Source organism: Chitinophaga sp. G7 BAM 1005 (assembly GCF_057126945.1).
Genome location: NZ_CP181478.1, coordinates 5763807 through 6180000 on the forward strand (window position 1 = coordinate 5763807; position 416194 = coordinate 6180000).

The 416194-nt window shown below is 46.2% G+C and carries 366 protein-coding genes, 12 tRNA genes, 3 rRNA genes, 1 other RNA gene and 2 pseudogenes (2 of these 384 only partly in view); 123 read left to right on the forward strand and 261 right to left on the reverse strand.

Features of this window, described 5'->3' with window-relative positions; all coding sequences use genetic code 11:
- The 6 genes from ACMXI2_RS22890 to ACMXI2_RS22915 all read right to left on the reverse strand — a co-directional run.
- A protein-coding gene (locus ACMXI2_RS22890) for a hypothetical protein (protein WP_483778374.1) crosses the window boundary here: on the reverse strand, nucleotides 1-900 show its 5' portion. The gene continues 411 nt to the left of window position 1, outside the view; only the first 900 of its 1311 coding nucleotides appear in the window; the start codon lies at nucleotides 898-900; its stop codon lies beyond the left edge, outside the window.
- Between the two features lie 146 nt (nucleotides 901-1046).
- Nucleotides 1047-1892 carry a hypothetical protein gene (locus ACMXI2_RS22895; RefSeq protein WP_483778375.1) on the reverse strand — a complete coding sequence of 282 codons (846 nt, stop codon included), beginning with the start codon at nucleotides 1890-1892 and terminating at the stop codon, nucleotides 1047-1049.
- 6 nt (nucleotides 1893-1898) lie between these two features.
- Nucleotides 1899-2183, reverse strand: a complete 285-nt coding sequence (locus ACMXI2_RS22900) for a hypothetical protein (RefSeq protein ID WP_483778376.1) — start codon at nucleotides 2181-2183, stop codon at nucleotides 1899-1901.
- Nucleotides 2183-2668, reverse strand: coding sequence for a hypothetical protein (locus tag ACMXI2_RS22905; RefSeq protein ID WP_483778377.1), 486 nt, complete (start codon nucleotides 2666-2668; stop codon nucleotides 2183-2185). Before ACMXI2_RS22905 ends, ACMXI2_RS22900 begins: the two co-directional genes overlap by 1 nt.
- Nucleotides 2669-2730: 62 nt before the next feature.
- On the reverse strand, nucleotides 2731-2988 hold the full coding sequence (locus tag ACMXI2_RS22910) for a hypothetical protein (protein WP_483778378.1): 258 nt from the start codon (nucleotides 2986-2988) through the stop codon (nucleotides 2731-2733).
- Nucleotides 2988-3677 carry a hypothetical protein gene (locus tag ACMXI2_RS22915; protein WP_483778379.1) on the reverse strand — a complete coding sequence of 230 codons (690 nt, stop codon included), beginning with the start codon at nucleotides 3675-3677 and terminating at the stop codon, nucleotides 2988-2990. Before ACMXI2_RS22915 ends, ACMXI2_RS22910 begins: the two co-directional genes overlap by 1 nt.
- Nucleotides 3678-4379: 702 nt before the next feature.
- Between ACMXI2_RS22915 and ACMXI2_RS22920 the strand changes: the two genes are divergently transcribed.
- Nucleotides 4380-4655 (forward strand): hypothetical protein, encoded by a 276-nt coding sequence (locus tag ACMXI2_RS22920; RefSeq protein ID WP_483778380.1) that lies wholly within the window; start codon nucleotides 4380-4382, stop codon nucleotides 4653-4655.
- Between the two features lie 272 nt (nucleotides 4656-4927).
- Here the strand turns inward: ACMXI2_RS22920 and ACMXI2_RS22925 are convergent, their stop codons facing one another.
- The 35 genes from ACMXI2_RS22925 to ACMXI2_RS23095 all read right to left on the reverse strand — a co-directional run bounded on the left by ACMXI2_RS22925 (nucleotide 4928) and on the right by ACMXI2_RS23095 (nucleotide 33799).
- On the reverse strand, nucleotides 4928-6700 hold the full coding sequence (locus ACMXI2_RS22925; protein ID WP_483778381.1) for a DnaJ-like cysteine-rich domain-containing protein: 1773 nt from the start codon (nucleotides 6698-6700) through the stop codon (nucleotides 4928-4930).
- Nucleotides 6701-6740: 40 nt separating this feature from the next.
- Entirely contained in the window at nucleotides 6741-7310 is a 570-nt protein-coding gene (locus ACMXI2_RS22930; RefSeq protein WP_483778382.1) for a hypothetical protein, read from the reverse strand.
- 180 nt (nucleotides 7311-7490) lie between these two features.
- Nucleotides 7491-8774, reverse strand: coding sequence for a phage tail protein (locus tag ACMXI2_RS22935; protein WP_483778383.1), 1284 nt, complete (start codon nucleotides 8772-8774; stop codon nucleotides 7491-7493).
- On the reverse strand, nucleotides 8771-10699 hold the full coding sequence (locus ACMXI2_RS22940; protein ID WP_483778384.1) for a hypothetical protein: 1929 nt from the start codon (nucleotides 10697-10699) through the stop codon (nucleotides 8771-8773). Before ACMXI2_RS22940 ends, ACMXI2_RS22935 begins: the two co-directional genes overlap by 4 nt.
- On the reverse strand, nucleotides 10696-12681 hold the full coding sequence (locus ACMXI2_RS22945) for a hypothetical protein (protein ID WP_483778385.1): 1986 nt from the start codon (nucleotides 12679-12681) through the stop codon (nucleotides 10696-10698). Before ACMXI2_RS22945 ends, ACMXI2_RS22940 begins: the two co-directional genes overlap by 4 nt.
- Entirely contained in the window at nucleotides 12681-15758 is a 3078-nt protein-coding gene (locus ACMXI2_RS22950) for a hypothetical protein (protein ID WP_483778386.1), read from the reverse strand. The genes ACMXI2_RS22945 and ACMXI2_RS22950 overlap by 1 nt, the downstream gene beginning before the upstream one ends.
- A 97-nt stretch (nucleotides 15759-15855) precedes the next feature.
- Complete coding sequence (locus tag ACMXI2_RS22955) at nucleotides 15856-16032, reverse strand: hypothetical protein (RefSeq protein ID WP_483778387.1); 177 nt, start codon at nucleotides 16030-16032, stop codon at nucleotides 15856-15858.
- Nucleotides 16032-16559: a hypothetical protein gene (locus ACMXI2_RS22960; protein ID WP_483778388.1), complete on the reverse strand. Its 528-nt coding sequence runs from the start codon at nucleotides 16557-16559 to the stop codon at nucleotides 16032-16034. The genes ACMXI2_RS22955 and ACMXI2_RS22960 overlap by 1 nt, the downstream gene beginning before the upstream one ends.
- Nucleotides 16556-16807 (reverse strand): hypothetical protein, encoded by a 252-nt coding sequence (locus ACMXI2_RS22965; RefSeq protein ID WP_483778389.1) that lies wholly within the window; start codon nucleotides 16805-16807, stop codon nucleotides 16556-16558. Before ACMXI2_RS22965 ends, ACMXI2_RS22960 begins: the two co-directional genes overlap by 4 nt.
- Nucleotides 16808-17094: 287 nt before the next feature.
- Nucleotides 17095-18402 carry a terminase large subunit domain-containing protein gene (locus tag ACMXI2_RS22970; protein ID WP_483778390.1) on the reverse strand — a complete coding sequence of 436 codons (1308 nt, stop codon included), beginning with the start codon at nucleotides 18400-18402 and terminating at the stop codon, nucleotides 17095-17097.
- Nucleotides 18323-18919, reverse strand: coding sequence for a terminase small subunit (locus ACMXI2_RS22975; RefSeq protein WP_483778391.1), 597 nt, complete (start codon nucleotides 18917-18919; stop codon nucleotides 18323-18325). Before ACMXI2_RS22975 ends, ACMXI2_RS22970 begins: the two co-directional genes overlap by 80 nt.
- 53 nt (nucleotides 18920-18972) lie before the next feature.
- On the reverse strand, nucleotides 18973-19392 hold the full coding sequence (locus ACMXI2_RS22980) for a hypothetical protein (protein WP_483778392.1): 420 nt from the start codon (nucleotides 19390-19392) through the stop codon (nucleotides 18973-18975).
- A 10-nt stretch (nucleotides 19393-19402) separates the two neighbouring features.
- The gene (locus ACMXI2_RS22985; RefSeq protein WP_483778393.1) at nucleotides 19403-19774 is read right to left on the reverse strand and encodes a hypothetical protein; all 372 of its coding nucleotides are present in this window, start codon (nucleotides 19772-19774) and stop codon (nucleotides 19403-19405) included.
- A gap of 30 nt (nucleotides 19775-19804) precedes the next feature.
- The gene (locus ACMXI2_RS22990; protein ID WP_483778394.1) at nucleotides 19805-20002 is read right to left on the reverse strand and encodes a hypothetical protein; all 198 of its coding nucleotides are present in this window, start codon (nucleotides 20000-20002) and stop codon (nucleotides 19805-19807) included.
- Nucleotides 20003-20094: 92 nt separating this feature from the next.
- A complete protein-coding gene (locus tag ACMXI2_RS22995) occupies nucleotides 20095-20478 on the reverse strand; it encodes a hypothetical protein (RefSeq protein ID WP_483778395.1) in 384 nt (127 codons plus the stop codon).
- A 26-nt stretch (nucleotides 20479-20504) separates the two neighbouring features.
- Nucleotides 20505-20804 carry a hypothetical protein gene (locus tag ACMXI2_RS23000; protein WP_483778396.1) on the reverse strand — a complete coding sequence of 100 codons (300 nt, stop codon included), beginning with the start codon at nucleotides 20802-20804 and terminating at the stop codon, nucleotides 20505-20507.
- On the reverse strand, nucleotides 20785-21420 hold the full coding sequence (locus ACMXI2_RS23005) for an HNH endonuclease signature motif containing protein (RefSeq protein WP_483778397.1): 636 nt from the start codon (nucleotides 21418-21420) through the stop codon (nucleotides 20785-20787). Before ACMXI2_RS23005 ends, ACMXI2_RS23000 begins: the two co-directional genes overlap by 20 nt.
- A complete protein-coding gene (locus ACMXI2_RS23010) occupies nucleotides 21417-21839 on the reverse strand; it encodes a hypothetical protein (RefSeq protein ID WP_483778398.1) in 423 nt (140 codons plus the stop codon). The genes ACMXI2_RS23005 and ACMXI2_RS23010 overlap by 4 nt, the downstream gene beginning before the upstream one ends.
- A 182-nt stretch (nucleotides 21840-22021) precedes the next feature.
- A complete protein-coding gene (gene dnaB, locus ACMXI2_RS23015) occupies nucleotides 22022-23560 on the reverse strand; it encodes a replicative DNA helicase (protein ID WP_483778399.1) in 1539 nt (512 codons plus the stop codon).
- A complete protein-coding gene (locus ACMXI2_RS23020) occupies nucleotides 23484-24449 on the reverse strand; it encodes a DUF4373 domain-containing protein (protein WP_483778400.1) in 966 nt (321 codons plus the stop codon). The genes dnaB and ACMXI2_RS23020 overlap by 77 nt, the downstream gene beginning before the upstream one ends.
- Before the next feature lies 1 nt (nucleotide 24450).
- The gene (locus ACMXI2_RS23025; RefSeq protein WP_483778401.1) at nucleotides 24451-24648 is read right to left on the reverse strand and encodes a hypothetical protein; all 198 of its coding nucleotides are present in this window, start codon (nucleotides 24646-24648) and stop codon (nucleotides 24451-24453) included.
- Between the two features lie 4 nt (nucleotides 24649-24652).
- Nucleotides 24653-26311, reverse strand: a complete 1659-nt coding sequence (locus ACMXI2_RS23030) for a DEAD/DEAH box helicase (protein ID WP_483778402.1) — start codon at nucleotides 26309-26311, stop codon at nucleotides 24653-24655.
- Between the two features lie 2 nt (nucleotides 26312-26313).
- Nucleotides 26314-26607 (reverse strand): hypothetical protein, encoded by a 294-nt coding sequence (locus ACMXI2_RS23035; protein WP_483778403.1) that lies wholly within the window; start codon nucleotides 26605-26607, stop codon nucleotides 26314-26316.
- Nucleotides 26608-26735: 128 nt separating this feature from the next.
- Entirely contained in the window at nucleotides 26736-26990 is a 255-nt protein-coding gene (locus ACMXI2_RS23040; protein ID WP_483778404.1) for a nucleoside triphosphate pyrophosphohydrolase family protein, read from the reverse strand.
- Nucleotides 26987-27676, reverse strand: coding sequence for a hypothetical protein (locus tag ACMXI2_RS23045; protein WP_483778405.1), 690 nt, complete (start codon nucleotides 27674-27676; stop codon nucleotides 26987-26989). Before ACMXI2_RS23045 ends, ACMXI2_RS23040 begins: the two co-directional genes overlap by 4 nt.
- A gap of 153 nt (nucleotides 27677-27829) precedes the next feature.
- Complete coding sequence (locus ACMXI2_RS23050; RefSeq protein WP_483778406.1) at nucleotides 27830-28495, reverse strand: PD-(D/E)XK nuclease-like domain-containing protein; 666 nt, start codon at nucleotides 28493-28495, stop codon at nucleotides 27830-27832.
- Nucleotides 28495-29874 carry a hypothetical protein gene (locus tag ACMXI2_RS23055; protein ID WP_483778407.1) on the reverse strand — a complete coding sequence of 460 codons (1380 nt, stop codon included), beginning with the start codon at nucleotides 29872-29874 and terminating at the stop codon, nucleotides 28495-28497. Before ACMXI2_RS23055 ends, ACMXI2_RS23050 begins: the two co-directional genes overlap by 1 nt.
- A gap of 20 nt (nucleotides 29875-29894) precedes the next feature.
- Nucleotides 29895-30872 (reverse strand): recombinase RecT, encoded by a 978-nt coding sequence (locus tag ACMXI2_RS23060; protein WP_483782408.1) that lies wholly within the window; start codon nucleotides 30870-30872, stop codon nucleotides 29895-29897.
- A gap of 55 nt (nucleotides 30873-30927) precedes the next feature.
- Nucleotides 30928-31755, reverse strand: coding sequence for a leucine-rich repeat domain-containing protein (locus tag ACMXI2_RS23065; RefSeq protein WP_483778408.1), 828 nt, complete (start codon nucleotides 31753-31755; stop codon nucleotides 30928-30930).
- A gap of 494 nt (nucleotides 31756-32249) precedes the next feature.
- Nucleotides 32250-32321 (reverse strand) — tRNA-Cys (locus tag ACMXI2_RS23070).
- A 12-nt stretch (nucleotides 32322-32333) separates the two neighbouring features.
- A tRNA-OTHER gene (locus tag ACMXI2_RS23075) sits at nucleotides 32334-32431 on the reverse strand.
- Between the two features lie 337 nt (nucleotides 32432-32768).
- Complete coding sequence (locus ACMXI2_RS23080) at nucleotides 32769-32915, reverse strand: hypothetical protein (protein ID WP_483778409.1); 147 nt, start codon at nucleotides 32913-32915, stop codon at nucleotides 32769-32771.
- Nucleotides 32903-33154, reverse strand: a complete 252-nt coding sequence (locus ACMXI2_RS23085; protein WP_483778410.1) for a hypothetical protein — start codon at nucleotides 33152-33154, stop codon at nucleotides 32903-32905. Before ACMXI2_RS23085 ends, ACMXI2_RS23080 begins: the two co-directional genes overlap by 13 nt.
- 154 nt (nucleotides 33155-33308) lie before the next feature.
- On the reverse strand, nucleotides 33309-33542 hold the full coding sequence (locus ACMXI2_RS23090; protein WP_483778411.1) for a hypothetical protein: 234 nt from the start codon (nucleotides 33540-33542) through the stop codon (nucleotides 33309-33311).
- The gene (locus ACMXI2_RS23095; RefSeq protein WP_483778412.1) at nucleotides 33539-33799 is read right to left on the reverse strand and encodes a hypothetical protein; all 261 of its coding nucleotides are present in this window, start codon (nucleotides 33797-33799) and stop codon (nucleotides 33539-33541) included. The genes ACMXI2_RS23090 and ACMXI2_RS23095 overlap by 4 nt, the downstream gene beginning before the upstream one ends.
- A 112-nt stretch (nucleotides 33800-33911) precedes the next feature.
- Here ACMXI2_RS23095 and ACMXI2_RS23100 point away from each other — a divergent pair, with 112 nt between their 5' ends.
- The 4 genes from ACMXI2_RS23100 to ACMXI2_RS23115 all read left to right on the forward strand — a co-directional run bounded on the left by ACMXI2_RS23100 (nucleotide 33912) and on the right by ACMXI2_RS23115 (nucleotide 36601).
- On the forward strand, nucleotides 33912-34295 hold the full coding sequence (locus tag ACMXI2_RS23100; protein ID WP_483778413.1) for a hypothetical protein: 384 nt from the start codon (nucleotides 33912-33914) through the stop codon (nucleotides 34293-34295).
- 177 nt (nucleotides 34296-34472) lie between these two features.
- Complete coding sequence (locus ACMXI2_RS23105; protein WP_483778414.1) at nucleotides 34473-35006, forward strand: DUF4468 domain-containing protein; 534 nt, start codon at nucleotides 34473-34475, stop codon at nucleotides 35004-35006.
- 10 nt (nucleotides 35007-35016) lie between these two features.
- The gene (locus ACMXI2_RS23110) at nucleotides 35017-35391 is read left to right on the forward strand and encodes a hypothetical protein (protein ID WP_483778415.1); all 375 of its coding nucleotides are present in this window, start codon (nucleotides 35017-35019) and stop codon (nucleotides 35389-35391) included.
- 247 nt (nucleotides 35392-35638) lie between these two features.
- Nucleotides 35639-36601, forward strand: coding sequence for a Fic family protein (locus ACMXI2_RS23115; RefSeq protein WP_483778416.1), 963 nt, complete (start codon nucleotides 35639-35641; stop codon nucleotides 36599-36601).
- Between the two features lie 62 nt (nucleotides 36602-36663).
- On the opposite strand, the gene ACMXI2_RS23120 is transcribed toward ACMXI2_RS23115, so the two are convergent.
- The 4 genes from ACMXI2_RS23120 to ACMXI2_RS23135 all read right to left on the reverse strand — a co-directional run bounded on the left by ACMXI2_RS23120 (nucleotide 36664) and on the right by ACMXI2_RS23135 (nucleotide 43141).
- Entirely contained in the window at nucleotides 36664-37716 is a 1053-nt protein-coding gene (locus ACMXI2_RS23120) for a nucleotidyl transferase AbiEii/AbiGii toxin family protein (RefSeq protein WP_483778417.1), read from the reverse strand.
- Nucleotides 37709-38317 carry a DUF6088 family protein gene (locus tag ACMXI2_RS23125; protein ID WP_483778418.1) on the reverse strand — a complete coding sequence of 203 codons (609 nt, stop codon included), beginning with the start codon at nucleotides 38315-38317 and terminating at the stop codon, nucleotides 37709-37711. The genes ACMXI2_RS23120 and ACMXI2_RS23125 overlap by 8 nt, the downstream gene beginning before the upstream one ends.
- Nucleotides 38318-38504: 187 nt before the next feature.
- Nucleotides 38505-39935, reverse strand: a complete 1431-nt coding sequence (locus tag ACMXI2_RS23130; protein ID WP_483778419.1) for a SusD/RagB family nutrient-binding outer membrane lipoprotein — start codon at nucleotides 39933-39935, stop codon at nucleotides 38505-38507.
- Nucleotides 39936-39946: 11 nt separating this feature from the next.
- Complete coding sequence (locus tag ACMXI2_RS23135) at nucleotides 39947-43141, reverse strand: SusC/RagA family TonB-linked outer membrane protein (protein WP_483778420.1); 3195 nt, start codon at nucleotides 43139-43141, stop codon at nucleotides 39947-39949.
- Between the two features lie 125 nt (nucleotides 43142-43266).
- Between ACMXI2_RS23135 and ACMXI2_RS23140 the strand changes: the two genes are divergently transcribed.
- The 3 genes from ACMXI2_RS23140 (at nucleotide 43267) to ACMXI2_RS23150 (ending at nucleotide 47127) form a co-directional block, all read left to right on the forward strand.
- Complete coding sequence (locus ACMXI2_RS23140; protein ID WP_483778421.1) at nucleotides 43267-44034, forward strand: hypothetical protein; 768 nt, start codon at nucleotides 43267-43269, stop codon at nucleotides 44032-44034.
- A gap of 354 nt (nucleotides 44035-44388) precedes the next feature.
- Nucleotides 44389-45237: a hypothetical protein gene (locus ACMXI2_RS23145; RefSeq protein ID WP_483778422.1), complete on the forward strand. Its 849-nt coding sequence runs from the start codon at nucleotides 44389-44391 to the stop codon at nucleotides 45235-45237.
- A 288-nt stretch (nucleotides 45238-45525) separates the two neighbouring features.
- A complete protein-coding gene (locus ACMXI2_RS23150; RefSeq protein ID WP_483778423.1) occupies nucleotides 45526-47127 on the forward strand; it encodes an NAD(P)/FAD-dependent oxidoreductase in 1602 nt (533 codons plus the stop codon).
- A 65-nt stretch (nucleotides 47128-47192) separates the two neighbouring features.
- On the opposite strand, the gene ACMXI2_RS23155 is transcribed toward ACMXI2_RS23150, so the two are convergent.
- From ACMXI2_RS23155 to ACMXI2_RS23215, 13 genes are all read right to left on the reverse strand, one after another.
- Entirely contained in the window at nucleotides 47193-48590 is a 1398-nt protein-coding gene (locus tag ACMXI2_RS23155; RefSeq protein ID WP_483778424.1) for an alpha-L-fucosidase, read from the reverse strand.
- A 37-nt stretch (nucleotides 48591-48627) separates the two neighbouring features.
- Nucleotides 48628-50253, reverse strand: coding sequence for a RagB/SusD family nutrient uptake outer membrane protein (locus tag ACMXI2_RS23160; protein WP_483778425.1), 1626 nt, complete (start codon nucleotides 50251-50253; stop codon nucleotides 48628-48630).
- A gap of 29 nt (nucleotides 50254-50282) precedes the next feature.
- Nucleotides 50283-53624: a SusC/RagA family TonB-linked outer membrane protein gene (locus tag ACMXI2_RS23165; RefSeq protein WP_483778426.1), complete on the reverse strand. Its 3342-nt coding sequence runs from the start codon at nucleotides 53622-53624 to the stop codon at nucleotides 50283-50285.
- A gap of 163 nt (nucleotides 53625-53787) precedes the next feature.
- On the reverse strand, nucleotides 53788-54765 hold the full coding sequence (locus ACMXI2_RS23170) for a FecR family protein (protein ID WP_483778427.1): 978 nt from the start codon (nucleotides 54763-54765) through the stop codon (nucleotides 53788-53790).
- A gap of 61 nt (nucleotides 54766-54826) precedes the next feature.
- The gene (locus ACMXI2_RS23175) at nucleotides 54827-55399 is read right to left on the reverse strand and encodes an RNA polymerase sigma-70 factor (RefSeq protein ID WP_483778428.1); all 573 of its coding nucleotides are present in this window, start codon (nucleotides 55397-55399) and stop codon (nucleotides 54827-54829) included.
- A 175-nt stretch (nucleotides 55400-55574) separates the two neighbouring features.
- The gene (locus ACMXI2_RS23180; RefSeq protein ID WP_483778429.1) at nucleotides 55575-57077 is read right to left on the reverse strand and encodes a redoxin domain-containing protein; all 1503 of its coding nucleotides are present in this window, start codon (nucleotides 57075-57077) and stop codon (nucleotides 55575-55577) included.
- 39 nt (nucleotides 57078-57116) lie between these two features.
- The gene (locus tag ACMXI2_RS23185; protein ID WP_483778430.1) at nucleotides 57117-58688 is read right to left on the reverse strand and encodes a RagB/SusD family nutrient uptake outer membrane protein; all 1572 of its coding nucleotides are present in this window, start codon (nucleotides 58686-58688) and stop codon (nucleotides 57117-57119) included.
- Between the two features lie 40 nt (nucleotides 58689-58728).
- Nucleotides 58729-62058, reverse strand: a complete 3330-nt coding sequence (locus ACMXI2_RS23190) for a TonB-dependent receptor (protein ID WP_483778431.1) — start codon at nucleotides 62056-62058, stop codon at nucleotides 58729-58731.
- A 236-nt stretch (nucleotides 62059-62294) separates the two neighbouring features.
- Nucleotides 62295-63470 (reverse strand): FecR family protein, encoded by a 1176-nt coding sequence (locus ACMXI2_RS23195; RefSeq protein ID WP_483778432.1) that lies wholly within the window; start codon nucleotides 63468-63470, stop codon nucleotides 62295-62297.
- 147 nt (nucleotides 63471-63617) lie between these two features.
- The gene (locus tag ACMXI2_RS23200; protein WP_483778433.1) at nucleotides 63618-64211 is read right to left on the reverse strand and encodes an RNA polymerase sigma factor; all 594 of its coding nucleotides are present in this window, start codon (nucleotides 64209-64211) and stop codon (nucleotides 63618-63620) included.
- A gap of 364 nt (nucleotides 64212-64575) precedes the next feature.
- Nucleotides 64576-64646, reverse strand: a tRNA-Gln gene (locus ACMXI2_RS23205).
- A gap of 60 nt (nucleotides 64647-64706) precedes the next feature.
- Nucleotides 64707-65183 (reverse strand): hypothetical protein, encoded by a 477-nt coding sequence (locus ACMXI2_RS23210; protein WP_483778434.1) that lies wholly within the window; start codon nucleotides 65181-65183, stop codon nucleotides 64707-64709.
- A gap of 87 nt (nucleotides 65184-65270) precedes the next feature.
- Nucleotides 65271-66914, reverse strand: coding sequence for an FAD-dependent oxidoreductase (locus ACMXI2_RS23215; RefSeq protein ID WP_483778435.1), 1644 nt, complete (start codon nucleotides 66912-66914; stop codon nucleotides 65271-65273).
- Nucleotides 66915-67262: 348 nt separating this feature from the next.
- Between ACMXI2_RS23215 and ACMXI2_RS23220 the strand changes: the two genes are divergently transcribed.
- From ACMXI2_RS23220 to ACMXI2_RS23230, 3 genes are read left to right on the forward strand one after another with little or no spacing between them, the layout of a single operon-like run.
- On the forward strand, nucleotides 67263-67916 hold the full coding sequence (locus ACMXI2_RS23220; protein ID WP_483778436.1) for a FadR/GntR family transcriptional regulator: 654 nt from the start codon (nucleotides 67263-67265) through the stop codon (nucleotides 67914-67916).
- A 10-nt stretch (nucleotides 67917-67926) separates the two neighbouring features.
- Entirely contained in the window at nucleotides 67927-68760 is an 834-nt protein-coding gene (locus ACMXI2_RS23225; protein WP_483778437.1) for a sulfite exporter TauE/SafE family protein, read from the forward strand.
- A 10-nt stretch (nucleotides 68761-68770) separates the two neighbouring features.
- A complete protein-coding gene (locus ACMXI2_RS23230; protein WP_483778438.1) occupies nucleotides 68771-69166 on the forward strand; it encodes a DUF1634 domain-containing protein in 396 nt (131 codons plus the stop codon).
- Nucleotides 69167-69168: 2 nt separating this feature from the next.
- Here the strand turns inward: ACMXI2_RS23230 and ACMXI2_RS23235 are convergent, their stop codons facing one another.
- The 7 genes from ACMXI2_RS23235 to ACMXI2_RS23265 are packed head-to-tail and all read right to left on the reverse strand — an operon-like array spanning nucleotide 69169 to nucleotide 79699.
- Nucleotides 69169-69561, reverse strand: a complete 393-nt coding sequence (locus tag ACMXI2_RS23235; RefSeq protein ID WP_079470631.1) for an acyl-CoA thioesterase — start codon at nucleotides 69559-69561, stop codon at nucleotides 69169-69171.
- 30 nt (nucleotides 69562-69591) lie between these two features.
- Nucleotides 69592-70782: an N-acetylglucosamine-6-phosphate deacetylase gene (gene nagA, locus ACMXI2_RS23240; RefSeq protein WP_483778439.1), complete on the reverse strand. Its 1191-nt coding sequence runs from the start codon at nucleotides 70780-70782 to the stop codon at nucleotides 69592-69594.
- 3 nt (nucleotides 70783-70785) lie between these two features.
- Nucleotides 70786-71535: a glucosamine-6-phosphate deaminase gene (locus tag ACMXI2_RS23245; protein WP_483778440.1), complete on the reverse strand. Its 750-nt coding sequence runs from the start codon at nucleotides 71533-71535 to the stop codon at nucleotides 70786-70788.
- A 26-nt stretch (nucleotides 71536-71561) separates the two neighbouring features.
- Nucleotides 71562-73004: a Gfo/Idh/MocA family protein gene (locus tag ACMXI2_RS23250; RefSeq protein WP_483778441.1), complete on the reverse strand. Its 1443-nt coding sequence runs from the start codon at nucleotides 73002-73004 to the stop codon at nucleotides 71562-71564.
- Between the two features lie 18 nt (nucleotides 73005-73022).
- Nucleotides 73023-75044 carry an alpha/beta hydrolase family protein gene (locus ACMXI2_RS23255; protein ID WP_483778442.1) on the reverse strand — a complete coding sequence of 674 codons (2022 nt, stop codon included), beginning with the start codon at nucleotides 75042-75044 and terminating at the stop codon, nucleotides 73023-73025.
- Nucleotides 75045-75068: 24 nt separating this feature from the next.
- Complete coding sequence (locus tag ACMXI2_RS23260) at nucleotides 75069-76619, reverse strand: SusD/RagB family nutrient-binding outer membrane lipoprotein (RefSeq protein ID WP_483778443.1); 1551 nt, start codon at nucleotides 76617-76619, stop codon at nucleotides 75069-75071.
- A gap of 20 nt (nucleotides 76620-76639) precedes the next feature.
- Nucleotides 76640-79699 carry a SusC/RagA family TonB-linked outer membrane protein gene (locus ACMXI2_RS23265; RefSeq protein ID WP_483778444.1) on the reverse strand — a complete coding sequence of 1020 codons (3060 nt, stop codon included), beginning with the start codon at nucleotides 79697-79699 and terminating at the stop codon, nucleotides 76640-76642.
- Between the two features lie 186 nt (nucleotides 79700-79885).
- On the opposite strand from ACMXI2_RS23265, the gene ACMXI2_RS23270 reads away from it, so the two are divergent.
- Nucleotides 79886-80902, forward strand: a complete 1017-nt coding sequence (locus ACMXI2_RS23270; protein WP_483778445.1) for a LacI family DNA-binding transcriptional regulator — start codon at nucleotides 79886-79888, stop codon at nucleotides 80900-80902.
- Between the two features lie 46 nt (nucleotides 80903-80948).
- Here the strand turns inward: ACMXI2_RS23270 and ACMXI2_RS23275 are convergent, their stop codons facing one another.
- Entirely contained in the window at nucleotides 80949-81740 is a 792-nt protein-coding gene (locus ACMXI2_RS23275; protein WP_483778446.1) for a TerC family protein, read from the reverse strand.
- 187 nt (nucleotides 81741-81927) lie between these two features.
- Here ACMXI2_RS23275 and ACMXI2_RS23280 point away from each other — a divergent pair, with 187 nt between their 5' ends.
- Nucleotides 81928-83028: a fatty acid desaturase family protein gene (locus ACMXI2_RS23280; protein ID WP_483778447.1), complete on the forward strand. Its 1101-nt coding sequence runs from the start codon at nucleotides 81928-81930 to the stop codon at nucleotides 83026-83028.
- 133 nt (nucleotides 83029-83161) lie between these two features.
- On the opposite strand, the gene ACMXI2_RS23285 is transcribed toward ACMXI2_RS23280, so the two are convergent.
- Nucleotides 83162-83722: an RNA polymerase sigma-70 factor gene (locus ACMXI2_RS23285; RefSeq protein WP_483778448.1), complete on the reverse strand. Its 561-nt coding sequence runs from the start codon at nucleotides 83720-83722 to the stop codon at nucleotides 83162-83164.
- Nucleotides 83723-83939: 217 nt separating this feature from the next.
- Between ACMXI2_RS23285 and ACMXI2_RS23290 the strand changes: the two genes are divergently transcribed.
- From ACMXI2_RS23290 to ACMXI2_RS23305, 4 genes are all read left to right on the forward strand, one after another.
- Nucleotides 83940-85019 carry a FecR family protein gene (locus tag ACMXI2_RS23290; protein WP_483778449.1) on the forward strand — a complete coding sequence of 360 codons (1080 nt, stop codon included), beginning with the start codon at nucleotides 83940-83942 and terminating at the stop codon, nucleotides 85017-85019.
- Between the two features lie 245 nt (nucleotides 85020-85264).
- A complete protein-coding gene (locus ACMXI2_RS23295; protein WP_483778450.1) occupies nucleotides 85265-88657 on the forward strand; it encodes a SusC/RagA family TonB-linked outer membrane protein in 3393 nt (1130 codons plus the stop codon).
- 19 nt (nucleotides 88658-88676) lie between these two features.
- Entirely contained in the window at nucleotides 88677-90470 is a 1794-nt protein-coding gene (locus tag ACMXI2_RS23300) for a RagB/SusD family nutrient uptake outer membrane protein (RefSeq protein ID WP_483778451.1), read from the forward strand.
- Between the two features lie 130 nt (nucleotides 90471-90600).
- Nucleotides 90601-93063, forward strand: coding sequence for an outer membrane protein assembly factor BamB family protein (locus tag ACMXI2_RS23305; protein ID WP_483778452.1), 2463 nt, complete (start codon nucleotides 90601-90603; stop codon nucleotides 93061-93063).
- A 260-nt stretch (nucleotides 93064-93323) separates the two neighbouring features.
- Here the strand turns inward: ACMXI2_RS23305 and ACMXI2_RS23310 are convergent, their stop codons facing one another.
- Nucleotides 93324-93917, reverse strand: a complete 594-nt coding sequence (locus ACMXI2_RS23310) for a TonB-dependent receptor plug domain-containing protein (protein WP_483782409.1) — start codon at nucleotides 93915-93917, stop codon at nucleotides 93324-93326.
- A gap of 166 nt (nucleotides 93918-94083) precedes the next feature.
- Here ACMXI2_RS23310 and ACMXI2_RS23315 point away from each other — a divergent pair, with 166 nt between their 5' ends.
- The 3 genes from ACMXI2_RS23315 to ACMXI2_RS23325 all read left to right on the forward strand — a co-directional run bounded on the left by ACMXI2_RS23315 (nucleotide 94084) and on the right by ACMXI2_RS23325 (nucleotide 96675).
- A complete protein-coding gene (locus ACMXI2_RS23315; RefSeq protein WP_483778453.1) occupies nucleotides 94084-94653 on the forward strand; it encodes a Crp/Fnr family transcriptional regulator in 570 nt (189 codons plus the stop codon).
- A gap of 86 nt (nucleotides 94654-94739) precedes the next feature.
- Nucleotides 94740-95705, forward strand: a complete 966-nt coding sequence (locus ACMXI2_RS23320; protein WP_483778454.1) for an MBL fold metallo-hydrolase — start codon at nucleotides 94740-94742, stop codon at nucleotides 95703-95705.
- 133 nt (nucleotides 95706-95838) lie between these two features.
- A complete protein-coding gene (locus ACMXI2_RS23325) occupies nucleotides 95839-96675 on the forward strand; it encodes a class I SAM-dependent methyltransferase (RefSeq protein WP_483778455.1) in 837 nt (278 codons plus the stop codon).
- Nucleotides 96676-97044: 369 nt separating this feature from the next.
- Here the strand turns inward: ACMXI2_RS23325 and ACMXI2_RS23330 are convergent.
- The 28 genes from ACMXI2_RS23330 to ACMXI2_RS23465 all read right to left on the reverse strand — a co-directional run bounded on the left by ACMXI2_RS23330 (nucleotide 97045) and on the right by ACMXI2_RS23465 (nucleotide 122101).
- Nucleotides 97045-97118 (reverse strand) — tRNA-Gln (locus ACMXI2_RS23330).
- 104 nt (nucleotides 97119-97222) lie between these two features.
- Nucleotides 97223-98260, reverse strand: a complete 1038-nt coding sequence (locus tag ACMXI2_RS23335) for a glycosyltransferase family 9 protein (protein WP_483778456.1) — start codon at nucleotides 98258-98260, stop codon at nucleotides 97223-97225.
- A 10-nt stretch (nucleotides 98261-98270) separates the two neighbouring features.
- On the reverse strand, nucleotides 98271-98876 hold the full coding sequence (locus ACMXI2_RS23340; RefSeq protein WP_483778457.1) for a DUF4254 domain-containing protein: 606 nt from the start codon (nucleotides 98874-98876) through the stop codon (nucleotides 98271-98273).
- Nucleotides 98877-99485: 609 nt separating this feature from the next.
- On the reverse strand, nucleotides 99486-100919 hold the full coding sequence (locus ACMXI2_RS23345; RefSeq protein WP_483778458.1) for an APC family permease: 1434 nt from the start codon (nucleotides 100917-100919) through the stop codon (nucleotides 99486-99488).
- A 78-nt stretch (nucleotides 100920-100997) separates the two neighbouring features.
- Nucleotides 100998-101612 carry an OmpH/Skp family outer membrane protein gene (locus tag ACMXI2_RS23350; RefSeq protein ID WP_079470663.1) on the reverse strand — a complete coding sequence of 205 codons (615 nt, stop codon included), beginning with the start codon at nucleotides 101610-101612 and terminating at the stop codon, nucleotides 100998-101000.
- A 114-nt stretch (nucleotides 101613-101726) separates the two neighbouring features.
- Nucleotides 101727-102728, reverse strand: coding sequence for a glycerophosphodiester phosphodiesterase (locus tag ACMXI2_RS23355; RefSeq protein ID WP_483778459.1), 1002 nt, complete (start codon nucleotides 102726-102728; stop codon nucleotides 101727-101729).
- 132 nt (nucleotides 102729-102860) lie between these two features.
- Nucleotides 102861-103553, reverse strand: coding sequence for a DUF4397 domain-containing protein (locus tag ACMXI2_RS23360; protein WP_483778460.1), 693 nt, complete (start codon nucleotides 103551-103553; stop codon nucleotides 102861-102863).
- A 98-nt stretch (nucleotides 103554-103651) separates the two neighbouring features.
- The gene (gene rpoC / locus ACMXI2_RS23365) at nucleotides 103652-107950 is read right to left on the reverse strand and encodes a DNA-directed RNA polymerase subunit beta' (protein WP_483778461.1); all 4299 of its coding nucleotides are present in this window, start codon (nucleotides 107948-107950) and stop codon (nucleotides 103652-103654) included.
- A gap of 121 nt (nucleotides 107951-108071) precedes the next feature.
- The gene (rpoB, locus tag ACMXI2_RS23370) at nucleotides 108072-111881 is read right to left on the reverse strand and encodes a DNA-directed RNA polymerase subunit beta (protein ID WP_079470667.1); all 3810 of its coding nucleotides are present in this window, start codon (nucleotides 111879-111881) and stop codon (nucleotides 108072-108074) included.
- 218 nt (nucleotides 111882-112099) lie between these two features.
- Complete coding sequence (gene rplL / locus ACMXI2_RS23375) at nucleotides 112100-112471, reverse strand: 50S ribosomal protein L7/L12 (RefSeq protein WP_079470668.1); 372 nt, start codon at nucleotides 112469-112471, stop codon at nucleotides 112100-112102.
- Nucleotides 112472-112567: 96 nt separating this feature from the next.
- Nucleotides 112568-113095: a 50S ribosomal protein L10 gene (gene rplJ / locus ACMXI2_RS23380; protein ID WP_079470669.1), complete on the reverse strand. Its 528-nt coding sequence runs from the start codon at nucleotides 113093-113095 to the stop codon at nucleotides 112568-112570.
- A 58-nt stretch (nucleotides 113096-113153) separates the two neighbouring features.
- Complete coding sequence (gene rplA, locus ACMXI2_RS23385) at nucleotides 113154-113843, reverse strand: 50S ribosomal protein L1 (RefSeq protein WP_089902929.1); 690 nt, start codon at nucleotides 113841-113843, stop codon at nucleotides 113154-113156.
- A gap of 44 nt (nucleotides 113844-113887) precedes the next feature.
- Complete coding sequence (rplK, locus tag ACMXI2_RS23390) at nucleotides 113888-114331, reverse strand: 50S ribosomal protein L11 (protein ID WP_079470671.1); 444 nt, start codon at nucleotides 114329-114331, stop codon at nucleotides 113888-113890.
- A gap of 227 nt (nucleotides 114332-114558) precedes the next feature.
- Nucleotides 114559-115746 (reverse strand): transglutaminase domain-containing protein, encoded by a 1188-nt coding sequence (locus ACMXI2_RS23395; RefSeq protein ID WP_483778462.1) that lies wholly within the window; start codon nucleotides 115744-115746, stop codon nucleotides 114559-114561.
- A gap of 90 nt (nucleotides 115747-115836) precedes the next feature.
- A complete protein-coding gene (gene nusG / locus ACMXI2_RS23400; protein WP_079470673.1) occupies nucleotides 115837-116403 on the reverse strand; it encodes a transcription termination/antitermination protein NusG in 567 nt (188 codons plus the stop codon).
- Complete coding sequence (secE, locus tag ACMXI2_RS23405) at nucleotides 116404-116604, reverse strand: preprotein translocase subunit SecE (protein ID WP_079470674.1); 201 nt, start codon at nucleotides 116602-116604, stop codon at nucleotides 116404-116406.
- Nucleotides 116605-116707: 103 nt separating this feature from the next.
- Nucleotides 116708-116778: transfer RNA gene (locus ACMXI2_RS23410), tRNA-Trp, on the reverse strand.
- A 101-nt stretch (nucleotides 116779-116879) separates the two neighbouring features.
- On the reverse strand, nucleotides 116880-118067 hold the full coding sequence (gene tuf / locus ACMXI2_RS23415) for an elongation factor Tu (protein WP_079470675.1): 1188 nt from the start codon (nucleotides 118065-118067) through the stop codon (nucleotides 116880-116882).
- A 72-nt stretch (nucleotides 118068-118139) separates the two neighbouring features.
- Nucleotides 118140-118213 (reverse strand) — tRNA-Lys (locus tag ACMXI2_RS23420).
- A 114-nt stretch (nucleotides 118214-118327) separates the two neighbouring features.
- Nucleotides 118328-118399, reverse strand: a tRNA-Thr gene (locus tag ACMXI2_RS23425).
- A 23-nt stretch (nucleotides 118400-118422) separates the two neighbouring features.
- Nucleotides 118423-118495: transfer RNA gene (locus ACMXI2_RS23430), tRNA-Gly, on the reverse strand.
- A 199-nt stretch (nucleotides 118496-118694) separates the two neighbouring features.
- A tRNA-Tyr gene (locus tag ACMXI2_RS23435) sits at nucleotides 118695-118776 on the reverse strand.
- A 55-nt stretch (nucleotides 118777-118831) separates the two neighbouring features.
- Nucleotides 118832-118905, reverse strand: a tRNA-Thr gene (locus ACMXI2_RS23440).
- Between the two features lie 235 nt (nucleotides 118906-119140).
- Nucleotides 119141-119440 (reverse strand): HPF/RaiA family ribosome-associated protein, encoded by a 300-nt coding sequence (locus ACMXI2_RS23445; protein ID WP_079470676.1) that lies wholly within the window; start codon nucleotides 119438-119440, stop codon nucleotides 119141-119143.
- A 161-nt stretch (nucleotides 119441-119601) separates the two neighbouring features.
- Nucleotides 119602-120543: a tyrosine-type recombinase/integrase gene (locus ACMXI2_RS23450; RefSeq protein ID WP_483782410.1), complete on the reverse strand. Its 942-nt coding sequence runs from the start codon at nucleotides 120541-120543 to the stop codon at nucleotides 119602-119604.
- Between the two features lie 86 nt (nucleotides 120544-120629).
- Nucleotides 120630-120827 carry a 30S ribosomal protein S21 gene (gene rpsU, locus ACMXI2_RS23455; protein WP_079470678.1) on the reverse strand — a complete coding sequence of 66 codons (198 nt, stop codon included), beginning with the start codon at nucleotides 120825-120827 and terminating at the stop codon, nucleotides 120630-120632.
- A 71-nt stretch (nucleotides 120828-120898) separates the two neighbouring features.
- The gene (locus ACMXI2_RS23460) at nucleotides 120899-121225 is read right to left on the reverse strand and encodes a cupin domain-containing protein (protein WP_483778463.1); all 327 of its coding nucleotides are present in this window, start codon (nucleotides 121223-121225) and stop codon (nucleotides 120899-120901) included.
- Nucleotides 121226-121348: 123 nt separating this feature from the next.
- The gene (locus tag ACMXI2_RS23465) at nucleotides 121349-122101 is read right to left on the reverse strand and encodes an XRE family transcriptional regulator (protein ID WP_483778464.1); all 753 of its coding nucleotides are present in this window, start codon (nucleotides 122099-122101) and stop codon (nucleotides 121349-121351) included.
- Nucleotides 122102-122209: 108 nt separating this feature from the next.
- Here ACMXI2_RS23465 and ACMXI2_RS23470 point away from each other — a divergent pair, with 108 nt between their 5' ends.
- Nucleotides 122210-122659: a hypothetical protein gene (locus ACMXI2_RS23470; RefSeq protein WP_483778465.1), complete on the forward strand. Its 450-nt coding sequence runs from the start codon at nucleotides 122210-122212 to the stop codon at nucleotides 122657-122659.
- 84 nt (nucleotides 122660-122743) lie between these two features.
- On the opposite strand, the gene ACMXI2_RS23475 is transcribed toward ACMXI2_RS23470, so the two are convergent.
- Nucleotides 122744-123415: an SdpI family protein gene (locus ACMXI2_RS23475; protein ID WP_483778466.1), complete on the reverse strand. Its 672-nt coding sequence runs from the start codon at nucleotides 123413-123415 to the stop codon at nucleotides 122744-122746.
- Nucleotides 123416-123725: 310 nt separating this feature from the next.
- Between ACMXI2_RS23475 and dinB the strand changes: the two genes are divergently transcribed.
- The 4 genes from dinB to ACMXI2_RS23495 are packed head-to-tail and all read left to right on the forward strand — an operon-like array spanning nucleotide 123726 to nucleotide 128877.
- On the forward strand, nucleotides 123726-124937 hold the full coding sequence (dinB, locus tag ACMXI2_RS23480) for a DNA polymerase IV (protein ID WP_483778467.1): 1212 nt from the start codon (nucleotides 123726-123728) through the stop codon (nucleotides 124935-124937).
- A gap of 5 nt (nucleotides 124938-124942) precedes the next feature.
- Nucleotides 124943-127900, forward strand: coding sequence for a DNA polymerase III subunit alpha (locus ACMXI2_RS23485; RefSeq protein ID WP_483778468.1), 2958 nt, complete (start codon nucleotides 124943-124945; stop codon nucleotides 127898-127900).
- Nucleotides 127901-127941: 41 nt separating this feature from the next.
- The gene (gene parS / locus ACMXI2_RS23490) at nucleotides 127942-128400 is read left to right on the forward strand and encodes a type II RES/Xre toxin-antitoxin system antitoxin (RefSeq protein WP_483778469.1); all 459 of its coding nucleotides are present in this window, start codon (nucleotides 127942-127944) and stop codon (nucleotides 128398-128400) included.
- Nucleotides 128401-128418: 18 nt separating this feature from the next.
- A complete protein-coding gene (locus tag ACMXI2_RS23495; RefSeq protein ID WP_483778470.1) occupies nucleotides 128419-128877 on the forward strand; it encodes an RES family NAD+ phosphorylase in 459 nt (152 codons plus the stop codon).
- A 47-nt stretch (nucleotides 128878-128924) separates the two neighbouring features.
- Here the strand turns inward: ACMXI2_RS23495 and ACMXI2_RS23500 are convergent, their stop codons facing one another.
- From ACMXI2_RS23500 to ACMXI2_RS23535, 8 genes are all read right to left on the reverse strand, one after another.
- On the reverse strand, nucleotides 128925-130247 hold the full coding sequence (locus ACMXI2_RS23500) for an aspartate kinase (protein WP_483778471.1): 1323 nt from the start codon (nucleotides 130245-130247) through the stop codon (nucleotides 128925-128927).
- Between the two features lie 79 nt (nucleotides 130248-130326).
- On the reverse strand, nucleotides 130327-131400 hold the full coding sequence (locus ACMXI2_RS23505; RefSeq protein ID WP_483778472.1) for an Ldh family oxidoreductase: 1074 nt from the start codon (nucleotides 131398-131400) through the stop codon (nucleotides 130327-130329).
- Between the two features lie 11 nt (nucleotides 131401-131411).
- On the reverse strand, nucleotides 131412-131726 hold the full coding sequence (locus tag ACMXI2_RS23510) for a DUF3467 domain-containing protein (RefSeq protein ID WP_079470689.1): 315 nt from the start codon (nucleotides 131724-131726) through the stop codon (nucleotides 131412-131414).
- Between the two features lie 82 nt (nucleotides 131727-131808).
- Entirely contained in the window at nucleotides 131809-132306 is a 498-nt protein-coding gene (locus ACMXI2_RS23515) for a lipid-binding protein (protein WP_483778473.1), read from the reverse strand.
- Nucleotides 132307-132330: 24 nt separating this feature from the next.
- Nucleotides 132331-133821 (reverse strand): SusD/RagB family nutrient-binding outer membrane lipoprotein, encoded by a 1491-nt coding sequence (locus ACMXI2_RS23520; RefSeq protein WP_483778474.1) that lies wholly within the window; start codon nucleotides 133819-133821, stop codon nucleotides 132331-132333.
- A gap of 19 nt (nucleotides 133822-133840) precedes the next feature.
- A complete protein-coding gene (locus tag ACMXI2_RS23525) occupies nucleotides 133841-137047 on the reverse strand; it encodes a SusC/RagA family TonB-linked outer membrane protein (RefSeq protein ID WP_483778475.1) in 3207 nt (1068 codons plus the stop codon).
- A 677-nt stretch (nucleotides 137048-137724) separates the two neighbouring features.
- Complete coding sequence (locus ACMXI2_RS23530) at nucleotides 137725-139800, reverse strand: ComEA family DNA-binding protein (protein ID WP_483778476.1); 2076 nt, start codon at nucleotides 139798-139800, stop codon at nucleotides 137725-137727.
- 93 nt (nucleotides 139801-139893) lie between these two features.
- On the reverse strand, nucleotides 139894-140688 hold the full coding sequence (locus ACMXI2_RS23535; RefSeq protein WP_483778477.1) for a hypothetical protein: 795 nt from the start codon (nucleotides 140686-140688) through the stop codon (nucleotides 139894-139896).
- 216 nt (nucleotides 140689-140904) lie between these two features.
- On the opposite strand from ACMXI2_RS23535, the gene ACMXI2_RS23540 reads away from it, so the two are divergent.
- Nucleotides 140905-141456 carry a dihydrofolate reductase family protein gene (locus ACMXI2_RS23540; RefSeq protein WP_483778478.1) on the forward strand — a complete coding sequence of 184 codons (552 nt, stop codon included), beginning with the start codon at nucleotides 140905-140907 and terminating at the stop codon, nucleotides 141454-141456.
- Nucleotides 141457-141553: 97 nt separating this feature from the next.
- Here the strand turns inward: ACMXI2_RS23540 and ACMXI2_RS23545 are convergent, their stop codons facing one another.
- Entirely contained in the window at nucleotides 141554-142189 is a 636-nt protein-coding gene (locus ACMXI2_RS23545; RefSeq protein WP_079470695.1) for a deoxynucleoside kinase, read from the reverse strand.
- Nucleotides 142190-142237: 48 nt separating this feature from the next.
- Complete coding sequence (gene trpS, locus ACMXI2_RS23550; RefSeq protein ID WP_483778479.1) at nucleotides 142238-143245, reverse strand: tryptophan--tRNA ligase; 1008 nt, start codon at nucleotides 143243-143245, stop codon at nucleotides 142238-142240.
- A gap of 185 nt (nucleotides 143246-143430) precedes the next feature.
- On the opposite strand from trpS, the gene gatC reads away from it, so the two are divergent.
- The 5 genes from gatC to ACMXI2_RS23575 all read left to right on the forward strand — a co-directional run bounded on the left by gatC (nucleotide 143431) and on the right by ACMXI2_RS23575 (nucleotide 146418).
- Nucleotides 143431-143721, forward strand: a complete 291-nt coding sequence (gene gatC, locus ACMXI2_RS23555) for an Asp-tRNA(Asn)/Glu-tRNA(Gln) amidotransferase subunit GatC (RefSeq protein WP_079470697.1) — start codon at nucleotides 143431-143433, stop codon at nucleotides 143719-143721.
- 5 nt (nucleotides 143722-143726) lie between these two features.
- Entirely contained in the window at nucleotides 143727-144428 is a 702-nt protein-coding gene (locus ACMXI2_RS23560; protein ID WP_483778480.1) for an ABC transporter ATP-binding protein, read from the forward strand.
- A gap of 88 nt (nucleotides 144429-144516) precedes the next feature.
- Nucleotides 144517-145077 (forward strand): cob(I)yrinic acid a,c-diamide adenosyltransferase, encoded by a 561-nt coding sequence (locus tag ACMXI2_RS23565; RefSeq protein WP_420990502.1) that lies wholly within the window; start codon nucleotides 144517-144519, stop codon nucleotides 145075-145077.
- Between the two features lie 21 nt (nucleotides 145078-145098).
- A complete protein-coding gene (locus ACMXI2_RS23570; protein WP_483778481.1) occupies nucleotides 145099-145689 on the forward strand; it encodes a riboflavin synthase in 591 nt (196 codons plus the stop codon).
- Nucleotides 145690-145728: 39 nt separating this feature from the next.
- The gene (locus ACMXI2_RS23575; RefSeq protein ID WP_483778482.1) at nucleotides 145729-146418 is read left to right on the forward strand and encodes a hypothetical protein; all 690 of its coding nucleotides are present in this window, start codon (nucleotides 145729-145731) and stop codon (nucleotides 146416-146418) included.
- Nucleotides 146419-146423: 5 nt separating this feature from the next.
- Here the strand turns inward: ACMXI2_RS23575 and ACMXI2_RS23580 are convergent, their stop codons facing one another.
- The 7 genes from ACMXI2_RS23580 to ACMXI2_RS23610 form a co-directional block, all read right to left on the reverse strand.
- The gene (locus tag ACMXI2_RS23580; protein ID WP_483778483.1) at nucleotides 146424-147548 is read right to left on the reverse strand and encodes an FAD-dependent monooxygenase; all 1125 of its coding nucleotides are present in this window, start codon (nucleotides 147546-147548) and stop codon (nucleotides 146424-146426) included.
- 80 nt (nucleotides 147549-147628) lie between these two features.
- Nucleotides 147629-148486 carry a helix-turn-helix domain-containing protein gene (locus ACMXI2_RS23585; protein ID WP_483778484.1) on the reverse strand — a complete coding sequence of 286 codons (858 nt, stop codon included), beginning with the start codon at nucleotides 148484-148486 and terminating at the stop codon, nucleotides 147629-147631.
- 61 nt (nucleotides 148487-148547) lie between these two features.
- Complete coding sequence (locus tag ACMXI2_RS23590) at nucleotides 148548-149900, reverse strand: DUF58 domain-containing protein (RefSeq protein WP_483778485.1); 1353 nt, start codon at nucleotides 149898-149900, stop codon at nucleotides 148548-148550.
- A 23-nt stretch (nucleotides 149901-149923) separates the two neighbouring features.
- Nucleotides 149924-150904, reverse strand: a complete 981-nt coding sequence (locus ACMXI2_RS23595; protein WP_079470703.1) for an AAA family ATPase — start codon at nucleotides 150902-150904, stop codon at nucleotides 149924-149926.
- Entirely contained in the window at nucleotides 150904-152133 is a 1230-nt protein-coding gene (locus ACMXI2_RS23600) for a DUF4350 domain-containing protein (protein ID WP_483778486.1), read from the reverse strand. Before ACMXI2_RS23600 ends, ACMXI2_RS23595 begins: the two co-directional genes overlap by 1 nt.
- Nucleotides 152130-152942, reverse strand: a complete 813-nt coding sequence (locus tag ACMXI2_RS23605) for a hypothetical protein (RefSeq protein WP_483778487.1) — start codon at nucleotides 152940-152942, stop codon at nucleotides 152130-152132. Before ACMXI2_RS23605 ends, ACMXI2_RS23600 begins: the two co-directional genes overlap by 4 nt.
- A 1-nt stretch (nucleotide 152943) precedes the next feature.
- Nucleotides 152944-153939, reverse strand: a complete 996-nt coding sequence (locus tag ACMXI2_RS23610; protein WP_483778488.1) for a stage II sporulation protein M — start codon at nucleotides 153937-153939, stop codon at nucleotides 152944-152946.
- Between the two features lie 120 nt (nucleotides 153940-154059).
- On the opposite strand from ACMXI2_RS23610, the gene ACMXI2_RS23615 reads away from it, so the two are divergent.
- On the forward strand, nucleotides 154060-154800 hold the full coding sequence (locus tag ACMXI2_RS23615) for an RDD family protein (RefSeq protein ID WP_483778489.1): 741 nt from the start codon (nucleotides 154060-154062) through the stop codon (nucleotides 154798-154800).
- Nucleotides 154801-154848: 48 nt separating this feature from the next.
- Here the strand turns inward: ACMXI2_RS23615 and ACMXI2_RS23620 are convergent, their stop codons facing one another.
- Nucleotides 154849-155289 carry a DUF5684 domain-containing protein gene (locus ACMXI2_RS23620; RefSeq protein WP_483778490.1) on the reverse strand — a complete coding sequence of 147 codons (441 nt, stop codon included), beginning with the start codon at nucleotides 155287-155289 and terminating at the stop codon, nucleotides 154849-154851.
- 202 nt (nucleotides 155290-155491) lie between these two features.
- Between ACMXI2_RS23620 and ffs the strand changes: the two genes are divergently transcribed.
- The 5 genes from ffs (at nucleotide 155492) to ACMXI2_RS23645 (ending at nucleotide 161046) form a co-directional block, all read left to right on the forward strand.
- An RNA gene (gene ffs / locus ACMXI2_RS23625) (signal recognition particle sRNA small type) lies at nucleotides 155492-155591 on the forward strand.
- Nucleotides 155592-155710: 119 nt separating this feature from the next.
- Nucleotides 155711-156361, forward strand: coding sequence for a fructose-6-phosphate aldolase (gene fsa, locus ACMXI2_RS23630; protein ID WP_079470709.1), 651 nt, complete (start codon nucleotides 155711-155713; stop codon nucleotides 156359-156361).
- A 360-nt stretch (nucleotides 156362-156721) separates the two neighbouring features.
- Complete coding sequence (glpK, locus tag ACMXI2_RS23635; RefSeq protein WP_483778491.1) at nucleotides 156722-158215, forward strand: glycerol kinase GlpK; 1494 nt, start codon at nucleotides 156722-156724, stop codon at nucleotides 158213-158215.
- Between the two features lie 34 nt (nucleotides 158216-158249).
- Complete coding sequence (locus ACMXI2_RS23640; protein WP_079470711.1) at nucleotides 158250-158960, forward strand: MIP/aquaporin family protein; 711 nt, start codon at nucleotides 158250-158252, stop codon at nucleotides 158958-158960.
- 772 nt (nucleotides 158961-159732) lie between these two features.
- Nucleotides 159733-161046: an NAD(P)/FAD-dependent oxidoreductase gene (locus tag ACMXI2_RS23645; RefSeq protein WP_483778492.1), complete on the forward strand. Its 1314-nt coding sequence runs from the start codon at nucleotides 159733-159735 to the stop codon at nucleotides 161044-161046.
- Between the two features lie 58 nt (nucleotides 161047-161104).
- On the opposite strand, the gene ACMXI2_RS23650 is transcribed toward ACMXI2_RS23645, so the two are convergent.
- Complete coding sequence (locus ACMXI2_RS23650) at nucleotides 161105-162325, reverse strand: type IX secretion system plug protein (RefSeq protein WP_483782411.1); 1221 nt, start codon at nucleotides 162323-162325, stop codon at nucleotides 161105-161107.
- Nucleotides 162326-162567: 242 nt separating this feature from the next.
- Here ACMXI2_RS23650 and ACMXI2_RS23655 point away from each other — a divergent pair, with 242 nt between their 5' ends.
- A complete protein-coding gene (locus ACMXI2_RS23655; RefSeq protein WP_483778493.1) occupies nucleotides 162568-163803 on the forward strand; it encodes an ABC transporter permease in 1236 nt (411 codons plus the stop codon).
- On the opposite strand, the gene ACMXI2_RS23660 is transcribed toward ACMXI2_RS23655, so the two are convergent.
- The 3 genes from ACMXI2_RS23660 to ACMXI2_RS23670 are packed head-to-tail and all read right to left on the reverse strand — an operon-like array spanning nucleotide 163804 to nucleotide 167869.
- Nucleotides 163804-166134: a hypothetical protein gene (locus ACMXI2_RS23660; protein WP_483778494.1), complete on the reverse strand. Its 2331-nt coding sequence runs from the start codon at nucleotides 166132-166134 to the stop codon at nucleotides 163804-163806.
- On the reverse strand, nucleotides 166100-167122 hold the full coding sequence (locus ACMXI2_RS23665) for a hypothetical protein (protein WP_483778495.1): 1023 nt from the start codon (nucleotides 167120-167122) through the stop codon (nucleotides 166100-166102). Before ACMXI2_RS23665 ends, ACMXI2_RS23660 begins: the two co-directional genes overlap by 35 nt.
- A gap of 6 nt (nucleotides 167123-167128) precedes the next feature.
- A complete protein-coding gene (locus ACMXI2_RS23670) occupies nucleotides 167129-167869 on the reverse strand; it encodes a TrmH family RNA methyltransferase (protein ID WP_483778496.1) in 741 nt (246 codons plus the stop codon).
- Between the two features lie 102 nt (nucleotides 167870-167971).
- On the opposite strand from ACMXI2_RS23670, the gene tamL reads away from it, so the two are divergent.
- Nucleotides 167972-170401, forward strand: a complete 2430-nt coding sequence (tamL, locus tag ACMXI2_RS23675) for a translocation and assembly module lipoprotein TamL (protein WP_483782412.1) — start codon at nucleotides 167972-167974, stop codon at nucleotides 170399-170401.
- On the opposite strand, the gene truB is transcribed toward tamL, so the two are convergent.
- A complete protein-coding gene (truB, locus tag ACMXI2_RS23680) occupies nucleotides 170382-171077 on the reverse strand; it encodes a tRNA pseudouridine(55) synthase TruB (RefSeq protein WP_483778497.1) in 696 nt (231 codons plus the stop codon). The two genes, tamL and truB, sit on opposite strands and share 20 nt — an antisense overlap.
- 123 nt (nucleotides 171078-171200) lie before the next feature.
- Between truB and ACMXI2_RS23685 the strand changes: the two genes are divergently transcribed.
- The gene (locus ACMXI2_RS23685; RefSeq protein ID WP_483778498.1) at nucleotides 171201-171998 is read left to right on the forward strand and encodes a class I SAM-dependent methyltransferase; all 798 of its coding nucleotides are present in this window, start codon (nucleotides 171201-171203) and stop codon (nucleotides 171996-171998) included.
- Between the two features lie 17 nt (nucleotides 171999-172015).
- Here ACMXI2_RS23685 and ACMXI2_RS23690 read toward each other — a convergent pair whose 3' ends face one another.
- From ACMXI2_RS23690 to ACMXI2_RS23700, 3 genes are all read right to left on the reverse strand, one after another.
- A complete protein-coding gene (locus tag ACMXI2_RS23690; RefSeq protein WP_483778499.1) occupies nucleotides 172016-172747 on the reverse strand; it encodes a shikimate dehydrogenase family protein in 732 nt (243 codons plus the stop codon).
- Nucleotides 172748-172850: 103 nt separating this feature from the next.
- On the reverse strand, nucleotides 172851-173615 hold the full coding sequence (locus ACMXI2_RS23695) for a phosphosulfolactate synthase (protein WP_079470721.1): 765 nt from the start codon (nucleotides 173613-173615) through the stop codon (nucleotides 172851-172853).
- Nucleotides 173616-173795: 180 nt separating this feature from the next.
- Complete coding sequence (locus ACMXI2_RS23700) at nucleotides 173796-175217, reverse strand: tetratricopeptide repeat protein (RefSeq protein ID WP_483778500.1); 1422 nt, start codon at nucleotides 175215-175217, stop codon at nucleotides 173796-173798.
- Between the two features lie 149 nt (nucleotides 175218-175366).
- On the opposite strand from ACMXI2_RS23700, the gene ACMXI2_RS23705 reads away from it, so the two are divergent.
- Nucleotides 175367-175780: a hypothetical protein gene (locus ACMXI2_RS23705; protein WP_483778501.1), complete on the forward strand. Its 414-nt coding sequence runs from the start codon at nucleotides 175367-175369 to the stop codon at nucleotides 175778-175780.
- A 292-nt stretch (nucleotides 175781-176072) separates the two neighbouring features.
- Here the strand turns inward: ACMXI2_RS23705 and ACMXI2_RS23710 are convergent, their stop codons facing one another.
- The 3 genes from ACMXI2_RS23710 to pafA are packed head-to-tail and all read right to left on the reverse strand — an operon-like array spanning nucleotide 176073 to nucleotide 179253.
- A complete protein-coding gene (locus tag ACMXI2_RS23710) occupies nucleotides 176073-176720 on the reverse strand; it encodes a hypothetical protein (RefSeq protein ID WP_483778502.1) in 648 nt (215 codons plus the stop codon).
- A gap of 40 nt (nucleotides 176721-176760) precedes the next feature.
- The gene (locus ACMXI2_RS23715) at nucleotides 176761-177540 is read right to left on the reverse strand and encodes an enoyl-CoA hydratase/isomerase family protein (protein WP_483778503.1); all 780 of its coding nucleotides are present in this window, start codon (nucleotides 177538-177540) and stop codon (nucleotides 176761-176763) included.
- A gap of 48 nt (nucleotides 177541-177588) precedes the next feature.
- Entirely contained in the window at nucleotides 177589-179253 is a 1665-nt protein-coding gene (gene pafA / locus ACMXI2_RS23720; RefSeq protein ID WP_483778504.1) for an alkaline phosphatase PafA, read from the reverse strand.
- Between the two features lie 174 nt (nucleotides 179254-179427).
- Between pafA and ACMXI2_RS23725 the strand changes: the two genes are divergently transcribed.
- Together ACMXI2_RS23725 and ACMXI2_RS23730 are read left to right on the forward strand one after the other, a co-directional pair.
- Complete coding sequence (locus ACMXI2_RS23725; RefSeq protein ID WP_483778505.1) at nucleotides 179428-180669, forward strand: aminotransferase class I/II-fold pyridoxal phosphate-dependent enzyme; 1242 nt, start codon at nucleotides 179428-179430, stop codon at nucleotides 180667-180669.
- Nucleotides 180670-181322: 653 nt separating this feature from the next.
- Complete coding sequence (locus ACMXI2_RS23730) at nucleotides 181323-182366, forward strand: PepSY-associated TM helix domain-containing protein (RefSeq protein ID WP_483778506.1); 1044 nt, start codon at nucleotides 181323-181325, stop codon at nucleotides 182364-182366.
- Nucleotides 182367-182442: 76 nt separating this feature from the next.
- Here ACMXI2_RS23730 and purL read toward each other — a convergent pair whose 3' ends face one another.
- Nucleotides 182443-184668 (reverse strand): phosphoribosylformylglycinamidine synthase subunit PurL, encoded by a 2226-nt coding sequence (gene purL, locus ACMXI2_RS23735; RefSeq protein WP_483778507.1) that lies wholly within the window; start codon nucleotides 184666-184668, stop codon nucleotides 182443-182445.
- Between the two features lie 290 nt (nucleotides 184669-184958).
- On the opposite strand from purL, the gene ACMXI2_RS23740 reads away from it, so the two are divergent.
- Together ACMXI2_RS23740 and ACMXI2_RS23745 are read left to right on the forward strand one after the other, a co-directional pair.
- A complete protein-coding gene (locus ACMXI2_RS23740; protein ID WP_483778508.1) occupies nucleotides 184959-187148 on the forward strand; it encodes a glutamine synthetase III family protein in 2190 nt (729 codons plus the stop codon).
- A 206-nt stretch (nucleotides 187149-187354) separates the two neighbouring features.
- Nucleotides 187355-188173, forward strand: a complete 819-nt coding sequence (locus ACMXI2_RS23745) for a hypothetical protein (protein WP_483778509.1) — start codon at nucleotides 187355-187357, stop codon at nucleotides 188171-188173.
- Between the two features lie 83 nt (nucleotides 188174-188256).
- On the opposite strand, the gene accC (ACMXI2_RS23750) is transcribed toward ACMXI2_RS23745, so the two are convergent.
- From accC (ACMXI2_RS23750) to efp, 3 genes are all read right to left on the reverse strand, one after another.
- On the reverse strand, nucleotides 188257-189594 hold the full coding sequence (gene accC, locus ACMXI2_RS23750) for an acetyl-CoA carboxylase biotin carboxylase subunit (protein ID WP_483778510.1): 1338 nt from the start codon (nucleotides 189592-189594) through the stop codon (nucleotides 188257-188259).
- A gap of 113 nt (nucleotides 189595-189707) precedes the next feature.
- Nucleotides 189708-190187 (reverse strand): acetyl-CoA carboxylase biotin carboxyl carrier protein, encoded by a 480-nt coding sequence (gene accB, locus ACMXI2_RS23755; protein WP_079470733.1) that lies wholly within the window; start codon nucleotides 190185-190187, stop codon nucleotides 189708-189710.
- A 131-nt stretch (nucleotides 190188-190318) separates the two neighbouring features.
- Nucleotides 190319-190885 (reverse strand): elongation factor P, encoded by a 567-nt coding sequence (gene efp / locus ACMXI2_RS23760; RefSeq protein ID WP_079470734.1) that lies wholly within the window; start codon nucleotides 190883-190885, stop codon nucleotides 190319-190321.
- A gap of 189 nt (nucleotides 190886-191074) precedes the next feature.
- Here efp and ACMXI2_RS23765 point away from each other — a divergent pair, with 189 nt between their 5' ends.
- From ACMXI2_RS23765 to ACMXI2_RS23775, 3 genes are all read left to right on the forward strand, one after another.
- The gene (locus ACMXI2_RS23765) at nucleotides 191075-191578 is read left to right on the forward strand and encodes a peroxiredoxin family protein (protein ID WP_483778511.1); all 504 of its coding nucleotides are present in this window, start codon (nucleotides 191075-191077) and stop codon (nucleotides 191576-191578) included.
- A 98-nt stretch (nucleotides 191579-191676) separates the two neighbouring features.
- Nucleotides 191677-192618, forward strand: coding sequence for a malate dehydrogenase (mdh, locus tag ACMXI2_RS23770; protein ID WP_483778512.1), 942 nt, complete (start codon nucleotides 191677-191679; stop codon nucleotides 192616-192618).
- Nucleotides 192619-192966: 348 nt separating this feature from the next.
- Complete coding sequence (locus ACMXI2_RS23775) at nucleotides 192967-193428, forward strand: MarR family winged helix-turn-helix transcriptional regulator (protein WP_483778513.1); 462 nt, start codon at nucleotides 192967-192969, stop codon at nucleotides 193426-193428.
- On the opposite strand, the gene ACMXI2_RS23780 is transcribed toward ACMXI2_RS23775, so the two are convergent.
- The 3 genes from ACMXI2_RS23780 to ACMXI2_RS23790 form a co-directional block, all read right to left on the reverse strand.
- Nucleotides 193429-194664, reverse strand: coding sequence for an MFS transporter (locus tag ACMXI2_RS23780; RefSeq protein WP_483778514.1), 1236 nt, complete (start codon nucleotides 194662-194664; stop codon nucleotides 193429-193431). It abuts the gene before it with no gap.
- 77 nt (nucleotides 194665-194741) lie between these two features.
- Nucleotides 194742-195425: a DedA family protein gene (locus ACMXI2_RS23785; protein ID WP_483778515.1), complete on the reverse strand. Its 684-nt coding sequence runs from the start codon at nucleotides 195423-195425 to the stop codon at nucleotides 194742-194744.
- A gap of 66 nt (nucleotides 195426-195491) precedes the next feature.
- Nucleotides 195492-196772: a dicarboxylate/amino acid:cation symporter gene (locus ACMXI2_RS23790; protein ID WP_483778516.1), complete on the reverse strand. Its 1281-nt coding sequence runs from the start codon at nucleotides 196770-196772 to the stop codon at nucleotides 195492-195494.
- A 197-nt stretch (nucleotides 196773-196969) separates the two neighbouring features.
- On the opposite strand from ACMXI2_RS23790, the gene ACMXI2_RS23795 reads away from it, so the two are divergent.
- Both ACMXI2_RS23795 and ACMXI2_RS23800 read left to right on the forward strand, forming a co-directional pair.
- Nucleotides 196970-198466, forward strand: coding sequence for an amino acid permease (locus ACMXI2_RS23795; protein WP_483778517.1), 1497 nt, complete (start codon nucleotides 196970-196972; stop codon nucleotides 198464-198466).
- A gap of 173 nt (nucleotides 198467-198639) precedes the next feature.
- On the forward strand, nucleotides 198640-199350 hold the full coding sequence (locus ACMXI2_RS23800; RefSeq protein WP_079470742.1) for a YebC/PmpR family DNA-binding transcriptional regulator: 711 nt from the start codon (nucleotides 198640-198642) through the stop codon (nucleotides 199348-199350).
- A gap of 89 nt (nucleotides 199351-199439) precedes the next feature.
- Here the strand turns inward: ACMXI2_RS23800 and ACMXI2_RS23805 are convergent, their stop codons facing one another.
- From ACMXI2_RS23805 to ACMXI2_RS23815, 3 genes are all read right to left on the reverse strand, one after another.
- Nucleotides 199440-200162, reverse strand: a complete 723-nt coding sequence (locus tag ACMXI2_RS23805) for a response regulator transcription factor (RefSeq protein ID WP_483778518.1) — start codon at nucleotides 200160-200162, stop codon at nucleotides 199440-199442.
- A 240-nt stretch (nucleotides 200163-200402) separates the two neighbouring features.
- A complete protein-coding gene (locus tag ACMXI2_RS23810; protein WP_483778519.1) occupies nucleotides 200403-201359 on the reverse strand; it encodes a D-2-hydroxyacid dehydrogenase in 957 nt (318 codons plus the stop codon).
- Between the two features lie 249 nt (nucleotides 201360-201608).
- Nucleotides 201609-203987, reverse strand: coding sequence for an alpha-ketoacid dehydrogenase subunit alpha/beta (locus tag ACMXI2_RS23815; RefSeq protein ID WP_483778520.1), 2379 nt, complete (start codon nucleotides 203985-203987; stop codon nucleotides 201609-201611).
- Nucleotides 203988-204209: 222 nt separating this feature from the next.
- Here ACMXI2_RS23815 and ACMXI2_RS23820 point away from each other — a divergent pair, with 222 nt between their 5' ends.
- Nucleotides 204210-204614, forward strand: coding sequence for a DUF1573 domain-containing protein (locus ACMXI2_RS23820; protein WP_079471001.1), 405 nt, complete (start codon nucleotides 204210-204212; stop codon nucleotides 204612-204614).
- 106 nt (nucleotides 204615-204720) lie between these two features.
- Nucleotides 204721-205920 carry a pyridoxal phosphate-dependent aminotransferase gene (locus ACMXI2_RS23825; protein WP_483778521.1) on the forward strand — a complete coding sequence of 400 codons (1200 nt, stop codon included), beginning with the start codon at nucleotides 204721-204723 and terminating at the stop codon, nucleotides 205918-205920.
- 691 nt (nucleotides 205921-206611) lie between these two features.
- Here ACMXI2_RS23825 and carA read toward each other — a convergent pair.
- The 36 genes from carA to fusA all read right to left on the reverse strand — a co-directional run bounded on the left by carA (nucleotide 206612) and on the right by fusA (nucleotide 232766).
- Nucleotides 206612-207724, reverse strand: a complete 1113-nt coding sequence (carA, locus tag ACMXI2_RS23830; RefSeq protein ID WP_483778522.1) for a glutamine-hydrolyzing carbamoyl-phosphate synthase small subunit — start codon at nucleotides 207722-207724, stop codon at nucleotides 206612-206614.
- A gap of 139 nt (nucleotides 207725-207863) precedes the next feature.
- The gene (locus tag ACMXI2_RS23835) at nucleotides 207864-208691 is read right to left on the reverse strand and encodes a hypothetical protein (protein WP_483778523.1); all 828 of its coding nucleotides are present in this window, start codon (nucleotides 208689-208691) and stop codon (nucleotides 207864-207866) included.
- 109 nt (nucleotides 208692-208800) lie between these two features.
- Entirely contained in the window at nucleotides 208801-209292 is a 492-nt protein-coding gene (gene rplQ, locus ACMXI2_RS23840; protein ID WP_079470749.1) for a 50S ribosomal protein L17, read from the reverse strand.
- 115 nt (nucleotides 209293-209407) lie between these two features.
- Nucleotides 209408-210403: a DNA-directed RNA polymerase subunit alpha gene (locus ACMXI2_RS23845; RefSeq protein WP_079470750.1), complete on the reverse strand. Its 996-nt coding sequence runs from the start codon at nucleotides 210401-210403 to the stop codon at nucleotides 209408-209410.
- Between the two features lie 68 nt (nucleotides 210404-210471).
- On the reverse strand, nucleotides 210472-211077 hold the full coding sequence (gene rpsD, locus ACMXI2_RS23850) for a 30S ribosomal protein S4 (RefSeq protein ID WP_079470751.1): 606 nt from the start codon (nucleotides 211075-211077) through the stop codon (nucleotides 210472-210474).
- Nucleotides 211078-211231: 154 nt separating this feature from the next.
- Entirely contained in the window at nucleotides 211232-211633 is a 402-nt protein-coding gene (gene rpsK, locus ACMXI2_RS23855; RefSeq protein WP_079470752.1) for a 30S ribosomal protein S11, read from the reverse strand.
- Nucleotides 211634-211741: 108 nt separating this feature from the next.
- The gene (gene rpsM / locus ACMXI2_RS23860) at nucleotides 211742-212122 is read right to left on the reverse strand and encodes a 30S ribosomal protein S13 (RefSeq protein WP_089903187.1); all 381 of its coding nucleotides are present in this window, start codon (nucleotides 212120-212122) and stop codon (nucleotides 211742-211744) included.
- Nucleotides 212123-212181: 59 nt separating this feature from the next.
- Nucleotides 212182-212298 (reverse strand): 50S ribosomal protein L36, encoded by a 117-nt coding sequence (gene rpmJ, locus ACMXI2_RS23865; protein ID WP_073083232.1) that lies wholly within the window; start codon nucleotides 212296-212298, stop codon nucleotides 212182-212184.
- A 70-nt stretch (nucleotides 212299-212368) separates the two neighbouring features.
- Entirely contained in the window at nucleotides 212369-212587 is a 219-nt protein-coding gene (gene infA / locus ACMXI2_RS23870) for a translation initiation factor IF-1 (RefSeq protein WP_012789309.1), read from the reverse strand.
- 149 nt (nucleotides 212588-212736) lie between these two features.
- Nucleotides 212737-213537, reverse strand: a complete 801-nt coding sequence (gene map / locus ACMXI2_RS23875; RefSeq protein WP_483778524.1) for a type I methionyl aminopeptidase — start codon at nucleotides 213535-213537, stop codon at nucleotides 212737-212739.
- A gap of 167 nt (nucleotides 213538-213704) precedes the next feature.
- Complete coding sequence (gene secY / locus ACMXI2_RS23880) at nucleotides 213705-215048, reverse strand: preprotein translocase subunit SecY (protein ID WP_079470755.1); 1344 nt, start codon at nucleotides 215046-215048, stop codon at nucleotides 213705-213707.
- A 78-nt stretch (nucleotides 215049-215126) separates the two neighbouring features.
- Nucleotides 215127-215573 carry a 50S ribosomal protein L15 gene (rplO, locus tag ACMXI2_RS23885; protein ID WP_079470756.1) on the reverse strand — a complete coding sequence of 149 codons (447 nt, stop codon included), beginning with the start codon at nucleotides 215571-215573 and terminating at the stop codon, nucleotides 215127-215129.
- A gap of 121 nt (nucleotides 215574-215694) precedes the next feature.
- A complete protein-coding gene (rpmD, locus tag ACMXI2_RS23890) occupies nucleotides 215695-215880 on the reverse strand; it encodes a 50S ribosomal protein L30 (RefSeq protein ID WP_079470757.1) in 186 nt (61 codons plus the stop codon).
- 92 nt (nucleotides 215881-215972) lie between these two features.
- The gene (gene rpsE / locus ACMXI2_RS23895; protein ID WP_079470758.1) at nucleotides 215973-216491 is read right to left on the reverse strand and encodes a 30S ribosomal protein S5; all 519 of its coding nucleotides are present in this window, start codon (nucleotides 216489-216491) and stop codon (nucleotides 215973-215975) included.
- A gap of 51 nt (nucleotides 216492-216542) precedes the next feature.
- Nucleotides 216543-216896: a 50S ribosomal protein L18 gene (rplR, locus tag ACMXI2_RS23900; RefSeq protein WP_483778525.1), complete on the reverse strand. Its 354-nt coding sequence runs from the start codon at nucleotides 216894-216896 to the stop codon at nucleotides 216543-216545.
- Between the two features lie 90 nt (nucleotides 216897-216986).
- Nucleotides 216987-217541 (reverse strand): 50S ribosomal protein L6, encoded by a 555-nt coding sequence (gene rplF, locus ACMXI2_RS23905; RefSeq protein WP_079470760.1) that lies wholly within the window; start codon nucleotides 217539-217541, stop codon nucleotides 216987-216989.
- A gap of 125 nt (nucleotides 217542-217666) precedes the next feature.
- Nucleotides 217667-218065, reverse strand: a complete 399-nt coding sequence (gene rpsH / locus ACMXI2_RS23910; RefSeq protein WP_089903208.1) for a 30S ribosomal protein S8 — start codon at nucleotides 218063-218065, stop codon at nucleotides 217667-217669.
- Nucleotides 218066-218179: 114 nt separating this feature from the next.
- The gene (gene rpsN / locus ACMXI2_RS23915) at nucleotides 218180-218449 is read right to left on the reverse strand and encodes a 30S ribosomal protein S14 (RefSeq protein WP_089903212.1); all 270 of its coding nucleotides are present in this window, start codon (nucleotides 218447-218449) and stop codon (nucleotides 218180-218182) included.
- A gap of 20 nt (nucleotides 218450-218469) precedes the next feature.
- Nucleotides 218470-219045 (reverse strand): 50S ribosomal protein L5, encoded by a 576-nt coding sequence (rplE, locus tag ACMXI2_RS23920; protein WP_483778526.1) that lies wholly within the window; start codon nucleotides 219043-219045, stop codon nucleotides 218470-218472.
- Nucleotides 219045-219383 (reverse strand): 50S ribosomal protein L24, encoded by a 339-nt coding sequence (gene rplX / locus ACMXI2_RS23925; protein ID WP_079470764.1) that lies wholly within the window; start codon nucleotides 219381-219383, stop codon nucleotides 219045-219047. Before rplX ends, rplE begins: the two co-directional genes overlap by 1 nt.
- Nucleotides 219384-219552: 169 nt before the next feature.
- Nucleotides 219553-219921 carry a 50S ribosomal protein L14 gene (gene rplN, locus ACMXI2_RS23930; RefSeq protein ID WP_079470765.1) on the reverse strand — a complete coding sequence of 123 codons (369 nt, stop codon included), beginning with the start codon at nucleotides 219919-219921 and terminating at the stop codon, nucleotides 219553-219555.
- Nucleotides 219922-219996: 75 nt separating this feature from the next.
- The gene (gene rpsQ / locus ACMXI2_RS23935; RefSeq protein WP_079470766.1) at nucleotides 219997-220257 is read right to left on the reverse strand and encodes a 30S ribosomal protein S17; all 261 of its coding nucleotides are present in this window, start codon (nucleotides 220255-220257) and stop codon (nucleotides 219997-219999) included.
- A gap of 91 nt (nucleotides 220258-220348) precedes the next feature.
- Nucleotides 220349-220549, reverse strand: a complete 201-nt coding sequence (rpmC, locus tag ACMXI2_RS23940) for a 50S ribosomal protein L29 (RefSeq protein ID WP_079470767.1) — start codon at nucleotides 220547-220549, stop codon at nucleotides 220349-220351.
- A gap of 69 nt (nucleotides 220550-220618) precedes the next feature.
- Nucleotides 220619-221038 carry a 50S ribosomal protein L16 gene (gene rplP / locus ACMXI2_RS23945; RefSeq protein ID WP_106527847.1) on the reverse strand — a complete coding sequence of 140 codons (420 nt, stop codon included), beginning with the start codon at nucleotides 221036-221038 and terminating at the stop codon, nucleotides 220619-220621.
- A gap of 55 nt (nucleotides 221039-221093) precedes the next feature.
- Nucleotides 221094-221885 carry a 30S ribosomal protein S3 gene (rpsC, locus tag ACMXI2_RS23950; protein WP_079470769.1) on the reverse strand — a complete coding sequence of 264 codons (792 nt, stop codon included), beginning with the start codon at nucleotides 221883-221885 and terminating at the stop codon, nucleotides 221094-221096.
- 64 nt (nucleotides 221886-221949) lie between these two features.
- Entirely contained in the window at nucleotides 221950-222297 is a 348-nt protein-coding gene (gene rplV / locus ACMXI2_RS23955; protein ID WP_079470770.1) for a 50S ribosomal protein L22, read from the reverse strand.
- A 96-nt stretch (nucleotides 222298-222393) separates the two neighbouring features.
- Nucleotides 222394-222660 (reverse strand): 30S ribosomal protein S19, encoded by a 267-nt coding sequence (gene rpsS, locus ACMXI2_RS23960; RefSeq protein ID WP_079470771.1) that lies wholly within the window; start codon nucleotides 222658-222660, stop codon nucleotides 222394-222396.
- Between the two features lie 68 nt (nucleotides 222661-222728).
- Nucleotides 222729-223562 carry a 50S ribosomal protein L2 gene (gene rplB, locus ACMXI2_RS23965; protein ID WP_483778527.1) on the reverse strand — a complete coding sequence of 278 codons (834 nt, stop codon included), beginning with the start codon at nucleotides 223560-223562 and terminating at the stop codon, nucleotides 222729-222731.
- Between the two features lie 88 nt (nucleotides 223563-223650).
- Nucleotides 223651-223950 carry a 50S ribosomal protein L23 gene (gene rplW, locus ACMXI2_RS23970; RefSeq protein ID WP_079470773.1) on the reverse strand — a complete coding sequence of 100 codons (300 nt, stop codon included), beginning with the start codon at nucleotides 223948-223950 and terminating at the stop codon, nucleotides 223651-223653.
- A gap of 63 nt (nucleotides 223951-224013) precedes the next feature.
- Entirely contained in the window at nucleotides 224014-224658 is a 645-nt protein-coding gene (rplD, locus tag ACMXI2_RS23975) for a 50S ribosomal protein L4 (RefSeq protein ID WP_079470774.1), read from the reverse strand.
- Nucleotide 224659: 1 nt separating this feature from the next.
- Entirely contained in the window at nucleotides 224660-225277 is a 618-nt protein-coding gene (gene rplC, locus ACMXI2_RS23980; RefSeq protein WP_079470775.1) for a 50S ribosomal protein L3, read from the reverse strand.
- 193 nt (nucleotides 225278-225470) lie between these two features.
- On the reverse strand, nucleotides 225471-225776 hold the full coding sequence (rpsJ, locus tag ACMXI2_RS23985) for a 30S ribosomal protein S10 (RefSeq protein WP_012789286.1): 306 nt from the start codon (nucleotides 225774-225776) through the stop codon (nucleotides 225471-225473).
- A 1981-nt stretch (nucleotides 225777-227757) separates the two neighbouring features.
- Complete coding sequence (locus ACMXI2_RS23990) at nucleotides 227758-228372, reverse strand: outer membrane beta-barrel protein (protein ID WP_483778528.1); 615 nt, start codon at nucleotides 228370-228372, stop codon at nucleotides 227758-227760.
- A 385-nt stretch (nucleotides 228373-228757) separates the two neighbouring features.
- Nucleotides 228758-229534, reverse strand: a complete 777-nt coding sequence (locus tag ACMXI2_RS23995; RefSeq protein WP_483778529.1) for a polysaccharide deacetylase family protein — start codon at nucleotides 229532-229534, stop codon at nucleotides 228758-228760.
- A gap of 6 nt (nucleotides 229535-229540) precedes the next feature.
- Entirely contained in the window at nucleotides 229541-230266 is a 726-nt protein-coding gene (locus ACMXI2_RS24000; RefSeq protein WP_483778530.1) for a glycosyltransferase, read from the reverse strand.
- Between the two features lie 355 nt (nucleotides 230267-230621).
- On the reverse strand, nucleotides 230622-232766 hold the full coding sequence (gene fusA / locus ACMXI2_RS24005) for an elongation factor G (protein ID WP_483778531.1): 2145 nt from the start codon (nucleotides 232764-232766) through the stop codon (nucleotides 230622-230624).
- 473 nt (nucleotides 232767-233239) lie between these two features.
- Between fusA and ACMXI2_RS24010 the strand changes: the two genes are divergently transcribed.
- The 4 genes from ACMXI2_RS24010 to ACMXI2_RS24025 are packed head-to-tail and all read left to right on the forward strand — an operon-like array spanning nucleotide 233240 to nucleotide 238462.
- Nucleotides 233240-233746 carry a T9SS type A sorting domain-containing protein gene (locus tag ACMXI2_RS24010; RefSeq protein ID WP_483778532.1) on the forward strand — a complete coding sequence of 169 codons (507 nt, stop codon included), beginning with the start codon at nucleotides 233240-233242 and terminating at the stop codon, nucleotides 233744-233746.
- A gap of 33 nt (nucleotides 233747-233779) precedes the next feature.
- Nucleotides 233780-234961, forward strand: coding sequence for a type IX secretion system outer membrane channel protein PorV (porV, locus tag ACMXI2_RS24015; RefSeq protein WP_483778533.1), 1182 nt, complete (start codon nucleotides 233780-233782; stop codon nucleotides 234959-234961).
- Nucleotides 234962-234983: 22 nt separating this feature from the next.
- Complete coding sequence (locus ACMXI2_RS24020) at nucleotides 234984-235406, forward strand: hypothetical protein (RefSeq protein ID WP_483778534.1); 423 nt, start codon at nucleotides 234984-234986, stop codon at nucleotides 235404-235406.
- Between the two features lie 32 nt (nucleotides 235407-235438).
- Nucleotides 235439-238462 carry a beta strand repeat-containing protein gene (locus tag ACMXI2_RS24025; protein ID WP_483778535.1) on the forward strand — a complete coding sequence of 1008 codons (3024 nt, stop codon included), beginning with the start codon at nucleotides 235439-235441 and terminating at the stop codon, nucleotides 238460-238462.
- Between the two features lie 180 nt (nucleotides 238463-238642).
- Here the strand turns inward: ACMXI2_RS24025 and rpsG are convergent, their stop codons facing one another.
- The 3 genes from rpsG to ACMXI2_RS24040 form a co-directional block, all read right to left on the reverse strand.
- Nucleotides 238643-239110, reverse strand: a complete 468-nt coding sequence (gene rpsG, locus ACMXI2_RS24030; protein ID WP_079470783.1) for a 30S ribosomal protein S7 — start codon at nucleotides 239108-239110, stop codon at nucleotides 238643-238645.
- 29 nt (nucleotides 239111-239139) lie between these two features.
- Entirely contained in the window at nucleotides 239140-239520 is a 381-nt protein-coding gene (gene rpsL / locus ACMXI2_RS24035) for a 30S ribosomal protein S12 (protein ID WP_012789278.1), read from the reverse strand.
- Nucleotides 239521-239808: 288 nt separating this feature from the next.
- Nucleotides 239809-240909, reverse strand: coding sequence for a branched-chain amino acid aminotransferase (locus ACMXI2_RS24040; RefSeq protein WP_483778536.1), 1101 nt, complete (start codon nucleotides 240907-240909; stop codon nucleotides 239809-239811).
- A gap of 132 nt (nucleotides 240910-241041) precedes the next feature.
- Here ACMXI2_RS24040 and ACMXI2_RS24045 point away from each other — a divergent pair, with 132 nt between their 5' ends.
- The 4 genes from ACMXI2_RS24045 to ACMXI2_RS24060 are packed head-to-tail and all read left to right on the forward strand — an operon-like array spanning nucleotide 241042 to nucleotide 243205.
- Entirely contained in the window at nucleotides 241042-241539 is a 498-nt protein-coding gene (locus ACMXI2_RS24045; RefSeq protein ID WP_336389111.1) for a hypothetical protein, read from the forward strand.
- A gap of 17 nt (nucleotides 241540-241556) precedes the next feature.
- Nucleotides 241557-242141: an RdgB/HAM1 family non-canonical purine NTP pyrophosphatase gene (rdgB, locus tag ACMXI2_RS24050; RefSeq protein ID WP_483778537.1), complete on the forward strand. Its 585-nt coding sequence runs from the start codon at nucleotides 241557-241559 to the stop codon at nucleotides 242139-242141.
- A gap of 20 nt (nucleotides 242142-242161) precedes the next feature.
- Nucleotides 242162-242602: an acyl-CoA thioesterase gene (locus ACMXI2_RS24055; protein ID WP_483778538.1), complete on the forward strand. Its 441-nt coding sequence runs from the start codon at nucleotides 242162-242164 to the stop codon at nucleotides 242600-242602.
- 12 nt (nucleotides 242603-242614) lie between these two features.
- Nucleotides 242615-243205: a nitroreductase family protein gene (locus tag ACMXI2_RS24060; protein WP_483778539.1), complete on the forward strand. Its 591-nt coding sequence runs from the start codon at nucleotides 242615-242617 to the stop codon at nucleotides 243203-243205.
- 45 nt (nucleotides 243206-243250) lie between these two features.
- Here ACMXI2_RS24060 and ACMXI2_RS24065 read toward each other — a convergent pair whose 3' ends face one another.
- Nucleotides 243251-244816, reverse strand: a complete 1566-nt coding sequence (locus ACMXI2_RS24065) for a glycerol-3-phosphate dehydrogenase/oxidase (protein WP_483778540.1) — start codon at nucleotides 244814-244816, stop codon at nucleotides 243251-243253.
- A gap of 180 nt (nucleotides 244817-244996) precedes the next feature.
- On the opposite strand from ACMXI2_RS24065, the gene ACMXI2_RS24070 reads away from it, so the two are divergent.
- From ACMXI2_RS24070 to ACMXI2_RS24080, 3 genes are all read left to right on the forward strand, one after another.
- Nucleotides 244997-247531 (forward strand): mechanosensitive ion channel family protein, encoded by a 2535-nt coding sequence (locus ACMXI2_RS24070; protein WP_483778541.1) that lies wholly within the window; start codon nucleotides 244997-244999, stop codon nucleotides 247529-247531.
- 124 nt (nucleotides 247532-247655) lie between these two features.
- Nucleotides 247656-247729, forward strand: a tRNA-Met gene (locus tag ACMXI2_RS24075).
- Nucleotides 247730-247927: 198 nt separating this feature from the next.
- Complete coding sequence (locus ACMXI2_RS24080; RefSeq protein ID WP_483778542.1) at nucleotides 247928-248401, forward strand: DUF6265 family protein; 474 nt, start codon at nucleotides 247928-247930, stop codon at nucleotides 248399-248401.
- 287 nt (nucleotides 248402-248688) lie between these two features.
- On the opposite strand, the gene ACMXI2_RS24085 is transcribed toward ACMXI2_RS24080, so the two are convergent.
- From ACMXI2_RS24085 to ACMXI2_RS24165, 17 genes are all read right to left on the reverse strand, one after another.
- A complete protein-coding gene (locus ACMXI2_RS24085; RefSeq protein WP_483778543.1) occupies nucleotides 248689-250179 on the reverse strand; it encodes an STN domain-containing protein in 1491 nt (496 codons plus the stop codon).
- Nucleotides 250180-250442: 263 nt separating this feature from the next.
- A complete protein-coding gene (locus tag ACMXI2_RS24090) occupies nucleotides 250443-251648 on the reverse strand; it encodes a FecR family protein (RefSeq protein WP_483778544.1) in 1206 nt (401 codons plus the stop codon).
- Nucleotides 251649-251738: 90 nt separating this feature from the next.
- Nucleotides 251739-252338 carry an RNA polymerase sigma factor gene (locus ACMXI2_RS24095; RefSeq protein ID WP_483778545.1) on the reverse strand — a complete coding sequence of 200 codons (600 nt, stop codon included), beginning with the start codon at nucleotides 252336-252338 and terminating at the stop codon, nucleotides 251739-251741.
- Between the two features lie 872 nt (nucleotides 252339-253210).
- Nucleotides 253211-253336 carry an ATP-binding protein gene (locus ACMXI2_RS24100; protein WP_483782413.1) on the reverse strand — a complete coding sequence of 42 codons (126 nt, stop codon included), beginning with the start codon at nucleotides 253334-253336 and terminating at the stop codon, nucleotides 253211-253213.
- A 253-nt stretch (nucleotides 253337-253589) separates the two neighbouring features.
- Nucleotides 253590-254711, reverse strand: a complete 1122-nt coding sequence (locus ACMXI2_RS24105; protein WP_483778546.1) for a multinuclear nonheme iron-dependent oxidase — start codon at nucleotides 254709-254711, stop codon at nucleotides 253590-253592.
- A gap of 33 nt (nucleotides 254712-254744) precedes the next feature.
- The gene (locus ACMXI2_RS24110) at nucleotides 254745-254903 is read right to left on the reverse strand and encodes a chryseobasin-related MNIO class RiPP peptide (RefSeq protein WP_370912502.1); all 159 of its coding nucleotides are present in this window, start codon (nucleotides 254901-254903) and stop codon (nucleotides 254745-254747) included.
- Nucleotides 254904-255142: 239 nt separating this feature from the next.
- Complete coding sequence (locus tag ACMXI2_RS24115; protein ID WP_483778547.1) at nucleotides 255143-257518, reverse strand: TonB-dependent siderophore receptor; 2376 nt, start codon at nucleotides 257516-257518, stop codon at nucleotides 255143-255145.
- A gap of 281 nt (nucleotides 257519-257799) precedes the next feature.
- Complete coding sequence (locus ACMXI2_RS24120) at nucleotides 257800-258360, reverse strand: RNA polymerase sigma factor (protein ID WP_483778548.1); 561 nt, start codon at nucleotides 258358-258360, stop codon at nucleotides 257800-257802.
- Between the two features lie 399 nt (nucleotides 258361-258759).
- On the reverse strand, nucleotides 258760-258897 hold the full coding sequence (locus tag ACMXI2_RS24125) for a hypothetical protein (RefSeq protein ID WP_483778549.1): 138 nt from the start codon (nucleotides 258895-258897) through the stop codon (nucleotides 258760-258762).
- Nucleotides 258898-258907: 10 nt separating this feature from the next.
- A complete protein-coding gene (locus ACMXI2_RS24130; RefSeq protein ID WP_483778550.1) occupies nucleotides 258908-259375 on the reverse strand; it encodes a hypothetical protein in 468 nt (155 codons plus the stop codon).
- Nucleotides 259376-259529: 154 nt separating this feature from the next.
- Nucleotides 259530-260483, reverse strand: a complete 954-nt coding sequence (locus ACMXI2_RS24135) for a hypothetical protein (RefSeq protein WP_483778551.1) — start codon at nucleotides 260481-260483, stop codon at nucleotides 259530-259532.
- Nucleotides 260480-263449, reverse strand: coding sequence for a hypothetical protein (locus tag ACMXI2_RS24140; RefSeq protein WP_483778552.1), 2970 nt, complete (start codon nucleotides 263447-263449; stop codon nucleotides 260480-260482). The genes ACMXI2_RS24135 and ACMXI2_RS24140 overlap by 4 nt, the downstream gene beginning before the upstream one ends.
- Nucleotides 263450-263460: 11 nt before the next feature.
- A complete protein-coding gene (locus ACMXI2_RS24145; protein ID WP_336389134.1) occupies nucleotides 263461-263943 on the reverse strand; it encodes a DUF4280 domain-containing protein in 483 nt (160 codons plus the stop codon).
- A gap of 6 nt (nucleotides 263944-263949) precedes the next feature.
- Nucleotides 263950-264897, reverse strand: coding sequence for a hypothetical protein (locus ACMXI2_RS24150; RefSeq protein ID WP_483778553.1), 948 nt, complete (start codon nucleotides 264895-264897; stop codon nucleotides 263950-263952).
- 10 nt (nucleotides 264898-264907) lie between these two features.
- Nucleotides 264908-265393, reverse strand: a complete 486-nt coding sequence (locus ACMXI2_RS24155; RefSeq protein ID WP_483778554.1) for a hypothetical protein — start codon at nucleotides 265391-265393, stop codon at nucleotides 264908-264910.
- A 1-nt stretch (nucleotide 265394) separates the two neighbouring features.
- On the reverse strand, nucleotides 265395-266894 hold the full coding sequence (locus ACMXI2_RS24160) for a zinc-dependent metalloprotease (protein ID WP_483778555.1): 1500 nt from the start codon (nucleotides 266892-266894) through the stop codon (nucleotides 265395-265397).
- Nucleotides 266895-266912: 18 nt separating this feature from the next.
- Nucleotides 266913-268691 carry a type VI secretion system Vgr family protein gene (locus ACMXI2_RS24165; protein WP_483778556.1) on the reverse strand — a complete coding sequence of 593 codons (1779 nt, stop codon included), beginning with the start codon at nucleotides 268689-268691 and terminating at the stop codon, nucleotides 266913-266915.
- Nucleotides 268692-269341: 650 nt separating this feature from the next.
- Here ACMXI2_RS24165 and ACMXI2_RS24170 point away from each other — a divergent pair.
- Entirely contained in the window at nucleotides 269342-271297 is a 1956-nt protein-coding gene (locus ACMXI2_RS24170; protein WP_483778557.1) for a glycoside hydrolase family 97 protein, read from the forward strand.
- A 41-nt stretch (nucleotides 271298-271338) separates the two neighbouring features.
- Nucleotides 271339-272235 carry a glycerophosphodiester phosphodiesterase family protein gene (locus tag ACMXI2_RS24175; RefSeq protein WP_483778558.1) on the forward strand — a complete coding sequence of 299 codons (897 nt, stop codon included), beginning with the start codon at nucleotides 271339-271341 and terminating at the stop codon, nucleotides 272233-272235.
- A 67-nt stretch (nucleotides 272236-272302) separates the two neighbouring features.
- Here ACMXI2_RS24175 and ACMXI2_RS24180 read toward each other — a convergent pair whose 3' ends face one another.
- From ACMXI2_RS24180 to ACMXI2_RS24195, 4 genes are all read right to left on the reverse strand, one after another.
- Nucleotides 272303-272923: a hypothetical protein gene (locus ACMXI2_RS24180; RefSeq protein ID WP_483778559.1), complete on the reverse strand. Its 621-nt coding sequence runs from the start codon at nucleotides 272921-272923 to the stop codon at nucleotides 272303-272305.
- Entirely contained in the window at nucleotides 272913-273416 is a 504-nt protein-coding gene (locus ACMXI2_RS24185; RefSeq protein ID WP_483778560.1) for an RNA polymerase sigma factor, read from the reverse strand. The genes ACMXI2_RS24180 and ACMXI2_RS24185 overlap by 11 nt, the downstream gene beginning before the upstream one ends.
- A 12-nt stretch (nucleotides 273417-273428) precedes the next feature.
- On the reverse strand, nucleotides 273429-274304 hold the full coding sequence (locus ACMXI2_RS24190; protein ID WP_483778561.1) for a TraB/GumN family protein: 876 nt from the start codon (nucleotides 274302-274304) through the stop codon (nucleotides 273429-273431).
- A 152-nt stretch (nucleotides 274305-274456) separates the two neighbouring features.
- On the reverse strand, nucleotides 274457-275572 hold the full coding sequence (locus ACMXI2_RS24195) for a suppressor of fused domain protein (RefSeq protein ID WP_483778562.1): 1116 nt from the start codon (nucleotides 275570-275572) through the stop codon (nucleotides 274457-274459).
- Between the two features lie 97 nt (nucleotides 275573-275669).
- Between ACMXI2_RS24195 and ACMXI2_RS24200 the strand changes: the two genes are divergently transcribed.
- A complete protein-coding gene (locus tag ACMXI2_RS24200; protein ID WP_483778563.1) occupies nucleotides 275670-276440 on the forward strand; it encodes an NIPSNAP family protein in 771 nt (256 codons plus the stop codon).
- 188 nt (nucleotides 276441-276628) lie between these two features.
- Here ACMXI2_RS24200 and ACMXI2_RS24205 read toward each other — a convergent pair.
- Nucleotides 276629-276730 (reverse strand): annotated as a pseudogene (locus ACMXI2_RS24205) (helix-turn-helix domain-containing protein); the annotation flags it as partial.
- A 285-nt stretch (nucleotides 276731-277015) separates the two neighbouring features.
- On the opposite strand from ACMXI2_RS24205, the pseudogene ACMXI2_RS24210 reads away from it, so the two are divergent.
- From ACMXI2_RS24210 to ACMXI2_RS24235, 6 genes and pseudogenes are all read left to right on the forward strand, one after another.
- Nucleotides 277016-277198: pseudogene (locus tag ACMXI2_RS24210) on the forward strand (aminotransferase class V-fold PLP-dependent enzyme); the annotation flags it as partial.
- A 249-nt stretch (nucleotides 277199-277447) separates the two neighbouring features.
- A tRNA-Met gene (locus ACMXI2_RS24215) sits at nucleotides 277448-277519 on the forward strand.
- A gap of 150 nt (nucleotides 277520-277669) precedes the next feature.
- Nucleotides 277670-278092, forward strand: a complete 423-nt coding sequence (yiaA, locus tag ACMXI2_RS24220; RefSeq protein WP_483778564.1) for an inner membrane protein YiaA — start codon at nucleotides 277670-277672, stop codon at nucleotides 278090-278092.
- 504 nt (nucleotides 278093-278596) lie between these two features.
- A complete protein-coding gene (locus tag ACMXI2_RS24225) occupies nucleotides 278597-278764 on the forward strand; it encodes a hypothetical protein (RefSeq protein WP_483778565.1) in 168 nt (55 codons plus the stop codon).
- A gap of 553 nt (nucleotides 278765-279317) precedes the next feature.
- Nucleotides 279318-282293 (forward strand): SusC/RagA family TonB-linked outer membrane protein, encoded by a 2976-nt coding sequence (locus ACMXI2_RS24230; RefSeq protein ID WP_483778566.1) that lies wholly within the window; start codon nucleotides 279318-279320, stop codon nucleotides 282291-282293.
- A gap of 20 nt (nucleotides 282294-282313) precedes the next feature.
- Entirely contained in the window at nucleotides 282314-283945 is a 1632-nt protein-coding gene (locus ACMXI2_RS24235) for a RagB/SusD family nutrient uptake outer membrane protein (RefSeq protein ID WP_483778567.1), read from the forward strand.
- Nucleotides 283946-284052: 107 nt separating this feature from the next.
- Here the strand turns inward: ACMXI2_RS24235 and ACMXI2_RS24240 are convergent, their stop codons facing one another.
- Nucleotides 284053-286182 carry an alpha-ketoacid dehydrogenase subunit alpha/beta gene (locus ACMXI2_RS24240; protein WP_483778568.1) on the reverse strand — a complete coding sequence of 710 codons (2130 nt, stop codon included), beginning with the start codon at nucleotides 286180-286182 and terminating at the stop codon, nucleotides 284053-284055.
- A 79-nt stretch (nucleotides 286183-286261) separates the two neighbouring features.
- Here ACMXI2_RS24240 and ACMXI2_RS24245 point away from each other — a divergent pair, with 79 nt between their 5' ends.
- Nucleotides 286262-286696, forward strand: coding sequence for a MarR family winged helix-turn-helix transcriptional regulator (locus ACMXI2_RS24245; RefSeq protein WP_079470844.1), 435 nt, complete (start codon nucleotides 286262-286264; stop codon nucleotides 286694-286696).
- A gap of 201 nt (nucleotides 286697-286897) precedes the next feature.
- Here ACMXI2_RS24245 and ACMXI2_RS24250 read toward each other — a convergent pair whose 3' ends face one another.
- From ACMXI2_RS24250 to ACMXI2_RS24265, 4 genes are all read right to left on the reverse strand, one after another.
- Nucleotides 286898-287509, reverse strand: a complete 612-nt coding sequence (locus ACMXI2_RS24250; protein WP_079470845.1) for a fumarylacetoacetate hydrolase family protein — start codon at nucleotides 287507-287509, stop codon at nucleotides 286898-286900.
- 53 nt (nucleotides 287510-287562) lie between these two features.
- On the reverse strand, nucleotides 287563-288144 hold the full coding sequence (gene pth / locus ACMXI2_RS24255) for an aminoacyl-tRNA hydrolase (RefSeq protein ID WP_483778569.1): 582 nt from the start codon (nucleotides 288142-288144) through the stop codon (nucleotides 287563-287565).
- 87 nt (nucleotides 288145-288231) lie between these two features.
- Entirely contained in the window at nucleotides 288232-288822 is a 591-nt protein-coding gene (locus ACMXI2_RS24260; protein ID WP_079470847.1) for a 50S ribosomal protein L25, read from the reverse strand.
- A gap of 40 nt (nucleotides 288823-288862) precedes the next feature.
- Nucleotides 288863-289831 carry a ribose-phosphate pyrophosphokinase gene (locus ACMXI2_RS24265; protein WP_483778570.1) on the reverse strand — a complete coding sequence of 323 codons (969 nt, stop codon included), beginning with the start codon at nucleotides 289829-289831 and terminating at the stop codon, nucleotides 288863-288865.
- Nucleotides 289832-290106: 275 nt separating this feature from the next.
- Here ACMXI2_RS24265 and radC point away from each other — a divergent pair, with 275 nt between their 5' ends.
- Together radC and ACMXI2_RS24275 are read left to right on the forward strand one after the other, a co-directional pair.
- Nucleotides 290107-290814: a RadC family protein gene (radC, locus tag ACMXI2_RS24270; RefSeq protein ID WP_079470849.1), complete on the forward strand. Its 708-nt coding sequence runs from the start codon at nucleotides 290107-290109 to the stop codon at nucleotides 290812-290814.
- A 46-nt stretch (nucleotides 290815-290860) separates the two neighbouring features.
- Entirely contained in the window at nucleotides 290861-291847 is a 987-nt protein-coding gene (locus ACMXI2_RS24275) for a Gfo/Idh/MocA family protein (RefSeq protein WP_483778571.1), read from the forward strand.
- Nucleotides 291848-292011: 164 nt separating this feature from the next.
- Here ACMXI2_RS24275 and ACMXI2_RS24280 read toward each other — a convergent pair whose 3' ends face one another.
- The 4 genes from ACMXI2_RS24280 to ACMXI2_RS24295 form a co-directional block, all read right to left on the reverse strand.
- The gene (locus ACMXI2_RS24280; RefSeq protein ID WP_483778572.1) at nucleotides 292012-292689 is read right to left on the reverse strand and encodes a 2-C-methyl-D-erythritol 4-phosphate cytidylyltransferase; all 678 of its coding nucleotides are present in this window, start codon (nucleotides 292687-292689) and stop codon (nucleotides 292012-292014) included.
- A gap of 66 nt (nucleotides 292690-292755) precedes the next feature.
- Nucleotides 292756-293805, reverse strand: a complete 1050-nt coding sequence (gene queA, locus ACMXI2_RS24285) for a tRNA preQ1(34) S-adenosylmethionine ribosyltransferase-isomerase QueA (RefSeq protein WP_079470851.1) — start codon at nucleotides 293803-293805, stop codon at nucleotides 292756-292758.
- A gap of 98 nt (nucleotides 293806-293903) precedes the next feature.
- Nucleotides 293904-295652, reverse strand: coding sequence for an ABC transporter ATP-binding protein (locus ACMXI2_RS24290; RefSeq protein WP_483778573.1), 1749 nt, complete (start codon nucleotides 295650-295652; stop codon nucleotides 293904-293906).
- A gap of 20 nt (nucleotides 295653-295672) precedes the next feature.
- Nucleotides 295673-296443, reverse strand: coding sequence for an AMP nucleosidase (locus ACMXI2_RS24295; protein WP_483778574.1), 771 nt, complete (start codon nucleotides 296441-296443; stop codon nucleotides 295673-295675).
- Between the two features lie 94 nt (nucleotides 296444-296537).
- Here ACMXI2_RS24295 and ACMXI2_RS24300 point away from each other — a divergent pair, with 94 nt between their 5' ends.
- Nucleotides 296538-296981, forward strand: coding sequence for a type I restriction enzyme HsdR N-terminal domain-containing protein (locus ACMXI2_RS24300; protein ID WP_483778575.1), 444 nt, complete (start codon nucleotides 296538-296540; stop codon nucleotides 296979-296981).
- Nucleotides 296982-297225: 244 nt separating this feature from the next.
- On the opposite strand, the gene ACMXI2_RS24305 is transcribed toward ACMXI2_RS24300, so the two are convergent.
- The 4 genes from ACMXI2_RS24305 to ACMXI2_RS24320 form a co-directional block, all read right to left on the reverse strand.
- A complete protein-coding gene (locus ACMXI2_RS24305) occupies nucleotides 297226-298644 on the reverse strand; it encodes a Glu/Leu/Phe/Val family dehydrogenase (protein WP_483778576.1) in 1419 nt (472 codons plus the stop codon).
- A 47-nt stretch (nucleotides 298645-298691) separates the two neighbouring features.
- Nucleotides 298692-298928, reverse strand: coding sequence for a CcmD family protein (locus tag ACMXI2_RS24310; protein ID WP_483778577.1), 237 nt, complete (start codon nucleotides 298926-298928; stop codon nucleotides 298692-298694).
- Nucleotides 298925-299587 (reverse strand): cytochrome c biogenesis protein CcsA, encoded by a 663-nt coding sequence (gene ccsA, locus ACMXI2_RS24315; RefSeq protein WP_483778578.1) that lies wholly within the window; start codon nucleotides 299585-299587, stop codon nucleotides 298925-298927. Before ccsA ends, ACMXI2_RS24310 begins: the two co-directional genes overlap by 4 nt.
- Before the next feature lie 145 nt (nucleotides 299588-299732).
- Nucleotides 299733-300401 (reverse strand): heme exporter protein CcmB, encoded by a 669-nt coding sequence (locus ACMXI2_RS24320; RefSeq protein WP_079470858.1) that lies wholly within the window; start codon nucleotides 300399-300401, stop codon nucleotides 299733-299735.
- A gap of 125 nt (nucleotides 300402-300526) precedes the next feature.
- Between ACMXI2_RS24320 and accC (ACMXI2_RS24325) the strand changes: the two genes are divergently transcribed.
- Complete coding sequence (gene accC, locus ACMXI2_RS24325; RefSeq protein ID WP_483778580.1) at nucleotides 300527-302017, forward strand: acetyl-CoA carboxylase biotin carboxylase subunit; 1491 nt, start codon at nucleotides 300527-300529, stop codon at nucleotides 302015-302017.
- A gap of 77 nt (nucleotides 302018-302094) precedes the next feature.
- Nucleotides 302095-302577 carry a GtrA family protein gene (locus tag ACMXI2_RS24330; protein WP_483778581.1) on the forward strand — a complete coding sequence of 161 codons (483 nt, stop codon included), beginning with the start codon at nucleotides 302095-302097 and terminating at the stop codon, nucleotides 302575-302577.
- Between the two features lie 35 nt (nucleotides 302578-302612).
- Here the strand turns inward: ACMXI2_RS24330 and ACMXI2_RS24335 are convergent, their stop codons facing one another.
- Complete coding sequence (locus tag ACMXI2_RS24335) at nucleotides 302613-303182, reverse strand: thymidine kinase (RefSeq protein ID WP_079470861.1); 570 nt, start codon at nucleotides 303180-303182, stop codon at nucleotides 302613-302615.
- A 90-nt stretch (nucleotides 303183-303272) separates the two neighbouring features.
- On the opposite strand from ACMXI2_RS24335, the gene ACMXI2_RS24340 reads away from it, so the two are divergent.
- Entirely contained in the window at nucleotides 303273-304253 is a 981-nt protein-coding gene (locus ACMXI2_RS24340) for a hypothetical protein (RefSeq protein ID WP_483778582.1), read from the forward strand.
- Here ACMXI2_RS24340 and ACMXI2_RS24345 read toward each other — a convergent pair.
- Entirely contained in the window at nucleotides 304223-305485 is a 1263-nt protein-coding gene (locus ACMXI2_RS24345; protein WP_483778583.1) for a 3-deoxy-D-manno-octulosonic acid transferase, read from the reverse strand. The genes ACMXI2_RS24340 and ACMXI2_RS24345 overlap by 31 nt on opposite strands.
- Nucleotides 305486-305594: 109 nt before the next feature.
- On the opposite strand from ACMXI2_RS24345, the gene ACMXI2_RS24350 reads away from it, so the two are divergent.
- From ACMXI2_RS24350 to rfbD, 6 genes are read left to right on the forward strand one after another with little or no spacing between them, the layout of a single operon-like run.
- Nucleotides 305595-306722: a DegT/DnrJ/EryC1/StrS family aminotransferase gene (locus ACMXI2_RS24350; protein ID WP_483778584.1), complete on the forward strand. Its 1128-nt coding sequence runs from the start codon at nucleotides 305595-305597 to the stop codon at nucleotides 306720-306722.
- Nucleotides 306723-306731: 9 nt separating this feature from the next.
- Entirely contained in the window at nucleotides 306732-308045 is a 1314-nt protein-coding gene (locus ACMXI2_RS24355; protein ID WP_483778585.1) for a UDP-glucose dehydrogenase family protein, read from the forward strand.
- Between the two features lie 18 nt (nucleotides 308046-308063).
- Complete coding sequence (locus ACMXI2_RS24360; protein ID WP_142685886.1) at nucleotides 308064-309008, forward strand: UDP-glucuronic acid decarboxylase family protein; 945 nt, start codon at nucleotides 308064-308066, stop codon at nucleotides 309006-309008.
- 14 nt (nucleotides 309009-309022) lie between these two features.
- Complete coding sequence (gene rfbB, locus ACMXI2_RS24365) at nucleotides 309023-310078, forward strand: dTDP-glucose 4,6-dehydratase (protein WP_483778586.1); 1056 nt, start codon at nucleotides 309023-309025, stop codon at nucleotides 310076-310078.
- 54 nt (nucleotides 310079-310132) lie between these two features.
- Entirely contained in the window at nucleotides 310133-310693 is a 561-nt protein-coding gene (gene rfbC / locus ACMXI2_RS24370; protein ID WP_363440922.1) for a dTDP-4-dehydrorhamnose 3,5-epimerase, read from the forward strand.
- A gap of 9 nt (nucleotides 310694-310702) precedes the next feature.
- The gene (rfbD, locus tag ACMXI2_RS24375) at nucleotides 310703-311569 is read left to right on the forward strand and encodes a dTDP-4-dehydrorhamnose reductase (protein ID WP_483778587.1); all 867 of its coding nucleotides are present in this window, start codon (nucleotides 310703-310705) and stop codon (nucleotides 311567-311569) included.
- A gap of 592 nt (nucleotides 311570-312161) precedes the next feature.
- Here rfbD and ACMXI2_RS24380 read toward each other — a convergent pair.
- The gene (locus ACMXI2_RS24380; protein ID WP_483778588.1) at nucleotides 312162-312857 is read right to left on the reverse strand and encodes a TapB family protein; all 696 of its coding nucleotides are present in this window, start codon (nucleotides 312855-312857) and stop codon (nucleotides 312162-312164) included.
- A gap of 180 nt (nucleotides 312858-313037) precedes the next feature.
- On the opposite strand from ACMXI2_RS24380, the gene tyrS reads away from it, so the two are divergent.
- Nucleotides 313038-314318, forward strand: coding sequence for a tyrosine--tRNA ligase (gene tyrS, locus ACMXI2_RS24385; protein WP_483778589.1), 1281 nt, complete (start codon nucleotides 313038-313040; stop codon nucleotides 314316-314318).
- 132 nt (nucleotides 314319-314450) lie between these two features.
- On the opposite strand, the gene ACMXI2_RS24390 is transcribed toward tyrS, so the two are convergent.
- Nucleotides 314451-315737 (reverse strand): amidohydrolase family protein, encoded by a 1287-nt coding sequence (locus tag ACMXI2_RS24390; RefSeq protein ID WP_483778590.1) that lies wholly within the window; start codon nucleotides 315735-315737, stop codon nucleotides 314451-314453.
- A 41-nt stretch (nucleotides 315738-315778) separates the two neighbouring features.
- Nucleotides 315779-318823, reverse strand: a complete 3045-nt coding sequence (locus ACMXI2_RS24395; protein ID WP_483778591.1) for an amidohydrolase family protein — start codon at nucleotides 318821-318823, stop codon at nucleotides 315779-315781.
- 189 nt (nucleotides 318824-319012) lie between these two features.
- Here ACMXI2_RS24395 and ACMXI2_RS24400 point away from each other — a divergent pair, with 189 nt between their 5' ends.
- The 5 genes from ACMXI2_RS24400 to ACMXI2_RS24420 all read left to right on the forward strand — a co-directional run bounded on the left by ACMXI2_RS24400 (nucleotide 319013) and on the right by ACMXI2_RS24420 (nucleotide 324568).
- Nucleotides 319013-319456 (forward strand): hypothetical protein, encoded by a 444-nt coding sequence (locus ACMXI2_RS24400; RefSeq protein WP_483778592.1) that lies wholly within the window; start codon nucleotides 319013-319015, stop codon nucleotides 319454-319456.
- Between the two features lie 10 nt (nucleotides 319457-319466).
- On the forward strand, nucleotides 319467-320852 hold the full coding sequence (locus ACMXI2_RS24405; protein WP_483778593.1) for a glycerate kinase type-2 family protein: 1386 nt from the start codon (nucleotides 319467-319469) through the stop codon (nucleotides 320850-320852).
- Nucleotides 320853-320936: 84 nt separating this feature from the next.
- Entirely contained in the window at nucleotides 320937-322112 is a 1176-nt protein-coding gene (gene uxuA, locus ACMXI2_RS24410) for a mannonate dehydratase (RefSeq protein ID WP_483778594.1), read from the forward strand.
- 308 nt (nucleotides 322113-322420) lie between these two features.
- Nucleotides 322421-322891, forward strand: coding sequence for a MarR family winged helix-turn-helix transcriptional regulator (locus ACMXI2_RS24415; RefSeq protein ID WP_159454348.1), 471 nt, complete (start codon nucleotides 322421-322423; stop codon nucleotides 322889-322891).
- 378 nt (nucleotides 322892-323269) lie between these two features.
- Complete coding sequence (locus tag ACMXI2_RS24420; protein ID WP_483778595.1) at nucleotides 323270-324568, forward strand: tetratricopeptide repeat protein; 1299 nt, start codon at nucleotides 323270-323272, stop codon at nucleotides 324566-324568.
- Here the strand turns inward: ACMXI2_RS24420 and ACMXI2_RS24425 are convergent, their stop codons facing one another.
- The 3 genes from ACMXI2_RS24425 to ACMXI2_RS24435 all read right to left on the reverse strand — a co-directional run bounded on the left by ACMXI2_RS24425 (nucleotide 324569) and on the right by ACMXI2_RS24435 (nucleotide 326389).
- Nucleotides 324569-324805 carry a hypothetical protein gene (locus tag ACMXI2_RS24425; RefSeq protein ID WP_483778596.1) on the reverse strand — a complete coding sequence of 79 codons (237 nt, stop codon included), beginning with the start codon at nucleotides 324803-324805 and terminating at the stop codon, nucleotides 324569-324571.
- 101 nt (nucleotides 324806-324906) lie between these two features.
- A complete protein-coding gene (locus tag ACMXI2_RS24430) occupies nucleotides 324907-326064 on the reverse strand; it encodes an alginate lyase family protein (protein WP_483778597.1) in 1158 nt (385 codons plus the stop codon).
- Between the two features lie 4 nt (nucleotides 326065-326068).
- Nucleotides 326069-326389 (reverse strand): hypothetical protein, encoded by a 321-nt coding sequence (locus ACMXI2_RS24435; protein ID WP_483778598.1) that lies wholly within the window; start codon nucleotides 326387-326389, stop codon nucleotides 326069-326071.
- A 560-nt stretch (nucleotides 326390-326949) separates the two neighbouring features.
- Here ACMXI2_RS24435 and ACMXI2_RS24440 point away from each other — a divergent pair.
- Both ACMXI2_RS24440 and ACMXI2_RS24445 read left to right on the forward strand, forming a co-directional pair.
- Complete coding sequence (locus tag ACMXI2_RS24440) at nucleotides 326950-327831, forward strand: helix-turn-helix domain-containing protein (RefSeq protein WP_483778599.1); 882 nt, start codon at nucleotides 326950-326952, stop codon at nucleotides 327829-327831.
- A 228-nt stretch (nucleotides 327832-328059) separates the two neighbouring features.
- The gene (locus tag ACMXI2_RS24445; protein ID WP_483778600.1) at nucleotides 328060-328725 is read left to right on the forward strand and encodes a siderophore-interacting protein; all 666 of its coding nucleotides are present in this window, start codon (nucleotides 328060-328062) and stop codon (nucleotides 328723-328725) included.
- 12 nt (nucleotides 328726-328737) lie between these two features.
- On the opposite strand, the gene ACMXI2_RS24450 is transcribed toward ACMXI2_RS24445, so the two are convergent.
- The 5 genes from ACMXI2_RS24450 to ACMXI2_RS24470 form a co-directional block, all read right to left on the reverse strand.
- Nucleotides 328738-329340, reverse strand: a complete 603-nt coding sequence (locus ACMXI2_RS24450) for a LuxR C-terminal-related transcriptional regulator (RefSeq protein ID WP_483778601.1) — start codon at nucleotides 329338-329340, stop codon at nucleotides 328738-328740.
- Between the two features lie 341 nt (nucleotides 329341-329681).
- Nucleotides 329682-331142 carry a sulfatase family protein gene (locus ACMXI2_RS24455; RefSeq protein WP_483778602.1) on the reverse strand — a complete coding sequence of 487 codons (1461 nt, stop codon included), beginning with the start codon at nucleotides 331140-331142 and terminating at the stop codon, nucleotides 329682-329684.
- A gap of 112 nt (nucleotides 331143-331254) precedes the next feature.
- Complete coding sequence (locus tag ACMXI2_RS24460; RefSeq protein WP_483778603.1) at nucleotides 331255-332598, reverse strand: alpha-L-fucosidase; 1344 nt, start codon at nucleotides 332596-332598, stop codon at nucleotides 331255-331257.
- Nucleotides 332599-332634: 36 nt separating this feature from the next.
- A complete protein-coding gene (locus ACMXI2_RS24465; RefSeq protein WP_483778604.1) occupies nucleotides 332635-334794 on the reverse strand; it encodes an alpha-galactosidase in 2160 nt (719 codons plus the stop codon).
- Between the two features lie 23 nt (nucleotides 334795-334817).
- The gene (locus ACMXI2_RS24470; RefSeq protein WP_483778605.1) at nucleotides 334818-336614 is read right to left on the reverse strand and encodes an alpha-L-fucosidase; all 1797 of its coding nucleotides are present in this window, start codon (nucleotides 336612-336614) and stop codon (nucleotides 334818-334820) included.
- Nucleotides 336615-337393: 779 nt separating this feature from the next.
- On the opposite strand from ACMXI2_RS24470, the gene ACMXI2_RS24475 reads away from it, so the two are divergent.
- From ACMXI2_RS24475 to ACMXI2_RS24505, 7 genes are all read left to right on the forward strand, one after another.
- Entirely contained in the window at nucleotides 337394-337966 is a 573-nt protein-coding gene (locus ACMXI2_RS24475) for a TetR/AcrR family transcriptional regulator (protein WP_483778606.1), read from the forward strand.
- A gap of 40 nt (nucleotides 337967-338006) precedes the next feature.
- Nucleotides 338007-338447 (forward strand): universal stress protein, encoded by a 441-nt coding sequence (locus ACMXI2_RS24480; RefSeq protein WP_483778607.1) that lies wholly within the window; start codon nucleotides 338007-338009, stop codon nucleotides 338445-338447.
- A gap of 233 nt (nucleotides 338448-338680) precedes the next feature.
- Nucleotides 338681-340351: a hypothetical protein gene (locus tag ACMXI2_RS24485; RefSeq protein WP_483778608.1), complete on the forward strand. Its 1671-nt coding sequence runs from the start codon at nucleotides 338681-338683 to the stop codon at nucleotides 340349-340351.
- Nucleotides 340352-340383: 32 nt separating this feature from the next.
- Nucleotides 340384-341319, forward strand: a complete 936-nt coding sequence (locus tag ACMXI2_RS24490; protein WP_483778609.1) for a hypothetical protein — start codon at nucleotides 340384-340386, stop codon at nucleotides 341317-341319.
- A gap of 63 nt (nucleotides 341320-341382) precedes the next feature.
- The gene (locus ACMXI2_RS24495; protein ID WP_483778610.1) at nucleotides 341383-342954 is read left to right on the forward strand and encodes a T9SS type A sorting domain-containing protein; all 1572 of its coding nucleotides are present in this window, start codon (nucleotides 341383-341385) and stop codon (nucleotides 342952-342954) included.
- Between the two features lie 127 nt (nucleotides 342955-343081).
- Nucleotides 343082-345661: a phosphatidylglycerol lysyltransferase domain-containing protein gene (locus ACMXI2_RS24500; protein WP_483778611.1), complete on the forward strand. Its 2580-nt coding sequence runs from the start codon at nucleotides 343082-343084 to the stop codon at nucleotides 345659-345661.
- Nucleotides 345662-345718: 57 nt separating this feature from the next.
- Nucleotides 345719-346435, forward strand: a complete 717-nt coding sequence (locus ACMXI2_RS24505; RefSeq protein WP_483778612.1) for an AcvB/VirJ family lysyl-phosphatidylglycerol hydrolase — start codon at nucleotides 345719-345721, stop codon at nucleotides 346433-346435.
- On the opposite strand, the gene ACMXI2_RS24510 is transcribed toward ACMXI2_RS24505, so the two are convergent.
- The 5 genes from ACMXI2_RS24510 to ACMXI2_RS24530 all read right to left on the reverse strand — a co-directional run bounded on the left by ACMXI2_RS24510 (nucleotide 346425) and on the right by ACMXI2_RS24530 (nucleotide 354508).
- On the reverse strand, nucleotides 346425-347120 hold the full coding sequence (locus ACMXI2_RS24510; protein WP_483778613.1) for a LytR/AlgR family response regulator transcription factor: 696 nt from the start codon (nucleotides 347118-347120) through the stop codon (nucleotides 346425-346427). The two genes, ACMXI2_RS24505 and ACMXI2_RS24510, sit on opposite strands and share 11 nt — an antisense overlap.
- A gap of 438 nt (nucleotides 347121-347558) precedes the next feature.
- Nucleotides 347559-347834: a hypothetical protein gene (locus ACMXI2_RS24515; RefSeq protein WP_483778614.1), complete on the reverse strand. Its 276-nt coding sequence runs from the start codon at nucleotides 347832-347834 to the stop codon at nucleotides 347559-347561.
- 222 nt (nucleotides 347835-348056) lie between these two features.
- Nucleotides 348057-349424, reverse strand: a complete 1368-nt coding sequence (locus ACMXI2_RS24520; protein ID WP_483778615.1) for a TlpA family protein disulfide reductase — start codon at nucleotides 349422-349424, stop codon at nucleotides 348057-348059.
- 199 nt (nucleotides 349425-349623) lie between these two features.
- Nucleotides 349624-351807 (reverse strand): DUF5916 domain-containing protein, encoded by a 2184-nt coding sequence (locus ACMXI2_RS24525; protein WP_483778616.1) that lies wholly within the window; start codon nucleotides 351805-351807, stop codon nucleotides 349624-349626.
- Between the two features lie 88 nt (nucleotides 351808-351895).
- Nucleotides 351896-354508, reverse strand: a complete 2613-nt coding sequence (locus tag ACMXI2_RS24530) for a family 20 glycosylhydrolase (RefSeq protein ID WP_483778617.1) — start codon at nucleotides 354506-354508, stop codon at nucleotides 351896-351898.
- Between the two features lie 378 nt (nucleotides 354509-354886).
- On the opposite strand from ACMXI2_RS24530, the gene ACMXI2_RS24535 reads away from it, so the two are divergent.
- Nucleotides 354887-356470 (forward strand): FMN-binding glutamate synthase family protein, encoded by a 1584-nt coding sequence (locus ACMXI2_RS24535; RefSeq protein ID WP_483778618.1) that lies wholly within the window; start codon nucleotides 354887-354889, stop codon nucleotides 356468-356470.
- A gap of 49 nt (nucleotides 356471-356519) precedes the next feature.
- Here the strand turns inward: ACMXI2_RS24535 and ACMXI2_RS24540 are convergent, their stop codons facing one another.
- The 6 genes from ACMXI2_RS24540 to ACMXI2_RS24565 all read right to left on the reverse strand — a co-directional run bounded on the left by ACMXI2_RS24540 (nucleotide 356520) and on the right by ACMXI2_RS24565 (nucleotide 365039).
- Nucleotides 356520-357356, reverse strand: coding sequence for an amidohydrolase family protein (locus ACMXI2_RS24540; RefSeq protein ID WP_483778619.1), 837 nt, complete (start codon nucleotides 357354-357356; stop codon nucleotides 356520-356522).
- Between the two features lie 37 nt (nucleotides 357357-357393).
- Entirely contained in the window at nucleotides 357394-358119 is a 726-nt protein-coding gene (gene pgl / locus ACMXI2_RS24545; protein ID WP_111577944.1) for a 6-phosphogluconolactonase, read from the reverse strand.
- 45 nt (nucleotides 358120-358164) lie between these two features.
- Nucleotides 358165-359670: a glucose-6-phosphate dehydrogenase gene (zwf, locus tag ACMXI2_RS24550; protein ID WP_483778620.1), complete on the reverse strand. Its 1506-nt coding sequence runs from the start codon at nucleotides 359668-359670 to the stop codon at nucleotides 358165-358167.
- 24 nt (nucleotides 359671-359694) lie between these two features.
- Nucleotides 359695-361113 carry an NADP-dependent phosphogluconate dehydrogenase gene (gndA, locus tag ACMXI2_RS24555; RefSeq protein WP_483778621.1) on the reverse strand — a complete coding sequence of 473 codons (1419 nt, stop codon included), beginning with the start codon at nucleotides 361111-361113 and terminating at the stop codon, nucleotides 359695-359697.
- Between the two features lie 147 nt (nucleotides 361114-361260).
- Nucleotides 361261-363840, reverse strand: coding sequence for a phosphoenolpyruvate carboxylase (locus ACMXI2_RS24560; RefSeq protein ID WP_483778622.1), 2580 nt, complete (start codon nucleotides 363838-363840; stop codon nucleotides 361261-361263).
- Nucleotides 363841-364196: 356 nt separating this feature from the next.
- Nucleotides 364197-365039: an energy transducer TonB gene (locus ACMXI2_RS24565; protein ID WP_483778623.1), complete on the reverse strand. Its 843-nt coding sequence runs from the start codon at nucleotides 365037-365039 to the stop codon at nucleotides 364197-364199.
- Nucleotides 365040-365425: 386 nt separating this feature from the next.
- Between ACMXI2_RS24565 and ACMXI2_RS24570 the strand changes: the two genes are divergently transcribed.
- Nucleotides 365426-365695: a hypothetical protein gene (locus tag ACMXI2_RS24570; protein ID WP_483778624.1), complete on the forward strand. Its 270-nt coding sequence runs from the start codon at nucleotides 365426-365428 to the stop codon at nucleotides 365693-365695.
- A 262-nt stretch (nucleotides 365696-365957) separates the two neighbouring features.
- The gene (locus ACMXI2_RS24575) at nucleotides 365958-366788 is read left to right on the forward strand and encodes a YitT family protein (RefSeq protein WP_079470903.1); all 831 of its coding nucleotides are present in this window, start codon (nucleotides 365958-365960) and stop codon (nucleotides 366786-366788) included.
- Nucleotides 366789-366832: 44 nt separating this feature from the next.
- Here ACMXI2_RS24575 and ACMXI2_RS24580 read toward each other — a convergent pair whose 3' ends face one another.
- Nucleotides 366833-367888, reverse strand: a complete 1056-nt coding sequence (locus ACMXI2_RS24580) for a glycoside hydrolase 5 family protein (protein WP_483778625.1) — start codon at nucleotides 367886-367888, stop codon at nucleotides 366833-366835.
- 187 nt (nucleotides 367889-368075) lie between these two features.
- Here ACMXI2_RS24580 and ACMXI2_RS24585 point away from each other — a divergent pair, with 187 nt between their 5' ends.
- Nucleotides 368076-369197, forward strand: coding sequence for an acyltransferase family protein (locus ACMXI2_RS24585; RefSeq protein ID WP_483778626.1), 1122 nt, complete (start codon nucleotides 368076-368078; stop codon nucleotides 369195-369197).
- Between the two features lie 105 nt (nucleotides 369198-369302).
- Entirely contained in the window at nucleotides 369303-370088 is a 786-nt protein-coding gene (locus ACMXI2_RS24590; RefSeq protein ID WP_483778627.1) for an SDR family oxidoreductase, read from the forward strand.
- 4 nt (nucleotides 370089-370092) lie between these two features.
- On the opposite strand, the gene ACMXI2_RS24595 is transcribed toward ACMXI2_RS24590, so the two are convergent.
- From ACMXI2_RS24595 to ACMXI2_RS24605, 3 genes are all read right to left on the reverse strand, one after another.
- Nucleotides 370093-370746 (reverse strand): hypothetical protein, encoded by a 654-nt coding sequence (locus tag ACMXI2_RS24595; protein WP_483778628.1) that lies wholly within the window; start codon nucleotides 370744-370746, stop codon nucleotides 370093-370095.
- Nucleotides 370747-371317: 571 nt separating this feature from the next.
- Nucleotides 371318-371704: a hypothetical protein gene (locus ACMXI2_RS24600; protein WP_483778629.1), complete on the reverse strand. Its 387-nt coding sequence runs from the start codon at nucleotides 371702-371704 to the stop codon at nucleotides 371318-371320.
- A 190-nt stretch (nucleotides 371705-371894) separates the two neighbouring features.
- Nucleotides 371895-372728: an N-acetylmuramoyl-L-alanine amidase gene (locus ACMXI2_RS24605; RefSeq protein ID WP_483778630.1), complete on the reverse strand. Its 834-nt coding sequence runs from the start codon at nucleotides 372726-372728 to the stop codon at nucleotides 371895-371897.
- Between the two features lie 156 nt (nucleotides 372729-372884).
- Here ACMXI2_RS24605 and ACMXI2_RS24610 point away from each other — a divergent pair, with 156 nt between their 5' ends.
- On the forward strand, nucleotides 372885-373766 hold the full coding sequence (locus tag ACMXI2_RS24610) for a lysophospholipid acyltransferase family protein (protein WP_483778631.1): 882 nt from the start codon (nucleotides 372885-372887) through the stop codon (nucleotides 373764-373766).
- A gap of 45 nt (nucleotides 373767-373811) precedes the next feature.
- Complete coding sequence (locus ACMXI2_RS24615) at nucleotides 373812-374843, forward strand: fatty acid desaturase family protein (RefSeq protein ID WP_483778632.1); 1032 nt, start codon at nucleotides 373812-373814, stop codon at nucleotides 374841-374843.
- Nucleotides 374844-374951: 108 nt separating this feature from the next.
- On the opposite strand, the gene ACMXI2_RS24620 is transcribed toward ACMXI2_RS24615, so the two are convergent.
- A complete protein-coding gene (locus tag ACMXI2_RS24620) occupies nucleotides 374952-375848 on the reverse strand; it encodes an aldo/keto reductase (protein ID WP_483778633.1) in 897 nt (298 codons plus the stop codon).
- Nucleotides 375849-376005: 157 nt separating this feature from the next.
- Between ACMXI2_RS24620 and ACMXI2_RS24625 the strand changes: the two genes are divergently transcribed.
- From ACMXI2_RS24625 to ACMXI2_RS24635, 3 genes are all read left to right on the forward strand, one after another.
- Nucleotides 376006-376224, forward strand: coding sequence for a hypothetical protein (locus tag ACMXI2_RS24625; RefSeq protein ID WP_483778634.1), 219 nt, complete (start codon nucleotides 376006-376008; stop codon nucleotides 376222-376224).
- Between the two features lie 1114 nt (nucleotides 376225-377338).
- On the forward strand, nucleotides 377339-378292 hold the full coding sequence (locus tag ACMXI2_RS24630; RefSeq protein ID WP_483778635.1) for an ADP-ribosylglycohydrolase family protein: 954 nt from the start codon (nucleotides 377339-377341) through the stop codon (nucleotides 378290-378292).
- Nucleotides 378293-378423: 131 nt separating this feature from the next.
- Nucleotides 378424-379254 (forward strand): DUF6515 family protein, encoded by an 831-nt coding sequence (locus ACMXI2_RS24635; RefSeq protein WP_483778636.1) that lies wholly within the window; start codon nucleotides 378424-378426, stop codon nucleotides 379252-379254.
- 51 nt (nucleotides 379255-379305) lie between these two features.
- Here ACMXI2_RS24635 and ACMXI2_RS24640 read toward each other — a convergent pair whose 3' ends face one another.
- Nucleotides 379306-380937 (reverse strand): TPM domain-containing protein, encoded by a 1632-nt coding sequence (locus ACMXI2_RS24640; RefSeq protein ID WP_483778637.1) that lies wholly within the window; start codon nucleotides 380935-380937, stop codon nucleotides 379306-379308.
- A 94-nt stretch (nucleotides 380938-381031) separates the two neighbouring features.
- Here ACMXI2_RS24640 and ACMXI2_RS24645 point away from each other — a divergent pair, with 94 nt between their 5' ends.
- The 3 genes from ACMXI2_RS24645 (at nucleotide 381032) to ACMXI2_RS24655 (ending at nucleotide 383461) form a co-directional block, all read left to right on the forward strand.
- A complete protein-coding gene (locus tag ACMXI2_RS24645; protein WP_483778638.1) occupies nucleotides 381032-381535 on the forward strand; it encodes a hypothetical protein in 504 nt (167 codons plus the stop codon).
- 185 nt (nucleotides 381536-381720) lie between these two features.
- On the forward strand, nucleotides 381721-382800 hold the full coding sequence (locus ACMXI2_RS24650; protein ID WP_483778639.1) for a hypothetical protein: 1080 nt from the start codon (nucleotides 381721-381723) through the stop codon (nucleotides 382798-382800).
- A 196-nt stretch (nucleotides 382801-382996) separates the two neighbouring features.
- Nucleotides 382997-383461: a VOC family protein gene (locus ACMXI2_RS24655; protein WP_483778640.1), complete on the forward strand. Its 465-nt coding sequence runs from the start codon at nucleotides 382997-382999 to the stop codon at nucleotides 383459-383461.
- A gap of 10 nt (nucleotides 383462-383471) precedes the next feature.
- Here the strand turns inward: ACMXI2_RS24655 and ACMXI2_RS24660 are convergent, their stop codons facing one another.
- Entirely contained in the window at nucleotides 383472-384206 is a 735-nt protein-coding gene (locus tag ACMXI2_RS24660; protein WP_483778641.1) for a hypothetical protein, read from the reverse strand.
- A 3-nt stretch (nucleotides 384207-384209) separates the two neighbouring features.
- Nucleotides 384210-384800 (reverse strand): RNA polymerase sigma factor, encoded by a 591-nt coding sequence (locus ACMXI2_RS24665; protein ID WP_483778642.1) that lies wholly within the window; start codon nucleotides 384798-384800, stop codon nucleotides 384210-384212.
- A gap of 117 nt (nucleotides 384801-384917) precedes the next feature.
- Here ACMXI2_RS24665 and ACMXI2_RS24670 point away from each other — a divergent pair, with 117 nt between their 5' ends.
- The 4 genes from ACMXI2_RS24670 to ACMXI2_RS24685 all read left to right on the forward strand — a co-directional run bounded on the left by ACMXI2_RS24670 (nucleotide 384918) and on the right by ACMXI2_RS24685 (nucleotide 391515).
- Nucleotides 384918-386024, forward strand: a complete 1107-nt coding sequence (locus tag ACMXI2_RS24670) for a hypothetical protein (RefSeq protein ID WP_483778643.1) — start codon at nucleotides 384918-384920, stop codon at nucleotides 386022-386024.
- 106 nt (nucleotides 386025-386130) lie between these two features.
- On the forward strand, nucleotides 386131-388116 hold the full coding sequence (locus ACMXI2_RS24675) for a DUF7849 domain-containing protein (RefSeq protein ID WP_483778644.1): 1986 nt from the start codon (nucleotides 386131-386133) through the stop codon (nucleotides 388114-388116).
- Nucleotides 388117-388142: 26 nt separating this feature from the next.
- Nucleotides 388143-390800: a CHAT domain-containing protein gene (locus tag ACMXI2_RS24680; RefSeq protein WP_483778645.1), complete on the forward strand. Its 2658-nt coding sequence runs from the start codon at nucleotides 388143-388145 to the stop codon at nucleotides 390798-390800.
- Nucleotides 390801-390879: 79 nt separating this feature from the next.
- Nucleotides 390880-391515, forward strand: coding sequence for a DUF5710 domain-containing protein (locus tag ACMXI2_RS24685; protein WP_483778646.1), 636 nt, complete (start codon nucleotides 390880-390882; stop codon nucleotides 391513-391515).
- Here ACMXI2_RS24685 and ACMXI2_RS24690 read toward each other — a convergent pair.
- The 4 genes from ACMXI2_RS24690 to ACMXI2_RS24705 all read right to left on the reverse strand — a co-directional run bounded on the left by ACMXI2_RS24690 (nucleotide 391510) and on the right by ACMXI2_RS24705 (nucleotide 395436).
- Nucleotides 391510-392364, reverse strand: a complete 855-nt coding sequence (locus ACMXI2_RS24690) for a tetratricopeptide repeat protein (protein ID WP_483778647.1) — start codon at nucleotides 392362-392364, stop codon at nucleotides 391510-391512. The two genes, ACMXI2_RS24685 and ACMXI2_RS24690, sit on opposite strands and share 6 nt — an antisense overlap.
- 67 nt (nucleotides 392365-392431) lie before the next feature.
- The gene (locus tag ACMXI2_RS24695; RefSeq protein ID WP_483778648.1) at nucleotides 392432-393469 is read right to left on the reverse strand and encodes an endonuclease/exonuclease/phosphatase family protein; all 1038 of its coding nucleotides are present in this window, start codon (nucleotides 393467-393469) and stop codon (nucleotides 392432-392434) included.
- A gap of 40 nt (nucleotides 393470-393509) precedes the next feature.
- Nucleotides 393510-394337: an adenine-specific DNA-methyltransferase gene (gene yhdJ, locus ACMXI2_RS24700; protein ID WP_483778649.1), complete on the reverse strand. Its 828-nt coding sequence runs from the start codon at nucleotides 394335-394337 to the stop codon at nucleotides 393510-393512.
- Between the two features lie 292 nt (nucleotides 394338-394629).
- Nucleotides 394630-395436 (reverse strand): winged helix-turn-helix domain-containing protein, encoded by an 807-nt coding sequence (locus ACMXI2_RS24705; protein WP_483778650.1) that lies wholly within the window; start codon nucleotides 395434-395436, stop codon nucleotides 394630-394632.
- Nucleotides 395437-395623: 187 nt separating this feature from the next.
- Between ACMXI2_RS24705 and ACMXI2_RS24710 the strand changes: the two genes are divergently transcribed.
- The 3 genes from ACMXI2_RS24710 (at nucleotide 395624) to ACMXI2_RS24720 (ending at nucleotide 398351) form a co-directional block, all read left to right on the forward strand.
- Nucleotides 395624-396220 carry a hypothetical protein gene (locus ACMXI2_RS24710; RefSeq protein WP_483778651.1) on the forward strand — a complete coding sequence of 199 codons (597 nt, stop codon included), beginning with the start codon at nucleotides 395624-395626 and terminating at the stop codon, nucleotides 396218-396220.
- A gap of 307 nt (nucleotides 396221-396527) precedes the next feature.
- Nucleotides 396528-397595, forward strand: a complete 1068-nt coding sequence (locus ACMXI2_RS24715) for a ligand-binding sensor domain-containing protein (protein WP_483778652.1) — start codon at nucleotides 396528-396530, stop codon at nucleotides 397593-397595.
- 63 nt (nucleotides 397596-397658) lie between these two features.
- Nucleotides 397659-398351 (forward strand): hypothetical protein, encoded by a 693-nt coding sequence (locus ACMXI2_RS24720; RefSeq protein ID WP_483778653.1) that lies wholly within the window; start codon nucleotides 397659-397661, stop codon nucleotides 398349-398351.
- 58 nt (nucleotides 398352-398409) lie between these two features.
- On the opposite strand, the gene ACMXI2_RS24725 is transcribed toward ACMXI2_RS24720, so the two are convergent.
- The 11 genes from ACMXI2_RS24725 to ACMXI2_RS24775 form a co-directional block, all read right to left on the reverse strand.
- Nucleotides 398410-399639, reverse strand: coding sequence for an IS256 family transposase (locus tag ACMXI2_RS24725; protein WP_483778654.1), 1230 nt, complete (start codon nucleotides 399637-399639; stop codon nucleotides 398410-398412).
- 122 nt (nucleotides 399640-399761) lie between these two features.
- Nucleotides 399762-400625: a hypothetical protein gene (locus ACMXI2_RS24730; RefSeq protein ID WP_483778655.1), complete on the reverse strand. Its 864-nt coding sequence runs from the start codon at nucleotides 400623-400625 to the stop codon at nucleotides 399762-399764.
- On the reverse strand, nucleotides 400600-401595 hold the full coding sequence (locus tag ACMXI2_RS24735; RefSeq protein ID WP_483778656.1) for a type IV toxin-antitoxin system AbiEi family antitoxin: 996 nt from the start codon (nucleotides 401593-401595) through the stop codon (nucleotides 400600-400602). Before ACMXI2_RS24735 ends, ACMXI2_RS24730 begins: the two co-directional genes overlap by 26 nt.
- A 240-nt stretch (nucleotides 401596-401835) precedes the next feature.
- Nucleotides 401836-402177 (reverse strand): helix-turn-helix domain-containing protein, encoded by a 342-nt coding sequence (locus ACMXI2_RS24740; protein WP_483778657.1) that lies wholly within the window; start codon nucleotides 402175-402177, stop codon nucleotides 401836-401838.
- Between the two features lie 5 nt (nucleotides 402178-402182).
- Entirely contained in the window at nucleotides 402183-403283 is a 1101-nt protein-coding gene (locus ACMXI2_RS24745; protein WP_483778658.1) for a tyrosine-type recombinase/integrase, read from the reverse strand.
- A gap of 22 nt (nucleotides 403284-403305) precedes the next feature.
- Nucleotides 403306-403713, reverse strand: a complete 408-nt coding sequence (locus ACMXI2_RS24750; RefSeq protein ID WP_483778659.1) for a hypothetical protein — start codon at nucleotides 403711-403713, stop codon at nucleotides 403306-403308.
- A 273-nt stretch (nucleotides 403714-403986) separates the two neighbouring features.
- Nucleotides 403987-405369 (reverse strand): tRNA uridine-5-carboxymethylaminomethyl(34) synthesis GTPase MnmE, encoded by a 1383-nt coding sequence (mnmE, locus tag ACMXI2_RS24755; protein WP_483778660.1) that lies wholly within the window; start codon nucleotides 405367-405369, stop codon nucleotides 403987-403989.
- A gap of 136 nt (nucleotides 405370-405505) precedes the next feature.
- Nucleotides 405506-406342 carry an energy transducer TonB gene (locus ACMXI2_RS24760; RefSeq protein WP_325642566.1) on the reverse strand — a complete coding sequence of 279 codons (837 nt, stop codon included), beginning with the start codon at nucleotides 406340-406342 and terminating at the stop codon, nucleotides 405506-405508.
- 37 nt (nucleotides 406343-406379) lie between these two features.
- Nucleotides 406380-406994, reverse strand: a complete 615-nt coding sequence (locus tag ACMXI2_RS24765; protein WP_483778661.1) for an ExbD/TolR family protein — start codon at nucleotides 406992-406994, stop codon at nucleotides 406380-406382.
- A gap of 64 nt (nucleotides 406995-407058) precedes the next feature.
- Nucleotides 407059-407712, reverse strand: a complete 654-nt coding sequence (locus ACMXI2_RS24770) for an ExbD/TolR family protein (protein ID WP_483778662.1) — start codon at nucleotides 407710-407712, stop codon at nucleotides 407059-407061.
- Between the two features lie 69 nt (nucleotides 407713-407781).
- The gene (locus ACMXI2_RS24775) at nucleotides 407782-408636 is read right to left on the reverse strand and encodes a MotA/TolQ/ExbB proton channel family protein (protein WP_336389237.1); all 855 of its coding nucleotides are present in this window, start codon (nucleotides 408634-408636) and stop codon (nucleotides 407782-407784) included.
- A 737-nt stretch (nucleotides 408637-409373) separates the two neighbouring features.
- Here ACMXI2_RS24775 and ACMXI2_RS24780 point away from each other — a divergent pair.
- The 3 genes from ACMXI2_RS24780 (at nucleotide 409374) to ACMXI2_RS24790 (ending at nucleotide 413972) form a co-directional block, all read left to right on the forward strand.
- Nucleotides 409374-411935, forward strand: a complete 2562-nt coding sequence (locus ACMXI2_RS24780) for a zinc-dependent metalloprotease (protein WP_483778663.1) — start codon at nucleotides 409374-409376, stop codon at nucleotides 411933-411935.
- 141 nt (nucleotides 411936-412076) lie between these two features.
- A complete protein-coding gene (locus ACMXI2_RS24785) occupies nucleotides 412077-413102 on the forward strand; it encodes a LacI family DNA-binding transcriptional regulator (protein ID WP_483778665.1) in 1026 nt (341 codons plus the stop codon).
- Nucleotides 413103-413135: 33 nt separating this feature from the next.
- Nucleotides 413136-413972, forward strand: coding sequence for a hypothetical protein (locus ACMXI2_RS24790; RefSeq protein WP_483778666.1), 837 nt, complete (start codon nucleotides 413136-413138; stop codon nucleotides 413970-413972).
- 73 nt (nucleotides 413973-414045) lie between these two features.
- On the opposite strand, the gene rrf (ACMXI2_RS24795) is transcribed toward ACMXI2_RS24790, so the two are convergent.
- The 3 genes from rrf (ACMXI2_RS24795) to ACMXI2_RS24805 all read right to left on the reverse strand — a co-directional run.
- Nucleotides 414046-414157, reverse strand: a 5S ribosomal RNA gene (gene rrf, locus ACMXI2_RS24795).
- 164 nt (nucleotides 414158-414321) lie between these two features.
- Nucleotides 414322-414433: ribosomal RNA gene (gene rrf, locus ACMXI2_RS24800) — 5S ribosomal RNA — on the reverse strand.
- An 83-nt stretch (nucleotides 414434-414516) separates the two neighbouring features.
- Nucleotides 414517-416194, reverse strand: a 23S ribosomal RNA gene (locus ACMXI2_RS24805) (it continues 1206 nt past the right edge of the window).

Below are 416194 nucleotides of genomic sequence, written 5' to 3' on the forward strand. Positions count from 1 at the left end.
CTTATCGAAGATTACGTCCAGATCCCATAACAGACCGGTAGCAGGGTCATTGATTGTTGAAAACAACCAGTCAGGTCCAGATTGGAACATTTGTTCCGGAACAAGGCCTTTCTGGTCCGTAGCAAAACGGCCTAAGTTCCAATTGAATGCCAGGAATTTAATAAGCTGTGGATCAAAAGCGATAAGGTTCTCTGTGCTGTTGCCAATGGCACCATTCAGATTCTTATCATAGAACCAGTTGTTTGCGCTCACTTTATTGATATCCTGACCCAAATCGTTTGGAGCAGCAATACTTAAAAGACGTTGAATGTTCCAAACTGGTGCAGATCCCACAACGAATGGTTCGTTGAGTTCAGCATCAATATAGGCGCGCTCCAGGTCGAAAATGCCGTCGGGGCGTACCCGGCCGGTGGCGGGATCAACGAGGTTAATGAGCTTTGATGGAGAGCCATCCGGTTGAACACCACGATTTGCCAGTAAGATAGCCGTCATTTGAACTTCCAACTTTCTGCGGACAGTCGCCCAACGAGCATTTAACTGGGCCATAACCCATTCATTAGCCCCGATATTGTCCAAATCGCGCATATCATCCTGATGGATGGTAAGCACCTTGGATGCAGTACATTGATTAAGGGTGAAATATGCTTGCGTTGGTTCAACCTTTAAGCCAGGTTCGCAAACGTTGTCCGAGCAGGAACCATCATCATCGCATTGCGGTGGCAGGTAATTTACTTTAAGCGTGCGCTTTTTGCCAGCTTCTTTACCGATATCGGCTGCGGAAATGGTGTTGTTAAGACGTGCGGCAGCGAGCACCGCTTTCATTGTGCCGCCAACATAACTGGATTTCGCCCACGTCCAGAGAGACTTCTGTATGCTCTGGTGCGCTTTTTTAAAAGACATAGCCTTTAAGTTTATGTGAGAAAATTTGTTTCTGACACCGACTTAAAGGCTCGGTAGGAATAACCTACTGCGTCTTTTAAAAAGGGTTTCGCCTCCCTACTTTCTGATACAAATTTATTACAAATAGTATTATGGAAGGCAAAAAATTATTGTAACTGCGCTTCAAAGGATTGCATATCCTTTTCAAAGTCGCCAGGCGCATTGAAAGAGGTACCTCCAGATCCGCCACCTTTGCCGTCATTGTTCAGATGGGTGATGGGATCCTCATCACGCATATCCGTTTTCAGAATGCCAGTAGATTTTGCAAAATCTGTAAGCACGTCTTTCACCTGGACTGCTAACTGTCCATTCAGTGCCGGTTTTTCCGGGTTGGTGAGGTCACGGAGTTCAATCTTGTTTTTGGCTTCATCATAGTGAATATGATACTTTTTGCCTATATAGTCCTTTGCGATATCGGAAAGGACTGCCATATCACCACCAGTAAGCGGAACGCTTTTAAGATCACCCATCAGCAAAGAGACGATCTCTTTGTTGGTATATTTAGATTTTAAGGTGTTTAAAGCAGTGTCTTTCTCGGCCAGTGCCCGTGCTTTATCTGCTTCTGCCTCGCTCAATGCGGTCTGCATCTGCGTACGGATCTCCTCGAGCGACTGGTCTTTCTGCCCTACCATCACTTCAAGGAACTTTTGAATTGCTTCTTCATCCTTCAGGTCCTTCAGATCTGAAGATTTCAGGACATTCCCTGAAAGACGACGCAGGTGGGCGCGAAGTTCGCCACCGTGCTTTCCGGCTATTGATGCACTGAGCTCGGTACGCAATTCAGCTTCAATATCCGGACGGAGAATCTTCCCCCTGGACTCATCCACGGCTGCTATTGCTTCATCGAACGTCAGGTCTTTTGACGCCTGGTCATCTGCCACAAGTTCTGCATCTACCCCCAGTTGTTGAATAAGTTGCAGCGCCTGTGCTGCGGAAAGTTTTAAACGTGCCATATGTTTTTACGGTTGAAAAGTTTTTTTTAAACGGAACTTTGCCTCATTGCTATAATACCTTTCGTAAGTCGAGGCGCTTACCTTAAAAGGAGTACCGGTTTCCTGCCCATCCGTCAGAGAAACCACCAATACTTCACCGAAATTGAGTTTTATGTGCTCGGTTGCCTTGCCGCCCGGATCTTCCAGTTGTATAACCGTAGATGGTACAAGGGGTGTTTGGGCCGAAGGTACTGATTCGGTGTTTTCACCTGCTGCTGGCGCTTCGGCAGACGCCTTACTAACTTTTGCCATCAACGAATAATTTTATATTTAGGGTCCATTTTTACAAGTTTCTCCGCGAATTCCCGCCCCATCGGATTTATTTTACCTGTTGGGCTTTGTACCAGCACCTGATTGGGCAACAGTTTAACTGTGGACACAGGTGTTTGGGGTTGTTTTATCTGAGTGATCTTCGGCACAAGCGGAGTAGTTGTCGGGATTGGTGCCGGCGGTATTTCTCCTTTAAATTCATCATCCCCCGCCGGCTCCTCCTGGAGGTCTGCAGGTGGTTCCTGATAAACATTTGGATCCTCACCTGCTGCTGGGTCTTTTTCCTCTCCTTCATCTTCTAAGGCAGGATCTGCAATAGGTTCGGCACCTGTTGACTGTTGGGTCATATACTTTTCAAACCCCTTTGAGGACAGGCCTAGCGCCTGCAGATCATAAGGAGACTTGCCCGGATTATCCTTAATAATCTTGGCATCTTTCGGCGAGTACGTTACTTTAACCTTTTCCATGTTTTATACTTTTTGTAACAAATTTATTACTATTTGTAGTATATAAGGCAAAAAAGAGAAGATCACTCAGAAAGGAAGTCCGGACGATATTTACGTATATCATCAGTTGTAATGCCATATGCGGCCATTTCTTCGGGGCCAGCCATTTCGGGGTTAGACAATAGCATTTCCAGATATGCGAATACAGCGGCACGTTTCTCATCATCCTCAGATAACGAAAAAGCTTCGTGCATTTCTTCTGTAAACTCGTCCTTGCCGGTCCGCTTAGGCGGGTTCGCTTTCGCCCTGGCCTTTGCCTCCTGGAGATTAAATTTTGCCATTATCGTCCTTTTAGGTAATCCTCAAAGATACGAAGTTTCCGCTTCTTAGTCATATCGAGCACTCCGGACCAGTAACTGCCCAATAAAACGGCCTTTCCTGACTTCCTGTTGCTCAAAGTGTTCATCGGGAAGGGTTGGTCCGGATATTTATCATACCGGTCTGTAACAAGTTTCTCAATGCGGTTAAACTCCTTCAGTGTTATCTGAGATTTTCCGCCTTTTTTATCGACCACCGTATATTTCCCACCACCTTCCGTGATCTTCGATTCAATGCTATTAAGTATCCCTGCCACTTCATCAGGATATTTTGCTTCAAAACCATACTTCGCCCACGCGTAGCCACCAACATCGATATTGGCTGTAACCGTAATTTCCTTCAACTCTATATTTTTGTATTCATCCAGGAGTGAGGAAAACAGCTCCTTACTGAAATTATTTCCCTGCAGCTTTGGGGGAACAGTAAAGAGGCTGTGATATACGCCAAAAGGCTTGCCTTCCTTCTGATAAAATCTTCGATTCATTGTTACCTGCTTTCCATCGTAGGCTCCGAAGTTCTCGAAATACATGAAATCTCCGTTTGGACCTGGATCATCCACCAATTCAAAGTTTCTGGCGCCCCATTTAACACCATACTGACCGGCTATTTCATCAAACTTATCGATCAGTGCAACCGGGTTGAAATTCGGCATCTTGTTATTGATTATTTGAATTACCCTGGCATCATTATTTGCGCCGTCCAGCGTAATGCTTACATTCTTCGCACGTAATGCCTCGATATCATTTTGTGAAAATGATCCCCTTCTTTGCGGTTGCGGCTTTTCTTCCTGCGCCCGTTTCATGCGGACAGGAAACGCCTGATGACGGCATGAATATCCGCCACGGTATGTACAGAAATTCTTTACAGTCGTACCGGGAATCCTACCAGGTTTCAGGTCGTTACGCTCCAATAATTCAGCAAGGTCTTTTTCCGAAATATCCCTCCGTAGCTTTACAAGGTATACGCAAAGCGGTCGGCTATCCTTTATAATATCACCCACATACCGGATACCCTCCAGCCCATATTCGTCCTTTATGATCTCATTTACCGTACCGTTGAACTGGTAGCTTGTATCACGGGCCAGCTGGGTTGCGTATTGGTTAAGGCTGGGAATCGGCTTACCGGTAGGTGATTTGCTGCCGGATAGATCACCTGTATTCCAACGCTGAATGATGGCTTCCATATCCGAAATAGTTCCACCGGTGGTAACCTGCTGCAGAAGCATATGTTTCACCGGCTCCTGGTAGACCTGGCGGATACCAGATCCGTACAAAGCCTGTTTTGCCTGATCGTAAACAGTTTGCCGTGCCGGATCCAGTAGTTTCATGTTCACTTCCAGATCATTGTAATCATTATGCAACATGGCATTCTTGTCTGCGATGGTCGTAAAGGTGGTCAGGTAGTCCTTAACGGCGTTTGTATAAACTTTTCCGGTGAGGATATTTTCAAATTTCTCCTCTATGTTAAGCAAGCGCGCACGAAGATCCTGAGAGGGCACAAAGGCGCCGTTTTTGATTTCAAAGTTGGTGACCTGCCGTTGCAACATGGCAGATATTTGTTGTTGGACACCAACCGTTGTGGTATCCAAATCATCAATGGTGGACTGTATCCAGTCCAGATGCTCTATTAAATCTTCGGTAATGTGGCTGTAGTCTTTCTTTTGCCGTTGTTTTGCCATGCGGAGATCAGTTCAGATATATCTCAAAATATATGAACTGTTGCATGTAGAAGGTTTCGGTGAGTTCATTGCCCCTATAGTCAAGCAGACGCAATCCATATGGGTAGAACCGCTGATCATCTCCTACAAACCTGTTAACCCGATATAGGTGCATAACATGCACTGCATCGGATTTGCCGGTCATGGTGTTATTTACACACCATGCATACAGTTCTAAGAAGTTATCAATTTTCTTCATCTTTTGGATTGCCGCTGTCATCCTTTAAGGCAAAATCTTTAACCTGCAGGAAAGGGATCATGGCTTGATCAACGAGAGATTTGATGTCCTCAATCTTCGCCTGAATAAACCATTCGCTGCCCTTTTCCCTGATTAAATCGTCCAGGATGCCCGGCAATTTACGACTAAAAATTAAATCCGGTACCTGGACCTGCCCCATTGTCCGCTGGGTCATCAGCTCATCCGGTGTAAATACATACAAATCATCAAGTTCAGCAATTACCTGTGTTTTTTTCTGGAATGCGTCATCTCCGGCAAAACGCTTATCCACAAATTCGGTCACCTGCTTCTTCCGGATGTAACCAGGTATATTACCCTTTGTACTATCAGTTAGCTCCAGCATGAGATCAGCGGCGGACTTGATCTGGAACTGTGTAGGCTTAATAAGCACAAAATCATATACATGCGGCACCGTACCTGTGGGCGTAGCTTTTACATTCCGGTAAGCGACAAAATCCTGAACAGTAGGATAAAGAATATTATCAAATCCATTGTTGCTTACTGCGGAAATGAAGGTGTGTAGCTTTTCCAGGTCGATTGCCTTCGCTGTGCCGGATTGCGCAGCATCGATGTTTAACAGATTCAATGCGCGTAGGATCATTTCCATGATCTGCGTATTCTTATCTCTGTGGTACTTATTTATCGTAGTATCCGGATTGGTAATTTTTACAGCACCGTCTTTCAGCTTGTCCCAATCATCAATGTTTACTGTAATCCTGTCGGAAGGGTTGATGGAAATTGTACCCTTACCATTACACTTCCTGCAGGCCTGCTGTTTTGGTAAGCCAGAATTCTCGTCAAGAAAGGTTTCCTGTTTAGTTCCCTGGCAATCCGGACAATCATCTTCGAGCTGCGTAATGTAAGGATGGCTGGCTTCCTTATCGATCATTTGTTCTGCGGAAAAAGACGAAACGTACTCGTTTGCAGCCGCTACTGCCTTATCGTAATAACTGTCGTAGTATCCTTCAGTATTCCAAACTCCACCAGCGATGGATATTGGCAGTCTGCCCAACAAAGTTGCGTAATACCCTTCCGGCTCTACTACGTATTGCTTTCCTTCATTTTGCCGATACCTTACAATGACCTTCTTTGTAATCCAGTATGCAAATGTGCCCCGCTTAAAAACAAAGTCCTCGCTTCCAGAAAAAACGATGTCCTTTGAGTTTACAAAGAAAATCTCTACTTCAACTTTCGGGGCAGTCTGTTCATACCACGGCTTCGAGGGAATACGTACGACGTATCCATTAGGATCCTCAACAATTGCCGGAAGAAGTATTTCTGAAAAATAAGTTATAAGGTTTTTGCCCTGGAAGTTATTACCCCATATGTATTCCTGGTCCTCCTGATCAGGAAGCGTAAGGGTATACTGGCTGTCCTGGAAAATAGCGCCACGCAGGATATCTGTAAGCATACCGAATGGAGCCTTTGTAAAGGCCCGATATTGACTGTATCGCCAGTTACGGGTAACTTCAGGTTCGCGGGGATGCCGTGCCATCAAATAATGCTCAAACAATTTCTGATAATCCTCACCCAGGTACCTGGGCGGAGTTATTTCCAAGCCATTATTGGAGGATGGATCCTTGAATTTTGGGCGGGCACCTTTGGTGTGCAGCGAGATCTCCAGGAATACATCCTTCCACTTTTCCAGCGTTGTTTTTTGCGGATTAGGCAAAATATTATTCAGGTAACCAACGACGGTGCTATTATTCAGTTCAGGCATATGAAAATGAAAAAGGGGAGTGTTTCCACTCCCTTAATGATTAATATAAACCGGCAAGGGTCGGGCAGGTAGAAAGGTCGATACCAGGAACGGTAAAGTCCAATGGATCACCCAGGAAACGAGCCTTACCCTGTTTGAACTCAACAATAAATCCATTCTGCACCTTTTCGTAATTCAGGTAGATATCGAAGGTGTTGGGCAGACCTTCCAGACTACCCTCAACACGGGGCACTGTGATTTTATTGTTGCTCCAAAGAATCAGAATATTGAGCCTGTTTTTCAGGTTACGGATATTTTTCCACCAGGTATAATCCGCAAAAGGGGATGCCGCGCCCAGGGCGTCAAAATCGACGGCAATACGATCTTTAAAGTCGAGGTCGCGTGAAGCGGTGATCTCAAACTCGGGCCGGCTATCGCTAATTTCGCGGGTTACCTTCGTGGGTTCCGCCCAGATCGCATCCTGCAGCTCGTTGGTAAATACAAGGCCCGGCGTACCTGGTGCAACCGGCGCCATAAGAGCTTCCAGATCCGCGCAGGCGTAAGGATTGGGAATCGTAATATCGCACTTGTAAAAGCCAAGGCGTTTAACCCAGAGCTTTCTTTCTTCCATTCCGCAATTGGCGGAGAGAATTGATGTTAATGTGAAGTCGGTGCAGTTTGAATTGCAAAGAGACATCGTAGTAAGTTTGAAAGTGAAAAGTAGATCCGCTTTCAGGTGGGAGAATTACCTACTACGATGTTTTTGAGGTGATCGCGCACCTACATTTTGTTTTCCAAAGGTAGGAAATAATTACACGTTATGCAGTGTTATGCCGCCATTTGTAAGCGTCAGGTTGGCTACATATGTGGAAGGGCTGTCAACCTTCAGGTAAATATCTGTTATAACCCTTGTGCCATGACAGGTCCATACATGCACACCATCGTTGCTATATCCCTTCTGTACAATATTTCCGCTGCTGGTAAATGAGGTTACACCTGCAGGAATATTGATCAGGTAAGGCTTACTGCCATCGGGGAGTACTGGTGTATACCCGGGAGGTGGTGAGAATATGTCAGATCCCAGATACCGGGTATTTTCCAATATTCCAATAAGCAACACAATAGGAGCTGGAGTGGGCGCCGGGAAAGTGATAGAAATAATTGCTATTCCTTGCGCGCCGCTGCTGCTACACATGTAGGTCATGGCGCCGTTAATTTCGTTCGATCCTCCACCGCCGATTGGTGGGCATGTACCGTCGAATCCGAGGTACGTCAGTCCAGAGATTGTAAAGTTAAGAGACGGAGTACCAGTGTAGGAGCCGATGTAAAGGTTAAGTTGCCCTGCTGCGGTTATTGTCAGCTCTCCTGTAAAGCCTGAAGCGGTGATAGAAATTGTTACATCGCTGGTCGGAGAACAGCATAATGCAACAGTGCCCACTATAATAAAGTCACCGGCCGCAGGTAGTGGATCTGCTGAGACATAGGTAATATTACCGGAAATGTTTATTGCGTTGCTAGTGTCCTTCCTTCCCATCAATGTACCAGTAAACTCATCTTCATACTCAAAAGGACAGCTCTGCGTGCCGGTAGAATTCCGCACATCAATGATGCCTAAGTTACCCCAATCACTTATTACGGCGCCGGCGCAAATAGACTGCACCTGGTATTCGTAGGTAGCTCCAATCACAAGGTTAGTAAGGGTTACCTGCGGCTCCGTCAACGATGTAGTCTGCCAGGTAAGGTCACCTTGCCTGCGGTAGCGGAAATTCCAGCCTATGGCTCCGGTATTTACCCAGGAGACAACAAAATCGTAACTGTCAGGCAGCTGCTCTACCAGAATTCCGGCAGGTGTAACGCACATACCATCATTGGTATAAACGTTTACTCCCAGGTAAACCCAATCCGTCACATCAGTGCCGCAAATCGTTCGCACCCGATACTGGTAGCTCTTGCCGGTTTCAAGGTTTACCTCGACGTGATTTACCATTGTGGAAATAAGCGCACTCCAGACGGTGGTACCCACTTCCCGGTATTGCAACTCATATCTGGTTGCCCGCGGCATAGCCTTCCAACCAAGTTTCACTCGTTTGATCATATGATTTGAATTGTAGCTGCTTTTGTTGTTTTATTGTACCTCACGATTGCCACATCCTTACTGTTAACAATATTGGCAGATGTGCTTTGTACATTGACATTTGTTTGTAGCGTGATCTGATCTACCTGCACACCGCCTGTATTTACAAAATCAAAACCCACCTTACTCATGGTACCACCCAGGTAGGTAGTAAGCTGCACGCCTACATTACCGTTTAACCTTTGGGCCCACCAAACTGCATTCATGCGGACCTGTATTTCTGTAGGGGTACCGGTATTTTCAAGCACAAACTGCTTTAAATTCATCATTACCGCCTCAACACCGCTCTGGGTGTTATCACTGGCCCAATACAAATATGCCACATCATCTGCGGCGCCTGCAGGTACCTTCGGGTCACCCTGACCGTATCCTACCCAATCATTATCGTATACCGTACCTGTGTTTATAAACCCGGTGAATGTATCCAGATCACGGCCATCCTGATCAGTCCATAGATATCGCACTACCAGATAGTCAAACGGATTGAGTTCTGTGGCATTTGAAATAGCCGTCATTGGCGCGCAGGTATCATCCTGCGTAATCTTTGTCACCTCGATTTCATACACGGCGTTATCAAGGCCGTCCACGGTATAGGGCAATGCGATCGGGTTAGGTGATATATATATGAATGCAGGATCTCCTTGCTTCCGGTATCCGATTTTAAACGCAGTAGCTGCTGCGGTGTTGCCGGCAGATACCACCAACTTAACCGTTTCCCCGTCAGGGTTGGCTGTTACGACCGCCTGTAGACCAGTAAGCGGATCACAGGTATCCGGAAGAATAGAAAAGTACAGATCTGTAGGCTTCAGGCATGTGACACACACTACCTCACAACTATACTCTTTACGTTCTACCACCTGTTCCAAGTCGGCTTTCAGCCACCATCCGGAAGTGCCTATAACACCCATTCGGTCAAAGGGCTTGCCGTTGGTAAAAACGTATTCCTCGCCCTGGATCATAATGCGCGAAGCCATCAGCAACGTTTCTACTTCATCTTTATGCCAGCCAGGAAGCGGCACATATGCAATGAGTTGGAACCGACGTATCCTTTCGGTACGTTGGGTTTTGGAATTTAAGGAAATGGTCCTGGTGATGTCTGCGGGCATCTGCAGCAGATCTGCAAAAACCCTTGAAAGGTACCGGTACCTGATATCAGGATCTTCGTCACCAAAAGGCAGCACACTGCCGGTATATTTCCCATCGGGCGCCGCACAATCAAATACACCTTCCAGGAGAAGGGATGAATTGCCACACAAGCCCTCGCCATTACTGCAAACGGTTCCAGCATTTTCAAAATCTATGCGGCTGCCGTCCGCATCTTCACCATAAATCTCATAAGCCAGGCCTGCCTCGGCAGCAATACTGGTTTCCTGCCTGGCGCCATTGACTCCGAAAGTAAACCCGATTGGCAGACCCACACCAGTAATTGTTACGGCATAGCTGCTGTCGTTTATGATCAGGCGGCCGCCGTTTGCTATTAATGCCCAATCTGTATTGGGCACCACAAAGGCGGTTACACACTGATCATTCAGGAAAACATAGGACTCAGTTACTTGCTGGTAAACTATATCGGTGATGGTAGAGATAGTAACCATTAACCGAAAATTGGTAGGCATTGTCTGCGGAAATTCCTTCAGTACTGCCACGAATACATTCTTATCATCGCTATCCTGGCCGATGGTAATATCAAAGCTGCTGGTGATCACGCCCGCAGTCATGCCATCATCATCTACCAGCTCAATCTGAAGATCATAGTCCTGGCTGGCAAGATGCTCCAGTCCAAAGTGATCAGTTAGCTGCACCTCCCAGGGGTACACAAAGGGATAGCAATATGGCTTATCATTCCATTTACGCTCTATCGGCAAACATTCCTTGTGTAGTATCATAGAGTTCCTTTTAACTGGATATAACGGCCTTCCTGGGCCGTAGGATCGTAGTTTATTTCAATACCGGTGATGCGACCGGTGTTATACCATCCGTCCGCAAGTAATTTGACCTGGGCACCAATCTTAACCTGGCTTGTGTCATTAAATACTCCAAGTTGCTCCGCATCACTGCAACAAAGCTCCATAGTGGCCGTCCATGCTTTATTCATTAATGGATTCACCCGGGGATCATCAATCTGGTGGAAGCCATCCCATAGGTTTCCCAGGAACATCTCATCAAACACCATCGGATAGTTCCAAATGGTGGAATACTCTTTAAAACAGGTAGGATCGCAGGTATCGCTTCTACCGATATCACTGGCATGCACCTGGCCGTAATCACGGCCATCCAGGTTGTAAACCGGATTCTTTTGTGGGAAGGAGCTGTCCCAGCCATACTGGCCCACCACCCGAGCATCATTAAAGCTTCGTCCATCCCAAATAAGTAGTTTGGGAGTAATTACCCTATCATCTTTCACCAGGAGTACCCCTTTGGAAACACTGCGGAAGGCATCACGGAAGTTATGTGTGATCAACTCCAGTAGATTACCGGTAAGATCGATCATGCTTTTGCCGGCATCTTCTATATAGTCGCTGTCCACACCATCAAACCGGAATCGCGCCGGCGCAAACTCAATGGTTTTATTCATGTCGCCTTCTAGCATTGGGTTTATCGGGTTGTTAAACTCCACATATGTGTTAAACCGGCTTCCGGCATCATTGCCAACTGTGTCGGTAGGATCCAGGGTGTAAGATGCCTTCGCGTAGGCAGGCTTTTTCTCACCATTCCACTCATAACAGATGTAGCCGACTATTTTATCAGCATCAGCACCGGTGAAGTCAAAAACGATGGTATTATCGAATTTATCCTTCCGCTTAAAAAAGAGTGTATTGCCGACTATGCGCCATTTGCTATTATAAGCCGGTTTTAGCTTATCTAACATCATATCGAGGGTAAGTAACGGATCATTACCTTCGAGCCAATATGTATCGCCATTATCTTTATGGACGCCCTTCTGTAATTCCGCCTGGTACCAGGTAAGATTATAATAGGCGGATGCCGGGTCGAAAAACACCGGAATTGTCTCCTTACTGAACTGTATCCCGCATTTCTGGCATACATTGGCGATGTAATCCCGCACGAGTGGCGCCGGCATTTCCCGGCCGCAACCCGCGGCGTTCAGGTACATATTTTGAATGGCATGGGTTACCGGTCCCCAGCCGGTCATATCCTTCAGCTGATCCCTCAGCTTACGGAGTTTGCGGATTACAACTGAAACAATGGTTATGATAGCCAGGATCACCGGAATAAGTGTAATGGATAAGATATACATCGGTAACGCAATCATGGAGATACACGAGAATAACAAACCGAGGAAGAAGGCCGGCCGGAACTCGTCGCAGTATGTAAAACGGGGGTGCTTTTTGCCTGCATTCAACGGCTCTGCAGCTGTAGGGAACCATCCCTGCCAGTTATCAGTAATCAGGGTCTTTTGGATACACGCCCAGGGTAGATCCGCCTGCTTCAGTGTTACATCGATCTGGCAAGTATCGTCATCACAGTAGCGCAATCCATCGTTTTTAATCAGGAAAGAGGAGTATTTTCCACAGCCATAATCCTCGATCACGGCTTCGATACCGTTTAATGGCGCCGCAACATGATCATTGAGCCATTCTTTTAGGAAGGTATAAGCCTTACCGTAAAAAGTGAACTGATTGGAAACACCTGTCTGGATGTTGCTACCTTTATTATCTTCCCGCTCTGCCCAGGAGAGGCGCAGCTTATCCAGGCCATCACAATACTGGGTGTATTCTACGTATTCATGTTGCGGTACCTGGCCGGCGAACGTTTTAAGTGTTGCCGGGCTGCTGCCATCGTAAAAGATGGCAGCGTTGTTCTCATCAAAGAGTTGGTAATGCCGGAGATAGATGCGGAGCTGCATTATAGTTTCTTCATTTTATCCTGAAAACTTATTTCATCCTGGTACATAGCTACAAAGCCACGGCGATCAAGGTGCCAGGTTTGGGTGGGCTTTGAAAGCACCGCCTGCTCAATTGCTTCCAATCGCTGCAACATCTTTTTATCTGCCTGTCCACCACCATTATTTACTACCACAATACCCTTCAGTGGCGCGCTTTGTAGCATTTGCAGACCGGTACCCTGCGACATTTCCAGGATCTTGTCACCTATAAACTTATACTGCCGGCCGGCGTTCATGCCCTCCAGAATCTCTTTGTGTTTCGCAGTACCAGCAGCGGTAACCACAGATTCGCCGCGTGAAAGATTGGCAGGAATGCTGTCGGAGGTAGGAGTGCCTGGCCCCCGAAGATCAACGACTCCATCACGAAAGCCTTGTGAATCGACAGAAAGAGCCTTGACGGCAGCAAAACCGGCTGCAAGTGCCGCGATCACGGCAGGTACAATTACTATAGCTGCTGCACCAGACTGACCCGCTGCGGAAGCTATTGCTAATATGGATGATGAAAGGGTTTGTGCTGCATTAATGGCAAGTTGAGTTCGTGCAAATTTTTCACGCTCTTTCTGAAGTTTATTAAGTCTCTCCTCTTCCTGTTGCAATGCTTTTGCATTACCTCTATCCGCAATAGCCTGCGCCCTGGTTACGCGCTGTTCCTGGGCTGTAATATCCCGTTCAACCTGGTCTTCCTGAGCCTGAGCAATGGCCCGATAGGCCTGAACACCGACATCCATCAAGGTGCGATACGCCGAAATTTTTTCTTTTAATCTTTCATTATTAGCATCTTGTCCATTCTTCGTACTGGTAACATCCCCTTCGTCAATCTGTTTGTTCAGATCGGCAATCTGGATACGAAGGCTGTTAGCACGAGCCTGAATCGCATTTATTTCGCTATTACTGGATAAACCATTCGTACGAGCCTCCTCCAGCTTACGTTGAGTAAGATCCAGTTCATTTTGCAATTCCGGTAACCGGGCGACTTTTTTTCTTTTATTTGTTTCTTCAACAGCAATTCGTGTAAGTTCCTTTTGGAGGCGCTTATATGATATAGTATGCTTTAAATAAGCATCGGTAACTGTTTTAACACGGGCTGCGGCCTCCTCTGCGATATCAGCCTCTTTTGCGCCGAAGTAAACTTTATCATACTTAATTGCTTCATCAAACGCACTTAGGGAAAGCATTGCCTTCTTCCGGTTGATAAGTATAACCAGATTGTCAAACAGGTCTGCATATACCCGTTCTATTTCATCGGTATTACTTCTTGCCGTTTCGGGACTGATTAGGCCAGCAGATTTATTATCGGCATTGGTTTTAAGCAGGGCATCTTTAGCCTTTTGGAGGCTTTCAACCTGCCTTTGATACTCGATATCCAGCAGAGCAGACTGCCGTTCAAAGTCATCCCGAATCAAGTCCGTGCGCTGCTTTGAATCTTCAAGGATCAGGGCATTTAGTTCATCATCAATTTTCTTTTGTGCCGCCGTCCGTTTTTTATGGAACTCGGTCAGATCTTTTGTGAGCTCGGCGTCACTGATGGTACCGGCCAGCCCCTTTAAGATATCCAGCTGTGGTGCGGTAATCTTTTTGTTTTTATATAGCCGATCAAGTTCTGTCAGTGTTTTATTTAACGACTCTTTGGCCTTTTCCTGGATAGTTTCATCTGATTGGAAAGTTGCTGCGGTAAGTGACGCAAGTTTAGCTTTGAGCTCCGCCAATTTGGTTGCGAAGACGTTCTCAATATCCCGCGTTTTAATAGTTTTTGAAAAAGCTGATGGGTCAATAAGTGACGCGGCATATCTGAGTGTATCTTCAGCATCTTTACGCAATTCATCCAGAGTCGCCTGACCTGCAGCAGTACCACTGCTTCCCTCATGGGTACCTTCTCGGTAAGCTTTGATGCGATCAAGGTTCTTTTGAATTACCTGGAGCTTACCCCGGGTCTGGTCATCCAGCAACACTTTGAACCTCTCGGCGCTGACTGCCATCTTTTGCAGTTCCTCTTTCGGAAGGTCTGATACAGCTAAAAGCTCTTTGGTAAAGTTCCTGTTCTTTATGCCCAGTTTCTTTGTCGCATCATCCACGATAACTTCGGCCCTCTTCACATTGTCCTTTAAATTCCTTTCAGCAGCTTCGGGATGGGCACTATCAAAGAGGACTTGAGCTTTGAATAAGGCCTCATATTTCTCTGCCACTACTGCCTCGGCTGCACGCGCAATGGCCCGTTCTTTAATTAGCTCAATCTGAGCATCTATCAGTCTGTTTATTTCAGATAGGTTGTTGACCTGAGTACTGTCTATCCGGTTGGCGGCATCAGCCTCCCTATTATAGTCTTTTATAATCTGGAGCCGATCCTTTTCTGTTACAGAAGCATCAGCAAGCTTGTAACGCATTAGCTCAAGTTTTGCTGCCTGTTTGCTGTAGATATCTACGGCTTTGGTATTTATTTCATTGAGGACCGCTTGTCGTTTAGCAGCATCACTATTGGCGCCGGTAATGTATTCAATCGCCTTCCCCAAAAGATAGGTGGCACCCTGAAGCGCTATAACAGCAGCAGCTGCAGCAGCAAAGCTGAGAAGCATAGGCCCGAGAGTGGCATATAACCGCAATAAAGCTGCATTAAACCTTGTTGTGGTAACAGTGGCTGCGGTCTCTGCTACAGCCGTAGTGACAACGGCGGCGGTATTTGCAGTTACGGCCGTAGCGCTGGCGGTGGCGGCAACGGTATTTGCTGCGGTTGCTGCGGTATTTGCAACAGTTGCAGTGGTACTGGCAGTGGATGCAGCCGCTTGTGTGGCTAAAGCACCCACCTGGGCATCTACTGTTCTTGTAAGCGTGGCTATCTGGCGATTGTTTGCCTGCGTTGCCTGCTGGGCTGCGGCTGCCTGGGCGGATCCGGCTTTCTTTGCTTCTTCCGCCAGTTTTTTATTGGCCTCCTGGAGGTCTTCAATCTTCTTCAGATTATTGCCAATGGCCGCCGTAGCCTTTTCGACTTCCTTGGCATCTACGTCGTAAGTAAGTCTGTGAACTATATCTATTACATCCGCCATCGTAGTAGTTTGGATTGTGAGTATCCATTTAAGGCAGGAAGAGGCCTACTACGATGTTTATTAAGGCGCTCGCACGCCTACTTGATATCAAAAGTAATCACTTTTTCGCATTCTTCAGTTCAGCCTCATACCACTCTGCATACTTCTGATAGCTTTTTCTGCGGTGCAGGTATTCGTACCAGGTACAATCCAGCAGGTAATCGGCTTTTTGCATATCGCCCTGCGCCATGATCATTGCCTGCTGGGTGTAGCTATCGTACAGCTGATCAACCATCAGGCTAACGGGCGTGGTGTCAGCGCCTCCAGATCGTTTCTTCTCTGTTGTAAACTGATCGGGGAAATTGCCTGCTCCAATTCTCTGTATAGAGGAGAGCTTTGCATCCCGATGTTCATAAAAAAACTGTAAGCCGCTGGATCCTCCTTAACCAGCTTCAGTTTGTGCTCAGTCCAATGAGGTTCTACTTTGTTTGGATCCTCACCAGGTATGAAATAAAACACGAGGCCGAGCCGGATGGCGGCATCTTCATCTACTGGGTACTTTGTGCGGTACCGCAGGTTATTGATCCATACCGCGACATCGCTCAGCTTATTGGCGTTGACGGACTTTTCCATTTCATCCAGGATTTTGACCAGGAGATCTACCGTTATGCCGGCATTGGCGAAATAATTGATGGCGCCGGCGGCTACATACCGCGACTGATGGTAGGCGGTATCATTTGCTGGCTCGTAAAACGTGGTGCCGGTGCCTTCAATTATGAACGCGGGTCGGTAGTTCGGGTTGTCTTTAAACTGTAATGTCATTGTTTAAACGGATTTTCGGTGAATAACGAAACAGGGGGCATGCCATGCCCCGCGATTGACAGATAAATACGACCTGTACGCTGTATTTCTTCCAAATCTTCCTTGGAAAGTTGCCACACACTAATGATTGTTGGGGAACCATCTGGCCATTGCCCTTTATAAACGGGCAAATCACTACATTCTTCGTCTGTCATGCCTGATGGCTTTCTAAATATAAAATTCTGCTCGGGAAATGTTACTGGTAGCATGATTGGTTATTTAAAGGTTTTCGTATTCAAAAATCAGTCGGGCGGTCAACTGGTTACAGATTCTGTGCAAGTTGTCAGGCACGGGGGTATTCCATTTAACATATGGTCGTCCGTAAAGAGAATGAACTGTGCCGGAACTGATGGGCTGCTGGTCCATTGAGATAACGACACGATACTCGCCGTTTTCGCTAACCTTGAGATATGCATGCAGATCCTGTCGCGGCATGTCCCTACATTCAAGTTCTTTAAGTGTTTTACTGGCCTTGCGCAGGCTGCGGTTTGAAATATTATTCATCGTTATGAGATTGTAAAATTTTGAAATATCGTTTATGTGCGAACTTCTGAAAGTATCGTTGAAATAAGTACCTGCCACCGTCAAAGAAGTCCATTTTGTATAGCTCGCGGTCCTTCAGCAAATGATGCGGCTTATTTGGATCCACTGTTGCGATATTGCAATCGTTGATCAGGTTTGGACAGTGTGTGCCATCAATAAACAGGTTGGGATAGTTCTGAAACATCGTATTCATGAGCAGCCGGCTGTTTTCATGCGTGAGGTTGCTGGTATTAGGGTGCATCTGCTTGCGTCCCAGTTTCAAATACGTTGCTATCAGTGAATAGGCAGTGTCATGCCTGCTTTCGTAACCGATATCACCCTTATTGCCCGAGCTATCACCTGTTACGAATAACACAGACCCTGGGAAGGTGCTTTTGATGTGCATACACATTTCCTTTAGCTGCATGTTCTCGCCAAACTCCCGGATACCATGAATAAAACTTGATGGCATGCCCATTACCGGCGAAAACTGCCAGGCTGAACATGTCAAAGGCTCCCGGTTAAAATCCCATGCCAGGTGAACTGGATGGGAAACAATGAACGGAAGGTGCTTTTTAACATGCTTTGTCTCGTCGAAGGCATATAGCCATTGCGTAATATTATCTACCACGAACTGCGCCAGGTACTCCTGGGCATATACAAGCGCTGGCAGTTCCTTCCGGGCATCCTCCAGCTCCTCACGTGGAAGAACGGGATTCATTGATGACGGCAACTGCCAGGACATCCACCTATTCGGGAACTTTTCAACATTTGTGAATAACTCATGGAAATAGTTCTTTCCCTTCGGTGTAGAAAAAAACCAGGCATCGCCCTGGTAATCGGTTAGAAGCGGTCTGATTGACTTTTGCCAGGCATCCTTTAGGTTAGCAATGATCGCCGCTTCATCGATTATGACCCGCTTGTACTTTCTACCGCGGGCACTATCAATATTGTCCAGGCTCCAAAAGTCAATTACTCCGCCGGTGATCAGCTCCAATCTCTTTTCCTGTTCATTTTTAGTGCGGATGATGGGCCGGCAGGTAGCGATGATGTCCCGCCATACCTCCATAAGCATCTTATACGTAGGAGCGAAATATGCCACCGGGAAACCGTTTAAAGCTCCGTTGCTATCATTATCCGGTTCCAATAGTAGATCCTGGGCCAGCACCGTTTTTCCGAAACGACGACCGCAACAGGCTACATTAAACCTTTTTGCCTCGTCCTTTAGCCGCTGCTGGTGAGGCAGCAGGGTTTCCAGTTCCAGAATTATCTCGTTTTGCACGTACTACCCTTATTACTGTTTCAGTTTGAATCGGCGCCCCGTTTTTACCGGTATGCTCATGTTTCTCGACAGACACGCCAATGATCCGGCAGATACCCTCCAATGCCCTGATCTTATCAACGAACTTTACTTTTTTCGTGCAGCCGCTTAATAACTTATCTGCCGCAGTGGAGATATTTTCCTCCGTCACTTCCAGGCCGGCTATTACAGCAGCAGTATCGTCATCAAGGTCGCGGACCGGTTTCAATGCACCATCAACAGTATAAAGCTGGCGAGGATCAAAGAAGGCGGCACGGGCGAATTCACGGAGCACTTTTTCCACTGTAATGCCGGTCTTTTCCTGTAATTCTTTGCGTTTCACGTCCAGATAAGCCTGCATTTCAGGTTTTTTCAGGAGATCGTGACCCTGTGAATAGGCAGACGCAGGAGAGTACCCCGCCCTAATAGCAGCTTTCGTTGCTACCAGATCGACAAGGTACTCATCTCCAAAACGCTTCTGTTTTTCAGTTAATGCCATGATTCAAAGATACTATTTGTACGAAATTTATATCAAATAGTATAGTATCGGTGCTAAGAATTGGGGGGCTGGGCGTTTTGCATCAACTCAGCCTGTTGCTTTGCAATCGCATCGATGAAGGTCTGCTTCAAGGCAAATGATCGGATTGAATCACCGATATCAGGCGTGAAGTTTTTATGGTGCATAGCCATTAGCACCGGTACACCGCCATAATGTCCTTCGATCTTGGTTACATCGCCAACCCATTTTTCCTTTTCAATCTGGAACAACGGACACCCGAAAATATCACAGGGAATGTTTGTACCGTAGGTGGCCGGATCCATTCCTTCCGGAACCAGGTGCGCTGGCAGTGGTTTTGACTTTTGCAGATCTTCCGGATCATCGGTCCACCAAAATGTGCGGCTGGAATAATACACAGTCTCGCTTTTGCTCTCTTTTACCTCTTCAAAGGTTACTTTGTTTAATAGTTTCATTGTTAATACTTTAAGGTTCTGGTAATATAGCTGCTTCCTCCTCCGACATCATTACAAAGCCGATGGTATACTGCGTCTCCACAGCGTCTTCATCATCCGTGTCTTCAAGTTCGGCGGTGATCCATTCCAGCACGGCAGACATACCGCCATCTCTGGCCGGCCCCAATATCCATCTGTCGCCGTCAATGTTGTCTTTAACGGTTGCGTAGAGCTGCTTTTCATCGCGGCTCACTATACGGACGACAGCCGGATTCAGCATAGTCTCCATATCCGTTAAAATGTTAAGCCCCTTTATAAAGCTGTCATTTACTTCAGGGGGATGCTGGGTTTCAGCCTGCAGATCCACCAGAATTTGTTTGAGCGCTGATATTTTTTCTTTCATATTATTTACCTGGTACCGGAGCAGGCGCGGTTAAATTTTATACTTATCAATGACCCGCTGTAGTTCAGAAAGAAAGGATTCTTTCTCTGACCACGTAATCCAGCAAATAGGCGCACCATTCACTTTTACTTCAGTATCCAGAATCGGTAATCCGGAAAACTGCTCACCGGTCATTTCAATGCTGGCACGTTCCAGATCCGCAAAATGTTTGTGCTTCTTTTCTTCCATTTCATTTCCCGGTGTCGCTTCCGGTTCCGCGTTTTGGTTTAAAGATCATATACCAGATAAAAGCCCATAGTAGGGCATAAAAAATTCTTTCCTCAATGCCCATCTTTCCCGGCCTCCGATCCGGTTGTTTTCATATTGTGTAGAAATATTCTCGCGTCAGCCTTTAGAAGGCGAAGGCTGCTTTTTCCCGTGAGGTAATCGACAAATATCCGCTGTGCTTCTTTCAGCTGCAGACTCTTTTCTATCTCCTTCAGTTTTGATATCTCGTCCTTCTCCGCAGCATAACCTGCCACTGCTTTAGTCCAGTGCTCCGGGACGTAATCCATATCGTATCGTTTCTGCAGATATTTCTCTGCTGCTACTTCTTCCGGAGAAAGGTGTTTCCCCTGCGCATCCGGATGAAGGCAACCCTCCGCCAGGCATTTACTTGGTCTATTCTGGCACCCATCAGGATGTTTGCATATTTTTTGATTCATGATTTAATACTTTTTCTATTTCGATATTATTCGCCAGCTATTCCCATAGGGGTAGAGTTACTGTAAACCGCTGGTGGCCTTTCGATCTTTTTTTCTTCATCCTCACCGACCTCCAGAAACTTAGTTGGTTCAAATTCCCGTTTACGGGTGAGTTTAGCATAAAGTACCTCCGTCTTAGCCGATTCAACAATCACCTTCCCGACTTCAGAAACAGCTCGGCTTCTTTCTATTTCCGTTTTAAGTTCATCTTCGGTTAATTCTTCGTTGGAAAGCCTTTCAAGAGCTGCGAACATATGATCCCGGAGGTCACTTATTTTGTTTTTCATTATTGATTTTATTTAAGTGTTTATTAATCTGCCTGTTTAAAGCGCCGCGCAGCTGTATTGCCTGGGCAATAGGTTTAGGGTAATTATGCACGGTATTGCGGAGCATCAGTTCCTCATTGGATAAAAGTTCCAAGTTGGATACTTCACAGTTCAGGGTATCTCCGTCTTTGAAAATCAAATTCATTCTTGGTGGAATGCGGCCATACATTTGCTCCCAGTTATACCGGTGAAGCCCAACCCATTTCCCGAGTCCAATCCGGATGAATTTATACCTTACACCTCGTTTATCAGGACGAATACTAATTTCAAAGTCCTCTTTAGTATTGTGAGGCAAATTCCCTTTATGAAAACGAGTTGCTTTTGTCCGATCAATCGCCGTTTGCGACATATACTCCGATTGCTTCTTGCCTTTATTCGGTGGAATGCTGCCTGGTTTGATCCTGCTTTCCTCTTTGAACTTTTGAATAATGTCCGGAGGAACTATAAGTCCCAATAATATCATACGCTGTCGGGCGACGGCCTTAGATCGGCCCAGGTTCTTTGATAGCCGTGTAGCTGGTATGGTCATATAATTATCTCTCAGATACTGGTCTTCTTCAGACGTAAAGCGTTTCATGGGATGAATTTTTCGAGTTCTGAAATAACTGATCTATAATTCTTAACGGTAAACCGGATTACGCGCCAGCCTTCTGCCGTAGCCAGATTGTACTTCTCAGTGTCCTTCGTGTAGCCCGCCAGGGTAGTGTGCCCACTCTTTTCGCTCATCAGCCCCTCGTACTCAATGCCGATCATCAAGGACGGTACGGCGAAATCGAACCGGAACTTTCTTTCGCTGGAGAACTTATATTCATCTACCGCCTGGATACCGGTAGAAAGAGACCAGGCGGCCAGCTGCCCCCACATCCACTGCGCCTGCTGACAACGTTCCCCAGGAAGCGGTGATCTGCGCTTCTTTTTCTCTGGCTTCTTCAAGGCTGCAATAACTTCCTTGTTGATTCGGGCAACCTTGCTGTTCTCCAGTTCCGTTAATTTCATCCGTGCCGATCTCATTTTCCATCTCGGGTATTATGGTTATATAATGGTTCTTTCCAGGTAGTTTGTGATTCAATGACCAACGACGGATGATAATCCGACGATGATGCTTATCGATATATTCCGCTTCCTTTGTTTTGCCGTGATTATAGTGCAGAATTATTTTGCCAGACATGACTCGTGTTTTAAAATGGTAATTCTTCGTCAAAATCAATCGCTGGCGGCTCATCAATCTGGAATTTCTGCATGGCCTGTTGCATGGGAATCATCCTGGCCGGCGATGGCTGTTGAAACGGTAAGGGCAGATCCATGAATTTTTGGATGGCCAGATCCGCTTTCAGCGCGATAGTATCCAGGCTTCCGTTACGGTGCTTCGCTATTTTTACGTTCACATCCCCAACAATGGACGGATCTACCTCGCCTGGTTCTTTTTGGTAATCCGGACGATAGAGGAACATTACCATATCGGCATCCTGCTCAATGGCGCCCGATTCCCGCAGATCGCTCAGCTGCGGATTGTTGCCGGCTCGCTTCTCAACATCACGGCTAAGTTGCGAAAGCGCGATTACTGGGACGTGCAGCTCTTTTGCCAGCGCCTTTAAGTCCCGGGAAATTTTGCTGATCTCCTGTTCCCGGTTACCATTTCTCTCGCCGGCGCCGCTCATGAGCTGCAGGTAGTCGATGATGATAATACCCACTCCCTGATTATGGACCAGCCGGCGGCATTTAGCCCGCAGCTCGAAGATGTTGAGGGTAGGGGTATCATCAATGAAGATGGGAGCTTCCCGCAGCGTGGAGTTGCACCTAGTCATCAGCACATTCAGCTCCTGGTCTTCCAGCCGGCCACGCTTTACCTGGTCCAGCCGGATTTCGCTTTTAGCTGATATCATACGCTGCATAACCTGACCTTTGGACATTTCCAGAGAGAAGACGGCGGCGCCGGTACTGCGATATTCGTTGAATACTGCATTCATTGCCAGGTTGAGTGCAAATGCTGTTTTGCCCACGGAAGGCCGGGCCGCGATGATGATCAGATCTGTGGGTTGCCAACCGTATGTTAGGCGGTCCAGTGCTCTGTAACCAGATGGCACACCGGTGATATCTTCCTTCTTGTCAATACGGTTAATCAGTTCCGATATTTCCCTGTCGTAGACTGATCTGGCCCGAGAGACTTCCGATTTAAGGTGCCCGCTGGTGATATTAAAGAGTTGAGCTTCGGCACTGTCAAGTAGGTCGAACACATCAGTGGTATCCTCGAACGCTGTTGTAAGTATCTCGCCGGCGATACGGATTAGATCTCGCTGCAGAAACTTCTGTTGGACAATGCGGGCATGTGCCTCTACGTTAGCGCTGGATACTACCCCATTGGTAAGCTGCATTACAGTGTATGGGCCCCCGATCAGTTCCAGCTCACCCAGTTGCATAAGTTCCTGGGTGACGGTGAGAATATCGATGGGTATTTGTCGCTTAGCCATACCTGTCATCGCTGCGAAAATCCGCTTATGTGATTCGACGTAGAAACTTTCAGCCCGCAGGATCTCTGCAACCACGTCGAAAGCCTCCGGTTCGAGCATTACCGCACCCAGTACTGCCTCCTCCAATTCCTTTGCCTGCGGAGGGATTTTGCCATACGCCATGCTGGAAAAATCAATCGCCTGAGAGCTTCCTCGTTCTTTCCTCGATCTTCTTTCGTTTTTCTGAATATTCATCTGTTTTTGCATCATGCGATGTATTAGGTTTACAGTAATTTCCTTCCAGGACTTTCAAATAATTCGTATCGTTTTTTATCAGCCAGTCAAACCCAAACCAGCTACCAGTCAGCAAAAAGTCAGATGTTTTGGCCTTTCTGAGTATTTCAGGAAAATCAAAACCAGGCTCCTTAATCCGGACTGAGAAATGTTGCCTCCGTTTTTTGTTGATGGTAGTGATTTTAGGCAAGGAGTGGGTAGCTGCAAAGATGTTCCAGAGGTCTATGTACGGCTCGATGAACATCGGATTATTTTTACGGATAAACAGAAATATTTCCTTTTTCTCTTTCTCCAGTTTGCCGTATTCCTGTTTTAAATCAGAAAGGAGATCATTCACCACCGGAGGTGGTAACGGGTTTTCCGGCGTATTTTTCTCTTCTTTAGTTTCTTTTACTTTACTTTTATTTACTTTGTTTATAACTTCCGCCTTTAACTCCGTTTCTTCCGCCTTTAATCCGTCATTTACTCCTAAAAGCCAAATCTGATTATCTATTTCCCTCTCTTTTCTCTTTCGTGTAGCCTCCCACCAGGTTTCCTGAATGCGTTTTGAGCTAAGGATATGAAACATATTAAAGAGGGAGGTATCAAACAATCCCCACTTAACACATTTCGCAATTACTGAATTAATCAGGTTCACTTGCGAATTCCCCAAAATATAGGAAACGCGGTTTGCAAACTTCAATTGCTCCATCTCAGTCCACTCTATATAGTAACCTTGGTGTTTGTAGATCCACGAACAGAGTTTTGTGTATATAACCTCTCCTTTATAGCCGTACTCCGCTATTATCATCTGCAGTTTATCATCCTTATCTAAATCTACATCCAGGGGGAAGTAGTCAATCCCTTGTTTCGTTGGTCTGGCCATATCAAAATAGTTCCTGCTGATTCGATTCTTTGGTTGCGACTTCTTCTTTTATAAACTGGTCAAGCTGCCGCTCCCAGTGTTTTGATTTTTCGAGGTCAGCTGATGCCCGATATTTGAAGTATTCCTTTTGGTGGCCCCTTACTTTGCGGGCAAGATTCAGGAGCCGGTCGTACTTCTTTTGAAGAGTTTCGTTATCCATATCTCTAAATATTAAACAGGTTTAACATTTTATCCACCATAGACATTTCCATCTGATCAGTTGCGCCTGTGATGGTATTGCCGATGTGCATCTTCTCCATGATAATCTCGAAAAGTCGCTCGTCTATTGTGTCGCCGCCCAGGAAGTAGGTACACATTACATTGTTAGTCTGGCCAATGCGGTGGGCGCGATCTTCGCACTGAACGCAGTCAGCATATGTCCAGGGATATTCCACAAAAGCCACCCGGCTGGAAGCGGTAAGAGTAATGCCGACGCCGGCAGCTTTAATATTGCAGATAATAAGCTGGCACTTTGGATCCTGCTGAAATGCATCGATGTGACGCTGCCTGGTGTACATATCATCACGGCCCGTGATGGTGACAGCTTTTGGGAATAATCGCAGCAGCTCATCAACAATCTCATGCAGACTACAGAATAGTATCAGCTTTTCACCTGCCTCGAGTATTTCCTCAGTATATTCGGCAACCTCATTGAGTTTACCCCGGGCGGATATTTGCTTCAGTTTGCCCATGCGTACCATGATCTCGCCGCGGAGCTTTTTGGCAATCTCCCGATCATCGCAGCCCTGTTCTTTCAGATAGGCAGCAAACTCTGTTTTTGCACGGTTATATTCTATCCTGGTGGTGATGTCGCATATGATAGTTTGCCGCTGTTTTTCCGGCAGATCCTTGGCCACATCCTTCTTTTCCCGGCGGAAAAAACAGTGCTTGTTCAGTAAGTAATTGAGCTCTTTCAGGTTATTGGCGCCCTTACCGCCCTCGCAGTATCTATCCAGGTAGTCTTTTCTGCCGCCGAAGGTACTGGCATGACCCATTATTGCAAGTTGCGGGAACAAATCAGTAGGCTTATTAACGACAGGTGTACCAGAAAGCAGTAGAACGTTTTCTTTTTTATGGCAGATGCGCAGCGTAAGCTTACTCTGCATGGTACCCGGATCTTTACAGCGGTGACTTTCATCGACTATCACCGACTTAAACAGATCGATGGTGTCTTTCATTATAATGCTGCTGCTATGCAACCCTTGCATGGCCTTTCCTTTTTTCTCCGGCATGCTGGCGACAAAGAATTTTTTCAGGCTTTCATAGTTAGTGATGAAAACATCAACCATCCCTACTGCCCAGTACTGATGCCAGGTGTTCTTTGTTTTATCATCCAATATGATTGCCCGCTTACCAGAAAACTTTGTCCATTCACGTTGCCAGTTCATTTTAGTAGATGACGGGCAAATTACAAGGCAGGGGAATGCATTCAGGCCAATCACAATGCCGATACTTTGTAGTGTCTTTCCAAGGCCTTGTTCATCACCTATGATTAGGCGCCGCAGTTCCATCCCCCGGGCAATCCCCTGTCGCTGGTATGGTCGTAGCTCCGCTTTTAAAGGCAGGTCTATTTCTAATTCAGGCATTTCTGGCAGATCTCCAATCAGCTCTGGGGTAAGGTTCTTCGCGTGTATTAACTCCGCTTTATGAGTGCCCTGGAGGGCATATACTTCAGCTTTCGCGTAGGCGGGTACCCTCCATACTTTTTTGGGAGGAAACCACCTTGCTTCCGGCAATGCTTTTACTGCCGCCATATCTCGCTTAAACCATTGACCGAAATCAAAGCGTATATGAAACTCCGTAGGATGTTCGATTATCTGCATATCTATTCTTCTCTGTGTTTGAGTGAGGCTGTTAAAAGACCCCATAATTTTCTTTTCCCAAATTCTGTATGCTTTCCAGCGATAAGGATCTTTCCACTTTGTGCTGAATAATCAACACTTTCCATGATCGTCCTTGCAAGCGTGGTGTTGTTAAAAGAAAGGCCATTCTTTATATCCTTTCCGCGCAGTTGGAAGCCATTGCCGTTACTGCTTGCTTTTTCGAGGTACCAGGCTTCAGGATCTTCCTCGTCCTGGTGCAGGATTAATGAATCCCCCCCCCCGTAAACCAATGACATCACATGCAGTTTTGTTGAGTGTGAATACTCCCGATTTGGTGTTGATCCCCACATATGCGCTCGTGGTGCGACTGATCGTATTTTCAGTATTAAACTCTTTCAGTTTCATAACGAATAGTTGTTTGTGATTATAAATTTTCTAAAAACCTGAGCGCCATAGCCGCTACCTGGATGGCCTCCTTGCGCATCTGGTCGATCTGCTTTTTCTCGCCCTCTGCATCCAGCTTGCGTTCGTATTTATATTGAAGTGCCGCCCGCATTAACTCACCCGCTTCCTCACAGACGATGCCCGCCCTGGCGGCGATATGATCGGGCCATGAAGGGAATTTCTTCTTGGCCCGTTTCAGTTCCTTCAGGACATCATCCAGGATTCCACTGCTCATAGATCCTCATCGTTTTCAAATTCAGCATCCTCGATACCACCATCGCCGAAATCAATCTCTGTCTGTCGGGGTGGCGCCTGCTTACCATTCATATATTGCTCAATCTCTTCCACCAGGTTGAAGATGGCCACACGCAACTCATTCACAAAAGCATAGTCCCCTTGGTACCTGGTGACAGGTGTTTCGATTTTGATATGCTCATTGGTCGATAAGCGCTTTTGGCCGGTGAGAATCACTCCTTCATTCTCACCATTACCCACGACGCGGAAGGAAGCGACAGAAAATTGGGAGAGCTTCAAGGCCAGTGGGTCATGGTCCTCGTCTGTCAGGTCAGGATCCTTATCTATTTCCGGCAAATTATCGATGTCCGGAATCTCATCCGGATGAATCTCTTCGCAAATAACAGCCAGGTGCACGTTCAGATCACGGAAGGCAATCTTCATATCATCGTGGATCGGCACGGCGCTTTTACGACTTACACTGTCAGTGGTATTAGCGGCGACAGTATGGTCATATCCATAGTGACAGAACATATTGTCCTTTAAAGTGCCGGATTTAATTTCTATAGCCTTTGGCTCCAGTTTACTTTCCGCGAGTTTTTCCAGGCGCGTATGCGTATAGCTGGTAATTTTTCCTTTGCCGCCAATCAGGGCTATTACTGATGGCTCTTTCTTTTTTCTTCCCATTTTTTTGTGATTACGGTTGAAAGATTGATTATATGATTCGTTTGAACTGGAAACCGCCTGTCATTTGATTCAACTATCCAGACGTTGCCATGATCAGCGATGAGCTTCACCAGTTCACCTTGTACTGCATACCCCGGTAAGCCATGAAAGACACTATGCTGCTCTTTTGAAACTGCGTACATCGTTGAATAGATAAGCATATTTAAAGGCTAACTCCTGGTACTTTTCCCTGCCGGCATTATACAATTCACCGCCACGCTTGATTGGTACTTTAAACACCTTGTAGTTAACTTTGCTTATGCCGATCAACATATCGTTACTCCGGCCTTCAATATCCATATACCATGCACGCTGCCGGTCGTAATCAAAGTGCCGCACCGCCTCTTCAAACTGTTTCTGCGTGGTGGAGGTAGTGCTTTTAATATCCCCGCTCATATCAAATTCATCGATGAACAAATCCCATTTACACCGGACATCAAGTGTGAAGGCAAAAGAGCCGTATTCAATAGGGAAACCGTTCCGGATACTTATTTTTTGAAACGAAGATTTGTTGGCAAGTTGTGCGCACAACGGGTCCCGGTAGAAAGCCTTCTTCATCTCTTCCGCACGCTCAAAGTCTTCGCGGCGATACCGCTCCCCAGCACAGGTGAACTGGAAATAATCTACCTTAAAGGGTTCAGTGATCATGCAATCGATCAGTGTTCCAAAGCGGTAGGCCTGCTCAATGTCATAGACTATCCTTTCTGGCTGCCAGTACTTTTTAAGCCAGGACAGATCACTATTAGAAACTTCTGGTCTACCGTAGTATGCGTCTTTCATTATTTTGTTTTGCGATTTACGGCTTTGTAAGTAGGCTCATAGTGCAGGAACTTGCTGTCTATCACTTCACCAGTATTATGAGCATGTTTTTCGCACCAGGCCTTCATCTGGTCTAATTTTGTATTTCCGATCTTGTCTAAGCCGAGGGTCTTACCTTCGTTCTCGAACCAGAACTGAAATATCTGTACGTATCCGGCTGCATGCTGCACAGATATTTCAAAGCCTTGCCTCGCTTCGGAAGCGGAGGCGCCTTCAGCCAAAGTGGCTTCCTGCTCAAACATTACCATTGTTTCACCGGATACCTTCTTTAGCTCGATGTCCTGTTTGGCCTTGCGTTTCGCCTCCTCGGCCTCGCGGGTAATACGATCCTGCTCTTCTTTTTCGCGCTGCTGACGGTCAGCCTCCTGCCTTTTACGCTCCTCCTCGAGATCCTGCTGACGCTTCCTTTCCTTTTCGGCGGCGATGCGCGCCTCTTCTTCAAGCTGCTTTTTCCTTTTCCCGGCTGCCTTATCGATTTCCTCCTGGCGCTTCTGGGCTTCCTGGCGGGCACGTTCATTCTCTTCCTGGCGCTTCCGGGCGGCTTCGGCAATTGCCTCCAGTTCCGCTTTCTTTGAAGGCAGACGATCAGCCAGCAGGCGTTTCATCTCTTCCGTTTCAGCTGTAAAGCGTGTAGCAAATTCTGCATACTTACCATCAGTCGCCTCGATAGTGAGGGAAAGGATTTCATCAGCGGTGTGATAAGCACCGGAGCATTTGGCAGCAAAAGCGGTATAATGGTCAAACTTGTAGACGCATGGCAGGGCGCCCAGCTTCGTGCCTTTCTCCTCAAAGTTTTCCAGGGTAATTGCATTGAAACCAGCCTGCATCTGCTGCTTGTAGTTAAGTAGATAGCTATTACAGTATTCGCTTAACTGGCTTTCGATGGTAGCAATGAGCTGCACTCTTTCCCTGTTTTTTGCGGCGATACGTGCGGCTTCTTCCTGCCGTTTCTTTTCGAGTTCGGCCTGCTCCTTTGCAAAGGCATTACGATGCTGTTGCACCTGGTATGGAACTGTGATAACAGATGTGACGTCCAGCTTTGCTTCCTCTGAAGTGAAGAATTTCTTTACAGCGTCCATCATCTGCGTTACTGGCTTACGTGCTTCCTCCAGCTCTTTTTTTCGCTGGGAAATTTTAGCCAGATAGTCATTTGAAAGAGCGTCCAGTTCGGGTGTAAGTCTTCCGCCATTACCGTCGATTTTAGCCAGGATAGACTGTCCTGCAGCTACTGCCTTTGAAACCGTTGCCTGGTTGCGGGCCAGGATTTCGCCACCACCACGAAAGGCTTCTATCGCCCGGTTATATATTGTTACTTCGTTATTTTCTGTAGTTTGTTCCATCGTTTAAACTATTAAGGGGTTTAAAAATCAAGCTCACCCACAGCTGGCTGCGCAGCCGTTGCCGCAGTGGGTGGCATTTCAGGTTCCTGCATGAAATCATTTACCGGATCATTCCCGGTCGTTACGGTCATACTGGACCCATTAGCAGCAGTAGTTTCGGATAGTGCTTGTTGAGTGTCTGTATCGAATCCGTAGTCAGAGGTAGAGATAATTTCTGTACCCTCATCTACAGTGTTGCTTGCCAGCTGAGAGAACTCACCCATGCGCAGTTTCGGATAGTTCTTAAAGGCGTGTTTAATCGTCTTAGCCACCACCATGCCGTTGATGCCATCTGTCCAGGCTTTACTGTTAGGATCTTTAGAGAATTTGCGCAACTTCTCAATATCCTCCAGCGCCATAACCTTGTAATCAGACGTGCCGTCATGACGAACCAGGCGGATGTAGCAGGCAATAACCTTATCGCTTTTCCGAGGAATAGTAGCCATGTGCTCCAGGATTATCTGGTCGTTCTTACTACCAAAGCGAAATTCGTCTCCATCGTAAACCACGACAGGGTTATCGGCATACTTAATTTGGCCCTGCAGCTGGCGAAGGAGAAGTTCACCATAACCACTAATCTGAAGGCTGGCGCGCTTCTCCCATTTAGGATTGTCCCTTGTTCCCACATTCACATTGTAGGGAACAACATACAGATGTTTCATGCTCGGATCGAAGCTGAGCCCCGATACTGCCACATCCATGAACACGCCATATAACGAGAGCTTCGTGCATTTTTGCAGGTTCTCACTGTCACTAATCATTTTCAGGAAATGGAATTTTTCCGCGGTATAAAAGGATTCTGCCACACGGGCATCACGGATCCCGTGTATCACTTTGTAAAGCTCCTTGAACCGATCTGCGACCACTGGCGCCTCGATTAACTTGGACGGAGAGGCTGTTTGAATCAACTCCATCAGTTGTGACTTGTTGTTATTATTTTCCATACTTTTGTTTTTAATGAGAGTGTTTACTTCCGTTTACATGATCATCCGCCCGGCGCGCCACGTCGGGCTTTTATTTTGTGAGAATCTTTTTTGCGATAAGCTGAGACTTGACTTTTTCGATGAAAGCATCATATTCAATCCTATGTTTATTGCCTTCAGGATAAACACTATGAACCCGCTGTTCAAACCTTTCCAGACTCCCTTTAAAACAGCCGCAAACAATGAATCTATCCTTTACAGAATAGTATGACACGTCAGATCTACTGCCAATTTCATCAGAAATAATCCAATAGTTTGAAAGCTTGATCTGTGTGCCTCTGAGGTACAGCCAGCCACCTACCGAAAGGTTGTCCGGCAACTGGGTGATCTGTGTGCCGCTGAGGTCCAGCCAGCCACCTACCGAAAGGTTGTCCGGCAACTGGGTGATCTGTGTGCCGCTGAGGTCCAGCCAGCCACCTACCGAAAGGTTGTCCGGCAACTGGGTGATCTGTGTGCCTCTGAGGTCCAGCGGGCCACCTACCGAAAGGTTGTCCGGCAACTGGGTGATCTGTGTGCCGCTGAGGTCCAGCCAGCCACCTACCGAAAGGTTGTCCGGCAACTGGGTGATCTGTGTGCCGCTGAGGTCCAGCCAGCCACCTACCGAAAGGTTGTCCGGCAACTGGGTGATCTGTGTGCCTCTGAGGTCCAGCGGGCCACCTACCGAAAGGTTGTCCGGCAACTGGGTGATCTGTGTGCCTCTGAGGTCCAGCGGGCCACCTACCGAAAGGTTGTCCGGCAACTGGGTGATCTGTGTGCCTCTGAGGTCCAGCGGGCCACCTACCGAAAGGTTGTCCGGCAACTGGGTGTAATATTTTTTCAGCTCTGTAATTGCAGCTTTTTGTTGAATATCATTTTTCATATTGAAAATTATTTTGGCAGTATCAATGCGTCTATGATTTTATACATTGCAAAAGCCAATACCACTACTATTACCACATGTATTGCATCTGCCCAAACGCTGTACTTTTTCATAATGATGTTTTAAAACCGGTCGGTAAAATCACAAACATCTTCCTGTTAAATCACCGACCGGCTACTGTCTCCGAATACTGTCCGTTTATTATTTAATGATGCCGACTGTTTCGTCGTCATCGTCGCTCAGGTGCGGAATGTCGCAAGCCTGAACCTCGCTGTAGCTTCTCTTCATAGAGCTGATTTAAAAGTTAACCTGGCTACAAGGCGGGCCGGTACACCGCTGCAGGAATCCGGTATCTGTATCTGGCTTTTCAAAAAAAAACAATGTGTGTGGTTGCAGGAGTGGGGGCTGCATTACTTCCCCCGTTTCTACTGCAATCCTGAATTTGATAGTGTTTGCGCCTCCACTCACGCAGGACGGCTTTCTCGTTTTTTTCGTACAGAAAACCGGAATCGAACCGGAATCGACAGTTGTGCAGACTGCCTGCTCTACCGTTGAACTATTTCCGTAACCCGGAAGAGTGATCGGGGCAGGAATCGAACCTGCATGATGGATTCGTCGCCATCTTCGCACCATCCTACGACGGACTTATTAGCGTCTACCATTTCGCCACCCGATCGTGTGCCGGCTCTTACGCGACCGGCTTACGTTCTATAAACCCCAATGAAAACCATGAATAATGTCCGGCTGTGGATACAGCCGGAACTGTCCTATTTATCCCTATACCTATGAAAAAAATTAAAGCACCTCAATACCAGGTCATTACTAATTATGGAAGCTGTAAGAACTTTTAGCCGTTTGGGCTGGCCGCTATCGCCAGGAGGTGCTTTAAAATGTCTTTGTAAAAGCGACTGTGGGTAGACACCCGCTGTCGTGAAGTTTATGCAAATCTTAAACTATCCTAACCTAAAAGTCTTCTAAACGCTTTCCTGATAAGGCCTGCGGGATGCACCGTTTCAAAAATCCCAATCAGGATCGCCACTATCATCAGATGTATAAGCATGTTCTTCGCTTTGAATGTTTTGAATACCCCGCCACAGGCAGTATAAGGCGTATAAAATAAAGGCGATGAAAAGCAACACGCCGATGATTAAGCAGGCCATGACAAAAAGCTGTTTGAAAGTGTTAGAATTTTCTCCATCAAATCTTGGTACTTCTCCATGCACTCTGCAGCAGCCTGTCGGTAAGTGTTGGCCTGAATGATACAGTATGCTTTATCATCTTTATCCAAAGAGATGGTAGCTGTCTCCTCGTAATTATCAGCATGTTTAATGCTATTACGGAAGGTCCGAAGCTCTTTACCAGCCTGAATATGCAGTAGCTGAAGTTGATCGATTTGCATGGAACTATTTTTTAGATGTGAAAAAGTCAGTAAAGAAACCAGTGCCGGCCAACTTCACAAGGCCAAATGCAGCCACAACAGCGCAACCAATCATAATGGATAAGAAGAAAAGTTCCATTGAAATAAAGTTTATGAGGTAATGATTATGCGTTATCTAAGAATTTGCTGCTGCGTTAGCGAGTGTTCTGACTGTAGCTGCCCGTATCTTTGCTATCCTCGCTTCGGTGACTGTGTTCCCGGACTTAGTGCCGGGAACACCCACCTGCGGAGCGTTGATACGTTCCAGCTCCTTCTCTATTATTGTAGCTTCTTCTACCATCATGCCAGCGGTTACCTTTAACTCACGAACGCGCTGCTGCAGACTGGTAATAATTTCTTTATCATTCATGACTGTGCGTTTACGATTTCAGCAGGATTGATATATGCCCGAAGCTTATCAGCTGTTTCCTTATAAAGGTTAGCTCCAAGCATGGCCTTATAAATTGTCTGCCGGGTAATGCCAGTTGCATCTACACACGCCTTCATATTGCCGTGTCCAATTGTCCTTTTGCGCAGTTTAGATATTTCATTTTTTGTTAACGTATCGTAAATGCGTACTACTACGTGTGAAACATTGTTGCCTTTCGGTATATTTGCGTCTGACATTTGTGTATCGTTTTGTTATTGCAATATTATGTCTAAATTTTAGAACAAACAATAGACAATGTCTAAAAAATAGAAATTTAGAAATTCTTCAAAGATTTCATACTTATAATAAATGGATCACAAGAAAGAGTTTAAAAAACTGGTTGAACTTTTAAAAGTCTGGGCTAAAAACAATGGAACAAGACTAACCAATGCAGAAATAGCGGATAAACTAGATATAAAAAGGACATACCTATCTGACTTGCTTGGTGAACCAGGTAAGGATGTTACAGAAAAGCATATCAACCTATTCAAAAAAACCTTTCGGGATGAGCTGCTTGGCGCATCTCCTGGGGCCGATTCCAATCCCGAAAGGGCCTTGCTTGCGGCACTGCTTGAAGAAGTATCAGAAATTAAGGCCGAAAAGGAGGCAATCAGTCCGAAGGAGGCGAAAGCTCTGATAATAAAGAGAGCCAGTACAATTTTAGGTGGGCTGGAAACTTGGCTTCCGAAGTAGTTCGTTTTGGTTTGGACTTTCTTTTGGATGTTTTTTTTACAGTCACTCGCGTCTTTTTCATGCTCGAATTCTAATTGTAGGGATGACAAAATACTAAAAATATTAGCAAAACAACAGCAATAAACCTAAAACGTCGCTGCGCATTCTATGTACGCATTAACAATTTACTCAGCCTATATGAAACATTATTTTTTACTACTCCTCTTTGTTCCTTTTTTATCTACTGCTCAGAAATATGATACTTTAAAAAACGAAGTGTCCAACATCATAGAAATTCAGGGCGCTGATCGAACTGAATTATATAACCGAAGTAAGGTTGCGCTTGCGAAACTATTTAAATCCTCAAAGGACGTTATTCAACTTGATGATAAAGAGAATGGGAAGATCATTGCCAAGGGCGTTATCCCGTATAGCGCAAGGGCATTTAAACCAGGCACCGACTTCACTGGTAGTTTTCCTTTTATGTTGACAATTGAATTTAAAGATAATAAATATAGATATGCGTTATCAGACATAAGCCATTCTGCTTATAAATACGGAAGAAGTGGTGGACTATTAAGTAATGCAAAGCCGGACTGCGGTAGGGGGATCCTTACTCTTCGGGGCTGGAATACAATCAAAACGATAGCCGTGTCAGATGTTATTTCATTTGGGGCCTCGTTTCAAAAAGAAATGGAAAGAAGTGTATCAACATCAAAGGAAAACTGGTAAATGAAGTATAATGGATATTACTCGAGCAATAACAAATCGCATTCTAAAGTTCGCTGAGGCGGCAAAGCGAAGTGGTCAGATACTCGATGATACGGAGTTCGCTAAAGCTGGCGGTATGAGCTTTCAACAGTTCTACCTGATCAGACGTGAAGAGCATAGAAATTTCACGATTGAGCAGTTGTCAAATTTTGGCAAGCGCTTTAATCTGGATATGAATTACGTCTTTTTCGGGACAGGATCCATCCAGCTTATACCGAAGGTAGACGCCTCCGTTTCGGAAATATTGAAGTACGCCATCGTCAAGATGGAAGAGGGTGAGCGCGAAAATGCTGTCTTTAACAAGCCCAAAAACACAAACGCCAAAAAAACGACTAAAAATAAATAATATTAAATCTGTTAGTTGCTTATAATCAATAGCATTGATAAATTAAAAAGTTGGTCCATCAGACTCTGACTCTGTTTGTCTTGGTTCGAATCCAGGTCAGGCAACAAAAAAAGTCCGCTTTGATAGCGGACTTTTTTTATTGGGGTGATAGTATCATGTGATACTATAATTTGCGGAATCTTTCGCTGGTAGCGTTAAAATATCTACATTTGATAGTATCACGTGATACTATCAAATACTACTAAGAATGACGCCTCCATATCAGATCACCAATCGGATTCTTCAGCTCATTGTGTCCATTTCCGAGAAAATCGGGGAAATTAATGCCTCGCATTTACAAAAGGCGCCTGCTACTTTAAGGAAAACCAACCGGATTAAAACCATACAATCTTCTCTGGAAATAGAGGGCAATACGCTTACCGAAGAACAGGTAACCGCTATCCTAAACAACAAAAGGGTACTAGCTCCGCAAAAAGACATCCTGGAGGTAAAAAATGCCATAGCATTGTATGATGCTATTCATGAATTTAAACCGAATAGTCAAACCTCCTTTCTGAAGGCCCATAAAACACTGATGCAGGGGCTTGTTGCAGCTCCCGGAAAAATACGAAGCACGACTGTTGGAATAGTGAAAGGCTCAAAAATAGCCCATATTGCCCCACCGGGACAAATGGTAAAGCCATTGCTGAATGAGTTATTTGCCTATTTAAAAAGTAATGAGGATCTGCTCTTAATTAAAAGCTGCGTTTTCCATTACGAAATTGAATTCATCCATCCTTTCGTCGACGGAAATGGGAGAATGGGACGTTTCTGGCAAACCATTATCCTCAAAGATCATTACCCCATCTTTGAGTTTCTTCCAATTGAAACAGTGGTAAAAAGACGGCAGGCCGACTATTATAAGGCACTCAGCATTGCAGACAAATCAGGAAATTCCACTGTGTTTATTGAATTTATGCTGGCGGTAATAGAAGAAGCATTGAACGAATTATCACTGAATCAGTTGCTTCCTATAAAAGGGAAAGACAGGATCGCACAATTTGCAGCGTTAATAAAGGATACCTCTTTTTCCAGGAAAGATTATCTGGAGAATTTCAAAAACATATCAGTTGCCACCGCAAGCCGGGATCTGAAAGAAGCGGTGGAAGCTGGTATTTTAGGGAAAACGGGAGATAAGAACACAGCGGTTTACAGATTTAAGAAGTATTGAAAATGACAATCCATTTCACATATCTTGATCGCAACCATGAAAACCAATAATGAATAATCGCATTAAGGCAGAACCGTAGATGGTAATACCATCCTATTAATTTTGTCGTTTAAATTGTTCAGTCTTTGAATGAGGGAATCAAAATCCTCCGACTTACCATATATCATTTCAGCGCGCATAGTCGTATAGTCGGCCCGATAAACTTCTAAAATTTCTGCCGGAGGTCTAAAGTTTAAAGTTGCCGGCTGAAGTTTATCATAGTCCACTCCCTTTTGACGTATCCAGTATCGTCGGTGCAATAATAATTTTTCATAAAATTGTGGATCAGTCAAAAGCTGATCTGCAATTCCTTTGTCATCCATTCTGATCAGATCGAATAAATGCCTGGAGCCGCGTTCCAGCTTAACATCTTCAGGTGAAATCTGTCTTTGATTGATAATTTGAAACTTTTCATGAAGTAGAAACATCTTCTCCAATAGCGTCTTCATGGGATGGGTAGCTCTTACTTTAGACAACTGCTCCGCATATATGGGATTAGGAAAATGTTGCCAAAGAAGAGATTGAATGTCCACGGTCTCAAATGGCTCAGTCAGAGATCTTACACTAAACTCAATCCTTACTTCATTCTTCAAATAAGGGTGGGGCTCAAATAAAGAGCGATACCGTAGATAAATTGTTTGCGGGTCTTTGTCCCTCATCAGAGGATCTATTGCTTCCGCGAACATTTCAATGGTGGCAAGATCTAATCCTGCCTGTTGCAGACTAACAGCCAATTCTTTAATTATAGTACCGGTAGTAAATGTACATCCTTCTTTTTTCAAACCCTTTACATACCTGTGGGTAGGCTCATCTTTATACTTTTTACCAAAAGCCTCCGGGGACAGGGCTATATCTATGTCCTCTGAGAAACGTTCAATTAATCCAAACCCTTTACTTAACGATGTACCACCTTTAAAAATAAAATGTCCTTCATTGGGAGTTGTAAAAAGTGCTTTAAGTACAAGGGTTACCCACCAATCCTTTTCAATTGCAACAGGAATCACCCCCGATTTAACCGCAGCCTGGTTAAGTGAAGTTCGTCTTTGGGTATCTGTAAGATGTAGCCATTCAATCATGCGAATCGCTTAATAGATGTACAATAAAGTCATAAACCTGGGCAGGGGCTAAAGCCAGATCTTTGGTCAGCGCCTCGCTTTTTTCGCTTTGAAGAATTTCCTTTATTCTTTTTTCAAATTCTGCTGAGAGATTCTTAGTTCCAATTTCTATAAGACCTAGTATAACAAGGCTACTTAACTCACCCTCAAATGCCATCTTTTTGGGAGTAGTAGGTTTAAACTCAATATACAAATTGCCCATTTTTATTTGCCTGCGTTCCCCGTCTGTTAAATATGTCATTTTAGTTGGCACCTGGGTAGTAAGTCCTAATTTGTGCAACGCCTGGGAACCTGTTGGCCTGATACGTACCTTTTCTTTCTTCGCCACAGCTTCTGCTACCTTTTCGGGATCTGGATATAATTCCCCAAATACACGATCTTGTTTGGGAACATAATAAATCCCATGAGAAAGTCGCTTTAACTTACCCTTTGCTGTGAGCCGGGATAATGCCATTTTAATGGCAGCACTTGAACCCTCTCCCCTGAAATCAGCAGGAAAAATGAGACTCCCTTTTTTAAGATGAGAGATTTTATGCTCAATATTGGTCTGAATACTTCCCATATACCGCAAATATACCGAAAAGCTTCCAAAAATGTTACCTTTTTAAAAAAAAAGGTAACAAAGTTAGTTACAAAAACAACACAAAAAGGTAACAAATTTACGAAATAAATTCTTCACCAAAAGAATAAAAACCAATTAGTTACACAACTAATTGATTTTTACAAACAAAGTACAAGGCAACTCCCCGCTACCTCTCCACATCCCACCACACTCTCCCCGTCAAATCATCCTTACCATGCAACCCCGGCTGTGCGGCAACCGCATCATCCACACTCTTCGTATTCACATTATGCTCTGAAAGCGGGTATCCCTGCCTCCGGGGAATAGGGATGTTATTATTATCCGGTGCAGGCGTTAGCTCAGGATAGCCTGTTCTTCTCCATTCTGCCCATGCTTCATAACCGTTCATATACAGATGCACCCAACGTTGGTAAGCAATCTGTTTAATCGCGGTAGTGGCATTATACGCTACTTCCGGGCGGGCAAGGTAGGCGGTAACGCCGGCGGAAGAACCTGTCCACTGATTAATAGATGCGGTAACAGCGGCGTTGTAATCCAGTAATGCTGCTGCATCGCCACCGTTGATCCATCCCAGTTTCGCGGCTTCTGCGCGGGCAAACAGTGCCTGTGCATATGTCACCAGGTAAACAGTGGCATCCTGTTTACGTATAGCCGTCCCCTGGAAGGATACGCTGCTTGCGGGGATATTCTGCGCTTCGTTTCCCTGCAGGCCGTAAGGCATGCCTACATAATCGCCGCTACCGGTGGTGCCTGCATATACTTTCAAACGGGGATCGGCCAGCGGCTTCATATAGTCTACGAGTGGCTTGCTGATGCAGTACCATCTGCGGCCCTGCACGGAATACACGTAGTACCAATAGTTCTGGTAAGCTGCCTCACCGAGGCGTTGCGAAATGGCATTGTCGTCGTTACTGGTAAAGATGCCATCGGTTAGTGCGGTCGTAAATTCACGCTTGCCCCAGGCGGGATCTACTTTCGACAACCGCAGCGCCATGAGTGCATGCAGGGTGCCTGCCAGCCGTTTCCATTTACTGATATCGCCATAATACAGCACATCTCCTGCTGCGGCTGTTTTGCTGTTTTCCAGCTGGGCGGCGGCTTCGGTTAGTTCTTTGAACAGATCTGTATAAATATCTTTCTGGCTGTCGTAAGCGGGATTTATTTTATCCCGTCCCTGCAATGCTTCTTTGTAAGGCACATCTCCCCAGCGGTCGGTGATGTACCAGAAGAAGTAAGCCCGGAGTATCCTCGCTACTGCTTTCTGGTTATTGGCCGATCCTTCATCTTCATTAAAATGAACGGTGTTGATGATCTTGCTGAGGTTCATCAGCGCATCGGCATAAAAGCTGGAAAATTCAAAGGAGATGTTGATATAACGGGAGGCATCTGTATACACTTTTTCCGAAAGATGCTGCACATATAATAATCCGTAAGGAGTGGCCGTGGTAGTATCCATTCTCAGGATGGCATAGGTAAGCAGCTTGGGATTGGAAAAAGTATCCGGCTGATTCGGGTCGCGGTTGATGTTGTCTGAAAACTTGGTGCAGGATACTAACGTAAACGCCAATACGATAATAATATATAATAGCTTTTTCATGATAATCTGGTTTACAGAGAAATATTAAGATTGATACCAAACGAACGGGTGGAGGCTAATTGCCCTGTTTCCAGCCAGCTGATAGACGACCGCCCTGTGGAGAGTTCGGAAGGATCAAGTCCTTTGGGCGCCTGCTGGTATATCATAAAAGGATTGCGCGCAATAAGCGCTACATTGATACTGTTGAAAGGCATTTTCTTATGCACCTCGCGGGTAAAGGTATAGCCTATACGAAGTTCTCTCATCTTAATATAGCTGGCATCATACAACCATTCTTCATATACCGATGTGCCAAGCACGGTACGGTAATACGATTTTGCGTCTACATAAGCAGTTACTTCCTCCCCCGTAACGCTGGAAATACCATTTACTTTTACGCCGCCGCCATCTGCCAGCGGATCACGTACATTCTTTCCTTTATCGTTAATGGCAGCTGTTTCTTCAGCCTGACCTGATTTAACACTCAGCATTTTTGTCCAGCTGAAAAATTGTCCGCCCGACTGAAAATCGATCATAGCCGATACATCGAACCGGCCAATACGGAACGTATTCAGCCATCCCCCGGTGAAATCCGGCACCACGCTGCCAAAGTCGTGGTTCTCTTCAAACATCGGCAAGTTGGCTGCATCCAGTAGTATCTTGCCCGTTTTGGTATCACGACGGTAAGCATTGCCTACCAGTGTGCCGAAAGTGGCGTTTACATCCGCATTCAGGTAAACGCTCACTCTTGAATAGGTATTCGCATCCAGCTGCAGGGTGTTAATGCCCGGATACAATTCCTTCACCAGGCTCCTGTTCCTGCTTACATTCAGCGTAGAGTTCCAGTGGAAGAATTTTGTTTGTACCGGTGTGCCATTCAAACTCAGCTCCACACCTTTGTTCTGGATCTTCCCGGCATTGATAATCGTATTCTCATAGCCAATAGCGCCTGATACGGGGATGCTCAGCACCTGGTCAATATTCTGCTGGTTGTAATAGGTAAATGCAAGCCCTAAGCGGTTATTCAGCACCTTCAGATCCAAACCGGTTTCAAAGGAATTACCCAACGATGGCCGGATCCCCGGGTTATTGAGCGTGGTAGGCAGGTGCATGGGTAAATAGGTATTATCATCACGTCCTTTATACGGCGTTTCCAATATATACGACTCGTAGATCTGGTAAGGATCGAGGTCCGATCCCGCCTTTGCCAAACTGATGCGGACCTTTCCATAGGAAAGCGGCTCCCACTTCAGCAGTTCACTGAACACCATACTGAAAGATACAGATGGATACCAGTAAGAATTATTACCCGCCGGCAGTGCTGAAGAAATATCATTACGCACCGTGGCATCGAGGTAATAAATATTATCATAACCCAGTGAAACAGCCGCAAACGCACTGCGCACCTCCTTCCTTCGGAGATAGTTGGATACATCCGGCCTGTCGATGGAAGCAGAAAGATTATAGAAATTAACAACAGATAAACCACCCTGCGTTCTGCCCTGGATGCCGTTATACCGTTGCGTAAGCAGGTTACCGCCCAGGTTGGCATTCAAACTCAGTTTATCAAATGTTTTGTTATACTGAGCCAGTATCTCGTAGTTCATCTCCTTATTCTCAAACTTCGCTTCGTAGTATTCGTTGATATCCCTGCCACCGTATGCCTTACGCTGATCGATGCTCTGCGTATACATATCCCCTCTCACGGCGCCGCTTACTTTCAGTCCTGGCAATACATCATAGCTCAGGCCCACATTACCAAAGAAGCGGTCGCGCGTATCGTGATTAAGATTTTCGTATGCTTCAAAATAAGGGTTGTTCCAGTCGCTGCCCGGCTTCTTCAGAAAATCAGGATCATCAATATCTTCATGATTCCAGTGATAAAAAGTACCATCAGGATATTTATACTGCTTTAGCTTATTCATATCCAGCGACCGTTCAAACCACTGATAAAAATTACGCGAGCCCTGGTAATAGCCCTGAGCCGGGCGCTGGCCCTTATTGTTGGCATAATTGAAACTGGTAGACACGGTTAATTTAGGCGTCAGATTCAGCGAACCATTAAAGCCGAAATTATTTCTTTTAAGATAGGTATTAGGCTCAATACCCTTGATATCAGTGTGATTGAACGACAACCGGAAAGTGGTATTTTCACCGCCACCAGACATACTGATGTTGTTATTGAAAGTAGTACCCGTTACAAAATAATCCTTGATATTATCGGGATGCGGGCTAAACGGCGTCAGCTTGCCATAGTCAGGATCTGCCGGGTAGAAACTATACATTTGTCTTACTGGTGTGCCATCCATTTTCGGCCCCCAGCTTTCATCGGTACCGGAAGCCACTAACTGCGATTGCCCGTTCACGGTAATGGTACTGAACTGCTGACTGCTGCCCGCCCCATAGATATTTTGCAACGGCATAAAATTGCCTGCTTTCTCCACAGAAAAAGCGGAATTAACATCCACCGCCACCTTCCTGTTTCCTTTACGACCGCCTTGCCGGGTGGTAATCAGGATCACGCCATATTGCCCTCTCAATCCATATAATGCGGAAGCTGCCGGGCCTTTCAGCACATTCACGGACTCAATATCCTCCGGGTTGATGTCCTGCGCCAGGTTTCCCAGATCCGGTCCGTTTCTGCCGGCAAAGTTATTATTGGAAATGGGCGTTCCATCCACTACTATCAATGGTTCTTCCTGCCCGTTGATAGAGTTGATTCCCCGCAGCTTTATTTTCTGTGTACCGCCCATACTGGCGCCGGATGAACCTACCACCTGCACGCCCGCTATTTTACCCGCCAGGGAGCCCAGTACGTTCTGTTCTTTCGTAAGCGTAAGGTTGCTCCCTTTTACTTCCTGTACCGAGTAACCTACTGCTCTTTCTTTCCGGGAGATGCCCAACGCAGTAACCACCACCTGATCCAGGTTCCGGGTGTCCTGTTTTAGTGTAACGGTAATGGCGCTTTTTCCACTGGTATTTACTTCTGTTGTGAGATACCCTACCAGGCGGAAAATCAGTGTTACATCGGTGTTGCCGGCATCCAGCCGGAAGTTTCCATCGGTGTCTGTTGAAGTACCTTTATTAGTGTTTTTGATCTGTACGCTCACGCCAGGCAGGCTTTCACCTTTTTCACCTGTTACCTTACCGGTAATAATACCTGTTTGCGCGATGGAGGGTAAGGATATGGCACAGTACACTAATAGGATAGCCAGGAGTTTTTTCATTGAATAGAGGTTAGATTTTGGTTAAGATATACTATACAAAATAGCATATTAATCTCTTAATGTCAATAGCACGGGAAAGCTCACATCTCGCCATTTCTTCGTATTTTCAGTAAAAACAAATCGATATGGCAAAACAAACTGGGTTATTCCAATTCACCGGTAAGTTGGATAATGTGATCGGTTACCGGAGAAATGGGAGCTATTTTGTACGCACCATGCCGGTCACTGTAAAACAAACTGCCGCTACCCGGCAGGCATCCCGCAATTTCGGGATCGCCAGCAGGAAGGCAAAACTCATCCGGCAGGCTATTACGCCTCAGCTGGAAATTAATTGCGACGGCTCCCTCGTGAACCGCCTCAATAAAGTATTGATCACCGCCGGGAAAGACCAGTGGAAACACCTCGAAGGCTTCCGGTTCAATAAGCACACCGGGATCGATAAATTCTTCTGGCTGCAACCGGTCATGCAGAACGGTATATTAAAAATACCGGCTCAAACATTATCGCCGCAGGGCGCCATTACGCACCTGGAAATAACGGTGATGGCTACACGCATCAGCTTCGTGGAACGGCGGATCATCAGGCAGCTCTCCACTACCATAAAAGTGGATCTGAATGCCCCCTTCAATGGAGCAGCGCTGAACGCATCCGTCCCCGGAAAAGGAACGCTGTTAGTAGTATTGCAGGTAACCGCGTGGAAAGGAGCCGATCCCGTTGGAGACCGCCGCTTCATGGCTGCCGATATTATGTTCGTCGCCACGCCGGCAACCAAAAAAGAAACAGCAAAAAGGAAACAGCACATACCGGATGTCAGGAAGGTACTACCTTACAGGCCCGCGAAAACTCCAGGATCACCGGTACCGCGCACCGCCAATAAATGGCAGCGGGAATGAGTATCCCCACTGCCTAAACAATCCATGAAATATCGTCTTTAAACCCCCGGAGCCATCGCACTCCTGAATCGCCATGCGTCCTGGTATCACATCAACAATAAAAATCCATAAAAAAACAAAAATCACCCGTTGAACTACCAATAATCACCCAAAAAATCCATCCAAAACAAAACACAATCAAAAAAGTAATCAGTATAATCAGCGTAATCCAGGGAAAGACAAAATCCGCTTCAAGTCCACCTCTCCTGCATAGTTACTGTATGTCCTAAGCCACTGCACAGCGACTCCTAAGCCACTCCTGTATAACTCCCACGTATACACTTATTAATTCCACACTTTTCCGTAATTTAACGCATGCGCTATATCACCATTTATATACTCATACTCCTGTCGTCCGTCACCACCCTGGCACAAACCGTTGCCCCGGTGGCACTCGGCTCCCTGTCTACAGATAAAATCAAAGAAGCCTCCGGTATCGCCTCCAGCACCACCCTGAAAGGTTGCTACTGGACCCACAACGACAGCGGCAATAAACCCGAAATATACCTGATCAACAGCAAAGCAGCGCTGATCAGCACCGTGAAACTCACCGGTGCAGGTAACCGCGACTGGGAAGATATTGCGGAAGGTATCGGACCGGAAAAAGGCAAGCATTATGTATACGTTGGCGATATCGGCGATAACTCCGGCGAACGGGATCATATCCGCATTTACCGCTTCCGGGAGCCTGATAAACTCCCCGCTGCACACATCGAAGTTACCCCGGATGTACTCAAACTGCACTACCCCAACAGCCCCCGCGATGCAGAGTCGCTCATGATTGATCCCATCAGCAAACAAATCTATATCCTCAGCAAAAGAGAAAAAGAAATAAGCCTCTATAAAACAAGTCAGCTGTTCTTCAAAGACGGCGATAAAGACACCCTCGAGAAATTAATAAAACTCCCCTACACCTGGGTCACCTCCGGCGATATTTCCAAAGATGGACACCACATCGTGATTAAAACCCTCACCACCGTTTACTACTGGCGCCGCAATACCAACGAAAGCGTGGAACAAGCCATGTCAAAACCTGCAAAAGAACTCCCCTACGTAATCGAAAAACAAGGTGAAGGCATCACCATCCTGCCAGACAACAGCGGATATGTTACCATCAGCGAAGGAAAATATGCTCCCATCAATTTTTATAAATGGAAATTCTGAACCGCTAACCTTTATTGCTGCCATCGCATTTCAGTAACATCGTCTATACTTGTATAGTGCGGGCAGCCTTCATTATCTGCTGCTAACCCATATTTATATACACCCTCAAAAAACAGGTAATTCCCTTGCCCGGAAATACCTGGAGTAAAACCATTTTTCTACTATGCCACTGACTAACAGCTTCCACCATTTTTTGGCCCGGGGAATGCCTCTCCGGCAGGCCGTTTCCAACAGGTAATTGCACAACAGCTCACCTCAGAACCATTTATTCAATAACCTCATTCGCTCATGCAAAAGAAAGCTATCATCATTGGCGCTGGCCCTGCAGGCCTCACTGCTGCCTATGAACTACTACAGCGCACCAGTATCACCCCTATTGTACTGGAGAAAAGCACAGATATCGGCGGGATCTCCAAAACTGTAAACTATAAAGGTAACCGCATCGATATCGGAGGCCACCGCTTCTTCTCCAAATCAGACCGCGTAATGGACTGGTGGATGAACATGATGCCGCTGGATAAAGAAGCCGCAGAAATATTCTCTATCAGCTACCAGCAAAAAACAAAAGAAGTAAAAGCTTCCCGCAACAGCAACAACACCGATACCCTCGTGGCTCCCGATCCCGACCTCATCATGCTGGTAAGAAAACGCCTGTCGCGCATCTATTTCCTGCACAAATTCTTTACCTATCCCATTCAGCTATCGGTAGATACCCTCCGCAAACTGGGCTTCTCCACCACCATCAGTATCATGGTGTCGTACCTGTGGGCGCAGATCTTCCCCAGGAAAAATGAAAAGTCGCTGGAAGACTTCATGGTAAACCGTTTCGGCCTTACCTTGTATCACCTCTTCTTCAAAGACTATACAGAAAAAGTATGGGGCGTTTCCTGTAAAGCCATTTCTGCTGAATGGGGCGCACAAAGGATCAAAGGCATCTCCATCGGAAAAGCCATTTCGCATGCGGTAAAATCCGCCATCGAAGCAGGAAAACCAAAAGATCTGAAACAAAAAAATGTAGAAACCAGCCTCATCGAACAATTCCTGTACCCCAAACACGGCCCCGGCCAGCTCTGGGAAGAAGTAGCCCACCAGGTAATCAACAAAGGCGGCACCGTACTCATGCAACACGATGTAAAAAAGATCCATTCCTCCGGTAATCACATCACCGCCATCGAAGCGCTGGACCGCACCACCGGCGAAGTAATACTGCTGGAAGGCGACTACTTCTTTTCTACCATGCCCATCAAAGAACTGGTAGCCGGCCTGGAAGCAAATGTACCGGGCAATGTCCGGGAAATCGCCGCCGGATTACATTACCGCGACTTTATCACCATCGGCATCTTACTAAAAAACCTCAGTTTCGCGGATAAAAAAACCGGCGAACATAAACCACTGGAACTGAAAGACACCTGGATCTATATCCAGGAAAAAGATGTGAAAGTAGGACGCCTCCAACTATTCAATAACTGGAGCCCCTACATGGTGAAAGACCCCGACACTACCTGGGTGGGAATGGAATACTTCTGCAATAAAGGCGATGATTTCTGGGAACTCGCAGATGAACAAATCAGGCAAACCGCCATCACGGAACTCTGTAAAATAGGACTGGCGCAACAAGCGGATGTGCTGGATGCCACCGTGCTCAGAATGGAAAAAACATACCCCGCCTATTGGGGTACCTATGCCCGCTTTGAAGAACTGAAAAGCTATATAGATACCTTCGAAAACCTGTTCCTCGTTGGCCGCAACGGTATGCACAAATACAATAACTCCGATCACTCTATGCTCACCGCAATGGTAGCTGTAGATAATATCGCAAACGGCATTGTTACCAAATCAAACATCTGGTCTATCAACACAGAACAGGAATATCATGAAGAGAAAAAATAAAAAATCCGCAGACTTTGTTCCTGGAAACTATCTCCAGGAACAAAGTCTGCAGATAAAATCAATGGTTACCGTTTCTCGTTATACACGCCAAACTCTGCAATCGCGGGCGTTTCAGTGTAATCGTCTATCAGTATCCTCACTTTATTACCCCATACACGCGGAAAACGGTGAATCCTCACACGCCCCGCATGCTCCCCTGCTGATGGCAATGGCTTCCACTCCCCGTTCTCATTATATTCCAACCTGTATTGCTTAATACGCGCTTTGTCTTCCGTAATCACAATCATGTTAAAACCCTGCTGTTTGTCAAACTCCACTTCAAACCAGGGCTGCTTTACCGCACGGTTCGACTGCCACGTACTTCTGAAACTATCATCATTCGCAAAATCCATGATGTTCATGTCACTGCTCCAGCTGGAATTGGCCGCCTGGTGTTTGGCAATGTTGGAGGAAATAATGGGAGATGCATACACAGGCAATGCCGCTACCGGTCCGTCATTTTTCCACTGTTTCCCGATCTGCTTTAATGCTTCCAACGCATTGTTGTCGATTAAGCCATCGCGGTTAGGCGCTACGTTTAAAATGAAATTACACCACGCTTTACCATAAGGAACAATGTTTTCATTTACCAGCTGGTCCACGCTCTTCACCGGCGTAGTGGGGAAATCTGCTTTCCAGAACCACGCACTGTTAATAGGCAAACAAGACAATGCCGGCAAGCGGTTATTATCAGTTGAAATATGCTGACCTGCCCCCTGTTCATACGATTTGATATCCGTATAAAACAACGCCTCCGCAGGATACTTCGCGGCGTTCAGATCCATCACCAGGCACTTAGGCTGCAGCCTTTTGATCAGTCCATAAATTTCCTCAAAGGGAACATCATCATAGGAAATCCTCGACCACGGCGCGTCCCAGCCGTCAATGATCAACGCGGTAATTTCGCCGTAGTTGGTGAGCAACTCGGTGAGCTGCGCCTTGATCATCTTAATATGCTCCTTTGTAATTTGTCCCGGCCTGATTTTATGATGCGTATCCAGGATGGAATAATACAACATCACCTTCAGTCCTTTCGCACGGAAAGCAGTGGTATACTCTTTTACCACATCCCTTTTCAACGGACTGTTCATCACATTGTAAGGAGTGGTTTTGGTATCCCAGATGGCAAACCCGCTGTGATGCTTGGTGGTCAAACAACCATAAGACATGTTCGCCGATTTGGCCGCTGCCGCCCATTGATTACAATCCAGTTTTTTCGGATTAAAAATAGCCGGGGATGCTTCCGGATCGGCCCAGTCATCATCCATAAAAGTAGGGATATTGAAATGAATGAACATACCAAAACGCAGATCCACAAACTGCTGCTGCAATGCAGGCAGCGACATGGTTTGCTGGGCGCCGGCCCGCCCCGTTACGAGTAACAGTACTGCCGCCAAAATGCTGATAACCTGGTTCTTTTTCACAAGCTAATGAGTTAAAATATAAAAGAATAAAACGTACTTACTTCCATTCAGGTTGCTGCACCAATTTGCGGCCCTGATCCAGTATGCCCTGTGGTATGGGCCATACATAAAATTTATCCGTGCTGAAATGCCTGTCTTCCAGCTTTGTTTTAGGATACTTATTGGTTTTTCCACCGGTAGCAGGAATAGCTGTTAACCCGGCAGATGCATCTATAGTATAAATAGGTCCGTTCAACACCTGCTGGCCAATCCTCCAGCGCAAAATATCGAAGTAGCGGTGTCCTTCACCAGCCAGCTCTATCCGGCGCTCATGACGGATAAAAGTACGCAGCGTTTCTTTGCTCATACTCCATCCATTAAGCGCGAAAGTAGCAGCTACATCGGGCATGCCGGCACGACGCCTGATTTCATTCAAGGCATTGGTAATATCTGCAGATGGCCCGGTGGCTTCATTCGCAGCTTCTGCATACGTAAGCAACACTTCTGCATAACGAAGAATCTTCCAGTCGTTGCCACCATTATCGCGGGATTCCAGCTCTGTTTTATCGAAGATCTTCTTAAACGCATAACCGGTATACGTAGCTTTATCGCCGCCTATTTTATCCAGCGCACTGTTAATAGGATCGTACATTTTATCATTTGCCAGCGTGCTGCCGGGATAATAAATAGTAGCGTTTAAACGCGGGTCACGGTTCTTCCACGGCGCATGCGCATCATACGCAGGATCTTTTGTATAAGGATAATAACCGGCGGCGCTTTCATAATCATCTACCAGCGAAGGCAAAGGATTCAGGTAAAGCGTACCTCCGGAAACAGAGTTCACACCTGCAATATCACGCAGTCCGTTAGGGCGTAATTCCTTTACATGGATATAGCTGATCATGCTTTCGGAGGAGTAATCTCCTTCCTGCTGAAACAGGTTATAATAATCCGGGTACAGGGAATACACTTTGCTGTCGATTACTTTCTTTGCTTCAGTGGCAGCACCTGCATAGTCGCCGGTATATAAAAGCACGCGGGCTTTCAGTCCCCAGGCAGCGCCTTGTGTAAAGCGTCCCTTATCGTCGCCGGTATAAGATGGCGGCAAATCCGGTGCAGCTTCATCCAGCCATTTGATCGCCTGGGCAATCACCGCGGCCTTCTTGTCCTGCGGCACGTCCGACTCCGCAGGAGTAGCAAATACTTTCGTCACCAAAGGCACATCCCTGAAAAGCGTAGCCATTATAAAATAACGGTACGCCAGCGATACCTTTACTTCTGCTTTTAATCTTTTCTTTAATCCCTCATTCATATCGGGTACTTTGTCCACATGATCAAGGAATTCGAGACAATGTCTTACCTGGTCGTATTTCCATTCGTCGCCAAGATTACCGGTAGTAGCTACAAACGTGCTGTTGCCAATCAGCTGTGCATTGCGAAGGGTATTACCCCAGGAAGCTGTTTTGGAAAAAGCGTTGTCGCTCATTCCTTCATAGCAAACAAAAAAGTCGGCGGAAGGAAGGAATTCATATACCCTGGAGGCAAATTTCACTGCATCCGATTCGGTGGTCCAGTAGGTGTCATCAGAGTATTGATCCAGCGGCGCACGGTCCAGGAAGTTTTTAGAGCAAGCCGCCAGAAGGCTGCAGGCGCATAATATAGTGATAATGTGTAGTCGTTTCATGTTGTTGTTGTTTTGCAGTGAGAGCGTCATCAGAATTTCAGGTTCAAACCAAAGGTGTAAGTCTTCATTTGCGGGAAATTCACACCCGACTGCCAGTTGTCGATTTCCGGGTCAAAGTTTTTCGGGAAACGTTTCGACTTCAGCGTCAGCACATTTTCCATCATGAAATAAAAACGGAGCTGACCAATCTTCGCACGCTGCAAAATATGGCCGGGTACATTATATCCCAGTTGCAGGTTCTTCAAACGCACATATTTCGAATCATACAACCACCAGTCGGAGAAATCGTAGTTCACGCTCAGGTCCTGCCGCATCAAGGGATAGCGGGCGCCTTTATTTTCCGGGGTCCAGGAGTCCATCAGGTCGGTGGTAAAGGAACCGCCATAGTTAAACGGACTTACGGCATAACCGGTGAGATACGTTTTATTTTTCAGCACGCCCTGGAATAACATGCTCAGGTCAAACTGCTTCCAGGAAAAGTTAGCGTTCACGCCAAACATCAGGTGCGGATCTGCATCACCCAGTATTACACGGTCTTCCGGGGTAATTTGCCCATCGCCGTTGGTATCCTGGTACTTGATGTCGCCGGCTTTGTTTTGTGGCTTATAGGTAGGCGATGCTTTCACTTCTTCGTCGGACTGATACAGGCCGAGCGCTTTGTAACCGTACCACGTCCACCGTGACTGGCCTACCATTACGGGGTTTTCCGCCAATACATCCGGTGTGCCGCCCAGGTCGAGGATCTTGTTACGGGAATCGTAAATGTTCACCATCACACCGTACTTCAGCTTATTATCGCGGTTCTGGTAGCCGGCAGACACTTCCCATCCCCAGTTGCTCATGCGGCCCAGGTTCATTACAGGCGCATCGCGGCCAAAGGTCGACGGCACACTGGGCGTTAATAAAATCCCGGTCGTCTTCTCTTTAAAAACATCCGCGGTGAGGGTAAACTTCTCATCAAAAAATCCTGCATCCACACCAATGTTGCCGGTTACTTTTTCTTCCCAGGTAAGATCCGGGTTAGCGGTGTTGTTATAATACGTGGTAGTTTGCGCTTTATCGTTGAAATAAGAAGCGCCGGTACCAATTAAACTTGCCCAGGAATAAATACCGCGTGTATCCGTTCCCGTTGCATTCTGATTACCTACCTTACCATAAGAGCCACGCAGCTTCAGATTACTCACAATATCAGATCCTTTCAGGAAGTCCTCTTCCGAAATTCTCCATCCGGCAGAAACAGATGGGAAGAATCCCCAACGGTTATTTTTGAAACGGGAAGATCCGTCGTACCGGCCGTTTACTTCCAGCAGGTAGCGGTCTTTAAAGCTGTAAGACAACCGGCCGAACATCGACTGGATCGCCCATTCATAGGCGCCTCCGCCGGTAGACCAATAATCTTTTTTCACACTACCGCCGTTGATCACATGAATATCATTATTCAGAAAATCCTGGCGGCCCAGGGAATAGGAGTCATACTTCATGCTTTCCTGGCTATATCCCAGCAGGGCTTTAAAGTCGTGCTGCTTTACCTGTAAACCGTAGTTCAGCGTGCCAATAAACGTTTGGTTAATAGCGGTATTATAATCGTCGTTCAGTGAGTTGGGCGACTGCTGTGTAGTAACGAGGTTCTCTTCGTCATCATACAACTTGTAGGTAGCCCTGAAAATTTTATGCTTGATATCGCGGCTGTTGTAGGAATACTGTCCTTTTACCGACAGGTTTTTCGTAATGCCGTAATCCAGCGTCAGGTTGGTATTAAAGTAATTGTCTTTGTAATTTTCAAACCCGCCGTGATTGATAATAGCCACCGGCTGGGAGCCGCCACGGTAGCTTCTGTCGCGCCCCTGTGGTGTATAGGCCCATTCCGTAGGGTTGAGGATATACGCCCAGTGCATGGCGGTAGTATAAATACCGGCGCCCGCAAAACTTTTAGGCGCATTCATATACACGGTATTGATCCCGAACTTCAGGTTATCCAATATCTGCGTATTGATATTTACGCGTGAGGTAAAGCGCTCGTTCATCACGCCCTGTACCAGTCCTTCCTGTTTCAGGTATCCCAGTGATACAAAGTAATCGGTATTTTTTGTTCCGCCGGAGATGCCAACGTTATGTTGCATCTGGAGTGCATTCTCTTTGAAGATGGCACTGATCCAGTCGGTACTGGGCAATTCACCGCTGGCATATTTCTGGATATCGGCATCAGAAAAACGCACGGTGGCATCGGGATTATCGTTCAGCTGGGATTCATTCCATTTTCGCATAAAGGATACTGCGTCTACCAGTTTTGGGAGATAGGTAGGCTGCTGTATACCTGCGTAAGCATCATACGCGAGCGAAGGCTTGCTGTTCAGTTTACCTTTGCGGGTGGTAACCAGTATAACCCCGCCGGAAGCGCGTGCGCCATAAATAGCGGTGGCAGATGCATCTTTCAGGATACTGATGTTATCAATGTCCTGCGGGTTTACTGTTTCCAGCTGGCCGGCTACCCCATCTATCAGTACCAGTACGGGGTTGCTGGATAACGTGCTGATACCGCGAATATTCAGTTTGTTGTTGTTGGTGCCGGGCATACCATCGGTTTGTTGTATAAACAGGCCGGGTACTTGTCCCTGTAAGGCGTTTACCACGTTAGGTACCGGCCTTTCCGCTACTGCTGCGCCTTTCACAGAGGCTACTGCGCTGGTAAGACTGGCCCTTTTCTGGGAGCCATAACCTACCACTACAATTTCACCGAGTTTTTTGGTGTCTTCCGTGAGTACGATACGCAGCTGGGTGTCCTTACCGCTGGCTATCTCCTGGGTATTATATCCCATAAAAGATACAATGAGCACCGCATTTTCGGGGATGCCCTTCAGCACGTATTCTCCTTTTTCATCGGTAACCGCTGCCATAGAAGCATCTTTTACGCGAACAGATACGCCGGGTAACGGCTCATCTTTTTCATTCACCACCTTCCCGCGGATGTCTTTGTACATCAGGCCGGCATCTGCGTCCAGCAGCATATTCGCCAGCATTTCATTGCTGCGGCGGATGATCACTTTATCATCTGCTATAAAATACTCCAGGGAAAACGGCGCCAGGAGCTCCTTCAGCACGTTGCCTACTTTCTGGTGCTTTGCCCGGATAGTTACCACGCTGTTAAAGATCTCTTTATTAACCGCATAGCTGAAAGAAAGATTGGCGCTGGCGCCTATCTCATCCAGGGCATCATGCAATGCTCCTCCTTCCACTTTCAGCGTAATCCTTTTTTCGAGCAGCTGGGCTTCGGTGTGCTTGGCCAGCAATGTTAGTGTAGTACTACATACAACGACTACAATACACAATGACATTTTCATTAGCATGCCTATTACAGGTACACATTTTTTCATACTTTTACGTAGATTAAGGTTGAGTAAAAACTAGCTGCCATCGGTTACCAGGCCAGTGTGGCATACTAGCGTTAAGACTTAACTTTCAGCCTCCCGCAAGGGAGGTTCTTTTTATGTAGGTGGCGCTTCTTTATGCATAGGTTGGTGGTTTATTTCATAACGTTCAGCATTCCTTATCCTTCCTGATGATGTAGGTGGTACCGTTGTGCTCCAGTGTGGCATTGAGCGACAGGCACAGCTGCCGCAACGCTTTCTCCAAAGTGCCGTTGGTATTAAATTCCCCGAAATAAAAACAGTTGGAAATATCCCCTGTAATCTCAATTTTTACGTTGTAATAATATCCCAGCTCGGCTGCTACTTCCCGCAGGCCCGCACGGTCGTATTTCAGGATGCCTTCGCGCCGGCTCAATAAATCGCCGGTAGCTACCCCGTCTTCCTTCGTGATCTTCCCCGTTGCTTTGCTAAACACCGCCCGCTGGCTGGGAGATACATACACTGCGCTATCCGCATTGCCTACCGCTACCTTACCCGTTAACACCGTTACCGCCACATCCGGCTGCGCATCAAATGCCCGGATGTTAAAGGAGGTACCCAACACCCGCGTATCTATCCTCCCGCTGTGAATAATAAAAGGCTGCGCAGCATCGGTAGCTACCTCAAAAAAGGCTTCGCCACTTAATGTAAGCTCCCGGTTCCCTTTCCCGAAAGCATCCGTATATTCCAGCCGGGAGGCCGGGCTAAGCCAAACGATGGTACTATCGGGCAGCAGCATCTTTTTGTGTTCCCCCGCTTTAGTGGCCACCAGTTGTTGCCGCGAATGAACAGCCATTTGCTCCGCAGGACGCTGGAAATACCACCAGCCGGCGGCTGTCAGTACAAGCAGCACTGCTGCTGCTGCGGCGATCTTTGTCCACCACATACGTTTCACCGGCGCTGTTTCCGGCTCCACAGTCCTGATGCGCAGCAACAACTGCTGCTCCATTTCCGCCTCCAGTAAGGATTTAGCGCCAAGTTGCGCTTCACCCCACTCCGTGGTAGATTTGAAACTGTGATAGTAATTCATCAGTGATTGTACTTCCTCCTCACTCGCCGAGCCGTTCATCCATTTATCTATCAATGAAAAAAACTCCTGTCTGTTCATACGGGGTATTTTATCATTAGTGACAAAAAAGAAGGGCTACCCCCAAAGCAGGACAAAAAAATTATTTACTGATAAACAGGAGAATCAGCAAAGCATAGCCCAGGGCGGACCGCAGCTTACGGATGGCAATATTGATCTGGTTTTCAACGGTTTTCACCGAAACATTCAACTGTGTGGCAATCTCTTTATAGGAAAGATGTTGCTCCCGGCTCATCCGGAATATGATCCGGCATTTCTCCGGCAAGGTGTCTATCAGGGTATTCAGCAGGGATTGCAGCTCTTTTACGGCCAGCTTACTTTCCGGCGAAGCAGCTTCCATTCGCTCCATCATATGATCAAACAACTCCTCCCGCACCGGGTTTTGCCGGATATACCGGAATACCTTGTAACGGATGCTGGCAGAAAGATACGCCTTCAGGGAAACGGTTAACTGAATGCGATGGGACTTTTGCCACAGCTCTGTAAACAGCTCCTGCACCAGGTCTTTACAGGCTTCTTTGTCTTTCAGCACCTGGTAAGCCGACAAGAACAGCGGTTCCCAATGCCGTTTATACAACAGGGTCAGCGCCTGTTCATTACCCGACTGCAGCAACAACAACAATTCTTCATCTTTTTGCCCCTCTATGGCCGGCATGGCTGATATTAATTTTTTATATGAAGGTGGAATACCGGGGGTAAATATAGAGTTTAAATTATTATCCTTTGGGCAAAAAAGATGAGTGGCGTTCCGGCCCCGGAGCCATACCATAAAATGACAGGACCGGCCAATTGGCCAGCCCTGCTACATAAAATGGGGTTTCAATATTATATTATGCCTGTTTCTCCAGCAGCAACCGGATCATATCCTCCAGCATCAACTCCCCATCATGATTCTGAATCATGAAATTCTTAAAAATGATCTTACCATCCTGGTCAATCAGGTAATTCGTGGGGGCGCCTCTCACCGGGAGGTTCTGCCGGTTGGTTTCCATATCTTTCAGCGGCGTAAAGCTATATTTGCTGGACTTCACAAACGGTACCACATACGCATCCTGGTCACGAACAATGTTAATAGCCAGGTAAGATACCGGCTGGCCATTAAAATTCTTCAGCACCTTTTCAAAGTGAGGAAACTCCCCCCTGCACGGGCCGCAGCCGGGAAACCAGAAGGTAAGCAGCACCACTTTGCCTTTATAATCCTTCATGGATACTTTACCATCAGCTAAATAAGACTCCAGCGAAAAAACCGCTTCCTTCGCGCCTGTATTCAATTGTTGTTTCAGCTCCTCATAAATCGCAAGTTCTGTTTTACCGGCGTCCTTTCCGTAGGCCAGCAACGGCGCTTTCAGCGACCTGGCCGGTGTGGCGGCATAGTACTTCATCAGGGTATCATACGCCTGCTGCGGATGTCCGCCCTGGTTGGCTACTTTTGCTTTGAGCAATGCCAACGTTTGCGGCAAGCTGCCCCATCTCTTTGGCTTTATACTATTCAGCACCGTAGCGGCCTCACTGGTTTTGTTATCTGCCAGTAGCTTTTCGGCGGCTATAAACTGGCTGGCCAGCTTTGCATTTTTCTCATATCCTTCTTTGCTTTCTGATTCCAGCCCGGGCGTTGCTGCCAGGTCAGTAGCCAGCTTCAGCGCTTCCGAAGGGCTCCCGGATAACAGCAAATCAAAGTATTCCTCCATACCGGAATTGGACCAGCTGAATTTTGACACCGGGAAATCGCGGCGCATCTGCTCATACAACGCTTTCTTTTTCTGCATATCCGGTTCACGGAAAGCCATCCAATACAACGCCTGCGCACCGCGCTGACTTTCCGGGAATTTTTTGATCAACTCATTACACATCTCCCGGTATTTCTCCGGATCATCTTTTTCAAGGGAGCTGGCATAGTAAAAAAGATAATCTGCATTATCCGGTTCCGCGGCAGATGCTTTACCCATAAAGTCCCGCGCCTTGTCAAATTCACCCCAGCGTTCTGCATCTATCGACAGCTCCTGCCAGGCATCCGCCAGTTTAGGATTCAGCGCTACCGCCTTCAGCAGGAAGGGGCGGGCTGCAGGGCTTTCCCTGTTTGTATAAAATTTACCATAGCCATAAGCAACGGCGGCTTCGTTGGGGAACTTTTTTGTCCATTGCTGGTATTGCTTTACAACACCCGCACTGTCTTTCCACATGGCTTGTATATACGCATCATGCGCGGCAATGTTTTCCGGATGTTTATTAATAACACCTATCAGGCTGTCGCCCTTTTGCTTCAACTGCGCATTGGCCATCGAAGGCAACGACAGCAAAACCGCTGTGATTAAATGATTGAAGGTGATTTTCATAATGCTGGTGTTTGACTGTATATAATTTTATGTAGATGGTTACCAACCGGGATTCTGCTCCGGTACGTTACCCGCAGGATACTTTTGCAACTGATCCTGTGGTATCGGGAAGTAATACATTTTGTCTTCGAAGAACCGCTGCTCCAGTGGCACTGAAGTGTAAGTCCGGGCGCCGTTTACAATGCCAACCTGCATGGCCCTGATAGCTGCGCCGATCATCGTAGCGCCGGTACCCCACCTGCGGATATCGTTGAACCGCTGACCTTCAAATGCCAGCTCCACGGTGCGTTCACGCACATAATCATCCCAGGTGAGCGGGCCGGTTATTTCAGGCATATTTACCCGCTTGCGCAACAGGTTTACATAGGTGCGCGCTTCACCGGGATTATTCAGTTTCAGCTGGCATTCTGCGTAGTTGAGATATACTTCTCCTAACCGCATCATAATGCAGTTCTGGTAGTTGGTATTATTACCACCGAAAATATAATTCGGGTTCATAAACTTACGCAGCAAATAACCGGTGATGGCGGTGCTGGAAGTACCCGGGTTCATCGCTGATCCCAGCTTCAGGTCCATTACAGTATTCATCCAGGTGGTACCATCGTAAATAACGCTGGCATGCAGGCGCGGATCGCGGTTCGCATAAGGATGCGCCGGATCATATAAGGCCGACTGGTTCCAGGGTTTACCATCTGTCATGAGGTACTGGTCTACTATGTTCTGCGTAGGACAATCCCTCACGCTGCCAAAGCCGGTGAAGTAAGTGGAGTTGTTGTAGTCGTCCAGCCCATGTACTTGTCCGCTCAGATCTCCCGCGTATTCTTTATTAAAAATAACTTCGCGGTTATCATCATTCTCCGGGAAAAACATAGCGCCATAATCCGCGAAAAGGGAGAAGCCGCCTTTGTCAATTACCTCTTTGGCGGCAGCGGCAGCGCCGCTGTAGTCCTTATGATTCAGCAGCAGCCGTGCTTTCATGGCTAACGCCGCAAAACGGGTAGCCCGTCCTGTTGAAGCAGCCGGGTAGCTTCCCGGCAGGATAGCCGCTGCGTCATCCAGGTCTTTCACCATAAAATTTACGCAGGCTTCATCGGTGGCACGGCCCATTGTCAGCTCATCATCCAGTGTCAGTACTTTATCTACTATCGGGAAACGCCCGAAAGTAAAGTAGAGGTCCATATAATGCAGCGCCCGGAGAAATAACATTTCGCCTTTGATCTGTTGCTTTCCTGCTGCGCTGAGCGGCATATCATCCATATGCGATAACACCGTATTGCAATTGCGCACGGCGATATAGGTGTTTGTCCAGATGTCGCTGTTGATATTGGAAGATGGGGAATACTGCCCGGAGTTCACCAGGTTGGCTTCCAGGAACGACTTAGCGCACTTGGCTTCATCGGTAATATCACAGATCATCCAGTTGCCCGCATCGTCATAAGTCGAGTGTATCTTACTGTACGATTCCAGCACCACCCTGCTGATGAGGGCACTGTCTTTCCATATGTTGCTGTCGCTGTAAAGGTTCAGTGGGCCTTTATTTAACGCCTCTTTATTACAGGCAACTGTTCCCACCGTTGCAGCAAGGGCTATATAGCTGATTAATCTTTTCATTTGAAAGCATTAGTTGGTTCAATAAATTCGTTTTCACTGATCAGAACTGCAGCGTTAAACCGGCTGCGAACGACTTCATCAGCGGATCACGTACCTGCCCTGCACTTTCAGGATCAAACGATTTAAAATGAGTGAAAGTGAAGAGATTATTTGCACTAACGCTGACGCGTAAACTTTTTGCACCGATACGCTGAAGCACACTGCCAGGCAGACTATAAGCCAGCTCCATATTCTTCACACGCAGGTAGGCCGTATTGCGCGCCCAGTAATCAGAGTTTTCCTCATTATTCTGATTGTTGTACCATAAGCGCGGATAAGAAGCATTGGTGTGCGTGGGTGTCCAGCGGTCCAGTTTATCTGCGATGGCAGGCAAATTCGTATAGGCATACCCCTGTACATTGCCCGCACCCTGCATCAGCACATTCAATTCAAGACTGCTGTACTTTACTCCCCAGCGGATACCATACTGGATTTTAGGAAAGAAAGAAGCACCAAAGAAAACCTGGTCTCTGGCAGTAATGGCGCCATCACCATCTACATCCTTGTAACGGATATCGCCGGGCGCAGTGGCAGGATAAAGCGGCTTAGGCCCTTTCGTAATTTCCTCTTCACTCTGATACAGGCCCTCGGATACGTAACCAACAGCCTGCATACCCACCGTATTATAAAAATAACCGATCGACTTCCCCGTTGCCTTCTGCCATTCCGGGATACTTTGTGATTCAGGATAGTAGATCACCTTATTCTTACTGAAACTAACATTCGGAGAAATAAAATAAGAGAACTTCCCGAAGTGTTGTGTATGACTTAAAACAACCTCCAGCCCTTTGGTATCTACAATACCACTGTTAATATCAGGCAAGCCAATACCAATTACAGTAGGTACCTGCTGTGCAGGCGGCGCCAGGATATCTTTTGTTCTTTTCTGAAAATAATCTGCTTCCAGCGTAAACAAATCCCGCTTGTAATGCGCTTCCACACCTACGTTGGCAATCACCGCACGTTCCCAGGTAAATACCGGGTTGGGCAATACGTTAGGCGATAACGTTTGATAATATTGCGGCGTAGTTCCTCCCAGGGAATATCCTGGAGTAACTCCCAATCCATAAGTAGTCAGGAACTGGTATGGATCTACACGGTCGTTACCCAGCTGTCCCCACGACGCTCTTACCTTCAGGAAATCAAGATCATTGGATACATTATCCATAAAAGGTTCTTCCGATAAAATCCACCCGGCCGACAGCGACGGGAAAAATCCATACCGCTGGTCTGGAGGGAAAATATCAGACCCATCATACCGGAAATTAAACTGGAACAGGTAGCGCGATGCATAGTTATACGACAAACGGCCTACCAAACCCCGCCTGGCATTCTGTGTGCCGGAACCGCCATTGGTAACACGCGTAGGATCGCCTAAATCCAACTGCGATAAGCTGGAAGATACAAAGCCCGAACGCTGCGTATTAAAATTGTCGCCGGTATTATTGGTTTGTGTATAGAGCAGCAACCCGGATAAATCGTGTTTACCAAATGACCGGTCGTATTGCGCGCCGGCTTCCAACGTAAGACTCTGCGTTTGCGTAAAGGTTTCCCTCAAATAAGGTTCAGTAGGATAAGGCGTTGCTTTTCTAAAATTACCGGCTGCATCAATACTGTACATATCGTATGGTGTGGCAAAGCGTTTACCAAAAGTATAAAGCTTATCAAAAGAGCCATTCCCCTTCAGTGACAGCCCTTTTATAAAAGGAACGTCGTACTGTATGTTGACAACCGAATTAAAGATGTTGATATTGTTAAGATTGTAACCAGATGCACCTATGGACTGCTGGTAGGCATTACCACGCTGTTCCGGCACATTGGCATACGACCCATTTGTGAAACGGTTTGCACGGATAGGCGGCGTGCCATACATGTTCCTTACAACATACTCCGATCCATACACCGACTCTCCATTCTGTTTGCTGAAAGAGCCGCTGAGGTTCATGGTCACCTTCAGGTCGCGCGTTACCTTTGCTTCCAGGTTGCTGCGCAGGTTATAACGGCTGTAACCCTCTACAGGTACCAGTCCGCTGTTTTTTGAATACCCGCCGGAAATAAAATAACGAATGTTTTCACTTCCTCCTGCGGCAGACAAATTATAGTTGCTCTGCCACAAAGAAGTAGCCAGCACTTCATCGATCCAGTTCACATTGGGATATCGGTCCGGGTCAGAACCATCCTGGTATTTCTGCAGGGCTTCATCACTGAACCCCATACCCACTCCGGGCTGATACAACCCTTCATTCTTCAGCGCTTCGTTGTAAGTAGTGGCATACTCAAAAGCATTCATCTGCTTGTAATATTGCGTAGGACGCTGGTTCACCACGTTGGCCGCAAATGTAATACTGGGTTTGCCGATGTTTCCTTTTTTGGTAGTTACGAGAATTACCCCGTTGGCCGCACGGGCGCCATACACAGAAATGGCCGATGCATCTTTCAATACAGATATTACATCAATATCGTTGGCGTTCAGATCGTCTAGCCGCCTGTCGGGAATCCCATCTACTACTACCAGTGGAGCAGAGTTGTTAAAGGTGCTTAACCCGCGCACAAAGAGGGTGGAACCTGCTCCCGGCGCACCGCCGGATTTTACCGCGTACAGTCCCGGCAACCGGCCCGCCAGCATATCCGACACCGCTATACTGGAATGATTTTCAGTAAGCTCCTTCGATCTTACAGAAGACATCGACTCTGTTTTGTTTCGTTCGGTAGTAGTGCCGTATCCAATAATTACGGAAGCATTCAGCTCTGTAAGCACAGGCTTCAGCGAAATGGTAAGCTGTACCGGGGTTTCGCCTACTTTAATGGTTTTTTCAAAAGATCCGAAACCGACAAAAGTCACGATGATGGTGTAATTACCCACCGCAAGATTTTTGAAAGTAAAAGAGCCGTCTTCTTTGGTAACCGTGCCCCTGTTAAAAGGCCGCAGACTTACCGTGGCTCCCGGTATGGGTTTCCCCTGGTGATCTACCACCACACCGGTTACAGTGCCGGATGCCACTGGCAGCTCCATTAATGGCCGGACCATCACCATTTTTCTGCCGATGGTCACCAGTTTATTTGCTTCATCAATACGCCAGGAAAACGGCAGTCCCCGCATAGCTTGCTCCAGCGCCTGCCGGAGCGTGGCATTTTTTAATTGTACGCTTACGGGCGCAGCTTCCCGCAGCAGTTGTGCATCATAAAAAAAGTGATAAGTGCTCTGCTTTTTAATACCTGTCAGTACTTTTTCAAGTGTAGCCTCTTTCAATGATAATGTAATCTCCTGAGACACTCCTTTTGCACTTACATGCAGGCATAGCACAACAATCAGGAAAAAATTCAATCTCATAATGAGCATCGTTTTTTTAAGGAGGGAACGGGCAAAGAAATGCCCATAGCAATTACTTAATTGCATACATTTGTAGTGTTTGGGTGAATTGATTAAACTTTCTTTAGTCGGATGGTTGTCGGTAAGCCCGGATTAAACAGAAGTGTTGCAAGCACTTCTGTTTTGTTTTTTAAGACGTATTTTTTTTCATTGATGGTTGGTTGGTTTTTGGTTGATAATAAATCCTGGTTGGTTGACTAATCAATAATCTTAATTGTTCTTCCTGTTATTACATAGTGAATATCACTGAATTTAAGTATCTCTAAAGCTTGTTCCAGGGTTACGCTCCGGGGTATTTCACCCACAAAAGCCTGTTCTGTATTTTTAGTTTCAAATATTACATTCACATCATACCACCTGGCCAATTGCCGCATTACGGTAACAATATTGGCTTTGTTAAAAGAGAAATACCCATTCTTCCAGGCCATCACAGTTTCGGTATCTACGTTCTTTAACAGCTGCCACCTGCGGTTTTCCTGATGCTGCACCTGCTCACCCGGTTGCATCACACCTGCATACCCCGCGCCGGATACCTTCACCTTACCTGTGATCAGCGTAGTGGCAGTCACCGTTTCATCGGGATAAGCATTGATATTAAAATGGGTGCCCAGTACCAATACTTCCTGTCCTTTCGACTTTACCCGGAAGGGCTGGTCTGCTTTCGCCGCTATCTCAAAATAAGCTTCTCCGGTAAGCTCCACCACCCGCTCCGGACCATTGAATACCGCCGGATATTTTAAAGAACTGGCCGCATTCAGCCATACCTTTGAGCCATCCTGCAGTATAATGCGGTACTGTCCTCCACGTGGCGTGATCATCGTATTGTATTCCACCGTATTGCCGCCGGTCTGTGATCCAGGCTGATACGCCAGCACGCCGTTATCCATTTTTACCACCTGCGCATTTCCCTGTTGACCTACCACGCCGTTCTGTGCATCAGAAAGTACAATCGTTTTCCCGTTGGCCAGCTGTAACATCGCCTTATTGGTGCCCGGCGCTATATCTGCGGCTACCTCCGGAATGTGATGCATAATGCCTGGCTTCCTGGGCTGCACAAAGAACCAAACCCCTGATGCCACTAATATAAACACTGCCGCCGCTGCATATTGCCACCATTTCCGGTACAATACCTTCACCGGGGTACCGGTATGACCTGGCTTATCTGCATCCAGTATATGCTGCAGCATTGGCTCCCAGCCGGCAATGTTCACCTCCGCATCGCCGGAAATATCCCCCGGCAATGCAACCGCTACCCTGTTAAAGAGTTCCCGGTTGGTTTCGTCCCGGAAAAAAGCGGTCAGCTCTCCTTCCTCAGCTTTCGTCAGTCCTTCTTCCCCACTTTTTCTCAATAAAAAAGTAATTCTCTGTTCCATAGTGGTTTTCAAAACGTAGTAAAATAATTACAGGTGCACGCCGGCAAGCAGCGTAGTACTATATAGAATGTAAAAAAGACCGGTGGTACTCATCGGCCGTACATTTTTTTTTAAATAAGAGAGATGAAAAAATTAACCGCCTTATTTTCAGCGTGTTAAGGAGAGTAAAAATAAAAAGGGAATTATTTTTCCGGCGGCGGTAAGATATCCGCGGATATAACTCAGCGCAGCGCTGAGCGTATTTTTTACGTAGCTGGGAGAACATTGCAGGCGATCGGCAATTTCCTGTGTTTTCAGCCCCTCCTCCCTGCTAAGCTGGTAAATCTTTTTACGTTGCGGGGGCAATTGCGCCACTGCCTTCCGGATCAGCAGCAGTGTTTCCTGTACCTGCAGGCGGTCTTCCCCCAGGTTGGCAGCAGCGCTTACCGCTCCATCCCGGATATCCGTTACCTTACGCAGCGCCGCCTGCTTGTGGAACCAGGTAAAGCATTCATTGCTGGCTACCCGTATGATCCATGCCTGTGGCTCCAGAAGCCCGGGCAGCTTATCGCGGCTCAACCAGATGCGGATAAAGGTTTCCTGTACAATTTCCTGGGTCCCCTCCGGCGATTTGACCATCCTTCGTATAAAAGAAGTCAGCCAGGGAAGCGCCCCATAAAAAAGTTCACGAAAAGCCACTTCATCTCCTTCCGATATACTGATCAGTAATTCTTTTGCTATATGAAACTTGGCGCCGCGCAATATCTCCTGAGTTAGACAGGCAGCAATTTAATCAATCTCTTTTTCTTTTCTAAATAATAGCTGGGCCGGTACCCCCGGTGATCCATAAACAGGCTTAACAATTTCCTAAAACGTGTCTGCCAGCCGATATGGTAACTTTGAGTGTACCGGATCGCTTATACATGAAATGGATAACAGGGATGCCATCTTACAATAAAACAGCGACGACCCCTTTTTAAGGCGCCGTTTTTATGTTACATTATTGCATGATTATGTAAGAAGACTATTATCACTTGCGGATAAACAAGCGCAAGAAAAAACCCACCGCAACTTACGTTACAGTGGGTAAAATCTATTGAATATTGTCAGTGACTATTGTCCGGTGTTGCCCAACCAGGATTCGAACCTAGACAAACAGAACCAAAATCTGTCGTACTACCATTATACTATTAGGCATTATTCTATGGGGATGCAAATGTAGTTTTTTTATCAAAGAAAACAACTACATAAAAGAATTTATCTTTTCTTCCTGATAGACAATGCCGCGATACTCACTGCTATAGCATCTTCCAGTCCACCTACCGCTGCATCTCTTACATGTAGTTTCCTGCCGGCAGCTTTGCGTAAATAGAAGAATGCATATGCCGCAGCCACCGCTGCCACCCCGCCAATCACCGCTCCTTTCCAGGCTTTCTCACCTTTTGCCTGGTATAAAGTGGCGCCTGCCAATGCTCCGGAAAGCGCCCGGCCGGTAATACCGGCAGCGGCTATACGATTTCCGATATTGGGTGCTTTATCAACTACCAGCTCGCCTGCGGCCATCGTTTGTAAATAGCGGGAAGTACCTTGCTTTTGCATAAAGCCTAAAGGTGACTTACGTAGTTTGTCCGAAGGTTGCTGGCTAACAAAATAACTGGCGAAAGCGGGGCCCATTGCGCTGCGCATCCCGGTAACAACGCCCAGGCCAATAGCCCGGCAAATAGTAGGTATCATAGCTTTTTTCATGCAGCAGCAGCCGCAATCATTGTGCCATCCATGCCGCTTTGCTTCTGTTCGCTGCAGCATGGATGGCCAATCACACTATCGTGCCGATAACCGCTGATGATCTTTCTCCAGCTGCGCTTTCAGCTGCTCATAATCCACCTCCTGCACCGCTTTGTTCCCGTTAATGGCCAGCACCGCTGCCGTGGCGGCACTCTGTCCCAGGATCATAAACACCGGCTCCATCCGGATAGAACCATAGGCGATATGTGAAGCCGACAGGCATACCGGTACCAGCAGGTTGCTGCACTCTGTTCGTTGCGGAAGTATGGACCCGTAAGACACCTGGTAAGGCTCCTTAATATCCACACCGATGTCGCCTTCATTCTGCACGTACCCGTCTTTTTTCACATAACGTTGTGCATTATGCGCATCCAGGGTATAAGACCCCATGCCTATAGACTGTGGTACTGCGCTTTCTCCAAGCACCGATTGTTGTGTCATAACATGCACGCCTTTCATACGCCGCGCTTCGCGTACATACAACTGGTGTGGCCAGTTATGATGATCGCGGAACTCATCGGCCGATAAGCCCCAGGTTTGCATGCGGCGCTGGATAGCAGCCGGCACGCGGGCGTCGTTCGCAAGGAAATATAATAGTCCCTGCTGATACACTTCATGCTCATGGATGATCTCCTTCCTGCGCTCATACGTGGCCTCCGGATAATCGTAGTTCATACCGATGTTGTCAAAACTAAAAGGGCCATGATTGTTCACATCCGTTTTATGATTGGGGATGGGATCAAACTTATTGAACACTTCATTCCAGCCGCTGTCCAGCACACGGGTGAGTAATTCATACTGCGTGGGATCATATCCTTCCGGCTTCGGAAAAGGAATGCGGTTGGCAGGTTTATCGGTAAGGCACATACGAAAGCAATATGCCTGGATCTTTTTATCCGCCGCTCCTTTTTCTCCGGGATCTTCTCCTGAAACACGCGGCAGCAATCCACTTTTCGCATCACCGGCAATGCGGTACGGACTGATGTTCTGTTTGAAATGATGGCCGTGGTGTAAAACGCCTGTTTGTGCGCCGTTCCAGCTTTCGCCATAAGTGGCCACTGCTTCGCGGCCTACGGTATAGCTTACGCCTGCAGCCGCCATCAGATCGCCTTCATAGGTGGCATCAATGAATACTTTGCCGCTATAGGTTTGTCCGCTGAGGGTAGTAATAGCCACTATCTTTCCGCCTTCCTTTTTTACGCCCTGCTTGCGGTCGAGCCACTCGTTGCGGTAAATTTTTATGTTATTCTCCCGGATATAATCTTCAAATACCTGCTCTGCTACATGCGGTTCAAAGATCCACATAGTGCGCTCCGCGCCATCCATCGCCGGCGTACCCTGACCTTTATTGCCATACTCCGCCTGCTGTTGCCAGTTCCAGGCGGCAGGTTGCTGGTAGTGCAGCCAGATGCGGTGATAAAAGTCACGGGCCAGGCCACCTATTACCGATTTGTTGCCGGTATCGGTAAACCCTAGTCCGCCGGCAGAAAGGCCGCCAACATGTTTATCCGGCGATACCACGATCACCGTTTTGCCCATTTTATGCGCTTGTACCGCGGCCACAATTGCCGCAGAAGTGCCGCCATAAATAATTACATCTGCCTTATTTACCGGCGCGCCGGCGCGGATAAATAAATAAGGGATCACCAGGATCGTTGCTAACAGGACTAATTTTCTCATGCTGTCAATAATTTTTTTAAGATATGCGGGATAACTTTTTCCGTTTGTTCCTCCATCACCAAAGGTGATACTGTCGCCGAAACAAACCACCCTGTTGTGAGGAAGAATAATCAATGCCATCCGGCGTGGTCATTAAGAAACCGGCTGGATGAACAGTCAACAAACAGCTGCCATGACATACAAGTTTTTCACGTGGAATGTTTCGTTCAGCTGGCAAATGATCATACTGCCTGCCCAATATACAACCCCACGACCAGATATCCAATCTATCAAAATTATCAAGGAACAAAAAATAAAACATCAGATGTTTAATTAAACATCATACCTTTGTGTTGTAAATGAAGATTTATGGAGCAAACATCCAAACTATCGGACCGCGTTATCAACGCCATCCAGAAAGATATCTCCCAGGGAAAATATAAGCCCGGTCAGAAAATACCCGCAGAACCCGAGCTGATGGTGCAATACGCCGTAGGCCGCTCTACCGTCCGCGAAGCCATTAAAACGCTTGCTATGATGGGTATCCTGCGCGTGCAACAGGGCGCGGGCACCTTTGTTAATGAAACCATTCAGGCGGAATCGCTGGACCAGCGGCTCAGGCGCGCCGACTTCGAGGAAATTAACCAGGTAAGGCGCATGCTGGACTATGAAATTGTGAAACTGGCCGCAGAAAACCATACCAAAGAAGATCTCCACCAGCTGAAAGCCTTGCTGGAACAACGCAAAAAAGCCATCCTGGAACAACAGTATCAGCAATGCGTGGATGCCGATATCGCCTTTCACACCGCTATTGCAAAAGCCTCCGGCAATAATGTACTGGCCGATCTCTTCCGCAGCTTCACTGCCGTAATCCGCGACTTCTTCGCCAAACGCGATACACAAAGTATCAGCCACTTTGCGATCAGTCACCACCTGCATGAACAATTGTATAAAGCCATCAAAAGCGGTAACGCTAAATTATCCCGGCAGGTAATGGAAGACATACTGGACAATAACTATTAAATATCAACAGATGAATATCCTGATCTTTAGCTTAATACTGCTGGCAGGCGCTTATGTGGCCGGGCTCCTGGGCTCTCTCACCGGTTTAGGTGGCGGCGTGATACTGATTCCATTGCTCACACTTGTATTTCATGTAGATATCCGCTATGCCATCGGGGTGGCCCTGCTGGCCTCTATTGCCAATTCTTCCGGCGCCGCCACGGCGTATATAAAAGAAGGTATTACCAATATCCGGCTGGGCATGTTCCTGGAAATAGCCACCACCGCAGGCGCCGTAGGAGGTGCGCTACTGGCCATATTTACACCGGTAAACACTATTGCCATCCTGCTTGGTGTGGTGCTGATATTTTCCGCCGCTATGACCATTCGGAAAAAGCATGAACATGCGGAACAAACAGGCAGTAAATTGTCTTATCTCTTAAAATTAAACAGCAGCTATCCAACACCCACCGGGGAAGTGAGTTACAAACTCAAAAACGTAGCCGGCGGATTCGGCATCATGCTGATAGCAGGGATATTATCGGGTTTGCTGGGGATCGGGTCGGGCGCGCTAAAAGTATTGGCAATGGATAGCACCATGCGCATCCCTTTCAAAGTAAGTACCACTACCAGCAATTTTATGATTGGCGTTACTGCCGCAGCCAGTGCAGTCGTGTACCTTCAAAGAGGCTACATCGATCCCGGCATGGCCTTCCCGGTAGTATTGGGCGTGTTGGGCGGAGCCTTTACCGGCGCGCGTTTGCTCACCTACATCAATGCCCGCACATTACGGATCATCTTCTGTGCAGCCATCACTTTTGTGGCGTTGGAAATGATCTATAACGGATTAAATCACCAGTTCTAATTACTGTGTCATGAATATATTTAAGAAAATACTCGGCGACCGCGATATCGAATTACTCATCGGCAAACAACTGAGGACCGGGGTGGTCACTGCCAGCTGTATTGCCCTGCTGGGAGGCATCTTTTACCTGGTGCAACAAGGCGCGGCCAGTGTACCGGATTATTCACAATTTAAAGGAGAAGGAGCGGAATACACTTCTTTCCGCGGTATCTTTCACGGTGTAGCCACCGGCAGCGCCACCGAATTCATACAACTGGGCGTGCTGGTATTACTGGCCACACCTATCCTCCGCATCTTCTTTTCCCTGCTGGCTTTCGCACTGGAAAAAGACAGGCTGTACGTGTTTATCACTGCGCTGGTGCTGGGGATTATTTTATTCAGTATGTCCGGCGGACTAAAAATATAATACTACTCTTCTCTCAGCCGTTCGTCTGTATAGGTAATGGCGGTTCTGCCGTGGGGAACAGGCTTCCCTTGTTCATCCACACTTACAAACACCATTTTGTCAACGGTAAGAATAGTTTTTTGTGTGATCTTGTTCCGCACCTGGCAGGTGAGCGTGAGTGAAGTTCTGCCGAAGTGGGTGGCTTTAATGCCCAGTTCCACGATATCGCCCTGGCGGGCAGAATTGATAAAATTGATTTCAGACATGTACTTGGTTACACAGCGATTGGTACCTAACTGAATGATGGAATAAATAGCTGCTTCTTCATCGATCCAACGCAGCAAACTGCCGCCAAATAAAGTGCCGTGTGCATTCAGATCCTCCGGCTTTACCCATTTCCGTGTATAAAAATTCATGACCCGTACAATTTTGAAGGCAAAGCTATTTCATTCTCCGATACGATGCACAACTTTTCCTGATACCATCGTCAGTTGTACGGCAATGTTCCCGTCGAAAATAACAATATCGGCATCCTTTCCCGCTGCCAGTGTACCTTTCCGGTCATCCACACCCATGATACGCGCGGGGGTATAACTCATCATCCGCACGGCTTCTGCCACCGGCACACCTGCCAGCTCCACCATGTTTCTCACGAGGCGGTCTGCCGTAGCAACGCTGCCCGCAAATGCGCTCCCATCGGGTAGTTTGGCAACACCCTCTTCCACAATTACCTCCAACCCTCCTTTCAGCGGCCCCAGTATACTTTTACCGGGAGGCATGCCCGCTGCCCGCATGGCATCGGTGATCAGCGCGATCCTGCCGGCTCCCTTTATTTTATAGATCAGTTTCAGCAACGACGCCGGCAGGTGCGCGCCATCGGCAATTACTTCAGCATCTATTTCATCAATGAGGTAAACGCTCTCCACTACACCTGCATAGCGATACAGGTTACGGCGCGTTACGCCCGACATGGCGGAATAAAAATGTGTGGCCAGCGTATAGCCACATTCCACTGCCTGTACCACTTCTTCATAAACAGCATCCGTGTGGGCAATAGCCGGTAAAACACCTTTACTCCGCAGGTAATTACCCATTTCCAGCGCACCGGGTAATTCTGGCGCTACACTCCAGCGGGAAATGTGCTCACTGTAATCCAGTATTTCCCGGTATTCGGCCGGGTCGGGGTTACGGATATAGCGCGGGTCCTGCGCGCCGCGCTGGTTCATGGCGAAATAGGGCCCTTCGAGGTGCATGCCCAGGAAAGAAGCCCCGTTATGCGGCAACGCCACCGCCTGACGATAAATATCCAGCGTATGCAAAAGATCCGCTTTCTCTGCGGTTAAAGTAGTAGGCACCATTGCGGTAGTGCCATATCGTGCATGCGTTTCCGTTATACAGTGAAAAGCGTTTACGGTGCCATCCATAAAATCGTGGCCACCGCCGCCATGTATATGCAGGTCGATGAAGCCGGGGGCAACGTAATTCCCCCCGGCATCTATTACCTTATCTGCGTGACCAGGAATGGTTCCTTCTCCCACTGCTGCAATCCGGCCCTCTTTGATCAGCACACTCCCGGAGGTGATTACCCGGAACGGCGTGATCAGGCGGCCATTGATAATTTTAATCGTTTCGGGCATATATTAAACTGTTTTCTGCGCTGGCTGCAGCTTTGCGGCAGATGCTTCATCCAGGTAAAACACACAATCTGCGTGCGTTTGTAGAATACTGGCGGGAAACAAATTGCTCACAGACTGCTCCAGGCTGTCTTTTACGGCCTGCGCCTTTCGCTCGCCGGGCACCGAACAGATAATATGTTTCGATAGCAGGATCTGGTGTACCGACATACTGATGGCCTGCAAAGGCACTTCTGTAACGGCGCTGAACCAGCCTTCATTCATTTGTTGCTGCCGGCAGGCGGCGTCGAGGTTCACTACAAGATACGGTTTCGTGGTGTTAAAATCTGCCGGGGGATCATTAAACGCGAGATGACCATTCTCTCCTATGCCCACCAAAGCCACATCCACAGGATGCGCCTGTATGAGCGCGGAAATGCGGCTGCATTCTGCTTCAGGATCGCCTTCCCCGCTGATCAGGCACACCGACTGCAGCGGCGCTACCTTGTCGAGAAAACGTTCTCTCAGGTACTTCCGGAAACTGGCCGGATGCGTTACCGGCAGGCCAATATATTCATCGAGGTGGAACATGTTCACTTTTCCCCAGTCAATATCGCTGGCGATCAGTTGCCGGATTGTTTCAAACTGACTTGTACCGGTAGCCAGTATAATATTGGCGCTACCTTTTTCTGCTATAGCGGCCTTAATCAATACCACTGCAGCATTTCCGGCTGCAGTGCCCAATGTTTGCGGGTCTTTGGATCGGATGATTTTCATTGCACTTATATTTTTTCAGGAGATGATTACTTTTTGCTTTTTACCCCGGTGGTACCGCCCTGCTGCAGGGAGATGTCTACCGGCTTGTTATGCTGCCAGGCGCCGTTGGTAAAATCTGGGATGTCGATGGAATTAGAGCGGTTGGCCACTGACCATTCACTCAGCGGGCCTATAGCGCTCCATGCGGCTGCATCGTATACGTCGATGTCTACGGGTAAACCGTTGCGTAAACAATCAATCAGGCGCCAGTCCATTAAAAAGTCCATACCACCGTGGCCTCCTACCTGTTTAGCCATCTCACCCAACTTCTTAGTAATGGCAGGCGTATACTTTTCTTCCAGCTGCTTAAACTCGTCCGCACTCACCCACCCTTCATGACTTAAGGAAATCCTCGGCCCCAGCGGGTATTTCTGCGCAGTGGCTTTTGTGCCGCTTACCAGGTGCAGGCGGGAATACACCCGTGGGGAACTCACATCGTGCTGCAACATAATAGTGCGGCCTTTGCGGGTGCGGATAGTAGTGGTGTTCATGTTCCCACGGAAATGTGCATTCACATAAGGTTTGTAAAAGTCATCCGTGGCCGCCAGCTCCACCGCCTTTTTATGTAGCAGAAAATCATTGCTTTGCATGGATACCAGGTATTCCATACTATCGCCACGATTCACATCCAGCACCTGGCACACGGGGCCCAGGCCATGCGTGGGATACAGGTTTCCATTGCGGTGCGCATTTTGCTTGAGCCGCCACACATCGTAACGTTTGTTCTTATCAAAAAGACTCTCAAAAATATCATGAATGTAAGCGCCCTCGCAATGCACCAGTTCTCCGAAAACCCCCTGCCGGGCCATATTCAGCGTAAGTAGTTCAAAAAAATCGTAGCAGCAGTTTTCCAACAGTACGCAATGCTTTTTTGTTTTCTCGGATGTTTCCACCAGCTGCCAGCATTCATCGATCGTAACAGCCGCCGGAATTTCCGTGGCCACGTGCTTACCATGCAACATAGCGTATACGGCAATAGGCGTGTGCAGATCCCACGGCGTAGCAATGTACACCAGGTCAATATCATCACGTTCGCACAATTGCTTCCACGCATCTGCCGATCCCGTGTATTCGTGCGGGTGATAACCGGCATCTTTAATTCTTTCTTTGGTAGCGGTAATCATTTCCGGCCTGATATCACACAATGCTTTTACCTCCACGCCCTGCAAATAGGTGATGCGCTGAACTGCAGCAGCGCCGCGGTTACCAAGACCAATATAACCTATGCGTACCGTATCAATTTTCGGCGCCGCATAACCGCTCATATTAAACTGCTGACGGTATTTCCTGCCCGCCTGTTTCCGGATCTGATCCAGTGCTTTTCCCTGTTTTTCCTGCGCAATAGCATAGCCGGGCATTAGTGTACTACCACCAATTCCAATGCCCGCTATTCCTATTAATTTTAAAAAATCTCTGCGTTGATTTATCATAAAGATATATTTTCTATGTTACTGAAAAATGCTTTGTCCAGGCTGTTTACAGCGTTTTCTTAACAGGGAAAATTCCTCCTGTTGCGCGTGCAACGCGGCTCCAATCACCGGCCGGCCAGACATGGTAACCGGCATCTTAAACACAATGTCCTTTCCGCTCAGCGCTGCCGCCAGCGAAATATCCCCCCACTGCAGTAAACCCGGCACATGTATAGCCATACTGAAATAGTCGATGCCCATGCGTTCATCAAAACGGTAACTCAACGGGCTGCCGTTCAGTGTTACCTCTGCTGCTGTTCCGTTCAGTGCTGCAAAAAACAAGGAGGCCACGCCAGCCTCCCTGCTACCGTTAAGCACTATACGAACATCACCATTTACTATTTTCAAATAATCTGTAATAATCCGCAGATCACTTACCCATCTGCCATGTACGGTGGTACCCAGCCATAAAGCAGCACGCGCCAGGGTGTGATAAGGCGGCTGGCTGCCATCTGTAGCAGTGGCGGATACAGAGCTTTGCTCGCCACATCCCCATAAGTCTGCCAGCACGATGCCATTACCGGCCTCCGTTAATTCCGTGATCAATGCCGCAGGAATACTGTCTTTTCCACCCGGATGGGTTACCACTACATAACCTTTCTCTTTGCTGCGCGATGCGCGCAACAGCAAAGGAATCAGCGAACCATCTGTTGTTTCCAGCGCGATACGCTCCCATCCGTCCTGTGGCGAATACCGGTGCGCTTCTTTCAGTCTCCTGTTTTCGTTTACCCGTAGCAGTTGTTTCAGTGCTTTTCTCTTCTCATCAATGTTGATATTTTCTCCGAGTAATGTTTGATGAAGCAGTTGCCCCTGCCGGCTGCACCATTCGGCAGTAGTGGTCACGCTGCTGTCGCGGTGCCCGTTTGGAAAAGTGAGCAGCTGTGCAGCGGGTAGCAAATTAAAAGCCGGTTCCTTTTTGGGCGCACCGGTACCAATATGTTTCAGCTGCAAATCCATCCAGCCAATCATGGTTTCCCTTATTTCAGGCCAGTAGCCATGCACGGTGTTAAACAACTGGTAACTGAGTTTATCGCCGGCATGCAACAACTCATATATGGGTGCGGCCTGTTTGTAACTGCGCAACATTTCCGAGGGATAAAACGACTTACTGGCATCATTCAGCGCATTACAGATCTTCAAGGCGCGGGGCGCCACCATTGCCAGTACCCCGGATTCTTCCATATAGGTAAGTCCGTCCGGTACCAGTTCACATACACAATTGCTGTTCATGATGTAAGATTCAAAAGTACCTACACTTACCACCGGTACGGCCGCTTTAATGCGTTCGTCTATTGCCGCCAGCCACATGGTTTGATTCCCGCCGCCGCTGGCGCCGGTGGCGCCTATGCGCTCTTTGTCCACTTCCGGTAAACTGCCAAGCAGGTCTACTCCCCGCATGTTGTCGGTGAGCTGCATCCCGAGTAAGGTATTGCCTGTATTCATCAGGGAAGCGCCCAGGTTGGCGCCGTGGTATTCTGCCACGCCTTCGGTGGAGGTTCTTTCACCGGCGCCCCACGCATCAATATTTAAACACACGTAACCATTTAATGCGAGGCTATGCGCCGTGGCCTGTACCATTTCCCCTATGCGGGCATCCTTCCAGTGGCCGTGCATGTTGATCACCGCCGGGAAAGGTCCTTTGCCATCAGGAATGTATAAGTTGGCGGTAGCAAATACACCGGGTCTTGTCTGGAACAGGATGTTACGTATATGGTATCCCGTTAGTTGTGTACGCCCGGTTTCCCTTACCTGTAATGGCAGGTTGTGGTCCTCCACGGCGCCGGTCGACTGCAGAATGGCGGTCTTCAGTTGCCGGCGCCGTTGTGTCCATTCCAGCTCCGTTGCAGGCAGCACCTGCGCCTGAAACGCAGTAGCCGCCTGCTGCTTCAGCTGTTGCCGGATAATATCCGTCCGCTCTCCGGAGAAAACTTTTGGCAACGGCTCCTGCGGAGCGTAGAATAGTGAGGACAACACCATGAAAAAGGATACTAACGCTTTCAAGTATAATTGTGTTTAATGATCAGATCAATCTACATCCCACCACAGGCGGGTGGCTGCATTATCAGGTCCTCCCAGCAGCTGGATACCTTTCTTCAGCTCTTCACCGTTGTTCACCGCTTCGGAAGAAGGATAAGGCAACCGCTTGATAAAAGTACCGGCCGGCAAATCAGGGTTATCCGATTTCACTACCGGGTACATCACAGGGAAACCGCTGCGGCGGTATTCCGCCCAGGCTTCCAGCCCGTCGGGGTAAATAGCCAGCCATTTCTGCGTGCCTATCTGCTGACGTTGTATATTTACCGCTGTACCAAATTTAACTGGTATATTGGCTACCGCCGCAGAATTTTCCACATCGCCGGAAGCTACCGGCACCGCGGTGGAATTCGTATAGGCGTTGATAACAGCCGCGTCCTTCACGCCCCAGTTTTCCATGCTCACCGCAATGCCTTTATCATACAGATCTTTAGCCGATCCATCCATGTTCCAGCCATTCAATGCGCCTTCTGCCCGCAGGAAATAGGCTTCTGCCGCCATCATCACATGTTTGGACGCCTCCAGCGCAGGCAGCCAGGAGAGATTCAGCGGATTATATGTAGCCCAGTAAGTCCCCGCATTGGAAGTTTGTGATGCCTGGTTCAATGGATTATTCAGCGACACTGCCGGTGATCCGTTGCGCACGCCGCGGAAAGTACCGCCGTTTACCGCAGGCTGGTAAAAAGCTCCTATCCTAGGATCATTGTAGCCTTTCATATAAGAAGTCATGGTAGCGCTCATGCTGAATTCATTATAGGAAGCCACCCTTGCCAGCCCGTTGCCATCGCCGCCATTCAGCGATTTTTTCATCATGGCAGTATGTGCTACTGCCGTCATTACACCACTTGTTACAGCGGCTTCAGCCTCCTGTTTGGCGCGGTCGGGCTGTACTTTTGAAATACGCAGTGCCAGCCGCAAACGCAGCGTATTGGCGAAACGGATCCACTGTTGCACATCTCCGGCGTATATCAGGTCGTTGGCGCCAAAGATATTGGTGGCGCTGGTTGCTTCCAGGTTCTTTACGGCATGGTCCAGTCTTTTGAAGAAGTCGTCATAAATTTTATCCTGCGCATCATAAGGTATAACATCCTGGGCTTTCCCGGCATCAAAATAAGCTACCGGACCAAAATAATCCGTCAGGTGATGAAAAGCATATACCCACATGATTTCCGCGAGCGCATATTCGCCGGAGGTTTCTTCCGTATTCTCAAAAATGGTGCGCAGCTGTGGCACGGTTTGTACATAGGCAATGATGCCGGGGCGCGGCAACCAGCCATCGTTGATCACATAACGATCGGTTTGAAAGCTGTTGGTGTTCAGCGCAAAATATTGTGCATATAAGTCGGCATACAGGTTTTGTACAGTCTGGTAATATCCCTGGTTGATCCCGGCAGATGATTCTGCCTTTGAAAACATAAATGGTAATTCTCCCTTACCTACCCCTGTCAACCCGCTTGGGTCCACATTCATGGAATCGAAATTTTTTGTACAGCTGCCCAGCATCAACGCCAGCGGAAGTATATATTTTAATTGCTTGTTCATGGCTGTGTGTTTTTTGTTGACTAAAAGGATACATTCAGGTTCAGGCCAAAGCTGCGTACAGCCGGCGGCAAACCGGCTTCTATGCCCTGGTAGTTACTGGTACCCAGTGCGGATTCCGGATCTACCGGCAAAGTACGTTTACCCATGCCTGGTATATCCAGCACAGATTTACCACGGTACAGGAAAAACAGGTTACGTGCCGTTAAAGAAAGCCTGGCACGTTTTACCAGCTTCTGATCAAAATCGAAATCATACCCAAAGGATAATTCCCTCAACCGGAAATTGGTGGCGCTGAAAGCAAAGAATTGCCCCCATGCATCACGGCCGCCCTGTGATACTTTTGTCCAGAAATCTTCTGCGTCGATAGCCGTAGTATTAGTACTTCCGTCTGCCAGCACACCAGGCAATACCAGTCCGCCATCCCTGTATCGGGTGGTGTAATCGGCTACGCCGTAAGAAGCCAGCAGCGCATCAGTACCGGATATAACAATACCGCCTACACGCCCGTCGATCAGGAACGACATACTGAATTTTTTATACTGGAACTGGTTGTTCCACCCCAGTGTGAAGTCGGGATTAAAATTGCCGAGGTATTGATTCTGTGCTACCACCGGAAGGCCATCGGTACCTACGAGGTATTGTCCTGTTTTCGGATCTTTCTGCCATGCATACCCATACATATCTCCATACTTACCTCCTACTCTTGCCTGCACCGTAGCGAAATTGGTGGCGGAAGAAAGACCGATCTGGTCCACACCATCTTTCAGGTACAGCACCTTGTTGCTGTTGGTGGCGAAATTCACGCTGGTGTTCCAGTTGAAATCCTTGCGCTGAACGGGCGTGCCTGTCAGCATAATTTCAAGACCTTTATTCTGTATATTACCTGCGTTGATATACTGGTCGTCGAAACCACTGGCCTGTGGCAGCCCAACATTCAGCAGCTGGTTAATAGTATTGTTTTTATACACCGTAGCATCCAGCCCCAGGCGGCCATTGAGGAACTTCCATTCCAATCCCACTTCCCATGATTTTGTTTGTTCGGGCTTCAGGTTATAAATGGATTTGGTATTATCTCTCGACACAAAACCACCGCCAGCGCCTACGCTATAGTAATAAGCCTGTAACAGCATGTAAGGATCTGCATCATTACCCACTTGTGTATAAGCGGCACGCACCTTACCAAACGTAACCCAGGAAGGCATCTTCAGCATATCAGATATTACGGCCGACAATCCCACAGAAGGATAAAAATAGCTGTACGGGCTTGGTAACGTGGAAGACCAGTCGTTACGCGCACTTATATCTAAATATAAATACTGTCTGAAATCCAGCTGGGCATTACCATACACGGATTGTATTTCTTTCTGTACCGTGGTATTGGTAGTGGCCGGTGCAGAAGCAAACATGAGATTAAAATGGTTAGGAATACTTAGCCCGTTGGCCAGCGCCTGTGAATTATATCCCTTGCTCGTAAGGATGCTTCCGCCTACATTATAATTCACATGGAAATCGCCGGATAATTTATTGCTGCCGGATAATAACAGGTCCATGTTACGTTCCCAGTGATTTACATACGCCTCCAGGTAACGGCCGCCGGGCTGCACGGGGAAAGCTACGGTACCGTTATAATAGGATGCGGTGATTTTGTCGTCATAACGGTCAAGGCTATACCGCCCTTGTAAACTGAGCCAATCGGTAAGCCGGTATTTGGCCGATCCCATCAGCATAATACGATTACGCGATTCATCCACGCTATTGCGGTATACGTCCCAGTAAGGGTTCTGGAAGGTGGTGGAATTGGTCCAGTAAATGGGGTAAGGCTGGCCCGTAGCATCAGTGCCTTCAAAATGGCTCAACGAATCCTTGCTGAGGTCGCGGGGCATCAGGTAGGCTTCATTGGCCACTCCCTGATCACCCAGGCGTGGCTTGTTTTTAATATCCTGGCTGATGTAAGTTAGTTTTACATCCGTTGTTAAGCGGGGCAATATTTCGGCGGCTACCCGGAGGTTCAGTGTATTTCTTTCCAGTCTGTTTTTAGGAATAATACCACTGATGGCATTATTGGTGTAAGATGCATAGCCACGCAGTTTGTCGTTACCGCCGGAAATATCGATGGAATTGTTCACGGCTGTTCCCGTGTTAAAAAAGCTTCTCACATTATCGGAATAGGTTTGTGCCGGGGCTCCCCAGCTGGCGGGGGCGCGGGTACCGGCTTGTCCTTTGCTGCCGCTGCCATAGGTGTTCTGGAATTTCATCAGCATATTAGGCTGGTCCAGCGATACGCCGCCGTTATAATTTACGGCAAGCTTACCGCTTTTACCACTTTTGGTGGTGATGATGATAGCGCCGTTGGCAGCACGGCTACCATACAACGCCGCGGCGGCCGGGCCTTTCAGCACGTTAATGGATTCCACATCCTGCGGATTTACGCTGGCTGCGCCATCACTGCCGGAGTAACCACTGCTGATACTTTTAGGCTGTGTGGAAATAGTGTTGGCAGAACCGCCGCCGTTTTTTTCGGTCGACATAGTATTGTCTATCGGCACGCCATCTACTACAATCAGCGCGTTATTATTACCGCTGATCGACCGGTTGCCGCGCAATACAACTCTTACTGCACCGCCGGGGCCGGAAGCCGCCGGCGTAATCACTGCGCCCGCCACTTTACCGCTCAGCGTATTCATAATATTAGCGCCGGGATCTTTCACCGTGTTGATGGCGGCATTATCCAGTTGTTGCGTGGCATAGCCCAGGGATCGGGTTTTACGCTCAATACCCAATGCGGTTACTACCACTTCATTTAAGCCCGTGGCGCTTTGTTGCAACACCACATCGATAGTTGTTTGTGCAGATACAGGGATTTCTTTTTTATCATATCCTACATAGGTAAATACCAGCATAGCGCCGGCGGCTGCGGAAATGGCATACTTTCCTTCCGCATCCGTACTCACGCCGCGCATGGTACCTTTTACGCTTACACTTACGCCGGGAAGCGGCGATTTGGAAGCAGCGTCGCGTACTACGCCCTTCAGGGATAATTGATCTTGTGCGGATAGCTGCCAGGGCAAGGCAATTAGCATGATTAGGAAATACAGATGTAGCTTTTGGCCAATACAGCTTCTCATTCACTATGAATTTTATGGTGATCCTGGTTGGTAATTGTGAACCTAAAATACACCCGATGATTCCTTTCTTTGGAAAATTCACCGAGAACGTTACCGATTGATTTATTATATTTAAGTATTCCAACCACACCTGTAAGAAGAATGCGCCGACACTATGCTACCATAAAAGACATTGCTCATGCATTAAATATCTCTGTATCCACCGTTTCAAGGGCTTTGAGAGATACGTATGACGTAAGTGCAGATACCCGTAAACTGGTGCTGGAAATGGCTGCCAAATTGAATTACAAGCCAAACTTCAATGCCACCGGCCTGGTAAAAAACAGTACGCACAACCTGGCGGTAATACTGCCGGGTATTACCAATTATTATTTCTCCACTGTATTCACCGGCATCCAGGAAATCGCCTACAGTCATAATTATAATATCATCCTGTATGTAACGAACGATGATGCCGCCCGTGAATTAAATATCATCAGGAACCTTTCTTTCAGCAGCCTGGATGGCCTGCTGGTATCGGTTTCCTCACAGGCGGATTCCTGCGATCATTTCCAGGAAATCATCGACGACGGTATTCCTGTGGTATTTTTCGACCGCGTGGCGGCCGGTATCCGTACCTCCAAAGTAATGCAGGACGACTACAACGGCGCTTTTGAAGCTACCTCACATCTTATTGCCAACGGCTATAAAAAAATAGCGCACATAGCAGGGCCGGAAGGGCTCACATTCACCACCAGCCGCCTCAATGGCTACCTGGATGCGTTGCGGAAACATGGAATGCCTATCCGCAAAAAATGGATCATCCATTCCGGGTTTACGCAGGAATGCGGCCAAAATGACCTCGAAAAATTATGGAAGCTGAATGATAAACCGGACGCGGTTTTTGCGGTAAACGACCGTAAGGCGGTGGGCGCCATCGTTAGGCTGAAGAAGAAGAATATTGCGGTAGGGAAAGAAGTGGGCGTGATCGGTTTTACCAACGACCCGATGTCTGCTATCATCTCCCCATCCCTTTCCACCATCGCAGAACCAGCCTTTGAAATAGGAAAGAAAAGCTGCCAGCTGCTGCTGAACCATATTAAGAAAAAGAATTTTATCCCCGAAGAAATTATCCTGCCCGGAAAACTAATTATCCGGGAAAGCACTATACGTTCATAGTCGTATACCCTTTCCCGTTATTATTTTTTTTTGGAAGATGATTACCTTATTTTTCCTTTGCGGGCATTTCAGCCTCATTATGCAGCTTTACCGGTTTCTCTGAACGCGATCTTACCTTGAGATTCAATACCTCGATAAATACGGAGAATGCCATCGCAAAATAAATATAGCCTTTAGGAATATGCTGGTCGAAGCTTTCTGCTATCAGCGAAACGCCGATCAGTAACAGGAAGGACAATGCCAGCATTTTCACAGTAGGATGACTGTTCACAAAATGGCTGATAGATTCGGATGCCAGTAACATAACGCCCACGGATACCACTACCGCCGCAATCATGATCTCCACATGATCAGACATTCCTACGGCCGTGATCACCGAATCCAGCGAAAACACAATATCCAGTAACAGGATCTGCACAATCACCTGCCCAAACTTCATGGGTTTGGCACTGCCGGCCGTATGTTCGTCTCCTTCCAGTTTCTCGTGGATCTCCGCAGTACTTTTATAAATAAGGAATAAACCTCCTACCAGTAAAATAAGGTCCCGACCAGAAATGGCCAGTTTCCCCAGCCATTCAGCGTTCTGCATGCCAATCCATTCGCCCATATTAAAAAGCGGCTTTGTCAGCGACATAATCCAGCTGATAGACAGCAGCAATAAAATACGCACAAACATAGCAAGTCCCAGCCCCAGGCGACGGGCCTTCTTTTGTTTATTCTCCGGCAGTTTCCCTGCCAGGATAGAAATAAACACAATGTTGTCGATCCCCAACACGATCTCCAGTGCGGTTAGCGTTAACAGGCTTATCAGCGAGTCAACGGTAAGCAGGTGTTCCATAAATTGACAGTTATATAGGTTATGTATGTGCAAACCCGAATATACTTCCTTTTTTGATAGTGATGAAATCTGCTAAACCCATGCTAAAAACATTTGTTGTAAATTACAGGAATATACACTGATCAGCACTTCTCCCCTCCTGCTTGTTTTCTGTATCACAACACCGTTTTCTGATTAAAATAATAATATGAAAAAAGATGAATGGCATATAGTGCGCTTTGCTTCGCGCGGTAACAACAGCTTTATAGAATCTGCTAAGGCTGCAGTACAGGATTACTTTTCTGCTAACAACATCTCTGTGTATGCCAACAGGGAAATGTGGATTAAAACAATTGTAATGCTTGCATTATATTTTGTACCCTATACCTTGATGGTGGTGGGCCTAGGCGCCGGAAACGTGTGGCTGTACCTCGGCCTGTGGCTGCTCACCGGCCTGGGCGTTACAGGCATCGGTGCTTCCATTATGCATGATGCCAACCACGGCTCCTTCTCTCCAAAAAAGAGCATTAATGACATGATGGGCCATATCCTGGAAATCATCGGCGGATATGCGCCTACCTGGAAAATACAGCACAACGTACTCCACCACACCTATACCAACGTAACAGGTTTGGATGAAGACATTGACAGTATTAAATACCTGCGTTTCTCTCCCAATCAGCCACGCCAGTGGTACCACCGCTACCAGCATATGTATGCATGGGGCTTTTACATGCTCATGACCCTTTTCTGGATGACAGCGAAAGATTACCTGCAGGTATTACGCTATAAAAGTCATGGCCTGCTCTCAAAACAAAAAGTAACGTTAAAACAGGCCATGTTCAGGATCTCCCTGTTCAAAGTGTTTTACTATGGATATATCCTCGTATTGCCGTTAATATTCTCCGGGATGCCCTGGTATTGGGTACTGGCAGGATTCTTCGTCATGCATTTCACCGCAGGATTATTGCTGGCCTGTATCTTTCAGCCGGCGCATGTTATAAGCTCCTCCGGATACGCCACCCCGGATGCCGACAGGAAAATGAAAGACAGCTGGGCCGTACACGAAATGGAAAATACCACCAACTACGCACCGCGCAGCCGTGTACTATCCTGGTTTATCGGCGGATTAAATTACCAGATAGAACATCACCTGTTTTCCGGCATCTGCCACGTACACTACCGGAAACTGGCGCCTATTGTCAGAGAACAGGCGGCGGCCTTTAACATACCTTACCAGGTTCAACCAACCTTTATACGCGCCCTGTGGGAACATGCCCGCATGCTCAAAAAACTTGGCCGCAAATAAAATAAACAGGGGAGCCCCGCAACCGGTACTCCCCTGTTTATTTTACGCGCTGGTTTCCGTGAGTTTGTGGATACCGAATCGATGTTCCTGGAAATCTTTGAAAATTTTAAGAAGATGAAAATAATCCCCTGATCTATGCTTTCTCCAAGGTGAAATTCACCGCAGCCGTGAGGCGCTTCATGGCAATAGCCAGCTGGTTTTCCACCGTTTTAACCGAGAGGTTTAGAATGGTGGCTACCTCTTTATAACGGAGGTCATATTGCTTTACAAGGATGTATACCATTTTGCATTTCGGAGGAAGTTGTTCAATGGTATACTCCATTTTGCGGATCATCTCCGCAGAAATCATCAGTTGTTCCGGATCGCTTTCAAAGGCAATTTCCAGTTTATCTTCTTCTGCAAAAACTACCTGCCGGGAGCTGGCCTGTTTACGCATATGATCAATCGCCTTATTTTTCGCTACCACAAACAGGTATACCTGCGGATTTTTTATGTCCGTCAGTGATTGCCTTTTTTGCCAGCAATGCATAAAAACATCGTTCGTTATTTCTTCTGCTACCTCTTTACTACGGGTAAGCGAAAAAGAAAAACGCAACAGCCTGATGAAAAAATGATGATAGAAAGCTTTGAAGGCCGCCTGATCATTGTTCACCGTGATGTTTTTAAATAATTCATTGATTGTACACTGATCCATCCCTTTTAAGCCACTGATATTGGTTGCAATAATATATAACGCAGATTACGCTAAAGTTAACAAAATAAATTATCCCCTAATTTATTTTTAGCATAGTGTTTTTTTGGCGCAAACTGGTGGTATCTGCACAGATTCCGGGAAAAGAAAAAATTTACCGGCGGCTTTGGGGGTTTTTCATTTTCTTTTCGTCCTTCTGATATAACACGGATAAAAATAAATGATCGAGCGCAACCGGGTAAATATATTGATGGCCAGGAAAGTATCCGGAGAGGCCACCACAGAAGAGCTGAAAGAACTGGAAATGCTGTTGATGCAATTTCCGGAGCTGCAGTATGCTTTTACCATTATCGGGGAGATCAGTTCCGTGAACAGTGCCAACGGATTTTCCCCCGCAGAAGAAGAGCAGCTGGCCAGCGAAGGAATGGACCGCATCAACCTGTTCCTCCAGCAGGAACAGGACCTGCCTCCCGCCAAACGGTTGATCCCCTGGCGTATGATCAGCGGCATTGCCGCCGGCATCGCTATACTCATCACCGCGTACACCCTGTGGCCGGTTATGCCGCACAAACAGGCTTTCCGGAATGAAGTGGTTACCAAAACCGGCTCCAAAACCAGCGTGGTACTACCGGATGGCACCAGCGTAATACTTAATGCCTGCAGCCGTCTACAGTACGACGCCACCCACTTTCTGAACGGCGAACGGGAGGTGACTCTTACCGGTGAAGCCTACTTTGATGTAAAGCATGATCCCGCGCATCCGTTCACCATCCAGTCCGGCAATGTAAATATCCGGGTGCTGGGAACTGTATTCAATGTAAAAGCCTACACAGAAGATGCCACCGTGGAAACAACGTTGCTCAGTGGAAAAGTGGAAGTGGATTTCCCGGATAATGATCATGGCGGAACCAGGAAAACCGTACAGCTGCAACCGGAACAAAAATTAATCATCGGCATAAAAGAAAATAAACAAATAGCTGTAAACAGAAAAACCAACTTTAGCATCATACCCGTAAAAACAATGGCTGTTGCCGGCAACCATACCATAGCGGAAAAACCAGCCACCGCCTGGGTTAACGACCGCTTCGACTTTGACAATGTAACGTTTGAACAACTATCGCACGACCTCGAACGCTGGTTCAACGTAACCCTGCGTTTTAAAAATGATAAATACAAACACGAAGTATTTACAGGCGCATTCCGGAAACAAAGTATTGAAGATGTATTGCAGGCATTACAACTGATGTCGGGCTTTCATTACGAGGTGAACACGAAAGAAAATGTTATTTACATATGGTAAAACACAACATCCAAACGTCGTCTATGGCTTGATAATCCACTGATTTTTTTATTGCAGACAGCAAATAAAAAAAGGGAAATGCAGCAACATTCCCCCTTTTAAAATGCTGGCTAAACAATGTAAACCGATTTCCTTACGATCTGGTAACGGCTCATTATTTAACCTAACGAAACAAATTTATGAAAAAAAGCTATTGGTGGCCTTCCCATATTCCCCAGCGGAATATGAGGAAACTATTATTGCGTATGAAACTAACCTCCGTATTGCTTTGTGCCGGGTTCTTACAACTAAGCGCACATGGGTTTTCACAAGAACGGATCAGTGTTAATTATAACAATATTAACATTGGTAAGCTGCTGACTGTCATAGGACAGAAAAGCGACTATACTTTCCTGTACAAAAATGCCAGCATCCCCGACCGGAAAATCTCGATCTCCATGAAAGACGCTCTGGTGGCAGAGATCATGGATAAGGCGCTCGCGGGCACCTCGTTGGGATATAAGATCCTGAAAGATAACCTGGTGGTAGTCCTGGAAGCAGGTGAAACCGTACAGAATGCTCATATAAGAGGACGGGTAACCGATGAAGCCGGCAACCCGCTGATTGGCGTTACCGTGCTGGTAAAAGGTACCACCCAGGGCGCTAAAACAGATAACGATGGCCGCTTCACCCTGGAAGTACCCGAAAACGCCACCGTGGAATTCACCTATGTTGGCTATGAAGCCCAGCAGATGAAAGCACGCGACGGCGTCACCTTCAACATCGCCATGAAAGCCAATTCCAGCGGCCTCAATGAAGTAGTGGTAGTAGGTTACGGCAAACAGAAAAGGGCTAATCTCAGCGGCGCCGTAGACGCGATTTCAGGCAAAGAACTGGAAAGCCGCCCCATCGCCAATATCGGTAACGGCCTGCAGGGACTATTACCCAACCTGAATATCACCAATGACAACGGCCGCGTATCTTCCGCACCAAAATTCAACCTGCGTGGTATGACCTCCATCAACGGCGGCGATCCCTTCATCCTGGTAGATAACATCCCTTTCACCAATGAAGAAGTATCGCGCCTCAACCCCGCCGATGTGGAAAGCGTAACCACCCTGAAAGATGCCGCCTCCGCCGCCATCTATGGCGCCCGCGCCGCCTTCGGGGTAGTGCTCATTACTACCAAGTCGGGTAAAGACGGCCGCCTCCTGATGAATGCCAACGCCAACTATGCTGTACGCACATTAGGACTGGTACCAAAAATCATTACAGACCCACTCACCACCATGCAATACAAGCATGATGCCGCCACACCACTGTATGATCTGTACCCCGCCGCCGACAGGGCCTATGCAGAAAAACTGGCCAACGATCCTTCTTTGCCAAGAGTGATCGTAAGCCCCACCGATAAAACAAAATATGCCTATTACGGTTCCACCGACTGGCTCCACGAAGTATACCAGAAAACAGCACCCGCGTATAATGCCAACTTCAACATTTCCCGCGGAGATGAAAAACTGAACTACTACTTCTCCGGAGATTATTACAAACAGGATGGTATGCTCCGCTATAACCCCGACCAATACACACGCTATAACATGCGTGCAAAAGCTACCTATACCATCAACGACCGCGTGAAGATTGGTAGCAACACCATGTATACCAACACCACTTACTCACAACCCGCCAATACCGTTGATTACTTATTTTTCCATAATGCCAACCGCACCCCTTCTCTAGCTGTGCCCCGCAACCCGGATGGCACCTGGACTTCAGACGGCGCTGCATTACTGGGTACCCTGCAGAATGGCGGCCGCTCCGCAGATACCTGGAGCGAATTTATGACCACCCTCAATGCAGAAATAAACCTGGTCAAAAACGTATGGACCCTGAAAGGAGATGCTACCTACCGCCGCGGAAATAATGTAGGTAAATCCTATACACTGCCGGTTCCCTACAGCAACGGGCCGGATCAGCCTACCCAATATACCAACGGTAACCAGTCGTCCGCCAACAACAGCACCAATGAACTGAAGTATAATGTGTATAACATTTACACCGACTTCCACAAAACATTCAATAAAAAACACGCCGTTGGTGCACTCGCAGGGTTCAACCAGGAATATCACTATACTAATATATTCAATGTAAACAGGCAGGGGCTTATCAGCACACAATACCCCACCCCGCAACTGGCTACCGGCAATATCACGGAAAAGCAAACCATCGAAGACTGGGCCGTAAGAGGTATTTTCTATCGTCTTAATTATACCTACGATGATAAATATATTGTAGAAGTAAATGGCCGTAACGACGGATCATCACGCTTCCGCGCCGATAACCGCTGGGGCTTCTTCCCATCTGCTTCCGCTGCATGGGTGATCTCCAAAGAGAAATTCTTCAGCGGCATTAAAGGCATCGACCTCCTGAAACTCCGCGGCTCCTACGGTTCCCTGGGCGATCAGCAATGGAAAGCCTATGGATACATGCCACTCATGTCGGCCGGTAACATCAACTCCGTATTAAATGGTCAGCTGCCCATCGGCGTATATGCACCAACACCCGTTACCTCCACCTACACCTGGCAGTCGGTGAAAACCGTTAACGGCGGTATCGACTTCAGCATGCTGAAAGAGAGATTATTCTTCAGCTACGACCGCTACACCCGCTACACCAATGGCATGTTCGCCAAAAGCCAGGAACTGCCCAACGTATACGGCGCACCGGCTCCAAGAACCAATTCTGCCGACCTGAAAACACGCGGATGGGAAATGACCCTCTACTGGCGTGATCAGTTTAAAATCGGTAACAACGACTTCGGATACGGCGTAAAATTACTGGTAGCCGACAGCCGCTCCTTTATTACCCGCTTCACCAATCCTACCGGTACACTCGCCAACTACGACGCCGGTTCACTGGAAAACCGCAACTACTACCAGGGCCAGGAAATAGGTGATATCTGGGGCCTCGTTACAGAAGGATTTTTCCAGAATGAAGACGAACTGAAATCACATGCCAAACAATCTAAAGTAGGTTCCGACGACCAACAGTACCAGTTCTATGTAGGCGATCTGAAATTTAAAGATCTGAATGGCGACGGCTCAGTTGACTATGGCGATAACACCATCAGCAACCCCGGCGACAGGAAAATCATCGGTAACAATATGCCGCGCTTTCCTTACAGCATCGACCTCACTGCCTCCTATAAAGGTTTCGATTTCCGCGCACTCATCCAGGGTATCGGAAAAAGAGACTGGTACCCCAATGCAGGTAACCACTACTTCTGGGGCGTATATTCACAACCGTGGACAAACGTACAGGTACACAACCTTGATCGCTGGACTCCCGAAACACCCAATGGTTACTTCCCGCGCCTGAAATCATATATCGCGGAAGATGCCACCGAACTGGGCGCGCCGCAAACCAGGTACCTGCAAAATGCAGCGTATACCCGTCTCAAAAATGTTTCTATTGGCTATACCATTCCAAAGTCCATCACAGAGAAGTACAAGATCCTCCGCTTCCGTGTTTATTTCAGTGCGGAAAATATCTTTACCATCTCCCACCTGAAAGCGAATATCGATCCCGAAGGACTGGACGGTTCTGTATATCCTTACCAGAAAACATACTCGTTCGGATTAAACCTGAACTTTTAATTAATTCAAACATCGGAACATGAAAAATAAAAGGCTTTGTCTGTCACTCATCATACTGGGCTGCGCAGTAGCTTCCTGTAACAAGGACTTCCTGCAACGCAACCCACAAACGGAGATCTCACCGGAAGCATACTTCAACTCACCACAGGACCTGAACACCTACATCAACGGCTTGTACGACGATAACCTCTCGGCGCCTTATGACGACAATAACTCTGATAACGTTTCCGGCAACACCGGCAGCGAAATGGACAAACTGGTGCACAACACCCTCGACGAAAACACCGTTGGCGGATGGAACGACTGGGATATACTGCGCGATATCAACTTCCTGCTGGATAACGCCGGCAAAGCAAAAGGAGACGCTGCCGACATTAATCACTACATAGGCATTGCCCGCTACTTCCGTGCAAGGTTTTATTTTGAAAAGATAGCCACCTATTCTGATGTGCCCTGGTACGGTCACGCATTAACAGATGTGGATCCTGATCTGTACAAAGGCCGTGATCCCAGGTCCGCAGTGGCCGACTCTGTGCTCGCTGACCTACAGTTTGCTGTGGATAATATTAAGGTAGATGATAAAGACAACGGCACCCGCGTAAATAAATATGCTGCACTGGCACTCATGTCCCGCTTCTGCCTTTTCGAAGGAACATTCAGAAAATATCACGACGAAGTAAAACTTGCCAGCACCGCGGAAACCTTCCTCCAGAAAGCAGTATCGGCAGCGCAACAGGTAATAGGCAGTAACCGTTATGTGATCTACAACAATGGTAAAGGCGGGGAAGATTACCGCGCATTGTTTTCCAGTCTTTCCTTAAACGGCAATAAAGAAATTATCCAATGGAGAGATTATCCACAGAGTCTTGGTAAAGGAAACAACACGCATACTGTACTCGGATGGACCTGGTCGCTCAGCCAGAGCCTTGTATACAGCTACCTGATGAAAGACGGCACCCCGTTCACTTCACAGCCAGGCTATGATAAAATAGGGTTCAACGCTACCTTCAAAAACCGCGATCCACGCCTGGCCGAAACAGTTGCCTATCCTGGCTTTTCTACCACCCAGGATAACAACCTCTACATCGCAAAGCCTAACCTCGGCGCTTACGATCAGCTGAAGTTTTACCCACGCGATCCGAAGCAACGCCAGGGCTGGGAAACTAACTACACCGCTTTACCTGTATACCGCTACGCCGAAGTACTGCTCAACTTCGCTGAAGCAAAAGCAGAACTGGGCAGCCTCACACAGGCCGATCTTGATATATCGGTGAACCTGCTCCGCCGCAGGGTGCAAATGCCCGACCTCAACCTTGTTACCGCCAACGGAAATGTGGACCCGGTGCTGAATGCAGCCTACCAGGTAAGCGGCGCCAATAAAGGCGTGTTGCTGGAAATACGCCGCGAAAGAAGAGTGGAACTGGCCTGCGAAGGGCTACGTCTCAAAGACATCAATCGCTGGAGAGCAGGCGCACGTTTACAGGAAGCGCCACAAGGCATGTATGTTCCCGCACTCGGCGGCATTGATATGAGTGGCGACAATGTAGCCGACATCGCTATTCTGCCCAACACTACAGATACCTCTTCTATCGCCGGGCTACCCGCTGATGTAAGAGCAAGACTGTTGCGTTTCTACCTCACCGATAAAAACGGGGAAAATAATTTCTACCTCGACAACGGCACCAATGGGCATATTAAATTTACTGCCGACCGTTCCGGCCGTACTTTTAAAGAGCCCCAGTTTTATTATCGTCCTATACCAAAACAACAGACGATACTGAATGATAAACTGAAACAGATATTCGGCTGGTAAACCGGATAAATAGTGATGAGCAGGATTACCATGATCTATGTTTTTGCAATGATATCATTCTCTGCAAAAAACACAGATCATGGTAATCCTTTTTTAGTCCCGCAATCATGCTTATAAAACAAACCCATTCATGAAGAAATTACTCTTAACCCTCCTCATCGCCTGCAGCCTGCAAACGCTGATGGCACAGGGATTCTCCGGGCAGGTATTTATAGACGACAATGCCGACGGCAAAGCCAGCAACGCGGAAAAAGGACTTGCAGGAGTACGCGTATCCGACGGACTACACATAGCCATCACCGATATCAACGGTAACTATCACCTCCCCGGTCACGCCAAAACAAGATTTATATTTATCACCACACCCGCCGGATACCGGTTCACCAAAGCATTCTATATTCATACTGATAGTATCGTGTCCACCTACAACTTTGGTATACAGCCCGTGACTAAAGCCACGGCCGCCGCCGCAAAATTTGTACGGCTCACCGATACAGAAACCTACCAGTTCAACAACTGGATCACCGATGCAAAAGAATATGCACATAATGAAAACGCTGATTTCATGATCCATACCGGCGATATCTGCTACGAAAAAGGTATGGCATTCCACGCGCAATACATCAATACGCGCACAATGGGAATACCCGTATATTACTGCATCGGCAATCATGACCTCGTAAAAGGTCCATACGGCGAAGCATTGTACGAATCCCTGTTTGGCCCGGTGTTCTACTCCTTTGATGCCGGCCCCGCGCACTTCATTGTAACGCCCATGCGCAACGGCGATTATCAACCCTCCTATACCGTAGATGACGTAATACAATGGCTAAAAAATGATCTTGCCAACACGGCGCCTGAAAAGCCCGTGATTATATTCAATCACGATCTGCTCACTTATGATACGCTGTTTACCATCCGTTCAAAAAACGATAGCATCAATCTCAACGAACATCACCTCAAAGCCTGGATCTATGGCCACTGGCATATCAACTTTGCGCGTACCCACGGCAACACCGGCATCCGCTCCCTCTGCGCAGCGCCGCCTCCCGACGGCGGTATAGACAACTCCGCGTCCAACTTCGATATAATCGGTGTGGGTAAAAACGGACTTTCGTTTGTGCAACGACGTTATACCTATGTACATGATCAACTGGTATCCGTATCCCCCTCTGCAGCAGGCATTGCATTCGACCAGGATAAAATGGTGATCAGCGCAAATGCCTATCACACTGCTTCCCCGGTAAATAAAGTACTGTTCAGCTTATTCGATAAAAAAGGAAACCTCGTGAAGCAGGTGCCGCTGCAACCCCGCTCCGACTGGAACTGGTTTGCTACTACCACCATTCCCGCCGCATGGTTAAATAGCGTATATACCTCCACGTTAGAAGCTACATTAAGCACCGGCAGGGTATTGTTCCGCAGGGATACTTTTACGCTGGTAAAAAGTACGCCCATAAAAAACAGCAACAGCTCCACCGATTGGCCGCAAGCATTACAGAACATACAACGTACAGGCGTTACCGGTATACCCACCGCCGGACCACTGCATTTAAACTGGACCGCAAACCTGGGAGGTAATATATGGAAATCATCTCCCATATGCGCAGCAGGCAAAATATTCGCAGGCACTATTGATGATGAAGGTAATCATCATAGCAGCATCACCGCGCTGGATGCACAAACCGGCAAACAATTGTGGCAATTCCCCACCGGCAACTCCATTAAACACAGCATCAGCTACCACAATGACCTGTTGCTGGCTACCGATGCGGAAGGCGTTACCTACGCCCTCGATGCCGCTACCGGGAAATTGCAATGGAAACACACCGGCGATCTGAAAAACCTGCCCGCCTATAATTCGGCTGGCGCTATCTATGATGGCATTTATTATACCGGCGCAGGCAATTATTTACAAGCCCTGGATATCCGTACCGGGCAGGTGAAATGGACGAACCACGACTGGACCGGCGGCGAAGGCACTCCCGCCGCAATGGCTATCCACAACGGGCAGCTCATCACCTCCTCTAACTGGAACCACCTGTTTGCCCACAACGCTGCCACCGGGAAATTACAATGGAAACGCAGCGATGAAGGGATCCGCTTCCGCAGCGGCACACCGGCATTCTTTGATAATTTATTGTATGTACACGGTATCAATAAACTCCACATCCTGGACCCGGCTACCGGGAAAACAATTGACAGCATCCCCGTTACGGAAGAACTCAAAACCATGACAACGCCGCTGGTCACCAATCAGTATATCATTACGTGTACTGCCTCCGGTGGTATGCTGGCCTTCGATAAAAGAACAAAAAAAGAGCAGTGGCGTTTTGTACCGGGTGAAGCCCTGTTTTATTCAGCACCTTATTCTTCTCCTTCCTCCGCTACTATCGAATCCACACCTTTACTGGCCGGCAACCGCCTCATTGCTGGCGCGTCTGACGGGTATGTATATGTGATCGACCTGGCCACCGGGAAAATGATCAGCCGCTTCAATACCGGCGCGCCCGTATTAGCCGATATGGCCGTGTATAACGGCATGCTGTACGTAGCAGATTTTTCAGGAAATGTAAATGCGTTCCGTTTATAAGAACACCTATCTTGCATAAAAGAGGATATCTCCGTTGAAGAGATATCCTCTTTTATATAACAAATTATTTCTCTACGAATATTGCTTCCCTTTTTTAAATTTTTTATTATAGTTTGCAGCAGAAGAGGAATACGGAAAGCAATTGCCAATCAACCAAACATATAACGAGAAGGCGCTTCTTTTACAGATAGCAGCAGGAGATGAACTTGTCTACAGGCAGGTATTTAACAGTCACTGGAACCAGATCTACTAGGTGGCCCTCAGCTTCCCCAAAACACCCGGAGAAGCGAAAGATGCAGTGTCTGCGCTGTTAATATCAATGGCCCTGTTGGATGGTGTGGCCAGCGAAACGCTATTCGACACAGGAAGAATACCTGAATAGAGTCATCTACCGGTACGCCATCCAAAATAAATAGCGGGGCATTGCTGCCCAGCAGGGAACTGTTTCCCCTGATTTTTATAGTAGATGATCCACCAGGGGAGCCACCGGAATTATTGATCTGTACACCAGCTACCTTTCCGCTGAGTGCCGCCACTATGTTAGGTTCGCGGCTATCTTTCAATGCAGCTGCTTTTACTTCTCCCACACTATAACCAAGTGATCGCGTTGCACTCCTGATACCAACCGCTGTTACCACTACTTCAGATAACGCCTGCTGTTGTTCCAGTTTTACTACTTTGTTCAGGTCATCCTTTGTAATCAATACTTCCTGCGACTGATATCCAATAAATGTAACGATGATGGTTTGCGGTAATTTCAACAGGCTTAACTGGTATGTTCCAGCAGCATCTGCCAGCGTGAATACTCCGATTTGCTTTGTATGGTGGGGACAAAGACTCTGGTGGTGGTAAATTCTATTAGTCTACTATTATTGTAGACAAATATACAGCCTGGTTTTGGAAAACGCAAGCGCTGCTCAAAAAAAGTTTTCGGGCGGGCGAACTTCCGCATTGGCAGGGTGGTTTGCGGCCATAGAAAAAACCCGCGCGGGGAACAGGGCTATTCTTTACTTTTGATTTATGCTACATCCATTAAGAACGCATATAGAAACGGTCTGTAAGCTGACAGACGAAGAATTTGAATATATTCTATCACACTTTACTCCTTTAAAGCTCAAAAAATACAGGTTGCTGGTAAGAGAGGGCGATTGGGTAAAACACGAGCATTTTGTACTAAAGGGATGTTTGCGGTCCTATATTACGGATGCCGACACTGGCAAGGAATTCACCTATCAATTCGCAGCAGAGAATTGGTGGATATCGGAACGGGAGGCTTTTTTAAAGCAAACTGCCGCAACTACTGCTATTGAATGTATAGAAGATTGTGAGCTTTTGGGACTGAGTTATGAAAACCGGGAAAAATTAGGCCGTGAGATGTGGAAGTATGAACATTATGTAGCAGTAAAAACAAGTCTTGGATATGTTGCGCTACAAAAAAGGCTACAGTTAATGATTATGGGTAGTACAAAAGAAAGGTTTGAGAATTTTGTTACCCAATATCCGAACTTGTATAGCCGCGTACCAAAAGCCGTTATAGCTTCTTACCTGGGAGTTTCAAGGGAAACCATAAGCCGTTTATACCGGAAATAATGGCAGATTTATCACATTTTTAAAGTGATAAATGCGTTCCCGGATGGAAAATAAGTATGGGAATTTTGTAGAATAATTTATTAAAGATGAAATCTCTACATTTATTTTCCCTGAGAGGGACATTCGTATTATTACTGCTGTTGAACGGATTACTTTCTGTAAGATCACAACCGGCAGCTCACAAACTGCCCGCCCAGTCAGGGTTCTATTCCATGCAGCTGGGCGATTTCCAGGTGATCGCATTGTCTGATGGAACGATTCCGTTGAATCTTACAGCGTTGCTGCATGAAACCCAAAAAGGCGAGGTGCTGGACCTGCTTCATCAAAACTACCTTGACACTACAGTTGAAACCTCCATAACGGCTTACCTGGTGAGGGCGAACAATCAACTGATACTAATCGATGCAGGATGTGGCAGTTTCATGGGGCCAACCCTGGGAAAATTAAAGAAAAACCTTGTTGCCGCCGGTTTTCACCCGGAAGATGTTAGTGCAATATTGCTGACACATCTTCACGCAGACCATGTAGGTGGCCTGATAAACGGAGATAAAATCGCATTTCCTAATGCCACCATATATGTCAGCAAGCCGGAAGCTGAGTTTTGGTTAACTGCTGCCAACAAGAAAACCGCCAATAAAAGGGCGCAACCATTCTTCGATCCCGCACAATCCGCCATGATACCCTATCAAAAGGCAGGTAAGGTAAAGGTGTATGATCCGGGTACCCAACTTTTTCCGGGCATTTCATCTCTCAGTTCACCGGGCCATACTCCTGGGCATAGCTGCTATGCACTGGAGAGTAAAGGACAAAAGCTGGTTTTTTGGGGAGATATGATTCATGCTGGTGCGGTTCAATTCGCCGACCCTTCGGTAACAATTGATTTTGATGTCGATTTATCCGCTGCGGCTGATGAGCGTCATAAAGCTTTTGAGGATGCAGTTAAAACTGGTTACTGGATTGCAGCGCCTCATCTTTCCTTTCCGGGAATTGGCCATTTACGCGGTGATGCGCAGCATTATCAATGGCTACCAGCCAATTATTCCATTAATTAAATTGTTTTTAACAGGGAAGAAAATTGAAGCATTAAGCCATCTGTTCCGATAGTTTAATGCTTCAATTCAATAGTGCAACATTGTTGCATTTATAAATTAATGCGTATCTTTATTCCTAAAGAAATGCTTTATCATGATTGAAATATTCAAAACAAATATCCGGGAGGCAGAACAAGTACTAAAGACGCTTGCAAATATTTTTCCGGATGCAGACATTACCTTCGACCCGGGTAATGACGATAAAATAATCCGTGTGGAGGCGCCCGTAATCCATACAAACAAGATCATCTCAACTATCAGGGAACTGGGATTTGAATGTGCTATAACGACGGACGAAGCCGGGCTTTTCTGGGAATCCAGTTTTATTGAAAAACAAACAATGTGGGGATTTGAACCCGCTGAATCCACCATTTTAGCAAAGGATTTTTTTATAAAAGAAGGAATTAAAGATATATTGATCCCCGGTATCGGATATGGCAGAAATGCAAAATTATTTGTAGACAATGGCATAAAAGTAACCGGCATTGAAATCTCAAAAACAGCTATTGACCTGGCGGGAAGCCATTATGGAGATAAAATGAAAATCTATCATGGCTCAGTAACAGCCATGCCATTTGATCATCATTTGTATGATGGCATCTTTAGCTATGGATTAATTTACCTGTTGGATACAGAAGAACGGAAAAAGTTTATCCGTGACTGTTATGCTCAATTGCAACCTAACGGGCACCTGTTCTTCTCTGTCATCTCAAAGCAATCGCCCAACTATGGAATGGGCAAACAAGTAGGCAAAGACCGCTTTGAAGCCACGAAAGGAGCCAAAATATTTTTCTATGACGAGGAATCTGTAAAAGAAGAGTTTGGGAAATATGGATTGGTGGATTTCTTTGAAATTGATGAACCTAATAAGGTGATGCCGGATAAGCCTGCTTTCAGGTTTATAATTATAAAATGTAAAAAAGAAGGATAGCAAATAAAAGCTCCCGTCCAAAATATCAGATGGGTTATCCCGAATTATTATCTATTCCCGGGCCTTCTTTTTTACAACCACAAAAAACAATGCTGGCGGCAAGCATTAAAGTGCACAGTAGTATTTTTGTAGTGTTTTCCTGGATGAAAGACATACATTCAGAATTTAGGAATTAAACAATACGGGAAACTAATTCTTTTACTGTGGCGCGGTTGTTCCAACCAGTATTTCCCGGGTTTGACTTATTATCTGGCCAGGATAGAGGATGTAACCGTTTTACAGGCAGGGGGTGCTTTTACGTTTTAAAGTCGACTTAATATTCTGCAGAAATAAAAAAGCCGAAACTTTTTCAAAAGTTTCGGCTTCAAGTGGTTGCCCAACCAGGATTCGAACCTAGACAAACAGAACCAAAATCTGTCGTACTACCATTATACTATTGGGCAATACCCTTATTGTTTGGGATGGCAAAAGTATAACTTTTTTTATTTCTGCAAAAAAAACTTGCAATATTTTTAAAATATCCTTCGGAATCCTTTACAGCAAAGACTTATAAAACTATCTCATTCACTTTTTCCGCTATCTGTGCCGGTTTTATCCACTCCATACAGGCGTAATCCCCTCTGAAGCAGGGTTTGTTGCCAAATACAGAACAAGGCCGGCAAGGCAGATCAGCGATCTGGATGGCATTTTCGGGCGACTGTGCATACCCCATAAATCCTGCAAAAGGATGGGTAGCGCCCCAAACAGATACCACCGGCACCCCAAACAGGGAAGCCAGGTGCATATTGGCCGAATCCATGCTAATCATCACATCCAGCTGGCTGATGATGGCCATTTCCTCCTCCAGGGAAAAACGCCCTGCCGCCACAATTACCTGCGGATATTGGGCAGCCAGCTGTGTAAGCAATGCTACCTCCTGCTTTCCACCCAAAAGAAATAGCTGTAGCCCCGGTTCCTGCGCCAGCATGCCTAAAACAGCCGCCATTTGCTCCAAAGGGTACATTTTCTCCCGGTAAGTGGCAAAAGGAGCCAATCCTACCCATTTTTTCCCTTGTTTCGAACCAGTTGCCGCAGTAACCGTTCCGGGCAACACACGGGGCTGAAAAACGGGTTTGCGGCCCATTTCACAGCGAAGACCCAGTTGCCGGAATACTTTCGCATACCGCTCTATTGTACTGGTAAGCGGCTGCAATACCTTATTTTCCTTCCGGGTCAGTGCTTTCTTTTCTGCGCGGCCTTTATCAATGGCCGCCACGGACGTACCGCTCAAACGGAAAAAAGTGCGGATGATCTGCGACCTGAGCACATTATGCAGGTCTGCCACCGCGGCAATCCGGTATTCCTTTTTTACTTCCCGGAACAGGCGATATAATCCCTTTACTCCTTTGTGGATGCCTTTTACATCCGCCGGGAAAAAAGTGAGCCGCGGAATCCCCGCGCACAAAGCGCCCCAGTTCCGGTTGGTCACAAAAACAATCTCCACTTCCGGATTTTCATCCAGCACCTGCTTCATCACAGGAATGGTCATGGCTACATCGCCCATAGCAGACAACCGGGTAACCAATATCGTTTTAACTGTGCCCAAGTAAGAAGATTTATTTTTCGTTTTTGTATAGAACCGGGTTCAGGGAAGGATCATTATACATCTTCATTTGCTTGTATACCTTCATAAACTTTTTACCGGCGGCAATATCCGCCAGCAGCGTCTCAATAGCGGTACTCAGGTCCTGTTGCTGCTCCAGCAGGATATCCAGCTTACGCTGGCACGCTGCACGGTGCTCAGGTGTAGCATCCGCGCGGGTGGCCTCTTCCTGCATGTGATAAATTTTCAGGGCTAAAATAGACAAACGGTCTATTGCCCAGGCAGGACTCTCGGTATTAATCCCTGCATCCGCAGCAGGCGTGGTTTTGCCGTACTTTTCCAGGAAATAACTATCGATGTACTCCACCACGTCGGTACGCTCCTGGTTGGAACGGTCTATCCAACGCTTAATACCCAATGCTTCTACCGGGTCAATCTTCGGATCGCGGATAATATCCTCCAGGTGCCACTGCACCGTGTCTATCCAGTTTTTCAGGAAAAGCAGGTGTTCAATGCTGCTCTTTTCATAGGGATTGGAAATGGCCTGATGCACATCGTTGTGCTCATGGTAGGCCACGATACTCTGGTTAAATATCTTATTGCACAATTGTGTAAACATGGCGCAAATGTACAAAGGCTGGCGACAAAAAAGAAGCGCATGGTAGAGACCATACGCTTATTGTAAAAGATTGTCATGTGAATGTTCGAGAATGCAAATCGTGAAGGCTTTCAATGGTTATCTTGGGGTTGAGATGCCGTCAAGGTTATACCACCTTATTTTCCTTTTTACCCTGAAATGATGTAATCACACCATATGTTGGCAATAATATTTTTATGATTGTTTGTTTTTGAATATTTTTTGAATGCAGTAAAAATCAATCACTCTAATGGCTAAACGTTTTATTGAGGGTGTTCTAAAATGCTATAGCTGTTAACAAAATACCAGATCACTAATTACAGGGCCAGGATCACAGACGTTATTTTTCATAAACCTGGAGTGGCCTCTCACCACTACTTTTTATGGGATTCCTCTGTTTATGTTGACAACTTTAATTGTTTAATTATTCTCAAATAGTACCGGGTTTTCTAAATAATCAGGGTTTAAAGGTGGACATCTTTATGTCCGTGTGTCTTAGTGCAAATTAAAAGGGGCCACTGCATTTCGCACTGCAGTGGCCCCCTTTTTTCATACAACGTTTGTGGTAATTACGGCTTTTTTTTGTCCAAATTAGCTCTCTTTCGTGCCCGGACGCTTAATCTTGGTAAGATAATAAAGAGGAATACCTAATAAAATAATGCCCAGTCCGGGTAAAGTATAGTTGGTTTCAAACACCAGCAGCAGCGCCGCCAGCGATAATGCCACTATGATGTAGATCATCGGCAACACCGGATATCCAAAAGCCTTATAGGGTCTTTCTATCTCCGGACGCTTCTTTCTTAAAATAAAAATTCCCAGGATCGTTAACACATAAAATATCAGTACACCGAAAATTACCAATGCCAGTAAATCATTGTACCTGCCGGTCAAACAAAGCATGGAAGCCCATGCACACTGAATCCACAAACCATAACCAGGTACGCTGTGCTTATTTAGCTCACCCGCTTTTTTAAAGAACAACTTATCTTCTGCCATCGTGTAATAAATCCGCGCACCTGATAAGATCAACCCGTTATTACAACCAAAAGTGGAGATCATGATCATCACCGCAATAATAATAGCGCCACTGGAACCAAAGATCTTTTCAGTTACCGCCACTGCTACCCTATCGTTGGCGGCAAATGCAATTTCATTCAGCGGCAGCACGGCTAAGTACATCAGGTTACAGCTCACATAAATGATGGTTACGATCAGTGTTCCGAGGAAAAGGGAACGGCCAATATTCTTAGAAGGATTTTTGATCTCCCCCGCAATGAAGGTTACGTTGTTCCAGGCATCACTGGAAAACAGCGACCCTTTCATGGAAACGGCAATGGCGCCAAATAACGCCAGCCCCGATAAGGCAGCTGTTACCACGGTACCATTCTGTGAAGACACGGCAGCAGCGTCCCAGGCGTGCTGCCAGTTGGCCTGCCAGATCTCAGATTTTGCGCCAAACAGCAACCCGAAAATAATGAGCCCGAATAAAGACAACAGCTTCGCCATTGTAAATACGGTTTGTATCAGCTTACCGTGGTGTACACCGCGTGTGTTAATAAATGTTAGTAAGATGATAGACACGATGGCCACTATCTGCGCCGCAGAAATCTGCACGATACCCGCATCCAGTAAAATATTCTTCTCACTGAAACCCGGGATCAGGTAAGCGGTAAACTTGGCAAAAGCTACTGCCACAGCGGCAATGGTACCAGTCTGAATAACGCCAAACTGCGTCCAGCCAAATAAAAAGGCGATAAATGGATTGTAGGCTTCCCGGAGATATACATACTGGCCGCCGGCTTTGGGAAACATCCCGGATAATTCGCCGTAACTCATTGCGGCAATCAGCGTAACAATACCTGCCAGCACCCACATAGCGGTGATCCAGCCTGCGCCGCCCACGCTACGGGCAATTTCCGCTGTTACAATAAAGATCCCGGAACCTATCATAGATCCGGCAACGATCATAGTAGCGTCCAATAAGCCCAGGGATGGCTTGAATGATTTAGTTTGGTTGATTTCCATATTGATATTTATAAAAAATCCCGGTTCATAAGGGAACCGGGACTATAAGGTAGAAAAAATTTCTGATGGTTTATCCGCTTATTTAGCAGGAGTTGCCGCGCTGTTATCATTCATTCCTTTGATAACGTCCGGGGTTACATCGTAAGCCGGATCTTTATACAGGATGTTGCTGGCAGTACTGCGATAAGAGAATATATATGCAAAACGTTTGTCGGCATTAAATGATTTCAGGAAATCATCCAGTCTTTTCTGCAATTCTTCATTAAACTTAGTCTCCTGCTCAGTATAAGTAGCACGCAGGTTCTGCGCTTCCTGCTCTAACTGCTGTTGTTTAGACATCAGGCTACGTTGCGCTGCCTCTCCCTGTTCCTGGGTAAGTGTAGAAGCTCTGCGCTGCAGATCTTCATACTCACTCTGCAATGCACGGGCCTTGCCTTTCAGCTGGTTATCCATCTGCTGCTGCTTCTGCTCCAATAAGCCTCTTTTTTCCTTGAAATACTCAAAATGCGCTTCCAGTGAATCCAGGTCTACATAAGCAATTTTAAAACTACCCGCAGCCGGAGTACCGCTGTTTGCCGCACTTGATGCAGCTGGTGCACTGTTACCAGCTTTATTTCCCTGGCAAGACATCAATAAACCGGCTGAAAATGCCGCTAATAATCCTTTAGTCACTAATTGTTTACAAGTGCGCATGTTAATAGGTGGATTTGCTTCTTTTAGTACATTTGAAAAATGGAACGGCTAAAATAAGGTTTTTAATGGATTTTCATATTCCCATCCATTTTTTTAGCTAGGTTTTAACGAATATTATTGCTTCACCTTCTCCAACAGGATCTCCGGCTCATTGGTGGTAATATAGTCCACCCCGTTTTTCAATAAATCGTCCATTATTTCCGGACTATCAATTGTCCACGCATTGGTAGTTACTTTGTGTTGCTTCGCGGTGGCAATCAGCTGCGGATCATTTTTAAACACCTGCTGGTTGTAATCCAATCCCCATATACCATCCGCCTGCAGCTGCGCCGGTGTTTTATCCCCATTGAGATAGGCTATTTTTGCCGCGGGATCAAGCTCTTTTATTTTTTTGCAGATGTTGTAATCGAAGCTGATGTAAAACATCCACGCCTGGGCCTTCTTAGCCTGTACCATCGCTACTGCTTTGGTGGCCAGTAAATCGCCCCTGCCGGTGCGGGAAGGCTTCAACTCCAGTACCAGCCGCGTGCGGTGCTGTTGCTGGATTATATCAATAAACTCCTCCAGCGTTGGAACCCGGTCCCCGTTCTTCAGCTGAACGGTCTGCAAATCCGCCAGGCTGCTCTCTTCTACCTTCTTCCCCCCTATCTCCGGATCATGTGAAATTACCAGCTCATTATCTGACGATAACCAAACATCAAATTCCGATCCTTCACAACCCAGCTTCATCGCGTCTTTCAGGGAAGTAACGCTGTTCTGGCTACCCGCCTGGTGCTTCCATGCACCTCGATGGGCCACTACTTTATTACGGATAAAATCGTCCGCTACCAGCAGGAATTCAGCAGTGTCCGTTCCCGCCTTAATACGGACCGGATACTTAAAATCACCTTCCCTGCTTACCGTGGCTTTCTTTTTCAGTTTAAGTTCATGACCGCTGACTGTAAATAACCCTGACTTGTCCTCCAGCAACGTACCGGCCGACAGCTGCCCGTTCCTGTTATAGATCTTACCAATGACCGCGTTCTTTTGCTGAACGGGAATCGTATAGGCATCCAGGTAAGTAGCGTTGGCCTGTTGTGCCGCTGCTGCGGTACCCATCAAGGTTATTCCTGCCATCAGAAATATTTTTTTGCAATTGTTCATGTGATCCGCGTTTGTGGCTAAAATAGCGCGCAATTTATTCATTTCCACTTCCCGGTTGGAAAAACACTACGTTAAATTACTATAAAGCTTTAAGAAGCGATCGCTTTAATTATGCTGTATCAGCAACACATTGAATCTGGCAGGATCCAGCGGATACCCGTTACTGATAAGCGTATATATTTTACCCGCCTGGGTAGCCATGTCGAAGGTTTTCAGCACTCTGGAGGAATCTGACCATCGGAAATTGATCTTATAATGGGCGCTGTCGCCGGAAAGCGGCGCAAAGGTAGTTAACGCCGGAAACGTGAGCCCCCTGAAAAAGCGCGGAAATGTGTCGGAATAAACATCAATACCAAGCGGGGTGCGGTTTGGCCTGAACGCCTGGGCAAAATTAATCACCCTGAATTTAGACTGGCCTGCAACCGGGGCGGCCAGGTCATCTTCCGTAACGATCAGTGTTTTTGCGCCGGCACTGTCGGCGCCCACATAAGCAGAATAATAGCGGTTGTTACGCAGAAAGATCTGCCCCTGGTATACTGCCACACCTGGCTGCCTGCTTTCAGTAATGATCAGGTTGTACTTCTGTGCCCGGAAAGATTTATATCCCGTATTGGCGCCATAACCTACGTTGGTGGCAACAGTGAAGGTATCCAGCATCACGTTAAACTGATCATCGTCAGGCGCTGCATTTACAAACAAAAAGTTACCGTGGGTATCTGGTACCGCGCTGTCACTGTTCTTCTTACAGGCGCCCAGTATCACCAACAATACTAAAACAGGAATGATCAGGTGTTTCATGAAATCCGTTTCTTTTTACGGACTCAAATGTAGTAATATTAAAACAAAAAGCGCCTGCCTTTGGGGCAAGCGCTTCTTGTTTTAATATCTGTATAATACTATTCTTCTTCGTCAAACTGGAACACTTCTTTAGAAGAGGCCAGGATGTCGTATTCTTCTTTAGAACCTACGATCATGTTTTCAAACTCACGTAAACCAGTACCGGCAGGGATCAGGTGACCTGTGATCACATTCTCCTTCAGACCCATCATATCATCGGTTTTACCGTTGATAGCAGCCTGTGACAATACCTTCGTGGTTTCCTGGAACGAAGCAGCAGAGATCCAGCTACGGGTACCGAGAGACGCCTTCGTAATACCCTGCAGGAGCGGACTGGAAGTAGCCGGCTGTGCATCGCGGTATTCTACCAGTTTCTTATCTGCACGACGCAACAGGGAGTTTTCTTCACGAACCTGGCGCAGTGTTACTATCTGACCTGCTTTCAGGTTAGCAGATTCACCGGCTTCAGTTACTACCTTCTTATCGAAGATCATATCGTTTTCTTCGAAGAAATCAAACCTGTCTTCAGTATCACCTTCGAGGAAGCGGGTATCACCCGGATCTTCGATGTTTACTTTACGCATCATCTGGCGAACAATCACCTCGATGTGTTTATCATTGATCTTCACACCCTGTAAACGGTATACTTCCTGGATTTCATTTACCAGGTATTCCTGTACAGCAAACGGTCCTTTGATAGACAGGATGTCTGCAGGAGTAGTAGAGCCATCGGAGAGCGAAGTACCGGCCTTCACAAAGTCACCGTCCTGAACCAGGATATGACGTGTTAACGGCACCAGGTATTTCTTCACCTGGCCTTCACGGCTTTCAATGATGATTTCGCGGTTACCACGTTTGATGTTACCAAAAGCTACCACACCGTCAATTTCAGAAACGATGGCAGGGTTGCTTGGGTTACGCGCTTCAAAGAGCTCAGTTACACGTGGCAGACCACCCGTGATATCTCTCAGTTTACCGATAATACGAGGGATCTTCACGATTACCTGACCAGCTCTCACCTTATCTCCTTCAGAGATAACGATGTGGGAACCTACCGGTAAGTTGTATGATTTCACCTCTTTATTACCATCTACCATGATAGACGGGATCTTATTCTTGTCTTTGGTTTCAATTACCACTTTCTCACGGTGACCAGTTTGTTCGTCCGCTTCTTCACGGAAGGTAATACCTTCAATGATGCTGTCGAAACGAATGGTACCCGGGATTTCAGACACGATAACGGCGTTGAACGGATCCCATGTGCAGAGCATATCACCTTTCACTACTTTCTGTCCGTCTTTCACCAACAGGGTAGAACCATAAGGGATGTTGTTGGTTACCAGCAGACGGTCATTTTTCACGTCCATGATACGCAACTCACCGGTACGACCGATAACGATCTGTACTTTTTCACCCTGGTTATTTTCGTAAGTGGTAGTACGTAAGCCATCAAATTGAACAGTACCATCAAACTTAGCTGGCAAACCGGATTCAACAGAAGTAGAACCGGCAACACCACCCACGTGGAAGGTACGCAGCGTCAACTGTGTACCAGGCTCACCGATCGACTGTGCAGCGATGATACCTACGGCATCACCTTTCTGTGCAGTGTAACCACTGGCCAGGTTTTTACCGTAACATTTTACGCACACACCCCGACGGCTTTCGCAAGTCAGCACGGAGCGGATTTCTACGGTTTCAATGGCGCTTTCTTCAATTCTGTGTGCAATTTCTTCAGTGATCTCAGCACCGGCAGCAACGATCAGCTCATCATCATTATGAGGATCAAATACGTCGTGCAGGGAAGTACGTCCGAGGATACGGTCATACAGTGTTTCAATCACTTCTTCATTATCTTTCAATGCGGAAGTAGCAATACCACGGAGTGTACCGCAATCTTCCTCATTGATTACCACATCCTGCGCAACGTCTACCAGACGACGGGTCAGGTAACCTGCATCCGCCGTTTTCAACGCCGTATCCGCAAGACCCTTACGGGCACCGTGCGTAGAGATGAAGTATTCCAATACGTTCAAACCATCTTTAAAGTTGGACAATACCGGGTTTTCGATGATCTCGGAACCGGTAGAACCACTCTTACGCGGCTTGGCCATCAGACCTCTGATACCAGCCAGCTGTTTGATCTGCTGCTTGGAACCACGCGCACCGGAATCCAACATCATATATACAGAGTTGAACCCTTGCTTGTCTGTTGCCAGCTCACGGATCAGGGTTTCTGTCACCTTCGTATCCACACGTGACCAGATATCAATGATCTGGTTATAACGTTCGTTGTTGGTGATCAGACCCATGTTATAGTTATCCCAAACTTCTTCTACTTCACCGGCTGCACCATCAATCATGTCCTGCTTAACATCCGGAATGATCAGGTCATTAATGTTAAATGACAGACCACCGCGGAACGCCATGCGGAAACCTAATTGTTTGATGTCATCCAGGAACTTCGCAGTTTTTGGAATGTCAGTTGCTTTAATGATATCACCGATGATTTCACGCAGCGATTTCTTGGTCAGCAGGGCATTTACATAACCAGCTGCTTTAGGTACGTGCTGGTTAAACAGTACGCGGCCTACAGTAGTTTCGATCAGTTTTCTTTCCAGCTCACCATTTGCATTTCTTACATCAGCTTTAACACGGATGTGAGCATGCAGATCGATACGGTCTTCGTTCAATGCGATGATTACTTCTTCAGCAGAGTAGAAAGCTTTACCTTCTCCTCTAACCACTACATCACCGATTGTTTTCTTACCCTTTGTGATATAATACAAACCAAGCACCATGTCCTGTGAAGGCAGGGTAATTGGCGTACCATTCTGCGGGTTAAGAATGTTATGGGAAGACAGCATCAGCAGTTGGGCTTCCAGGATTGCAGCGTTGCTCAAAGGCACGTGTACCGCCATCTGGTCACCATCGAAATCCGCGTTGAACGCAGAACATACGAGCGGGTGCAACTGGATCGCTTTACCTTCCACCAGCTTAGGCTGGAAAGCCTGTATAGACAAACGGTGCAGGGTCGGAGCACGGTTTAACATAACCGGGTGACCTTTCAGCACGTTTTCCAGGATATCCCAAACCACCGCTTCTTTACGATCTACCAGCTTCTTAGCTGATTTCACGGTTTTAACGATGCCTCTTTCAATCAGCTTACGGATAATAAACGGCTTGAATAACTCAGCCGCCATATCTTTCGGTAAACCACACTCGTGCAGTTTCAGCTCAGGTCCTACCACGATAACAGAACGTCCGGAATAATCCACACGTTTACCGAGTAAGTTCTGACGGAAACGGCCTTGTTTACCTTTCAGTACGTCTGACAGTGATTTCAGTGCACGACCACCTTCCGCTTTCACCGCGTTGGATTTACGGGAGTTGTCGAACAGGGAATCCACTGCTTCCTGCAGCATACGTTTTTCGTTACGAAGGATCACCTCAGGCGCCTTAATTTCGATCAAACGTTTCAGACGGTTGTTACGGATAATTACCCTGCGGTAAAGGTCGTTCAGATCGGAAGACGCAAAACGGCCACCATCCAACGGAACTAACGGACGCAGTTCCGGCGGTACCACAGGAATATATTGCATTACCATCCATTCAGGACGGTTTTCCACACGGCCATTGGCTTCACGGAAAGCTTCCACCACACTCAAACGCTTCAGCGCTTCCGCTTTACGTTGCTGGGAAGTTTCAGTGGCAGCCTGGTTACGTAACTGGTAAGAAAGACTGTCCAGATCAATACGGGCCAGCATCATTTCTACCGCTTCCGCACCCATTTTAGCAATAAACTTGTTAGGATCTTCATCCGGTAACAGCTGATTGTCTTTTGGTAAGGTGTCCAGGATATCCAGGTATTCTTCTTCAGTGAGCAAATCACCGTAGTTCATGCCTTTCTCCTGTTTCATGCCCGCCTGGATTACTACGTATCTTTCATAGTAAACGATGGTTTCCAGTTTCTTGGAAGACATTCCAAGCAGGTAACCGATCTTGTTAGGCAGGGATTTGAAATACCATATATGTACAACGGGTACCACTAAACGAATGTGACCCATTCTTTCACGACGTACTTTCTTCTCCGTTACCTCAACACCACAACGATCACACACAATACCCTTATAACGGATACGTTTGTATTTTCCGCAATAACATTCGTAATCCTTTACAGGCCCGAATATCCTTTCGCAGAATAAACCATCACGTTCCGGCTTGTAAGTACGGTAGTTGATGGTTTCAGGTTTCAGCACTTCACCGTATGAACGCTCCAGGATAACATCCGGAGAAGCCAGACTGATGGTAATGCTGTTAAAATTTGATTTAGGACGATTTTCTTTTTTGATAGCCATCTGTAATTAGCTTTTAGCTGTTAGCCGTTGGTGGTAAGCCAGCGACAAAAATTTTATTCCTGCGAAATATCCAAGCTATCAGCCACTGGCATCACTGCCAATGGCTGGTAGCTAAAAGCTCTTAGTCAAATTTCAGATCCAGACCCAGACCACGCAATTCATGGATCAATACATTGAAGGATTCAGGCACACCGGCTTTCGGTATGTTGTCTCCCTTCACGATAGATTCATATGCTTTGGCACGACCCACGATATCATCGGATTTAATTGTAAGCAGTTCCTGCAGGATGTTGGATGCACCATATGCTTCCAGTGCCCATACCTCCATCTCACCAAAACGCTGACCACCAAACTGGGCTTTACCACCCAGCGGCTGTTGGGTAATGAGACTGTACGGTCCGATTGAACGGGCGTGCATCTTATCATCCACCATGTGGCTCAGTTTAAGCATGTAGATAACACCCACGGTTGCTTTCTGGTGGAAACGGTCGCCCGTTTCACCATCATGCAGGTAAGCATGACCAAAGCTTGGTAAGCCTGCTTCCTTGATATAATCAGCAATTTCCTCTGTTGTAGCACCGTCAAAGATCGGAGTCGCAAAACGTACACCCAGTTTCAGACCAGCCCAACCCAATACGGTTTCGTAGATCTGTCCGAGGTTCATACGGGAAGGTACCCCGAGTGGGTTCAGTACGATATCCAGTGGCGTACCATCTTCCAGGAACGGCATGTCTTCATCACGCACAATCTTGGCTACGATACCCTTGTTACCGTGACGTCCCGCCATCTTATCACCCACTTTCAACTTACGCTTGCTGGCCAGGTAAACCTTCGCCAGTTTCAGTACGCCCGCTGGCAGCTCATCACCAATAGAGATGTTGAACTTCTCACGTTTGTAACGACCCAGCTCTTCGTTGAACTTGATGTTATAGTTATGCAGCAGGGTATTGATCTGATCGTTTACCACTTCGTCTGTTGTCCAGCCCAGCGGATTCACGTTCATGAAATCAATATTTACCAGGTTCTTCGGAGAGAACTTGGAACCCTTAGAGATCAATACTTCACCGTAAGTGTTGGTAATACCCTGGGAGGTTTTATCCTTCAGTAATACCAGCAACTTGCTCATCAGCACTTCCAGCAGGTCTTCCGCATTCTTCTGGTGAATTTTCTCCAGTTTCTCGATAGCTGCTTTCTCGCGGGTTTTGGAATTTTTATCTTTCTTGGCGCGACTGAACAGTTTCTTATCAATTACCACACCTTCTGTTGACGGAGGCGCTTTCAATGAAGCGTCTTTCGCATCAGAAGCCTTGTCACCAAAGATCGCTCTTAACAGCTTTTCTTCAGGAGAAGGATCAGATTCACCACGCGGAGTGATTTTACCGATCAGGATATCGCCTTCCTTGATGTGCGCACCAACACGGATGATACCGTTCTGGTCGAGGTCTTTTGTAGCCTCTTCACTTACATTAGGAATATCCGGAGTCAGTTCTTCTTCACCCAGTTTGGTGTCACGAACTTCCAGTTCATATTCATCAATGTGGATAGAAGTAAACAGATCCTCACGTGCAACACGCTCAGAAATTACGATCGCATCCTCAAAGTTGTAACCTTTCCACGGCATGAACGCTACCTTCAGGTTGCGTCCCAGTGCCAGTTCACCACCACGGGTAGCGTAACCTTCTGTTAAGAAGTCGCCATCCTTAACGCGCTGACCTTTCTTTACGCAAGGTCTGAGGTTAATACAGGTGCTCTGGTTGGTTTTTACGAATTTGGTCAGTGTGTAAACGATCAGATCGTCTTCAAAGCTCACCAGTTTCTGCATTTCATCACGCTCGTAACGAACATGGATTTCATTTGCATCCACAAATTCGATCACGCCATTACCATCTGCAGTAATCTGCAAACGGGAGTCACGCGCAGCCTTGCCTTCCAGACCGGTACCTACAATAGGAACTTCCGGATTCAGCAGTGGCACAGCCTGACGTTGCATGTTTGATCCCATCAACGCACGGTTGGCATCATCATGTTCCAGGAACGGAATCAGTGATGCACTCAAACCTACGATCTGGTTAGGAGCCACGTCCATGAATTCCACTTCATCTCTGTCGAGGATCGGGAAGTCGCCGGTTTCGCGGGATTTTACCTTATCATTTACAAAGTGTCCTTTGTCATCCAGTGGGGCGTTGGCCTGTGCAATCTTCACAGAATCTTCTTCCTCAGCGCTCAGGAACTCCACTTTATGCATGTCCACTTTACCATCTCTTACTTTACGGTAAGGTGTTTCAATAAAGCCCATCTCATTCACCTTCGCGTGAACGCAAAGGGTAGAGATCAGACCAATGTTCGGACCTTCCGGTGTTTCAATTGTACACAAACGGCCATAGTGGCTGTAGTGAACGTCACGCACCTCAAAGCCTGCTCTTTCACGACTCAAACCACCGGGTCCGAGAGCGGAAATACGGCGTTTGTGCGTGATTTCAGACAGTGGGTTTGTTTGATCCAGGAACTGTGACAACTGGGAAGTACCAAAGAAGGAGTTGATCACGGAAGACAGTGTCCTCGCATTGATCAGATCTACCGGCGTAAATACTTCGTTATCACGTACGTTCATTCTTTCACGGATGGTACGTGCCATACGTGCCAGACCAACACCAAACTGAGCATATAACTGCTCGCCTACAGTACGTACACGGCGGTTAGACAAGTGATCGATATCATCGATTTCCGCCTTACCATTGGTGAGCTGTACCAGGTACTTGATGATGGAGATGATGTCGTCCTTCGTCAGCACTTTCATGTCTAACGGGGTAGGAAGACCTAATTTTCTGTTGATCTTATAACGGCCTACGTCACCTAAATCGTAACGTTTGTCGGAGAAGAACAATTTATCAATAATACCCCTTGCTGTTTCATCATCCGGCGCATCCGCTCCGCGCAACTGGCGGTAGATGTGCTGAACGGCTTCCAGCTCGGAGTTAGATGTATCCTTGTTTAATGTATTGTAGATGATGGAGAAATCACCACTCACCTCTTCCTTCTGAACAAACACGCTTTTCAATCCCATGTCTACGATGGTTTCGATATTCGCTTCATCCAGGATGCTATCGCGCTCCAGCATAATTTCATTACGCTCGATGCTCACCACTTCACCAGTATCTTCATCCACAAAGTCTTCCACCCAGCTTCTTAAAACACGGGCAGCCAGCTTCTTGCCGGCATATTTATCAAGACTTTTTTTGTCTGCTTTTACTTCATCTGCCATGCCAAACAGCTGCAGAATATCTTTATCTGTTTCATAGCCGATGGCACGCAACAGGGTGGTAACCGGGAATTTCTTCTTACGGTCGATGTAAGCGTACATCACGTTGTTGATGTCCGTTGCAAACTCCATCCATGCGCCCTTGAACGGGATCACCCTTGCAGAGTAGATCTTGGTTCCGTTCGGATGTACAGATTGACCAAAGAAAACACCAGGTGAACGGTGCAGTTGGGATACAACAACACGCTCAGCACCATTAATAACGAAAGTACCTCTTGGAGTCATGTAAGGAATGTTACCTAAGAACACATCCTGGACAATCGTCTGGAAATCCACATGCTCCTCATCATTACAGCTGAGGCGGAGTTTCGCTTTCAACGGTACAGAATAAGTAAGCCCGCGCTCAATACATTCCTCGATCGTATAACGCGGCGGATCCACGAAATAATCAAGGAATTCCAGATTAAAGATATTTCTGGTATCCGTAATCGGGAAGTTCTCTTTAAATACTTTAAAAAGGCCTTCGTTGTTTCGCTTGTCTGGTGTGGTTTCTAATTGGAAGAAATCCTTGAAAGATTGGATTTGGATAGCCAACAGATCCGGTGTCTCAGTAACTTGTTTGATCTTTCCAAAATTTACTCTTTCGTTTGTTTGGGCTTTTTTTAGAGACATATTCGAAGTTAGCAGTTATATGACTTGTAAGAATTAGGGAAATTAAGATTTCTTTGCCAATACCATCCCAATTTATTTATGCCTTCTGCACGTGGTCAAAGTCACCTAAAAGTGATTCCCCGTTTTGACTCTCTGAAAAAGACACTTTCCCAAAGGGAATAAGGCCAAAAGTGCAAAAGCACTTTTGACCTTTAAAAGATGTATACTTAAGCAAAGAATTACTGAATTTCAACTTCAGCACCAGCTTCGGTCAGCTTAGCTTTCAGGTCTTCTGCCTCAGCTTTGCTAACGCCTTCCTTGATGGATTTAGGCGCACCGTCAACCAGTTCTTTCGCTTCTTTCAGACCTAAGCCGGTCAGATCTTTAACGATCTTAACAACGTTCAGTTTGCTTGCACCTGCAGCTTTCAGTACAACGTTGAAGGCAGTTTTCTCTTCAACAGCAGCAGCTTCGCCACCACCAGCAGCAACTACAACTGCAGCAGCAGCTGGTTCGATGCCATACTCGGATTTCAGTACATCTGCGAGTTCCTGTACTTCCTTAACAGTTAAACCTACTAATTGTTCAGCTAATGCTTTTACGTCTGCCATTTTATAATGTTTTAATGTAATGTTTGTAATGTTGTTGTTAATTATATTGTGACTTGGAAGCCAATTTTGAATGCGGGTAGCCAGCGGCCATCCACACTATTCTGCTGCAGGTGCTTCCACCCCAGCTTCTTCTTTCTTGCCTTTTTCCAGTAAAGCAGCAATAACGCGCTTTGCAGGAGATTGCAACAGACCGATAACTTCGCCGATAAGCTCGTTCTTCGTCTTGATGTTGGTTAAAGCTACCAGCTGGTTGTCACCTACGAATACTTCGTCAGCAACAAATGCAGCCTTCAGTACTGGTTTTTCCAGTTTACCGTTTGCTTTACGGAATGCAGAGATGATCAGAGCCGGCTCTTTCGGGCTGTCAGAGAACATCAGGGCAGTTACACCATGCAGACTGTCAAATACACCTGCATATTTTTCGCTGTCCAGGGATTCCAAAGCCTTACGGATCAGGGTGTTCTTAGCCACCTTCATTTCCACCTGCTTGTCGAAGCACACTTTCCTCAGGTCATTCACCTGCGCTACCGTTAATGATTCGGTATTAGTGACATAAAAGTTGCTGTATTGAGAGAACTTACTTTTCAGCAGTTCGATCGCATCATTTTTTTGATCTTTATTCATATTATAACGTTTGTAGCAAGCCCCATCTTTGCAGATAACGGCTACAACTCGTGATCAATTAGTTTTGAACAGATTTAGTATCGATAACAATACCAGGACTCATGGTGCTAGCCATAGACAGACCTCTCAGGTAAGTACCTTTTGCAGTAGCTGGTTTCAGCTTGATGATAGCGTTGATCAGCTCTAAAGAGTTCTGCTCAATTTTATCAGATGCGAAAGATACACGACCGATAGAAGCGTGGATGATACCTGCTTTATCTACCTTGAAAGTGATTTTACCGCCTTTAACATCGTTTACTGCAGCTGCAACGTCGTTTGTAACAGTACCGGTCTTAGGGTTTGGCATCAGGTTACGGGGACCTAAAATCTTACCCAGTTTACCGATCTTCGGCATTACAGATGGAGTAGCTACGATTACATCTACATCAGTCCAGCCGGCTTCGATCTTCTGGATGAATTCATCCAGTCCAACGAAATCAGCACCTGCTTCTTTTGCAGCAGCTTCTTTATCAGGTGTGCAAAGCACTAACACCTTCTTAGTTTTACCAGTACCGTGTGGAAGCGTTACGGAACCACGGATAGCCTGGTCTGCTTTCTTAGGATCAACGCCTAAGCGGATATGTAAATCGACAGAGCTGTCGAATTTAGTACAGTTAATATCTTTAACTAAGCTGGAAGCCTCTTTCAGGCTGTAAACCTTATTTTTTTCGAGCTTAGCGTCAGCTACTTTTCTCTTTTTAGTTGCCATTTGTCAAAATGATTTTAAGATCCTGCCTCAACAGGGTGAAACAATTAGTTTTCCCAAGGGGCTTTACCATCAACAGTAATACCCATGCTACGAGCAGTACCAGCCACCATTTTCATAGCGCTGTTCAGCGTAAAGCAGTTCAGATCAGCCATCTTGTCTTGTGCGATAGCTTCTACCTGAGCCCAGGAAACTTTACCCACCTTGTTACGGTTAGGTTCTTTAGAACCACTCTGCAATTTAGCAGCTTCCAGCAGCTGTACAGGTGCCGGAGGAGTTTTAATTACGAAGTCGAAAGATTTGTCAGTGTAAACAGTCAGCAACACAGGCAATACTTTACCCATTTTATCCTGGGTACGGGCATTAAACTGTTTGCAGAACTCCATGATGTTCACACCTTTGGAACCCAGCGCGGGACCAATTGGAGGTGCAGGATTGGCCTGGCCGCCTTTCACCTGCAATTTCACGTACGTTGCGATTTCTTTTGCCATGTTTCTTAATTTAATTTGGTTAAACGCCCTCTGCCAAACAGAAGACTCCCAAAAGTAAAAGACTAAAAATAACCTTTTAAAGGGGATGCAAAGGTATATATTATTATGAAATTGTCAAAAAGTATTTGAAATTGGGCATCCTTTTTGCTCTGAATGAGATTTTTTTTACAAATCTATTGCATTTCCCGTAAAATTTCCTTATTCTCCGAAGCCGGCAAAGTTACAACTTATCTCCCACTTGCATATAACAATTCTTTCCGCTTCCCTTTCTCCGTCTTTATATACTTACCTACAAACAACTGCTCATTCCCCACCTTTTCCTTCATCCCGGTAACCGCCTGCTGCAATGCCGCTATATTATCTTTCATGGCATCGTCATTACCTTCCAGGCCGGAAAGTGCTTTCTCTGCTGCCGTCAGCTTCCCCGCTATCCCGTCAATCATCTTCCTCAATACTTCATCCCTTACCTCCGGTACAAACTGCCGGTTCTTAAAGTCAACATACCCGTTATATAACTTCACAATCTCCGTGTAATCCAGGCTTACCCCGTTAAACTGATCTACCCGCCGGTTCCGCGCCTCAATTTCCTGGTTGGCCGCCAGCACCTTTATCGACTGGTCCATCCAGTCCAGCTCCGTCATGATAAACGGATTGGCGGCTCCCCCAAACCGGCGGATCCTCGCAGCTGCACACTGTAACCGCTGCAGCCGCGATTGCCGGAACCAGTTATTCAACGTATCGTTATAAGCAAAAACGGGGCGTTTGGCCGCAGCTGCAAAAGCCTGGCTGCCCAGCTCATCATGACGCAGCGGAAACGGTAACATCTGCCACATGGGGTCGTAAGGCATATGGGTTTTTACCGCCACCTGCGGCGCCGCCTGGAACCAGGTCCAGTTGGTCCGCTGGATAAAACGTCCGTTATCCACTACCCCTGCTCCCCAGGTAGGATCTGTTATCGTCCACTGACTTCCATTCTTCACCACCACCCAGTCGTGCGAACCGGTAGGCAGCATAATATCGTTTTGTAACCCGTAACCCGTTACCACCACCGCGTTAATGCCTGCCTCCCGGCATACCCGGGCATATAACACGGCATAATCCGTGCAAAGCCCCTTCCGCGTACGCAGCGTTTTAAGCATGGCTGCCGCAGAATCCCGGTAACTGCTCACGCGGTTTATGTTCTCCGCATCATAGGCGATGTGAGTAGCCATCCAGTTAAACAGCGCACGCTGCAATGCCATACTGTTCCCTGTATGGGCCTTCAGCCATTTGGCCATCACTTCGGGAGAAGTGGTGGCTTCTTCCGGAATGGAAACAATGGCCGCCGTTGCGGCCGGCTTAAGAGATTTCCCGGACTGAGCACCTGCATTAATAGCCAGCAGGAGTCCGAGCATCACAGTAATCACTGATTTCATAATCAATAGATATAGGACGTATATTGGATAAACGAGAAAAAGCGTTCCGCATAAACGGAACGCTTTTCAATAAAGATGTTATATAAGTTATCAGGAAAGTTTCTCTACCTGCATAAAGTTCAGCTCTACCGGAGTAGCACGGCCAAAGATCTTTACAGTTACTTTCAGTTTTTTCTTGTCTTCAATTACTTCCTCAATCACACCGTTGAAGTCGTTGAACGGACCATCAATGATTTTAATGGTTTCACCAACAATGAAAGGCTCGCTCATGGTCAGTCCCTGATCGCTCAGTTCATCCACCTTACCTAACATTTTGTTTACTTCAGATTTACGGAGTGCGATAGGCTTTTCCTTTCCGAGGAAGTGGATCACACCGGATACGTTACGTATGGCCTGTATTACCTCATCGGTCATCTTACCATCTACTGCTTCGATCATCACATATCCGGGATAGAAGTTCTTTTCGCGCATCACCTTTTTACCAGCCTGCACTTTATAAACTTTTTCTACCGGCAGGAAGATCTGGCTGATTACGTTACCCCAATCGGAGCGGCGTACTTCAATATCCAGGTATTCCTTCACTTTTTTTTCCTTGCCACTAACAACGCGGAGTACATACCACTTTGTTTCCTGAGCAGGAAGATTGGCTGCATCCATTTATTTAGCTTTGAAAATTTGGTAATAGTGAGTTAACACGAAGTTGGAAGCGGCATCCATACCCCAAACCAGCCCGGTAACAAATATTGTTGCTATCAGCACAATCATGGTAGAAGACTGGAGCTCTTGCCAGGTAGGCCAGGACACCTTGTAAACCAATTCATGATAAGACTCGCGGAAATAGTTTCTGATCTTATTCATTATATAAAGTTAACTATTTATGGTCAATTGTTTAAAGCCTAAAAAATGGTTGACTTGTCTTATTGTAACAACTCAACCATTTAATTATTTTCTATAAACCTTGCACGGGTACTAGGATTCGAACCCAGATCAAAGGTTTTGGAGACCCGTATGCTACCGTTGCACCATACCCGTGTATAAAGCCATTAGCACTCAGCATTCAGCGTCAGCAAATATATAAAAAAATGTTGACGTTTAATAGCCAAAGCTAATGGCTTTTAATATAATTCAGATGCTTATTTCAGGATTTCAGTAACCTGACCTGCACCTACTGTACGACCACCTTCACGGATAGCGAACTTCAGACCTTTGTCCATAGCGATAGGCTGGATCAGTTTAACTGTCAGGCTAACGTTATCACCAGGCATCACCATTTCAACACCTGCTGGTAATTCAACTTCACCGGTTACGTCAGTAGTACGGAAGTAGAACTGAGGACGGTATTTGTTGAAGAACGGAGTGTGACGGCCACCTTCTTCTTTGCTCAGTACGTATACTTCGCATTTGAATTCAGAGTGAGGTTTGATAGAACCTGGCTGGCAGATAACCATACCACGACGGATCTGAGTTTTCTCAATACCGCGGAGTAACAGACCAGCGTTATCACCTGCTTCACCTTCGTCGAGGAGTTTCTTAAACATCTCAACACCAGTACAGGTAGATTTCAGTGGTTCTTCCTGCAGACCTACGATTTCAACGTTCTCACCAACTTTGATACGACCGCGTTCGATACGACCTGTAGCAACGGTACCACGACCGGTGATAGAGAATACGTCTTCTACTGACATCAGGAATGGTTGATCAACCGGACGTGGAGGCAGCGGAATGTAAGTATCAACAGCGTCCATCAGTTGGTCGATAGCAGCTACCCATTTTTCGTCACCAGCAAGAGCGCCGGTTGCAGAACCCTGGATAACAGGAACGTTATCACCGTCAAAACCGTTAGAAGACAGCAGATCACGGATTTCGATTTCTACCAGTTCCAGCAGTTCAGGATCGTCTACCAGATCAACTTTGTTCATGAATACTACGATACGGGGTACACCTACCTGGCGAGCCAGCAGGATGTGCTCTCTTGTTTGCGGCATAGGACCATCTGTAGCTGCCACCACGAGGATAGCACCGTCCATCTGAGCAGCACCGGTAATCATGTTCTTCACATAATCCGCGTGACCAGGACAGTCAACGTGAGCATAGTGACGAGCAGTTGTCTGATACTCAACGTGAGCTGTATTGATAGTAATACCTCTTTCTTTTTCTTCAGGAGCAGCATCGATCTCATCATATCCTCTCTTCTCTGCCAGACCTTTATTTGCCAAAATTGTGGTAATGGCAGCAGTCAAAGTAGTTTTACCATGATCCACGTGGCCGATGGTACCAATGTTTACGTGGGGTTTATCCCGCTTGAAGGTTTCTTTTGCCATTGTATTTTCTTTTTAGATGGTTTGTAAAGATTGTATTGATTGTTGTTTTAAAAAAACGGTTTTACAAACTTGTACCGTTGATGAGAATTGAACTCATGGCCTTCCCTAAATAAAAATGGGTTGCTCTTCCATTGAGCTACAACGCTAAGTTTTAATTTCGGAGTGCAGAATTAACAAATTCGAATTCCGAAATTCGAATTTTATGGAGTTTGTTGAGGCGATTGAAAAACTCACTACAACTATTCTTCTAAAATTCAATGAGCTGTTGAAGAGAATTGAACTCTCGACCTCTTCCTTACCAAGGAAGTGCTCTACCCCTGAGCTACAACAGCTTGAAAAATTGCTTTAAAATACGAGCGGGAGACGAGGTTCGAACCCGCGACCTACAGCTTGGAAGGCTGTCGCTCTACCAACTGAGCTACTCCCGCATTTTTTAATTCACTAAGCTTCCGGCAAACAACACTGCAACTTTCCACTTATAGAATTATAAGAATAAAAATAAGAGCTTTAAAGGCTGTTGTACCACAGGTTTAGGGTGTTTCTGTCTACTACTTCTGAATTACTCACCTTCCTCTCAACAACTATGTTCCGCCTCTGCGAAGGGCAAAAGCGGAACACGCTGTTTTGTGGGCAGGATAGGATTCGAACCTATGAAGACGTAGTCAGCGGATTTACAGTCCGCCCCATTTGGCCGCTCTGGAACCTGCCCTAACTATCTTTTGATTTTGTCATCCGGCTAATAAACAACCAAATAAAAATCGATGAGCCAGCAGAGGGATTCGAACCCCCGACCCACTGATTACAAATCAGTAGCTCTGGCCAACTGAGCTATGCTGGCATCTTTCAAAAAACATCCTTTCAATAAAGTAACTCGTTGAAAGAGAGCGCAAAATTAAGAGATTTTTTCAATTCTCAAAATCTTTTTTTCAGTTTGTTACAAATATTTAAAAATTTATCTGCTTCCCCGAAAACGCCCTACCATAAAGAACTTTGCTACCTTTACCGACCCTCTTTTTGAATCGGGATGGCAAAGGTAGCAAAGAGATTAATATTTCCAAAATTATTTCAGAGAATTATTGAAATTTCTTTTCCTTCTTTCTTTTTACCTGCTCTACGAGGGATTCAAAGGCAAGGTCGAAGGACTCTTCGAAGGATTTTGACTCGTGCTTAACAAACAGGTCCTGACGGGGTATTCGAACTCTGATCTCGGCTATTTTATCTTTAATTTGATGCGCTAAATTATCCACTTTTAAAAATACATCCACGCTAATGATACGGTCATAAAAGGTGTTCAGTTTCTGAACTTTCTTGTTCACATGATCTATCAATTTGGAATCAGCATCAAAATGCACAGTTTGAATTTGTACGTTCATAGCACTAATTTTTTAAATATTTAACAATCTAGGTTCTAGTTAGTAAAGGAAGGTCATAGGCATTCTCTTTTAGCATAATGAACTTGATTACTAATATAGTCACTTTTGCAATGCAATACTGCTTAGCTGCGTAATATTTTGTTAAAAGCTTAAAATAACTGCTACGCTTTCGGGTGCGCCTGCTTATACACCTTCTTCAGCTGCTCAATCGTGTTATGCGTGTAAACCTGTGTGGCCGCGAGACTCGAATGTCCCAGCAACTCCTTGATCGCATTCAGATCCGCACCATTGTTCGCAAGATGTGTAGCAAAAGTATGTCGTAGTATATGCGGGCTCTTCTTCTTTAAAGTAGTAATCTGATGTTCTGTGAGATACTTTCGCACCGTCAGGTACACGTACTTGGGATACAACCGCCGACCGCTATGCGGATGCACCAGCAATACCCCGCTCTCAAATTCCTCCAGGCAACGGCGTTTCTCATCCATGTAAGCACGGATCTGTACCAGGAGCTCCGGACTAACCGGTATAATCCGCTCCTTGCCTCCTTTCCCCATCACCTTCACAGATTTGTTCCCGTCATCCACCCGGAACTCCTGCAAAGCAATCAATTCCGACAAACGGATACCTGTCTGGTAAAAGATCTCAAAAATAAGCCGGTGGGTAATGCCTTCGAAATCGTTGGCAAAGATGTGCAGGGTGGTAACCGAAACAGGACTCACATTATCTTCCAGCGCCTGCATTCCCTTCTCTTCAATATAGCCAGGCAAACGACGGCTGATCTTGGGCGCAATAACCTTGATCATAGGCGACTGTTTAATCAGGCCCTGACGCAGACAGAATTTGAAAAAGGATTTGAGTGTGGAGATCTTGCGGTTAACACTTTTGGCCGTCATGGTATCTTCCATGAGCTTCGCCAGCCAGCTCCTGATCATAATATGACTGAGGTCCCCAACGGGCGTACTGCCATAACTGAGGGTCACATAATCAAAAAACTGGAAAAGATCGTTGCGATAGGCAGTGCAGGTGTGCGCTGAGTACCGTTTTTCGAGCTGGATATAGGATATGAATCGCTCTGCTAAGGAATATAAAGCTTCGTTCAACACAAAAAGATTGATGATTGTAAAGTTATTAAATAACCTTACAATCATCAAATATTTTGAGTTGCCAACGGCTTATCGCCTAAGCAATATTAATCTTCAAATTTACCTGTTGCCAACTGTTGTTTGTAAACGGCTTTTAACACCTGGTTACGACGTTTAACAGATGGTTTAGTAAAAGACTGGCGCGTTCTCAGCTGCAGTAAAATGCGAGCTTTCTCAAACTTCTTTTTATATTTTTTAAGCGCCTTGTCTATGTTTTCGCAATCTTTAGAATCAATGATCAACATAATTTTTGCCTCTTATTTTTAGGAACGCAAAGATAACACAACATTTGTAAAAAAACAAAAGACCACAAGAATTATTCAATTTCTCCACCTTCCTCTCCATAAAAGATAACCCATAACAGCAAATCGGCCGTAAAATTCCGGAACCGGTGCGTTACCCCCGCAGGAACAAACAGGAAATCACCTACCCCCACCGTCACCACCTTCTCTTCCATTTCAAACTCGCCACTCCCCTGCATCACCAGGTAAATCTCGTCCTGTATATGCGGCTCCTGCCCATCTATCTCATCCGGAGCAAAAATGATCCCCCGCATGGAACCGTGTTCAAACAATACTGCGAAATCATCATCGCTTTTCTGCAATTGTCGTAACGACTCGGCAAAAGAAACATGAAATCTCATCCTATGGTTGATTTAACGTGTTCTCAGATAACCGAATTTAAGAAAGAATCGGGATATAGCATGACGAATGGACCGGGAGCACGTAAGCCTCCCGGTCCATTCGTTTGTATAATATAATGGAAATCAGTCTTTCAGCTTCTTCTTCAACAGGCTCACCTGGTCCTGCAGATGGCTCACCATATCCGCCAGGTGGTTTACACTCATCCGGCTCTGCTGCCCCGCCTTACTGATCACTGCATCCGACTGCCACAGCTCCAGCACCTCTTCCATATCCACGCCGTAAGGCTCAAACTGCGGATTGTCAGACACCAGCGTAATCTTAGATTTGGAACGGTTGTTTTTCAGGATTCTTTTAAAAACAATGCCCTCCCTGGAGGTAATCACCACATAGGTTTCATTGTTCTTGATCTCCTCCCATCCCTCTACCTTGTGACAAACGATCACAGAACCCGAAGTAACCGGCAGCATGGAATCTCCCGCTATTTCAAATGCCCTGTAATCACCCGCCCCCAGCATGGGTAGCGTGAACGTGTTCAGTTCTTCGATAAACTCATCATCATTATAACCGGCCAGGTAACCGGCTGCCGCTTTTACCGGCACAAACTGGATCGCCTGACGGGAACTGCCCAGCTTAAGCTGCCGGCGCTTCTCCAGGAAATTATCTTTCTGGGAGCCAAGATCACGACGAAGCAGATCATCGATAGACACCCGGAACATATCGCTTACCTGTTCCAGGATCTCCGTACGGGGCTCTGCACGCTCCTCCTCATATGCACCCAACAGCGAACGCTTGATACCGAGCTTATCGGCAAACTCTTGCTGCGTCCAGGCTTTTTGCTTACGCAGATATTTCAAATTCTGACATACTACGGACATAACCTAAATAATTTAGTACCTTGCTAACAAAATTAGCAAATATTTTTATGAATTACCAAATATATTCGGGGCGCTTCGCTTATTTTTGCCCGGTAAAATCCACTCGACATGTTAATAAACTATGTACACTCGTTCTTAAGATGGGCTATTTTGCTGGCAGGACTCTGGGCGGTTATCCGCTCCCTGAAAGGCGTAACAGGCAAAACACCCTTCACAGCAGCAGATAGCAAAGCCGGACTTTTCTTTATGATCTTCTGCGATCTGCAGCTGGTGGTAGGATTGATCCTGTTTTTTATGAGCAAAACTGTTCAGACAGGCTTAGCTGATATGGGAGCTGCCATGAAAAATCCTGCGGTAAGATTTTTCACAGTAGAACACGAAGTAATGGCCATCATCGCCATCGCGCTGGTACATATCGGTAAATCAAAAATAAAGAAAGCGGCCACCGATGCGCAAAAACATAAACTGGGCCTGATCTTCTTTGGTCTTGCCTTCATCGTTATCCTGGCCCTCATCCCGTGGCCCTTCCGGGAAGCACTCGGAAAAGGCTGGTTCTAAACACCCCCGCCGGATTATAAAATTAAATGGCGCCCCTGTCAGGGACGCCATTCCTTTTTTCCGATGTATTGATTGACCACTGAATTATCCTTTATCCTTATTATATAACCTGAAGGAATAAATATAGGGCAATGCCGCCAGCACAATCGCCACAAAAAATATGATAAATACCCCTGTAATAAGCGACAGGAAAAATCCGGCTATGATGATCACCACACCCGCACTGATCCACAGGTTACTCGCCATCTGATGCGTTTCCCTCCAAACCTCCGCACTTTGCAGGGTCCACGGTGTTCTCACCCCCACATAATTATTAGGCTTCACCTTACGCAGGTAAGCGCCTATGCCCACAATCAGCAATCCCACGCCAATAAAGGCCCAGCGCTCCATGATAAACGGCTTCCCCTGGCTCACCAGGAAAATAATGATACAGGTAAACACGGCCTGGTAAGAATGGATCAGAAAACGGATCCTGTAATACTCTTTATGCTCCATCTCAATAGCAGACGGCCGCAGCTGGGTTTCATCGGCCCGTGGAATATAGCGGAACAGGAAATAGATCAGTCCGTTGGTGAAAAAGAGAAAGATCATCAGCAGCAGGAAATCATTTTTTGTCCCCATCTCAGGAGAACCCGCCTCATTCACATTGTTAGATAAAACAACTGGTAAGTCTTTAAAGACAACCGCCAGGTAAACCATCGGCACCAGCAGCAAAGCGAGGATAAGTAATTCCCTGGTAAAATCCGGTTTTTTCATGTGGAGATCAGTTTAAATGTTCACGTACTCCCTATTTTTCCTTCATTTCCATTCCCTTATCTATTACATATTGATTGCCAGATATGTTTTACTAAAGTTACGAAAATTGAGGCGACCGGAAATTTCAATATTTTTTACTAATTTTATTAGCATTACTAAATAAATTAGTAACTTTACACCACATGTAAAAGTGATTCCGGCTGGCAGGCCTGCTGCCATACTATCCTCCCTCTGCCCGGTCCGCCATCCGTAATCGCTTTAACTGCCTGCCCCTGTTCCGTCCTTTGTTTATCCATAAACCATTACCAGTATGATCACTTTACAACAGCGAACAATAGCGCATTTCGATCTGGACTGCTTCTTTGTATCAGTGGAATGCCAGCGGGATAATCGCCTCCTCGGCAAACCAATCCTGGTAGGTGGCAGCAGTGATCGTGCTGTGGTAGCTGCCTGCAGTTACGAGGCAAGACGGTATGGCATTCATTCCGCCATGCCTATGAAAACCGCGCTGCGGCTTTGTCCCCATGCTATTGTACGCAGCGGAGACATGGAACTGTACAGCGCAAAGTCCAGGGAAATCACGGAACTCATCGCCGGACAGGCGCCACTCTACGAGAAATCATCTATCGATGAATTTTATCTCGACCTCTCCGGCATGGATAAATTCTTTGGCTCGCTGAAATGGACCACCGAGCTGCGGAAAACCATCATGAAAGAATCAGGACTGCCCATTTCATTCGGACTTGCATCCAATAAACTCGTTTCCAAAGTAGCCACCGATGAAGCCAAACCTAATGGTCAGCTTGAGATCCTGTTCGGACAAGAAAAAAATTTCCTGGCGCCGCTGGCGGTAGAAAAGATTCCAATGGTAGGCCGTGAAACCGGCGCCCTGCTGAGGCGCCGCGGCGTAGAAACCGTAAAAACACTGAGCGAAGTGCCCATCTCCCTGCTGGAAGCATGGATGGGAAAAAACGGAATAGCCCTCTGGAGAAAAGCCAATGGAATCGATGAATCGCCGGTGGTGCCTTTTTATGAACAGAAATCTATCTCCACAGAAAGTACATTCCCCGCAGATACTATCGACATGCAATTCCTCCACGCCGAACTGGTACGGATGACGGAGAAAATCGCATTCGAACTGCGCCAGCAAAATAAATTAACCGGATGCATCACCCTCAAAATCCGGTACTCCGATTTTGAAACCGTCACCAAACAAATGTCTATCCCATATTCCTGTGCAGATCATGTACTGCTGGAAAAAGTAAAAGACCTCTTCAAAAAACTGTACGACCGGCGGCTGCTGGTACGCCTCATAGGCGTGCGTTTCAGCCACCTCGTACATGGCAACTACCAGATCAGCCTGTTCGACGACAAACAGGAAATGATCGCCCTCTACCAGGCCATCGATCAAATCAAAAACCGCTTCGGATGGGAATATCTTATGAAAGGCACCAACGTCATACCACCCGGGAAAAAAGACCTGCACACACCGAAAAAAGATATCATGCCATACTTTAAATAAACATCATGTTCCTCAACTGCAAAACATTTTTCAGTCTCCGCTATGGCACCATGCACGCGGAAATGCTGGTTCAGAAAGCACATGAACTGGGCATCGGATCACTGGCACTCACTAATATCAACCTCACTTCCGACGCGTGGGAGTTCGTGGCCCTCTGCCGTAAACATGATATAAAACCTATACTCGGACTGGAATGCAGAAACGGAAATGATTTTAAATATCTCCTGCTGGCCCGCAACCAGGAAGGCTGGCGCCACATCAATGTTTTCTTATCCACCCACCTGCAACAGGAAAAACCTTTTCCCGATCAGGCGCCCGTTATCCCGCACACCTGGGTGATCTATGCGTTGGGAACCCGTCCCCCTGAATTATTAGCGCCTCATGAACTCATTGGTATAAAACCCTGGCAACGCAATAAATTATTCAGAACAGCTAACACCACACTGCGCGATAAACTGGTGATCCTCCAACCAGTTACTTTCCAGGATAATATCCATTATGAATTACATCAACTGCTGCGCGCCATTGATCAGAATATCCTGATCACACAGCTGGAACCGGCTATGACAGGCCATCCGCAGGAACAATTTGTTACGCCCGCTTCACTCGTGGAACACTTCGCCGACTATCCGGACATCGTACAGCGAACCGTGGAAGTGATGGAAGACTGCCACGTTGAAATGGATATTCATCATTCCATCTCCCGAAATAAAAAATGTTTCCTCGGCAGCGTGGAAGAAGATCGCGCAAAGCTACGGGAACTCGCCCTGGAAGGCATGTTATACCGCTATGGTGATGATCATGAAGAAGCCCTTCAACGGATTGAAAAAGAACTGGCCATTGTGGCACAACTCAACTTTGAATCTTATTTCCTCATCACCTGGGACATCATCCGCTATGCACAGGAACGCGGATTCTTTTATGTGGGCCGCGGAAGCGGCGCTAACTCCATTATCGCCTACTGCATAAAAATTACAGATGTAGACCCGATAGAACTGGATTTATATTTTGAAAGATTTTTGAATCCTTATCGTACATCACCTCCGGATTTTGATATTGATTTCTCCTGGCGCGACCGGGATGAAATTATCCGGTACGTTTTTAATAAGTATGGCCCACAACACACGGCCCTGCTGGGTACTGTAACTACTTTTCAAACCAACGCCGTTATCCGCGAGCTGGGAAAAGTGTACGGCCTTCCCAAAAAAGAAATCGATAAAATCCTGGAAAATGGCTTCCACGTTAATTTGGAAGCCGATAGCATCCATCAGAAAATAGCGTACTTCAGTAACCTGATGGATACGGAAAAAGCATTTCCCAATCATCTCAGTATTCACGCGGGCGGTATCCTCATCAGCGATGCGCCTATTCACCAGTTCTGCACCACTTACCTCCCACCCAAAGGTTTTATAACCGCGCAACTGGATATGTGGCAGGCAGAAAGAATAGGGCTGTATAAATTCGATATCCTCAGCCAGCGCGGCCTCGGGCATATCCGCGATGCGATTGACATCATCAAAAAAAACCGGGACGTTGATATAGACATCCATGATGTAAAAGCTTTCCAGGTAGATCCGCTGGTGCGTAAAAATCTGTCCGGCGTAAATACCATCGGGTGCTTTTATATAGAATCGCCCGCTATGCGGCAGCTGCTGCTGAAACTGGGATGCGATGATTACCTCACCCTGGTGGCAGCAAGCTCTATTATCCGCCCTGGCGTAGCGCAATCGGGCATGATGAAACAATACATACACCGCTACCGGCACCGCGATGAAGTAGTTTATCTCCATCCAATTATTGAAGAATTGCTGAAAGAGACCTTTGGTATTATGGTGTACCAGGAAGATGTAATTAAAGTGGCACACAGATATGCAGACATGGAACTGGCCGATGCCGATAGCCTGCGAAGGGCGATGGCAGGGAAATACCGCGGATCCAACGACTTCAGGGATATACAAAAACGTTTCTTTGATAACTGCGAACGTCTCAAACGGCCGCCGGAAGTATCTGCGGAAGTGTGGCGGCAAATCGCCAGCTTCGCTAACTTCTCCTTTTCCAAAGCCCACTCCGCCAGCTTTGCGGTGGAAAGCTACCAAAGTCTGTATCTCAAAACCTATTTCCCCGCAGAATTCATGGTGGCTGTTATCAACAATTTCGGCGGCTTCTATAACCGGGAACTCTATTTCCGGGAATTGCAGAAAACCGGTGTAACACTGCACCCGCCTTGTATCAACCATAGTGATTATAGCACTAATATCACCGGCCGGGAGGTATACACAGGACTGATCCACATAGAAGGACTGGAACAATTGCTGGCAGAAAGAATATTGAAAGACCGCGAACAGTATGGCCCGTTTTTACACCTCGAAGATTTTACCAGCCGGATTTCACCGGGCCCGGAACAGCTGGAAATACTGATCCGCATTGGCTGTTTCAACTTTACAGGCTACACCAAAAAAGAATTATTGTGGAAAAGCAGTTTGCAGGTAAGTAAGAAAGAAGCCAATCCACACAGTATTTCCTTGTTTGGCAATACCACCACTGTTAACTGTGAACTGCCCACCCTGGCTTATCACGCACATGAAGATGCCTTTGATGAGATAGATCTGCTGGGCTTTCCGCTGCAATCACCCTTTAAGGCATTGCAGCACGATCAAAGTGCGTATATGCCTGCCCGTGAGTTCAGCCAATATATTGGTCAACCTGTCACTACACTGGGCTACCTGGTGACTAACAAATTTCTGCGCAGCAGCAAAGGGGAACCTATGTGCTTTGGTACTTTCCTTGACCGGGACGGCGCGTTTATGGATACCGTCCATTTTCCCGATAGCCTGCGACTGTACCCTTTTCAAAAGGGCGGCTTTTATGTGCTGCAGGGCAGAGTGGCAGAAGAGTACGGCGTAATACAACTGGAAATCAATAAGATGTGGAAGATTGGTTATTTTGAAGATAAAAAGCCTTAATTCCGACAATTTGTTGTATTTTTGTGACAAATGTCGGGTACATGAAACACGTAAAAGGATACCGCGTGCAGGAAAATGCATTATTGATAGTAGAGCAGCCAGGAGGAGGAGCGGCATATATTGCCGGTAGTGGCTACTTTGATTTTATACAACTTTCCCGCAGCGGAATTATTAAAAGAGCTTTATTAAATCTGAGCAGGCAGCTGTCTTTTTCTTTGGCAGAACTGGCGCAGGTAGTACATGTGTCAGAAAGAACGCTGCAACGTTATGCAGACGACGAGAAATTGTCTGCCGACACGTCTGAACGTGCTATTTTACTTTCTCAGCTTTACCAGCGCGGCACCGAAGTATTTGGCCAGCTTGAAAACTTCAAGGAATGGATGAGAACTCCGTTACCTGCCTTCAACTATCAAACCCCTATTTCGCTTTTAGATACCACCTTTGGGTTTCAGCTTATCCAGGATGAGCTGGGGCGCATTGAGCATGGCATCTTTGCATAAATCTACGAAACCATCAACATGGAAGTATACAGGATCAGTAAGTGCGCTTACATCAATGATCTGAGTGGAACAGGTGCGCGCCTGTATGGAGGCCGCTGGAACAGCCCGGGGCATGCTATTGTGTATACCGCCGGCAGCAGGGCTTTATCCGCGCTGGAAGTACTGGTGCACATTCCACTTAAAAATATAGTACAGGATTTCTGCATTGCTACCCTGCAGATCCCCGATAATATCGCCATTAAAGTACTCACCAAACATGATCTGCCCTCCGGCTGGCAATCGCTGGCGCCTTCACCGGAGCTGCAATGTATTGGAGATGAATGGATAGACACCGCTAAATATGCCATACTCCGGATTCCATCCGTGGTAATTGCCGATGAATATAACTACCTGATCAACCCGCTGCATCCCGATGCAGTGAATATCACCATCCTGAATACGCAACCCTTCGTTTTTGATCAGCGGTTGAAAAAATAAAAAAGCAGCGAAGTAATCTCCGCTGCTTTCTATGTAAAGTCATTCTCCTATTCCAGGCCAAATAATCCTTTATTAAGCACCTGCAAGGTTTTCTCTTTAAACTGACCGTTGATCAGGATAGAGATGTTGTGCCTGCTGCCGCCATAGGAAATCATGCGCAAAGGAATTTCTTCTATTGCATCAAATAATTTGGTGATAATGGAAGGAGTTGCCGCCACTTCGTTACCAACAATGGAAACGATTGTTTGGTGGTAATCCAGTTCCACGGTACCAAAAGGTTGCAGCTCTTTCAGGATCTGATCGAGGTACTGCTGGTTATCGATGGTGATAGATACCGCTACTTCTGAAGTGGTGATCATATCGATCGGGGTACGGTATTTCTCAAATATTTCAAAAATTTTACGGAGGAAGCCATAAGCCAGCAGCATGCGACTGGACTTGATCTTAATAGCAATGATACCGTCTTTTGCAGCAATTGCCTTCACACCGTTGCCGTTAGGCATTTCAGTAATGATGGTACCTTTTGCTTCCGGTTGCATGGTGTTCAGCAATTTCACCGGGATGTTGAAATGCTGTGCAGGCCAGATAGAAGCAGGGTGAAGGATCTTGGCGCCAAAGTAAGCCAGTTCAGCTGCTTCATCAAAGGAGAGCTGATCAATCGGGAAAGTTTTATTCACCACCCGTGGATCGTTGTTGTGCATGCCGTCGATATCCGTCCAGATCTGCACTTCATCTGCCTGGATAGCAGCGCCGATCAGGGAAGCGGAGTAATCGCTGCCGCCACGTTTCAGGTTATCCACTTCGCCCCTGGCGTTGCGGCAAATATATCCCTGTGTGATAAAGATATGCTGACCCTTATGCTGGCTGATCAGGTTGGCCAGTTTAATTTTAATTTTTGGAATTTCCGGTTCTTCGTATTCGTCGATGCTCATGAAATCCAGCGCAGGTAATAACACGGCGGGAATACCGGCTTCTTCGAGATATACGCAGAAAAGACGTGTAGACAATAACTCTCCCTGTGCAAGGATATCTTTATTCAGTGCTTCATTGAAAGATATCTTCAGGATGATATTCAGAAATTCGAAGTGTTCATCAACAATAGCCTTGGCATTTGCGCGGCCGGCTTCCTTCTTCACCAGGTCGTTGCAAAAGGTCCGGTAATGGCTTTCCAGCTTGTCTATCTGCTGCTTCGCCTGCTCCTTCTTACCTTCTGACAGCGACTGACTGATTTCCACGAGGGAATTTGTGGTGCCTGACAGTGCAGACAGGACCACAATTTTCTGATCATTATCTGCTGTGATCAGTTGCGATACCGACTGCATACGCTCTGGTTTTCCCACGGAGGTTCCACCAAATTTTAACACTTTCATCTGAATGTTTATTTTTGCTTTAGCTACCTGAAACGCTGCATCAGCCTCATTCCGGGTGTTTTTTATGAACGATTGTGAATTAAAAATTCAAATTAAATCTAGCAGCAACTTCCTGCATATCCTTCACCACGGGCGCTATTACGGGAATACCCTTTTCCAGCCGCTCATGATGCATTTCTCTTTCAGGATCTCCGGGGATCAGTACTTTTTTCCCGGCTACCGGCTCCGCAGCACGGAAGCGATTGATCCAGGTATCCATGTTGGCCTTGAACTCCTCTGCCGGACGGAACGCATCTACACGCATGGCGCCAAAGAAATGTCCCAGTCCCTCTCCTACCGGATCCGGCGCCAGTGAGAGAAAGCTCACAAAAGGCGGCGCCCACGGACCATAATTGGCGCCTGAAAGAACGGCCGAAAATATATCAACAATTGCTCCCAAACAATACCCTTTATGACTTCCATGCTCACGATCGCCGCCCAAAGGCAGCAAAGCCCCGCCACTCTTGAGTTCATGAGGATTGTTACTTGGGTTTCCTTCTTTATCCTGGATCCAACCGTAAGGAGCTTCTTCATTTTTGCGCTGCAGGATCTCCAGTTTCCCGTTGGCCGCGGTGGTGGTGGCAAAATCCGCCACAAACGCCGGCTGCTCTTTTGCGGGAATGGCTACTGCAATCGGATTGGTTCCCAGCATCCGTTCGGTGGAAAAGGTAGGCGCCACCAGCGGACTGGCATTGGTCATGGCCATACCAATCATATCCTGGTCCAGCGCTTTCATAGCGTGGTAACCTGCAATACCAAAGTGGTTGGAGTTTTTCACACTTACCCAGCCAGTGCCAACGGCAGCGGCCTTTTGCATGGCTACTTCCATTGCATAGGGCGCAACTACCAGGCCCAGGCCTCCATCTCCGTCAATAACCGCCGTGCTCGGGGTTTCATGTACTATCCGGATATCGGGCGTAGCGTTGATCCGCTTAGCCTCCCATAAACGAACATAGCCCGATAAGCGGGCTATTCCATGAGAATCGATACCTCTTAAATCTGCCGATACCAGCACTTCACTGGCCAGGGCTGCATGTTCCAGGCTGCACCCCATGTGGATAAATACTTCCCTGGTAAATTCTCTCAAATGATGATAAGAAAAAATATGTTCCATCTGTCAACAAGTTAGGCCTGAGCGGTGGGTCCACCAAAATTCAATGGTACAGATACCTGCTCCTGATCCTGAATCGGGCCGTGTACAGATTCGTATTTCTTAATATTATCAAGCATGGCTTTCATAAAACGCTTCGCATGCTGCGGCGTGAGGATAATACGGGATTTCACCTTAGCCTTTGGCAGACCGGGCATCACGTTTACAAAGTCTACCACAAATTCGGCATTTGAATGAGTGATGATGGCGAGATTGGCGTATTGTCCCTCGGCGATTTCTTCATTCAACTCTATATTAAGCTGATTCTGTTCTTCATGCTGATTTTCCATGTTGTATAATTTAGCCGTACAAAAATAGAAAAAGAGGACTCAAATGAGCCCTCTTTTTTTATAAACAGCGGATCGACCGGTATTAATAGTCGTCTTCGTCGAACTTGGTACGCAGGATACCCGCCACTACGTACTTCTTGCCGGGATCGGAAGATATTTGCAGTTCCATGTAAATACTGTCCGTTATATGCCCGCCCTTCGATTTCCCGCCATTAGGGAAAACTTTTCCGGCAGTAATGGTAACGGTAGCGTCACTGTTCTCGTCATTGGCATTGGTAGCGCTGAAGGTAAGATCAGATAAATTTACGTCTACCTTCGACTGAAAGTCGAATCCCAGACCCGCATCCTGCACCCACAGCTGCTTTCCATCGTCGGCAGCGGTGTTGAAAGTATTGATTTGTACATGGTCTCCGTCAATCTGAGGCGCCCCGTTGAGCGTCATGGTTACCCACCAGGTACCGGCCATTTTCACAACCTGTGTATTCTTTACCTCCGGCAATTCCTTTTTACAGGAAGAAAAAAGAACAGCACCCACCAGCAGCAGTCCTGTGATATATTGTTTATTCATTATTGTTCTCATGGTAATTATTTTAAACCGTTAACATTATAAAGCCCACCAAACCTTTTGATAAATAGGTACTTCCGCTGGTGTATTACTATTTCTGCTCCTTTCCACATCCGGGAATACCAGGCGTTTAGGGAATTTACCAGCGCCGGTAACGCCGTTACGGGAATATACCAGCTGGCCGGGAATGTAAGATGGATCAGTGGAGTATACCGGGCTGTACTTAGGATAACCTGTTCTGTTTTGTTCCAGGAAGCCTTCCAGTGCATGTGTGCCTGGGAAAGAAGCCCATTTCTGCATAATGATGGCTTCAAGCTTCTTATCAAAAGTAGCCCCTGTTGGGTACTCGTATACCCGACCGGCCTGAATGAAAGTATCAGCACTTAATTTGTACTGCTGAAATGCGGCCTGCACGCCTGCATCATAATAAGTTTTCGCTTTGGTACCACCGAAATAACGCTCGTCTACTTCTGCCAACATAAGATTGGTTTCAGCCCTGGAAATCAGGTAAGCAGTATCTATGGCCGTTTGCCTGTAGATAGCAGCTACATTGTAAGTAGGCGACAAACTGGTGAAATCGCCCTGGTTAATACCATAATAAACACCTCTCGCAGCGCCCGGTGCACGGAAAATTTTGGTTATCCGGGAATCCTTATTTTTCTGTAACCACGACATCATGGTATAGCTCGCACGGATGTTGGTAGTGGTGTTCAGGCTGCGGATGTTTGATTCATACAGCGGGTTGTCCTGGCCCGGTGCATCTTTAAAGGTGCTGTAGGAGGCATCCACATCTGTGAGGAACTCAGCGCCGCTGTTAATCAGCTCCATGATCTTTGTTCTTGCCACAGACGGATTTACATTCACCATACGCAGGTACATTTTCAGTTTCAGCGTATTGGCAAACTTTACCCATTTGTCCATATCTCCCTTATAAATAATATCCTGTGCAGCATTCTCAGCAAGGATGGTTACGGTCAGGTCTTTGGATAATGCAATATCCAGATCTCTCAGCAACCAGGAGTAAATGCTATCCCCACGGTCAAACTTCGGTTGTAGTTGGTTTAATCCGCCAAATGCTTCCTGGTAAGGCACCTGGTCGTACAGGTCTACCAATATCTGGTAAGAATAGGCTTTCATCACCGTTCCCATCAAACCAAAACTATAATCGTGCAGGCTGTCGCACAATTTGAGCATCAGGCTGTAATCCTGCAATGCGCCTGAAAACATCTGTGTATACAACGCATTGTAATCTGTACGCTGGATATTATATGCATCAATGGTTTTATACTGGTTGGAGGCATTACTTTGTGTCCAGTATTGCGACCAGATACCTCCAATAACAGCGCCATCAGTGCCGGCGCAGGAAATGGTAGACATTACCGCCGGCGGGAACAACACATAAGGCGTAGCCCGCTCCAATGGTGGGTTATTCGGATCGTTGTTAATATCCAGGTTCTTCTTACAGGAGGCGCCCAACAAAAGCACCGCTGAAAGGAGGAGGAGAATATATTGATTGTTATACGTTTTCATGATATCAGAATTTAAAAGATTAGAAGGATACCTTCAATGAAACACCATAAGATTTGGTAGTAGGCATGGATCTGAATTCACCAAACTCACTATTCAAATCATTACCATAGTTCGATACTTCAGGATCAATGAATGTATTTCCTTCCGGTGTCCACACAAACATGTTGCGCGCAAAAACGGTCAGCATCAGGTTGCTGGCAGCAATTTTCCTGGCAGCTGATGAAGGCAGACTGTAAGAGAGCGTGATATCACGCAGTTTCAAATAGGTTTTATCAATGATACGCTGTGAGTAAGCGCCACCTTTATTGGTAGTATGATACCAGTAAGCATCATAGTTAAAATCTGTCAGCGGAATGGTATTTTCACCGTATATCGGTTTGGCCTGTGCATCCGTACCTACCTGCATTACAGAATTAGGAACCACGAAAGCTCGTCTGTCATTATAGGTAGATAATAAGGCATTACCCACGAAGTAGGTCAGATCTGCTGTACCGGAGTAGAATACACCGCCTTTTCTCCAGTCGAAAGAGAAGCCCAGTGTTAGGTCTTTATAGCGGAGTGTGTTTACCAAACCCATTGTAAAGTCGCGCTGAGAGGTACCATAATATCCGTCGGTATCTGCTGCTTTAGGTAGGCCGGTTGCATCCACAATTATTTTTCCATCTGGTGTGGTGGCAGATACCGGGGCGTAAAACACGCCCAGCGGATCTCCCTTGCGGGCCACAAATTTTGCGTCGTAAGCGAAATTGAGTACAACCTGGTTCAAACCTGCCGGAAGCTCCTCAACTGTATTCCTGTTACGTGCGTAGGTGTAGTTCAGGGTCCAGGTAAAATCTTTTGTTTCTACCGGTATGATGTTAACAGATAATTCTATACCCTTATTTCTCACTTTACCAAAGTTCTGCGTAATGCTGGCATAACCGGAACTCGGCGTGGTAGGCACTGCCAGGATCTGACCTTTGGTAAGTTTATTATAATAAGCGATATCAAATCCCAACCTGTTCCGCAGGAATTTTACTTCACCACCCAGTTCATACTCATTACTCAACTCAGGAGCCAGTTCAGGATTACCAATGTTATCACCTACGGTATACCCGGGGATACCATTAAAGGGGAAATCCAGTGTACCAAAAGGAAGATCTATGATCTGACCGGTAGATAGCGTTGTTTTAGTGAGATAGGGACCCGCATCGTTACCTGTTTTACCCCAGCTGGCACGCAGTTTTGCGAAAGAAACACCACGCTCATCCAGTTTCAGTGCTTCTGATAAAATGAAGGCAGCATTCACCGCTGGATAGAAATAGCTGTTATTTTTTTCAGGTAATGTAGACGACCAGTCGTTACGGGCATTCACAGTCAGGAACAGGTACTCGCGGAAGCCTAAAGTAGCTTGTCCGTAGAGACCATAGATCCTGCGTCTGAATTCCTGTGTTTGCGATACCGGTGAATTAGGTGAGTTGGAGATCACGTAGAAACCTGGAATAGCCAGTCCTTTCACAGCCGAACTAAATATTTTTCCTTCCCGCTGGTTAATGTTAAAGCCTATCAATCCATCGATGGTAAAATCTGAACTCAACTTTTTATTGGCAGTGAGCAGGAGATCGGAGTTGAACTCCCCTCTGTAATCGCTGTTTTCCCTTACATAACCAACGTCTTCTTGTCGTTGCGCACCTTCCACGTTATTACCATCATTCCAGCTGTCGAGTGATGGTCTGTTTTTCGCTTTATAAGTTTTAGACTGTGCGTTGGTAATATCTGCACCAAGACGCCATTGTACATTTAACCAATCATTGATACCATATTTAAGATCAATGTTTCCAAAGATCCTGTTGCTTTTCAGGTTATTCCCATTTTCATACAGGGAATAATAAGGGTTTTCAGCGTAAGGAGTAAAGTAGTTATCTACGTTGTAATATTTATTCTTGTAGTCCTTAAACTGGGAAATATTGATATCCACAGGGATCTGGATAATATCCTCAAACAAGGAAGACCCCAGTCCGGATTCACTGCGGGTAGATACTGCTTTTGCATTTTTATTTACATAGTTAAAGGAAGCAGAAGCGGAGAACCTGCCATATTTTGTAGATGCTCTTGCAGAGAAAGTATTTCTTTTATAAGAATCAGCATCAGTAGGCAGGATACCATCGCTGTATACATTACCATAAGACAGGAAGAAAGTGGATGTTTCATTTCCTCCGCTAACCGCAATGGTGTTGTTCAATTCTTTACCGGTAGTGAAATAGTTGCGTACGTTATCCTCTACAAAAGAAAATGGTTTTGTTAATGATACGCCATCCACCGGGGCGCCCCACTCGCGGTTTTCGCCGGTTAAGCGTGGTCCCCAGCTACCATTTTCTGAAAGGATAAATGTACCACCCCAGCCCTGTCCGAATTTTTCCTGCATGGTAGGCAACATCCCTACACGGGAAAAAGTGGCTGCAGAGGCCACATCTACTTTCAGCCCGCCGCTTTTACCCTTTTTGGTGGTGATCAATACCACACCACTGGCGGCCCTGGAACCGTAAATTGCGGTGGCCGCGGCGCCTTTCAGGATGCTGATGGCTTCAATATCGTTTGGATTAATATCATTGGCATTGTTACCAAAGTCGTAACCGCCGTTATTGACTCCTTTTCCATCAACGGTAGAGCCGGGACGGTCGTTATTCAGTGGTACCCCGTCTACCACATACAGTGGCTGGTTGTTACCCTGCAGGGAAGAATAACCACGGAGGATTACTTTATTGGATGCGCCCGGAGCGCCGCTGGTAGTGGATATTTCAGCACCGGCTATTTTTCCGGACAAACCATCCATCATACTTACGGGCGCTACCCTGTTAATTTGTTCTGTAGCAAAATTACTGGTAGCGTACCCCACGGTTTTCTTTTCACGCACCAGTCCCAAACCTGTTACCACTACTTCCTGCAGGTTCTTGTTATCTGCTATCAGTGTTACCTGGAGATTTGAACTTTCTCCCACGGTTATTTCCTGGGCTTTGTATCCAACGCTTCTTATAACAAGCACCGTGGAAGCACCGGGTACGCTCAGGTTGAATACGCCATTGTCATTGGCGGTGGTACCGGCGGTGGTACCTTTAACCTGGATGGTGGCAAACGGAACCGGATTGCCATCATTTCCCTTAACGGTACCTGTAACCTGTCGCTGCTGCGAGTAGGCCAGGTGGATGATTGCCATAAGCATGGCAAAAAGGAGGAACCCCTTTTTCATAAAAGTTTCAGATTTTGGTTGAAGAAGAAATACATCGGGTCTTATAAATGCTTACCCGGCAACAAATGCCAGTAGCTGCTTCCGGATAAGATGTTTTAGCTATTGTTGTATCATATTACGCATTAAAATAACAACATAAAGAATCCCTGGCATGTCTCAGGAAACATGACTAATCAGACAGAATACCCATCGGTTCTGCAGTTACAGAAAATAATTATCGTAACATACGGTCGGGTATATTGCCGAACGGCTATGTAAAGGGAGAAGTGTTTTTTTTCATAAACAGTTCTGATTTTGGTTGTACAAGTCTATATGTTCTCTCGCAATAATAAATTGTTGTATACCTCTTACTGTTGGCAAACAGTCAATGATTCCAATTACAGAAATGGTTTTGTAGTTGTTATGGTTTAAGGTAAAAGCCTTGCTAAGTCTCTCTATGTCTTTTTGATTTGAATCATGACAAGTTTCCTACTGCGGGTTTACAATTATAATCACAAGCTTGATATCTTGCAGAAAGGTCTTTCTCATAAAGCAAATCAGATTTAGATTTTGGTTGACATCCACAAGTTAGAAAAAAAAAGTAAATCGTGACGCATCTACTTAACATTATTTTAACAGCAGATAAGTTCTGTATCACAATAGATTGATAATCAATATGTATCCGCTTAAAAAAAGTTTCATTTTCCTGTTATTAAATACTGTAACTGAAATTGAAACAATGTTTTTTTATTCCCTGCCACTACATCATTCCCGCTACCAATGCTGGTTTGGCCCGGATACCGGCTTTGATGACAGCGTCCCCAGCATGCTAGCCGGCGGTTCACTTTCCATTTTACATTCAGATAATACTGCCATCCCTCACCATATAGCTGCGATACCGCGTTGTCATATAACACACTGCTTTCCGTTGCATATATCCGGCTATCGTAACTACTGGTCTGAAAACGGGATAACCTTCCGCTTATTACAACGGGCAGATGTACAAAACGGTAACCGGCATCCTGGTATATCATCCATCCCCGCTGCATATCCCCTGCCGTCTCATAGCTGCTGTATTCCAGCCTGGTTTTGAGATCCAGCTGTGGGTTTATTTTTATAGTCCACTGAAAACGTATGTGCGTAGACGTTACAGCGGTCAGTACTTTAACCGGGTTACCCGGCAACAATACATTTTGCGCTCCCCGCCGGTAGTTATACCGGAGTAGCAGGCTCATTGTTTTCCCCGGTACATAACTTCCCTGCAGAAAAAAATCCTTGCCGTCAGAAGGCGCATTACTCCGGTATTTCAGCCAGGGGAAGTGAAAGATATCAGCATATGCGTCGGCCTTTAGCCGCGGGCTTATTTTCAAAGTAACGGCGGTATATAATCCTTGTTCATTAACGGTCCGGTAACCATCGCCGAAGCCTTTGGCATATAGCGACTGGTAGGCCCTGTCGTAATACCGGTATACAATCGTCATATCCACTGCAGGCGCTACGCTGGTCAGCAACCCCTGAACTACGGCAGGTTTTCCGTTACTGCTCACTGCAGCCTCTCCAAATAAATGCACATTTTTCCAGCTGCCGGAGTAATCGATACTGGCAGCCGTAAGCCGGTTACCGGTAAAGTCGAATTGATTATAGGGCGCTGTTTTCTTTTGAAGTACCGGCGTTAAATGATGACTGGTTACATTTCCTCCTACCTGCCACCGGTTGGCATTGTAACGGATATTCCCACCAACGCTGAGCTGCTGCACCTGTCCACGTTTGGCGGCTTCGGTAACGGTGCGGTGATATCCACTGCTGATGATGCTGGCTGCTGTTACCTCATCCATCAGCGTGTCCGTACTGGCGTCCTGTTTGCGGAAAGATGCAAAGGCTGTCAATTCCCAGTGCTGTTGTTGTAGCGTAACAGCCGCTCCCCTGAAAAAATAAAACTCTCCCGGTGAGGTGTATGGCCGCAACACTTCTCCTTCCCGTTTCGTTTGCATCACCGCTGCTCCTTTGCCATACGCCTGCCCCTGCCAATTCAGCAATCCCTGTCCTATATTCACTGTATAATCCCCCAATGCGAGGGCCTTTATTCCCCGGTAGTTCCGGATAAAAACATGCGCACTGTAGAAATCAAATCCCTGCTTTTGCGCACCTTTATAAAAAGCTTCCCCGGCATCTTTCTCCATCACTATTCCCCAGCTCATATATCGCGGGAAACTATAACGGTAACGCATAAACAATTTCTCCGGGCTACCCCTGTAGGCAGGTAACGTGCTGTCGGTGTGCAGGTACCCCTTTGCTTTTTCCCCTGCACGGGCGTAGCGCAGCAGGAACGAATGATCGCCTTTATGCACATAGTCTCTTAATGTATAGTGAGGCGCCAGATCATCGCCTACCGTTACATAAGGCAATATGCGCCGGATAACATCCGGTTCAAACCCCGGCACTGCCTGCAATTCATAAATACTGAGCAGATCCCCCAATAAAGCGCGGTACCGCAAAAAACGGCTGATCTGTAAAGCCGTAAGCAGTCCCAACGACTGCAACGTTGCTTCATCTGCTGTGTTCAACCGGATCTTATGCCGCGCCAATGCATTTAAAGTTTGCCATTGCGTATCATCCTCTGATACCGTTTCTGTACCAGCCGCTTCGTTCTCCAGGTTATTTTCCATTGCCGGAGGCAACGCCTCTTCCTGCTGACGGGCCCACGTTTTCCGCCCAACCAGCAACAACAACAAACAACCGGTGACGCCGCAAATCGCCGAGCGGATAGTTGCCATATCAATAACATTGAAAGTTTAATTTCCTGCCGCACCATCTCCGGCAAAGCAGCAGCCCCCGCCGGATCATTAAGCCAGCGATTTCTAATCACATTACTCCATCACCGGCGGCGGAGACAGCTGCCATATCAATGAAGTAGAAGGCGTAATGCCCAGCTGTGGATGAAATCCTGCAGCGATATCTATCCGCAGGGATCGCAGGAATAATATCACTGCCGCATTGTTATAAGCCTGACCGGAGGCAATACCCATTTCCAGTGCCAGTTGCCGGATAATACGATAATAAGCCGATGCCTTCACCGAAGTAAATGCGCCCATACAAATCACTTCGCCGGTTAACAGAAAATCACGCGATGCCTCAAAGCCCACGCCGCTGCTATATACAACAGGCGCCTCTGTAGATTTATACACATGAAGGCCACTGTGCCATTGCTCACTGATATGCCAGAGCATTCCGCCATCAAAGCTGATATTACCGGTAGACCCAAATCCCTGCACACTGGTGGCCTCATAATTAAACTGCAGCCCGATGCCGGCCCGCCGCCCCAGCTGCATACCATACGCGCCACTCAGCCGCTGCTGATGCCAGGTTGTATTACCCAACCGCGTAATACTTCCCCCGAAAGCGCCTGCACGCACAGGGATAGCCACCATCGCCGCATACAACGGGGCGTCCTTTAACATGAACCGGTTCTCGGTATAAATACCTGCAGTAAAAGAAGATAAACAGGATAACCCGGCAGGATTATACCAGGCAGATATCACTTGCTGGAAATGCCGGCTGTAACTGCCACTGCCGGTATTCTTTCCCACGGGCGTCAGCAACGGTTGCGCATACAACAGCGCTATCCACCACGTGAATAAAAAGGTTAACAATAATTGTTTCATCAGGGAATTGGGTTTAACAATAAAAATCCGCAGACAAACGGGTTAACAACTTGTTGCCGGCGAATACAAAAATAAGCAGCGGAAATAACAGAAGTGTTAATGAAATATAAACACGCGCGTTTTGGCTTAAACGCCCCTTTGTTTTGTCCGGATCGCCCTCACAGGGAACGATGCATTATTTTATCTTTAGGAAGAATGTAGAAAAATCACTAACCAATGAGAAATATAATCTATGGTATCAATCTGAGTGCAGATGGTTGTTGCGACCATACCAAATTTGGTGGTGGCGAAGAGACTGTCCAGTATTTTACGGATCTCATGCAGGACGTTGACCTGATTATCTACGGCCGCAAGACCTATCAGTTGATGGTTCCTTATTGGCCTGATGTTGCAAAAAAACAGTCCGGTACGAAAACAGAGAATGAGTTTGCGCGAACATTTGACGCCATCGACAAAGTTGTTTGTTCCCGGTCATTGGACAACCTTGAAGGTAATGCGAGGCTTATCCGTGTAAACCTCGCAGAAGAAGTACTGAAACTGAAACAGGAATCAGGCAAAAATATTTCGCTTGGTGGTGTAAGCCTGCCTTCAGAATTGATAGCGCTTGGCCTGGTTGATGAATATTATTTTCTCGTTCATCCTATCCTTGTCGGGCAAGGGAGACGGCTGTTTGATGATGCAAATTTTCCCGGATCGCTAAACCTGCAACTGGCAGACTCGAGGACGCTCAAATCAGGATGTATAGCACTTCATTACCTGAAACAGTGATAAAAAGCATGGAACAGGTTCCCATCTTCCCAAATCCAAAAAATAAAAATCAATGTAATCAGCATAATCTGCGTAATCCAGGGAAAGACAAACTCCGCTAAAACAACCCGTACAACTGTGAATCAATCCGGGAAATAATCTCTCCTAAATCTTCATCACTCTCCGGAAATTTATTCTTATCAATATCAATGATCAGCAACGGACCTTCTTTATATTTTTCAATCCAGTTATTGTAATATTCGTTCAGGCGTTTCAGGTAGTCCAGCCGGATGTTCTCTTCATACTCCCTTCCTCTCTTCTGTATCTGCGCTACCAGGGTAGGCACAGATGCCTGCAGGTAAATCAGCAGATCCGGCGGCTTCACCATGCTTTTCAGCGTTTCAAAGAAGTTGAAATAGTTATCAAAATCGCGCTTGGTCATCAGCCCCATTTCGTAGAGGTTAGGCGCAAAAATATGCGCATCTTCGTAAATGGTCCGGTCCTGTATAACGGTTTCTTTTCCGTTCTGCACTTCCAGCAGTTGCTTTAACCGTCCGTTCAGAAAATATACCTGCAGGTTGAACGACCAGCGGGGCATGTCTTCATAAAAATCGTTCAGATAAGGATTGTGCTCCACATCTTCATATTGCGGATGCCATTTGTAATGCCTGCACAACATTTCTGTGAGCGTGGTTTTGCCCGCACCGATGTTTCCGGCGATAGCTATATGTTTGATCTTATTCTGTTTTGCCATGCGATGTGAAGTGGTTAATACTGAAAATAGCTACAGTTGGCGACTTTTTCAATAATAATTTATACCAATAAGTTTTTTCGCCTGTTGCAAAGTTTGTGCCGCATTCGCTCTGGCCTTTTCTGCACCGGCTTTCATAATCTGCTTCAGGTAGTCCGTATCGCGCTGCAGCTCCTTCGCCCGCTCGCGGATAGGCGATATAAACTTCACCATATCTTCTCCCAACTGCTTTTTCAGATCCCCGAAACGGATAGTCCCGGTATTCTTCCATGCTTCTTCATAGAAAGATACCACATCCGGCGCACACACCAGTTTCATCAGGTCCAGCAGGTTCTGTACAGAATCAGGGATTGGCGAACCAGGTTCACCGGAACCGCTGTCGGTTTTAGCTTTTTTGATTTTGTTGATGATCTTATCATCTTCATCTGCCAGGTATAGCGTAGCCAGTTCATTCTCGCTTTTGCTCATTTTGCCGTTACCGTCCAGGCTGGGGATACGTACCAGGCTATCGCCGTAGTTGAATGCCTCCGGTTCGGGGAACAGGTCGCCATAGCGGTGATTGAAGCGCTGGGCAAAATTACGCGCCATTTCCAGGTGTTGGCCCTGGTCCTTACCCACCGGTACTTTTACCGCGCGCTGGATCAGGATGTCCACACTCATGAGTACAGGATAAGTAAGCAGTCCTGCGTTCACATTCTGCGGCTGCAACCGCACCTTATCTTTAAAAGTAGGTACTTTCTCCAGTTCACCTACATAAGCCAGCATATTCATCAGCAGGTACAGTTCCGCAATTTCGGGAACGTCGCTCTGCACATACAGCGATACCTTTTCGGGGTCCAGTCCTGATGCAATATTTTCCGCCAGTACCCGCATCACGTTTCCCGGAAGATCCTTCGGATCGGGATGGGTAGTCAGCGAATGCCAGTCTGCCACAAAAAAATAGCAGTTAAAATCTTCCTGCATCCGGATATAATTACGGATAGCGCCAAAATAATTGCCTAAATGCAAATAACCGGTAGGGCGTATGCCGCTTACCACAATTTCTTTTTCAGTAGCCATAACAGGGCGCAATTTAAAGAATAGCTTTTAGCTTTTAGCCATTCACACCGGGCTGTTTTGTAAAAAAAACGCCAAAAGCCAAAAGCAGATGATCAAAAGCACTTTATTCTGTCCGTTTATCCCTAATTTTGAGATACTATCATATTTACCATTTATATTTCATTATCTTTTGATTTAATTTGATTATGGAAGTGAACGACGTACTGGTGCAGCAACTGGCCGATCTGGCCAGGTTGGAATTCAACGACCAGGAGAAGATTGAAATACGCGGAGACCTCCAGAGGATGATCACCTTTGTGGAGAAACTCAATGAACTGGATACCACCGATGTGAAGCCATTACTTCACCTGACAGATGATTATAATGTTTTCAGGGAAGATAAGGTTATACCGGTGATCACCCGCGAAGAGGCCCTGAAAAACGCACCTTCCGCTACTGAGGAATACTTTAAAGTGCCGAAAATAATAAAGAAATAACCCACATGGAAAAGTCCGTCATACACCTGGAAGGAATCAGGAAAAGTTATTTTCTCGGTAAAAATGAATTACCGGTGCTCAAAGGCGTATCGCTGGACATTTTCAAGAATGAATATGTAGCGCTCATGGGCCCTTCCGGCTCCGGGAAGTCTACCCTGATGAACATCCTCGGATGCCTGGATACGCCCACCGCCGGCAGGTATGTTCTCAGCGGACATGACGTAAGCAAAATGGAAGACAACGACCTCGCCATTGTACGTGGCAAGGAAATCGGCTTCGTATTCCAGCAGTTCAACCTCATGCCCCGCCTCACCGCCCTGGAAAACGTGGCCATCCCACTGATCTACGCCGGCGTGAGCAAAAAGGACAGAGAAGAAAGAGCCATCGCCATGCTGAAAAAAGTGGGTCTTGGCGACCGCTATAAGCATAAACCCAATGAGCTTTCCGGCGGACAATGCCAGCGCGTTGCCATTGCCCGCGCCCTCGTTAATAACCCGTCGCTCATCCTCGCGGATGAACCCACCGGTAACCTCGACTCAAAAACGTCTGTGGAAATCATGGAAATCTTCGGTACCATCCACGCCTCCGGCAACACCGTAGTACTGGTAACACACGAAGAAGATATCGCCGATCACGCCCGCCGCGTTATACGCCTGCGCGATGGCGTCATTGAATCCGACCGCATCAACGAAAAAGTACACGCATAAAATATTTCAATTACAGCAAAACGGCGTTACAGGAACCTTTCCCGTAACGCCGTTTTGCGTAATTTGCAACTGATCAACACCAACACCCATGTCTTTCAAAATATATACTAAAACAGGCGATAAAGGCAAAACATCCCTCATTGGCGGCACCAAAGTACCTAAAAGCGATGTCCGCATCGACGCCTATGGCACCGTGGATGAACTCAACTCCTACATCGGCCTGGTAAACGACTACATCGCAGACCCGGACACCAAAAGCCTTCTCCGCGAAATACAGGACCGCCTCTTTACCATCGGCGCCGCACTGGCCTGCGACCCCGACAAAGAAACCAAACTGAAAATACCAGACCTCCACGAAGCGGATATCACCCTCCTCGAAAAAAGCATCGACCAGATGAATGAAGAACTCCCCGTGATGAAATCATTCATCCTCCCCGGCGGACATGTAGCGGTATCTACCTGCCACATTGCCCGCTGCGTATGCCGCCGCACAGAACGCCTCTGTGTAGGCATGCAGGAACACGACCTGTTCATCGAACCACTGGTACTGAAATATATTAACCGCCTCAGCGACTATCTCTTTGTACTGGCCCGCTGGACAGGACACAAGCTGGGCGCAGAAGAAATCCCCTGGAAACCCCGGGTATAGAAAATTGCTTAAATTTGCCGCATGTTTACAGGAATCATAGAAACATTAGCAGAAGTAGTATCCACCAGGAAGGAAGGCGCTAACCTGGTGATCACGATACAAACACCACTGGCAGCCGAATTGAAGATAGACCAGAGCGTGTCGCATAACGGCGTTTGCTTAACCGTTACCAACATCCAGGGCGATACCTACGAAACCGTAGCGGTAGACGAAACCCTTCAAAAAACAAACCTCGGCCAGCTCACCCCCACACAATTCGTGAATCTCGAAAGAGCAATGGTGTTCAACGGCCGCATCGATGGCCACCTGGTACAAGGCCATGTGGATAGCGTGGGAGAATGCCTCTCCTGCCAGGAACAGGACGGCAGCTGGTTGTACCGCTTCCGCTACCCTACCGAATTTGCCGCGCTGATTGTGGAAAAAGGAAGTATTTGCCTTAATGGCATCAGTCTCACCGTGTTCAATGTAACCAACGATGAGTTCTCCGTTGCCATCATTCCATACACCTACGAATTTACCAACATATCCAACATAAAAGCCGGCAGCCTGGTAAACCTGGAATTTGATATTCTCGGCAAATATGTAGCCAGGCAAATGGCGGTAAGAAATTAACAGCCGGTAGCCAACCGGTGCTAAAACATTCCAAACCGCATGCTCAAATATCTCCTGCTCTGCACCCTACTTTCCATCACACTGCCGGCAAACGCCCGGCAGCCAAAAGTGGCGCGCATAGCAGCCTTTTATGATGCCGATGCAGTCACCGAATTGTACAATAGCGCACCCCTGGGCATCCGGATTATTTATACCGATAGCTCCATCCAGCAAACAACCGGCCTGCTCGAAGGCAATCTCCGCTGGAACAAATTAACCGTTACCAGCAACAACGGGCAAATACAAAACGGCCTACTCCGCTTTGACAGGCAACAACTGGTAAAAGATAATTACCGTATAACCCTTACCGTTACTACGCCCGACAACGCCACCCATAAAACCAACCTGCAACTCCCGGCCATCACAGGTATCCGGTTCAATCATTACGCCGACAGCATAAAACGCGATATCCGTTTTTACCTGAATATAGAAGGGAAGTTCAGCAGCGGGAAAGTATTTCCGTTAGATACCAATGCCATCAGGTTCGCCGCCTCCGCAGGAAAAATAATAGGACAGGATTTATTACTCCCCAAAAATGACACCCTGAAATCTGTAACCGTGGAAGCCTGGTATAAACACAACAACCGCCTCTACCTGCGATCAGTGATACCCGTGAAACAGGCGCCGGACGCAGATTCGCTTATTATAAAAAATACAGACGACCTGTTTAAAAAGAAGAGAAGACACTAATCAGCCTAAAAGCCAAAGCCTTCTGTGTTTCTTTTACGAATAGCTTCTTCGGTTCCCGGAACAAGCGTTTCCAAACCCATACGTATAGCTTCTGCCTGAACCTCCTCAATAAACGGACGGAAATTTTTGTTGTAATCCTGAAACGCTGATTCAAACTTTCCTTTGTGTTGTTGAAAAGCATCCGCTAATGCGGCAGCTCCATCTATTGCCAGCGATCCACCCTTTCCCGCAGCTGGCGAAGCACAATAGCCTGCATCACCTACCAACGCCACCCTGCCTTTTGTCCATGACGGCATTTTTACCTGGCAAAGTTTATCGAAGTAAAAAGTTTTAGCATTCATTACTTCTTCCAATAATTCTGCTGTTCTCCAGCTTTGGCCTTTAAACTGTTCTAAAATAATTTTCCTTTGTTGCGCTTCATCCCGATAATCGTAAGGAATTTCTTTCTCCGAACGAAAGCAAAAAATTATATCGGTCTTATTGTTGTAGGCATTCAGCATTACAGCCTTATCAGGCACGTTATAGAATTGCGTTGTATTTTGTTTTATCAACAATTTATTTACAATGGTGATGGAAAAATATTGCCCGAGAAAATGTAAGTACTCAGCTTCATTACCAAACCAGATTTTTCTTACCGCCGAATGTATGCCGTCGCAACCAAATACTAAATCAAAAGTTTGCTGTGAGCCATCTTTAAAAGTAACTCCGATATTGTCTTTTGTTTCGTTTAAGGCGGTGATGCTATTGTTGAAAATGAATTCAACATTATTTTTTACCGTATCAAATAAGATATTGAGTAATACATTTCTCTCAATTTCACATTCATCATCCCGCAGTTCCTCACCCTCTCTTTTTAACATCATTGTTCCTTCCGTAACATCCGCTGCATTTTTAAATTCCAGCATATTCATCGCCAATCGATTTGATCTGATTTGCTCGAAAATTCCCATACGCTTAACGATGTCAACAGTATTTCCCTCTACGTTAACAGGTGTTCCTCCCATTTTAAGCCCACTTGCGATTTCAACAACAGTTACTTTGTAACCTGATTTATTCATCCAATAAGCGGTGGAAAGGCCAGCAAAACTTGCACCCGAAACGAGTACTTTTTTATCTTTTAATATTTTCATGTTTATACGATTTTATTCGACTGTGCAAAGGAACATCGTATAACAAGGATAAAAAATAGCAATACAAAGTAGATATTGGACTAATCGAGGTTTTTGTTCCGGAAAGTTAAAGCGGTTATTCCTGTAATTTTGGTAAATAGCCGTGAAAAATAAGGGTAGTCATCATAGCCTAATGCTATAGCAATTTCCTTTACCGATTTATCAGAATGGTAGAGTAAACGTTTTGCTTCTAAAATAATACGTTGCCGGATGTGATGTGATACGGAATAGCCTGTTGTGTTTTTGACACATTCGTTCAGGTAAGGTGTGGATATGTTTAGTTTCCGGGCATACTCAGCCGGGCGTTTGGCAGTAGTAAAGTTACGTTCCAATGCTCCCCTGAAGGCTTTTGTAACAATTTCAAAGCGCGAAAACTTCTCTGTTGATTTTGATTGTTCTAAATACTGAGATACAACAAACGCGACCAGTGCATTACAACTATCTTTCAGCAAAGAATGATATAGTTTGTCATTCTTCCGTTCTGAAAATTTCAGGCAAAGCGATACGGCTTCAGAAATAATGGAAAAAACTTCTTCATTTAAGGGCAAGGGCTTTGTAGGGGTAATATCTTCTAATAATTTCAGATATTCAGGATTCAGGTTTTCATTATTGATTGCCCAACTGCTGACGCTTGCATTTTCAAATGTTATGATGCGATGCACCTGATCGGGGTGCATATAGATGACAGATGGAGACTTGATTTCATACTTCTGAAAATCAATTTCAATAGTAATTGTACCTTCATCAACCAGGTGAAATGTGTGGCGGTCGTGCCGTTCAGATTGCTCCTCTCCTTCGAAACCGGGTAAATCTTTCAGAGATATTTTCTCAATGGAAATACCTGCATGATGCCTGCTCCCGAAATGATTTACAGAAATGGATGTTACTTTTCTACGCATTGCCTGCTGGTTGCACTGTGCAAAGATAACTTTTATGATTTTGCGATTGCAAAATCTTAGCTCAGATCAACATACGCGATTTCAACTCCAGGTATTTATTCACCACGTTCAATGTAAGTTGCTCCGGAGGACTCAGCAACGACATGATCCCATACTTCGCCAGCTCCTTCACAATCAGCTTCTTATCATACGCAAACTTCTGCGCAATAGTTTGCTTGTAAATTCCTTCCACATCCTGCACCGTTTGCTCGGTAACCCGCTTCAGCTCTGTATTCTCAAAAAATACCACCAGTACCAAATGGTAGCGTGCCAAACGCCGCAGAAAAGGCAGCTGCCGGTGTAAACCGGACATCGACTCAAAATTTGTATAGATCATCAACAATGACCGGGTAGATAAGCGGCTACGCAACTGCACACTCAGCGCCTCATAATCACTTTCCTGCCACAGCGTTTCCTGCGCATACAATGTTTCCAGGATCTTATTCACCTGCACTTTTTTATTGCTGGCTGCCAGTACTTCCACCTTATTTTCACTGAAAGTAACCAGCCCTGCCTTATCGCCTTTATCCACCGCCACATTGCTAAACACCAGCGACGCATTAATTGCATAATCCAGCAACGACAACCCATTGAAAGGCATTTTCATATTACGGCCCTTGTCAATGATGGAATACACCTGTTGCGATCTTTCTTCCACATAATTATTGATCATCAGGTTACCACTGCGCGCAGTAGCTTTCCAGTTTAGCATACGCACATCGTCGCCTTTTGTATAGGGCTTGATGTGATCAAACTCCATGCTATGGCCAATTACCCGGCGCTTGTGAACACCCAGCTCATTCAGCCGGTTCATATAGGAATACAACGCATAGTGCCGCAGCTGGTGATAACTGGGATACACGCTGATGGTTTGTTCATTATCAAAAATAAACCGGCGGCTCACAATACCCAATGCGCTTTTAACAAATACATTACTATAGCCAAAGTTATACAACCCTCTTTCCAGCGGACGCAACACATACCGGAAGGTATGCGCACCTCCCGCAGATACTTTTGCTTTTAACAAAAAATCACGCTGCTGGAACTGAAGGGGTAATTCATCTATTACAGATACAAACACCGGAAAAGGGTACCGGCTTTGAAAATCCAGCAATACCTCGTTATCATCCCCATTGCTGAAACGGTTACTGGTTTTACGTTCCATCGATACAATAGTTGCCGGGCGAAAAATCAGCAGGATCATATCCAGCAGTACAACGCCCACCAGCACAATAAATGCAATAACAGCAATATTGAAAATGCGCGGAATAAAAAACGAGATGATAAATAACAGGATATTCCCTCCCAGCAGGAAATAAAGCCTGTTGGTAAAAAAGAGTATCTGGAATAAATTATTCTTTACAGTGGCTGACATACTAATATCTTCTTGGGAGATGATTATCTCGGTACCTCTATCGTTTTTACGATCTGTGCAATCACGTCATCTGTTTTGATGCCTTCCATTTCCTTTTCCGGCGTCAGCATAATACGATGGCGCAATACATGCGGCACCATTTCCACTACATCGTCAGGAATCACAAAATCGCGGTTCTTCATAGCAGCAGATGCCTTTGCACAGTTCATAACGGCAATGGATGCACGCGGCGATGCGCCCAGGTACAGCGAGGAGTTCATGCGCGTTTCATTGATGATAGACGCGATGTAATGAAACAGTTTTTCATCTACTACTACCTGCCGTACCAGGTTCTGGAATTCGATGATCTGCGTGGTAGTTACCACTTTGCTGATCATCTTTGTAAGATCCGTTTCCCCGTTGAAATGATGAATGCTGCGTAATACCGCTACTTCCTCTTCCAGGTTAGGATACCTTACTTCTATTTTAAACAGGAACCTGTCCAGCTGTGCTTCCGGCAACCGGTAAGTACCTTCCTGCTCAATCGGGTTTTGTGTGGCGATCACCATAAACGGCCGGTCCAGCGACCAGGTGGTACCGTCGTTGGTGATCTGTCTTTCTTCCATTACTTCAAACAATGCCGACTGTGTTTTGGCCGGGGCGCGGTTTATTTCATCGATCAGTACGAGGTTACTGAAAACGGGTCCTTTCTTGTATTCAAACTCCCTTGTTTGCGGGTTAAAAACGGAAGTGCCCAATACATCTGCCGGCATCAGGTCGGGTGTAAACTGGATACGGCTGAAGTCCGCATCCACACACTGCGCCAGCAATTTTGCGGTGAGTGTTTTTGCAACGCCGGGAACACCTTCAATCAGCACATGTCCCTGTGTAAGCAAACCTGCTATCAGCAGGTCCACCATCTGATGCTGTCCTACAATTACTTTACCGATCTGCTCCCTGATGGCTTCCACACCTTCATGCAAGGCAGAAAAATCAGTCCTGGGTTGAAATGTATTGGTATCCATTATTTATTCGTGTTTATATAAAATTGTTGAATGCGGTTATAAAAGTCTTTCAGATCATCATCACTGATATTTTCTTCCAGCTGGATATGATGCACCATCTGTAGCAACTCCCTTATTTCCCCTTCCGGCACCAGCGACTTACGCGCCAGCGATGCAATGAATTCATCATTCAGCACATTGGTATTGAGGTAATAACGGGAACGTATATACTCCATAAAATGAATGATCATTTTATGCGCCAGGTTATAGTTGTTATGTTGTTGATAATACAGCTGCCCGATAGCATCCACAAACTCCAGTGAAGTATTGGTCACCGGCGGTTTATCGGGGATGATCCGCTGCCGGCGTTTGCTTTCAAACACCACGTAAAGCAGCAGCAATACCACCGCCAGCCACAATGCCCAACGCATGGATGCGTACCGCATCAGCACCTGCCACTCACTGAAATCGCCTGATTGCGCGCTATGCTGACTGTTATAAAAATCATCCCAGTACACATTTCCGGCGTCGTTGATCAGGTACGACATCTGTGTTTCCAGCGCTTTCACGTTTTGCCTGTGCAGTAAAAAATAATTGGTAAAAGTATATGGATTCAGCAGCAGGTAAATGAAACCGCTGCGGTATTCAATGCGGATAAAATTGGGCTTGTTTTTATAATTGTAACCAAGTATGTTGGTGGTGTTACTATCTACCGCTGAAAAATAATTTCCGCTCACCATACCGGGATAGCTGAACGAAGTATCCATTGGAATGGTTTCATCGGTATACCGCTGCACAATGCCTTCTTTTTTGGATTGCATGTTATTGCTTTCCACCGTCACAAACTTCAGGTGCTTTTCCAGCAAGGGATCCGGCGTATTCATGGCAATAAACAACTCATTCCCCCGCGACACATAATCCAGCATGGCGTCTATATCGCTTTCCGTAGTAAACAGTTTGTCTGCCACCAGGATATATACATTGTTCCTGAATTTCAGTTCACTGTCTTTATCAAAAGTGCGGGCAAATGGTTTTGTTACCACCTGTACAGAATTCCTCATAAACAGCTGGGGCAGCATCTTAAAGGCAGCATAGGCGCCTCCTGCTTTTTTATCTTTGCTGTAAAAAGAAGACTGTGTCATATCTGTGGATTGCTCATTCTTTTTATTGGCAAGATTTCCGCTCACCATTACCAGTACTACCAGCAGGAGCAAAACGAACAGGACGATATATAGAGGTTTGTTCTTCACGAAGCTTTTCCGATTGTGTTATTAAAATCCCTGAACTCCTGGTTAATATTCCTGAAATTTTCTTCACTCACCTCAAATCCGCCATACCAGATATATTCATAGTCCAATGTCAGCGTAGCAAATTTTTTATAGTAGGGAGAACTCCGCATGCTGCGCAGGTAATCGTTATTGGTTTTTTCCCGGCCCGGCACTATCAGTTCCCGGCCGGCCAGTTGAAACAGTGTGTACAGGTACCACCAGCGGATGGCCTGTCTTGTTTCCCCGGCGGCTATCGCCGCTTTGATCTTCTCTTCATACTCCTGTGCGCTTTGCAGATCTTCTTCGGGTACTTCTGTTAAACCTTCTATCAGTTGCGGTTTACGGAAAAAGCTCATGCCATTGCTTTTCATAAACCAATACACCAGGAAGCCCAAACCTGCCAGCAGCAATAGCATCACAATGATACGTATTGCGCCGATCGAAGAAAATAAAGCCATTAAAAAACGCTGCATCCAGGTATTGTCTTGGGGCGGCTCCGGTGGTATATCTTTGTATTGCAGTTTCTTATTCTCTTTCAGCGATTTCACCAGCGAATCCGGCACCTCGCGCAATTCAAATGGTGGAATTTCCGTTGCATATTCATGTTCGCCTTCCGCACGCTCCCTGTCTGCTGTGATAGTAGCAAAGCTGTCGTCCGTTATCCTCGCCTGCAGTAAACTGTCGTATTCTTCTTTGGTTTGAGCGGTGTTCTCATATTGCGCCCTGCTTTGCATGGAACAGCAAAGCAGCAGTAACAGCAGGCCGTATTTAATCCGGGAAAAATTATTCATGTTACTGCTTTGAAAGGATAAATGGTGTTAGTACTTTCCCTTCCGCACTCAATCGATATCCTTTTTTATGCAGGTAAATGGGATAGAAAATAAAATAGCCCAGTATAAAAGCCAGTGATGCCAGGAGGATAAAAAGGCTTACCGCCAGCGGCATTTCCGTATACCGGGTTACAAAGCTTTCCAGGAAAGCGGCTACCATGAATACAGGAATCAGTGTTACCATGATCTTGATACCGTCTTTCGCGCCTTTACGCAGGGAATCGATCCGTTTGCGTGTACCGGGAAAAAGGATGCTTTTCCCCATGATAATGCCGGCGCAGGCCGCAATCACGATACTGGATATTTCCAGGGTACCATGTATCCAGATTACGAGGATAGATTTCCAGCCGAGTCCGTGCGAAAAGAAGATATACTGGAAAACGCCCAGCATTACACCATTGCGCACCAACAGGTACAGGGAACCAACACCCAGGAAAATACCTCCTATATAACAATAGAAAGATACCATGATATTGTTGTAGGCAATGCGGAAAAACATCAGTACCGGGTTGCCATCTTTATACACGCCGAAAGGATCTTTATTGGCAATATTCCGTTCCGTCATGTTTACATATTCATCGCCCAATACGCCGCGCACAAACGTTTCATCATGTGCCGATGAAAACGCGCCGATAATACAGAACAATAAAAAGAAACAGAGCGTAAACAATAACAGGCGGTGATGCTTGCGGAACAACAGTGGTAATTCATATTTAAAAAACAACTGGAAACGTCCTACATCTTCCTTGCGGTTCTGGTAAATACGATGGTAGATACCTGCTGCCAGGCCGTTGATATAACGGGTTACTTTACTGAAGCTGTAAAAAGTTTTAGCGTAAGACAGATCATCTAGCAGTGATACAAATCTTTCCGCCATTTCATCAGGGTCATCTGTCGGTTCCTCCTGGTATTTCTTCCAGCGGGACAGATTTTTTTTGATAAACAGCGATTCTCTCATAGTGAGTCCTTTCCCTTTTAAAAAACAGATATCACCTACAGTAATGGGTTACTAATGGGGGAATACCGGCAAACATACTAAATCGTTCAACAATATATCAACAAATATGTAAATTTGACTATGGCAGATATAAAAATACCGACTTCTTTCAATATAGACCTGGAATTTGAATCAGCAGACATCATGAAAAGATTCCTGGCCTGGCTCATTGATTTCGCCATCCGTTTTTTTTATTACCTGGTGGCGTATATGACATTGAGTTCTTTTCGTATAGAAATGGAAGGGCATGTAGGCATCTACTTCTTCCTGGTACTGCTGCCCCTGTTGTTTTATTTCCCGGTGGCGGAAATTGGTATGAAAGGACAAACACCCGGCAAAAAAATGCTGCACCTGCAGGTGGTAAGTATGACGGGCAACCAGCCGAGTGTGAGTCAGCACCTGATAAGATGGATATTCCGGATCATAGAAACGCCGCTGTACTTTTTCGCGCTGGTACCCGTGATTATCCCGGCAGTATCCATTGTGCGCACGCCTTATAACCAGCGGCTGGGCGACCTGGTAGCCGGCACCATCGTGATCAGCACCAAAAGAAAAGGCAGTATAGAAGAAACTATCTTCCGGGATCTTTCCAACAGCGATTACAAGCCTCAGTTTCCACAGATCATGAAGCTGTCTGACAGGGATATGAATAAAGTGAAAGATCTGCTGGACCGTGCGCTGAAAGCGAAAGATGAAGACCTCGCCGCCCGCGTGGCCATGCGGGTAAGAGAGGTACTGCATATTGAAACCGAAATGCCTAATACACATTTCCTTGAAACGGTACTGAACGATTATAATTACTACACCACTAAAGAGCATTAAAAAAGGCGGCTGAGATAATCAGTCGCCTTCCTCTTACAGTTATTTTGATCAGACCGTTTTTCCTATTGAATTCAGATCCTCATTTACATTATTAAAACGGGTAGGATCGCCTGCCGGTCCTTTGTACACAATGGTACGGTCAAATGCCAGGATGGGATAAAATACGATAGACAGAAATATCAGACCTATAGTGAATCCCTCGCTTTTCCCAAAGCTTTTACTGAGGAGATTGGTTACCCACACAGCGATAACAATATTAACAAATGGAACCAGGAAAAGTAAAAGCCACCACCCCGGCTTCCCAACAATCTTTAAAAGAATATAAGTGCTGTAGATGGGGATAATAGATTTCCAGCCTTCCTGACCAGCTTTCTCAAATATCTTCCAGCCACAAATGATAAAGAAAATAGTTGTCGCTAAACAGAAGATTATAAAGCCAGTGCCAAATATAGCGCCAAATGCGCCGCTGCTCTCGTAGGTTGTTTCCATAATTGAGGTTTATATTGTTTTGAAATGAATGATGACAATACTTTAGGATATGTTTGCTTTCCAAATATATATAATTTTTCCCATTACATAGCGTAATCAGTATTAACCTTAAAAGAATGCGTATTCCTACATTTTTAAAAAAAGTTTCAACATTTTTATTGCTAATATTTGGATATTCAGTGCATTATATTACCTTTGCAACCGGCAAGTCTTATACGACCAGCTCCTACTGAACTCCCCCAGGACAGGAATGTAGCAAGGGTAGGTGGTTGTAGCGGTGCGATATAAGTAACTTGCCTTTTTTCTTTTTTTATTGTCATTAGTTGCTTGTCAATAGTATCTGGTTGCTATTTTCTCCACCTCTTCGCTAATGACAGCTTCTCCTCAAATGTTCATTTCCTGACAACTAATTTATCATAGTATGAAATTCTTTATCGATACGGCTAATCTGGCACAAATCAAAGAAGCCCACGATCTTGGCGTTCTGGACGGCGTAACCACCAATCCTTCCCTGATGGCAAAAGAAGGCATCAAGGGCGAAGCTGCAATTATCAAGCACTACGAAGATATCTGCGAAATAGTGGATGGTGATGTGAGTGCAGAAGTATTATCTACTGATTTTAAATCTATCATTGAAGAAGGTAAGAAACTGGCTGCTATCCACCCGAACATCGTGGTGAAAGTACCTATGATCAAAGACGGCGTAAAAGCCATCAAATGGTTTACCGACAATGGTATCAGAACCAACTGTACGCTGGTGTTCTCTGCCGGTCAGGCTATCCTGGCTGCAAAAGCAGGCGCAGCTTACGTTTCTCCATTCATTGGCCGTATTGACGATACCAACTGGGATGGCGTGGAACTGATCGCACAAATTGCACAGATCTACAGCTTACAGGGTTACAAAACTGAAATCCTGGCCGCTTCTATCCGTAGCGCACTCCACATTGTAAAATGTGCTGAAGTGGGCGCCGACGTATGTACCTGCCCGTTAGAATCTATTCTCGGTCTGCTGAAACATCCGTTAACTGATATCGGCCTGGCTAAGTTCCTGGAAGACGCAAAGAAAATGTAGTCTCAATATTTTTTAGATGGTGTATCCCCGGTGCAGTAATTGCGCCGGGGATTTTTTTATCGCCTCCGGCGATTGTAAATTGTCTTGGAGCAGGATTACGCTGATTATACTGATTAGCTTGATTTGATCATTTTTGATTTTAAAGATTAAGGAAGATAGAAGCGGTTCTATTCGGTTCTATCTCCCTTAATCTTTAAAAAAAATCACGGAAAATAAAATCAAATAAATCACGGTTAATCAGCGTAATCCTGCTCCAAGACAATTTACAATCACCGAAGGTGATCATATTTTGTTCGGGAATTTATCTAAATTCAATGCCAATATCCACGTAAACCCGGTAACATACTAAACGAAAAGCTAATGGGAAAATACATTCTTTCGCTGGATCAGGGCACCACCAGCTCCCGCGCCATTATTTTTGACCACGATGGCAGCATCAAAGCAGTTGCCCAGAAAGAATTCAAACAGATATTCCCGCAACCCGGTTGGGTAGAACATGATGCTATGGAGATCTGGACTTCACAAGCCAGCGTGGCAGCAGAAGCCATCCTGAAATTAAGAGTAACCGGTGAAAGCATTGCCGCCATAGGTATCACCAATCAACGCGAAACCACCATCGTGTGGGATAAGCGGACCGGCAAGCCTATACACAATGCCATTGTATGGCAAGACAGGCGCACCGCCGCCTACTGCGATTCGCTCATCAAAGAAGGAAAGGAACAACTCATCAAAGATAAAACAGGGCTCCGTATAGATGCCTATTTCTCCGGCACCAAACTAAAATGGATCCTGGACAACGTTCCCGATGCACGCAGAAAAGCAGAAAACGGGGAACTTGCTTTTGGTACCGTCGACAGCTGGCTGGTATGGAATTTCTCCAACGGCAAACTCCACATTACTGATGTGAGTAACGCTTCCCGCACTTTGTTGTTTAATATCCACGACATGCATTGGGATAACGAACTGCTTGCCCTCTTCGATATTCCCGCATCCATGCTGCCGGAAGTAAAACAGTCCAGCGAAGTATACGGCTACTCAGAAGCCAATCTTACTCCTTACCGCATTCCCATTGCCGGTATTGCCGGCGACCAGCAGGCCGCTCTCTTCGGGCAGTTATGCACACAGCCCGGCATGCTCAAAAACACTTATGGCACCGGTTGCTTTATGGTATTGAATACCGGCGATAAGCCCATTCCTTCCAAAAACAACCTGTTAACCACAGTGGCCTGGAAAATAAATGGCAAAACCACTTACGCATTAGAAGGCAGCATTTTCATTGGCGGTGCGGTAGTACAATGGCTCCGTGATGGTCTTGGGATCATCCGTCACTCTGCTGATGTGGAAAAGCTGGCTGCTACTGTACCTCACAGCGATGGCGTATACCTGGTGCCTGCATTTGCGGGTCTTGGTGCGCCTTACTGGAACCAGCACGCACGTGGCACGATGGTGGGCCTCACCCGTGGTTCCACCGCCGCGCATATCGCACGCGCGGCCCTCGATAGCATTGCCTTTCAAACAATGGATGTGATGAAGGCAATGGAAGCAGACGCCGGTATGCCCATCACCGAACTCAGAGTAGATGGCGGCGCCACAAAAAATAACCTGCTCATGCAATTCCAGGCCGACCTGCTCAATGTCCGGGTAGTACGCCCCACCATCACAGAAACAACCGCACTGGGGGCGGCCTACCTCGCCGGGCTCGCCATCGGCTTCTGGGACAGCATCGAAACCATTGCGCAGCAATGGAAGATAGATGCCACCTTCGATGCGGCAATGGAGCCCGCCGAAAACGAACGGCTGCGCAAGGAATGGAAACGCGCCATCCGGGCAGCCCAGGCATGGACTGAAGAATAAATTTATCCACGTTTATCAATATTCATTTCAACTTATGTCACCTTATTTAGCAGAATTAATCGGAACCGCCTTCCTCATCGTACTGGGCGATGGGGTGGTGGCCAGCGTGATCCTCAACAAATCCAAGGGCAACCAGGGCGGCTGGATCGTTATCACCCTGGGATGGGGAATGGCGGTATTCATTGGCGTATATGCCACCGCTAAATACAGCGGCGCCCACCTCAATCCTGCTGTTACCTTTTCACAGGCGCTGCAGGGGAAATTTCCCTGGGAAGAAGTGCCCGCCTATGTAGCCGCCCAACTGGCCGGCGCCATGCTGGGAGCCTTCCTCGTATGGCTCACCTACAAAAAACACTTCGATGAAACGCCCGATGCCGATACCAAACTGGGCGTATTCTGCACCATTCCGGCCATCCGCAACCCGAAGTACAACTTCCTCACGGAGTTCATCGCTACTATGGTATTCATCCTGGCTATTTCCTACATCACCGGCCCCACTGCCGGCATAGGCTCGCTTGATGCTCTGCCGGTAGCCTTCGTGGTGCTGGCCATCGGGCTGTCGCTCGGCGGCCCCACGGGTTATGCCATCAACCCGGCACGTGACCTCGGCCCACGGCTCATGCACTTCCTCCTGCCCATTCCCGGCAAACGTAACAGCGACTGGAGCTATGCATGGATTCCTGTTCTCGGCCCGCTGGCCGGCGCAGCGGCAGCAGCCTTCCTGTATCAGTATTGGCTTCATTAAGCGGCTCCTGGAGCGGAGGTTGTCTTATTCAGGATTACGCTGATTTTACTGATTAGCTTTTTGTGATTATGCGGGATTTTTGGAAGATTTGGGGAGATTGAGGGGGATAAGAGGGATGTTTAGAGATTGACGGTGAGACACATAGCTTATACTTTGCAGATGCTTAGCAGATGCTTAATACATACTTAGTACATGCTTAATACATGGAGATAACCTGGAGGTGACGTGGAGGTGATGTGGACTTGATCTGAAGACCCTTTATCACAGGGCATTACAAAGGAAAGAAGGTAGGGCGGTTCTGCACCCGGGAGCCATATAAGTGAACCGGCGTCCTGATATACTGGTGAAAGTAAGTGAGCTGCATTCAGTAGATTATGCTGCTCATCTTTTTTAATTATTTAAAGAATAACGATGATAATTTCACTGAATCTTCCGGAAATCCTGCAAAAACCAAAAATAAACCAATTCCCCGGAGAAAATATAGATACAGAAATTAAAATCTGGCCAATGCATCAATCTCCCCAAATCTTCCAAAAATCCCGCATAATCACAAAAAGCTAATCAGCAAAATCAGCGTAATCCTGAATAAGACAACCTCCGCGATAACCTCCCCACTAATCTCCGTACTTAGTTTCATTTTTTTCTGAAAGTTTCGTAACTTTGAGAATCTTTAGTGATGGTATGCCGTTTGCCAAAAAGCTTGCGGATTCCGTGGTTACTGACAGAGGTTACCATATCATCTCAATTGCGGCAACGTATAAAATGACGAATTATGATTCAGCCCAACATCCCGGAAACAACACAACCGCGAATCGTTATAGTAGGCGGAGGATTCGGCGGCGTAAATCTTGCCAAACAACTTAAACATGCACCCGTACAGGTAGTACTGCTCGACCGGAACAACTATCACCTGTTTCAGCCGTTGCTATACCAGGTATCTACCGCCGGCCTGGAACCAGACAGCATTGCCTTCCCGCTGCGCGGAATCTTCAGAAAACAGCGTAACCTGGTATTCCGTATGGCGGAAGTTACAGGCATCCGCTCTGCAGAAAATATACTGGAAACAGGTATCGGTGAAATACATTACGACTACCTCGTTTTCGCCACCGGCAGCAATACCAACTTCTTCGGAAATAAAGATATTGAAGACAATGCCATTGGCATGAAATCCCTCATAGAAGCCGTACAAATCAGGAACTATGTGGTGAAACAATTTGAAGAAAGCCTGCTGCTGCAAAACCCGGAAGAAATAAAACCCAAGCTCAATTTCGTAATGGTAGGCGGCGGCCCTACCGGCGTGGAATTGGCCGGCGCTTTTGCAGAACTCCGCAAATATATCATGCCGAAAGACTATCCCACCCTGCCCCAGTCGTTAATGAATGTATACCTCATTGAAGCAGGCCCTAAACTACTGGCTTCCTTCAGTGAAAAAACATCGCAGAAAACACTGGAAGCCCTCCAGGAAATCGGCGTCCGTGTATTAACCAATACCGGCGTAAAAGAATACGACGGCAAAACCGTTACCCTTAGCACCGGGGAACTGATCCAAACACAATCACTCCTCTGGTCTGCCGGCGTAAAAGGCATCCCGGTAAAAGGTATCCCGGCAGACATTGTCCTGCCCAACGGCCGTATCATTGTAAATGAACTAAACCAGGTCAAAGGGTTTACCAACATCTACGCGATCGGTGATATTGCCCAGATGACCAATGATCCCCGCTTCCCCAAAGGCTACCCGATGGTGGCGCAGGTAGCCATCCAACAAGGCAAAAATGTAGCGCACAACCTGATGCTTTCGCTGGAAAACAAACCCATGAAAGGATTTTATTATAAAGATCTCGGCAGTATGGCCACCATTGGCCGCAACAGGGCAGTAGCTGAATTTGCCGGTATGCGCATGAGCGGCTACCTCGCATGGATGGCGTGGATGATCGTACACCTTCTCAGCCTGCTGGGATTCAGGAATAAACTGGTGGTATTCATCAACTGGTTTTACCGGTACTTCACCTACGAAAGAGGCACCCGCATCATCATCAAGCGCGGCGCCGCCAATATTGTTAAACTACGCCAAAGCATCGGCGCATAAATAAAAAGCAACAGGGAGATGAATGATTTCATCTCCCTGTTGCTTTTTTATATATTTCCTACTTACGGTTCAGGATCGAATTCAATGTAATTGACGACACCAGCTCATCAGACCTTCCTCCCAGCGCCCGGTAATACAACAAAATAGTATAGTTGTTCTCCGTTTCCCAATGATCACCTTCCGTCATATCCGTACTGAATTTTGCATTGGGCGTGGTTTTATCTACCAGGCCGTAAATATAATTATAGTAGCCCTGCTTCAGGAAAATAGTGCCTTCATAAGCACGGCTGGCCCCATTATATGTAAGCTTATTCAAGTTGTTCAGCTCATAATTGGTAAACTCTCCAAAAATGTACATTTCATACCCTGCATAAGGCTCCGGCGCTCCAAATGAGAAATGTACAGACGCATAATCCCCTTCAAAATCAGGATCATAATCATCCAGCGTGGCCAGGTAATATTTTCCATTGATATCTTTAATAAACTGATACTGCTTATCTGCCCGCTCCAGGTCCATTACCGCAAATACATCGGTACTGTTGCTATGATACTCCGAACGCTGTACCCTTTCGGTTTGCAGCCGGAAACTACGCAGGTCAATCCAGCGAAACTCCTTACCGGCCGGCATTATACAGTCCTGTTCCGCGTTATATTTTAAAATGTTGCCGTTAATAAACTGCGGCTTCAATTTGGTGAGTGCATTATCCCAGCGATAGTTCTGTAGCACCACTACCTTGATCTGGTCAAACGGATTCTGGATATTCAGGGCGCCGGTGTTTACTTCAAAATTGATCTTCTGGTGTGTGCGGAAAAGTTTAGGGGCAATAGGTTGCTGGATAAACCCGGTTATCCCGGCTTTATTCTCCACCACAAACATCCTGCGGGTAAACGCCAGCTGAGAGGTATCACTATCCAGGTATACTTTCAACAGGTAGTTGCCCGATTTTACGGGATAGCTATTGGTGCCCGGCAGCTGAACACTGTAATGGGTATAACGTTGCAGCGATACGCTGGATAACTTGTAATTCAGTATCCTGGTTTCAGAAAATCCCCGCATGTAATCAAACTGGTTTACCTGGGCGGGCGTCCAGTCGGCGTTGCAAAGCACAAAAGAATAATAGTAGTTCTTCACATCATTATCCAGGTCGTCGAACGACAGTTCCAGTTTCTCTCCCGTACCAATAGTATACATGGGTAAGCTCAACGGATCACCGCTCTGGTTAAACTTCACGGATTTGATGTTGTTGTAGTATACATGGTCCGGAGTAATAGCATTCACTTGTGCCAAAGTGCTGTTGTTAAACAAACAGGAAACAAGAGCTATTGTAAAAATTAATGCTGCTGTACGCATACGAGGTAATTGATAGTATTCAAGTTACGATTAAAAGCGGAAAGCTGAAAGCCAAAAGCCAGGTAGCAAATGATTCCGGCGAAGATAGAATATTTATCCCGCCCAATTACCCGTTGGCATCCCTTTTTGCTTTATGCTTTGCACTTTCAGCTTTTCCCTATATTTGTTCCATGCGTTTATCATTTTTTATTGCCAGACGGATTGCTTTCAATAAGGGATCTTCTTTCTCAAAATTCATTATCAATATCGCAGTAGCGGCTACTGCGATAAGCGTAGCGGTAATGATCCTGGCAACAGCGTTGGTAAACGGCTTTCAGCAGGTGATCCAGGAGAAGATCTTCAGCTTCTGGGGACATATTCATATCAACGAATACCAGCCCAACGCCGGCCCGCTTACGGAGGAAATCCCTTTCTACAGCCGAAAAAGCCTGATAGACAGCATCAAAACATCACCCGGTATTAAAACCATCAGCAATTACGCCACCAAATCCGCCATCATCAAATCCGAAAAGGAAATAGACGGTATCATCTTTAAAGGAATAGATCAGGGATACGACTGGCCACAACTGAAACGTTTCCTCCAGGCCGGCCAACTGCTACAATTTAACGACAGCTCCTATGCACCGGAAATTATGATCTCCGAATACATGGCCAAAGAACTGCAGCTGAAGGTAAATGATAAAGCCATCATCTATTTTATACAGGGAGGCGGATTACCACCCCGGGCCCGTAAACTAACGGTAACGGGCATATTCAAAACCGGTATCGAGGAATATGATAAAACCTATGTGATCGGCGATCTTAACCTGGTGCGAAAACTCAACGACTGGGACCCCGACCAGGTAGGCGGCTTCGAGATATCCATCAATAACTACCGCAACATGGATTCCGTAGCGCGGTACATGGATAACAACGTGTTGCCGGATCAATTGTTCACCCGCACCATCCGGGATATTTATCCGAATATTTTCGACTGGCTGCAACTGCAAAACCAGAATGAACTGATCATTATCGTTATTATGACCATTGTAGCCATCATTAATATGATCACGGCCATTCTCATCCTCATCCTGGAACGCACTAACATGATAGGCATTGCCAAAGCGCTCGGTATGCGCAACTGGGATATCCAGAAAATATTTGTATACCAGGCGGCTTACATCGTTATACTGGGAATACTGATCGGCGATTTCTTTGGCCTGGGCATTGCTTTCCTTCAGCAGGCCACCGGCATCTTCAAGCTGCCGGAAGAATCCTATTACATGTCGGTAGCAGCGGTATCCCTCCACTGGGTGGATATTGTACTAATCAACGTGGGCACTTTTCTTATCTGCACAGTGATATTGCAAATCCCGGCCAGGATCATCCGGCGTATTACACCCGTAAAGGCCATCCAGTTTAAATAGTTATTTCTTCCGGGCGCTTTTCACATAATCACGCAGGTAACTGCACTGGTCATATGCCTGCCGGTAGAACTTCGTTTGCCCATAATTGCCAGCCAGCAAAGGGAAGTAACGGTTACGGACCAACGCAGTGATATACTGATCACTATTGCCGTTATTAGCCGTATGTTTCTGCGAACAACGGGCAGCCATAAACGCGCACCTTGCCCTGAATTCCTTATCAGTACTGACCTGCGCTGCTTTGAGATAGTAACTCTCTGCTGCGTAGCATCCAAAATACTGCTTCTCAAAAGCGTCTTTATCACATTCCGGGGAGTACCACTGCGTAGACGGGCGATAGTCTTTTACAAAGTTCCAGGTTCTGCCATAATAGGAAATACTGAATAACGCGGTCGCATAATCGTAGTATACTTTTGCGGGTACCGGCGCTGTTTTCATCTTCTCCTGCAACTGCACCATGCGCTCGCAAAACTGCAGCTGCGTAATGGCTTTCGTATAGGGCGCTTCAGCGCTGTCTACCCCAAAGTCCTGCAGCTGATCATGGAATACCTGGTAAGAAACAGCGAGCCCACCGGGCGCCGCTTTCTTAAACCAATCACGCGCACTGCCGAAATCATGGATCCGCATATAGCTTATGCCTATCGCCTGATCCATGTTAATGCCTTTGGGAAAGAACCCTGCGAGGTAAGATTCGTATGGTGTTTTAACCGGCCGGCGCAGGAAATCCTTCAGGCGTATCAGCGTGGCCGGGTTCATATCGTTGTTGATCTGGTCCACGGAGGTTTGGCCAGAAACAAAGTAATCGTTCATATTCAGTAAATCGCAGCGACCGCGAATCAGTGACTCCTTTACAAAGTCGCCCTGCTGATGATAGCGTGGCGCCAGTATGGCAAACAACAGGTTGCGGTACGTTTTACTAAAAGAGAAGCTTTTATTTTCCCTCCTTCCCCAGCTATCCCAGTAACTTTCAGCGCCGGCAGTTTTGGTATCCAGCCATTTAAAAGACGCCAGCAGCTTCGATTCAAAGGCGCTGTCGATCGTTTTCTGCTGGTTGATGTTTACCAACAGGTTCACAATTTCCCACTGATCTTTTACTTCCGGGTCTTTTGTTTTTACTGCCGCCAGTTGTTGTGCTGCCGCCGGGTAATTTTTACGGATATAGGAAAGGTAGGCAGATGAAACCCGCCATAAGTCCACATCTTTCAATTTGCCCTTTTGAACCAGGCTATCCACTACGGTTTGTAACTCACTTAGTTTGGCAAGCAGTTTACTCTTTTCTGCAGGCGAATAATCCTGTATGCTCACAAGGCCGGCATTTTGTCCATCCATCAGCGCCGGGCTGAAGTAAGCATCTTCCAGCTTATTAATTTCCCTTCCCAGCAATATATTCAGGGCAGGAGAAGCGGGGTCTAATGCATACACCTGGCGGATGGCGGTAACATCGGGCACGGGATTAGTAAAGCCGTAAATAGCTGCTACCATTGCCTTTTCATGATCATCCTTACATAAAGGATATATTTGTTCGCTGTTGGTGTTGGTCCATGTTAAACTGATAAAGCAGGAAAGCCGCAGGGATGGGGCCATCTCAAACACACGGGAAAACAAATAGGCGCTCTGCACAGAGTCTTTCAAATGCAGTAAGGCGCCTGATTTCAACGCCAGGGCCTTATAATATACCAGGGAAGACTTTTCTTTTCCGTCAAACAGCTGGTCAAAAGAGGTAACTGCTTCGCGGTATTGCTTACTGTAATGCTGCAGCCGTACCAGCTGGAAACTATAACGGTCACGGATATCTTTATCTTTTACGTTGTCACGCAGCCCCTGTCCTTCTGTATACAATGCGGACAGCAACGGATTATTACGCTCCGGTACCGACCACGGATCGGCATTGATCACGGCAGGCTCGCACGATTTTGCGAACAGCAGGTAGCGTGCCGCTTCCCGGTTCTTTTCTTTTCCCAAAAACTGCGCAAAGGTGTTCTGCTTCACACTATCGGGTAATGCGGTACTGCCTTCCGCAATTGCAGCCAGCTGCTCCTTCGGGTAGGTGTAAATACATTCACGTATATCCTTCTCCGTTACCTTGCTGCCTGTATAGTTTTGCCAGTCGGCAACATTGGCTGTTTCTTCCGATGGAGTTGGATCGCCAAAAAAGTTGGTGAGGGCGGTATAATAGAAAGGCTCGTAGCCGGCGCCCTTTGCATACGGACTAAAAAAGGAAATGTAGTAGTCGTAAGGGTCCGGTGTTGGCCCGCAGGATAAGGTGTACACCACATTGCCAAAGAAAACGGCACAAAAGCTAATTAAAAAAACGACAAATTTTTTGTAGTTCATTCAATGGATATTTTTTCAGGGTTGTTGAATCAAGATGATAAAATATAATAACCGGATCGAGTGTCTGCAACTGTTTTGCCACTAACTGCGCGGCTGTTTCCAATGCCTGCTGGTCAATGGTTTCACGCCGGATCACGCTTCCTTCTTTTAAGGGATATCCATTCAGCGTGGTATCCTTCCTGATGGTGTACAGTTGCTTGCTACCGGCTGCAAAGATAGTGGTATCCTGCAATTCCGCCGTACCAATGTTTCTTAAAATACCCGTATACTCCGTTCCGTTGCGGAATAAAACGCTCCAGCTGAATAACGGTAAAGCGATATCCAAAGGTAAGGGATATGCTGCAACCCGTTGTTCGCCCAGGTAGGACTCCATAGCAGGTATATCGAGGATGGAATTATGCGATCCCGGTTTACGCAGGTCGCCCATGTTATAGCACATGAGCAGTCCCCTGTTTACCGGCGGTATGCCGGTGCGTACTTTGTACTTCACCTGGTACATGCGGATGGTAGCGGATACCCGGCGATCCCGGAAAAAAGGGGTTTGCCGGATCTGTTTTATAAAAGAGAAGTAGGCATCGCGGGAAGTTTGGGTCCAGTCGCAATCCAGCTGGATTTCCTTTATGCTGGTGACGGGCAGGGAATCGCACAGCTGTTCCATCAGCCGGGATACGTTGGCCGCCAGCTGGGGGCCCGGGTTTGCCCATATTTCATTCATCAGGAATACTACCGGCACTATTTCCACGCCGGCAGGGAAAGGGGCTTTCTGCCTGAATATGGCCACCGGCGTGGGCGCTTTGGTTACCTCGTCGATATCTACATCAAACAGCTTTACATACAGTCGCCTTGCGGGGAGATCCTGCATGTATTTCAGTTCGGCGGCGTTGCCCGTCCAGGTTTGCTTCCAGTAATAAAATGCGGGCGTTACGTTCCGTTTCGCCGTGTGATTACAGGAAAGCAGTAATATGATGAGCAGTATCCGGGGGTTCATGAGTAATTAAATAAGCAGGCGGCCACAGATAATACCTGCAGCTACGGCGGCATTCAATGATTCGGCGCCACCAATCCGGGGAATGGTGATCCGGTGGGTGGCCATTGCGGTTACATCTTCCGTTAATCCTCTTCCTTCATTACCTATCAGGATAATACCTTCTTTGATAGGGGGAAACTCCGCGATATTTTTTCCATGCAGGGTAGCGGCAAAGGAGGGCAGCTTCGTTTGCTGCAGCAATTCGCGGATATCGTATTCGGCTATACGAACCCGTATCATACTGCCCATAGTAGCTTGTATGGTTTTGGGATTATATACGTCCACACAATCCGGCGAACAAATGATCTGCGGAATCCCAAACCAGTCGGCTATACGAATAAGCGTTCCCATATTGCCGGGGTCCTGGATTGCTTCCAGCGCCAATGCTACTGTTCCGGCGGCAGGCAGGGGATTTACGGGAGCAGGCATATCCAGCAAGGCCATCGCCCGGTTGGGGGTAGTGAGCGACGACAGTTGTTTGAGCACAGCAGCATCCACTTCTGTTACAGTACCTGGCGGCATATGGTTTGCCAGGGAGCGGTGCTGCTCCAGCCAATCGGCTGTTGCATATACTCCTTTCACGGGCATGCCCGCCTGTAGCAGCTCCTGCACAATCTTGTCACCCTCTGCCACATACTGGCTGGATTTTTGCCTGTTTTTTTTGTGCTGTAATGATTGAATATATTTAATTTGCGCCTTTGACAACATGGGGCCAAACCTACACGATTTCTTTTAATCAGCCAAGAAGAGGCGTGGTTACCCGTTCGTCAGTATTGGCTTTTAAAATTTTTAACAACGTTTTCGCCCGTGATGCAGCTGCTTCCCAATTCAAAAATTTTATTGCTGAAACAATTGCTGCTACTGGCTGTAATACTCACGTTGGCAGCCTGCTCCAATACCAAATATCTCCAGAAAGATCAAACACTGTATACCAGCGCCAAAGTAGATGTAAAAGGCGAAATCCTCAATTCTGAAAAACAGGATCTGCGCAGCTCCCTTTCTTCCAAATCGCTGATGACACAGCAGCCCAATAAAAAACTGCTCAACAGCCGCATCAAAGTATGGCTCTATAACCAGAAGTACAACGAGAAAAAGTCCAACTGGTTCTGGAACCTGGTGCTCGCCAAAAGGAACCTGGAAGAACCCGTAGTATATGATTCTACCAAAACCAAAGAATCAGTGGCGCGCATGACCAGCTACCTTCACAACCAGGGATTCTTTTATGTAACGGTAGATTATGAGGAAAAAACTGCCCGTCGTAAAACCAACGTTACCTACCAGGTAAATACAGGAAGAAACTTTGTAATAGATAAGATCACCTACACCGTGCCGGATACCGCCATCCTGCAGCTCGTAAAAGCCAATGAGAAATTATCGCTGGTACAGAAAGGCGTTGCTTTTAAATCGGCCACCCTGGGCAGCGAAAGGGAAAGGCTCACCCGCCTTATTAAAGATGCGGGCTACTACAAGTTTAACCGCGATGCCATAGAATTCAGTGTGGACACGCTTAACAAAGCCCTGTTCCGGAATACCCTCAACCCTTTTGAAGGGTTTGTAAATATCTTTAATGAAAATAAAGGCAGGGATAAACTGACGATGGATGTGGAAATCCGGATTAAAAATCCGGAAGACAGTACCGATAGCTGGCAAAAGTATCATATCGGTAAGGTATACGCCTATCCCGACTTTTCATTGAATGCCAATCCGAACGACAGCACCCTGAAACAGGACGAGCGCAAGTTTATTACCCTCCGCTCCCACCAGGAAATACTGAAACCAAAGATCCTTTCCAGGTCCATATTACTGCGGCCCGGGGAAACTTATTCCATACAACGGTATAATAATGCTGTCAATAAATTATACGATATCGGCGTATGGCAGTTTGTAACCCTGCAATACAAAGAACCAAAAGATTCCGTAAACACGCTCGACGCCTATGTGTTCCTCACGCCCCGGCGCAGGCAGGAACTGGGTTTAACCTTTGAATTAAGCAACAGTTCGGATTATACACTCGGATCGGGTGTTACCCTGAACTACCGGCATATTAACCTGAATAAAACGGCTACGCAGCTGGGTATGGCGCTCAGTACCGGTATTGAACTGGTACGCCTGGAATCAGGATGGGAGCTGCAGTCCAAACAGTTTGGAGGCGAGGTTAGTCTTACCTGGCCACGGTTTGCGCTGCCATTTAATATCAAACAAAGCAACCGCTCCAACGTAAAAACAAGATTAACGCTTGGCGCCAACTACCTCTCCCGCGTAGAGAAGTTTGATGTGACCAGTATCAACGCCTCCTATGGCTACGACTGGAACGAAACGCTTTACAAACGCTGGATTATCCGGCCCATCACCCTCAATTATGTGGGGGTGAGCCTGGACCCTACTTTCCGCGACAGCGTGGTAAATACCAATCCATACCTGAAACGCAGCTTTGAACCGGCACTGATCGGCGGGGAAAGTGTTTCGTTTATTTTCAGCAACCAGGACCTGCTGCATCAAAACCACTACAGCTACTTCCGGGTGAACGTGGAAGAATCAGGACTCTGGCTCAGTGGCATCAACAGCCTGATGAACGGCATCAGCGGTAAAAAAACCAACCTGGAAACGCTGACCAATGTAAATATTTCAAATTTTGTAAAGATAGAAGCAGATTACCGTCACTTCTGGAAACTGGGACTACACAGCGGGCTCGCTACCAGGGTTTACGCCGGCGTAGGTATTCCGTACAGCTATTCACAGGTACTGCCCTATATCAGGCAGTTTACTTCCGGTGGTCCCAATAGTATCCGCGCATGGCGCTTACGTACATTAGGACCGGGCTCCTATAAAGATTCCTCCGCCACCGCGCAGGCATTCCCCGATCAAACCGGCGACATGAAACTGGAAGGAAACATCGAATACCGTTTCGACCTGTTGAGGATGTTTGGAGGCAGCGTAAACCTGAAAGGCGCTACCTTCCTGGATATGGGTAATATCTGGATGATCCGGAAGGACTCCACCCGGCCCGGTTCCGAATTCCGCTTTAACCAGCTGTATCACGACCTGGCAATGGGCACCGGCGCGGGCCTGCGACTGGATTTCTCCTTCTTCCTCATCCGCCTGGATTGGGGTATCCCGTTGAAAGTTCCTTACTTCACCGGTAATAAAAACGGCTGGTATGTAGGTGAATGGGACCTGAAAGACAGCCGCTGGCGCCGTGAAAATATTATCTGGAATATAGCTATTGGTTATCCGTTTTAGGAACGGAGTTAGTGGTAATGAAATCCTCCATGTCGGTAGCCTCCGACAAACTGAAATTACCGATGCGGGTTCTGCAAAGACTGCTCAGATAAGCGCCACAACCTAGTTGTGCTCCATAGTCGTTTGCCAGGGATCGTATATACGTACCCGTGCTGCATACCACCCTGAAATGTACTTCCGGTAAATCTATTTTAGTGATCTCAAATGCTGCAATGGTTAATTTACGGGGCTCTACTTTTACATCTACTCCTTTCCTGGCGAGCAGGTAAATAGGTTTACCGTTTTGCTTGATGGCAGAATGTATAGGGGGCAGCTGCATAATTTCACCGATGAAAGGCTGCGTGGCAGCCATTATGGCCGCTTCATCAAGATGGCTGATATCTTTAAAATTCTCCGGCTCAGACTCCTTATCAAACGTAGGCGTGGTAGCCCCTAAAGTAAAAGTGCCGGTGTATTCTTTCTCCTGCGCCTGGTATTCATTGATTTTCTTGGTCATTTTCCCGGTACAGCAAATCAGCAGTCCGGTAGCTAAAGGGTCCAGCGTGCCGGCGTGACCTATTTTAGCTTTGGTGAGGTTTCTTATCTTACGCACTACATCAAAGGAGGTCCATGTTAAAGGCTTGTTGATCAATATCACGGCTCCTTCCTGGTAATTTGTTTTTTCGTTCGTTTGCATGCCGCAAAGATAGCTATTAGCAGTTAGCTGTTAGCATGCGGCCGGTAATTATAGGATTTATTTAAGACGGGGAAAAGCTAAAAGCTAAGCGGTTTTTACTAAATTCACGCAATTTTCGTATACATGGCATTAGAACATCATTTAGACGCAACACTACGGCACCAGCAACAGGTAGACAATTCGCGCGACTACGTGCTGCCATTCATACAGCAGGAATTTCCGCAACTGGAAGGGCTGCGCGTAATGGAGGTAGGATGTGGGGAAGGCGGTGTACTTACTCCCTTGCTGGAAAAAGGGTGCAACTGCGTAGGCGTGGATCTTGCACCGGACCGGATAGAGCTGGCCAAAACTTTTCTTCAGAAATATCTCGGCAACGGGCAATTAAAACTGATTGCCAAAAATATCTACGATCTGGATTTCCTCGGAGAATTCCGGAATTCTTTTGATGTAATTATTTTGAAAGATGCCATTGAACACATTCCTGACCAGGAAAAGATCATTGGTCATCTGAAACAGTTGCTGAGTCCCCGCGGACAGGTATATTTTGGTTTTCCGCCGTGGTATATGCCACATGGAGGTCATCAGCAGATCTGCAAGAACAAATTCCTCAGCATGGTGCCTTATATTCATTTGCTTCCCCGCCCGCTCTACAAAGGCGTATTGCGGATGTTTGGCGAGGGAGATGATGTAGTGATAGACCTGATGGATGTGAAATCAACCGGCATTTCCATTGAACGTTTTGAACGCATCGTAAAGCGCCAGCAGTATAAGATTACACAACGCAGGTTTTACCTGATCAATCCTATCTACAAATATAAATTTGGCGTAAGCGCACGTGTGCAGTGGAAGCCCATTGCAGCGATTCCTTTCTTCCGGAATTTTGTGACTACGTGCGTGTACTACATGATAAAGCCGGCGTAGGCCCGCCTTCGGCGATGCTAAGCATTCCAGATCTCCCACGATGCCTCCGCCTGGAGGATCAGCATTTCGTGCCCGTTTTTGATGGTGGCGCCCTGTGCGGCGCCCCGTTGCAGGAAGGATGTTTCGGCCGGGTTATACACCAGGTCGTATAGCAGGTGCCTGGAAGTAAGGTACTGGTAAGGGATTTCAGGGAAGGTCTCTGTTTTGGGATACATGCCCAGGGGTGTTGTATTTACAATCACGGTATGTTCTTCCATTGCCTGCCGGTTCAGTGATGCGTAAGATACTGCTCCGTTCACGGGTTGCCGGCTTACTACAGTATAGGTAATGCCCAGCTGTTCCAGCGCGTACATAATGGCTTTGGCAGCGCCTCCGGTACCCAGTACCAGTGCGTGCTGATGATGGGCCTGCAGCAGGGGCTGCAACGATTTGGTAAATCCGATTACATCGGTATTGTAGCCTATCTTTTTTCCATCCTTAAAGTGGATGCAGTTTACAGCGCCAATTTGTGCGGCTGCGTCGCTGAGTTCATCCAGGAAAGGGATCACTACTTCTTTATATGGAATGGTAACGTTCAGGCCGTGTAGTTGTGGATGTTGCTCCAGCAGGGAGGTGAATTCAGAGATACCTGGAATCGGGAAGTTATCATATACACATCCTGATATATTTTCCTTTTCAAATTTTTCTTTGAAGAAGCCTTTGGAGAAGGAATGACTGAGCGGATAGCCAATAAGTCCGTAAATTTTCATGCACCAGGTAATTGATCATTACCAATTATGAATTACGAACCGGGGAGCAGTGTTATCCACAAATCCGTCATTCGTAATTCATAATCTGTAATTATTTAAAAAACTATTCTCTGTCGAGGAACAGGTTAAAGGTATCTCCTCTCAGGCCAATACGCATGGCTTCCAGGGAAATTACTTCATTGGGAGCCAGGTTGCCCAGGTTGGCATTACAGCCTACCAGTTCCAGGAAGTAAAGCTGTTGGGCTTTCTGTGGCGCTTCCCAGATAATTTTTTCAGCGGGGATCTGTGTCAGGATTTCCTGTACCAGTCCTTCGCGCACTTCACCGCTACCGCGGTAGATGCCCACGTTGCCGCTTTCACGGGCTTCAGCAATCACATAAGTGGCGCCGGCGGAGAGCTCAGCGCTCATCAGTTCAATCCACTTATAGGGAGGGATAATGTGTTCAGCATCTTTGGAGCCTACTTCGCTTAATACCAGCCCTATTTTTGCCAGTTTTTCAATATAGCCGCATTTTTCCGCATGCGGGATAGTGATAGAGCCGTCGGAAACTTCCATGTAGCTGATACCGTAATCTTTTACCACTTTGATGTACTCTTCAAACTGGTTGCGGATTACAAAGGCTTCGAACAGGGTTCCGCCAAAGTATACGGGAATGTTTGCCGACTGGTAAAGTTCAATTTTTGCGCGCAGGTTGGGCGTAACGTAAGCAGTGCCAAAACCCAGTTTCAGGATATCAATGTGAGGACCTGCTGCGGATAAAAAATTTCGTGCTTCTTCCAAACTCAGCCCTTTGTCCATTACCATAGTCAGTCCATGTGTACGGGGCTTCTTTGTCCTTTCCGGGATTTGTGTCAGATTAAAATTCATTTGAAATATTTTTATCTTCTTATTGGTCAGTAAAACACATACTAATTTTCGCCAGGCACTTCGGGATAGCGTAGATGCAATTTTAGTAACCGGAAATACTATTGACTTTTGTCCATGACAATTAAAAGCCGGCGCAAAAATAAGAAGTATACTTTATTTTATTAAAGTAAATAACACTGGTTAACGTTTACGGCGATATTGTGCGATCAGATCAACCACACTCACATGCTGTAACACAGCAGGGTCAAGCTCTACGAGTTTTTTAACAATCTTTGGGGCCTGTTGCAGGGCTGTTTCCAGGTGCAATAACCCTTCTTTTGTTTTACCCATAGCTATCAGGATAGCCGCCCGGTAATAGATAAAAATGGGTTTGCGGCCGGCCTTTTCCTCTGCCAGGGCCAATTGTACGAGGGCTTCCTCGAGGAATCCGGATACATACAGTCCCTTTAACAGTTCCTGCCAGGTAACGGCGCTTTTGGGCCTGGTACGTACGGCATTCATGAAATGAACCAGTGCATCCTTGTTCTTTCCAAGCTCCAGGTAGCATTCACCCAGGCTCATATTATACTCTGCGTTGGTTTTATTTATTTTCAGTGCGCTCAGTAACGATTTGGCGGCATTTTCCCAGTTGGCTTCCATCATATAGGCCACCGCAATCTTGTAGTAGAGCTTATCATCGCTGGGGCTCAGATGCGAGGCTTTGCGGTAGTAATAACGCGCCTGGGTAAATTTCCGCTGTCTTTCGTAACAGTGACCAATGGCTTCATAAATTACATCCTCCGGTTTGGCAATTTCCAGGTGTTTCTGGAGCACTTCAATGGCTTCGGCATACTTACGCAGGCGGATATACGCATCGCCCATATTACGGTAGGCATAATCGAATTTTTCATCAATGGCTACTGCGTATTGATAGGCATCGATCGCCTTCTCGTATAACTTCAGTCCCTGGAATGCGGTACCCAGGTTAAACCAGGCCAGCTGGTTATAGGGATGCTCGTCGATGATGGCGCTATGCAAACGGATGCTTTCTTCATTTCGACCGGTAAATTCTGTCCAGAAACAGATTTTATGCAATGCTTCTTCACTGGTAGGATCATACTCCAGCGCCAGTTTCAGGCAATCGAATACTTTTTCAAACTCCTCCCAGTCGTCGTACACGTCGGCCAGTTCCAGCAATAATTCCGTCCTGTCTTCTCCCGAAAACTGTTCAATCTGTTCTTCGAGCACGGCAGCTGCCTTCTGGTGCTGATTCAGCGCCAGGTAAACATCTGTTTGCAGTATATAAAGATTGATATCAGTACGGTCCAGCACTTCTGCTTTTTCCAGCAAATCCAATGCTTCCTTGTATTTTTTGGTTTCTATCAGTAAGTTGGCCTTTTTGAGAAGTAAAGTGGAAGAATAGGGGAATTGTTCAATGGCTATTTCTGCGGCCTGCAATGCGATCGGCATTTCGTCATGCTCGTCATAATAGTCTATGATCTGCTCAAATGAATCTTCGTCCAGAAAAGAATGAGACTTACCAGCCCTGAGGTTTTCAAACTGCTGCAACAAGTCTCTCAGATCATCAAAATCCTCGTTTAAAAATGAAAAGTCTTTACTCATTACTGTAAATATAGTACTTTTATCTATGCCCAAATATGGGGTGGATTCTATGTGCTAAAAAATTTTTAACAATTCTTTGTGATTTCTTCGTATCTTGCGTTAAGGATATGTTATATAATATATCAAAAAGTTTGTACATTTGTGTTACAATGAAAGCGAAAACATACATACCACGCACCTTTTCATTGTCTTGCTTGTTAGCGGGCGCATTAGCGTTTTTTGCTCTCAATGCGGCGGCAAATAATGGCTTTTTGCCCACCGATAATAACAAAGACAAAGTGAAAAAAACAGCTGACAGCCAACATTTTGTGCTGAATACAGCGATGCCCAAAACCAATCTGAGCCTCGACGCTGGCTACCGCTTTTCCGGTACCTTCAACTCAGACTTTAAGTTTACTACTACCAATAACTATAATAATGTCATTAACCTGAAAGCGGTGATGACCTATACGAAAGGTAATGTCACTTATGTAGTACCATCCAATGTCCAGGTACAATCACAACCTCCTGGAAACATGAACTTTCAGAAACTGCAGATTATTCTGCCGCTTAAGAAAGGGTAATAAACTTAACGTTTCTTCAATTACAATATGGGCCGGTTAAAAAGTTAAACAGCTTTTTAACCGGTCTTTTTTTGTGCCTGTAGCGAAGGTTGTCTTTCCCACTGATTACGCTGATTATACTGATTACCTTGATTTTACTTTTTGGATTTTATAAGGGTTTTAAATGATTTGAGGAGATATAAGCGAAAAATATCCGCTTATATCTCCTCAAATCATTTAAAATCCAAAGTGATCAAATCAAAAAAATCAGTATAATCAGCGTAATCAGTGGAAAAGACAAAATCCGCTCTCTCTACATGTTCTGAAGCTCCTTCTGGCTCACTTCCTTATAGCCCGTTTTAGGCACATCAAAATAGGAGGCCGGGATCGGGTACAATTCTATTTTTGTAGCCACTACCCTGGTTTTAGCCCCGGTTTTGGTAATAATCTCAAACTCCAGCGGGATTCCCTTCAGGTTCACAAAGCGACGATTATATTGCTTATTCTCCGGCACCAGGTCAAGAGCATAATATACCTCAAAGGTTTTACCATCAGGCATAGTGCCAATAGCTTTCCTGCAATCGTAGCCCGCCACCTTTTTGGTTTCGGACTGGTCCTGGAACCGGATACTTTCGTATTGCTTCAGGTCTTTCTGATATTGCTCTTTCCCGGCGCGTATCAGGTACTTATTCCCATGCTGATCTATCAGCGTGGTCATTGTTTCTGTTTTGCTGTTGATCAGGTAAGTGTAGTGAACAATATTAAAATTCATATCAATCCTGCTTAGTGGCCCACGCATGTATTGGGTAAAGGTGCTGCCTTCCAGCATGGCATCCATCTGCAGTTGCTCAGGCGGCAGCTCCATTTTGTAAACGATCTTAGCATCTGAAATAACACGCTGCGCCAGCAGTGAGCCGGTGCAGCACAGGAAGGTAAAAGTTAATAACAACCGATATGACATAGTGTGGCGTATTAATAATAAAATGGCAACCAGTGACCCATTACCAGTTAAGCTTCTCTTTGTTTAAAAACGCGGCTATTCCGCGTTTACAGTCATCATGGCCGCGGGTGGCAGCATTCAGTATGGCTGCGTGCGCCAACCCATCCGCTACCGGTAAGTCCAACACTGTGCCAATCAATTTTTTGGTCACCTTCAGGGAATTGGCAGAAGCTTCATTACATAGGCTGGCAGCTACTTTCGCTACCTTTTGGGCTATTTCTGATGCGGGTACCACCGCTGTGATCAGGCCATCGGCCGCCGCTTTTTCAGCCGTTACCAGTTTACCGGTCAACAATAACTCGCGGGAGCGGCCCTCCCCTATTTTACGAACCAGGAAAACAGCTACCAGGGCGGGAATAAACCCGATTTTCACCTCGGTATATCCCATCAGCGCTTCAGGTACCGCGTAACTGAGGTCGCACAGGGTTACAAGCCCGCAACCACCGGCAACGGCATGCCCTTCCACCTGGCCAATCACTATCTTATCAAGATCATAAATCTCCCGGAATAATTGCATCAGCTCCCGGGAATCAGCGAGATTTTCATCATAGGTATTTTGCTGCAGTTGCTGCAGGTATTCGAGATCGGCGCCTGCACAGAAAGCCTCCCCGTTCCCCTTCAGCACTACTACTTTCACGGCTTCATCGGCTGCCGCCGCACGGAATGCGGCACGGAGTTCCGCTACCATTGGCCCGTTGAGCGCGTTACGCTTCTCTGGCCGGTTCAGGGCGATGATGGCTACCCGTTCCGCTACAGTATACTGGATAAAAGAAAATGCCATAAACAAAGAATTATAAGCCTTGTTTATGGCAATCTAAGCAAAAAAAATTTAATGGGTAATCTCCTGTATTACCTGACCTACATTACCGCTGGGCATCTGGATATGCAGCAATGCAGCCAGGGTAGGCGTAATATCCGTCATACCAACAGTACGGTTGGTTTTACCCGGACGAACGCCCCAGCCCATCCACACCAGCGGGATATGCGCATCGTAGGGATACCATAAGCCGTGGGTGGTCCCTACATTGACGCCATCGATATAACCGGGCGTTAATACTACCTGTATATCGCCGCTCCTTTTGGTGTTAAAGCCGTTAGACAGCATCGTACGCATGGGCTCCGGCAAGGTGGTTCCCATGAGGTTATCTATGGAAAAGGCTTTGGCGATAGCAGGTGATTTCAGCAGTTCCCGGATCATAAACTGGCGGATGTCTGCCTCACTTTTACCTGCCTGTTCAATAGCATCATGGTTTAGCCAGAGCTGGTAATTATCGGCGCCTTTTACCACATTTTTCACCCCGAATTTAGCCGCTACCTGGTTGTTCAGGGAAGCTACAGCCGCTTTATCGTCCCAGGTGCCGGCCGGCAGCTTGTTTTCTGCCATGAATCCGGGTACATGTGCCACACCATGATCAGCCGTGATAAAGAACAGGTATTGCCCCTTGCCTACTTTCGCGTCGAGGTAGGTAAAGAATGCGGCCAGGTCCTGATCCAGTCGCAGATAAGTATCTTCTGCTTCTATTGAGTTGGGGCCGAACTGGTGACCAACATAATCAGGGGAAGAAAGGCTGATAGCCAGCAAATCCGTTACCGGACCTTTTCCGAGGCCGTAAGCTTCCATTGCTTTTTTGGCAAATTCCAGCGTCATGGTATTACCATAGGGAGACGCCGAAATAGCTGTATTGGCGATTTCCGACAGGTTGTGCGGGAAGGAGGTGTTACCGGCATTTTTATACTTTCCTTCGTACGGTTTTTCATCGGCCGTACTAAGGGTATAGGTAGATGCTGGATACAGCGTGGTCCACGGTTTGCTAAGATATTGCTGCGGGAATTTCTGCCGGTTAAATTCCTGTGCCCATACAGGCAGTTCACTCATGTAGTAGGTGCTACTCACCCAGTTACCGGTGCTGGCATCATACCAGAAAGCCGCGTTGGCACTATGTCCGGCGGGAAGAATAGCGCCACGGTCTTTAATGGCCACGCCTATCACCTTACTCTGGAAATTATTGGATAGCTTCAACTCGTCGCCGATAGTGGTTACCAGCATATTCCGGGGGCTCATTTTACCGGCGGCGGAAGAGCTGCCAACGGTTGTTACCGTGGTGTCTTCTGCGCAGTACATGGTGCGGCCCAGTTCCGGACTGTACCAGGTGTTGCCGATAATACCGTGGATAGCAGGTACAGAGCCGGTATACACACAGGTATGACCACAGGCGGTAATGGTAGGTGTGTAATTGATCAAGGTGTTTTCACAGGAAAAACCGTCCTGCAGCAAACGCTTAAAGCCACCGGCGCCATACCTGCCGGCATAGCGGTACAGGTAGTCCCACCGCATCTGGTCTACCACCATGCCTACAATGAGTTTGGGGCGGGCTGCCGTGTTGGTGTTTTTAGCAGAAGAAGGGTGTTGAAGCGGCTTTGGAGTGGTGTTCTGCGCTTTGCCGGCCATAGCAGATAACAGGAATGCAGCTGCCAGGAAATGTGTAAATTTCATTAGATTGTAATAATTTAAAAGTCACTGTAACACAACAAGATAGACTGTTATGTTCCATCAATAAATGCATAAAATGGCTTGCGCCAAATGTAAACCAAGTTTACAAAAAGTAATATTTTAATACCTTTGTGTCCATTTTAAATGGAATGAATTAACCATTACATAATATATCGTATGGATATTTTCGAGAAACTGCTGAAACATCTGGGCCCTATCGGGGAACATTCAGACAGAGCCCACGGCTATTTTGCCTTTCCTAAACTGGAAGGAGAAATAGGCCCCCGCATGAACTTCCGGGGTAATGAAAAGATTGTATGGAGCCTGAACAACTATCTGGGTTTGGCCAACCACCCGGAAGTGCGCGCTACCGACGCCAAAGCTGCTGCAGACTTTGGAATGGCGTCTCCGATGGGAGCGCGTATGATGAGCGGAAATACCAACTACCATGAGCAGCTGGAAAATGAGCTGTCTGATTACATGGGGAAAGAAGCGACTACTTTACTGAACTACGGTTACCAGGGCATCATGAGTGCTATTGATGCGATAGTAGGCCGCAGGGATGTAATTGTATATGACGCAGAGTGCCACGCCAGTATCCTGGATGGTTTACGCCTGCACCCCGGCAAACGTTATGTGTTCAAGCATAACGATATGGAAGATTTCGACAAGCAGATGAAACGTGCCACTGAACTGGCTAAAACCCAGGGTGGCGGTATACTCGTGGTAACAGAAGGCGTGTTTGGCATGGCCGGCGACCAGGGTAAACTGAAGGAAATTGCTGCGTTTAAAGATAAATATGAGTTCCGCCTGCTGGTTGACGATGCCCACGGCTTTGGAACAATGGGTAAAACCGGCGCCGGTACCGGTGAAGAACAGGGCGTTCAGGATAAGATCGACCTGGTGTTCAATACCTTTGCAAAATCCGGTGCATCTATCGGCGCTTTCATCAGCGGCGAAAAACAGATCATCAACTACCTGCGCTATAACATGCGCTCCCAGATCTTCGCTAAATCTATTCCGTTACCCATCGTTATCGGCCACCTGAAACGTGTGCAGCTGATGCGTCAGCATCCTGAAATGAAGGCAAAGCTGTGGGATAATGTGAATAAGCTGCAGAATGGACTGAAAGAACGTGGATTTGATATCGGCAGAACCAATTCCCCGGTAACACCTATCTACCTGCAGGGCGATATTCCTGAAGCTACTGCTATGTGCCTGGATCTGCGCGAAAACTATAACATCTTCTGTTCTATCGTGGTATACCCTGTTATTCCAAAAGGACAGATCATTTACCGCCTGATCCCAACCGCTGCGCACAGCGATGAGGATATTGAACTTACCCTCAGGGCATTCAGCGAAACCAAAGCAAAACTGGATGAGAAAGTTTACCAGGTGGCGGAAATTCCGATGGTATAACTGACATATTAAAATATTAAAAGCCTTCCTGCTTTCCAGGAAGGCTTTTCTATTTAAAATGGGAAAAGGCCAGAGGGGTTATGGCAAAAGAAGGTACGGCAAAATAATCGGGAAAAACAAAAAGGGCTGATGTTACTCAGCCCTTTACTTCAAATCGTTCTTTCACTAGGTGTAATTTTTCATTAGATTTCATCAGGACATGGTAGAGAACAACTGGTTTTCATAGAAATTGGAATAACCAAGTGATTCCAAATATTTTATACAAGTTCTTTTATTTTAATTCGGTCTTTTTACTCATCGATGCTTTCCAAAAATAGGTCAGATTTTATCAAAATCTATAACACATAAGTGGGATTTTGTTAATGGCTTGTTAAAGATTTATACTGCAATGATAAGTCACCCCGACGCCGGGCGCACCGTTTTTTTCCAATCCGATCAATAATTTTCCCCTTTGCGTAAACCGTTCCCGGGTTTATCGTGGTAACTTTGCGGCAGAAGCAACACATACTCAATCCTTTAACCATTATGGCGGTGATAAGGCAAGGCGGCAAAAGTGTATATAGCACTTTCGTTAATTAAGCCCGGGTATATTTTTAAGTCAAACTGATAAGAGACAGGTGTTCAACATTCAATGGAGCAAGCAATTTTTCCGCATGCACAGAATCACCGGGCTGGTAGCCGGCGCTATGCTGCTATTGGTGAGCCTTACCGGCAGTATGCTGGTATTCAGCGATGAAATAGATCATGCAGTATATGCCCATGCCTATCATGTATCTCCGCAGGCTGTTACCAGAACACTGCAGGAACAGATGAAAGATGCCCGCCAGGCACTTCCCGGAAATCCCTACCTGTTTTTTGTAAAACTGCCCCAGGCGCCTGACGAAAGTACCGTGCTGAGAGCCGAATATTCAGCAGATCACAAAGTATACATCTTCCTGAACCCCTATACCGGCAAAATATTACAACAATACGCCAATACAGACCATTTTACGGGTTATGTGATGTATCTGCACTTCACCCTGCTAAGTGGTAAAACAGGAGCTATAATCGTCTTAATTACAGGAATAGGGCTATTCCTGTCAGTGCTCACCGGACTGTTTGTTTACCGGCATGCGCTTGGCAAGGTGCTCACCTTCCGGCAGCCGCTGGAGTGGCATAACCGCACCCGGCGCTGGCGCAACCTGCATCGCATCATTGGTGTATGGGCGCTGCTGTTTAACCTGCTCATCTCTTTTACCGGCTTCCTGATGGAACTGAAAGTAATTGACGCACGGAAAAACACCAAAGCAGGATATACCGCCATCCCTTTTTCCGGCGAATATGAACCCCTGCTCATCAAAGCCGCTGCCACCATCCCCGGCTTCCAGGCCACAGGTCTGCGCCCACCCAAAAAATCAGGCGATCCGGTACGAATACTTGGTCATGCACATGAATCCGCCTTCTTCGGCGAATACGCTTCGTCGGTATTCATCGATGAAAAAGGCGCCGTTAAAAAAAAGGTGGATTTCAGTAACGCTGCTATCAGCGATAAATTCAACGCCTCCATCGCTCCTCTCCACTTCGGCAATTATGGCGGCATTATCCTGAAAATCATTTATTCACTCCTTGCCTTAACCCCTGGTGTATTATCCGTATCAGGATTCCTGATCTGGTATCGCAGAAAGTTCATTATCAAAATACACGGAAACAGAAAATGATGGCTTCCGGCTGAAATAAAAAGGGTCCGCATAGCTGTTATGCGAACCCTTTTTTATGTTGTTGAAAAGCGGAAGATTATTTCTTCAGATGCTCTTCAATTGCGGTATCATATGTTTTTTTCCAGGTGCTTACATTGCCCCAGTCTTCTCCATTTACACTAATGGATTCACCCGTTACAACACCCAGTTTTTCATAACGTACAGAGTTATCAGACGCATCTACCAAACCATGTAACAGCGCTTCGAACTTCTCTTTATCTGCAGGCTTAATAGTTACTACTACGCGGCTCTGGCTTTCACCGAACAGGTAAGCATCTTTACGGAATTTGTTGTTGAGTGCCAGTTCAAAGCCCAGGCCGGATGGCATAGCGCTTTCCAGCAGCGTAACAAATAAACCGCCGTCGCTTACATCGTGTGCGGATTGGATCAGCTTTGCTTTGTTCAGTTTGGTAATGGCCTGTTGCAGGCGCAGTTCTTCATCGAGGTTGAAATGCGGCGCAGGACTGTATTCTATACCGATGATTTTGTGCAGGTATTCAGAACTGTTGATATCGTTACGGCTGCGGCCTACCAGGTATACCAGGTCGCCTTCTTCCTTGAAGTTAAGGGTGATGCGCTGATCCAAAGAATCCAGGATACCCACCATACCAATGGTTGGAGTAGGATAAACCGGACCGTCGGGAGACTGATTATAGAAGCTCACGTTACCACCGGTAACAGGCGTATTGAATTTGCGGCAGGCTTCACCCATACCCTGTACAGCGTGTACAAACTGGTAGTACACTTCCGGATCGTAAGGATTGCCGAAGTTGAGGCAGTTGGTGATAGCTACCGGTTCGCCACCAGAGCAAACGATGTTACGTGCAGCTTCTGCTACCGCAATCTGTCCGCCTTTATGAGGATCGGCAAATACGTAACGGCCGTTACAGTCGGTAGTCATGGCCAGCGCTTTCTTTGTTGGTTTTACCAACACGACAGCAGCATCGCTCGGTGCGTTGGTGCTGGCGTTGGCGGTACCCACCATGCTATCGTACTGGTTGTAGATCCAGCGTTTGGAAGCGATGTTTGGTAATGCCACCATTCTTTCTGCTACAAAACGCGGGTGTTCTGTATCAGGGATATTCTGAATATCGAATGCTTTTACTTTAGCGAAATAGGCTGGTTCTGTGTAAGCGCGGTGATATTGGGGAGCGCCGCCGCCCAGTACCATACTTTCAGCAGGAACATCTGCTTCCAGTTCGCCGTTCATATAGAACTTCAGGTTTTTATCTTTGGTTACTTCACCGATCTGAACGCAGTGCAGGTCCCATTTTTCGAAGATATCCAGCACTGGTTTTTCTTCTCCTTTCTTCACTACTATCAGCATGCGTTCCTGGCTTTCGCTCAGCAGCATTTCCCATGCTTTCATATCTTTCTGACGGGTAGGTACTTTATCTAACCAGATGTTCATACCATGTTCGCCTTTTGCGCTCATTTCTGCAGTAGAGCAGGTGATACCCGCAGCGCCCATATCCTGCATACCAATAATAGCATTGGTTTTGATGATTTCCAGGCAGGCTTCCAGCAGTTTCTTTTCCTGAAAAGGATCTCCTACCTGAACGGCGGGTAAATCTTCCACGCTGTCTTCCGTGATATTGGCAGAAGCGAAAGAAGCGCCTCCGATACCGTCTTTACCGGTAGCGGAACCAACAATGAAAACAGGATTTCCTTCACCGTATGAAGTAGCGGAAACGGTTTGACCAACTTTTACAATACCTGCGCTGAATGCGTTTACGAGTGGGTTGGTACCGTAGCATTCTTCAAAATAAGTTTCGCCGCCTACGGTAGGAACGCCGAAGCAGTTACCGTAGTGGCCTATACCATGCACAATACCTTTTACCAGGTGTTGTGTTTTCTGATCATTAATATTACCGAAGCGAAGAGAGTTGAGTGCGGCAATGGGACGGGCGCCCATTGTAAAGATATCGCGGTGAATACCACCAACGCCGGTAGCGGCGCCCTGGAAGGGTTCGATAGCGGAAGGGTGGTTATGCGATTCTATTTTAAATACCACCGCGTAGCCATCACCTATATCTACCAGACCGGCATTTTCTTCTCCTGCTTTAACCAGGAGCCTGTCGCCTTCGCGGGGCAGAGACTTCAGCCAGACGATTGAGTTTTTGTAAGAGCAGTGTTCACTCCACATCACTGAGTACATACTTAACTCGGTAAAATTGGGGATACGGCCTAAAATAGATTTAATTCGTTCAAACTCGTCAGCGGTAAGTCCTAGCTGTTCAGCAATTTCTACGGTGGTTTGCATGTATTTAAGTATAAAAAACGAGATATTTAAAAGAAGTCGCAAAAGTACATGATTTTCCTTCAAATGCCAAGAGTACACCGTGGTGGCTTTTCTACTGTTTTTTTGCAGCCCGATATCATATTATTTATTTTTAAATTCATCAGATTTAAAGTCGATCTGCTCCAAATATTTAATGAAATGATAAAAAAACACCCCTTTTAAAGCCCTAAATGTAATTTTTCATTTAAAATGAACAATTTATTTGTATTTATAGCGATGGATGCGTTCTTTTGTGTAAAATAATTTACAGCATGCAATCGTTACGTTTCAAAGCGCTGGAAGGATTAGCTGGCGTAGACTCCACTCTCACCGAACATAACGGTAAAATTACCGATGTATTTGGCAGCAATGTTTTCTCTGGTAAAGTTGTTCGGGAATATTTGAGCGATGAGGCTTATAAAAGCCTGATGAACTCTGTTAAAAATGGCACCAAGCTGGAACGTAAGATGTCCGAGCAGATCGCTTCAGGCATGAAAGCATGGGCGATGAAAAAAGGTGTGACTCACTACACACACTGGTTTCAGCCATTGACCGGCACTACCGCAGAAAAACATGATTCATTTTTCACTTTGAAAGGTGATGGCACTGCACTGGAAACCTTTGATGGTGATGCATTGGTACAACAGGAACCAGATGCTTCCAGTTTCCCTAACGGTGGTTTGAGAGCTACCTTCGAAGCCCGCGGCTACACTGCCTGGGATCCTTCCTCTCCTGCATTCATCCTTGAGCAGGGTTATGGTAAAACACTCTGCATACCTACTATCTTTGTTGCCTACACCGGCGAATCCCTGGATTACAAAGCACCACTGCTGAAAGCACTGGCTGCAATGGACAAAGCTGCAGTAGACGTATGTAACTATTTCGATAAGAACGTTACTAAAGTAACCGGTACCCTGGGTTGGGAACAGGAATACTTCCTGGTAGACGAAACTATGGCTAACGCCCGTCCTGATCTGATCATGACCGGTCGTACCGTTGTTGGTCACGCTCCTTCCAAAGGTCAGCAGCTGGAAGATCACTACTTCGGTGCTATCCCTGAGCGTGCTTACGCTTACATGCGCGATTTCGAAGTAGAATCCTACAAACTGGGTATTCCTTTAAGAACCCGTCATAATGAGGTTGCTCCTTCACAGTTTGAGTGCGCTCCTATATTTGAAGAAGTAAACATCGCGGTGGATCACAACTCCCTGCTGATGGATGTAATGAATAAAGTGGCAAAACGTCACAAACTGAAAGTGTTACTGCATGAGAAACCTTTTGCAGGCATCAACGGTTCCGGTAAACACAACAACTGGAGCATGTCCACCGATACCGGTGTAAACCTGCTGGCTCCCGGTAAAACACCGAAGACCAACCTGATGTTCCTCACTTTCTTTGTGAACACCATTAAAGCGGTGCATGACTACGCTGACCTGATGAGAGCTGCGATTGCTTCTCCAAGCAACGACTTCCGTCTGGGCGCTAACGAAGCACCTCCTGCCATCATCTCCGTATTTACCGGTAAATACCTGTTTGATGTACTGCAGGAAGTTAAAAACCGTGTAAACAACAAATTCGACGAACAGGACGAAGCTATCCTGAAACTGGATCTGCACCGTCATATTCCTGAACTGTTGCTGGATAACACCGACCGTAACCGTACTTCTCCTTTTGCTTTCACCGGCAACAAGTTTGAATTCCGCGCGGTAGGCTCCTCTGCAAACTGTGCTTCTGCAATGACCGTTCTGAATACTATCATGGCTAAAACCCTGATTGACTTCAAAGCGGAAGTAGATTCACTGATCGAGAAAGGCGAGAAAAAAGAGATTGCGATCATGCAAACTCTTCGTAAATATATTGTAGATTCGGAAAAAATACTGTTCGAAGGCGACGGATACAGCGAAGAATGGGAGAAAGAAGCTGAAAGAAGAGGTTTACCAAACGTGAAAACCACTCCTAAAGCTTTGGATGCAATGATCACTCCAAAAGCAACCAAACTTTATGCTGAAACCGGCGTTTACAACGAAAAAGAACTGCACGCACGCCACGAAATTCTGCTGGAAGATTATGTGAAGAAAGTGCAGATCGAAGCCCGCGTAATCGGCGATCTCGCTACCAACACCATCCTCCCGTCTGCTATCAGCTACCTGAACGACCTGGTAACTAATATCAGCGGACTGAAAGGAATTGGCCTGGGCGACGAATCAGTAAAAGCCCAAAAACAAATTGCTGCTAAAATAGCTGAACATATTAATGTTATTAGTGAAAATGTACAGGCTATGATCGAGGCGCGTAAGGTAACTAATAAACTTACCGACAGCCGTCAGAAAGCGATTGACTACTGTGAAAAGATTAAGCCGTACTTTGATGTTATCCGCTACCACTCCGATAAACTGGAGTTCCTGGTGGACGACAAAAAATGGGCGCTGCCTAAATACAGAGAGCTGCTTTTCTTGCGATAAAACCGTAAGATTGTTTTGGTGTATGATTAGCCCCGGATTTTCATCCGGGGCTTTGTTTTTAGAATACTCCCTGGCTGTCAGGCTAATATCCGGCTGCCGTACATAATTAATTCCTTACCTTCACTGCACCGAAGTATTTTACATCCTTCCTACCTCCGCGTACACCTCAATAGCGAGTTTTTCTTAATCTAAAAAGATGCCCCAACATGAAAAAGTATTACCATCCGGCACTTTGTGCCATCGCCTTGCTATTTACAATGCTGCTCAGCAATTGTGTAAAGCCCCCGATTATTATTCCCGGTCAGAAACATTACGAAGTTGCCCGATTAATGGGAGAAATCCCGTTCCGCGGGCCGGATACCCTCCAGGTCAGCTACAACTCCAAACATTATCCCATCCAGATAGCCGGTCAACACATCAGTACTGGTTATCCCCAGTACTTATTTGGATATGACGACCAGTACAGGCTCAGGATTCTCATAGGCGCCTACTACGACGGTAATCCCGCCTACGAATTGGCGCACAAGTATTTATGTGATCAAAAAAAAAGAGTGATTTCAGACAGTACTTTTGAATTCGGCTACTATGACAGAAATACCCTCACACTGATTGATTCCCACCTTTTACTCGCGTTCAAAAAATACGTGTATGATAATCAGGACAGAATTACCCAGGTAACAGAACAACGCTTCCCTGGCACCTCTTATACCGAAATGCGTACCACTACATTTTTCTATAATTCATCCGGTAACGCATATAAGATTAATTCTGTTATAAAATATCCTGATAACAGCGTCTCTTCCTCCGATGTATTTCCAGTGTACGACAACAAAGTAAACCCTCATCAGCTGCATCCGGTTTGGCAACTGATAGATATTGACTACAGCAAAAACAATGCGTTTATAGCTGATTCATATAATAATTACGGACTGCCGGTGCATATCAGTACAGGAGTTAAATTCAGTGAAATTGTGTTCCTGTTAAACTCTTTCAGTAATCTTGAAATCGCTTATGAATATAAATAAGCCATACTTTCTGCGGATGTAAAAAACATAAAAAAAAGTCCTCCCGGTCAGGAGGACTTTTCAAAATAATATATCCGTTACCGTTATACCAGCTTAAACGTTTCTGTAAACTTCGTGGTAAAGTTACCTTTACGGAAGTTTTCATCTCGCATCAGCTGCTGGTGGAAAGGAATCGTTGTTTTTACCCCTTCAATCACAAACTCACTCAGTGCGCGTTCCATTGTATTGATCGCTTCCTCACGGGTTTGCGCCATTGTGATAATTTTCGCCACCATAGAATCATAGTAAGGCGGAATTACATAACCGGCATAAATGTGTGAATCCACTCTCACACCATGACCACCGGGAATATGCAGGGTAGTAATTTTACCTGGAGAAGGACGGAAATCGTTATAAGGATCTTCCGCATTGATACGGCACTCGATGGCGTGCATCTGTGGCGTATAATTTTTTCCGGAGATAGGAATACCTGCAGCAATTTTGATCTGTTCTTTTACCAGGTCGAAGTTGATCACTTCTTCTGTAACCCCGTGTTCCACCTGGATACGGGTATTCATTTCCATGAAGTAGAAATTACGGTGCTTGTCTACCAGGAATTCAATGGTACCCACGCTTTCATAATTAATAGCGCTGGCAGCCCTGATAGCAGCATCTCCCATTTTCTCACGCAGTTCAGGCGTCATGAACGGAGAGGGCGACTCTTCTACCAGCTTCTGGTGACGACGCTGGATAGAGCAATCCCTTTCGCTGAGGTGACACACTTTACCGTATTGATCGCCCGCTACCTGGATTTCAATATGACGGGGTTCTTCCACGAATTTCTCCATGTAGATACCGTCATTGCTGAAGGATGCACGGGCTTCATTTTTAGCCATGTTGTAGGCTGTTTCCAGCTCACTTTCTTCCCATACCACACGCATACCTTTACCACCGCCGCCGGCAGTAGCTTTGATGATTACCGGAAGGCCCATGCTTTTAGCGATGGTTTTCGCCTCTTCCACGCTCTGGAGCAAACCTTCAGAACCTGGAATAACCGGCACACCGGCAGCAATCATGGTTTCTTTGGCAGTCATCTTATCCCCCATTCTGCGGATCATTTCCGGAGTGGGGCCGATGAACTTAATACCGTGTTCCCCACAGATTTCAGCAAAGCGGGCATTTTCTGCCAGGAAGCCATATCCGGGGTGGATCGCATCTGCATTGGTGATTTCTGCAGCTGCCATCAGGTGAGGGATATTCAGATAAGACTCTGAGCTTTGTGGCTTGCCAATGCATACTGCTTCATCGGCAAATTTCACATGCAGACTGTCTTTATCCGCTGTTGAATAAACTGCCACCGTTTTAATACCCATTTCCTTACAGGTACGGATAATCCGAAGGGCAATTTCACCACGGTTGGCAATCAATATTTTTTTGAACATTGTTTTCCTTATAAGTTAATAATAGCTGTTAGCTTTTAGCTGTTAGCCTTTAGCCATCAGCGCACTACCATTGGTAAGTCTGAAAACTAAAGGCTAACGGGTAAAGGCTATTATTATGGTTCAACTAAAAATAAAGGTTGATCATATTCTACCGGAGAAGCGTCATCTACCAGTACTTTCACGATTTTCCCACTTACTTCACTCTCTATTTCGTTGAATAACTTCATTGCTTCGATGATGCATACTACTTTACCGGAAGTTACTTCGTCACCAACATTTACGAATGGTGCTTTATCCGGTCCGGCGCTGCGGTAGAAGGTACCGATCATGGGAGATTTGATGGTTACCAGGTTGTCTGCTTTGGCAGGTGCAGCAGGTGCAGCGGCTGGTGCTGCGGTGGCCGGAGCTGCTGCAGGAGTTACAGCGGCTACTGCCTGTACGGGTGCCATAGTTGCAGGAACAGTGATTACCTGCTGAACTTCATTATCCTTCTGCTTTATTGTAATCTTAAACTTGTCCTGTTCAATGCTCAGTTCACTGATATTTGATTTGTTGATCATTTTTACCAGTTCCTGAATCTGTTTAAAGTCCATGTAGACAGTTTTTGGTTTAGAAATATATAGAATATGACAAATACTAATTCACGCATTCAGGAATTTTGTTTCCGGAAGATATCTTCCGGAAACAAAATTCCTTTTCTCCGAAAACCAGTATTTCAGAATGCTTATGCTTTTACTCTTTCGATGTACTCACCATTTTTGGTGTTCACACGGATCAGTTCTCCTTCGTCTACAAACAGTGGAACCATAACAGTGGCGCCGGTTTCAACAGTAGCTGGTTTCAGGGTACGGGTAGCCGTATCACCTTTCACTCCGGGTTCAGAATAAGTTACCAGTACTACAATTTTATCAGGTAATTCAACAGCCATGTACTGATCAGTTTCTGTATTGATCTGTACACTTACTTCCTGTCCTTCTTTCAGGAACTGGGGTGCATCGATAGCTGTTTCCGGCATAGCGATCTGCTCAAATGTTTCATTGTCCATGAAATTGTAGCCGGTATCATCTTTATATAAATACTGAAAAGGTTTCTTCTCAATACGGATCGGAAAGATAGTATCACCTGAGTTCCAGGTGTGCTCAATGGAACGGCTATTGTCAACGCCCTTCAATTTAGCCCAAACCTTTGCGGCTGCACGGGCGGTTTTGTTCTGACCAAACTCTACAACAGAATACAAGCTGTTATCCAGCTTGATAATTAATCCTGTTCTGATATCTGCGGTGGTAGCCATAAATAGGTTACTGATTTTAAGTTAAAAATTTATACGGATTGCAAAAGTAAAAATTTTCGCATATGAATAAGCAACTAATTCCCAAAATTAGAGAGATTAGTCCCTTTTCGGCTCAATTTTCGGCTTTTTTATTCAAATAATGACATTTATCCGGTAATTTTAAACTCAAATCAAGAAACTTTTATAAGTATGCGCTACGTGTTTTTCGTTATTTTAAGCTGTTTTCCCGTGTTTTTGATGGCCCAAACGCCTGCTAATTCCAGCACCAAAGCACCTTATTTACAATACCCGATTATACCCGCCTTTCCGCTGAGCCTTGTTGATGGCCACACTATTACCAAAAATGATCTGAAGAAAAATGAGAAAACCATGCTCTTTGTATTCAGTGTAGATTGTGATCACTGCAAACACCTCACCGAGGAAATGCTGAAAAATATAGACAAGTTCAAAAAAACACAGATTGTGATGATCACGCCCTTCAGAGTAGAACAAATGAAGGAATATTACGACCATTACAAAATCCGGAACTATCCCAACATTATTATGGCCAGCGAACCTTCCCGGCAGATCATGTATTTTTATGACCTCCATTATTTCCCTGGCTTGTATATATATAATAAGAAACAACAGTTTGTAAAAGGTTTTGAGGGAACAGTAAAGCTCGATTCCCTCCTGCTTTACCTCAACAAATAATGCTTTGTGAAAATGTAGCCGCCGGCGGATTATTGTAAGGCCGAATCATTACATTTGTTTAATCACATTCATTCTTCACTTTTAAAGCTAAAGACAAAATGAAAGTTACAGTAGTAGGAGCCGGGAATGTAGGCGCAACGTGTGCCAATGTACTGGCCCACAAAGATTTTCTGCAGGAGGTGGTTTTATTGGATATTAAAGAAGGAACGGCTGAAGGTAAGGCGCTGGATACATGGCAACAGGCTCCCATTGATTATTACAGTACCAAAATTACAGGGGTAACCAACGATTACACCAAAACCGCCAACAGCGATGTAGTGGTAATCACTTCCGGGCTTCCCCGTAAACCCGGTATGAGCAGGGACGACCTGATTTCTACCAATGCCAATATTGTGAAATCGGTTACCGAAAATATTACAAAACATTCCCCGGATGCCATCATTATTATTGTAAGCAACCCGCTGGATGTAATGACCTATTGCAGCTACCTCACCGCAAAGAAAGACAGCAGCAAGGTATTTGGTATGGCAGGCATCCTGGATACTGCCCGTTACCGCGCTTTCCTGGCCGATGAAATAGGTTGCTCACCCAAAGACATCCAGGCGATCCTGATGGGTGGTCATGGCGATACAATGGTTCCTTTGCCCCGTTATACCACTGTTGGCGGTATTCCCGTAACAGAACTGGTATCCAACGAAAAACTGGAAGCTATTATCCAGCGCACAAAAGTAGGCGGCGGTGAAATCGTGAACCTCCTCGGTACTTCTGCATGGTACGCTCCCGGCGCCGCAGCTGCACAGATGGTGGAAGCCATTGTAAAAGATGAAAAACGGATTTTCCCCGTTTGCGCATGGCTTACCGGCGAGTACGGACTGAAAGATATTTACCTGGGTGTACCCGTAGTATTGGGTAAAAAAGGAATCGAAAAAATCATCGAACTACAGCTCAATCCTGCCGAAAAAGAATTACTGAATACCTCGGCACAACATGTAAAAGAAGTGATGGACGTATTGGATAAAATGCAATCCGCTACTGCGTAAGCGGGTGACCGCCTTCGGCGGTAACGCGGATTTTGTCTTTCTCAGGATTACGCTGATTATGCTGATTAGTTTGATTTTTACTTTTTGGATTTTATAAAGGATTAAGGGAGATAGAAGCGGATATATTCGCTCTTATCTCCCTTAATTATTAAATCAATAAAAATCCAAAAAGTAAAAATCAAACTAATCAGCATAATCAGCGTAATCCTGAGAAAGACAAAATCCGCGGCGATCCTGACTATAAATCCGCATTTATTCGTAATTTTACCCCGATCCTGAAATTGGCTAAAGCAGTATAAATGAAGCAGTTCTAAATAGTTTCATAAAATTTGGTTTAACTCTGAATATATGTCTAACCTGGAAAAACTGATTACGCAAAAAACATTTGAAAACGAAAATCAACGCGGTTTGATAAGCCTGATTTTCATCGGGAACTGGATAACGTCCCGTCATCAGCAATTTTTTAAAAGCTATGGTATCACCATGCAGCAGTTTAATATCCTGCGGATCCTTCGGGGGCAACATCCCCAGGCCGCCAGCATCAATATCCTAAAGGAAAGAATGCTCGACAAAATGAGCGACGTATCCCGCCTGGTGGAAAGGCTCCGCAAAGCAGACCTGGTGGAACGTAAGAACAGTGAAATGGACAGACGCGCAGTAGACGTCCGTATCAACGACAAGGGCCTGCAGCTGCTGAAGTTAATCGATAACGAAATCAGGCAACTGGATAACACCCTCCAGTCGTTAAACGAGAAAGAAGTCATCCAGCTGAATAAATTACTGGATAAAATGCTGGACAGCTATCATTAATTAAATCTCTTCCAGGTAGTTAAGATCTTTGCCAAACGTTTCTTCCACCTTCCAGGCAGTAATCAACGCAACACCAATACAAACCACCGCCACAATAGCCCCGCTTTGAAGGAAAGTAAAATATTTTTGTACTTGTATAAATAATATAGAGATCAACGGTAGCATTCCCCTCGCAAAATTCGGAATAGTAGTAGCCACGGTAGCCCGCAGATTGGTACCAAAGCTTTCGGCTGCAATCGTTACAAAAATTGCCCAGAAACCCACGCTGAAACCGAGTATACAACATACGGTATAAAACACCCATGTTTCCACACCATGCAGGTTTAAATATACTGCTACCATTATCCCGGTGAAAGCGAGGAACAACAGCATCACCTTCCGGCGGCTTCTCCATAACTGGCTGATTAAACCGGAGGCGAAATCGCCCACTACCAGTCCGGCATAACAAAACGCTATCGCGTCGCCAGGGCTGATCGCGCCTTTTACGTTCATCATAGCGGCAAACTTATTGGAGAAAGCAATGAGAATACCTACCACAAACCAGGTAGGAGTACCCAGCAGCATACATTTCAGGTATTTGATAAACCGGTCGCGGTTAGTGAACAATGCCATAAAACTTCCCCTGGAAGCGGAAGATGACTTTACTGCATTAAACAGATGTGATTCCATTACGCTTACCCGCAGCACCAGCAATGCCAGTCCCAAACCGCCTCCTATGAAATAACAGATGCGCCAGTCGCCCACCATCCTGGCAATGAGGTTGGCTGCCACTGCGCCGGAAACCCCTACAGTAGCCACAATCATAGTACCGTAGCCCCGCTTTTCCTTCGGCAGTATTTCCGACACCAGCGTAATACCCGCGCCCAGCTCTCCCGCCAGCCCGAAGCCAGCCACAAAGCGCCACAACACGTATCCGTTGATGCCCTGCACAAAACCATTGGCAATATTGGCAACAGAATAAATGAGGATGGAACCGAACAATACGCTCAGCCTTCCCTTTTTATCTCCGATAATACCCCAGAAAATACCCCCGATGAGCAATCCCAGCATCTGGATATTAATAAGCAACAGACCGGCGCCGGCATCAATTTCACTATCAGGTAATCCCAATGATTTCAAACTCGGAACCCTTACAATTGTAAATAGCAGGAGATCATAAATATCCACGAAATAACCCAGCGATGCCACTATAACGGCAATATTGAAAATGGAGACGGGACGGTTGTCGGCTTTCATCTTTTAATTTGGTTGACGATAATAACGGGAATAAAAAAAAGGGCCTTTTAATAAGGCCCTTTTAAAGATATAAAAAATTATAATGGAGAATCAGTTTTTTCTGTTTCAGCAGGTGTGTGTGCATGCTGCGGTTTTGCTTTACCAAATATTACTTTAATAAGTACCGGTAAGGTAGTGATCACTACTATTACCAGGATGATCAGCTCCAGGTGATTTTTCAGGTTGGGAAAGGCTTTATCCAGATAGTGGCCCGCCAGCATCATGGAAAATACCCACGAGAAGGAGCCGATAATATTAAAGAACATAAATTTCTTACCGTCCATACCCACCATACCTGCCACTATAGGCGCAAAGGTACGGATGATAGGAAGGAAGCGGGCAAAGAAGATAGCGCCGCCGCCATACTTCACAAAAAACTCATGGGCCTGGTGCAGGTGTTTCTTTCTGAAAAAGAAAGTATCCTTCTTCTTAAATAAAATAGGTCCGGATTTTTTACCAAACCAGAAGCCCACCATATTTCCGAGCACACCGGCGGTGGCAATCAGGAACATAATCATCACAAATGGAAGATCAAAGAAGCTGCGGCAAAGGTCTTCGCTGTAGATACCCGCTACAAAAAGCAGGGAATCCCCCGGCAAAAAGAATCCAATGAAAAGACCTGTTTCTGCAAATATAATTGCCAGTAACAGGTAAAGGCCACCATGTTCAATAATCCACGAGGGATTAATGAGGTGTTTAAAAAACTCAATAATCTGGTCCATGCTAAATACGCTATTTCTATTTCTGAAGTGGTAAAATAATCAATAAACTGTTACGCATTTGTTAAGTTAGGCTTTGGCATTAACTTCTGTTGACGGCGTAAGCTTGTTTTCCCATTTGGAAACCACGGCAGTAGCCATTGCATTTCCGATAACATTTGTAGCAGAACGGCCCATGTCCAGCAAGTGATCCACACCCAGCAGTAATATCAGGCCGGCTTCAGGGATCTTGAACATAGACAGCGTGCCGGCAATTACCACCAGGGAAGCGCGGGGTACGCCCGCAATACCTTTACTGGTAATCATTAATACCAGCAACATGGTAATCTGCTGGTCGATGCTCAGGTGCATACCATATGCCTGGGCAATAAACAAGCTGGCAAAGGTCATATACATCATGGAGCCATCCAGGTTAAAGGAGTAGCCCAGGGGTAATACAAAGCTGACAATGCGGTTGTCGCAGCCAAATTTTTCCAGCTCTTCCATTGTACGTGGATAGGCCGCTTCACTGCTGGCTGTGCCAAAAGCCAGTAACAGCGGGTCTTTAATCATTCCCAGGAGTTTGAATACCTGTTTGCCCAGGATCAGTCCACCTACCAGGGAAATGACCACCCATAAACACAGGAGTCCGAAATAAAACTGTAAAATAAACTTACCATAGGTTACCAGTACAATAGGGCCTTTCAGGGCGATGATACCGGCCATAGCGCCAAATACTGCGAAAGGGGCGAAGTTCATTACAAAACCGGTCACTTTCAGCATGATGTGGGCTACACTGTCCAGCAGCTTTACCACCGGGTTGGCTTTTTCACCTATGGCTGCCGCCGCTACGCCAAAGAAAATGGCAAATACCACGATCTGCAGTATTTCATTATGTGCCATTGCATCTATCACGCTGTCCGGTACTACGTGGCGGAAAAATCCTTTCAGGGTCATATCCGCCTTGGCAATGCCGGAAGAGGCATGTTCATCAGGCAGGGGCAAGGCCAGTGATAATCCTGGTTTGAGCAGGTTAACCAATACCAGGCCGAGAAACAATGATACAAAGGTTGCACTGATAAACCACAGCATCGTTTTCCCACCGATCCGGCCAACAGCTTTTATGTCGCCCAGCTTGGCCACTCCTACCACGAGGGTGGAGAATACCAGCGGGGCAATGATCATTTTAACGAGACGGAGGAAGATATCTGTAAGAATGGAGATATTATCAGCGAAGATCTGCGGCGTGTCTTTGGCTCCTGCTGTAACAGAAGCATTGCCATAAGTAAGGAAAACGCCATAACCAGTGCCTATTCCGATTACCATAGCAATGAATATATATAATGTAAGCAGATTCGATGATTTCTTCATGCGTAGCCAGAATTTATCTTGTATAATTAAAAGTTATAACCGGAAAATTTCCCAAAAATAAGGTTAAGCAGCTAAACATGCGCTTTAGCAGGTAAAATAAAACTATCTGTTTTTGATTTTAGATATTATATTTGGCGATCAACAGAATACAACAACAACTAAACTACCTTAAAACATCAACCACAATACGACTGCGTATGAGCAAACTCTTTGCTAAAAAACAACTGTCTGTTTTATTGGCCGAAGCTGGAGAATCTGAAAAGGGTCTGAAAAGGACGCTTGGTGCAGGTTCTCTTATAGCATTAGGTATTGGCGCTATTATTGGCGCCGGCCTTTTTGTAAGAACAGCTGCAGCTGCCGGCCAACATGCCGGACCTGCTGTCACCATTTCCTTCATTATTGCTGCTATAGGTTGTGCGCTGGCTGGTTTATGCTACGCAGAATTTGCTTCCATGATTCCTATTGCCGGAAGCGCCTATACTTATTCCTATGCTACACTGGGAGAATTTATTGCCTGGATCATTGGTTGGGACCTTGTGCTGGAATATGCGCTGGGAGCGGCTACCGTAGCTATTGGCTGGTCGCAGTATCTCAACAAGCTGCTTACAAATGTCTTTCACGTCACGATACCGTACCAGTGGTGTCACAGTCCTTTTGAAACGTCTGATGCCGGTGTACAGGGCATCATGAACGTTCCATCCCTGTTTATCCTGCTGGCGCTCACTTTGCTGCTGATCAGGGGAACACAGGGTTCTGCCATTGTGAATAACATTATCGTTATCACCAAAGTAGCTATCGTACTGTTATTCATCTTCCTGGGATGGAAATTTATCAACCCTGTTAACCATACGCCTTTTACCATTCCTGCGGATGCCGGTACGGTAAAAATGCACAATGGTCAGATCGTGGATTATTCCAACTTCTGGAATCATGGATGGGCCGGGGTACTCAGAGGCGCCGGGGTGGTATTCTTTGCTTTCATTGGTTTTGATGCAGTATCTACTGCTGCACAGGAAACCAAGAATCCCAAGAAGAACATGCCGATTGGTATCCTCGTGTCGCTGGCAGTTTGTACCTTATTATATATCCTGTTTTCTTTTGTGCTCACAGGTATCGCACCTTTCACCGACTTCCTGAAAGCAGGTGGTGAAGCTTCTGTTGCTTATGCTATTGATACTTATATGCCTGGTTACTCCTGGTTGTCTACTTTCATCACAGTGGCCATCCTGGCGGGGTTCTCCTCCGTTATCCTGGTGATGTTGCTGGGTCAGACAAGGGTATTTTACTCTATGAGTAACGATGGACTGGTACCTAGTGTTTTTGCCAAACTGCATCCCAAATACCGCACTCCTTACCGTTCACAGTGGATGTTCTTCGTTTTCGTATCGCTGTTTGCTGCGTTCATTCCGGACAATGTGGTGGGTGATATGACTAGTATAGGTACCCTGTTTGCCTTTGTGCTGGTGTGTATCGGGATTATTGTAATGCGAAAAACCAACCCGGAAATACCACGTGCCTTTAAAACACCGTGGGTGCCGTTTGTTCCTTTGCTGGGAGCGGCTTTCTGCCTCACCATGATCATTAGCCTCGGTATAGAAAACTGGGCGCGTTTGTTTGTATGGCTGGGGATTGGCTTTGTTGTTTACTTCGGCTATAGTGTAAAACACAGTAAGGCCCGTAAATTATTGAAATAGTTTAAGGAGATTAACATTTCCGGATATCATACAAAGCGGAGAACAGAACGAAGGGGTTTACCTCGTTTTGTTCTCCGCTTTAGTTAAAATCAGGGGAATCCGCTATTCTGGTACCTGAAAATCCTTATTTTTGCGTTCTGTTTTTAAAAGTCATAATAAATATATCCACTCCAATGGGAAGAATATTTGAAGTAAGAAAATCGACCATGTTTGCCCGCTGGGATAAGATGGCGAAAGCATTTTCAAGAATAGGTAAAGAAATAGCCATTGCCGTGAAGGCCTCTGGTCCTGATCCGGATAACAACCCCGCACTCCGCCGCTGCATTCTCAATGCAAAGAGTGTAAACATGCCTAAAGACCGTGTAGACGCGGCCATCAAGCGTGCTATGGGTAAAGACAAAACTGATTATGAAGAAGTGGTGTATGAAGGCTACGCTCCTCACGGCGTGGCAGTGATCATTGACACCGCTACCGATAATACGACCCGTACTGTAGCCAATCTGCGGATGCACTTCACCAAAGGTGGTGGCAGCTTGGGTAACAGCGGATCTGTTGGATTTTTATTTAACCGTGTAGGTGAATTCAAAATAAAGAATGCCGGCCAGGATCTGGAAGAACTGGAGCTGGAACTGATTGATTTTGGTTTGGAAGAAGTGGGGGAAGATAGTGAAGGCAACATCATTATCCGTGCTGCATTCACTGAATTTGGCAACATGGCCAAAGCGCTGGAAGAAAAGGGGCTGGAAGTGATCAGTTCAGAGCTGAAACGTATCCCAACCACCACCGTTGAGCTGAATGATGAGCAGGCAAAAGAAGTACTGGAACTGGTGGATCGTTTAGAGCAGGATGAGGATGTACAGCAGGTTTTCTACAATCTGAAATAGGATATTATTCCATATAAAAAAGGAAACGTCCGCCATTACGGCGGACGTTTCCCATTGGATACGGTTAACTTTCTAAAACCAAAAAACAGCTAAACTTTAGCGATGGTGTGTGTGCGTCCCAGGTCATCTGCGATGAACATGAGTCCTTTGCCGTGATAGGTTTCCAATTTTACGGCAGGGTCTTGCGCAATGTGTTTACGAAGACGGGTCAGATAAACATCCATCACACGTGAAGCGAAAAAATCTTCCTGTCCCCAGATAACGGACAGGATATCATCTTTCTTCAGTTTTCTATTAGAATTCTCGCACAGAAAGCGAAGCAACTCCGCTTCTTTTGGGGCCATACGAACATGGGAGTCAGCATTTTTATGCCGGATATGATATTGTGAATAATCGAAGATCAGGTTACTGATGGTGTATACTACGCGGCGCTCACTTTTCAGTAGCCGGCTGCGTTTCAGGTATACTTCCACACGGCAGATCATTTCCTGCATATTGAAGGGCTTGGTGATATAATCATCTGCGCCTGCTTCAAATCCCTGTAGCCTGTCCTGTTCCATATAACGGGAGGACGTAAAAATGATAGGAATGTTTTCATCCATCGACCGGATGTCTCCTGCAAGGGCAAACCCGTCTTTTTTAGGCATTACCACATCCAGTATGCACAGGTCAAATACGTGTTTCTGGAATTTCTCCCAACCTTCCTGGCCGTTCTCGCAGAAGTTTACGTTGTAACCGGCGCGTTCCAGGTGTCTTTTTACCACTTTGGCAAAAAATACATCGTCCTCTACCAAAAGAATGCTTGATTGCATGTAACGTTGGTTTTAAGCGAAATAAATAGATTTTAGTTGCAGACGTACCTTTTAAATAAGTGTAGCAGGTACCTTTATCCAAAAATAAATAACATAATCATAACCCCGGCCATCCATCCTATTCACTTCTGAAGGCATCATTCATTTCAACCATTCAGTTACGCGGTATACCCCAAAGCCTGCTATTTTCTGTTTTGGACTCTACTTACTATAACCTGTTTATTCGCTTAACGGGTAATCCTAATTGATAATATTTTTAGGATTTCCTTCCAGGAAGGCTTTTACGTTTTCCACCGATGTATGCATCAACCGTTTCCGGGCCGCCTGCGTAGCCCAGGCCATATGTGGTGTAATGATGGTATTGGGTGCACTGATCAAAGGATTTCCCGCAGGTGGCGGTTCTGTGGATAATACATCCAGCGCGGCGCCGGCAATAATTCCTTTCTCCAGGGCCTCCGCCAGATCGGCCTCCCGGATCAACGGACCGCGACTGGTATTTACCAGGAAGGCATTTTTTTTCATTGTGGCCAGCAGGGCGGCATTTACAAACTCTTTATTGGCAGGATTCAGCGGGCAATGCAACGATATAATATCCGCCTCCCGGAAACAGGTAGCCAGATCCACAAAAGTAACGCCGGGCATGGCATCCCTGTCAGGATATTTATGATGGGCAATCACCTTCATCCCAAACGCCAGGGCAATACGGGCCACCGCCTGCCCTATCTGCCCCAGTCCCACTATGCCCAGCGTATTGCCCGCCAGTTCTGTGAGCGGTGTTTTCCAGTAACTGAAATCGATACTGCTGGTCCACTCCCCTGCCCGCACACTTGCCGCATGCAAACCCGTATGATGGCATAATTCAAGGATCAGCGCAAAGGTCAGCTGCGCAACAGAGGTAGTGCTATACGCCGGTACATTCGTTACCGGAATATGACGGCTTCTTGCTACCTGGATATCCACTATATTAAACCCGGTAGCCGTTACGCCTATATATTCCAGTTGAGGTAACTGCTGAATAGTTTCCCCGCTTACGATGGCTTTATTGGTTAAGATGATATGCGCGTCCTTTGATCTGGCGGTTACTTCCTTTTCAGGTGTACGATCATATAATGTTACGTTGCCCAATGCCTGTAACGCGGTCCAGTCGATGTCGCCGGGGTTTAGTGTATGCCCGTCGAGAACTACAATATTTTTCATGGTCTTCGTTTTATCAAACAAGATACATCATAGATGAAATAATCATTAACTCTGCCTCCATCTCTTCTACATCCAAAAAATCCCCTCACCTTTGCTGCGCCATAATAGCAAAATACCTCTAAGCCTGCAAACTGCTTAATTTAAGAAGCCACCATATCAGCAGATAAATGCTGTTATAGTGGCTTCGCCAATTAAAAGAAAAGCCGGCTCCTGTTAAGGCAACCGGCTTTGTATGATTTAAAAGTGCAGCTATTCCTGCATCATCTCCATAATTACTTTTACTACATCTTCTGTATTGGGCTTGGAGAAATAATCCCCGTCGGAGCCATAGGCCGGGCGATGGGCCTGCGCACTCATCGTGCGGGGCGACACATCCAGCCAGCGGTAGCCGCCTTGTTTTTCAATTACCTGCTGGAACATGTAAGCAGTTCCGCCACCAGGCACATCTTCATCTATAAAGAGGATGCGGTTGGTTTTCTGTAATGATTCCACAATACTGTGATGGATGTCGAAAGGCAGTAAAGTCTGCACATCGATCAGCTCACAGGAGATCCCTGTTTCCGCCAGTGTTACCATTGCTTCTTCCACAATACGCGTCATAGAACCATAGGTAACAATGGTTACATCTGTTCCTTCATGCAGTATTTCCGGGATGCCCAATGGTACGGTATAGGTTTCCAGGTTGGCCGGTAATTTTTCTTTCAGACGGTAGCCGTTTAAAGATTCTATCACCAGGGCCGGTTCGTTGGCCTGTAACAGGGTGTTATACATTCCTGCTGCCTGCACCATGTTACGTGGCACGCACACGTGCATACCGCGCAGGGAATTGATGATCATACCCATGGGGGATCCGCTGTGCCAGATGCCTTCCAGGCGATGGCCGCGGGTACGTACTATCAGCGGGCAGTGCATAATTCCTTTGGTGCGGTATTGCAGGGAGGCCACGTCATCACTGAGTGGCTGCAGGCCGTACAGGAGGTAGTCGAGATACTGGATTTCAGCAATGGGGCGCAGGCCGCGCAATGCCAGTCCTATTCCCTGTCCCATGATGGTTAGCTCACGGATACCGGTATCGGCTATACGTACTTTACCATGTTTCTGTTGCAGTCCGGCAAAGCCCTGGTTCACGTCGCCAATCTTTCCCACATCTTCCCCGAAAGCAAATACGCGGTCGTTGTTGGTGAACAGCTGATCAAAATATTTATTCAGTATTTCGTAGCCGTTTACGGTGATACTGTCTGCTTCGTATGCCGCCGGTACTACCGGTACATTCAGGGCAGAGTTTACGCCGGTGGCGTGGAGCAGTGTATTATACACTTCTTTTTCGCCGGCCAGGTAAGTATCATAATATTGTTGCAACGCCTGTATGGCGGCATCTGATTTCAGGTGCCGGTGTTTCAGCAGGATCATGGCGCTGGCTTTCAGGATATCGCGGCGGAGCGGCTCGCGGTTATTCTGCAGGTCGCGGATGAACGTATTGATCATGTTTGCATCGGCGCCTTCAATAGCGGCTACCGGTGCTGCCAGGGCAGTAAACGACTGCACCTGTTCTTTGATCGGTGTTATATATTTTTCCCAGGCATTTTTGCGGGCATTCTGTGCTTTTATTTTTGCTTCTGCTTCAACGGCACGCAGGGTTTCCTCTTCGCATAAAGCATTTTCGATGATCCAGGAACGCATCTTCACGTTACAGTCGAATTCCCGTTCCCAGGAAAGGCGTTCCTTGCTTTTGTACCGTTCGTGTGATCCACTGGTAGAGTGACCCTGGGGCTGAGTGATTTCTTCCACATGAAACAGTGCAGGGATGTGCGTTTCGCGGATCTTGCGGATAGCCGCTTCAAACACTTCGCACATGCCGGCATAATCCCAGCCTTTTACATTATATATATCAAAGCCGTTGGATTCTTCCGTTTTGCGGAGGCCTTCCAGTGCGGCGCTGATAGAACCTTTAGTAGTCTGATATTTGCGGGGTACGGAAATACCGTAGCCATCGTCCCATACAAATACGGCGAGTGGCACCTGTAAAACACCGGCGGCATTCATGGTTTCCCAGAAATGACCTTCCGACGTAGAGGCGTCACCGATAGTAGCGAAACAGATTTCGTTACCGTTGTTAGAGAGATTTTTATATGGATGCAAGGCTTCTACCTCACGAAACATTTTAGAAGCATAGGCAAGGCCCAGTGCGCGGGGCATTTGCCCGGCCGTAGGCGCCATGTCGGCAGCAGAGTTTTTCATCTGCGTCAGGTTGAGCCAGTTGCCATCCTGATCAAGATTAGGGGTGGCATAATGGGAGTTCATCTGCCGGCCGCCCGAAAAAGGATCATTTTCCAAATCAGGATCTGCATATAACTGCGAAAAGAATTGTTCGGGAGTGGCAATACCAGTGGCAAATGCAACAGTTTGGTCGCGGTAATAACCGGAACGGAAGTCCCCTGGCTGAAAGTATTTTGACATCGCTATCTGCGCCACTTCTTTTCCATCTCCAAAAATGCCAAACTTTGCCTTGCCTGTAAGCACTTCCTTACGGGCCAGCAGACTAACTTCCCTGCTTTCGCAGGCCAACCTGTAATCATTAAGCACTTCCTTACGGAACTCTTCGAATGATAACCGGCTTTCTAAATTCATAGCTAGTTCGTTATTTTCTATCATGCCTCATGGTTAAAGTACAAAAGTAAGGTTAATTATACAGTTGAAAAATGCTGTAAATCTTTCATTTAAAATAATCTGATTTTTTTTAATAAGATTTTAATAAATTGTAAGGTTTATAATGCTTTTTGGCTGTAAATTTGTTCTAACCAAGAAAGATATCAATATTTTTTAACCGGTCGCTTAAACCATCATATGAAAATGAAAAAATTTATCTTATCCCTGTTTGCGAGCATGCTGCTGACTACAGCGCTGTGGGCCCAAACCGCTCCGGCACAGAATCCGGCAGATACAAAAGTAAAATTTGCCAAAGAAACTGTTGATTTTGGTAAAACTGAATTAAACAAGCCAGTTACTGTTGATTTCGAATTTACCAACATTTCCAAAGAACCAGTGCTGATTGAAGCTGCCCGCGCAAGTTGCGGCTGCACTACCCCTAAATGGACGCAGGAACCTATTTTGCCTGGTAAAAAAGGTAAAGTAACCGCGAGCTACAGCGCAAACGGTTTAGGTCAGCAGAATAAAACCATCTGGGTAAAGTTCAGAGGCGTGGATCAGGACAAGGAACTGCACTTAACAGGTACAGTTGGTTCCAACAACAAGTAACCACCACACTTTAAAACATACTAAGACCTTACAGCGCAATGCTGTAAGGTTTTTTTGTTGCCCATCCTATCCCCTATCTTTGCAATGCAAAAGTCAAAACAATTTTATGCCTACCATTAGCCAGAGAGGTGAGCAAATGCCATCTTCTCCCATCAGAAAGCTTGTACCATTCGCCGAAGCAGCCAAGAAAAAAGGGGTAAAAGTATACCACCTGAACATCGGGCAACCGGATATCGAAACACCAAAACCCGTACTGGATGCGGTACGCCATTCAGAATTCAAGATCCTTGAGTACAGCCACAGCGCAGGTTTTGAAAGTTACCGCCGTAAGCTGGTCACCTATTACGACCGGTTCAACATTGCAGTGAACCACAACCAGATCATTGTTACCACCGGCGGTTCAGAGGCCATCATATTTGCCTTCATGGCCTGCCTGGATCCTGGAGATGAAGTAATTGTTCCGGAACCTTTTTATGCCAACTACAATGGTTTTGCTGTAGAAGCGGAAATAAAGATCAAAACCATTACCTCCAGTATTGAAACCGGCTTTGCTTTACCCGCGATGGCCGACTTTGAAAAGGCCATTACCCCACGCACCAAAGCCATCATGATCTGTAATCCCAATAACCCCACCGGTTATCTTTACAGTAAAGAAGAGATGGAAGTACTGAAACAGCTTTGCCTGAAATACAACCTGTTCCTCTTCTCCGATGAGGCTTACCGGGAGTTTTGCTATACAGGCGAACATTTTTCCGCTATGAACCTGGAAGGAATGGAAAACAATGTGATCCTGATGGATACCATTTCCAAAAGATACAGCGCCTGTGGAGGCCGTGTTGGCGCCTTTGTAACTAAAAACCAACAGGTGCTGGATGCTGTTATGAAGTTTGCCCAGGCCCGCCTGAGCCCTCCTACCTTTGCGCAGATCGCCGGCGAAGCCGCAGTGGATCTGCCTGCGGATTATTTTGATGGTATCAAGGCAGCGTATTTAAGCCGCCGGGATATCCTGGTAAAGATGTTAAACGACATCCCGGGCGTATTTTGTCCCAATCCAGGGGGGGCCTTCTACGCAATGGCCAGGCTGCCTATCGATGATTCGGATAAATTCTGCCAGTGGATCCTGGAATCCTTCTCTTACGAGGGCCAAACAGTCATGATGGCGCCGGCAACAGGCTTTTATTCAACGCCAGGCTTAGGAAAAAATGAGGTGCGACTGGCTTATGTACTGAATACAACAGACATTAGTCATGCAATGGTCTGCCTGGAAAAAGCGCTGGAAGTATATCCGGGAAAAATTTCCAAATAATTTTTGCGTCAAAACCACGTGTAAAATCCGAGATGAGAAGTGTTAAATACATTACAATAAATTCTATATATGTATTTTTAAATAAAAAAGCAATTATTTAACATGAAATGCTTGGAATTTTCATCTTTTGTTTCGTATATTTGATGTAGAAATAACAACAACGACAAAAATTATCTAATTATAAAAATATTTACAGATACGATGGACTGCAAAATCTAAACTTGTTTAAGAAAAATTTAACCTGCATTATTTCTTATAACGTTTATTTGGTCCGACCTTTGAATTATTAAAAGAAGAAGATTTATCAGTCTTCTGTAAAACTCAAAGATTAACTAAAACGTTTTAGCAAAATATCGTATTTTTGTATCAGTTTTTCATAACGTGGAATTTATAAAGGCAAACGGCTCTGATCACAGAGCCGTATTTTTTTGTCCTAACCCTCCCCTTTCCCCGCTATTAACAGCTGAACTCCTAAATATTCTGAAAATATTCCCCCTCCCGTTTACCTTTTTTCTATAATATTGTTATGTAATAAAACGGGCGGAGCTGCCGGCGCTTTTAGCAATGGTAATATCCGTTTGTTTTCATAACGTGGAATTTTAAAATGCAACGGTCCCGATTCCTCGGGACCGTCTTCATTTAAGCAGATTGTCTTCCAGCGCCTGGCTGTTGATATGTAAATTCTTTTCAGTTATGCTTTGTTCGCTTTGATCATCTCAAAGAAATCATCAAACAGGTAACGGCTATCAAACGGCCCAGGTGTTGATTCCGGGTGATACTGTACGCTGAATGCAGGTTTATTCCTGATACGGATACCTTCTACAGAGTGATCATTCAGGTTTACGTGGGTAACTTCCACATTTTCGCTGGCTGCTACTGCTTTCGCATCTACCGCAAAGCCGTGATTCTGGGTAGTAATTTCGCACAAGCCTGTTTTCAGGTTTTTTACCGGGTGGTTTAAACCGCGGTGACCGTGGTGCATCTTGTAAGTGGGGATACCATTGGCGAGCGCCAGCAGCTGGTGTCCGAGGCAGATTCCAAACATAGGTCTTTCTGCCGCCAGGATCTTTTTCACGGTGTCTACGGCGTAAGTCAGCGGAGCCGGATCGCCGGGGCCGTTGGAAATAAAGTAGGCATGCGGTTTAAATTCCTCGCAAACGTCGAAAGTAGTATCGGTTGGGAATACCTGCAGGTAAGCGCCTTTATCGGACAGGCATTTCAGCATATTTCTTTTCACGCCATTGTCCAGCACTGCAATACGGATCTCCGCAGCAGGATCGCCTACATTGTAAACTTCCGGAGTGGTCACTTCTTTGCAGAGGGCCAGTCCTTCCATAGATGGAACCTTTGCCAGTTCAGCTTTCAGCTGATCCAGGTCCAGGATAGCCGAAGAAATAATGCAGTTCATAGCACCTTTGCTGCGGATGTGGGAAACGAGCGCGCGGGTATCTACGTCATAGATGGCTACCAGGTTATTATCGGTCAGGAACGTTTCCAGCGACTCGTCGGCCATTTTCCTGGAATAATTGTACGCGATATTTTTAGCGATCAAACCATTGATCTTCACACCGCTGCTCTCTACGTCGTCCTTTTTGGTGCCGTAGTTCCCGATGTAGCAGTTGTTCATTATAAGTACCTGTCCTTTATAAGAAGGGTCTGTAAACACTTCCTGGTAACCCGTCATACCGGTATTGAAAGCTAATTCACCGGCGGCTGTGCCAATTTTCCCAAAAGCTTTTCCCTTAAAAACCGTACCGTCTTCTAACAGCAGTATGGCAGGTTGGATGGTTCTTGTCTGAGGCATTTCTGGTATCTGTCTTGTTTTATATTTTAAAAAAAACCTTCAAGGGTATAAAATTGCCCTGAAGGTTCGGATAAAAAACCGTGCAAAGGTATGAAATGCAACAGTTAAATACAGATTTTTTTTACCTGAAAGGAAGATGTTACTTAATTTTTACCGATTTAAGCACGCGCTGCGCCACCTGGCGGCCAACCGGGTCGTCATCGCGGTAATTAATCTGGATCTGCCAGCGGTTGCTTCCTTTGATCATTACCAGGTTACAAAAGGCCAGCCGGATACCGCCTTTATACAAATAGTTTCCTTCCTCCAGCATTCCCTGCATCCCGGAAATGAGCACCGGTATTGATTTGCAGTCGATATCCGTAGCGGTTTCCTTCAGCTGCATGCTGTTATGGGAGGCCGATACTGCATCTTCCAGGCTATTGGCTACACTACTGATATAGCTGAACATATTTACCGCGATGCGGATGCCTCCCCCATCTTCATTACTATAGGTTTTCGCGTATTCTATCACCTTGGCCTCTTCTCCTTCCAGCGGCTGGTCGTGTACCCACAACTTTACAGGCGTACTGATTTCCAGTGCCTGACGGCCTATGGTGGCGGTATGCCAGGTGCTGTACAAACTGGCCAGCGGCACTTTGGGATACAAAAAGGTAAACACGGCCCTTTTGCCGAACAGCGTGCCGGTAATGGCTATCAGCAGGAAAACGAGTGAAAAGAAAACGATTACTTTTCCTTTGTTAGCGGGTTGCAACTGATTTTTAATCCAGTAAAGCGGACCGGTTGTTTTTTTCTCTTTCAGGGAGATGCCTACTGCCTGGGTATATTCCGGAAATGTGGCCGTTGGATGGAGCTTTTGCCATTCTGTAAAACTCTGCGGCAGCTTTTTTCCGCACGCATCGCAAAAAGTAAGGTATTCAGATTTAAGTGGGCTGGGATGACCACAACTATCACAGTGCAGGTATTTCATAGGAATGCTCATTAAGACTACTGTAATATTACGAAATATATGTATTTATTAGTGCATAAAAAAAGGACAAAGCCAGGCTTTGTCCTTTTTCGTATCGTTTGATATAAGATTACTCAGCAGATTTTTCTTCTGTTGCAGTATCAGCAGCTTTAGTTTCAGTTGCTTCTTCTGCTTTCTTCTTAGCACCACCAGCACGACGGGTTTTCTTAGCAGCAGCTTTTTCTTCTGATTTACCGTAGATTTCGTTGAAGTCTACCAGTTCAATCAGCGCAACTTCTGCGTTATCGCCCACACGTTTGCCCAGTTTAATGATACGGGTGTAACCACCAGGACGGGTAGCTATTTTCTCACTGATCGTGCTGAACAGTTCCTTGATAGCTTCTTTATCCTGCAGGTAGCTGAACACAATTCTACGGTTGTGGGTAGAATCGGTTTTGCCTCTTGTCAGCAGCGGTTCAACATACACGCGGAGGGCTTTCGCCTTTGCCAGTGTAGTGGTGATACGTTTGTGGCTGATCAGTTCGCAAGCCAGATTGGACATCAGGGCTTTACGGTGGGAAGCAGTTCTGCTTAATTTGTTTAATTTAACTCCGTGACGCATGACATTATTTGTTTTAACCCTTACACCGTGTCAGGAATTGCAAGGTACTTGTTAATTATAAAGTAGTAAAGCCAAAGCGATGCGGATGCAACGGCTTTGGCTTTACAGATAAATACTATTCTTCTTCCAGTTTCAGTTTAGACAGATCCATACCGAAGTGCAGACCTCTTTCGCCTAATACCTGTTCAATTTCGCTGAGGGATTTCTGGCCGAAGTTTCTGAACTTCATCAGTTCTTCCTGTTCGTATTGTACCAGTTCGCTGAGGGAATTGATTTTAGCTGCTTTCAGACAGTTGAATGCACGTACGCTCAGATCGAGATCTTCGAGTGGTGTTTTCAGTATCTTACGCAGTTGCAGTGTTTGTTCGTCTACAACGTCTTCTTTTTCAGTGTCTTTGGTATCAAAGCTGATGTTTTCATCGGTGATGATCATCAGGTGCTGAATGAGAATGCGGGAAGCCTGTTTCACTGCTTCTTCCGGGTGGATAGTACCGTCGGTGATCACCTCCATAACGAGCTTCTCATAGTCAGTTTTCTGCTCCACACGGGTATTTTCTATACTGTACTTTACATTCTTGATAGGCGTAAAGATAGAGTCGATCGCGATGTAGCCGAATACTGCATCCTTGGGTTTATTTTCCTCAGCCGGAACATAACCACGGCCTTTACCGATAGTCAGTTCGATATCCAGCTTGGCAGAAGGATCCAGGGTGCAGATCAACAGCTCCGGATTCATGATCTGGAAAGCACTGGTGGCTTTTTCAATCATATCAGCGCGGAACTCTGTTTTACCCTTAATGGACAGTGTGATCTTTTCGTTCGTTACATCACTCTCTGAAATCCTCTTGAAACGAACCTGTTTCAGGTTCAGGATGATTTCAGTAACGTCTTCTGTAACACCTTTCAGTGTAGCGAACTCGTGATCGGCTCCTTCAATTTTAATACCCACAATGGCATAGCCCTCCAAAGAAGACAACAGTACGCGACGTAACGCATTACCGACAGTCACAGCATAACCTGGTTCTAATGGACGGAATTCGAATTGAGCTTCAAAGTCGGTAGACTTCTGCAATACGATCTTATCAGGTTTCTGGAAATTTAAAATTGCCATTGATATGATAGATTTATTTGTTAAATATGAGGTTAGTCCGTGACCTTTGGCCACGGACTAATTATTTATTACTTAGAGTACAATTCTACGATCAGTTGTTCCTTGATATTTTCAGGAACGCTCTCTCTCTCAGGATAAGCAATGAATACACCTTTCATTTCTTTCTCGTTCCAATCCAGCCAGCTGAACTTAGGATTTTTTCCACGGATAACGCTGGTCAGTGCAGAATTGTTTGCGGTTTTGTTTTTCAGGCTGATAACGTCTCCTGGTTTCAGTTGGAAAGAAGGAGTGTTAACAACGATACCGTTAACAGTAACGTGTTTGTGAGAAACCAGCTGACGTGCAGCAGGACGTGAAGGAGCGATACCCAGACGGAAAACGGTGTTATCCAGACGGGCTTCGAGCAGTTTGATCAATACTTCACCAGCAACACCTTTTCTGCGGGTAGCTTCATCAAACAGGTTACGGAACTGGCGTTCCAGCAAACCATAAGTGTATTTAGCTTTTTGTTTTTCTCTCAGCTGCAGTGCGTATTCGCCTAATTGTTTGCGTTTACGGTTAGCACCGTGCTGGCCCGGAGGGTTGCTGTTCTTACTTAAATACTTGCCATTACCGAGAATGGGCTCACCAAAAATTCTGGAAATTTTGGTCTTGGGTCCTGTGTACCTTGCCATGTTTTAAATATACTTTAGATTTTTTAGTTAATGATGCATGCTCTTCAAAAAATCTGAAAACCTGATCATGCATCCATTTATTTAATAATATTACAACGTCCAGATACCAAACTTCTAATGAAATCTGGTATCTGGATGCTGTAAATATATATTACTATACTCTTCTCTTCTTAGGAGGGCGGCAACCGTTGTGAGGTAAAGGCGTAACGTCTTTAATCATGTTCACTTCGATACCGGAGTTAGCGATAGCGCGGATAGCACTTTCACGACCAGCTCCAGGGCCTTTTACAAATACATCTGCTCTTTTCAGACCTGAGTCCATTGCAACTTTAGCAGCATCCTGTGCAGCCAGCTGAGCAGCATACGGAGTGTTCTTCTTAGAACCTCTGAAGCCCATTTTACCAGCAGAAGACCAGGAAATAACCTGACCATGCTTGTTGGTGATGCTCACGATGATGTTGTTAAAGCTAGCAGAGATATGAACATCTCCGTAGTTATCTACCTTTACTACTCTCTTTTTATTAGCAGCAGTTTTTGTATTATTTGCTTTTGCCATAATGATTTAAATTCCAAATATGAAATTCCGCATCCCAAATTTACATGACTCACTGTCATTGAAACCCCTCAGATTCGGATTTGGGATTTCAACCTGGGATTTTATTTATTATTTCTTAGTTGCTTTTTTCTTACCAGCCACTGTCTTACGTTTACCTTTACGGGTACGGCTGTTGGTACGTGTACGCTGACCTCTTACCGGTAAGCCTTTCCTGTGACGCAAACCGCGGTAGCAAGCGATATCCAGCAAACGCTTGATATTCATTTGCACTTCGGAACGCAGCTGACCTTCTACCTTAAACTCACCGTTGATAATATTACGGATGGCAGCCTGATCATCATCATTCCAATCACGCACTTTTTTGTTTACATCAATTTCCGCCTTGTTCAGGATATATTGGGCGGTAGAACGGCCTATACCAAAGATATAGGTGAGGCCAATTTCTCCTCTTTTATTTTTAGGAAGATCTATACCGGCTATACGTGCCATATTTCTATTTTAGATTTTATGATTCTGATTAAAAAATCAAATTCCGTTAGGGGAACCGATTAACCCTGGCGTTGTTTAAAACGAGGATTCTTTTTGTTGATTACCAACAAAACACCTTTTCTACGAACTATTTTACAATCCGCACTTCTTTTTTTGATTGCAGCTCTTACCTTCATGATTAATACTTTATAAAAGGTTATGATATTTGTTAAATTATAATTCCAATCCCCGCTACTCCGTTCCCGCTTATTTGTATCTGAAAATTATACGGCCTCTTGACAAATCGTATGGGCTCATTTCCACGCCAACCTTATCTCCTGGCAGAATGCGTATATAGTGCATTCTCATTTTTCCAGAAATGGTGGCCAGGATCTCATGCCCGTTTTCCAATTTTACACGGAACATAGCGTTCGACAAGGCTTCTAATATAATTCCATCCTGTTTAATGAGTGCCTGTTTTGCCATAAAAATTTTTAGGACTGCAAAGATAGCATTTATCTTTTGAAATAGAAAAATTTACCCTGATTATTATTAATATTGCCAGTTTTTTTACTAAAACCTGTCGTTTTTACCCCGAAAACCCCTTCCATATTAGATAAATCCAAACTGCTTTACTAGTAATCTGAATTCAGTTCGGGGTTGTTTTTCTCTTCTTTTTCTATATCCACGTAGGTAGATAATACATCTGCCTTCCCTTTTCCAACAGCTACGGTATGTTCAAAGTGAACAGACGGGCTTCCGTCGCGGGTAGCTACTGTCCAGCCATCTTCCAGGTATTCCACGTCTTTGGAGCGGAGGTTAATCATAGGCTCGATGGCTATCACCAGTCCTTCCTTCATGACGGGGCCGCTGCCTCTTTTACCGTAGTTAGGCACCTGCGGGTCCTCGTGGAGGTTCCGGCCGAGGCCATGTCCCACCAATTCCCTTACTACGCCATAACCGCGCTCTTTTTCGGTATATTCCTGTATTGCATAGGAGATATCCCCTATCCTGTTGCCAACAATTGCTTTTTCGATGCCCTTGTACAGGGAAGCTTTGGTGGCCGTCATCAGGCGGAGTACGTTTTCGGGTACATTGCCAATGGCAAAGGTGTAGGCGCTGTCGGAATGGTATCCATTCATATACACCCCTACATCCACGGTGAGGATATCCCCGTCTTTCAGCACATAGTTGTTGGGAATGCCATGTACTACTTCTTCATTTACTGAGATGCAGCAGGCATTCGGGAAACCTTTGTAATTTTTGAAAGAAGGAGTTCCACCATTTTCAACGATAAACTTATCAGCAACTGCGTCCACGTCCAGTGTGCTCATGCCTGGTTTCAGGGTTCTGGCCACTTCCGCCAGGGCTGCACTCAGAATCAGGGCACTTTTGCGTATCAACTCTATTTCTTCCTTCGTCTTATAGTGAATCATAACAATCCTTGTTTCTGTCGCTGTTAGTGATCAGCGTCAGCTTTTGCGTATGCTTATAACTGAAGCTAAGGACTAACTGCTCTTTATTCAAAAATAATATAGCCACCAAAGCGGGAAAGCTTCTGTGGCTATTTTATTGTTCTTGTAACACTTTTGTGTTCAATTACTTATGCATTAGCCGGGGCAGTTCTGCCTTTGATTCGGCCGGTGCTCATCAAACCATCGTAATGGCGCATGAGGAGCTGGCTTTCAATCTGTTGCAGTGTATCCAGGATAACTCCCACCATAATCAGCAGGGATGTACCTCCGAAGAACGTAGCAAAGTTGCTGTTAACTTTGAAGGCGGCAGCCAGGCCGGGCATGATACCCACTATTGCCAGGAAGAATGCACCGGGCAAAGTGATACGGTCCATTACCGCACCGATGTAATCAGCGGTTGCTTTACCTGGTTTGATACCCGGGATGAATCCGTTATTACGTTTCATTTCATCCGCCATTTGGGTTGGATTGAAAATGAGCGCAGTATAGAAGTAGGTAAATACAATAACGAGCACCGCGTAAATGAGGTTGTACCAGCCGTTTGTATGATCGCTGAAGATGCGGATAAAGCCTGACGCACTTTCAGAGGAAGTGGCAAAGCCTATGGCAGTTGCAGGGATGAACATGATCGCCTGGGCGAAGATGATAGGCATTACACCGGCAGCATTCACTTTCAGGGGAATGAACTGGCGTACACCACCATATTGTTTGTTACCTACGATACGTTTTGCGTAATTCACCGGTATTTTCCTGGTACCCTGAACGAGCAGGATAAGGCCTACAGTGATTAAGATAAAGATAGCAATTTCAATGAGGAACAGGATCGGTCCACCCGCTTCACCTGCAACTTTACTGGAAAATTCTGCGACTAAAGCCTGTGGCAAACGGGCAAGGATACCCATCATGATGATGATGGAGGTACCGTTACCAATTCCTTTGTCTGTGATCTTTTCACCGAGCCACATTACAAACAGGGTACCTGCAGTAAGTAAAACGGTGGTAGAGAGCCAGAAGAAAAAGGTACCATATTCGGCTATAATAGCGCCACCTGACTGATTACGCAGATATGCAACGTAAGCACTTGCCTGGAAACCTGTTACGATAACTGTGAGGTAACGGGTGAACTGGTTAATTTTTTTGCGGCCACTTTCACCTTCTTTCTGCATTTTCTGGAATTGCGGAACAGCTATGGTTAATAACTGGATAGCAATGGACGCAGAAATATAGGGCATGATACCCAATGCAAATATGGAGGCCCTTGAAAACGATCCGCCGGCAAACATGTTAACCAAACCCAGGATACCCTGATTAGAATTTTTCTCAAAGTCGGTGAGCGCATTTGCATCAATGCCGGGCAAAGCGATATAGGATCCTACGCGGTAGATGAGGACCAGGAGCAGGGTGGTCAGGATGCGGTTACGCAAATCCTCAATACTCCAGATATTCTTAATCGTTTCGATAAATTTCTTCACAGGAAGATAAAGGTTTAATAGCGCTATTAAATATGAAAAGACGCACTACTCCGTAGGCGTCTCCTCAGTCGTAAAGTCTTATACCAGTTCTACTGATCCACCTGCTGTTTCGATGGCCTGTTTAGCTTTTTCGCTGATAGCGTTAACTTTAACAGTCACCTTTGTTTTGAGTTCGCCATTAGCGAGGATCTTAACTTTAGCTGTTCTGTTAATCAGACCGTTCATGAACAAGGTTTCCAGATTAAACTCCTGGAGGCCATATTTCTCAACTAATTGATCCAGCTGACCCAGGTTGAAGATTTTATACTCTTCACGGTTATTATTTTTGAAACCGCGTTTTGGCATACGGCGTTGGATTGGCATCTGGCCGCCTTCGAAGCCTCTTTTGCTCGCGTAACCAGCACGTTGCTGGATACCTTTGTTACCTTTTGTAGAGGTACCACCTTTACCGGAAGCCTCACCACGTCCAAGACGTTTTTCTTTATGTACAGCGCCTTGTGCAGGCTTTAATGAATGCAGATTCATAATTAATTGTTTTTACTTGCGCGGAAATTAACCGCTCGCTTTTATTCCAAAATAAAAATGGTAAAGTCACAAATGTAAAGGTAAGATTATCAACAGACAATCCCACAGCAGTGTTACTTAATTAAGCGTTAACTGTTTCTACCGTTACAAGGTGATTAACTTTACGGACCATACCCAGGATCTGAGGAGTTGCTTCTACTTCAACAGTAGCGTGCATTTTAGTCAGGCCCAGTGCCTTCAAGGTCAGTTTCTGCCTTTCCGGACGGTCTATACCACTTTTCACTTGAGTGATCTTAATCTTTGCCATAAACCCCTATCCGCTAAAAGCGGAGTAATTTAATTGTTAATGAATTATTTTCAAAATTTCCCGGAGATACCCAGCTTTTCAGCAGGTATAAATCAACCGTTGAAAACTTTCTTCAGGGAAACGCCTCTTGTTTTGGCGATGCTGATTGGTTCGCGTAACATGCCTAAAGCTTTGAAGGTAGCTTTCACCACGTTGTGTGGATTAGCGGAACCCAGAGATTTAGCCAGTACGTCGGTTACACCAACGCTTTCCAGTACTGCACGCATGGAACCTCCTGCAATCACACCGGTACCGTGAGCGGCTGGTTTGATCAACACTTTGGCGGCGCCTTCTTTAGCAAACTGATCGTGAGGAATGGTACCGTGCATAACAGGAACCTTGATCAGGTTCTTCTTAGCATCGTCTATACCTTTGGTGATAGCCTGCTGTACTTCTTTGGCTTTACCAAGACCGTGACCAACAACACCGTTTTCGTTACCAACAACTACCAGTGCGGAGAAACTGAATGTACGACCGCCTTTAGTGGTTTTAGTAACACGGTTGATCGCCACTACTTTTTCTTTCAGCTCCAGATCACCAGCCTTTACTTTATTGAATGAATTCTTTGCCATTTTATTTTATAAGAATTACTTGTTCAGAATTATAAGATTCGGACTCCGTGATTAAAACTGAAGACCGCCTTCTCTTGCTCCGTCAGCTACGCTTTTCACGCGGCCATGATATAAATAACCACTTCTGTCGAAAACGCAGGTGGTAAGACCCAGTGCCAGTGCTTTAGCAGCCAGCGCTTTACCTACCAGTACAGATTTTTCGCTTTTGTTACCTGCCTGTGCTTTGATATCCTTATCACGGGAAGAAGCGGAAGCCAGGGTAGTGCTATTGGTATCGTCGATCAACTGCACATAGATATCGCTGTTGCTGCGAAATACAGATAATCTTGGTTGCTGTGCAGTACCGGAAATTTTCTTACGGATGCGGTAGCGGATTTTCTGTCTCCTGTTAACTTTTGTGCTCATTTTGAGTTTTATTTTATTACCCCGATGCTGCCGGGGTATCTGTTAAAATCAGCTAACCAGCTATAGTAGCTGATTAGCCAATTAAATATTTTATTTACCGGCTGATTTACCAGCTTTCTTACGTACCACTTCATCGCTGTAGCGAACACCTTTACCTTTGTATGGTTCTGGTTTACGCAGACCGCGGATCTTAGCGGCTACCTGACCCAGCAACTGGTTGTCGATACCTTCCAGCATGATCTTAGGGTTCTGTCCTTTTTCAGTCAGGGTAGCTACCTTCAGTTCTTTCGGAATTTCGAAAACGATATTGTGAGAGTAACCTAAAGCGAGATCCAGTAACTGACCGTTGTTTGCTGCTTTATAACCAACACCCACCAGTTCCAGTTGTTTTTTGAATCCTTCAGTAACACCCTGAACCATGTTTGCCAGTAAAGCGCGGTATAAACCGTGGAGTGCTTTATGGCGGATCTGTTCAGTTGGGCGGATTACTGTTAAAACGCCGTCCTTCACCTCAATCTTCATTTCCCTGTCGATGTTCTTTTTCAGTTCACCTTTAGGGCCTTTTACGGTTACTTCATTGGAAGGGGAAACAGTAACTGTAACTCCGCTAGCCAATTTGATAGGACTTTTACCTATACGAGACATAACTTTAATTTAAAGTTGTTTGATATTGATGTACCGGTTATCCGTGTTCAGCGCCGTATAGAGAGCTTAATTGTCAGATAACTTAAGTGAATGACTGGTTGGGTAACAACCAGTCATTCAATATATTAATAGATGAAGCAAACTACTTCGCCACCTACATTTTGAGCTTTTGCTTCCTTATCGGTCATTACACCTTTGGAAGTAGAGATAATCGCTACGCCTAAACCGTTCTTCACGCGCTTAAACTCTTCTGGTTTAGCGTACTGACGCAGACCTGGACGGCTGATGCGTTGTAATTCCTTGATAGCGGGTTCTTTAGAGATCGGATCGTACTTCAAAGCGATTTTGATTACGCCTTGTTTAGTATCTTCTTCAAATTTGTACTTGAGGATATAACCTTTATCGTACAGAATTTCTGTAATGCGTTTTTTCAGCTTGGAAGCCGGAATTTCCACAATCCTGTGGGTGGCCATTTGCGCGTTCCGGATGCGTGTCAGGAAGTCTGCTATTGGATCAGTAACCATTGTTGTAATAGTTTGATAAATGTTTACAATGCGATATCCAATCGTAATAAGATGGGAATCAAATAACTTTTTTGGATTTACACCTCCGGTAAACCGGAAGATAAATACCTTGAATTACCAGCTGGCTTTTCTAACGCCAGGGATTTTACCTGCGAGAGCCAGGTCACGGAACATGTTCCTGCAGAGGCCGAAGTGACGCATGTATCCTTTAGGACGACCGCTCAGCTGGCATCTGTTGTGCAGACGAACAGGGGAAGCATTTTTTGGAAGTTGATCCAGTGCAGCGTAGTCACCGGCAGCTTTCAGGGCAGCGCGTTTTTCTGCGAACTTAGCTACCATAGCTTCTCTTTTCCTTTGTCTGGCTTTTACGGATTCTTTTGCCATAATTATATTATCGTTTCGATTTACTGATTATCTTTTTTCATACCCTTGAACGGCATACCCATTTCTTTCAGGAGCTCATAAGCTTCTTCGTTGGTGTTTGCAGTGGTAACGAAGGTGATATCCATACCGGACATTTTCGTTACTTTATCGATATCGATTTCAGGGAAGATGATTTGTTCGGTGATACCCATAGTGTAGTTACCACGACCGTCAAAAGCTTTTTCGTTCACACCTTTGAAGTCACGTACACGCGGGAGGGATACAGCGATCAAACGATCCAGGAAGTCGTACATATTAGTGCTGCGTAAAGTTACACGTGCACCGATAGGCATGTTCTTTCTCAGTTTGAAGTTGGAGATATCCTTTTTAGACAGGGTAGCGATAGCTTTCTGACCGGCGATGCGGGTCATTTCGTCTACTGCGATGTCTACCAGTTTCTTATCACCTACTGCACCATTGATACCCTGGTTCAGGCAAATTTTTACCAGGCGAGGAACCTGCATTACACTTTTGTAGTTGAATTTCTTCATCAGTGCAGATTTAACTTCCTCGTGGTATTTGGTCTGCAGTCTCGGAGTATATTTTGTGTTTGACATTATTTAATTTCCTCCCCTGATTTTTTAGCGATACGAATTAATTTACCGTTTTCTCTCTGCCTGTTAACCCTGGTTGGTTTACCAGTTTTAGCATCCCACAGCATTACATTAGAGATGGCGATAGGAGCTTCCTGCTTAACAATACCACCTTTGGTATTCTGAGCAGTTGGCTTCGTGTGCTTGGTAATAATGTTAACGCCTTCTACAAGAATGCGGGCTTTATCAGGATTCACTTCCAGCACTTTACGCGCTTTGGTTCTGTCCTTGTCATCACCGGCAATTACCGCAACCAGGTCGCCTTTCTTAATGTTAAATTTAGGCTTAAATCTAGTTTTCATTACTTTGATTTATTTATAAACGCCAAGCGAAACAATAGTTTCGCTTGATTAATGTTTTTTCTCGTTTTGCAAACGGGCTGCAAAGATAAGAAATATTTTCGGATTTCGGGATTTTGGCTTTTTTTGATAAAAATCATAAAAATTCCAAAATCCCTGTACCGCTATATCTTTATAATACCTCAGGAGCGAGGGAGATAATTTTCATATAACCCTTGTCTCTCAGCTCACGTGCAACCGGACCGAAAATACGGGTACCGCGAGGTTCGTCTGAGTTATTGAGCAGTACAACCGCGTTATCATCGAAACGGATATAAGAACCGTCTTTACGACGTAATTTGTTCTTAGTTCTTACGATTACAGCTTTGGTCACCATACCTTTCTTCACACCGCCACCTGGCATTGCGTCCTTAACGGTTACTACAATTTTATCGCCTACGCCAGCGTAGTCCTGACCGGAGTTACCTAATACGCGGATGCACAATACTTCTTTGGCACCGCTGTTATCAGCTACACTCAGTCTTGATTCTTGTTGTATCATCGAAATGAGATTTGATATTGTTTAGTCAGCGGCTGGCACCGGGGTTGCCGGCAGCAGCTTGAAACAAATAAATAATTATTTTACTTTAGCGATTACTTCTACCAGTCTCCAGCATTTGTTCTTGCTCAGAGGGCGTGTTTCCGCGATTTTCACGGTATCGCCGATGCTGCACTCGTTTTTATCGTCGTGCGCCATGAACTTGGTAGTTTTTTTCACGAATTTACCATAGATCGGGTGCTTTACCTTACGCTCCACCTTAACGGTAATGGTTTTATCCATTTTGTTGCTGGCAACCACACCAATCCTGGTTTTTCTTAATTTTCTTTCGGTCGTCATTGTTGAAAGTATTTAACCCTCCGTGAGGAGGTCATAAATTGTATTATACTAATGCTATGTCAGCAGTCCCGGTATCACCGGGACTGAAGAATCAGAAGCCCAGTTGTCTTTTACGCAGTTCGGTATTCATCCGAGCGATATCGCGTCTTACGGCGCGGATGCTCATTGGATTTTCGATTGGCGTAATTGCGTGACCAAAGGTCATTTTTTTCAAGCGGAGTTCTTCTGCAGAGATTTTCTCTTTCAGATCTTGTTCGCTCAGGCCTTTCAGTTCCAGCTTTTCTTTTGCCATTGTATTGAGTTTGATTCGGTTAGCTGCCGGGGCAGTGTTACCGGATTTTTAGTTATTGTGTACCTGTAATTAAGCTACGAAGTCGCGGCTGGTTACAAATTTTACTTTAATGGGCAGTTTCTGTGCTGCGAGTTCCATTGCTTCTTTTGCTACCTGTAAGGAAACGCCATCAGCTTCAAATAAAATTCTACCTGGCTTTACAACTGCTGCCCAATGGTCAGGAGCACCTTTACCTTTACCCATCCTCACTTCCAAAGGCTTAGCAGTGATAGGTTTGTCAGGGAATATGCGGATCCATACGTTACCTTCACGTTTCATGTGCCTTGTCAGCGCAACACGTGCAGCTTCGATCTGCCTGTCGGTGATCCACTTAGGTTCTAATGCTTTAAGACCGAAAGTACCAAAGGAGAGGGTAGCGCCTCTTTTAGCGTTCCCTTTGATGCGGCCTTTGTGCATCTTCCTGTGTTTCGTTCTTTTTGGCTGTAACATCGTCTATGTTGTTAATGTTAATAGTAATTGTTAATGTCTGCTTAACCGCCAGATACTATCTGCGGCCACCGCCACGGTGTTCTCCACCGCCTCTTCTTTCGCCACCACCGCGGTTGTCTCTGCGTTCACCGTGATGTTCTCTTCTTTCGCCGCCATGACCAGTGCCACGGTTATCGCCTTCCTTACCGGTTAAAACGTTCGGGTTCAGGTCGCGTTTACCCAGTACTTCACCTTTACAGATCCATACTTTGATACCGATTTTACCATAAACGGTTAATGCGAACAGGGAAGCGTAATCGATGTCCATACGGAAAGTATGTAAAGGCACGCGACCTTGTTTCATTTCTTCGGAGCGGGCAATTTCAGCACCACCTAAACGGCCGCTGATTTTAACCTTGATACCTTCAGCGCCCATTCTCAGAGCGGTAGCAATTGCCATTTTGATAGCACGTTTGTAGTTGATACGGCTTTCAATCTGTTTTGCAATTGTTTCAGCAACAATGTTAGCATCCATTTCGGGACGACGGATCTCCAGGATGTTGATCTGTACATCTTCCTTGCCTGTCAGCTTCTTCAGCTCTTCCTTGATGCGATCAACTTCGTTACCGCCTTTACCAATGATGATACCAGGCTTAGAAGTATGAACAGTGATGATTAACTTACCTAAAGTTCTTTCGATCACAACTCTTGAGATGCCACCTTTGTTGATACGGGCATTCAGATAAGTTCTGATCTTGTTATCTTCGATCAGTTTAACAGCAAAGTCTTTTTTGCTGCCATACCAATTAGAGTCCCATCCTCTGATGATACCTAACCTGTTACCAATAGGATTTGTTTTCTGACCCATGTTCTGGTTATTTGTCTATTAGTTTAATAGTTTTGTTTCTATTTTGTTTCCGGTTTGCACTGAATTATTGCGCTTTACCGTCCACTACGATCGTTACGTGGTTACTTCTCTTGCGGATACGGTAACCCCTTCCCTGTGGAGCCGGGCGCATTCTTTTCAGAGTACGGCCGCCATCAACAAAAACGGTTTTTACGATCAGGTTAGCATCTTCTACCCTTGCACCTTCGTTCTTCACTTTCCAGTTTGCGATAGCGGATATCAGCAACTTCTCTAAAGGTACGCTTGGGTGTTTCGGATGGAATTTCAAAATATTCAAAGCCTTTTCCACATCCAGACCACGGATTAAGTCCGCGAGCAAACGCATTTTGCGGGGAGATGTAGGATTATTATTCAGCTTAGCTACTGCTTCCATTGTTATTAATTTCTTTTATTATTTAATGTCTGATGTCTGGTGTTTGATGTTCCGGTTTGAAACGAATACTTCAAACCTCAAACCTCAGACTATAATTTACATTTTCTTGTTTACGTGTCCTCTGAAGTTACGTGTAGGTGCAAATTCGCCCAGTTTATGACCAACCATAAATTCCGTTACATAAACAGGAATAAATTTGTTGCCATTATGAACAGCGAAAGTGTGACCAACGAAATCAGGCGTGATAGTAGAACGACGGCTCCAGGTCTTGATAACAGAACGCTTGGTACCGGTATTCATCTTTTCAACTTTTGTTTCTAATTTCAGGTCTACGTAAGGACCTTTTTTTATGGAACGAGCCATGTCTTACTGATTTATGATTTTTCAAACCCGGGATCCGGTATTGCTACCGGAGCCCTGATTCAGAAATACTATAATTTTTTACCGTTTTTTCTGCTAATGATCAGCTTATCAGAACTCTTATGCGGTTTTCTGGTTTTCAGACCTTTCGCATATTTACCAGTTCTTGATCTTGGATGGCCTCCGGAAGATTTACCTTCACCACCACCCATCGGGTGATCCACAGGGTTCATAGCCACACCACGGTTGCGGGGACGGATACCTCTCCAACGGTTAGCACCTGCTTTACCGATGGATTGCAGGGCGTGGTCGGAGTTAGAAACAGTACCTACGGTGGCTTTACAAGTATTTAATACTTTGCGGAGCTCGCCGGAAGGCATTTTCAGTACGGCATACTTTTCTTCCTTGTTGGACAGCTGTGCATAAGCGCCGGCGCTTCTTGCGATTGCACCGCCTTTACCAGGCTGCAGCTCGATGTTGTGCACAACAGTACCCAGTGGCATGTTTTTCAGTGGTAAAGCGTTACCTACTTCAGGAGCTACGTCGGAGCCGCTTATAACGGTACCACCAACCTGTAAGCCCTGTGGAGCAATGATGTAACGTTTTTCACCGTCAGCATAGCTTACCAGTGCGATGAATGCGCTACGGTTAGGATCATATTCGATCGTTTTAACTGTAGCAGGTACATTCTCTTTATCACGTTTGAAATCAATTACACGGTATTGTTTCTTGTGACCACCACCTATGTAGCGCATAGACATTCTACCTTGCGCATTTCTACCGCCGGTCCTTTTGATGGGCTCCAGCAGGCTTTTCTCAGGGGTATCCGATGTCAGCTCAGCGTAAGCGTTGCCTATTTTCCAGCGGGTACCGGCCGTCATTGGTTTGAACTTCTTCAGTGCCATTACTTCCTAAAAAGTTAAATGTTGTTATTAAATATAAATAGTGATCTGTATATACATCCACATCCCGGCTGTTCAGGCCGGAACGGCACTACATGTTAGCATACAGATCTATAGTTTCACCACTTGCAACGGTAATGATCGCCTTTTTGTAAGACGGTTTTTTACCTGCGATGAAACCGGCTTTAGTAAAGCGGAATTTAGCTTTACCTGGCATTACAGCAGTATTTACTTCTGCTACGGTTACACCGTAAAACTCTTCCACTGCTTTCTTGATCTCCAGCTTGTTGGCTTTTTTGTCAACAATGAAGTAGTAGCGGTTGAATTTTTCGGTTGCTTTGTTAACCTTTTCGGATACCACCGGTTTGATTAAAACGTCAGAAAGTTTCATCTTCTTTATAGCATTAAGCTGTTGGCGTTGGCCGCGAGCTGTTATTTAATTGGTTTTGACATCCTATGCTTCCGCTTCTGCAGGCTCTTCAGTGAAGATCTTTGCAGCGCTTTCAGTGAACACGATATAGTTGCTGTTCATGATGTCGTAAGTGTTTACGTCGCTCAGTACAGTACCGTCTACAGTAGGAATGTTTCTTAAAGACAGGTAAACATTGTCATTGTATTCAGGCGTGATGAACATAGTCTTTCTGCCTTCAACATTGATGTTCAGATTCTTCAGGAAACCAACGAATTGTTTGGTTTTTGGTGTTTCGAGCTGCAGATCTTCAACAATGATGATGCTGTTTTCTTTAGCTTTTACTGACAGGGCGGAGATCTTTGCGAGATCTTTTACTTTTCTGTTCAGTTTGAAACCCCAACCGTGTGGTTTTGGTCCGAAGATGGTACCACCACCTTTATACAATGGGTTACGGATGTTACCTTTACGGGCGCCACCGGTACCTTTTTGTTTGTGCAGTTTGCGGGAAGCGCCTTGTACTTCAGCTCTGGTTTTTACCTTGTGGGTACCCTGACGCTGAGCAGCGAGGTATTGTTTAACAGCCAGGTAGATTACGTGGTTGTTAGGCTCAACACCAAAGATCTCCTCAGGAAGTTCAATAGTCCTTCCGGTTTTCTTACCTTCTATATTTAAAATATCGATTTGCATGTTACTTCTGGATTAAAACGATTGAACCAATGTGGCCGGGAACGGAACCACTTACCAGGATATAATTCTTTTCAGGGAATATTTTCACGATCTTCAGACCTTTCACTTTCACTCTTTCGTTACCTGTTTGGCCGGCCATACGCATACCCTTGAATACGCGGGAAGGATAAGAGGATCCACCAACAGAACCAGGAGCCCTGCTTCTATCGTGCTGACCGTGGGTAGCTTCACCCACACCACTGAATCCGTGGCGTTTTACAACACCCTGGAAACCTTTACCTTTGGAAGTGCCTACAACGTCAATTGTTTCACCTTCTGCGAAGATTTCGCAGGTGATAGATTCACCGAGGGCTTTCTGTACGTCCGGGTTGCGGAGTTCTTTTACAAAACGTTTGGGAGAGGTGCTTGCTTTCGCGAAGTGACTGCTTTCTGCTTTAGTGGTGTGTTTTTCTTTCTTCTCACCGAAAGAAACCTGAATTGCATTGTAACCATCTGACTCCAGGGTTTTTACCTGAGTTACAACGTTGGGACCCGCTTCGATAATGGTAACAGCAGTTTGCTTACCATTAGACTCGAAGATACTGGTCATACCAATCTTTTTGCCAATAATACCTTTCATTTTTTATATGATTTTACCCAGCGCCTGGGGGATTTCGTGCTATCCCCAGGATGGGCGGTTTAAATACATTTATTGGGCGGCCGCCCAGAAGGCGCGACCTATGTTTGCTTGTTAAAATTGTTATCTTGCTGGTAACCAACAAGATAACCATAAATCAATAAAAGGCCGGCCTTTCGCCCGCCTTGCTGTTGTCCTATGCTTTAATTTCAACTTCTACTCCGGAAGGCAGATCGAGCTTGCTCAGCGCGTCTACAGTTCTGGAAGAAGACGTGTAAATATCCAGTAAACGTTTGTGTGTACACAGTTGGAACTGCTCGCGCGCTTTCTTATTTACGTGCGGAGAACGTAATACTGTAAATATTTTCTTCTCGGTAGGTAAAGGAATTGGACCTGTTACCACGGCACCCGTGTTACGCACGGTTTTAACGATCTTCTCAGCAGACTTGTCTACCAGGTTATGATCGTAGGACTTCAGCTTGATTCTTATTCTCTGAGACATATGCAATGAACTTCTTCTTGTTTTTTCCCAATACAATTTGGGAGGGCAAAGGTAACCCGTTTTTTCTATTTGGCAAATAATTCTCAGGAAAAAATAAAAGAAACCGGGCAAGGGGCTGGCTCCGGCGGCGAAAGAAGTGCGGTAAAAATGAGGTTATCCGGTATTAAGGCTTCAGAAATCATTCATTGTGTGTACGTTAAGCCTTAAGGTAACTTCACATGCTCGTTTTGACAAATATAGGAAAACATATTTCAAAACCAAAAAAAGGAGCATTTCTTTACATTTTTTTTCCCGGGAGATGGAAGAATAACCGGATCCTCTCCTGAACAGAGGCGGAAACCAGCAAGATCCGGACCGCTGCATTTTCTCCTGAAAAACAGCTAAAAAAGGCGTAATGGCAGAGTATGCTGATATCCCCTGAGTGTATAGGGAGTGTATGGGAAGTGTATTGTGAGTGTATGGGGAGTGTATGGGGAGTGTATGGGGAGAGTATGGGAACTGTATGAGAACTGTATAGGGAATACGACACATAGACGACTCCTAAGTACCGGAGAAGTATCTGAGAAGTATCTGAGAAGTATTGGAGAAGTATAAGAAAGGACAAAGAGAAAGGGGCTGTTCCCGCTTACCTGGAACAACCCCTTTCTGAATAATTAAAGTGGTTTGATGATCTGTTTGTTAAACGATCCAACAACCCTTAGAGTGGTAAACCACCTAATAATGACTTAACTAATCCTAAGATTAATGCCAGCAGTTGATTCAGTAAATCCATGGGAAAAGGTTTTTATAAGATATTGCCTACTCTATTACCTGGTTTTCGGCGATGCCCAGTTGTTATTCAGTTAACACGGCTAAATTAAAAGCTATCATTCAATATCCGGTCGTTCATTTTATTCATTCCAATCGAATGAATAAAATCTGTTCATTCAGCCACCATTGCCGAATCAGGCGGATCCCGGCAATAAAAAAGAGGCTGTTCTGATATGGAACAGCCTCCCGGATGATGTGTGTAAGGGAAATAGTATCATTAAAGACGGATTACCCCCTTACCAAAAGGAGTCCTGATTACAGGCCACCCAGCAGAGAGTTCAGCAGTGCAATCAGCGTTGCCAGCAGTTGATTCAGTAAAGCCATAAGATAGTTTTTACTACGGGTGACACCTACTCTTTTTATTTGGTTTTCGGCAATCCCAGGTACACTTCTTTTTAGTGTCCGCCGAAATTAACGGCTATCCACAGAATTCCGTTCGTTCATTTTGTTCAGTTCGGCACCCCGATATAATACTGTTCAATAAGCCATCATGGCCCGTTTATATTAAATAAAAAAGCCCCGGTAAATGATACCAGGGCTTTTCATTCAGAAGTTGTTTAATCAGCTCAATATTGGAGCATGATCAGGGAATTACCGGCAGCAGGCATTGTATTTTCATTATCAGCACCAAAAAATGCAGGTACTTTCATGTTTACGAACCTCAGCCGGGATTAGTTAGTATTAAACTAACAATACAGGTTAAATGCCGTCCATCGCAGACTCCAGCGGCGCCAGCAATCCCGTCAGGAATGTGTTTAAAACATCAGGGATCATAAGGTGTTGCTTTCATTTGAGGTGTACTCTTACTTACTGATGGTTTTTCGGCAATTTCCATTAATATCCTTGTGTAACAAGGAAAAAAATTACAGCGCGCCAGCAACGGTGCTCAGGAACTTAAGCACTGCCAGGAGAATAGAGTTTACCATATCTGGAGTATTTATGGATGTAAATGCCTACTCTGTTCCGGGTTTTCAGCATCCCCCCTGCCTGCACCTTCACAGACAGCTACTAAAGTAAATAGTTCCGGCATACAATGCTCTGTTCAATTAATTCATTTCTGCGTCCGCTGTTCATTTCATTCAGTGCCCTCAAAAAGACAGGATTCCTTATAACAGCAACGACAGCAATAATCATTGCCGCCGTTGCTGATGAGTTTGTATTATATACTAAATTATTTTCCTGTTTCTTCCTTGTAAATCTGTTTAGCCTTTGCTGAAGGCAGATAAATCTGGAAACCTATACCCAGACTAAGCCGGTTAGCAGTAGTTGAATTGCCTCCACCCACAGTAAGGTCATACTTAAACAATCCTTCCAAACCAATGTTGGGAGTGATAAAATAGGAAATACCCGGGCCTATACCAACATTAAAACCATTGGTGGAAGCACCGCTCGCGGGGTTTGTACCAGCAAATCCGGCATTTGCCTCCACGAAGAAGCGCGTTCTCTTGGAAAACTCCAGTTTTCTGACATTTTTATCTTCCACAAAATAACGGGCAAAAGCTCCAACACCATAATTAGTATTGGAAGCCCTTGTATCAGTTGTTTTATTCTTTGTGGTATTTGCGCCAAAATTAACATAACCACCGATAGCGAGACCATCCTTGATAAACCAACCTATCTTTGGCGAAAGATTAAAATTAAAAGCTGTACTCTCCTTTTGAAAAGTAACATCAAGATTGGTCAGATCAGCGCCAACCATAATATTTCCTTTCTGAATTTGGGCGTTAGCAGCAGAACCAAACAATACAGCCGCAAATGCAAGGGCCAAGAGACGAATTCTTTTCATAGTCTGATTTTTAGTTTTAACAATTTTACCTGTTGAATGAATAAGAAATTAGCAGGCAAACGCTTTCCGTTTGCAACTATAGCTGTTGGTATCAGCCGTAAGAAAATAAAAGGCAGGGGGATAATGGGGAAGTAGTCTTACATCGTCAAAACAAACAACATCACAGTTAACAATATTATTATAGCACAAAACTACTGAAAATGAATCTAATAAGTAGTCATCTTTCTAAAAAAATCTAAAAAAACAATATCAGATTCCTTCAGATATTCTCTCAACATGAGTACTTATCCTTATTCATTATTACTATAACATTTGGAACTTAAATGTTGTTGCATAAAAACAGGAATCATCGGAAAAGAAAAGAGAGATCATCAGCTGTAACCAGTCAGGACCGGCCTTCCAGCAGCTCGGCGTGTGTGCAGAAAATTCCCTGTTGTTGTAAGAAACCAAGGAATCCATCCATTTTCTGCTGCATTCTCTTCCCCGATACACGTTTAATATAACCGGGTAATGCATATGCGTTGATATCACTCAACTCCCAGGGATGGAAATAAAAAGAAAGATAGGAGTCCTTCTTCAGGATCCTTTTACTGAAGTGGCGGGTTATACACAGGGGCATGTTTTTTACGCTCAGCCAGAACAGGGGATACCTGAGAAAGGGCGATACAGAAGAAGGGATGATCCAGGTGTCCTGTTCTTTGAACACGGTTCTTGGCAGGTGCCGGTTATTATACCTTCCGGGCAGCCATGTGGGGTTCACAGAGGCGTCGTACAGGTAACCGGCGGCTTTCAGCGCGTGCATATTTACTTTACGAAGACGCGGCATGCGGAATCCCTGTACCGGCTGGCCGCAGATTTCCTGCAGGGCCAGGCGGGAACCTTCCAGATCGGCCTCTGTAAAGGAGCTATGATAGTAGGCATGAGAAGCTATTTCATGCTTTGCGGCCATTTGCCTGATCAACTCCGGATAGTGTTGCGCCCAGTAGGCAGTAACGAAAAAAGTGGCGCGTACGTTATACTTGTCAAATAAAGCCAGCGTTACCCCCAACCCGCTCCTGGAAACTTCCAGTTTCTCCTGGAGGGTTACCTGTTGGCCAAATTCTTCGGGGATATCAAATTCTTCCACGTCTACACTGATCAGTATCCTGTTTCTTTGTTCCATAAAAATTTAAGCAGCGGATGAGCTGAAAATGATCCTGCAATAATTCAACATTTCCTTCATTAAGAGTTTTACTCTGAAAGAGGAAAACTGGATGCCCGGACGGCAAGATACTGCGACTGCACCGATTTTGAGATGGGGATGTTTGCCTGCGCGGTATAAGAACTCGCTGTCGTACAGGAAACCATCGATGCGGGTGGAGAGCAGGATATTCTTTCCGTATGCATTAAAGCCTTTTAAACCGGCCTGTGCGTCTTCCACTTTAAGGTCCAGCACCACCCGGTTCAGCAGGCGGCTGATGCGGGTAATCATACGGCGTTTACGGGGTAATTCACGAAGATAGGCTTCGCCTCTTTCTCCGGCTACCACATCCAGACCCTGCAGGAGGCGGTCGTACGTTTCTTTAACAGCTGATACGCCAAAGGGGAAATCCAGGTCGGTATACACCTGGAAAGTGTGTTGGGAGCGCTTTACGCCTTCCCTCACGGCATATCCTTTACCACGGTTACGGGAATAGCTGACGATAATGATATCCGGAATAGCAGCCTCCAGCCAGCTGATATGCTGACGGGTAAAGTGCTTTACGGAACCGTCGTTGACCAGGATAAGCTGGACGGGCGCCTTCCCCATAAGGGTTGTTATTTCGTGGTAGTGCCTGATAAGTGATTCCACCCAGGGGCCCGACGGGTTCCAGCAGGGCAGAATCAAATCCAGACCGGGAGTTAACGTAACCATTTCTCCCGATGTATGTACCACAGTTGTAGGAGGTGCTTGTAATAACTCTAATGACATAATTCAAAGGCTATCAGTAAATAATACCGGTTGAGATGGTTTATATGCTACTTATACCTATGACGCCGAAAGAGAAGCCTCCCTCTATCACCAGGAGTAAATAATTAAAAAAGGTCCTGTAAAACAGGACCCTGGCAGTTAGCAAAAAGTAAATTGCAGTTGTAGGTTATTGTTATTGTAAAATATCGAATATTCTCTTCATGGCAATAGCATGTTCATGTCAGTTAGTGCCATAAAAAGCGGAAAGGTTGTTCCGCTTGGGCAGAACAACCTTTCCGGTATAATTAAGAAGCTATGATTAAGCGTTTACTTTGCCTTTCACTTTAGCTACCACTTCTTCAGCTACGTTGTTCGGAGCCGGAGCGTAGTGGGAGAATTCCATGATAGAGCTTGCGCGGCCGGAAGACAGGGAACGCAGCTGGGTTACGTAACCGAACATTTCGCTCAGCGGAACTTTTGCTTTGATTACCTGAACACCGTTTTTAGAGTCCATACCTTCCAGCATACCACGACGACGGTTCAGATCACCTGTAACATCACCCATGTATTGGTCCGGAGTAAGTACTTCCACTTTCATGATTGGCTCCAGCAATACTGGTTTAGCTTTGCGGGCAGCTTCACGGAAAGCAGATTTAGCGCACAATTCAAATGACATCGCATCAGAATCCACCTGGTGGTAAGAACCGTCGAACAGACGAACTCTCAGGTTCACCAGCGGGAAGTTTGCGAGTACGCCCTGGTTGAGGGATTGTTCGAAACCTTTCTGAACTGCAGGAATGAATTCTTTAGGGATGGAACCACCAAAGATATCATTGATGAACTGGAAGGATTTACCTTCATTTTCTTTCAGCCATTCTGCATCGGCAGGTCCGATTTCGATCTGGATATCCGCGAACTTACCACGACCACCGGTTTGTTTCTTGAATACCTCGCGGTGTTCAACTTTGGTAGTCAGCGCTTCTTTGTAAGCAACTTGCGGCGCACCCTGGTTAACTTCTACCTTGAATTCACGACGCATACGGTCAACGATGATTTCGAGGTGGAGTTCACCCATACCAGAGAGGATAGTCTGACCGGTTTCTTCGTCAGTTTTAGCTCTCAGGGTAGGATCCTCTTCTACCAGTTTAGAGATAGCCAGACCCATTTTATCAACGTCTGCCTGAGTTTTAGGCTCGATGGCGATGTGGATAACCGGTTCAGGGAAAGTCATTGATTCCAGGATAATCGGTGATTTTTCGTCACACAGGGTATCACCGGTTTTGATATCTTTAAAACCAACAGCAGCACCGATATCACCGGCTTCGATGAAATCGATCGGGTTCTGCTTGTTAGCGTGCATCTGCATGATACGGCTGATACGTTCGTTTTTGCCGGTACGGGTATTGAGTACATAAGAACCCGCATCCAGGTGACCGGAATAAACCCGGAAGAACGCCAGACGGCCTACGAAAGGATCGGTTGCGATTTTGAAAGCCAGGGCAGACAGCGGAGCCTTTGCATCTGGTTTACGTTCAATTTCTTCACCGGTGTCAGGGTTGGTACCTTTTACCGCTTCAACATCCATTGGAGAAGGCAGATAACGGCAAACCGCATCCAGCATTTTCTGAACACCTTTGTTTTTGAAAGAGGAACCGCACATCATCGGGATGATAGCGATATCGATAGTAGCCTTACGGATAGCTTCGTGGATCTCATCTTCAGAGATTGAATTCGGATCTTCGAAGAATTTCTCCATCAGTTTGTCATCGTATTCAGCAACTGCTTCTACAAGTTTAGCTCTCCACTCTTCTGCTTCTGCCACCATATCTTCCGGAATAGGAATTTCCTGGTAAGTAGCACCTTTACCTTCTTCGTCCCAGATAATACCTTTCATGGTAATCAGGTCTACCACACCTTTGAAGCTATCTTCAGCTCCGATTGGTAAAGTTAAAGGTACAGGGTTCGCGCCCAGCATTTCTTTAACCTGTTTAACCACGTTCAGGAAGTCTGCGCCGGAACGGTCCATTTTATTAACGAAACCGATACGGGGTACACGGTAGCGGTTAGCCTGGCGCCAAACGGTTTCAGACTGAGGTTCAACACCGGATACAGCGCAGAACAATGCCACCAGACCATCCAGTACACGGAGGGAACGCTCTACCTCTACGGTAAAGTCCACGTGGCCCGGAGTATCGATGATATTGAATTTATATTGTTTGGTATCAGGTAAGGCTTTACCTTGTAAGGTTGGAAAATTCCAGAAACAAGTGGTTGCCGCAGATGTGATGGTAATACCTCTTTCCTGCTCCTGTGCCATCCAGTCCATTGTAGCAGCACCCTCGTGCACTTCTCCAATTTTGTGGGATTTACCTGTATAATACAGGATACGTTCTGTGGTAGTGGTTTTACCCGCATCGATGTGCGCCGCAATACCAAAGTTCCTTTGAAATTTTAAGTCTGCCATAATATTAAAGTGACTAAATAATGCAATTTGGGGGGCAAAGGTAACTTATTTTTGACAATAAATAAAATGACCTTCTTTTCCAAATTGTTATTTCTTTTAAACAAACGCGGGCATTATTCACATTAAATTTAATAACGATAAATAGTCCCGCGAAAACCAGTTTTTAGACGGTAGCGACCACTTGTTTATCAAATCCAACCAAAAGTGAAATTTCCGTTTTCCGGGTGCCATAATTCTGTCATATTCGTGGTAAGTTATAAAATCGGATATACCCTTGAAGAAGAATGCTGATAAAAACAGCGCAAAAGTAAGAATTGAAAAATCGGTTTCCTCCTAAATTGAAAAACAATATGAAGTAAAAATTACTCAACGCGCTTGTATAACAGGCTGATACCTTATTTACTATTGTAGCCCTCCGTGTCCCGGCGCTGTAGCGGTTCCAGAATACTTATTTACTTATAACCATACATAATATGAGAACAATTGTACTCAGATGCACTTATGCACTGTTATTACTGGTGTGTGCCTGCATTTCATCCTCCGCCCAGGTAGCGCTTAAACGACAGGTAGTTGCCAGCACAGGTGGTTCTGCCGTAATCCAGAACATCCAGTTCCAGTATACCGTAGGAGAACCCATTATTTTACCCGTCACAGATGGCAGGGTGTTGCTCACACAGGGATTCCAGCAACCAGAAGATTTTACAAAGCTGACACCAGGCGTAAACCCGGTGAAGAGCTACATGCTGTTCCCCAATCCTGCTATTACCAATACCAGAATTGTGTTTGACCTGCTGTCGAAAGTGAGCGTAACGCTTGAACTGATCAACCCCGCCGGACAGGTGATACATCATCAGTTCCTGGAAATGGGCCCAGGTAAAAGCACAGTGGTATTGCCTGTGAACCATTTTGCCGCAGGTATTTATACCGTTATGCTGAATGTAAGCGGGAATGTATTCTTTGAGAAACTTATTGTGCAATAACACTACACAATCACCTTTTAACCAGATGACATCATGAAATACGGTTATACAATTGTACTTCTTGCAGGTATACTGACAACCAGTATGCAGCTGTTGGCACAAAAAAACACCCAGAAACCTCCGAATATCGGCGCCAGCTTTCTGCTGGTAAACCCCGATGCCAGGAGCAGCGGCACCGGGGATGCAGCAATCGGCTTGTCGCCGGATGCCAACTCCCTGTTTTCAAACGCTGCAAAAATAGTGTTTGCGGGCGACTGGGGCGTGAGCGCCAACTACTCCCCCTGGATGTGGGAGCTGAATAATAATAAGTCCAATATGGCTTATGTATCCGGCTACAAAACATGGAATGGAACAGAAGGCGTAGGACTTTCCATGAAATACTTCAATTATGGCTCCGTTACTTTCCGGGATGATAACGGAACCGTGCTGCAGGACTACAACCCCAAAGAATTTGCGATAGATGGCGCTTATGCCAGGAAACTGGGAAACCATACATCGCTGGCACTCTCCATCCGGTATGTACGCAGCCAGCTGGGACAGGGTTCCTACAATAATATTCAGCAGAAACCCGCATCGGCTGTTGCCGGCGACATCGCCTATTACTACCAGAACAGTGTGGACAAGCTGGATTTCGGCAACCGCTACTGCTTTGGTGTAAGTATTACCAACATCGGCACGAAGCTGCAATACTCAGATGACAACAACAGGAAGAGTTTTCTGCCGATGAACCTCCGTATCGGTGGCGGCTATACGTTTGTGCATACTCACGAACATGAATTTACCCTTTCCGTAGACATCAACAAAGTACTGGTCCCCACTCCCCCGCTGTATGCCCTGGATTCCAATGGCATGGAAACAAGCCAGATCCTGAAAGGAAAAGATCCTGACCGTGGCGTAGTGGAAGCAATGTTCTCCTCCTTTGGCGACGCGCCTGACGGCTTCCATGAAGAGTTACGGGAATTCACGATTGGATCCGGTATTGAATACGCTTACAGGCAGGCATTTTTTGTACGTGCCGGGTATTTCTACGAGCATCCGAATAAAGGCTACCGGCAGCATTTTTCCGCAGGGCTGGGCGTACGTGTATCAAATCTTGCGCTGGACATCGCCTATCAGCTTCCTACCGGAGAAAGTTTAATACAGAAAAGGACCCTGAAATTCTCGCTGGTCTATAATATAGGCGGAGCACGGGACGAGGCAATTCAACAACCGTAATTCATCTACTAAAATATCCAACATGAAAAACGAATCTATAACACCCAATAATATGAAGTCACTGCTCATACTTGCATTTCTTTTGTTTGCCGGATTCATGCCCGGCGTTTTTGCACAGGAATCTGTAAAGCCGGATAACACCGGCGGTAATACCGGAAGAGTAAGAGACATGCTTTTCCCTACTTTTCAGAAAGATCTTGCGGATCTGAACCTGAGATCAGCTTTCCCGGCAGCCGACCGTGCTGTAGTTTCAAAAGACACTAAATCACGTCTTTTTACCAACTACCAGGCGCCGCGCAGTAATGCTGCACCCAAACTCCGTGTTTCCAAAACCAAACCTCTCCCTTCCGATAGCGCCGCAGTTGCCGCACCGGGTAACCAGGCCCGTAAAGCAGTGGTACCTATACCCAGCCAGAACGGCGGAACATCACCTAAAAAGAATTAAGCGCATCGTAAACTATCACAAAAATGACTATTATGAAAAAGATATGCTACCTGACCTTTCTCCTGTTGACGGTATCATTTCATATTGTATGGGCTCAAAGCGGATTAACCGGCACCAACTACCAGGCGGTGGCCCGCAATACAAATGGGACAGTACTCAGCAACCAGGCCTTAACGGTGCGTTTTTCTATTTTGGGAGGTTCTGCAGCAGGACCTGTACAATACCAGGAAACACATAGTACCTCCACCAATACAGTGGGATTATTCACTTTACAGATTGGTAAAGGAACTCCCTTAACAGGCACGTACAGCGGGGTTCCCTGGGCGAATGCCAATCAATATTTAAAAGTAGAAGTATCTATAAACGGCGGCAACTTCAGTGAGCTGGGTACCTCCCAGTTAATGAGTGTACCGTACGCACTGTTTGCGGCCAATGGCACTCCCGGTCCGGCCGGACCAGCAGGAGCCGCAGGCCCGCAGGGAGCGAAAGGCGATCCCGGTGCAGCTGGACCGGTTGGACCGGTTGGACCGGCGGGAGCTGTAGGTCCGCAGGGAGCAAAAGGCGATCCCGGCGTAGCTGGCCCGGTTGGACCGGCGGGACCGGCGGGAGCTGTAGGTCCGCAGGGAGCAAAAGGCGATCCCGGCGTAGCTGGCCCGGTTGGACCGGCGGGAGCGGTAGGACCAGCCGGCCCGCAAGGTGATCCGGGTGTTGCAGGACCACAGGGTATTCAGGGTGTAGCAGGTCCAGTTGGCCCAATCGGCCCTGCCGGTCCGGTGGGTCCTGCAGGTGATATTAACGGCGTAGCTGCAGGTGGCGATCTTTCCGGCACCTATCCTAACCCGGTTGTACAGGCCCTGCAGGGCAAGGCGGTGAGCAATGTGGCGCCTGCGGCAGGACAAATTCTCAAATTTGATGGTGCACAATGGGTAGCAGGCGCCCCTCCGGGAGGTGGTTTAACCCTTCCATTTATAGCCACAGAAAATAATGCATCCACACTTTTCAGCATTACCAATGATGGCGACGGCACGTCCCTGGAAGGAGTTAACAATACCGCCACCAGTAGTATTGCTGCTGTCAGGGGGATTGTTTCTTCCGCTTCACCGGGTGGATTTTCCAGTGGGGTAAGGGGGATAAATAACGGTACCGGCGGTTTGGGCGTAGGTGTATGGGGCTCCCAGGCAGGTTCAGGCTGGGGCGTGTATGGCGTAACACCAAATGGGCTTGGCGTATACGGCAATAGCAGTGCCGGCGGTACCGGCGTATATGCCAACAGTAATACAGGTACCGGGTTAACTGCTACCAGTAATAACGGTATTGCGGCGAGTATCTCCATTTTCAATAATGCCAATAACAATAGCGCTTTAAGTGCCAGTTCAGTTGGTAACGGTACCGTAGTTAATGTAACTACAAGCGGCAACGGAGCCGGGGTACGAAGCAGCACTGGCGCCGGCTTTGCAGTTCATGGTATTACCAGTGCGCAAACCTCTGCCGGTATTATAGGAGATAACAACGGAGCCGGTGAGGCGGTTGTTGGAAGGACCACCAGTGACATTGCGGGGGCCGTAGTTGGGCGGAACGATGGCGGCGGCTATGGTGTACGGGGTTTTGTTACCAGCAATGCTACGGGTACCTCAATAGGCGTATTGGGCCAGGTAGGTTTAAACAATGGCGCCGGAAGAGCCGGACGTTTTGAAAATCTTAATGCCACCAATACCACCGGAAATACCCTGGAAGTGGAAACCAATGGTAACGGTAATATACCGGATAATACGCAGGGTAATGCTGCTTCCTTCCTGGTAGATAACACCAATAGTGTGGCGGCCGCCGTAAGGGGCGAGGTAAAAACCATTTTCGGGAACTTTGGGGCAGCTGGTTTGTTTGGTATTTCCTCCGGCACCGGTGGATTTGCCGGCTTGTTTCATGCATCCAATGCTGCGGGAAATGGTGCAGCGCTGGTAGCTATAACCGACGGTAATGGTAACGCCATTACGGCCAATGCCAGCAAAAATGGCAACGGCGTAGAAACCAATATAGATGGAGCCGGTAATGCCCTGTACGCCTGGGTGCCCACTTTTGCCACCGGCCGGGCGGGCAGGTTTAATATTTTTAATGAATCCAATACCAGTGATGTTATTACAGTAAACACAGTGGGCAATGGTATTGCTGGTAATTTCAAGGTAGACAAGGTAACGGGCACGTCTCCAGCGGTAAAAGGAGAAGTAAACTCCCAATTCTCCAATTTTGGTACGGCGGGTATTTACGGAATCTCTTCCGGAACAGGCGGATTTGCCGGTTTGTTTCATGCGTCTAATCCTGCCGGAAACGGTCCTGCGCTGATTGCTATTGCGGATGGTAACGGCAATGGTATTACTGCCAATGCCAGCAATGGTGGCGATGGTGTGGAAGCCACCGCAGACGGTACGGGTAATGCCATTTATGCCTGGATTCCCAATTTCAGCAACGGGCGGTCGGCGCGTTTCGTCAACTACAACACTGCCAATACGAAAGAGGTTTTACTGGTAGAAACACACAGTACGGGTAACCTTGCCGTTTTTAAAAGTGGTAACCCGGGCACTGTAAACGTGGCCAGGATCAATAGTGCCGGAAGGGGTTTCTTTAATGGTGGTACACAAGCTTCCGGCGCGGATGTGGCGGAATCATTTGCAGTAGCCGGAGCGCGTATAGCTTATGAAGCCGGCGATGTACTGGTGATCTCCACCCATACAGACCGGATGGTGGAAAAATCATCTGAACCCTATTCTACCCTGGTAGCGGGGGTATTTGCCACTAAACCGGGTTTGTTGTTAACTGAAAAGGATATTGATGCGAATTTAGATGAAGAAGTACCAATGGGTGTGATAGGTGTAATACCTACCAAAGTTTGCAATGAGAATGGTGCTATCCGCCGCGGAGATCTGCTGGTTACTTCCAGCAGGGCAGGTTATGCGATGAAGGCGGATATTGATAAAGTAAAACCAGGCCAGGTACTTGGCAAGGCGCTGCAGGAATTCAGCGGTGCAGAAGGCAAGATCAATGTACTGGTGAGTGTAAAATAAGTGAGTCTGAAATAACGAAAGGCGGGCATCCTGGGATGTCCGCCTTTTTTATGCCGGTATCCCGGATAAATGCTGTAATACTTAACGCGCATGGTAGTCTCCGGGTATCAACACAAAAAGGCAAACAGCTCCAAAAGGAACTGTTTGCCAAATATATTGAGTTGCCTGTAAGGGCTATAACTAGATTCTGAAGTGAGAGAAAGCTTTGTTCGCTTCTGCCATACGGTGAGTATCTTCTTTCTTCTTGAACGCTGCGCCTTCACCTTTGCTTGCTGCTACGATTTCGTTTGCGAGCTTATCAGCCATGCTTTTACCGTTTCTTTCGCCGGCGAAGCGTACTAACCATTTGATGCTCAGGGATATCTTTCTGTCCGGACGAACTTCTGCAGGAATCTGGAAGGTAGCACCACCGATACGGCGGCTTCTAACTTCTACACCCGGAGTAACGTTAGCTAATGCTTTTCTCCAAACCTCGTAACCGTTTTCACCGGTCATCGTGCTTACCTTATCCACAGCATCGTAGAAAATTTTATAGGCAATGCTCTTTTTTCCTTGTTCCATTACGTTGTTAACAAAGCGGGTTACCAGCTTGTCATTGAACCGAGGATCCGGAGCCAGAGGCAATTTCTTTGCAGCTTGCTTTCTCATTTATTGAAAATTACGACTATTTATAATTATTATTTTTTAGCCTTTTCCTTTTTAGTACCATATTTGGAACGGCTCTGCTTTCTGTCTTTCACACCTGCAGTATCCAGGGAACCGCGAACGATGTGGTAACGAACACCTGGTAAATCTTTTACCCTTCCACCACGGATCAGTACGATAGAGTGCTCCTGCAAGTTGTGACCTTCACCAGGGATATAGGCAATCACCTCAACTTTGTTGGTTAAACGCACTTTCGCTACTTTACGCAGAGCGGAGTTCGGTTTCTTAGGCGTGGTAGTGTATACACGAGTACAAACGCCACGACGCTGAGGGCAGCTATCTAATGCCCTGGACTTAGACTTAGCCCGGATAATTTCTCTTCCTTTTCTTACTAATTGTTGTATAGTAGGCATTCTTTACCTAGTTTTTTTATGTCGGTTTACAATGACATCCAAATTCCCCACAAAGGGATTTTGGGACGGCAAAGGTAAAACTATATGTGTGAATAACAAAATTGTTTCGAAAATATTTTTGCCGGAATGATCTCCTGGATAAACAGGGAAAGGTCTTATTATTCTGGTAGCAGCTCAGGATTACCAAAAACCGGATTGCAAAGGTATGATATCCGTTAGAAACTACCATAAAAAAATAGGGCCTTTTTATCGGCCCTATTCTCATGATGATAATAATATATAAAACGCTTATTTCTTGTCTATTATGTAATTCCAGTGCCGGATATCGGTGGTGCGGCCGGTACGGATATCATCCAGCCGCTGGATTACTTCCGCTCCTACTTCATATTTGGTTGTATCCAGTTTGATTTTAGTATCAAGGTAATCGAGCTGTTCTACATAAGCAACGCTGGAGGCGGTGCCCGTACCAAATACTTCGCGGAGGGTGCCATTATTATAGGCAGTTACCACTTCGTCGATGGAGATAGGTCTTTCTTCCACTTTAAGTCCCATGTCCGCCAGCACATCCATTACGCTGGCGCGGGTTACGCCTTCGAGGATGGTGCCCTGGGTGAGATCCGGTGTAATGGCCGTATTGCCGATGATGACGAAAACGTTCATGGTACCGCATTCCTGCAGGTATTTATGTTCGTAGCCATCTACCCAGAGGATCTGGTCGTAGCCCTGTTTCTTTGCCTGCATAGTGGGGTACATGGTACCGCCGTAATTGCCCGCAGCTTTGGCGAAACCAACGCCGCCGGGAAAGGCGCGTACATATTTATCCTGCACCAGTAATTTGATGGGCTTATTAAAATAAGGGCCGGAAGGTGAGTTGATGATGGCAAACTTATAGGTATCAGACGGGCGGACCCCAATAAATTCGTCTGCCGCAATCATAAAAGGACGCAGGTAGAGGGAACAGCCTTCACCGGTGGGTACCCAGTTGCGGTCCAGGTCTATCATTAAATCCAATCCGCCTATAAACAACCACTCCGGTACCTGGGGCATCCCCATTCTTTCGGCAGAGGTGTTAAAGCGTTTATAGTTATCATATGGCCTGAAGATCATGGGATGACCTTCCGGATCTTTATAAGCTTTGATTCCTTCAAAGATGGCCTGCCCATAATGCCAGGCTGCATTTGAAGGACTTACAGACAGGTTCTGGAAAGGCAGTATCTCCGCATTTTTCCATTCTTTTCCATCGAAATCGGCCACCAGCATATGGTCGGCATACATTTTACCAAATGCCAGGTTGTTGAAATCAACCTCACTCAGCCTGCTTCGCGTAGTTTTGGTGATTTTAATCTTCTGAAGTGCCTCTTCCTTAACTGTTGATTTATCTACCATCATGGTTAATCGATTTTATCTCAATATTTTTACATTTTAATCGCTCTGCCACCGGAACCCTATCGGAACCGGCAGTGCAAATAAACTGATTTTTCCCCAGAGGGGGTTTTCACATTAAACTAAACGATAATAAATATGTCGCTTGAGCAAACCCAACTTGATCCGTACTTTCTGGCTAAAATCTTTACCCAGCCAATCATTCCCGGGAAAAGCATGCCGGCTGAGGCCGTAGAAAAAGTGGCGCCCAAAGTCAAATATTTAGGAGAAAATCAAAAAAACATTGCGCTCTTCATACAAAACGAAAACGAAGCGTACTTAAACGAAGAATTATTCAACCTCCTCACTAATATATTAAATGCCTGTAAACTGGGAATGCAGGATGTATCACTTATTAACGTGATCCACTACCCTTCCCTTGCATTTCCCGATTGGCAGGCTGCCGTGAAGATAGAACGGAGCGTTGTATTTGGGATTGCACCAGAACAACTTGGGTTAAATGACATACCACTGTATCAGCTGGTAACTGTAAACGGTACCACGTTGCTGTTTTCCGATGAGCTATCCCTGATAGGCAGCGATAAAGTACTGAAAGCCAGGCTATGGGCCGGGTTAAAACAATTATTAGGCATTTAAATTGCTTTTCCAATCATATGAAATTGATATTCGCTACCAATAACCAAAACAAAGTAAAAGAGTTCCGGTCGTTGCTGGGCAACCAGTTTGAGATCGCCACCCTGCAGGAAGCCGGTATTGATATAGACATCCCGGAACCACACGATACTCTCGAAGCCAATGCCACCGAAAAGTCGGCCACCATTCACCGGATCACCGGGGAAAACTGTTTTGCCGAAGATACCGGCCTGGAAATAGCAGCCCTCAACGGCGCGCCGGGTGTTTTATCTGCCCGCTACGCCGGGGAGCAGAAAGAAGCCGCCGACAACATCGCCAAAGTATTACGGGAACTGGAAGGCCAGCCCAACCGCAGCGCGCAGTTCCGCACCGTTATTTCCCTGATACTGGATGGTAAGGAACACCAGTTTGAAGGAGTGAGCAAAGGCCATATTACCACATCCGTTAAAGGAGAAAAGGGATTTGGTTATGATCCGGTTTTTGTTCCCGAAGGCGAAACACGCGCCTTTGCAGAAATGGATCTCACGGAAAAAAACAGGTACAGTCACCGGGCCCGGGCCTTTGAAAAATTTGTGGCTTTCCTGAAACAAACAACAAACGTTTAGCATCTCCCTAAAAAATAACTATGGCAAGAGTCAAGATAGATTTACCTGCAACATTCCCCTTCAGCGTACAAATTCCTGTACGGATCAGGGATATTAACTATGGCAACCACGTAGGCAATGATGCCATCCTGTCTATTATACATGAAGCCAGGATACAGTTCCTCGGCAACCTCGGTTATAAAGAGCTGGATCATGAAGCCGGCGCCGGATTCATTATGGCCGATGTGGCCATTGCTTACAAAGGGGAAGGATTTTATGGAGATATATTTGATATTGCCGTTGCGGCGGGTGAATTTAATGCCCTGGGATTTGAATTGTTTTATCTCATCACTACTAACCGTAACGGACAAACGATTACCATCGCCGAAGCGAAAACCGGTATGATATGCTTTGATTATAAGGCACATAAAATAGCAAAACTGCCGGCCGATATGAAGACACGCCTGGAAACAGGAAAATAAAACCAACAGATTATGGATCTAACAGCAACACCCACTGCAGTGGAACAGGTGATTACAGCACGCCGTACGGTGAAACCCACCAGCATGAACGGCCGGAAGATTGCAGATGAAACGGTACAACAACTGCTGCAGCTTGCCGACTGGGCCCCCACACACGGGTATACAGAACCCTGGTACTTTGTGGTGTACAGCGGTGATAAAGTGCAGCAGTTTTGTGCAGATCATGCGGATATGTACAAACAGCATACCCCTGCCGACAAATATATTCCGGGCAATTACGATAAACTGAAAACACAAGGTAACCTGGCATCGCATGTACTGGCGATTTGTATGAAACGCGGGAACAATCCGAAGATCCCGGCGCTGGAGGAAATTGCCGCAGTATCATGCGCAGTGGAAAATATCTGGCTGGGCGCTACAGCCCTCGGTATTGCCGCCTACTGGGGTTCCGGCGGGATGACCTACCACCCTGCCATGCAGGAATATTTTGGTTTGGGAGAAGAAGACCTGGTACTGGGCTTCTTTTATATGGGTTATACAAACGAGCCTGCGCAGGCGGGAAGAAGAATGAAACCGTTTAATGAGAAGTTCAAATGGATGTAATTTTATAAGAAGATGAGGACCTGTTGATCCCCATCTTCTTATAAATTATTCTAACAGATACCCATTCACTTCGGCTGCAAAGCTGCTGATCTGTGTAGCTACCCAATGTTCATCTTTATGTAATTCTTCCGCCATAATGCGGGCTACGGCAGGGGCTATACGCAGTGCTTCCTTTGCATCGAGGAACAGCAGGCGCGTACGGCGGGCCAGAAAATCTTCAATGTTGCGGGCCATCTCCTCTTTCACGGCCCATACCACCTGCGCTTTAATGATATGATATTCCCGGCTCAGCTCCTCCTGCAAATCCGGCTGACGCGCCACCATCTGGTGCAGGTGCAATACGTCGCTGCCATAGAAATACCACGGATCTTCCCAGTTGACCTTATTGGTGGCGCCATGAATTTTCAGGCGAGGGGTGGCGGAGATGGTTTCCTTCCACTTCAACACCGTTTCCAGCTTATGTATTACATCCTCTGCCATCCTGCGATAGGTGGTCCACTTACCACCGATAATGGTAATAAGATTTGATTCAGACACAATTATTTTATGGCTGCGTGAGATTTCTTTTGTTTTATGTCCTTTCACTTTGGCGGCGAGCGGGCGAAGACCGGCCCATACACTGCGTACATCAGACCGTTGCGGCGCCCTGGATAAATACTGGCCGGCCGTACGGAGAATGAAAGCAATTTCCTCCTCCAGCGCACGGGGTTCCAGGCTGATATGATTAACAGGGGTATCGGTAGTGCCCATCACCACTTTATTATGCCAGGGAACAATAAACAGCACCCTTCCATCGCTGGTAGACGGAATCATCAGGGCGTTGTGGCCCGGCAGGAAATCGCTGTCGAGTACCAGGTGTACACCCTGACTGGCTGCAATAGATTTTGGCGCCGCCGGGTTATCCATTTCCAGCACATCATCTGCAAATACGCCGGTAGCGTTGATCACCGCGCGGGTATTGAGATATATTTCTTCTCCGCCGCCCAGGGTATCCTTCACTGTTAGTCCGCTGATATTTCCAAAGCCATCTTTTCGTAAACCGGTAACCTTCATATAATTCAGCACCGTACCGCCATTATCTGAAATGGACTGTGCCAGGTTGATGGCCAGGCGTGAATCATCAAATTGTCCGTCGTGATACAGCACGCCACCGACGAGGTGGTCCTGCTTCAGCGTAGACAGCCGCGCCAGGGTAGCTGATCTGGAAATATGCACCGACTTACCGAGACTGAGCCGGCCTGCCAGACAGTCGTACATTTTGAGGCCAATAGTATATTTCAGATTCTCCCAGAAATTAAAAGTAGGAATAACAAAAGCCAGGTTACGTACCAGGTGCGGGGCATTGGCAGCCAGCAATCCGCGTTCCACGCTGGCCTCCCTTACCAGCGATATATCGCCCTGCGCGAGATAACGTACGCCTCCATGTACCAGCTTCGTGCTTTTACTGGAAGTGGATTTTGCAAAATCCACCTGCTCCAGCAACAAAGTTCTGTACCCCCGTGTTACCGCTTCCAGGGCGGCGCCGAGGCCGGTAGCCCCTCCACCAATCACTATTATGTCCCAGGGTTCGAGATCCTTTCTTAATGAGGCAACGAGCATTTCTCTGTTCATAAGCTAGTTTTCATTGGTCTGCCAATCCTATACAAAATACTGAGGAATCGGATACCGGACAAATCAAAGCAGCTGATTCCAGAAAACTTAACGGCCGGGAGGGTTAAAAGTTTTAAATTCAGGAACATTTAGGCATTAAAAATGTTCCTGAATAGAGATCATTCAACTTTATAGCTTCGTATGTTTACCAGGATTCAACTCAATTACAGATATTTTCTGCAGCTGCTGATACTTACGGTTGTTATTACCGGCAGTTACAACGCCGCGGCACAGGGCAGCAAGCGAAAACCAAAATCCGATACCATTCACATGGTAGCTGTTGACAGCGCCACCATCAGCAAGAATATCCAGGCCCTGTCCAAAGATACCAGCCGGGTAAAAAAATCGGACACGTCTGTATCCATCCTGATCAACCGTATTGAGAGCTACACCCTGACGCTGAACGATCTTATGAGTTCCCTCCGCCGCGGATTTGATACCTCCCGTATCAGCGACGGACTGCCGCTGACAGATACGTCCCTCGCACTGATAAAATACAATATTGCCAGTTTGGGCCGCACCCCCAACATCAACGATATATACACCAACAAAGTAATGCTGGAGCAGTTGCAACGCAAACTCACCTCCTGGCAGACAGCCCTCTTTTCTTACTATGATAAGCTGATAAACATTAATGACACCATCCACACGATCCGGGGCGATACCGCCATGCGCAATATTCCTTCCGAAGATGAGCTGTACGGCTTCTATGTAGGCCAGGTAACCAACCTGATTCTTAAATTCCGCTCGGTAGACAGTGCCAATAAGGCCAGTCTTATTAAGATAGGGCTGCTGCAAAACAGGGTGGCCAACCGGTATATTGAAGTCTCCAATCTTTATGAGGACATGGACTACCGCCTGAAGCAGTTTGCATCCAACATGTTTGTGCGCGACTACCGGTACCTGTGGAAGCCGCACCGCGACAGCATCAACCCTCTTGAGTTTTTCCCCGTACTGAAAAACTCGCTGCATAAAAGCACTAAGGTGTTAGCCATCTTCTTTTCCATACAATGGCCGATATTTTTTGTGTGGCTGTTGCTCGCCGTATTGTTTTCCTGGTGGGTATACAACAATATCAGGCGCATCCGGCATAACCACAACGAACAGGAAGGCGAAACTATCCTGCAACACGCCCGGTACCTCTACCGTTACCCCCTGGCCTGTACCGTAGTGCTGGTTGCCTCGTTATCGTCCGTACTATCTGTACGTTACCCTATTCTCTTTACAGAAATCACCTGGGGTTTAAATGTGATCGCACTGACCATTATCTTCCGCACACATCTCCCTAAAACATTATTCAGAAGCTGGCTGTTACTGATCGGCTTATTGTTTGTTTACAGTCTGAATAACCTGCTGATAGAAATTACTTATGCAGAACAATGGGGATTATTAATCGGCGCCATCCTCTCGCTCCTGCTGGGGAACCGCCTGTTGAAGGAGTCTTCTCTCACCACCTTTGCACAACCGAAATTTACCCGGCCGGTACTGATGCTATTTACGCTCACCAGCGCTTTTTCCCTGATCATGGTTATTTTAGCCAGGGTAGGTATCGCCAAAATTATGGGATCTACCGCAGTGGTAAGCGCAGTGATGGCCCTGAGCCTGTTTATACTCGTGAAGATACTGATGGAATCCGTTTACCTGCAGGTAGAAGCCAATAAAGATTCCAGCACATTCATATCTTTTATGGACTACCAGGAAGTGCAGAAAAAGCTGAAAACGTTTCTCACCATCCTGGCTTTTGTAGGATGGCTGGTGATCATATCCCGCTGCGTTTATTTGTATGATACCATCTATGATGTTATTGTCGATTTCCTTTCTTCCCCGCATAAGCTCGGCAATTCAGATTTCACTTTCAGCAGCATCATCATTTTTATACTGGTGATATGGGTAGCCACGGTCGCCTCACAACTGATTGCCTATATGTTTGGTAACACTGGTCAAAGTGCCAATCCCAATAAAAAAACAAAATTCGGTTCCGCCCTGTTGCTATTGCGGCTGGCCGTACTGGCCGGCGGCGTATTACTGGCTTTTGCTGCCTCCGGCATCCCGATGGATAAAATCACCATCATCATAGGCGCCCTCGGCGTAGGTATCGGTTTTGGTTTACAAAACGTGGTAAATAACCTCGTATCCGGCATCATCCTCGCTTTTGAAAAGCCGATAGAAGTTGGAGACGTGATAGAACTCGGACCCCGCTCCGGCGTTGTAAAAGAAATAGGTATCCGCTCCAGTAAGATCAGCGCCTACGACGGCTCCGAAGTAATTGTTCCCAATGGCGACCTGATATCGCAACAACTGATCAACTGGACCAGGGCCAACCGGAATAAAAGAATCACCTTTGCTCTTGGCGTTGGCTATGGAAGTAATATTGACCAGGTTACGGAGATTATTCAATCTGCCTTTACCGATCGCAAAGATGTGCTTACTATTCCGGCCCCATTCATACAGCTGACCGACTTCGGAGATAACGCAGTGAATTTCAAGGTGTACTTCTGGGTAGGCGACCTGGATAATGCAGGCAGGCTTCAAAATGAGGTGATGTCGTTCATTTACACGGCCCTTAATCAGGCAGGTATTGAAATCCCTTATCCACAGCGGGATTTGCATATCCGGTCAGTAGATGAATCGCTGTTAAAGAAATGGGATAAGCCTGCTCCGGGCGGCACGCTTTAAAAAAAATTATAAAAAAACGTTGGATTCATTTTGAATTTTCATTTTTAAGCCGTTATCTTTGCACTCCCGTTTTGGAGCAGCAGGCGCTACTGATAGTAGTTACAGCGATCCGGATGGAGAATAAGGCGAGGTAGCTCAGGTGGTTAGAGCGTTGGATTCATAACCCAAAGGTCTCGGGTTCAACTCCCGATCTCGCTACACGGAAATTTTAAAGGCTTTCAGCATTGCTGGAAGCCTTTTTGTTATCTGTATATAAGTTATTTTTTATTATCAGCTCTCTAACAACAAAACAACCCTAATTCTATTAGATGTTATTTGCCGGAATTGAAGCTTTCAGATTATCATTTTGGAATATTCACTCATCTTTTTATTAATTTGAATGTAATACGTGCAATTATGAATAATCTTAAAAGAATAGTTTTACTGACAGGCATTGGAATCTGTTTCTGTGTATATGGATTTGGTCAACAATTAGCCGATGTCAACTGGCTATTGGGAAGATGGGAGCAAAAAACGCCTAAAAGAACTATTTATGAAACCTGGATATTCAACAATGACTCCACCTATTCCGGCAAAAGTTACCTATTAAATGAAAAGGATACGATTGTTTTAGAGACTGTCTGTCTGCTACAGAAAAAAGGCACTTTATACTACATTCCGACGGTAACTAATCAAAATAATAGTATGCCGGTGTCTTTTAAACTAACATTCGCTTCAGGTAATAAATTAGTTTTTGAGAATCCTGCACATGATTTCCCACAGAAAATAACTTACGCGCTTATTTCATCGGATTCTCTATTAGCTGAAATATCGGGTGCTTTAAATAATAAACAAGAAGTTCGGCGGTTCCCTATGAAAAAAGTTCATTAAGAAAATGCAGCTATGAGATATTCTGGTTCATAATATCATCAATATTATACTGAAATAAAGATATTGGCAAATCATAATAGCATTCAAATCTTGTAGTAATTGGTTAGATATTCCGCCACTTCTGGCTACGAATGGGAGATTCTCCCAAATTGCTTGAGGGCTGTTCTACAAAGAGCAGCCCTTTCTTATTTACATTCCTATAATTACACATTAAAGCAGGATGCAACAAAGGTGTTCTAAAGGATTTTTCCGTCAGTTAGCCGTGTGCATAGGATAAAATATTTCGCTTAATGTTTCATCCAACGCTTTTTATTGAAATTGAAATCCTGTCTGACATTCAACTTATACGAATTGTTCCGTTCACCTGGTGTGCTGCTTTGAATACCGGTATAGCTCAGCGATCCATAAAAACTGTAAATGTCGCCGCCCCCTGAAAGCGAGACCGTATGATTAGTTGAGGCTGCATTTCTGTAAAAAATACTGGAAATTTCACTCCTGTTATCGATGGCAGCCAGACTATCCAGCGCCTTATTCGCCTGCGCACCGGTGATTAGCCCGCGATACTCATCATATTGAATTTGCAGGTGCGGAGAAACCGGAGCAAAGACCTCTACTGCATTCCAGCTATAATAAGGCACAAATTGAGGAAAGATTTCCTTTGCGGTAGCAATAAAATCCCTGCTGTTCATTTTCGGGATATAGGACAGATCCGGTTTACCCTGGAAATTATAATAACCGTCGTAATCGACCCGTAATTTTTGTCCTGTTTTACCCTTTTTGGTAGTAATAACAATTACCCCGTTCGCCGCTTTTGCGCCCCAGATAGAAGCTGCGGAGGCATCTTTCAGAACAGTTATATCCGCAATATCCTGCGGATTGATGTTGGCGATGGGGTTAGAGGTGTTCATAATATTATTACGGGATGCATCACTGGTATTATCACCCGGTAATTCCACGCCGTCTACCACGATCAATGGCGACCTGGTAGAGTTGAGGGAAGTCAAACCCCGAACCAGTAACGGCTCTCCACCCGGTGCATTGTTTACCACCAGGCCGGGTACAAGCCCATCCAGTCTTTGGAGAATATTGGTAGTGCTGGATCTGCTGGCAACAGTGCCCATGTCCACTTTTGCTACTGCCCCCGTATTTCGTTCCCTGGTAATATTCTGATACCCCGTAGAAACAATTTCAATAGAGCCCAGCTTTTGTTCCGAAGGCACCAGAATAACCGAAATCATTTCTGAATCGTTCACCTTCACCTCTTTTTCATTGAATCCTATGAAGCTTATTATTAACACTGCGCCTTTTCCCGCTTCTATATGAAACATCCCCTTTTCATCGCTCACAGCTACTACCTGGCTACCTTTAATACGGATAGTAGCCCCGGGCAGAGGATTTTTATCAGAGTCGGTGATTGATCCCGACACCTTTGTTTTAGGCTCCGCAGCAGCAGATAAACTTCCATTTTTCCCTGATGCGTCAATATCTCTGCGCATCACTACCACATTACCCTGCTTCATCTCGAAAGCAAGTTTCTCCGGCTTCAAAATGGCGGTAAGGAAATCATCCAATGGCATCTGCTGTGCCTCAATAGTCACAGGATGCGCATTCTTAATATGTTCATCATTATAGAGAACAGTTACTCCCGTCTGTTTCTCAATAATTTTAAACACATTACGCAAAGGCTCTTTGTGTAGTTTGGCAGTGATAGATTGCGCCAATCCTATGGCTTGTGCCTGAACTAAGACGACAGTTAATAAAACAAATGTTAGTTTCATCGCGAACCGCATTTTGGTTGATACCGGACGGCAGGAGAAGCCACGACAGGCTAACCCTAGCCTCCACGGCTGGTTTAAAGCAGAAAAACGCATACTTTCTGAATAATTTTGGTTGGTTTCTATTGATCCCGAACAAGATGCTTTATTGGCATACCAAGTCATTACCGGAGAGACTCCCGGCATCTTTGGTTTTTTACCAAGCAGCCTGCTCAGTGCATTATTTTGTTATCAATGACACTTGCTGAATGGATAGTCAACAGCCATCAGGGAAGTATAATTAATGTCCTGTTTCCTTCCAGTTTGTAGTGAAGTCCCACCTTGCTCAGAAAATACAGAACATCGGTAAAGGGAAGGCTTCTCTTAACAGTACCGCCCAGCTGTACCTTCGGAATTGTTTGCTGATAAATTACTTCAATATCATACCACCTTGCAAGTTGCCGCATAGCCTCCTCCAACGGGACATCATCAAAGTCAAAGACACCATTTTTCCAGGCAACAACCGAAACTGCATTTACATCGTCAAAAACCTGGATAGGCCTGTTTCCGGTGGTTGTGAGCGCCTGTTGTCCGGGCTTAAGCAGTTTGTAGGCTGACCCTTTCATTGCGACCCGTATCGCTCCAGCCAGCAGCGTGGTTCGAACGGATTGCTCATTGTTATATGCATTCACGTTAAAACTTGTTCCGAGTACTTCAACAGAAGTTCCGCCGCTAACCTCTACCCTGAAAGGAATGGAAGGGTTTTGAGCTACTTCCATGTACACTTCTCCTGTAACACTAATAAGTCTTTCCTTACCCGTAAATACTACCGGGTATTTAATGGAACTTTCCGCGTTCAACCACACGCTGGTTCCATCTGATAACCTAAGCTGGAACTGCTTTCCCCTCGGAGTAGATATTGTATTATACTGAACTTCTGAACCTGTTCTTTCGTACTCAAATACCCCATTGGTAACTTTGGCAACTGTCCCTCCCTGTAATGTTATCCGGCCATTTTTAACAGTATCCAAAAGTACCTGTGATCCGTCTGATAAGGTAAGTAAAACGCTACTTTCCCCCTGTTGCCCATTTGTTATCGACTGCACAACACCAGTTGGCGTTTCCGCTTGTTTTTTGTGATATAAATAATAAATACCAACACCAATTATCAATGCCACAGAAGACGCTACAGCCCAACTCCATTTCCGTATGAACGAATTCCTGTGACCAACATGCATACCCTTCCCTGTTTCCTTATCAACAGGGAACTCTCTGCCAGGATAGCGATCCAGGATATTTTTGATCATCGTTTGCTGCTGAGCTTCACTAAAGAGGCCTTCATCCTGTATTTTTTCCCACATGTCCTCCAGTACAGGAATAATTTCCTGCTCAGTAGAAGCCGATTGCAACATATCAATAAGCTCCCGTCTTTCTGCTTCGGTAAACCGGTCATTTGACCACCGTTCCAATAGGTGCTGTAGTCTGCTATTCACAGTCAATCAATTTATCTCAACGGATATGATCCATCTTTATCTTAGGAGAAAGCTTCTGTAAAAAAGGGGGTATTCCAATTGAAAAAAAATTTACAATTTTATAATCAGGAAGGAAATTATGATTGGCAGGCCATTATTCCTGATGTAGTCAACGATAGATGAAGAGGCAATCTGGAGGTATTTTTTTACAGTTTCCCGGCTAATCTGCATTTCCTCTGCTATTTCGGCATATTTTTTCCCTTCTAACCGGGCAAGCATCCAAACCTTCTTTTGCTGCGGCGGTAGCCGATCTACCGCATTTTTTACCAATATATCGTACGCTTCCTTTAAAGAGGCCTCGTCCTGTCCCTCTAAGCCGTCGGCCGCAGTTTGTGTAATTTGATGCCACTCCTCCCGTTTTTTGTACTCTCTATCGATGTTCTTCAGCATCCTGACTGCATGATGCCTCGAGATTACGAATAACCAGGAACGAAAGCTTTCCACTTCTCTCAGAGACTCCCTTGTTAGCCATAGCTGGGTGAAAATTTCCTGTATCACGTCGGAAGCTATATCCTGATCTTTGGTAATTTTGACCAGGTATGTAAAAAGAAGGCCGGAATACGCTTTCACAAGCATAGCAAACGCCTGCTCATCCCCTTCGGAGATCTGCAGCAGCAGTTGGCGGTCACTATTATGTTTAATACCTGACAATTAATAAGTTGATTGATCCGAATTAGCCACAATGTTATTAAAAATTTCACACAGTTAGTATTAGCTTTTGGCTCATATCATAATATCTTTCTTCGGCAGATCAGACCTGTGATCTTAAAACAAGTAGTGATTTTTCCGGGCTTCTTCGCATTCAGCTACCAATTGGGTTGCTGGATCCAAGATGGTATCAACGGGGCTGAATATGAAACGCAGGCACAAAAAGCAGCTACCTGCAAGAGTACTGGAGCCCTTACTGAAAAAGAGGCTGCTCAGTCTGAGACAGCCTCTTCTACTTACATCTGATTAGTTTCAGCTGGTAACGTTGAAAGCATCATCGTATTCCACAGTTCTCTCCCTCGCCTAACATTGTATGGAAAGGCTGGTTCAATGAAATCGAAGAAAGCTGGGTATATGGAATAGAATTAAAACCAGATCTCAGTGGCGTAATTGGTGAACCGATACTGCTATTGCGTCCGCCGGTTAAGATGAAAGATAAACAGGCTGGATGGGAAAGCCGCTCGGTTACATCGAAAGAACCAACTCCTCAATATGTTTAGCTTCAAAAGGTCAATTGACTTCCTGCAATAAAAAATAATACTATGGCGCGGTTGTATAGTACTTGTTTGCCAAAAAATATTTCTTCAGTGCAGGATTGGAAATGTCGAACGCATAATTTACCGCAAGGAGGAAACGAATACATTACAAAGCAACCCACCCCGAAAAATTCCTTTACTCATTACCGGAGCAGGGTCACCGCCAAATAAAAAGCAATAAACGATGGCGGGTAAAAAAATACTGACAAAAAGCGATAAAAACTCTGACTGATATACCGATAAAACATGAAGTGGAAGGCGACACCCTCCTGAAAAGCCTTAACCCAGCGGACAGCTGACAGTAAAAGTACTTCCTTTATTAACTGCCGAAGAAACAGTAATGCTTATTCCGTGATACCAGGCAATAGTGCTGGCAATAGAAAGCCCCAATCCGTAGCCTTCCAGTTCCGTTCTGGCAACCTACGGTAAGACCCAGGATATTAATAACAGAGAAGGTTTTATTCCGGATAAGATTCCGCCACGCTACTTTAAAATAGTTGCCAAACATAAGATGCAAAGTCTTTGATTATCTGTATCACAGAAAACAATATACCAGTTCTCAATCATCTTAATAGCAATAAATTATACACATGAAATTAAACACTTTCTTCAGTTTCAGTACAATTTGCTGTTCAATTGTGAACGGGCAACCGACTGGCTATTTCTTCCACTTCTGTGCAATCTGTATAGCGGTATCAATCATATAAGGTTCCCAGTTTTCAATTTGCCAGGCGGTATGTGCAAGGGAAGAGCGGGAGAGCGATTGGATAGCCTCCTCACAGGAAGTGGCCGATTCCAGTATAGCAGACAGTTCCAGCTGCTGATGATATAAAATTTCATCTTCAACAACCTTACCTGTTATTACCGGGTATAATGGTAAAAAGGATTGGTAAGATGATGTACCGGGTGTGTTTTTCTTCTTCACAATATTTTCCATCTTTCCAAAATCATTGTAAAAAGTAGTCCTGCTTTCCTCCGTGGTAAGGGCATTTCCAAGTTGTTCGAGCACCACATATTTAAGATGGGGACAGCGGGCTATCGTGTTTTCCAGTAAATGAAATACTTCTGCCGGAACGGCATCATCATGTGTATCTCTCCGGATTTTCTTCAGCGGGCTATTGGGAGCATTTTCCCAGCTGCCGCCTGAAATATGTATCTCCCTTACTTTATCTAACGGGTAGCGCATAATTATTTCTTCGAACGGGATATTAAAATTGTGGATCTGGCAATAGAGGTTATGCAGATCGAGGATGATAAAACCATTGACAGGTTCCAGGAGTTGTTCCAAAAAGGCGCCGTGACGTTTTACTTCGTCAAGGGAATAGGAAAAGGCCAGGTTCTCCAGTCCTACCGGGCATTCACATGCTTCATAGATCCGCTTCAACCTGTCTCTCCCAATGTCGAGTGTGGTTTTTGTATAGGGAATATTCAGCGGAGCGCCGTGATGAAAGTCTCTGCCTGTCATGAAGCCAAAATGTTCTGTCACATGATCAAGCCGGAATCCTTCCCTGACCTTTTTCAATTGTTTCAGCCAGTCGGCCTGCTCCTGGCGCCACCTGCCGGAAAAAAGGGAAAAGAAGACGCCATGACCAATGAGACGCTGTTCATTGCTGTAGGCTGTCAGTAATTCAAGAAACCAGGATGGGATCTGCTGTACTTTAAACAACGCATCAAACGACCATTCAATGGCTTCAAGCCGTGATTCTTCCATTAGCGGAAGACACGCTGCCAGTATGTTGGCGTCCAGGTTGCAGGCGGCTGCTGATAAAATTTCCGGCACCTTTTGGAATCAAGTTTAATGATAACAGGAGAATCAGCCCATTCCGCAAGCAGGACAACCATTTTCATATGGCTTTTTCACTTCTTCTTTCTTTTCTTTTGGCTTAACTGATTTATCCTTGTTACAGGAAGAGGTTGTTTGAACGGTGATGCCAATCAGGATGGCGCCGAGTAATGATTTTGGCAGTTTCATTTGATATTCATTTAAGGGATGAAATTCTACAGTGTTTTTCAAAACAAGGTTACCTGTTAAACGGGAGGAACATGGAAAAGTTACAGGAAATATATTCTTAACATTGGGTAGCGGGTTATCGATGGTCTGGAAGCGATGCGCAGGGTCATCGGTGGCTTTCTCAATAATACCAGTGATTTAAATATAGTCTGTAGAAAGATGACAACTGCAGGAGCCACCACTTCTCCTGCAGTTGTTGCTTAAAACTTAATGGTGAGGTTAGCAGTTACCCTTGTTGGGTTTTGTGCTGCCAGCCGGGTAGACCAGTACTTTTCATTGGTAATATTATCCACTTTCACGCCTATACGGTAAACGGGTTTGTCGTAAAACAGGGAGGCATCCAGCACGGTGTAGGAAGGTATGGTAAATGCAAAGGTGTTAGTGTTGGTTTGAAACGACTGGCTGCCATAGTTGCCGCCAAAAGCAAAGCCCAATCCTTTGGCAGTGCCGCGCACGAGGCGGTAGCTCACCCACAGGTTGGCCGTGGTAGCGGGTCCGGCTGAAGACGGCCGTAGTCCCTGGAATTTGGCATTCGCTTTATCCATTTTACTTTCGTTATACGCATAGCCGGCAATGATATTTAACCCCGGAACCGGGTTGGCAATTACTTCGGCTTCAAAGCCTTTGCTAAGCTGGGTTCCATCCTGGAGAGAAAATCCGCTGTGAGCGGGATCGTCGTATACAGAGTTGGTAACAGAAATATCGTAGTAGCTAAGCGTGGCGTTTAACTTCTCATTGAAAAGATCCGCTTTAATACCTCCCTCAACCTGGTTGGCCTGTTGCGGTTTAAAAGTATTGCCGCTATAATCGGTTCCCGATTGGTTCTGGAATCCATTCATATAGTTGGCAAACAGGGAAAACCGGTCCTTAATTACCTGGTATACGATCCCGAATTTGGGTGATAAGGCTGTTTGGGTGTAATTACCTACGGTGAGATCTTTACTGGGATAATAAGCCCCCAGATTGTGATAGTTATCCAGTCTCAGGCTGGCCATCACCAGCAACTGCTCTGTGATATTGATAACGTCTGAGAAATAAGCGCTGTAAGTATTTTCGCGGTTACTGTCGAATGCCAGGAATTTCAGTTTTGCGAACAGTGGTGTTACATTATCCTTGTTGAAATTATAATAAGCGTCTCCGGGAGTTCTGTAGTTAATGGCCGGCATATTCACGATGGTATCATTCCGGGAAGCGCGCAGGCTATAAAAATCCACGCCTACCACTAACCGGTTACGCATTTTACCGATACGGAAATCGCCGATAAAGTTTTGCTGGATATCTGTACCATAGTAAGGGTAGGTTTGCGAGGTAACTGCCTGTCGCAGGGTGCTGTCGCTTAATATATTCAGCTGGGTAGTGAATCCATCGGAGCTGGAGCGGGTGCGGGAAAATACCGTTTGCGATGTCCAGTTATCGGACAATTTATATTTTATCTGTCCAAAAACATTTAGCTGCTGGCTGTTATAGCTCATGGTATTATTGGCATAGGAGAGCTTATAGGGCATGCCCAGTTCTTCTACGCTATGCGCCTTGCCTTTGGTGTAGGGGGCTACCCTCATTGGAGAAGTAGCTTTGTAGCCACTCATTTCCACATCCAGTAAAATGGTGAGCCGGTCGTTTACCTTATAGGAGAAGCTGGGCGCCATCAGATAATTTTTACTGAAGCCGGCGTCCTGGAAGCTACGTTCGCTGTGAATAGCGCCGTTGAAGCGGAACAGGGCTGTTTTCTGTTCGTTTACGGGGGTATTGATATCCAATGTGAGGCGGTTCAGGTCCCAGCTGCCTCCGGAGTAAGACACTTCTCCTTTGAAGCTGTCGAACGGCTTTTTGGTAACCCGGTTAAACAGCCCGCCAAAAGAAGAAAGGGTGCTGCCAAATAGTGTAGCAGAGGGGCCTTTGATCACTTCTATGCGTTCCAGGTTAGCCGGGTCTACATTGGTATATACAAAACTGCCAACGCCGTTGCGTACCAGGTTGGCGGTGGTAAAGCCTCTTGAAGTGGCGGAGCTTCTTCCCTGGTTGTATACGATGGGGATACCTGCTCCCGGTATATTTTTGAAGGCGCTGTTATAATCTGTTACCAGTTGTTCTTTCATCAGCTCCTTCCCTACCACGCTGTATACCTGTGGGTTTTCGAGGTTTCTTAGCGGCAGTTTGGATACATCTTCGCTTTCTTTTTTGGCAAAGCGGTTTCCCCCGGTGGCCACCACTACTTCTTCGAGGTTTTGGGAAGATGTTTTCAGTTCTATCTGCAGCAGTACACTTTTGCCGTTTACTACAGATACGGCTCTCCTGATGGTTTCAAATCCCACCATAGATACTTCCAGCTGATAGTTGCCGTCCGGAATATTTTTAAAGATAAATTCACCGCTCTGGTTGGTGATCATTCCTTTTGCAATGCCTTTCAGGATTACGGTTACGTTGGTAGCCGGATGTCCGTCTGATGTGGTGATAATGCCCTGAATGGTATTATTGGCTCCTTCGTCCGGCACGCCGGCATATATCAAGGTAAATGGAAGTAGAAAAAATGTTAGAATCAGGTATGCCCTCGTCATGTTGGTCTTATCGTTTACCATGCAAAGGTGCATTGAGAAAACACCAAATTACCTACTGTATCGGGAAAACAATTTACGCAATCGGGAAATAATTATTTATCCACAAAGGCAACCCTTGGGCTGGTATTTACGCAAAACACGCCACCAGAGAGGATATCCATCTTCTCATTCCCCAAAACGGATAGCTTCCTGGTGAACCCTAAAAGGCCCACCAGGATGACCATATACAGCAAGTCCCGGCCACTACCCATTGAAGGCGGTGGGCAACAAGCATCAAATTGTTTAAAGTAAGGTTTCCCGGATTACAGGTGGGCAGGCGCAAAATAACCGCGTAAAATCTTCACGGCAGTACCAATCTGGTTTTTTACCGTTTGAATGCTGGTGTTCATCTCTTCCGCTATTTCTTTATGGCTTTTCTGATCATAATGCCTTAAACGGAAGGCCGTAGATGATTTAGGCGGTACTTTTTTATTCAGCGCGATATTCACCTGGCAATAAATTTCTTTACTTTCCAGCGGATCGCTTGGTACAAAAGCCTCATCCGGAATAACACAGGAAAATTTCCTTTCGCGTGTTATTTTATTGAGGCAGCGGTTACGTATACTCGCATAGAGGTAACTCTTCATAATGCAGCTACTGTCCCGGTTCTGGTAGTTAGCATCAATTTTCAGGAACAATTTCTTCTGCCAGAAATCCAGAAAAAATTCCTGAAGAACATCCTGTGCTTTGTCTTCGTCCTTTAGCATGTCTACAGCCAGCAACAGGAGGATGCGGCTATATTTTTTGTACACACTTGTAAATGCTTCGGCACTGCCATCTTTAAGCAGTTCCAGCAGGACGGCATCTTGGTTGTTATGTTGCATTCTCATTTCCTTTTGAGAGACTGGTTTAGGAAAAAAATTTTCGACTTCTATTGACAATACAGTGTTAGAAAAATCAAGCTTTCTACTGGTTTAACACGGTGGTTGAAAGTGGTTTATTTTGAATTCCGTTTTTCTAAATCTGGAATAAAAGTAACGTTATAAAGCATCGTAAGTGGTTAATCCGTTGTTAAGCACGAATGTTTTAGAAGTGGTAAGATCCAATACCACGGCTGCTTAGAGAGGAAAATATAAACATTGTTTAAAAATACAATATAAATGCCGGCGGTTGGGGTTAACGGACCTGAAAATAGCACACAGAAAAGAACAGATCACCATGTAGTGCCGACCGGAAAGAACAAGAGAAACAAGAGGAGAAATTATACAGATGACTTCAGGAAATCACCATCTATGATCAGGAGTTTTACGCCGGTGGCTGAACTGTATGGTTTGCCACCACGCCGTGCCGCTTTCTCCCGGGTGCGCTGTCTTCGGAATTAACGACCAATCGATAGTCTGAATGGGAATATTGGTACTCATAGCAGATAATTTAACGTACACGGATATACGCTTCTATAATTTCGTGATTTACATTCAAACTGTCAATCTTTTCTATACCCCGCTGGATCAATGTATCGTGCTGTAAACTGAGTGTAAAAGTGAAATGCATATCTTCCCAAGCGCGGTAGCTGCAATACTGGAGATGTTCTTCGTATTTATCGCCTGTTAACACATAAGTGCCCGCACCGGAATCAAACACGGCGGTGCTGCTGTCACTTCCTTTTGAAACATCATGCTTGAAAAACGCAAAATGACTGCCATCAAACATTTTGATCATCTCCTGTCCTTTTACCGGGTAGGTATCTGTGGTATCTCCGTTCTTGATCATCTTACTGTAAGCTAATTTCCAGGTACCTGTCAAAGGTAATGCACCAGCGGTTTCCGGCGTTTTTGTTTCCGCACAGGAAACAACGGTCCATCCAATAATACCAATGGCAGCAAGCATTCGTAGGTTCATAACGTTTAGATGTTTGAGTGAAAAGTTTTTGATAAGCCCTGTTCGGAGCGGAACACAAGGTTAATAAAAAGATGCTGATTTTAAAATATACGGCAAAATAAAAGGGAACAACATATCCGTTATGCTGTTCCCTTTCTTTCATAAATCAGTTGTGTTACCTGATCACCTGCAGCTGATCACTGCCTGCCGGCTTATGCAGCAACAGGTTATATATCTTATACTTATTGTCTGTAATACCTGCCAGGGCCGATTCTCCCCTTAGTTCATCATCTGTCCGGATTAATCCCACTACCCTGCCATCACCAAAAAAGCGCAGTTCATAATGCTCCAGTGGCAACATTTCCAGGTGATAAGCTTTGATCTGATCAAACCGGTTCCAGGTTTCTGCTGCATCAGCAGGTTTGTTCTGAAAATAAGCCTGTTCCGTTTCCAGTTCCCGGTTGTAGATCTGCTCCGCTACCGCGTTCATGTTGCCGTCTGCCATTAGTTTGCGGTATTGATTGTAAAAGGCCAGCACTTCTTTTGTGAGCTGCGCCTTATCTTCTTTCCGGAGATCCTGGCTTTGGCTCCATCCTTTCAGCTGGTAAGGGGTAGAAGCCTCAAAGGCGCCTTTAAATTCGAGGTAAGGCACATTATCCAGCTTTATTTCAGGCATTTTATAATAAAAGAGTTGTTTGTATTCTTTTGGTTTTTCTTTTTCTTCATCGCCATACAGTACTTTTACTTCCAGGCCGCAGTTTTTTGCCAGTAAAAACGGATCCATCTTATCATCGTCGTCTACTTTTGGAAACACCCTGATAGTAATGGTCTGCTTACCGCTTTTCAGGATATTGGGAGATACGGGCCATACTGCGCCACCCTGGTTCCCGCTGCCAAAATCCGTATAGGCGGGCATATCATTAACCAATATTTCATAAGTACAATTGTAGCTGTTAAAATCCAGGATAAAACGTGGATTATAGTCATATTTCTTTACCAGTTTATAACTGTTCAGATATTTTTCCTTAATGCCCTGATTCATGCTTTCTTTTTTTGCATTTGTTCCCTGCCCGCAGCTATGCAGGCCGATCATTAAAATTAATGAGATGATAACTGCTGGTTTACTCATCCGTCCGATTCTTTTTTTGTTAAGTATATTTTTTTCAAAGAGATCTTTTTCTCATCAATACCGATTTCAAAAGACGCTTTGGGATTGGCTTCCACCAGTTTATTGTATTCGGCCGGCTTCTCCGGAGCCCCTTTCTTCTTCTTTACTTCTTTTGTTTTCTCCCCTACATTCACCTTTGCCTCTACATACCCTTCAATTTTTATGCCTTCAAAAATCAGGTCAAACCCCACAAACAACCCGGCGTCGTCAGATCCAATCCTGGCCTGTAACCCCAAACCGGAGCTTCCTTCCAGTCCTATCCCCAGCGCCACCACTACTTTTACCTTAAACGCGGTGGCTGTTTTACTCAGGTACAGCTTACATTCCAGCTTCACTGACACGGCAGCGCCGCCCTTTATCAGGTCTTCTTTCTTTTCTGAAGCGCCGGCTGTACGGGTAAATACATTCCCTCCTACCGTGTTGTGTTTAAAGGTAGCTTCCAGGTCTATTTTACCGGATAAGGTTACACTGATATCCACTTTGCTGTCATCGTCTGCGCAGATGTACAACAGTGCATCCACCGCTTTTAAGATAGCATAGGCAATGGGATGCCGGCGGCAAAGCAGTTCCAGGAAGTCCCATTTCAGATCGATCCCTACCAGCGGTTTTGCGTCCAGCTTTACCAGCACGGTTTTGCCGGCGCCCCATAGTTTGCTGTCGCCTTTTTGGGGTGGCATGGTTTCATAATACCACGAGGCCGCCAGTCCCAGCTTTGGAAACTGCAGTTCATAATCAAATGGTTTCCGCTGCATCCGCTGGATGAGCCCCTGGATATTTTTATCCGGGTTTCCTTTATTCTTGTTGATAAACTCGTCGGGGTCTTTTCCATCATCGCCGGAAGTATCGGCTTTGTTGGTATGGTTGCCATGAATAATGTTCCTGAACTCTTTTACCAGGTTCCATCCGGCTTTTAATACATTGTAGTATTTGGCGATCATATCCTCAATGGGATCCACGCTCTCGGTATCATTATTCCATTCCACCTTGATGGAAAAATCGAACTCCTTCAGCAGTTCAATCAGTTCTGCAAAGTTACCTTTTGATTTTACAGGTTTGGGCGCCGCCTTTTTATCTTTTGGCAGCGCGAACATCTCACCGAGTTCAGTGCCCAGCTCCTCATTGTGGCGATCCAGTGTAGGCGTGGGTTTGCTCCAGCGGCCTTTTGCAGCTTCGCCGATCTTCTCCACCCCTTCCAGCCGGTTCATGGTAAACCGTTGCAACGCGTTCTTTATTCCTTTACCGTTATTGGCTTCCGCGAATTTGGTTTTCAGCGCGTCAAAGTCGGCTTTGTCCATGTTGAACGCCAGGGCGGCGGTCCATTTTATGTCGGGGTACACGGCAAAGTCGATGACATGTTTCCAACGGCAGGTTTGAATGGTTACCGGGAAATGATCGGCCTGTGCGGCGGGAATCCACAGGTAGCCCAGGATTCGCTCGAAAACTAGGTGATTATTTTCATCAAAGAAATTATACTTATACTGTGCGTCAAATTCCAGCTCTTCATCCGATACTTTTATCACGCCGGAAAAAGAAGCATTGGTATCTCTTTTAAATTTATAGTTATTGGCTTTTATTTCAAATTTCCCTTTGGCCGCACTCTCTTTCTCTTTTTCCCGTTTTACGCCGGCCTTCACATCTTCTTTCTTATATCCTTTGGCGCCAAAGCTGCTCAGGTCTATTACATGATCTTTATGCTTCGGTGAAGCGGTACATTCATCTTCATGGGTCACCAGGCTTTGTACACTGAGTTTGATGGTTTTCTTTGCGGTTTCACTTCCTGCTACTATATTATAAGTGAGATTTTCCGGGGCTTTAAAGTCCAGTACATTTTCATCAAAGATGGTTTGTACCCCGTCTTTATCTTCCACGGTGATCATGCCATACTTGCAGGGCTGGAACTTGCGTGTGTTGGTAGGAATATCACCGGCCAGCACTGGTTTATTGCCGCCATACATCAGGGGAGATTCCTTCACCTGGGGATCTTCCTTCACGCTGAGAAAACACTTCGACAACGTTTTAGAGATCTTGCCATCGCGCGTTTTTACAATAGGGTATATTTCCAGCACTTCGCCTGCACCGGGCTTCCATAGGTCATCCAGGAAAACGTCTACCACTATTTTCTGTACAAAATTCTGGTAAGTAATGGAGCCGGCGGCCACCTTCATATCTTTTCCTGATTTATCCTTTACCACATAATCACTTACCTGCAAAGCCTCTCCGCGGGTAGTTTCATCCGGCAGGATGGGCATTATTTTCACCTGCCGGGTAAAATACTTGATGGCATCATCGGGAGTTTCCTTTCCTTTTTCCTTCTGGGCTTCTCCTGCAACGCGCTCCCAGGGCGGCAGATCATCATCGGCAGTGGCGGTATCATTGTCCATCAGGAAGATCCGTAATTCCTGGCCGTACATGGCGCGGGTGTAAATATGCAGTTGTACGCTTTCCCTGAATTTTTTATTGCCTCCGGTGATAATTTTGCCATCATTATTGGCTGCAAACTCCCGCCACTCTGCCGACAGGATCGCCGGTTTTCCGCGCGCAGCAATAAAGTAACCATGCGCCGCCGAATTGGTAGGCTCATGCCCGTCAAGGAACGGCTCCAGCCAGCCGAGTCCGCCGCCCTCTACTATCTTCGGGAAGTTGGGATGCACCACTGGACCGTTCAGTGCTTCGTTTACATCTGTTTTCTTAAATGTAAGCGTCCGCAACATCGACCAGATCCAGCGGTACGGCGTTTTGTCGCCTTCCGGCAGTTTCAGGGGAACGGTGAGCTTCGTGGGTGCCGGCAATTTCTCCACCATAGTGGTAATGCGTTTCATTTCCGCCCGCACGGTTCCCGCCTCGTTTAATACCGCGGTGGAAGTTTTCACATCTACCGATCCTTTGGCGGCCGGGACTGTGACTACGAGCTTTTTATTATCAGACATGGCAACTATTTTTAAAACGGTTGTCCCTGTGGAAACCGGATCAGAAATAAATCTTCTTCTACTTTCTGTACATCCATCATTGGATTCAGGTGCGTTTGCACTTCTTTATCGGCCTTCTCGGCATCTTTTTTTGTCATATCGGCGGTTTGCCCGTGAAAGGTGATGGAGATACAATCTTTTCCGCCGGTAGCACAGGTTGCTTTACTATCTTCCAGCAAAATATAAGCATCTCCCGGTAATACCACTTTATCATAAAACCCGCTCCAGGCGGTAACCGACGGAGTACAAGGGTTATTATTCTTTTTACTGCAACTGCCAAAGGTATTCGCTTCAAAAGGCTGACCAATATCTTTGGTATTCCCCAACGGTTTCTCTGCGCCGTCTTTATCGTTGATATAATGCACCTGCTGACTCTTCACTTTCAGCTTATCAGGGGCGGTACCAAACTGGCACTTGCAAACAGCGCCCTGACAAACCAGATGTTTTTCGCTCATATCTTTTTAATTTTCTCCACGGTTGAAAAAGTGGGAAAAGAAACTTTTCTTTTTCCCGGACAACTCCTTTTCTGGCAGTAGCACCGACATTGCCGGCGCCTGCGTTTTATCTTTCTCCCGTAAATGGTAGATGGTGAATGTTACTTTTTTATCCTGGCCAGGTGCAAGCTGCAAACTGCATTCCCCTGTTATAGCATTGATAGAATAATCGGTATGATATAATTTATAAGAGATATCCACCTGTCCTTTTACGGGGGTGTGAATACCGTGTAACTGCCGTGATAAAGGAATTTCCTTTTCTGCAGAAATATCTTCCACGCTACGCGGATCACTGCAACTGCCCTTCTGCTGGAGCACCAGGCTGCCACTGGCCGTATTGTGCTGGATGGGTTGCTGAGTAACATTAAACAGCACCGGCGCTGTATAAGGCATTACAGGCAATGCCGCAGTGAGCTGGCGTTTCATGATATCGCTGCCAGGCTGATACAGATCGGCAAAATAAAGGGCCATAAACCAATCGCGGCACAGCGACTGGTAAATATGTGGTTCACTACTTACTGCCAGATCCATATACGCTACTATTTCGTCTGTAATATTGCCGGTGTAATACTGTTGGATGGCGGGTTTAGCTGTTTCCCACGCAGCAGCTATCTGTAATTGGTTAGCGATACCGGTGAATTGTCCGGCTTCATTCACCTTTACCTGCAATGGATACAATACTTTTCCACATTGCTCCGCAAGCTTATCAATCATTTTTTCAGGCGCCTGGTTATTAATATATACCTGCCCTTTATTGATTTCAAACAGGAACATATTACCGGGTAATCTTTTAGAACAACTTACTGTTATTTCATAACTGATCACCTGTTCGGTACCGGCTGATTGAATAATATAGGTAACACCATAAGTTCTGCAGAGATGCACCGGGTTAAACCGGAAAGAACGATTACTCATATCGGTACAGCTACTTTTTTTTATTCCCTTCGGTAATCAGTTGAGACACCTCTTTTTTTACGTTTCCCACGTAACTCCTGATAGCAGCCGGAATACGGCTGGTGTCGGCATCTATCTGGTACGACATAGGAGGTCTTTTATCTGTAAATCCTACTTCCACTATTATCACCGGCTGCTCTCCGCAATACAGGCAGCCCCAGCTATAGGTAGTAGTACCGGCGGTTAACAACAGCGAAGGGATAGAATCCAGTATAAAGCGGCTCCGCTGCCATTGGCCGGCGGATAATGTTTGTACGGAAGAATCTATTTTCACACCGGTGGTATCCAGCCAGTAACGCTCCAGTACATCGGGCGTAACGCGGTACTTTACCCGGATACCGGTTGAGAAAATACCGAAACGTACCCATGCCACGGAACTGTTTGGGGACTTCGTTTGCGCCGGTAGTATATCCATTACCGTTAGCATCAATAAAAGGGCAAGCAAACTACCACGCATACTAATAATTTAAAATTAAACTCCGGTCCTGTCTCATAATATCCCACTGGAACTTAAAAAAGGACCGCATATTATCTTTGGCATTGTACGGGTTCAGGTTACCGTTTGTTTGCCAGGTATAATCCATGATGTTATCCGTGTGGCCCTGGTAAAAAGTATAGGGCGGCGGCTTTAGCCCGGCAGTAGGTTGCCCGGCACTGAAAGTATGCTGCAGCCCCAGGGAGTGCCCGGCTTCGTGCAACAGGGTACGCCGCTGATTCAGCCCTTTGAGGAATACAACGAACGCATTTCCCCATACAAACTCCTTTATTACGTCGCCATTAGCGGCAGCAGCGATACCGTTAAAATCGGCGGGTAAATCGGTGAGGAATATATAAGTGCGTTTGTTGGAATCGGCATTAATACGGCCACCATTGGGTTTATGCTGCCCATACTTTTCATACAGTCTGATCACCTCCTCCAGGAACTGTTGTTCATTGAACGATGCGGCTCCGCCTAATACATTATTCCAGTAGCTGGTAACGTCGTGGTCTGTCAGAGGGAGTACGCCCGTTTCAAAAACAGTATCCGTTTTAATCTCCGCCCGGATGAGCGCCTGGTTATATGAGCCTCTTTTAAACTGGTATTCTATGTCCTTTACCAGTTGCTGGTCAATAGAAGGAAGACTGTTCGCCTGCGTACCTACCTTTACCAGTATCAGTTCCATTTTGGGGATGATGTGATTATTATATATCATCAGTTTTCCTACTTCCTCTTTTTTATCACCCAGCTTTGCAAACACTTTTATTTCCTCATGCTGCTGTAGCGGGGCATTGGCATTCACCACAGTTACAGCGCCTTTCAGTGTATAGTACTTCACTTTTACTCCGCCCGGCCGGAAGCGTGTTTGCTGGCCACTTCCCATTAATGCGGCAATATTTACTTTCTGCGGGGTTATTTTCAGATCAGGATTTTTTGATTCGAAAATAATTTCGGTACCATCACTGATCACTTCTTCTATTTCTTCCAATTCAAGATCCAGCCGGGCGCCGTCTTTGTTCATGGAAGAACCATATTTAAACTGTTGTGAGCTGGTGTAAGGAAAAAGTGACAGCCAGGCGGGGTAATAATCTACGCCGTATGGTTTCACCGGGTTCTTTACCTCTTTCAGGTATTCTTTTTTAGCAGCGGCTACATCGCTCACCAGCGGCATTGTGCTGTTACAGGGCTGGTTGTTATTATCGCGTTCAATGTAATTAATAGCATAGATGTATTCTTCCCGGAGCCAGTCGAACCCATATTCTCCTTTGTAGTCTGCCGGCCGCCTGAAGTGTACCAGGAACTTTTTCAGTTCCTTTTCTTTTGTTACCGGCGCCTTATACTGATCATAAATAATTTTCTCAGTGCTACGCAATTTTACCTGGCTGGCGGCATTTAAACTGATATCACCATTGGTGGCATAGGTAGTTGACAGCTCAGAGCTTTCAACAATTGTTTTTGCTTTTGAGATCATATTTCCCATCTGTGCCTGGTTGTGGGGTTAAAACATTTTTGCCTTGTCGCCGCTTTTATTCACGATCTGCCTGGCGCTGTGCATTTCAATATTTTCTTTCGTACTGTTCAGGCTCACTTTCTCGGCGGTTTTTTCAATATTTTTAGCGGTGCGCTGCAGCGTATCATCCGCCACCTCTTTGATATTGGCGGCAAGCAGGCTAAAGTCTTTCACCGCCGTTTGCGACAGGTTTTTACCTGCGCTCACCTGTATGTTTTCTTTTGCCGTAAAGCTGATGTTTTTAGCGTTGATGGTAATATTTTCCATCGCGGCGATATTAATGCTTTGTGCATTGGTATCCATCGTAACGATGTTGCCTGATTTATCTGTGATGGTGATGCTTTCTGCGCCATCGGTATCATCCAGGCGGATGAGGTGACCACTGCGGGTTTTAATGACCTTCAGGTTATTCTGTGCATCGCCGAAGCCCGTTTTGGCGTTTCCGTTATACACGGTGCCAAGTACTACGGGTACTTCAGGATTACCGCCTTCAAAATCTACCCATACTTCCTCCCCGTTTTCAGGTATAAAATAAAACCCTTTCTCAGTACCGCCATGTGGGGACACTAATCGTAGCCAGGGAGTAGATCCCTGTTGCTGCCACTGAAATTTCACCCGCACCCGACCCAGTCCTTTGGGGTCATTATTATCCGTTACCACGGCGCTTTGCGCTTCACATACCGGTGCACGGTACAGGTCTACCTCCGGCATGGCCGCAGCAGCGGGGATGGCTTCAAATGTATTTTTATACAACCCGTTTTCTGTGCAGTAGTGCGCGAGTTGGGTTACTACAAATTCGCCATGATGCTCATTGGAAAGTACAGACTCATTAACGGTGATGATATCCCCGATGCGCAATGCACTCTGCTGGCTGGTACCTTTTAGTACGGCCATCTGCGAAAGCCTTCCTTTCTTCTGTACCTGCGTATATTTATCCAGTTGCGATTTTGCAGCGGCGCCAAACGACTGGTTCAGTTTATACTGCGATGTTTTTTTATAAAGCCGTTCACTTACTTCTTTCAGGTGGCTCGTATATACGTCGGTGTTACCCGCAGGCACGGATAAGGTATCATTGCTTACCGCCTGGTTCTGGCGGTAGTCATAGCCATAGAAGCGGCTGTTGTTGGACTTCACCGTAAGATCGAGGTTAAACCCGATCAGGTCTACCTGGTGTGTAAGCGTTGTTTTCTGCGGCCGGTAATTTCCAAATACTACTTTCTCTCCATCATAAAAAAACCATTCTCCGAAACGGGCGGCAAGCCTGTCTATGAACTGATAAGTGGTTTCTTTATATTGTACAATATACTTCAGCGCATCGGTGTGAGCCGGATCTACTGCGGGTGATTTGGCGTAAGGTCCGCATCCCTTCAGGGCTTCATTCACAATTGCCGACAATGTTTTCTGCTCATAACACGCGATATTTTCATCATCTTCCAGCAGAATAGTGACACTATGCCCTTTGATCACACAAAATCCATGTGTGCCATCCGTTTCCTTTCCCATGCTGATACCGCTAACGATACCATTAAAATTTAAAGGTTTGTATACAGCATTTGACTCAACAGGTTTTATGGAGATAGAAATTTCTTTTCCCAGGAATTCCTTACCGGCATTGAACAATCCTTTTCCAAGTTTGGTAAGCCAGTCGTACCCGATCATGATTTCAAAGCTATGATGGCCACGGATGGCCTGATGCAAGGCAAGGGAATGAAAAGAAGTAAACTGATGATCACCAATAGTAAATGAGGTGTGCGTATACAATGACATTTCGCAGCTTTTACGGTTTTAAATATGGTTAGTACCTTTCATCATTACAGAAATGATATCGGGTTATTACTTCAAAAAAAATTGGAATTAATACCTGCTGTTGCTATTAACGGGTTAAAACACGCAACAGTAGATTGACATGGTTTATAATCAGGAACTAATATACAACAAGTGTCACAATTTCAATCACTCAAAAACAAAAAAATAACCACGCTGAAAGGACGCAACAAAAGAGCTCTGCCATTTAATAATATAAGAAGGATTCCTAATGTTTACAATCTTAAAGGCATGTCATATAAATCCGTACTGTGGGCACTTTTCATATTACTCATAACAGTCATTATATCGCTGAAAAAAGTATTTCAGTTCGTAGTATGGGAACAACAGACTAACGGCGAGGGATCAACTTATCTAGCAAAAACAAGACTTATAAAATACCGGCATGAACAACCAGGATTTGATGTAGCGACTTTTGAAAGCAATTTTTGTAACACAGTTCGTATCCGGGAAAACACCAGTAACAACAGCATCTTCCGGAAAGAAATTACCGGCAGTAATTTATCATGTAAAGTTTATAAAATAACGACTAATTTAACTCCCTCTTCTCCGGATCGGAGGAACAGTATTTTATACAACTTAAAACAGAAATAATGAATCTGAAAGGATGGATGCTTGCATGGATAGCCACCACCGGGAGCATAGCAGCGGTGGCACAGGAATATACCCTGCACTCACCCGATGGCAAAACAACTATACATATATCCGTAAGGGATAGTATACAGTATTCGCTGTCCTACGATGGCAAAGTATTGCTGCAACCGGCCACTATCGGCGTGGCTACATCTGTTAGTCTTGGTGATAACTGGAAAGTTGCCGGTACTAAAACGTCGTCCGTAACACAAACGCTTCGCCCCGTAGTAAAACAGAAAAGTACCTTCATTGAAGATCACTACGATCAGTTGCAGATCAATTTTAAAAACCGTACCTCACTGCAATGGCGCGCCTACGATAACGGTATTGCATGGCGCTGGCTCATCAACAACAAAGGCGCCTGGCAGGTGGTGAATGAGCAGGCCGGATTTGCCCTCCAGGCAAAAGACAGCGCCTGGTACCCGGTGGAAAGCGGATTCTTCTCCCATAATGAACGTCTCTATCAAAAGCTCACTGTCGATAATATCAGTGGCCCCAAAAGCCTCGCCAGTTTGCCCGCACTATTCAGCGTAAACGGCGCCAAAATACTGATCACGGAAACCGCACTCCTTAACCACGCCGGTATGTGGTTACAGGGAAATGGCGGCAATACACTGGAAGCTGTATTTCCTCACTACCCCATAAAGAAAAAAGTGACCTCAGACCGGGATGAAGAAGTAGAAACCCGGGAGAACTTTATCGCCAAAAAAGAAGGTCCCTCCCAACTACCCTGGCGCATTGTGATGATAGCACCGGAAGATAAAGACCTGCTGGTTAATGAACTCCCCTATCAGCTGGCAGAGCCCTCCACCGGCGATTATAGCTGGGTAAAGCCCGGCAAGGCCATCTGGGACTGGTGGAATGATAATAATATTTACCAGGTGGATTTCCGGGCGGGTGTAAACACCGACACTTACAAATATTACATCGACTTTGCCGCTAAATACAAACTGGAATATGTAGTGCTGGACGAAGGCTGGAGCGACACCCGCAATCTCCTGAAAACAGTACCGGACATAGATATGGAAGAATTATCACGCTACGCAGCTTCCAAAAACGTTGGCATCATCCTGTGGACAACCTGGCTGGCACTGGATCAGCAGTTGGATGCAGCAATGGAACTTTTTACCAAATGGAATATCAAAGGGATTAAAGTTGACTTCATGCAGCGCGACGACCAGCAGATGGTAAATTATTACGAAAGGGTAGCCAAAGCTGCCGCTGCACATAAAATGCTGGTCGACTTTCACGGCGCCTACAAACCGGCGGGACTCCAACGTACATACCCCAACGTAATTTCCTTTGAAGGCGTATACGGAATGGAGCAAAGCAAAGGTGATCAAAGCAAATCCATTGGACCGGACCACAACGTTACCTTTCCCTTTATCCGCATGGCAGCGGGTCCCGCAGACTATACTCCCGGCGCTATGCTGAATGCGCAAAAGAAAGATTGGGCGCCTCATTTCAGCAATCCGATGAGCATTGGCACCCGTTGCCATCAACTGGCAATGTACGTGGTTTATGAAAGCCCCCTGCAAATGCTGGCAGATAATCCCACCCACTACTATAAAGAACCGGAATGCATGCAATTCCTGCAGGCGGTTCCCAGCGTATGGGACACCACCATTGCCCTGCAGGCAAGCGTTGGCAACTATATTCTCACCGCACGCAAAGCCGCAACCGGCGATTGGTATGTAGGTGGTATGACTAATTTCACGCCACGTACCTTAACACTGGATTGCTCTTTCCTGCCGGAAGGTACCTATACTATGCATATCTGGAAAGACGGGATCAACGCCGACAGAAATGCACAGGATTATAAAATGGAACAGATAACGGTAGATAAAAACTCGAAAGTACCCGTAGTAATGAATATTGGCGGCGGATGGGCCTCGAGGATCGTGAAGCAACAATAAAATAACATTGCAGATAAACCATTTATATTCTCTTTGCAATTATGAACCATACTTTGTTTTTAGCTGTCCTGGGTAGCCTGTTTACCGGCAGCGCAATAGCACAACAGGCAATAGATGTACAGGCACATCGCGGGGGAATGGCCCTGATGCCGGAAAACACCATACCCGCCATGATCAACGCCGTGAAATTAGGCGCCAGGACACTGGAGCTTGACTGTATCATTACAGCAGATCAACAGGTGGTAGTATCGCATGATGCGTATATGTCGGCAGAATTTATGCGTAAGCCCGATGGCTCAGACATCACCAAAGCTGAGGAAAAAAGCCTGGCATTATACAAAATGTCTTACGACAGTATTCGCAAATACGATGCTGGTACAAAACCACATCCCCGTTTTCCTCAACAGGAAAAAATGATGGTTCACCGGCCACTGTTAACAGACCTGATAGATAGCGTGGAAACCTATGTAAAAACACATCACCTCAAACCGGTGTTTTACAACATGGAAACAAAAAGCGCTCCTGATGGCGACGGTATCTACAATCCGGGCCCGGCGGAATTTGTAGCCCGGGTAATGGAAGTCATCAACAGGAAAAAAATAACGGAGCGGGTTACTCTCCAGTCGTTCGACATCCGGACGCTCCAGGAATTACACAAAACCTATCCCGCTCAGAAAACAGCTTTGCTGATAGGCAATAAAGACAGCTTCAACGCCAATCTTGAGAAACTGGGATTCACGCCCACCATCTATAGCCCATACTACCTGCTGGTAACACCTGCACTGGTAAAAGAAGCACACGATAAAAAAGTAGCCGTGATTCCCTGGACCGTAGATGACGAAGGTGAATTCAAAAAACTCATCTCCTGGGGAATAGATGGCATTATTTCCAATGCACCTGACAAACTGGTAAAACTGGTGGGCAACTACCAAAAATAATACTCACTTTAAAATAAGAAGGGGGCTGATAAATGATTATCATCCCCCTTCTTATTTTAAATCTTATTTACGCATTTTCCTTAAACTGGTCCAGCACCTGTCCGATCTGCTGCAGGTATTTTCCATAAGCCTGTTTGATCCATGCTTCTGTTAAAGCGGTAATCATTAATACCAGCAATACAAAGGCTGCAGCCAATCCCAGCGCTATTCCGCGATGATCAGCAGCCTTTGCCAGCAAGCTGGCAATTTCACTGCTTTTTTCCGTGTACATTACGCCAACGATCAATGCAAAGGGAAGCAGCGTATAAGTGTAAGCTTTATACATTTCAATGTTCAGCTTAGCCTCATAGTACAAGGCATACAGATTGTCTTTTGAGCTGAGGGTATTTGTACCAAGACTCTTATAAAAAGTTCTGAACTTGTAATAGTATTGAACAGAGATGGCTATTACCACCAGGTACACAGCATAAAAAGGCGCCACCATCACAGGATTGAGCGGAAAAATTTTAGGTGTGAATGCAATCAGTATCAGGCTGAAAAGTTGTACAAAAAATTCCATCTGCATGGCCTTGCGAAGTTTTTCCACCGGCAGCTGCAAAGTTTTTAACTGGTCAACGCTGGAAGGGACAACTACGTTACTGCCTTCATTATCGTTGTTCCATGCGGATTTTATATCATCAAAATTCATAACCTTGTTTTTTAATCAGTTCTTTTAATTTGTCTTTTGCCCTGCTGAGCTTAATTCTTGCATTCCCTTCAGAGATACCCAGGTTTTCCCCGATTTCTTTGTGGGAATAATTTTCCAGGTGAAGAAACACCAATGCCTTTTCAAGTCTTTCCAGTTTTTGTACCGCCCTGTAAAAGTGCGCCAGTTGCAGTTCTTTCGTAGCTGTTACATTTTCTTCCATTGCGATGTGTTCCGGCATGGTGTCTGTAACAGTCATTTTTCTTTTTTCCTTTTTGAAGAATACCAGTGCGGTATTCAGTGCAACCCTGTACATCCAGGTAGAGAAGCGGCTTTGATGCTGAAAGGAGTCATAAGATTTCCATAGCTGGTAGATAATTTCCTGTGTCAGATCCTGCTGATCATCTTCAGCATCCATATACATCCTGGAAATCTTATGAATAATACCTTTGTGTGCTTCAACCAGCTCAAGAAACTCTTTTTCCTTGTTTTCCAATCGGTGATAGCTTTAGTTCAAAATGGGTGTAACAGTATATCCTTTCTCTCTTAGTAATTTAATCAATCCAATAGGGCCTGCAACATGTGCGCCACCCACTGCAAAGAAAGTGCTTTCCTGCTGCATCATTCCAGGCATTTTATCTATCCAGTTTTTGTTACGTACTTCCAGCATCCAGTGAATGGTATTTTCATCCATTTGGTCGGGGGTAGTCATGAGGTTGTACATGCCTGTCAGATCTTCAGCTTTATAGGCTGCTACCAGTTGGTTCATGTTCATACTGGTACTGTCGAAAGCCTTTACCTGTTCAACAATTTGTTTGTCGGTGTATGATTTCAGCAGGTATCCTACCTGTTCTTCCAGCCCTTCCAGGTAGCCGATATGCTTATTATCTGCCTGCATTGTTTGTATAAAAGTAGTTTCATAAGATTTTAGTTCCTGGCAGGGAAATGATTTCATAGCCAGCAACGAGATGGTAGCTGCAAGCTGGTAGTTTTCAAACGGCGCCAAAGGCACGCCACATTTCTTTTTCAGAATAGAATCTACATCATGGTAATCAGCGGGAGATAATTTTTTGCTCAATGGCACATCAGAAGCCATTGCTTTAGTCATAATGGTATTAATATTGGGGTCGAGGATATTGGCTTCAATAACCAGTTGTGCCGATTTGCTTAACGCCTGCTTTGTTTTCTCTGTTACTTTAAAATCATTCTCACAAATCATGTGGATGGTGCCATACAAATAAGAGGGCTTCGCTAACCCGTTACCGCTGATTTCCCATAATAATGATTTGTCCTGTGTGGTTGGTTGCTGCGCAGATGCTTTACCTGCAAATAAGCCTGTGATTACCAGTGTAGCTGCTGTGATATTCCTGAAGATATTTTTCATATGCTTTTGATTTTCTTTTCAGAATTAGTAGGCGATGGAATCACTTCGTTACAGATTATTTCAACTTTTTTTCAAAAATTTCTTAAACCCGCTACCAGTAAAGAGAAAGGTCTGCCGCAAAGCAGACCTTTCATATAAAAAAGGTATTCTTATTAATCGGAGGGCAGTTCAGACCGGCGGGTAACGATGTGGTTCAGGTTATGATGGATCATTTTTTCCAGGAGATCATAGCCTGCATTGGGCCGGGAATGGGCATATTGTCTTTCCAGTTTGGTAATGGGGGCTAACCAGTACAAGTTCACCTTATCGCCATATACCTCCGGCAGCCCGATCACGGGGCCATTATATAAGGCCGAGGACACCACTACACTTTCAAAGGGAGCAGGAAGTTCCTCCGAGCTTACCGTATGGCCTTCTCCCAGCCAGGTGATCTGTTTCCAGGGCCGGTCGGCCATACCGGACATCAGGCCGGCCATTGCCATGATCTCTTTATCTGTAAAATCTCTTTTGCTCACTGCCATCGCCAGTTCCATACGGCGGAATCCGGGGGCGCGGTCGCTGTACAGGAGTTCTACCCACGGCATCGGGCGGATGCTGATTCCCAGGGTGAGCAGGTATACCACCTCATCTTTCTCAAATTTACCCAACGCCATCGGGGGCCATTGCCCACCGTCGATGGCGTAGTATTGCTGGATAGGGCCAAACTCCGCTTCGTATGCTTTTAAATACTGATCCTGCAAAATACTCCATGCCTGGCTGGTTTCCCCTTCCCAGTCTTTCCAGAAGGCAATAGCCTGATCTATGCGCTCGTACATGGCATTGGCCCCACGCTTGCCCAGTGGCATCAGCCGGTCATTTTCGCCGGCGCCGATGCAGTCGGCCGCATAGGCCACTGCATGTTCATCATTATACAGGCTCCAACCGGGTATTACCCCCAGTATTTCATTATCATATAATACCGCTGCTCCATCCCCCTCTTCCGTCCATACAATTGTTAACCGCTCCTTTTCCAGCGGTTCGCGTCCCTCCGGGTGGTTGCAATAGGCGCCTTCGAGCATGGGCGCCATCCCTTCTTTCATGGCCGCAACATCCCTTTTTGCCGGCGCCGGCTGCAGGTTCCGTAACCAGCACGGCCGCGGGGAATACTTTGTGGTCAATAATTCCGAAGGATACAGGTAAAAATAAGCCACTCTGTCGTCCTGTTCCACTACGGCATATAAAGTTCCTCTGTTATTAGGCTGGTCTATCAACATTACCGGCTCAGACATAATTATTCTTTTTAAAATCCGCAAAATAAGACTTTCGGGGCAGCACTATAATTCCTGCCTCAATTGCTGTATTTTGTCAGGTATACAATTAATTTCTATGAAGATATATTCCACTTTGCTAATGGCACTCATGATGTTTGGTTCGGCTACACTCACCGCCAAAGAACGGCAATTTTATCAGATCAAAATCTACCACCTGAAAACAAAAGCGCAGGAAACACTGGTAGATAATTACCTGGAGAAAACATTTCTCCCGGCTCTACACCATGCGGGCATCAAACAGGCCGGCGTTTTCAAACCGGTTACCGCCGACACTGCTGAGATCCGGATCTATGTACTGATCCCGTTCCAGTCGCTCGAACAGTTCGTCAACCTGGATAAAACCCTGCAGGCCGATAAATCTTTTCAGGCTAACGGGAAAGACTATACGGATGCTGCCTGGAATAATATTCCTTATACCAGGATAGAATCCATCCTGCTACAGGCGTTTCCCGGAATGCTGGTACTGGAAGCGCCGGCTCTGAAAGCGCCCAAAAATGAACGGGTGTACGAGCTGCGCAGTTATGAAAGTCCCTCCGAGAAATACCATGTTAACAAAGTGAAGATGTTCAATACCGGCGATGAAATTGGTATCTTCCGGAACCTCAACTTTAATGCGGTATTTTATGCCTCCGTTATTTCAGGATCACACATGCCTAACCTGATGTACATGACTACTTTCAACAATAAGGAAGATCGTGATGAACACTGGAAAGCATTTAGTGCAGATCCGAAATGGAAAGCGCTGTCAGCGATGGAAGAATACAGTCACAATGTATCTAAATCAGAAATCCTGTTCCTTAGACCAACAGACTATTCAGACCTGTAATACCACGGGGTGGCGGGATTTTACCCGCCGCTCCGTTTATCATACCGCATTTCCCTCCCATAAAAATTGTAACTTTTTCTGCTTTACCAGGTCTTTCACCAGGTAATCTGAAGCAATGGTTACACCCGCTATAGGCAAATCAGGGTTGCATCTGCATCCATTCTTCTATATGGGGAATGTCGTTATTTTTAATAATACTCAAACAAAGGGTGACCGATGTAATTTTCCAGGGCGGACAAATGCTGAATTACATTTGACGGCGAAATCAACAATTCCTGTGCGGCGCCTGTTAATGTACCTGACTGTCAGATAGCTTTAAATGTATGATACCATTCAAAATTGATCATGCCATAAAAGTATAAAGAACTTTATACTTATCAATAAAGTATATTCTTTATTTTATGGGATAATTTTACTTGTAAACGATTAAACATTATTATACTGTGGACTTACAATTAAAGGCCAAAACGGCGCTGATCAGAGGCTCCGCCCAGGGCATCGGCCTGGCCATTGCCTTATAACTGCTACAGGAAGGCCCCGTAATATAATCAAAGACGTAAACTTTTGAGCATACCCGGTATCATGCAGCCCCCGGACGCTTTGCAGCCGGTACCGGTAATATAGCCGATGCCGTAGGATTAGGCGCTGCCATCGATTATATAAATCATATAGGCATTGATGTTATACACCAGTATGAACACTCGCTGGCATTTTATAACAGCTGTGCCGATATAGATATTCTTGTCAACAGGATATAATTTTTTTAAAGAGAAGAGATGGCCGGCAGTTTATTCGTATCAAACTATTGGTCATCTCTTCTTTTTTAAAAAATATTTTTATAAAAATTCACAACAGGACATCCCACCAAACACGCCACAGCAGTACGTTACACCAGTATGTATTTTCCCTTTAAAAATCCAATTCCCCTGAAACATGCGGCTGTGCTCATAAAAAAGAACATTTAAATTTTGTGGTTTAAATTATTTGCCTACATTTGCACTCCACAATGCGAGGTAGAGCAGAGGTAGCTCGTCGGGCTCATAACCCGAAGGTCAGTGGTTCGAATCCGCTCCTCGCTACAAAAAGTAAAAGTCCTGTACTGAAAGTGCAGGACTTTTTTTATGCTGCTTCAGATCAAAAATAAATAGTATTATTACAGCAGGCCATCAATACCTGAAAGCAGTTTTGTTAGCCATCAACCCAATCCCTAAATAAATTTTATTTAATCAATGAAACAGAAACCTTCAATGGCATTTATTGCAGCCTCATGGGTAGCGGTATTTGCAGGTATCCTGGGCTTCATCATCGGGCTTTGGAACGCATCCACTATGCAGCTGAATGAAAAAGGATATTACTTCACCGTATTAATGTACGGCCTGTTCTCCGCGGTATCTGTCCAGAAGTGCGTGCGGGACAGGATCGAAGGCATTCCTGTAACCGACATTTACTATGGTCTCAGTTGGGTATCCATGTTGCTCACCATCCTGTTGCTCACCATCGGATTATGGAATGCCACTCTTGCTCCAAGTGAAAAAGGCTTTTACGCATTTGCATTTCTGCTAAGCGTTTTCGGCGCCATCACTGTACAAAAAAATACCCGCGACAGCCAGGCTGCGAAAGCAAACAACGCCCCTGTTTCCGGCGATATTTAATACTTTCTTTTACAGGGAGACTGCTTAATAGTCTCCCTGTTATTCCCCCTCCCCGTTTTTCCGGAATCTATAAATACTTTTCCTGAATCGTCTTTCCCGGCAATTGTTGCGCCGGTACATTTGTATTACCACCTTGTGAATGCACATTCAAACAGGGTATCAAATATTATATCTATCCTCTAACACCCTTATAATACATCTCCAAAGTGATTAACAGTATTCCTGCTAATCACTTTTTTTTGTACCAAAACAGCAGCGGAGTTTCCACCCGGCGTTTCGCAACTCCGGGCAGCCGGCTATCTGCTGCATGGACAACTGGAAGGAGTCCGCTATCCGGCAATTTGCCTGGGCTGACCGTGGTGAAGCCCGGCTGCGTGAATCCTTGCGGGGTATAAAACCTGTTGTACGAAATGCTGCCATATAATACTTACCAGCGTTCTTTTGCACGTTACGTATACTGCACCACAAAATTTCATTGATGATGTAAAACAGGCGCTGAATAACATGGACCACATAGATCCTTCTCTCAACAACAACGACCCGGATGCCCCGCGGATGGTCGTTTGGCTGGTTCCTTTCCGGGCCAGGCATTATAATGAAGGTAATCAGCAGGCCGCTTATGACATCCTGGAAGAAATCAGGAATCTGATAGCGGTGATTAATCCGGTGTAGTCCCCTGTTTATCCGGATCTCAAAAAAAAAATGTTAAAAATGATTTCATTTAATACAAATAAATATTACTTTTATTCCGGGCAAGAGAAAAAAGTGCTGCGTTATTTTGACTTGTTATTCAATAAAGATTCCCATGAATCTTTTTTTTGGAACCTATTGCTAAATCGATTTTTTAATAGGACCCATGATGCACACCGGGAAATCCATGTATTACACACCCGCGTATGAACAAAAATGTATTGTAATTAAAATATATTACAGGTAAAAAGCTAAACTAACTTGTTATTTTTTTATTGTTTGCTAAATCGATATACTACTGACTAAAATAGTACTGTAAGTAATCGTGGATTTTGCTTATGCGAATATAATGGGAACCATTGCCTGCCTGATCGGAAACCAGGCAGCATCTTCATTCAGGAGATATTTTTCACTATTTAAATGATTAAACCAGTATCTGAAAAATTTTAAAAATTAGCCTGTAGGCTTATTGCTAAATCGTTTTTTCAATAAGTAAGTCCGGCTTTTCTTTATTAACCAACTTCAATTAACGTATATGCACAAACGATCCACGTTTTGGGCACGGACCTGCTTTGCCGGTATGGTACTGATGCTCTTCTCGCTGTTTGCCTTTTCACAGGGCAAAACCGTATCCGGAAAAGTAACGGATGCAAATGACAACACCGCTATTCCCGGCGTATCTGTTCAGATAAAAGGAACCAGCACCGGAACTATCACCAAAGCCGATGGAACCTTTACCCTGCAGGCGCCGGAAAACGCCGTGCTGATATTTACTTTTGTTGGCTACCTGCCCCAGGAGGTACCAGCATCTGCCACCGCCATGAACATAAAACTGGCAGCTTCTGTAAAATCGCTGCAAGACGTTGTGGTGGTGGGTTACGGCACACAAAAAAGAAATGAGGTAACCACCTCGGTAGCTACCGTAAAAGCGGAGAACTTTAACCAGGGTGGTTCCCGCTCTCCTATGGATCTGATCCAGGGTAAAGTAGCCGGCTTGTCTGTTACCAGAACCCAGGGCAATAACCCCAACAGCGGCGCCTCTATACAAATCAGGGGAATCAGTTCCATATCCGGCGATATGAACCCGCTGATCGTTGTGGATGGTATTCCGGGAGGCAACCTCGACCTCCTGCAACAGGACGATATTGCCACTTTCGATGTATTGAAAGACGGCTCCGCAGCGGCTATTTATGGTACCCGCGGTAACAACGGGGTTATCCTCATCACCACCAAAAAAGGTAAAGCAGGCGATCCGCAATACACCTACTCTACCTACCTTCAACGGGAAGCAGTAGCCAAAAGACCCAGCATATTAAGCGCGGCAGAATATGTAAAAGTAGCCGGTGAAGCTAACAACCAGGGCGCCGATGTAGACATGTATGATCTCCTGCTCGACAAAAACAATCTTAGTCATTACCACAACTTCGCGGCCTCTGGCGGTACCGCGAACAGTAACTATCGTGCATCCCTTTATTATAATGATGCCAACGGTATTGCCATTGAAAACGGCCGTAAACAATATGGAGGAAGAGTGAATGTAAACCAGACCGGTTTACAGGGTATGCTCACCATGCAGTTCAACCTGGCAGGTAATTTCAGCAAAGCCAACTTAAACGGTGGTAACAGCGGCGGCGGCGATGACAAAGCCGGTAGCGCAGGCGCAGATTTTGAGCAGGCAGTACAACGAAATCCTACCGCTCCCATCTTTGGGCCCGATGGTAAATATGTGGAAACAAATGGTTACAATAACTATAACCCTCTGGCCCGTTTACAGCAGGAATTATATGAAAGGGATCAGAAAACCTATTCAGGAGATGCACGTATAACGCTGGAGCCTATACGTGATTTGAAATTCTCTGCCTTCGGCGCTATTGTCCGCGACGAGTATACTGACCGCCAGTATAAAATGAAAGCTTCCCGCTCTTCCATCCAGGACTTCCAGGGTGGCGGTTATGCGTATAAAGCCAATTCCGCCGCTATGGATAAAACTTTTGAAGCTACTGTCGACTATACAAAAACAATCAATTCAGACCATACTTTCAATGTACTCGGTGGCTACAGCTATCAATACAGCACCCTGGAAAAGTATGCGATGGATAACAACGGCTTCCTCACCGATGCGTTTGAAGACTGGAACATTTCTGCCGGCAACGCATTAAATGATCCAAAACTGCCCCGCCCTTCACAAAGCAGCAACAAGGTAGACAACACCCTCATCGCTTTTTTTGGCAGGTTGAATTATAACTACAAACAGAAATACATGTTGCAGGCTATCCTGCGTCATGAAGGTTCTTCCCGCTTCGGCGCCAACTACAAATGGGGTAATTTCCCGGCAGTATCTGCAGGATGGGTAATTTCAAAAGAAGCCTTCATGCAAAACCTCACCGTGATCAACAACCTGAAACTGCGCGCCGGTTACGGTGTTACCGGTAACCAGGGGATCCCTAACTACCAATCCCTAATCACATTAGGAACAGGTGGTGCGTATCTCCAGTATGGTAAATGGATCCAGACTTACGGACCCAATAAAAATCCAAACCCGGACCTGAGATGGGAAAAGAAAAAAGAATTCAACGTAGGTCTTGATTTCTCGCTGCTGAAAAGCAGAATAGGTGGTTCCATTGACGTGTACAGCCGCAGAACAGAAGATCTGTTATTCAACTACACTGCACAGCTGCCCTCCAATATCCTGGATAACATCTTCACCAATGTGGGTGAAATCTCCAACAACGGGGTGGAAATAGTGATCAATGCAGTGCCGGTAAAAACCAAAGATTTTTCCTGGAACAGTGACATCGCTTTCAACTCCCAGCGAAACAAAATGGTGTCATTCTCCAACCAGATTTATAAAGCCACTGAACAGTTTTATGGAGATCTCCCCTCCCCGGGTAATCTTGGCTCCGCTATCCGTGTAGTAGAAGGCGGTCCGCTCGGCACTTTCTACGGCTATCGCTATGCCGGTCTTACCGACGATGGTAAATGGCAGTTCTATAAAAAAGACGGCAGCAAAGCCACTACTTCTGAAATCAATCCGGACGATAAAACCGTAATCGGAAATGGTATTCCCAAGTACATGGCTTCCTGGAACAACACTTTCCGTTACAAGAACTTTGACCTGAGTATCCTCTTCCGCGGCAAATTTGGTTTCGATATCCTGAACCTGCAGGATATGTACTTCGGTAACAAAAAATGGAAACCGAATAACATGTTATCATCTGCTATCGGTAAAAATGATAAGCTGAACGACGATCCACAGTTCTCTGATTACTACCTGGAAAAAGGTGATTTCGTGAAACTGGATAACATCACTCTCGGTTATAATTTCCAACTGAAAACCAAATATATCCGCAGCCTGCGTGTATATGCCAGCGGCCGTAATATCGCCACCATCACCAAATACAGCGGCCTTGATCCTGAACTGCAGGATACCGCGCTGGACTCCGGTATAGATGGAAGAGGATTTTACCCACGCACCCGCTCCTATACTATCGGATTGAACCTTGGATTTTAAAAGCAGCAAAATTGTAACGTATGAAAAAAAGTAAAGCATATATCAGCGCAGCCCTGCTGGCTCTCGGATTGAGCGCCTGCACCAAGCTCGATGAAAAACCATACAGCGAAATTATTTCAGATAATTTTTATCATAATAAAGAAGAAGTCCTGTCTGCCGTACTGCGGCCATTTACCCATGCCGGTGCATGGGCGGCACCTACCGGTCAAACCGGCTACTGGCGCCTGCAGGAACTCTCCGCCGATCAACTCGCATGGCCGCAGAAAGGCAAGCACGGCTACGATGGCGGTAACTGGATCCGCCTGCATAACCACACCTGGATTGCTAATGAAGACAATGCCTGGAACCCGTGGAGACTGATGTACTGGGGAATGGGCTTCTGTAACAATACGCTGAAAGATCTGGCGGCTATGGACTTCACCAAAATTGGTATGACTAATGAAGACAAAGCCTCATTTCTTGCAGAAACAAAAGTGGTACGCGCCTGGCATTACCTGAAACTGATGGACCTGTATGGTAACATTCCCATCGTAACAGAAGTAGGTGCGCCGGCGTCCCCGGCTACCAAAACCCGCAAGGAAGTATTTGAGTTCGTTGAAAAAGAGCTGAAAGAAAATGTGGAACTGCTGAAACCACTATCAGCAGATATGGTGGGCCGCGCTACTAAAGCAGCTGGCTACGCAATGCTGGTAGAACTATATCTCAATGCACAGGAATGGACTGGTACCCCACGCTGGGATGACTGTATCAACTATTGCAATAAGATCATTGCCGGCAACGGCGGTTCCCTGAGCGGCGCGATGCCCGCACTGGAACCGGATATTTTCCGCGCCTTTGCCAACAATAACAATACCTCTCCGGAAGACCTGTTCCAGCTCGCCTATGACCTGAGAGCCGGTAACTCCCGCTTTGGATGGCAAGGTGATTTCTGGCACTACCGTCAGCGCCAGATTTACAACGCTGATGTAGATGGAAACAACAGTATCGTTGTTATTCCCACCGCTTATGATGCGTATAAAGACAATGACCTCCGCAAGCAAAACTGGATGCTGATCGGACCGCAGAAAAAAGATCCGGCGCTACGTACCAGCGTTGCCGACAGTTTGGTACTGGGCACAGAAGAATACAACGGCAAGCCGCTTGTGTTTGTAAAAGAGATCCGCAGGAATTCTGAAGGTGAAAGTGGCGCCGGTGGTATGACTGAGGGGGAAGAGAACAGCGGGGCACGTTTTGCAAAATATGTACCCGGCACACAGGCCGATCCTAATTACTGGGGCAACGACTTTGTGTTATATCGTCTGACAGAAATTTATTTCAACAAGGCAGAAGCATTGATGAGAAAAAATAATGGCATCGCTACACAGGATGCTGTTGACCTTATCAACACCTGTAAGAAACGTGCATTCAAGGCGGCAGACTGGGCTGCTGAAGCTTATACAACTACCAGTCTCACCATGAACGAACTCCTCGCTGAAAGAGGCCGTGAATTCATCTTTGAGGGCAAACGCCGCTCGGATCTGATCCGCTTTGGCAAATTTACCACTGCCACCTGGTGGGATCATCAGCCATCAGCTGATAAGTACAAGCTGTTCCCGATTCCTTTCAAACAAACAAGTATTAATCCTAACCTGGTTCAAAACCCCGGTTACTGATAAACTGATTTGGGGGCGAAGTAGTAAACGACTTTAACCCGGATGCGGAAAACCCAAACGGCCGTCTCTTAACTGAGATGGCCGTTTTCAATTTTGCGGGATAATAGTCAGTAGGCCAGTAACTCGCTGATAGCTGCGGCTACTTTTGCAGGCGTTGGTAACATCGCTGCTTCCAGGCTGGTATTGAGCGGTACTGCCGGCAGGTCCAGCGCCCCAACGGTAAATACCGGTGCGTCGAGGAACCGGAAACAGGTTTGCTGAATACGTCCAGCCAGTGCCTGTATAAAAGAGTTATTGAGTTGTTCTTCTGTCAGGATCAGGCATTTGCCATGTTGCTTCACCATGTCAAATACCAGTTCTTCATCCAGTGGGAAAAGGGTGCGCAGGTCCACAATGGTTACCTGCCCGGGATAGGCTTTGGCAGCCGCTTTCGCCCAGTATACGCCCATTCCGTAAGTAATAATGCAAAGTGCATTTCCCTGGGCGGTATCTTTTGGGTGTGCGCGTTGTATAATATTTCCTTTCCCCAGCGGCAGCACATAATCCGCTGCGGGCTCAATGGTCATGGCATCCAGCGTGCCGGGCACTTTGCTCCAGTACAATCCTTTATGCTCCAGCATTACAACCGGGTTGGGGTCCAGGAAGGCGGCTTTCATCAGTCCTTTCATATCGGCGGCATTAGAGGGGTACACTACTTTGATCCCTTTAATGCTTAACAGCGTGGATTCCACACTGCCGGAATGATAAGGTCCGCCACCACCATAGGCCCCCACAGGCACGCGGATGAGCGTTTGTACGGGGAACTTACCATTGCTCAGGTAACATGATTTTGATATTTCTGTTACCAGCTGGTTGAATCCCGGGTAGATATAATCGGCAAACTGTACTTCCACAATGGGTTTTACGCCTACGGCAGATAGTCCTGCTGTGGCGCCGATAATATACGCTTCCTGTATCGCGGTGTTATATACGCGGTGTGGTCCGAATTTTTCACCCAGGGTGGCCGCTTCTCGGAAAACGCCTCCCAGTCTTACACCCACATCCTGCCCAAATAAAATAGCTTCCGGATACTGTTGCATAATTTCTTCCACGGCGTGGAGGGCGGCATCTACCATTACTACTTTTGCCTTCCCGGCTGGTGTACGGGTACCGCTTTCAGCTGTTACCGCGGCAGGTGCAAATACGTGTTCCTGCACCGTTTCCGGTGATGGTTCCGGCGCCTGTACTGCCCTATCAAAAGCTACCTGTATATCGCTGGCGGCGGTTTTTTCAATTTCATCCAGTTGTTCCGGAGTTACGCCGTGTTTCAATAACAACGCTTTCATTTTTGGAACGGGATCATTGGCAGCGTGCTTTTCCAGGTCTTCCGCAGAGCGGTACCATTCTTTCCGCACGCCGGAGGTATGATGTCCCAGCAGGGGTACGTTGGCCTGCACCAGTATTGGCCGGCGTTCATGCCTTACGTAGCTGATAGCCGTTTCCATAGCAGCGTAGCTGGCGGTAAAGTCGCTGCCATCTACCCGCATGCGTTCCAGTCCTTTGAAACCGGCGGCATATTCATACGCATCCATTGTTCTTACTTCTGCTGCCGTGGCTGAAATGCCCCAGTCATTGTCCTGTACCAGGTAAATCACCGGTAATTGTTTCAGAACGGCAAATTGCAGGGCCTCGCTCACTTCTCCCTCTGTAACGCTGCCATCCCCGAGGGAACAGATCACTACCGGCAGTTCTCCATCCGGGCCGGTTTTCAGCAGGGGAGAATGGATTTGTTCCAGGTATTGCAGTCCCTGGGCCACGCCCGTGGTGGGGATTACCTGCATACCGGTGGCGCTGCTCTGGTGGGGAATCTGCGGTTTATCGGCCGTGTTGCTGTTAGGATGACTGTAATAAGATCTTCCGGCAGAAAAAGGATCAGCTGCTTTCGCCAGCAGTTGGAGCATTAATTCATAAGGAGTAAAGCCAATGGCGAGCAGCATGCTCTCATCACGATAATAGGGGCTTACAAAATCCCACGGCCGCAATTGCAGGCCGGTGGCTATTTGTATGGCTTCATGTCCACGGGAAGTAGAGTGAACATATTTACAGATTGGTCGGTTAGCCTCATAGGTGGCGGCCATACTGCCGGCTTCACACATCAATCGCCAGGCTGTTAATAATTCAGCCAGTTCGCCGGCGTTACCATCCGTATTGGAGGCAGGCGTTTTTAAAGTTGAAACGCTTGTGCTATCTTTAAACACAATAAGACTGTTTTGGTGATGATGGTAATTTAAAAACAATAGTTGCCATAGCAACAGTTGCTAATGCAAATTAATTAATATGGCTGATACTTTCGTCAGTAATCCCTCTTTTTTTAAGTTGGATGCTACGCTCAAAAAATTGCGCAACTATTGGCAAAAAACGTTTGATGCCCAACAGAAGGACATTACAGTGGATCAGTGGCTACTGATTGAGAACCTGTACAAACACAAAAAAACTACGCATAACGAACTGGCCCGTAATACCTCGAAGGATATTACCACCATTTCCCGCATTATTGAACTGTTGGTAAAGAAAGGGCTGGTAAAAAGGGAGGCCGATGTGTATGACCGGAGGAAGGTGTATTTACAGCTGACCCCTGAAGGAGTGGAAAAATATAAAGATGTGAAGTCACTGGTATATGATATGCGTAAAATTGGCTGGAAAACGTTGACAGAAACGGATTATGCCGAATTAACGCGGATCCTGGACACGATTTATGCAAATATTCCCTAGGATCGCCGCGGATTTTGTCTTTCTCAGGATTACGCTGATTATATTGATTAGCTTGATTTTTACTTTTTGGATTTTATAAAGGATTAAGGGAGATAGAAGCGGATATATTCGCTCTTATCTCCCTTAATCCTTTATAAAATCCAAAAAATAAAATCAGTATAATCAGCGTAATCCTGAGAAAGACAAAATCCGCGGCGATCCCTACTTAACAGAAAACTCCAGCAGGCTGTCATTTTCAATAAATGCCTCGAAGTCGTCTCCTATTTCTGTAGGTCCTACGCCGGCCGGGGTGCCGGTAAAAATGAGGTCTCCGATGTTCAGGGTAAAGAAGCGGGAAATGTAAGCCACCAGGAAATCAAAAGAAAACAAAAGATCCTGTGTATTACCCGATTGCGCCAACGCCTTGTTTTTATACAGGCAGAAATTGATATCTTTTTTATCCATTTCAGGGGTAATAGGTATGAAATTACCCACTACAGCAGAGTTATCGAAAGCTTTGGCTATTTCCCAGGGTAACCCCTTCGCCTTTTGCTTATCCTGCAGATCCCGGGCCGTAAAATCGATCCCTACGGAGATATGATCGTAGTATTTATCTGCAAATTTCTCCTGGATATGTTTACCGTTCTTGCTTACTCTGAGTACCAGTTCGCATTCGTAGTGCAGGTTGGTGGTAAATTCCGGGTAATAGAACGGGTGACCATTTTGCAGCAATGCATTCTTTGGTTTCATAAATAACACCGGTTCTGTAGGCACCTCATTCTTCAGCTCTTTGGCATGGTCGGCATAATTCCTGCCTACGCAAATAATTTTCATAATGCGTTTGTTTTAAGGTATAAAAAAAACAGATAGGAATCAGATGAACAAATTTATTTCGCAGACGGGAAGGTTAGTTTATTACTGTCGTTCATGGTACGGGCAATGCCTATACTGGCAAAACTTTCAATGATATCCGAACATTTCCATATTTTCTCTTCTACGATTCGTTCTTCTGTATTTTTCCATTTACTGAGTACAAACTCCACCTGGCGGCCTTTGGGATAATTATTACCTACCCCGAAGCGTAAGCGTGGATACTGATTGGTACCCAGGGATTCCTGGATGCTTTTCAGCCCGTTATGCCCGGCATCGCTGCCACCGGGGCGTAAGCGGAGTACATCCAGCGGAAGGGCCAGGTCATCGAGGATCACGAGCAGGTTTTCCACGGGGATCTTTTCCTTATCCAGCCAGTATTTGATAGCCCTGCCGCTCAGGTTCATGTAGGTAGTAGGCTTAATAACAATAAATGTTTTCCCTTTCCACTTACATTCCGCCACATCGGCCAGGCGGTCGTTCCTGAAAGTAGCTTTATGCCTGGCAACAAAATCATCTACCACATCAAACCCTATATTATGACGGGTATGCCGGTATTCCTCGCCGATATTGCCTAATCCTGCTATTAAGTATTTCATACGGGTCGTTTTCGTACCTGGAGATTTCCAAAATTAAAAAGCCCCTCTAAAAGTAGAGAGGCTTTTTGGAAAAATATATCTAAAAGATTATTTCTTTTTAGCATCTTTTTCAGCAGTTGCTTCTTCCTGACGCAGCTGACGGGTCATTACCACAGAAGCGATAGGAATACGCGGAGAATTGGTGATTTCAACACCTTCAATTTTCACATCTTCTACACGGATGTTTGCGTTCAGTTCCAGGTTATCGATGTTAACTTCGATATTCTCCACCAGGTGCTTAGGTAAAGCTTTCACTTTCAGCGCTTTCAGTTTACTAACCAGTTTACCACCGGCTTTAACACCAACAGAAGAACCAACCAGTTTAATGGGAATGGTAACAGCTACCTGTTTGTCTTCGACCAGTTCCATGAAATCGATGTGAGCAAGTGCATCAGTAACTACATCAAACTGCATATCTTTCAATACGCATCTGTAAGTTTTAGCACCCAGTTTAATTTCTGCAATCTGGAAAGCTGCAGTGTAAACCAGTGTTTTGAATGCTTTGGCAGGAGCTGAAAAATTAACAGTTTCTGCACCCCCGTAAATAACGCAAGGCACTTGTTCCTCAGAACGGATCTGGCGGGTGGCTTTTTTGCCGAATTCGCTCCTGAGTTGTCCTTCGATGGTTATTGTGTTCATTGTTTAGACAATTTATATTGATGATTAAAATACTATGTTATCAATCTCCCCGGCGGTGGCTGTGAATAAACAGGCTGGTGATCGATTTGTTTTCGTGCATATTACGGATGGCTACCGCAAAAAGCTCTGCAACAGATATCACCTTGATCTTGGAACCGGCTCCCTGCGGTTTGATAGGAATGGTATCGCATACCACTATCTCCTGCAGTACTGATTTCTCGATATTTTCGTACGCATTTCCGCTGAAAACGGGATGGGTACAAAATGCACGTACACTTCTGGCGCCTTTCTCCATTAACAGGTTAGCGGCTTTGGAAAGTGTTCCTGCGGTATCACAGATATCATCAATGAGCACAATATCCCTGTTAATCACATCTCCTATCACTACCATAGATGCTATTTCATTGGCGCGTTTACGATGTTTGTCGCAAATAACCATCTCAGCATTAAAGTAAGACGCTACTTCACGTACCCTATTGGTACTACCTACGTCAGGGGACGCAAAGGTAAGATTTTCCAGCTTTAAATTCTCTATATAAGGAATAAAAATAGCTGAACTATCCAGATGATCTACCGGGATATCAAAGAATCCCTGGATTTGCGGTGCATGCAAGTCCATAGTTATCACCCTGTTAGCCCCTGCGGAAGTCAGCAGATTGGCCACCAGTTTTGAGCCGATAGCCACGCGGGGCTTGTCTTTTCTGTCCTGGCGGGCATATCCGAAATAAGGAATTACCGCGGTAATATAGCCGGCGGAAGCCCGCTTGGCGGCGTCAATCATCAACAGCAGCTCCAGCAGGTTATCTGAAGGTGCGCTGGTTCCCTGGATCAGGAAAACATAATCACCCCGGATACTCTCCAGGAATACAGGCTGGATTTCCCCATCGCTGAATTTCTGAATCTTTACTTTGCCAAGACCGCCATTAAGACCCTTGCCATATTTCTTGGCAATTTTCTCGGCCAATGCCGGATTACTGTTGCCTGTGAAAATTTTTACTGAAGGTTGCATACTAGATACTAGTGGAAAAGAGGTTGCAAAACTAGGATTTTTTGGGAGTACCCGCTTGATTTTTTTCAAATACATATTATATAGATGTTAAAAAACAACTATAATCATCACATTATCATAACGTTTTAAAAGATAATAGGTCCCGAAAAATTCCAATAACGACTGGTATCGAATATAACGATTTTATAATGATCCACTGGAAAAGGAAAAGAAAAATGTGGAGGAAGAAGAGGGTGTCATGATAGGTTCGTATATTTGGACAAATGCAATAAGTCATGTTTGTTGATGTTAACCCGGCTCCCCACCTGGCTATTCATAAGTGGCCTGATAATGAAAAGCCCAGAGAAAAACTGATCAATATCGGCGCTACGGCCCTAAGCGATGCCGAGCTGCTGGCAATCCTGCTGCATACAGGGCATAAAAGCAAATCTGCCCTCGAACTGGCAAAAGAAATCCTGCGCCTGGCTAATAATAATCTCTCCGAACTGGGAAAAATAAACGTAAAAAAGCTGCAAAAACTCCGTGGCGTAGGTTATGCCAAGGCTGTTACCATACTGGCCGCTATGGAGCTGGCCCGCAGGCGGCAAGCCGGTACCATCCATAAAAAAACAGTGATCAACAACGGATCGGATGCAGCCATGTTTTTCAAGCCCATGCTTGCAGATCAGCCCTTTGAAACATTCCATGTCCTGTTTCTCAGCCATGCCAACAAGGTGCTGCATTACCGCCATCTCAGTACCGGCGGCATTACCAGCACCGTAGTAGATCCCCGCATTATTTTCCGGGAAGCACTGGATACGGGCGCCACCAAGTTATTACTCTGCCATAACCATCCCTCCGGCAGTCTCCGCCCCAGCCAGGCCGATCTCCGGATTACCACCAGAATAAAAGATATGGGAATGCTCTTCGATATCCAGGTGATGGACCATATCATTGTGTCCGAAACCGGCTATTACAGCCTTGCGGAAGAAGGGATGATATAAATCCCGAAATGTGTTTTACTTTCGCACATATTTATTCATTTTCCATATGCTCAAAATAGGACTCTTCGGCGTAGGACATTTAGGTAAGATACACCTCTCTCAACTGGCCACTATGAAAGACGTAGAAGTGGTAGGCTTCTATGATCCAAACAATGCAAATGCAACCAGCATCTCCGAGCAATATAATATTCAGCGGTATACCACCGCAGAAGAACTCATACTGTCGGTAGACGCCATTGATATTGTGGCGCCCACTACCCTCCACTTCAAATTATGTGAACTGGCCATCCGCAACGGCAAACACATATTCGTGGAAAAACCCATGACCAATACGATGGATGAAGCCAAAACACTGGTTAAACTGGTGGAAGAAGCAAATATTAAATTCCAGGTAGGCCATGTGGAAAGATTCAATCCTGCTTATCTCGCACTCAGGGGATATGACCTCAAACCCATGTTTATTGAAGTACACCGCCTGGCAGAATTCAATCCACGTGGTACAGATGTAAGCGTTATCCTCGATCTCATGATCCATGATATCGATATCGTGCTGAGCATCGTAAAATCTACCGTGAGCCGCATCTCCGCCAGCGGGGTAGCTGTGATGAGCGACACACCGGATATCGCCAACGTACGCATCGAATTCCATAATGGTTGTGTTGCCAATCTTACTTCCAGCCGCATTTCCCTGAAAAAGATGCGCAAAATGCGCCTCTTCCAGAAAGATGCTTACATCGGTATCGATTTCCTTGATAAAAAAACAGAGATCATCAAGCTCAAAACACCGGAAGACGAAGGTTTATTCACCCTGGATATTGAAACTAACAGCGGCAGAAAAACCATCGCCATCGATAACCCGGAAATAAAACAATCCAATGCTATCCGTATGGAGCTGGAAATGTTCCGCGACAGCATCCTGCAAAATAAACCGGTAGCCGTAAACGCTATCGATGGCCTGCAGGCAATGGATGTAGCCCACCAGATCCTGGCAAAAATAAATAAGGGTCTGTCTGAAACAGCCTCCGCTAAATAATTATTACGCGTAACCAAAGCCGCTGTCGGTCCGTTTTCATATAGCAACAACCATTTATGAAACGAAGCATTTTTATGCTGACAGCGGCGTTACTCACCGCAAAAGCAAGGGCAGCAGGATTTACCAGATAACTCCATTTTCGTATACCCGCGTCCGGTAGATGGTTATCCCCGCTCCCGCAGCAACACCTCTGCAATAGCAAGATCCAGTGGTTTCGTAATTTTGATATTGGATTCTTCTCCCGGCAGCAGATACACGGGATGCCCCAGCCGTTCCACTACGGTGGCTTCATCCGTAAACAACGGATCATAGGGCAGTTCAAAGGCAGGCAGGATTAATTCAGAAAGAAAAGTTTGCGGGGTCTGGATAATCCGGAAACGGTCGCGGTCCACAGCGGCATTGTTACTGCCTGATATCTCCCGGATACTATCTTTCATATCAATCACCGGGATAGCACTGCCATGAATAAGCGCGGCATCATAACAGGCACGGATCAACGTAGTGGATACCAGCGGACGCACCCCGTCGTGTACAAATACTACAGCCGGGTGTTTCACCTGCTGCAATCCGTTCTGTACGGAATGAAAGCGGGTATTTCCCCCTTTTATGATGGTGATGTCCGGTAGTTTATCAAAAGCCTGCAGGATGTGGTTGGCAAGAGTGAAATGGGCTTCAGGAAGCACCAGCACAATTTCCATATCAGGAAAGGCAGCCGCGAAAGCGGCAATGGTGTGGTACAATACAGGTTTACCGGATAGCTCCAGGAACTGTTTGGGAACAGCGCTCTGCATCCGGGTACCGGACCCGCCGGCAACTATGATAGCAACTTTTTTATATTCCATATAAAAAGATCGGGGATTTTCTTATCCAGCAGGCTGAATAAGAAAATCCCCGAAAATGCTTTGTAATTAAACGATCAGCATGGCATCGCCATAGCTGAAGAAACGGTATTTCTCTTTAATCGCCTGCTGATAAGCCTCCATGATCAGATCATATCCCGCAAAAGCGCAGGTCATGATGAGCAGGCTGGTTTTTGGCAGGTGGAAGTTTGTTACCAATGCATTTGGAATAGCAAAATCATACGGCGGATGAATGAACGTGTTAGTCCATCCTTCAGCTGCTTTCAGGTGGTTTTGCGCAGTTACGGAAGATTCTACGGCACGTACAGAGGTAGTACCAATAGCGCAGATCTTGCGGTTCTCTTCTTTCGCTTTGTTTACCACTTTCACTGCGTGTTCTTCAATGTGAAAATACTCCGCGTCCATTTTGTGTTTGCTCAGGTCTTCTACTTCAATAGGGCGGAAAGTACCTAAACCTGTGTGCAGCGTTACTTCTGCAAACTTAACACCTTTAATTTCCAGACGTTTGATCAACTCACGGCTGAAGTGCAAACCTGCAGTAGGTGCAGCTACAGCGCCTTCGTACTTGGCATACACCGTCTGATAACGCTCTTTATCTTCATCTTCCGGTTTACGTTTGATATACTTAGGCAACGGCGTTTCTCCCAGCTGATCAAGCACCTGTTTGAATTCTTCGTCATTACCTTCGAATAAGAAACGGATGGTACGGCCTCTTGAAGTAGTATTATCAATTACCTCTGCTACCAGCGTCTCGTCGTCGCCAAAATACAATTTGTTGCCTACACGGATTTTACGCGCCGGGTCAACAATTACATCCCACAGGCGGTTTTGCTTGTTCAGCTCACGCAGCAGGAATACTTCAATTTTTGCTCCTGTTTTTTCTTTACGGCCATATAACCTTGCAGGAAACACCTTTGTATTGTTCACAATCATTACATCCTTGTCGTTGAAATAACCGAGGATGTCTTTGAATACTTTGTGCTCAATTTTGCCGGTATTGCGATGTACCACCATTAAACGTGATTCATCTCTTGTCTTGGTAGGGTGCTGGGCGATCAGATTTAAAGGAAGATCGAATTTGAACTGTGATAGTTTCATATTACGGTATGAATAATTTTTAGAGGTGCAAAGTTACCGATTATTATCTACATCATCAAAAAATGATATATAATTCATAACAATCAGGTAATTATATATTAAATTCCTTTTGGAATAGCTGCTATCAGTTGTTGGGTATATGGATTTTCCGGGTAATTATACACCTTGTCGGCTGCCCCCTGTTCTACAATTTTTCCTTTCTGCATAACCATCATCCGGTCGCTGATAAACCTTACCACGGAAAGATCGTGCGAAATAAAAATACAGGTAAAGCCCAGTTCTTCCCTTAAACGGATCAGCAGGTTCAGCACCTGCGCCTGCACGCTTACATCCAGCGCCGCCACCGACTCATCACAGATAATAAAAGATGGCTCCACCGCCAGCGCGCGCGCTATTACAATCCGCTGGCGCTGTCCGCCGGAAAACTCGTGCGGATAACGGTTAAAATGTTCGGGCAACAGGTTTACCTTCTCCAGCAATTCCAGCACCTTTGCTTTTTGCTGCCGCTCCGTGCCATACAGCCCGTGAACCTTCATCGGCTCCAGGATAGCTGCCCCAATGGTTTTCCGCGGATTCAGCGAAGCATAAGGGTCCTGGAAAATCAGCTGCATATCCTTCCGCAGCGCCCGCATCCCGCCGGCCGACAAACTTCGTATATCCTGCCCCTTATAAATAATGCTTCCTTCCGTTGGCGCTGCCAATCTTAACAGCGACCGGCCCAGCGTGGTTTTACCACAACCCGATTCGCCCACCAGCCCCAACGTTTCACCGGTAATTACCCGGAAACTCACATCATCTACCGCTTTAGCCCATTGCAGTACTTTGCCGGTGATGCTCCTTTTCACAGGAAACCAGGTTTTCAGCTGATGTACCTCCAGTAACGGCGCTGCTGCCGCCAGCTGTTGCTCCCGCAGGCGAAGGGCTGTTTCAGGAATTACCAGCGACTGCATCACATCCCGGATGGCGCCGGATTTTTCGTGTATCTGTCCCCGTGAGTCTGTCTCCATAAAATCACGGATCACAGGCAATCTTACCAAACGTTTATCCAACGGGGGCCGGCAGGCCAGCAATCCCTTTGTGTACGGATGTTGAGGGCGCAGAAACACGTCTCTTACTGTTCCTTCTTCCACAATATTCCCTTTATACATCACCACTACCCTTTCCGCTATTTCCGCTACCACGCCTAAATCGTGTGTAATAAAAATAACACTCATCCCCATCTGCTGCTGTAGTTCGCGGAGTAGCTCCAGTATTGCCTTCTGCACGGTAACATCCAATGCTGTAGTGGGTTCGTCGGCAATCAGCAGGCGGGGATGACAGGAGATAGCCATCGCTATCATAACCCGCTGTTTCTGTCCGCCGGAAATTTCGTGGGGATAACGATCCATGATCCCGGCAGGATCAGGCAGTTTTACCTTTCCGAAAAGCGCGATCACCTCGTTCCGTGCGGCTTTACGGCTTACGCCGGTATGCAAACGGATGGCCTCCGCCACCTGCTCTCCGCAGGTATGCAGGGGATTCAGCGCCGTCATGGGTTCCTGAAAAATCATGGCAATTTCGTTGCCCCGGTAGCTACGCATGGTAGCATCGGGCAACTGCAGCAGGTTAACTGCTGTTTCATCTGCTGCCTGGTAAAGGATCTGTCCACCGGAAATGGTACCAGGCATATCAATAAGTCGCATGAGCGAAAGGGCGGTAACGGATTTTCCGGACCCGGATTCTCCTACTACGCCTATAATTTCACCCTTGCCTATGGAAAGGGAAATCTGATTAACAGCTGTTGTTGTTGTTTGTCCGGACCTGAAAGTTACCTCCAGGTCCTGTATCTCTATCCGCGTGGAAAGCATACCCGGAAGATACAACAATTCTAAAAACGCAGATGCTTCACGGTCTGGTGACTTTCAATCAGCTTCTGTAAGGAGTCGATTCCCACTTTAAGATGGCGTTCCACAAATTTGGTGGTCACCTTTTTGTCGCTTTCTTCCGTTTTTACGCCTTCTGGCACCATTGGCTGATCGGATACCAGCAATAAAGCGCCTGTGGGTATCTTGTTAAAAAAACCAACAGAAAAGATAGTGGCTGTTTCCATATCCACGGCCATTGCCCTTATTTTTTCCAGGTATTGTTTAAATACGGCATCATGCTCCCATACGCGCCTGTTGGTGGTATAACAGGTGCCGGTCCAGTAATCGTAACCGGAATCGCGGATAGTGGTGGAAATGGCCTTCTGCAAAGCAAATGCAGGCAGTGCAGGTACTTCCGGCGGAAAATAATCGGTGCTGGTACCTTCCCCGCGGATAGCGGCGATAGGCAGTATCAGGTCGCCGATGTTATTCTTCTTTTTTAATCCGCCGCACTTTCCAAGAAATAACACCGCTTTCGGGGAGATGGCAGACAACAGGTCCATCACGGTAGCAGCACCCGGACTTCCCATACCAAAGTTGATAATGGTAATGTCGCCGGCAGTAGCACACTGCATAGGACGGCCTGCACCAACGATTTCCACGTTGTTCCATTCGGCAAACATTGTTACGTAATTACTGAAGTTGGTGAGGAGGATGTGGGAGCCAAATTGATCCAGTTTCTCACCCGTGTAGCGGGGCAGCCAGTTAGCTACAATTTCGTCTTTTGTCTTCATAGCTTTTTGACAAGCAAATATAAGGTTTTGTTCGCTAACCTCAATATTATCCTAATGTAACTATCTTCGCAACAGTATTAAAATCAGTTATATCTTGATCGCTATCAGCTTCCCCCCACCCGATTTTAAAATTATAAAAGAAGGCAGCAAAGAACTCATCTTTGACCGCTTCCGTAAGAAATATGTGGTACTCACGCCGGAAGAGTGGGTAAGACAAAACTTTCTGAATTACCTGGTAAAAGTGCTGGAATATCCTGCTTCCCTGATAGGTATTGAAAAGGAAATTTTTTTGGGAGAGATGAAAAAGCGATACGACATCGTGATCTACAACCGTGCAACACAACCCTGGATGCTGGTGGAATGTAAAGAAATGAATGTACCGCTCACCGAGCATACTATGCAGCAGGTGATCCGCTATAACATGGTGATCCCGGCTACCTACCTGGTGATCACCAACGGTGTGAACACCTTTTGCGGTAATTATGTGGCGGCTGAAAATAAATGGCGGTTCCTGCATGAGTTGCCGGGGTTTGGCTAAGAGCGCCTTCGGCGCTGGAAATTGTCTTGGAGCAGGATTACGCTGATTAACCGTGATTTTAAGGATTTGATCACTTTTGATTTTTAAAAGATTTGGGGAGATATAAGCGGATATATTCGCTTTTATCTCCCCAAAATATTTAATCAAAAAAATCAAAAGTGATCAAATCCTTAAAATCACGGTTAATCAGCGTAATCCTGCTCCAAGACAATTTCCAGCGCCGAAGGCGCCCTACGCACTCGCATCAAGGGAAAATACCCAATTGCTCGTAAGCAGCACCAACTTTATTAATGGCTACTACGTAAGCGGCTGTACGCATATCATGGATCTGCGGGTTAGCCATCATTACGTCGCGTACTTCATGGAGTGCAGCGTGCATGGTTTCTTCCAGGCCGGAATATACCAGGTCCACTTCATCCGCACCGTGTGCAATGAATTTTCTTTCTTTATCAGAAACGGTTTTGCCGGTCAGCTCTTCGATGGTTTGCAGGATATGGATGTTCATATTCTCATCGAAGCGTTTGCCCAAACGGCCGTAGCGCACATGGCTGAGGTTTTTCAGCCATTCGAAATAGGAAACGGTTACACCGCCGGCGTTCAGGAACATATCCGGAACAACAATCACCCCTTTCTTATTCAGGATTTCGTCTGCTTCCGGTGTTAAAGGACCATTTGCTGCTTCACCGATGATCTTTGCTTTAACGTTGGGAGCGTTGTGTTTATCAATTACATTTTCCAGGGCAGCAGGGATCAGGATTTCACAATCCAGTTCCAGACCATCTGTATTTTTATTCAGGTTGGTAGCACCGGCGAAGTTTACGATAGAACCGGTCGCTTTTTTGTGCATCAGTACTTCATCAGGATTCATACCCTGTTCGTTATAGATAGCACCATCCCACTCGATCAGGCAAACTACTTTAGCGCCGGCTTCGTGGAAGTATTTGGCAGCGTGATAACCTACGTTACCCATGCCCTGCACAATTACTCTTTTTCCTTCTATACCGGTAGTAAGACCAAGGCGATCCATATCTTCCTTAATGTTACACAGTTCGCGTAAGCCGTAGAATACACCCAAACCGGTTGCTTCGGTACGGCCACGCACACCGCCCTGTGATACAGGTTTACCGGTAACGCAACCATAACCATCTATTTCACCAGGGCGTAAGCTCATGTAAGTATCCAGGATCCAGCTCATTTCTCTTTCGCCGGTGCCGTAGTCAGGAGCAGGAACATCTGTGCCTGGTCCGATAAAGTTTTTCTTCACCAGTTCCGCGGTATAACGACGGGTAATCGCTTCCAGCTGGAAGGGCGTATAGTTGCGGGGGTTGATTTTCAAACCACCTTTGGCACCACCAAACGGTACGTTCACAATGGCGCATTTGTAGGTCATCAGGGATGCCAGTGCCATTACTTCGTCCTGGTTTACTTCATCGCTGAAGCGGATACCACCTTTACAGGGAAGTTTATGATGTGAATGTTGTACGCGGTAAGCTTCAATTACCTGTACAGAATCGCCTATTCTCACCGGGAATTTGATCTGGTAAACGGCGTTGCAGGCCTTGATCTGCTCCAGGATACCTTTGTCCCATTTGGTGAACGCAGCTGCTTTGTCGAAGCTTTTCTCCACACTCTGGAAGAAGCTATAATGCTGATCTTGCGACATAAAAATTATTGTTTTGGTATAACGATTAGATTTTAAACGTTTTTGGGTTACTGGTTTTTATCTTTTTCTTCCAGCTTACCGATCTTTCTGTCCAGATTGATAAGAAATAACACGATTCCCAGGAAGATGATCACTAAAACACCAACGATAACATAAATTTTATCGTTGCTTCGGAAGAATTCGTTGATCGCTCCTTTCTCTGTATCCTGCTGTTGTGCATTTGCCAGTACCGAAATGAATAGCAGGGCCAGGGTCAGGCAAAATGAAAACGCTCTATTGATCATTTAAAAATATTTTTAAGCTGTAATTTCCTATAACGTACTACCAGCGTGAATATCCACACACTCAGCAGGGTCCAGCCGATAAAGGCCGGGTACAACACCAGTTTCATGGAGCCATCGGTATCTTTTGATGCAAAGCCTGGTGTGGTAGCGCTTCCCGGATGCAGGGAATCCACCATGCGGGGGATGATATAGGTTAATGGTATCAGCAATGCGAAGGCAAAAATGTTAAAGACTGCGGATATCCGTGCCCGTTTGTCGAGGTCGTGGATCGACATGCGCAGCACCAGGTAAGCCATGTAGATAAGAATGGCGATGGCCGTACACATCTGTTTGGGATCGTCTGTAAGCGTACCACCCCAGGTATAGGTAGCCCAGAGGGTACCCGTTGCAAAGCCCAATACGCCAAAGAAAGTACCTATTCCGGCAGCGCTGGAGGCGAGTACATCTTTCCTTAAATCATATTTCGACAAATAAAGCAGGGAGTTGACAATAGATATGGTGTACATGGTATACATACATATCCACATCGGTACGTGAAAGAACAATCCGCGGGATGATTGTCCGTTGGTTCCTATTATAGGTATTTTAACAGTGAACCCGGCGATAATTACATATAAAAGAAGCAGTATCGCTAATGCTTTCCACCAATGTCTGGCCATTTTTTAATAGCTATATTCGGGGGCAAACCTACACGTTTTAAACCTAATCACAAAGATTTTCGGGGATTTTAAGTTTATCCAACGGCTGTAATTCCCCGTTAAATATCCTTTACAGAAGTGAGCTTTTTGTTTGATATTTCTAATATCAGTCTTTCCACAAAAAAGGGAAAAGGATCATTGTCAGGGCTATAACCAGTATATCCATTCCCCCTAGTAAGAGAAACATTTTAGGCAGTTCCGGCTGATATACCGTTACAAAGGCAGACAAAGAGATGTTGGCCAGCAGCATGAGCACCGGCATGATCAGCGGAAAGCCCATCACCGCCATCAGGGCGGCATTATGATTAGCCTGGGCCGCAATAGCCGCCAGCATGGTAAACAGCAGGGAGATGCTGGTACCGCCCAATAGCACCATGCCTACAAAATAAACGGGGTTGATGATGGGATTCCCCAGGAAAGCAATACTGCAAACCAATGCAATAATGCTCATGAGGGTCATCAATATCACATTATAGATCAGTTTGGCCGCAATAAAACAACGTGGATTCACCAGGGAATAGAAATACAGGAGCCGGCCCCGGCTTTCCTGCATAAAACTTTTAGCGACCGCATTCACCGCCACAAACAGCTGTATCACCCAGAACAGGGCATTCCATACTTTGTCGTCTGGTCTTCCCATCATCAGGTTGATAACAAAAACAGTAGACACGATATAGAGCAGTACCCCATAAAAAGCATACTGCTGGCGTAATTCCAGTGTAAGATCCTTTTTTACAAGGGTGAATGTCTGATGTATAGGATTGCTTTTTTTCATGATCAGGCGCAAAGATAGTTATTCACAATTAGCTTTCAGCCGTTAGCCATTTTTAAGTATATTTAACCCCTCATTAAAAAATGACATGCCCATAACAAAGGGGCCTTGTTAAAAGCAAACTGCTGATGAAGAAAATTCTGGTTGCCAATCGGGGAGAGATTGCATTACGTATCATGCGTTCTGCGCGTGAAATGGGGATAAAAACAGTGGCGGTATATTCCGAAGCTGATCGTACCATGCCTTTTGTACAATACGCAGATGAAGCCGTTTGCATTGGTCCTGCACCTTCCAGTCAATCTTACCTGCTGGGCGAAAAAATAATTGCCGTGGCGAAAGAGAAAGGAGCGGATGGCATTCACCCGGGGTATGGTTTTTTGAGTGAAAATGCCCGCTTTGCGCAACAGGTAACTGATGCCGGTATTACGTTCATTGGCCCGTCTGCCGCTTCCATTGAGGTAATGGGCAGTAAGCTGGCTGCCAAACAGGCCGCACAGAAATTTGGCGTACCTATGGTGCCTGGCACAGAAACGCCTTTACGCAGTGTGGACGAAGCCAGGGAGGTAGTAAAGAAAACAGGCTTTCCTATCCTGATCAAAGCATCCGCCGGCGGTGGTGGTAAAGGGATGAGGGTGGTAAATACACCTGGAGAACTGGATGAACAGATCAGAATGGCTAAAAGTGAAGCCCTTAGCGCCTTTGGCGACGATGCTGTATTTATAGAGAAGTATGTGGGGTCGCCCCGCCATATAGAAATACAGGTACTGGGCGACCGCCACGGTAACTGCGTATATTTATTTGAAAGGGAGTGTTCTATTCAAAGACGCCATCAGAAGCTGATTGAAGAGGCGCCGTCGTCCTGTCTCACACCGGCTATCCGCGCCGCTATGGGACAATGTGCCGTAGATGTAGCCAAGGCCTGTAACTATTATGGCGCCGGCACCGTAGAATTCCTGGTAGATGAACAACTGAACTTCTACTTCCTGGAAATGAATACCCGCCTGCAGGTGGAGCATCCGGTTACAGAGCTGATCACCGGCCTCGACCTCGTAAAAGAACAGATTAAAATAGCCCGGGGAGAAAAGCTGTCTTTTACCCAGGAAAGCCTGAAAATAAATGGTCATGCTATTGAACTGCGCATCTGCGCGGAAGATCCGGGCAATAACTTTTTGCCGGATACCGGTAAACTGGAAACCTATATCCGTCCGCAGGGTTACGGCGTAAGAGTGGATGACGGATACGAGCAGGGAATGGATATTCCCATCTACTACGATCCTATGATTGCCAAGCTCATCGCCTGGGGCAGCAACCGGGAAGAAGCCCGGCTTCGCCTGATCCGCGCCATTGAAGAATACCAGGTAAAAGGGATCAAAACCACCCTGCCTTTCGGTAAATGGGCATTGCAGCAGCCCGCGTTCATTGAAGGTAATTTCGATACCAACTTTATCAATAAATACTTTACGCCACAGTCGCTGCTTACAAACGAAACAGACATCAATAAACTGGCGGCTATCCTGGCTGCATACGTATGGCAGCAAAACAATATAAATTTACAGGAAGCGGCTGTCAGCAACAATCCACGTGAATCTGCCTGGAAAAAAAGGAATATGTTAAGATAAGCCAAAACAGTTGTTAACTTTCGTTAAAGTGTTTCCGAAAAAACCCGAAAACGCATAACTTTGCGCCAATTTTAATTATGTTACGTAACATCATATTACAGATCCTTCAGTTCTTTTACCAGCCCTTTTCGAAGGTGATGCCCTGGCAAACCTTTCGCTACCTCGCATGTGGCGGGGGCAATACTGTATTGGATATATGCCTGTATTATGTGTGTTATAACTTTGTATTGCACCAGCAGATGGTGCACCTGGGACCGGTTAGTATGAGCGCGCATATCGCCGCCCTCTTCATGTCAATGGCCGTTACCTTTCCCACCGGTTTCCTGCTCAGCAAATATGTAGTATTCTCTGAATCCAATTTACGCGGGCGCGTACAATTGTTCCGTTACTTCATGCTGGTGGGGATCTGTATTGTACTGAACTATTTATTAATGAAGATATTTGTAGATCAGCTACACTTTTATGCCACAGTAGGTAAGATCTGTACTACTGCACTGGTGGTAACTTTCAGCTATCTTACCCAGAAAAAATTTACCTTTAAAGTAAAACAACGGGTATAAGTAAAAGGACGGTCAGTAACCTTCCTTTTACTTTATCATACGTTCTCGTAATAACAGTGCCTGCATCTCGGCTCATACAGATCTTTCTCTCCCAGCAACAACGTTTCTTTCGACGCCGATTTACGGTAAGAGTAATTGGCAATATGACCGCACTTTACACAGATGGCGTGTAACTTCGTAATATAATCTGCCTTTGCCAGCAGGAAGGGCATTTGCCCAAATGGTTTTCCTGTAAAATCCATATCCAGCCCTGCAATGATAACACGTACCCCGCGAAGCGCCAGCTGATCACATACATTCGGTAACTCATCATCAAAAAACTGGGCCTCATCAATACCCACCACATCTACTTCCTGGGCCAGCAGCAGTATTTGCTGGGAATTTTCTATAGGCGTGGAAATGATTTTATTCTCATCATGGGAAGTAATATTTCCTTCATCATACCGGGTATCTACCGCAGGCTTGAATATTTCTACTTTTAAATTGGCGATACGTACCCGTTTGAGCCGGCGGATCAGTTCTTCGGTTTTCCCCGAAAACATAGAGCCGCAAATTACTTCAATCCAGCCCCTCCGCCCTCCTGCAAGAGAAGGTTCAATAAACATATTATACTAATTTGATTACTAATTAATTAAAATATTCTAATTTTATGAAAATAAAATAATTTCTATCACTAACCCGTTAACAATTAAGGCATGGAAAAAATTAATGCATTAATTGAAAAACTACAGGAATTAAAAAATTCCGGGGCTGAGCTTTCTGCAATTTCGTATTACGCGCAATTGCTCCAGGCAGAGGTGCTGCATGCACGTAATAAGCTACATCAGCAACAGGTGCAATCCACCCAGGGAAATATTGCGGTGATCATGCCGGCACAGCAACTGGTAACCGTATCGGCGCCGGCAGCAACTGCGCCGCAAACTACAACATTACCTTCAAATAAACCGGCGGAAGCGCCAGTTGCCACCGCGGAACCTGAAGATATCAACACCCGTGCAGCCAGGCTAAATGATACGCCTACCCGTAACACGGTAGTCCTTACGGAGGATATTAATGGCCGGGCGTCCAGAACGGAGGGAACTTTAACCGGTAAACCGGCTGAAACTCCCAAGCCAGTAGAAACCTCACCAACAGCACCGTTGGAAACGCCTATGGCAGCAGTACCTCCGGCAGCAGACCTGGTACCACCCAAACCGGAACCGGTTGTTACAGCGCAACCTATTCCTACGCTGGCGGTTAATCAGCCTCCCGTGGAAAAACCAAAACCCGCCCAGGCAGCCACCCTGTTTGATGATATACCACCGGTAAAAAATACGGCCCCCGTTACCAACGGCGAGCTTAGAAAAGATCTCAACGAACTTGTTGGCAGCAACGGCACTTCACTGAACGACCGTTTGCGGCAGCAACAGGTAGAGGTGGCGCAGAAAATTGGGGAGATGCCCATTAATGACCTGCGGCAGGCCATTGGCATCAACGAAAAATACCAGTTTATACAGGAGCTGTTCCGGGGCGACCGGGACCTGTACGAACGTTCCATTAAAACCATCAATGAATGTGGTAACCTCCAGGAAGCAGATTACTGGATCCAGCGTGAAATAAAAATCATACAGGGATGGGAAGATGACCATCACCTGGTGCAGCACTTCTATTCGTTGCTCAGAAAGCGTTTCTCCTGAATATAATTTAATACCTTTTGGGTAGCGCCTGTATTGGTAGCTACATAATTTCCGGCGATGGCGGCAGTTTCGGCATAAGCCCCCCTGTCGGCCAGGAGCCGTTCTATCTGTGTGTGGAGATTTCTGTAATTATGTACCACCAATGCGCCTCCCGCTGCCACCAGTTCTATGGCTTCGAAGTATTTTCCAAACTCCGGACCGATGATCACCGGCTTGCTGTAAGCCGCCGGCTCCAGTATGTTATGTATGCCGTCTTTCCCAAAGCCGCCTCCCACGTAGGTAATAGCAGCATAGCGATAGAGGGTGGTGAGCATGCCAATATTATCTATGATCAGTACGTCACCCGGCCTGCTATTCCCGTTCTTCAATGCTGAGAAGCGCTGCGCCCCGGGAAACAATGCCAGCACCGACTGGATATGGTTATCATCAATTTCATGCGGTGCAAGGATCAGTTTTATATCTGTTTCTTCCTTTTCTTTCCACCAGTCGCTCAATACCTTTTCATCGGCAGGCCAGGTACTACCGGCAACGACCAATCGCTTTTCACTGGCAAAAATGGAAATTTCAGGCAATTCCCGGTGTTCATTGAGCAATGCAGCTACCCGGTCGAACCGCGTATCACCGCTGATACTGCTATTTTGCAGCCCGATGCCGCGAAGCAATTGGAGTGACGCTTCATTTTGCACAAAAATATGCGTCAGCTGCTGCAGGAGACCACGGAACATACCGCCATAGCCTTTAAAGAATACCTGGTCGGGGCGGAAGATGCCTGATACCAGCAGTGTAGGAATATTCCGTTGGTGGAGGGTAGTCAGGTAGTGATACCAGAATTCGTATTTTATGAAGATGGCCAGGGCGGGCTGTACAATATCCACGAAATCCCGGGCGTTGCCGCGGGTATCCAGGGGCAGATAACAGACATAATCGGCGCCTTTATAGTCTTTCCGGACTTCATACCCGGAAGGCGAAAAAAAAGTTAACAAAATTTTATACGAGGGCCAGGTAGCACGAATAGCTTCCAGCACCGGCCTTCCCTGCTCAAATTCACCCAGGGAGGCAGCATGGATCCATATTACCGGCTGCGAGCCGATTCCCTCCTTCCGCATACGCGATTTCCAGTGCTGCCGGCCTTCCAGCCAGCGCCTGGCTTTGGTTTTACCTGCCAAAGCGGCCAGATACACTCCCGCTTTATATAACTGAAGCCCTGCATTATAAATTCCTGTTGCTATCATTAGCCTGCGTACTTTTACTTAATTTTCAGCTGAATGCAAAGATAATCCCCAGCCAATCCCAAAATTTGTAAATTTGCACACTTTAAACAAAATAAAAATATACGATCATATGGTTCCTATTCAGATGGTAGACTTGAAACGCCAGTATACGAAGATTAAATCACAGGTAGATGCAGCCATCGGCGAAGTGCTGGATAGTTCCGCTTTTATTAATGGTGGCGCGGTTCAGAAGTTTAGCAGTGAATTGCAGTCGTACCTGAACGTAAAGCATGTGATTCCCTGTGCAAATGGTACGGATGCGCTTCAAATTGCCATGATGGCGCTCGGACTGGAACCAGGCGATGAAGTAATAACCCCCTCATTTACCTTTATAGCTACTGCAGAAGTAATTGCCTTGCTGCAACTGAAGCCTGTTTTTGTGGATGTAGATCCTCAAACATATTGCGTGGATGTAGCTGCCATAGAAAAAGCTATTACTCCTAAAACCAAAGCCATTGTGCCGGTGCATTTGTACGGTCATGTAACGGATATGGAACCATTGATGGCATTAGCAGCAAAACACCGGTTGTATGTAATTGAAGATAATGCACAGGCTATTGGCGCTGACTATACTTTTAGTGACGGTACAAAGAAAAAGGCTGGCACTATTGGTCATATTGGCTGTACCTCTTTCTTCCCTTCCAAAAACCTGGGTTGTTATGGAGATGGCGGTGCAATTTTCACCAACGACGATGAGCTGGCAGCAAAAATCCGCATGGTAGCCAATCACGGGCAGTCGGCACGTTATTACCATGATGTGGTAGGTTGCAACTCCCGTCTCGATTCCGTACAGGCAGCCGTATTACGCATAAAACTTCCATTACTGGATGAATATATTACTGCACGCCGTGCGGTGGCAGATGCTTATGATGCTGCATTTGCAGGTATACCACAGATAACAACACCTTATCGCGCTCCTTACAGTTACCATGTATTTCATCAGTATACACTGCAGTTAAATGGCGCTGATCGAAACGAGCTGCAGCAATACCTGGCTCAAAAAGAGGTGCCCGCAATGATCTATTATCCTGTTCCTGCCCACCGCCAGAAAATGTTCGAGCATTTCGGTGGTGCAGCTTTTAATCTCCCAGTAACCGATGGTCTCACCACAAAGGTGATTTCCTTGCCAATACACACTGAAATGGATCCCGATCAGCTGGAGCATATCATCCAGTCAGTTAAATCATTTTTAAAATAATTACCCCGCATGAAAATTACAGTAGTAGGAACTGGTTATGTTGGTCTTGTAACCGGTACATGTTTTGCCGAAACAGGAAATGATGTCACCTGTGTGGACATTGACGCCAATAAAGTAAAAAAGCTTTCTTCAGGTCAGATTACTATTTATGAGCCTGGGCTGGAAAAACTATTTGAACGCAACCTCAAGGAGGAACGTTTATTCTTTACAACCAGCCTGGAAGAAGGTATTAAAGATGCCGAAGTAATCTTCCTTGCATTACCTACTCCGCCGGGAGCGGACGGAGCTGCAGACCTTTCCTTTGTGCTGAACGTGGCAGCGCACCTGGGTAAAATTATGACAGACTACAAGGTAATTGTAGACAAAAGTACGGTACCGGTGGGTACCGCAGAGAAAGTAACTGCCGCCATCGCACAAAATTGCAAAACCCCGTTTGACGTGGTTTCCAATCCTGAATTTTTGCGTGAAGGTGTAGCAGTAGATGACTTTATGAAACCAGACAGAGTTGTAATTGGTACCATGTCTGAAAGAGCGCGCAAGGTAATGGGAGAACTGTATGCCCCTTTTGTAAGGCAAGGAAATCCTATCCTGTTCATGGATGAAAAATCAGCGGAGCTTACCAAATACGCTGCCAATTCCTTCCTGGCTACAAAGATTTCCTTCATGAATGAAATTGCAATGTTGTGTGAAAAGCTCGGCGCAGATGTAGATATGGTACGCAGGGGTATTGGTAGTGATGACCGCATTGGCAAGCGTTTTCTTTTCCCCGGCATCGGTTACGGCGGCAGCTGCTTTCCGAAAGACGTACAGGCATTGGTAAAATCATCACAGGATGCACAGTATGAATTTAAGATACTGAATGCCGTAATGGATGTAAATGAAAATCAGAAACTATTCCTTCTTCCGAAAATAAAAAGTTTCTTTAAAAATGACCTGAAGGGCAAACACTTTGCACTATGGGGGCTTGCCTTCAAACCTAATACAGATGATATCAGGGAAGCGCCGGCATTGTACATCATTGAAGCACTGCTGGCCGAAGGCGCTACTGTAAGCGTTTTTGATCCGGAAGCTATGGCAAATGTAAAACAGGTGGTGGGAGATAAAATTATTTATGCCGAGCATCAATACACCTGCCTGGAAAACGCAGATGCCCTGATCATTGCTACTGAATGGAGTGTGTTCAGGACTCCTGACTTTCATAAAATTTCAGCCAGTCTTAAAAATCAGGCTATTTTTGACGGCAGAAATCTTTTTGAAGTGTCCCGCATGAAAGAACTTGGCTATCATTATGAAAGTGTAGGGCGTATACCTGCTATTCTGTAAACTACTTATACCCGACACATGGAAAAGAAAAGAATACTCATTGCTGGTGCTGCCGGATTTCTTGGCTCCCACCTTTGCGATCGTTTTATAAAGGAAGGCTTTCATGTAATTGGCATGGACAACCTCCTTACCGGCAATATCAAAAATATCGAACATCTTTTTCCCTTACCGGAATTTGAATATTATCACCACGATGTTACCAAGTTTGTGCATGTTCCGGGAAAGCTGGATTACATACTGAACTTTGCCTCTCCGGCCAGTCCGATCGATTACCTAAAGATGCCTATCCAAACTTTGAAAGTAGGATCACTGGGAACACATAACCTGCTGGGACTGGCAAAGGAAAAAAAGGCACGTATCCTCGTAGCTTCCACATCTGAAGTGTATGGTGATCCGAACGTGCATCCCCAACCGGAAGAATACTGGGGGAACGTAAATCCTGTTGGCCCCAGGGGAGTATATGACGAAGCCAAAAGGTTCCTCGAATCTATTACGATGGCTTATCATAATTTCCACGGCGTAGAAACACGTATCATCCGTATCTTCAATACTTACGGTCCGCGCATGCGACTCAATGACGGCCGCGCATTACCCGCATTTATGAGCCAGGCGCTGAATGGCCAGGACCTCACGGTGTTTGGTGACGGTAGCCAAACCCGTTCATTTTGTTATGTAGATGACCTGGTGGAAGGTATTTATCGTTTATTATTAAGCGACTACCACCTGCCAGTTAACATCGGTAATCCGCAGGAAATTACACTGAACCAGTTTGCGGAAGAAATTATCGCGTTAACAGGTTCAAAACAAAAAATTGTTTATCATCCGTTACCAAAAGATGATCCGAAACAACGTCAGCCTGATATTACCAAAGCCCGCACCCTGCTGGGTTGGGAGCCGAAAGTAGGCAGACAGGAAGGATTAAAGATCACTTATGAATATTTTAAAGAAGCCTTACTAAAATAAAACTCTTCTCCCGAATGAAGCGAAAACTATTAATTACAGGCGGCGCCGGGTTTATTGGTTCACATGTGGTACGGCTATTTGTAAATAAGTATCCCGACTACCAGATCGTAAATCTCGATGCCCTGACGTATGCCGGTAACCTGGAAAATCTGACTGATATAAAAGATAAACCGAATTATATTTTTGAGAAAGGTGATATCACGGAAGAATCTTTTGTTGATGACCTTTTTGCCAAATACCAGTTCGATGGCGTTATTCACCTGGCTGCGGAAAGCCATGTAGACCGCTCCATTATGGACCCGCTGGCATTTATCAAAACAAATGTATTAGGTACGGCAGTATTGCTGAACAATGCACGGAAACACTGGAAAGATGACATGAACGGGAAGCTTTTCTATCATGTATCTACCGATGAAGTGTACGGATCACTGGGAGAGGAAGGTTTTTTCCTTGAAACCACCGCCTATGATCCACGTTCACCCTACTCCGCTTCAAAGGCCAGCTCGGATCATTTTGTAATGGCTTATTATCATACCTATCACTTACCTGCTGTTATATCCAATTGTTCCAATAACTACGGCTCTCATCATTTCCCTGAAAAGCTGATACCACTGGCGATTCACAATATAAAAAATAGTAAGCCGGTACCTGTTTACGGAAAAGGTGAAAATATACGCGACTGGTTATATGTAAACGACCACGCACGCGCAATTGACACCATTTTTCATCATGGAAAAGTGGGTGAAACCTATAATGTAGGCGGATTCAATGAGTGGAAAAATATTGACCTGATTCAGTTACTGTGCAAGATCATGGATAAGAAGCTGGGCCGTCCCGAAGGCACCTCTGCCCAGCTGATCACTTTTGTAAAAGACAGGGCCGGGCACGATCTCCGCTACGCTATTGATGCTACCAAACTCAATAAAGAACTGGGCTGGGAACCCTCTCTCCAGTTTGAAGAAGGGCTGGAAAAGACGGTTGACTGGTACCTGGCAAATGAAACCTGGCTCAACAATGTTACCAGCGGAAACTATCAGCAATATTATAACGAACAATATCAAAAAAGATAGCCATGAACGGTTGGCTTTATAAGCTAACCGTTCACAGCTTATAGTTTATTACACATGCCTTTTCAACAAACCGGAATACCCGATCTGTTAATTTACGAGCCAAAAGTTTTTGGCGATCATCGTGGTTATTTTTTCGAAAGTTATAACGCCAGCACCTTCAGCGCGGAAGGTATTGAGTACAAATTTGTACAGGACAACCAGGCACGTTCTACCTACGGTGTGCTGCGCGGACTGCATTACCAGCTGGAGCCTTATGCACAAACGAAACTGGTAAGGGTACTGGAAGGAAGCATTATTGACGCCGTGGTAGACATCCGCAAAGGATCTCCAACTTACGGTAAGTCTTTTGCAATTGAGTTAAGCGCCAGCAATAAATTGCAGTTGCTGGTGCCTAAAGGATTTGCGCATGGCTATGCAGTGATCAGTGAAACCGCAGAAGTAATGTACAAATGTGATAACTTCTACCATAAAGGCAGTGAAGGTGGTATCATTTATAACGATCCCGCCCTGGGCATCGACTGGGGCATCAACCTGGATGATGCGGTGGTTTCAGACAAAGACCTTATCCTGCCCACACTTGCAGACATTCAACATAATTTTATTTTTAACAGCTGATCATTTGCTATGAAGAATATTCTTGTTACCGGCGGAAATGGCCAATTAGGACAAGCCCTGCAAAAAGTGGCAGGCGATTATCCGCAATTCAACCTGTTATATACCGACTACCAGGACCTGGATATCACTGATGCGGATGCCCTGGCAGCTTATTTTTCCGCTCAGCAGATCGATGCCTGCATCAACTGTGCTGCCTATACAGCCGTAGATAAAGCAGAAGAAGATGAAGACAAAGCGTTCCTGCTGAATTTCCAGGCAGTATTAAGCCTGGCGGAAATATGCGCCCAACATAATGCCCAGCTGCTGCATATTTCCACAGATTATGTATTCAGCGGAAAACAGAATGTACCTTATAAAGAAACCGACGAAACCGATCCTGAAAGCATCTACGGCGCTTCCAAAGTGCGTGGCGAAGCCGTTGCTACCGGTTATAATCCGGACACCATTATACTCCGTACCTCCTGGCTCTACTCCGAATTCGCGGTTAACTTTGTTAAAAGAATGCAGCAACTGATGCAGGAAAAACAGGAACTGAATGTTGTTTTTGATCAAACCGGCACTCCCACTTATGCAGGCGACCTGGCAAAAACAATCCTGGATGTATTGCAATATAAATCAGCCAACCCGGATGCAGCCATCGGCGGCGTATATCATTACAGCAACGAAGGCGTAACCAGCTGGTTCGACTTTGCAGTAGCCATAAAAGAAATGACCAACGCCACTACTGCTATATACCCGGTTACTTCCGACAAGTATAAAACGGCCGCTAAACGCCCGGCATACAGCGTATTAAACAAGGAAAAAATCAAAAGCACTTTTGGCATTACTATCCCCTACTGGAGAGACAGTTTGGCCAAATGCCTGAAAAATATCTAACCGGAGCGGAGATTGTCTTTCTCAGGATTACACTGATTTTACTGATTAGCTTTTTGTGATTTTGGGAGATTGGAGTGGATATTTGAAGATTGACTGGGGAATGCTTCATTTATACTTAGCAGATGCTTTGCAGATACTTAGCAGATGCTTAATACATGGAGATTCCCCGGAGGGGACGTGGAGGGGACGTGGACTTGATCATAGAACCCTTTACTACAGGGCATTACAGGCGAAAAGGTGCAGGGCGCTTATGCGAACACTGCCATATAAGACACCCGGCGCGCTAACATATTGGCGAAAATGAGTGAGCGGTATTCAATAAATCATTGCCGTTAATGCCGCTCACCCTTTTTAATTATTTGAGGAATAGTGATGATAAAAGCCTTTTAACTTCACTAAATTTTCCGGAAATCATACAAAAAACGAAAATAAACCAATTCTCCAGAGAAAATATCAATACCCGGATTAAAATCACACCAATGCACTAATCCTCTCAAATCCCTCCATAATCACAAAAGTTAATCAGTAAAATCAGGGGAATCCTGAGAAAGACAACCTCCGCGAAAATCACAAAAAGTAATCAGAGCTCCTTTTATTTCTTCAACGCTGTAATCATTGTTCCTCCCATGTCTTTTCCATCTTTACTGGAGGAGGTTTTCACCGGTCCGAAGTCAGGAGCAAACCATTCTATGGCACTGAATTTCATCGGAATCCCCTGCCCCATCATTTTCATCTGGAAATTAATATCATAAGCAATTTTGAAGCAATCCCAGCTGCCTGCGGGTGTGGTTACCTTTTCCTTTTCCAGCACTTTTCTATTGCTGATCACATAACTGATCCCCATTTCCATTCCTTTCACATTACCGCTCATTTCAAAGGTACCGCCTGGCAACTCTTGTCCGGCGTGCATTCCGGAGGGATAATCAAGAAAAGAGGCAGTGGTTTTACCTTCCATTTTCATGTCTTGCATCTGCGGCATCGCGGGAACGCTCATCTTCATGTCTATAGCCACGCCGTTTCCGCTGCATTTAAAATGACCAATACCCGAAGTTACCTGCTTATTGCTTTTATCGTAAAAAGTATTGGTAAAGTCAGACACGGTGCGATTCCCATCTTTGCGCACATTAGTAACTTTGTAAATGGTTTTCCCACTGGCCAGGCCTTTCGCATCCAGGATGGTCATTTCAATTTCCGCGTTGTTAAGCAGGTAATAATATCCTTTGCAATCCTGTGCCAGCGCGGGTACCGCAAAACAAAGAACCAATAAAAAAACGAGTGCTTTTTTCATAATATTTTATTTGGGGTAAGAAAGAATATGATCACATCTGTATCTCTGACCGGCGGCAGGTGCAAACGGCCGGTCTTCTTTATAAATTTACATAGATATTCGTAATCCCAGCCCCGGAATCCTTAAAATGGGCGAATCCTGCGAATTTTATGTAGGTTTGCAAAAATTGTTATTAAAATCATGAATCTGATAGAAGAACTGCGCTGGCGGGGTATGCTACAGGATATGATGCCTGGCACGGAAGAGCAACTGAAAAAGGAAATGACCACTGCTTATATTGGTTTTGATCCCACCGCGGAGTCCTTGCACATCGGTAGCCTCGTACCCATCCTGTTACTGGTGCACCTGCAAAAGGCAGGACATAAACCCCTGGCGCTGCTGGGTGGCGCTACCGGAATGGTAGGCGACCCATCCTTTAAAGCGGAAGAACGGAAAATGCTGGACCTGGATACCCTGCAGAAAAATGTAGCCGGTATCAGAACCCAGCTGGAACGCTTCCTCGACTTTGACACTGCCAAGCCAAACGCAGCTGAGATGGTGAATAACTTCGACTGGTTCCAACATATTTCCTTCCTCGATTTTATTCGTGATACCGGTAAACACATCACCGTTAACTATATGATGGCCAAAGATTCTGTTAAGAAAAGGATCGAAGGCGACAACGGAATGTCATTCACTGAATTTACCTATCAGCTGATACAGGGTTACGATTTCTATCATTTGTATACCGTCAAAAACTGCAAACTGCAGATGGGTGGCTCAGATCAGTGGGGTAATATTGTTACCGGTACAGAACTGATCCGTCGTAAAGCCCGCGGGGAGGCTTTTGCATTTACCTGTCCGCTGATCAAAAAAGCAGATGGCACCAAGTTCGGCAAAACGGAACAGGGTACCGTGTGGCTTGACCCTAAACGTACTTCTCCTTACGCATTCTACCAGTTCTGGCTCAGAACAACCGATGTGGATGCGGAAAGCTATATCAGAATATTCACTTTCATGGAACAACCGGAAGTGGAAGCTTTGATAGAAGAGCATAGAAAAGATCCGGGCCAACGGCTGTTACAGAAACGTCTTGCTAAAGAAGTAACGGTATTTATTCACGGTGAGGAAAACTATAACTTCGCGGTAGAAGCAGCTTCTATATTGTATAATAAGAACACTGCTGAATTACTGGTGTCCCTTTCCGAATCGGATCTGATCGATGTGATGGATGGTGTTCCTCAATATGAAGTACCAAGAACCGATCTGGAAGCAGGTAAGGATATTGTAAGTTTGCTTGCTGAAACAGGTATTTTCCCCAGCAAAAGCGAAGCCCGTAAAACAGTACAGGGTGGTGGCGTAAGTGTAAATAAAATAAAAGTGCCCGGCATTGATATGATCGTAAATACATCCTCATTGCTGAGAGATAAATATATTTTGCTGCAGAAAGGCAAAAGCTATTTCCTGGTAAAGGCGGTATAAAACTTTAGCAGACCGGATTAAAAGAGAGAGAGGGAGGAAAAAAAGTAGATGATCTGCTTTTTTCTTCCCTCATCTTTTTAAAAGTTTCCGTATAATCAGCAAAATCAGTTTAATCCTGAGAAAGACAAACTGCTATTTCAATCCATACTTCTTCTCATACTTCTCATACAACTGCTTCTGCTTATTATCCAGGTTTATCTCCCTGCCCTGGATAAATGCCCGGGTAATCACGCTCGACTTCATATCAAGGATATCACCGGTACTCACGGCAATATTTGCGTCCTTACCGGTTTCCAGTGAGCCGGTAGTTTTATCAATCCCCAGAATTTTAGCAGCGTTGAGCGTAACCGCCGACAGGGCCTCTTCTTTTGTTAAACCATAAGCGCTGGCGGTACCTGCTTCAAAACCCAGGTTGCGTTGTTGCCAGAAGCCTTCATTGCTCAGGCAAAACAATACGCCGGCTTTCTGCAGCTGTGCAGCAGTTTTATAAGGCTGATCCACATCGTCGTCCTGCATCACCGGCAAGGCATGCGGCTGCGCCAGTACTACCGGGATATTATTTTGCTTCAGGATGTCTGCAATGAGCCAGGAATCAGCTCCGCCAACAATCACAACATCGAGCTGAAACTCTTTGGCAAAGTCGATCGCTACGAGCATTTCTTTTACCAGGTCGCAGTGGATAAACAGTTTCTGCTCCCGGCTGAACAGCTTCCGCATCGATTCAAACTTCAGGTTGGTAGCAGTATGTTTGCCTTCCTGCTGATAAGCCTTTGCCTCGCGGAAAAATGTTCTCACCGTTTCTATTTGTTCCAGTGCTGCTTTCAGCCGGTCGTTGGGAACGGCGCCGCGACCACCGCCCAGCGGGGCCAGCCGCGGCATAAAAAAGTGTAGCGCATTATCTGTTTTATAGGCCGCATCTTCCCAGTTCCAGGCATCCAGCTGTACTACAGAAGAAGCGCCGCTGATAATACCTCCTTCCGGTGTTACCTGCGCCAGCAGGATTCCGTTGGAACGCAGGGTGTTGATTACTTTGGAATCGGCATTATACGCAATGATGGAACGTACAGAGGGATTTATTTCTCCCACCTCGCGCACGTCGATGGTAGCGCGTACGCTCTCAAATTCCACCAGGCCCAGGTTGGATTCGGGCGCAATAATACCGGGATATACGTGCTGCCCTTTCATATCCAGTACGGTGGCGTCGCCGCCGGCAGCGGCGATGTTACTGCCTACTGCGGTAATTTTTCCATTGCTGAATGCAATGCTGCCGTTTTCAATTACCTGCCCGTTGCCCACGTGAATGGTGGCATTAGTAAGGTATACAGGTTTGTTTTGCGGGCCTGCCGGAGATATCGTTTCCTGTGCCCGGGCAGTATACATTCCCAGGGTAAGGCTTAATAAAATTATTTGTCTTTTCATCGCTTGTAGTATTTAGCGGTGCTTAAAAAATTTCTAACAGATCAATAACCAATAGCTTGCTGATGTCCGCCCTGCAGATCTTCACAATGATATATTTCCTCCGGCGTCAGCGACGCTTTGCGGGTAGGCGTGCCCTTTTTCTTTTCTGCCAGCAATAACTGGGTAAGACGGTTACGCTCCGTTGCAATGCGCTTGCGCAACTGCAGATCGTTGTCGCGGTCAAATTCCACGATACCATCCACGATGGTCTTTTCTGCTTTCGCGTAAATACTTAACGGGTTATCGCTCCACAGCACTACATCGGCATCTTTACCTACTTTGATGCTTCCCATGCGGTTGTCTACATGCAGCAATTTAGCGGGGTTGATGGTCACCAGCTTAATGGCTTCATCTTCGGTCATGCCGCCGTATTTGATGCTCTTGGCGGCTTCCTGGTTCAGGCGGCGTGCCATTTCCGCATCATCGGAGTTGATGGCGGTGAGCACACCTGCTCCCTGCATGATGGCGGCGTTGTAAGGGATGGCGTCCTGTACTTCCATTTTATAAGCCCACCAGTCGGCGAAGGTGCCTGCACCGGCGCCATGCGCTTTCATCTTATCGGCTACTTTATATCCTTCGAGAATATGTGTGAACGTATTTACTTTGAAGTGAAAGCTGTCTGCTACGTGCATGAGCATATTGATTTCACTCTGCACATAAGAGTGACAGGTAATAAAACGCTTCTGGTGTAATATTTCCACGAGGGCGTCCAGTTCAAGGTCACGGCGCTTGCCTGGGCCTTGTTTTTCATAGTCAAGCGCACGGGTAAACGCATCTGTATAAATCTGTTCTACTCCCATTCTTGTTTGCGGGAAACGCACGGTATTACGATCACCCCAGTTGGATTGTTTTACGTTTTCACCCAATGCAAATTTGATGAAAGGGTCCCAGTTGGTCACTTTCAGGTTTTCTGCATTTTGTCCCCAGCGGAGTTTAATCAGCTGCGACTGTCCGCCGATGGCGTTGGCGCTGCCATGCAATAAATGGGATGCTGTTACGCCGCCGCTCAGCTGGCGGTAAATATTGATATCGTCGGGATTGAGTACATCTGCGATCCGTACTTCCGAAGTAACCGACTGCGATGATTCGTTTACTCCCCTGCTGAGTGCGATGTGCGAGTGTTCGTCGATGATGCCGGCGCTCAGGTGCTTGCCGGTACCGTCGATTACGCGGGCATTGCCGGCAGCGAGGTTTTTACCCACCTGGGCAATTTTACCATTGCGGATTAAAACGTCTGTATTTTCCAGTTTCCCTTCTTTTTCGCTGGTCCATACGGTGGCATTTTTGATCAGCAGGTCCTGCTGCGAGGGTAGTTTTTCCCAGCCGTAGCCATTAAACGGATAATACAGCGGGCCTATGGCCAATGGTGTTTCTTTCTTTACAGAATCCGCTTTTTCCGGGGCGGTCTTTACAAATACGGCAGTCCATTTTACGAGGTTGCCGCTGGTGTCGGCGCCGGTGCCGTTCCAGCTGTTATCGCCGATGATACCACTGAGACGAATATTGCTTTTGCTGTTTTTTGCCAGCGTCAGCGACAGCGATACCAGTTTTCCGTTTACATCGATGCGGCCCGGAAGGGTATCTTTCTGTAAAACAGACAGCAAGGGTGCAGCCGCGGTGCCTCTCACTTCTACGGAATAGCTGCCGCCGGGAATGAGATTTACGGTATAGATACCACGGATATCATTCCAGCCATCGGCTTTAATGGTATAGCGGTTCCCTTGTACCCAGTTCTGGTACAGGATAGTTTTTTCGCTAAAAACGGGCCCGGAAGTAATGAGGAAATTGGCCAGTTTACCCGGTTCCAGGCTACCCACTTTATCATAAGCCTTGATGAGTGTGGCCGGCGTTTTTGTTAATGCTTCCAGTGCTTTTTGTTCGCTGAGGCCATAACTGATGGCTTTCCGCACGTTGGCCAGGAATTGTTTTACATCTTTCAGATCGGCAGCGGTTAAACAGAAGGGAATACCTGCTTTTTCAAATGCGGCGGGCTCAGTAGGCGCCATTTCCCAGTGTTTCATCTCCGCCAGTGAAACATAGCGTGCATCTGCGGGATCTTCCATATCGATAGCGCCGGGGAAGTTAAGCGGCAACGCGAAAGTGGCTTTTGTCGCGGCCATTTCGGGTATGCGCTGGTATTCATTGCCACTGGCCCGGATGATATACTGCACACCAAATTCGTCTCCTATTTTATCTGCGCGAAGCGCATCCCATTTATCGGTAACTTCAAACAGCTGAGGTAGCTGCAGGCTGGCATTCCATGCCTCCAGGCTGAGGTTCACGCCTTCTTTGGCGGGCTGGGTTTTATACCATTGCGCATCCAGGAAAGTTTGTCGCAGCAGGGCGATGCAGCCCATCAGCGAGTTAGGGTAGTTTTGCGTGGAGCTGCCTTTGTCAAATGAATAGGCTGCAGCGGCTTTCTCCCGGATAATGACTTTGTTTTCTTTTGCGGTGGCCAGGGTTACCAGTGCCGCGGTACCGCGGGCGATACCATCGGGCTGCTGGGTAAGCACGGCGCCAAATCCCGCTTCACGCAGGGGCGCGGCCTTTCCATCATCTGCCGAAAAAAGATCCACGGCATTCACTTCGCTTCTGATGGCCTGGTTCCAGCCATAGGCGCCTTTGGTATTAGACAGGAACTGGGGTGGTGCATTCCACGCGGACGCTCCCCGTTTGGGCTCCGACAAACCATAATTGCTGAAGATATCCACAAAGGAAGGATAAATGTATTTTCCTTTACAATCCAATATCACGGCGTCTTTCGGGATAGCGGCCGATGTACCGGCAGACACTATTTTCCCGTCGCGGATCACCAGTGTGGCATTGTTCAGGGTGGTTTGCGGGTCTTTTACAATGGTGGCATGTGTAAAAGCAAAGCACCCTTCGCGGGGATCGGCAATCCCATTGAGCGGATAGGTTTCCTGTGCGCTGGCGGCCCGGCCGGTTGCCAGCAGGGCCAGTAACAACAGCTTACTACGCCGCTTCATAGCATAGGTAATACACCGCAACAGCAGGGCCGTCCCGGGTTTCTCAAAAGCTCTTTTCATGTAAATCTTTTATTTTTTCGGTTCAGATTCAGTTGATCCGCTAAATGTAATAAATCATTAAGGCGGGACTAAATAAAACGGCATATTTTTTATGAGTGGTAAGTGTATTTTGGATTCACACGAAAAAGGGATAATTTGAAAAGGGTTTACAGCTTAAGTTTGTTTAAATTCGTATAATACTTGCTGACTATGAAGTTTATTTCTGTTTATACATGGATGCTGCTAACCGTTTTCTTTGCAACAACTACCTTTACTACCAGTGCCCAGGTAAAAGATACTGCCAATACAAAAGGCCGCTGGACAGCGGAAGGACGAGCCGATAAAATAACGGATAAGATTTCCCACAAGGTAAATCTGAGCAAAGACCAGGAAAAAAAGATCCTGGTGATCAACCAGGATATTGTGCGCCGGATGGATGCCGTGAAAAACAATCCTTCCCTCTCCAAAAAGGAGCGCATGACACAGTTTAAAGCCCTGGATACAGAGCGCAGCCAGCGCTTTAAAACCGTGTTTACGCCCGCACAGTATAAGAAGTGGAACGACTGGGAAATGACTAAAAAGGACCAGCTGGAACAAAAAATGGAAAAAAAGCGGCAAAAGAAGGATGCCAAAGACGCCACCCAACCGCAATAAATTTCTTAACTTGAAGATATTAGCAGTGAGTTGTCTCACTGCTTTTTTTATGCCTGGAAAAATGAACAACACCACTGCCGATATAAAAGATATTTTCCTGCAGGGCGTAGCAGCAGTACATCCGCAGCAGCTGATCCGGAAAAATGTGCAGGTAATACCTGCTACCCGTGTTATTAATATTTCGGGAGATAGCTACGCCATCCCGGAGCAGGCGGCTGTTTGGATACTGGGTGCGGGCAAAGCTGCCGCCGCAATGGCACAGGAGCTGGAAAACATACTGATAGCGCATTTCCCGGTGCAGGGAATGGTAGTTACAAAGTACGGACATGCGTTACCGTTACAACGGGTAGAACTGGTGGAAGCCGGTCACCCGGTACCCGACGAACAGAGTGTAGCCGCTTCCGTTAAACTGCTGAACATAGCCGCTAAAGTGCAGCAGCACGACCTCGTTATCTTTTTACTTTCCGGTGGCGCCTCCGCGCTGCTGGCGGATGTACCGGCACACAGCAGTTTACCCGATGTACAACAACTGTTTGATGCCTTGCTGAAAAGCGGCGCCGATATCCGGGAAATGAACACCGTACGAAAACATCTTTCCGGTATCAAGGGCGGACAACTGGCAAAAAGCATATATCCGGCTACGTTATGTACCCTTGTTCTCAGCGATGTGGTGGGCGATGACCTCAGCGTGATAGGATCAGGGCCTACAGTGGCCGACCCGTCTACCTTTGCAGATACCATGAATGTACTCCGCAAATATCATCTCCCGGAAAAAATACCCGCGTTCCTCCTCCAACATATTGAAAACGGCCTCGCAGGCAGGATACCTGAAACGCCCAAACCCGGCGATCCTTCCCTGCAGCATACCCACAACTATCTCACCGGTACCAACCGCGTGGCATTGGAAGCGGCGGCGGCAAAAGCCCTGCAGCTGGGGTATCACCCGGTATTGCTGTCTGATACTATTACGGGAGAAGTACATGCCGTAGCTGACGAACTGATACAAACCGCGCTCCGATATAACGGTCCTTTGCCGGCCTGTTTGCTGGCAGGTGGCGAAACTACCATAGCAATAACCGGGAATGGCCGTGGTGGCCGTAATCAGCAGCTGGCACTGGCAGCGGGCATCGCCCTTACCGGTTATCCTGCGCTTACTTTTCTGAGTGGAGGTACCGATGGCAGCGATGGCCCAACCAATGCTGCAGGAGCTATCGTAGATGCATCAACGATGAAAAATGCCGCAAAAATGCAGCTCGATCCAAATAGTTTTTTACAACAGAACGATGCCTGGCATTTCTTCTCAAAAGCAGGCGGGTTAATGATTACGGGCCCCACCCAAACAAATGTGATGGACCTCATGATCACCCTGATCACTGCAGACGGCCTTAAAATTTGAAATCAAAGTTTGTATATGTGTGGATAGATTATATTTTTGGGGTTTGGAATTAGAAATTCTGGATTTACTAAACGTATTTGCATTATGCTGAGAATGGAACAGACATGGCGGTGGTACGGGCCCAATGATCCGGTTAGCTTGTCTGATATTAAACAGGCAGGAGCTACCGGAATTGTAACCGCATTGCACCATGTGCCTAATGGAGTGGTATGGACGAAGGAGGAGATACAAAAGCGGAAAGCCATCATAGAAGCAGCAGGGCTCAACTGGTCTGTTGTGGAGAGCGTCCCGGTACATGAAGACATTAAAACGCAAAGCGGCCGTTTCAGGGACTATATCCACAACTACCAGCAATCCTTGCGGAACCTGGCGGCATGTGGTATACGTACCGTTACGTATAACTTTATGCCGGTACTCGACTGGACCCGCACCGATTTGGCCTATACCGTAGAAGACGGCTCCAAAGCGCTGCGCTTTGAAAAAGCGGCGTTCATGGCATTCGATCTGTTCATGTTACAAAGACCAGATGCAGAGAAAGATTATAGTGAAGAAGAGATGGCCCGCGCAAAGGAACATTTCGACAGCATGACTGCAGCCGACAAAGAACTGTTACAAAAAAATATCATTGCCGGATTACCCGGATCTGAAGAAAGCTTTACGCTGCAACAGTTCCAGACCGCATTGGATAAATATAAAGGCATTGATGCCACCCAGCTGAAACTACACCTGTTCTATTTCCTTCAGCAAATAGCACCCGTTGCAGAAGAAGCCGGCATTAAACTGGCTATCCACCCGGATGATCCTCCCTTCCCTATCTTCGGACTGCCGCGTGTGGTAAGCACCGAACAGGATGCCCGCGAACTCCTCATTGCTGCACCATATACCTCCAATGGTTTGTGTTTTTGCACCGGCTCCTATGGCGTACGGGCCGACAATGATCTTCCCGGCATGATAGAACGCCTGGGCGAACATATCCACTTCATCCACCTGCGCAGCACACAACGGGATGCGCTGGGCAACTTCCACGAAGCCAACCACCTGGAAGGCGACGTAGACATGTTTGCCGTGGTGAAAAACATCCTGCTCACCATGAAACGCCGCAATGTTTCCATTCCTATGCGCCCGGATCATGGCCACCAGATGCTGGATGACCTGCACAAGAAAACCAATCCGGGATACAGCGCTATCGGCCGTTTACGCGGACTGGCAGAACTGCGTGGACTGGAAATGGGTATCGCGGGGGCTTTAGGCTCTGATTGACTGACATCTACCAGTATCAGGTCTGCACAAAGAGTAAAGGTGGGGATAAGCAATACCATCGTCGGACTGAGATGCTACACCAGGGCAGAAAGCGTATTTGAACATATACCGTAATGGCTGATTACGTGTACAAATAACACTACCTTAAAAATATATTAAAGACCCGCCTTACCGGCGGGTCTTCCTGTTTTTAGCACCGGGCAGACACAAATTTTAAAAAGCAGCGCGCAAAAAATCACCGCTTTTTTGTAGCATTGCATCAGGACAAGATTTTATCAACTGTACACTTTTACCAAACCTACAATATGATGAGCGCAACTATAGATGCGAGATATGAGGCATGCCTGGCCAAAAGACCGGATAGCCTCGCCCGCCTGATCAATTTGTTCAAAAAAGATATAGACCTGCGTATTACACAAAAGCTACTGGAGCGCGGATACAAAAATTTCAAACTGGGAGATATGGTGCTCCTGGTACACATCGATGCGCAGGGCACTATTAACAACGATCTCGCCAGGAAAGCGCGTATCAGCAAACAAGCCATGAGCAAGGTGGTAAAGAACCTGGAAGCAGACAACTATATAGGCACCCGCAAACACGATACCGATAACCGCGCCAGCATTATTTTCCTGACGGAGAAAGGAAAGGAGTTTATGATCAACGCCTATGAAGCAGTAGATGAAGTACAGGACCTGTACGCCGGTATTATAGGTGAAGAAGCATTTACACAGCTGAAAACGATCCTTAAACAATTAACAGCAGGCTTAAACCTGAGCTGACCATTCTTTATTTCAACGTTATGTAATACCGGTTGGCACTGTCTTTCTCCCAAAGGTACCTTTAGCATCTTTTGCAGTAATTCCAGCGTTTCTTCTGCAAATTTATTTTCAAAGTCAACAACCAGGCCGCGTTTATGCAGGCTGGCTGCGGAAGGTGGCGCCCGTATATCAGGATGGAAGTAGCTGTTGATTTCTTTCAAAGGCAGCATAGCGTGAACAAAGCGCCACGGTACAGCCCGGGTGCAGCAACAGGGTATGGGAAGAGGAAATGAGTTCCACCGCACCCGCATCGCATTTGTACAGACCGGAATAAATAATTAGGTCACTTCGGCAAGGTTTAATATTTTTAGTACAGAGGAACCGGCAAAAACGATATGTATGTCACCTGAACAATTAATAAATAACGACCAGGAATATATTGAGGGATTGCTTCACCATACACCAGCAGTAATTGAAAATATTTATCAGCGGTTTGCTTCCAAAGAAAAGCGGTTCATTCTGCAAAAAAGCGGTCACGTAAAAGATGCGGCCCATATTTTCGAAGAAGCCCTGATGGACATTTATTACTTCGCCCGCCGTCACCCGCTGAAAGTCACCGACTTTGAGCCCTTTCTGCAACTGTTGTGCAAACGTATCTGGGAACAGGAACTGGAAAGAAGAGGACAACGTATTCCCGGCCTGGAGGCAGAAGAGCTCTCCACCATGAGCAGAGATGATATCCAGGATGTGGAAGATGTGCTGAAAGAAGGAGAAAAAAGGAGACTCGCCTATCACTACTACCTGGCCCTCTCCGACGAATGTAAGGAACTACTCCGCTGGTCGCTCACAGATGGCTTTCTGCAGGAAGACATTGCCGCAGAAACCAATATCCCCGTTAACGAACTATCCGGCAGAAGAACCGATTGTTTCCGCAGCCTGTTCAGGGACATCGATATAAAACTAAAAGCCAATAGCCTTTCTGAAAAAGACCTGCTGGAAACAGACCGTTTCCTCAGCGGGCAGATGAACGAGGCAGAACGTAAGTCGTTCTCCGAAAAACTGCAAAACGATGCCCTGCTTACCCAACAGGTAAAACGCTTTGATGCCGTTCGCCAACTGCTGGGCCAGAAGATCTGTAACGACACCAACCGGGATGAGTTGCAACATTTGCTGTTTACTCACCGCAACGCCTGGTACACGCTAAAAGATAATTCGCCCATTCACATCCGTAACTATGTGATCCTTACTGCGCTGATAGCGGCAGGAATGGCCATATTGCTGTATGTAAGCCCGTGGACAAAAAATATCTACCGGCAGTTTGCCTCCACAGAAATGCAGATCCCGGATATAGACAGCCTGCGGCTTCCGGAAGAAGCCATCGTACAATTCAATCACGGTCACTTCAACGAAGCAATTTTACTACTGAATAAAGCGCTGATAGCCAACCCTGGCAACCTATATGCCCGCTACTACCGTGGCGTGGCCCTGATCGACCAAAACCAGATGGAGCGCGCAAGACAGGATCTGCTGACTGTTTTTAACAACAGCAGCGAACTCCGGTATGAAGCAGCATTTTATATGGCGTTGAGCTACCTGAGAGAAGGGCGTAAACAGCAATGCCTCGAATGGTTATTAAAAATTCCATCCGGCGCACCGAATTATCTCAAAGTGCAGAAACTGATAGAAGAATTAAAATAATTAACTCAGGTATTGTCCTTTACTGTAGTGGATAATACTTTCTACTTCTCCCTTAATCAACTCATAAACAGGCGCCTTACCTGTTTTGATCTGTACCAGTTGTTGTAATACCAGGAAATAGATCTCTCCGCGGTTACAGCCATCAATCTGGGCTTTTAAAATGTCATGTTTTACCTCTTCACAACCGGTGGCATCCAGTTTCTGGTAAATAACATACAAGTCGTCCATCCAACTCATTTCTCTAAAGTTTAAACATAGTGTATAGTCTTCTAAAGTTAAGGATTTATATTAAGAAAATAAAGCATTTGAATCTTAAATAATTGTAAATTCTGAAGCGCTCATAACCAGATCAGAGGATTCCTCACCGGGAGGTTTCTCAGCACCTCTTCTTCCTCCGGATCGCTATTGAGCGACAGCCATAAGCGGTAATATTCCGGGCGCTGAAAAGCAACCGCACCAAAAATAAGGAAGGGTTGCGCCACCGGCCAGCTGTTCCAGTACATCACATCATGCGCAAAAGGCCAGCTGTTCTTATTGTTTATATAAGGATAGAGATAGGCAATCCCTTTGGCGATACTTTTACTACTGTCTGCTGTAAACTGCCACAGATCATTATCCGGTGTGCTCAGCAACTGGCAGATGGTACTCATGGCATCAAGGTTAAACAACGAGTAGCCGTAAGGTTTAGTCCGTTTCAGTTCCAGCGGAAAACTGCCGTCAGCAGCCATCTGGCGGGGCAGCAATACTGTTTTATAACGGTTGCTGCAAAACTCAAGTAGTTCTTTATTATTCACAAAACGTGCAAAAGCCGCTACCTGCATTACCCAACAGGTACCGTGATTATTGGCGGCATTCATTTCATCTTTCCCGTAAGGATGTGTGGTCAGCCATTGCAGATACTCGCTGAACCAGCTTTTAAAAGCGGCAAGATCTTCCGGCGGAATGGCCCCGGCTTTCTCCATAATACGCAATGCCTGTACCACTTCCACCAGGTGGATGGTATCAATAATACCGATACCCCGGCCGGTTACTTTTCCTTTGATAGCCTGTGCATACAGCAACAAAGGGTTCATGCGCGTAGCGGGTGTTTCAAACCACGCCTTTGCATGCAGCAACGCCTGTTGCAGATAGGTGTTATCCCTGGTAGCAATATATCCCGCCGCCAGTGCGCCCATCACCCGGCTGAAGCGGATCATGGCCTGCCGGTGCGTTACAAAATTTTCAGGATTGGTTTGGCCATCGCGCTGGATGTAAGGCCCGTTTGGATTTGCCGGGTCGGGCCACCAATAATCTCCTTCTGAATAGAAATCATGTATGCCGCCGGCGCTGCGATCACATTGAAAAGCAGTAATCGTTTGGGGCGCCAGTTGCATTGCCCATGCGGCCCGTTTAATCACTGCCGGCCGTGTATCTTTGAGCAGCTTTTGCTGATAGGGCGATTGCGCCTGCATAATGCAGGAGATACTAATAAACAAGGCTAACAGGAACGTACGCATGGAATTATTTTTTTTGTGTTAATAATAATACGCGGCCATCATGTACTGCCAATTCCATCACAAAGGAGCCGCTGTGTGTGCCAAGATCCTTGCCTGTCCAGTAGTCTGATACCTTGCACGGCTGATCAAGTTTTACTGCTATTTTTTTGGAAGATGATTGCCAGTTGAGAAGGATTACCTGTTTACCTGCGGCCGTAGTAACCCTTCCTGTTTCAAAATCAGCACCTTCAAAAACAGCTGCCTTTGCGGTGGGTGGCAAAGCTTTCTTCAAAACGTTGAGCCGTTCCCGTGATATCTTAGTAAGATCATCTCCACTTAGTAACATACCGCCGGTAGCATATAAAGTTTTACCAGGTGCAGCTGAAAATCATACTCAAAAACTTTTTCCAACTGCAACACCGGTAATTTCTACGAATACGACAGTTGCCTCCAAGTACAGAACAGATCATGGCATACGGTTGCCGGTACCAGAGCTTTAGCGGAGAACCTGCCGGGATGGCGGCGGCGTTTCCGGCCAATAACATCAGTGATACTGCTAACAGATACTTTATCATCAATATATTACTTTTCAGGTTGAGCCATGCCTGTTTCCATTTCCTTGCTTACCGCAACCACTACCAGCAGGATTTTGTACCATCGGTATTCTTCTTATCAACGTTTCAAATCAGTATTATTATCACTTCTACAGGTATGCTGAAACTTGGTTGTGTTAATATAATCCGAAACTATGCAATCGGTTGCAAATAAATGTATGCAATTTTACCCATTTCAGGTATCTTTCTAAGGCAGTGCAGAAAGAAAATTTCTATCCTGCAAAAGCAAAAAAAGAAAATTATACAATAATTGTTTTGTTCAATCGTCTGATAATGGAGTGAGGATGTTGTTATGAAAAAAGGAAAACAATCCATCATTGCATCATACCGGCTGGAAGAGCTTTTGGTTGTTCCGGGATTGATGATAGATGTTCATTATAAACAGGCCGGGGAACCGGTCTACCACCCCAATGCTGATTTCACAATGGCCCACCGGCACGAGTTTTACACATTGGCGGTAACAGGCAAACAGCGGAGCCGGCATATGGTGGATTTCAGACTGATAGATATGCCACCGGAGAGCATGTTTTTATTGACGCCGTGGCAGGTGCACCTGTCTACGGATGAAGATCGGGTGCTGGATGTGTACCTGATTTCTTTTACTGCTGATTTTTTACCTGCCGGCTTCCCTGCTTTGCCTTTATGTATGGAGCACCCCGTAACGCCCGACAGTGCTGTTTACCAGGAAATATGGCATTTGTGCGCGCAACTGCTGCGGGAATTCAATACGCGCAAGGCGCTACAGGAGCAGGTGTTACAGCATTACCTGGCGGTACTGCTGACCCAGTTTATGCGTTATCTTCCGGAAAGCCCCCGGAGATCTTCCTTACAACCGGAGTTATTAACCCGTTACCGTGAATTGATGGAGCAGCACTTGTTGAGCTGGAGCAGCCCGGGAGACTATGCGCGGGCGCTGCATGTTACCACAGACCATTTGAATGAAGTAGTAAAACAGGAAACGGGGCAAACGGCTTCCGCTTTACTGGCTGCAAGACGGATCCTGGAAGCGAAGCGGATGTTGCTGCATTCCACACACGGCATCAAGGAAATAGCCTGGTACCTGCAGTTCAATGAAGTCACGTACTTTAACCGTTTTTTTAAACAGCATACCGGTCAAACACCGGTAGCCTTCCGGATCTCAAGCCGGGAAAAGTATAACTATAACCCGGAATAGTGTAATAACGGAGAAGCGCGGGTCCGGTAGTTTTGCAGAAACAATTTTGACTTATGAAACCATCAGTACATTTTACGGCCGACGTTAACCATGTGGAAATAAACGGGCAAACCCCGGAAGAAGCGTTGTAGCGGTTTTCCTTTGGCCCCGGGAAATATCAGCCTCCTTGTTCTGCAAACTTACCCCGCCACAATCCGGCGCGTTATACTCATCAAATACATTTAATAAATGCCTTCAATTAAAGACAGGGCGACCAGTTTACTGATGTCGCGCATAGGGAAAACTGCGCACGTACTAAGCGTAGCGCGCATAGGAAATTTTTTATTAGAGATAGATCTGCAACTGCCGCAGGCATTGCCCGAACGAAGCACCCAGCACCTCAAATGTGAGGTGGCTCCATATACTTACCGCGACTATACCGTTGCATGCTGGGACACCATTGCACAAACCGCCACATTGATAGCGGATTGCGGACATGAGGGGGCGGGCAGCTCCTGGGCGCTGGAGCTTCAACCGGGCAACGAAGTGTATTATGCAGGACCCGGTGGAGGCCTGCATCAGCCCTCCGGCGCGCAACACCTGGTATGCATAGGCGATGCCAGCGCCACAGGGCACTTCCATTCTTTGTATCTGCGTAAAACCATCCAACAGCAATTTCATTGTTTCCTGCAATTGGAAGATCCGGCTACGCGGCAGTTACTACAAATGCCGGTGCAACCGCTTTCCAATAACGGGCATTATTTCACCGATTTACATGAATGGCTGTACCATTATGATTTCCCGGTGGCAAATACAACTTATTATGTGGCAGGTAATCAGCAGATGGTGGTGCAGGTGCGTAAATTGCTACGTCAGCAAGGCAAACAGGTAAAGGCACAGGGTTTCTGGGGCTAAGGCGCTACGGCATCAGACCAGGTGTTCTTTCATTGCCTTTACAATAGCGTTGGAGCGGGAATTTACATTGAGCTTGCGATAAATATTCATGATATGGGAACGAACTGTTCCCACGCTGATATGACACCCTTCGGCAATCTCCTTGTAGGTGTCGCCATTTACCAGGCAACGTAAAATTTCCTTCTCCCGCGGCGACAATCCATAGGGATCCTGATAAACCTGTTTCTCTTTACGGAAAAAGGCCAGTACTTTGTTAACCGCCACTAAATTCGACTGCAAAGCCGTCTCATAAACCTGAGAAATAAACTCCGTCAGGGAGACCGGCGGTACATGATCCATCTTAAACGCTTCGGTTGCTGCCGGCACCTGCGTTAATCCCTGTTCCGTCTCGTTCAGGGTAAGCAATAGCACATTTATATCAGGGTAAGCTGCTTTTACTATGCTGGCGGCTTCTATCGCAGTCAATCCGGGTATCTCTATATCCATAAAAACCAGGTTGCAGATATCTTTTGCTAATTGTTGTAACGTTTCTGATGATTCGCTGTGCAATCCTGAAACTTCCAAAACACGCGCTCCTCCTAAATTACCAGGACTTATAGGCCGCACTTTTTTCATAATATTCCTTTTGGGTTATATATATATTCAAATGAAATCTCCCATTGATAACTGCAAGTTCCCGGAAGCTGGTATGGTTGATAAATTATAAATGGAAAGATCACACGGTTCCATACCCGTAACAAATTTGAAACAATTACATGCAGCAGTCAATCGGATACATATATGGTTTTTCAATAAATATTAATATACAATTCATTTTATATTAGCAATAAAACGAAAATATAACGTGGTGTTTGGCAGTCTTTTAAAGGGTTAACGGGAATACAATCGGCTACTAATCAACTATTTAAAAGTTGGCATTTCTTTCATTTAAAACAAATTATACTTAAACATATATATTACATTTGTACCTTTCCAGCCGCTCTACGCTCAGTTCCCTTCGCCCCGGTGAGGTCATCTCCGAGCGCTAACCGGTACTTTTCTGCTATTGCCTGCAAGGATTTCACCACCTCCGGAAACTGTTTCTGCACATCTAATGTCTCACCCGGATCGCGTCGCATATCATACAGCGCCATTTGTACTTCTACTTCCGGCTGTGCCCCGGGGAAACCATCGTATCCCGGCAGATTTAATTTATACGTTCTGCTTTTGTGCGGAAGCACCAGTTTCCACGGCCCCTTCCGGACGGCCTCCAAACTATTCACCTGGTAATATACGGCCAGTTCATCCCGTGGGTTTGCTTCCGGTTCATTAAATAATAATGACTTCATATCCACACCGTCAATTTTCCGGACGGGCAAAGCAGCCCCGCATAAATTGGCCACAGTAGGGAGCAGGTCAATAGTGGCTGCCATCTTATTGCAAACAGTACCGGCAGGGATCTTCCCCGGCCAGCGCATAATGCACGGCACCCGCGTACCTCCTTCCCAGGAAGTACCCTTGCCCTCCCGCAGGCCACCGGTGTTTCCGGCATGATTACCATAAGACAACCACGGACCATTATCACTGGTAAAAATCACCAGGGTGTTATCAGATAAACCATTCTCTTCCAATGTCTTTAATACCTGGCCAACAGACCAGTCTACTTCTTCTATCACATCTCCAAAAAGTCCATCCTTACTTTTTCCTTTATGTTTCTTTGAAACCGCGATAGGCACATGCGGCATACTGTGCGCCAGGTAAAGGAAAAACGGTTGCTGCCGGTTATTCTTTATAAAACGGCAGGCCCTTTCCGTATAAAGGGTGGTGAGCTGCGACTGATCTTCCAGTGTTTTAATATATCTCAGCGGCTTGTTACCTTCTATCAGCGGAAGCGGCGGATACTTTCTCCGCGGATGTGCAGAGGTATCCGAATAAGGCTTTCCATCATAATGTACCGGCCACATATCATTGGAATAAGGCAGCCCCAGGTACTCATCAAATCCATGCTGCAAAGGCAGCCACGGTTCCTTGCTACCCAAATGCCACTTGCCTACCATCCCGGTGTGATAACCCTGTGCCTTCAAAACAGATGCAATGGTTTGTTCGGCGGTATCCAGCGCAATAGGAGACATTGGAAACAAGGCGCCATTAATGCCTACCCTGTTCGGATAACAGCCAGTGAGTAACCCCGCCCTTGATGCAGAACAAACTGCCTGCGCCGCATAAAAATAAGTGAAACGCATGCCCTGTGCGGCCATACGGTTGATATTAGGTGTGTGCCAGGGAGTGCCGGCATAACATTCAAGGTCACCATAACCCATGTCATCCATGAAGATGATTACTATATTCGGCTTTTTTGCTACCGGCGGCAGTTCTGCAAAGCTGAATAATACAGCCGCCAGTATTAATGTACTCAGGCAAAAAAAAGCTTTTTTCATCCGGGACGTTTAACAATAAAAGATGGTGAGTATAAAAATATACATCTTCCCGAGATTTTCTAGAAAAATTTATGGAGATGCAAATTTTGTCCTGGTTCAGGATAACATTCGCTTACTGCAAAATCAACTCTATTACCGGGATCTCCACATCCGGCTTACGCACCGGCAATTCCAGCGCCAGGTCGCCTTTATCAGTGCCCCGCATCTTCACCTCAGAACCATCGTTCAATAACTGTGCATATTTCACTTTACCTTTCATGCCCGGCAGCTCAAAACGCTGTAACGGATAATCCAGCAGATGCACATACAAACGTTTGGTAGTTGGATTGTAAGTAAGCAAGCTGTTATCCGGACGTTTGAACGCTGCCGGCGCTTCGGTACAACCGTAAATGGAACGGCCATTCACCTGCATCCACTCGCCCATTCCTTTCAGCCTGTCCTGTGCACGGGCATCAAAAGTACCGCGGGAAGTAGGCCCTACATTCAGCAGCAGGTTACCGCCTTTGCTCACGGATTCAATCAGTAGCACCAGTAATTGCTTGTTATCTTTCCAGGAAGTTTCATCACGGTAATATCCCCATGAACCGGAGAAAGTCTGACAGGTTTCCCAATGGATACGCTTACCGTTACGGGTGGGCCATTCGGATACTTTATATTGCTCCGGTGTGGCAAAATCACCGCCGTCTTCGTATTCACCCAGGTCCAGGCGGTCATTGATGATAATACCTGGTTGCAGTTTACGGATCATCTTAATGAGATCCAGCGAATTCCAGTCGTTATGATCTTTTCCATGTTCACCGGGAAAAGAGAAGTCGGTCCAGAGGATGTCTATTTTTCCATAATTGGTCATCAGTTCCTTCACCTGGTTCTTCAGATAAGTACGGTATTTTTCCATATCACGGCCCTTATTCAGCTCCTCATAATCCTTTGGATCGGAAGGACGCTGCGGATGCACCCGATCAATGGTATAATCCGGATGATGCCAGTCGATCAGCGAATAGTAAAATCCTACTTTCAATCCTTCTGCCCGGAAAGCGTCTACCCATTCTTTGATCAGATCTCTTTTAGCGGCGGTATTAGGCGCCTTATAATCGGTGTATTTGGAATCAAACAAACAGAATCCTTCATGGTGCTTGGTGGTGATCACCGCGTACTTCATACCTGCTGCTTTCGCCTGCCGGGCCCATTCACGTGGATTGTACAGGTCCGGGTTGTAGAGGTCGAAATATTTCTGATAGGCGCTGTCGGTGATATGCTCATTACTCTTTACCCATTCATGGCGGGAAGGCATGGAATACAATCCCCAGTGAATAAACATGCCAAAGCGGTCGTTCACCCACCAGGCCAGCCGTTGTTCTTTTTGTGCATCCGTTTCGTTGAATATTTTCTTCTCCTGTGCATTTACTGCCGACAGGAAAACCAGAAAAGCGAGGATACAAAGCGATAGTTTCTTCATAACTAATAAATTATACAAATTTGGTTTGATACAAGGTTATTCTGCTACCAGCCAGGTGTAGCCATTTGCCGGGATCGTTACTTTAATATGCGCGCTGTAACTACGGTCAAGCGTATACGTTTTTAGCGCGCCTTCTTTTTCCCGGATACGTACGCTTTGTGTGAGCCCGCTGTAATACAAGGGCAAAGCCACTTCACGGGTAATTGCCTGTTGGGTTGGGTTATACAGCATCACCAGGGCCTTTTGCGGCAATTGTGCGCTTACGTGCATAATCCCGTCCCAATCGCGGCCATCTGCCCTGCGCAGGTGGATGATATCGGTATTGAGAATGTTGCGGTATTTTTTATACCAGGTGATCATATTCTTCACCAGGTTTTTGGTGCTATCGGTATCGTATAAACGCGGACCGCGGTAGCATGCCTGAACACCGGCGCCATAGTACTGTGCCATCAGCTGGTCGTACGCGTCCAGGTGATCTTTCAGCGGTTCAAGGGTAGCAGCTGCGCCACCGCCCTGGTATTCACTGAGCGGTACAAAGCCCCAGCTCATGGAGGGGGTTTTCTCCCAGGTGCCGTCAAAAATATTCTGCCTGTTGAGGATCAGTTGTTCTGCGCGCGGCAGGGAAAAATTTACTTCCCGGTATCCCAATGCTATTTTATTGGTACCATCCATGAAGTACCAGTCGGGGGCATTTACATACACGCCTTTTTCATTGAGCCAGTGATAAAGCCCTTTCTGTAACTGCATTTGCTTCCACTGGGAATCTTCCAGGCCGGTGTGACCGGGGTGTGTGGCGGATGCGCAAACATCTCCAGGATAAGGGCCATCGTTTTCAAAAATATCGAAGCCGGTAGCGCTGATAAAGCTCTTAATTTTCTGCAGATAACTCAGGCCCCATTTACTTCCCATGCAGGGAGCATTCCCGAAAAATGCGCCGCCTGTTTTGCCGGTAGCCGGGTTAATTACGTCATCTTCCTCACTGATACGCCTGCTCGAAAACAGGGAGTAACCACCCAGCAGTATCTTTTTACTATGTGCATAATCTGCCAGTGTTTTGAACTTAGCGATGTTGGCAGCACCGGTATCTTCCATATTCAAACCGCTGCCAAAGCTAAGAATCACGCCTTCATAGCCGGTTGCAGCGCACTGGTCAATGATCGCCTTTACTTTTACCGGGTCGGTACTTACCAGGTGCATGAAAATGGGATTTTCTGTGGTCCAGGGTGCGATAGTGCGGTAAAATCTTCTTTTAGCCAATCCATTCCTTTCGCGGTCGTAGCTGTCAAACAACAGCTCATAGGTACGGATAGATTCAAAATGTTCACCGGCAGCTAAGGTAATGCCTACCGGTACAACCGGGTATACTTCCAGCAGACAGGGCGTTTGCAGATCATAGTTTACCTGGGAGGTGTAGGTGCTGTCTGCTTTCCAGTGTGTAGTTTGATCACTGAGATTTGCCTTCATCGCATTATTGAAAGCATAATTACTTTCAATATAAATTCCGTGTGGTACCTGCATTTTATTCACACCGCCTACTACTGCAGATTCTTCTTCCGGTGTTGCCAGTATTTCATTCACTACCTGTTGCAGCTTTACGGGTTGTCCGCTCTGGTTAGTGATCTCCAGCCATTTCGAGATGAGTGGAATGCCATCAAATATATCGTAGTGTACTTTAACATGGATGCCCTTCAGTTCGGGCGCCTGCGCCTCATAAGAAAAAGTAAGCTCTTTGCCGGTAGCTTGCTTTGGATTGCTGCACCAGCCGTTTGCCTGCCATTTTAAATAGGGAGAGATGGAGGTTACCTGGTGACCGCTGTATATAAAATCTGTTGCACCGGCATTCAGGTTATCCAGCCATGCGGGAAGCAGGTACGCCTGTTGTTTTTGGCCTTGTGCGCCGCCAATCATATAGTCGTGCCCGTTAATAGTAAGCCTGGCTTCCGGCTTAATGGCGCGCAGCAACTGTTCACCACTCACCAGGTTACGGTAGTCGGTACAAATTACGTTGGGGGCTATACGAAAACTCCGGCTCAGTAATCCGTTGCTGAGCGTAATTTCCTTACCCTTTTCAGTTACCGAGGCGATATACGACTGGTGGCTGATGAGCCAGTCGGTTGCAGGGGCTTTCACCTGTGCGATCGCCATACCGGCATAAAGACTGGCAACCAGTCCAAACAGGAGTTGTGTTTTTTTCATGTTCTTGTTCTTCTGATAAATTATTATTTCACTGGTTGCAGAATTACCTTCCGTAACCAGCATAATTCACTTTTGTTACCGGAAACCGGTTTCACTGTCAGGTTTTGTTTTCCTTCCTTGTCGATATGTATAATGCCTATTGCGTGTTGGATAAAGTTCATGGGTTTGTGGCTGTCGTAGCTACCGGTTACCAGCGTAAGGAAAGGCAGTTGTTGTCCGCCGAGGGTTACCAGTCCTTGTTGCGAGGCGCTTCCCGGTTCGCATGCGTAGTCCAGTATAATTTTATAGTCGCCTGCGTCCTGCACTTCCAGCGGAAATACGATGGCGTCGTCGGGGGTTACCATACCGGTGATACAGTTATCATGTTTCCAGTCGCCAAAGTAATGAGAATAAGTAAAAAGTTTGCTCCGGGCGGCGCCATTAAAAACGGCCCATACGGCGGGTATTTCCGCCTGTGGATATTCGTTGCTCACGGTTTGCGTGCGGAGCTGCGATAAGTCGGTTTGCCGGCCGGTATACTCCACTTCTACCACGGTGCTTCGTGTATCCGGCAAGGTTACCGGCAGGCGGATAATAGTTTCTTCCGGCAACTGTTTCCATACGAGCGGGTTTTTAGTGCCCATGATTTTCACCGATTTAATTTTTGCGGTGAGTCCGGGTACCCGTAGCTGCCTGTTGGCAGGCAGTTGCCAGATATGCAGGAATAACTTTCCGGGCTTACTGGTGGTTACGCCCCAGGGCTGTGCCGGGATCAGTCCCCAGGTAGTGCCGTAAATGCTTTCGCCGTAAGTTTGCAACCATTTACCGGTAGCTTTCAGGTATGCTATGGAATAGGCGGGCCATTGGCCATTGCCATCTGGACCAACATTCAGCATGAGGTTTCCTCCTTTGGAGGCCACGTTACCGAGGAGCCTGATGATTTCCGCAGGTGATTTAAAGTTCAGGTCGTGCCGGATATAACCCCAGGAGTCGTTATGTGTATAAATGGATTCCCAGGCGCCGGGGATGGGAACCGGGGGCACTTCAGAGTCGCCAAAGTCGCGGTAGTCACCTAGATCATGACCTACACGGCTGCTGAATAAGCAGCCTGGCTGCAGTAACCGGAGACTATCGATCATTTGTTTCGTTTGTGCTGCGGTTAATCCGCCGGGCATATCAAACCACACAAGGCCCAACGGACCGTAATTGGTTAATAGTTCTTTCAGCTGCGGGATCGATTTGGTGCGATAGTATTGCTGGTAATCTTTCTCTTTATTTTTAAAATCCCAGTTATTCCCACCGCCGTTAGGTTCGTGCCAATCGAGGAACTGTGAGTAATAGAATCCGAATTGTATACCTTTTGCGCGGCAGGCGTCGGAGAGCGCCTTCATGGGGTCTTTTTTATAGGGAGATGCGTCTACAATATCAAAGTCTGTTACTTTGGAATCGTACATGCTGAAGCCATCGTGGTGTTTGGCGGTGATCACCATATATTTAATCCCCGATTGCCGGGCTGTTTCCGCCCACTCGTCTGCATTAAATCCTGTAGGGTTGAATGTTTGCGCTACTTTGGCATATTCAGCAGCAGGCGCTTTTGCGCGGTTCATGATCCATTCACTGCTGCCGTAGTAGCTGCTGTCTTTCCACCGGCCGCCGAGTTTAGAATAAAGTCCCCAGTGAATAAACAACCCGAATTTTGCTTCCCCGAACCATTTCAGCCCCGGGTGGAGCTTATTGGCTACGGCACCTTTATTCCACATATCCGGCATGTCCTGGGCATTCCCTTTTAGCGGGGTGAGCAGGCATAGGAATAGCAATAACGTTGGAATCCGGTGAAACATATAGCTAATTTAGTAGTACAATCCGTAAAAAATATACATATCCCGCGGCATATGCAAATGCATGGAAAATGGTATCAGGGAAAGGGAAAATGCTACAATCAAAGATAAAGGGGGCTCTTCGCGTCATTAACCAATGATTAACGATTATTCCAGTTAGTAATATTTAACTTCAGCATTGACAAGTTACAATAACTAAGCAAATTGGTAACTTTCCAAATTCAGCAATCATCTTATTTAGCTTAATAACAGGCTATAATGTGTTATCAGCATCTGACGCGATGCCGCAGGTGCCATGTGAATGTTCTAAAGACCTCTGCTGTTGTCATCAGCAGGGGTTTCTTTTTTTGACCTTCCCCCGTTATTTCAATTCTTGTTTAGGTTTAATTAACGCTCTGCAGCAGCGACCGGGCTAATATTGTTTTACCGTTTTATGTTCAGTATTACCTGAAATGCATACAACTAACAAATATCTTACCTGTTGGCCTTTTCAGGCCGACGGAGAATTTTTCAGCCTGGTATTGGGGCTTACAGAGGGTTATAAATGCAGTATTGGGCGGGCGATGCCGGGTATAAGCATGTAAACAGTCGTCCGTTCTGGTTATTCCCTGATTATTGTTCCTGTACCGTAAAACACTGGTTGCGTTTAAGCAATCACCCACCGGTTTCACAATCAATGGGTTTTTGATTTAATCATCATCTAGCTACAGCGCCTCTGCGGTTTCCACTGCGGAGGCTTTTTTGATGTTGAAAATGAATATCTATTCGCTTATATTTGTAGGGTGAAACTGAAAGACGATAAAAAAGCAGCCCAGATTTTCCAGTCGGCACTCAAGCTGGTGGTTAAAAAAGGGTTGTCCGGCGTTACAATGGGCGACATCTCCCGGGAAGCCGGCATTGCCACAGGTACCCTGTATGTTTACTTCAAAGGGAAAGATGAACTCATCAATGCCTTATTTGCCGCCTGCAGGGAAAACTCGGTACAGGTATCTTTTAAAGGTTACAACCCACAAATACCCTTCAAACCCGGGTTTAAAAGTATCTGGCTGAATATCCTGCGCTATAAGCTGCAACACTTTGAAGAAGTGATTTTCATGGAGCAATGTTATCATTCACCCTTTATCACTGCCGGTACAAGAGAAAAAGCCCAGCAGCTGTCGGCCCCCTTCTATGCCTTGATGGAAAGAGGCCAGAAAGAACAACTTATCAAGCAAACAGATATTGGACTATTGCTCACCTTTATGATGGGCGCCATGAATGAACTGGTAAAACAAACGCATTACAGCAGTATCAGCCTCAACAGAAGCCGGATCAACACTACTTTCGACCTTTGCTGGGATGCCCTGAAAGCATAATGATAAATGAATAAACGTTCACAAATTAATACCTCTGCATATGTCAGACATCATGATCGCAGTAGACCTGAGCAGCTTTTCAGAAAACCTGATCAGGACCGGCCTGGAACTGGCCGATAAAATGAATGCTTCCGTTACCCTTTTCTCTGTAGTAGAAATAGGCATCGGCATCGGCCTGCCGGAAGGCGGACCGGTATTTACCGACGATATTCCGGCACGTATCCGGGAAGTGGAGGAAAGACTGGAAGCCTACAAACAAAATTATCCGGATAACAAAAACATCAGCATTGTGGTAGGCACCGGGAATCCTAAAAATGAAACACTGGTACAGGCACATGAAAGCAATGCCACCGTGCTGGTGGTAGGTACCCACGGGCGAACCGGCCTGGATCATATGCTGCTGGGCAGCAATGCGGAATATATTATCCGCCACTCCCGTATACCCGTACTGGTTGTTCCCTATAACCAGGAAGAACACTAAGCACAACACGCAACAATTAATAAAACAGCAACAGTTCCGGCGGTTGCGAACACCCAGCGGTTCCGCGAGGGTGTTTTTTTTATACCTATGCTGCAACTTAAACACCTGATAAAGGTTATATTTATAATGAATAATTAAAGTCCCTCTGCGCGTTAAACCTCAGCTCCCCAGTCCAAAACTGGTAACGGATTTTTTATGTTCGCAACTCTCCTTCTCACCTCTCAACTATTACTATGAAAAAAAATTACTCTGGCAAAGGCATCTTACTGGTATTATTATTCCTGGTGCTGGCCCCCGCTGTATCTGCACAGCTCAAAATCGGCGATAATCCTGCTACTATCAACAAATCTTCTATCCTGGAACTGGAAAGCCTGCGCCAGGGCTTACTCCTGCCCCGAATTGCGGATACTACCCTCGCGCCGCTGAACACAGCACCCGACGGGATGATCATTTATCACACAGTCACCCAGAGCCTGATGGTACGTCGTAACGGATACTGGTCAGCACTGGTAGATAGCCTGAACGCCTCCGCCGGCAGCTGGCAGCTGAAAGGAAATGCCGGTACCACCGCAGCCAACTATCTCGGAACCTCCGACAACCAGCCCTTATCCATCCGCACCAACGCTACAGAGGCCATCAGCATCAGCAATACGCAAACAGTAGCCCTTAAACAGGTACCTGCCAGCGCTACGCTCATCAGCGTACTGATGATAGACCCGGCCACCGGCGCCATCAACCAGCGGAACCTTTCCCCGGCTGCTTTTACTGACGCCATCAGAACACTCAACGGCGTAGCCAAACAAGGCTTCACCATCCGGGCAGATACCCTGAATGCAGATTTTGGCGTAACTACCAATGCAACAGATAGTACCATCACCCTGAATGTGCCCATTGTTGGTACTGCTTCCCAACGCACAGGGTTGCTCACATATGAAGACTGGCAATCTTTCAGTAACAAACAAAAAGCTATTACCGTAGGCGCCTTCATTCTTACTCCCGGCGATCCAAACGGCCTTGTGCTGAATAACACCACAGGCGTATTACAGCTGGTAGCTGCAGATGCCACCAATCCCGGCGGCGTATCTATCGGCACGCAAACCTTTGGCGGCGTTAAAACCTTCAACGACAGCGTAAGCATAGTTACCGGGCTGGGCGTAACCGGACAAGCTACCGTTGGCAGCGGCCTCAAAGTAAACGCCGGCGGCGCCAATATTACCGGCGCCGTAGTGCTGGCCACCGCTCCTCCGGATGTAAGCACCCCGGTTACCACCGTATTATTCCGTAATCCCACAACCGGCGCCCTGGAAAAAAGAGAAGTAGATTCTGCTGCTTTCTCCGCAGGCATCCGCCGGATAAACGGACAAACCGGCCCCGACATTTATATCAAAACAGGGAAAGCCGGTACCGACATCTCACTCGACAGTACCAGCGTAACCAATACCCTTACCCTGAATATTCCAGATGCAGGCGTTACAGCACGGGGTGTGGTAAATGACTCCACTCAAACCTTCGCGGGTTTTAAAACCGTAAGAGATACGCTGGCAATAGGCAAAAATGCGATTGTGGGCGCAGGCACACAACCTAATTCCACCCTCGATGTACAAGGTTCCATGTCGTTAAAGATAAGGACCGCCACCAGCAACGAAGCACTGGCAGAAACAGATAATACCCTGCTTGTAAATGCTGGTTCAGGAGCTGTTACCATTACATTGCCACCAGCGTCAAACATCACAGGACGCATCTATACCATCAAAAAAATAGCCGGCTCCATCGACAATGCCGTTACCCTCCAGCCACAGGGAGGCGCACAAATCGAAGGAGGCGCCAACTACATCATCTATAACAATTACACCTATGTAACAATTCAAACAGATGGTTCCAACTGGTATGTGATCAGAAAGTAAACCGATTTATTGTTACCTGTAAATTGTTATTCATGCTGAAAACAAGCATCCAAACCGGCACATGGCTATGCCTGCTGTTGTTGCTGTATATCCCCGTATATGCACAACAACTCAAGCTGGGAGATCCTACCACCTCTCCGATTAAAGCGGCATTGCTGGAGCTCAATACCACTAACCAGGGACTATTGTTGCCGCGTGTTACAGATACTGCTGTGGCGCCACTCAATGTTTCCCCGGATGGTATGATCATTTACTACAAACCAGCCAGCAGCTTACTTATCAGAAGGAATGGCTCCTGGTCGATATTAGCGGATAGCACGGCGGTCAGCAACAATCAATGGTTACTGAGCGGAAATGCAGGTGTTGATAGCGCCACGAAATTCCTCGGTACGACCACTGCAAACCCGGTGAATTTGCGCACCAACAATTTAAACCGGGTGATCATTTCCAGTACCGGCAACGTAGGCATTGGCACTACCACGCCATCATCGATGTTGCATATAAAACCCGGTACGGCTAATACTTCCGGGGTACGACTGGAAAACCTGACCAGCGCGTCCTCTGTTACTGCAGGCACAGGCGCACTGGGTGTAGACGCCAGTGGAAATGTAGTAAGAACGGCAACGGCCCCCGTGTTCTATAATGGCGCCGGCGTGATATCACAGTCCATAAAAATATGGGCCGATTCGGTTAGTCAGCCAGGCTCACCGCTTACTAACGGGCAACTATCCATCGACATTTCCTCCGCCGCATTCACCAAAATCCTGTCGATACAAGCCACTGCCAAAGGCGGTGCTGATTTTACAAATGCTCCGCTGGTCACCATACTGGGATATAGCTTAACCAAAATAAATTTCATCCTCACAGACAGCAAAGCGAGCACGGTGGTACTATTAAGCGTACTCGACGGACTGGAACCAAGTATTGTGAACACCACCAAAATATTCGTCACGGTTATCGGATACTAAATCAACAACATTATAAAACACCGCACTTCCATATTATCCGTTTTACTTCTCCTGGTTGCCGCAATGGCAGTCAGAGCGCAGTCTGTCGCCTGGCTACACCCCAACAGCAAGATGGGAATATTCAGTACAGATACTATTGCCTTTTTTGGCGACATGGTAAATGAGGGAAGTATACGCTCCATGAGCGGGTCGGTAGTAAACTTCTATGGTTTACACTGGCGCAACAGCAACAGTGCCACGATACTGGATGAAAGCAGTGACGGCTACAGCGCTTCAGGCGGATTATTCCGCTTTATGCAAACTAATCCCGCGCTGTATCAGTATATCAGCGGCGGCTACAGCGCAGCAGCAGCACAAGGCCCCAGCTTCCCGAATATCAGTGTGGAAAATTCTCCGGGTGTTTTTTTAGATGACCTCAGCGACCTGAAAATTGTAAATGTACTGGATCTCAAAAGGGGACACATGTTCCTCAATGGCTGGAACCTGGTGGTAGGTCATCATACGCCAGGGGATATACGAAACTATTCTCAGGACCACTTCATCATCACCGGCGACAACTTCGGTGGCGGCGCCCTTTATCGCAGCCACATTTCCGGCGCCGATAATACGGTTGTTTTTCCTATCGGCACCAGGCCATCAAGCTTTACGCCGGTAGCACTGGAAAACCGGGGTGCGCCCGTTACTGTTCGTGCAGGCGTTTCCGATAGTGTAAGAAAACATCTGACTGATGGTGAAAACCTGGTACTGACAAGCGTGAATAAAACCTGGGCGGTAGATGTGTCACAACCGGATGCTGCCCTGAACCTTCACCTGGTACACGATTTGTCGGACGAAGGACCGTCGTATGAAGCCAACCGCAATACCGCGTATCTCGCCAGATTTATAGATACCTCCTGGGACCTGGCTACACAAAGAGCAGCCCCCACCAACCCCAGTCCCTTTACCACAGGAGCTCCCGACAGGCAAAAAGTATTTGTAAGCCGCACCTTTCAACATCTGCGCACCACCAATTACTTTACCAGCCTGGTAGCAGAAACCGTGAACAGTCCAAACAGAACCACGCTGAACTTCTTCAGTGCCACCCGCAGCACTACAGATGAAGACACCGTATTGCTTCACTGGATCACCAGCAGGGAATATTTCTGCCACGGCTTCGCCATCGAAAGAAAATTTGCGGTAAATCAAACTTTCGATTCCATCGGGTTTGTTGGCAGTAAATCACCCGGCGGGATCAGCTTTTACCCGGTGGGATATAATACAACAGATGTACCGGCCAACGACGGTTTTATATTCTACCGCCTTAAAGTCATCATGACAGACGGTTCTTTTTTCTATAGCCCGGTGCGAATCATAAAAGCTAAAAATATCCGGAGCGAAATTGCCATATGGCCAAATCCTGTAAGAGGAGGTGTTCTGCATATTTACTACAGTGCAAACCAGCATGTGAAAGCTATTTCCCTGATTGATGTTCCCGGACACCGGATCATCTATCAGAAATTTGATCAGCCATTGCAGCAACGTAACTATTACGAGCTGAATATTCCTTCGGGCCTTGCCAGGGGAACTTATTTCCTCCGGTTAATCGGAGAAAACAATGAACTTATTCATACCGGGAAGGTTATTCTAATGGAATAAGCACGGAGAGGATCGTGCCCGCAGATTAAAATCCCCTTAAACTCCCCACGGTTACGGGGATTCGTTTAAAAGTTGGTATAACTTTGTAGGCAGTGCGAACAACAGATTTAACGAAACCTACGAACCTTTGAAAAAGAAATTTTTTACTGCTGCATTCTTGCGTAAGCTCCACCTGAAAGAGCTGTTGGCAGTGTTATTTATATTGCTGGCGATTTATTTTTTCCGCTCACAGCGTCATGAACTATATTCCCTGATCCCTGCTATTGAAAAGGCACACAGAAGCTGGGTAGTATTGGGAGTGGTAATAACGATGGCCTATATTTTATTACAGGCAGCCATGTATGTATTCAGTTTTCGTGCAGTAGGCGCAAAACTGGATACCGGCAGAAGTACAGAATTATTCCTGAAGCGCAATCTTTTATCCGTATTCCTCCCGGCAGGCGGCATCAGTTCACTGGCTTATCTGCCACAAAGCTTACGCCGCACCGGACTACATAAGCAACAGATCCACCAGGCTTCCGGCATCTATGGCTTTGTAGGCATCCTGTCTGTTTTCCTGGTGGGCATTCCGGTAGTAGCCTACACCATGTTACATGCAGCCACGATGAAAGATGCTTTGTGGGGACTTATTGCCATCTGTGCGCTGTTGCTCGGCGTAGTATGGCTGGTACGTTCCATGCAATTGAAGGGCAAAGCCTACCAGTGGCTGGTTAGATATTTTCCGGGGGCAGCCCGGCAGGCAGATGAAATATTTACGTTTCAATTGTCGGCGCCCTCCTTCATGAATACCGTGCTCGCATCTGTGCTGATAGAAGTAGCCGGCGTTGGGCATCTTTACCTGAGCATGCTGGCGGTGGGGGTTACACCGTCGCTGGAAGCAGCCTGTGTAGGATATATCGTAGCTACTATCTTTTTAATTATTTCCCCTTTTCTCCGCGGACTGGGCGCCATCGAATTATCGCTGGCCTATATCCTCAGCAACTATGGATTCAGTACGCTGGAGGCACTGGAAATCACTTTATTATTCCGGTTGTTTGAATTCTGGCTGCCGCTGATTGCCGGGATGATAGCCTTTGCCCTGAAAGGCAGGGAGCTGGTATTACGCCTATTGCCTCCTATCCTGATCTTCCTGCTGGGCATGGTGAATATTTTTTCTGTACTCACCCCTCCGCTTGCCAACCGCATGCATGTGCTGCGCGCTTATATTCCCGGCACGTCCATCCATGCTACTAACTTACTGGTGGTATTCCTGGGGCTGGTGCTGCTCGTAACCGCCACCTTTTTATTCCGGGGCTTACGCAGCGCCTGGATTGTGGCACTGGCCGTTTCCTTGTTATCGGTATTTGGTCATATCGGAAAGGCGCTGGATTATGAAGAAGCTTCGCTGGCACTGGTTACCAGCGTAATATTACTCATCACTTCGCGGCAATACCGGGTAAAGAGTAATCCCCAGCTGGTGAATATCGGTGTGGTAACGGCATTGGCTACACTGTTAGTTGTCCTTACTTTTGGTACCATCGGTTTTTATTTTTTGAATGTGAGACATTTCGGGATCGATTTCACGTGGCAGCAATCTATCCGTCATGCTTTCCATTGCTTTATGTTGCTGGAAGATGACGGCCTGCAACCCGTTACCCGGTTCGGAAAAGAATTTATGTCGGCGATACGGGTGTTAGGCGTGAGTGCATGGGCCTTCCTGTTTTATACTATTATACGCCCTTACCTGCATGTTACGCAACAAACCAATAACAGTTTGGAGAAAGCGCGGTTTTACCTGAGCCAGTATGGCGATTCACCGATGGATTACTTTAAAATAGGACACGACAAATTGTTGTTTATGTCTGAACAATACGAGGGTTTCATCGCTTACCGCGTGGCAGGCAGTTTTGCTATTGTACTGGAAGAACCGGTATGCAGCGAAGATAACAAGCTGCTGGTGCTGGAAGAATTTGAACATCAGTGCCGGAAGATGGGCTTGCGGCCTGCTTTCTACCGGGTAGATGAAGACAGCACCTATTATTTCAGTCATCTAAAAAAGAAAAAGATGCTGATCGGACAGGAAGCGATTATGGATATAAGGGGCTTCACGCTGAGTGGCAAAGACAAGAAATCATTGCGTAATGGCCTGAACAGTCTCGCCAACAAGGGTTATGTGACTGCCTTTCACGCGGCGCCACAATCGCCCGCTATGCTGCAGGCTTTGAAAGCAGTGAGCGATGAATGGCTGCATCAGTATGAAGTAAAGGAACTCACTTTTTCGCAGGGACTATTTGATGAAGAAGTGATCCGTAACCAGGATATCATTACCGTAACCGATGCAGAAGGAAAAGTAGCCGCGTTCCTCAATATTATCCCCGACTATGCCCCGGGGGAATGTACCTATGACCTGATCCGCAAGCGCGCCGACGCGCCGGGTGGCGTAATGGATGCGCTGATCATTGCACTGATCCAGGATGCGCAGCAAAAAGAACTGCACTACCTGAACCTGGGAATGGTACCGATGTCCGGCATTATCCAGCCGGAAAACACCGCGGAAAAAATGGTGAAGTATGCATACGAGAAGTTGCGCTTCTTCCGGCATTACCAGGGTTTGCGTGAGTTTAAAGAGAAATATGCCACCGAGTGGACAAATAAATACCTCGTATACGAACATGATTTTGACCTGATACAATTACCTTCTGCACTCAGCAAGGTAATGCAGCCCTGAGGCCGACGAACAATAGCGGAACGGATTTTGTTTTACAGAGAGGCGTTAATTGAGTATATGATACCAGGTAAATTATTCCATGCAGCAAAACTGCTCAGTTTCTTTCTCTTCTTTACAGCATTTCAGTTAAGGGCCCAGAGCGGGGTTAATAACCTGCCGGTGGTGATCAAAGCGCCTCCCGCGGGCAGTACCGCGCCATTGATCGTGTATATAACCGGGGACGGCGGAATGAAAAAGTTTTCTGCGAACGTGACTGAATCCTTCCGTCAGCAGAATTACCCCGTAGTGGCATTGAATGCACTGAAATATTTCTGGAGTAAAAAATCACCGCAGCAGGCAGCAAAGGATATCGCTTCCCTGATTACGTATTACCAGGCGCAGTGGAGCAATAACCACGGTGTGGTACTGGTCGGGTACTCCCTGGGCGCTGATGTGCTGCCGTTTATTTACACCAGCCTGCCACCTGAAATAGCCGGGGAAGTGAAGCACCTGGTATTCCTGTCCCCTTCTCTTTATACGGATCTCGAAGTACATCTTTCGGATATGCTGGGCAGATCCGGTAATAAAGGAATGAGTGTTCCGGCCGAGATCAATAAAATTACCAATAAGCCATTACTGCTGGTATTTGGAGCAGAGGAAAAAGACTTCAACCTGTCTGCGCTGAATGTCCGGTATGAAAAGCTGATCCTGCCCGGCGGGCATGCTTACGACGAAGATGCCGGCGGCGTGGCGGGCAAGATACTGGCGGCATTGCACGCAGGCGTTACTCCATAGGCAGCTGGTACCTTTTGGCCAGTTCCTTTCTCATTTCTTTAGTCAGGGGAATCCTGGCTGCTCCAATCATCACATGGTCATCGGCCAGTGATGTAATGTGGCGGAATCCTACTACAAACCAGTGATGCACCCGCATAAAAGCGCTGGCCGGGAGCTGTAAAATGATCCAATCCAGCTTTTCGGTAGTAACCAGTTTCTGATCGCGGAGATGAAGCATGATATGATCATCCATTACTTCTACGTATTGCAGATCCTCGTAAAATACTTTCTCAAAGCTGTGCTGTGTTTTCAGCGTGAAGCAATCCGCTGCATATTTGGCTGGGTAAGTAATTGCGTTCATTTCTATAGTCTTATAAATTTCAGAGAACACATTGTTTAAGGCTTCGGCGGTAAATGGCAGGTGCATGAGTGCCGCCGGGAGGAAATTAAATCCACCGGGTGGTGTATCATTGTACGCCATCATTAAAACGGGCAATACGCCCGTTATGGTCATTGGAAGGGAAAGCGGATCGTTATAATCTCCTGCTATCAGTACATGAATGGTTTGCGTTTCCAGCCAAAAACGTGTTTCGGCCATCGTCCGGCTTCTGCAAACCAGGTAAACATAGGGGATAGCAGACAAAAAATCCTCCAGCTCTTCAAATCCCTCCGGGTCATTACCCCAAATAATACAGTTTAGTACCATAGAGCTGATTTAGGTCAAATACGGGTACGTAAATTTACTCCAGTCGGTTGCCACGGAAACAGATGATTCAAGTAGGGCAGGTGACTGAACAGAAACCCGCGTATAATCTAAAATCTAATCTAAACCGCGTTATGAAAAAAGGTGATTCTTATAAGCTCTTTATCAGAGCTGACAATAATTTCAGTCGTAAAATTGGATCTATTTCCGGTGGCAACAGTTAATCGAATGTTAAGTATTTTGGAAAAAGAAAGTGGACAGATAAAGCCATTATCCCAAAAGACAATACTTTCCCTGTCCACCCATTAAGGAAGATTACATAAAAGATCCCGGAACAGCTGCATTACAGCTGTGCTACAGATCTAAGGCCCTGAAAGGGCGGCGCGGGCGCAGGGAGAGCTAACAGGGAGGCCGGTTAACTGGTCAGTGCGCGGACCATGTTTACCAAATAAAGAAGCATAAAAGAAACATCGTACTCACGGCGATCAGGTTTTTTGAGAACCTGACGTTGAAGCCGCCTTTTTCTGAGTAGAAGTAACTTTCTTTGTACCGGTCGTACTCAATGGGAGCACCTAACTCCTTCATCATTTTGAGGAATTCATAGAGTGTTCTTTCGGAAATACGAAGCCGCTTGGCTAACTGAGCGGGCTTACCGGTCCCTTTGATCCTAATGAGGTAATCAATGGTCTGTAGTCTGTCAAAATAACGCTTTGGCATGTGGCATAGAGGGGGTCTTAACGGTTATTTACTGAATATACGATTTGTGTCTTTATTAAACCAGCATTATCATATATATATTTAAACGTAAATATTAACAATCTGGTTTAAACGGATTTTCGAAAATTTAGCTGCGGAACAATGGCGTCGATGCGGATTAGCTGCGTACTTTTACTAAACGTTCTTATATCGGTTTTATTGGCTCAACAGCCTGAAAAAAGCTCACTGCAATAATGCTTCATAGATAATATTGATGAGGGCTGTACCGTGGTCCACTGCGGGATCCGGAGGCCGTGTGGCATACACTTTACCATTCTTTCCAACGATAATAAATGAGGGGTACTTACTAATATTGTATTGTGTAAGCACATCACGGCGCTGTTCATCCAGCTGCCATATCCATCCCGGCAAACCCTTTACAGCATTACCATCGCAGCATATATTCACAAACGTAACGCTGTCGTCAAAGCAATTTTTTATTTCTGCCAGCGCAGGCAGCAGCGGATCTGTTCCACTGTAAAAATGCAGCAGTACTACCTTTCCGCTGAATTGCCGCAGGCTCACCAGGTTACCCTGCGCATCCGGAAAACTGAAAGCCGGCGCCATTACGCCTTTACTGATACCTTTCCTGGATCGTCCGTAAAGCTTTGCGATGGCCTGTTTACACGCCTCATCCTGCACCACTTCCAGGTAATCGCGTACACACCACTCCTGCTCCTCCGGCGGATTACCGGCTGCAAAACCCAGCATCAGTGAATGCGCCAGTAATCTGTCGCGTAACCGGCCACTGTAATGCGTTTTAAGCCATTCATAGATGGCCCTGTTGTTACATTCATAACGATGCTGAATAAAATAATCTGCCTCCGCTTTATGCAGCAGGTAACTTAAATAACGTATAGACGTTGCCGTTGTATCTGAAGGAATGATCTGCGGTAATGCAGGTAGTATGTTATCCTTATAAAAAAGTACCTGTCTTTCTTCCAGCGTACTATCCGGCGCTGCAGCCACTTTCCATAAAGTACTCACCAGGCCGGATGCCGCTTCCGCCAACACATGCGGTTTCACCACCGCCCATGTGGCAGTATTCATACTGTCGCGGTAAACAGCCAATACCCTGCCCGCCGCCTGCAACCGCTGCCGGTAAGCCGTTGCCAGCCGGAGCGCGTCAGGCAATGCAGGAACCTCCATTGCGGCCTGCTCCCGCTTAGCTATATAAACCGCCCTGTTTAACACTGCCGCACTGCCGCCAAACCGGATAGTGTCGCCCTGCATCATCATCTGCAAACTGTCCCCTCCGCGGATCATCCCATAAAAATTATATCCATTTCCGGCATCTGCATAAAAAAAAATTACCCTTCCCACCGGAACGGATACACGGAAATAAAAAGAATCCGCTTTTAATAAGGTATCCTGCGTAACTGCCGGGGATATCCCCGGGTCATACCAGTAAGACAATGATACCTTCCGTACAGGACGGTCCACTACCCTGCCCGTAATTACCGTGGCGGATTGTGCTGCAGCTGTTCCTGCCAGCATCAGAAAAATACAGCTGATACGCAGCAGCTGCTTCATCATAGGAAGACGGTTCATAATTAGATTTTAAAATAGTGAAAATCCCCGTAGTAAAAACCACAGGGAGATAATATTCACAACGATAGTAAATGAAAACTTTATATATATCTTAACGGGCATGCCCGCTCGTTACGCCAAACTTGTGGTGCAATGTTAAGTGGTATAAAACTGTAAAGTGTTAATCGAATCTTAACTGTTAATACAAAATGGAATTTATTCAGAGATTAAACCAATACACCAGTTTCAGCACCAAAGCCCGGTTCCTTACATAAAACGGCTCCGGAAGGTAATTGTCGGTATAAACAATAAAAAGGTCAGACGCAGGCCTGTAGCGCCATTGAAAGCGGGTATTCAGGTTCATATTCTTCTGTTGACCGTTGTACTGCATAAACCCGGTAAAAAACAGGGTATTCGTCATCGTTACATCCAACCGGGGCCCAACCAGCCAGAAGGAATTATTGCCCCAGGGCTTTGGTAAATTGATATTGTTATAGTTAGCACTTAATGCAATACTCACATACGGCTGGAAACGATATCCCAGTTCGGTATTAGTCATCAGCCGGCTGCCATCTGCATAATATCCTCCATAGCGGGCCGACAATGAATAGGTAAACAACCTTTGGGGCTTGGACACGTAATCAGCCCCCACGGTGTTCCAGTTATGCTGACTCCCGTTTACCAGGCTATCCTTACCGGTGTTGGTCGGGTCAAAAGGTTGCAGCAGCTTAATATAGGTATTGGACGCCCATACATTGAGCGTGTTCCGCTTCCGGAACACAATGCCGTAGTTGAGCATGGTTTCGTTATCTGTACGATGCATATTAGCCTCATCAAAAAACCAGGTGCTGGTTACCTGCGGCCCATGACTCAATACAGAACCCGATAACGGGAAGAAAAGACGGGTAACCTGCGGCGCTATCTTGATATATCCCTGGCGCGGTACATATCCTACTTCCGCATTATAATTACGCCCCACATATTCGTGCTGCCAGCCAATATTCCACTGCTTACTGGTGTATTGCAGATTGGCCGCATGCGCAACATCATGGCCGGTTTTATCCGGCGTGTACGACTTCAGCAGCATGGCCTTTCCTGTCCAGAAATTATTGGAAGATGCCAGGTTGTACTCCAGTCCCATGTTCCGGTTATACCTGTTGTAAACAGGCTTATCTGTTACTTTTGCCGGATCATAATTTACCGATTCCTTATTAATAAAAATAAAACCCAGGTTGGAGCGGGAAAACACCCGGCGCTGCAAAGCCGCCACGGTAAAGTTCTGCGCCGGCAGCCCGGTTTCCTCCTGCTTCCCCGTTTGCATATTCATTACGCCCAAACGCCAGTCTTTATTAAGTTTACCACTCAACCTCGCGCCAAAGCGGATTGGCACACCACCAAGACCAATACGCCTTGAGAAAAAAGGACGGATAGTAGCATACCCGAAGTTGGACAACTGGTCGCCGTTTTCGAGGAAGAATTGCCGTTTCTCCGGGTAAAATAATTCAAACCGATCGAGATTAGTTACCTGTTTATCCACATCTACCTGCGAGAAATCGGGGTTCACTGTAAGGTCGAGATTCAGCGAAGAAGTAACCGCTACTTTAGCATCCAAACCGGCATCCCGCCGGTATTTGGTGGGAGTAGCCTTATCATAATCCTTTAACATGCCTCCCAGCAGGTACGGGATCAGCGACACATTTGCCCCTGCGGCCGGAGGGGCAGCATCCCATACGAGATTGCCCGTATAGGCCAGCGAAGCCGTGGCAAACTGCCGCGGTACAGGCGCCCATGCCGACTTCTCGGTTGTTTTCAGGTCATTCCGGCCGAAGTTAATGCCCCATTTGGTAATTCCTTTTTTATAACGGATGGTTTTAAAAGGTATCATTGCTTCAAAAACCCATTTATCCGGATAGTTTTTTACTACCGATGTCCACTTGTTATCCCAGCTCAGGTCCACCTTTCCGCCATCGTACATTAAACCGTCCCATTGCGCTCCGGCAGCGTTGGCGCCAAACGAAAAGCCATTGGTCTGATCATCAAACGGGTCCATGAATAAAAGAAAGTTATCATTCTTCAGAAAAGCAAAATCGCGGCGCAATGATTCTACCATATACGGCCCGTCGCCAATGGTATAGTTTTCCACTACCAGGTAAAGGTTCTTGTCGTCGTAGGTCATCCGCACATCCGTACGCAACCTGGCGGCGCTGGTATCCATTGGCAGCACCATATGAAAACCGGTAGCAATATCGGCCTGCAGCCACGCTGCCTCATCTATTACGCCATCTATCTTAACAGGAGAAACCGCCTTGCGGATCTGCAATTGATAAGCATCATTTTTCTTTTGTGCACACACCGGGAAACCAACAACGCAACAGCTAATAATAAGTGGAATAATGCGAAACATCAGGTTGATATGGATTTAACGAACAAAATACAAAAATTGCAAAAGGAGAAAGAAGAAAATGGATGAAGGGTAAATGCAGCGGATTTAATTATAATTTATTATTCTTCATCTGCGTATCAGCTACCGGCACTTTTACAGTAGTAGTCCTGCTGCTGCGGCCTTTGGCACTGAACACCTTCAGTTTCACCGTTTTACCACCTGCTGCAACCGGTGCAGTATATACCGGGCTCTTCAACGTAGGTTCGTCACCGTTAGTAGTATACCTTATCACCAAACCCGGCATCTGGATATTGGCGCTCAACACGCCATTTTCCACTTTCGCGCCTGCAGCAGGAATGCGCCAGTTGAAACCGCCATCGTAATAATCCAGGCGCGGCATTTCGCGTTTACCCATCACATTGCTGAATACACTCCACGCCTGTGCATACAGTGCATCGGCCTTTGCGGAATCTTTCTCGGTAGCCCACTCCGGATCCTGTGCCCATGCCCGTTCTGCGAGGCCCAGTAGCTTTGGCAACATCATATATTCCATACGATCGGAGTTGATCACCGTTTCACTCCACAATAAACCCTGGATACCCGGAATATTAGAAGCGCCAAAACCTGTTAACCGGTCTTTACCCACAAACAACTCCGGTGTAACCGGGTTGCCCCTGCCGTCTACTTTTGAATTCTTGTAATAGTCGAACGGAATAAAATAAAACGGCTTATCCACATCTACAAAACCACCCCAGTAAAATCCGGGCTCGTCAAAAGATTTCATGTAAGCCATATCAAAATAAAAGTTGCTTACACCAGACAGAATTACCTTATATCCTGCATTTGCCAGGCGATAGGATAAATCTTCCTGTCCCCCGCCAATCACATTATTCCATACATTCAGCTGGAAGTGATCATTTACAAAATCAGGATTAGGGATACTCTGCGATGCACCGCCGACGGTTGTTTTACGCATCCCTGCTTCTTCCCATCCGGCTACCGATAAGCCGCGGGCTTTCAGCAGATCATTCACTTTACGGTAGTAATAATACCAGAGGTCATTTACATCTTTCAGTGATTTATCCTGCCGCATCAATGCGATACAGGCGGGCGATTTTTCAAACACGCCGCCCGGTACTTCATCGCCGCCCATATGCACGGATTCAAGTGGGGCGCCGGCTTCTTTATACATCGACTGCAATTCTTCCACCACTTTATCGAGGAAGTGATAAGTAGAGGGCAATGCTACGTTCATCACGTTGTCGTTCCAATATTGAACAGAGTGGTATTCAGATTTATCCTGCAAATCGGTGAGCAGGTATTCGTTGGCTTCCTGGTCACGGCCAGCCGCTTTCAGGCGGTAGTAGCGGGATTCCATTGCCTTTACCGCAGCGCGGGCGTGACCCGGACTTTCTATTTCCGGTAAAACACGTATATGCCTTGCCGTTGCATAGCGGAGAATCTCTATAAAATCGTTGCGTGAAAAATAGCCACTGCCCGCAATGTTGGTAGTATCCGGACCAGAGCCATAAGATGGCGGCAGCATATTTTTCCAGTCGCTGCTATGGCCACGTTTAGCGCCCACGGTAGTGAGTTCCGGCAGGGAAGGGATTTCCAGGCGCCAGCCTTCATCATCGCTGAAGTGAAAGTGCAGCACGTTTAATTTATACAACGCCATCAGGTCGATGATGCGTAACATATCGCGCTTGTTATGAAAGTTACGGGCCACATCTATCATGAAGGCGCGGTAACCAAAGCGGGGCTCATCTGTTACCTCTACTTCCGGTATGGTGATGGTTTTCTGGTTGCCTGCGAATGCGGCCGGAGGCACCAGTGTTTTTAAAGACTGAATGCCATAGAAGGCGCCGGTTTCAGTACCGGCAGTAATGGTAATTCCTTCGGGTGCTACTTTCAAACGATAACCTTCCGGCGCCGTAATAGCTGCATCATACACCAGGTTGATAACTGTTGTTCCTTTTTTTCGTTTACCCAGTAACGTTAGTAACTCAGCATCCAGCGTTGCTGCGCTGGCAGACAGCTGCGGATCGGCTTTCACTTCCGGGAAAGCGTCCAGCACCAGGTTTCTACCGGTGGCGTTGTAGGATTTCGGTGTAGGGAAAACCAGCGGCAGTTGTGATACCGGTATATCTTTCACTGCAGCATTCTGTTTAAATATATCCGTTGGCGTTACTACCGCGGTTTTATCGCCGGGGTAACGCATCAGTTGTTTGGCAGTGGTAGAAGGACGGATACTATAGTCTTTAATGGAGAAACCTTTTTCCGGTTGTTCATCCCATACCAGGTACAACCCAATGGGCGCATCTGTGAAGTTCACTGCCCAGGCGTCGCCGGTAATGGCGAGTTTCACGGAATCCCCGGGGGCGATACCAGTAAAACCATCTGCCGGTGTAAAACGATATAGGTCACCATTGATATGTTCCACTTTCACATGACCCGGCAATTCGCCCGGTGTAACCATCCTGATAAAATTAAAATACAACTGCCATCCTTTGGAAGGAAACGGTTTACCGGCTGTATTTACAAAGGTGAAGGCCGATTGGAAATTGTCGCGGCCCTGGTAGTGGTTTTCTACCACTTCCCAACTGGTTTTCAGCCGGCTGGCATCATAGGGCGTGGATTGTTGCGCCCGCGCCCCCGTTATAGTACTAAATAAGAACAGGCAAGTTGCTACCAGCTTACCAGGATGAATGTATCTTTTCATGTGGTGGATTGATTGAAGATTGGCTTATTTTGAAAGATAATAAAATAATTTAAAAACTAAGGCGGAGATTTTGGCGGATTTTGTCTTTCTCAGGATTAAACTGATTATACTGATTTAAGGATTTGATCACTTTTGATTTTAAAAGATTAGGGGAGATATAAGCGAGTAACCGCTTATATCTCCCCTAATCTTTTGAAATCAAAAAAATAAAATCAAGGGAATCAGTATAATCAGTTTAATCCTGAGAAAGACAAAATCCGCAAAGATTTAACTAATTTATCTGGCATACGTTAAGTAGATTTATAAGAACAATAGCAAAGGAAGTAATCGGCAATCTCCTGAAATCAGGAGCATCAAAAAATCAAAAAATTAAAGTCTATGGTTAAAGCATTTATCGGATTTTCATGTGTGAGTTTAGGCGCTATCGTCGTTTTAGGTTTATTTTTCCCCTGGGTCTTCTGGTTACTGGTGTTGGTATTGCCCATTGTTGTGATGGGCGTCCTTGACCTCCTGCAAACTAAACACGCTATTATCCGCAACTACCCGGTAGTAGGACGGATGCGCTACTGGATGGAAGCGCTGCGGCCAAAAATCTACCAGTACTTTGTGGAAAGCGATATCGATGGCAGCCCTATCAACCGGGTAGACCGTTCCACTATTTACCAGCGTGCCAAGCGGGAACTGGATTCCCAGCCATTTGGCACCCAGTTTAATGTATACGCGGAAGGATATGAATGGATGGCGCATTCCATTCAGCCGCAGAATTTTGATCACCTGGAGAAGGACCCCCGCGTAACCTTTGGCGGGAAAGACTGTAAACAGCCCTATTCCGGCAGCATCCTGAATGTGAGCGCCATGAGCTATGGATCGCTCAGTAACAACGCTGTACAGGCTTTAAACGGTGGCGCCAAAATAGGCAACTTCGCGCATAACACCGGCGAAGGCGGTATCAGTGAAGCTCACCTCAAACAGGGAGGCAACATCATCTGGCAAATAGGTACCGGCTATTTCGGTTGCCGTGATGACGAGGGTAATTTCTCCGATAGTTTGTTTGCAGAAAAAAGCGCGCTGCCGCAAGTCAGAATGATAGAACTGAAAATTTCACAGGGCGCCAAACCCGGTCATGGCGGCATATTGCCGGCGGCTAAAAACACGCCCGAAATTGCAGCCATCCGTCATGTAAAACCACATACTACCGTATTCTCTCCTCCCTATCATAAAGCATTTAACAGTCCGCGGGAAATGATGCTGTTTATTCAGCGCCTGCGGGATCTCAGCAAAGGCAAACCCGTTGGATTCAAGCTATGCATTGGCCAGCAGCGCGAATTCTACGCCATCTGCAAGGCGATGATAGAAACGGATATCTATCCGGATTTTATTACAGTAGATGGTGGAGAAGGTGGCACCGGCGCAGCTCCGCCGGAATTTTCCAACTCTGTGGGCATGCCGCTCATGGATGGCCTTTCCTTTGTACACGACACGCTTACCGGGTTCAATATCCGTCATCATATGAAAATTATTGCATCGGGTAAAATACTCACGGGCTATCATATGCTGCGGGCAATGGCCCTCGGCGCCGATACCTGCAACAGCGCCCGCGCTATGATGATGGCACTTGGATGCATACAGGCATTGGTATGTAACACCAATAAATGTCCTACCGGCGTGGCTACACAGGATAAATGGTTATCTGCCGGCCTGGTGGTAGACGAGAAAAAACACCGCGTGGCCAACTATCACCGTGATACTATTGAAAGCGCTATAGAACTCGCTGGTGCAGCCGGTTTGAAGAATCCGCATGATATTACCAGGCGGCATATTTTCCGCCGGGTATTTATGAACCAGGTGAAAACTTTTGAAGATATATACCCGAGTGTTGCTCCGGGTACATTACTAAACGGACTAATGCCCGAACATCTGAAAAGAGAAATGGAAACCGTGGGGATTGACACCTGGATGTAGTACAAAAGAATGTCGGCTTTTATCTCCTGCGGGATAAAAGCCGACATTCTTAACCACGTGGCTGGTACAACGCCAATGCGTTTTCCCTGCATATTTTAGCGGCAATATCTGCCGGGAAATTCTGGAGGATCAGTTGCAGATCGGAAGCGGCAAACGGCCGCGGCGCCCGGGTAGAGGGCAAATCAGTACCAAATAATAAAGCGCCTGCATTGATAGCCGTAATCTGGCGCATAGCGGTTAGTACATCAAAATCACAACGACTGAAACCAGTTGCTTTTACCCTCGCTCCTTTCTCCACCAATGGCAATAAATATTTGAACCCGGCTTTTGATAAACCCAGGTGATCAATTACTACGGCGGGCAATTTATGCAGGGTGGTAGACAGTCCGGGAAGCTGCCGGGAATCCACATACAACTCCACATGCCATTTCACCAGTTCGTATACACGTAACGCCAGCCGTTCGAGATGTTTTACACTTTCGGAACCGCCGCGCTGCACATTAAATCTCACGGCGCGTACACCTGCTTCATGCAGGGCTATAATTTCTTCGTCGCTGGTACCGGCTGGTATCTGCGTTACACCAACATAACCAAGCCCCAGCTGCTTCAACGCTTCCAGCAGGTATCCCTGATCAAACCCCTGGAAAGAGCCGGAAACCACTGCGCCGCCAGCGATATTCAACGGCGCTACCTGTTGCTGGTAGTCAGCTACTGAAAATTCCGATGGCAAAAAGCCTTCGTTTGGCTGCAAAGGAAACCGGTGATCAATGATATGCAGGTGTGCGTCGAATATGGGCTTATCAAACATAATCTCATCGTTGTTACCATCACAAGCTACAGAAAATAGCTGAAAGCAGAAAGCAGAAGGGCTGAGTGGATCTCTCAATCCGCCCAGCCCTTTACAGCAATTGCTTTATGTTTTGTTAAATTTCCATTGCGCCGGCAGCTGCTTCGTCTACAAACCAATGCAGTTCGCCTTCTTCCGGCCTGATCAGCTGGGAAGGATATTTCTCAGCATCAAAAGTGCCTTCGATCACACTTTTCAGCGTAATGGCTTTGTTGGCGCCAGTGGTGAGGAACAACACACAGGCAGCTTTATTGACTACCGGCGCCGTTAAAGTAATGCGGTACATATTCTGTGCTTCCAGGAAAAATGATTTCACCCAGGCTTTCTTTTCGTGTACAATGGGTAATCCGGGGAACAGTGAGAGGGTATGCCCGTCGTCTCCCATACCCAGTAACACGAGGTCAAACGTGGTATCATCTTTTCCGAAATACGATTTCAGGATTTTTTCATATTCGGCGGCCGATTCTTCCGGGCCGATATCGGTACGCATTACATGGATATTTTCAGGATTTACACTTACTTTATCCAGTAATGATTCAAATGCCATGCGGGCGTTATTACGCTCATCTTCAAATGGCACATCTCTTTCATCTCCCCAGAAAAAATGTATTTTCTCCCAGGGTATCACCATGTTGTAAGGAGCTTTCGCCAACAGGCTGTATAGCTGCTTTGGCGTATTACCACCGGACAGTACAAACGTAAACCGTTCCTGTGTTTGTAATACTTCCAGTATGTAGTTACTGATCCATGCAGCTACATTTTCACTCAGCTGGGCAGGATCTTTTGCTATATGTAGTTCCATAAGACAAAAAAGTTACGGACCATTTTCACAAATGGTCCGTAATTATTATTTAGTAGGTAAATTAATCCAGGTATGACCGTCGCGGGCAACGAGTGCATCCGCATCATCGGGGCCCCATGAATCGGGTGCATAGTTCGGGAAGTCCTGCGGACTGCGGTTTTCCCATGTTTCCAGGATAGGCATGATCACTTTCCAGGCAGCATCTACCTGGTCGCCACGCATAAACAGGGTAGCATCTCCTTCCATTACATCCAGCAGTAAAGTTTCATATGCTTCCGGTGCATGCTCGCCATTGGCGGCATCGTAGTTAAAGGTCATGTCTACCGGGTCCAGCGTCATGGTTTGTCCGGGACGTTTCGCCTGGAAGCGGATCCGTATATCCATTTCCGGTTGAATGCTGATGGTGAGCCTGTTAGGGCGCCATGTTTGCGCAGCTTCTATCGGGAAGGAATAAGGAGGTGCTTCCTTAAAGGTGATGATGATATTGGTGGCTTTCTGGTGCAGGTATTTACCGGTCCGTACGTAGATCGGAACGCCTTGCCAGCGCCAGTTGTCGATATAAAATTTAACGGCTGCGTAAGTGTCAACATTGGATTTGGTATCCACACCTTTTTCCTCGCGGTAGCCGGCTACTTTATTTCCTTTCATCCATCCGGCAGAATACTGTCCGCGTACGGCATGCTCATGCACCTTATCCGGTGTAATACGGCGGATAGCGTTGAGCACATCCACTTTCTTATTACGTACTTCATTGGCATCAAAAGATACCGGCGCTTCCATTGCCAGGATACACATAATCTGCAGGATATGGTTCTGCACCATATCGCGCAGTGCGCCCGCCCTTTCGTAATAACCGCCACGACCTTCCAGTCCCACGCTTTCAGCAGCAGTGATCTGGATGTTATCGATGTAGTTGCGATTCCACACCGGTTCAAACAATGCGTTTGCGAAGCGGAAAGCCAGGATATTCTGAATGGTTTCTTTACCGAGGTAGTGATCAATACGGTAAATCTGCTCTTCTGTAAATTTCTTCGCCAGCAGTTCATTCAGTTCATGCGCGCTTTGCAGGTCATGACCAAATGGTTTTTCCACTACAATGCGGGTGCAATGCTTATCGGAGCAAAGGTTCAGTTCACCCAAACGGGTAGCTATATTTGGTACCAGTTGCGGCGCAACGGCCAGGTAAAAGATAACGGTAGGATGTACGCCCCACTCTTCTTCCTTCTGCGTTACAAAATCGGTGATCTTGCTGTAAGATGCAGGATCTTCTGCATCCATCTGCAGATAAGTAACATGATCACTGAAATCTTTCCAGTGACCATTCTGCTCTCCCTTCCGGCGGGAAAACTTACTGATTCCTTCCAGCAGGTGTTTATTATAGTCTTCGTTGCTGTATGGACTGCGGCCTAAACCTGCAATGGCAAATTTCTCCGGCATCCATTCATCTAAAAAGAGATTATATAACGCAGGCGTTAGTTTCCGGTAGTTTAAATCGCCACTGCCTCCGAATATGAACAGGATGGATGCAGGCGGGCGTTTATGGATCTGCATATGTTTAATTAAAGATGAACATTTTTAGTGCTGCTGCCACTCCGTGTGGAAAGTGCCTGGCATATCAATGCGCTGATAGGTGTGTGCGCCAAAATAATCGCGCTGCGCCTGAATCAGGTTGGTAGCCATGCGACCGGTACGGAACGCATCGAAATAAGATAAAGCAGACATGAATCCGCCCACAGGGATACCTGCGGAGGCGGCTTGCGCAATTACGCTGCGGGTGTTGCTTTCAACTGATTGTACGAGGTAGGCTACGCCTTCATCCAGCAGGATGTTGGCCAGATCAGCATTTTTCTGGTAAGCCTGTGTAAATATTTCCAGCAGGGAAGAACGGATGATACAACCACCTCTCCATACTTTCACCACTTCCGGTAACGGGATTTCCATTTTCAGGTCGGTGGAGGCTTCTCTCAGCATAGCCAATCCCTGTGCATAGCTCAGGATGGTGGCAAAGTAGAGGGCATCGTGTACCTGTTTGATCCACATTTCCGCATCGGCATGAATGGTATTTTCCGGTGCTTTATAGATCGCTTCTGCTTCCAGGCGCTGCTCTTTGTAACCGGAGAGGGTACGCATAGCTACCGCGGTATCGATCACCGGAACGGCTACCGGCAATTCCATTGCGTCCTGTGATGTCCATTTGCCGGTTCCTTTGGAACCTGCTTTATCGGAGATCACATCTACCAGGCGTTTGTCTGATTTATCGTCGTTCTGGAGGAAGATATCTGCGGTAATTTCTACCAGGAACGATTGTAAAGCGCCCTGGTTCCAGCTTTTGAATACTTCGTGCAATTGATCATTGCTGAGTCCGGCGCCCTTTTGCAACAGGGTATAGCTTTCACTGATCAGTTGCATAATGGCGTATTCAATACCGTTATGTACCATTTTTACATAATGGCCGGCGCCTTCTTTACCCAGGTAAGCTACACAAGGCGTACCTTTTACTTTGGCGGAAATCGCTTCCAGCATGGGTTGTACCTTTGCATAGGCATCCAGGTCGCCACCAGGCATAATACTCGGACCGCTACGCGCACCCTGCTCACCACCCGAAACGCCGATACCCATAAAATGGATACCTTTTTCACGGAGTTGTTTCACACGGCGTAAAGTGTCCGTATAGTGGGAGTTACCACCATCTATTACTACGTCGCCCTGCTCCAGCAGCGGCAACAGGGAAGCTATCACGTCATCTACCGGCTGACCGGCGGGTACCAGCATCATTAATTTGCGGGGACGTTCCAGCAACTGTACCATAGCGGCCAGCTCTGCAACACCTTTAACGGTAGTACCGGGGGTAGCGGCTGCTTCCAGTGCGCTGTTCTTGGCAGCGTCTTTATCAAAGCCGATAACGGAAAAGCCATGATCTGCCATGTTCAGCAACAGGTTTCTGCCCATTACGCCGAGGCCGATCATTCCAAAGTCATATAAGCTGTTTGCCATATATAGAGAAGTTACTTAAGGAGGTGTAAAAGTAGGGAAGAATTACGAATTACAAATTACGAATTACGGAGTTATATGGAGATAGCAGCTGATGTTGTTCACCATCACTATTTCCACATAACTCCGCAGCCGGATAATGAATAATTTTTATGCCGAGTTTCTGCCGGCATTGATAATACCAAAAGAGCAACGCATGATGAGCTTTTCGTAGGTTTCCCTGCCATGCCCGTTGTCGGGATGTGAATCCAGCTCCCGGATACGCGTAAGCGCATACTGCTGGGTAGTAAGCAATGGCAGCACAATTCTTTCCCTCATTTGGATAGACAGCAGGTCAATCGGGCTGCCGGCCATCAGTTCCGGCTCATTGGTCAGCTTCAGCAGGTATTTCTTAGCCAGCTCAAATTCATTATAGATCATCTGCCATACTTCGCCGTATTGCGGATGTTTTGCCAGGTAAGCGGTGAGCGGGAAGTAGCTCTTCTTCATCGCCATTACACAGTTATCGAGCAATGTCCTGAAAAACAGGGAGTGCACATATAACGCCTGTACTTCTTCCCATTTACCTTGTTTTTCCAGCTGTTCCAGCGCACTGCCCACGCCATAATAGCCCGGTACATTCTGTTTCAGCTGGCTCCACGCACCTACATAAGGCACTGCTCTCAGATCATTAAGATTGAGTTTGGCAGAGGCATTACGTTTGCTGGGGCGACTGCCGATATTAGCCTCCGCATAGTAACGCAGCGGGCTGGCATGATCGAGGTAAGCCAGGAAATGAGGATGTGTTTTTAATTTATTGTAAGATTTATACCCTTCATCAGCAAGTGATTGCAGCAGATCCTCTTCCGATTTGCTCAGTGTTACTTCACGGGAAGAAAACAGTTCATTGCTGATGCCCGCGTGTATCAGCTGTTCCATATTGAACTGTGCTGCATCCACGGTACCAAAGTTGGAGCTGATGGTTTGCCCCTGTATGGTTTGCTGTATTTCTTTATTGGCAATGTTCCTGCCCATAGAAGCATAAAACTGGTGCGTTTTCCCGCCGCCACGGGCCGGAGGACCTCCCCTGCCGTCAAAGAACACCACGTTGATACCGTATTCTTTGGAGATAGTAGTGAGTTTTTCTTTTGCTTTATAGATGCTCCAGTTGGCCATGAGATACCCACCGTCTTTGGTGCCATCAGAGAAGCCGAGCATAATGGTTTGTTTGCACTGCCGGCGACGCAGATGCTCGCGGTAATCGGCGTTTTCGTACAGCTCTTTCATCACCTGTCCTGCATGACGCAGGTCATCGATGGTTTCAAACAGCGGCACAATATCTACCGTCATCTCTTCCTTTTTCCAGCCGCTCAGCAGGAACAACCCGTATACTTCCATTACGTTGAGTACACTGGTACTATGACTGATAATATAACGGTTGCAGCCTTCTTCCCCATTGGCAACCTGTATTTCCTTAATGGCCGTAATGGTTTGAAGGGTATCCTGGTGCAACGGGTTTTCCAGTGCTGTTGGATCTGCAGCTTCTTTTATATTCAGTAATGCACTGATTTTTTCTTTATCTCCCAGGGAAGTATAATTATCGGGCAGCGCGGTTGTTTTAGCAGCTACCGCTTCCAGTACGGCTTCATGAACAGAGCTGTCCTGGCGGATATCCAGGGAAGCAAAGAACAATCCGAATATTTCCACTTTGCTGATCAGGTTATCCACCAGGTGTACAAACAGCCCGTTCAGATCGGCGATAATAGTATTTCGTATATCCGACAATGTGTCCAGTATTTCCTGGCGGCTGATATCCGCTTTATGCCCGGGAATAAAGAGGTTGCGGGATAATTTTGATTCCAGTGCAGCCACTACATTATCCACACCTTTAAAAGTAAGGCGGCGGCGCAGGTTCCGTACTTCACGGAAGTAGCATTTCATAACAGACGCGCGCAGGGCGGCGGCGACTTCCACAGTGGTGGGCGCTTTCACAAACGGGTTCCCGTCACGGTCGCCACCTGGCCAGAAGCCCATACGGATCACGGAGTTCTCGCTGCTGATGGCGCCCGGAAACTGCGCCCGGATAGACGACAGGATGCGGCCGGCCGACTGGTAAAATATATTTTCAAGGAACCACACCAGGCTGATGGCTTCATCATACGGGGTAGGTTTTTCTTTTTTGAAGAAGGGTGTTTTCCCCAGCTGTTGCAGGTACATATTTACCTGGCTGGTATTTTCGTCGATAAGGGCTTTAGACAGATCGTTGATAATACCCAGTACCTCACTGGGGTAAAATTGTGTAGGATGCGCTGTCAACACCAGTCTCACGGAAAAATCCTTCAGTTTATCCTTTAGTTTATCCTGGGCTTGTTCCTGGATCACTTCAGACTGCAGGTGGCGCAAAGTGCCGGTGCCCTGCAGGTCGCGGATATTCCGGAACGCCGCATCTTCCAGTGCGTCAAACAGCACTACCTGTCTTTCAGCGTATTGCACAAAGCGGAACAACAGTTCTGTTCGTTGCTTTTCGTCCGTATAGGTGGTATACTGGGAAAAAAAGGAGTCCATAATTTCCTGGGGGCTGTTGCCTTTGGCATATCCTTCTTCACAGTGAAGCAGGAACAGGGACAGGAAGATCCCTGTCTTTTCCACCCGGTGGAAAGGCAAAGAGGTGAAGAGGCTATTATACAGCTGAAACTTGGTCCCAACAAGGTTTTTGAACTGTTGCAGCGAATTATTTACCGGCGCTTCCATACTAATTATCCGTTTATAGTGCTAAAGTAGAAGACTAAGCGGCTGTTAAATTAATAATTATTATGTTAATTTCTTAGATTTTTGATTTTTGTTTTACAGACAGTGATAATGTTTGAATATTATCTAATAAGAAGCAAAGGTATTAAAAAGCAATCCCGGCCGCTATATGCGGGCCGGGACTGGTATCAGGAATCAGAATGCGCAGGTTAAAATGGATGTAAGCCGGATAAACAGGAATTAAGAATTAAGGAGATAATAATATAGGAGATCACTCCGTCAAATGATGACAGAACTTTTCCGGGTTATTAATGAAAGAGTTTAATTGAAATGTAAGGAACGTGAAACCACCGGGTTACTTAGTTACCGCTTAATCTGAAGTTGACCGGCAGGTTAAAATACACCGCCACATATTGTCCATTCTGTCTGCCGGGTTTCCACTTTGGCATTTTGCTGATCACGCGGATCGCTTCTTCTTCAAGCCCACCGCCTTTCGCCGCGCCGGTTGTTTTTACCTGTGAAATTGTACCATCACGGTTTACTACAAACTGGATATATACAATTCCCTGTATTTCATTTTCCTGGGCGAGGTGCGGATACCGGATATTATTCCCCAGGTATTTCGCTAATGCACGTTCACCACCAGGGAATTCGGGCATGATTTCCACAAAATTAAGTGGACCGGCGGCATCAGCAGCTTTGTTTTCTACTGTTATTACGCCGGAACTACTATTGCCACTCGCGTTCAGATCAATGTCCATACCTCCTTCTACTCCTTCGGTGGTAGTAAAGCCCACTACGTTGTTCTTCATATCCGCATTCTTCGGAGGCATTTCATCGGGCGGAACATCCGTATCTACAATCACCGGTGTGGTTGCCCTGATAGAAGCGGCCATTGGCGGCGGGGCCGAGGTTACTGGTGGAGGAGGAATAGTAACGGGAGGTTCCGGTGGCATCTCCAATACCTGTAATTCAATTTTTTTCTCTGCCAATACAGGCCGGTGTACATTTTCTGCGGCCATCAATGTGTTGTTTAATACATAGCCGCCTATCATTACCAGCATAATAGAAGCGGTGCCCATTACTGCGTTGCGAACACGCCGGTCGTAGCGACTGCGTAATTCATAGGCCCCATAATCTTTGTTCCTTCCATAGAAGAGAATGTCGAGGAAATCATTCCCCGGGATTTTAGCTGAGTCCATAGTAATATGTTTTTTAATTAGATGAGATAGTAAAATATTTTCCATAAGGTTTTTGAAAATATATTTTCTGGGAGATGGATAACGGGGCGGGGTATATGATACCGGGGTAATGGAACAGGCTATATATATAATGGAGATAGTATTAAAATAGAAGTCCCGACACGTGTCGGGACTTGCTGGCACTGGGGACCTTACCTGAAAACAGGTGGTTCCTTCATTTTAATCAGGATTTCCGAAAAAAGTATAGGCGTATACGTTAACTCGTATGTTGCCCGACCGCTTCCGGATAATATCGTGTATACGTATACGTTATATTATCTTACACAGCTGTTATCACCGGCCTGCCAGGTAAGGGCATCAAGGCTGAACAGTTGATAATTGTTTTCATGTTAAATAAAACGAGAGAGATCAGTTTAGGATTTCAGTTTGATAAATGCCAGGAGGATGCGGGGAGGTACATTGCTGATAAATTTACCACCAATAAATTTGCAGCACACCTTTCCCGCAAGCCAGACCAGGCATTCTATTTACAGCTTACAGAACGCAGGATTTTCTTTTCAACAGCGGCTGCAATAACAGCCCGCCATTTGAATGTAACGGGGACAGGTGATATTTACCACGATATTTTGCGTGTGGTAACGCATTCCACTAGTTAGCGTGCGCCTTTTCATAGTGTATTTTTATTTACACATTTTCAATAATGATGGCAGCAACACCTTGCTGGTGGTCAAAGGATGCCGGAAGCGTTTGCCTGATGCTTCCCTGTGGTGGTAGATTTTATTAGTCTACTGATTTGGTAGACAAATATACATCGAGTTTCATTAATTCCAAATAATTGCGCAATTTTTTTGTGACTTTTTGTTTTATCCCGGAGGGGTGAGTCAAAATCCGCGTACCACAAAAGCGTATTTTTGCGGCATGAAAGAGCATGTGAAAAACATATTACTCATTATAGCAGGCGCCTTCATCTTTGCAGCAGGCATCAACTACCTGGCTATTCCCAACAAATTATCTGAGGGAGGCGTAATCGGTATTACCATTGTAACCTACTACTACTGGGGATGGTCGCCTGGCGTGACCAACTTCATCATCAATGCGATCCTGATTGTAACGGGCTACCGGCTCCTGGACAAAAGAAGTATGGTATATACCATCCTCGGCATCCTGTTTTGCTCCCTGTTCCTGTATCTCACAGAAAACAAACTCGCCCCGGTTACCACCAATCCTTTGCTGGCAGCTATTTTTGCAGGGCTGCTGGTAGGTATTGGTATTGGCCTGGTATTCCTGTCCGGCGGCACCACCGGCGGATCGGCCATTGTGGCCCGGCTATTTAACAAGTATTTCGGCTGGACACTGGGCAACGCCATGCTTATTTTCGACATTGTTGTGATCATGGCTTCTTCCTTTATTATAGGCATAGAAAAAACCATGTACACTTTTATTGCCGTATACATTGGCGCCAGAACGGTGGATTATATCGTAGATGGTCTTAACACCAAACGCGCCATCACCATTATTTCCGCACGCACGGAAGCCATTGCGGCAAAGATCACCGGCGAAATGAAACGCGGCGCCACCGTATTGCACGGGCATGGCGCCTATACCGGCGCTCCCAAAGAAGTATTGTATGTAGTGATCGGCAAACAGGAGCTGATGCGACTTAAATCACTGGTGCAGGAAACCGACCCCGAGGCCTTTGTGGTAATACACGAAGTACATGAAGTACTGGGAAGAGGATTTTCAAAATAGCATGAGCTGCCGGCTTCCTGTACCAGGAAAGCCGGCAACCATCATTATTTACCGGTTAACCCGCGGATCACTTTCACTTCTTCTTCACTATAAGGCGTTCCATCCGGCCGGAAAATATCATGAAACCAGGTAGGAGGCTCGCTGCCATCCGGCATTGGCGTACTCCAGGCATATTTGGTATTGGTTTTACCCGCTACCAGCCCCCAGTTAATGGCGCCAATATTTTCCTTTTTCAGCAACGGCATAATATTATCAAAACGGCTGCTGCGCGTACGGGCCATATACTCTGTACAAATAAGCGGCCTTCCCAACGGACGCAGGGTATCAATATCCCGCTGATGCTCTTCCGGCGGGGAATAGTTATGATAGGTAATTACATCGGAATGTGTTTCCTGGAATCTGGAAAGCTCTTTCAGCTTCCAGTCCCATATCCCGGCCGACAAAGGCTGCGAAGGGTTTACCTCCCGGCCCCAGGCAAATACTTTTTCCAGCAGGGGCAAACTTTTGTTGCCATGACCGGAGTTACCGGGTTCATTATACAAGTCCCATAACAGGATTCGCTTGTCTTTGGCGAAAGAAGTCATGATATCTTTCACATATCTCTCCAATGTATCTACAAGCGCAGGACGCTCATGGATAGCCAATCCCGGGTCCTGCACCCAGCCGGAATTGTGGATGCCCGGTCTTGGCGCCCGCTGGGGACCGGCCTGGTAAGTACTGTCCCAGCAATCATCAAAAAATACGAACAACGTGGAGATATGATGCCTGTCCGCAATATCCAGGTAGGTGCTGATCCTTTGCTTAAACCCCGCAGAGTCAACCACCCAGGGCACATGATGCAGGTACACCCGCATGGTGTTCAGCCCGATCCCTTCTGCATAACCCAGTTCCCGGTTAATAGTAGCCGTATCAAAAGTAGCGGCCTGCCACATTTCCAGCTGGTTGATAGCGGTGCTGGGAATGAAATCGCTTCCCCTGATCCAGTCTTTACCTGCATACCAGGCATTGGCCCTTTCCTTTGACCACAGCCCTTTTCCGGGCTGCTTACAGCTCATCTGAACAAGCACGGCCACGCACAACGCAATAAATCTGTAATTCATAACGTAACTTTTTTAGTGGAGTCACCAAAATAGTGATTATACGTGTCTCAGGTTAGCTGATATGTCTCAATTTGTTTTTCCGGGAAGAATTCATATTTGGATTTTGACATTTAGATGTATATATTGTAGGCAGCTCAACGCTCTTTTCTATCCTTACCATCTTATCAACCAATACAATTAAAGGGAAATGACACAAAGCTCTCAACGCTTTTTACCGCTGGACGTATTCCGCGGACTGACTGTTTGTTTCATGATCATAGTGAACACAGGCGGCACTGGTGGAACTTATTGGCCACTTGACCATGCTGCCTGGCATGGCTGGACACCCACCGATATGGTATTTCCCTCTTTTCTTTTTGCTGTAGGCAATGCCATGAGCTTCAGCATGAGGAAATACGAACAACTGGGAAATTCAGCGGTGCTGGGAAAAATTTTCAAACGCACCCTGATCATTTTCCTGCTCGGGTACCTGATGTACTGGTTCCCGTTTGTAGAACATACCGATACCGGATTCGAATTCAAACCATTTGATCATACCCGTATACTGGGCGTGCTGCAACGTATTGCATTGTGTTACTGTATTGCCTCTCTCCTGATCCACTACTGCTCTAAAAAAGTGGTATGGGCCATCAGCGCCCTGTTCCTCCTGGGTTACTGGGGCGTTATGTGGTATTTCGGTACTCCCGGCGAACAGTATAGCATGGGTGGCAATGCCGGCATCCTGCTCGATAAACTTATTTTAGGTGATAACCACATGTATCATGGCGAAGGCATTGCCTTTGATCCGGAAGGTATCCTCAGCACCATTCCTGCTGTGGTAAACGTGGTGGCAGGTTATTACACCGGCCTGTTTGTTCAGCAACAGGGCAGAACAAAACCCGGCTTACTCCGTATGGTTGGCGCCGGCGTATTGTTCCTGCTGCTGGCATATGCATGGAACACGGTATTCCCGATCAATAAAAAATTGTGGACCAGCTCCTATGTATTGCTCACCATCGGGATAGACCTGCTGCTGCTATCACTCCTGATTTTTGTGATAGATATCCTCGGCGTTACCAAAGGCGCCGGCTTCTTTACGGTGTTCGGTAAAAACCCGTTGTTCCTCTACCTGCTGTCGGAAGTAATGGCTATCCTGTTCTTTTTCTTTATGGTCAATGGCGTGTCGCTTTATAAATGGATCAACGACACCATCTTCCAGCCATTGTCGCCGGGCAAATTTGGGTCGCTGCTGTTTTCACTGGCCTTCATGCTCACCTGCTGGCTGGTAGGATTTATTCTCGACAGGAAAAAGATCTACGTCCGTGTATAACGTTATCTTACTAAATATAAAAGCAAAGGGATGGCTCAATGGCCATCCCTTTGCTTTTATAGGCATCAAACATTTTTCGCTAAATTGTACATAAAACTATCACGGATGGATCTCTCACTCAAAGGAAAAACAGCACTGGTATGCGGCAGCTCACAGGGAATTGGACTGGCCACTGCAACGGAACTCGCATTGTTAGGTGCTACGTGTATTTTATTTGCAAGGAATGAAGACAGCTTAAAAGCGGTACTGCCTGCACTCAGTGCCTCTAACGGACAACAACACAGTTATGCCATCGCCGACTTTTCAGATGTATCGCAGGTAACGGCAGCAGCGGAAAAGATTGCTGCACGCGGCCCCGTGCATATACTCATTAATAATACCGGCGGACCTGCTGGCGGACCCATTTTAGAAGCCAGCGCGGCGGCATTCACCGCGGCCTTTTCACAACACCTGCTGTGTAACCAGGCATTGGCGCAGATATTTGTGCCCGGCATGATCAGCGCCCGTTTTGGCCGCATCATCAATATCATTTCCACTTCTGTAAAAGCACCTATAAAAAATCTCGGCGTATCCAATACTACCCGGTGGGCAGTGGCAGCCTGGTCTAAAACCCTTGCCATGGAACTGGCGCCACATGGCATTACGGTGAACAATGTATTGCCCGGCTCCACTTCTACCGCGCGGCTGGAAGGATTGTTTAAGAGCAGCGCAGCTGCCCGTAACGTATCTCCGGAAGTGATAGAAGCAGAATGGCTGAAAGAAATTCCGATGCAACGTTTTGGAGAGGCCCATGAAATAGCGGCGCTGGCCGCCTTCCTGGCATCACCCGCTGCTGCTTATATTACAGGTACCAGCACCGCGGTAGATGGCGGTAAAACACCGGTGATGTAACTAATCAACAGGGAATAAAATTAACGACGCGCACCAGGCTGTCGTTTTCAAAATATAATTGTACGCTGCTTTCGCTGTCTTTATTATAAGAATCGCGCAGGATGATCATATCTTTCTTACCCTCATTTTCCGCCTGCAATACTGCATGGGGATATAACCGTTTTACCTCTTCCCAGGTAGTATGGCGGCTAAGTGTAATTTTACCGGAAGTCAGCGAGTTACTTTCTGTAAAAACAAATTCTTCACAGGCCAGTGAATCTTTACAGTGTTCGAAAGTCGATCCGTCTTTATAGAAAAAATCAAAATCCTCCTCAAACTGCGATCCGCAAATATCCTCGCCATTGGCAGATATAATGCTGTCGGCCATTCCTATGGCCGCTTCCAGGCGCTGCCTGCTGGTAAATAACGGCACTCTGTTATTGATGAGCGCCTGGCCAAAGGGAAAAACTTCTATCTGCTCCCAGGCAATGTTCCGCTGTATTTCCTGCAGGGAGTCTTCGTCTTCCGTAAGCGGCCGGATATTCTCCGAAGGCGCCGCTACTGCAATGTTATCCGTTTCTTCTATTCTGCTTTGCTGACAAGCTGTTAACGACAGCAACATGACGATACTGAACACCCGCTTTCTGTCTTCGTTCAGCCGATACCGTATATTCCGCATGATCCCGATAAATTTAAACTTAATTCCAGAACACATAATTAAAATAAATTATATTAATAAGCAAGTTATTTTTATTGCAATCGTTTACACAAAGAACAAATGCAGGCTATATTGTACACACAAAGTTCCACATATAAAAAAGCAAACCCTTCTCTTATTCCCGGGCATCCCCTGCCATTGGCCTGACTGGCGCAGGATAATTCCGCTGATGCCGCGGTGGTAAAAATGTAGCAGATTATGCGGTTGCCCATGCCTGTAAAGTTCTTTTAGGATAAGACAGGTATCCGCTATTTAGAGATAACCCATAGATAAGCCATATATAACCCATAGTTAAGCCGTATATAAGTCATACCTATAGAGATACGGCTTATCTATGATTTATCACTGTCTTTTCTATAAGTGTAATATGAAGAATCCAGGTTTAGGGGTGTGACAGGAGTAACACATAGGAGCGATTAGCCCCGTAATCGGCAGCAGGAGAGATCAGGGGTACAGGCAGCAAACAACGACTTTCCGGAAATTTACCGGGAGGCCCCGGTAAATTCCATCTTATTAAAATTGAAAGATCATGCTACTTCGCCTCCAGCAGTTTTTTGAGGGCTGTTTTACAGTCTTCAATATTCTGCCAGATCATTCTGTCCTCACAGATAGTGCCTTTGTATTTGATGGTCACCTTTGTTTTGCGTAACACTACCTGGTAATATTCCGGGGCGTCGGGAGAATTTTCCCAGGTAACCTTACCATTTTCTTCGATACCACCCGCCAGTTTATCTTCTATGACGTCGTTTACTTTTTTGTGCATGTTATCTGCAAAATCGTAGCTGACGTCTGTTTTTACCAGGCAGGAGGAATCTTTTACGGGATGATCTGTTTGGGCGGTGGCCTGTTCGCGGGGCCAGCATAGCAATGCGGCACTGGCTGCTACCAGCAGTAACGGGAATTTAAATGAACGTTTCATAACAAGAAAGATTAGTATAACATGGAGAATAGGTATATAACAAGTCCGGGAAAATGATCTCTTTGATTGCTGATTTTGGTTTATATCTCTTTTTAACTCATTATTAAAATATGACATTTATCTCACTTCACAAAATAATCTTGTGGGGAGACGTAGGGGTAAAAGTAAAGTTGGGTGTCTTCTTAACAGATCATTGGTATTGCTGTTGCAGGTTGAACATTATTTTCCTGCCGGCATCATTAAGACCGGGGAGGCTGTCGTCTGGCATAAAATGGCGTTTAAAGGCCATGATAGCGGCAGACGAGTCCTTCACATCGTATCCGATAATCCGGAGCGACAGTATCGGATCGAATGTTGCAGGTACAACGGTGGTGCTGGTGTCTTTATACCAGAGGCCAAAGCCTTTATCCGCCAGTTGCTGCCAGGGGAACCAGGCGCTGGGGTCTACCTTTCTGCCGGGTGCGATATCGCCGTGACCGATGAAGTTGGCTGCAGGGATATTGTAGCGGTGCTGCAGGGTATCCAGCAACACCAGCAGGCTGCGGATCTGAGCGGAATCGAAGGGTTCCTTACCGTTATTGTCCAGCTCTATGCCAATGGAAGAAGAATTGATATCCGTGAGGTTACCCCATTTGGCAACGCCTCCATGCCAGGCGCGGAGATAATCGTTCAGCATATGATGGATGGCTCCGTTGCGGCATATTACATAATGAGCGCTTACCTGTGTTCTTTGCAGGGTAAATGTTTTCAATGTTTGTTCACATGAATTCTGAGCGGTATGATGTATGATAACAAGACTGGGTTTCCGCATATTAAAGTTCACCGTACCTACCCAGGAGGGAGCTTCTGCGCCACCAGCGCCATTCAGCGCTCCTGGTTGCTGACGCAACACCTTTGCGTAGGATTTAGCTTCCTGCCGGTATACCTTATTGGTACCGCCATATGGATTACGGGCGCAATAAGAAAGGCTGCCAATCGCTGCCAGCAGGCAGCCGTATCTCGCAAATCGGGCTATGGTCTTCATCTGGAACTGTTAAAGTTTAGACAACACTACCCAATAAAGATACTAAATGAACTGATGCATCGTTTTTTTCACGGATACTGCTATGAAAAGTGTTCTTTAAGATATACATTTACATTTTCAATAATACTTTTCGAAGTATCAAAAACCTGTGCCACATTGTCTGCAATTGCCTACTACTTACTGTTACCACTGATTTACGCGCTATCGCTGCTGCCATTTCGTGTGCTTTACCTGGTTTCTGACGCAGTATACGTGTTGTTGTATTACGTGATGGGCTACCGAAAAAAGGTGGTTCTTCAGAATCTGCGGAATTCTTTTCCTGAAAAGAGTGAAGCAGAAATCCAACGCATCTGTAAAGATTTCTATCATTACCTGTGTGATCTTTTCCTGGAAACGTTTAAAACGCTCACCATCAGCAAAACAGCAATGTTGAAACACTGTAGCTTTACACCGGCTACACTGGAGCTTTTTAACCGGCTCGAAGCAGAAAAAAAGAGCGCAGTACTGGTGATGGGGCATAAAGGCAACTGGGAATGGGCCGGAAATACGTTCAGTATCCTTTGCCGTCAGCAGCTTTATGTGATTTATCACCCGCTGGCTAACAAACATTTTAACGGTCTCATGTACCGCATGCGCACCCGCTTTGGCACCAAACTGATAGCCATGCAGGATACTTTCCGCGACATGGTACAAAACCGCGACGAAGTAAATGCCACCGCTTTTATCGCCGATCAGGCGCCACAGCCCAAAACAGCGCAATGGCTCAACTTCCTGCACCAGGATACTCCTGTTTTCAAGGGTACTGAAAAAATAGCGCAGAAAATGAACTACCCGGTAGTGTACGTAACCGTGCAACGTGAAAAGAGAGGTTACTACACCGTATCGGCAGAATTACTGACCGCTGCACCCGCTGAAGAAAAAGACGGCGCCATTACCTCCGCACATACCCGAAAACTGGAAGAGGACATTGTTTCCCAGCCGGCAACGTGGCTTTGGTCGCATAAAAGATGGAAACACAAACGCACGGCCGTTATTTAATCATTTTACACAACAACAACTTAAGATAGATTATCCTACAACAATATGCTGGAAGGAAAACAACTGATACTGGCTACCAAGCCGTATGCACGCGAAGAGAGAGCCAAAAGCTGGCTTTATACAATATCAACATTATTACTGTTGATGCTGGCCTTAACAGGTACCCTGGTATTACCTTACCTGGTATTGAAAATAATGTCCAGTATCCTTTCGGGATTGCTGATTGTAAGAATGTTTGTTATTTATCATGATCATCAGCATCATGCTATTCTGCATAAATCATGGTTAGCGGAAGCGATCATGGTTACCTTTGGCGTGTATGTACTGGCGCCTTCCAGTATCTGGAAGCGTTCGCACGATTACCACCATAAACATAATTCAAAGTTGTTCAGCGCCAGCATCGGCTCTTACCCTATCATTACCCGTAAGAAATTTGAATCCATCGCACCGGCGGAAAGAAGAACTTACCTGTTCAGCCGTCACCCGCTAACCATTGCAGCCGGCTACCTGTCGATGTTTATGATCGGTATGTGTGTGCAATCTTTTGTAAGCAGTCCGCGTAAACACCTGGATTCTTTGCTGGCGCTGATCATCCATATCGGCGGCAGCGTAGCGGTAGCTTATTTCCTCGGATGGGAAAGCTGGATGCTGTTTATCCTGATTCCGTTTACCATTGCGTGCGGACTGGGCGCCTATCTTTTTTATGCGCAGCATAACTTTCCGGGCGTTACGTTTAATGTAAACAAGGAATGGTGCTATGATAAAGCGGCACTGTTATCTTCCAGCTATATGGTGATGAATCCGGTAATGAAATGGTTTACCGGTAATATTGGCTATCATCATATTCATCACCTGAATGCGCGTATTCCTTTTTATCGTTTGCCGGAAGTAATGCAAAAGATCCCTGCCATGCAGCGTGTTAAAACTACCAGCCTGGGCTTCCGGGATGTGTGCGCCTGTTTCCGGTTGAAGGTATGGGACCCGGAACAGAACCGGATGATCAGCCTGCGTGAAGTACGTACTATCAGGAGGGCTCTGCTGCGGAGGGAGCACGATCCAGCAATAGTTGCCGGATAATTTTCTTCCTGGCTTCCAGCATCTGCGCAGTGAGTTCTTTTGTTTTCTGTAATACCGGCAGGCCGGCAGTATGCGGCAATCCTGCTGCCGCCAGCACCGGTGCAACTGCTACAGGTGCTGATCATACCTGTTGATGGCTACTGCCTGTTCCAGCTTTTTAATTTCATCCGGCAGTAATGCGGTGGCTTGCACAGCGCGTAGTGCATCCTCCAGCTGCGCCGGTGTGCGTATGCCCACAACAGCGCTGGTTACAGCCGGTTGCTGCAATACAAAACGCAGCGCTGTTTGCGCAGCATCCCGTGAAGCACTACTTACCGATTTTACAGCAGCAGCTGCAACAGCTACTTCTTCCGCAGTGTAGTTTAAGTAAGGCGCGGCGGGTTTATTTACCAGCAAGCCTTTCGCTACACTACCTCTCGCCAGCACGCCGATGTTATTTTCCTTCAACAAAGGGAAAGCCGTTTCTTCCGGACGACGATCCAGCAGGCTGTACTGCATCATTACGCTCACTATATTTGACCGCTGTACATATTCGCGGATCACATTGGGCCGGATCGAAGAGATTCCATAGTACCTTATTTTCCCTTGCTGCTGCAGGGTTTCAAAGGCAGCAATTGTTTCATCGATTGGATCGGCAATGGTGCCGCCGTGCAGCTGGTACAGATCGATATAATCTGTTCGCAGTCGCTGCAAACTCGCCTCCACAGCGGCCATGATATATGCTTTACGGGGATTCCAGTCCCATCCGCTGCCATCTTCTTTCCACTGATTTCCTACTTTGGTGGCTATGATAACGGATGATCTTCTGTCTTGCAGGGCTTTGCCCACGGTGGTTTCATTTTGTCCGTGTTCATACAGGTCGGCGGTATCAAAGAAATTGATCCCCTGGTCGCAGGCGTGATGAATAAGGCTTGCATTGGCGGCATCATCATTTCCGAGCGACATACCGCCGAATCCGATTTCACTGACAGAGAGGTCTGATTTTCCGAGGAGATGATATTGCATGAGTATCCGGGTTTACTGCGTTTTCGATGGGGCACTTTCTATGAAAGTGCAGGTAACGAAGTTATCACCAAAACTTTCATTTTCCCTATAAATCCGGTTTAAAATAGTGGGCTGTTTTGATAAACAGCCCCGGTATCTATTTACGTCCACCTCAAAAATGAGCTATGTTGCAGTAAGCGCGGTATTACCGCTGCGTTACCATGTGTTAGTAAGGAGATGGGGCCGCCTGGAAAAACAGCCCCTGTCTTTTAGTATGTCCGATCCATTGTTTAACCTTATTTGTTGTTATGATCCGGAGGAAGAAATCAGGACCACCTGGAAAGATGGTCCCTTCCTTTCCCAAATCAAATGGTACCAGCAAGAAAACGTTCTATAAGTAAGACTGTTACCAGCCTGGTTTTTAAAGATGGGGACCGTCTGGAAAAACAGTCCCCCGGTTTTCCGAATCAATCGCAGCATAAATGATCTCGTTTCTACACTGACCGGTTTAACGTATGGTTTTATATGTAAACAATATGCAGGGTATGCGCCTTCATATTGGTGATTCCGGTAATGGGGACCGTTTAGAAAAACGGTCCGGGGCATAAAGCTTCCATCGTGTATGTTGCACTCCAATAATGTTTTCATATAAAAGTTTTATGGGATTAAAAATCAGGGGACTACCTGAATAAGTGGCCCCGTTTAGCATGCGTCGCAAAGACTTCAACTAAATGTTCATCTCAATGTTTAAAAAACCGGACTGCCTGGAAAAACGGTCCGTTCTTGTATGTACTATCACCCCATGTGAATAGGATTTGATTGGTTAACTGTAGCCGGGAACAAACAATGAATACCTTAAGCTGCAAGTGTGCATGTTATTCCCTGCCGGCCATTGGTAATACCAGGTCTGACCAGTTACCGGCGTATCAATGCCGGTGATATATCGCGCTCTTCCTATGCCTGATCTTCCTTAGCCCTGATCAGGACCTGGCGTACCGAAAGCAACAGCTGTTCCGCTAATTCAATACAAAAAAAAATAACTGATAGTGATAATGTCCAAGAAATGTGCATGTTTGAAAATGCCTGTTGAACAAAAAAGATTGCATGTGGGTTAATTTTCGTTTTCAATAAATAAATACAAGGAATAGCCAGCTGTTTCGCGCTGCTAATAATGGTTGAATAACCTTTTTATTGTGACCGGGTTAACTGTGACAACAAGGTTATAATAATGCTCCTGACAAACTAAAAAACAGATTTTCGGTAATTCTTTTCAGCGATATGTTCATCGTGATAATGCAAAGGTAGAAAGTTATCATTACCGTAAAGCATGTTCTACGGCCATTACAACAATGAACAATCCTGAACGGGCCTCAAAAATGCTGAATAAAATGAACAACAAAGATTAAAAAAATTATTGTATAAATATCGCAGTGTGACTATCAGAATTAACAAATCAACCGTATATTCATTGCTATATTTCATACATACTTTAACGTTAGATATTCTATCCCATGCAACAACAAATTACAGGCGCTTTTTACGGTATCGCCATCGGCGATGCACTGGGCGTACCGGTAGAATTCAAAACGCGTAGTTATCTCTCAGAAAATCCTATTACCACCCTCACCGGGTACGGATGCTGGAATCAGCCTCCCGGTACCTTTTCAGATGATTCCTCCCTCACTTTCTGCACAGCGGAAAGCCTCATAGCAGGTTACAACCTTCAAAACCTGGCGCAGTCGTTTGTACGCTGGTCATCGGAAGGCTACTGGGGCGCGCATAATGAGGTATTTGATATTGGCCATACTACCCGCCGGGCATTGCTGAGGGCAGGTAGTGGCACTTCCCCGCTGATAAGCGGCGGATTCGAGGAATTTGAAAACGGCAACGGGTCTTTAATGCGCATGATGCCGCTGGCCCTGTTCCTCACCAGCGAAAATGATATCCATATCCGCTACCAGACCGTCCGGGAAGTGTCCGGCATAACGCACCAGCATTTCCGTTCGGTACTGGGTTGCTTCATTTACGTGGAATTTCTCCGTGCCCTGTTGTCCCTGAAAGACTTCCGGGAAGCTTATTTGCAGATGCAGCGGAGCGTAAATGCCTACCTGGGCGCCCAGCCCTTCAACCCGGCGGAAATAAAGCTCTATGAACGCATATTACAGCAAGATATAGCCGCAGTACCCGAACAGCAGATCATCAGCTCCGGGTACGTGGTATACACGCTGGAAAGCGCCCTCTGGTGCCTGCTTAATACGCAGGATTACCCTACCTGCGTGCTTACCGCCGTAAACCTGGGAGGAGATACCGATACCACCGGCGCAGTAGCCGGGGCCGCAGCGGGCCTCCACTACGGTTATGACCAGCTGCCGGCTCAGTGGATAAACCAGGTGGTAAAGTCGGCCGAAATAGGTAATCTCGCCAAACGCTTTATGGCAGCCATTAATACCACGAGCACCCAGTAAGCATCCATATTTCAGCAAACCGGCCGCATTTTTGCAATATATGGTATGCAGTTAAACTTCAAGTCCCTTTCACCGTCTAACAAACGACAGAGACAGAGAAACTGGAGAGACGATTACCAAATGTTAAAAAAATGAAAAACAGAATTTATATACTGTTTGTGCTGGTTGGCCTGTTGGGCACATTTACAGTAAGCAACGCCTACGCGCAACGAGTTAGCTCAGGCCAGGGCGGAGGTCGTGGTGGTGGCTCCCATTATAGCGGTGGCGGAGGATTCCGCTCCGGCGGCGGTAGCGGCAGAGTATACACTCCCCAACGTATGTATTCCCCTCGTATAGCGGCTCCCATAAACAGGGGTTATTATCACGGTTATCATGGTCCCGTTTACCGCGGACGCGTATATTACGGACGTCCCTGGTACAGACCTTACTATAACCCGTTCTTCCCGCCATTAGGATTATATGTTTCTTCACTGCCTTTTGGTTACTTCTCCCTGGGCGCCTCCTTTGGTCCGATGTACTACTACGGAGGAACTTATTATCAGTCGACCGGCGATACCAAAGGCTATAAAGTAGTGGAAGCTCCCCTCGGCGCAGCAGTGCCTGATTTACCGGAAGGTGCAGAGGAAATACAGGTAGACGGAAACACCTATTACGAACTGAATGGTACCTATTACCAGGAGTCCATGACAGATAACGGCAGACGTTATATAGTAGTAGGCAAAAATGGTAAAATAGGCGATAAAACAGTGACCATTACTGACGACCAGGGAAATAACAACCCGGATAACGGCGCAGGTAATACAGATGTGATTTCACAATTACCGGATAACAGCCGCTCCGTAAATATCAACGGTCAGCAGTACTATTTATCACCAGACGGCATGTACTATCAGCCTGTTCTGAACAGCGATAATTCTATCGCAGGATATAAAGTGGTTGGTAAAATGAATGCCGATAATTAAAAAATATAGTTATTCAGTTTAACAGGGAGCCGGTTTTATACCGGCTTTTTTTTACCAGCTGCTGCTGGCTCCGCCGCCGCCCGAAGATCCGCCACCCCAGCTGGAAGAAGAGGACGACGACGATGAGCTTCCGGAAGAGGAAGAAGACGATGATTTAGATATCTTCGGAATTACAAACTGGTAATCATGTGCATAAGCACAGAAGGCGCAAACATATTCCTTTATGCCCCATCCTGCAGATGAAGTAGTGGCGCGCTTTTTAGTCACCGTTTTCTTACACTTATAGGTTTTATGTTTGCACGAAGGACAGTCTGCCAACGCCGACCGCATATTGGTATAATTCAACACCGTTTGGGTATTACAGGTATCGCAGCGCCATACGTCGTAATCTACCGAATCAAGCTTTTCTTCCACTACCTGCCCTTTTTCCAGGTAAGTATTATCTTCTGCTTCATCCAGTTTGTGCATAGCCTGTGCGCACTGCGGGCAGTCATATACATCATTGCGCAGATGATTGAGCCGGTTCTTCAGCCACATGATATACAGCCATAAATACGGCAGCGGGAACACGTATCCTGCAATCCGCAGATCCCTCCGCAACACCTCCAGCCGCAGCCATTTCAGGTGGCGGTCGTCCTTCCTCAGCATCACCGCAGTACGGAGCATAATCAGCAGCACGGCCACGTGCATAAACACCAGCCACACCAGGTAATAGATCAGGCATACTTTAAGGAATCCCACATCCATGTGGCGCTTTGTAGTGAGATAGAATATAGTATAAAAAGCGATGGCGTGGATAATGATCAGTCCAATCCAGCGGGGACGCAGGAATTCATTGGGAACAGCCGTTATGGCCAATGGTTCTTCATCAGCATTCTCTTTCCGCCGCTTTGCTTTTTTCCCAAAGAAAACATGCATCATTGCCGCCGATATGAGTAACCAGAAAATAATGGCTATAAAGGAAAAATCGCCGGTATAGTCATTGGAAGCGGAACTGGTGGCTTCCTCTGTACTGGCAAATGACTGGGGAGCTACGTCTATAGCATCGCCATCTGTCACCGGCGACGGGACTTCATCTGTTGCAACAGTTGCGCTATCAGTAACCATCAGGGAAGCATCTGCCTGTGGCAGATCCGGCAGCATATCATATGCATAGTTACCATTATCGAAGAGGGAAGCGACAGATTTAACACCGTCTGTAAACGCTGCATCGTAGTTGTGCTCTTTGATGCGCGGGATCATGTATTCCTGCTGGATACGAAAACAGATAATGTCCGGCATGTCTGCCTCGAGGCCATATCCCGTTTCAAATTCCAGTTTGCGGGCATCTTCCACCATCAGGATCAGCAACCCGTTATTCTTCTCCTTATCTCCTATTTTCCAGTAATTGAACAGCTTATGGGCAAAATCGCGCGTTTCATTATCGCCAATGCTATGTAGTATTACTACCGCCACCTGCGCCTTGCCGGCATTATCCAGGGTGGATAATTTCTCATTCAGCTCAGTTACCGCCGCGTCGGAAATCAGGTGGTCGGGATTACTCACATAGCCACCGCCGGATTTTTTCGGATCCGGTACATTTTCCACACTGAACTTTTGTTTTTTGCTTTGATCACACGACGCCAGGAAACCAATCAGCAATGCCAGCAACAGGCACCTCAATAAAAACGGTTGATACTTCATCAGCATATTTTCTGTGCCGAAGATATGTTTATTTAATTTTTTCTTTCAACAGAAGAAAGTATTTTAACTCCCGATGAAGCCCGTTGTACCGACCTTGATAATCATATTATGCTTTGCAGCGACCCGCAGTTTTGCTCAGGCCAAAACTGCCGACACCACCGTAAAACCACCGGTACAACTGAAAACAGTGAATATTGTCCGGTATAACTTTTTTAAAGATGCTGCTGCCTTCCGGGAAGAATACAGTAAAGAGATGACCTTCCGCCGTCCGAAATGGTTTGAAGTTTACAAGATCACTGCCGTAGATATCAACAAACTATACCGGGTTACGCAGTTTAAGAAGAATAAAAAGAAGATCGCCTTCAAACATATGCTGCTGGATAAAGAACAGGATATGTATGTGAATAGTGTATATACCCCCTCGCTGGTGAATAAAGTGACCCGGCTTGATGGCGACAGCCTCCGGCTTTTTATGCAATACTACCGGCCGGAATATTCATTTATTAAAACCGCTTCTGACTACGACATCTATGCGGAAATAAAAAAGTATTACGGGGCGTTTATTAAAACCCGCGACAGTGTACCGTCTCAACCATAAAACATGGCATACCTGCATTTCTTTGGCGTCCCCTGCCCTTAAAAATACTATATTTCAGTATCCATACGTTTTACTAATTCCCGCTATTATTGCGGTAATGGTCACTGCTGTGGCAAAGATTACATAAATTAGTGATCTCAAACCAGTTAACGTTGTTAGTTTTAAAGATTCTCAATACAGCTCACATGAAAAGGTTTTTCATATTGGTTGCCCTTCTCGTTCCGGTGGTACTCACCGCGCAAACGAAACTCAGTCAAAATATCGTAGACGATTTCTCCGCCCGGGTAGCCGCTCACTACCAGCTGCCGCATGATTCCATCACCGGGTACATTGCCGAACAGCTCACCCGCAGCGGTAACGCCGGCCTGGATATCGACTCTACTGTTTTTGATCTGAAAAAAGATCCGGTAGCTTTCGACGCCGCACTGAAATACCTTTACCAGTACAGCGATTGTAACCGGCAACGGTTTATTGCCAACCTGCGCAGTATGGGGCTTCAAACCAACAGCGTATTCCCTATTGCCACCTACACAGCCAACAAGTACAAGGGCGAAGTGAAAGCCCTCCTGGAAGATAAAACGGATTTCCTGGCTACCTATACAGGACCGGTAACCGGTAAAAAGCCACCTGCCACCATTGCAGAAGTAGCCGCGGCCAACCAGGCAGCCGCCAACGCGCCGGCCAGCACCACGAGCGGAAATGAAAGCGCTACTACTACAGAAACTGGCAGTACTGCCCCGGCAGCGGATACACGCAACTGGGAAGTACGCCCCCTGTTCCAGGTACGCACCCCGGAACAACTGGTGGAAATGTACGGCGCCAATAACGTTACCCAGCACGACGCCGTAAATCTCTCCGGCGAAAAAGAAGGCGAGGCTTACCTGATTTATCCTGATACCGACAACGAACTGGAAGTACAGTTTGACGGCGAAAATGGTAACATCCTCACCTTTTCTCACTACCCTTCCAAATGGAAATCGCCCTATGGCATCAAAGCCGGCGATCCACTGGATAAGCTCATCAAGGTAAATGGCCGCCCCTTTAAACTGAACGCCTTTGAATGGACCAACGGCGGAATGGTATCCAGCTGGAATGGCGGCGCCCTGGAAGGCAAAGGCGTGATCATTGTGCTGAAAGCCAATAACACCGGCGATCCTAAACAATACGACCAGGCCACCGGCGACAAAATCCTCCGCTCCGATATGCCGGCGCTGAAAAAGCTGGACGTGATCATTGAATCAGTAGCAGTTAAAGCAGCGAATTAAAGACCGTAGCGGATGTTGTCTTTCTCAGGATTACGCTGATTATACTGATTTACTTTTTTTGATTTTATAAAAGATTTTAAAAATCTTTTATAAAATCAAAAAAGTAAAAATCAAACTAATCAGTATAATCAGCGTAATCCTGAGAAAGACAACATCCGCACTTGCACTTTTCATTTGTGCTCACTATCTTGTTTGTATGAAACAATTTCTATTATCCGGCGGCCTCCTCTTTTTGGCGCTTACCGGTATTTCTATTCACATGAACGGACAAGCAAAGAAGTATCCATCGCTGAACCATATGGCGCTGTATGTAGTTGATCTGAAAACAAGCACGGATTTTTACCGGGATATTATTGGACTGGAACCGATGGAAGAACCCTTTAAAGATGGAAGACACAGCTGGTTCAGAGTAGGACAGAACAGCCATGTACACGTGATTTCCGGCGCAGCCAAAGCCACTACGCACGACAAAAACACGCATCTTTGCTTCAGCGTACCCGATATGCAGGCTTTCGTGGAAGTATTGAAAAAGCACCATATTGCCTTTGAAGACTGGCCAGGCAAAGCCGGCGCCATTAATAAAAGAGTAGATGGCGTGCAGCAGATTTACCTCCGCGACCCGGATGGCTACTGGCTGGAGATCAATGACGATAAATACTGATCATACCAACTTATTTCAATTCTTTTTCCAGTGCGGCGGCTTTCGCTGCAGCGGAGGCATCGGCAGGGATTTTCTTTAACCAGGTCAATGCCTCTTTTTTATGCTGCGCCTGGGCATAATACAGGGCAATATAAAACGCGGCATCGTATTTAAATACGGATTCCCCCTCGTATACCTTCACCAGGTCTTTCATACCTGCCTGCACGGCGCCGGTTTGGGTAAAGGCAATCCCCCTGTAATAAAGGGCAGTTTGACTGCTACTGTCTGTTTTGAGATAAGTGTCCAGCAAAGGAATCACCTTCGTGTAGGCCTTCTCGTTAAAATATAATGCGGCAGATTGTAACAGCGTATCTTCACTATTTCCCCGCTCGGCGGCTACCTGCATTTCAATATTCCCATAGGTGTCCATATAACTGGTATCCCGGGAATAAAAGCGGAACAGGAAGATTCCTCCCAGCACCGCTGCAGCCATACCGATTGTGACCAGGTACTTTTTAATGCCCACCACTTTTCCTGTACGTTGAAAATGTTCGGCGCGCTGCTCCTCCAGGGTAGCCTTCAACCGGTGAAGGCCCGGGTCGGACTTTAAGCGGTCCGATAAGGTAGCAGCTACCTCGCGGTATTGCTGTACCGATGCAGACAAAGCGGCATCTTCCCGGAGGGCGGCTTCAAATTGCAGCAGTTCTTCCGGCTGCATGTCGCCTTCCACGTAACGGATAATATCTTCCTGGTTATAAGCAGCCATACACTAAATTTTCTGAGCCTGAATATAGGATAACAATGTAGCCATGCACTCTGATTTTTTCTTCCGCAGATAGCCATAGGTAACGCCCATCGCCACCGCAATTTTTTCCTGGGCTTCACCGGTCAGTGATAACCGGAGAATTTCCCGGCACTTTTCCCCCAACCGCTCAAATTGCGCCAGGTACATACCCGCCCGGGCTTCCTCTCTTACCACCTGTTCGGCCGCGGCAAATACATCTTCTCCCACATCATATAAATCATCCAGTCTTTTTGTTACCGGCTGACGGCCTCTTTTTTTTAATTCATTCAGCCATTTCCTTTTACAGATCAATAAAAAGAACGGTTCAAAAGGGCAGGTAAGCTGCAGCTGTTTGTGCTTCGCCTGGTGATATACATCTATAATAGACTCCTGGAAAATATCGGCGGCATCATCTTCCGTACCCTGGTGCTGCAGGATATGGTGTTTGATCTTTCCTGCAAAACGCTGATAGATTTCCTGCACCAGCAACGTATCGTTCTGTAGCAGGCCCTCAAGGTATCGCTGGTCGGGGTGAATACTCATCTGGAAGTGCTTCGCATGGGTTGATAGGAACATGCTGTGACTAAAAGTACATCTTTCTGAAAAAATATTCTGAAAAGGGGGTAACAAAATAAATGGGCTGTTGATCTACTATCAAACAAGCAAAAACATTTCTCAACAAAAATATCTTTTATGAAAGCGATTACCTTAACATCGATCACCTGCCTGGTAGCTGCCGCATTGGCTGTTTCTTCCTGTAAAAAGAATAACAGCCAGGAAGTACCCGGCCCGGAAAAAGGACAGGACGCTAAAATGCTGGCGGAATTCCTCGACAGTCATGCCAAACCATTTGAACACTTTAGTATAAATGCAGCTGCCGGTGGCGTTATCACCACCAGCCAGGGAACAAAATTCAATATTCCTCCCAACGTTTTTATTACTGCCGGCGGGGCGCCTGTTACGGGCGCAGTGGATATCAGTATCAAAGAGATCAGGGATGTGAGCAGTATGATCCTGTCGGACAAAGCAACTGTTACTGCCGATGGGAAAATGCTGGTATCATTCGGAGAGTTTTTTGTGAAAGCAGTTCAGAATAACCAGGACCTTGGCCTGCGGCCGAAGAATGATACCGGCAAGGGCATCATGGTACAGGTACCTGCAAGGCCGGCAGATAACGTGATGAATGGCGTGAAAGAAGTGCCGATGTGGAACGGCGACACCACCGTGTCTGTTACCCAGCACGGCTTTAACTACATCAACCAGCCCGTGACCATTACCACCGAGCACACTATTTCGAGGGGCGTGTTATGGAACCAGATCCAGAGCAGTTATGCACTGTTCAATTCATCCAATGGCACCATGAACTTCAGGCTCGACAGCCTTATCCGTTGGGTAAATTGCGATGGCCTGGCTAATATGCCTAATCCCAAAACTACGGTGATGACCTATTTCACCAATCACTTTAACAATGAAACAGGCAGCAGCTACGGCGGCGAACAACCCAGCATGCTGTTCTTCAAGCCCAAAAACTATAATACACTCGTAAAATTCTACAATGTTATTATGACGCCTCCCGCTGGTAAAGAAGGCTTCCATAGTTACCAGACTTCTATCCCGGTAGGACTGGAAGGCACCTTCCTCGCTATCAGCGCCGTAAATGGTCAGCTGTATGCAGAACAGAAAACAGTTACCATCGGCACACCGGCAGGCAGCGACAACTACTCCACCGTGAGCTTTGATCTGCAAGCTGTGGATGCGGCTACTTTGTTGTCACTCATCAACAGTATGAATTCCAAATAACCGGCCTGTTATCCGTTTACAATACTCCAAAGCTGAAAGCAATAAGTCAATCCCCCGGTTGGCTTATTGCTGCTTTTTATATAATATTTATTTATATTTATGTTATATGCAACCTACAGCTCCCCTAGTAGCACTATTCCTTTTCTTTCAAAGCGTTGTGATGGCGCAGTCTCCTGTATCTCCATCATTTCCGCAGGATACCCTTCCGCCGGAAATTGAGGTGCAGGGCGCCGACGACAGTATGCACCTGGTTGCAAAGCTGCGTCCACTGCGCCAGATAGCCGGCGCCCCCGCTTCCTTCTACACCTATTTCTGGGAACTCGGAGATGGCACCTTTAGCTTTAGTCCAACGCCGGAACTGCACTACAAAGATACCGGCACCTACCAGGTACGCCTATACGCTACCAATAACTACGATGATGGCAAGGCGCCGCCCACCAAACCCAGGCCCATTAAAGTAAAGAAGCCAATAAAAAACAGTACCTGGGCTTCCCGTTTTTTTCACGGAAATGGGAATATAGAGATGAAAATAAACCGTAATCCCAAACCAGGTGAAGACTTCCTGGCACTTATCGGCTACCGGAATATGGCCGGAGATGCAGGCAGCGGCACCATCCTGTTGTTTTATAACGAGAAGCAGTTTGGTCATGCAGCATTTGATCTTACAGAAAAAAGAAGCTATCACGGGGAAGACAGCAGCTCCCTGCAGTCTCTACTCGTGAAACTGGAAACGCCCGATACCGACCCCGATGCAGCACTGGCCCGTGGCCCTCACCCTAACGCACCCACTGTAAATAACGCCGCCGCCAAAGCCATGCTACAGGCCATGCAGGGCGCCTATAGCAGTCATACCGTACTACACTTCAGCAATGCCGGCAAAACAGCAGAACAATTCCTTTTCCTCAATATGCACACGCTGCCGGAAATGGTACAGGACACCAATGCCACCGTTACTATGACCGCCATGCTGGTACCCGACAATGCGTTGATGCAACCGGAAATATATGAACTGGAAATGGCCGTGGTAAACTCTCACGACCCCAACCGGCTGCAACTGCGGAAACACCGGATCAACTACCGTTTTATGGGAAAGAAAAAAGAACTGACCTATAAAATTCAATTCCAGAATACCGGTAAGGGGCCCGCAAAAAGAGTAGCGATCGGCATCGCCGTGCCACGGCAACTGAATACCGAAACCATACAACTGAAAGAAGTAAGCCCCGCCTGCATCGCCTGCGACTCCGCCTACCAGACGCAAAGCTGTATAGACACGGTGCGTACGAAAGACAGCATCTATTTTGTTTTCAGAAATATTTATTTGCCCGGTCTTCAGCAGGAAGGTGTTACCGATCCCGACTCCACCAAAGGGTTTGTGCGGTATTCCATCCTCTTTAAAAAGAAACCCAAAAAGATTCCTTTCAGCAGCAGTGCAGCGATCATCTTCGATAAAAACGATCCTATTTATACCAACCGCGCCACCGCCAGGTTCATCAAAGGGTTTTCACCCGGTATCATTGCCGGCTATACGTTTTCTCCTAACAGCGGCGACTATGCGCTGAAAGGTCCGTTGCAGCTTGGTGCAGTACTGGCGCCGTTTGCGCCCGACCGTCCTTACTTCCAGGTGGAAGCCTTTGCCGGTTTGCTGGAAAAGGAATCTTCCGCAACAACCATCATACGCGATAAGCGGGATACTACCATAAACGGCCAGGTGTACCTGATCCGGGGCAGAAATGAGCTGACCACTACCACCCGGCAATCGCTGCAACTGGCGCCACTGCATTTCCGGTACAACCTCAACAACTGGATTGGTGTGGGCGTTGGTGCGATGGCCCAAATAAACATTGCCACCAAAACTACTACTGAATCAAAAGTATACCTGACCGGCATACAACAACCGGACATAGTAACCAACACTGTCAGTAAAACGCTGAAAGATGATCCGCAATGGTTTGCCAGCATCAACGCCGCGCCCTTTGCCGACATACAGATTGGAAAAATAAAAAGCGGACCAGCTGTAGGATTGCGCTACCTGCGGCAGGTTACCGGTAATACGCCCGACCGTTTCTTTGTATACGCTATCTACAAACTGTAATAAATCATAACTTCAGTCATTATACAATGGCTGGAGTCCAATCATATATCACTTACCTGAAAAAAGTACTGCTATTACTGGCGGTACCTGGTCTGTTGATTTCCTGGCAGGACCCTGAGCCGGCTGTGTTGAAAAAACACCAGGCAGCCAACCGGCTGGATGAGTGGATTTACACCTATATTCAGTACCCCGCCGCTACCCCTGCTGAAAAGGCCGCACAGCTGAAAAGGGCTGTCACCAATGCCTGGCGGGCGCCCCGCACTACTGATGAAATACAGGCATGGATGGACCTGCTCATCAACCAGGGATATTCCCTGCTGCAAAGCGGAGATATTATTTCATCCACAGACGCCTACCAGCAAGCCTTTGAATGGGGCCGGCAACACACCACTGTTACTGATCCGGGGCTGGTACTGGAATACGTACTGAAGCCGTTGGGCAACAATTACACCCGGCTCGGCGACTATGAGCAGGCGTTGTTTATTCACCGGATAGCGCTGGAATTTGCGCGTGAGCTAAACGACCGTCAGGCAACCGCAGCCACTTACAGCAACCTTGCCAACACCGCCGCCAATATGGGCCAGCTGGAGCAATCCCTTCGTTACTGCCGGGAAGGCTTGCTGCTGGCGGATAAACACAGTGCTACCTATGGCTTGCTCTTGTCTGAGCAGGCGGATGCCTGCCAGCAGCTACAGCAATTTTCCGCTGCGCGGCAAAGCATTGCGCAAAGTATCCGTATCCTGCAGCAGCAACCTGCCGGTAACCCGGAAGCTGCGCACTGGCTGTTTATGGCTTATCAACAGGCAGGCGATATTTATCTGGCTGATCCCCAAACCGCAGCACAGTACTACTTCCGTGCGCTGGCCATGCCGGAAAGCCAACGTACCCTGCGAAAGAGGGAACAGGCCCGCCTGTTCCTGCGCATCGGGAAATTGCAGGCGGCCGCGAAACAGCCCGAAAAAGCGCGTCCCTGGCTGGATAGCTGCGCCAAAATACTACTACCGGGAAAGGATATACGTAAAGTTACACCTGGCGATATTTATGGAGAATACACCCTGCTGGATCTTCTTTTCACGGCGGCATCGGTGTACCAGTCGCTCGGGCAACCTGCTGCGGCGCTGGCATTATACCGGCTGAGTTTTGCCGCGGAAAGAGAGCTGCGTCACCAGTATATATCCCCTTCCGCCAAAGAAGCGGCTATATCGGATAGCCGTTACCGTTATGAAGCCGCAATTGCACTGGCCTGGCAGTGCTGGCAAACCACGCACCAACCGGTATACCAGCTGGCTATCCTGCAATTTATGGAAGACAGTAAGTCGCAGTTATTATGGGAAGAAATGCAGCAACAGTCCTTTCACGCCGGCAACGATACCATCCATAAACGGATCCGGCTGCTGGAGCAGGCGCAACTCTACTATCGCAAAGAAGCGCTGCAGGGCGGCAAAAGCGACAGCTTATTGCAGCTCCGCGAGCAACGGCTGGCCTGGGACCTGGCTACTTTAAGAAAAAAAATACGGCAAACGGAACATACCGGCAACGAAATTTTTTCGCCCGACAGCCTGCTGCGCCACCTGGCGCCCCGCCAGCGGATCCGGACTTACTTTGCCGGGGAGCATACCTTATACACCATAGAATCGGATCACAAAGGCATACGATATGCCGACAGCACGCCGCTGGACCAGGATGCTATCCGCTATTTTAAGCAGCATTTTTTTGAAGAGGGGCCGGCGGCTATGGTAAACCATCCAAAAGCTTATTTCCAGGCAGCGCATCGCCTGTATACACAAATATTTGCCGGGCATCCATTGCAGTCCGGCTACACTTACCTGCTGATGCCCGACGGGCCCTTTAACACCCTCCCGGTGGAAGCGCTGATAACAGACAGCGTATATAAACCAACTATCGGGCAATGGCCCTTCCTCCTGAAACAGGCAACGGTATCTTATGCTTACTCATTGCGTACCTGGAACCTGCAGGTGCAGGCGCATAGCAACCAGGAAGGATTCAGCGGCTTTTTCATTTCGCGGCAGCGGGCAGGATTACCGGAGCTGCAGGGAGTTATGAAAGAAAAAGAGTTGCTGGCGCCGGTAATCGACAACGGACAGTGGTTTGTGAATGAACAGGCAAACAGCAAACAGTTCAGGGACGCATTGGAGCAATCCGGCATTGTACATATCAGCACACATGGGTTCACGCAAAAAGACAGCACCGCCGCACCACATATCATGTTGTATGATGCACCGTTTTATTTATTTGAGTTGAACGGTATTGTCCGTCACCCGGCCCTGGTAGTGCTGAGTGCCTGTAAAACCGGCGATGGCCGCCTCGTAACCGGGGAAGGCATCCAGAGTATGGCGCATGCTTTTATGGCCGGCGGTACCCCTGCAGTAGTAGCGGCTTCCTGGAATGTAAACGATGCTACCGCTCCCCTGCTGATGCAACAATTCTATCAACAGCTTACCATACAACCCAATACCGCCACCGCATTGCAACAGGCCAAACTCAACTGGCTCAAAGATCCGGAGGTAACGGAGATGCATAAACTCCCCTACTACTGGGCTGCATTGAGCTTCCAGGGGAATACAGGGACGGTGATCCTGTCTTCTTCCCGTTTCTCCTGGTATTGGCTGCTTTTGCTGCTGGCAATACCTGCATTTCTGCTGATACGTAAATGGATTAGTTAAGGAATCATGAACAGGCCGCCGAATTCCCCTTTTTTTCCTTAAATTCATTGAAGAGAGTCTTTAGTCATACCCTGCTTTTATGTCATTACTACTGAATGTTCCCAACGCGGAAAAAGAGCATGCTGCATCTATGGGCGCCCAATGGGACCAGGTGTCGCGCACCTGGTATTTACCGGAAGACCAGTACGACCGGCTGATAGAGGTGGCCCGGTGGATACCGGAAAAGTACCCTGCTATCATTCTGCCTACTGAAATAAGTGTTGTACATGCCGGCAGGCCGTGCTGGAAATGTCAGCACAACAACCATGTGATAGCGCTTGCAGGCAATTATTTTTATGAGAAAGATATGAATGAGCGGGACGAGTCGGTATGGCTGGCACAGGATTTCTTTACTGTATTCCAGCAGGTATCTGCCATTTCAGATAACCTGCAAACTTTCCTGAATGATTACTATCCGCGTTATAAACGGGCGTGGTCTAATACGCAGGGAAACTATTACTGGTCTAATCACTGCGAATCCTGCGACAGCATCCAGGGCGATTGGTTCCTGTTTGACGAAGCAGGCAGCGTGTTTAATCCTACAGAAAAAGAGGAAGCTGCCCGGCTGACGATCAGGAACTACACCCTGAAATATGCACCATTGATAGATGCGGTTTATTCTTTAGGAGATCATGCGCGACTCATCAATGAATTTGCAGAAAGGGCGGATCTATAATTTCACCCTTGTCTTCAAAAAAACAAAATAGCGGGGATCTTCTTCTGCAAAAATCTCCTTTCCTTCCAGCATATAAGCCCTTAACAGGTATTCCAGCGCCTGATCATGCTGGTTCAGTTCATACAGGCTTTCTCCCAAACGTAAATTAACAAAGCCGTTGGCCTGCGCATCCGGGCCATTTAATGCGTCATAAAAATTATTAGCAGCGGCCTGGTAGTCGCCCTTAAAATAATACATATCACCTATGCTGGCATACAACCAGGTACTGGCTTCCCAGTTCCGCGCCGGTTCCGGCAGGAGTTGCAATGCCTCCGTAAACCGGGCAATGGCGCCATCAAAATCATCGGCATCCGCCAGTTCGTTGCCCGCTTCAGATAAAGCCTCCACCTGTTCGTAGATATGTGGCGGCAGCTCTTCTTCCACTACAGAAGCCAGGCCGGGAAATACGTGCAGGTATTTTTCATCCACGCCTTCAAACACACGTCCGGCAGACTTATGCATGGCCATAGTAAAATATGTTTCGGCCTCTTTCATATTCCCGTTTTCAAAGAAGGCTTTACCGAGTACAAATTCACGTTCGCCATCATCTGCACGCGCGGGATCACATTGTTGTAAGGCATTTGCCCATCGGAGCAGCGCCGGGTAATCTTTCAATATGAGATAGGTTTCTGCAATAGCAAGAGCTATATGATAGCTCTCGTCATACACTTCTTTGGGAGCAGGCAACAGTTCCCATGCTTCTTCGAGCTTCAATGCGTACCGGGCCGGATCATTGTTTTCAAACAATACCTCTGCTTCCTCCCAGATGGCTTCAATAGCTGCCACAATTTTCTGATCGTGTAATTCCATATATCCTGTTTTAGAAAAGTCTCCGTACAGCCAAAGTTGTACAGGATCAAAAATAAGATGGAATCTTTTAAATACTGAGCTTAAATATGCTGAGCAGACCTTTATGATCTGTAGGCCAGGTATTAACAGGTGGCAGGAATTTTTCCCGGCCCTGTTCGTTTTCCCGTTTGTTCCGGATGATACTGCCGGAAGGGCCTACCACGATGCTTTTACGCAGGGTAAGCTGTTTATCCGGATAAAAATAAACGTAATCGATCCGTTCCCTTTCGTCTGCATCCGGCGCCCAGGCCAGTTTCTTCACCTCCACTGCTTTATTATCTGCCGGAAAGGTAAAACCCGGATGTGTAACTGCGGAGGGATAAATCACCCGGTAGCTGTCCTTAAATCCTTTGTCCTGCAACATAACGGAGCAGGTCCAGGGAACAATCATGCCGTGATGATCATAGAGATCTTTCGTAGCGGCGGTCCAGTCGAGGTGACTGGCCTCGTTAAAATCGCCTCCCAGGAACACCAGCCGGTTTTCGCTGATATCTTTTGCTGCGGCCTGTAGAAATGCTGCAATACCTTCATCTCTTTTGGATACGCGGTTAGAAGCCATGATGGTATCGAGATTGGTGCAGGGGGCCGCCATCTTTTTCCAGGTAACGCCGTCGTATCCCCGTGGCAGGTATACCGCGTAGTTCAGGTAATCGAGATGAGCCGAATACACCGCTATTTCTTTACCGTGCACATTGGCAACCAGTTTGCAGATCTCTCCGTTATCACTGAAAATAACCGAGCTATCAACAACCGGGTACCGGCTCAATAGCCCGGCGCCCTGGCTAAAAAACGAATAATACTTTTTGCCTTTTGCATTGAGAGAGGCCACCAGGCGGTCGCATAGACGGGTATTGTTATAATTTCTCACTTCGCTCAATGTCACGAAATCGGCATCTATATCCGTTATTTCATCTACTATGGCATTGTAACCGCCCGGCACCATTGTGCCTTCCTGCCAGATATTGAGTTGTAATACCGATAAGCGGATATCTTCCGCTATTCCTCTGAAAGAAAAAAACAGTATGCTTCCTGTAATGAGCAGTAATTTTTTTAGTTGTTTGATCATATGATGTTGTTCATTGTTCACCTGTTATCAAAGCGGCTGTTCAAATGATGCCGCTTTCAAAGGAGCGTATTTCACGTTGTAATTTCTCTCCTTTATACTCTTCCGCAAGCTGCAATCTTCGTAACCCGATCTTTACATATTCTTCCTGCATTTCTATACCGATGCAATTCCTGCCCAGTTCTTTAGCCACCGCACAGGTGGTGAAGGTACCGGAGAAGGGGTCCAGGATTACGTCTCCAGGGTTTGAACTGGCTTTAATGATGCGCTCCAGCAGAGCAATGGGTTTCTGAGTGGGATGATTTTCGTATTCATCCATGCGGTAGCGCACCCGTGCAAAGTTCCATACGTTGCCCGGAACTTTTTGTGTGTTATAGGCAGCCGGCGTACTTTTCCGGTAGTCGATCAGTTTTCTTTTTGCACCGGTTTTGGCTTCAATGAGGATATCGGCAGCATTGAAAGTGTAATTATTTTTATCATTTGTGCAAAACAGGATGGGCTCATACATAGACCCAAAATATTTCCTGGCCTGCACCCCGGAGCTGTCGTAGCTCCATACAATGCGGGAAAGGATATTAATTTTCTGACGCAGATAGATATCAAAATACGGCATGAACTGGGTAGCAGTCATTACATAGAAGCTACCGGCTGGTTTGAGTTTCCGGATACAAAGGTCCAGCCATTGGTAGCACCAGTTAAGGTATTCTTCTTCCGTATTCCATTTCTCTATATGTCCATTAAAGTTTTTGCCGATATTATAGGGAGGATCAGCGAAGATGAGATCCACTGAGTGATCCGGCACCAGCGTTTGCAGCGCCTGCAACGCATCTCCATGTATGATTGTATGATTGTGGGTACCGAATACTTCCATTTCCTTCTTTTCTGCCGATAAATTTAGCTAAAAAAAGGCCAGGATAGGATATAAATAGTTCGATACAGAACTAAAAATTAAGAATACTGACTATCAATAATTTAGTTGGCACAACGGACACAATAGGGACAAAAATTTAAGGAAATTAATAGTAGATAAGTATCGAAAAATATTATCCTGTTACACCTCCGGTGGGGTGCAACACGTAATTGAGCCAGTAAGGGAGGTTGCTTTTATTAGCAAATCGTTAGCGCGCTAAAGCTAACGCTGAGGATAGCGGGGCGATTCTTCCTTAAGAGCTAATTTCAAGCTTATATCCTTTGCCGCGTATAACAACAATGTTGATATTGGGATCCGGTTCCAGTTTTTTTCTAAGTTTTGAAATGAACATATCCAGGCTGCGGCTCACAATAACACCTTCGTCTTCCCATATCTCTTTTTGCAACCGGCTTCTCTCTATGGTCTGGTTAGGAGACAACGCGAAAATGAGCAGCAGACGCGCTTCCGTGCCAGTCAGGTCTATGGTGTTTTTATTTATTACCAGTTGTCGTTCCTGCGCATTAAACAAGACCGATCCAAAAGTTAAAATGCCGGTATTTTGATTGCCAGACTCGGCTTTTCGAGGTTTAACCGATCTAAAAAAAACGAAACCAACAAATGCTAAAAATGACAGGCTGCCCAGAAGATATCCATTCTTTGCGGTATTTATGCCTGTCGGTTTAAATTTAATGTTGACCATGTAACATCCCCTGGGTTGCACTCTTCCTCTACAAGCTACAATATCATCTCTTTTATTGTTGGAAATAGCGTATCCATAGGCTACACTGGAGTTGCTACAGTTCAGAACATTAATAACATAATCACTTGCGAGAGGGTCTTTGGCCAACAAACGCCGGGTAATATTCACCAGCGAGTCCGGCTGGAAAGTGAGTTCATTCTCAAAACTGATCTGGTACTCATTTTCTGCGATCTTTTTTACCGGAAGAACCCTTGATCTACCGTCGCCCGACTGTATGAGTAGTTCGTCTCCTATCTTCCGAAGCAAAACTTCCCTCCTGGCGATATCAAAACCGTCACTGCCGGTCGTATTGAAAGTCATGTATATTACAGAGATAAAAAGGAGTAATATCAATCCCCACAGGTACTTGCGTTTCCCGGAAAGTAGATCTCGGCTATAAAACATACCGTTTTACGATTTATTTACAAAGGTTACATTTTTATTTACAATCTAAATTCCTCAGGCGAAAAACATCAAAGTAATTTTGTTGCATCAACTTTGAAAGGATATGAAAAATAAAAAAGATGTCTTTCGCCAATCTATATCATTTAAACCAACAAAAATTATGAAAAAAATCATCTATGCGCTGATCTTACCGCTGATTGTGGTAAGCGGACTAGCATTTGCCTATCGCGAAATTAAAAATGAAACCTCTAAAAGGCCAGCCCCAACACCCCTCTCTGCTGCTGAAAGGGAAGCCGAACTGAAAAAATGGAAGGCTACCCCTGAAGGTATAAAGTACACAAAATGGGTAGCTTCTCCCGCAGGCAAAAAAGTGTTTGCCGGTATTGCTAAAATAAGGAAGAACATTAATGATTATACCAATATGGAGGCTGTTGTAACCTCTCTTTCTCTTCCGCCAGGATCAAGATTAGGTTTCGGTGTGATGGCCAGGATCAATGGTGATGATTATATTGTAAAATTTGAGCCGGAAAAGTCTCAACTTGAGCAATTGCATAGCCTGAAAGTTAACGACAAAATAATCATAAGAAGCCATAGCATATCGCACGCGCCCAAGTATTCATACCCAATAATATGGGGCGAATATGTAGAACGAGATAGTAAAGTAATTTTTAAACGTGTCCCTCCCAAAGGCGGTTGCTGAGCAAATAAATTATGAAATAAGTATTGTATGCCTTATGCCTGGTACCTGCGCAGATTTTGGGATGTGCTGGAAGATAGATGCGGAAGCCTTTAGTTCGCTTCTATGGATTCAGGGGTTTATGACTAGAATGGGGAATCTCTTAAGCATTTCACCACCAGCCAAGGACTGTCAGTAATACGGTTTTTTCTATCTGTGAAGATAAAGCCGCTAATATGGTTCGGAACCGGAGGTGGAGTGGAGTGTATCGTTATGATGGAAAGACCATCACGGACTTTAAGAGTAAAGAGGGTCATTAAATAGTTAAATTATGAAATACATACAAGTATATGCTTTGTTCCTGATGGTTGTTTTTCACACCGCCTGCGGACAAAACCAAACAAACGTGCCGCAAGATAATTTCAGTAAAGAACACAATGGCTACTCCGAGTCTCAACTTAAAGAGTTGGCTACCTCCAAGGTGCCTATGAGTCAGGTTCGGAATGTGAAGCAAGATAGAAACGGAAACATTTTAATTGCTGCATCATGGAGTGGTGTTTTTCGCTACGATGGAAAATCGTTTACTAATCTCACAAGTAGTAAAATTGGTCCGCACAGATACTGGGATGTACTGGAAGATCGACACAGAATCCTTTGGTTCGCTTCCACTGATTCCGGAGTTTATAATTACAATGGGAAATCTTTTAAGCATTTCACAACCAGGGAGGGACTTGCCAATAATCGAGTTATGAAAATTTATGAGGATAAAGCCGGTAATATTTGGTTCGGCACCGGGGGAGGAGTAAGCCGTTACGATGGGAAGTCTTTTCGGAATTTCACAACGAAAGAAGGACTTTCCAATAATGATCTTACTACTATCATGGAAGACAAAACCGGGAAATTATGGTTTGGCACAAGGGGCGAGCCCTGTTTTTATGATGGAAAAACATTTACCGTTTTAAAAAACAAAGATGGTAAAGCCTTTAACAACGTTTGGTCAATAATCGAAGATAAAAAAGGAAGCATTTGGTTCGGTGACGATAATGGTTTTTGGCGCTATGATGGCAGCACCTTTACTAAAGTATCGCAGAGGGGCGCTTATGCAATAATCGAAGATAAAAAAGGAAACATCTGGACTACTGGTATCGTAAATCCTCCTAGTGGGCCAGTCTGGGCACTTTCCCGTTATGATCAAAAGTCATTGTACAATAAAAAGCCTACTGTAACCGAAATTATGTCAGGACCACCAGCTTTTTTGGGACTTTTGGAAGCTAACGATGGAAGTATTTGGTTTGGATCTGCAGGTGGGGTGCATCGTTATGATGGAAAGACCATTACGGACCTGGCGGAAATCAGTAATGAACAATTGGGAATGGGAATGATAAATAAGAATCGATAACTATCCTCCAGTAGTTGCATAAAATGCAACTACTAACTTTCTCCGTAAACTAAATTTGTTGATATGGGTGCTCCACTTCAAGATATTACAATTTACTATTTCGGAACCGCTATCAAAGACGCACCTCTGGATTGGGATTTCAGAAACACTGTTAATTACATTGCGGACTTCTACCATAACAGCTTAAATGGTTATAAGCCACCGAAGACAGGCCGAATTTGCATCGTTCTTGGAGCATATAAGAATTGGGATACGCCGAACTACTCCGGTTCGATTTGCAAATTTAATGGTATTATTGATGAAGACAAATATCTCAGCCTTTCGAAAATAGATCAATATCAATACATACTTGATTTGCTACATGCAACTATAATGGAAATAGGAGAAGTATATAAGTGGGAGAAGGAGCCTTTCAATAAAGCTTATGATCATGTAGTTCATAGTAATTTCCAATTTGCGAAACGATATCCTGCTAAAAAATCGAGAGACAAAAAGTATACGGGCCAAATTATTTTGCGCAAAACGGCAGAAACTGCCACTCTCAGCGCCGTAATAACTGAAACTGAAATGAGGGAGGTTGTGTTAATTGAAAAACGAAACTGGCATTGGTATGACAGCACTTATAAAATGGCCTTATCCTGTAAGTGGATTAATAGTTTATCTTTTGGCTTTATTAAAGACGACAAGCACTCTTTTTTCGACCTTATTGAAAATAAAGTAATTAACAACTTACAATTTGGCGAAAAGGATTTTTGATACAATAACTATTCTATGTGGAGGGAGTGTTAAGATAACTGTGTAAACTGTATTCTGTTCATAACTGTAAGTTGCATCGCTGTTGCCCAAAAAGATTTATAAACTGTATTAACATAATGGGCCAGTCTCTTTGAGGCATGGTCCATTTTTTTTGCGCTTGCATCAGGCTGAGGTAGACCACTTTTTCGACGGCCTGGTCGCTCGGTAAAATACTCCTGGCTTTGGTGTATTTTCGGATTCCCCGATTCACGTTTTCGATCAGATTAGTCGTATAAATGATCTTACGGATCTGTAACGGGAACTCAAAAAAGGTCGAGAGATGGTCCCAGTTGGTACGCCAGGATTTGACTATGTAGGGGTACTTGGAACCCCATTGGTCTTCAAAATGCTGCAGCTCTGTCAATGCTATATCAGCGTCAGGTGCGCTGTATATCTGGCGTAAAGCAATAGCGGCCTCCTTCTTGTCTTTCCAAACAACAAATTTCAGTGAGTTCCGTAATTGGTGAACTATGCAGATTTGAGTTTTTGTCTGAGGATAGACAGATTTAATCGCTTCCACAAAACCTTTCAGGTTATCAGTACTAGTGATCAAAATATCTTCAACCCCGCGGGCCTTAAGATTAGTCAACACATTCATCCAGAATGCCGCACTTTCATTCTGACAAATCCACATCCCCAATACCTCCTTATAACCACTGTTGTTAAGGCCTACCGCTATCTGCACCGCCTTATCTATGACTTTACCATCCTGACGTACCTTGAATATGATAGCGTCCATCCAGACAATCATATACACCCGTTCCAGCCTTCTGTTCTTCCATTGTTCGATATGATCTATTACCCGGTCGGTGATGTGAGAAATAGTTGCCTCACTCATTTCTACTCCATATAGCTCCCGAACGTGACTTTCGATATCACGAACAGTCATGCCGTGAGTATATAAACTCAAAACGTTGTCTTCTATTTCAGCCATTACCCGACTTCGCTTGGGGATCAACTGAGGCTCAAAACTACCATCTCTGTCTCTTGGAATTTCTAAAGGGATTTCACCCAGATTTGACTTTACTTTTTTCTTGCCGTAACCATTGCGGCTATTGGTATGTTCTACTCCTTCAGGAGCATGTTTTTCGTAACCCAGGTGTTCATCCATCTCCGCTCTGAGCATCTCCTGGATACCCATGCGGTACATTTCATGGAAAAGATCGGAGAGATCTTTACTGGATTTGATTTTACCGCTTTTTAAACGGTGGGCCAGTTCTTCTTGAATGGCCTGCTGTAGCTTGTCCATAAGATAACTGATTAGTTTAAAGGTAAGATTTTAATTAGAGACTGCTATGAACTACCACAGCAGCCTCTACATATTATCTTTGGCCTTTACACAGTTATCTTAACACTCCCTATGTGGATTAACTAAGTTGCGGTCGTTTCTTCAAACCCCAATCTTAATTGTTCAATTAACTGATAACATTCTTCCAAAGAAGTATCAAAATATTCCAGCATAATCAACGCCATTCTCCCAAAACCCTCTCCAGCATTTACTTTCAGGATATTACAAACACGGTCATTAAGATGCTGACTTCTATCTGTAATCTTACGTACTTCCCGGCCCATAACCCTCGCCGCAATAAAAAGTAATTCAACACTTTCCTCCTCAAAGAGATCATGGTGATGCTCCCATATAGCATCCCGATGCATATCGAAGAAATTATTCAGAATATCGCTAATGTCTTTGATATCATCGCGGCGGGCCTCTGGCCTGTCGTCCCAGGCTATCAATTTTAATAATACAATGCCTGGCAAAGTGCAGACTTTAAAATGATGTCCATCACCTATTTCTATTTCCGGCAGATCCTGGTCGTATACTTCCTTAAATCCTTCTACGTGTATGTTAGTATATCCATTCCCTTTAACGGTAACCTGTCGGTGTTCATCTTCTATTGCACCAAAAGGCAGTAGATCCACTTCCGTTCCATCCTTCCAGATTATTACAAAAGCATTACCACTATACGGAGTGAATCCCTCCACATTAATAAGATATTCCTTTAGCTCTTCGTATATGCCTTTATCATTAATAAATACAGCAAAGTCAATATCCCCTGTAGTGCGTCTGGGAGTGATTTTATTAATGCCGCTCATCCACACGTCCCTTGATACCGCTCCTACCAGGTAATAGTCAATTCCAAATTTCGATAACCCTTTTTCCAAAGCTCCTAATAGATCTCCTAAACTTGGATGTTGCCGGATCTGATCAAAATTTATCCTGTAAGTACTCATCGTAAATTTTTTGAGCGGTTTCAATACATCGTCTATCTCCTGTGTTAACTAAATCAACATACACAAGTAAAGGAGGTACTGTACTATCATTGGCGTTATCTTGCCAAAATTTCTGAAATACTTTTACATTGCCATTTACATCAGGAACAAGACGATAATGCTTTATTATATCAGCTCGTTTTTCTAATGTATATAAAGTATACTCACCCGGATGTAAGAAATTAGTCATCAGGTCAGCGGCAGGCTCTCCGCCCCACCATGTCTTATCTTCCTTAAGAGAAAGTTTTTTCCAATGATTACGCTCTTCTTCTGTTAAGAATCGAAAAGTCGCAACCAGTAAAGATGGCTTTAGCTTTTCCTTGTAGGCGATCATCCATTTGTTCAACAACTCCTTTCTATTATTTAAAAAGTAACTGTTTTTATCTTTCGGGAGCAAAAAGCCTTGCTTCTTTAAATCACTAATGATCACATTAATGTTGCCGAATCCCACTCCTGTTTTTAATGCAATTTCCCGATAAGTTTCATTCACCAGGTCTTCATTGATTAAAAAATGAAACACCAACTTAAGCCCCGTTTTGGTGAACGCCCGGCCCGCTTTTTCTGTTTCAGGAGGAATAGCTTTTTGTCCATCCAGCCAGAGTAACAAATCTCCTTCGTTGAAATAAATATTACCATTAGTTTCCAGGTAGCCAATATCTTCCTTTCTTAGCTCTTCTTTCAGTTTCGGAGAGATGTATTCAGCCATGACGATAAGGGGGTGATGGCTTTCGTTTTGCCTTAGTAAATAGGGTAATTGGTGGTTGCGAAGCTCCTTCTTAATCGTCACAAATGCGTGATATTGCTTTTTATTATGCTTAAAAGCCACTTTCCCGTCAAGATCTTTGGGGGCATTTGCCTCCCATTTCATCCTGATGTTAGTTTGCTTTTCCAAAGCTACAATAGCGTTTTGAGCGATTATTCCAGTTTCCATGTTTATATTTTTATATTGTTTACGAATCGTAAACAATGAAATAATATAAACAAATATAAACAATCACCTCATGTTTACAAAAAATAAATGTTTACGAATCGTAAACACTAACAAAACGTAAACAAGGGCTTTATATTCGGAAATCCCGAATTTCTTAGCTTGAATAGCTTTCATCATCGCTTTCCGAACTATTTCCATTTTGGAAATAGTTAATCGTTCGGAAATTCCGAACAGTTCAAACTAACTCTTAAAAACCTTCTGTTGCATATACCTGGTAACATATTCATCCACCGAACAATCCGAACCATTTTCCAGCCCTTTCACCCAATCCAATATCTCCGACTTCTTAAACTTCAACAGCTTCCCCATTCTAAAATGCGGCAGCTCCCCCTTCGCACACTTGTTATAAATAGTATTCGCATCCAGCCGGAGAAAATCCGACAGTTCCTTTACAGACATAATTTCACCGCCACCGGCTGGCCGGGGCTTTTTCGAAACAGTTTCCAGCAATTCAATCATTAACGATTTGATCTCCCGGATATCAGATTCCATACACAATAATCGTTGTTCTATTGAAGCCATATTCCTCAGTTTAAGTGATCGTAAATAGCCTTGTTCGCGGCTTTGGCCCTTGTTACATCAGGTACCTGCGCATAGATTTGGGTTGTTTTTACATGTTTGTGGTTCAGCATTTTGCTGACTACATATATATCTTCTCCTTTCTCAATAAGGTCTGTGGCGTATTTGTGCCGCCAGTTATGGAACTTAGCTTTATCTTTTAATCCAACACTGCTGAACCAGTCCTGCAACTTTGTGCGTGTCCGGGAATAATTAAGATCAGGGAATACCAGGCCATCGTCCTCCGGTTTCGCCCCAAGAATGGCGTATGCCTGTTTACTGATGTAATGTTTAAAAGAGCGCCCCGGTTTTGGATCGACAATGTATGCATACCATGAATCCAGTGGAGTGGAATAATGCAGATCGCTCCACTTTAATATTTTAATGGCGCTGAAGCGGAATCCAGTGAGCAAAGCAAAAATAGAAGACCTGAAAACAGTATCATCATCTACCGGATTTTGAATTAATAACTTCAATTCCGCATCATCCAGTATCTGGCGATGTGTATCTATATTACCTATTCGTTTAACACGGATGGTATAGTCTTCCGGGAGAAACCTGTCCAGGTAAGCTTCTTTCACAATGATTGTAAATTTATCATAGTAAGAAACTGCTGTATTCTGCGATAGCTTTGTATGTTTGGATTTCAGGGAATGGGTATTTAACAGGAATTGCTTGAACTTTTGGAGAAAGATTTCATCTATATGCCTGAATTTACAATGGTCTCCCATCCATTTATGCAGATATTTAACGGCTGTTTCGTAATGAGTGGTATCAACATTCTCTTGCTGCTTTTCCCGGATGAAACTCTTTGCATAAAGAAAGAAATCAGCATCCAATGAATCTTTATTAAATAAACCATTTTCCTCCAGCATCAATGCTTTCATGCGCTTGATGTAGATTTTCTCGGCAATTTCACTATATAACTTGTTCTCCTTAACCTCCAGCGGAGTAACGGGATTGGCGTGAACATACAGGTTCAGGAACTCCCGTCTGGTAAAGCGCTTGTTATGCGGATTCCATACGGGCGGATAATAATCGATATATAAGCTCAGCTTCCCACCTTTCAATTCTTCTTGCGCAACTTCCCTCTCATTTGTTCCCGAATTTGGTGATGATATAATTCATAACTGTTTGCCGGTGAAAGAAAAGACTGCGGCCAATACGGAGCCGCGGGAATTCGTTATCATTTTTTATAAGGCGGAATAAGGTACGCTGACTTATCCGGGTGATGGCGGATAAGGCTTTAATGTCTACCAGCTCACTGGGTTCCTGTGGTGGTAATTGTACAGGAACATAAACAACCTGGGAGCCTAATGCTGATTGAAGCATTTTGTCTTTTGTTTCAACATTGGAGTCTTCTACCTTTTTATTCTTTTGACGAAGTTTATAATTGCGTCTTGCGCATTCCAGGGAGCAAAACTTGGTAACCGTCTTTTGGGCAACGAATATTTCGTTACAATGTTCACAGATCTTTCTTATTCTGATATTACTGCTCATGTGGAATTATTAAAAAACAGAAATACGGGTTATAAGAGGTATGCTTATCCGGGTCGCCTATTATTTACAAACTGCCTATTACTGTCAATTACTACCATCATTTCTCCAAAATAGAGAATCCTGTACCTCTTTCAATACTATTCGAAAGGGTACACTTTTGGGAGTCCAAAACCAAAAAAATCAGTGGAAAATATAAAAATTTGTTCGGCTAAAACCGTTTACTACATTTCGTTTGGAAAGAATATGAAAATAGAGAAAAGTATAAGAAAGGGCTTATTTCCCGATACAAAATTTACTAAAAATATAATCCAGCCTATCCTCATTTGTCACTTCCCCTGTTATCTCTCCCAAATAATGCAAACAAAGCCGGATATCCAGTGCCAGCAAGTCTCCCGGCAAACCGTTATCCATTCCTTGTTTTACATCCTGCAATGATTTCAGCACTTCCTGCAGAGCAGCATGATGCCGGGCGTTGGTGATGATAGTATCTTCTGTGTTAACATCACCGGCCAGTACTTTATGTACCAATGCGTCTTTCAGATCCTGGATGTGTGCATGATTCTTTGCAGAGATAAAAAGTATTTCAGGTATGCCGGCAAATTTATTGCGGATCGCTGCTTCGCCGGTGATATCTGTTTTATTTCCTACCAGGAGATAGTTAACGCTTTGTGATTCAAAAGCGTTAATCTGGTTACGTATATCCGTTTCAGTGAGTTCGTTCACATCAAATAAGTAAACGACTACTCCGGCCTCGCGTATTTTCTCCATCGTTTTTTGCACGCCAATACTTTCGATGGTATCCAGGCTTTCGCGGATACCCGCAGTATCTATGAGCCGGAAAAGGATGCCATCGATATTGAGGATTTCTTCGATGGTGTCGCGGGTAGTGCCAGCAATATCGCTGACGATGGCGCGGTTTTCATTGAGGAGGGTATTCAGGAGTGTAGATTTACCAGCATTGGGTTTACCTACTATCGCGGTGTTCACGCCGTTTTTGATAACATTTCCCATCCGGAAGGAATCGATGAGATGCTTCACTACTCCGGTGGCATTGGTAACGAGGGCATATAAGCCCGTACGATCGGCGAATTCCACGTCTTCCTGGCTGAAGTCCAGCTCAAGTTCGATCAGGGCGGAAAAGGTGATTAATTGTTCACGCAGGGCATGTAATTCCTTAGAGAAGCCACCACGCATTTGCTGCATAGCAGTTTGATGGGAGGCGGCGGAATTGCTGGCTATCAGATCGGCTACGGATTCGGCCTGGGTAAGATCCAATTTACCGTTCAGGAACGCGCGTTGGGTAAATTCACCTGGCTTGGCCAGGCGTGCACCCGCTTTGATAGTGGCATCAATGACTTGTTGTTGGATATAAGGAGAACCATGACAGGATATCTCGATCACATCTTCGCCCGTATAGGAGCGGGGGCCTTTATACAGGCTCACTACTACTTCATCGATGATATGACCGTTGGAAACGATGTTACCAAAATGCAGGGTATGGCTGGCTTGCTGCAGGAGATCCTTTGCGGGGAATAGTCTGTTACAGATAGCATAGGTATCGGGGCCGCTCAGTCGTATTACTGCAATGGCGCCGAGGCCGGGGGCTGTTGCTACCGCCACAATTGTATCATCAAATCCTGTTAATTTACCCAGCATACCGTGTTTAGTTTATGAATATTCCCAAAGGGCACAAATTTACGGACAATCGGGGCTATCACCAATTCCCGAAAATCAAAGGTCCCGTTCCAACGATGTTGAAACGGGACCTTTGAAGAATATGTTTGATACAGTACTACTCCTGCAAAGTAAAGCGGATAGGGAGGTTGAACTGTACAGAAACCTGGCGGCCATTTTGCTTACCAGCTTTCCACTTAGGCATGGTTTTCACCACACGCACAGCTTCTTCTTCCAGGCCACCACCTTTTGCGGCGCCTACTGTTTTTACATCTTTAATGTTTCCTTCAGAATCTACTACGAACTGAACGAATACTGTACCAGAGATACCATTTTCCTGCGCAACGCGTGGGTAACGGATATTTTTGCTCAGGTACTTGGCCAATGCTTCTTCTCCACCAGGGAAGGTAGGAGGTTGCTCTACGAAAGTGAAGATTTCTTCTTTTGCAGGAGCAGGAGGCGGGCCTACTACACCGGTACCTTTACTATCTTCCAGTAATCCCGGATCAATTCCGTTTGGATCACCGTCCACAGTTTTAGTACTGATGGCTTTATCCTTAATATCCTCATGTTTCGGAGGTTCCTCATCCGGTGGCACTTCATTATCCTTCTTAATAACAGGAGGAGTGAACTGTACTGACGGTTTTACCGGTGGTGGCGGCGCAGGTGGTGGAGGTGGCGGAGGTGGCGTTTTCGGATCATCCGGTAACTTCACATCCTCCATCTTAATTTCCTGTATCACCGGCTTCTTCGTGTTTTCACCCTCAGAAGCTTTAACCCACTGTGATATCATGTACGTTGCAAAGAATATTACAAACAATGACGCGGTTCCCAAAATGGCATTCCGCACACGCTTATTATACTGTCTCCGCAAATCGTACGCCCCATAATCCTTGTTCCTGCCGTCAAACAGGATATCAAGAAAATCGGACTTTAAGACTTTAGCAGAATCCATTGTTGTTGTTTTATGATGGATGCAAAAAAATAATTAGTTATTTAGCCGGCGGAGCTGCGGGAGTATTGGGAACACCGTTAGCTGCTTCTGTAGATTGTATCCATTTTTTATCCTGGTCACTGATATCTACGGTTGCATAACGTTGAATCCTGTTGATGGCCATTTCATCAAGAATATCTACGAAATTCTTGTAATTAGCCTGATCATCAGCTTTAATAATCACCACAACATCCTCTGGTTCACCTTTTGCATTTCTCAGTCTGGCAACCTCATCCCTCTTTTTGATGATCTCATCTCTGATTCCTCCGGTATTGGCAAAAGATGTTGCCTTGAAGAAGTCAGGATTAGCAGAGGCATTCGGGTCTTGTGCCAAACCTTCGTAATAGTAAACACGATTATCTTTTCCGAGTAAAATGGTCAGGGCCGTACTTTCTTTTACTTTGTTCTGGTCCTTTTCATTTTCGGTATCCTTTGGCATGATCAAGTCCATTGTTTTGGGCTTGGACATGGTAGTGGTAAGCATGAAGAAGGTAATCAGGAGAAAACCTAAGTCTACCATCGGTGTCATATCTACACGGGTAGATTGTTTCTTGGATTTCGTCCCACCGTGTTTCTTGCCACCGCCACTACTACTGGTATCCATTTCTGCCATAGTAGCCAATTTTTTTTAGTTCTTAAATCAACAGTCTTCCAGGTCAGGAAGCAATTACTGTCGTTTACTTCTTAGGTGCGTTTGCCTCTTCCCAGGCAGCAGTACCTTTAGGTGCTTCTTCCAGGTTTGTAACCAGGTTCAGCTTCTGAATATGCTTCTTTTTGAAGGTATCCAGGATTTCCTTGATCTTTGGATAAGGAGTCTCGTTGTCTGCTTTGATACAGTACTTCAGCTTCGCAACGCTTCCGCCTTGTGCTGCAACACCATATTCGATCCAGGCACCTAACTCATTATTAGCAGAATCTGTAGGAATTCCCTTGTCCAGTCCTGATTTCTTACGTTCGTCCTCAGAGAGGGAGAGGTATTGTTTCAGGTCCTTAATAGGTGCTCCCACACTGGCGCCGGTTACAAAGCTTTTAATTTCTTTATCGTCCAGGCCCAGTTTATACTGCGTGTTCAGATCTTCTATCAGCTTCTTTCTTTTGGGCTGACCATCCATGCTGAAAAACACTCTGCCATCCTTATCTACTGTGAATAATAACACATCAGAATCAGGTAAAAGGGTGGTGTTAATAGAGGATGGGGTAACTACTGTTACCGGTTCATCCGGTTTAAACTTAGTTGCCAGCATAAAGAAAGTTAACAGCAGGAAAGCCACATCACACATTGCTGTCATGTCAATGGCGGTGCTTTTCCTTGGCATTTTAACTTTAGGCATCTTTACTCTGTTTTATGGTTTACTTTAAATAGATTCAAAACCGCTCAAATTCCACAAAATAATCTCAGATTATTTGTGGTTTGCAGCGAAGCTCTGAGTTAAAGTAAAGCCAGATTCGTCAATAGCGTAAGTGATGCTATCAATATTGGTGGTAAAGTAGTTGTACATTACGATCGCAATGGCAGATGTACCGATACCCAGTGCGGTGTTGATCAACGCCTCAGAGATACCTAACGCCAGCTGTGCGGAATCCGGAGCACCACCGGAAGACATTGCAGAGAACGCCTTGATCATACCCAATACAGTACCGAACAGACCCAACAGGGTTGCTACTGATGCAATGGTAGACAGGAACACCAGGTTCTTTTCCATCATTGGCAGTTCCAGTGCGGTAGTTTCTTCAATTTCATTCTTGATGGTCAGGATCTTCTGTTCTGTATCCAGATCAGCATTGGTAACCATTTCTTTGTACTTTTTCAGACCTGCTTTCAGTACATTTCCCACAGAGCCTTTCTGTTTGTCACACTCAGCCAGTGCTGCGTCTACATTTTTGTTAGCCAGGTGATACTGTACTTTACGTACCAGCTCAGAACCGCTGAATTTACCTTTTGCTTTTGACAGGTACAGGAAGCGCTCGATTACGAAAGTCAAACACACCAGTAATACTGAAATCAATACAGGTACTACTAATCCTCCCTTGTAAACAGTACCAAACCATTTACCGATACCTGAGTCTATAGGATGTCCATCGGGATTATTACCCTGGAAATTGGCTGGATTACCTAATACAAAAAAGAAAAACAGGAATCCTATCACTAAGCAGATAGGCACAGCCAACGTCGCGAACAGGTTGGATGACTTTTTAGGTTGATGAGAAGAAGCCTTAGCTGTAGCTGCAGTCACAGTTGTTTTAGTCTCAGCCATGTTGATTGAAATTTTAGTGTTAAAAATTAAACTATTGTTTGTTAGAAGTTTCTATTCACTTTAGAATGCCCCTCAGCATCCAATTTACTGTTTTAATCAGTGATTCGCAAAGTTATACGGTTGGTCCAAAAAAACAAGTGCAGCCCAAAAAAACCCACAAAAATTAACCTTCACACGTAAAAGCCCCATCACAGGGCTTTTAGACCACTCATTTTTTTAGAGCAAACACTTACATAAGCGAATAAACCAATATTGCAGTTCTCACAACTGATTGTTACTGTCCCAATTCTTGAAATAGTTTGATTTTTTTCAAAGTTGGACGCACAATTTAAGAAAAAATTCAAATGTTCCAACAGAAATCTCACAATTCTGCTAACTTATTTATTCCCGCGCCAGTAACCACTTTCAGGCGACGCTAATAGCATTTAGCAACACAATGTCGAATATTTACCCGCTTCATAACTTGAAAATCAATACGACAGCGATAATCAACTCCTCCTCCTCTATCTCTGCCATATGAAATTATTATTTGCTATAATAATAAATACTTACATAAAAAAAGTTGCCACCGCAACTACTGTTCCAACGCCTACCATTCAATTTAGATCCTTTTTTTCCATTCCTACAGCCATTACTGCGTTTATGGATTTTCCTGATAAGTTAGTACTTAAAATACTTACTTGCAAAGGTTTTTAAAAAAACATAACAACTAATCAAGAACCAATTATTAAATCGTAATGACCAAACCATTTCATCACAAACTGATAATAGCCGTGGCAGGCGCACTTTGCCTGGGTATTATCGTTTATCAACCTGCCAGCGCACAGCGGAAAAAACAACCCCGTAACGCCGCGCCAACTACTCCTGCTCCTGCCAAAGATTCTACCGGGAAACCTCCCATGATCAAGCCAGGACCCAAGCCAGGACCTAAACCCTTCGCCGAAGTAATTACCGATAAAGCTAAAGCTGATTCCGGCCTGTTCAACATCTACAAACTGGATGACCGCTTCTTTTTCGAAATCCCTGATACCCTGCTCGGAAGAGATGTACTGGTGGTAAACAGGATCTCCAAATCGGCCGCAGGCCTCCGCGCCATGATGATGGGCTTCAGCGGCGATATCATCGGCGAAAATGTGATCCGCTTTGAAAAAGGCCCCAACAATCGCATCTTCCTGAAAAATATCTCCTATGCCGACGTTTCAAAAGATTCTACCCAACCCATGTTCACGTCCGTGAGCAACTCTAATCTGCAGCCAATCGTGGCAGCATTTGATGTAAAGGCAGCATCTAAAAACGGGAAAGGTACCGTTATTGACCTCACAGAATACATCAGCGGGGATAACGATATCCTGTTCTTCGACGGCCAGGTTAAAAACATGCTCAAAATCGGTGGCGTTCAACCAGATAAATCTTACATCTCTGATGTAAAATCCTATCCGATGAATACCGAAATCAAAACCGTAAAAACATACAGCAAATCCGGCGGACCCGCCGGCCCGGGTATGCCCCCTTCTCCGGGCGGCAATGCGACCGTGGAACTGAACAGCTCTATGGTATTGCTTCCTGCTGTACCCATGCAGCCACGCTACTTTGATCCCCGCGTAGGTTACTTCACTACCAGCGTAACCGACTTCGATGCGGATCCGCAAGGTGTAAAAAAACTCCAGATGATCACCCGCTGGCGCCTGGAACCCAAACCGGAAGATCTGGAGAAATATAAACGCGGGGAACTGGTGGAACCAGCGAAACCCATCGTGTTTTATATTGACCCCGCAACGCCCGTAAAATGGCGTAAATACCTGATCATGGGGGTGAACGACTGGCAGTCGGCCTTCGAACAGGCGGGCTTCAAAAACGCTATCATCGCTAAAATGGCGCCTACTCCCCAGGAAGATTCCACCTGGTCTATTGAAGACGCCAGATTCTCTGCTATCGTATACAAACCTTCTGATGTGCCCAATGCGAGCGGTCCTCACGTACATGATCCCCGCTCCGGTGAAATCATCGAAAGTCATATCAACTGGTACCACAACGTGATGCATTTGCTGCGTAACTGGTATTTTGTGCAGGCATCTCCCAACGATCCCCGCGCCCGTAACATGCAGTTCAGCGATGAACTCATGGGTGAACTGATCCGCTTTGTATCTTCCCACGAAGTAGGTCATACCCTCGGTTTGCGTCATAACTTTGGCTCCAGCTCTACCTACCCGGTTGAAAAACTGCGTGATAAAGAATGGGTGAAAAAGAACGGTCATGCTGCTTCTATCATGGACTACGCACGATTTAACTATGTAGCGCAACCTGGCGATGGCATCACCGGAGCTGATCTCTATCCCCGTATTAACTACTATGATAAATGGGCAATCGAGTGGGGCTATAAGCTGCTTCCACAGGCCAAATCACCGGAAGCTGAAACGCCAATTCTCAATAAAATAACGGTAGAAAAGCTGAAGGATAAGAAGTTCTGGTTCGGTACAGAAATGAACCCGGATGATCCAAGATCCCAAAATGAAGATCTGGGCGACAATGCCATGATTGCCAGTACGTACGGCATAAAAAACCTCCGGTATATTATGCCTAATCTCCTTAGCTGGACAAAGGTAGATAACGAAGGTTATGCTAACCTGTCCGAATTGTATAAGGAAGTTGCCGGTCAGTTTAGCCGTTACATGGGCCATGTAGCCAAAAATGTAGGCGGTATCTACGAAACACCTAAAACCGTAGAACAAGCCGGTGGTGTGTATGAATACGTACCTAAAGCAACCCAGAAAGAGGCTATACAGTTCCTGAACAAGCAACTGTTCACCACTCCGAAATGGCTGATCAACCAGGATTTACTAAGCCGTATAGGCAGCGATGGTGTTTCCCTGATCAGTTCCCGTCAAACACCGGTGCTGGACAGGCTGATGGGCACCAATACCATCAATAAACTGGTTGCCGGTGAAGCTGCCCTGGGAACACAGGCTTATTCCCCTGTTGACATGCTGAACGATCTGAAAAAATCCATCTTCTCAGAACTTTATACACATCAGCCGATAGACGTATACCGCAGAAACCTGCAACGCGACTATGTGGATAACCTTGCTGAACTGGTGGCTCCAGCTCCCCCCGCCAATCCAATGATGGGTGGTTATGCACCTCCGAGTGCATCCAGGTCTGATGCTGCGGGTATTGGCCGCGCCCAGCTGGTAGCCCTGAGAACCGAGCTGCGCGCAGCTGCAGGCAGTGGCGACAATATGACACGCAACCACCTCCAGGACCTGATCGCCCGTATCAATAAGGCACTGGATCCTAAATAACGAATCCGCATACACGAAAATATCTGCACCCTTCCCGGTAACTCCGGGAGGGGTGTATTCGTTTTATGGATGTTCAAAAGCCTATAATTTATTGTGGAAAATGCTTAATATCGCTGCATTATTAATCTAGACGCCTCAAAAGTGAAAGATCGGACTAACAAAATTACGATATACGATATCGCGCATAAACTGAATCTGTCGGCATCTACTGTTTCACGTGCATTACAAAATAATCCGCTCATTAACCTGGAAACACGCGAAAAAGTACAAACCGCAGCTACAGAAATGGGCTATGTGCCCAACTGGATTGCTTCCAGTTTGCGTAAGAAACGGTCGAACATTCTCGGCCTTATCGTACCGCGTACTTCCATGTACTTTCAGAGTACGGCTATCAGCGGTATTCAGCACGAGGCGCATAAATATGGGTTCAGCATTGTAATTGGTCAGTCGGATGAAACCGTAGCGATGGAAAAAGAATTAGTACATACTTTTTACTCCCTTCGTGTAGATGGATTACTGGCGGTGGCTTCCATGTTTACCACCAACTTTGATCATTTCAGCCCGTTTATCAAGAACAATATTCCACTGGTATTTTATGATCGTGTACCTACCGATTTCCAGGGTTATACTATTACCGGAGATGATTTCAGAGGCGGCTTCCTGGCCACCGAACACCTGATCAAACAAGGCTGCAAACGTATTGCCCACTTCTCCGGGGTGCTTACCTGTAACCTTTACCAACAAAGGCTTTCAGGCTATAAAGAAGCATTAGCACAATACAATATTCCCTTCGACGAAGAGCTGGTTTATATCCACGACCTGACGATGGACTCGGCGACTGTTGCTGCACAACAATTGTTTGATGCACAAAAAATGCCGGATGGTATGTTTGCAGCTAACGATAGTTCGGCGGTTGCCTTTATCCGTGAAGCGAGGAACAGGAATATTGCTGTTCCCGGGCAGATCAAAGTAGTGGGATATTCCAATGACCTTTCTTCCCGTATTATTTCCCCTTCTTTAACTACTATTGAACAATCGGGTTATAATATGGGGCAGAAGGCTGTGGAAACAATTGTTCAACTGATCAACCATGATGAAACAGTAAAAGTGACAAAAAATTATGTATTCCCGGTGGAGTTAATCAAGCGGGAATCTACCGGAATATAAACTCAATACTAAAAACTGATAACCTACAACTTTATGAAATCTTGCATTTATGTTGCATTATTCTGTATTGCTGCATTTGCCGTATCCTCTTGTAACAAGCGTATCTACGTGCCTAACCAGGTAAATGTTCCATTGTTGAAAGAGAAATATGAATTCAAAGGCAGTGTTACTCCTACTAATCTGCAGGGCGCTTTTGCAGTTACTGATAATATAGCCATCATGGCAAATGGCCAGTACCTCTGGGGATTTAATTATGCAGATCCGACCAATAGTTATGATGACGATGGTTTATTCCGGGATAACAATACCCGCGGAGGATTGATAGAAGGAGCAGTTGGCTTCTTCAAACCTATTGGTGTTAGTAAAAAAGCAGTTTTTGATGTATATGCGGGTTTTGGCAGCGGCAATTTCAAAACGCTGACTGGCAATTACAAATCCGATAATGATGGTACGGGTAACATTAACCTGAACGACTATGTGATAAAAAACCGCTTCAGCAAAGTATTCATACAACCCAGTTTCGGGCTTGCCCATCGTGTGGTGGAAGCAGCGTTCAGCAGTCGTTTTTCGCTGATCAATTTTTACGACAGTAATATTGGCATAAAGGCATTTGAAAATAATGAGCAGGAGCAGACGAAATTTATGCGTATCCACGACAAATCTGTGGTGTTCTATGAGCCGGCATTTACAGTGCGGGTGGGTTATAAATACGTAAAGTTCCAGGCACAGTTACAGTTTTCAACACCGATAAACAGTAATAGTTTCTACGACGATAATACCAACGACCGTAATTTTAATGAGTATTTCCAGCCGGTAAATTTTAATATGGGTGTTGCGATAAATCTGGCGAAGTGGTATGATCGCAGGTGATAGATGAATTTTGGGGAGATGATATAAAAAAGAACGCCTTAGTGTTTGAAACACTAAGGCGTTCTTTTAATAAGTATGGCAGCTACCTACTCTCCCGCATGATAGTGCAGTACCATCGGCCATGAGGGGCTTAACTTCTCTGTTCGGAATGGGAAGAGGTGAACACCCTCGGCATAACCACCATAAGATCTTTAGCCTGTGTGAGCAGGCAATTATATGATGAAGTTCTGAGCGAACTGTAAATCGTATTTGAGTCTCTTAAAGAGATGATCCTGTAACAGCTTTTCTGTTTGGATAGAAATAAATAAAGAAGCCTCAGTGTTTGTACACTAAGGCTTTCTTTTAATAAGTATGGCAGCTACCTACTCTCCCGCATGATAGTGCAGTACCATCGGCCATGAGGGGCTTAACTTCTCTGTTCGGAATGGGAAGAGGTGAACACCCTCGGCATAACCACCATAAGATCTTTTTTGCTTTACAGCAAACTAATAAGATAACATATCGGGAAAGTTGTATTCTAAGACTCTTTAGCGTAATATTTAAAAAATTAAAGCTTACGGGCAATTAGTATTACTCGGCTGCGATGTTACCACCCTTACACCTGTAACCTATCAACGTCGTAGTCTCCGACGGCCCTTAAAAGTAAACTCATCTTGAAGCAGGTTTCACGCTTAGATGCTTTCAGCGTTTATCCTATCCATACATAGCTACTCTGCACTGCACCTGGCGGCACAACAGATACACCAGCGGTATGTACGACCCGGTCCTCTCGTACTAAGGTCATGTCCTCTCAATTTACTAACGATCACAACAGATAGGGACCGAACTGTCTTGCGACGTTCTGAACCCAGTTCACGTGCCACTTTAATCGGCGAACAGCCGAACCCTTGGGACCTTCTCCAGCCCCAGGATGTGACGAACCGACATCGAGGTGCCAAACCTCACCGTCGATATGAGCTCTTGGGTGAGATCAGCCTGTTATCCCCGGAGTACCTTTTATCCTTTGAGCGATGGCCCTTCCATACAGAACCACCGGATCACTTTAGCCTGCTTTCGCACCTGCTCGGCTTGTTTGCCTCACAGTCAAGCACCCTTATACTAATGCGCTCTGCGTACGATTACCAACCGTACTGAGGGTACCTTTGCGAGCCTCCGTTACCTTTTAGGAGGCGACCACCCCAGTCAAACTACCCACCAAACAATGTCTCCCATTGCTGGGATTAGACTCTAAATAACAGAAGGTTGGTATTTCAACGATGACTCCACAACTCCTGGCGAAGCTGCTTCATAGTCTCCCAACTATCCTACACATCTGGCATTCAAAATCAATGTTAAGTTGTAGTGAAGGTTCACGGGGTCTTTCCGTCCCGTTGCGATTAACCGGCATCTTCACCGATACTACAATTTCACCGAGCTCGTGGTAGAGACAGTGTACAACTCATTAGACCATTCGTGCAGGTCGGAACTTACCCGACAAGGAATTTCGCTACCTTAGGACCGTTATAGTTACGGCCGCCGTTTACTGGGGCTTCAGTCAGAAGCTTTGGATTGCTCCGAACATCCTTCCTTAACCTTCCAGCACCGGGCAGGTATCAGGCTCTATACGTCATCTTTCGATTTTGCAGGGCCCTGTGTTTTTGTTAAACAGTTGGTTGTACCATTTTACTGAGGCCGCATCACTGCGGCACGCCTTATCCCGAAGTTACAGCGTCAATTTGCCTAGTTCCTTTACCACGGATCACTCGAGCGCCTGAGAATACTCATCTCGACTACCTGTGTCGGTTTACGGTACGGGCTGCTATAAACGAACCTTAGAAGTTTTTCTTGGAAGTCTGATTAGGGATACTATCAGCGCGGCCGAAGCTTTGCTGTACTATCAGGTTTCAGCATCTCTGGCGGATTTTCCTACCAAAAATATACCTACGCCCTTTAACGCACTATTCCGTAAGTGCGCGATCCTTTCACTACTCCGTTACTCCATCGAATTTATAGCAGGTACTGGAATATTCACCAGTTTGCCATCAGCTTCACCTTTCGGCTTTGCCTAAGGACCCGACTAACCCTGATCCGATTAGCGTTGATCAGGAACCCTTAGTCTTACGGCGATAAGATTTTTCATCTTATTTATCGTTACTTATGCCTACATTTTCTTTTCTAAACGCTCCAGCATGTTTCACAACACACCTTCGATGCAGTTTAGAATGCTCCCCTACCGTCTAGCA

Bases quoted from the DNA above. Each gene is read 5' to 3' on its own strand.
- ACMXI2_RS22895 (WP_483778375.1), bottom strand. From the start codon at position 1,892: ATGGCACGTTTAAAACTTTCCGCAGCACAGGCGCTGCAACTTATTCAA.
- ACMXI2_RS22900 (WP_483778376.1), bottom strand. From the start codon at position 2,183: ATGGCAAAAGTTAGTAAGGCGTCTGCCGAAGCGCCAGCAGCAGGTGAA.
- ACMXI2_RS22905 (WP_483778377.1), bottom strand. From the start codon at position 2,668: ATGGAAAAGGTTAAAGTAACGTACTCGCCGAAAGATGCCAAGATTATT.
- ACMXI2_RS22910 (WP_483778378.1), bottom strand. From the start codon at position 2,988: ATGGCAAAATTTAATCTCCAGGAGGCAAAGGCCAGGGCGAAAGCGAAC.
- ACMXI2_RS22915 (WP_483778379.1), bottom strand. From the start codon at position 3,677: ATGCCGAATTTCAACCCGGTTGCACTGATCGATAAGTTTGATGAAATA.
- ACMXI2_RS22920 (WP_483778380.1), top strand. From the start codon at position 4,380: ATGCAACATGGCATTCTTGTCTGCGATGGTCGTAAAGGTGGTCAGGTA.
- ACMXI2_RS22925 (WP_483778381.1), bottom strand. From the start codon at position 6,700: ATGCCTGAACTGAATAATAGCACCGTCGTTGGTTACCTGAATAATATT.
- ACMXI2_RS22930 (WP_483778382.1), bottom strand. From the start codon at position 7,310: ATGGAAGAAAGAAAGCTCTGGGTTAAACGCCTTGGCTTTTACAAGTGC.
- ACMXI2_RS22935 (WP_483778383.1), bottom strand. From the start codon at position 8,774: ATGATCAAACGAGTGAAACTTGGTTGGAAGGCTATGCCGCGGGCAACC.
- ACMXI2_RS22940 (WP_483778384.1), bottom strand. From the start codon at position 10,699: ATGATACTACACAAGGAATGTTTGCCGATAGAGCGTAAATGGAATGAT.
- ACMXI2_RS22945 (WP_483778385.1), bottom strand. From the start codon at position 12,681: ATGCAGCTCCGCATCTATCTCCGGCATTACCAACTCTTTGATGAGAAC.
- ACMXI2_RS22950 (WP_483778386.1), bottom strand. From the start codon at position 15,758: ATGGCGGATGTAATAGATATAGTTCACAGACTTACTTACGACGTAGAT.
- ACMXI2_RS22955 (WP_483778387.1), bottom strand. From the start codon at position 16,032: ATGGTTGATCAGCTGTACGATAGCTACACCCAGCAGGCAATGATCATG.
- ACMXI2_RS22960 (WP_483778388.1), bottom strand. From the start codon at position 16,559: ATGACATTACAGTTTAAAGACAACCCGAACTACCGACCCGCGTTCATA.
- ACMXI2_RS22965 (WP_483778389.1), bottom strand. From the start codon at position 16,807: ATGCTACCAGTAACATTTCCCGAGCAGAATTTTATATTTAGAAAGCCA.
- ACMXI2_RS22975 (WP_483778391.1), bottom strand. From the start codon at position 18,919: ATGGCATTAACTGAAAAACAGAAGCGTTTTGGAGATGAGTACCTTGTC.
- ACMXI2_RS22980 (WP_483778392.1), bottom strand. From the start codon at position 19,392: ATGAAACTATTAAACAAAGTAACCTTTGAAGAGGTAAAAGAGAGCAAA.
- ACMXI2_RS22985 (WP_483778393.1), bottom strand. From the start codon at position 19,774: ATGAAAGAAAAAATATCAGCGCTCAAACAAATTCTGGTGGATCTGCAG.
- ACMXI2_RS22990 (WP_483778394.1), bottom strand. From the start codon at position 20,002: ATGGAAGAAAAGAAGCACAAACATTTTGCGGATCTGGAACGTGCCAGC.
- ACMXI2_RS22995 (WP_483778395.1), bottom strand. From the start codon at position 20,478: ATGAATCAAAAAATATGCAAACATCCTGATGGGTGCCAGAATAGACCA.
- ACMXI2_RS23000 (WP_483778396.1), bottom strand. From the start codon at position 20,804: ATGAAAAACAAAATAAGTGACCTCCGGGATCATATGTTCGCAGCTCTT.
- ACMXI2_RS23005 (WP_483778397.1), bottom strand. From the start codon at position 21,420: ATGAAACGCTTTACGTCTGAAGAAGACCAGTATCTGAGAGATAATTAT.
- ACMXI2_RS23010 (WP_483778398.1), bottom strand. From the start codon at position 21,839: ATGAAATTAACGGAACTGGAGAACAGCAAGGTTGCCCGAATCAACAAG.
- dnaB (WP_483778399.1), bottom strand. From the start codon at position 23,560: ATGATGCAAAAACAGATGAATATTCAGAAAAACGAAAGAAGATCGAGG.
- ACMXI2_RS23020 (WP_483778400.1), bottom strand. From the start codon at position 24,449: ATGGCCAGACCAACGAAACAAGGGATTGACTACTTCCCCCTGGATGTA.
- ACMXI2_RS23025 (WP_483778401.1), bottom strand. From the start codon at position 24,648: ATGGATAACGAAACTCTTCAAAAGAAGTACGACCGGCTCCTGAATCTT.
- ACMXI2_RS23030 (WP_483778402.1), bottom strand. From the start codon at position 26,311: ATGCAGATAATCGAACATCCTACGGAGTTTCATATACGCTTTGATTTC.
- ACMXI2_RS23035 (WP_483778403.1), bottom strand. From the start codon at position 26,607: ATGTCATTGGTTTACGGGGGGGGGGATTCATTAATCCTGCACCAGGAC.
- ACMXI2_RS23040 (WP_483778404.1), bottom strand. From the start codon at position 26,990: ATGAGCAGTGGAATCCTGGATGATGTCCTGAAGGAACTGAAACGGGCC.
- ACMXI2_RS23045 (WP_483778405.1), bottom strand. From the start codon at position 27,676: ATGGGAAGAAAAAAGAAAGAGCCATCAGTAATAGCCCTGATTGGCGGC.
- ACMXI2_RS23050 (WP_483778406.1), bottom strand. From the start codon at position 28,495: ATGAAAGACGCATACTACGGTAGACCAGAAGTTTCTAATAGTGATCTG.
- ACMXI2_RS23055 (WP_483778407.1), bottom strand. From the start codon at position 29,874: ATGGAACAAACTACAGAAAATAACGAAGTAACAATATATAACCGGGCG.
- ACMXI2_RS23065 (WP_483778408.1), bottom strand. From the start codon at position 31,755: ATGAAAAATGATATTCAACAAAAAGCTGCAATTACAGAGCTGAAAAAA.
- ACMXI2_RS23080 (WP_483778409.1), bottom strand. From the start codon at position 32,915: ATGGCCTGCTTAATCATCGGCGTGTTGCTTTTCATCGCCTTTATTTTA.
- ACMXI2_RS23085 (WP_483778410.1), bottom strand. From the start codon at position 33,154: ATGCAAATCGATCAACTTCAGCTACTGCATATTCAGGCTGGTAAAGAG.
- ACMXI2_RS23090 (WP_483778411.1), bottom strand. From the start codon at position 33,542: ATGAATGATAAAGAAATTATTACCAGTCTGCAGCAGCGCGTTCGTGAG.
- ACMXI2_RS23095 (WP_483778412.1), bottom strand. From the start codon at position 33,799: ATGTCAGACGCAAATATACCGAAAGGCAACAATGTTTCACACGTAGTA.
- ACMXI2_RS23100 (WP_483778413.1), top strand. From the start codon at position 33,912: ATGGATCACAAGAAAGAGTTTAAAAAACTGGTTGAACTTTTAAAAGTC.
- ACMXI2_RS23105 (WP_483778414.1), top strand. From the start codon at position 34,473: ATGAAACATTATTTTTTACTACTCCTCTTTGTTCCTTTTTTATCTACT.
- ACMXI2_RS23110 (WP_483778415.1), top strand. From the start codon at position 35,017: ATGGATATTACTCGAGCAATAACAAATCGCATTCTAAAGTTCGCTGAG.
- ACMXI2_RS23115 (WP_483778416.1), top strand. From the start codon at position 35,639: ATGACGCCTCCATATCAGATCACCAATCGGATTCTTCAGCTCATTGTG.
- ACMXI2_RS23120 (WP_483778417.1), bottom strand. From the start codon at position 37,716: ATGATTGAATGGCTACATCTTACAGATACCCAAAGACGAACTTCACTT.
- ACMXI2_RS23125 (WP_483778418.1), bottom strand. From the start codon at position 38,317: ATGGGAAGTATTCAGACCAATATTGAGCATAAAATCTCTCATCTTAAA.
- ACMXI2_RS23130 (WP_483778419.1), bottom strand. From the start codon at position 39,935: ATGAAAAAGCTATTATATATTATTATCGTATTGGCGTTTACGTTAGTA.
- ACMXI2_RS23135 (WP_483778420.1), bottom strand. From the start codon at position 43,141: ATGAAAAAACTCCTGGCTATCCTATTAGTGTACTGTGCCATATCCTTA.
- ACMXI2_RS23140 (WP_483778421.1), top strand. From the start codon at position 43,267: ATGGCAAAACAAACTGGGTTATTCCAATTCACCGGTAAGTTGGATAAT.
- ACMXI2_RS23145 (WP_483778422.1), top strand. From the start codon at position 44,389: ATGCGCTATATCACCATTTATATACTCATACTCCTGTCGTCCGTCACC.
- ACMXI2_RS23150 (WP_483778423.1), top strand. From the start codon at position 45,526: ATGCAAAAGAAAGCTATCATCATTGGCGCTGGCCCTGCAGGCCTCACT.
- ACMXI2_RS23160 (WP_483778425.1), bottom strand. From the start codon at position 50,253: ATGAAACGACTACACATTATCACTATATTATGCGCCTGCAGCCTTCTG.
- ACMXI2_RS23165 (WP_483778426.1), bottom strand. From the start codon at position 53,624: ATGAAAAAATGTGTACCTGTAATAGGCATGCTAATGAAAATGTCATTG.
- ACMXI2_RS23170 (WP_483778427.1), bottom strand. From the start codon at position 54,765: ATGAACAGACAGGAGTTTTTTTCATTGATAGATAAATGGATGAACGGC.
- ACMXI2_RS23175 (WP_483778428.1), bottom strand. From the start codon at position 55,399: ATGCCGGCCATAGAGGGGCAAAAAGATGAAGAATTGTTGTTGTTGCTG.
- ACMXI2_RS23180 (WP_483778429.1), bottom strand. From the start codon at position 57,077: ATGAAAATCACCTTCAATCATTTAATCACAGCGGTTTTGCTGTCGTTG.
- ACMXI2_RS23185 (WP_483778430.1), bottom strand. From the start codon at position 58,688: ATGAAAAGATTAATCAGCTATATAGCCCTTGCTGCAACGGTGGGAACA.
- ACMXI2_RS23190 (WP_483778431.1), bottom strand. From the start codon at position 62,058: ATGAGATTGAATTTTTTCCTGATTGTTGTGCTATGCCTGCATGTAAGT.
- ACMXI2_RS23195 (WP_483778432.1), bottom strand. From the start codon at position 63,470: ATGGAACAGAGAATTACTTTTTTATTGAGAAAAAGTGGGGAAGAAGGA.
- ACMXI2_RS23210 (WP_483778434.1), bottom strand. From the start codon at position 65,183: ATGATACCTACTATTTGCCGGGCTATTGGCCTGGGCGTTGTTACCGGG.
- ACMXI2_RS23215 (WP_483778435.1), bottom strand. From the start codon at position 66,914: ATGAGAAAATTAGTCCTGTTAGCAACGATCCTGGTGATCCCTTATTTA.
- ACMXI2_RS23220 (WP_483778436.1), top strand. From the start codon at position 67,263: ATGGAGCAAACATCCAAACTATCGGACCGCGTTATCAACGCCATCCAG.
- ACMXI2_RS23225 (WP_483778437.1), top strand. From the start codon at position 67,927: ATGAATATCCTGATCTTTAGCTTAATACTGCTGGCAGGCGCTTATGTG.
- ACMXI2_RS23230 (WP_483778438.1), top strand. From the start codon at position 68,771: ATGAATATATTTAAGAAAATACTCGGCGACCGCGATATCGAATTACTC.
- ACMXI2_RS23235 (WP_079470631.1), bottom strand. From the start codon at position 69,561: ATGAATTTTTATACACGGAAATGGGTAAAGCCGGAGGATCTGAATGCA.
- nagA (WP_483778439.1), bottom strand. From the start codon at position 70,782: ATGCCCGAAACGATTAAAATTATCAATGGCCGCCTGATCACGCCGTTC.
- ACMXI2_RS23245 (WP_483778440.1), bottom strand. From the start codon at position 71,535: ATGAAAATCATCCGATCCAAAGACCCGCAAACATTGGGCACTGCAGCC.
- ACMXI2_RS23250 (WP_483778441.1), bottom strand. From the start codon at position 73,004: ATGATAAATCAACGCAGAGATTTTTTAAAATTAATAGGAATAGCGGGC.
- ACMXI2_RS23260 (WP_483778443.1), bottom strand. From the start codon at position 76,619: ATGAACAAGCAATTAAAATATATACTTCCGCTGGCGTTGATGCTGGGC.
- ACMXI2_RS23265 (WP_483778444.1), bottom strand. From the start codon at position 79,699: ATGCTAATTGCCTTGCCCTGGCAGCTATCCGCACAAGATCAATTATCC.
- ACMXI2_RS23270 (WP_483778445.1), top strand. From the start codon at position 79,886: ATGCGCCGACACTATGCTACCATAAAAGACATTGCTCATGCATTAAAT.
- ACMXI2_RS23275 (WP_483778446.1), bottom strand. From the start codon at position 81,740: ATGGAACACCTGCTTACCGTTGACTCGCTGATAAGCCTGTTAACGCTA.
- ACMXI2_RS23280 (WP_483778447.1), top strand. From the start codon at position 81,928: ATGAAAAAAGATGAATGGCATATAGTGCGCTTTGCTTCGCGCGGTAAC.
- ACMXI2_RS23285 (WP_483778448.1), bottom strand. From the start codon at position 83,722: ATGGATCAGTGTACAATCAATGAATTATTTAAAAACATCACGGTGAAC.
- ACMXI2_RS23290 (WP_483778449.1), top strand. From the start codon at position 83,940: ATGATCGAGCGCAACCGGGTAAATATATTGATGGCCAGGAAAGTATCC.
- ACMXI2_RS23295 (WP_483778450.1), top strand. From the start codon at position 85,265: ATGAAACTAACCTCCGTATTGCTTTGTGCCGGGTTCTTACAACTAAGC.
- ACMXI2_RS23300 (WP_483778451.1), top strand. From the start codon at position 88,677: ATGAAAAATAAAAGGCTTTGTCTGTCACTCATCATACTGGGCTGCGCA.
- ACMXI2_RS23305 (WP_483778452.1), top strand. From the start codon at position 90,601: ATGAAGAAATTACTCTTAACCCTCCTCATCGCCTGCAGCCTGCAAACG.
- ACMXI2_RS23315 (WP_483778453.1), top strand. From the start codon at position 94,084: ATGCTACATCCATTAAGAACGCATATAGAAACGGTCTGTAAGCTGACA.
- ACMXI2_RS23320 (WP_483778454.1), top strand. From the start codon at position 94,740: ATGAAATCTCTACATTTATTTTCCCTGAGAGGGACATTCGTATTATTA.
- ACMXI2_RS23325 (WP_483778455.1), top strand. From the start codon at position 95,839: ATGATTGAAATATTCAAAACAAATATCCGGGAGGCAGAACAAGTACTA.
- ACMXI2_RS23340 (WP_483778457.1), bottom strand. From the start codon at position 98,876: ATGTTTACACAATTGTGCAATAAGATATTTAACCAGAGTATCGTGGCC.
- ACMXI2_RS23345 (WP_483778458.1), bottom strand. From the start codon at position 100,919: ATGGAAATCAACCAAACTAAATCATTCAAGCCATCCCTGGGCTTATTG.
- ACMXI2_RS23350 (WP_079470663.1), bottom strand. From the start codon at position 101,612: ATGCGCACTTGTAAACAATTAGTGACTAAAGGATTATTAGCGGCATTT.
- ACMXI2_RS23355 (WP_483778459.1), bottom strand. From the start codon at position 102,728: ATGGCAGGAATAACCTTGATGGGTACCGCAGCAGCGGCACAACAGGCC.
- ACMXI2_RS23360 (WP_483778460.1), bottom strand. From the start codon at position 103,553: ATGAAACACCTGATCATTCCTGTTTTAGTATTGTTGGTGATACTGGGC.
- rpoC (WP_483778461.1), bottom strand. From the start codon at position 107,950: ATGGCTATCAAAAAAGAAAATCGTCCTAAATCAAATTTTAACAGCATT.
- rpoB (WP_079470667.1), bottom strand. From the start codon at position 111,881: ATGTCTCTAAAAAAAGCCCAAACAAACGAAAGAGTAAATTTTGGAAAG.
- rplL (WP_079470668.1), bottom strand. From the start codon at position 112,471: ATGGCAGACGTAAAAGCATTAGCTGAACAATTAGTAGGTTTAACTGTT.
- rplJ (WP_079470669.1), bottom strand. From the start codon at position 113,095: ATGAATAAAGATCAAAAAAATGATGCGATCGAACTGCTGAAAAGTAAG.
- rplA (WP_089902929.1), bottom strand. From the start codon at position 113,843: ATGGCAACTAAAAAGAGAAAAGTAGCTGACGCTAAGCTCGAAAAAAAT.
- rplK (WP_079470671.1), bottom strand. From the start codon at position 114,331: ATGGCAAAAGAAATCGCAACGTACGTGAAATTGCAGGTGAAAGGCGGC.
- ACMXI2_RS23395 (WP_483778462.1), bottom strand. From the start codon at position 115,746: ATGAAATCAGTGATTACTGTGATGCTCGGACTCCTGCTGGCTATTAAT.
- nusG (WP_079470673.1), bottom strand. From the start codon at position 116,403: ATGGATGCAGCCAATCTTCCTGCTCAGGAAACAAAGTGGTATGTACTC.
- secE (WP_079470674.1), bottom strand. From the start codon at position 116,604: ATGAATAAGATCAGAAACTATTTCCGCGAGTCTTATCATGAATTGGTT.
- tuf (WP_079470675.1), bottom strand. From the start codon at position 118,067: ATGGCAAAAGAAACCTTCAAGCGGGATAAACCCCACGTAAACATTGGT.
- ACMXI2_RS23445 (WP_079470676.1), bottom strand. From the start codon at position 119,440: ATGAACGTACAAATTCAAACTGTGCATTTTGATGCTGATTCCAAATTG.
- rpsU (WP_079470678.1), bottom strand. From the start codon at position 120,827: ATGTTGATCATTGATTCTAAAGATTGCGAAAACATAGACAAGGCGCTT.
- ACMXI2_RS23460 (WP_483778463.1), bottom strand. From the start codon at position 121,225: ATGAGATTTCATGTTTCTTTTGCCGAGTCGTTACGACAATTGCAGAAA.
- ACMXI2_RS23465 (WP_483778464.1), bottom strand. From the start codon at position 122,101: ATGTCCGTAGTATGTCAGAATTTGAAATATCTGCGTAAGCAAAAAGCC.
- ACMXI2_RS23470 (WP_483778465.1), top strand. From the start codon at position 122,210: ATGTTAATAAACTATGTACACTCGTTCTTAAGATGGGCTATTTTGCTG.
- ACMXI2_RS23475 (WP_483778466.1), bottom strand. From the start codon at position 123,415: ATGAAAAAACCGGATTTTACCAGGGAATTACTTATCCTCGCTTTGCTG.
- dinB (WP_483778467.1), top strand. From the start codon at position 123,726: ATGATCACTTTACAACAGCGAACAATAGCGCATTTCGATCTGGACTGC.
- ACMXI2_RS23485 (WP_483778468.1), top strand. From the start codon at position 124,943: ATGTTCCTCAACTGCAAAACATTTTTCAGTCTCCGCTATGGCACCATG.
- parS (WP_483778469.1), top strand. From the start codon at position 127,942: ATGAAACACGTAAAAGGATACCGCGTGCAGGAAAATGCATTATTGATA.
- ACMXI2_RS23495 (WP_483778470.1), top strand. From the start codon at position 128,419: ATGGAAGTATACAGGATCAGTAAGTGCGCTTACATCAATGATCTGAGT.
- ACMXI2_RS23500 (WP_483778471.1), bottom strand. From the start codon at position 130,247: ATGAAAGTGTTAAAATTTGGTGGAACCTCCGTGGGAAAACCAGAGCGT.
- ACMXI2_RS23505 (WP_483778472.1), bottom strand. From the start codon at position 131,400: ATGGAACATATTTTTTCTTATCATCATTTGAGAGAATTTACCAGGGAA.
- ACMXI2_RS23510 (WP_079470689.1), bottom strand. From the start codon at position 131,726: ATGGAAAATCAGCATGAAGAACAGAATCAGCTTAATATAGAGTTGAAT.
- ACMXI2_RS23515 (WP_483778473.1), bottom strand. From the start codon at position 132,306: ATGAGAACAATAATGAATAAACAATATATCACAGGACTGCTGCTGGTG.
- ACMXI2_RS23520 (WP_483778474.1), bottom strand. From the start codon at position 133,821: ATGAAAACGTATAACAATCAATATATTCTCCTCCTCCTTTCAGCGGTG.
- ACMXI2_RS23525 (WP_483778475.1), bottom strand. From the start codon at position 137,047: ATGAAAAAGGGGTTCCTCCTTTTTGCCATGCTTATGGCAATCATCCAC.
- ACMXI2_RS23530 (WP_483778476.1), bottom strand. From the start codon at position 139,800: ATGGCAACTATCCGCTCGGCGATTTGCGGCGTCACCGGTTGTTTGTTG.
- ACMXI2_RS23535 (WP_483778477.1), bottom strand. From the start codon at position 140,688: ATGAAACAATTATTGTTAACCTTTTTATTCACGTGGTGGATAGCGCTG.
- ACMXI2_RS23540 (WP_483778478.1), top strand. From the start codon at position 140,905: ATGAGAAATATAATCTATGGTATCAATCTGAGTGCAGATGGTTGTTGC.
- ACMXI2_RS23545 (WP_079470695.1), bottom strand. From the start codon at position 142,189: ATGGCAAAACAGAATAAGATCAAACATATAGCTATCGCCGGAAACATC.
- trpS (WP_483778479.1), bottom strand. From the start codon at position 143,245: ATGGCTACTGAAAAAGAAATTGTGGTAAGCGGCATACGCCCTACCGGT.
- gatC (WP_079470697.1), top strand. From the start codon at position 143,431: ATGGAAGTGAACGACGTACTGGTGCAGCAACTGGCCGATCTGGCCAGG.
- ACMXI2_RS23560 (WP_483778480.1), top strand. From the start codon at position 143,727: ATGGAAAAGTCCGTCATACACCTGGAAGGAATCAGGAAAAGTTATTTT.
- ACMXI2_RS23565 (WP_420990502.1), top strand. From the start codon at position 144,517: ATGTCTTTCAAAATATATACTAAAACAGGCGATAAAGGCAAAACATCC.
- ACMXI2_RS23570 (WP_483778481.1), top strand. From the start codon at position 145,099: ATGTTTACAGGAATCATAGAAACATTAGCAGAAGTAGTATCCACCAGG.
- ACMXI2_RS23575 (WP_483778482.1), top strand. From the start codon at position 145,729: ATGCTCAAATATCTCCTGCTCTGCACCCTACTTTCCATCACACTGCCG.
- ACMXI2_RS23580 (WP_483778483.1), bottom strand. From the start codon at position 147,548: ATGAAAATATTAAAAGATAAAAAAGTACTCGTTTCGGGTGCAAGTTTT.
- ACMXI2_RS23585 (WP_483778484.1), bottom strand. From the start codon at position 148,486: ATGCGTAGAAAAGTAACATCCATTTCTGTAAATCATTTCGGGAGCAGG.
- ACMXI2_RS23590 (WP_483778485.1), bottom strand. From the start codon at position 149,900: ATGTCAGCCACTGTAAAGAATAATTTATTCCAGATACTCTTTTTTACC.
- ACMXI2_RS23595 (WP_079470703.1), bottom strand. From the start codon at position 150,904: ATGGATACCAATACATTTCAACCCAGGACTGATTTTTCTGCCTTGCAT.
- ACMXI2_RS23605 (WP_483778487.1), bottom strand. From the start codon at position 152,942: ATGAATAATTTTTCCCGGATTAAATACGGCCTGCTGTTACTGCTGCTT.
- ACMXI2_RS23610 (WP_483778488.1), bottom strand. From the start codon at position 153,939: ATGAGAGAATCGCTGTTTATCAAAAAAAATCTGTCCCGCTGGAAGAAA.
- ACMXI2_RS23615 (WP_483778489.1), top strand. From the start codon at position 154,060: ATGGCAGATATAAAAATACCGACTTCTTTCAATATAGACCTGGAATTT.
- ACMXI2_RS23620 (WP_483778490.1), bottom strand. From the start codon at position 155,289: ATGGAAACAACCTACGAGAGCAGCGGCGCATTTGGCGCTATATTTGGC.
- fsa (WP_079470709.1), top strand. From the start codon at position 155,711: ATGAAATTCTTTATCGATACGGCTAATCTGGCACAAATCAAAGAAGCC.
- glpK (WP_483778491.1), top strand. From the start codon at position 156,722: ATGGGAAAATACATTCTTTCGCTGGATCAGGGCACCACCAGCTCCCGC.
- ACMXI2_RS23640 (WP_079470711.1), top strand. From the start codon at position 158,250: ATGTCACCTTATTTAGCAGAATTAATCGGAACCGCCTTCCTCATCGTA.
- ACMXI2_RS23645 (WP_483778492.1), top strand. From the start codon at position 159,733: ATGATTCAGCCCAACATCCCGGAAACAACACAACCGCGAATCGTTATA.
- ACMXI2_RS23655 (WP_483778493.1), top strand. From the start codon at position 162,568: ATGCGTTTATCATTTTTTATTGCCAGACGGATTGCTTTCAATAAGGGA.
- ACMXI2_RS23660 (WP_483778494.1), bottom strand. From the start codon at position 166,134: ATGAACTACAAAAAATTTGTCGTTTTTTTAATTAGCTTTTGTGCCGTT.
- ACMXI2_RS23665 (WP_483778495.1), bottom strand. From the start codon at position 167,122: ATGAACCCCCGGATACTGCTCATCATATTACTGCTTTCCTGTAATCAC.
- ACMXI2_RS23670 (WP_483778496.1), bottom strand. From the start codon at position 167,869: ATGTTGTCAAAGGCGCAAATTAAATATATTCAATCATTACAGCACAAA.
- tamL (WP_483782412.1), top strand. From the start codon at position 167,972: ATGCAGCTGCTTCCCAATTCAAAAATTTTATTGCTGAAACAATTGCTG.
- truB (WP_483778497.1), bottom strand. From the start codon at position 171,077: ATGCAAACGAACGAAAAAACAAATTACCAGGAAGGAGCCGTGATATTG.
- ACMXI2_RS23685 (WP_483778498.1), top strand. From the start codon at position 171,201: ATGGCATTAGAACATCATTTAGACGCAACACTACGGCACCAGCAACAG.
- ACMXI2_RS23690 (WP_483778499.1), bottom strand. From the start codon at position 172,747: ATGAAAATTTACGGACTTATTGGCTATCCGCTCAGTCATTCCTTCTCC.
- ACMXI2_RS23695 (WP_079470721.1), bottom strand. From the start codon at position 173,615: ATGAATTTTAATCTGACACAAATCCCGGAAAGGACAAAGAAGCCCCGT.
- ACMXI2_RS23700 (WP_483778500.1), bottom strand. From the start codon at position 175,217: ATGAGTAAAGACTTTTCATTTTTAAACGAGGATTTTGATGATCTGAGA.
- ACMXI2_RS23705 (WP_483778501.1), top strand. From the start codon at position 175,367: ATGAAAGCGAAAACATACATACCACGCACCTTTTCATTGTCTTGCTTG.
- ACMXI2_RS23710 (WP_483778502.1), bottom strand. From the start codon at position 176,720: ATGTCATATCGGTTGTTATTAACTTTTACCTTCCTGTGCTGCACCGGC.
- ACMXI2_RS23715 (WP_483778503.1), bottom strand. From the start codon at position 177,540: ATGGCATTTTCTTTTATCCAGTATACTGTAGCGGAACGGGTAGCCATC.
- pafA (WP_483778504.1), bottom strand. From the start codon at position 179,253: ATGAAATTTACACATTTCCTGGCAGCTGCATTCCTGTTATCTGCTATG.
- ACMXI2_RS23725 (WP_483778505.1), top strand. From the start codon at position 179,428: ATGGATATTTTCGAGAAACTGCTGAAACATCTGGGCCCTATCGGGGAA.
- ACMXI2_RS23730 (WP_483778506.1), top strand. From the start codon at position 181,323: ATGCACAGAATCACCGGGCTGGTAGCCGGCGCTATGCTGCTATTGGTG.
- purL (WP_483778507.1), bottom strand. From the start codon at position 184,668: ATGCAAACCACCGTAGAAATTGCTGAACAGCTAGGACTTACCGCTGAC.
- ACMXI2_RS23740 (WP_483778508.1), top strand. From the start codon at position 184,959: ATGCAATCGTTACGTTTCAAAGCGCTGGAAGGATTAGCTGGCGTAGAC.
- ACMXI2_RS23745 (WP_483778509.1), top strand. From the start codon at position 187,355: ATGAAAAAGTATTACCATCCGGCACTTTGTGCCATCGCCTTGCTATTT.
- accC (WP_483778510.1), bottom strand. From the start codon at position 189,594: ATGTTCAAAAAAATATTGATTGCCAACCGTGGTGAAATTGCCCTTCGG.
- accB (WP_079470733.1), bottom strand. From the start codon at position 190,187: ATGGACTTTAAACAGATTCAGGAACTGGTAAAAATGATCAACAAATCA.
- efp (WP_079470734.1), bottom strand. From the start codon at position 190,885: ATGGCTACCACCGCAGATATCAGAACAGGATTAATTATCAAGCTGGAT.
- ACMXI2_RS23765 (WP_483778511.1), top strand. From the start codon at position 191,075: ATGCGCTACGTGTTTTTCGTTATTTTAAGCTGTTTTCCCGTGTTTTTG.
- mdh (WP_483778512.1), top strand. From the start codon at position 191,677: ATGAAAGTTACAGTAGTAGGAGCCGGGAATGTAGGCGCAACGTGTGCC.
- ACMXI2_RS23775 (WP_483778513.1), top strand. From the start codon at position 192,967: ATGTCTAACCTGGAAAAACTGATTACGCAAAAAACATTTGAAAACGAA.
- ACMXI2_RS23780 (WP_483778514.1), bottom strand. From the start codon at position 194,664: ATGAAAGCCGACAACCGTCCCGTCTCCATTTTCAATATTGCCGTTATA.
- ACMXI2_RS23785 (WP_483778515.1), bottom strand. From the start codon at position 195,425: ATGGACCAGATTATTGAGTTTTTTAAACACCTCATTAATCCCTCGTGG.
- ACMXI2_RS23790 (WP_483778516.1), bottom strand. From the start codon at position 196,772: ATGAAGAAATCATCGAATCTGCTTACATTATATATATTCATTGCTATG.
- ACMXI2_RS23795 (WP_483778517.1), top strand. From the start codon at position 196,970: ATGAGCAAACTCTTTGCTAAAAAACAACTGTCTGTTTTATTGGCCGAA.
- ACMXI2_RS23800 (WP_079470742.1), top strand. From the start codon at position 198,640: ATGGGAAGAATATTTGAAGTAAGAAAATCGACCATGTTTGCCCGCTGG.
- ACMXI2_RS23805 (WP_483778518.1), bottom strand. From the start codon at position 200,162: ATGCAATCAAGCATTCTTTTGGTAGAGGACGATGTATTTTTTGCCAAA.
- ACMXI2_RS23810 (WP_483778519.1), bottom strand. From the start codon at position 201,359: ATGAAAAATATTGTAGTTCTCGACGGGCATACACTAAACCCCGGCGAC.
- ACMXI2_RS23815 (WP_483778520.1), bottom strand. From the start codon at position 203,987: ATGAATTTAGAAAGCCGGTTATCATTCGAAGAGTTCCGTAAGGAAGTG.
- ACMXI2_RS23820 (WP_079471001.1), top strand. From the start codon at position 204,210: ATGAAAAAATTTATCTTATCCCTGTTTGCGAGCATGCTGCTGACTACA.
- ACMXI2_RS23825 (WP_483778521.1), top strand. From the start codon at position 204,721: ATGCCTACCATTAGCCAGAGAGGTGAGCAAATGCCATCTTCTCCCATC.
- carA (WP_483778522.1), bottom strand. From the start codon at position 207,724: ATGCCTCAGACAAGAACCATCCAACCTGCCATACTGCTGTTAGAAGAC.
- ACMXI2_RS23835 (WP_483778523.1), bottom strand. From the start codon at position 208,691: ATGAAATACCTGCACTGTGATAGTTGTGGTCATCCCAGCCCACTTAAA.
- rplQ (WP_079470749.1), bottom strand. From the start codon at position 209,292: ATGCGTCACGGAGTTAAATTAAACAAATTAAGCAGAACTGCTTCCCAC.
- ACMXI2_RS23845 (WP_079470750.1), bottom strand. From the start codon at position 210,403: ATGGCAATTTTAAATTTCCAGAAACCTGATAAGATCGTATTGCAGAAG.
- rpsD (WP_079470751.1), bottom strand. From the start codon at position 211,077: ATGGCAAGGTACACAGGACCCAAGACCAAAATTTCCAGAATTTTTGGT.
- rpsK (WP_079470752.1), bottom strand. From the start codon at position 211,633: ATGGCAAAAGCAAATAATACAAAAACTGCTGCTAATAAAAAGAGAGTA.
- rpsM (WP_089903187.1), bottom strand. From the start codon at position 212,122: ATGGCACGTATAGCCGGTATAGATCTTCCTAAAAATAAAAGAGGAGAA.
- rpmJ (WP_073083232.1), bottom strand. From the start codon at position 212,298: ATGAAGGTAAGAGCTGCAATCAAAAAAAGAAGTGCGGATTGTAAAATA.
- infA (WP_012789309.1), bottom strand. From the start codon at position 212,587: ATGGCAAAACAGGCACTCATTAAACAGGATGGAATTATATTAGAAGCC.
- map (WP_483778524.1), bottom strand. From the start codon at position 213,537: ATGATTCACTATAAGACGAAGGAAGAAATAGAGTTGATACGCAAAAGT.
- rplO (WP_079470756.1), bottom strand. From the start codon at position 215,573: ATGAATCTGCATTCATTAAAGCCTGCACAAGGCGCTGTACATAAAGAA.
- rpmD (WP_079470757.1), bottom strand. From the start codon at position 215,880: ATGGCAAAGATTAAGATCACTCAAGTGAAAAGTGGTATAGACCGTCCG.
- rpsE (WP_079470758.1), bottom strand. From the start codon at position 216,491: ATGGCAAAGAATTCATTCAATAAAGTAAAGGCTGGTGATCTGGAGCTG.
- rplR (WP_483778525.1), bottom strand. From the start codon at position 216,896: ATGAGCACAAAAGTTAACAGGAGACAGAAAATCCGCTACCGCATCCGT.
- rplF (WP_079470760.1), bottom strand. From the start codon at position 217,541: ATGTCTCGTATAGGTAAAAGTCCTATCAAATTGGCTAGCGGAGTTACA.
- rpsH (WP_089903208.1), bottom strand. From the start codon at position 218,065: ATGGTTACTGATCCAATAGCAGACTTCCTGACACGCATCCGGAACGCG.
- rpsN (WP_089903212.1), bottom strand. From the start codon at position 218,449: ATGGCAAAAGAATCCGTAAAAGCCAGACAAAGGAAAAGAGAAGCTATG.
- rplE (WP_483778526.1), bottom strand. From the start codon at position 219,045: ATGTCAAACACAAAATATACTCCGAGACTGCAGACCAAATACCACGAG.
- rplX (WP_079470764.1), bottom strand. From the start codon at position 219,383: ATGAAAACTAGATTTAAGCCTAAATTTAACATTAAGAAAGGCGACCTG.
- rplN (WP_079470765.1), bottom strand. From the start codon at position 219,921: ATGATACAACAAGAATCAAGACTGAGTGTAGCTGATAACAGCGGTGCC.
- rpsQ (WP_079470766.1), bottom strand. From the start codon at position 220,257: ATGACGACCGAAAGAAAATTAAGAAAAACCAGGATTGGTGTGGTTGCC.
- rpmC (WP_079470767.1), bottom strand. From the start codon at position 220,549: ATGGCAAAAGAAAAGCTGGAACTGAAAGGCCTGAGCGAACAAGATCTG.
- rplP (WP_106527847.1), bottom strand. From the start codon at position 221,038: ATGTTACAGCCAAAAAGAACGAAACACAGGAAGATGCACAAAGGCCGC.
- rpsC (WP_079470769.1), bottom strand. From the start codon at position 221,885: ATGGGTCAGAAAACAAATCCTATTGGTAACAGGTTAGGTATCATCAGA.
- rplV (WP_079470770.1), bottom strand. From the start codon at position 222,297: ATGGAAGCAGTAGCTAAGCTGAATAATAATCCTACATCTCCCCGCAAA.
- rpsS (WP_079470771.1), bottom strand. From the start codon at position 222,660: ATGGCTCGTTCCATAAAAAAAGGTCCTTACGTAGACCTGAAATTAGAA.
- rplB (WP_483778527.1), bottom strand. From the start codon at position 223,562: ATGGCACTGAAGAAGTTCAAACCAATGACGGCCGGTACCCGCTGGAAA.
- rplW (WP_079470773.1), bottom strand. From the start codon at position 223,950: ATGAAACTTTCTGACGTTTTAATCAAACCGGTGGTATCCGAAAAGGTT.
- rplD (WP_079470774.1), bottom strand. From the start codon at position 224,658: ATGCAAATCGATATTTTAAATATAGAAGGTAAGAAAACCGGAAGGACT.
- rplC (WP_079470775.1), bottom strand. From the start codon at position 225,277: ATGAAAGGTATTATTGGCAAAAAGATTGGTATGACCAGTATCTTCGAG.
- rpsJ (WP_012789286.1), bottom strand. From the start codon at position 225,776: ATGTCTCAGAGAATAAGAATCAAGCTGAAGTCCTACGATCATAACCTG.
- ACMXI2_RS23990 (WP_483778528.1), bottom strand. From the start codon at position 228,372: ATGAAAAGAATTCGTCTCTTGGCCCTTGCATTTGCGGCTGTATTGTTT.
- ACMXI2_RS23995 (WP_483778529.1), bottom strand. From the start codon at position 229,534: ATGGAACAAAGAAACAGGATACTGATCAGTGTAGACGTGGAAGAATTT.
- ACMXI2_RS24000 (WP_483778530.1), bottom strand. From the start codon at position 230,266: ATGGTTACGTTAACTCCCGGTCTGGATTTGATTCTGCCCTGCTGGAAC.
- fusA (WP_483778531.1), bottom strand. From the start codon at position 232,766: ATGGCAGACTTAAAATTTCAAAGGAACTTTGGTATTGCGGCGCACATC.
- ACMXI2_RS24010 (WP_483778532.1), top strand. From the start codon at position 233,240: ATGAGAACAATTGTACTCAGATGCACTTATGCACTGTTATTACTGGTG.
- porV (WP_483778533.1), top strand. From the start codon at position 233,780: ATGAAATACGGTTATACAATTGTACTTCTTGCAGGTATACTGACAACC.
- ACMXI2_RS24020 (WP_483778534.1), top strand. From the start codon at position 234,984: ATGAAAAACGAATCTATAACACCCAATAATATGAAGTCACTGCTCATA.
- ACMXI2_RS24025 (WP_483778535.1), top strand. From the start codon at position 235,439: ATGAAAAAGATATGCTACCTGACCTTTCTCCTGTTGACGGTATCATTT.
- rpsG (WP_079470783.1), bottom strand. From the start codon at position 239,110: ATGAGAAAGCAAGCTGCAAAGAAATTGCCTCTGGCTCCGGATCCTCGG.
- rpsL (WP_012789278.1), bottom strand. From the start codon at position 239,520: ATGCCTACTATACAACAATTAGTAAGAAAAGGAAGAGAAATTATCCGG.
- ACMXI2_RS24040 (WP_483778536.1), bottom strand. From the start codon at position 240,909: ATGATGGTAGATAAATCAACAGTTAAGGAAGAGGCACTTCAGAAGATT.
- ACMXI2_RS24045 (WP_336389111.1), top strand. From the start codon at position 241,042: ATGTCGCTTGAGCAAACCCAACTTGATCCGTACTTTCTGGCTAAAATC.
- rdgB (WP_483778537.1), top strand. From the start codon at position 241,557: ATGAAATTGATATTCGCTACCAATAACCAAAACAAAGTAAAAGAGTTC.
- ACMXI2_RS24055 (WP_483778538.1), top strand. From the start codon at position 242,162: ATGGCAAGAGTCAAGATAGATTTACCTGCAACATTCCCCTTCAGCGTA.
- ACMXI2_RS24060 (WP_483778539.1), top strand. From the start codon at position 242,615: ATGGATCTAACAGCAACACCCACTGCAGTGGAACAGGTGATTACAGCA.
- ACMXI2_RS24065 (WP_483778540.1), bottom strand. From the start codon at position 244,816: ATGAACAGAGAAATGCTCGTTGCCTCATTAAGAAAGGATCTCGAACCC.
- ACMXI2_RS24070 (WP_483778541.1), top strand. From the start codon at position 244,997: ATGTTTACCAGGATTCAACTCAATTACAGATATTTTCTGCAGCTGCTG.
- ACMXI2_RS24080 (WP_483778542.1), top strand. From the start codon at position 247,928: ATGAATAATCTTAAAAGAATAGTTTTACTGACAGGCATTGGAATCTGT.
- ACMXI2_RS24085 (WP_483778543.1), bottom strand. From the start codon at position 250,179: ATGAAACTAACATTTGTTTTATTAACTGTCGTCTTAGTTCAGGCACAA.
- ACMXI2_RS24110 (WP_370912502.1), bottom strand. From the start codon at position 254,903: ATGAAACTGCCAAAATCATTACTCGGCGCCATCCTGATTGGCATCACC.
- ACMXI2_RS24115 (WP_483778547.1), bottom strand. From the start codon at position 257,518: ATGGTAAACGATAAGACCAACATGACGAGGGCATACCTGATTCTAACA.
- ACMXI2_RS24120 (WP_483778548.1), bottom strand. From the start codon at position 258,360: ATGCAACATAACAACCAAGATGCCGTCCTGCTGGAACTGCTTAAAGAT.
- ACMXI2_RS24125 (WP_483778549.1), bottom strand. From the start codon at position 258,897: ATGAGTACCAATATTCCCATTCAGACTATCGATTGGTCGTTAATTCCG.
- ACMXI2_RS24130 (WP_483778550.1), bottom strand. From the start codon at position 259,375: ATGAACCTACGAATGCTTGCTGCCATTGGTATTATTGGATGGACCGTT.
- ACMXI2_RS24135 (WP_483778551.1), bottom strand. From the start codon at position 260,483: ATGAGTAAACCAGCAGTTATCATCTCATTAATTTTAATGATCGGCCTG.
- ACMXI2_RS24140 (WP_483778552.1), bottom strand. From the start codon at position 263,449: ATGTCTGATAATAAAAAGCTCGTAGTCACAGTCCCGGCCGCCAAAGGA.
- ACMXI2_RS24145 (WP_336389134.1), bottom strand. From the start codon at position 263,943: ATGAGCGAAAAACATCTGGTTTGTCAGGGCGCTGTTTGCAAGTGCCAG.
- ACMXI2_RS24150 (WP_483778553.1), bottom strand. From the start codon at position 264,897: ATGAGTAATCGTTCTTTCCGGTTTAACCCGGTGCATCTCTGCAGAACT.
- ACMXI2_RS24155 (WP_483778554.1), bottom strand. From the start codon at position 265,393: ATGCGTGGTAGTTTGCTTGCCCTTTTATTGATGCTAACGGTAATGGAT.
- ACMXI2_RS24160 (WP_483778555.1), bottom strand. From the start codon at position 266,894: ATGGGAAATATGATCTCAAAAGCAAAAACAATTGTTGAAAGCTCTGAG.
- ACMXI2_RS24165 (WP_483778556.1), bottom strand. From the start codon at position 268,691: ATGTCATTGTATACGCACACCTCATTTACTATTGGTGATCATCAGTTT.
- ACMXI2_RS24170 (WP_483778557.1), top strand. From the start codon at position 269,342: ATGAATCTGAAAGGATGGATGCTTGCATGGATAGCCACCACCGGGAGC.
- ACMXI2_RS24175 (WP_483778558.1), top strand. From the start codon at position 271,339: ATGAACCATACTTTGTTTTTAGCTGTCCTGGGTAGCCTGTTTACCGGC.
- ACMXI2_RS24180 (WP_483778559.1), bottom strand. From the start codon at position 272,923: ATGAATTTTGATGATATAAAATCCGCATGGAACAACGATAATGAAGGC.
- ACMXI2_RS24190 (WP_483778561.1), bottom strand. From the start codon at position 274,304: ATGAAAAATATCTTCAGGAATATCACAGCAGCTACACTGGTAATCACA.
- ACMXI2_RS24195 (WP_483778562.1), bottom strand. From the start codon at position 275,572: ATGTCTGAGCCGGTAATGTTGATAGACCAGCCTAATAACAGAGGAACT.
- ACMXI2_RS24200 (WP_483778563.1), top strand. From the start codon at position 275,670: ATGAAGATATATTCCACTTTGCTAATGGCACTCATGATGTTTGGTTCG.
- yiaA (WP_483778564.1), top strand. From the start codon at position 277,670: ATGAAACAGAAACCTTCAATGGCATTTATTGCAGCCTCATGGGTAGCG.
- ACMXI2_RS24225 (WP_483778565.1), top strand. From the start codon at position 278,597: ATGGACCACATAGATCCTTCTCTCAACAACAACGACCCGGATGCCCCG.
- ACMXI2_RS24230 (WP_483778566.1), top strand. From the start codon at position 279,318: ATGCACAAACGATCCACGTTTTGGGCACGGACCTGCTTTGCCGGTATG.
- ACMXI2_RS24235 (WP_483778567.1), top strand. From the start codon at position 282,314: ATGAAAAAAAGTAAAGCATATATCAGCGCAGCCCTGCTGGCTCTCGGA.
- ACMXI2_RS24245 (WP_079470844.1), top strand. From the start codon at position 286,262: ATGGCTGATACTTTCGTCAGTAATCCCTCTTTTTTTAAGTTGGATGCT.
- ACMXI2_RS24250 (WP_079470845.1), bottom strand. From the start codon at position 287,509: ATGAAAATTATTTGCGTAGGCAGGAATTATGCCGACCATGCCAAAGAG.
- pth (WP_483778569.1), bottom strand. From the start codon at position 288,144: ATGAAATACTTAATAGCAGGATTAGGCAATATCGGCGAGGAATACCGG.
- ACMXI2_RS24260 (WP_079470847.1), bottom strand. From the start codon at position 288,822: ATGAACACAATAACCATCGAAGGACAACTCAGGAGCGAATTCGGCAAA.
- ACMXI2_RS24265 (WP_483778570.1), bottom strand. From the start codon at position 289,831: ATGCAACCTTCAGTAAAAATTTTCACAGGCAACAGTAATCCGGCATTG.
- radC (WP_079470849.1), top strand. From the start codon at position 290,107: ATGTTTGTTGATGTTAACCCGGCTCCCCACCTGGCTATTCATAAGTGG.
- ACMXI2_RS24275 (WP_483778571.1), top strand. From the start codon at position 290,861: ATGCTCAAAATAGGACTCTTCGGCGTAGGACATTTAGGTAAGATACAC.
- ACMXI2_RS24280 (WP_483778572.1), bottom strand. From the start codon at position 292,689: ATGGAATATAAAAAAGTTGCTATCATAGTTGCCGGCGGGTCCGGTACC.
- queA (WP_079470851.1), bottom strand. From the start codon at position 293,805: ATGAAACTATCACAGTTCAAATTCGATCTTCCTTTAAATCTGATCGCC.
- ACMXI2_RS24290 (WP_483778573.1), bottom strand. From the start codon at position 295,652: ATGCTTTCCACGCGGATAGAGATACAGGACCTGGAGGTAACTTTCAGG.
- ACMXI2_RS24295 (WP_483778574.1), bottom strand. From the start codon at position 296,443: ATGAAGACAAAAGACGAAATTGTAGCTAACTGGCTGCCCCGCTACACG.
- ACMXI2_RS24305 (WP_483778576.1), bottom strand. From the start codon at position 298,644: ATGTCGCAAGATCAGCATTATAGCTTCTTCCAGAGTGTGGAGAAAAGC.
- ACMXI2_RS24310 (WP_483778577.1), bottom strand. From the start codon at position 298,928: ATGATCAATAGAGCGTTTTCATTTTGCCTGACCCTGGCCCTGCTATTC.
- ccsA (WP_483778578.1), bottom strand. From the start codon at position 299,587: ATGGCCAGACATTGGTGGAAAGCATTAGCGATACTGCTTCTTTTATAT.
- ACMXI2_RS24320 (WP_079470858.1), bottom strand. From the start codon at position 300,401: ATGAAAAAAAGCAATCCTATACATCAGACATTCACCCTTGTAAAAAAG.
- accC (WP_483778580.1), top strand. From the start codon at position 300,527: ATGAAGAAAATTCTGGTTGCCAATCGGGGAGAGATTGCATTACGTATC.
- ACMXI2_RS24330 (WP_483778581.1), top strand. From the start codon at position 302,095: ATGTTACGTAACATCATATTACAGATCCTTCAGTTCTTTTACCAGCCC.
- ACMXI2_RS24335 (WP_079470861.1), bottom strand. From the start codon at position 303,182: ATGTTTATTGAACCTTCTCTTGCAGGAGGGCGGAGGGGCTGGATTGAA.
- ACMXI2_RS24340 (WP_483778582.1), top strand. From the start codon at position 303,273: ATGGAAAAAATTAATGCATTAATTGAAAAACTACAGGAATTAAAAAAT.
- ACMXI2_RS24345 (WP_483778583.1), bottom strand. From the start codon at position 305,485: ATGATAGCAACAGGAATTTATAATGCAGGGCTTCAGTTATATAAAGCG.
- ACMXI2_RS24350 (WP_483778584.1), top strand. From the start codon at position 305,595: ATGGTTCCTATTCAGATGGTAGACTTGAAACGCCAGTATACGAAGATT.
- ACMXI2_RS24355 (WP_483778585.1), top strand. From the start codon at position 306,732: ATGAAAATTACAGTAGTAGGAACTGGTTATGTTGGTCTTGTAACCGGT.
- ACMXI2_RS24360 (WP_142685886.1), top strand. From the start codon at position 308,064: ATGGAAAAGAAAAGAATACTCATTGCTGGTGCTGCCGGATTTCTTGGC.
- rfbB (WP_483778586.1), top strand. From the start codon at position 309,023: ATGAAGCGAAAACTATTAATTACAGGCGGCGCCGGGTTTATTGGTTCA.
- rfbC (WP_363440922.1), top strand. From the start codon at position 310,133: ATGCCTTTTCAACAAACCGGAATACCCGATCTGTTAATTTACGAGCCA.
- rfbD (WP_483778587.1), top strand. From the start codon at position 310,703: ATGAAGAATATTCTTGTTACCGGCGGAAATGGCCAATTAGGACAAGCC.
- ACMXI2_RS24380 (WP_483778588.1), bottom strand. From the start codon at position 312,857: ATGAAAAAAGCACTCGTTTTTTTATTGGTTCTTTGTTTTGCGGTACCC.
- tyrS (WP_483778589.1), top strand. From the start codon at position 313,038: ATGAATCTGATAGAAGAACTGCGCTGGCGGGGTATGCTACAGGATATG.
- ACMXI2_RS24390 (WP_483778590.1), bottom strand. From the start codon at position 315,737: ATGAAAAGACAAATAATTTTATTAAGCCTTACCCTGGGAATGTATACT.
- ACMXI2_RS24395 (WP_483778591.1), bottom strand. From the start codon at position 318,823: ATGAAAAGAGCTTTTGAGAAACCCGGGACGGCCCTGCTGTTGCGGTGT.
- ACMXI2_RS24400 (WP_483778592.1), top strand. From the start codon at position 319,013: ATGAAGTTTATTTCTGTTTATACATGGATGCTGCTAACCGTTTTCTTT.
- uxuA (WP_483778594.1), top strand. From the start codon at position 320,937: ATGCTGAGAATGGAACAGACATGGCGGTGGTACGGGCCCAATGATCCG.
- ACMXI2_RS24415 (WP_159454348.1), top strand. From the start codon at position 322,421: ATGAGCGCAACTATAGATGCGAGATATGAGGCATGCCTGGCCAAAAGA.
- ACMXI2_RS24420 (WP_483778595.1), top strand. From the start codon at position 323,270: ATGTCACCTGAACAATTAATAAATAACGACCAGGAATATATTGAGGGA.
- ACMXI2_RS24425 (WP_483778596.1), bottom strand. From the start codon at position 324,805: ATGAGTTGGATGGACGACTTGTATGTTATTTACCAGAAACTGGATGCC.
- ACMXI2_RS24430 (WP_483778597.1), bottom strand. From the start codon at position 326,064: ATGCGTACGTTCCTGTTAGCCTTGTTTATTAGTATCTCCTGCATTATG.
- ACMXI2_RS24435 (WP_483778598.1), bottom strand. From the start codon at position 326,389: ATGTTACTAAGTGGAGATGATCTTACTAAGATATCACGGGAACGGCTC.
- ACMXI2_RS24440 (WP_483778599.1), top strand. From the start codon at position 326,950: ATGAAAAAAGGAAAACAATCCATCATTGCATCATACCGGCTGGAAGAG.
- ACMXI2_RS24445 (WP_483778600.1), top strand. From the start codon at position 328,060: ATGCCTTCAATTAAAGACAGGGCGACCAGTTTACTGATGTCGCGCATA.
- ACMXI2_RS24450 (WP_483778601.1), bottom strand. From the start codon at position 329,340: ATGAAAAAAGTGCGGCCTATAAGTCCTGGTAATTTAGGAGGAGCGCGT.
- ACMXI2_RS24455 (WP_483778602.1), bottom strand. From the start codon at position 331,142: ATGAAAAAAGCTTTTTTTTGCCTGAGTACATTAATACTGGCGGCTGTA.
- ACMXI2_RS24460 (WP_483778603.1), bottom strand. From the start codon at position 332,598: ATGAAGAAACTATCGCTTTGTATCCTCGCTTTTCTGGTTTTCCTGTCG.
- ACMXI2_RS24465 (WP_483778604.1), bottom strand. From the start codon at position 334,794: ATGAAAAAAACACAACTCCTGTTTGGACTGGTTGCCAGTCTTTATGCC.
- ACMXI2_RS24470 (WP_483778605.1), bottom strand. From the start codon at position 336,614: ATGTTTCACCGGATTCCAACGTTATTGCTATTCCTATGCCTGCTCACC.
- ACMXI2_RS24480 (WP_483778607.1), top strand. From the start codon at position 338,007: ATGTCAGACATCATGATCGCAGTAGACCTGAGCAGCTTTTCAGAAAAC.
- ACMXI2_RS24485 (WP_483778608.1), top strand. From the start codon at position 338,681: ATGAAAAAAAATTACTCTGGCAAAGGCATCTTACTGGTATTATTATTC.
- ACMXI2_RS24490 (WP_483778609.1), top strand. From the start codon at position 340,384: ATGCTGAAAACAAGCATCCAAACCGGCACATGGCTATGCCTGCTGTTG.
- ACMXI2_RS24495 (WP_483778610.1), top strand. From the start codon at position 341,383: ATGGCAGTCAGAGCGCAGTCTGTCGCCTGGCTACACCCCAACAGCAAG.
- ACMXI2_RS24505 (WP_483778612.1), top strand. From the start codon at position 345,719: ATGATACCAGGTAAATTATTCCATGCAGCAAAACTGCTCAGTTTCTTT.
- ACMXI2_RS24510 (WP_483778613.1), bottom strand. From the start codon at position 347,120: ATGGTACTAAACTGTATTATTTGGGGTAATGACCCGGAGGGATTTGAA.
- ACMXI2_RS24515 (WP_483778614.1), bottom strand. From the start codon at position 347,834: ATGCCAAAGCGTTATTTTGACAGACTACAGACCATTGATTACCTCATT.
- ACMXI2_RS24520 (WP_483778615.1), bottom strand. From the start codon at position 349,424: ATGAACCGTCTTCCTATGATGAAGCAGCTGCTGCGTATCAGCTGTATT.
- ACMXI2_RS24525 (WP_483778616.1), bottom strand. From the start codon at position 351,807: ATGTTTCGCATTATTCCACTTATTATTAGCTGTTGCGTTGTTGGTTTC.
- ACMXI2_RS24530 (WP_483778617.1), bottom strand. From the start codon at position 354,508: ATGAAAAGATACATTCATCCTGGTAAGCTGGTAGCAACTTGCCTGTTC.
- ACMXI2_RS24535 (WP_483778618.1), top strand. From the start codon at position 354,887: ATGGTTAAAGCATTTATCGGATTTTCATGTGTGAGTTTAGGCGCTATC.
- pgl (WP_111577944.1), bottom strand. From the start codon at position 358,119: ATGGAACTACATATAGCAAAAGATCCTGCCCAGCTGAGTGAAAATGTA.
- zwf (WP_483778620.1), bottom strand. From the start codon at position 359,670: ATGCAGATCCATAAACGCCCGCCTGCATCCATCCTGTTCATATTCGGA.
- gndA (WP_483778621.1), bottom strand. From the start codon at position 361,113: ATGGCAAACAGCTTATATGACTTTGGAATGATCGGCCTCGGCGTAATG.
- ACMXI2_RS24560 (WP_483778622.1), bottom strand. From the start codon at position 363,840: ATGGAAGCGCCGGTAAATAATTCGCTGCAACAGTTCAAAAACCTTGTT.
- ACMXI2_RS24565 (WP_483778623.1), bottom strand. From the start codon at position 365,039: ATGGACTCAGCTAAAATCCCGGGGAATGATTTCCTCGACATTCTCTTC.
- ACMXI2_RS24570 (WP_483778624.1), top strand. From the start codon at position 365,426: ATGTTAAATAAAACGAGAGAGATCAGTTTAGGATTTCAGTTTGATAAA.
- ACMXI2_RS24575 (WP_079470903.1), top strand. From the start codon at position 365,958: ATGAAAGAGCATGTGAAAAACATATTACTCATTATAGCAGGCGCCTTC.
- ACMXI2_RS24580 (WP_483778625.1), bottom strand. From the start codon at position 367,888: ATGAATTACAGATTTATTGCGTTGTGCGTGGCCGTGCTTGTTCAGATG.
- ACMXI2_RS24585 (WP_483778626.1), top strand. From the start codon at position 368,076: ATGACACAAAGCTCTCAACGCTTTTTACCGCTGGACGTATTCCGCGGA.
- ACMXI2_RS24590 (WP_483778627.1), top strand. From the start codon at position 369,303: ATGGATCTCTCACTCAAAGGAAAAACAGCACTGGTATGCGGCAGCTCA.
- ACMXI2_RS24595 (WP_483778628.1), bottom strand. From the start codon at position 370,746: ATGCGGAATATACGGTATCGGCTGAACGAAGACAGAAAGCGGGTGTTC.
- ACMXI2_RS24600 (WP_483778629.1), bottom strand. From the start codon at position 371,704: ATGAAACGTTCATTTAAATTCCCGTTACTGCTGGTAGCAGCCAGTGCC.
- ACMXI2_RS24605 (WP_483778630.1), bottom strand. From the start codon at position 372,728: ATGAAGACCATAGCCCGATTTGCGAGATACGGCTGCCTGCTGGCAGCG.
- ACMXI2_RS24615 (WP_483778632.1), top strand. From the start codon at position 373,812: ATGCTGGAAGGAAAACAACTGATACTGGCTACCAAGCCGTATGCACGC.
- ACMXI2_RS24620 (WP_483778633.1), bottom strand. From the start codon at position 375,848: ATGCAATATCATCTCCTCGGAAAATCAGACCTCTCTGTCAGTGAAATC.
- ACMXI2_RS24625 (WP_483778634.1), top strand. From the start codon at position 376,006: ATGAGCTATGTTGCAGTAAGCGCGGTATTACCGCTGCGTTACCATGTG.
- ACMXI2_RS24630 (WP_483778635.1), top strand. From the start codon at position 377,339: ATGCAACAACAAATTACAGGCGCTTTTTACGGTATCGCCATCGGCGAT.
- ACMXI2_RS24635 (WP_483778636.1), top strand. From the start codon at position 378,424: ATGAAAAACAGAATTTATATACTGTTTGTGCTGGTTGGCCTGTTGGGC.
- ACMXI2_RS24640 (WP_483778637.1), bottom strand. From the start codon at position 380,937: ATGAAGTATCAACCGTTTTTATTGAGGTGCCTGTTGCTGGCATTGCTG.
- ACMXI2_RS24650 (WP_483778639.1), top strand. From the start codon at position 381,721: ATGAAAAGGTTTTTCATATTGGTTGCCCTTCTCGTTCCGGTGGTACTC.
- ACMXI2_RS24655 (WP_483778640.1), top strand. From the start codon at position 382,997: ATGAAACAATTTCTATTATCCGGCGGCCTCCTCTTTTTGGCGCTTACC.
- ACMXI2_RS24660 (WP_483778641.1), bottom strand. From the start codon at position 384,206: ATGGCTGCTTATAACCAGGAAGATATTATCCGTTACGTGGAAGGCGAC.
- ACMXI2_RS24665 (WP_483778642.1), bottom strand. From the start codon at position 384,800: ATGTTCCTATCAACCCATGCGAAGCACTTCCAGATGAGTATTCACCCC.
- ACMXI2_RS24670 (WP_483778643.1), top strand. From the start codon at position 384,918: ATGAAAGCGATTACCTTAACATCGATCACCTGCCTGGTAGCTGCCGCA.
- ACMXI2_RS24675 (WP_483778644.1), top strand. From the start codon at position 386,131: ATGCAACCTACAGCTCCCCTAGTAGCACTATTCCTTTTCTTTCAAAGC.
- ACMXI2_RS24680 (WP_483778645.1), top strand. From the start codon at position 388,143: ATGGCTGGAGTCCAATCATATATCACTTACCTGAAAAAAGTACTGCTA.
- ACMXI2_RS24685 (WP_483778646.1), top strand. From the start codon at position 390,880: ATGTCATTACTACTGAATGTTCCCAACGCGGAAAAAGAGCATGCTGCA.
- ACMXI2_RS24690 (WP_483778647.1), bottom strand. From the start codon at position 392,364: ATGGAATTACACGATCAGAAAATTGTGGCAGCTATTGAAGCCATCTGG.
- ACMXI2_RS24695 (WP_483778648.1), bottom strand. From the start codon at position 393,469: ATGATCAAACAACTAAAAAAATTACTGCTCATTACAGGAAGCATACTG.
- yhdJ (WP_483778649.1), bottom strand. From the start codon at position 394,337: ATGGAAGTATTCGGTACCCACAATCATACAATCATACATGGAGATGCG.
- ACMXI2_RS24705 (WP_483778650.1), bottom strand. From the start codon at position 395,436: ATGACTTTCAATACGACCGGCAGTGACGGTTTTGATATCGCCAGGAGG.
- ACMXI2_RS24710 (WP_483778651.1), top strand. From the start codon at position 395,624: ATGAAAAATAAAAAAGATGTCTTTCGCCAATCTATATCATTTAAACCA.
- ACMXI2_RS24715 (WP_483778652.1), top strand. From the start codon at position 396,528: ATGAAATACATACAAGTATATGCTTTGTTCCTGATGGTTGTTTTTCAC.
- ACMXI2_RS24720 (WP_483778653.1), top strand. From the start codon at position 397,659: ATGGGTGCTCCACTTCAAGATATTACAATTTACTATTTCGGAACCGCT.
- ACMXI2_RS24725 (WP_483778654.1), bottom strand. From the start codon at position 399,639: ATGGACAAGCTACAGCAGGCCATTCAAGAAGAACTGGCCCACCGTTTA.
- ACMXI2_RS24730 (WP_483778655.1), bottom strand. From the start codon at position 400,625: ATGAGTACTTACAGGATAAATTTTGATCAGATCCGGCAACATCCAAGT.
- ACMXI2_RS24735 (WP_483778656.1), bottom strand. From the start codon at position 401,595: ATGGAAACTGGAATAATCGCTCAAAACGCTATTGTAGCTTTGGAAAAG.
- ACMXI2_RS24740 (WP_483778657.1), bottom strand. From the start codon at position 402,177: ATGGCTTCAATAGAACAACGATTATTGTGTATGGAATCTGATATCCGG.
- ACMXI2_RS24750 (WP_483778659.1), bottom strand. From the start codon at position 403,713: ATGAGCAGTAATATCAGAATAAGAAAGATCTGTGAACATTGTAACGAA.
- mnmE (WP_483778660.1), bottom strand. From the start codon at position 405,369: ATGCTGGGTAAATTAACAGGATTTGATGATACAATTGTGGCGGTAGCA.
- ACMXI2_RS24760 (WP_325642566.1), bottom strand. From the start codon at position 406,342: ATGGATTCTGCTAAAGTCTTAAAGTCCGATTTTCTTGATATCCTGTTT.
- ACMXI2_RS24765 (WP_483778661.1), bottom strand. From the start codon at position 406,994: ATGGCAGAAATGGATACCAGTAGTAGTGGCGGTGGCAAGAAACACGGT.
- ACMXI2_RS24770 (WP_483778662.1), bottom strand. From the start codon at position 407,712: ATGCCTAAAGTTAAAATGCCAAGGAAAAGCACCGCCATTGACATGACA.
- ACMXI2_RS24775 (WP_336389237.1), bottom strand. From the start codon at position 408,636: ATGGCTGAGACTAAAACAACTGTGACTGCAGCTACAGCTAAGGCTTCT.
- ACMXI2_RS24780 (WP_483778663.1), top strand. From the start codon at position 409,374: ATGACCAAACCATTTCATCACAAACTGATAATAGCCGTGGCAGGCGCA.
- ACMXI2_RS24790 (WP_483778666.1), top strand. From the start codon at position 413,136: ATGAAATCTTGCATTTATGTTGCATTATTCTGTATTGCTGCATTTGCC.